The following is a 453968-nucleotide window of genomic DNA, read 5'->3' as shown; positions in this document are numbered from 1 at the left end:
TTCATCTCCCCGGTGGCGGACAACCTCACGACGGCACTGATCCTCTCGACCGTCCTCTTTACGATCGACCGCGACAACCACAAGTTCCTCGTACCGGGGGCGATCAACATCGTCGTGGCGGCCAACGCCGGCGGCGCCTGGAGCCCCTTCGGCGACATTACGACGCTCATGGCGTGGACGGCGCAGAAGGGCGAGTTTGTGGACTTCCTTTTCCTCTTCGTCCCCTCCATCGGGGGCTGGGTTCTGACGGCGTGGCTGCTCGCCCGTTTCGTGCCTGCGGGTGCGCCGGCGTTTGATGCCAGCACGGAAGCGGCACCGCAGATACGCGACGGCGGGATGACCGTCGTCTACCTCGGCGCTGCCACGATCGTTATCGCGGTGCTCGGGCACCAGTTTTTCCACTTCCCGGCGATGTGGGGTATGGTCTTCGGTCTGGCGCTCCTGAAGCTCTACTCTTTCCGTCTGACGAAGCAGCAGCGGGACTCTTTCGATATCTTCGTCAATATGCAGAAGATCGAGAACGATACGCTGCTTTTCTTTTTCGGGATCCTTTCCGCCGTCGGTGCGCTGCACTATGTCGGATTCCTGAACTATATCCACGACCTCTACGGCGTGATCGGCGCAACGGCGTCGAATATCGGTGTCGGGTTCCTCTCGGCGATCGTCGACAACGTCCCGGTGATGAGCGCGATCCTCAAAGCGAGCCCGGAGATGGGGCTGGACCAGTGGATGCTCGTGACGATGACGGCGGGGATCGGCGGGAGCCTTATCAGCTTCGGTTCCGCGGCCGGCGTCGGCGTCATGGGGCGTCTGCGCGGGATCTACACCTTCGGCGCGCATATGAAGTACGCCTGGACGATCCTGGCCGGCTATCTTCTCTCTCTGGCGCTCTGGTACGTCCAGTTCGAGATCCTCGGGCTGTACTAAGCCGCTTTTCGGCACTGCCTCCCGGGGCGGATCACCCCTCCGGCGCACTGCCCGACACTAACCCAATTCTAACCCCTTTTAAGCTATCCTTCCATAACCAATCACCATTCATAAAGGTCTTACCGTGAAAGACGTCAGCATTATCGTACTGGATTTCGGATCACAGTACACGCAGCTTATTGCGCGCCGCCTGCGCGAGGAACGCATCTACTGTGAAATTGTTCCCTACTTCACCAAAGTCGATGAGATTACCGCGAAAAACCCCAAGGGGATTATCCTGAGCGGCGGTCCGGCATCGGTTTACGACAAAGACGCCTACGAAGTGGACAAGGCGATCTATGACCTCGGTCTCCCCGTGATGGGGATCTGCTACGGGATGCAGCGCATCGCCGTCGATTTCGGCGGTTCGGTTATCCGTTCCGATCACCACGAATACGGGAAGGCGGAACTCTATATCAACGAGGAGCACGGTAATGTCTCCCCGCTGTTCGAATCGTGCGAGAACGGCCGTGTCGTCTGGATGAGCCACAGCGACCGTGTTGATGTTCTGCCGGAAGGCTTCGCACCGGTTGCCTACTCCGACAACTCCCCCTACGCGGCGATCGCGAACGAGGAGAAACGCGTCTACGCCATGCAGTACCACCCGGAAGTACAGCACAGTGAAGAGGGTTACCTCATGCTGCGCAACTTCGCGCGCAAGATCTGCGGCGTGACCGAGAAGTGGGACATGGGCCACTTCCTTAAAGAGCAGATCGCGAAGATCAAAGAGCAGGTCGGCGGGGGCAAGGTCCTCTGCGGACTCTCCGGCGGGGTAGACTCCTCCGTCGTCGCGGCGCTTCTGTACGAAGCGATCGGCGACCAGCTGATCCCGGTCTTTGTCGATAACGGGCTGCTGCGCAAGGGCGAGCGCGAACAGGTCGAGGAGGTCTTCAAGGTCAACCTGAAAGTCCCCCTTGTCGTTGCGGACGCTTCCGAGCTCTTCCTGGAGCGTCTGGCGGGCGTCACCGACCCGGAGACGAAACGCAAAACGATCGGACACACCTTCATCGAAGTTTTCGAAGCCGAGGCCAAAAAGCACTCCGGCATCAAGTTCCTCGCACAGGGGACCCTTTACCCCGACGTCATCGAGTCCGTTTCCGTCAAAGGACCTTCCGAGACGATCAAGTCCCACCACAATGTCGGTGGACTGCCCGACTGGATGGACTTCGAGCTGATCGAGCCGCTGCGCGAACTCTTCAAAGACGAAGTCCGCAAGCTCGGCCGTGAACTGGGACTCCCGGAATCCATGATCAACCGCCATCCGTTCCCGGGACCTGGCCTGGCGATCCGTATCATGGGCGACGTCAACAAACCGGACCTCAATCTCCTGCGCGAAGCGGACGTCATTCTGCTCGACGAGCTCAAGGCGAGCGGCTACTATACCCGTACCTGGCAGGCGTTTGCCGTTCTGCTCAACGTCAAGAGCGTCGGCGTCATGGGGGATAACCGTACCTATGACAACACCGTCTGTGTCCGCGTCGTCGAAGCGGTGGACGGGATGACAGCGACTTTCGCACACCTCCCGCACGACCTGCTCGAGCGTATCAGCCGCCGTATCATCAACGAAGTCGACGGGATCAACCGCGTCGTCTACGACATCAGCTCCAAGCCGCCCGCAACGATCGAGTGGGAATAGAAAGCGCGGCCGTCGGGCCGGGCCACCTGCCGCAGTAACCCCTCTTCTTAACTCCTTTTTCCTTTTTGTATCCTCTTTGTATCAAATATCTATCAAATTTTCCGTTTTTGTCATTAATGATGAGAATTTGACGTGCTATAATGCAGCCAAGATGACGGGTTTTCCATGAAGTGAGGGGAAATTCCGTTATAAACAAAGGAGAAATAATGCGCAAAATTGGATTGATTACATCTGCCGTGACTGCGGCGGTACTTGCAACGTCCGCCGCTGCAGCGGATTATGAGGTCACGCCGCTGTTCGGTGTGGTCTGGCCGGAAGGCAACCTTAACCTGAAACAAGAAGGTACCGTGGGTGCCGAGTTCCAGTTTAACGGGATTTTTGACAGTATCAAACCGGAACTGGCGGTGCTCTACTCGCCGGATGCCGACTACAAACCGGGTCCGGATGAGACGACGATCACCCGTGTGATGCTCAACGCCGTTCATGAATACGCGCCGCTGGGTTCGGCGATCCCGTTCATGAAGATCGGTCTTGGGTATGAGAATATGACGGAAGATATGTACGACAACGAAGACAGCGTCATGGCCGATGCCGGCCTGGGCTTCAAGTTCCCGCTCACCGAGATGCTTGCCCTCAAAGCCGAAGCGCTTTACATGCTCAAATACAACGACGACCGCTGGGATAACAACCTGGCGGCCCTCGTCGGTTTCACCATCAGTTTCGGTGCTTCCGAACCGGCTGCCGAACCTGCACCGGAACCGGCACCCGCGGTCGCCGCGGCTCCGTCAGACAGTGATAACGACGGTGTCGCCGATGACGCGGACAAATGCCCGGGTACCGCTGCCGGTGTGACCGTTGATGCAAGCGGCTGCCCGCTCGACAGCGACAAAGACGGTGTGGCCGATGCGTCGGACAAATGCCCGGATACACCGGCCGGTGCGACGGTCGATGCGATGGGTTGCCAGCTTGACGGCGACAAAGACGGTGTTGTCGACGCTTCCGACAAGTGCCCCAATACGCCGAAGGGTGCCAGCGTGGACGAATTGGGCTGTGCGGTCGACTCCGACGGCGACGGCGTCAGCGACCTGAAAGACAACTGCCCGAATACGCCCGAAGGCTTCAAAGTCGATATGGTTGGCTGCCCTGTTGTCAAGACCCTGAAGATCCGTTATGAAACGGCCTCGGCGGTCATCGAAAAAGACTCTGAAGGCAAAGTCGTGGAATTCGCAGACTTCCTCAAGGAGAGCCCGTCATACAACGTGAAGATCCTCGGCCATACGGACAGCCGCGGTTCCGATAAATACAACCAGGGGCTTTCCGAAGCGCGTGCGAACAGCGTCAGAACCCTCCTGATCGCCAACGGTATCGCCGAAGACCGTATTATTGTTGAAGGCAAAGGCGAGTCCCAGCCGATCGCCGATAACGGTACGGCAGAAGGGCGCGCGGCAAACCGCCGTATCGAAGTCTGGCTGCTGAAATAAGACGCCGCTTCCTACCGGCCGGAGACCCCGTTTTCTCCGGGGTCCCCGAAATTATGGTATAATTGAATGTTTACTTAAACACGGGGCTGACCAGGTTTCGACGGGAGCTGGTCGCCTACGGTTGCATGCCGGGCTGAGCATCCCGTTATACGGCTCAGATTGCATAACTGCAAACAATACAAATTATCGTCCTGCTTACGCTGTAGCGTAAGTTTTAACTAACATTTAGGACTGCTTCGCCTTCCGACTCTGGATAGGAAGGATTTTGAAGTATCACCCTTCTCCAGATATATCTGCAGCGTGTCTCATCTGCAGAAGAACTTCGAGACTCGCCCGGTCTAGCTTTGCAGGTTGTGTGAAGCCCGGTTAAACCAAACAACCTCTCTAAGCATGTAGACGCCGCAGGTAGCTTGTTTTCGGACTGGAGTTCGATTCTCCACAGCTCCACCAATTCTTTTTTAACCGATGCTATCTTTCACAATATTTTTTTTCAATCTCATCCATATTTTCCAGCTCTAAAAATGTACGTAGCAGTACGGGGTCGTGCTTGGTGCCGCTTTCACTTTGCATGATCTCAACGGCTTCATGATGCTGAAGGGCCTCACGGTAGGGGCGTGTTTCGCGCAGGGCGTCGTAGCTGTCGAGGATGGAGAGCATACGTGCGATCCGGGGGATGGCTTCGCCCTCCAGCCCGTCGGGGTAGCCGCTGCCGTCATAGTGCTCGTGGTGGTGGCGTATATAAGCGGCAATCCGGTCGCCCTGGGGGAGCTGCATCAATCTGACGATGGCTTCGCCCATGGTGGAGTGCAGCTCCATCGTTTCGCGCTGCTCGGCCTCAAGGGTACCCGGATGCAGAAGAATGCTGTCAGGAACGCCGATTTTGCCGATGTCGTGGAACATGGCACTGTAGAGCAGCCGGATCTGCTCATCCTCGGAGAGGCCGCAGGCGTGGCCGAAAGCGTCGGCGAGCAGGACGACCCGTTCACAGTGCTCATGGGTCTGGATGTGTCGCTGCCGTAGGCTTTCACGGAGCCCTTCAATGCTGCAGGGCTGTGCGTGGAGTGATTCGAGAAGGTTCATGGTTCCCCCCTTTGCATGCTGCGGGTCACACCGGCGTGTTCGGCCGGGCAGGGATCGGTATGAGACCATTGTACCAGAAGAGTGGTATACGGGGTATAGGGATCAAGGCAGAGCGTAACGCGGCAGTAACCGCTGCTGGGTACCATCCCGCGTGCCGACGCCGACGTCGGCACGGTAAGCATCGCCGCGGCACGACGGGCTGTGGGCAGTATTTAAACAAATATGTAACCTTTTCTATAAACCATTTTTACTATAATGGCGATATTAAACATTTTGCGAGGAAATGACTATGGCAATCAAAGTGGCGGTTAACGGAACGGGACGCATCGGGCTTATCGCGATCAAGATCGCGGCGCAGCGTGATGATATGGAACTGGTGGCGATCAATACGACCGCCAAACCCGATATGCTGGAGTACCTGCTCAAATACGATTCAGTGCACGCCGGCATCGACACGAAGGTCATTGACGAAAATACGATCGAAGTCGGCGGCAAGCCGGTCATGATGTTCAGCGAGCGCGATCCCGAATCTTTGGACTTCAGCAAAGCCGGCGCCGAAGTCGTCGTCGAGTGTACGGGCGTCTTCCTGACGACGGAAACGGCGAAAAAACACCTCAAAGGAAGCGTCAGAAAGGTCGTCATGTCCGCGCCGGCCAAGGATGATACCCCGACCTATGTCATCGGCATCAATACCGACAGCTACAAGGGTGAAGCGGTCATCTCCAACGCCAGTTGTACGACCAACGCCCTGGCGCCGGTAACGAAGATCCTCGATGACACCTTCGGGATCGAAAACGGTCTGATGACGACGATCCACTCCTATACGAACGACCAGAACCTGCTTGACGTCAAGCACAGCAAAGATATGCGCCGTGCCCGCGCGGCGGCGGTCAACATGATCCCGACGACCACCGGTGCCGCCAAGGCGATCGGTCTCGTTATGCCGCATCTTCAGGGCAAGCTTAACGGCTACGCCATGCGTGTCCCGACGACGGACGTCTCCGTCGTCGACCTGACGGTCAACCTGAAAAAAGCGACGACCAAAGAGGGGGTTATTGCCGCCTTTGAAGCCGCTGCGGCGGGTGAATACGCGGGCCGTGTCGAGATCGACCACGACAAACGCGTCTCCAGCGACTTCGTCGGCTCCTCCTACAGCTGTACGTTCGTCCCGGACATGCTGAGCGTCATTGACGGTACGGTCGTGAAGGTGCTGGCATGGTACGACAACGAGTGGGGTTATACCGAGCGTCTGATGGACATGGCGAAGTTCGTCGGGGAACACTGAGGAACGCGGATGAAAAGCATTATCGGACACTGCAACAGCAGCATTGCCGCCCTCAAGCTCTCCGAGGATCTCCTCGATAAAAATACGCTGATCCTCGGCGAAGAGGGGGCGGGCAAGACGAACCTCGCGTCGAAGATCCGCGAGTTTGTCATTGCCAGCGGCATCCCGACGCTCTACATGGACTTTTCGGACCCCACATCCGACGAGGTTGAGACGCGTTACAAAGACGAATACTTTTACTACATGCAGTTTGAAGAGAGCGATGCCTTCGATGCAGCCTTCGACGAGGCGGTCAAGGCGCGGAAGCACATCTACCTTGCGGTCAACCCGAGCTACTTTTCCAACAAGCGTGACGTCAAAAGCCGGCTCTCGCAGACGATCTCCAAGCAGGAGCTGCTGGAAAACTACTATTACTTTTTCCACGAGATTGCGCAGCTGGGCGGGTTCTATACGAAGTTCGAAGACTTCCTCATGTATATTTTCAACATGATCAACATGAAAAAATACGGACTGACCTTCCTGACGCAGCCGCATGAGATCTTCGAGAATGCCCAGCTCAAACTGCTCTTTACGTTCCTTTTCCTCGGCCGCTGTTCCAATGCGAACTACTACAATACGTCCGAACTGAAAAATATGAAGCGGAACCAGTTTTTCTATCAGCGCCGCATGAACCACAAGACCCTGCTGTTCAACGATATCCGGAGCGACATCGTCACCATCGACGAATAATAAAGGAGCGCACATGGCACTGGCCATTATGTGTTCGGGCGGTGACGCGCCCGGGATGAACCCCGCGATCAAGAAGTTTGTCGACTACGCCTTCAAGCGGGGGGAGAAGCACTATTTCATCCACCACGGCCTGGAGGGGATGATCGACGGCGAGATTACCGAAGCTTCCCATAAAGACGTTGCCGGGATCCTGCACCGGGGGGGCTCCATTATCCGCTCGTCCCGTTCCAAGCGCTTTTTCGAGTATGAATACCGGAAACAGGCCTTCGAGAACCTCAAAAAGTATGACATCACGGGGCTCGTCGTGCTCGGCGGGGACGGCTCTTTCCGTGCCATGCAGCGTTTCAGCGAAGAGTTCCCGCTGAACTTCGTCGGTATCCCGACGACGATCGACAACGACATCTACGGCACGGACTACTGCCTGGGCGTCGATACGGCGCTTAACGTCATCCGCGACGCCCTGGACAAGATCCGCGATACCGCGTCGACGTTCGACCGCGCTTTTGTCGTCGAAGTCATGGGGCGCGAGTGCGGCTACCTTGCCGTCGTTTCCGCCCTGGCCAGCGGGGCGGAGATCTGCATCATCCCCGAGGCCGATTTCAATATCAAAGTGGCGGAAAAGCAGCTGCTTGAAGAGGTGGCTGGCGGGCGCGGCTATGTTCTGGCCGTCGTGGCCGAGGGAACGGGCAAGACCGCGGAGATCGCCGAGTGGCTGGAGACGACCATCGGTCTGGAGACCAGGGTGAGTATCCTGGGGCATATCCAGCGCGGGGGGAACCCGACGGTCACCGACAGGCTGATGGCCTTTGAGTTCGTCATCCATGCCATCGACCACCTGCTGCACTCCCGCGATGCGAACAAGGTCGTCTACTACCGTGACGGGGCCTACGGCCTTATGGAGATCGACGACGTCGTCTCCCACACCTACACGATCGACAGCGAGCTGCTCTCGTCCATCAACCTGATCGACTGACGCGCAGCGGCGTATTTTCCGGGGCGGTGTCCCCCTGAATATCTCCCTTTGGTTTCATTCCGTTTTATTTAATTTGACTTTTTAGCGCATCGCAGTACAATGGGCGATGACCGACGGGTAGAAAGTTTCTTGCAGTACCGTCGCAAGGCTGGCGTTGACGCGTACAGCGGGAACAAAAGGCTTTTCTCCGCAGCGGGATCATGCCGACGCAAGAGCAAAGGAGACAAGAGATGCCACGAATTGTCATGGATGCCAACGAAGCCGTTGCGCGTGTCGCTTTCAAAACCAACGAAGTGATCGCCATCTACCCGATTACCCCCTCGTCACCCATGGGAGAACACTCTGACGAATACGCTGCCAAAGGGGACGCGAATATTTTCGGAACGGTCCCGGACGTCATGGAGATGCAGAGCGAGGGCGGGGCGAGCGGCGCCGTCCACGGCGCCCTGCAGGCCGGATCGCTGACGACGACCTTTACGGCGTCGCAGGGCCTGCTGCTGATGATCCCGAATATGCACAAGATCGCCGGGGAGCTCACTCCGACCGTCTTCCATGTCGCGGCCCGTTCCCTGGCAGCCCAGGCCCTCTCCATCTTCGGCGACCACAGCGACGTCATGCAGTGCCGTCCGACGGGCTTTGCGATGCTGGCCTCCTGCGACGCCCAGGAAGCGCACGATTTTGCCCTGATCGCCCAGGCGGCGTCCCTGCGAAGCCGCATCCCCGTGCTGCATTTCTTTGACGGTTTCCGCACTTCCCATGAACTGGTCGGCGTCGAGACCCTCGACGATGCCGTGATGAAGGCGATGGTGACGCCGGAGATGGTGGCGGCGCACAAGGCGAGGGCGCTCGACCCGGAGAAACCGGTCCTGCGCGGGACGAGCCAGAATCCCGACGTCTACTTCCAGGGGCGCGAGAGCGTCAATGCCTATTACGACGCTTTTGCGGGGATCCTGCAGGAGCAGATGGACCGGTTCGCCGCGTTGACGGGACGGCAGTACGGGCTCTATGAATACTACGGCTGCGCCAACCCCAAAAAGCTCATCGTTATCATGGCTTCCGCCGCGAAAACGGTGCGGGAGGCGGTGAACGCGCTCAACGGGCTCGGGTATGAGACCGGGGTGCTTGTCGTCCGCCTCTACCGACCGTTTGATGCCGCCCGGCTGTTGAGTGCCATCCCCAGAAGCGTGGAGTCCATCGCCGTGATGGACCGCACGAAGGAACCCGGTTCCAACGGCGAACCGCTCTTCCAGGATGTCATGCACGCCTACGCCGAAGCCTTCTCGATGGGGGAGTGCAAACAGATGCCCCGCATTATCGGAGGACGCTACGGCCTCTCCTCCAAGGAGTTCACGCCGGCGATGGTCAAAGCGGTCTTCGACGAGCTGAAAAAAACCGAGCCGAAACGGCGTTTTACGGTCGGTATCACCGACGACGTCACCCACCTCTCCCTGGATATCCCTGCATTCGAGACGGACGGCAGCGGCGTGGAACAGGCGCTTTTTTACGGCCTGGGCAGCGACGGGACCGTCGGGGCGAACAAGAACTCCATCAAGATCATCGGGGAGGAGGGGCGGCACGTCCAGGGCTATTTTGTCTACGACTCGAAGAAATCGGGTTCGATGACGACGTCGCACCTGCGCTTTTCTGCCGAGCCGATCCTCTCCACCTATCTCATCGATACCGCCGATTTCGTCGGCGTGCACCAGTTCGTCTTCATACTCAAGTACGATATCCTCAAACAGGCGAAACCGGGGGCGAAGGTGCTCATCAATGCCCCCTACGACGCCGATGAAGTGTGGATGCGGCTGCCGCGGATCGCCCAGCAGCGTATCATCGAGAAGGGGCTGAAGCTTTACACGGTCAACGCCTACGAGGTGGCCAAGGAGTGCGGCCTGGGGCGGCGGATCAATACCATCATGCAGACCTGCTTTTTCCATATCGCCGGCGTCATCCCGCCGGAACAGGCGATCGCGAAGATCAAAGAGAGCATCGAAAAGACCTACGGCAAGAAGGGCGAGATGATCGTACGGATGAACTTCTGCGGGGTCGACAAGGCGATCGAGAACCTGCACGAGATCAGCGTGCCCGACGCGGTCGGTTCCGGGGCGGACCTGCTGCCGGTCTACAAGCTCGACGTCGCCGATCCGTTCCTTGAGAACGTCACGGCCAAGCTGGAGGCCTTCGAAGGCGACAGCGTGCCCGTCAGTGCCATCCCGGCCGACGGGACCTGGCCGCTGGGGACGACGAAGTATGAGAAGCGCGAGATCGCACTCGATGCCCCGGTCTGGGACCCGGACGTCTGTATCCAGTGCGGCAAATGTATGGAGGTCTGCCCGCACGCCGTCATCCGCGCCAAGGTGTTTGACGAAGCGCTGCTCTCCGATGCCCCCGAAGGTTTCAGCGCCGTGAACGTGAAGTCGAAGACATTTGAGGACAGCGAACGCTTTACGATCAAGGTCTCCGTCGAGGACTGTACGGGGTGTTCGCTCTGCGTCGAGATGTGCCCGGCCAAGAATAAATCCGACCTCTCCAAAAAAGCGATCAACATGGCGCCGATCGAGCCGATCCACGATGCGGCCGTGGCGCAGTGGGACTACTTCCTCTCCCTGCCCGAGGTCGACCGCAGCCGTCTCGACCGTACGAAGGTCAAAGAGGCGCAGCTGCTGCAGCCGCTCTTCGAGTTCTCGGGTGCGTGCCCGGGCTGCGGCGAGACCCCTTATGTGAAGCTCGCATCCCAGCTCTTCGGCGACCGGATGATCATCGCCAATGCGACGGGCTGCTCCTCCATCTACGGGGGGAACCTGCCTACGACCCCGTGGGCGAAGAACAGCGAGGGGCGCGGTACGGCCTGGTCGAACTCCCTCTTCGAGGACAACGCCGAGTTCGGCCTGGGCATGCGCGCAAGCATCGACAAGCAGTCGGTATTCGCCCGGGAGCTGCTCGAAACCCTGCGCGGTGAAGTCGGCGGTGATCTGACCGACGCGCTGCTGGGCAACCCGCAGAAAACGGATGCGGAGATCGCCCGCCAACGTGCGGATGTCGCCGCACTGGAAGCGAAACTGCCCGGAATCGACCGGGAGGAGGCGCGGCTGCTCGCGGGCGTCACCTCCTACCTGGTGCGCAAATCCGTCTGGGCGATGGGGGGCGACGGCTGGGCCTACGACATCGGCTACGGCGGGCTCGACCACGTACTGGCCTCGGGGCGTAACATCAATATCCTCGTGATGGATACCCAGGTCTACTCCAACACCGGCGGCCAGACCTCCAAGGCGACGCCGGTCGGGGCGGTGGCGAAGTTCTCCGCGGGGGGCAAACCCGCCGATGCGAAAGACCTGGCGATGCATGCGCTAAGCTACGGCAACGTCTACGTCGCCCGGATCGCGATGGGGGCCAACGACGCGCAGACGCTCAAGGCCTTCGTGGAAGCCGAAGCGTACGAAGGGGTCTCCATCATCATCGCCTACAGCCACTGTATTGCGCACGGCTACGACCTGCGCTACGGCATGGCCCAGCAGAAGCGGGCGGTCGAATGCGGCCTTTGGCCGCTGATGCGCTACAACCCGGAGAAGGTCGGCACGGAAGAGAACCCCTTCAGCCTCGACTACAAAGCACCGAAGCTCCCGGTCAAGGAGTACATGTACAACGAGGCGCGTTTCAAGATGGTCCTCAAGATGAATGCCGAACGGGCGGATGCCTTCCTGGGCGCAGCCTCCCGGAAGGCGCAGCACGACTGGGTCCGCTACAGCGACCTGGCCGCCAGCGGCAATCTCAATCTCAGCAAGGAGGAGACATGCAAATGAGTGTCAACTATCTCGGCCTGGAACTGAAAAACCCTCTCATCGTCTCGGCCTCGCCGATGAGCCTGCATACCGACCGCTGCCGTGCCCTGGAAGAGCAGGGCGTCTCCGCGGTCGTCATGCATTCGCTTTTCGAGGAGCAGATCAATGCGGAGCTGCACGAGATCGACCATATGCTCTTTCACGGCAAGAATGCCTTCTCCGAGGCACTTGACTTCTTCCCGGAGGGGCAGTTCGAGAATTACGAGACCGAGAACTACGTCAACCGTCTGCGCGCCCTGAAATCCGCACTGGATATCCCCGTGATCGCCAGCCTCAACGGGGTGAGCAGCGGCGGCTGGACCCGGTACGCCAGGATGCTCGAGGATGCGGGCGCGGCAGCGCTGGAGCTGAACCTCTACTACCCCGCCGACAGGGCATGGATCGCCCCCGACCAGATCGAGGCGCACTACCTCGAGGCGATCGCGGCGGTCCGGCGGGAGACGACCCTGCCGTTCGCGGTGAAACTGGCCCCGGCCTTTACGGCGCTGCCCCATTTCCTCAAGGCCGCCGAGGAGTCCGGGGCGGCAGCCGCCGTGCTCTTCAACCGCTTCTACCACAGCGATATCGACCTCGAAGCGCTGGAGTGGAGCCGCAAACTCTACAAAAGTTCCCCGGCCGATTTTGCGGCGGCCCTGCGCGCCGTGGCGATCTGCTACGGACAGAGCGGGCTGCAGTTCTGCGCCGGGGGCGGGGTAACGGAGGGAACCGATATCGTCAAGGCCGTGATGGCCGGGGCGAGTACGGTGGCGGCCGCAACGGTCTTCTACGAACGGGGGGAGACCCATGCCGCTGTGATGCTGGAGGCCGCGGAGCACTGGATGACGGAGCATGAGTACGAATCGTTCGACCAGATGCGCGGGGCCATCAGCTACGCCAAGGCCCCCAACCCTTCGGCCCTGGAGCGCGCGAACTACGTCGATCTGCTCCGCCACGGCGACGAGCTCTGGTTTTAGCGCGGATCCGCTGCTTCCGATTGAAACTTTCTTTCCCCCGCATGCCGGGGATTTTCTTTTCTTAAAGCTTCTTTAAAGCGATTGTAAAATATAATTGCGGGATTTTATAAAGACACTTTTTACGCGCTGCTGGCGTCGTTGGTGTAAGAGAGAGGAGCGTGTTTGATGGGTCAAAAACGGGTGTTGGTTAAGTTTTCAGGTGAAGCGCTGGCCGGTGAAGCCGGTCACGGGATCGACACCCAGATCCTCAATTACATCTCCCAGGAGATCAAGAGCCTCGTCGACGCGGGGATCCAGGTCGGTCTTGTCATCGGCGGCGGCAATATCATCCGCGGCGTAACGGCGGCAAAGGACGGGATCATCCGCCGTACCGCCGGTGACTACATGGGCATGCTGGCGACGGTCATTAACGCCGTGGCGATGCAGGAGGCGTGCGAGCATGCCGGATTGAAGGTAAGGGTGCAGACGGCGATCAAAATGGAACAGATCGCCGAGCCCTACATCCAGCGCCGTGCGGTCCGCCACCTGGAAAAGGGACGCGTCGTGATCTTCGCGGCGGGCACGGGGAACCCCTTCTTTACGACGGACACCGCCGCGACGCTGCGGGCGGTCGAGATCGGCGCCGATGTCATCATCAAAGCAACGAAGGTCGACGGCGTCTATGACCGGGACCCGAATCAATTCGAAGATGCCGTCAAACTGGACACCCTGACGTATGATCAGGCACTGCATGACCACATCAAGGTCATGGACGATACGTCCATCGCGCTGGCCAAGGATAACAAACTGCCGATTATCGTCTGCGACATGTTCAAGCAGGGGAACCTGCTTGAGATCATCGGCGGCGATTACACCAACTGCTCCATCGTACAGCAGTAAGAAATTTACCAAAGGAAAACACCATGACAAACCTTCGTCTTGAAGAGATTACCGCTAAAGCCCTCAGCACTGCCGGCATCGACCGCTACCAGCTTGCCATCGCCGTCGCACAGCGCGCGAAAGAGCTGGAAAACGGTGCCCAGAGCAAGCTCAACCTCGACCTTAAAACGACCAAGTCGACCGACCTCGCGCTGATGGAGATCGCGGAAGGCCTCGTTCTCATCAAGGGCTTCAAGCAGAAAGCCTGACCCTCCCTCCCTGCGCCCGCCGGGCGCTCCTACATTTGACCGCAAAGAGCAGCCATGGCAAACAATTTTGATATCAACCAGATCCGTTCCATTCGGGATATTGAAAGTGCGACGGCGCTGCTGCACGAAAACATCGCCTTTGACGAACTGATCGAAGATGCGCTGCTTTTTTCCAAAGACGCCCATGCGCACCAGACACGCAAGAGCGGCGAACCCTATGTCGTCCACCCCATCCTTGTTTCCGCGCTGGTAGCCTCCATTACCGGGGACCGCGCCATGGTCATCGCGGCGCTGCTTCATGATGTCGTCGAGGATACGCCCAACACCATCGAAGCGGTGGAGATGCGCTACGGCTCCGACGTCGCCCACCTGGTGCACGGTCTCACGAAGATCGACCTGATCCGGGACAAGGAGCTCATCCCTTCGCATTCGGATGAAAAGCTCGTCGTCTCCGCGCTGACGTTCCGCAAAATGCTGCTCGCCTCCATCAAGGACATCCGCGTCCTGGTCGTCAAGCTCTGCGACCGGCTGCACAACATGCTGACCCTCGATGCGTTGCCGGAGGCCAAGCAGCGCCGCATCGCCGAGGAGACCCTGGTCGTCTACGCCCCTATTGCCCACCGCCTCGGTATCTCCTACATCAAGAACTTCCTGGAAGACCTGAGCTTTACCTATGTCTTCGCCGACGAGAAGAAACGGATCGACGACTACCTGAAGGCGAACTACCACGATATCGAGCTGCGCCTCAACGGCTTCCGCCAGAAGATCGCGAAGCTGATGGAGCGCCACGGCATCATGCCCGGCAGCTACGAGATCCTCAGCCGGATCAAACACGACTACTCCATCTACCTCAAAATGCAGCGCAAGGGAATCAGCATCGACGAGGTGCTGGACCTGCTGGCGATCAGGGTGCTCGTGAACGACCCGACCCAGTGCTACAGCGTGCTCGGGCTCGTGCACCTGCATTTCCAGCCGCTCACGTCGCGGTTCAAGGACTACATCGCCATCCCGAAAGAGAACGGCTACCAGACCCTGCACACGACGGTGTTCGACGACACCTCCATTATCGAGGTGCAGATCCGTACCTTCGAGATGCACAAGACGGCGGAACTGGGGGTCGCAGCCCACTGGAAGTACAAGAGCGGCGGCAACAACATCAACCTCGACTGGCTGCAGAACCTGCAGTATCAGGAGGAGTCGATCGAGGACTTCTACGAGCTGGCGAAGACCGACCTCTACAGCGAGGATATCAGCGTTTTCTCCCCCAAGGGAAAACCCTACACCCTCCCGCGCGGTGCCACGGCGCTCGACTTCGCCTACGCCGTCCATACAGAGATCGGGGACCGGGCGGAATCGTGCCTCGTAAACAAGGAGAGCAAGAGCCTGCTGGCGGAGCTGCATAACGGCGACATCGTCCGGATCATGACCTCCGAGGAGAAGCAGCTGCGCTGCAGCTGGATGGATGCCGTCAAGACCTCCCGGGCGAAACAGCATATCCGCATCAACTGCCGTCACCGCATCCGCGATATCGACAGCAAGAGCGGCCTGTTGATCATGCGCGGCGTCATGCAGCTCAACGTTACCCGCATCCGGGAGTGGCTGCGCGAACACAACCGGCTGCAGAACGCCTGGATGATTGCCCGGGACGTCGACTACCTCAGAGAGGTGCTGCACCACTACCTCAAGGCGCTGCGTTCGCACAAGAAGTTCGGTGCCTTCCTGGCGACACACCGTTTCAAGCTCAAGCTCTACCGTTTCGGTTCGATCGAGCTCTTCTCGAACCACACGATCTCGGACGTCGTTTTCGATTTCTGCTGCCACCCCAAGGCCGGGGACGAGATCGTCGGATTTGTGAGTAACGGCAAGGCGCACATCCACCACAAGATGTGCCAGCACGCCGCAACGCTGATCGAGGATGAGGAGCCGATGCTCTTCGTGCGCTGGAAGCAGGAGAGCATCTTCCACTACCACATGATTGTCAGCATGCACAACGCCAAGGGGGCACTGGCGGATTTCCTCACCTTCCTGGCGAAGCTGGGGGCGGAGATTGTCAGCATCGAGCTGGGCAAGGAACGCCAGGAACACCAGCAGCTGTGCGAGCTGGAGTTCCAGAGTTCGGAAGCGGATATTAACCGCCTGCGCGCTAAAATTGAACAAAAAATTCATATCATACAGTTTATTCGAACGGACGATGCGTATCGTTCCGTGTAAGAGGTGAAGGGAAAGAATGACAGTAACAGAAGCATTGGCTGAGATCCGCCGCGGTACGGCGGAGATCATCGACGAAGCGCGTATCGAGGCGCTGGTAAAAGGGGCCCTCGACGAGGGGAAAACCTTCAGCGTAAAAGCCGGGTTCGACCCGACGGCGCCGGACCTGCACCTGGGCCATACGGTCCTGCTCAACAAGCTGGCCGCTTTCCAGCGCATCGGCGGACGCGTCCAGTTCATCATCGGTGACTTCACGGCGCAGATTGGCGACCCGACCGGCAAAAGCGAGACGCGCAAGAAGCTGCTCCCCGAGCAGATCGCGGAAAATGCCAAAAGTTACAAAGAACAGGTCTTCAAGATCCTCGATCCGGAAAAAACGGACGTCCTCTTCAACGCCGACTGGATCAACCCTATCGGCGCGGCGGGGATGCTGGAGCTCACGACCCTGATGAACGTCGCACGGATGCTCGAGCGTGATGATTTCGAGAAGCGCTACAAAAGCGGCACGCCCATTTCCATCAGCGAGTTTATCTACCCGCTGCTCCAGGGCTTTGACAGTGTCCACCTCGACAGCGACATCGAGATCGGGGGGACGGACCAGAAGTTCAACCTTCTGATGGGACGCCACCTGCAGCGCGCCTACGAGAAGGGCAAGGAACAGGCGGTATTGATGATGCCGATCCTCGAGGGCCTCGACGGCGTCCAGAAGATGAGCAAGAGCCTCAACAACTATATCGGCGTCGCCGAAGCTCCGGGGGAGATGTTCGGGAAGGTGCTCAGTATCTCGGACGAGCTGATGTGGCGCTACTACGAGCTGCTCAGCCACAAGAGCCTTGCCGAGATCGCCCAGCTCAAAGCCGATGTCGAGAGCGGCGCGGCCCACCCGAAAAAGGTCAAGGAAGCGCTGGCGATGGAGATCGTCGAGCGTTTCCACAGCGCAACGGATGCTGATGCGGCGAAGGCGGAGTTCGAGCGGGTCCACGCCAAGAGCGAACTGCCGAGCGACATGCCCGAATTCGAGCTTGACGGCCCGGTCTGGATCGCCAAAGCCTTGCAGGATTGCGGCCTTGAGGCATCTACATCGCAGGCCCGGCGCGACCTTAAGCAAGGAGCCGTTAAAATGGATCAAGAAAAAGTGGATGACGAACAGCTTCAGCTGGAAGCGGGCGAGTACATTCTTCAGGTAGGCAAACGCAAATTTGCCCGCGTAAAGGTGAAATAGATGAGTTTCAAACCGCTGAAAATCGGTAAATATACGCTTGAAAAACCGATCGTTCAGGGCGGGATGGGCGTCGGCATCAGCTGGGACCGTCTGGCCGGAACCGTCTCCAAAGAGGGCGGACTCGGTGTCATCAGCGCCGTCGGCACCGGCTACTACGAGCAGAAAGAGCATGCGCACAAACTGGTGGCCGGCCGCCCGCTGGACGTGGAGAACTTCTACTCCAAAGAGGGGCTGACCGCCATCATCGACAACGCGCGCAAGATCTGCGGCGATGCACCGCTCGCGGCCAATATTCTCTACGCCATCAACGACTACGGCCGTGTCGTCCGTGATGCCTGCGAAGCGGGAATCGACATCATCATCACCGGGGCGGGACTGCCGACGAACATGCCGGAGTTCACCGAAGGGTACCCCGATGTGGCCCTGGTACCGATCGTCTCTTCGCCCAAAGCGCTCAAGATCATCTGTAAACGCTGGGAAAAGCGCTACAACCGTCTCCCTGACGCTGTCATCCTCGAAGGTCCCAAAAGCGGCGGCCACCAGGGCTTTACCTATGAGCAGTGTTCCATGGAGGAGCACCAGCTCGAGAACCTCGTCAAGCCCGTTGTCGAAGAGGCCGCGACCTGGGGCGATATCCCGGTCATTGCCGCCGGGGGCATCTGGGACAAGAAGGACATCGAGGAGATGATGGAACTGGGTGCCAAAGGGGTACAGATGGGTACCCGTTTCATCGGTACGTACGAATGCGACGCCCACCCGAACTTCAAAAAGGTTCTGCTCGAAGCCAAAGAAGAGGATATCCACCTCATGAAATCCCCGGTCGGCTACCCGGCCAGAGGGGTGCGTACCAACCTGAGCAGCCTGATCGAGACGCGCACCGGACCTGCGATCAAGTGTATCTCGAACTGCGTCGCCCCCTGCGAACGCGGGGTCGAGGCGAAAGCGGTCGGCTTCTGTATCGCCGACCGCCTCAGCGATGCCTACGAGGGGAATACCGAGCTCGGCCTCTTCTTCTCCGGCACGAACGGCTACCGGATCAACGAGCTCATCAGCGTGGCCGACCTGATGAAGAAGCTGACCGAAGGCGAATAGGCCCTGATGACGCTGAAGCGGCTCTGCCTGATCACCACCGCTGCCGTACTGCTTGGTACGTCCCTCAACGCGATGACCGTCTCCGAGGCGGAAGCCGCGCTCCACTCTAACAAACAGTCCGAAATCTTCCAGGCGTACGATACCTTTAAAGCGGCCTATATGGACGCAACGATGGAAGGCGATACGGCGAAGAAACGCCGTGCGCTCGAGGGGATCGTTGCCAGCGGCAGCGCGCTGCATATCGACGTCAGCGACTACAGCAGAAAACTCAAAACCCTGCCCGCGCCCGAACCCAAAACCGTGCCGGCTCCGGCGGCAGCACCGGAGCCGGAAGCTGAAACACCAAAGGTGAAAGCACCGAGCATAAAGGGGCAGAACCGTCTGGAAGAGGTCGAATGGGACAGCGGCAATCTCGTGTTCCATTTTGAGAAACCGCTCTCGAACAGGGATGTCAACTTCTTCAAGCTGAAAAAAAGCGGCAAGCACGGCTACCGCTACGTCCTGGACATTCACGCCGTTCTGGATAAGTCCCATACACTGACCCACCGCGAGCTCAAGCGCATCAGCCTGACCCAGTACAAACCGCAGACCATCCGCCTGGTTCTGGAAAGTTCCAAGGCGCTGCCGGTGCGCTTTGCAAAAGTGGAAAAGACACTGACGGTACGTGCCGGGCTCTCCGGGGTGACGTCGCCCAAGCACGTGCCGGTGGCAAGCCCGGGCCAGGCCCGCAACAAAGAGCGGGTAATCGTCATCGACCCGGGCCACGGGGGCAAGGACGGCGGGGCCGTCGGGCACAACCGTTACAAGGAGAAGGAGATCGTCCTCTCCCTGGCGGCGAAGACGGCCTCACGTTTGCGCGAACGCGGCTACACCGTCTACATGACCCGCAGCAACGACAAGTTCATCAAGCTGCGCAACCGTACGGGCTACGCCAACAAGAAGAAAGCGGACCTTTTCATCTCCCTGCATGCCAACGCCGTGCCCAAAAGCAAGGCGCGCAAGGCGTACGGCATCGAGACCTACTTTCTCTCCCCGTCGCGTTCCAAGCGGGCAACGAATGCCGCGGCCCTGGAGAACAAGGCGGAAGTCGAGGATATGGATTTTTACGGCAAGAGCACCTTTTTGAACGTCCTCAACTCCGAAAAGATCGTCGCGTCACACAAACTGGCAATAGACCTGCAATCCAGCGTACTCTCGTCGCTGCGGGCCCGTTACAAAGAGGTAAAGGATGCCGGGGTGCGTGAGGGGCCGTTCTGGGTTCTGGTCGGCGCGCAGATGCCGGCGGTCCTCGTCGAAATAGGCTTTATTACCCACCCCAAAGAGGCGGTGCGTATTCACAGCAATACGTATCAGGATTATTTTGCCAGGGGCCTGGCAGAGGGTGTGGAGCGCTATTTCGCGAAAAACCGCTAGGGGTCTATTCGCTTTTCTGCGGCAGTTTCCCGGAGACGGATTCGCGCTTGGCGATCAGTGATTCGATCTGCGCTTTGACCTTGTCGTAGCGGAACTGCTCTTTGAAGCCCTGGATCCGGCCGCCGGAGGCGTTGGGGTGTCCGCCGCCGCCCGCCCACTCTTTGGCGATAAGGGAGACGTCGACCTGGTTGTTGGCACGCAGGCTCATCGTCCCGCGGGGGCTGATGTCGACAATGAAATCATACTCGGGGTAGGCGACGAGAAAGCCGTTGCCGATGATGGAAGTGTTGCCGACGGCATAGCTTAAAAAGCCGCGGTACCCTTTGTAGTAGATCGTCATCTCCTTGCGTTTCTCTCCCATGAGGGAGACGATGTACTTCGTGACGAGGTTGTCGAGGGTATTGTTCTCCTCTTCGCGGAAAAACCCCTTTTTCATCAGGTGGATCTTCTCATCGAGCACGATCGGGGCGTCGGGAAGATCGATCATCGCCGCGGCTTCGGTGAGCAGGCGCAGCTTGTAGGTGCGGTCCTGCTCCGCAAAGAGGGTCCGGCCCAGTTCGCGGGTCTCGCTCACGAGGCGCATGAGGACCTTTCCGTATTCGAAGTTCTCCGCTTCATGCTGCAGCCAGAGGTCGACGGCGTTGACAACGGCGACATAGGCCTCCATCCACGCGGGCTCCTCCTGCAGCCACCCCTGTTCTTTGGCGAATTCATAGGTGATCTTCGTGGCGCTGCGGTCGGTATCGAGCAGGTACCAGCCGTAGCGTGCTGCGCTCTCCTTGCCGCTGCCGTGGTGGTCGAGCAGCTGCAGGGTGATCTTTTTACCCGTTTCGTTGAAGCGTTTCACTTCGCCGTCGAGCCAGCGGGACTCGTCGGGGGTCAGGTTCAGGTCGGTGACGAGGATCATCGCTTCGCGTTCGTGTTCAAGCGCCTCGACGATCTGGCGCAGGCGTTCGGGGACCTCTTCGCCGTAGTTGGCGTTGTAAAAATGCATGGTATGGGGCGTATGCTGCATGACAAGCTGGCAGCTGTAGCCGTCGAGGTCGATATGGGAGAGGTGGTAAATGGTCACAATGGCCTTTCTATTGGTTACTGTTCGATCAGGTCGGCGAGGGTCAATCCCTCCAGGAAAGTGTCGATCTTGCCCTGAAGCCGGTTGACGACGGGCCAGATCTGACAGGTGGATGCCTTGTCGGAGGGGCAGTCTTTCTGGGATTTGGAACAGTCGAAGACGGAGGGGTTCTTCCCCTCGGCGGCGCAGGTGATGTCCCTGATGGTGATGTCGTGCATGTCCTTCGCTAGGGCAAATCCGCCGTTGGCGCCCTTGAAAGAGTTGAGGATGCCGTTGCGTGCCATCGACTGCAGGATCTTCGCGAGAAAACTCTTGGAGATGTCGAGATCCCGGGAGAGGGTGTCGGCGTCGAGGGGCTTCTCGGCCTTGGCCAGGACGATGAGCGAGAGCAGGGCGTATTCGCTGGCACGGGTAATGAGCATGGTGTCACTTTCCGATCCCAAGGTACACGAGATCTGATTTAATTAAGAGAAATTATATCCGATTACTCTAAAGCGTAGCTCAAAAAAATCGACTATAGAGTATGGGTTTAGTAAAAAACGTCTTCGAGCAGTCCGGGAAGATTGCCAAAACAGGAAACATTCGCTATAATTTCGCCCTTGTTCGATTGTGAACGGAAAATTTATTATACCCTCAGGAGGCTATTATGGCTTTGGATGCGGCGAAAAAACAAGAGATTGTTAAAAAATTCGGACGTAACGAAAACGACACTGGTTCTTCAGAAGTGCAGATCGCACTGCTCAGCACACGTATTGCTGAACTGACTGAACACCTCAAAACTTTCAAGAAAGACCACGCGTCACGCCTCGGTCTGCTCAAACTCGTCGGTCAGCGCCGCCGTCTGATGCGTTACTTCAAACGCACAAACCGCCCTGCATACGACAAACTTGTTGCCGATCTCGGTATCCGCGACAACATCTAACTTTCTTCTACATTTCCGGCCCCTGCCGGAAATATTTTTTCTTCCCTTTAAATACCCATATCACTTTTAAATCTGTTTGATCGATCTATCAATCGTATCAGTCTGTCGCGTAATCCGGCATGTATACGAAGATGCCGCTGTGCATTTGATCGGTAACGGATCCGCTTTACTGGACTCCGAAGATCTCTTTGGCCCGTGCCAGGTCCTCCGGCGTGTCGATGCCGAAACCAGTGCTGGCGACTTTGACCATGCTGATGGGCAGCCCGTGGTGAATCGCGCGAAGCTGTTCGAGCTTTTCGATGTCCTCGATCGGGGCGTCGTCGAGGGCGCAGAAATCGTGCAGGCTCTTCTTGGTAAAGCCGTAGATGCCGATATGGCCGAAGTAGGTCGCCCCGCCGCCGCGGTTGTAGGGGATCTTGGAGCGGGAGAAGTAGATGGCGTCATGCTTCGCGTTCACGACGACCTTGACGAGATTCGGGTCGTCGGCGGCTTCCGCGTTGACGGCATTGTAGCAGCTGCCCATGACAAAAGGGCGCCCTTCCGCTTTGAGGGCACCAAGGCGGTCGATCAGCAGGGTCAGGACCTCCGGCTCGATAAAGGGCTCGTCGGCCTGGATGTTGATGACGAGTTCGTCGTCGGGGATGTCGAGCAGCTGGGCGCACTCGTTGATGCGGTCGGTGCCGCTTTTGTGCGTTGTCGAGGTAAGCATCGCCTTCACGCCGTGGGCCTTGCAGACCTCGATGATGCTTTCGTCATCGGCGGCGACGACGACGTTGTCGAGGTGCGCGACCTGCCGCGCCGTGCGGACGACCATCGGCAGGCCGCCGATATCCGCCAGGACTTTTTGCGGGAAGCGGGTCGAAGCCAGACGGGCGGGGATGATGATCATGCGAATCCTTTCTTTTGGGCGAGAACGCCGCGGCACTGTATAATGACGGAATTATAAATCAAAAGGCGTTCGATGCTGCTTTACCAGCCGCAGGAGGGGTACTGCTACAACAGTGACTCGATTTTCCTCTACGACTTCATCTCCTCTTTCGCACCGCGGGGCCGCATGCTCGACGTGGGGGCCGGCTGCGGCGTCGTTGGGCTGCTGGTAGCCCGCGACAACCCGAAAGTGCGGCTCGAGGCGGTGGAGAAGCAGGACGCTTTCGTGCAGTACGCCTCGAAGAACGCGGAAGTGAACGGGATCGGCTACCGGGTTCACCACACGGATTTTCTCACGTTTAACGACCCCGAAGGGTTCGAGTACATCGTCTCCAATCCCCCCTTCTACCACGAGGGGGCCTCGCGCTCGGAGAATGAGATGGTGCACACGGCGCGCTACAACCTGCACCTTCCCATAGATGCGTTCATCTCCCATGCCGCGAAGCTCCTGCGGCCGCAGGGGCACCTGATGCTCTGTTACGACCCCCAGCAGTTCGCCCACCTCTGCGCCGCCTGCGAACGCGCCAAATTAAGAGTGGTTGATGTACAATTCGTTCATTCGAAACCGGATCGCAACGCGACCCTGGTGATGCTGCACGCCCGGAAAAACTCCCGTTCGCTCATGCGCGTCCGGCCGCCGATTTTCGCCTTTGACGAAGATGAGTTTTCCGCCAAGAGCCTGCAGGTCTACCGCGATGCAAGGACGCACAGTATAAAATGCACCCTATGATAAAAGAAGACGGCTACCCCTACGCGTTCGACCCTTCCGCCTGCGCCGGGTGCGGCGGGCGCTGCTGCACCGGCGAAAGCGGCAATATCTTCGTCTCCCCCGACGAGATCCGGGCACTGGCGGGTGCGCTGTCGATGGAGGAGGCGGACTTCCGCCGCACCTACCTTGAAAAACGGGGCTACAAGTTCTCGCTCAAAGAGAAGATCGTCGGCATGTCGCACGACTGCATCTTTTTCGACCGTGAAACGAACGGCTGCGGCGTCTACACGGCCCGTCCCCTCCAGTGCCGTACCTTCCCCTTCTGGGAGTATTACAAGACCCGCGTCGATGAGCTCAAGCGGGAGTGCCCGGGGATCGTCGATGTTTAAGTCGGCCCTTCTGAGCGGAGCCCTGCTGCTGGTCCTCACCGGGTGCAGCCTGAAAGAGCCGGCGCTCTCGCCGCAGACGAAGGCCTTCGACGAAGAGGACGCCTACACCCTCTTTGCCCTTGACGCGGAGGCGCACGGACAGTACGCGACGGCGGCGCAGCTTTACGCGGTGCTGTATGAGAAAGCGCCGCGCGTCCCCTACCGCGACCACTTCTTTGAAAACCTGCTGCATGCCAAACAGTACGACGACGTGCTGGAAAACACCGCATCGTTCCGCGAGCAGGAGGGGTTCGATGCCCAGGTGGAGCGCTACCGCATCCGTGCCCTGATCGGCAAGGGGGAGATGAAAGCAGCCGAGGTCGCAGCCCTGGCTCTGCTGGAACAGACGAAGGCGAAGCAGGATTATATCGGCGTCTCCGAGATCTACGCCCAGCAGAAGCAGTACAACACGGCGCTGCGCTACCTGGAGAGTGCCTACGACATTGATTACGATGAGATGGTCCTCGACCGGATGGCCGTGATCCTCTACGTCAACCTCGACCGGCAGAAGGACGCCATCGCCCAGCTTGAGACGCATATCCGCCTCAACGGCTGCTCCGAACGCATCTGCAAACGGCTGGCGGGGCTCTACAGCGAGCAGAACAATATCGAGGGGATGCTGGGCACCTACCTGCGCCTTTACAGCAACTACCCTTCCAAAGACGTGGCCGATGCCATCGTCCGCATCTACAGCTACCAAAACGACATGGTTCCGCTGAAACACTTCCTTGAACAGCATCATACGGACGATGCCCTGCTGCTCAAACTCTATATCAATGCCAAGGAGTACGCCGCGGCTTCCGAACTGGCCGAAAACCTCTATAAGGAGAACGGCGATGCGAACTACCTGGGGCAGAGCGCGATTTTCGCCTTCGAAGGGGCGGAGGACAAGCGTGACCCGAAGCTGGTGGCCGAGACCGTCGAGAAGCTGAAGACGGCCGTCAAAAGCGAAAAAGACGCCCTGATGCTGAACTACCTTGGCTACCTGCTGATCGACAACGACGTTGACCCGGAAGCGGGGATTGGCTATGTCAAAGCGGCGCTGCAGCAGGAACCCGGATCGCCCTTCTACCTCGATTCGCTCGCCTGGGGGTACTACAAACTCGGCCGCTGCAGCGAAGCCGACGCGACGATGAAAAAAGCGCTCAAGGCGATGGGCGGCGAGACGGACCCCGAACTCGAAAAGCATGTCAAAGCCATTGCCGAGTGCATGAAACGCCAACGTAAAACAACACAAGGAAAGTAATGATTCTGGATGAGATTATCGCGAAGACCAAAGAGGACCTCGCCCGCCGCGAAAAGGAGTACAGCATGGATTGGCTGGGGCGCTCCCTCGCCTTCAACGCCCGTGCGCCGCGCCCGGTCATCCCGCACCTCAAAGCGACGGAGGAAGAACCGTACCGCATCATCTCCGAAGTGAAAAAAGCGAGCCCGTCAAAAGGCGTGATCCGCGAAGACTTCGACCCGGTTGCCATCGCGCAGGCCTATGAGCGCGGGGGTGCGAACGCCATCTCCATCCTCACCGAACCGCACTATTTCCAGGGGAGCCTGGACTACCTCGCGGAGATCCGCCGCTACGCAAGCATCCCGCTCCTGCGCAAGGACTTCATCGTCAGCAAGTACCAGCTGGTCGAGGCCCTCGTCTACGGGGCGGACTTCGTCCTGCTCATCGCCAAGGCGCTCTCGCGCAAAGAGCTCAAGGAGCTGCTCGATTACACCCGCCATCTCGGGATGGAGGCCCTTGTCGAGATCCATGACAAAACGGACCTCACCAAGGCGATCTTCGCCGGGGCGGACATTATCGGCATCAACCACCGCAACCTGGAGACTTTCGAGATGGATATGGAGCTGAGCTACAAGCTTATCCCGCTCATCCCGAACAACAAGATCATCGTCGCCGAGAGCGGCATCTACGAGCACGGCCAGCTCGAAGATCTCGGCAAGGCCGGTGTTGACGCCTTCCTCGTCGGAGAGTCCCTGATGCGCCAGGACGACGTTGAAAGCGCGCTGCACTGCCTTAAAACGGGCGAGGGCTGCCCGAACTAATTGCTGCCGTTGAAAGGCGCCATGCCGCTGATTGGCATGGCCGTCGTCAATGCCCCCCGCCCATCAATTCCGATGCTTCCATGACCACGACGACCCCCGAAGGGTCATACGCCTGGACGATCTGCCTGACACTCTGGACTTTATTGTTATCCACGATCAGCATCAGGAGCCGCCGTTCGTCGCCCGTGTGGAGTGTCGTTCCTTCAAGGATCACACCGCCTTCATGCCCCAGTTTGTGCAGGAGATGGGCTTTAAGGGTTTCGGCGTTCTCCGAAGAGATATGCAGCACCTTTTTGGAGGGGCGGCCGGAGAGGATCAGGTTGATCCCCCTGGCGCTGATGTAGACGCCGACCAGGCTCCAGAGCATGCTGTCGAGTGCGGGGAAAACGAAGCCGGCCGAGAAGACGATCAGGGCATCCAGCGCGATGATGAGGTCCCCCTCCTTCCAGTGGGTTCTGTGGGCGATCATACCGGCGATGATGGAGGGGCCGCCGGGCGAGGCGCTGGACATGACGATGAGCCCAACCCCCAGGCCGATAAGCATCCCGCCGAAAACAGCGCCCAGCAGCGGTTCATGCGTCAGGGCAGGGAGCTTCAGAACCTCCAGGAACATATCCGCCGACATGGCAATGACGACGATGGCAAACACGGTGCGGAATGCGTATCCCCTTCCGATGAACTTCATGCTCATGAGCACCATCGGGATATTGATAGAGAGCATGATCGTCCCGACGGAGATGCCGGTAAAAAAGTTGATCAGAATGGCCATCCCGGGGGTCCCCCCGGAGGTGATATGGTTCGGGACGAGAAAGAGGGTGACCCCGGCGGCCAGAACCAGACCGCCGATCAGGATCAGCAGGTAGCGTTTGAGCTCTTTTATGATTTTCGTTGGCATGATATTCCTTTATGAAAATGCTGTCGGTGCCCTTGAGTGCGAAGCGGTGTCATGAGAAAGGGAAGGGGACATCAATGTGGGATGTTCCGTCACGAAAGCAACGGAACAAGATAGTTATGAAAGGAGCTTTTTGACGCACTCGCTGATGCGTTTGCCGTCGGCCTGGCCGGTGAGCTCTTTGCTTGCCACGCCCATGACCTTGCCCATATCTTTCATGGACGCCGCGCCGGTCTGTGCGATGATCGCCTTGACGGCGCGCTCCAGTTCGGCGTCGTCGAGCTGTGCCGGCAGGTAAACTTCGTAGACGGCGATTTCCGCCATCTCTTTGTCGTACAGCTCGTCGCGGCCCGCCGCTTTGTACTGGCCTGCGGCGTCGTTGCGCTGTTTGATCTGTTTCTGGATGATCGCGATGACGTCGTCATCGCTGAGCTCTTTGCGTTCGTCCACTTCGATCTGTTTCATGGCGCTGCTGAGGAGTCTGAGGGCGTCGCGGCGTTCGACGTCCTTGGCTTTCATTGCCTCTTTGATATCGTTGTTGATCTGTTCTCTCAGGCTCATGGATTTCCTTTTGCTTTTAATGGCGACATTATACCCGCCTTAGATAAGCCTAAAAGAAGCGGCCTTCCATCACGGCTTTTCATATTATTAACCCTTATGCTATAAAATGGAGACTATTGGAGTGGAAAGGAGTCCTGTGAAACTTTTCAACAAAGAATATATGAATATCTACGTCGTCACGGCGGCCATGGTCGCGGCCTTTGCCTTTATGGCGATCAGCACCTGGGACATTATCGGTGACGTGAACGAACAGACCAGCGCAGACCTGGCGATCGACCGTCAGGTCGATGCCTGCTGGGACGCGAACAACCTCGACGAGTAGTTCAGGCTTTCGTACGGCTGAGCATCAGGGTACCGAGCAGTACGCTGAGTGCACCGAGAAAGACAATGGTGTACCCGGTCGGCAGGTCGAAGATGTAGGAGGCGGCGATCGCCGCGGCGCTGAAGGACCAGCCGAAGACGAAGGCGAAGCGCAGCGGCGGGAAACGCTTCTGCATGGAGGCCATGAAGACCGGTGCGATCAGCAGGGTAAAGACGACGAGCACACCGGCAAGCTGTACCGACGAGGTGACGGTGACGGCGAGCATGACAAAGAACAGCAGCTCCTGCATAAACCCCGTAAGGCGTGGGTAGAGCTGCCAGATCAGAAGCCCGAGCAGGGCATAGACGCCGCTGCTGTAGAGCACATGCTCCATCGGGGTGAAAAGGATGTCGCTCGCCAGCAGCGCCTTGAAGTGCTCCATCCCCTCGGCGGAGTTGGCCAGGACCATCATGACCCCGCTGGCCCCCAGCACGTAAAGAATCCCGATAAACGCCTCCAGATGCAAGCTTCTGTGCGATGCGAACGCAATGAGTACGGCGCTGAACAGGGCGCTCCCGAGGGTGAGCACATAGAGATACTCCCCGTGAAAAATGCCGAGGCTGACGGCGCTGCCCAGCGCCGCGAACTGGGCGATGGCGAGATCGGTGAAGATGATGCCGCGCTCGAGGACCCCTTTGCCGAACCAGGCGTGGATCATCACGAGCACGAAGACGAGCAGCAGCGGGGGCAGAAAGATCTCAATCATGGGTCACGGCCTCGGTCAGATGGTCGAACAGGGCGCCCAGGGTGTCGACGGACTCCAGCGCACCGAGGTCATGCGGCATCAATACAATCTTTATCCCGGTCTTGTCTCGGATGTATTCGGCCGTTTTCGTCGAGTGGTAGACGTCATGCAGGATGCAGCAGGGGTGTTCGGCGCGTATCAGCTCGATCACCTCGAGGGTGTGGCGCGGGGAGGGCGGGATCCCCGGCAGCGGTTCGATCGTGGCGATGTTCTGCAAACCGTAGGCCTTGTTGAAGTAGGCGAGGTTATCGTGGAACTGCACGACCTTCATCCCTTTTTTCGGGGCCATGACCTGCGCCCAGCGCTCGAGGTTTTTCCCCCATTTCAGCGTGAAATCCGCGAGGTTGTTTTCATAAATGCTTTTGTGCTCCGCGTCGATCGAGGCCAGAAAATCCGCGATCCTCTTGGCCAAAAGCGGGATGTTGTTCGGATCGAGGTGGAAATGGGGATTGCCCGCAGGGTGGATATCCCCGTTTGCCCGGTCGACCTCGCTCGGTTTGTTGATAAGCTCGATGCCCTGTGCCAGGTTCAGAAAGGTCGGCGCGGAGGGGTTGACCTTGGGGTTGTTGCCGCGGCGGATCAGCGGCGGGAGCCAGCCGATTTCCAACTGGCCGCCGTTCATGATCAGCGCATCGGCACGGCGCATCTTGGCGATCAGCGAAGGGCGGGGAACGACGAAGTGGGGGTCCCAGTTGCCCTTGGCCAGCACGACGGTCGTGACATGGTCACCGCCGACAGCCTTCGTCAGCGCCCCGATGTAGGGGTAGCTGACGGCAATGTTCAGGTGCGCCGACAGTGCGGCCGGCAGGAGAAGGTAAAAAAACAGTTTTTTCATTGTGCACTCATTGGTTGTGATTGCGCCCCCGCATAAGTGACAGGGGCGTGTAGGGTTCCCGCCGAAGGGGAGCCGGTGTCAATACCGCGGCAGGGGTTATACCCCCACCCGCGTATGTCTGACGGATCAGAAATCGTGCGCCGCATGCGCTCCGATGGCAATGTTGGCCTGCAGCATGAACGTATCGATGCTCTGGCGTTCGCCGTCCTCGTTGAAGAGGGCCGTGTTGTGATTATACTGCAGACGGAAGCGGCTGAACTCGCTGGGGTGGTACTCCACCATCGCGCTGTAACGTTCAAAGCTGTTTTCCATCTCCAAGGCAGTGCCGTTCTTCGTGATATCATTTTTATAGATGCTGTCGTAGCGGACGCCGGCGCGCCAGTTCATATTGTAGGCGTAGACGAGCTGGGTGTAGTAGCCGGACTGCTCTTTGCGCAGGGAGGCCGATGCCGTCGTATTGGCGTCGAGCTGCGCGTACTGGGTCCCTTTCATGTCGCGCATCATCCATTCGCTCTGCCACGTCAGGAAGCTGTAGGAGTCGAAGTAGTGTTTGACGGTGAGGTCAAAACCGTAGAGCGAACTCATCCCCGCATAGGCGTGGGGCTCTTCGTCCTCGAAGTGGTCGAGACGCGAGGTGCCGCGTGCATAGGAGATGCCGGGCATGACGGTCGTCTCGCCGATATCAACGGCGGTTTTCACATAGGCGACAAAGAGGGCCGGTGCGTCGGCCGCTTCGGCCAGCGGTGCCGCATCGGGGTCCGTTGCGGTCGGGTCGGCGATGCTGCCGGTACCGAACATCATCTCGTTCTCGCCCTGAAGCACCTCGCCCCCGAACATCAGGTAGGTCTCCGTCGGGGCGACCCACTGCAGCTGGACCCCCTTCTCATTGATACCGTGATCGCCGAGAAAGGCCTGGTAGATGAGCGGCATATCCCCGAAATCCCAGTAGTGGTGGTGCTGGGAGTTGATGCGGCCGAAGTTGGAGAGCAGTTTCCCGCCGCGCAGACGCAGGCCGTAGGGGAGGGAGGTCGAGGTGAAGTAGGCCTCTTCGATCTCGACGCCGTTTTCGCTGAAGTGGAAGGTGCCGTCAAGGGTGAAGTAGGGGTCGACGGAGCTGGAGAGTACCAGTTCGCCGTAGTTGAGGTTGAAACCGTTGGCGGCGTTGTAGGTGGCGTGGGAGTGCCCGTCGTGGGCATGGGCGCCCATGATGCCGTGGGCGACGCCGGGGATCTCGTAGTGGGCGATCTCGTCATCTTTCTTGTTGCGGGTGACGTAGGAGGCATCGAGGATCAGGGAAATATCCGGGATAAACTTGGACTGCTCGAAGGTGCGTTTTTCGACCGGGAGGATCGTGGCGGCATCCGCGAAGAGCAGCGTGCAGAAAAGAGGAATGGCAATAAGGGTTTTTTTCATCATATAGACTCCGTTTCATCAGGGCACCCGTGTTGGTTTTGGGATGGGTGCAAAAAGTATGGATTTTTTTTTCAGGAATTAAACGAAGCGGGGCGGGGCCCGTGCCGGAACGAAATGGAGCGTAAGGCCGTGGTAGGAGTGTACAACAGGGCCGGGCTCTGCACCGTCGTGAAAGAGGACGAACGGTTCGAAAGGTGTAACGACATCGGGTGCTGCTGCGTGCGCGGCGACGGTACAGACGGGACAGTGGCTCCCGTCATGGTGCGCGCTGAGGGTGTGCAGTGCTTCGCCGCTGAGGGCGACGAGGAACAGTAACAAGAGCAGCAGGCGTCTGGTTTGCATGCGGCATTATAGCGAACCGGCTGGACGCTCTTTTCCCGGGAAAAAGTGATAGAAATGCAAAAAAACAAAAAATTTTATAAATTATTAACACAAAATTTGTATGATATTGAAAATTGTTTAAAAAAGAGTGACAATGAATATTTTTCCGGCAAAAATTATGGTCGTGGACGAGACGCCGATGCATGTCGTAACGGTGAGGGAAATTTTTGAGAAAGAGGGGTGCAACGTTCTGGGTGCAAAGAACGAAGCCTCGGCGCTGGCCATAACGTCGGCCGTGAAGATCGACCTGATCCTGCTGGATGCGACGGCCAAAAGCATGGATGGTTATGCCATCTGCAAACGGCTCAAATCCGAAGCACTGACGCAGAAGATCCCCGTCATTTTCACCGGAACCATTCCGGGGGCACAGGAGATTCAACGCAGTTTTGAAGCCGGAGGTGCGGACTGCATCAACAAACCCTTCAACAGCGCAGAGCTCTATGCGAGGGTCCGGACACACCTGGAACTGCAGAAGCACCGCGAACGGCAGGAAGACCGGACGCAGGAAGACCTCATTTATACATTGGCGTATGTCGGCGAACTCCGTTCGAAAGACAAGTCACATCTCAAGCGGGTATCGGAATACAGTGCGCTCCTCGGCGAGCTCTACGGGCTCCGGCCGGAAGCGGTGGCGATGCTGAAGATGGCATCGGCGATGCACGATATCGGCAACGTGGTCGTGCCGGAGCGGATCCTCAACAAACCTTTCCCGCTCGACATGAAAGAGCGTGAAATGGTACAGAACCATACCCAGTGGGGAGCGCACATCCTCAGCCGAACCGACCGACCCGTCCTGCGGGCCGCGGCGACGATTGCGGCCCAGCATCATGAAAAATTCGACGGGAGCGGTTACCCGAAAGGGCTGAAGGGGGAGAATATCCATATCTTCGGCCGTATCGTCGCCGTGACGGATGTCTTTGACGTCCTGGTGAGCAAGCGCAGTTATAAAGAGGAGTGGCAGGTGAACAAAGCGCTTGCGTACCTGACCGAAGAGAGCGGCAGGCACTTTGATCCGAAGCTTGTGGGGCTCTTTGTCGACAACCTCTGGAAGTTCCTGGAGATACGCCAAAAATACCAGGAATGATCCGCGTTTGATCCAATCCTAACCGCCCCTCTGTTAAAATTCCATCAACGAAATACATGGGCGGTATGCCCGGAAAAAGGCGAAACGGAATGAAAAGAGCACTGCTGAGCGTCAGCGATAAGAGCAATATCGTTGAATTCGCGGCGTCACTGGTGAAGCACGGCTACGAGATCATCTCGACCGGCGGCACGTTCAAAATGCTGAAAGAGGCCGGTATCGCGGCGATCGAGATCGATGAGGTCACCAAGTTCCCGGAATGTTTCGAGGGGCGTGTCAAAACCCTCAACCCCTATATTCACGGCGGCATCCTGCACCGCCGCGACAAGCAGTCGCACCTGGACCAGGCTGCCGAGCTCGGCGTCGAGCCTATCGACCTCGTCTGTGTCAATCTCTACCCTTTCAAGGCAACCATCGAGCGTACGGATGATTTCGAGGAGATCATCGAGAACATCGATATCGGGGGACCGGCGATGGTCCGCTCCGCCGCGAAAAACTTTGACAGCGTCATGATCGTCACCGACCCCTCCGACTACTCCCTGGTCCTGGGTGCCATCGAGAACGACGAGAACAGCGTCGAATTCCGCCGCAGCCTGATGATCAAGGCCTACGAGCACACGGCGGCCTACGACAGCATGATCGCCAACTATATGAACAAGCGTTTCAACGATGGCATGGGCGCGAAGCAGTTCGTCGTCGGCCAGAAAGTGATGAACACGCGCTACGGCGAGAACCCGCACCAGAAAGGGGCGCTGTACGAGTTTGGAGACCACTTCAGCAAGAACTTCACGACCCTCAAAGGCGAAGCGAGCTTCAACAACCTCACCGACATCAGCGGTGCGGTCAAGATCGCGGCGGCGTTCGGCGACGAAAATGCCGTCTGTATCGTCAAGCACGGTAACCCGTGCGGCTTCGCGATCCGCGACAGCCTGCTTGACGCCTACACCGAAGCGCTCAAGTGCGACCCGGTTTCCGCCTTCGGCGGCGTCGTCGCCGTCAACGGTGTCGTCGACAAGGCGCTGGCGGAGAAGATGAACGAGATCTTCCTCGAGGTCATCATTGCCGGCCGTATCACGCCGGAAGCGCAGGCGGTGTTCGAAGCGAAGAAGCGCATCAAGCTCTTCGAATACGGCAGCGACAAGATCGTCCTTGCGAACGACGCGAGCGACTTCAAACACATTGACGGGGGGTTCGTCTTCCAGGATGCCGACAAGGTGGGCGACGACGAGATCAAGAATGCCGAGCTTAAAAGCAAGCTGAGCGCGGATGCCGCGGCGATGAAAGATGCGGAGATCGCGTGGAAAGTCGCTTCGCTGACCAAGTCGAACTGTGTCGTCTACGTCAAAGACGCGGCAATGGTCGCCGTCGGCATGGGAATGACGTCTCGCGTCGATGCGTCGCAGTGTGCACTGAAAAAAGCCGAGGCGATGGGGCTGGACGTCACCGGCGCCGCGCTGGCAAGCGAAGCCTTCTTCCCGTTCCGCGACTCCATCGACGCGGCAGCGGCCGCGGGGGTCAAGACGGTCATCGAACCGGGCGGCTCCATCCGCGATGATGAAGTCATCGCCGCTGCCGACGAGTACGGCATGGCGCTCTACTTCACAGGCGTACGTCACTTCCTCCACTAAACCCTATGCGGCTCCGGCTGCATATCTCTCTTCAACCCAATCCCTCCCATTACACAACCCAGGGCAGTTCCTCTTTACATTTAATGCTTATTTGTTTACATGGATGTTTTTGTTCCCTTTCTTCTTTGTGCGCACAAAGAAGAAACCGAACCCGAAAGAAGAAAGTGCGAAAGGCTGCCGCTTTCGGGACAAGCCATGCCGCGGTAATCCGGCTGACACGCTAATGACCGTATATGACTTGACAAGAGGGTGGAGTGTTATTACGTAAAAACGCTTGATTTTTCGATGTTGTTTTGATGGATTTTTTCTGTAAATGTTGTAGGAAGAAAGTCTCTCGATGGTCGGGGTGACAGGATTCGAACCTGCGGCCTCTTCGTCCCGAACGAAGCACGCTACCAGTCTGCGCCACACCCCGAGGGCCGAAATTATACTACCGTAAACTTAAAAGTTTCATAAAGTGCAAAAAAACAACCTTGATTGACTTCGACTCAACTTATGTGCTATACTCCCTCTTAAAAAGAAACTATAGTATATAGGTAACTGTCTATGAGTAAAAGCCTTTATGAAACCCTTGGCGTCAATGAAAATGCGACCGAATCGGAAATCAAAAAAGCCTACCGGAAAATGGCACGCCAGTACCATCCGGATGTGAACAAGTCCCCCGAAGCGGAGGAGAAGTTCAAAGAGATCAATGCCGCGTACGAGGTCCTGAGCGATAAAGAGAAAAAAGCGCAGTACGACCGTTTCGGCGATCAGATGTTCGGCGGTCAGAACTTTCAGGACTTCGCCCGTTCGCAGGGCGGCAACGTCGACCTCGATGAGATCCTTCGCCAGATGTTCGGCGGCGGGGGCGGTTTTGGAGGCTTTGGCGGCGGTGCAGGCGGTTTCGGCGGGGGTGGCGGCTTCGGAGGCTTTGGCGGTTTCGGGGGCGGCGGTTACCAGCAGCCGGTCAACCTTGACCTGGAGAGCTCCATCACCGTCCCGTTCCAGACGGCCATCCTCGGCGGCAAGCACCAGGTGAACGTGGAAGGGGAGAGTTTCGACATCAAGATCCCTGCGGGGATCAAGTCGGGCGAGAAACTCCGCGTCCGCGGCAAAGGGCGCAAGCAGGGCGGCAGCGTCGGCGATCTCTACCTCAAGATCAACATCGCATCCACCCCGGAGTACGAGCGTGACGGCGATACCCTGATCAAAACCTTTGACGTCCCGCTCTACGCGGCGCTTTTCGGTGACAAGGTGACCGTCAAGACGCTGGAGAAGGAGATCACCCTCAAGGTGCCGCAGAACACGAAAAACGGCCAGCGTTTCCGGGTGAAGGAGATGGGGGTCATGAACCGCAAAAGCAACGTACGCGGGGACCTCTACCTCGTCGCGAACATCATCCTGCCGAACGTGGACGGCCTCGAGCCCTCCCTTGTCGAGGCGATGAAAGCGCAATTACCGAAGGAGTAAGCCATGCACACTTATGACGAACCGGTCTACCTGATCAGCATCGTGTCGAAGATCCTCGACATCCATCCGCAGACCCTGCGGCAGTATGAACGCGAAAACCTTATCACCCCTTCGCGTTCGGACGGCCGGATTCGTCTCTACTCCCAGCGCGACATCGATCGTATCAAGCTGATCCTCCGCCTTACCCGTGAGATGGGCGTCAACCTCGCCGGGGTCGACGTGGCGCTGCGCCTCAAGGAACAGATCGATACGATGGAGCAGGAGATCGCCGAGCTGCGCCATCAGCTGGCCAAGGCGAGACAGAGTACCAGCGTACCGCCCGAGAAGGCTCTGGTCACGAAAAAAAGCATCTACGAAATGATCATCTTCAAAGAGAAGTGATCCTCTCCTTTTTCTTTCCGACTTACTCTTTCAGGCGGGCGATGTCCGCACCGATCAGACTGAATTTCTCTTCGAGCGCCTCATAGCCGCGGTCGAGGTGGTAGATACGGTGGATATTCGTCTCCCCCTCGGCAACGAGTGCCGCCAGTACGAGGGCACTTGAGGCCCGAAGGTCCGTGGCCATGACATCAGCCCCGAAGAGGGGGGAGGGGCCTTTGACGGTGGCGGTGTTGCCCTTGAGGGTGATGTCGGCGCCGAGGCGTTGCAGTTCGCTGACGTGCATAAAGCGGTTTTCGAAGAGGCGCTCTTCGACGGTCGACGTCCCTTCCGCCTGGGTACAGAGGGCAAGGAACTGCGCCTGCATATCCGTCGGGAAGGCCGGGTACTCCATGGTCGTGATGTCAACAGGTTTGAGGGACTGGACAGGGTGGACGGTGATCGTGTCTTCCGTCGTTTCGATCCCGACGCCCATCTCTTCGAGTTTGCCTAGGACCGCTTCGAGGTGGTCGGGACGGACGTTGGTCAGGGTCAGGGGCGAGCGTGAAATGGCCGCGGCACAGAGATAGGTACCCGCTTCGATCCGGTCGGGGATGACGGCGAAGGAGGCGATGTCGACGAGCTCACCCCCGGTACCTTCGATGACGAGTTCGGAGCTGCCGACTCCCTTGATCGCCACCCCGGCATCGCGGAGGAGTTCGCAGAGCTGGACGACTTCGGGTTCGCGCGCGGCGTTCGTGATCGTTGTTTTCCCTTTGGCCAGCGCCGCGGCCATCACGACATTGGCCGTGCCGGTAACGGTGATCTTGTCAAAGAGGATATGGGCCCCTTTGAGGCCGTTGGGTGCTTCGGCGCGGACGTAACCGGCGTGGATGGTGATCTCCGCGCCCATATGCTCAAGCGCCTTGAGGTGGAGGTCGATCGGGCGCTGCCCGATGGCACAGCCGCCCGGGAGGGAGACTTCGCAGTGGCCGAAACGTGCGAGCAGCGGTCCAAGCACAAGGATGGAGGCGCGCATGGTCTTGACAATGTCGTACGTGGCCATCGTATGGTTGACCGGGCGGGTGTCGATGGTGACGCGGTTGCCGTCGAGTTCAAACGCCGCACCGAGGTTTGTCAGTAGTTTCAGCAGGGTCTTGATGTCGACGACGTGGGGCAGGTTCGTGATCGTGACAGGGTTCTTGGCAAGGATCGTCATGGCGATCAGCGGCAGGGCGGCATTCTTGGCGCCGGAGACGGCAACGCTGCCCTCCAGGGTTTTGGGTCCGTTGATCTTGAAATAATCCATATCACCTCGCAGGCGCGACGCGCCAAAGTTTTTGCTGATTATAAAGCACGGTTGGTTAAACTGCTATGATAATGCGTTTGCCGGTAGCTTGGATTGCAGGGCCGGGAGAGCGGAAAGGAGCGGGGCGTGTCAACGGCACTCGATCGTCTGAAAAACCTGACAGCCAAGATTTCCAGCTACGAAGTCGCGCGCAAGGAGAACATGGCTGCGCTCGAATCCCTCTACCACGCCCTCGGCGTCGACGAAAAGGTACCCGAGTTCGCGGACCTTTTTGAATTCAAGGCGATGAATCTCGCCGGGATCTCCCTTGCAGACGATACGCTGGGAAATCCGCACGAGGGCAAATACGTCCAGATCATCGCTATTACCTACGACCGCGAGGCGAAAGTTAGGAACAAGAACAGTTCGCTTGCCTATTTCGGACGTGCCGAAAAGCTTGAAGCTTCCCAGCGCGATGCCGTTGTCGCTTTCGTGCTGCGCTGGCGCTTCGAGAAGAGTTTCCGGACCCTTGAACACTACCACACCCTTCTGCAACGGTTTTGATGCTCTGTTACCTTGACGTGGAGACGACCGGTGTCGAAAAAAAAGACCGCATCTGTTCGGTAGGGATGATCCTTGAGGAGGGGGGCAGGTACGAGACCCTCTACGACCTTGTACGGCCGCCGAAAAAGGTGCCCCCGGAGGCGATGGCGGTCCACCACCTGACCAACGAGATGCTCGCCGACGCGCCGGAGTTCGATGCGACGGCGGCGGCAAAGCGTCTCGAAGCGCTCAATACCCCCGAGACGGTCCTCGTCGGCCACAACCTGGCCTTTGACCTGGGCATGCTTGCCAAAGAGGGGATCACCTGGCAGGGCGGGATGATCGACACGCTCAAATGCGTCAAGCACCTGCTCGGCAGCGAGATCGCCCACTTCTCGTTGCAGTACCTGCGCTACGAACTTCGGCTCTACCAGCGTGAACAGTCTCTTGCCGACGAGCTTGGCATTCCGCTCTGTGCCCATCATGCGCTGAGTGATGCCCTGCACACGATGCTGCTGCACCGCTACCTCGAAGAGATGGCCGACCGCGAGCGGCTGATGACGCTGACAACGGAACAGGCGCTGGTTCACAAGCTTACTTTCGGCAAGTACGGTGGCAAGTTTATCGAGGATATCGCCCGCCGCGACCCGGCCTACCTGGAGTGGATGCTCCGCAGTCTGAGCGATCTTGACGAAGATCTGCGCTACAGCATTGAATATTACATGAACGAGGTGCGAGGATGAAACCGCTGACAAAAAAGATCGTGGCAGGGAAATACAAAGGGAAGCTGCTGAAACTGCCATCCAAAACGACGACGCGTAGTTCCAAGGGGATCGTCCTGGAGTCCTATTTCAATACCCTGCAGTTTGAGATCATAGACAGTGTTCTCGTCGAACTTTTCTCGGGCAGCGGTTCCATCGGGCTCGAGGCACTGAGCCGCGGCGCAAAACGCATCCTTTTCATGGAGCGCGACCGTGACGCCCTGAAGGTACTGCGAAGCAATATTGCCCAGACCGACCCCACCGCCTGCGAGGTGATCGCCGGCGACACCTTCGAGACGATAGGGCAGACGCTTGCGCGCCTCAAGCAGCTCGGCGAACCCGCCTATTTCTTTATCGATCCCCCCTTCTCCATCCGGGAGGGGCACGAGGATATCTACGACAAGATGCTCGACCTGATCGCGAAACTGCCCCGGGAGTCGGTCCGCCTGATCACGATAGAGCACATGAGCGGGCTGGAACTTCCCGATGCAATCGGCGCGTATAACCTGCAAAAACGCAAGAAGTTCGGGAAGACCTCACTGAGTTACTATCTGTAAATATAGTTGGCTATACTTGCGCCAAATCCACTGAAAGAGCTGCCATGGAGTACTGGAACCACATCTACGAACATTTCAATCCCGTCGCCTTTTCCCTTTTCGGCCTGCCGGTACACTGGTACGGGATGATGTACGTGCTGGCTCTCCTCGCCGCACTCTACGGGGCGAAATGGTACGTGCGCCGCGACAGGGTCCCCGTCGACACGCTGACACTGGACAACTACTTTATCTGGGTCGAGATCGGCGTGATCCTCGGGGCGCGGCTGGGATACATTCTCTTTTACGATCCCGATACGGCCTATTACCTGACGCATCCGTGGCAGATTTTCAACCCCTTTAAAAACGGCGAATTCGTCGGCATCCGGGGGATGAGCTACCACGGGGCCGTGATCGGCTTCTTCATCGCCTCGGCCCTCTTCAGCAAGCGTCATCACATCCATTTCGGCCAGCTGATGGATATCGTCGCGGTGGCCGTTCCCATCGGTTATGTCTTCGGGCGGATCGGGAACTTTCTCAACCAGGAGCTTATCGGCCGGGTGACCGATGTGCCCTGGGGCATCTACGTGGGCGGGGCGCTTCGCCACCCTTCGCAGCTCTACGAGGCCGTACTGGAAGGGATCGTCGTCTTCGCCGTCATCTGGCTCTACCGCAACCACCGACGTTTCCGGGGGGAGCTGATCCTGCTGTACGGGTTTGCGTACGGGGCGATGCGTTTTACGGCGGAGTTCTGGCGTGCGCCGGACCCACAGCTGGGCTTTATCTGCTGCGGCTGGATGACGATGGGGCAGCTGTTGAGTGCGCTGATGATGGCGGCGGCCGTCCTGCTCTGGCCGATTTTTTTTGCCGGGGCGAAAAGACGGCGCGGCCGTTAGGGCCTACGCCGCGTAGATCCCCTTGCTCCCGCCTTTCCAGCGGCGGTGGCACCAGAACCAGAATTTCGGCTCTTCACGGATAATCCGCTCCATCACATCGGACTGGCGCTGCGTCGCGATGCGGACATCCTCTTCGGCGTTCTCCGTATGCGGTACGGGAACCTCCTCTTCGAAGCGGACGGTGTAGTGTTTTTCATCGTCGGTATGGATAAAGACGGGGATGACCGCCGCGTTGTACTTGCGCGCCAGGAAGGCGGGCGCGGAGGTCTGGGTCACCTGCGTGCCGAAGAAATCGACAAAGATACTCTCGCGCGGCCGGATGTTCTGATCGATCATCAGCGAGACCGCCTCCCCTTTTTTCAGGGCCCGGGTCAGGTGTTTCACGGCGCCGTGTTTCTCCGCCATGTGCATCTGCAGGCGCGAACGCGATTCGAGCAGGTAGCGGTCGAAGTAGGGGTTGTTGAGTTGTTTGTGGATGCTGACGGTAGGCATGATCTGCGACGCGATCGCCGTGGCACCGAGCTCCCAGTTGCCGAAATGCCCCGAGACAAAGATGACGGGGCGCCCCTCCGCGCGGGCACGGTCGACGATATCGCGGTTGGCAAACGTGACCAGTTCGCGCTGCCGCTCCGGGGTCATGCGGCGGTTTTCAATAACCTGCAGGAAGTTCAGCAGCAGGTTGCGGTAGCAGTAGCGCGCGATCGTTTCCGCCTCGGCTTCGTCGAGGGTTTTCCCGAAGGCGATCTCGAGGTTGCGCCGGATAACGGCGCGGTGCTGACGGTCGACCAGATAGGCGAGGGAGGCAAGGCCCGTAAAGAAGGCTTTGCGCAGGGGGTAGGGCAGGAGCATCAGGAGAGACTCGAGGGCACGGTAGAGGTAGTAGAGGATCATAGCAGCTCTTTCGCTTTCTGGATGACCGACTCGGGGGGAATCGTCCCGATGCTCATGTCGGTCTTGTCGATACGGAGGATGTCGACGACGGAGTCCGATTCGAGAGCGACATTCTGCGGTGTCTCGAACATCATCCGGGGGGTCGTCGGGCCGTAGAGGACGACGGAGGGGCGGTTCAATGCCCAGGCGAGGTGCGTCGGTCCCGTATCCCCGCCGACGGTCAGTGCCGCGTGGCCGATGAGGTCACGCAGTGCGGGCAGGCCAATTTTCGGGGCGACACGGGCATTGCTGCTCTCTGCGGCGATCGCCTCGGCGTCCATACGTTCGTTTTCGGAACCCCATACGAGGATACAGGGCAGGGGCAGGGCGTCGCAGACGGCGGCCAGCTGGGCCGGCGGGTAGCATTTTGACGGCCAGGACGCCCCGACGACGACGGCGATGTAGGGTGTGTCGTCGAGGAAATCCGGGCGCGGACCGACCGGCAGCGCCGGGGCTTTGGCGAGCAGCTCCGCATCACTGACGGTAAAACCGAGAGCCTCCGCGACGATGTCGCAGTTGCGGCGGATGATGTTGGCCTCGTAGGGGATACGGCTTTTGGTGCGGTAGAAGAGTGCGGCCGCTCCCTCTCTGGCCGAAGCGGCATCGAAGCCGTGGACGTTCGGGCCGAGCAGGCGGGCGACGAGGGCCGACTTGAGCAGTCCCTGCATGTCGATAATGACGTCATAGGGACCGAGGGCCCGCAGATCGCGGACCGTGTCGCGCAGCAGCGCGAAGCGTTTTTCGCGTTTAAGCTGCTTGAGCGGAATGCCGTGGACCTTTTCCAGCTCCGGGTGCCCCTGCAGCATGGGGGCGAACTGCGACTCGGTGATCCAGTCGATACGGGCCTCGGGATGGTGCCGTCGGACGAACTGCAAGACGACGGCACTGTTGATAATGTCGCCCAGGGCACTGAGTCGGACGATGGCGATGCGCGCAATATTCATGGCGCTATTATAGCGACAAACCCTTGAGGCGCCGCGGCTGCTTTAGCGCTTTGCCATCGGGGGTGAGGTATAATCCCATACTACTAAAACGAGGACGGGACTGCCATGGTCGCACGCGACATACAGAACTTTTCCGAGATCCGCACGAAAGCGCGGGCCTACTTTTGCTACCTCTTCTCCAAGAACCTGCCCAACCGCCTGCCGTCGATCACCCCCGAAGCGATCATGGCGCGCATGCAGAAGATCATGGGCGATCTGCGGGATGCCGAGGGAATCTACCTGCTGGACCAGAAGGGGGTGCAGATTACCCCGACCTTCCTGCCGGGTGGGAAACAGACGGACGAGGATTTCGGCCGCATCCGCTCCGACCGCGCCTACTACTACCGCGCGGCGCGGGAGAAGCGCTGTACCATCACCGACCCGTATCCTTCGCTGATCACCCAGGATCTCACCATCACCGCGTCGCAGCCGATCTTCGACGAAAAAGGGGAGATGCTCTACGTCGCCTGCCTCGACATGCCGATGGACGCGGTGCTGCAGATCGCACACCCGATGGCGCTGCACTCCTTCTACGGGCGCATTTTCCGCTACGGCTACGCGGCGTTTACCGTGATGCTGGCCATGGTGGCGCTGCTGCTCTTTATCAAGGGGGTGACGACCTTCCTGCACTTCGGCCTGGATGTGCGCAAAATCGAGATCAAGGAGGTCTTCGAGTCGACGATCCTCCTGACGCTGGCCCTGGCCATTTTCGACCTCGTCAAGACCCTCTTCGAAGAGGAGGTCCTGGGACGGCACCGGCAGGACAGCGGGGCCTCGGACCCGCATAAAACAATGGTGCGTTTCCTGGGATCCATCATCATCGCTCTCTCCATCGAGGCGCTGATGCTTGTCTTCAAGTTCGCGATGACCGAACCGGCCATGCTGGTCAACGCCATCTATATTATCGGCGGGGTCTCGATCCTGCTCGTGGCACTGGCACTCTATATCAAATTTACGAAAAGAGCGATTGAAGAATGATAGGAATCTGTGACTACAACATGGGGAACCTGGCCAGCGTGAAAAATGCTTTCACGCTGCTGGGGGAGACGGTTGCCGTTGAAAGCGACCCGGAGAAACTTGCCGGGTACGACCGGCTGATCCTTCCGGGGGTCGGCGCGTTCGGTGACGCGATGGAACACCTGCGCGAACGGGGCATGGACGAGGCGCTGAAAGCCTATGCGCAAAGCGGCAAACCGATGCTCGGCATCTGCCTGGGCATGCAGCTGCTGTTCGAGAGCAGCGAGGAGTTCGGACCGAACCCGGGCCTGGGACTGATCAGTGGGAAGGTTGTCGAATTCGATGCGGCGAAATTTGACCACCCGCTGAAGGTGCCGCATATGGGCTGGAACCGCATGTTTACGAAGGAACACCCCCTTTTTGCGGGCCTGGACGAGGCGCACTATCTCTACTTCGTCCACTCTTTCCACGCGGTGGCCGGCGAAGATGCCGATATCATCGGCGAGACGGAGTACGGCTACCGTTTCACCAGCGCCGTGGCGCACGACAATGTGATGGGCATCCAGCCCCACCCGGAGAAGAGCCACAAGAACGGGCTGCAGATCCTGAAAAACTTTATTAACCTGTGAGGAAGCATAGTATGACGTTATTACCGGCAATCGACCTGAAAGACGGCGAGGCGGTCCGCCTCACCAAGGGGCTGATGGAGAGTGCGAAGGTGTACTCCTCCCAGCCTTGGGAACTTGTCAAGCGTTTCGAGGAGCTGGGGGCCGAATGGGTCCACCTCGTCGACCTCAACGGCGCCTTCGCCGGGGAACCGAAGAACCTGGAGCAGATCGAGAAGATCCGCAAGAACTGCAGCGTCAAGCTGGAACTGGGCGGCGGCATCCGCGACGAAGCGACGATCAAACGCTACCTTGACCTGGGCATCGACCGTGTCATCCTCGGTTCCATCGCCGTCAAGGACCCGGAATTCGTCAAGGCGATGGCGGCCAAATATCCCGTCGTCGTCGGTATCGACGCCATTGACGGCTACGTCGCCGTCGAAGGGTGGGGTGAAGTGAGCGAAATGAAAGCGACGGACCTGGCCAAGGCTTTTGCCGATGCGGGCGTCGAAGCGATCATCTGCACCGATGTCGGCCGTGACGGGACGCTCAGCGGCGTCAACGTCGACTTTACCCTCGACATCGCCCGCGCTTCCGGCATCCCGACGATCGCCAGCGGCGGGGTCCGCGATGACAGCGACCTGGCGGCGCTGGCCGTGACGGACGAAGTCGCCGGCGTCATCATCGGAAAGGCCTTCTACGAAGGGACGATCGACCTCGAAGAGGTACTCAAGGTGTACGGTAATGGATGAGATCTACTATGAACTGACCGTCAACCCCTCGTCGCACCGTGAACTCTTTGCCGATTTCCTGGCCGATACCCTTCCGGTCGGTTTCGAAGAGACCGACGCGGGCTTTGTCGTCCGCAGCGAGGATGACCTCTCCACCATGCAGTGGGGGCTGGAGCAGTTTGCCGAGGCGCTGCAGAAGGCGCTGGGGAGCAGCATCGACGTCGAGATGACCCTGGAAAAGAAACGGACCGAGGACTGGGTGCGCGCCTATCAGGAGAGCGTCACCCCGGTCGAGGTGGAGCCTTTCTACGTTCACCCGACCTGGAGCGATCCGAACCCCGAGCGCATCAACATCGCCATTGACCCGGCCCTGGCGTTCGGTACGGGGCACCACCCCACGACGGCGACCTGCCTCGAAGCGGTCGGACGCTTTGTCGAACCGGGCGACGAGGTCGTCGATGTCGGCTGCGGCAGCGGCATCCTCTCCATCGCCGCCTGCAAACTCGGCGCAACGGTCGACGCCTGCGATACGGACCCGGTTTCGGTCGCCAACACCCTGGAGAACTGCGAACTCAACGATGTTGACCTTCGGCATATCTGGGAGGGTTCCGCGGCCCAGGCGACGGCGACGTACGACGTTGTCATCGCCAATATCGTCGCAGACGTCCTGGTCTTTATCGCCGACGAGCTGAAAAAGCTGTTGCGGCCGGGCGGCAGGCTGATTCTTTCAGGCATATTGGATAAATATGAAGCTAAAATTGTGGAGGCTTACGCGGATATGGACGTCGCGGAGCGAATCGCAAAAGAGGAATGGGTCACCCTTGTCGTGACACCAAAAGGATAATGATTTTATGGCGCAACAAGACAATAATCAAGAAAACAATAACAAGAACTTTTTTAACCAGAACCCCCTGATCACCTTCGCGATCTTTTCGGTCGTCGTCATCCTGATCTTCAAAGCCCTCATCGGGGAGCAGGGCGGCAACGGCGTGATGGGACAGAGCGTCAGCAAGACGCAGGAAGTCAGCTACTCCGAGCTCAAAGGTCTTATCGAGAGCCACACCATTTCCAAAGTGGCAATCGGCCAGTCCTATATCCGGGCGCTGGGCGAGCAGAACGGCCAGAAGATCACCTACACGGCACGCAAGGTCGCCAACGACGATACCCTCGTGCCGCTGCTGGACAAAGAGAAGATCGACTACAGCGGTTTCTCCGAGTCCAACTGGTTCACGGAGATGTTCGGCTGGCTGCTGCCGTTCCTGATCATCATCGCGATCTGGATGTTCATGGCGGGCCGCATGCAGAAGAACATGGGCGGCGGCATCCTCGGTATGGGGAACGCCAAGAAGCTTGTCAACTCCGAAAAACCGAAGACGAAGTTTGACGACGTCGCCGGGGCGGAAGAGGCCAAAGAGGAGGTCCACGAGATCGTCGACTTCCTCCGTTACCCGGAGCGCTACGTCGAACTGGGTGCCAAGATCCCCAAGGGGGTCCTGCTGGTCGGCAGCCCGGGTACGGGTAAAACCCTTCTGGCGAAGGCCGTTGCGGGTGAAGCGGATGTCCCGTTCTTCTCCGTCTCGGGTTCGAGCTTTATCGAGATGTTCGTCGGGGTCGGGGCCGCGCGGGTCCGCGACCTTTTCGAACAGGCGAAGAAGGATGCTCCCTCCATCATCTTCATCGACGAGATCGACGCTATCGGTAAGAGCCGTGCCGCCGGCGGTATGATGGGCGGCAACGACGAGCGCGAGCAGACCCTCAACCAGCTGCTCGCCGAGATGGACGGGTTCAGCACCGATACGCCTATTATCATCCTGGCCGCGACGAACCGCCCGGAGATCCTCGACCCGGCACTCCTGCGCCCGGGCCGTTTCGACCGCCAGGTGCTTGTTGACAAGCCCGATTACGAGGGGCGTATCGCGATCCTGAAAGTCCACGTCAAGGGGATCAAGATCGACGAGGATGTCGATCTCGAGGAGATCGCCCGCCTGACCGCCGGCCTGGCGGGGGCGGACCTTGCCAACATCATCAACGAAGCGGCGCTTCTCGCAGGACGCAAGAGCCAGAAGAGCGTGAAACAGCGCGATATCCGCGAATCGGTCGAGCGTGCCATTGCCGGTCTCGCGAAGAAGAGCCGCCGCATCGACGAAAAAGAGAAGCGCATCGTCGCCTACCACGAAAGCGGCCATGCCCTGCTGGCGGAGACGACGAAGGGGGCGAAGAAGGTCTCCAAGGTCTCCATCGTCCCGCGCGGTCTTGCGGCGCTGGGCTATACGCTCAATACGCCCGAGGAGAACAAGTACCTGGCACAGAAGCACGAGCTGCTGGCCGAAGTCGATGTCCTGCTGGGCGGCCGGGCGGCCGAGGAGGTCTTTATCGGCGAGATCTCGACGGGCGCGAGCAATGACCTGGAGCGTGCAACCGACATTATCAAGGCGATGGTGCAGATGTACGGTATGAGTGACGTTGCCGGCCTGATGGTCCTTGAGCGCCAGCGCAGCACTTTCCTCGGCGGTGGGATGAGCCAGGCGCGCGAGTACAGCGAGAAGATGGCCCAGGAGATGGATACGTTTATCAAGCAGACGCTCGAAGAGCACTACGTCGACGTGAAGACGCGTCTTGAAACCTACCGCGGCGCGATCGAGGATATGGTCGCCCTGCTGTACAAGCGCGAGAACATCAGCGGCGCCGAAGTCCGCGAGATTATCCGCGGCTTTGAGACGGCCAACGGAATGGAGACGCTGCTGGACGAATCGGCGGCAGCCGAAGCCAACCGTGAAGTCTCGGAAGACATGTCGCAGGCCACTGCGATGCAAGAGGACGATACGGAGCGGTCATGAACGCCTTGTCAGATCTCATCGTCAAAGAGGGGTGGCGGCCGTTAGGCATTGCCGCAGCGGCGGCCCTGGTTTGCGCCTTTTTCGATTGGGATCTGGCGGCATGGTTTTTCCTGGCCCTGGCGGGTGCATTATTGTGGAAGTACCGCAAACCGGCCCGCACGGCGGCCTATTTTGAAAAGGGGAGTGTGACCGCGCCCTGCGACGGAAGGGTGACGGCGATCGATACCCTTTCCGACGGCAGCGTTCTCGTCGAGATCGAAACGGGCTGGTTCGATGCGGCCCTGCTGACGGTACCATTTGTGGAGGGCGTTTCCAGTTTCGAGACGGTGACCCGGGGGACGCGGTTGCCACGCCGCTCTGCACTTGTTGATACCCTCAACGAACGGGGATCGCTCGTGTTTGAAGACGAAGAGGGGCGGAGCGTCCGCCTGACGCATATGCTTACGCTCACCCCCTTCGCGCTGCTGATCGACACGACGCTTCCCGGGAAGCGCCGCATGCGGGGCGAACGCTACGGGGTACTGACCCACGGAGTGACACGCCTCGCGCTGCCGGCCTCGACACGGGTCGCGGTCAACCCGGGTGAAAGGGTCTACGCGACCCAGACCCTGTTGGGATACATGAGGTAATCCATGGCAACGCCGTCGCGCTCGCTCGCTTTTCTGCTCCCGAACCTCTTTACCGCCGCAAGCGTTTTCGCCGGCGTCTACAGTATGATCGCCGCGACGCAGGGGCGTTTCGGTTTCGCCGCGTGGATGATCCTGCTCTCCCTGATCTTTGACGGGCTTGACGGCCGCGTCGCCCGCCTGACCAATACCTGCAGCCGTTTCGGCGTCGAGTTCGACTCCCTGGCCGATATCATCGCGTTCGGCGCGGCCCCTGCGATGCTCATCTACCTCTATGCCGGGCATGAGTACGGGCGTTTCGGTGTGCTGGTGAGTGCGCTCTTCGTCATTTTCGGTGCGATCCGACTGGCCCGTTTCAACGTGATGACCGCGCAGTCGGAACCTTCGGTCTTCATCGGGGTGCCTATTCCCACTGCGGCGACGTTTGCGGCCGTACTGGTGCTGCTCTTTACGAAATACGGCGGCCATGCCACCTACGGTTGGATCATCCTCGTCGGTGCGCTGGTGACGGCGCTGCTGATGGTCAGCAATATCCGTTATCCCAGTTTCAAAAAGATCGATATGCATGCCATGCACGTCAAACGGGTCCTGGTGGGTCTGCTCGTGACGGCGTCGCTGATCTTCCTCTATCCCATCGAGGGCGTAGCCCTCTTTTTCACCCTCTATATTCTCTACGGCCCGCTGCGTGCCACATGGTTTTTCTACCAGCGTTATACCCTGCTGCGCCGCTACCGCCGCCGCCATAAGAAGTAACTTCCCTCAAACAGCGTTTTTCAGAGCAGAATCAGACTCGCCAACCCTAGGAAACTGAAGAAGCCGACGATGTCCGTGACCGTCGTCAGCAGGACGGAGGAACCGACGGCGGGATCGATCTGCATTTTCTGCAGCAGCAGGGGGATAAGTGCACCGAAAAAACCTGCCGAGAATAGGTTGATGACCATCGAAGCGGCGATGACGGCGCCGAGCATGGGCATCGAAAACCAGATCCAGGCGACGACCCCGATGACGGCGGCAAAGAGCAGCCCGTTCATCAGGGCGAGGTAGACCTCTTTAAGCACGGTCGCGCGGGCATCCCCGCCGCTGATGTCTCCCAGGGCCATCTGCCGTACGGTGACGGTCAGCGTCTGCGTTCCGGCGTTGCCGCCCATGGAGGCGACAATGGGCATGAGCACGGCCAGGGCGACCAGAGACTGGATCGTTGCATCGAACAGACCGATGACTGCGGAAGCAGCAACGGCGGTGACGAGGTTGATCCCGAGCCAGACGGCCCGGGTCTTTCCGATGCGCAGCAGGCTCTCCTCCTGCTCCGCGGTGTCGCTGACCCCGGCGAGGTTGTAGAGCTGCCCGGTCGCACGCTCCTCGATGATGTCGTAGATATCGTCGGAGGTGATACGCCCCAGCAGCCGTCCGCGGGCATCGACGACCGGTACGACGTTCATGTCGTAATTCTCGGCGATATCGACGATGGTTTTGATGTCGTCGGTCGCCCGGACGGCAACGCGGTTGACGCCTTCGGCTACCAGCGTTTCGTATGAAACCTGTGGGCCGAGGAGGATGAGATCCTCCAGCGGGATGGAACCGAGGAAGGTCCGGTCGCGATCGGTGACGTAGACCTGGAAGACGTTGTCGAGCTCCTTGGCGGCTTTGAGGCGCTTGAGTCTCCGGACTGAGTCGCCGATCTGTTCGTCGATGTAGGCCGAGAAGAGCTCGGTCTGCATGTAGGCCCCCGCCTCTTCCCAGTCATAGGCGATTAGCGTCTCCAGGGTTTCGCGGTCGGAAGCGGGCAGGTTCTGGAGCACTTCGCCGGCGACGGTTTCGTCCACCTCCTCGATGCTGCGGATAAGCTCCGCGGCATCGTCGGTGTCGAGGGTATTGGTGAGGTCGGCGATCTCTTCGGGCGTAAAGTGTTCGATCATCTCCTCGTGGCACGGCTTCGGCAGTTCGACGAGGACCTGTGCCTGCAGGGTCTCGGGCAGGCGCGACAGGAGGGCAAGGTAGGAGGCTTCGTCTTCACTGCGCAGCTGCAGCAGCAGCTCGGCGATATCGTAGGGGTGGACGTCGGCCTCCCGGCCGTCTTCATAACACGCGATCTGCGTTTCAAGGGATGCAATCAGATCCGGGATCGGGGCGGGCATACACTCTCCTTTGGAGTTCTTTCTATAGCCTATCGGCGCGGCGCAAAAATCTTACTGAGATGCTTCGGGGTCGTCGTGGAACACCGATACTTTTTTATCGAGGGTGCCGGTCTGCCTGACGATGAAGGTATCCCCCTCCTGCAGCAGTTTCCTGAATTTGCGGTAGAGCCGGTATTCGATAACGACGGCAAAAAGCCCGAGCACTGCAAGCCCGCTGAGGATGGCGGCAAGGGAGATCCCGAGCGCGTCGAGGATCATAGAGCTGAGGCTGCCCGCGATAATGGCGGCGGAGATGATCAGGGAGCGCAGCATCAGGTAGTCTTTGAGGTCGATCGCCTCCTTCATAAAATCGATTGTATGGACCCGCGAGATCTCAAAGGTGATCGCCTGGAGCGTGAAGATGCTGAGCATCACGTAGGTAAAGAGGACGATGTCGACCTGTACCAGCATGTAGACGAGGATCTGCAGCAGGTCGAGGAGGATGACGGAGAGATAGATGTTGTGAATCCGGACGTGCTTGAAAAACGGCTGCACGAAACCGTCCGATGCGCCCAGGAGCATATAGAGACTGATCATGAAAACGGGCAGGTGCGTCCCTTCGAGTTTCGTCAGAAACGGCATCAGCACCCAGTCGATGAAGGTCGTCACGAAGAGGACGGCGGCCTGCAGTTTGAGCAGGCGGCTGCGCCGGAGTTCGCTGAAAAGTTTGCGGTAGTGACGTGTTGGCATACACGGCCTGCTTTTCCCCCGCCCAAAGAGCGGGAGCGGTGATATTTTCGGAATCATACTCTTTTTTTCGGCGTTTGCAACCGGAAAATTCAGGACGCCTGAAACAGGGCTTTTTCAGAGCTTAGAGGGCGTCCCGGCATCCCGAAAAGGAGGGGGAGATCTGCGAAAATGGATAAGCGTTCTGGGCACAGGATCGCGCATGGGAACCATTTACACTATAATGCGCCGCAATGAATAGAAAGATCTTCGCCCTTGCGATTCCGAATATCGTCAGCAATATCTCCGTGCCGCTGGTCTCGGCGGTCGATACGATGCTGATGGGGCACCAGGGGAGTGCCGAACTGGCCGCACTGGGGCTGGTGAGCATGATCTTCGTCTTCCTCTACGGTTCGCTCAATTTCCTGCGCATGGGGACGACGGGCATGACCGCACAGGCTTTCGGGGCGCACGATGCGCGGGGTATCTCCCTGACGCTCTACCGCGCCCTGCTCGTGACGCTGCTCTTTGCGGGACTGCTGCTGCTGTTCCGGGGGCCTCTGGCCTCTACGGCTTTCGCGTTGATGAACGTCGGGACGGGGTACACGGAAGAGGCGATGCGCTACTTCGAGCTGCGTATCTGGACGGCGCCGGCGGTCCTGATGCTCTATGCACTGACGGGGTGGTACTTCGGGATGCAGAATGCCGTGATCCCGCTCGCGGTCACCCTCTGCATCAACCTCGTCAATATCGTGTTCAGCTACTACTTCGTCATGGAGCTGGGATGGGGGATAGAGGGGGCGGCGTACGGCACGCTCATCGCCCAGTACGCCGGGCTGTTCCTCGCGCTGGCGTTTCTGCTGAAGTACAGAGCGCGTCTGCACCCCTATAACCTTTCGGCGATGCTGCAGCGCAGCGAACTGGGGCGCTTCTTGCACGTCAACAAGGATATCTTCATCCGCACGACGGCGCTGACCTTCGTCTTTGCCTTCTTCTACTCCCAGGCGGCCAAAGAGAGCGAACAGACCCTGACGGTGATGATCCTTCTATTGCAGTTCGTCGTCTGGTTCTCCTATAGTCTCGACGGCTTTGCCAACGCGGCGGAGTCGCTCGTCGGCCGTTATTACGGGGCCGGAGCATGGGAGGATTTTCACCGCGTGATCCGTTACCTCTTCGCCTGGGGCGTCGGTTTCAGCCTGCTGTATATGCTCTTTTACGGCCTCTTCGGCGAGGCGATCCTGCATCTCTACACGGACCAGCAACCCATTATCGATGCGACGCTGCCTTTCATGCCCTACGTTGTCGCCATACCGCTGCTGAGCTTTGCCGCCTTTATCTGGGACGGGGTCTTCATCGGGATGACGGCATCAAGAGCGCTGCGCAACGCGATTCTCTACTCGACCGCGCTCTTCCTCGCGCTTTTTTACCTGACGAAGGGAACGGATTTCACCTATGCGCTCTGGATTAATTTCATGCTTTTCTTCCTGTTCCGGGGCGCGGTTCAGACCTGGATGTTTTTACGCAGAAGAGAGGAGTTGGTCTAGCGGTCCCCGTTGCGGGAACCTTTCAGGATCAGAGGTATTTGTGCAGGACCTGGGGGATTTCGACGGAGCCGTCTTCGTTCTGGAAGTTCTCCATGATGGCGACCATCGTGCGGCCGACGGCGAGGGATGAACCGTTGAGGGTGTGGGCGAGCATGTTTTTCTTGCCCTCTTTGTAGCGGATCTTTGCCCGGCGCGCCTGAAAATCGCGGGTGTTGGAGACGGAACTGATCTCGCGGTAGGTGTTCTGCCCCGGCAGCCACACTTCGAGGTCGATCGTCTTCGCGGCACCGAAGCCGAGGTCGCCGGTACAGAGGGTGACGAGGCGGTGGGGGAGTTCGAGGGCCTTGAGCAGGTCGGAGGCGCAGGCGACCATCTCGTCGAAGACGCGGTCGCTGTCGTCGGCCTTGGTGATACTCACAAGCTCGACTTTGCGGAACTGGTGCTGGCGGATGATGCCGCGGGTGTCACGCCCCGCGGAACCGGCCTCCTTGCGGAAACAGGCCGTGTGGCCCGTCATTTTGACCGGGAGGGCCTCTTCGGGGATGATCTCGTCCTGGAAGAGGTTCGTCAGCGGCACCTCGGCCGTCGGGACGAGGTAGAGGTCTTCGCCTTCGGTTTTATAGAGGTCTTCCTCAAACTTCGGCAGCTGGCCGGTGCCCTCCAGCGCGCGGCTGTTGACGAGTTCGGGCACGCTCATCTCGGTAAAGCCGCGTTCGCGGTTGAAGTCGAGCATGAAGTTGATCAGGGCGCGTTCCAGGCGTGCACCCATATCGTTCATCACGGCAAAACGGCTGTGCGCGACCTTGACGCCGCGTTCGAAATCGATCCACCCGTTGGTTTCGGCCAGCTCCCAGTGCTCTTTCGGGGTGAAGGCGAAGCTGCGCGGTTCGAGGATTTTGGCGATTTCGACATTGTCGTTTTCGTCCGCACCGTCCGGGACGTCGGCATCCGGCATGTTCGGGATCCCCATCGCGAGCGCATCCAGGGCCGCCTCCGCGTCGCGCTGCGCTTCCTGGAGTTCGCCGATGCGGGCTTTGTTCGCGTCAAGCTTCGCTTTCAGCTCGCCGACATCCTTCCCCTCCTTTTTATACTGGGGAAAGAGCTTGCTCATCTGGTTCTGCTCTGCCTGGGCCTCTTCGAAGGCGACCTTTGCCGTTTTAAGTTCTTCGTTGCGCGCTTTGAGTTCGTCGATCAGCTCCGGGCTGACCTTTTTGCGCATCAGTGCGGCACTGACGTTTTCAAAATCTTTCTGAAGCAGTTTGAGGTCGATCATCTGGGTCCCTGGTAAGTGGATTGTCCGGGCGGCAGCGGGCTGCTGCCCGCTTTTTGCGCCGTAAAAGTTGTGCAATTATAGCGAAACGGGCTACAATTACGGCATGAACGAAATGACCTATAAACAGAGGCGGGACCGCCTGTTGTCGAAGATGGAAGAGGGGATCGCCGTGCTGGGAACGGCGACGCTGAAGACCCGTTCCAACGACACGGAGTACCCCTACCGTCAGAACAGCGATTTCTTCTACCTGACCGGTTTCGAAGAGGATAATGCCGCCCTCGTGCTGGTCCGCGGCAGCGACACTTACAAGAGTGTGCTCTTTGTGCAGCCGAAGGTCGAGGAGATGGAGCTGTGGACGGGCAAGCGTACCGGCGTCGACGCGGCGAAGGCGCGGTTTGACGTCGACGAGGTCTTCTCTGTCGAGGCGTTCGAGGAGAAACTGCCGGAGCTGATGCAGAACCTGCCGCGCCTCTACGGTGATATCTTCGGAACGGACGCACGGTTCGAAGCGGCACGGGACGCGGCGGACAAACTGCGCCACAAGCGCGAGACGAAACGGCCCGTGATCCAGCTGATCGACCTCACGCAGATGGTGCGGCAGATGCGGCTGCTCAAGAGCGAGGAGGAGATCGCGACGATCCGTGCGGGGCTGGAGATCACGGCGGCGGCGCACCACCACGCCATGGCGGTCTGTACGCCGGGGATGATGGAGTATGCGCTCCAGGCGGAATATGAGTACATGTTTACCAAGAACGGCGCCTACAGCGACGCCTATACGACGATCATCGCCGGCGGGGACCATGCCAATACCCTGCACTACATTAAAAACGATGCGCCGCTTAACGCGGGGGAGCTTGTCCTTATCGACGCGGGGTGCGAATACCGCCACTATGCGACCGATATCACGCGTACCTTCCCTGTCGACGGCCGTTTCACCGAGGCCCAGAAGGAGGTCTATGAAGCGGTCCTTGACGTTCAGCTCGCCGTCATCGCCCAGATCGGGCCGGGGGTTTTCAAAAGCGAACTGCAGAAAAACGCCGAATGGATGCTCTGTGAAAAGATGGTGAAGCTCGGCATTTTGGAAGGGGAGGTCGATGCGCTGATCGAGGCGAAGGCGCATAAAAAGTATTTCCCCCACGGCATCGGCCACTGGATGGGAATCGATGTCCACGACCAGGCCCCCTATTTTGACGGGGAGGGGAATGAGATCGTCCTGGCCCCCGGGATGGTGCTCACCATCGAGCCGGGGCTCTACCTCCCGGCTTCGGATACATCGTTGCCGGAACGGTACCGCGGCATCGGGATCCGGATCGAAGACGACATCCTCGTGACGGAGAGCGGGCACGAGAACCTCAGCGCGGCCGTGGCGAAGTCGGTCGAGGAGATCGAGGCGCGCTGCGCTCAGAACTGATGGAGGGTGTCGTAAACGGCGCCTGAGGGGGTGAGCGTACTGCGCATCAGCTTCAGCGTTCCCTCCAGTTTCCCCGCGATCACCGCTTCTGTGTTCATCTTCTCCCTTTCAAAACAGCCGATGTCGATCTTCTTGTAGCGCATCAGCGTGACGTGGGGAATGTAGCGGCGGTGGGGCGTCATCGCAAAGGCATGGCTCAGCAGGTGATGCCCTTCCACCAGGGTAGGGTGATCGCTCTCGGCGTAGAGGATACGGTTGTGCGCAAATCGGTCGATGCCTTTGATATAGGCATTCGAGAGGGAAAGATCGCAGCCGCGGACGGTTTCGATGACCTGTTCGGGGAGAAAGCGGTCACCCAGGAAGAGCAGCGTGGCGTGCAGGGAGGCTTCCGGGCGCCAGCGCCCCTCTATGCAGGGGGCGAACGCGTCCCGGATGCCGGTGTAGTCGAACAGTGTCGCCGTCTGGGCGAGGAAAAGACGCATTTACATCTTGATCATGTTTTTGAGTGTCGGGAGGACCTCCGGTTCCAGCCCCAGCTCGTCCATCAGCAGGCGTGTAAGGTCGCTGTCCTCTTTTTCCAGGGCCAGCGTCAGGCCGAAGATTTTCCCAAGGCGTCCCGAGTGCAGTACAAGGGCGTCTTCGATGCTGTTTTCGATGGGAAGGCCGTTGAGCGCCGCCTTGAGCGGGACACCGAGGACCGGCTCCATGAGGGAGATCAGGGCCATGAGGCGTGCCCGTTCAAAGAGCTGCTCGTCTTCGCTCTGCAGGCACGTAATGGTGCAGTGCATCAGGTCGATGCGCTGTTCCATCAGGCTGGAAAGAGGGCTTTTGTCCTCCCGGATCGCCTGGCCGCTTTTGGCGAAGATGATGAGTGAGAGCCAGTGCTTGAGCCGCTCGGCACCCATCTTGATAATGATCTCTTCCATCGAACGGTTCGGGAAGGGGCTGTCGAGCGAGAAGGAGTGCAGGTACTGCAGCAGCTGCATCGAGAGCTCGTTGTGGCTGCGCATCTCCTTGGCGATCTGTTCCATGGGGGTGCCGTCGAGGAGCATGTTGTAGATCTTGACGACCCCCATGTGCTTCGGGTCGACACGGTTGTACTCCATGAGAACTGGGGCGCCGCAGGCGAATCCCTGGAAATACCGGAAACCTTTCTCCTTGTAGGCCTCGAGGACCTCGTCGATCTCGATGCGCTCGGCAATGAGCTGCTTGCCCTTGAAGCGTTCGACGATCGCCGGCAGCAGGTCGTTGTCGGTGGCGCTGGCGTCGATCTTGATGAAATCGATATAAGGGAGCAGCGCGTCGTAAATGCCGCCCATCCCCTGTTTCGTGTCTACATTTTCAAGGGCGAAACGGTATCCGAGGTCATAGAGTTTTTTGAGGACTTCCCCTTCCCGCGTCCCCAGCTGTGCATCGGCGGGGAGAGAGAAGACAAAGGGTTTCGGCGGCACCGCAAGCAGGAGATCCGTCAGGAGGACCGACGAATCGATGTTGATAAAGAGGGTATGCCTTTCGGCGGCTTTCTGCAGCCCGATCTGGTTGAGCAGCGCCACGAGCAGGGCTGCGGTCGCGGCCCGCGCATTCTCAAACCCGCTCTCACCGATGCTGTTGCGGTAGAAAAACTCATAGCCGAAGGTGTTCTTATCTGCATCCACGATGGGCTGCCGCGCAAAAGTGTGTGTCGTTTTCATTCTCAAGAACTCCCGTTCACTATTTATTCCTGTGGGTGTTCTTATCTTACCCCAAAATGGAAGTTAATGTTCTTAAATGGGGTTCAGGTCTGCCTACGTTAATATTGCACAGCCTATTTACGAGAAACGGAAAAAGCATGTCCCAACCCAAAACGATTTATCTGAAAGAGTATGAAGCCCCGGCATACCAGATCCTGACGGCAGAGCTGACGTTCGAGATTTTCGAAGAGCATACGCTGGTCATCAACCGCATGACGGTCAAGCGCCGCGGCGACGTGCCGGTACCATTGGTCCTTGACGGTGATGATCTCAAACTGCTCTGCGTCAAGGTCGATGACGTCAAGATCCCCGACGAAGCCTATACGCGTGATGCGGAGGCATTGACGATCTTCGACCCGGGTGCGGAAGCGACGGTTCAGGTCGTCACGAAGATCTACCCGGACCAGAATACGGCCCTCGAGGGGCTCTACCGCTCCGGCGGCATCTACTGTACCCAGTGCGAGCCGCACGGTTTCCGCCGCATCACCTACTTTATCGACCGCCCCGACAACATGAGCATCTTTACCGTCAAGGTGATCGCGGAGCAGGCCGGCTGCCCGGTGCTGCTGAGCAACGGGAACCTGGAAGAGGAGGGGAGCTTCCCCGACGGGCGCCACTACGCCCTCTGGCATGACCCCTTCCCGAAACCCTCCTACCTCTTTGCGCTGGTCGCAGGAGACCTGGGACACATCAGTGACTCCTTTACGACGGCGGAGGGGAACACGGTGGCACTGAACATCTACGTCGACAAAGGCAACGAAAGCCGTGCCGACCACGCCATGCGTTCGCTCAAAGCGTCGATGCGCTGGGACGAAGAGACCTACGGCCGCAGCTACGACCTCTCCGTCTACAACATCGTCGCGGTGGACAGCTTCAACATGGGGGCGATGGAGAACAAGGGGCTCAACGTCTTCAACTCCCACTACGTCCTGGCCGACGAGGAGACGGCGACGGATGCCGACTTCCTGGGGATCGAGAGCGTGATTGCGCACGAGTATTTCCACAACTGGACGGGGAACCGCATCACCTGCCGCGACTGGTTCCAGCTGACCCTCAAAGAGGGGCTTACCGTCTTCCGCGACCAGAGCTTCAGTGCCGACATGCAGTCCGAAGTGGTCCAGCGCATCCGCGATGTCGACATGCTGCGCGAGCGGCAGTTCCCCGAAGATGCCGGCCCGACCGCGCACCCCATCAAACCCGAACAGTACATCGAGATCAACAACTTCTATACGGCGACGGTCTACGAAAAGGGCTCGGAAGTGATCCGTATGCTCAACACTATCCTGGGGGAGAAGGCGTGGCGCGCGGCCATGGATCTCTACTTCGAGACCTTCGACGGCCAGGCGGTGCGGACGGAGGATTTCCTCTGGGCGATGCAGCAGCACAGCCCGATAGACCTCACGCAGTTCGCGCGGTGGTACTCCCAGGAGCGCACCCCCTCGCTCTGCGCGGAGCACTCCTATGATGCGGCCACGGGCAGGCTGACGCTGAAGCTGGAGCAGATCGTCCCTGACGCGGTAGACGGCCGGAAGCAGGAGCCCTACTGCATGCCGCTGCGCCTGGCGCTGCTGGGGCACGGCGGCGAAACGCTCCCGCTGCAGCTTGAGGGCGACACCGCGGCACAGCCGCTGCTCGAACGCGGTATCTTGCTGGTGACCCGTGAAGAGGAGAGCTTCACCTTCGGCGGGCTGGCTTCCGAACCCGCGCTGTCGCTCAACCGTCATTTCGGCGCGCCGGTCGTTATGGAGTACCCGCAGGCGGACGTCATGAACCTGATGCGCTATGACAGCGACGGGTTCGTACGGTACGAAGCGGCCCAGTCCTTTGCGCGTTCGACGCTCGAGGCGATGATGCGCGGCGAAGCGGTCAGTCCCCAGTTCCTGCAGAGCTTCAGCCATATTCTCGAAGACGAATCTCTTGACCTGCAGTTCAAGGCGCAGCTGCTCTCCCTGCCGACGGTGACGATGCTGATGCAGGCACAGCAGAGTGTCGATGTGCACGCCATTCTCGAAGCTTCCGACGCGCTGAAGCGCGAGATCGCCGTGGCCTGCGAGGCGACGATGCGCCGTCTGTACGAGGGGCTTCACCGTGCCGAACACGTGGGACTCGAGGCGGAGAGCATCGGTGCCCGTGCGCTCAAGAACCGCCTGCTCGGCTACCTGATGGCGCAGCAGGATTCGAAGAGCATCGCTGCCGCCCTGGCCCAGTACGAAGCAAGCCGGACGATGACGGACCGTCTGGCCGCACTGCAACTGCTGCACCACGGCGCACCGGCAGCGGCCGAAGCGCCGATGCGCGACTTCTACGCACGCTACAGCACGGATATGCTGGTGATGACGAAGTATTTCAGCGTCATCGCCTCCTCCCCGCAGCCCGATACGCTCTCAAAAGTGCATGCGGCGATGGAGGATGAGGTCTTCAACATCAAGGTCCCGAACCTCGTGCGCGCATTGATCGGAAGTTTTGCCCGCAACCCTTATCATTTCCACGCCTATGACGGCAGCGGCTACGCCTTCGTTGCCGAGCAGATCATCGCCCTCGATGCGATCAACCCGATGATCGCGGCAGGGCTGGCGGGCGCGTACAAGACCTACAACCGGCTGAACCCGCACAGCCGGGCGCAGATGCGCGACGCGCTGGAGAAGGTACAGGCGCACCGGGGCATTTCTAAAAACGTTTACGAGATCGTCGGAAAGATTCTGGCGGGATAGGCGCAGCCGCCCTACGCTTCGTTCCGGCGGATGAGGTGCCGGAAGAGCTGCAGGATGCCGCGGAAGAGAAGCACGATCAGATAGACCGGCAGCGTGTAGAGGAGGGGGTGAAAGTAATTCTCCCTTCCCAGCATCTGCGACAGGCGCGAAGCCGGATCGCCCAGCAGGTCCGGGTGCAGCAGCAGTGACAGTGTGATCAGAAGGAGCAGGAAGAGCACTCCCTCTTTTATCACGTATTTCCGCATTTTCTACATCAACCCCCGCATCATCAGATACCAGTACATCGGTTTGAGCATGTACAGGTCAAAGGCCCACCACGCCCAGCGCGCTTCGCCGACGGCAAGCGGGAAGGAGGGCGCGGCACCGTCGTAGTCGAACTCGGCCAGGATGATTTTACCATACTGCGTTTTGAGGGGACAGACGGTATAACCGTCAAATTTCTCCTTCGGTTCCTTGCCCTCCATCTGCGCCAGCAGGTTGGCGACCATGATCGGCCCGTGGTGGCGGGCACTGCCCCCCGTTTTGCCCAGCGGGATTCCGCAGACATCCCCGATACCGAAGACATTGGGATAGCGCAGGTGCTGCAGGGTGTAGCGGTCCACTTCGAGCCACCCTTTGGCGGAGCCCTTCTGCCACCCCAGCGGCGAGGAGGCGACGGCGTCGGGCGCGCTCATCGGCGGGACGACATGGAGGAAGTCGTACGGCATCTCCACGCGGTCGACCTTGGTGATCATATCGTACTCTTCGAGGTCCTCGTCGTAGTCACCCTGGACCTCGTACTTGTGTTCGAAGGTCGCGACTTTGCCGGCGGCATCGACGGCGACGAGGTTATGGCCGAACTTGTTGGTGATGTTGCCGTAGCGCGGCTGAACCTCTTCGACGAGGGTCTTGTTCACCTCCGGCACGCCGAAGAGGCTGCCGCTCGTCGTCGCAAAGGTGAACGCCGCGCTGAGACCGTCGCGCTTGAGGAAGTCGTCGCTGAGGTAGAGGATCTTCTGCGGGGCGCCGCCGCACTTGATCGGCGTGCCCGGCTGGGTACAGATGACCTTCGGATTCCCTGTTTTCGCCGCGGCTTTGAGATCGTTGAACCACTGCCAGGTGATCGAACCGCCGTCGGCCGTCCCCTTTTCGGGGTCGTTCAGGTAGACACTGGAGATGCCGTTTTGGCCGATCATGTCGGCACTCAGCCCCTCGATCCATTCGTAATGGTACTGCAGGCCCGTTGCAACGACGAGGTAGTCGTAGGCGATCTCCTCGCCCGCACGGGTGATGACCCTGTTGTTGTCGGGATCGAAGGTCTTGACCTCGTCCTTGATCCAGTTGACGTCTTCGGGGATGAACTCCCGGTTCTCTTTGACGATATCATCGAAGGTGTATTCGCCCGCGGCCATAAAGACCTGGCCCGGCTGGTAAAGATGCTTTTCGTTCGGGGCGATGAGGGTGATGTCGGGATCGGAGAGGGCGCGGTGCAGGCGCGCCATCGCCATGATACCGCCCGCACCCCCGCCGACGATAACGATCTTGCCCTTGGCCTCCGAGGCCCGGGCTTCGTTGAAACTGCTGCTGCCGCTGCCGGCAAGGACGCCGGCGGCAATCGGGGAGATCCCCATCAGTTTGAGCGCCTCGCGGCGCGACAGGTTGACCGGAGGCGTGTTGGTCTCCGGGGATTCAAATCGTTTTTTCATATTCATTTATTCCACTCCTTAGGTTCCCGTACCGTACGAAACGGCAGGGGAGGTCGTTTTGACGGTAGCGTCAGTATCGGTAGGTGACGGCCAGCCGCAGGTCCGTCGCCGTGATATCCGTTTTCACAGGGGCCACCCACCCGGCACAGTTGATATTGGGCGTATAGTCGTGCTGGACATAGGTGTAGCGGATCTGCGACGGCAGGTATTTGACGCCGAAGAGGTCGAAGTTCCAGTACGCTTCATAGGCGTTCCCGCGTACAGCGAGCTTGGAGCCTATTGCCGTATCTTCCGCCCAGTTCATCGGCGTCCAGTATTTTGAACCGTGGTTATACTCAAAGCCGAGTCGGCCGCGCTCGGTGAGCATATCCGGGATGATGATCCCGGCCCAGACGGAGCTGCCGCTGCGGCTCCCGCCGTCGGCGGAACCAAGGAGCGTGTAACCGTTTTTGGCGTCGTAGTGCGTATAGGCACCGGAGACGAAGAGGGTCGTCTCATCCAGGAAATCGCTGATCTCTTCGCCGATACCGCTCACTTTCAGCCCGACGGAGAAGAGGTCGGCCGACCCGGATGCCGCCTTGGGGATGTTCCCGTCGAGTTTCATCCCCTTGGTGTTGAAGATATGCGCCCACTGGTACATCACATGGTACTGCCCGTCATCATAGGCGTTCCCCGGCATGACAAAGAAATCGACACTGGTGTCTTCGAGCGTCGTATTGACGTCACCGCCGCTCAGAGCGTAGGGCATGCGTGCACCCGAGACGTCGCCGTAGACGTCCTGCATCTCCCCGCTGTGCGCGCGGCCGAACACGAATTTGGTATAGGCACCGTCGATGAAGCGGCTCCAGTCGAGACGGACCATGGCGCCGTTGACTTCCATATTGGTGATGTGTGCGAGCGGGGAACCGGGGTCGGCTTCGTTTTCCCGGTAATTGGCGAGGAACCCGTTGGTGGAGGGGCGCCGGCCGACCGAGACGCTGACCGGCTGTCCGCCGAGTTCGTCGGAGTAGACGAAATAGGCTTCCTTGATGCGCATGACGGTGTCGGAGGCTTTGGAGCTCGCCGCCCAGTCTTTCAGTGCGGGGTCGGTCACGTAAAGATGGCTGCCCCAGGTGGAGTAGACGGCAAGTTTGCCCTGGAAGGTGAGCCCCTCCGTCGGGGCCGCACCCATGGTCAGGTAGAGGCGGCTGGTGAGCAGCGAAGGGTTGGTCGCATAGGTGTCGGCGTCATTGTTCCGGTAATCGATGACGTCGACGGCATTTCTGAAGTCGAGCCCGAACTTGACATTGTCGTTCGCGCTCTGCGCATTGACCTGGCTCAGTTTTTTGTTGGTGCGCTTTTGCTGTTGCTCGAGTTTTTGCACTTTTTGCATCAGCGCGTCGATCTCCGCCTGCATCGATGCATCGTCGGCGGCAAGCGCGCCGGCGAACAGACTCAACACGGCAGTCGAAAGAAGGGTTTTTCGCATAATAATCCTTTAGGGTAACGGGAATCGGTTGTAAAGAAGCGGGGCCGAAAAGGCGTGGCCCCCCTAGTGAAGTTGTGATGCGGTTAGCAAGAAGGGATGTTTCCGCTGTCGCTGGCGAAGTCGTGGACGAAGTCGTAAAGGTGCTCTTCAAATTTGCTTTTGAACTTGCCGCTTTCAAAGAAACTTTTGCCTTCGGGGCAGGCCTCCGTCATCATTTCGGCGAGGTTGCCGCTCTCTTTAGCCTCTTCCCACTCCATCTGCGTATGTTTCGCCGCGAAGACGGCACCGGTCATCCCGCAGGTCGCTTTGAGCTTCTTCTGATAGAGGCGCTGACCTTTGTCGGCATCGGCGTAGAGGGAGGTTGTGAGGAGGCCAAGGCCCAGCAGTGCGGAGGTAGTGAGTTTTCCAAAAGTTGTCATTTTTTTCCTTTGACGATGAAATTGATGAAAATGAATAGTACTAACGTCAAAATTAAAATAAGATAAAATTAGAATAATTATAATCAATGATTATTTTGTTAATTTCTTCGTCATTTTCCTTAAAGATTAAATGTAAATTTATGAAACATGTTGGAGAATAAGTTAAGCAGAACTTATCAAAGTGATAATTTTGTGACTCCAGGGTCGTAGAATTGTCATGAATGTATTTTTTTGCACTAAAATCTTCGTGAGTTTATGCGATGATAAGAGAAGGAGTAAGCATGGCAAGATTAGTCGTACTCGGCGGCGGTGTTGCCGGCCATACGGCGGCAACATTCGCCGCTAAGTGGCTGGGTAAAGAGCATGAAGTCGTCGTTGTGACACCGAATTCAAAGTGGAACTGGATTCCGTCGAACATCTGGGTTGGCGTCGGTGAGATGACAAAAGAAGATGTCACTTTCGATCTGGCACCGGTTTACGCGAAAGCGGGTATTACCTATAAACAGGCGAAAGCGGTTTCGATCAATCCGGAGGGGGATGCGAATTCCGACAAGCCGTTTGTGACGATCGAATACACGGCGCAGGACAAAGCCGGTGAGAATGAAGATGTCACTTTTGATTATCTGATCAACGCCACGGGTCCGAAACTGAACTTCGGTGCGACTCCGGGGCTGGGCGAAGGCAGCGAGATCGGTACGCATACCGTTTCCGTCTGTACCGCCGACCACGCCGTCCATGCGAGCGAAGAGCTGAACAAGGTCTTCGAGAAAGCGAAAGCGGGTGAAAAGCAGAAGATCCTCGTCGGGACCGGCCACGGTATGTGTACCTGCCAGGGTGCGGCGTTCGAGTACATCTTCAACATTGAACACGAAGCGCGCAAAGCGGGCATCCGCGACAATGTCGAGATCAAGTGGATCTCCAACGAATCCTTCCTCGGTGACTTCGGTATGGGCGGTCTTCATATGAAAGTCGGCGGCTACGTCGTCAGCTCCCGTATCTTTACCGAGTCCCTCTTTGCCGAGCGCGGTGTCGATTACGTGATCGGCGCGCACGTCAACAAGGTTGAAGCGGGTAAAGTCGATTACGAACTGCTTGACGGTTCCACCGGCGAAGAGAATTTCGATTTCGCGATGCTGATCCCGCCGTTTGCGGGTGTCGGCCTCAAAGCCTACAACAAAGCGGGCGAAGAGATCACCGACACGGTTTTCGCACCGAACGGCTTTATGAAAGTCGACGCGGATTACACGCCGAAACCGTACGAAGAGTGGAAAGCGAGCGACTGGCCGCGTACCTACCAGAACCCGACGTACAAGAACATGTTCGCCGCGGGTATCGCGTTCGCACCGCCGCATATCATCTCCAAACCGATGAAATCGCCCAACGGCACGGTGATCAACCCGACACCGCCGCGGACGGGTATGCCTTCGGGTATCATGGGCAAGGCTGTTGCGCACTCCGTCGTCGACCTGATCAAGAACGGCGAGAATGCACACCTGCATGAAGCTTCCATGGCAGAGATGGGTGCGGCCTGTGTCGCTTCCGCCGGTAAAGGGTGGCTCAACGGCCAGGCGGCCGCGATGACCGTCTACCCGGTCGTTCCGGACTTCGACAAGTACCCGGGTACGGGCCGTGATACGGACTATACCTTCGGAGAGATCGGTCTGGCAGGACACTGGATCAAGCACATCCTGCACTACCTCTTTATCTACAAAGCGAAGCTCAAGCCGGGCTGGACGCTGATTCCGGAATAAGAAAGGAGGAGATGAATATGAGACAAGAAGAAGTGAATTTCGCGCTGAATGACAAGTTTAACACCTCGATGATCCCGGGCCGTTTCGCCCGGATGATGCGTACGTGTAAAATCTGGCAGTTCATCCGTTTTGTGATCATCAACATCAAGATGATCATCGTCGTCCGTAAAAGCCACGGATAACACCTGCGGCCCCCGGGCCGTCACATCACCAATTGAACCACTTTAAAGAATCCATCAATGATACAGCCCCTGCTTCAATACCCCGACCCCCGCATACGTCTTATTTCCGGTAATGTCCGTTTTTTCAATGAGACCCTCAAAGACATTATCGCAGATATGACCGACACGATGGAGGCCAACGGCCTCGACGCGCTCTCTGCGATCCAGATCGGCATCCAGTACAACGTCATCGTCCTCAAAGAGGAGGGGAAATATACCCCCTATATCAACGCCCGCTTCCTCAAAGAGCAGGGCAAGGCGGCCGCAGTGGAGCGTTCGACCTATTACGACTTTACGGCGGAAGTGGAGCGCTACACCTCCCTGACGGTCATCTACGAGGATGAGACGGGAGCGATGCATTCGCGTGACGTGGAGGGGGCGTTGGCACGGACCTTCCAGCACCAGCTCGACTACGCCTTCGGCAGCACCTTCGTCGACCGGGTCCCCCGCGCGGTCAAGGCACAGATCGACGCCTACCTTGAACACGGCCTCGTCAAAGAGAGCCGGATGCCCGGCGAAAAGAGCGGCAGCTGCCCGACGGTCTTCGTACGCGACTATATCAAGAAAGCCTACCGCCTGGTGATGCTGGGCGTCCTGCTCAGTTTCCTTGCACCCTTCATGCTCGAAGAACCGGCGGTACAGAGCGTAGCCCTCGCGGACCTTGGCGCCCTGGCCCTCATCTTCGTGCTGATCATCGCCTACTTTTTTTATGCCGAGTACGAGGCGAAAAAGTACAAGCAGTGCACCAGCTGCCAGACGGGCAACATCATCGGAACCTCCGCGATTGCCCTGGGGCAGCTGGCGCTGCTCGGCCTCGGCGTCGTCGCCTGGGTGGCGCCCTGATCCAACCGTTTCCCCCGATGTGCTAAAATCAATTTTTTTAATTTGAATATCGCAGGAGAAGCGTATGCCGTCCGTTCCGCAGCTTCAACGGGTTATTGACCGTTTCAAGGAGGCCAAGGCGACCATTCTGCAGCGCTGGGTCTCCTATGAGGCGGCCGGATCGGTGCTGCGGCGCCACGGGATCGAAACCGACTTTTTTATCCGCCAGTACGCCTCGGGGGTCTACGACTATTTCGAGATGGTCATCCGCGGCGAGATGCAGATCGGCGACTGCCCGGTCATGGCGGAACTGCTCGAATACCTCAAAGACCACGAGGTTACCTCCGACGAACTTTTTATGCTCTGCAGCCACTTCCGCCGTGCAATGGTGGATGTCTCCTACGAGATCGGCGTCAATTCGCAGGAGGTCTACGACGAGATCAGCTACGTCTTCGACCTCAACTTCTCCGGGGTGCTCAAACGCTATACCGAGACGATCTACCAGAAAGAGCGGGAGATCGAGCGCAACGTCAAACTGCTCGAGGAGTACCGCCGGGCCATCGACGAAAGCGCCATTGTCGCCAAAACGGATGCGCAGGGCATCATTACTTATGCCAATGAGAAACTGACACGCGTCTGCGGCTACAGCCAGGAAGAGCTTGTCGGCAGCTCCCATACCATGCTTTACGACCCTGAAATGCCGGGGAGCTTTTTCAGTCATCTGGCGGCGGCCATCAGCGAAGAGGGGGTCTTCAAAGGGACCATCAAGGGGCGGGCGAAAGAGGGGCGGACCTTCTATATCGATACGACGGTCGTGCCGATCACCGACACGCAAAGCGGGGTGACGGAGTACATGGCGATCAGTTACGAGGTCACCGACCTCGTCGTGGCCAAGGAGGAGGCGATCGCGGCGGGGGAGGCGAAGGAGTACTTCCTCTCCAACATGTCGCACGAGATCCGTACGCCGCTCAATGCCATCCTGGGGTTTGTGGCGCTGCTCAAGGATGAAGCGCAGACGGCCAAAGACCGCCGTTACCTCGATATTATCTACAGCAGCGGCGAGAACCTGCTGAGCATTATCAACGATATCCTCGATTTTTCCAAACTGCGCAGCGGCGAGTTCACCGTCGACCCCGTAGCCTTCAACCTGCACCGCACGATCACCCATACCCTGGAACTCTTCGTTCCCAGCGTCAACCAGCAGCATCTCACCCTCACAAGCTTCATCGATCCGCGCATCCCCTACGAGCTGATCGCCGATCCGCTGCGCATTCAGCAGGTGATCTCCAATTTGCTCGGCAATGCCATCAAGTTCACCCCGCCGGGCGGGGAGATCACGGTCGAGGCATACTACACCGACGGGCGGATCAGCATCAGCGTCATCGATACCGGGATCGGGATCGCGGCCAAAGATCAGCGTCACATCTTCGACCCCTTCTCCCAGGCGAGGAACGCGGACCATCCGGCCGCGGGCGGTACGGGGCTGGGACTCTCCATCAGCGCCCAGCTGGTGCGGCATATGGAGGGGGAGATCACGGTGCACTCGCATCCCGGGATCGGGAGTACCTTTACCATCGCGCTTCCCGTCCGCGTCGGGGATGAAACGCGCCCGCTGCTGACGGACCTGGAGTGTATCCGCACCAAACGGCTCGCACTCTACTGCCCCGAGCAGAAATTCGACCCGATGGCGGCGTCGCTCGTGCGCTATCTCCAGAGCTTCGGCGTGGAGATCACGGCGGTGGAGCAGCTTGACGGCAATTACGACCTCCTCTTTTTCTCGGAACACTGTATCGGAGCGCCGGAACGGGATGCACTGCTGAAAGAGGCCTCCCCCAAGGTGGTGTTGATGGATGCCCCCTATGACACCTATGAGAGTGTCAGCGGGGTGACCCCGCTCGTGATGCCGCTGTACTGCGCCAAACTGCAGGAAGTGATCGAAACGGCCCTGACGGGTGACGTCGAACCGGAGCCCAAACGGGACACAGCGGGGGTGCGTTTCGACGGCCACGTCCTGGTCGCCGAGGACAATGAGGCGAATCAGGAGCTGATCGGCACCCTGCTGGGGAACCTCGGGGTGACCTATACGATCGTCGGCAACGGGGCCGAGGCGCTCAAACGGTTCCGCTCTGAGGCGTTTGATCTCGTGTTGATGGACGAGCAGATGCCGGTCATGAACGGCCGGGACGCGGTGAGTGCGATCCGGCATATCGAGAGCCGGGAGCGGCGGCCGCACCTGCCGGTGATCGCCCTGACGGCCAACGTGCTGGGCGGGATCGAACAGCGGCGCATCTATGACGACTTCCTCGGAAAACCGATCCGAATGGAGACCCTGGTTGCTTCCCTCGAACGCTATCTTCCCCGCGCCGAAAGGGCCGATGCGGCGGAGGTGGCGCCTGAAGTGACGGTCCCGGAGCACAAAGAGCTGTGCGAGATTCTGCAGGTCACGGAGGCGCAGCTTCAGATGCTGCTCGGCGTCTACCGGGAGAAGATGATGCAGAGTTTCGGGGCGCTGGAGGAGGCGATCGCCGAGGGGGACCTCAAGCAGGTCGCCCTTTTGGCCCACTCGGTCAAAGGTTCAAGCAGCAATTTCCGTTTCGAGGCGATGACCCGGCTGGCCGAATCGATGGAGTGGGAAGCGCGCGGGGGAAACAGCGCGCTTGATTATGCCGGCGTGCTGAGTGAGATGCGGAACTGTTTCAATGCCTTCGTTGCGGAAAAAAGCTGATTCGTTTTGAAACATTTCATTATTTGGTGAATTTTGTTTTATGTGACATCTGTATGATAACTTTGTAATAAAGTCCTTTTTCACTATAATTATTTTTAATGCACTTTTGATGCACTGATCGAGCTTGTATAAGGGTGGGGATGGAAAGTTACAAAGTCATGATCGTCGAGGACGATCCCGTTACGGCGATGAACCTGCAGATCGCTTTGGAAAACCAGGGGTATGAGGTTGCTGCGACGGTCGATTCATCGATCCAGGCACCCAACAAGATCAAGGTATACGAACCCGACATCGTCTTGGTTGATATCAGTCTTCAAGAAGATGCGGACGGGATCGAACTGGCGAAGTATATCCGCGAGAAACACGCCCTTCCGTTCATCTACCTCACGGCCCACTCCGATGCCAACATCATCGACGAAGCAAAACAGACCGAACCTTACGGTTACATCGTCAAACCTTTCGACCCGGAATCGCTGCATGCGACGATCCAGATGGCGATGTACAAATACCATGTCGAAAAAGAGCGTGAAGAGAATATGGAGGGGCTTAAAAACGACAAGCTCAACCTCGAAAAGCTGCTCTACAACAAGAAGCTCTCCGACAAGCCGATCGTCCCGTTCGGTGACGACTATTACCTCGACATCAGCGTCTGCGAAACATTCTATCATGGCAAGAAGATCAAGCTGACGAAGAAAGAGAACGCTTTCATGCGCCTGCTGGTCGCCCAGCTGGGCCTTGTGGTCAGTTTCGACCAGGCGATCAACTACGTCTGGGAGGAGAAGGGGGCGACGGAGAACAGCGTGCGCACCCTGGTGTGGCGCCTGCGCAACAAACTGCCGACAGACATTATCCAGAACGCTTCGGGGATCGGTTACTATATCGAGGATTGAAGTTTAGGCGCGGGGCAGCGGTTCTTTAGAAGAACCACTGTGTCGTGACTTTGAAGCGTGTATCGGTGTAATCACCGAGATCTTTCCCGTAGGTGTCTTCCTGGAAGACGAGACCGACTTTGGTCGAGTTGCCTCTGAGGTACCAGTTCACCCCTGCCATTTTCGACTCGAGTTCCCAGTCCCCTTTCCCGTCGTATTTGTCCCAGTTTTCGTAGCGGACGAAGGGTGCGAGGTAATTGAGTGCTTCAATGACGTATTCCCCGGTGACGTACCAGCCGCTGGATTTACCGGTTTCGGCCTCGCCCCAGTTCTTGACGACGCCGTCGAACTGGAACCATTCCGCCTGCACAAAGGCGCCTTTGTAGTGTGCCGACATCTCGAGGTTGATCAGCTCGTGGTCGATGGTCTGTGAGACATTGCTGTCGGCATACTCGATGCCGGGGCTGTTCCAGTAGGAGGCGCCGATTTCGAAGTGCTTGCCTTTGCCGAAGTAGGTTTCGGTCCGCTTCGTCTCTTCCCAGCCGTCAAACGGAGAGAGGACGACCTTCCCGCCGTAGAAGAAGCTTTTCTGGTTGAAATCGTCCCCGTCGAAGCTGCTGCCGCCGGCGTCCTTGAACTTGCCGGAGTAGACACCGTCACCGAAGGCGACCTCGTAATAGATCTTCTTCTTCCAGTCCCCGTACATTTTCGCATTGGTCCCGCGGCGGTTGTGGGTGATGTACTGCGCCGCTTCATCCGCGACGTGCGGGCGGTCATAGTGCAGGACATAGGCTGATTTGACGGTCTCGGTACGGGACACGTCGATCTTGCCGCGGTAGAGGCGGAAGTTCACCAGGGATGTCCCGAAGGGCTTGCTGATCTTGAGGTATGCATCGCCGACATTGAACTTCTGCTCGCCGTCGTCCTGGTAGTTGGCCTTGTCGTTGCGGATATCCATTGTGAATGAGACGTTTTTGCTGAAGCCGGCAGCGGCTTCGAAACGCGTCCGGCGGAGGTAGGCGTCCCAGTTGTTGGTGTCGCTCTTCGCCGCGTCTTCATAATCACGCTGGTAGTTCTCGAACGTGCCCTGGATGCGGACCCCGAGTTTGAGCCACATGTCCGGGTTGTCCGACGCCGTGAACTTCATGTTCGGCGCGGTCTCCTGGCCCAGCAGGAATTCCGGGGAATCCTTTGCAATAACCGTCGTCTTCTCTCCGGACGTTTCAAGGGTGTTCGCATCGACGAACTCACCCATCTTGACACGGTTCTCGCCCGGCTGAGTAAAGACCTGTCCCGTCGTCGGATCACTGTAAAGCGTGGTGGCGTCGGCAGATGCGACCGTACTCAGTGTCAGTGCGGCAATCGTTGAGAGAACGATGTGTTTCATTGTTGTGCTTCCTCATTCATTAAGTTGTGTGAATTGTAAAGCAGCTTGGTTACATAAAGATTACAAAGCCGTATCCTTCTGTAACCATAGAGCAACGGTGGCGTAACCATAATGCGGCGTCCGGTGGGATGAACCGTATCCGGTCCAGTATAGCACACGGAGAATACCGGAAGTGACATGGTTTGGTGGTGTACGGCAGAGAGAAAAAGGTTGATTTAGCGTGGATGGAAGGGGGAACGGCGGCGCGGGGCCGCCGGATAAAGGCGCGTGTAACCGCCCGGATTATTTGATGTTCGTTGTCCAGTATTCGCGGATCATCTGTTTCGTGCTTTCGGGCAGCGGGATGTAACCGAGTTTCTTGGCGCTCTCGTCGCCCTGCTTGAAGGCGTAGTCATAGAAGGCGGTTACCTTCTTGTTCATGCCCGCCTTCTCTTTGGGCAGGAGGATGAAAGTGGCCGCGACGATCGGGTAGGAGGTGTCGCCCGGCTGGAGTGCCAGCAGCGCGTAGAAGTTGTCCTCTTTCGTCCAGCTGGCGTACTGTGCCGCCGCCTTGAAGTTCTCCTCGCGGGCCGTGACCCACTTGCCGTTCGCCGTCTGCAGCGTCGCGGCGGCGAGGTGGTTCTTCTCTTTGTAGGCGCTTTCGATGTAACCGATGGTGAAAGGCGTCTGTTTGAGGAGGTTGGAAACCCCTTCGTTGCCTTTGCCGCCCATACCGACGGCCCAGTCGATCGCCTTGCCGGCACCGTAGGTGTTCGCCCAGTTCTCGGAGCTCTTTGTCAGGTAATAGGTAAAGTTGTACGTCGTGCCTGATCCGTCGGAACGGTGGACGACGATGATCTTTTCGTTCGGGAGCGCCAGCCCTTTGTTCTCGGCGGCGATCGCCGGGTCGTTCCACATCGTGATCTTGCCGGCGAAGATGTCGGCGACCAGAGTGTTGGAGAGTTTGAGCGCTTCGTCGGCGATGCCCGGAAGGTTGTACGAGACGACGATCGCCCCGATCACGGCCGGGAACTGGAGCAGTTTCGCCTTGGTCAGCTCCTTGGTCGTGAGCGGCTTGTCGGAGGCACCGAAGTCGACGATACGGTTCGTGATCTGCTTGATCCCGCCGCCGGAACCGATGGACTGGTAGTTGACACGGCTGCGGGTCTCTTTGCCGTAGTTGAAAGCCCAGTCATAATAGAGCGGGGCGGGGAATGAAGCGCCCGCGCCGCTGATCTTGTCGGCTGCAGATGCAGAGGCCAGTGCAAGCGATGCAAGTGTCAGGGCAGTTGCGATGCGTTTGAACATAAACGATCCTTCGTGTTGTGATGGCCGAATTGTAGAATCGCACGGTTACAAAATGATTACACTCCATTTTCCGGGCGGCGGGGATTGTAACCTTTATGTTACCTAGCCCCCGTATAATCCCGCCCGTCATTTATTTATAAAACACGGCTGCCGCGGCCCGGGGATACCGGCACGCTAAGGAGTTGTGTTACACTATCTGAAATAAAGTAAGGATGAGCATGCTTCCACGCTACGAAACAAAGTTGCGCGAGATACAGGGGATGGTCGCCGAGATCATTCATAAAGAGGTCACAGCAAACCGTATGGCCCTCGAGGCGTACAGCGCCAAGAATGCGGACGGTTTCGAAGCAGCGACGGAAACATTGAAGATGATCGAGAGCGACGGCAACACCGTCGACAACGAGATCGTGAAGACCTTTGCGCTGTTCGGTCCGGAGGCCCAGGAGCTCCGCGGGCTCGTGGCCTACCTCAAGATGACCAACGAACTGGTCCGCATCGCCGAGGGGACGAAAAAATATGCCCGCCGCATCCGTGAACTGATGCAGACCGATTGCAACCTCGAACCTTTCGACAACGCCATTATCCAGCTGCACAAGAGCGTCGTCAACGCCTTAACCAGCATCTATGAGTGCGTGTCAAAGATCGACTCCTGCGATGTCGAGGAGACCTACCGGAAAGTGATGGTCGAAGAGAGCAAAAACGACGACCTCTTCGCGATCCTCGAAAAAGATATCATGTCCCTGATCATCTCCGAGCATGAGCTCTCCGCATCGTATGTTCGGATGCTGGGGACGCTGCGCAAGCTCGAACGGGTCTGTGACCGTGCCGTCAACGTTGCCAACCTGCTGATGTTCGAACACAAAGGCGGGAAACTTCAGAGCTATTGAATAAGGGAGTGGGAAACGCGATGCAAACGACGATAGTCATTGTTGAGGATGAAGAGGACCTTCTCGAACTCATCGAGTACAATCTGGAGAAAGAGGGGTTTGAGACGATCGGATTCCTGAACACGAAAAACGTCCGCCGCGTGCTCGAGGAGGAGTCGGTCGACCTGATGATCATGGACCGGAACCTGCCCGGTGCGGAGGGGAGCGAATTCGTCGCGGGGCTGCGCAAGGAGGGGATCCAGACCCCGGTCATCTACCTCAGTGCCAAAAACAAAGAGAGTGACATCGAAGAGGGGTTCATGCGCGGCGGGGACGACTATATGACCAAGCCCTTCAATATGAAAGAGCTGCTGCTGCGCATCAATGCCGTGCTTCGCCGGACCAAGGGCAGCCCTTCCGAGGGGGTCGTCGCCTACCGGGACATCCTGCTCAACCTCGCCTCGCGGGAGGTGACCATCGAGGGGAGCCCCGTCACGCTCACCAAGCTCGAATTCGACCTGCTGCATACGCTAATCTCCAACCAGAACGTCGTCCTCGACCGGGACTACCTGCTTGAACATGTCTGGGGAGGCGATGAGGTGTACCAGGACCGCACGGTCAACGTCGCGATCAACCGCCTCAAAGAGAAGATCGACCCGGACAAGAGCAAAGAGTACATCAAAACGGTACGCGGAGTAGGGTACACACTTTGCTGAAAATCCACCACTCTTTCGTACTCCAGTTCCTCGGCATCTTCGCGCTGATGGGGGTTATTGCCTCGTTTGTGGGTTACTTTACCCTCAAAGAGTCCGTCATCAGCGACTACGAGGTACGTCTCAAGCAGGAGATCGGGCTGATCGAGTCCACCCTGCATTACGTTCCCAGCCTTGACGCCTATATTGCGGAGACGGCACCGCGGATCGGCAAACGCATTACCGTGATTGCCTCCGACGGCACGGTGGCCGCAGAGAGCGATGCCAACCGTGAAGAGATGGAGAACCATGCCAACCGCGAAGAGGTCATGGCCGCCGCCAAAGGGGAGTTCGGCCAGGCCGTCCGCTTCTCCCATACTATCGGCATCGATTTTCTTTACGTGGCCAAGCGCATCGTCTGGCAGGGGCGCTCTTATACGCTGCGCATCGCCGTCAGTCTGCAGAAGGTGCTCGACGACTTCTATAAGCTGCTCTACCGGCTGGCGGGCGTCCTGGCCCTGCTGCTGCTCGTCGTAGTTTACCTCGCGGTGCGGATGAGCCGCAAGATCCGGTACGACATCGCCCAGCTTTCGGCCTACCTCGAAGAGATCAGCGACAAGAACTACAAGGCGGTCGTCAAACCGCGCTATTTCACCGAGTTCCTGCAGATCTCGCTGCTGCTCAAGAACCTTGTCAAGAAGCTGGCCAAGCGGGAGCGGCAGAAGCGCAAGTACACGGCGCGGCTGCGCCTCATCAACAAGCAGCGCAACGATATCCTCTCGGCGATCAGCCACGAGTTCAAGAACCCGATTGCCTCGATCGTCGGTTACGCGGAGACGCTCCATGACGATCCGGAAATCGACGGCCGGATCCGGCAGCGCTTCTTGCAGAAGATCACGGCCAACGCCCAGAAGATCTCGACGATGCTCGACCGCCTGTCGCTCTCCGTCAAGCTCGAGAACAACGACCTGGCCCCGGCGAAGAGCCGGTTCGACCTCTGCGACCTGGCGACCGAGTGTGCAAACAATATCGGGAAAAAGTACACCGACCGGACCCTGGACGTCTCCTGTCCCCCCAGCAGCGTCGAAGCGGACCGCACGATGATCGACCTGGTCGTCACGAACCTGCTCGATAACGCGATGAAATACTCCGAAGGTGCGGTGACACTGGAGATCGTGGACGGGATGCTCTGGGTCCATGACCGGGGGATCGGCATCGCCGCAAAGGAGCTTGACCGTATCAGCAGCAAGTTCTACCGTGTCGACAAGAACACCTGGGACAATTCGATGGGACTGGGGCTCTCCATCGTCAGCTACATCCTGGCCCTGCACAACACGAAGCTTCAGATCAGCAGCGTGGAAGGGGAGGGCTCCTCGTTCGGATTCAGCCTCGCCCCCCTCCTGCCGGGTGCCGCTTCGGATACCGCGCCGGCAGCCGACGTCCCACTGCTCTGAAGCCCCTTGCCTGCGGGCTTTACCGCCTATATGTAATGTTTCTGTAACCTTTGTAGCTTACCATTGCGCCCACCATATTAAGGGCATCTAAGCCCGATGAAGAGAGAGAAGTTTGACACTACTGATTGACAAACTGTTTGCGAACGCGACCCGCTTTGTCGCGGTGGCTATTTTGCTGCTCGTCGCCTGGATTTTTACGGTGCTTTTTCAGCACTCCACAGAGGCGATCGCCGCGTTCGGGTTCGATTTCATCCTCCAGGACAAATGGGCGCCGAACCTGGAAAAATTCGGCGGGTTCGCCGCGATTGCCGGTTCGGTCATCTCGACTTTCCTGGCGATGCTGTTCGCGGTCCCGGTCGCGATCGGGGTGGCGATATTTTTGAGCGAGATCGCCCCGGCGAAACTCAAATCCCCCGTCGGGGTCTCCATCGAGCTGCTGGCGGCGATCCCCTCGGTTATCTACGGGATGTGGGGGCTTTTCTATTTCGTGCCCATCATCCGGGACATTTTCGGGGGACTCGGCATCGGGATGCTTACCGCGGGGATCATCCTCGCGATCATGATCCTGCCGTTCATGGCGGCGGTCACCCGCGACGCGATGAACACGACGCCCGACATCCTCAAAGAGTCGGCATACGCCCTGGGGGCGACGAAGTGGGACGTCATCAAGGATGTCGTCATCCCTTACGCCAAGGCGGGGATCATCGGTTCGCTGATCCTGGCCCTGGGCCGTGCCGTCGGCGAGACGATGGCCGTCACCTTCGTCATGGGGAACGTGCACAAGATCTCGCTGGACATTACCGCGCCGGCGACGTCGATTCCCGTCACCCTTGCCAATGAGTTCACGGAGGCCGATACGGATCTCTACTTCTCGAGCCTCTTCGAACTGGCGCTGATCCTGATGGTGATGAGCTTCGTCATCATCGCGCTGGCCAAGTTCTATTTTCTGCGCCGTACAAGGAAAGTGAAATGACCGCGATTGAAAAACGCCTGCTCGTCAACAAGATCGTTCTCGGGCTTTCGAGCCTCTCGGCCCTGATCGGGATCGGGTTTCTCTTCTGGATCCTCTACGTCCTCGTCGCCAACGGCATCGACGCCATCAACTGGAACATCTTCATCTTCGAAGGGGCGCCTCCTGGCTACGAGGAGAGCGGTCTGCGGCAGGCACTGATCGGCCAGCTGATCCTGGTCGGTGTGGCGACCGCCGTCGGCGTGCCCCTGGGCATCCTGGCCGGGACCTACCTCAGCGAGTACGGGCAGAAGTCGAAGCTCGCGGAGATCATCCGCGACATCTCCGACATCATGATGAGTGCGCCGAGTATCGTTATCGGCTCTTTCGTTTACGCCATCATCGTCCTGCCGATGGGCCATTTCAGCGGCTGGGCCGGCGTCGTGGCGCTGGCGATCATCATGATCCCGATCATTCTGCGCACGACGGACGATATGCTGCAGCTGGTCCCCTCGACCCTGCGCGAGGCGGCCTTCGCCCTGGGCGCACCGAAGTACAAGGTGATCATGCAGGTCGTCTACCGCGGTGCGAAAGCGGGGGTCCTCACCGGTGTCCTGCTGGGGATCGCCCGTGTAGGCGGGGAGACGGCACCGCTGCTCTTTACGTCGTTCAACGACAACTTCCTCAACTACGATCTCAGCGAGCCGATGGCGTCGCTGACCGTGACGATGTTCAACTACGCGACCAGCCCCTATGAGGACTGGCAGAAGATGGGATGGGCCGCGGCGTTCATCCTCTCGATGTTCATTCTCGGCCTCAACATTCTGGGCCGTCTGATCCTACTCAAGAAAAAAGGGAGATAGCCTATGGCGACCGTAATCGACATTCCGTCCGAGAAGGCGATCGAAGTCAACAATTTCAGTTTTACCTATGCCGGTGCCACGTCACCGAACCTCAAAAACATCTCCATGCCGATCGCGAAAAACGCGGTGACGGCCCTGATCGGGCCTTCGGGCTGCGGGAAGACGACCCTGCTGCGCTCGTTCAACCGCATGCACGACCTCTACCCGGGGAACCAGTATGACGGCAAGATCATGTTCGAAGGGCGCAATATCGTCGAGAGCAAAGAGGACCTGATCAACCTGCGCATCAAGATCGGGATGATCTTCCAGAAACCGACGGCGTTCCCGATGAGCATCTTCGACAACATCGCCTACGGCATGCGCCTGCAGGGACTCAAAAACAAGACGGAGCTCGCCGACCGCGTCGAGAAGGCGCTGCGCGACGCCGCGATCTGGGACGAGGTCAAGGACCGCCTCAAGCACGATGCGAATGGTCTCTCCGGCGGCCAGCAGCAGCGCCTCTGTATCGCCCGTGCCATCGCCGTCGAGCCGGACGTCCTGCTCTTCGACGAACCGACCTCGGCGCTCGACCCCATCTCCACCCAGGGGATCGAGAAGCTCGTCATGGAGCTGCGCGACCGCGTCACGATCATCATCGTCACGCACAACATGCAGCAGGCGGCCCGGGTCAGCGACTATACGGGCTTCATGTACCTGGGCGAGCTGATTGAGCTGAACAAGACCGACGAGATGTTCGTCACCCCGGCGGAAAAACTGACCCAGGAGTACATCAGCGGCAAGTTCGGCTGATCATCTTCTTCAGCAGAGAGCTCACACCCCGCGGGTACTTCTTCCAGGGCGCGCGCAGTTGAACTGCGCTTTCTTTCGTTTAACTTCTTTTCTAAAATATATTTTTTGATTTTATTGCTGTTGTCTACGGTGCGGGCGCACCGGTTAGCGGATCATGTAGCCGATGCCGCGGACGGTTTTGATGTAGTCTTTGCTTTTGTCCGGGTCGATCTTCTCTTTGAGGCGGTTGATGGCGACGTTGACCGTGCGCCCCTGGTAGCTGTCGCTTTTCCCCCAGACGCTTTTGAGAAGGTAGTCGCGCCGCAGCACGGTGGTGCGGTTCTCGATAAAGGTACGCAGCAGGTTGAACTCCAGTTTGGTCAGTTCGACGGGCATGCCGGCGATGAAGGCTTCGCGCGAATGCAGGTGCAGCTCGATGTCGCGGTAGGTGACGATCTGCTCCTCTTCCTCGCCGCGGGTGCGGCGCAGGACCGCTTTGATCCGCAGGATCAGCTCATCGATTTCAAATGGCTTGGTGATGTAGTCGTCGCCGCCCCGGAGAAACCCCTCCTGCACCTGGGCACTGCCGTCTTTGGCCGAGAGGAAGATCACCGGGGTTTTCAGCCCCTGGTAGCGCAGCATCGCGATATATTCGCTTCCCTCGACATCGGGAAGGTTACGGTCCATGAGGATCAGGTCGACCGGCTCTTCGGTCAGGACCTGCTTGACATTTTTCGTATTGGTGAAACCGACAACGTCGAAGCCCTCTTTGCCCAGTCTGTATTCCAGGAGCTCAAGAAGATCAGTATCGTCTTCAACGATGGCAATCGTAGCTTTCATAGCTTGTACCTTGTGCAAATTAATGTTTATAGCACGGAACCTTATTAAAAGGACATTACGTTTCGGTTACATAAACAATACTCCCCCACCAAAACAATGTAATCATTCAGTGATCTTGCTGTGCAGGGGCTGTAACAAAACAATTTTACACTTCCGCCATCTTTTACATACGGAGAACATTTATGGCCCTTTCACAAAACACATCCGCAATCGCCCTGAGCGCTGCGACAGCCATTCTTCTGACTTTCTCAGGCTGCGGCGGCGGCGGCGGCAGTACAGGAACCACTGTCAACACCGATACGAACACGACAACAGATACGAATACGACGACAACAAGCACGCTTCTTTACGATGGTGCGGGCGCGGCGGACATCGAGGCACGTTACACAGCGAACGATTCTACTTACAGTGCAGTACCGGCTCCGGCATACGATGCTGCGAACATCAGCGTACTGACCGGCGACATCACGGTTGACACGACGCTGACGGCGGACAAGCAGTGGGACGTTCAGGGCCTGGTCAAAGTTAAAAACGGCGCGACGCTGACGGTTGAGCCGGGTACGGTTGTCTTCGGTGACGCCGGTGCGAACTACATCGTCATCACACAGGGTTCCAAGATCATCGCAGACGGTACAAAAGCCGATCCGATTATCTTTACTTCCAAGGCTGCACTGCAGGATCCTTCAACGGCTGACGTCGGCCAGTGGGGCGGTCTGACCGTTCTGGGTGCGGCACCGACAAACCACGCCAGCCCGTTCTACGAGGTTGACGAGACGGATGCGGATTTCGCATTCGGTAACGCGGTAGCGGGTGCAGGTGATGCGAACGACAACAGCGGTATCCTGCGCAACGTTTACATCATGAACTCCGGTTACACGGTCGCAACAGACCTCGAGATCAACGGTCTTTCACTGGCAGGTGTCGGTGCAGGTACACTGATCGACGATGTTACGGTTATCAACTCCTCTGACGACTGTATCGAGATCTGGGGCGGTACGGTTGACGTGAGCAACCTGGCGATGATCAACTGCCAGGACGACAGCTTCGACCTTGACTACGGTTACAGCGGTCACGCGACGAACATCTTCGTCCAGCAGAAAGAGATTGCTCATGCTGGTTTCGAGATCTCCAGTGGCGGTGACACTCCGATGACGACGGCGAAGATCTCCAACTTCTCCATCAACAAGGTCAACGGAAGCGACGAGGGCGGTATCTACATCAAAGACGATACAACGGCTCCGGCATTCGTCAACGGCCTGATCAGCACGCTCGGTGCAACGGACGCGGCTTTCCATACGAAGAAACTCTTCTCGGCGACACAGAAAGCGGTCATCGCATTTAACGATGTAACCGTACGTGCGGAAACGCTCTACGACGGTGCCGGTGCAGCGGACATCGAGACGCGTTATACAGCCAACGATTCTACTTACAGTGCAGTGCCGGCTCCGGCATACGATGCGGCGAACGTCATGGCTCTGACCGGCGACATCACGGTTGACACGACGCTGACGGCGGACAAGCAGTGGGACGTTCAGGGCCTGGTTAAAGTCAAGAACGGTGCAACGCTGACAGTCGAAGCGGGTACGGTTGTCTTCGGTGACGCCGGTGCGAACTACATCGTCATCACACAGGGTTCCAAGATCATCGCCGACGGTACGAAAGCCGATCCGATCATCTTTACTTCCAAGACGGCACTGCTCAGCCCGGCGGCAGGAGACGTCGGCCAGTGGGGCGGTCTGACCGTTCTGGGTGCGGCACCGACAAACCACGCCAGCCCGTTCTACGAGGTTGACGAGACGGATGCAGATTTCGCATTCGGTAACGCGGTAGCGGGTGCAGGTGATGCGAACGACAACAGCGGTATCCTGCGCAACGTTTACATCATGAACTCCGGTTACACGGTCGCAACAGACCTCGAGATCAACGGTCTTTCACTGGCAGGTGTCGGTGCGGGCACTATTGTCGACGATGTCACGGTCATCAACTCTTCCGATGACTGTATCGAGATCTGGGGCGGTACGGTAGACGTCAGCAACCTGGCGATGATCAACTGCCAGGATGACAGCTTTGACCTTGACTACGGTTACAGCGGTCATGCAACGAACATCTTTGTCCAGCAGAAAGAGATTGCTCATGCTGGTTTCGAAATCTCCAGTGGCGGTGACACTCCGATGACCATGGCGAAGATCTCCAACTTCTCCATCAACAAGGTCAACGGAAGCGACGAAGGCGGTATCTACATCAAAGACGATACGACGGCTCCGGCATTCGTCAACGGTCTGATCAGCAGACTCACCGACACGGATGCAGCCTTCCATACGAAGAAGCTCTTCTCAACATTACAAAAAGCGACTATCAGCTTCAAAGATGTTACTGCAAAGTAACCTTTGAGCCCTCCGGGAGCCCCTGCAGGGGTTTCCCGGCCCCTTTCTTCCCCTTTTTCCCTCCCATTTATCTCAAAATGTTTCCGTAATGTTACCTAACGGTGACGATGACGTAACGCAAACTCTGTACCCTTCGCCTATCTTTTTTATGTGGGGTATGTATGGTACCGAATACGATAAAACTCTGGCTGGCCGGTTCGCTGATCGCAGCGTCAACACTCGCAGCAAGCACCGAAGAAAACATGGCGGCTTCCTTGATGAAGCTGCGTGCAGAAGTCGAACAACTGAACACGCAGATTCAGGAAGAAAAAGATGACACGAAAGCGACAATGCGTTCGCTCGTCATCGAAAAGAATGAACTCGACGCAACGATCGGGCGCGAAAACCTGAAGATCAAGCAGATCGAGCAGGAGATCGAGAAGGTCCGCAAGCAGATCACGGCGGCAAGCAAGAACAGCGAAGGGATCAAACCCGTTGTCGTTGCCGCCATCGCCGACCTCAAAGCGCAGATCGCTTCCGAGATTCCTTTCAAAACGGCAGAGCGCCTCGACGATGTTACGCGGATCGAGACACAGATGAACGAAGGGCTTATCACGCCGCAGAAGGCACTGGCCCAGGTCTGGAACAGCTACGCGGATGAAGTGCGTATGAGCAAGGAGAACGCCCTGTTCAAGCAGACGATCAAGCTCGACGGTGAAGACCGCCTGGCAGAGATCGCGCGTCTGGGCAGCATCATGATGTTCTTCAGAACACCGGACGACCGTGTCGGCTATGCGGCCAAAGACGCCAACGGCTGGTTCTATAAAGAGTCCGTCAGCAAGACCGAACAAGAGCAGATCATCGCGCTGTTTGACGCGATGCAAAAACAGATCCGCACCGGCTACTTTACCCTGCCGAATGCCATTGCGACGACGGAGGTGAAATAATGAAACGTATTGTCCTTATCCTGATGATGGCGGTACTTTCCCTCTCCGCCGCGACAGAAACAGAACTGCAGCGCGCCTATGCCAAAGAGTTCGCGTTCCTTAAAGCCCAGAAAGAGATGCTCCAGAAGCGCCTTTCACAGGTGAAAAAAGAGGATGCGGCCCGTATCGCGTCCGCGAAAAATGAGATCGCGTCACTGCAGAACGAGGTTCTGGTCAAAACACAGAGCTCCGACCGTCTGGCCGAGCAGCTTTTCCGCTCCCAGCAGAATGCGGAGAGCATCAGCGACGATACGGCACTGCTTGAGTCCGTGGCACTGCAGGGACAATCCTCCCTCGCCCCGTACGGCATCAAGCTGGCGATCGACAAAGAAGATTACCCGACGACCCTGCAGCAGCTTTTTGCATCGACGCTGACACTCGGCCGTGAACTCTCATCTGTCCGCGTGACCGAGGGGAGCTTCTACCTCAAAGACGGTACGGAGCAGAAAGGCAAGCTTGTCATGGTCGGTAACATCGCGACTTACGGCGTTGCCGAAGGCGCATCCGGCGTCCTGGTACCGGCAGGCGGCGACAAGCTGAAACTGTGGGATGCCCCGGCATCTGCAGCGACAGCGGCGGCACTGGCCCAGGGAGAGACACCGGCATCGCTTGAGATCTTCGTCTATGAGAACGTCTCCAAAGAGGTTGAGGACAAAACGGAAAAAGGACTGATGGATGTCATCGAGTCCGGCGGCGTCATCGGCTGGGTCATCGTGGTCATGGGCCTCTTTGCGTTCCTGCTCGTCGTCCTGCGCAGCTTCTTCCTCAGCGGCGCCGCGTCCAAAACGCTGCCGGTCGCCAAAGAGACACTGGTCGAGCTCAAATCCAAAGGGGTTGAAGCGACACTGGAATTCCTAAAAAGCCGCAAAGGGGCAGCAGCCCGCGTCATGAAGGCGACGGTCCGTAACCTTGACCGCGACCGCGAGCATATCGAGGATATCGTCGCCGAAGCCATCATGCACGAAAGCGAACGCCTCGACCGTTACGGCTCGGCCATCATGGTCGTCGCCGCCGTCGCACCGCTGCTGGGTCTTCTGGGTACGGTTACCGGGATGATCGCAACCTTCGACATCATCACCGAGTTCGGTACGGGTGATCCGAAACTGCTCTCCGGCGGTATCTCGATCGCGCTCGTTACCACGGAGCTGGGTCTGATCGTGGCGATCCCGCTGCTGCTGCTGGGCAATATGCTCAACGGCTGGGCGGAGCGTATCAAAGACGGTATGGAGCAGTCTGCGCTGCACCTGATCAACGAGTATAACAAGCTGAAGTAATGCAACCGGCACTTCAAAACCTTTTCGGCCAGTTCGATGTCTACATGCAGAGCGGCGGCTTTGTCATGTGGCCGCTGTTCGTCCTGGTCATCGTCCTGTGGTATGCGCTGGGCTACCGTTTCCACGCCATCAAGCGCGGATCGGAAAAAAGCGTCCGCGTTCTGATCCGTAAATTCGATTCGGGCAAGCGCGAAATCCCCCGCGGGCTCATTGACGGCGCCGTCGTCGATGCGCTCAAGATCACTAATGAGGGCTACCGCGGTACGGTCGGACGCGAACTGATCGAGGACGCGTTCTACCCCTACCGCCAGGAGCTGAAAAAATACCGCAAGACGGTCAATACGATCGTCATGGTCGCCCCGCTGATCGGGCTTCTGGGTACGGTTGCCGGGATGATCGAGACCTTCGATTCGCTCGGCAGCATGACGCTTTACAGCCAGGGCGGCGGGATCGCCGCCGGTATTTCGCAGGCGCTCTTTACGACGCAGCTGGGGCTCGTCGTCGCCGTACCGGGCCTGGTCATCGGCCGTCTGATCGACCGCCGCTCGAAGATCATGGAACTCGAACTGGAACAGATCAAAGACATCGTCTGTTCCGAAGAAGAAGGAAAATAAATGCGTTTTAGACAGAAAAAAGAGCTGGATCAGGCCGTCGATATCTCGCCGCTGATCGACATGGTATTCATTCTGCTGATCTTTTTCATGGTCAGTACGACCTTTGTCAAAGACATGAAGCTCGACCTTGAACGTCCGGGGGCCTCGTCGGCTTCACGGGCATCAAGCAAGGTGATCAAGGTCTACCTCGACAACCAGGCACAGGCGTATATCGACAACCAGCCCATCAAAGTCTGGGCGCTCCAGAGCAAACTGCGGGATATGCTGCGCACCTCTACGGAGAAGTCCGTGCTCGTCGTGACCGATGACACGATCGCCGTGGAAAAACTGATCGAAGTCGTCGACCAGTGCCGCCTCTCCGGTGCCAAAGACGTCGCGGTCGCCACGAAAAAAGAGGTCGGTTAAGGTGCGTACCGCTTCCCCGCTGAAAAAGCATGCGCTCGCACTGCTGTGGAGCGTCTTCGGTCTCTTTTTCGTCTTTATCGTCGTGATCGAGATGAACAACGAGGGGGCGACGGAACCGCCGAAGAAGAAGATGGCCTCGGCGCAGTTCGATATGCAAAAAGTTGCCAAACCGAAACCGAAGCCCAAACCGAAGCCGAAGCCGAAACCGAAAAAGGTGAAGCCCAAGCGCGCCGCCCCGGCACCGGATCTGAGCTCACAGCTCTCCGGCCTCGATACGGGCCTCGAAGCGTTCCAGGCGGATGACCTGCTCAGCGACGATGCGCTGCTCGGCGATGTCGGCAAGGATATGGTCATGACCGACGATACGGTCGACCAGGCGCCGCAGCCCTCCCGCCGCACGCCGATCGAGTATCCGAAGAAGGCGCGCAAGATGGGAATCACGGGCTACGTGCTGATGAACCTGCTGATCAACAAGCAGGGGCGTGTCGAGAAGGTCAAGGTGCTCGAGAGCGACCCGGCCGACACCTTTGATGATGTTGCCGTCGCCGCCGTCAAGAGCTGGGAGTTCAAACCGGCGCAGTACCAGGGCGAACCGGTCAAAGTATGGGCGAAGCAGAAGATCCGCTTCGACCTCAATTAAGGAGGAGAACCGATGAAACAGATACTGATTGTTATGGCATTGGTCGGGGCTCTCTCCGTCTCACTGGCTGCCAAAACCGATGATGTCGATTATGTCGAACTGGGGGCGATGATGCTGCGCGACGGTCACGTTGAACGTGCCGGCGATGCCCTGAATATGGTCGATCTCAACGATACCGAGACCGACCTGCCGCGCTACTACATGCTCAAGGGTCTGGTGGAAACGAAGCAGAGCCTCTATAAAGAGGCCAATGCGGATTTCTACAAGTCCATCGAGCTGAACGAGGATACGAACGCGTCCAAACCGCTCTACCTCTATATCGCCCAGAACAGTTTCAAGCTCAAAGAGTACAAAGGGTGTATCGCGGCGCTGGACAAGGTCCCCGACCTTATGGCCCAGAACCCGAAACTCTTCGGTCTCAAGGCGGAGTGTTATTGGCGTGAAGGCGACAAAGACAGGGCGATGGCGGTGCTGCGCGATGTGAACAGCCGTTTCCCGGAGTACTGGGACGCCTACAAGCAGCGCTTTTACTACCTCGTCTCCCTGGGGCTTTACCAGGCGGCGCTGGAAGATGCGCAGATCTATCTGGCCAATGCCAAGGCGAACGAGACGATCCTGATCAACTTCATCAACGCCCTGCGCCAGAGCGGCCAGACGGACAAGGCGATCGAACTCGCCGAAACGGCGAACCTGCGCTACCCGAGCAGTGCGAAGGTGACGGTGATGCTTGCGCACCTCTACCTTGACAAGGAGATGATCGGTGCCGCGGCGGAGCTTTTCAACGAAGCCTCCATCGAGGACGGGAAGTACACCAACGAATCGGCGGAGATGTACCGCCGTGCGCGTGATTACGTTATGGCGCTGCTCAAAAACACGCAGATGCTCGATACGAAAGAGAAGTACAAGCAGCGGATCGCGATCTTCCTGGAGTACGGCGACTATGAGCGTATCATCGTGACCCGCCAGGCGATGGCGCGCAGCGGCCTGATGGAAGAGGAGAGCATGCGTTACGCGCTCGCATACGCCTACTATATGGAGGGTGAATTCGAACAGACCGAAGCGCTGCTCGAGACCCTGACGCAGCCGGATCTCTTTTCCAAGGCGGTCGAACTGCGCAAGAAGATGGAAAAATGCAAAAACAATATCTGGGAGTGCCAGCAATGATGCGTATACTTTTTTTGGTAACCTGGCTGACCATGAGCCTCTTCGCCGCGGGCGGAGAGCTTTCACTCTACGTGCTCAAAGACGGCAAACCGCTGCCGGAACAGCAGGTCGTTATCCTCGAACTGCCTTCCGATACGGAAAACGGGGCTGCGGCATCGGAGATGTTCGGCGCCGAATGGATGACGGATGCGCAGGGCTACCTGACCACGGCAATGCCCGAAGGGCGCTACCAGCTCCAGCTGCTGGCGACGGACAACGGGACGCCCCAGGCCTTCGTCAAAAAGAACTTCGTGATCGCGCCGGGCAAACAGACCCAGATCATCCTGTCGCTCAAGACGGACAATACGCTCTCCTTCGCGGACGTCGAAGCCCCGGCCGACCTGGCCACGGAAGCGGACACCAAGAAGAGTGTCGCGCGCGTCAACGGTACGGTGGCGCTGACACTGCTCTCCGGCGAAGATGAGAAACCGGTTGCGGGTGCCCGTGTCTTCGTGCCGGGCGTGAAGGTCAACGCCGTTTCGGATGCGGCCGGTCATATCGTGATCGACCTGCCGGAGGGGAACCAGACGCTCTCAATCATCCACACCAGCTACTCTTCGCAGAACATCAAAGTGACGGTCCTGCCCAAAGAGATGGTCAGCCGTACGGTCGAGCTGAGCCCGGCGGCGATGGAACTCGAAGAGTTCGTCGTCCTGGCGCCGCAGGTCGAGGGGAGTATCGCGGCCGTCATGGCGGAGGTCCGCAACAGCGAGACGATCGCGAACGTGATCGGTTCCGCGCAGATGTCGAAGCAGGGGGACTCCAACGCGGCGAGCGCCCTGAAACGTGTCCCGGGGATTACGATTATCGGCGGCAAGTACATCTATGTCCGCGGTCTGGGTGACCGTTACTCGAACACCGAGCTCAACGGGATGTCGCTGCCCTCACCGAACCCGATCAAACGGACGGTCCCGCTGGACATGTTCCCCAGCATGGTCATCGGGAGCCTGCAGGTCCAGAAGACCTTCACCCCGGACATCACCGGTGCGTTCGGCGGCGGCTACGTCAACGTGCGGACCAAGTCGAACGTCGATGAGGACCATGCCAGCATCAAGCTGGGGATCAATGCCCATGACAGCGCCGGGAAGGATGCGACCACGTATGAGGGTGCTTCCTCTGACTGGACGGGCTATGACCACAGTTTCCGCCCTTTCCCGGGCGGGTTCAACAGTGCATCCCTGCCGACGGTAGGATCGACACCGCCGACACTCAACTATACGGACGCGGAGCTGCGCTCCATGCTGCAGCGCCGTGACGTCAACGCGCAGTCGACGACGGTGCCTTACGGCGGCGAAGTGCAGGTCGAGTTCGGCAAACAGTATACGATCGCCGACGAGCACGAGCTGAGCCTGCTGGCCTCCTACGGCTACAAGGGCGAATCCAGCCTGCGTACCTACACATCTTACGACTACCTCGTCTCCCGTGACGGGGTACAGACGCCGACGCCGGACAACACCGCGACGAACGACATGCTGCAGACGACGATCCAGCACGGCGGGATTATCAGCCTGGGGTACCAGTTCCGCAACCTGGATCTGCAGTATACGAAACTCTTCGTGCTCAATACGCTCGACCAGACCCGTGACGTCAACGGGACGTTCGGCGAGAACAACTCCAAAGAGCACCAGTACTATTTCGAATGGCAGGAGCGCGAGCTCAACATCGATCAGCTCAGCGGCGGCCTTGACTACAAGCTGTGGGTCGACAACCGTTTCGATTTCGGCGCGGAGCTTGCCCAGGCGAGCGAATACGTTCCCAACGATGTCTATTACAACTACAAACAGTACTTCTCGACGCAGCCGTACGTCTTTGCACGTCCGGACAGCATGCTGAGCTACAGCCACCGTACGACGGACGACAAGCTTTACAACGTCTATGCGAAGAACCGTACCCAGGTGCCGATGCTCAGCGACGAGGACTACCTCGAAGCCGGGATCGTCACTGAGCATAAAGAGCGTGAAGGGCGCCGGGTCGACCTGCAGATGCAGAGTAACATCAAAGACCTCGGTGTCAGCTCCGGTCCGATCAACGGCATTATCAACTACGGCGACGGTTCGGACCTGGACTTCTCGCTGACCTCACTGCCCAGAGACCAGTACAATGCGGAGCTCGACCGCAACGCCTACTATGTCAAAGGGATGATCAAACCGACGGAGGCGATGGATATCACCTTCGGCGGACGCTACGTGGATCTGCGCCAGACGGTGGAGCAGTATCAGGTCGATAACAACATCATCGTCCTGACGCCGAACACGCTGAAGTTCAACAAAGTCCTCCCGAGCCTCGGGATGACCTACCGCCTCGACGACAGCAACCAGTTCCGTCTGGCCTATTCGGAGACCTTCATCTACCCGGACTTCCGTGAGTTCGTCAATGCCGAGTTCATGCACCCGCTCTACCTGGCGAAAGTCGCGGGGAACCCGGACCTGATCGAGACGGATATCCAGAGCATCGATGCGCGCTACGAATACTATATGAACGAGACGGACGCCCTGACGGCGGCGCTGTTCTACAAGCACATGGACAACCCGATCGAGGATACCCGCGCCTTCACGACGGGTACCCTGCCGCGCTTCTCCTTCGACAACTCCAAGGCGGCGGAGCTGGCGGGGATCGAGCTGAGCTGGAACAAGCACCTCGATTTCATCGATTCGTCTCTTGAGGACGTCAGTTTCGGCGGGAACTACACCTATATCTACTCCAAGGTGGAGCTGACGCCGGAACAGCAAGCGAAGTTCGTGACCCAGGACCGCGGTCTGCAGGGGCTTTCACCGCAGGTGCTCAACCTCTCGCTCACCTACGACGACCCGAACACGCGTTCGGTCAACCTCTCGTACAACAAGATGGCCCGCCGTCTGATGCGCGTCGCACTGAAAAACGGCGACGTTATCCTCGGGCTGGACGATTACGAGATCCCGCCGCACCTGCTCGATTTCACCTGGATCGAGAAGTTCGAGGTCGATGCGCTCAATACGACGCTGGACCTGACTTTCAAAGTCAAGAACCTCCTCGACGACGAAACGGTCTGGGAGCAGGGAAGCCAGACGACCTTCAAGTATAAAACAGGCCGCTCCTACTCACTCTCGGTACGCGCAACCTTCTGATGGCGGCGGCAAAAGCCGCTGCTTTATCCCCCCTCAAGCCCCTTGCGGGCATAATAGCATCTTAATTTTCCTTGATGGGACAGAGCATGCTTGATTTCGCAAAATTCACCAAATATTCCAGACCGGGACCGCGCTACACGAGCTACCCGACGGCACTGGAATTCAGCACCGACTTTGCTTACGACACCTACCTCGAAAAGCTGAAAGGGCAGGACAAGAACCGCCCCCTTTCGCTCTATTTCCATCTCCCTTTCTGCCGCAACGCATGCTATTTCTGCGGCTGTAATGTCGTCTTCACCTCCAAAGAGGATAAAAAGATCCGCTACATCGACTACCTCAAGCGCGAGATGGATATCCTCGCGCAGCACCTCGATACGTCGCGGGAGGTGATCCAGCTGCACTTCGGGGGCGGGACGCCGACCTTCTTCAGCGCCGCACAGCTCGACGAAATCATTACGGCCATCAAGGCCCACTTCCCGAACTTCGCCGCCGATGCCGAGGTGAGCTGCGAGATCGACCCGCGCCACATCGACGAGGCGCAGATGAAGGTGATGAGCGACGCCGGCTTCAACCGGGTGAGCTTCGGGATCCAGGACTTCAACGAGAAGGTCCAGGAAGCGGTGCACCGGGTCCAGCCCTACGACATTACGAAAAATGCGATGGACCTGGCGCGCAAATACAACATGGTCAGTGTCAACGTCGACCTCATTTACGGCCTGCCGCACCAGACACTGGCGACCTTCATGGAGACGCTGAAGCTCGCCGTGACGCTGAACCCCGACCGTTTCGCCGTTTTCAACTACGCGCATGTGCCGTGGCTCAAAAAGACGATGCGCAAGATCGACGAGACGACCCTGCCCAAGCCGGAAGCGAAGCTCTCCATTATGCAGCAGACGATCGATTTTATGGAAAACAACGGCTACCGTATGATCGGGATGGACCACTTCGCAAAACCCGAGGATGAGCTCTTCAAGGCGATTGAGAAGGGGGAGCTGCACCGCAACTTCCAGGGCTATACGACCAAGGGCGGGGCGGACCTCGTCGGCGTCGGCCTTACCTCCATCGGCGAGGGCGTCGACTACTACGCGCAGAACTTCAAGGAGATGGCCGCTTACGAAGCGGCGATCGATGCGGGCCAATTGCCATTTGAGCGCGGGGTTACCCACAGTGCCGATGACCTGATCCGCCAGCACGTCATCATGGAGCTGATGAGCAACTTCAAGCTCGACATCACCCGCTTCGAAGCGAAGTTCGGCGTGAAGTTCGACGAGTATTTCGCCGATGCACTGGAAGAGCTGCAGCCGATGGTCCACGAGGAGCTGCTGGAGATCGCCCCGGAGAAGATCGAGTGCTCCCCGACAGGCACGCTGCTGATCCGCAACATCGCGATGGCCTTTGACGCCTACATGAAAAAACACGCCGGCAGCAAGAAGACATTTTCGAAAACTGTCTGATTCGTATTAATGATCAAAAATATAAACGAATTGAAAAACATTCGCTAAAATTGCGCCATGACTAAACGGTATTCGGAAGAGATTTTCAATTTTACGGCCACGTCGGATGCATGTATCAAGTGCGGGAAGTGTATTCCCGTCTGTACGATCCACAACGTCAACGCGGACGAGGTCACGAGCCCCCGCGGTTTCATCGACCTGCTCGGTGCCTACGAGCGCGGCCAGCTGGAGCTGGACAAGACGGCCAAGGATATCTTCGAGAGCTGCTTCCTCTGTACCAACTGTACCGACGTCTGCCCCAAGTCCCTGCCCACCGACATGGTCATCGAGCAGGTACGCGCCGACATCGCGGACAAGTTCGGCATCGCCTGGTTCAAGAAGGCATTCTTCTTCCTGCTGCGCCACCGCCGCCTGATGGACTTCTTCATGAAGTCCGGCTACGCCTTCCAGACCTGCGGCTTCAAGATCAAGGAGCAGACCTCCTCCATGCAGCCGCGCTTCTCCCTGCCGCTGATCAAGAAAGAGCGCCTGCTGCCCTCCATGGGCAAAAAGTCCTTCCTGAACTCCTACCCGGAGATGACGAACAATGGCGGCAAGCGCAAAGTCGCCATCTTTATCGGCTGTCTGGCCAACTACAACTACACCGGCATCGGCAAATCGCTGATGGAGATCCTCGAAGTGCTGGAGATCGACGCCTTCATCCCCAAAAAGCAGCTCTGCTGCGGGGCACCGGCCTATTTCACGGGGGATTTCGCGACGGTAGACCACAACGCGAAGAAGAACATCGAGTACTTCGAGAGCTTCATCGACGAGGTCGAGGCGATCATCATCCCCGAAGCGACCTGCTCGGCGATGATCAAGATCGACTACGAGCACTTCTTCCACGACCAGCCGGAGTGGAAAGCACGGGCGCATAAGCTGAAAAACAAGGTCTTCATGGCGACGGAGTGGCTGGAGCAGAAGACGCACCTGAGTGAACTGCTCGCCTCAAAGGGACGGCGCGATCTCACCGTCACCTACCACGACCCCTGCCATGCCCGCAAAATGCAGGGGGTCTACCAGGAGCCGCGCAAACTGATCGGCCAGAGCTACGCCATCCAGGAGATGAGCGACCCCAATGCCTGCTGCGGTTTCGGCGGGGTGACGATGCAGACGGAGAAGTACCACTTCGCCGAAGCGGCGGGCAAGCCCAAAGCGGCGATGATCAAAGCCAGCGGGGCGCAGGTCGTCTCCGCGGAGTGTTCGGCCTGCCGGATGCAGATCAACAACGCCATGCACCAGGCCGACGTCGACACGGTCTTTAAAAACCCCATCGAGCTCATCGCGGAAGCCCTCGCCCCCAAGAAGGCTTGAGTCCCTCTGGGACGCTGACACTTTACTCACACACTTTTCGTACTATTTCGCTGATTTCATTCAAAGGAAACAGCATGAAGAAACTGATTGCAGCAGTATGTTTGACAGGTGCGCTGGCCTCCAGCGCGTTCGCCCACCACATGGCGGAGTATGAAGATGCGGGGATCTATATCCCGGACTGGTCACTGCACCTGTTGATGGAGTTCTTCTAAGCGGAAAAAGCCGCCATGGCTTTGAGGATAACCTGCCACACAATAGCCGTGGAGATCCCCGCAAGGACGCCGGCGAGCAGGTCGTCGCCCATGACCCCGATTCCCCCTTTTGCCTCACGGTCGATACGGCCGATCATCGACGGTTTCTTGATATCGTAAAGACGGAAAAAAGCGAATCCGAGCAGGCTCTGAATGACAAAGCCGTTTTCCCACTGCATTAACGCTTCCGGCGCGATCATGATGCCGGGTGCAATGGCCAGTGCCAGCCACATCCCTGCGAGCTCGTCGATCACGATACGCTGGTCGTCATGGGGATTGCCGGCCTGTTCGTGGGCGTCAATCGTTTTGACGGCGATCAGCGTGATGAGGATCGTCGCCAGGAAGAGGGTCTGCGGGCCCAGGAAGAGCAGAATGGCCATCCCTGCAGGCAAAGAGACCAGGGTGCCGACGGTGCCGGGGGCTTTGGGGGAGAGACCGCTGTAGCCTACGGTCAGAAACATCCAGTTGAGTTTCAAAGAGTGTCCTTTCAATGCCGTCTCAGGTCAGCGATGTCGTCTGGTAGAGTTCCATCAGTTTGATGTAGAAGTCGCGGTCGGTATGCTCTTCGAGCAGGCCGTTGACCGGCATGATGTCGTAGTAGAGCTTCTCGATGTTCTTGATGCGGCCCGGGAAGAGGCGGCAGAGCAGGATGGCGGAGATCTCCTTGCGCATCAGCACCGCCGGCGGCATCAGCCCTGTTTTGACGAGCTCCAGGATGGAGTCGGCGTGGTAGGAGATGTGGTGGTGGTTGCCGTGGGGGCAGGTCTGGGTGCTTACCAGTGTCTTGCACTCGTTGCAGTAGACGTATTCGCGCGCGATGGCGACCTCGATGTCGATGCCGTACATGCGGTCCTTGACGGATTGGTTGCTGTTGTGGTCGTAGTACATGCCGACGCCGGCATGGTTCTGGCCGATCATCAGACGGTCGCAGCCGAAGTTCTTCGCGACGATGGCATCGATGATCACCTCGTTGTAGCCCGCGAAGATGTAGCTGTACTCCAGCGGGATGATGACGACCCGGTTGCGGGGGAGGTAGTTCTCGACGAAGTAGGTGAGCGCCTGCTCCCGGATCTCGTAGCTGAGGTCCGCCGTGTTATAGGGTTTGAGCAGGAAGATGACGACGAGGTCGGTACTGTCCAGGGTCTGGCGGATAAGACGTTCATGGGCGCGGTGCAGGGGGTTGGCCGCCATCATGATCGCGGTCGTATGCTTCGCGCCGATACGCTGTTTGGCCTCTTCGATGTTTTGGAGAATCGGCGCGACCGGGTCGTTCAGCAGTGACAGCGCACCGCTGACGGCGCGTTTCCCCAAGCGCTTGAGGGTCGAGCTGACCCCGGGATGCGAGGGGTTGTCCGTCCCGTAGATGTGGCGGACACGCTCGTTGGGGTCGATCTCGTAGACTTCGTCGACCGTGATGGTTCCGGAGAGTTCACCGTCGACGAAGAGGTCGAGTGTCTCCCCCTGCTTGGCACCGCCGAGGACCTTTTCGTTGGTACTGCCGGCCGGGGCGAGAATGAACGGGAAAGGGAAGGTCGTGTCATCGAAACGGCCCGTGGAGAGGACCTGCTTCATCTGCGCTTCGTTCATCAGCTCCGTGACCGGCGAGAGCATGCCGGCTTTGAGGATGCTGAGGGCCGAGAGCGCTTCCTGGTCGAGGAAAAGGGCGCTATTTTTTCTTGATGATGCCATACTTTTTACGCTTCTCCCAGAGGCTTTTACGCGAGATTCCCAGTTTTTTGGAGAGTTCCGTATCGGGGAATTTATGCTGATAATTTAACACGATATATTTAACATAGTCCTCGATCGGGAGGATATCGCCCTGTTCGAAGACCGTGCTGTCACTTTTTATCTCAATTATCTGGACGCCTTCAACATCGACGGAATCGGTACTGGAGACGATGACGTTGCGCGCGTTGATGAGCTCGAGGAAGGGTTTGCGGTCGGCCTTCTTCAGCGACTGGAAATCGGTGATGTAGAGCAGGGCGGCCGCCGGCGCTTTGGAAATCTCGTTGAAAGCGCTGGAGTTGTCGAGGCTGATGTAGACGAGCTCCCGGCCGTTGGTTTTCGCATAATCGAAGGCGAAGCGGTCGGCGTATTTCTGGAAGTTCGAGGCGATGAAGACCGGTGGCGTGACGTTGTCGAGGTCCTGCGTGATCTTGACCCCCTTGAAGTGCTGGTCGAGGTAGCGTTTGTAGGTCTCGTTGGCCAGTTTGAGGCGGTTGAACTCCTGGAAATGTTCGATCTTCCTGATGAGCTCTTCGATCATGAAGGGCTTGAGAATGTAGTCTTTTGCCCCGGCGGCCAGCGGCTTGGTCACGGTGTCGTTGCTGATATACGAGACCATCAGGATCACGACGGCGTCGCGGAACGCTTCGATGACGGGGTAGATGTCCTGGCCGCTGATGTTGGTCGAGAGCAATACGACATCGTAGGCGACCCCTTTGAAAGCGTCCTGGATGGAACTGCTGATATCGCACTGGTAGCCCAGTTCACCCAGTTTGCTGGCGATGCTCTGTGCCAAATAGATCTCGTTCTCAATAATCAATACTCTCATAACTGTGTCCAATTTATATAATTTAAGGTAGCGGAGGCCATCACGGCGACCCCCTCTTTACGGCCGACGAAGCCGAGTTTTTCCGTCGTTGTCGCTTTGACGCTGACGCGCACGGGCGGGAGATCGAGAATGGCACCGAGCCGTTGCCGCATCGCTTCTTTATAAGGCGAGAGGCGCGGGGCCTGCGCCGCGATCGTGATGTCGGCGTTGACGATGCCGAAACCGTAGCGCTTCAGCCGCGTCACGACGGTGTCCAGCAGTTCGGCCGAATCGATCCCTTTGTAGGTGTCGTCCGTATCGGGAAAGAGCATCCCGATGTCCCCAAGGCCCGCGGCGCCGAGCAGGGCGTCGATGAGGGCGTGGATGGCGACGTCGCCGTCGCTGTGGGCTTTGAACCCGACGGGGTGGTCGATGGCCACGCCGCCGAGGACCATACTCCCTACGGTATCGAAGGCATGAACGTCAAAACCGTTGCCGGTCAACACGGTCGCCGCAGGTCCCTCGAAGCATGCCATGGCCTTCAGGTCGGCCAGCGTCGTCAGTTTTCGGGCCGCTTCATCCCCCTCGACAAAGTGGCGGCTGCCGCCGGCGGCGACGATGGCACTGCTCTCATCGGTATAGGTTTCATCGGTGGCCAGGGCCGTTTTGAGCACGTCCGTCTTGGAGAGCTGGGGGGTCTGGATGCGCAGCAGCGCGCCGCGGTCGATCGTCTCGCCGCGGAAGGTGACGGTATCATGGACGCCGAGGGCCGGTACGATGCAGTCCGCTTGATCCCGTGCCGCGATGAGGCGTGAAACAAGCGCCGTGTCGATGCAGCCGCGGGCGACGTCGGTGACCATGACGTAGGGGGTTTTGACCTCGGCCAGTGCATGGCGCAGGGAGGCCTGGCGGTCGCTGCCGCCGCTGACGACACGGTACGCACCGTGCAGGCGCATATAGTCGGCTTCATCGGGATGGGCGGTGATGATCACTTCTGCAAATTGTCCGCTCCGGATGAAACGATCGGTAACAAATTGCCACAGCGGTGCGTCGCCGATGCGAAGCCACTGTTTTTTCACTCCGCATTGAAACCGGCTTGAATCTCCGGCAGCTAGCAGGATAAGCGTTAAATCAGACAAAAATTATCCTCTTTACGGAAAAATGTTACGAAATTATACAGATGCAAAGCTTTTGTGATGCTTGTGTAGAATCGTAATACTTTTTCTTTTCAGGCTGGCGGTGCCAGCGGAAAATTGCGGCGGATAATGTATGATTCCACAAATAAGATTGCTGCAATTCGGAGTAAATTTCTCTTAATTTATTTTGAAAGATTGTCGCTCGTTCGATATGCCGTAGGCCTTTTTATCGGCGGTGACTATATTACGCCAAAGAATTGCTACAGGAGTTCGCTATGAGAACCTCATGGGTAGAGAAACGTAAGAACGATAAAGTCCGCACGCAGATGTATTATGCCAAGCAGGGCATTGTTACCGAAGAGATGGAGTACGTCGCCAAGATCGAGAATCTGTCGCCTGAACTGGTGCGTTCCGAGGTCGCCCGCGGCCGCATGATCATCCCGGCCAACGTCAACCACACCAACCTTGAACCGATGGCCATCGGGATTGCTGCGACCTGCAAGATCAACGCGAACATCGGTTCCTCGGCGATCGCCTCGGATGTCCAGGGCGAGATCGAGAAGGTCCAGGTTTCCCAACATTATAAAGCGGATACGGCGATGGACCTCTCCACCGGCGGCGACCTCGACGAGATCCGCAAAGCGGTCATCGCCAACTCCAAGATCCCCATCGGGACCGTGCCGATCTACCAGATCCTGCACGACGTCAACAACAAGATCGAAGACCTCACCATCGAGAAGATGCTCGAGGTGCTTGAGCGCCAGGCGCAGCAGGGGGTAAGCTACTTCACCATCCACGCGGGCTTCCTGCTCGAGACGATGCCGAAGGTCGCCAAGCGCAAAATGGGGATCGTCAGCCGCGGCGGTTCGCTGATGGCGGCATGGATGATGCACTACCACCGCGAGAACCCGTTTTACACGGCGTTCGACGAGATCCTGGACATCTGTGCGCGCCACGACGTCTCCCTCTCCCTGGGCGACTCGCTGCGCCCGGGCTGTCTGGCGGATGCCAGCGACGACGCCCAGCTGGGCGAACTGAAAGTCCTGGGGGAACTGACCCTGCGCGCCTGGGAGAAAAACGTCCAGGTGATGATCGAGGGGCCGGGGCACGTGCCGCTCAACCAGATCGAGCGCAACATGAAGCTGCAGCGCGAGCTCTGCCACGAGGCACCTTTTTACATCCTCGGGCCGCTCGTTACCGACATCGCGGCGGGATACGACCACATCTCCTCTGCGATCGGCGCGGCGGTCGGCGGCTGGCACGGGGCGTCCATGCTCTGTTACGTTACGCCCAAAGAGCACCTGGGGCTGCCGAACGCGGAAGATGTCCGCGAAGGGATCATCGCCTACAAGATCGCGGCGCACGCGGCGGACATCGCCCGCGGCCGTAAAGGGGCGCGCGATATTGATGATGAGATGAGCGACGCGCGCTACACCTTCGACTGGGAGAAGCAGTTCGAACTGGCCCTGGACTCCGAACGGGCACGCGAGTACCACGACGAGACCCTGCCGCAGGACGTCTTCAAAGAGGCGGAGTTCTGCTCCATGTGCGGACCGAAGTTCTGCTCGTACAAGATCACGCAGAACATCATGGAAAACCCAGAAGCTATCGAAGCCATCGCCAGAGAAGCGGCGGCGGCACAGCACTAAATTTTAAAAGGAAACAGTTATGACAGAAGAAATTGTAAAATCGGCATTGTCTAACGTGACGTACCCGGGCTTTACGAAAGATATCGTGACCTTCGGATTCGTTAAAGAGGTCACGATTAACGGCAACGACGTCGCCGTCACGGTCGATATCACTTCCAGCGCGCCGGAAGTGGCGCAGCAGATCACGGACGAAGCGACGGCGGAACTCAAACGCGCCGGTGCGGGGATCGTAGAGATCAAGATAACGGCACCGAAAATGCCGCGCGAAAGCTCCTCCAAGGGCAAGAACATCGCGCCGCAGGTGAAAAACTTCATCATGGTCAGCTCCGGCAAGGGCGGCGTCGGCAAATCGACCAGCTCCGTCAACCTGGCGATCGCGCTGGCGATGCAGGGCAAGAAAGTCGGTCTGCTCGATGCGGACATCTACGGGCCGAACATCCCCCGTATGCTCGGTGTCGAAGAGGTCAAGCCGGAGATCCAGGGCAACAAGGTCCTGCCGCTCAAAGCCTACGGTATCGAGATGATGTCCATGGGCTCCCTGATGGAAGAGGGGCAGTCGCTCATCTGGCGCGGGGCGATGATCATGAAGGCGATCGAACAGTTCCTGCGCGACATTCTCTGGTCCGAGCTGGACTGTCTCGTCATCGATATGCCCCCGGGCACGGGTGACGCACAGCTGACCCTGGCACAGAGCGTCCCCGTCACGCTTGGCGTCACGGTCACGACACCGCAGACGGTCTCCCTGGACGACTCACGCCGTTCACTTGACATGTTCAAGAAACTGCACATCCCGATCGGCGGTATCGTCGAGAACATGAGCGGCTTCATCGCGCCGGATACGGGTGTCGAATACGACATTTTCGGCAAAGGTACGACAGCACCTCTCGCGAAGGAGTTCGGTACGCATATTCTCGCCGAGATCCCGATCGAGCCGGCGGTCCGCATCGGCGGTGACGAAGGGAAACCTGTCACCTATGCGAAACCGGAATCCGAAACGGCGAAGCGCTATATGAAAGCGGCCGAGGATATCTGGGCGCAGATCGAAAAGATCAACGAAGAGGGCGGCGTCGACAACATGGCGATCCAGCCGAACACCCCTCCGGGCGTTTCCGCCTGCTCCACGGCGGCGGCGCCGAAACAGAGCGAGCAGAGCAGCGGCGAAAGCTGCGGCACAGGCTGCGGCTGCCACTAAAACGGTGCCTTTACGGCACCAACCCCTTTCACAATCCATAACGTTTTTCCTCGGCTTAGCTTCTTTTTACACTCCATAGTCTATAATCCACCACTATATATAACGTGATGATGGAGTACCGATGCCCCTGCGATTGTTGACGATTATGACGGCTGTTTCGCTTTTTTTGCTCAGCGGATGCAGTATGAAGGAGTACCGTCTGTTCCAGGACGACAATCTCTCCGACGAAACGACGGCGGTTTCAGCGGCGGAGTACCGTGACGAGATGGTGTTCGAGAATATCATTGCACCGAACGACCGTGTGGCGGTGATGGTCTATAACCAGTCCTCAACGGATTCGCGGCAGATGACCTCCATGGTGAGCAGCCGCGGCGGCATGAGCGGTGCTTCATCCGCAGGCAGGGACGAGACGCTGGGACTTCTGGTCACCCAGGAGGGGACGGTCCGGCTGCCGCTTATCGGGCGCCAGAAGATCACGGGGATGACGGAGGATGAGGCCGCCAACTTCCTGATCACGCAGTACCAGAAGTATCTGCGTAACCCCTATGTCACTGTCGAGATTATGAACCAGCGTATCTTTGTGCTCGGCGAAGTGAAAGATCCGGGCGTCGTCCCGGTCACCAATGGGATGATGAATCTGATTGAAGCGCTTGCACGTTCGAATGACCTGACCGACTACGCCGACCGGACGAGTATCAAGATTATCCGCGGTGACCTCCGCGCTCCGGATGTGCGCGTGGTCGATCTGACGCAGATGTCGGCGATCCGCCTCACTAGCCTCTACCTCAAACCCAACGATATCGTCTATGTCCAGCCGCGGGCGATGAAAGGCTATAACATGGCCTTTAACGAGATTGCACCGCCGTTCCAGCTTCTTTCATCTATTCTACAGCCTTTCGTCAATATCGTTTATCTGCAAAAAGCTTTGGAGTAGTCTGAATGAACAACACCCCCGTAACCCCCGTCGAAGAGGACGAGATCGACCTCAAGGCGATCTTTTCGACGCTGTACCGGTATAAGATTTCAATTATTCTGATCGCGCTGCTCTCTTTTATGCTGGCGGCAGCCTATGCCTATTTCAAACCGAGTGTCTATACGGCTTCGACGTCGATCGAGCTGCAGGCCCAGCGCTACTGGGGCGGCCAGACCACGGACTTTATGACGCAGGCGTTCGGCGGCGGTTCGACAAACCTCGACAACGAACAGCTGGTACTGCAGTCACGCTTCCTGGCGCAAAAGGCGCTGAGCTACCTCGATATCGGTACGCGTTACTATACGACCCGCGGCTACCGCGAGGTCGAGCTCTACCGTGAAGCGCCCTTTATCGTCAATATACAATACATTGATGAGCGTGCCTACGGGTTGATGATGGAGCTGGTGCCCCTTGACACAGAACATTTTGAACTGAGGATCGACCCGCCTTCGCAATGGACGGTCCGCGGTATCCTGCGCCGCATCGGTCTGCTTGAGCCGCTCAAAGAGACGCCGATCACCTACAGCGGCGAGCATACCTTCGGGGAGACGATTGCCACACCGTGGTTCAAGCTGCAGGTCCGTCGTATTGCGGAAATGGGAACGAAACCCTACCGCTTCAGCGTGATGCCGAACGAGGAGATGTGGGGGATGGTCCAGGGCGGGATCACGACGAGTCTGCCCACCAAAATGGGCTCGATCCTGCTGATCAGCTACCAGGATAACAGTCCGCTCCGTGCCAAAGAGGTGGTCAACGCCGTAGCCCAGGCCTACCTGGACCAGGAGATCGAGCGTAAAACGGCGGAGGCGGACCATACCCTGGCTTTCATCGACGGCCAGCTCGATGCGATTAACAAGGCGCTGCAGTCATCGCAGAAGAACCTTGAGCGCTTCAAGCAGAGCAACATTGTCGTCGATATTTCGGAAAAAGCGACGCTGATGGCTGAAAAGCTCAGCGATTACGAGAGCAAACTGCAGGAACTCGATATCCAGCAGAACGTGCTTTCAAACCTGCAGGAGTACATCAGCAGCAATGATGACATCTCCGGGATCGCGCTGGGGGCAGAGGGGTTCGCGAACGAGAACCTGATGCAGATGATCGCCGAGCTCAAAAAGAAAACGGTCGAACGCAATGCCCTGCTGGTGGAGTATACACCGCTGCACCCCGATGTCGTCAAGCTTTCGGAGTCCATCAGCTCCCTGCGCCGTTCGATCATGTACACCCTCGACAGCACGCTCGCCGTGATCGTGCAGCGCAAACAGTCCCTGAACAAGATCATCAGTGATTACAAGCGCTCCCTCGAGGCGCTGCCGGTGCAGGAGCAGCGGCTGGCCAACCTGACGCGCTCGACGATGGTCAATGAAAAGATTTACGAATTCCTGCTTGAAAAACGGGCGGAGACAGCGATCCTGCGCTCTTCCACCGTCTCGAAAACCCGGGTGATCGACAAAGCGATGGTACCGGCGGTACCGACCAAGCCGAAACGTTCGCTGATTGCCGTCGTCGGCCTGATCCTGGGACTCATCGGGGGGATTGCGCTTGCGTTCCTGCGCGAATTCATTGACAATACGGTCAAAAGCAAAGAAGATATTGAACAGCTGACCACGATACCGCTGTACGGGATGATCCCGACGGTCAAAGGCAAAAAGTTTAATTCCATCTTCTTCGAGGCGTTCCGGGCCCTGCGTACGAACCTGGAGTTTATGCGCAGCGATACGCCTTACAAAACGATTGCGGTCACCTCGACGGTATCGGGAGAAGGGAAGACGACGGTTGCCTCGAACCTCGCAGCGATCCTGGCCAAAGGCGGGAAAAAAGTCGTCGTTCTCGACCTTGATATGCGGCGGGCGAAACTGAGCGAATACTTTGACCTCGGGAATGAAAAAGGACTCAGTACCCTGCTCAGCCACCGCCACACCCTGGACGAAGTACTGCAGCACTCGGAGCAGGACGGTGTCGATGTTATTGCCGCCGGGCCGGTCCCGCCGAACCCGTCGGAACTCATCATGTCCGAGCATGCCGAAACGCTGATCAATACCCTGCGGGAACGCTACGACCATGTCATCCTGGATACGCCGCCGGTGGGTCTGGTGACCGATGCCGCGATCCTGATGCACCGTGCGGATGCCTCTTTGCTCGTGGCGCGCTACGGCTATTCGAAAAAAGAGTTTGTCCGGGGGCTTGACCGCCTGATTAAAGACCACAAGATCGAGCATGTCGGCCTCGTCTTTAACGGGGTGAACCTTGAGAAGAACTATGGCTACGGTTACGGTTACGGCTATAAGTACGGCGGGGACAAATACTATTCGTAAGCACAGCGCCTAGAGGGCGTTGTTGAGGAGGGTGTTGTTCCGCTGCACCTTGGCGACAATGTCCGCATGCAGCGTTTTGGTGAGGGCTTCGATATGGCGACGGTGGTGGGTGTCGGATCCCAGGTAGGTGATCCAGCCTTCGTCCATCAGCCGCCGCGCGGCTTTCTGTACCGGCTTGGAGTAGTAGCCCCCCAGTGAGTTGATGTTGACCTGGAAACGCACCCCTTTTTCTTTGAGGCGGGGATAGGCCTCTTCATCCTTGTGCATATAAAGGTAACGCTCCGGGTGGGCGAGTACCGGCTGGTAACCGCGGCTTTGGAGCTCGAAAATAATGGTGTCGAGGTCGATGGGGGGAATGACGTAAGAGAGCTCGAAGAGCACCTCATTCTTCCCGAAGGTGAGCAGCTCCTCCTTCTCGATCAGTTCACGGAAATGCTCGTCGACATAATACTCGGAGGCCGCGTCGATACTCACGGGGATACCTTCGGCATCGACCGCACTGCGAAGGGTGTCGAGTCCGCGCAGGATGATGTCACGGGAGTTTGGGAAGCGGTGCATCATGATATGCGGGGTCGTAATCAGGCGGCGATACCCCAGATCGTAGAGGGAGCGCACGAGGTTGAGTGACGTCTCTAAGTCTTTGGCCCCGTCGTCGATCCCGGGGACGAGATGCGAATGCAGGTCGGTCGTCAGGGGTTCGGAGCTGTGTTTTTCGGGCCGTAACAGGCGTTTTAGTCTCGCGTACATCGCGCAATCATAGCAGAAGCATATTAATACTTTTGTAATACTTTTCGGTTAGGATTCGGTATGGCACGTTCCCCGCAGGCATTTCTGGTTTCACTGTCACTGCACCTCACAATCGGGATTGTATTGCTCATCGTCGTTTTGCCGAAAATTCCGATGTCGGTCTCGGCGGAAGCCCCCCATTACTGCCTTTCATTGTCACGGGTGGCCCCGAAACTGCCGCCGAAAAAGAGCGAACAGGCTGTGACCCCGGCACCTGCCGCGGTCAAGCCTGCCCCAGTTAAGAAAAAAGCGCCCGAGAAGGTCGTAAAGCGCCCGGAAATCGTCAGACCGGCGGTCGTCCTGAAGACCCCCGCGGTCAAAGCGCTGCCGGTTGTCAAAGAGGAACCGGCACCGGTCATCGAAGAGACGCTGCCCGAGACAGCGATGGAAGTGATGACTGAAACGGAACCGGTAGCTGCGGCCGAGGGGGAGAGCCAAACCGAAGCCCCCACTGCTGCACAGACCGGTGCGGATGAGAGCGCCTCCGTACAGAGCAGTGAGAGTTATATGAACGAGCACCTGGCCATTATCGCGCAGCTGCTGCAGCGGCACCTCTACTACCCGCGTATGGCACGCAAGCGCCATATCGAGGGGGAGGTTGTCGCCAGTTTCCGTGTGGAGCCGGACGGCAGCGTCCACGACGTCACGATTCAGAAACATGCCCGGGAGATCCTTGACCGGGCGGCCATCCGAACGATCACGTCGCTTGCAGGCCGTCTGCCGCATCCCCGGCACGCCTTGACGCTGAATGTCCCGATCCGCTTTGTGCTCAAATAAATCCGCGAAATGTTAGAATAAAGTATCGATTAAGAATTCAAGGATTTCAATGAAAACCCATACGCTTTTAATGCCTTTGGACATGCACCTCCACCTCCGCGACGGGGTAATGCTCGAGACGGTCGCCCCGCTCAGCGCCTACAGCTTCAGCGGCGCCGTCGTGATGCCGAACCTGGTCCCGCCGGTCACGTCCAAAGAGGATGTCCAGGCCTATAAAGAGCGTATTTTTTCAGCCCTCGGTACCCCCCTCACCGACGAGGACGACATGTTCGAAACGACCAATGCCGACTATTTCGAGCCGTTGATGACCCTGTTCTACCAGCACTATGAGCGCGAATTCCTCGAAGAGGTACGTGATGACATCTTTGCGATCAAGCTCTACCCCGCAGGGATCACGACGAACTCCGAAGGCGGTGTCAGCCGTTTTGACCTCGATGCCATGCGCCCGACCCTCGAGGCGATGAGCGCATTGGGTATTCCGCTGCTGATCCACGGCGAGACCGACGGTTTCGTTATGGACCGCGAAGCGGAATTTATGAGCATTTACGAGATGCTCGCCTCCAACTTCCCCGACCTCAAAATCGTGATGGAACACATTACGACGAAGGCGGCCGTCGATATGCTGGACAAATATCCCAACCTCTACGCGACGATCACGCTGCACCACCTCCTTATCACCCTTGATGACGTCGCCGGCGGTCTGATGCGGCCGCACCTCTTCTGCAAACCGATCGCGAAACGTCCCGAGGACCGCGAAGCGCTGCTCGGCGTCGCGCTTGAAGCCCATCCGAAGGTGATGTTCGGCTCCGACTCCGCGCCGCACCCTCAGCATAAAAAAGAGGCCTGCGGCTGCGCCGCCGGCGTCTTTACGGCACCCATCGCGCTGCAGGCGCTGTGCGAGCTCTTTGACCACTACGGCAAGCTCGATAACCTGCAGGCCTTCATCAGCGACAACGCCCAGAGTATCTACGGCATCTGTCCCGAGTTCAAAGAGGTAACCCTCTCCGACACCCCCTTCACCGTTCCGGCCAAATACGGCGACGTCGTTCCGATGTTCGCCGGTGAGACGATTGGCTGGAGTATCGAAGACGTGCTATGACGACGGCCAGCATCCTCCTGCTTGAAGACGACCTTCTGCTGGGCGAGACGCTCGGCGATCTGCTGGAGGATGAGGGCTACCGTGTGCGCTGGTGCCGCAATGGCCAGGAAGCGCTCGATGTGACGTTTGAAGAGAGCTTCGATCTCTACCTCCTCGACATCAACGTGCCGCAGGTCGACGGACTGACCCTGCTTTCCGAACTGCGCTCGGCGGCCGATACGACGCCGTCGATCTTTCTGACGTCGCATAAAGAAAAAGAGAAGCGTAAAGAGGGCTTCACCGCGGGGGCGGACGACTACCTGACCAAACCCTTTGACAACGACGAGCTGCTCTGGCGGATCACGGCGCTGCTGCGCCGAAGCGGGCGTCTCGACGGCCTGTGCAACGGGCGGCTCTGCCATGACGCGGAACACCACACGGTTCTCTTCGACGGTAACGCCCTGGAACTGACACGCAAAGAGTATGACCTGCTGACCCTGCTGATGCGCCACTGCAACAAGACCGTCACGAAGGCGATGATTGAGGAGGTGCTCTGGAGCGCCGGCGAATCAGGGAGCGAAGGGGCCGTGCGCGTCTACATCAACCGCATCAAACAGCTCATCGGCGCGGAGATGATCGAAAATATCCGTGGGGTGGGGTACCGCCTTGTTTCGTAACTTCTTTTTGGCAATAGCCTTCTTCTACGTGGTCTCGGTGCTGACGATAGTCGCCGGAGTGTTTGTGCTGCAGCTGCAGTTCCAGATCTTCTCCATCGTGGCGCTGCTTTTTATCGCTCTGCCGTTTGCGCTGCTGCTGGGCTGGATGTTTTCCAAGATCGCGATCGAACCGCTGATCAGCCACTTCGAGACCCTGGAGCGATTCTCAAAAGAGACGCTGCACGAGCTCAACATCCCGGTCAGTACGATCAAGACGAACGCCCAGATGCTCGAGAAAGGGTGCACGGATGAAAAGTCGCGCAAACGGATCGGCCGTATCGCCTCGGCGTGCGAACTCCTGGAGGCCCGTTACGACGAACTGGACTACCTGATCAAAAGCCAAATGCAAAAGGAGCGGATCGACACCGTTGCGATCGCCCCGCTGCTGCAGGAGCGCTGCGAGGCGCTGCAGGAGATCTACCCCGGCGTATCGCTGGTGTGCGATTTAGAGCCCATTAGTCTGAAACTCGATAGAATGGGCTTCATCAAAGTCGTGGACAACCTGATCGACAATGCGGTCAAAAACTCCCCCGGCGGGACAACAATCAGCCTGAACCTGAAAGCCAGACGCCTTGAGATCCGGGACGAGGGACGCGGCATGGATGAGGTCGAGCTCTTCAAGGTGTTCGACCGGTACTATCAGAGCGATGACTCCCTCCCCGGGTACGGGATCGGGCTCGACCTCGTCAAACGCTACTGCGACCGGCACAAGATCGGGCTCAGTATCGATTCGGCGCCGGGACAGGGGACGACGGTAACACTTAATTTAGCGGAGGTAGCAGAAGATGCAGGGTAATTGGTTGGAGTTGGCGGAACAGTTGTTGGATTACGGAGTGATGGGCACATTGCTTTTGATGAGTGTGGTTGCCCTGTGGCTCTTTATTGAACGGCTGATGTATTACAGAGGCGTCGATGTCAACGCCTATGACAACAAAGAACTGCTGGAGCTCGATCTCAGCGACAACCTCTCGACGATTTCTGCCATCGGGGCCAATGCGCCCTATGTCGGCCTGCTGGGGACGATCCTGGGGATCATGATCACCTTTTACGGTCTCGGTGAGATCGGTACGGTCGATACGAAAAAAGTCATGACGGGGCTGGCGCTGGCGCTGAAGGCGACCGGCTTCGGTATCCTCGTCGCGATCCCTTCCATCGTCTTCTACACGGCGCTGCTGCGCAAGATGGAGCGGCTGCTCACCTACTGGGACGTCAACACGCAAAAAGGGAACCGGTAGGATGCAGCGTAAACGCTTTGACCAGATCAATGTCATCCCGCTGATCGACATCCTGCTCGTGCTTTTGGTCATGGTCGTGACGACCGCTACATTCATCAAACAGGGAATCCTTCCCGTGGAACTGCCCGATGCCAAGTCCGCGGACAAGAAAGAGGAGCAGAAAGAGATTGATGTTTACGTGACCAAGGACGGGAAATACCACCTGGACAAGACACCCATCAGCGTCGCGGAGCTGGAAAAACGCATTTCAGAGATTCCCAAGGATCAGACGGTGGTGCTGCGCAGCGACAAAGACGCGACCTTCCAGAACTTCGTGACGGTCATGGACCTGCTTAAGAAGTACAACCACGAGCAGCTTTATATCGTGACGAAAGAGTAGGGCGGCAAGACGATGGCGGAAAAACCAAAAAGCAGACCGCAGGGGGCGAAACCGGGACAGGCCAAGTCCTCCCCTGCAAAAGCCGGTGGCAAACCGAAGCCAAAAAGCCAGAAACCGGTGGCACTCTTCACGGCACCGGGTTGCAAATGGTGTACGACGGCCAAGAAGTACCTCAAGGACAAAGGCATAAGGTTCCGTACCTTCGACATCTCCACAAACAACCAGGCGGCGAAGGACTGTCTCAAACACGGCTGCCGCGGCGTCCCGGTCGTGCTGATCGGCAACCGCTGGATCTGCGGCTTCGACCAGAAGACGATCGACAAAGAGCTGGGGCTTTCGTAATCGTCCGGATGAGCGACACGACAGAAAGTATGGAAAACGTTCTACCGGATGCGTTCCGCCGGGAACACTGGGACAGCCTTTTCAGATCCAAAACATATACCGACGTCCTGTGGCATCAAACCACTCCTGCCAAATCACTTGCACAGATTGAAACCTTCGCGCAACCGGATGACGCTGTCATCGACGTGGGGTGCGGCGCCTCGTTACTGGTCGACTATCTTATTGGGAAGGGGTACCGGAACCTCTCTCTATTGGATGCGTCCGAAGTGTCACTGCAGATTGTCCGGGAGCGTTTGGCGTCGGATGCCAACATCCCTGAATATATCTGTTCGGATATCGTCAATTTCAACCCGCCGCGTCAGTTTCATGTCTGGCATGACAGGGCGATGTTCCATTTCCTGCTGGACGCAACAGAGCGCCGGAAGTATTTTGAGGTGATGCAGGCCGCTCTGCTCCCGGGCGGCACCGCCATCATCAACACCTTTGCCGCGGATGGCGAAATCGAGTGTGCGGGGTTGAGTACGATGCGGTATGACCGGAAGAGGATAGAGGAAGAACTGCCAGAAGGCCTGGAGCTCGTCGATACTGAAACCTTTGTTCATACAACGCCGAAGCACACGGCACAAAACTACGCAGCTTTCTATATCAGAAAAATGGCTTGAGCATTTAATGGTTGTATAGGATCGGAATACCAAAAGGGCACGATTCGGGCACACTTTAAATGTATTGATTTTGAAGGTTCTGTAAATAGGGAGTTTTTGGAAGGATGGTGTCAAGAGAGAGACTTGAACTCTCGACCTCCGGCTTATGAGACCAGCGCTCTAACCAGCTGAGCTACCTTGACATCCGTTTGAAAGACCGAAATTATAGTTTCAGAGTCCTTAGATTTTCCTAAAAGTGATCGTCTTCTTTTTCGCAATAGTTTAGCTAAACAGTTTATATGTTAATTGGCTAACTATTCTTTAGCCAAATACACTAAAGTTCTTGACAATTAAATGGCTATCAAGTAAAATTAGCGCGTAAAATTTTTAGCACATAGTGCTTTGTAAAGCAAAGGAGAACACATGAACTTTCAACCACTTGGTAACCGTGTGCTTGTCGAGCGTGTCGAAGATGCGCAGACCACCGCTTCAGGGATCATCATCCCGGACAATGCAAAAGAGAAGCCTTCCCAGGGCAAGATCGTTGCGATCGGCGGCGACGTCGAGAGCATCGCTGTCGGCGATACCGTTGTTTTCGGCAAATACTCCGGCAACGAGCTTTCCCTCGACGGCAAAGAGTATCTCATCATGGATGCCGACGATATTTTTGGAATCATCAAATAAATTTTAGAGGAGACAGATATGGCAAAAGAGATTCACTTTTCGGATGAAGCACGCAATACCCTCGCCGCAGGCGTACAGAAGCTGACGGACGCCGTCAAGGTCACGATGGGGCCGCGCGGACGCAACGTCCTGATCCAGAAGAGCTACGGCTCTCCTAATATCACCAAAGACGGTGTCTCCGTCGCCCGCGAGATTGAACTGAAAGATCCGCTGGAAAACATGGGTGCGCAGCTGGTCAAGCAGGTCGCATCCAACACGGCCGACGAGGCCGGTGACGGTACGACGACTGCAACGGTCCTTGCCAATGCTATCTTCCAGGAAGGTCTGCGCAACATCACGGCCGGTGCGAACCCGGTTGAGGTCAAGCGCGGTATGGACAAGGCGACCGAAGCGATCCTCGCCGAGCTCAAAGCCATCTCCAAGTCCATCAAGGACAAGACCGAGATCGCCCAGGTCGCGACAATCTCCGCGAACTCCGACAGCGAAATCGGTAACATGATCGCCGAAGCGATGGAGAAAGTCGGTCAGGACGGTGTCATCACCGTTGAAGAGGCGAAGGGGATCAGCGACGAACTCGACGTCGTCGAAGGGATGCAGTTCGACCGCGGTTACCTCAGCCCCTATTTCATCACCAACAGCGAGAAGATGATTGCGGAGATCGAAAACCCGTTCATCCTGCTCTTCGACCAGAAGATCAGCAATCTCAAAGACCTGCTGCCGGTCCTCGAGCAGGTGCAGAAGACGAACCGCCCGCTGCTCATCATCGCCGAAGACGTCGAAGGCGAAGCACTGGCGACCCTGGTCGTCAACAAGCTGCGCGGTATCCTCAACATCTCAGCAGTCAAAGCACCGGGCTTCGGTGACCGCCGCAAGGCAATGCTGCAGGATATCGCTATTCTCACCGGCGGCCAGGTGATCTCCGAGGAGATCGGCCGTACGCTCGAGTCCGCGAACCTGGCCGACCTCGGCCAGGCGTCCCGCGTCGTCATCGACAAAGACAACACGACGATCGTCGACGGTATCGGTGACAGCGCGGCGGTTCAGGCGCGCATCAACGAGATCAAGACGCAGATCGAGGCGACGACGTCCGAGTACGACAAAGAGAAGCTCCAGGAGCGCCTGGCGAAGCTTTCCGGCGGGGTTGCCGTCATCAAGGTTGGTGCCGCGACAGAGACGGAAATGAAAGAGAAGAAAGACCGCGTCGACGATGCGCTCTCCGCGACGAAAGCCGCCGTGGAAGAGGGGATCGTCATCGGGGGCGGTGCCGCACTGATCCGTGCCGCGTCCAAGGTCCAGCTGGACCTCGAAGGCGACCAGAAGATCGGTTACGAGATCATCCTGCGCGCCGTCAAGGCGCCGGTCAAGCAGATCGCTGCCAATGCGGGCTTTGATACGGGCGTCGTCGTCAACGGCATCGAGACAGCTACGAACGAGAACGTCGGGTTTAACGCGGCGACAGGCGAGTATGTCGACATGTTCGAAGCGGGTATTATCGACCCGCTCAAAGTCGAGCGCGTCGCCCTGACGAACGCGACATCCGTCTCCAGCCTCCTGCTGACGACGGAAGCGACGATCCACGAGATCCCGGAAGAGAAACCTGCGCCGGATATGGGCGGCATGGGCGGCATGGGCGGTATGCCGGGGATGATGTAACTCCCCACGCGCCTCCTCAGGGAGACCCGTTAACGACGGGTTCCCGCCATCTTCTACACCTTTTTTCCCTTTATTTTATTCCACTTTTTTTCCCCGTGATCAGACCGGCACCGTTTGTCGTGTCGGAAGTTTTGTTCAGGCGTGCGGTATGAAAAGGGGTTGCAGAGACGATGCTAAATGCATGAGAAGAGGTCTGCTCCCGCCGGAAGCAGAAGAGGGAAGATTTACTTCAGCCCTTTGGCCGAGGTGAACGTTACCTGGTCGGAGATAAACTTGATATCGATCACGGCACCGTCGTTTTTCCACTGGCAGCTGCTGATGCCGAGGGTTTCCGCACACTCTTCGGGTTTCCCGATCAGTTTGACGACCTCGTCATAGGACATGCCGGATTCGATTTTGTCGTAGTTCTCTTTGGTGACTTTGCTGCAGCCGCTGAGAAGGAGCAGGAGAAGGGCAGGGAGCATGATACGTTTAGACAAGAGGATTCCTTTGAATGGTAGTGGCAAAATTATAGCATGATGACAGCGACACCGGCATGCAGTAGATGCCAGCGGGTGGAACAGGGTGTATTTATTCCGTTTCGTAAGCGTAGGTCCAGCCGGTCAGCTGTTTCTCTTTGACTTCGGGGAAGTTGTCGGAATCGGCCTCGAAATCCATGACGAACATCACCGTTGAGGGGAGGCGCATCTTGTCTTCGGGCTTGAAGAGGTGCAGGGGCATCGGCGTCTCCTGCGTGGTCACGGCGAAAGCGACACGGTCAGGTTGGCTGAAGAGGTCGGCAATACCGCGGAATCCGTACTGGTCGGCAAATTTGTCGAGGACGGCCTGCTGGATATCGGCAGGCAGGTTGTCGGCCGTATTGAGAAAAAGGGTGAAGTGGATCGGCGCTTTGGCCGTGTCGCGCACGGCGGGGGCTGCCATCACGATGTACTCGACGCCTTCGAGGTGCGAAGCGATCTCCGCCGGGTTGAGGTACTGTTCGGTCTTGAGGGCCTGGTGTTCCTGTGTCATCACGTTTCGCCTTTATTTCATCAGGGGTTCGAGCGCACCGGCAATGCCCGTGTGCAGGTTGTAGTGGGCGATCGGAAAATCGAGCGCCTCGTTTTCGAGGTTGACCATGTAGCCGCTCAGGTAGGTGCCGAGCAGGGTCAGGTCGATCGGCGCATAGGCTGCGCAGGCCTCTTCCGGGAGGGAGGTGCGGAGCAGCCGGCCGGCCTCGTTGCTTTTTTGCAGCGTGAACGCCAGGGTCTTGAGGCTGACAAGGTCGCACCAGCGCAGGACGAGCTCGGATGTGAGACGGGGCTGGGGTTTGCCTTCGGGGTCAAAGAGCAGCCCCTGGTCGCGCAGCGGTACGAGGACGGCCAGCACGGCCTGGGCCAGGGGCATGACCTTCTGTGACCAGAAGGGGGATTCGTTCGCGTTTGTCAGCGCCACCTTCAGTGCGCTTTCAATGGTGTCGATCTTCTCCTCCGCGAGGAGTTGTGCAAATGTTTTAATCATGGCGCGATTATAGCAAAGGGGGTGTTTAGAGGCGCATTAACAGTACGTAAATCGTACACGCCTCAGACGGTCTTAATGGTGACGTCGCCGATGGTGATGGTTTCGCCGGGACGGATCTTCGCCCGTTTACGGGTTTCGACCTCGCCGTTGCGGAGGACCAGGCCGTTTTCGATCAGCTGTTTCGCCTGCCCGCCGGTGTCGACGAGGTCGAGCAGCTTGATGAGTTTATTGAGTTCAATGAATTCGTTTTCGATCTTGTATGTCATGCGTAATTATAGCCTGAATCTTGGGTTTGTGTGCGGGCGGATGCGCTGTTTACTCTTTGTCGGTAGACTGTTCCGATATCAAAATAAACGGCAAGGAGAGTGAATGCGACCGGTCATGACAGTTATGGGTTCTTTGATTCTGGCGGGTAATCTGCTGCTTGCCGTACCGCTGCGTCCGAGCGCGGTGACTGTCCGTAGCGCGGAGCAGTCCGAACACGAAGTGCGCAAGGCCGTCGCCGAAGCGCTCGTCGCCAGAGGGCTCGAAGCGGGCACCGCCCAGCAGATCGTCGCGGAACACTTCGCACCGCAGGGCAGCGGCCTTGCGGTATCGTACGCCCACTTCCGGATGCTCTTCCCGGAATATGCGAGTGACGCCGTCCTTGCCGAGATGGCGCGGCGTGTCCTGCATAACGAAGGGCTCGCTTTCAACGACTATGACCAGCTTATCGGGATGCTGCACCGTCTCGAGGGTGTCGCCCTGACCCCTTCCCACTACGAACGGGCGCGCCACTGTGCCCTGATGAGCCGCTACCTTTCCGCCGCATAACCCCTTTTGGCGCTGCATGGTATGATGCGTCCCCCATTTGAAGGAGAGGATATGCAGTGTTATTGCGGCAGCGGAAAAACGTTCGAGACGTGCTGCGCACCGTTGATCGACGGGAGTGCCCCGGTGTCCGGGGCGGAGGCGCTTATGCGCTCGCGTTACAGTGCCTATGTGCTCGGTGCGGGTGAGTACCTCGTCGCGACAACCGTTCCCGAAAAACAGGTGCCAGACGATGCCGAACTGATCCGGCAGCATGCGGAGGCGACGAGGTGGCTTAAACTGGACGTGCTCGAGGCAAAAGAGGCCGACAGTGCGGCAACGGTGAGCTTCAAAGCCTACTACCGCGAAGGCGACGGTCCCATCAGGGTGCACCACGAAAAGAGCACCTTCCGCCGCATGGACGGCCGCTGGTACTATGACGAAGGCACCCTCTATGAAGCCTCCGTCGGGCGGAACGATCCCTGTCCCTGCGGCAGCGGAAAAAAATTCAAAAAGTGCTGTATGGTATAATCGCGAAAAAATTACAGAAGCGATGACATAATGGTACAAGTTACAAACCTGACAAAACGCTTCGGCAGCCGCGTGCTGTTCGAAGGCATCAACCTCAAACTCGACCCGCACAAGCGCTACGGTCTCATCGGTGCGAACGGCGCCGGGAAGACGACATTCCTCAAGATCCTCAGCGGACAGGACAAAGAGTACGAAGGGGAGATCTCCATCGAATCGGGCCTGAAGGTCGGCGTCCTCGGGCAGAACCAGTTCGCCTTCGAAGATTACACCATCGCCGACGCGGTACTGTACGGCAACAAGCGCCTCTATGATGCCATCAAGGAAAAAGAGGAGCTCTATGCCAACGGCGACTTCGAAGACGACGCCGTCAACAACCGCCTGGCGGAGCTGGAAGTGATCAGCGTCGAGGAGGACCCGACGTACGAGTATGACGTCAACATCACGAAGATCCTCGAGAACGTCGGCATTCCGGCGGAGCAGCACCATGACCTGATGTCTTCGCTGCCTTCCAGCGACAAGTTCAAGGTCCTGCTGGCCCAGGTGCTCTTCCCGAAACCGGAAGTCCTTTTCCTCGACGAACCGACCAACAACCTCGACATCGAGACGATCAGCTGGCTGGAGAACGAACTGCAGCGCCATGAGGGGACGATGGTCGTCATCTCCCACGACCGCCACTTCCTCAACGCCGTCGTCACGAACATCCTCGACGTCGACTTCCAGAAGATCCGCGAATTTACCGGCAACTACGACGACTGGTACATCGCCGCGAACGTCATGGCGAAGCAGATGGAGATGGAGCGCGATAAGAAGCTCAAGGAAAAAGAGCAGCTCGAAGCCTTCGTACGCCGCTTCTCCGCCAACGCCTCCAAAGCGAAGCAGGCGACGTCCCGCCAGAAACAGCTGGAAAAACTGGAGATCGAGGATATCAAGCCATCAAGCCGCCGTGACCCGAGTATCGTCTTCAAGGCCAAGCGCCAGATGGGCGACGAAGCCCTGGACGTCATCAACGTCAGCCACGACTACGGCGAGGGCCCGGTCCTGAACAACATCAGCCTCCACATCGAGCCGGGCGAGAAGATCGCGCTGATCGGTCCCAACGGTGTCGGTAAAACGACGCTCTGCCAGATCATCATGGAAGAGCTCAAGCCCAAAGAGGGTACGGTGAAGTGGGGCGCGACCATAGAGCCGGGCTACTTCCCGCAGGATACGACCGACCGTATCAAGAGCAACGACACCCTTTATGACTGGCTGCGCGCCTTCGACCCGAAAGCGGACATCTCCGAGATCCGTAACTGCCTGGGGCGTATGCTCTTCAACGGTGAGCAGCAGGAGAAATCGGCGACGAACATCTCCGGGGGCGAGAAGCACCGGATGATGCTGAGCAAACTGATGCTCGAAGGGCCGAACTTCCTCGTTATGGACGAACCGACCAACCACCTCGACCTCGAAGCGATCGTTGCCCTCGGTGAAGCGCTTTTCAATTTCGACGGCAACGTCATCTGTGTCTCCCATGACCGCGAACTGCTTGACGCGTTCGCCTCACGTATTATCGAACTCAAGCCCGACGGCAGCTATATCGACTTCAAAGGCAGCTACGAAGAGTTTGCCGAGGCGAAAGAGCATGGAAAGCTTTAAAGCTTACGCCGGGTTCGGCATCGCCGGCAACTTCGCCCTGCACCTGGAGCAGGCCGGGGAAATCGAGGATTTCAAAGACCTTGAAGTCGCCGACGAAAACGGTCCCAAGGGGATCTTCCCTTTCTACATGCCGGGCTTTGAGGCGCCTATAGGCGTCTACCCCCTCTCTTCCGACACCATCAGACTGCCCGAAGATGCAGCACTGAATGTCCAGGCGGAACCGGAAGTGGCACTGGAGTGCAGCCTGCGCTATGAAGACGGCCAAGTCGTTGCGGTCGTGCCGGAGCGTTTCGCTCCCTACAACGACTGCTCCATCCGCCGCCCGGGAGCGAAAAAGATCTCGCAGAAGAAGAACTGGGGTGAAATGAGCAAGGGGCTCGGAGCGGAGATGACGCCGATTGACACCTTCGCGCCGGACGGCGTGATGGACAGCTGGCACATCGCCTCCTTCCTGCGCCGCGGCAGCGAACTGCACCGTTACGGTGAAGATGCCGCATTGACGGGCTACAGCTATTTCCACAGCAAGCTCACGGATTGGATCGTCAATCAGCTCAACACGCAGACCGATACCGGTCCGCTCGAACCGGTGCTCTCCTATCTGGCAGCGGCGGGATACCCCGAGAAGATGATCATCAGCATCGGGGCGACGCGCTATACGGCTTACGGTGAGACGACCTTCCTTCAGGAGGGCGACGAGGTGATCGTCGTGCTCTATGATACAAACTGCTGCGACGCCGATACCGTGATGGAAAGCATCGACGCCGGTGCCTACAGAGCGAATGGGATGTGCGTCCTCTCCCAAAAGGTCGTCGGTGCTTAAACCGGGCCTCTACCAGCACTACAAAGGGAAGCACTACGAGGTGCTCGGCGTGGCGAAGCACTCCGAGACGGAGGAGGAGCTCGTCGTCTACCGTGCCCTGTACGGCGAACACGGACTCTGGGTCCGCCCGCTCTCCATGTTTACCGAATGCATCCCCCACGAGAGCGTCTACATCAAACGGTTTGAATATATCGGGGAAGCCCATGAGCCGCGGTAAGAAGCTCGACCTTTTTATCGGCGGGGAGCTCGGCAGCGGCTGGTCGGAAGTGGAAGCGCACCGGACGGAAGTGCCGGCGGAGCTGCTCGCACCCGAAAAACACCTTCTCGTCTTCAAACGTGAAAAGCGGCGGGGAAAAACCGTCACGCTCGTCGGGCCGTTCGCCCTGGAAAAGAGCGATGCCGAAGGCGTGCTCAAAAGCGTGAAGAAAAAGCTCGGTTCCGGCGGCAGCTACAAGGCGCCGTGGATGGAGTTCCAGGGAGAGTGCAGTGAGAAGCTGCGCAGCCTGCTCGAAGCCGAATCCTTCCGCTTCAAAAAGTAACCGCTCAATACAGCAGCAGGTACAAAAATCCCCAGAAGAGAAAGACGATCAGCGCGATGACGCCGAAAACGGCGGCGGCCCGCAGCAGGATCAGCAGGGCGATTTTAAGCGCTTTCACTGATAAGGGACGATGGGAAGGCCGGCACGGTAGGCGGTCATGATCCCGCCTTGCAGGTTATAGACGGTATAGCCGTAGGTCTGGGCCAGGAAGGGGGCCAGCATCGAGGTGCGGCTACCCGTGCGGCAGATCAGCGCGAAGGGTTTGGTCGTATCGACTTTTGCCTTGAGCTCCAGCATAAAGCGGTCGACGTTATAGCCCCCTTTTTCATCGAAGAACATGATGGGGATGCTCCCTTTGAGCAGGCCGGTCTCTTTCCATTCGCCCGGGGTACGGATGTCGACGACGGGGATCTGTTTGGCCAGCAGCGCCTTGCTTGCCGGCTCGTTGATGACTTCGGCATGCAGGAGACCGGCGACGACGATAAACCATAAAACAATCAGTTTTTTCATATAGAGTTGCTACCTTCTTAGAATAGGTATAATTATAGCGACTGAGCTTCCGAGAAAGGTGAACTATTGGCAAAGGTTTCGGCGAAAAAAGTGGAAGATACCGCAAGGCTCCGCTACATCCGGGTACTCGAGCGTTTTACGAGCAGTATCACCAAGTATCTTTTCAAGGCGGAGGACGCGACGCGCGAGCAGTTCGACAAGAAAGTCGACAACAACCGCAAATACCTAGACCGTACCGAAAAGGTCCCGCTCTACAAAGGGGACTACAACGACCTCGAAACCCTCGTCACCAAGATCCTTGCCTACCGCGACAGCGACGCCACGATCGAAGAGCTCAAAGAGGACATCCTCTATACCGCCAACCAGATCGAGAAGTCCATGAACCGCCGCCGTTACAAAAAAGACAAGCACACCTCGGAGAAATTCAGAGACTGGGAATAAAGGTAGCATCTTCTGCCGCTTTCCTTGATTGTCATCCTTAAGAAAAAAGCCATTTTTGACAGAAATTCCTCAACTATGTATCATTTTTACGCATGAAACTTAAGGCATCTATCCACAGTGTCACCGATCGTATCAGCTAATATCTATTAGAAGTTCTTAATTATTTTATATAAAAACATTATTGGTAGACCCCATACGTCCTTTTCCTGTAAAATTCCACGCATTTTTTTGACGAGGAAGTTTTATTGAAACGTCTAGTGATACTTTTCTATGCCACGACCGAATTCCTGCGGGCCGCGCTCACGCCGGAGCAGCTCTCAACGCTGCAGACGGTCCGGGACATTGCGCGGGCCGTTCCCGACCGCAGCGGCGAGACGTACGAGAACACCCTGAGCGCCATCTGCCTTACCGAGAGCAGTGCAGGAAGGAATATCATAGGCGACTTTCATAAAGGGGTCGATATCACCAAGGCGTCGCTGGGGCCGATGCAGGTCCAGGTCGCGACGGCACGCTATGTCGCCGCACGGGTCGAAAAGCTGGCGTGGTTGAAAGCGCGCAGCGATATGCAGATCGCGAACCTGCTGCTCACGGACCTCAAACTTTCTGCCGGCATTGCCGCGCACTACCTTGTCATCCTCAAGAACCGCCGCCACGACTATATGAAAAGTGTCAGCGGCTACAACGGCGGCATGGTGAACTGGCCCTATTTTGAACGTGTCATGAACCATATGAAGCTGGTAAAGAGGCTTGTCGCTTCTGGGCAGCTGAAATAAAGGCTACAACAAAAAAGCACTTGCCGTGCGCTCTTTCCCTCTGATACAATTTCTTAAATCAAATACATAGATATGAACGAGAGTATGTATGAAGAAGTATGGACAAGAAGAGAATTGAATGGCTAGAATCAATTACTATGTTGCTGTATTCATTGATATTCTCGGACAAGGTGACAAGCTTGCCAGTGTAAAGCACTTGCCTTTAACCGAAGAGGGTAGGGAAGAACTTCTTGCCATATTCAGAGAAACAGCTGGATACGTCAGGCGTTTGCATCATCTTTTCGATGAAATTTTTAAAGGCTATGAAACAATTACTCCTGATATCCAGGTGTGGCTTGATTCTGTATCACCCGAAGTACGTGGGCAGTTTGAAGAATCAAGGAAACTAAACCTGCAATCATTGTATTTTTCCGATACAGTCGTCTTATACTTCACTCTAGACAAGGAAAAAAACAAAACTCCGATTCGTAGTTTATATAATGCTTTGTCCTCTGCTGCCATTTCATTTCTTATAATGATGTCGAAGGGTATTCCTCTACGAGGGGCAATAAATATCGGCATAGCTACAGAAATTGAAAGAAGTGGTATCTATGGTCCTATTCTGCACAATCTGCATCATCTCGAAAGTAAAGAGGCAAAATATCCTAGGATTATAATCGGACAAGAGTTGATACAGATGATGAAAGACTTTGAAAGAGAGCAAACCGTTGCAGACGATTATTTTAAGGTCTCCAACCAAGAAGCCTTAGCTCATTTGTATCCGCTGATTACTACTGATAGTGATGGACATAGCATTCTCCACTACTTGGATAAAAGCATTGCTGAGAGCATGGGCCCTGAGAGAAAAGAAGTTTATCGAGGTCTACAGAGTTTTGTTGAAAGACAATATCGTGAAGTCAACGGTTGTGATGATGAAGAGAAACGCTTGAAACTACGATCAAGATACAAGCTATTAAAGGATTACGTCAGACGTAATAAGGCACCGTGGAATTAAGGGATAGTATAGTTATCGCAACATCTAGAGCCGTTTAGTGATGCATACATGATATTGAAGTTATATCGCGGATGAGTGAAAAGAGCGTATAAATAACATATAGTTGATTTTAAAAGATGCTGAATGTTTTCAAAAGAGGGAAAAATAAGTGGTGACCCCACGGAGACTCGAACTCCGGTAACCAGAATGAAAATCTGGGATCCTAACCGCTAGACGATGGGGCCACTATAGGAGTAACAATGGTGTCCCGTGTTGGATTCGAACCAACGGCCACATCATTAAAAGTGACGTGCTCTACCAGCTGAGCTAACGAGACATGCAAACAATGAGATAAGCTCTCTTCGTTTGTGGACGGGAATTATACGAAAAACACTCTTCAAAGTCAATAGTTTTTCGGAAGAAAATACAAAAAAAACGAAAAAACCTCTGGCGTCGCATTTTCGGCGCTGAAATCCCTGTTTTTCCCATCCGCCGTCTCTGCTGCTTCGGCATCGGGGCAGGGCAATCTATACCTTCAAAACGTTATAATGGCCGCTATTATCCTTATAAAGGTGATTGATGTACTCCAAAATCGAAGCGATCAAGTCCGAGGTGGCGAAAGTCGTCGTCGGCCAGGACAAGATGATCGACGGGCTGCTGATCGGCCTGCTCTGCGAAGGGCACATTCTAATCGAAGGGATCCCCGGACTGGCGAAGACGACGACGGTCAAAGCGCTCTCGCAAAGCCTGGGACTGCAGTTCAAACGGGTGCAGTTTACCCCGGACCTGCTCCCCTCGGACATCCTCGGTGCCGAGATCTACGACCCGCAGCATAACGCGTTCAAGATCAAACACGGTCCGGTGTTCACGAACCTGCTACTCGCCGACGAGATCAACCGTGCCCCGGCAAAGGTGCAATCGGCCCTGCTGGAAGTGATGCAGGAGCGGCAGGTCACCATCGGCGAGGAGAGTTTCAAACTCGCACCCCCTTTCTTCGTCATGGCGACGCAGAACCCGGTGGAGCAGGAGGGGGTCTACCAGCTGCCCGAAGCGCAACTGGACCGTTTTATGCTGAAACTGAAGGTCGGCTACAACACGAAAGAGGAGGAGCTCGAGATCGCCCGCCGCATTGCTGCGGGCGTTTCCGAGACGATTAATGCGGTCATCATGCACGAAGACCTGGAGGCGCTCAAAGCGGAGGTCAAAAAGGTGCATGTCGATGAAGAGGTCGAGCGCTACATGATCGAGCTGGTCAGTGCGACCCGCGACCCGAAGGCGTACGGTCTCGATGCCCTCGAAACGCAGCTGCAGTTCGGCGCGAGCCCGCGGGTGAGCATCGATATGTTCAAGGCCGTCAAGGCGATGGCCTATCTGCGCGGCAAGGACTACGTCAGCCCTGTTGACGTCGCTTTCATTATCAAGGAGCTGATGCGCCACCGCATCGTGCTCAGTTACGAGGCCGAGGCCGACGGCGTCACGTCGGACGAGATCATCGACAGGGTGATCGAAGCGGTCCCGCTGCCGTAGGGTCTTATGGGAACGGTCCAGCGCATCCTCGTCAAGGCCCGGCGACAGGTCTTCAGCGAGCTGATCGGCAACAACCCCTCGATCTTCCATGGGGAGGGGTACGACTTTATCGAGCTGCGCGAGTACATGCCCGGCGACGACATCCGCCATATCGACTGGAACATCACGGCGAAGATGCGCACCCCCTATATCAAGATCTTCCGCGAAGAGCGGGAGCTCAGCGTCGTCGTCGCGATGATGCTCGGCGGCAGCGTCCATTTCGGGCAGCACCGTTTCAAGCAGGAGGTGATGGCCGAGATCGCCGCGACGGTGGGGTACGCCGTGCAGTACAACAGCGACGCGCTGGGCTACATGCTCTTTGCGGACCGCCTCTACGACGAGGGGCGCCCGACGAAGAACCGCTATGCCGTCTCCGAGCTGACACAGAAGGTAGACGCTTTCGAGGCGGTCGGGAAAAAGAGCGATTACGATGCAATGGTGAAGACGCTCTACCAGCGTATCCGCCGCCGCTCGCTCCTGCTTGTTGTCGGGGATTTCTTCGAACTTCCCCAGCTGCGGCTGCTGGCAAAGAAGCACGAGGTCGTCTGCATCATCGTCCGTGACCGCCTGGAAGAGCACCCGCCGCCGTTCGGTTTCGCCTCACTGCGCGACCCCGAGAGCGGGATGCTGCTCGAGGGGGACTTTAACACCCGGACCGTACACGATTACGAAGCGAAAGTGCGTGAGCATGACCATGCCCTGTACGAGCAGCTTCGTAAAGACGGCATCCGTTTTACGAAGATCTATACGGATGACCACATCGGCGTCAAACTCCGGCGCCTTTTCGAGGGGCGATAATGCATTCAGACGATATCCCGCTGCATGACATCAAGCCCCTGGTCGAGATCCATGACTATACGCCCTACTACCTGGCAGCCGCGGCGGCCATGGTGCTCGTTTTTCTTCTGCTCGTCCTCTACCTGCTGATCCGCCGTTACCGCGAGGAGCGAAGGGAAAATACCCGGCGCGCGTGCCGCAAGGCCCTCGAGGCGGTCGATCTGGATGACGCGAAGCAGGCGGCGTATGCCATCTCCCGTCTCGGCCGCCGTTTCGCGGAGGACTCCCCGCGTCTTCAGGAGGCCTTCGAAAATCTCGAACAGCGCCTCGAACCCTACAAATTCCGCAAAACGGTGCCGCCCATCGACGAGGAGACCCGAGCGTATTTCAGGATCTATCTCGGGATGATCGATGTTTGAGGGGATCTTCTTCGAATTCCCGAAAGTCATCTCCTTCCTCTTCATCTTTCTGGCGTGCGAAGCGCTCTGCCGCCTGCGCCACCAGGGCTTTTACTTCCCGCACCTCGCCGCCTTCGCCGCGGTCACGCTCAAACCCTCCTTCTGGCTCTGGCTGCTCAAATGGGCTTCAGTCATCCTACTGCTCGTCGCGTTGATGTCACCGGTGAAAGAGCAGGTCTACCAGCCGGTCAGCGCTCCGGGGTATGCGATCAGCCTCGTGGTGGATGCCAGCGCCTCCATGCGCAACGGCGATTTCGACCCGGGTGACCGTACCCGCAGCCGCTTCGAGGCGGTCCAGGAGATCCTGCAGGCGTTTACGGCGCAGCGCAGCAGCGACAGCGTCGGCCTCGTCGTCTTCGGCACCCACACGTTTACGGCCGCACCGCCCACCTCCGACATGGGCATGCTCTCGCAGATCATCGGGCAGCTCTATGTCGGCATTGCGGGCAAATACACGGCCCTTTACGAGGCGATGGCCAGGGGGATCGTCTCGCTGCATGACGTGCAGAGTGCTGAAAAGATCGTCGTCGTCCTGACCGACGGCCGGAACACCCCGGGTGCCCCGGTGGGCAGCGACGTTGTCGGGGGGCTGGCGTTCAAAGACGGCGTGCGCCTCTACGCCGTCGTCATCGGGGACGAGCCGGCCGCCCAGGAGTCCGTACTGGAAACGCTGACAGCAGAGAGCGGCGGCGCCTATTTCACGGCCCGGGACAGTACATCCCTGGCCGACGTCTACGCGCAGATCGACGCCCTGGAAAAGTCGCCCCAGCGCCCCCCGGTCCTGATCGTCAAGGAGTACTACTACATCTACCCGCTCTTTATGGGCTTCATGACGCTGCTGCTCTATGTCTACCTGCGCAACCGGAGGGTGGCATGACCTTTCTCCACCCCGAGTTCTTTTACCTTATGCTGCCGCCGGTTCTGGTGCTCTTCTACTTTATCCTGACCCAGAAGGAGCCGGCGGCGGAGCTCTTTTCCGGCCCCGTTTTCGAACGGCTGCGGGTGAACGAAAAGCGTCTCAGCCTCCGCCAGCGCAACCTGATCTACCTGGCCGTTTTCGTCCTGCTGATCGCGGCGATGTCCCAGCCCGTCATTACCGAAGCGACGGCCGTCGTCAAGAGCCCGCACACTGCGCTGACGGTCGCCGTCGACATCTCGGCCTCCATGCAGACGGAGGATGTCTACCCCTCCCGCGCCGCCGTCGCGAAGGCCAAGCTGCTTGCACTGGTCGCTCGGGCCAAGCGGGAACGCATCGGGGTACTCGCTTTCGGGCGGGATGTCTATGCCGTGGTGCCGCCCACGGCGGACAAAAGCGCGCTGACGGAGCTACTGGAAGATTTCGCACCCGATACCTACGCCGAGAAGGGGACCGATATCATGGCACTGCTGGCCGCGGCGAAGGGGGTGATGAGCAATCCGGGGCGCAAAAATCTGCTGCTGCTGACCGACGGGGGCGACGGACGCAATTTCTCCGAGGCGGTCGCCTATGCCAAAGCACAGAAGCTCCACATTTATATCCTCGGGATCGGAACGGCCGAAGGGGGCGTACTGCAGCAGGAAGGAAAACCCGTCATGCAGGGGGGAGAACCGGTAAGGACGGTACTGAATCCTTCTTTGCGCTCTCTGGCCGAATCCACCGGCGGTCTCTATGTCGAGATGACGATGGGCTCCCGTGACGTCGCGGCCCTGCTCTCCGAGCTGCGCCGCCATGCCGAAGGGGGCGAAGCGGGGACAAAGGAGATCCGCCGGTACGGCCAGCTCTACATCCTGCCGCTGGGAGTGGCGCTCTTTTTACTGCTGCTGGCCAATGCCTCCATGAGCCGCCGCGAACGGGTGGCCGTCCCTCCCGCACTGCTGCTGGGCGTGCTGCTGTTCGGGCATACCGCCACGCTGCGGGCGGAGCCTTTCGACTATGAACTGCTCGAATCCGCGAAAGGGTTTTATGAAGAGGGGGATTATGCACGGGCCGCGCGCGCCTTTTACCGTTACGGCGTCCATAACGGCAATGACCCCCAGGCGATGTACGACAGCGCACACGCCCTTTACCGTGCCGGAAAATACGATGCGGCGGCCGCACTGTGGGAACGTATCCGCAGCAAGGATCGGATGCTGCAGTTTTCGACGTTGCACAATCTGGGCAATGCGAGGGCGATGCTGGGGGGCAGGGAGAACCTCGAAGCCGCCATCAAGGTATACCAGAAGGCGCTCTACCTCCAAAACGACCCGCAGACGCGCGAAAACATGGCCATTGTCCGCGGACGCTTGATGCGGCTGGTGCAGGCGGAGCGCCGCCGAACGGCTGCGGCGGCGACTGAAGCGGGAGGGGAGCATAACGCTTCGGACGCATCGTCTCCGGCGAACGGGGGGCAGAATGCTTCCGCACAGAAGGAGACTTCCGAGGGGGAGGCGGCGAGGCCTTCGGAAGCCTCCGGCGAAGCGAAAACGGCCGCGATGAGCGATTACGAGGCGGCCATGTGGCGGCAGTCGCTGCAGCGGCAGAGCCGGACACACCTCTACAAGATCACGCCGGATCGCACAGGGGGAGGCGACCATGTCGTTCCGTGGTAAGGCGCTTGGGCTACTGGTGGCCGTCAGTACGCTTTCGGGGTATGAACTGACGGTCGACAGCTCCTCCCGCCAGCTCTACCAGGGCGAACCGCTGCGGCTCGTCTACCGTTTCGCGCATGCCGCGTCGGACAAGGGGATCGACTTCCGTTTCGCGGCACCGGAACTGGCGCATTTCCAGGTCCTGCAGAGTCACGCGGAAGAGCGGCACGAAGCGGGGGCGGATATCTGGGAAAAGAGCTACGTCATCGCCCCGATGCAGGGCGGCGAGCTCTCGACCGGCAGGGCGGCGATGAACGTCGCCGAACGTACCTATACACAGGATGCGTGGGGGCAGTGGATGCCTTCGGTCGCATGGCAGCAGCACCTCTTCGAACCCGTGACGCTTTTTGCCAACCCCGTTCCCGGAGGGGTGCAGGCGGTCGGCGCTTTTGCGTTGCAGGCCGTCGTCGACCGCAATGTGACCGACAGCGGGCAGCCGGTCCGCCTGACCCTGTCGCTCTCGGGGTGCGGGAACCTGGAGACGGCGGAACCGCTGCGGATGGCGATTGCCGGCGTAAGCGTTTTCGAGGAGGGACATACGCAAAACGCCGCGTGGGAGGAGGGGTGCTACAGCAATGAACTCAACCGGACCTTCGCCCTCGTCGGCGAACAGGATTTTACGATCCCCTCGGTGAGCTTCCGCAGTTTCGACCCGGCGACGCAGCGCATCGTCACGGCGTCGTCGCTGCCGATCCCGGTCCATGTCCGCGCCGCGGCGGAACCCAGGGTAAAGAAGAAAAATATGAAGGAGGAGACGATGACGATATGGAGTCTGGCGGCAGGGGGCGTCGCCGGTTTCGTCCTCGGTGTCGCACTGACGCTGTTTGCTGTGCGCCGCAGAAGCAAAGAGGAACGGGTCCGTTTCGATTCGCTCCGAACGGCGCTGGTCGCACTTTTTGGCTACCTGGACGACCCCGATGCGAAAAAGAGTGCGGAAGCGCTGGAACGGCATCTTTACGAAGGGGCGGATGCCCCGGACCCCAAGGGGATCGCTACGCTGCTCGGCCGGTTGAAACAGGGGAAGCGGAAAGCGGATTGACGGCACAGCCCTGCAGGTTTATTTGCTATACTTGTGTGAAGACGTAGGAGTAAAGCATGCTCGATTGGTTGAACGCAAACGTAGAATGGTGGCACTGGGTGATCCTTGGAATGGTGCTGATCGGCCTGGAGACGATGGCCCTCACCTTCCTGCTGCTGGGAATCGGCGTCGCCGCGATCCTGACGGGGACGCTCGCTTATCTCCTTGATCTCTCCTTCTCCGCCGAACTGCTGATCTGGTCGATCCTCTCCACCCTATTCATCGTAGGGTGGTGGCGTTTCATCCGTCAGCGTACGGTGTCGGAGAGCGGTCAGCCCAATTACAGGGTCGACACAAAGGGGACTGTCACCGAGGGGATCGAACCGCCGCAGCGCGGCAAAGTACTTTTTGACATCCCCGTGCTGGGCAACCGCGAATGGCCTGCATTCGCCGACGAGCCGATTACCGTCGGCACCAAGGTGCGTATTGTCGACGTCAGCGGCCAGCTGATCAAAGTGACCCCCCTGAAGGAGAACTAAATGGTTTCACTCTACCTTATCGGCGTCTTTGCCATCGTCATCATCATCACCCTCTACAAGGGGATCAAGGTCGTCCCGCAGGGCGAGGAGTGGATCATCGAACGGCTGGGCAAGTTCTACCGGACCCTCACCCCGGGGCTCAACCTCATTATCCCCTACATCGACAGTGTACGCGAGCGGATGACGACAAGGGATATCATCCTAGACGTCCCGCAGCAGGAGGTCATCACGATGGATAACGCCGTCATCCTCACCAACGCCATCGCCTTTATCCGTGTCACGCGCCCCTCGGATGCGGTCTACGGGGTCGAGGATTTCCGCATGGCCATTGTCAATCTCGTCATGACGACGCTGCGTTCCATTATAGGGGAGATGAAGCTGGACGAGGCGCTCTCCAACCGCGACATGATCAAGGCGCGCCTCAAAGAGCAGATCATCGACGACGTCGCCGACTGGGGCGTGACCGTCAAGTCCGTCGAGATTCAGGACATCAGCCCCAGCCCCTCCATGCAAAAAGCGATGGAGCAGCAGGCCGCCGCCGAGCGTGAACGCCGTGCTGTCGTCACCAAGGCCGACGGGAACAAGAACGCCATGATCCTGGAAGCCGAAGGGAAACTCGAAGCGGCCAAGCTCGAAGCCCAGGCCCAGGTGGCGCTGGCACAGGCCTCGGCCGAAGCGATCGCCCGCATCTCCGAATCCATCCAGGAGAAGGAGCTCCCCGCCATGTTCCTGCTCGGCGACCGCTATATCGCCGCGCTGGAGAAACTGGGCGAAAGCCAGAACGGCAAGTTTGTTGTCTACCCGGCCGACGTGCAGCAGGCGATCAAGGGGATGCTCGGCAGCGTATTCAAATAACGCCGGCAGATAAAGTAGAAGGAGTTTCCATGAAAAGCATCACGGCTGCAGCGGCAGCGCTGCTTCTGGCAGGAAGTGTGCTCCGTGCGGGGGAAGTCGGTGCCATGAATACCTTTGTCGCGAATACGCCGGCTATCGCTGACGAGGTCAACGCCAATTTCAACGAGCAGACGACGCAGATCAACGACAACAACAGCCGTATCTCGGCCAATACGAACGCCATCGCCGCGACCGGTCTGGTGGGGTGGAGTACCCTGGCCGTCCCGCGGACGACATCCCCTCTTACTGGGACATTTCTCGGAGATTTCGTCAAAATAGGCGATATGGGAAGTTATGTCAAGCAGCAGGACGCCTCGGTGCTCGAGATCCAGTACAACGGCCGTATCTGCGTCGGCGTCATTGCCGATGATCAAGTTGTTTTCGAACTGAGGGTCGACGATACGCCGTCTTCGGCAGGACCTGCCCGTACGATGCTGCAGTACGGTGAAGAGGGGTGTTTACCTTCGCATCCGGCGACGATCACGGGGATCTTTGACGGCCTCTCGGCAGGCAGCCATACCGTCAGTATGTGGGTCAGGGCCGAATCCTCCGGGATAGCTGTCGGGTCGACGAATGCGCTCTACAACCCCGCCGACAGCAGTGCGGATCACCTCGTCATCAAAGAGTTCGGTACGCCGTAAGCCGGTGCTCTCCGAAACGCCCTTCCATCCGGTTATGTCCCAAAATAGGGCTCGAGTTCGACATTGGCCATGCAGCCGGTGTCGATGTCCCTTAAACGCCTGAACAGCTCCCGAAACAGCACATGGCGCTCTTCGCCGGAGGACATCACGAACGAAAACTGTAGATTGCGGTACCGGTCCAGCTCCTCGTCGATGTACTCAGCGGATACCCTCTGCTCGATACTCAGAGGCTCCACCTCCGCAATATCGTTGATAGTACGGATATACTGTTCGACGACCCACCGGGCCTCATCATTGATACGAGTCTCCATGATCCCGCCGAGGTCGTAGATATCGATGGTGAAGGCGCCGAGATACCTTTTCATAACACGTCCCATTCCCTCATATGCTGAAATTTCATCTCTATTTTTAGGATGCTGCATTGCAACTCCCTCTCCACGTTCTCGGCGGCGCATAGGTTTGTCAAGGCGCGCGGAAAAGGAGAGGGGCGGAATCATCCGAAAGGTTTAGTCACTCTCCGTGACGCTGGAGAGGAAGTCCTGCCCCCAGGCGTTGACATCGTAACGGTGGATGATGTTCGACATGCGCTGCAGCCGCGAGGCCCGTTCTTTTTCCGGGGCTTCGAGGGCCTGCATAAGGGTATTGCTCATGTCGACCCTGTCGTAGGGGTTGGCGAGGAAAGCGCCGTGCAGTTCCACGGCGGCCCCGGCGAATTCGGAGAGCACCAGCGCACCATTGCCGCCGATGGCGTGCTGGGCGGCGACGTACTCTTTGGCGACGAGGTTCAGGCCGTCGCGCAGCGGCGTCACCCAGCCGATGTCCGCGGCGCAGTTGTAGGCGATGACGTCCTCGAAGGGGATGACGCGGTTGACGTAGTGGATCGGGGTCCATTTGTACGAGCCGAAGCGGCCGTTGATGAGGCCGACGTGGTAGGCAATATCCTGGGTGATCTCTTCGTAGATCGCCATCCCCTTGGCCGGCGGGGTACAGACCATGAAGAGGTTGATCTTGCCGCGCATTTCGGGATGGGTCTCCAGGAACTGCTCGTAGGCTTTGAGCTTGTCCACCGGCCCCTTGGTATAGTCCGTGCGTTCAATGGAGACGATCAGCTTGTTGTCGCCGATCTCGTCGCGGATCTTGTGGTAGAGCGTCTGCACATGGTCGCTGGCCGCAAGCTGTTCGATATAACCGCAGTTGATGCCGACGGGGTGTGCGCCGAGGCGGACGGTATTGAGCTCGGTCGTGAAAGAGTCGGCATAATCATCGACGCCGATCGCGCAGCCGTAGGTTTTGAACAGTGGCGCGGCATTTTTGCGGGAGTTGACTTCGATCTGGGTGTTGGAACGGACCGTATTGACGAAGTTGTCGACGTACTGGGGAATATGGAAGCCGACATAGTCGCACTGCAGCAGCGAGTTGATGATGTCGCGCCGCCAGGGGAGCATATTGAAAATATCCGCCGACGGGAAAGGCGTATGGTGGTAAAAGGCGATTTTGACGTCGGGGCGTAGCTGCCGCAGGTAGCCCGGGACCATCCAGAGGTTGTAGTCATGGATCCAGACGACGGCGCCTTCGGCCGCTTCGGCCGCCGTGTTCTCCGCAAAGATGCGATTGACATCGCAGAAGTGTTTCCAGTGGTCGTGGTTGAAGACGGCCTTTTCGTGGAAAGAGTGCAGCAGAAGCCAGAACGCCTCTTTGGAGAAGACCTCGTAGAATATCTTGACGTCATAGGCCGTCAGCGGGACGCGGCAGACCCGGAGGTGCTCGTACTGCTCCTTGTCCACCTCGACATACTTTTCAAAATCCTCCGGGGTGCGGCTTTCACACTTGGACCAGGCGACCCAGGAGCCCTTTTCGCCGTTGGCGAAGAAGCCCAGCAGGGTGGGGAGGATGCCGTTGGGACTGGTGTGTTTTTTGTGGACGATCTTCCCCGCTTCTTCGACCTCCTGGAACGGGAGGCGGTGGTAGACCATGACGAGGTTCGCGTCGCCGTAAGTCGGGGCCGGGAGGTTGGCGATATGCTCCGCTTCGGCGATGCCGAAATGGTGCATCGCTTCGAGGATGCCGTGGGTCCCCGGGGCCTTGGAGAAATAGGCGTGTTCGATCTGGCTGGCCGCCTCTTTGAGCGGGGTTTCGGCGTTGTTCAGCACGACGCCTTTGAAGCCGTGCTGGTACATGCTGAGGTCGTTGAGGGTGTCCCCGGCGACGATGACCCGCTCTTTGGGCACCCCCAGATGGTCGACCAGCGCTTCAAGGGTGGAACCTTTGCTGGTGCCCTTGGGCAGGATGTCGAGGTAGATCTCGTTGGAGTGCAGGACGTCGCACTCGCGGGTGCTGAGTTCGTCGACGAGCTCCCTGGGGATGGTGCTGCTCGTGACGTAGTAGGAGAGGCGGCGCTCCTGGGGCTGGTCCTGGCGTTCGAGCGTCTCGAGACGGTCGCGGAGGTCCGCGATGGAGTCGAGGGCCTTGTACCACCGCTTCGAGATATTGTGCTGTAGCGGCTGCACCGGTTCGAGGTTCGTACCGTCAAGCACGGAGGCGCCGACGTCGCCGATGATGTAGTGGGGGGTTGGAATGGACATATCATCCAAAAGCGGCAGGATCAGTTCGATATTCCTCCCGGAGTTGAAAACAAGAATGATGTTCGGATTGTCGTGCAAGTAGCGGTAAAGCGGATCGTCTGCTTTGTTGGCGCTTTCGAGAAACGTTCCGTCGAGATCCGTGGCGAGAATGTGGATGTCTTCTGTGATAACAATAGAGATGTGACTACCCTCCTGTGATGGTGTTTTGTAGTGTGGAAAAAATTAAAGAAAGTCAATATGCAAATCTCATACGAGAAGTGCAAGCGGTGTCCCTTATACCATAGCGAAAAGAGGTAAACAGGCCGAGGCGCGTGTATTTTCTTCGAGTGCTGCGACCAGGATACCGAAAGGGGGGAGGGTGTACGCCCCCGGTTCAAGGGGCGTCTGCTTTTGCGCGTCTGTAAACAAAATGCGTCCGCGGCATTCAAGGCGGTATCGCAGAGGCTTTGGGGCGAAACTGATCATGACGAGGCACTGCGCTTCACCGGATGTGCGGAGGAAAACAAGCAGCGCTTCATTGGAGGGGTCGAGGTCCAGGAAACTGCCTGTCTGGAGTGCGGGATGCGTGCGGTACAGACGGATCAGTTCCCGGTAAAAAGGCAAAAGCGCATCGGGGTCGGCGGCCTGGTCGGCCACGTTGACCCCTTCAAGGTAGCTGTCATGCACCGGAAGCCATGTCCTGACGCCGGCCGGCGTGAAGCCCGCGTTGGGGGAGCGGTCCCACTGCATCGGCGTCCGGCAGCGGTCCCGGGAGAAGGTGCCGAGCTCTGCGAGGATCTGCGCTTCGCCGATGCCCTCCTGCAGACGCAGATCGCGGTAGATCCAGCCGACGCTGTCGTGCAGCTCGCCGAGGCTGCGGATGGCATAGTCGCGCATGCCGATCTCTTCGCCGTAATAAAGAAAAGGGATGCCCCCCATAAAAAGGGTGACGGCGAGGGCGATGCGGCACTGCTGCAGTTGATTCGCACCTGCGGCAAAGTGGGTCGCACTCCTGGATTGGTCGTGGTTGTTAAGTGTCGTGCAGAAAACGCCGCCCTCAGGCATGTCGGCTTGCCACGTATTCCGGATGTTCCGGAGGGCTTGAGGCGTCAACGCCGGCAGGGAGACGACATCGAAGTTGAAGATGGCGTGCAGCGCATCCCTGCCGTTCCCCAGAAAGCGGACGTCGGAGGTCTCACCGACGAGGAAACGGTTGTCATAACTGTCGATCAGGGTACGGAAGTCGCGCATCAGTTCAAAGACTTCGGGCTGCTCGTGCTGATACCGGAGCAAGTCGCGGACGATATCCATGTAGTGCATCCCGTCACGTATCTCTTGGGGAAGCCAGTTGTGCCGCAGTACGTCAATGGCATTGTAACGGCTCGTCTGCGGGGTCAGCGCGGGGTCTTCGTAAAGGGTGCCGATGGCATCCAGGCGAAAGCCGTCCACCCCTTTGTCCAGCCAGAAACGTGCGACATCGAACATCGCGGCGTGAACGTCTGGGTTCCGCCAGTTGAGATCGGGCTGTTCTTTGAGGAATTCATGGTAATACCACTGCCCGGTGAGGGTATCGTACTCCCACGCGGAGCCGCCGAACTCCGACTGCCAGTTGTTGGGCGGTCCCTCCCCGTCGCCGTCGTGCCAGACATACCAGTCACGCTTGGGGTTGTCCCGGCTTGAACGTGCCTCCAGGAACCACGGATGCCTGTCGGAGGTGTGGTTGAGGACGAGATCGAGGATCAGCTTCATGCCCCGCGCATGGATCGCGTCGAGCAGGCGGTCGAACTCCTCCATCGTTCCGTACGCCGGTTCAACCGCCGTGAAGTCCGTGATATCGTAACCGGTGTCGATTTGCGGGGAGGGGTAATGCGGGGAGAGCCAGAGGGCGTCGACACCGAGCCACTGCAGGTAGTCAAGTTTCCCGATAATGCCGGCCAGGTCGCCGATGCCGTTGCCGTCAGCATCGGCAAAACTGCGGGGGTAGATCTGGTAAAAAACGGCGTGCTCCCACCATTCGGCGCTCATTGTGTAGGGACCTCCCATCGACTGCCACTTCCCCCAGTGTACACAAAAATAGACAAGCGCCTCTTGAAGCGGCAGGCGTCAAGTGGCGGCGAAGGGTCAGGATGCGTGCGGAATCATCCCCAGCTGCCCGGCGAGGTAGCCGCTGGCAAAGGACCACTGCAGGTTGTAGCCGCCGCAGGGGCCGTCGAGGTTCATCAGCTCGCCACAGAAGTAAAGCCCCTTGAGCAGCCGGCTCTCCATCGTTTCGGGGCGGATCTCCTTGAGCGACACCCCACCGCGGGTGATCATCGCCATCTTGAAACCGTCGTGGCCGGTGACGGTGAGCGGGGTCCAGGCGAGGAGGCGGATGAGGTCATTGCGGATCTTGCCGTCGAGTTTGTTGAACTTCGCCTGCGGGTCGGCGTGGGCGAGGGCACAGAGCTGAAGCGCGAGGGCTTCGGGCAGCAGGCTCTGCACGAGGTCGATCGTGACGGCATCGGGATGGCCCCCCTGGTACACCTTGAAATGCTTCAGCAGGTCGTCTTCGGTCATCCCCTTCGTCATGTTGATCAGCAGCGGCACTTCGCCGTAGGTCTCCAGCAGCGGGGTGACGTCGCGGGCGAAGTCAAGGACGGCAGGCCCCCGGATACCGCTCCTGGTGAAGATGAGGTCCCCGGTCGCGCGCAGTTTCTTCGCCTTTTTCAGATCGACCCTGATGGTGACCTTGGGGATCGTATCGGCGCGGCAGTGCTCTACCCAGGTCTCTTTGGTCTTGAGCGGCATCATGGCCGGGTAGAGCGCGGTGACAGTGTGGCCCGCCTGCTCGGAGAGGGCATAACCGTCCCCTTCGGCACCGAGCTGGGGGTAGCCGAGCCCCCCGGTGGCAAGTACGACATGGGGGGCGCTGAAGGCGTCCGTCTCCGTTTTCACCCCGGTCACATGCCCGCCGTCATGCTCGACGGTGACGACCTTCTGCTTGCAGCGCACCTCGACGCCGAGGCGTTCGAGCTCCTTCTCCAGCGCCGAGAGGATCGTCTCCGCACTGTGGGTGACGGGAAAGACCCTATAACCGTCGGGGGCATGGGTTTCGACGCCGATCTCATTGAAAAAAGCGATCAGTGCTTTGTGGTCGAAGGCGTCCAGCGCCGGGGTCATGAAGCGGCCGTCGCGGCCGAAACGGGCCATAAACGCGGCGTTGTCGAGGGTGTTGGTGAGGTTGCAGCGGCCGCCGCCGGTCGCTTTGAGCTTGGCGCCGGGTTTGGAGAGCTTTTCAAGCAGCAGCACCCTTTTGCCGCAGCGGGCCGCAACGATAGCGGCCATCATGCCTGCGGCGCCGCTGCCAGTGACGATGACGTCGAAGGCGTTCATTCGACCTTTTCGGATTCCAGTTGCATCCGGGCGTACCAGCGGTGCAGGGCGGGGGCGATCTGCTCCAGGTACTCCCAGAGGTGTGCAGGCGTATCGGCCTGCATGGTCAGACCGTAGGAGACCTCGCTGAAGAGCAGCGGGTCGTAATCGGTGGCGGCGGAGCGGGCCTGGGCCAGGACCTGCTGCGGGTTGAAGGTCCCTTCGAAGTTCGTATCGAACTGCAAGAAGGTGTGCACCTCGGCCGTGGCGACGAGCAGGCCGTACTGGGTCATGGCGAGGAGGTCGTGGCAGTCGCTGTACTGTTTGTCGTTATGCAGGTCGTAGCTGGCGGTAAAGATGTGGCGGTCGGAGCCGTTGAGACGGAACTGCACGATACAGAGCGCGAGGGTATGCCCCTTGTAGTCGACGTTGAAGATGGAGGGCTTGAACTCGCAGGTGACGGCGTTGTCCTCGAGCAGTTTGCTGTTGGTGTCGGCGACCTTGACGGCGACGAAGGGGATGCCTTGCTGGGTCCCCAGCGGTACGGCCTGTACATAGGAGAGGTTGGCGATTAAGTCCTGCAGATTCTGGGGGAGAATCGTGTTGGCTTCGGTCATAAAAGGATCTCGTGCAGTTTTTTGCCCGTCTCGAGGCGATCGTGTACTTCGTCCCACGCCTCCTCTTTGATCGCCTTTTTCATGGCGCTGAGCTCATCTTCGAAGAGGTTGATCGCCTCGAGGAGGTGCTCTTTGTTCTGGCGGAAGATATCTTCCCACATATTGGGCGAACTCTTTGCCAGGCGGCTCATGGAGCGGAAACCCCCTGCGGCCAGGGCGAGGATGTTGTACTTGTCCTCCTGGTTCAGTACCGTGTTGGCCAGGGAGTAGGAGATGGCGTGGGGCATGTGGCTGATAAACGCGGCATGGCGGTCGTGGTCGTGGGCGCGCATGTAATGCAGCCGCATGTGCAGGCCCGAGAAGAGGCGCACAGCCGTCTCCTGCTGGCGCTTACCGGACTCGTCCATGTCGCAGAGGACGACGACCTTGTCCTTGTAGAGTCCCGTGATGGCTGCCTTGGGACCGAAGTTCTCGGTCCCGGTCATGGGGTGGGCAGCGATGACGTTGCGGCGGATGCTCTCCGGGATGCTTTCGACGATACGGGCCTTGGTACTGCCGAGGTCGATGACGGTCGCGTCCGTTTTGATACGGCCGGGCATCTGCTGCAGAATGCTCATAATGCCGTCGACGGGGACGGAGAGGAAGATCGTATCGCACTGCAGGAGCGTGTCGAAGTCGACGACCTTGTCAACGAGTCCCAGCTCCAGCGCCGTGTCGCAGTGGGAGGCGTTGTGGTCGTGTCCGATCACCTCATTGACGAAAGGCAGCTGCCGCAGGTCCATCCCCAGCGAGCCGCCCATCAGTCCCAGTCCGATAATTCCCAGTGTCATTACGCCTCCTTAATGTCGCGCTAATTGTAGCGCCCGCAGGATTAGAGGGGGCTTTTTACGTCCTATTAACCTGCGGGCTGGTAGAATCCTTCTTCTTAAAAACAAGAAAATAGATGCAAATAGGGTTCTGATGAAACACTGGTCGGCACTGATAGCGGTGTTTTTGACGGTTTCGACGCTTGCGTTCGCCGCCGAAACCGTTGAAAAAGTACAATTCGAAGGGCTGGTCCACATCTCCGAAGGGGTGGCCGAACAGCTGTTGGTGCAAAAAGCGGAGGCGCCGCTGGAGACGGAGAAGGTCGACCAGACCATCGAACGCTTCTTCGGGCAGGGGTACTTTACGGACATCTACGCGACGTTCGAAGCGGGCACGCTCACATTCCATTTCACAGAAAAACCGGTCATTTCGCGTATCGAGCTCAAGGGCTGGAAAGAGAAGGACGAGGACACCCTGCGCGATGTCGTCCAGCTGAAAAAAGGGACCCTTTACGATCCCAAAAAACTCGAGGCGGCCAAGAAACGCATCGTCGACAACCTTTCGCAGGAGGGGAAGATCGACTCCGTCGTCGAGATCGAAACCGAGCACCTTGACAACGGTTCCGTCGGCGTCACCTTCGTCGTGAACGAAGGGGAAACGATCCTGATTGAAAAACTGAGTTTCAGCGGCGTGGAGGGACTCGACCCCGATACCTTCGACGACAACATCGCCAACAAAGAGCACCAGTTCATGGGGTGGTTCTGGGGCCGCAACGACGGGAAGATGATGCTCGACCAGCTGCAGTACGACCCGATGCGGATCCGCGATACCTACATGCAGCACGGCTATATGGACGCGAAGGTCGATGCCCCGTTCACCCGGATCGATTTTGACGACTATACGGCTGAGATGAGCTACCAGGTCACCGAGGGGCAGGTCTATATCACCAAGGCGATCGAGCTGCACCAGCAGACCCACGTCATCGACGACACCGAGCTGCGTGACGTCATCACCCTGGAAACGGAAAAGCCCTTCAACATCAAAACGTTCCGTGAGGACTCCGAGCGCATCAAAACGAAGATCGCGGACCTGGGGTACGCCTATGTCCGCGTCCTCCCCGACCTGCGCAAGAACAAGGAAGAGGGGACCCTCGAGGTGATCTACCGCATCATCCCGGGCGAGAAGGTGTGGATCCGCAACGTCGTGATCGCGGGGAACAACCGGACCCTCGACCGTATCGTCCGCCGGGAGCTCTACCTGGGGCCGGGCGACCTCTATTCGCTGACGGACCTGCAGGATTCGCGCAATGCCCTGGGGCGTACCGGCTATTTCGACGCCAACACGATCGAGGAGAAACGGGTCGACGACCACTCCATGGACCTGGTCGTCAAGGTCAAAGAGGCACCGACGGGCAATATCCAGCTCGGGGGCGGGTACGGCAGCTACGGCGGGTTCATGCTCAGCGTGGGCGTCAGCGACCGTAACATCTTCGGATCGGGGATCAACGTCGGCCTGCGCCTGGAGCGTTCGCAGCGTTCGAACAACTACTCGTTCAATATCTCCAACCCGCGCCTCAACGACAGCGATTTCAGCGGAAACTTCTCGATCTTCTACAGCGATTTCCAGTATAACGACTACACGACCCACTCCGACGGGGTATCGCTGGGGACCGGTCACCGTTTCAGCCGCTACATCTCCGGCTTCCTCAACTACACCTACTCCAACGTCAACTACGAAGATGCGAACCTGTCGCTCTATACCCAGGATCAGCAGCGCTTCTTCGAGAGCTATGCGAAGAGCGCCGTCTCGGTCGCCATGAGCTTCGACAACACCGATGACTACTACGTGGCGCGGCGCGGCTGGGCGGTCTCGGAGAGTATCGAGCGTGCCGGGCTCGGGGCCCAGGCGGACTATGTCAAAAGCCGGACGGAACTGAGCAAGTACAACGGGCTCGACGAGTGGCTCGGGTTCGACCTTATCTTCCGCTACAAGGCGCGCTACTACCTCGCCCGTGATACGGGCTACCTGCCGCTGGCAGAGCGCTTCTACATGGGTGGGCTCGGTTCGGTTCGCGGGTATGAGTCATACTCGATGCCGTACTACTATAATGCCACCTCCGGCGACAATGTCCGGATCGGCGGGAAGCAGACCTTCTCGAACAACGCGGAGCTGAGCTTCCCGCTGGCCCCGAAAGCGAAGATGCGCCTGACGACCTTCCTGGACTGGGGTTGGATCGGTACCTCTTCGCTGTCGGAATTCTCCCGCGGCGGCTACGGGGTGTCACTGGAGTGGTTCTCTCCGATGGGGCCGCTGCAGCTGGTCTTCGCCAACCCGATCAACCCGGAAACGGACGACCGGATCTCCCACTTCGAATTCACCATCGGTCAGCGCTTCTAACCTCCGGCGCTTTGACCTTCAACACGGCCGGGCGGCCGTTGCCTAATCGATAGATACCGTCAGCTCTTTCTCGATCCCGAGGCGTTCGATCTGCTCTTTTGCAAGATAGAGGTGTGCACCTTCTGTGGCGCGTACGTGCAGAGCGCCGGCTTCGTCGAGCGTCAGGGTGAAGTCGATATTGTGCGGGCGGTGGGTCAGCAGGGCGTCGGCCAGAGCCAGCAGGAGGTTGAGGCGGTTGAGAATCTTCGCCTTGGGCAGGAGCCGCTGGTAGTCGCTCTGGAACGGCTTGGCGATCTTGCGGCTCTTGTGGTAACGGACCAGTGCCGCCACGGTCATGATCTCCTCATGGCTGTAGCCGTACTCCAGGGCGCTTTCGACGAGGTACTGGCTGTTCTTGTGGTAGGAGTAAAAATGGACCGACGCACCGACTTTGGCCAGCTGCGCCGCGATCTTGAGCAGGCGGCGGCTCTCTGCCGGCAGCTCCATGGGGGGTTGCAGCAGGTCAAAGAGCCGCATGGCTACGGTCGGAAGCTGGTTGGAGAAGGTCGTTTCGATCGTATGGCAGTCAAGCAGGTACCGCAGGGAGGGGTTGTACCCCTCAGGAAAGCGGTGGCGGTTGTGGCGCAGGAGGTCGGTCAGGTAGAGCCCTTCGCGTACCCCCGCCCCGCTGGTGACCAGGGTCTCGCAGCCGACATGCTGCAAGAAGCGCATGAGAATGAGCGTCCCGGGACGGATAACATCGTAGCGTTCCTTTTTTACCCCGAGCTGTTTGAGCGAAGCGTCGTCGGGCGCGGCGACGATCTTCTTTCCCAGCGCCATCAGGGCATCCGCGCCGAAGGTGAAGGCATGCAGCTTCTTCATCGGATGTGCCTGGTTTTTCTGGATGATCTGCGCGAGGGCGCGGAAGGTCCCGCCGATCCCGATAACGATCGGACTGCTCACCGGCGGCATCGCGGCGAACTGGGTATCGATGTAGGCGCTGGCCCCTTCGACGTCGCCCCGGTCGAAGAAAAGCTCCTTGAGCCGGACGGTCCCAAGGTCGAGCGAAGCGCTCTGCATGACACTCCCTGCCGCGATGCAGGCGTACTCCGTGGAACCGCCGCCGATGTCAATGGTGCGGGCCGCCATGGAGGGCAGAAGGTTGGCGGCCGCAACCCCACCGAGGTAGGCCTCTTTCTCACCGTCGATCACCTTGATCTGCAGGCCGAGTTCCTTTTTGGCACGGGAAAGAAATTCGGCACGGTTGGGCGCATCACGGACGGCGGAGGTCGCGACGCAGAGCAGTTTGCGGCTGCCGTAGGAGCGGGCGATGCTCAAAAACTCTCCCAGGGCTTTCAAAGCACGTTCGATGGCATCGGGCTGAAGGGTCCCGCCGGCTGCATAGGCACCCTCGCTGATCCGGACGCGGCTTTTGGACTCATGCAGCAGGGAGAAGGCAAAGCGGCTGCTTTTTTCGAAGACGACCATCCGTACGGAGTTGGACCCGATATCGATGATCGCGGTGCGCTTCGCCATAAGTGAGCCTTTTTGAGCGGATTATACAAAAATCCGCCTCAGAGTCCGCCAAGGTTGGGTACGGGCCGCTTCGTTTGAGGCCTTCGGCGCCCGGACGACACGCTATAATGGCGAAAACAGGAAGGTCCATGCACTCTTTTGCCCCCGAAATCATGCTGATTACCCTCTTGGCCGTGGTCGTTATTTCCGATACACTGGCCGACCGTCTGAAGGTTCCCGCCGTCTTTTTGCTGCTGATCGGTTCTTACCTCGTCTACCACCTGCTGCCCGCTGCCGTTCCGCTCGATCTGCGGCTCCACTTCGATACCGTGATCCTGCTCTGTATCCCGCTCATCTTTATGGGGGATGCGCTGCACCTGCATTTTGCGGATGTGCGGCGTTTCGGCTTCGAGATCTTCTACCTGGCGGTCTTCGCCGTAGCGCTCTCCATCGCGGCGGGAGCGAGCCTGTACCAGTTGGAACTCTTCGCCCCGCTGAGCCTGGGCGGCTATGTGGCGCTGTTTGCGATCAACATGGCGACCGATGCGGTGAGCGTGCAGTCCGTGCTGTCGCGCTTTGAGGGGATCGGCCATGACCTCAAGGTGCTGATCGAGGGCGAATCGCTCGGCAACGACGCCACGGCAGTCATCGCCTTCTTCTTCGTCGGGCTGCCGTGGATGCTCAGCGGGTCGATCGATCCGGCGGCAGCTTCGTTCGACGCGCTGCGGGTCTTCGCGGTCAGTCTCGGCCTGGGGATCGCGATGGGCTTCGGGTTCTACCTGATGATGAAGCTGGTCGAGCATCAGCGCGGGGAGTTCTTCATCTTTGTCGTGGAAGGGTATGCGGCCTACGTGCTGGGTGAAGAGATGCACGTCAGCGGCATTTTGACCCTTATCGCGGCCATCATCGCCACGAAAGCCTGGATCGATGCCGATCTGCGGCGCAGCGAAGCCCGAGAAGCGCGCAAAACGAAGAGCTACCGGCTTGAGCAGCTTTATCATCAGCTCCGTTTCGGCGGTTATCAGGCGACGACGGAACAGCGCCTGGAGTATATTTTCGAGATGGCGAAGGAGTTCGGCTACCTGGCGACGGTCATGATCTTCTTTACCCTGGCGGAAATGGTCGATTATGAACAGCTCTGGCACTACCGGTACGAGATCCTCGCCATGTTCGCCGCCACGACGCTGATCCGGGCCCTCTCCATGGCGAAGTTCGCCCTTTTCGGCCACCGGTTCAACCTGATCAAGCCGGTGGGGTTCGAGGGGTGGTTCATTCTCACCTTCAGCGGGATGAAGGGGGCGCTCTCGATCATCCTCGTGCATATGATCCCCGACAGCTTTGCCCATAAGGCGCTCTTCGAATCGGTGACCATTGGTGTCGTTATGCTGAGTATCTTCGGTTACGGTGTGACGTTGTGGGGGTACTTTGTCCTGAAAAGCAGACGGGCGTCAGCTGCGGCGCAGGCACACAGGGGGTAGGGTTCCCGACCCGCATGGATCGGGAGAAGGAGCGATTACTCCTCGTATTCGGCCATGATCTGGTCGTGTTTGAACTTCAGCTCGGCGACGGTCTCGACGTTGTCTTTGTCCGGGACGATACAGTCGACCGGGCAGACGGCGATACACGCCGGTTCGTCATAGGTACCGACGCATTCGGTACAGCGGTCGGGGTCGATGATGTAGATCGGGTCCCCCTCTTCAATCGCTTCGGTCGGGCACTCTTCTCTACAGGCATCGCAGGCGATACATTCATCGTTGATCAGCAGGGACATACATACCTCATTTATCTTTGACGCGCTAGCGTCAGTAATTTAATTGCGAGTTATAGCAGAAGAAACCTTTGGTGAGTTTGAAGCGGAAAACATTCGCCCGAAAGGTGTTGTAGAGATTAGATTTCGTGATAAATATGATGGAAAGTCCGCCCTATTTTTTCTTGGGCAGGGGAAGCGGGCAGCAGAGCTTAGCGCGCAGCACCAGCGTCGCTTCCGTGCCGTCGACACCGTCGGTCCGGTTGCGCAGGGAGATCTCCGCCCCCATGGCATCCGCGGCGCTTTTGGCCAGGAAGAGTCCCAGGCCGACGCCGGATTTGTTCCCGAGGCGTTTGAAAGGGGCGAAGAGGTCGACGCTATCGTCGATCCCGCACCCTTCGTCGATCACCCTGATCACGAGGTCTTCCCCCTCGGCGCGGCTGGTCAGGGTGATCTTGCGCCCTTCGGGCGTGAATTTGACGGCGTTTTGCAGGAAGTTCTGCAGGATCTGGTTGAGCAGTCCCTCCTGGATCGTCGCCTCATAGGTTTCGGGCTGGAGGTCGTATTCGAGCGTCTTCTGTTCGGCACGGGCGAGCAGGGTGAAGTCTTCCCCCTTGCGCCGGAGCATGTCGATGATGTCCCGGCGTACCGGCGCTTCGAGCTGCGCCCCCTCCTGACGCCCGATATTAAGGATGTCGGCGACGATCTTGTTCATTTCGTCGACGGTTTCGTTCGTCTTTTTGATCGCCTCGATATACTCTTCGGGAGAACGTTTTTTGATCAGGGTGACCTGGTTCTTGAGCTTGATGACCGCCAGGGGGGTTTTGAGCTCATGCGCGGCGCCGATGAAGAGCTCTTTTTGGTACTTGACGAAGTTCTGGATCCGTCCGAGCAGGCGGTTGATCGTGATGCCGAGGGGTTCGAACTCCTCGGGGAGGTGCTCCACGCGGATCGGCCGGACGAGGTGCTCGTTCATGTTGGACAGACGGTGGCTGAGCTGCCGGATGGGGATCGTCAGCATTTTGGAGAGGGCGATCGCGTAGAGCACGATGATAAAGAAGCCGATGGCGTTGATGATAAAGATCGAACGCAGGATCTTTTTGAGCAGTTTCTTCATCGTGCTGATATCTTTGGAGACCTTGAGGTAGGTCTGCTGGGCTTGCTCGAAGGGGTAGAGGAGAATCAGGTAGTCGCGCCCCTCGCTGCTGTCGTCAAAGAAATGCGGTTCGGTATCGGATGAATCGTAGCGGATCAGTTCGACGCTGACACCCAGCAGGGGGTCGGTATCGTTGCTCATCGTGTCGGAGAGGGACTGAAATGCGGTGATGTTCTTGGCGAACTGCAGCATCTCAAGCTGTTTTTCGTCGTAAATATTTTGCCGGATGTAAAAATAGAGTATGGAGGAGAAGATGATCAGCAGCGCCGCCGAAGCGACGATGAGCTGGATGAGAAACCGGTTTCTTATGCTTCTTTCGGAAAACAAAAACGGTATCCGCGGCGGCGTACGGTTTCAATCGTTGTGATGCTGAGGGGTTTGTCCATTTTCTGGCGGATCTGGTTGATGGCGACCTCGATGACGTTCGGTGTGACGAGTTCCGGCTCTTCCCAGATGGCGTCGAGCAGCTGCTCTTTGGAGACGATCTGGTCGCGGTGGCGCGCCAGGTGTGTCAGGACCTCGAACGGCTTGCCCTTGAGCTCGATCTCCTTCTCTTTGTAGATGATCTTCTCTTCTTCGGGGTTGATGATCAGGTCTTCGATCTCGATGATGTTGCTGCCGCCGAAGCGCAGGCGCGCCTCCAGGCGGGCGACGAGGACGTCGAAGTCGAAGGGCTTGCGGATAAAGTCGTCCGCACCGGCGCGAAGTGCGGCGATTTCGCTCTCGTTGTCGTCACGGGCGGAGAGGACGACGACGGCCGTTTTGGGTGTGTTGGCTTTGATGTCGGGAATAATGTCGATGCTGTTTCCGTCCGGAAGCATCCAGTCCATCAGAATCAGGTCATAGTTGCGGATATCGAGGTAGTATTCACCGTCTTTGAGGGTTTCGACGACGTCGCTCTGGTATCCAAACTCTTTGAGCCCTTCGGCAAGAGTTTTGTTGAGTGTGATCTCATCTTCAATGATCAAAATGCGCATGCATTAATCCTCTAACTGTTGAAAATTTTCGCGAAGTATAGCACAGTTTTAGAAAATTTTAAACTTTTTTTCAATTTTCTTTAAAAATTGGATTTTTTTGTGACAGAGACCCTGCAGTCGGGGAGAATGTCGGGTTTGGCGATGGTGATAGAGAGGCTTTTTATGGCGGGAAATGATATTTTGAGGGTATCGGTGAGGACCTGGAGCGCGGTTTCGACAAGGGCGAACTCTCCCTCGCGCATCCGCGTTCTGATATGCGCCGCGATGGCGGCGTAGTCGAGGAACTGCTCCCCGTCGTAGTCGTAGTCGATGACCGTATCAATGACGACCCGCTGCGGGGTGACCCGCTCGAAATCGAGGATGCCGATGATGCAGTCGAAGGTGAGGGCGCGGATCTCGATGGTCATCAGACGACGCGTTTCTCCTCGCCTTTGACGAGACGGACGATGTTGGGGATGTGTTTGTAAAAGAGGAGCACGACGATCAGGGTAACCGGGGCGTGTGCCATCTCCGGGTGAATAAAGAAGCTGGACACGAGCAGTGCAAGCACGCCGGTCAGCGACGAGACGGAGGAGATGCGGACCGTTTTGGCCATCATCCCCCAGACCGCCAGGGCGATCAGCGTCTCCAGCGGCAGCATGACGAGCATGACGCCCATGCCCGTTGCGATCCCTTTGCCCCCTTCAAACCAGAGGTAGGGGCTGAAACAGTGGCCGGCGACGGCCAGGACGGCCACGGCCCACTGGGCCGCTTCGCTCATCCCGAACGCTTTTGCGATCAGTAAGACGACGACCCCTTTAAGGGCATCGAGGACCAGTGTCGCGATCCCCAGTTTCTTGGCGAGGGCGGGGTTGCTCTCTTTGACGACGCGCAGCACGTTCGTCGCACCGATGCTCTTCGAGCCGCTCTCTTTGATGTTGACGCCGGCGAAGAACTTGGCCAGGACCAGTCCGAAGGGGATACCGCCTACGAAATAAGCCAGCAGGTAGAACTGTACATTGGAATTGAAGAGAAAGTCCATAAACACGGGGCCTTGAGAGTAGATATGAATTATAAGGGATATGGTAACGACGCTTTGGTTATAATTCCATTAATATTCCGGGCGGCGTACCGCTGGCGGCGGCCCGATACCAGACAGAGAGGGGAGATGATTTGACGGATAATACCGAAGAACTCAAAGCGAAGATCCGCGCGCTCAAAGCGAAGCTGAGCGTCACGGTCGTCGCACACTTCTACCAGCGCGACGAAGTCTTTGAAATGGGCGATATTACCGGCGACTCGCTGGAACTGGCCAAAAAGACAATGGCGGACGACAGCGAGTTTGTCGTCTTCTGCGGGGTCGGCTTCATGGGCCAGAGCGTCAAGGTACTCAGCCCGGAAAAACGGGTCGTCATGCCGAAGATCGCCTGCTGTGCCATGGCCCGGATGATCGACAGTCTCTACTACGACGAATCCGTCAAGAAGATGGAAGCGGCAGGGATCGCCAAAGAGAACATCCTGCCGATCACCTACATCAACTCCAACGCGGACGTCAAGGCCAAGGTCGGCAAGATGGGCGGGATGGTCTGTACGAGCTCCAACGCGAAGATGATCATCGAGACGGCTCTGAAAGAGGGCAAAAAGATCCTTTTCGTGCCCGACCGCTGCCTGGGCCAGAACATCGCGAATATGATGGGGCTCAAGTCCGCCGTTATCGGGATCGACGAGAACCTTGCCGACGCCGACATCATCTGCTACGACGGCTTCTGTTCCGTACACCAGCTCTTCAGCGTCGACGATATCCGGTTCTACCGCAAAAAGTACCCTGGCATCCTCATCGCCGTCCACCCCGAATGCGACCCGGCGATCGTCGCCGAAGCCGATTTTACCGGCTCGACGTCGCAGTTGATCAAATACATCGCCGAGCTGCCCGAGGATCAGAAGGTTGCCGTCGGGACCGAGTTCAACCTCGTTAACCGCCTGCGCCCCAAGAACACCTACGTCCTTTCGTCGACGAAGCCGGAGTGTCCGACGATGAACGAAACGACGCTCGAGGACCTTTACAATACCCTCAAGTCGATCGAGGACGGGGAACCGATCAATGAGATCCACGTGGACGAAGAGACACGCAAATGGGCCAAGGTCGCCCTTGATCGGATGATGGCACTGTGAATATCGAACGTTTTATCGAAGAGACGATGGCTGAAGATGTCGGCCGCGGGGATCTCTATGCGCGGGTTTCGGAGGCCATCGAGGCGTCGGCCAAGATCTATGCAAAAAGCGACGGCGTCCTGGCCGGTGTGCTTTACGTCGACACCCTGGCGAAGATGGAAAGCATCTATGTCAAATGGTTCGTCAAGGAGGGAGAGCGCTTTCAAAAAGGCGACGTGATCGCCCACTTCAGCGGGGACTCGCATACCCTCCTGCGGTGTGAACGCACGATCCTCAATATGATGCTGCATGCCAGCTCGATCGCAACGCTGACCCGCCGGTACGTGGACCTGATCGAACCCTACGGCACCAAGCTGCTCGACACGCGCAAAACCCGCCCGATGCTCCGCAACTTTGAAAAGTACGCGACGCGCATCGGCGGGGCGGTGAACCACCGCATGGGGCTCGATGACTGTCTGATGCTCAAAGATACCCACCTGCGCACGATCAAGGACCTCGACGCCTTTATGGCCGCGGCCCGTAAAAAGATCCCCTACACCGCGAAGATCGAGATCGAGGCGGAGACCTTCGAGATGGCGAAGAAGGCGATGGACGTGCGGGCCGATATCGTCATGTGCGACAACATGACCCCCGTGCAGCTGCGCGAAGTGGTCGTCTACAAAAATACGAACTTCCCCTACATCAAACTCGAAGCCAGCGGGAACATCTCCCTCGAAACGATCGAGTCCTATGCGGCCACCGGGGTCGATGCCATCAGTACCGGCTCGCTGATCCATCAGGCCAACTGGATCGACCTCTCCATGAAAATGGACTGATGCGCGAAGCGATCGAAGCGGCGGAGCACATCGCACTCATTGCCCACGTGCACCCGGACGCGGACTCCCTGGGCAGCGCATGCGCCATGTACGCCCACCTGCTTCGGCTGCACAAACGCGTGACGCTCTTTTGCGCCAGCGAAACAATTGATGAACGATTGTTCTGTTTACCGTGGGCGGATAAGATCACGTCGCGCTGGAGTGATGCGGCCGACCTGGCCATTGCGTTCGACTGCGGCGATTCCGAGCGCCTGGGCGTCCTGCCGAAGTGTACGGTGATCAATGTCGATCACCACAGCAGCAGCGACGGGTTCGGCCACCTCAAGCTCATTGACAAGGAAGCGGCCAGTACCACGGCCGTTCTGATGGCATGGTTCAGGTCCGAAGGGATCAAAATCAATGCCAAGATGGCGACGGCCCTCTATGCCGGGATCGCCGAAGATACCCTGGGGTTCATGAGCCGCCGGACGGATGCGTCGGTCTTTGAGATGGCTGCAGAACTTACCCGGGCCGGTGCCGAGGTTGCCACGGTCAACCGGGCACTTTTTCTGCGCCGGCCTCTTTCGAACCTGCGCCTGAAGGCGCTGATACTCTCCGGGCTCTCCCTTCTGGGCGATGCGCGTATTGCGCTGCTGCAGGTGACCCGGGAGATGTTCGCACAGAGCGGCGCGGAGGAGACGGCCTGCGACGACGTGCTGCAGGAGGTCCTCGGACTGCCGACGGTCAGCGTCGTTTTGATGCTTTGCGAGCGCGAAGACGGTTCGCTCAAAGTAGCGCTCCGTACGGATGACGGCATCGATGTCGGTGTGATCGCGGCGGCTTTCGGCGGGGGCGGCCACCATTTTGCGTCGGGCTTTACGGCGACGGGAACGACCCTGGATGCCTTGACGGCCAAAGTTGTTGACATAATTGAAAAGGAGTTGGAATGAGACGAAGAAAAAAAGGGTACGGCGGGATTATGTTTTTGAGCATCCTGCTGGCAATCATCGGGGGCGCTGTCTACCTCTATACGTCCGATGCGTTCGAACGCGACGTCCCGGACATCCGCATCGAGAACAGCGGCTACTGGAACGGCGAAGCCCCGCTCAAGGTCTCCATTGACGACCAGAGCGGCATACTCGAATACAAGATCACCCTTACCAGCGGCAGCAGCCAGACCGTCCTTACCGAGGCGAAGACGCCTGCGCCGGAGATGTCCAAACAGTTTGAGCTGCAGGTCCCGGCCCGCACGATCGGCAAGCAGACCGATGTCGTGACCCTGGAAGTGGAAGCGCGCGACGCCAGCCGCTGGAACTTTTTCGCCGGCAACCGTGCCGTTCAGCGTGTGACCCTGAAGATCGATGCGCACCGCCCGAAAGTCGGCATTATCGCCAACTCCTACAAGATCACGCAGGGCGGGTCGGCCCTTGTTGTCTTTGAAGCCGAGGATGAGAACCTTGAAGAGCTCTATGTCGAGACGAGTTTCGGACGCCGTTTCAAAGCAGAACCCTTCTATGCGACGAATTACTATGTCGCGCTGATCGCGTGGCCGGTGACTGCCGAGCGCTTCCGGGCCTATGTCATCGCTACCGACGTCGCGGGCAACCGTGCCAAGGCGTACATCCCGCTGCACCTCCAGGAGAAGCAGTACCGTGTCTCGAAGATCAAGCTCAGCGACCATTTCCTCAATGGCAAGGTCTCCGATCTCGCGCAGATGTACGGTGCCCCTGCCAATGCCGACATGATCGAACGTTTCCGTTATGTGAACGAGACTATGCGGGCCCAGAATGAGGAACTGATCCACAATATCACCTCGAAAGTCGGCGAGACCCAGGTCGACGGTTTCGCGCAGCAGCCATTCTATCCGCTGCGCAACGGCCAGGTGGTGGCAAGTTTCGGCGACCACCGTCTCTACTACTACAACGGCGAGAAGGTCAGCGAATCCTGGCACCTCGGGCTCGACCTCGCCAGCGTGAAAATGGGCAAGATCAAGATCCAGAACCCCTCCGAGATCGTCTTTGCCGACGAGAACGGTATCTACGGGAATATGCCTATTCTCGCCCACGGATTGGGACTTTACACGCTCTATGGCCACTGTTCGAACGTCAACGTCACCCAGGGGGAACACGTCGATGCGGGAACGCACATCGCCAATACGGGGATGACCGGTTATGCCATGGGAGACCACCTCCACTTCGGCGTCCTGGTACAGGGGGTCGAAGTGCGCCCCGAAGAGTGGATGGATAAGCAGTGGATCCGCCTCAATGTCACCGACGTCATCAAAGAGGCGAAGAAAGTGATCGACCGCCGCCGCTAAGGGGCGGGAGCGCGGGTTTATCACAATTTATTCACGTTTATTGGCTATAATGCCACAAATACGCTGTACCTAAGGGGGACGCATGAAACAGACGACGATCGCAAAACCGGTTGAACTGGTGGGAATCGGTTTGCACAAAGGCTCTCCGGTCCGCCTCCGCCTCGAGCCTCTCGAAGCGGACAGCGGGATCGTCTTCGTCCGCAAGGATGTCGGCGTTTCCATCCCCCTCAAACCCGAGAACGTGGTCGATACGCAGATGGCGACGGTCATCGGCAAAGACGGCTACGTCATCTCCACGATCGAGCATCTTCTCTCCGCCGTCTACGCCTACGGCATCGACAACCTCCGCATTATCGTCGACGCGGACGAGGTTCCCGTCATGGACGGCTCCAGTGCGAGCTTCTGCCTCCTGCTGGATGAAGCGGAAACGGTCGAACAGGATGCGCCTAAGCGCATTATGCGGATCAAGAAAGAAGTGACGATCAAGGACGGCGACAAGTACGTCAAGCTGATGCCTTCGAATGACCTGCGCTACCACTTCACCATCCGGTTCAAGCACCCCGTCATTTCCGAGCAGCACTTCGACCTCGATTTCAGCCGTGAAACCTACAAGGCGGAGATCGCCCGCGCCCGTACCTTCGGTTTCCTGCACGAGGTACAGTACCTCCGTTCCAAGGGGCTGGCCCTCGGCGGCAGCCTGGAAAACGCCGTCGTGCTTGATGAAAAAAAGGTGCTCAACCCTGAGGGACTGCGCTACAGCAACGAGTTTGTCCGCCACAAGATCCTTGACGCCATCGGCGACATGTCGCTGATCGGCATCAATTTTATCGGGGAGTACGAGGCGTTTGCCGGCAGTCACGACCTCAACCACAAGCTGACCCTTGAGCTGCTCAAAGACCCCGCGAATTACGAAGTCGTCGAGATCGCGACGGCGGAAGCGAAGGCGATGGCCAAAGCATATGCATGATGCCGTCGTCATTGCACTGACCACCCCGATCGTCGTCGGGATCTACAAGGACGGGGAACTCGTCGAGCGTTACGAGAGTACGAAACAGAGCTCCGACTCCCTCCCGGAACTCTTTCAGACGATTCTGAAAAAATACACCCTCGGCCATCTCGTCTACGCCAAGGGACCCGGCAGTTTTATGGCGATCAAGATCGCCTACCTCTACCTCAAAACCCTCAGTATTGTGCTGGGAGCACGGCTGCTTGCGGCAGATGCATTTTACTTTAACGGGAACCGTCCGCTCAAAGCGGTTGGGAAGCTCTATTTCGTTAAAATGGCGGACACAATCAAGACGCAAAAGTTCGAAACGCCGGTTGAGGCGGATTTCAGCCTTCCGTCCCACCTGAATCTCAATGATTTTTCCGACGATGCCCTGCCGTACTACGGGATAGGAGCCGTCGGTTAAGGAGCACGATTGATTATCAGCGTTCCGGCGACCAGCGCCAATCTCGGACCGGGCTTTGACACCCTCGGTCTTTCCGTCGACCTGCGCAACCGGGTCGAATTCAAACCGTCGCGTTTTTTCAGCGTTTCCATCAAGGGCGAAGGTGAAAGCAACCCCCGTCTGAAGGGGAACAACATGTTCGTGAGCATCTTCAACGAGCATTATCAGCGCCTGACGCACAAAAAACAGAATTTCAAGTTCCAGTTTTACAACAGCATCCCCCTTTCCCGGGGGCTCGGAAGCTCATCGGCCGTGATCGTCAGTGCTATTGCCACGGCGCACGAGGCGGCAGGCGTCCGCGTTTCCAAGCGCCGGATATTGAACCATGCTCTCGTCTACGAATCGCACCCGGACAATATCACGCCGGCGGTCATGGGCGGTTTCAACGTCGCCACGGTGGAGAAGAACAAGGTCTTCTCGCAGAAAAAACACCTGCCCGATTACCTGCGGGCGGTCGTGGTCATCCCCGACAAGCCGATTTCGACGGCGAAGTCGCGTACGACGCTTCCGAAGTCTTACAGCAAAGAGAACGCCGTCTTCAACGTCTCGCACGCTGCGTTGACGGTGGCCGCGTTCTTCAACGAGGACTGGGAGATGCTTAAGATCGCGACCCAGGACCGTTTTCACCAGAAAACGCGGATGAAAATGATGCCGGAACTGTTTACGATTCAGAAGGCGGCGTACGAACAGGGTGCGTTGATGAGCACGCTTTCCGGAAGCGGTTCAACGTTCTTTTCGCTGTGCTACGACGAGGATGCGGCGGGACTGGCGGCTAAGCTTGAACAGCGTTTTCCCCAGTTTGCGGTTAAAATTCTCAACCTGGACAACAACGGTTTGACGGTCGAACGCTGAAACGCTCATTCAAGGAAACTTTGGATATAATGCGCCAAAATTATTCGGGCCCCGTTCGCATGTGCGTCTGCTGCCGGAAACGGGAAGCACAGGATCAACTGTTGAGATTGCAATGCACCGAGCGTTCCCTGCGCCCCTACAGCGGGACAGGACGGAGTTTTTATCTGTGCCCGGAGTGTTTCACTGCAAAACAGACTGCCAAAGCGCTCGCCCGCCAATGTAAAAGCGGGGAGACAGAGCGCCTGCTGAACGAGTTAAAGGAGATCATCACGGATGTCAGATAAAGTTAGAGTAAGCGAGATTGCCAAAGAATTGGGCATCGCATCAAAAGAGGTCGTTGAAAAAGCTCAGGCGATGGGGCTCGACAGTGTCAAAACGGCTTCAAACTCCGTATCCATGGAAGAGGCGGAAAAGATCGCTAACTTTATCATGAGCGGTACGACGCCAGCTGCGCCGGAACCGAAAGTCCGCGTTGTGAAGAAAGCGGCCAAAGCGCAGGAAGAGGCGGCGACACCTGCCGAAACCGAAAAAGAAGCGGCGGCAGTGCCGTCCGAAGCTGCAGTAACACCGGCGGCTGCCGAAAAAGAGGAAGCCGAAGTACCGAAAGAAGCGGAAACGAAACCGAAGCCCGTTTCAGGCGCCGTCGTTCAGAAGACGGAACCGGCCCTCAAAGAGGTGACGCCGATCAAGCGCAGCGGTCTGCGGATCAAAAAGAAAAACCGTCCGTCCGCCGAGGAGACGGCACAGGTCTCCAAAGAGACGACGAAACTTTCCAGCTACGGCAAACTCGGTGCAGACGTACTCGAAGAGCTGGCACAGAAGAAGAGAGCCAAAAAAGCTGCGAAGGGAACGCCGACGCAGCGCAAAACCAGCGGCACGTCACTCGATATCTTCGGCGGCGGCATGTCGGATGTCTCCATGGATTACGATGACGACGAAGTCGTACTGCTTGACCTGAGCGAAGCGACGCAGGACAAACCGAAACTGCCGGAAGAACCGCAGCGCCCGCGTGAGAAGAAACCGGTCGGCCGCGGCGGCGGTCAGAAGAAGCCGGGCGGCAACCGTCCGCGCCAGGTTGCCCGTAAAAAACGCAGAAAGTATACGAAAGAGAAGGGTGCGGAGGAAGTCGTCACGCACGTCGAAATCCCCGAAGATATCCGCGTATACGAGTTCGCGGAAAAGATCAACCATCCTATTTCCGATGTCATCAAGGTCCTTTTCAACCTTGGTATGATGGTGACGAAGAACGACTTCCTCGGCAAAGACGAGATCGAGATCCTCGCCGAAGAGTTCGAGGTCGAAGTCACGACGATCGATCCGACCAACGCCTTCAACTATGAAGAGGAGTACGTCGAAGCGGAATCCGAAGAGCACCTCGAAGAGCGTCCGCCGGTTATCACGATCATGGGACACGTCGACCACGGTAAGACCTCACTGCTCGACGCGATCCGCAACGCCCGTGTTGCCCACGGCGAGGCTGGCGGCATCACCCAGCACATCGGTGCCTATACGGTCGAGCAGAAAAACAAGAAGATCACCTTCATCGACACCCCGGGCCACGCCGCCTTCAGCGCGATGCGTGAACGCGGTGCCCAGGCGACCGACATCGTTATTATCGTCGTTGCGGCGGACGACGGTGTCAAACCGCAGACCATCGAGGCGATCAAGCACGCCAAAGCGTCCGAAGCACCGATTATCGTTGCGGTCAACAAAATGGACAAAGAGGGTGCGAACCCGGATATGGTCAAAGCCCAGATGGCAGAGCAGGACGTCTCCCCGATCGACTGGGGCGGAGACGTTGAGTTTGTCCCGGTTTCCGCCAAATCAGGTATGGGGATCGATGACCTGCTCGATAACATCCTTCTGACGGCGGAAGTGATGGAGCTGACAGCCAACCCGGATGCGGCGGCCAAAGCGGTCGTCGTCGAAAGTTCCGTTGAAAAAGGACGCGGTCCTGTCGGAACGGTGATCGTCCAGAACGGTACGCTCCGTGTCGGGGACAACGTTGTCTGCGGCAAGGCATTCGGTCGTGTCCGTTCCCTTATCAATGATCAGGGTCAGCAGATCAAAGTCCTGGGCCCAAGTGAAACGGCCGTTGTTGTCGGTCTGAATGAAGTCCCGGCAGCCGGTGACGTCATGATCGCAATGGCGAGCGACAAAGAGGCACGCGAATATGCCCAGAAACGTGCCGAGTATGAGCGCCAGAAAGAGCTCTCCGCCAGTACGAAGACTTCACTGGACGAACTGACGGCACTGATCGCAGAAGGGAAACTGAAATCCCTGAAGGTTATCCTGAAAACCGATGTCCACGGTTCGCTCGAGGCGATCCGCACCTCACTGCTTGCCCTGCGTAATGAAGAGGTCAAGGTCGATATCATCTCCTCCGGCGTCGGCGGGATCACCGAAAACGACGTCGAGCTGGCGAACAGCTCGGAAAACAGCGTCCTGCTCGGATTCAACGTCCGCCCGACGGGTGCGGTCAAAGCCCTGGCGAAACAACGCGGTGTCGATATCCGCACCTATACCATCATCTACCAGCTGCTCGATGATATTACGGGTATGCTGACAGGTATGATGGCACCGAAGTTCAGCGAAGAGCACAGCGGCCAGGCCGATGTCCGCGAAGTCTTCAAAATTCCGAAGGGTATGGTTGCGGGCTGTGTGGTCGTCGACGGCAAACTGGTCCGCGGCGGCCTGGTCCGCGTCATCCGCGACGGTGTCGTTATCCACGAAGGCGATCTGACATCGCTCAAGCGCTTCAAAGATGACGTCAAAGAGGTCGGAAACGGCTACGAGTGTGGGGTTGTCCTCAACGGCTATGACGATGTGCAGGTCGGTGACGTCATCGAAACCTTCACCCGTGTGGAGCAGAAAGTAGAGCTGTGACGCCCGCCGAGATCAAGCTTAAACGCACCGATGCGATCCTCCAGGAGCTGATTCCGGAGGCGATCTCGCAACTGGGGGATGCCCGCCTGCATGAACTCGATGTCATCGAGGTCCGCTGTGCGAAGGGGCGCAGTGATGCCAAAGTCTACCTCGATCCCCATGACTACAGCGAAGCGGAGCGCAATGCTTTTTTGAAGCAGCTGCGCAAAGCGCGCCCGGTGATCGAAGATTACTGTATGAAAGACCAGGGGTGGTACCGCTGCCCGAAACTGGCATTCGTTTTTGACGATCAGCTCCAGAAGACGCAGCAGATCGAAGCACTTTTCAAACAGATCGAAGGGGAAAAGCACGATGAGTCTTGAGAGCGATATCAAGAACCTGGTCGAATCGATCGGCCTGCACCTGTACGATACCTCTATTGTCACCGAAAACAGCGAGACGATCTACCGTGTCAACGTTATCGGCGAGGGCGGTACCACCATGGACCAGTGCGTCGAAGCGACGAAGCTGATCTCCCCGATGCTGGACGTGACCCCGCCGGTACAGGGCGAATACCGTCTTGAAGTGAGTTCCCCCGGGGTCGAACGCAAACTCAAGACCCTGGAGCATTTCAGTTACTCTGTCGGCGAGAAGGTCAAACTGACACTGCAGGACAAGACGAAACTTCGCGGTGAGCTGAAAAGTGTCGGCGAGGACGGCACTCTGACTATCGAAACCGAGGCGGGAACCGAAACAGTCCCTTTTGACAGCGTCGTCAAGGCTGCAACCTACTTCGAGTGGTAAAGCAGATGGCCCGGCCTGATCCGATGGCGTTGGCCGTCGATGCGGCATGGGCTTACCAGGGGTGCACCTTCCCCAATCCAGCCGTCGGCGCCGCCGTCACCGATGCTTCGGGGAAAATCCTTGCCGTAGCCGCTCACGAAAAAGCGGGAGGCCCCCATGCGGAAGTCCTGGCACTTCAGCAGGCCTTTGCGCTGCTCACTTCCGATACCGCTATCCTGGAATTGAAAGATTCCGGCGCGATCCACGACTATCTCCTCTCTAATCACAACAGCTGTTTCACTACCTGTACGATCCATGTGACCCTCGAACCCTGTGCCCATCACGGCAAAACCCCCTCCTGTGCGCGCCTGCTGGCCGGCGTGCGGATAGGGCGGGTCATCTATACCGCAGCGGATCCGAACGGCGAGGCGGCCGGCGGGGCGTCCATTCTGAATGATGCTGGCATTACGGTTGAACACACTCCTTCCAAAGCGGCGGATGATCTGCTGTTTCCCTTCGTACAGTGGCAGACGAAACCCTTTGTGACCTTCAAGTGGGCCCAGCGGCTCGACGGAACGATAGACGGCGGGATTATCAGCGGGAGCGAATCGCGGCGTTTCGTGCATACGATGCGCGACGCGGCGGACTTGCTGGTCATCGGCGGTAACACCGTACGCACCGACCGGCCGACACTGGATGCAAGGATGGTGGCGGGCAAGGCACCGGATATCCTTATTCTCTCCAAGCGTGACGACTTCGACCGGACGATCCCGCTCTTCAGCGTCCCCGGCCGGAAGGTGATGATCGCGGCGGATCTCACTGTAATTGACCGGTACCGGAATGTTCTTGTCGAGGGCGGTCCGGGGATGTTTGAAGCGGTACAGTCGCGCTGTGACATGTACCTCTGTTTTGTTGCGCCGTCGAGCGGTGGTACAATACGCTTTCTGCAACAACCGCAACAATTTGAAATCAGGCATCTCTCCCGCTCGGGAGAGGATGTCAAGCAATGGATGGTGAATGGATAGACAGGAAAAAATCGTATCGATGTTCGACGAGATCGCGCCGACCTATGACAAGGCGAACCGCGTTATGAGTATGGGTGTCGACCGCAGCTGGCGCCGCAAAGGGTGCGACAAAGCATTCGCATTCTACGACCGGTCGGAACTCGACCTGATCGTCGATGTCGCCTGCGGCACGGGGGACATGATGGATTACTGGCGCCAACGCGCCGGGGTGAAGTCGATCAGCGTGAAGCAAATCCTCGGCGTTGACCCATCAGAAGGGATGGTCGGTGTCGGACGGCAGAAGTTCCCCGATTTTGATTTCGCTATTTCCAAGGCGACGGAACTTCCCGTTGAGGATAATACGGCGGATATGCTCAGCATCTCCTACGGTATCCGTAATGTTGTCGAACGCGAAGCGGCGCTGCGTGAGTTCAACCGGGTCCTTAAACCCGGCGGGATGGTGGTCATCCTGGAGTTCATGAAAAACGAGCACCCGTCGATCCTGGGAAAAATCCGCGACTTCTACATGACGAAGGTTCTGCCGAAGATCGGCGGGTTTATCTCCAAGAACAAAGAAGCCTACGAATACCTGCCCAACTCTATCGAGGGCTTCCTGACGGTGGAGGGGATGCGCGGCGAACTGGAAGCTGCCGGTTTCGAGCCGCTCTTTATCCAGAGTTTTTCCATGGATATCTCCACGCTGATCATCGCCAAGAAGGTGTAAAGCGTGAAGGCGGTCTCCGTATCGGCCCTCAACGAACAGATCAAGAACCTTCTCGAGACGACCTTTGTCCAGGTCGCCGTCGAAGGCGAACTCTCCCGAATTACCTATCATAACAGCGGCCATATCTATTTTACCCTCAAAGACAGCGGTTCGGCGCTCAGCGGCGTCATGTTCCGAGGCAACGCGGCGCATCTGCGGTTCCGCCTCGAAGAGGGGCTCAAGGTCGTCGTCCGCGGCGGGATCACACTCTACAAACCGCGCGGCAGTTACCAAATCAATGCCCAGGTAATCGAACCGGCAGGGCAGGGGGCACTGGCACTGGCGTATGAACAGCTCAAATCGCGGCTTTCGGAGGAGGGGCTGTTCGACAGTGAACGGAAAAAAGCACTGCCGCGCTACCCCAAAAAGATTGCCTTGATCACCTCTGCTACCGGAGCGGCGCTCCAGGATATGAAACGGGTCGCGGCGCACCGCTGGCCGTTGACCGAGCTTTTCGTCTACGATAGCATCGTTCAGGGAGAACAGGCCCCGTTTTCACTGCTTGCCGCTTTGAATGCTGCCGACAAAGCCGGTTATGATGTCATTGTACTCAGCCGGGGCGGCGGAAGCATGGAAGACCTGTGGGGTTTTAATGATGAAGCATTGGCGAGGGCGGTTGCTGCGGCTGCGACACCCGTCGTTTCTGCCGTCGGGCACGAGATAGATTGGGTGATTACGGATTTTGTCGCCGATCTGCGGGCACCGACCCCTTCCGCGGCGATGCAGATGCTCCTTCCGGACCAATACGAGATGATGATGAGCCTTGACGCACTCCAGGAACAGTTTGATCAGCGCATTGCAGAAAAAGTGCAAAGGGAAATGCAAAGCGTGCTGCATCTGTTCGAACGCTATAAACAACACTCCGTCGAACAAAGAATTAAAGAGCAGTCACTACTGCTTGTGCAGCTGCAGCAGCGGTATGATCAGAGCATCGGCTATCGCTTGCAACAGGCCGATGCACTGCTTGACCCGATGGGGGTGCGACTGGGCCAGGCAACCATGATGCTATTAAACCAGAAACAGTCACTGCTGAACGCACTGCAGTCAAGTATGAATGCCCAGGATCCGAAAAGCAAAGTCATGAAAGGGTACGCCCAGGTCGTGAAAGGGGGAAGGCCCGTTTCCCTTTGTAATGTAAGCGAAGGTGATGAAATTGAGCTGATGGACAGCGACTATACGGCCGTTGCGGAAGTGAAATCCATCCGTGAAAACAGTACCAATAACAAGTAACATAATTACATAAATTAGCAAGTAAAAAGAAATTTCGCAAAAAATGAAAATTTCCGCAAAAACCTCTTGACATTGCTTTTGAAATCCCCTATAATTCCCGTCCACAAACGATGAGAGGCATCGAAAAGAGGCCTATCTAGCGGGACTTCGGGTTGAAGATCGCGAAAGTTTGAGATCATTGAAAACTAAGCAAGTGGGATGGACAGACAAGGTCTGGAAGTCTTACTTAGATAAGACACAATTTAACCGTCTATTACTATTTATAGTGATAGACACTATACAGCCAATGATTTTATATCTTGGGCTGGATCAGTAATCGCTTCATTTATGAAGCGTCTTTTCAATTATGGAGAGTTTGATCCTGGCTCAGAGTGAACGCTGGCGGCGTGCTTAACACATGCAAGTCGAACGGTAGCAGGATAGTGCTTGCACTATTGCTGACGAGTGGCGCACGGGTGAGTAATGTATAGGTTACGTGCCCCATAGTCTGGGATAGCCACTGGAAACGGTGATTAATACCGGATACTCCTGTTCGCAGGGAAAGTTTTTCGCTATGGGATCGGCCTATATTGTATCAGCTTGTTGGTGAGGTAAGAGCTCACCAAGGCGATGACACATAGCGGGTTTGAGAGGATGATCCGCCACACTGGTACTGAGACACGGACCAGACTCCTACGGGAGGCAGCAGTGAGGAATATTGCACAATGGGGGAAACCCTGATGCAGCAACGCCGCGTGGAGGATGACGCATTTCGGTGTGTAAACTCCTTTTATTAGGGAAGAAAATGACGGTACCTAATGAATAAGCTCCGGCTAACTCCGTGCCAGCAGCCGCGGTAATACGGAGGGAGCAAGCGTTACTCGGAATCACTGGGCGTAAAGGACGCGTAGGCGGGTTTTTAAGTCAGGTGTGAAATCCAATGGCTCAACCATTGAACTGCACTTGAAACTGGGAACCTAGAGTATGGAAGGGGCAGATGGAATTAGTGGTGTAGGGGTAAAATCCGTAGATATCACTAGGAATACCGAAAGCGAAGGCGATCTGCTGGGACATAACTGACGCTGAGGCGTGAAAGCGTGGGGAGCAAACAGGATTAGATACCCTGGTAGTCCACGCCCTAAACGATGAATGCTAGTCGTCGGGGTACTCGTTACTTCGGTGATGCACTTAACAGATTAAGCATTCCGCCTGGGGAGTACGGTCGCAAGATTAAAACTCAAAGGAATAGACGGGGACCCGCACAAGTGGTGGAGCATGTGGTTTAATTCGAAGATACACGAAGAACCTTACCTGGCCTTGACATTGATAGAATTCTGTAGAGATACGGAAGTGCCAGTTTACTGGAGCTTGAAAACAGGTGCTGCACGGCTGTCGTCAGCTCGTGTCGTGAGATGTTGGGTTAAGTCCCGCAACGAGCGCAACCCTCGTCCTTAGTTGCCAGCAGTTCGGCTGGGCACTCTAAGGAGACTGCCTTCGCAAGGAGGAGGAAGGTGAGGACGACGTCAAGTCATCATGGCCCTTACGGCCAGGGCTACACACGTGCTACAATGGGACGTACAGAGAGTTGCGATACCGCGAGGTGGAGCCAATCTCATAAAGCGTCTCTCAGTTCGGATTGTACTCTGCAACTCGAGTGCATGAAGCTGGAATCACTAGTAATCGTAGATCAGCTAAGCTACGGTGAATACGTTCCCGGGTCTTGTACTCACCGCCCGTCACACCATGGGAGTTGATTTCACCCGAAATCGGGAAGCTAAAGTAGCTACCGCTTACGGTGGAATCAGCGACTGGGGTGAAGTCGTAACAAGGTAACCGTAGGAGAACCTGCGGTTGGATCACCTCCTTTCTAGAGTAACCGGGCACCATTCGTTTGGTGGCCCGAAGAGAAAATCTCACATTTCAGATTGTGTCTGTCCGCTTGCTTGCTTAGTTTTCAGTGATCTATGTTCTATTGAATTAGAAATGCCGAGAAGGGGCCTATAGCTCAGCTGGTTAGAGTGCACCCCTGATAAGGGTGAGGTCGGAGGTTCAAGTCCTCCTAGGCCCACCAGGATCACTATGTGGGGAATTAGCTCAGCTGGGAGAGCGCCTGCTTTGCACGCAGGAGGTCAGCGGTTCGATCCCGCTATTCTCCACCACGAAGCCTAATACGAGTACTTGATGAAGTATTCATATTAGACTTCTTAGTGTATAAGAGTCTAAAACGTTCATTGAATTATCATTGTTAAAGTCAACAAATATTTATGAAGATTACTTCGTAAGTATTGCAACTACAATTAAATATTACAGTCTTATTCATATTGAGTAAGGCAGTAAGCGCTAATTAGAATAAAGATATTAAGAGCTATAGGTGGATGCCTAGGCTGGTAGAGGCGATGAAGGACGTACTAGGCTGCGATAAGCCTCGGGGAGCTGCCAAGAAGCTTTGATCCGGGGATTTCCGAATGGGGCAACCCGGCATGGCGCGAGTCATGTCACCCTGCGGGGAGCGAACCAAGGGAAGTGAAACATCTCAGTACCTTGAGGAAAAGAAATCAACCGAGATTCCCAGAGTAGCGGCGAGCGAAATGGGACTAGCCCTAAAGCGTGTAGTGTGTTAGCAGAATCCTTTGGAAAGAGGAGCCATAGAAGGTGATAGCCCTGTAAGCGAAAACTATCTACATGTTATTCGAGTAGGTCGGGACACGTGTTATCTTGACTGAACATGGGGGGACCACCCTCCAAGGCTAAATACTACTACCAGACCGATAGCGAACCAGTACCGTGAGGGAAAGGTGAAAAGAACCGTGGTGAACGGAGTGAAATAGAACCTGAAACCTATAGCTTACAATCATTCGGAGCCCCATTCTTTATGAGGGGTGACGGACTGCCTTTTGCATAATGAGCCTGCGAGTTGTGGTATCTGGCAAGGTTAAGCGAACGCGAAGCCGTAGCGAAAGCGAGTCTTAATAGGGCGATTAGTCAGATGCTGCAGACCCGAAACTGAGTGATCTATCCATGAGCAGGTTGAAGCCGGTGTAAGAGCCGGTGGAGGACCGAACCGATGGGCGTTGAAAAGCCCCCGGATGACTTGTGGATAGGGGTGAAAGGCCAATCAAACTCAGTGATAGCTGGTTCTCTCCGAAATATATTTAGGTATAGCCTCGAGCATTAGCATACAGGGGTAGAGCACTGACAGGGCTAGGGCTGCTCACCGCGGTACCAAACCCTATCAAACTCCGAATACTGTATGTGTAACCTCGGGAGTCAGGCGGTGGGTGATAAAATCAATCGTCGAGAGGGGAACAACCCAGACTAGCAGCTAAGGTCCCTAAGTTACATCTAAGTGGAAAAGGATGTGGAGTTGCTGAAACAACCAGGAGGTTGGCTTAGAAGCAGCCATCCTTTAAAGAAAGCGTAACAGCTCACTGGTCTAGCGATTCTGCGCCGAAAATATAACGGGGCTAAGATGTACACCGAAGCTCTAGACTTAGTTTTACTAAGTGGTAGGAGAGCGTTCCATTCAGCGTTGAAGGTATACCGGCAAGGAGTGCTGGAGCGGATGGAAGTGAGCATGCAGGCATGAGTAGCGATAAAAGCAGTGAGAATCTGCTTCGCCGTAAACCCAAGGTTTCCTACGCGATGCTCGTCATCGTAGGGTTAGTCGGGACCTAAGTCGAGTCCGAAAGGGGTAGACGATGGCAAATCGGTTAATATTCCGATACCGACTGTAGAGCGTGATGGAAGGACGCATAGGGCTAAACGAGGTCACTGATGGAATAGTGGCTCGAAGGATGTAGGTTGTAAGGTAGGCAAATCCGCCTTACATGAGACCGAGATCTGACAGGCTGTCGACGCTCTTCGGAGCAGAAACAGAATCGTTGATGCCGTCGTGCCGAGAAAAGTTTCTAAGCATATCTACAGTCGCCCGTACCGTAAACCGACACAGGTGGGTGAGATGAGTATTCTAAGGCGCGTGGAAGAACCCTGGTTAAGGAACTCTGCAAACTAGCACCGTAACTTCGGAATAAGGTGTGCCCGTTGTACGTGAAACCCCTGCGGGTGGAGCGGAAGCGGGTCGCAGCAAAGAGTCCCTCCCGACTGTTTACCAAAAACACAGCACTCTGCCAACACGTAAGTGGATGTATAGGGTGTGACGCCTGCCCGGTGCTCGAATGTTAAAAGGATCCGTTAGCTTTGCGAAGCGGTGAATTGAAGCACGAGTAAACGGCGGCCGTAACTATAACGGTCCTAAGGTAGCGAAATTCCTTGTCGGTTAAATACCGACCTGCATGAATGGCGTAACGAGATGGGAGCTGTCTCAACCAGGGATCCAGTGAAATTGTAGTGGAGGTGAAAATTCCTCCTACCCGCGGAAAGACGGAAAGACCCCGTGCACCTTTACTATAGCTTGACACTGCTATTGGGATATTCATGTGCAGGATAGGTGGGAGCCGTTGATTTAGTGACGCCAGTTGCTAATGAGGCACCCTTGAGATACCACCCTTGAATATTCTGATAGCTAACTGCGCAGAGTTATCCTCTGTCAGGACAATGTCTGGTGGGTAGTTTGACTGGGGCGGTCGCCTCCTAAAAAGTAACGGAGGCTTACAAAGGTTGGCTCAGATGGGTTGGAAATCCATCGTAGAGTATAATGGCATAAGCCAGCCTGACTGTGAGACATACACGTCGAGCAGAGTCGAAAGACGGTCATAGTGATCCGGTGGTTCTGTGTGGAAGGGCCATCGCTCAAAGGATAAAAGGTACGCCGGGGATAACAGGCTGATCTCCCCCAAGAGCTCACATCGACGGGGAGGTTTGGCACCTCGATGTCGGCTCATCGCATCCTGGGGCTGGAGCAGGTCCCAAGGGTATGGCTGTTCGCCATTTAAAGCGGTACGCGAGCTGGGTTCAGAACGTCGTGAGACAGTTCGGTCCCTATCTTCCGTGGGCGTAGGAGAGTTGAGGAGAGCTGACCCTAGTACGAGAGGACCGGGTTGGACGAACCACTGGTGCACCGGTTGTCCTGCCAAGGGCACCGCCGGGTAGCTACGTTCGGATGTGATAACCGCTGAAAGCATCTAAGCGGGAAGCCAACTCCAAGATGAACTCTCCCTGAAGGACGCATGAAGACTACATGCTTGATAGGCTGGGTGTGTACGCAGAGCAATCTGTTTAGCTGACCAGTACTAATAGTCCGTTCGTCTTTTTTCCCTAAAATTAGTGTCTTACTGCCTTACTCAGTATGAGCTGTAATAGCTGTAGTTGCAACCGTTGACTTTAACAATCATATTTTATGCTAACCCTTAGCATAAAACATACATAACCGACACGCAGTCGGATCCAAGAGCTTCTCGAAGCTTTTCGATCCGATTGTCCAGGTGGCTATAGAGAGAGGGAAACGCCCGGCCCCATTCCGAACCCGGAAGCTAAGCCTCTCATCGCTGATAATACTGACCCTTGCAGGGTTGGGAACGTAGGTCGCCGCCTGGTTCTCGGATTTATCCTTCTACTTACAATTTACAATCAATCATCAAATACCTTACTTCTAATCAATCAGTTAAACCTTTATTCTTGTCTATCAACTGTGGTCAAATTATCTTAATGGTCTATATTGCCCATTATGCAGCTATTTGGCGATTAGAATTCTTTCCACTTTTTCATAGTTTGTATCACCTTGTTTCCTTCAGCTGATGGAGTGTAGGTGCATTTGCTTTCTTGAGACCGCGTGCAAGCGATGGATTGCAGAATATCTGCCTTTCTATACAACTTAATTGTGTTTCAAAACGTAACATAGTGATAAAAATATCAAAAACATATCTCTTTTTTATAAAAATAAGAATACTGTTAAAAAAGCAACAGAAAATGAAATAAATATGCTATTTTTATAACACAAAGATATAAATATATTTTATTTGCTCTGTATTGTCTCTTTCGCTTAGAATAATTATAAATCCCCGTTAAGTAGGGCCTTCCAGCTTTATATTCACTTTATTTTCCGACGCCTATAATGAACGAAATCGGAAGCAAAAACTTCCATTTGATTTTTATTCGTAGGAGAATAGATGACACGTACAATCAAACTGGCAATGGCTGCTGCAATGGCTCTGACTGCAACTTCGGCATTTGCAACAAACGGGGATAACCTTATGGGTCTCGGTGCTAAAGCACGCGGTATGGGTGGTGTAGGCATTGCCACCGCATTCGGTGCTGAAAGCGGTCTGGCTAACCCGGCACTGCTTTCTGCGGTCAAAAGCAATGAGATCTCTTTCGGTGGAACGCTCTTCATGCCAAAGGTTGATTTTGAATCCAACGCATTTGCAGAAGCTTACTCAGCAGCGACAGCTACTCCTGTCATGCCGGTAGAGTCTGATACCAGCAAAGCTGATATGAGTATGATTCCTGAGGTTGCTCTTGCTTCCCGTATCAATGACAACGTCGTTGTCGGTATCGGCATGTTCGGTGTAGCCGGTATGGGTACGGATTACCGTGATACGCTCGACCCTGCTAGCGGTGTCAGCAGCAACGGCTCTTTCGGTATGCGTACGAACCTGCAGCTGATGCGTTTCGCCGTACCGGTATCTTACAGCAATTCCGGCTTCAGTGTCGGTGTCGCCCCGATGCTGCAGTACGGTTCACTGAATATTGCTTATGCAATGCCGCTGCCTACAGGCGGTATTGATCCGCAGGGGTCCGGTGTCTCCGAAGATTTCGGTTTCGGTTATGAAGTCGGTGTTGCGTACGATGCAGGTGCAGTCGGCATCACGGGCCTGACACTGGGTGCCAAGTACCAGTCTTCTATCGATATGACTTATGACCATACGCTTGAAGTAACTTCCCAGGCATTCGGCCTGCAAGGTATCGATGACCATCTCGAGCAGCCGGCAGAGATCGGTGTCGGTATCAGCTATGACATCCTTGGAAGCGGCAACACGATCGCATTCGACTACAAGCAGATCCGCTGGGCGGATGCGAAGGGATATAAAGAGTTTGAATGGGACAACCAGAATGTCTTCTCCGTCGGTTACCAGTATGAGAGAAACAACTGGGCGGTCCGCCTCGGTTATAACTATGCAGAGAACCCGATTCAGGAGCAGGATGGAGCCGCAGCTGGTTTCACTCCGGCAGGAATGCCTGTCAATTATGAAGGTGCCGTCAAAAACTTCTTCAACCTCGCGGGGTTCCCGGCAGTTGTCGAATCACATATCACAGCCGGTGGTACCTACAGCTTTACAGACATGATTTCTGTCGATGCGGCCTTTGTCTATGCACCGGAAGTCAGCTTCTCCTACGACACAACTGCCATGGGTCAGGGGCTGGCTGCAAATATGGTCCTGCAAAACGGCGGTTCGCCTGCTCAGGCCGGTGCAGCGGCAGCAGCGACAGGTGACTCTTCAGCGGATGTCAAGCACTCCCAGACAGGTGTTACGGTACAGCTGAACTATGCGTTCTAAGCGCATCGTGCACTAACAACTTCATTCTTCCGCCTTCGGGCGGACTCCTTCCGTTTTACGCATCCCAAACACATTCTTTTGTATACTACGTCGGATTCTCTATATGGATGGTGCTATGCAGATTGACCCCAAGATCGACTCCTCCTGGAAAGCAGTGCTGTCCTCGGAATTCGAGCAGGCCTATTTCACGGAACTCAAAACGTTTCTCCTCGCTGAGAAAGCTGCCTTTCCCATCTACCCGAAAGGTGCCGATATCTTTGCTGCATACAACCTGACACCCTATGAGAAAGTCAAAGTCGTTATCCTCGGGCAGGACCCCTACCATGGGCCGAACCAGGCGCACGGGCTTGCATTCTCCGTGCAGCGCGGCATAGCGCATCCGCCCTCCCTGCAGAACATCTTCAAGGAGCTCAGAGACGATATAGGCTGCGATGTTCCGCAGCACGGAACGCTGGAAGCATGGGCGGAGCAGGGGGTGTTTCTGCTCAATACGGTTTTGACCGTCCGAGCCGGGCAGGCGCATTCGCATAAAGAGCAGGGGTGGGAGCGTTTTACCGATGCGACCATCAAGGCCCTCAGCGACGGCCGGGAGAAGTTGGTCTTCATCCTCTGGGGCCGGCCTGCACAGATGAAAGCATCGCTGATCGATGCTTCACGCCATCACATCATTACCTCACCTCACCCCTCGCCGCTCTCCGCGTATAGAGGTTTTTTCGGTTCCAAACCTTTTTCACGGACCAATGCCTACCTGCAAAGCGCGGGCATCGCCCCGATCGACTGGTGTCTTTCAGATGCATGATTTTCCGCGTAAAACGCTTTTCTTACTGGCGCTGATCATTGTGGTGACCTTTCTGGGCGGTTTCCTCTATACGGCTGATCCCTATCTGCTGCACCGCGATGCTATCCTCGCTGCCCCTTCACTGGCCCACCCATTCGGGACCGACCGTCTCGGGCGGGATCTACTGGCCCGGATCCTTGAAGGGGGGAGGATCTCTCTTGTCATCGGTGTGGGAAGTGCATTGATCGGGACCTTCCTCGGTTTCATACTCGGGGCGATCGCAGGATATGCCAGGGGCGTCGTCGACAAAGGTTTCGTCATCGTGGTGGACCTTTTCCTGACCTTCCCGACCTTTTTCCTGCTGCTGGCCCTGGTGAGCTACGTCAACGCCTCGGCGCTGGTGCTGATCCTCATCATCTCCGTCACGGGCTGGATGACGACGGCGAGGCTGGTGCGTTCGGAAAGTTTCGCCGTGACGTCGCAGCCCTTCATCAAGATCCTCGGTATCGCCGGGGTATCGCGGGCGAAGATACTGCTCAAATATTACGCGCCGCTGCTGGCCCCGATCTTCTTCGTCAGTTTCACCTTCGGCGTCGGCGGGGCGATCCTCTCCGAGTCAGGGCTGAGCTTCCTCGGCCTGGGGATCGTGGCACCGCAGATGAGCTGGGGGACGATTCTGAGTAACGGTAAGGAGGTGATCGACATCGCCTGGTGGGTCAGTTTCTTTCCGGGTCTGATGATCTTCCTGGTCACGCTCTGTCTGATGAACCTCGCCAACTATCTGCAGCAGCGGACCAACAAGAAAAAAATCCAGTCAGGAGCCTAGCTTATGGAGCAGACCAACCGTTTCGGGAACGTCTTTATCATCCTTGCAGCCGTCGTCATCGTCTTCGCCGGTGTCAAGGCGGCATCGGCGATCATTATCCCTTTTCTTCTTTCGCTCTTCATCGCGATCATCCTCATGCCGTTACTGCACTTTCTGATGGCACGTAAGATCCCGATGGCGCTGGCGATGCTGATGCTTATCGGCGTGCTGCTCCTCTTCTTTGTTCTTTTCGGCGTCATCGTCGGCCATGCCACGAATGATTTCATCGGTAACCTTCCCGGCTATGAAGCCGACCTGAGAAGCCGTCTCGGCGGTGTCGCGGGCTGGTTGACGGAGCAGGGGATGGCGCTGCCGGAAAAGAACCTGCAGACGCTGCTCGATCCCGGTGCCGTCTTTACCTATATGACCGGGGCGCTCAAGGGGTTCGGATCGATCCTGACGAACGGGTTCGTCATTTTGCTGACGACCGTATTCATGCTGCTCGAGGGCGTCGCCTACCGCAACAAGATCGCCTTTATCTACCGCCGGAACCACTCCGAAGGGGAGAAGCATCTCAACGAGATCCTCGCAAAGATAAACCACTACATGGCGCTTAAAGCGCTGATCAGCGCTGGAACGGGCTTTCTTGTTTATCTCCTGCTGCTGCTCTTCGGGCTGGATTATCCCGTCTTGTGGGGTGTCGTGGCATTCCTGCTCAATTTTATTCCCAATATCGGCTCCATCATGGCCGCCGTACCAGCCGTGCTGCTGGCGCTGATCCAGCTGGATGCAGCATCGGCGTTCTGGATCGCGGCCGGGTACGTCGTGATCAATGTGCTGGTAGGATCGGTCATCGAACCGAAGGTGATGGGACGGGGGCTTGATCTCTCGACGCTTGTCGTATTCCTGTCGTTGATCTTCTGGGGGTGGCTGCTGGGGCCGGTTGGTATGCTGCTCTCTATTCCGCTCACGATCATGGTCAAGATTGTGTTTGATTCGGAAGAGTCGACAAGGTGGATCGCCGTGCTGCTCGGCACGGGCGGAAACGGTCAGACGGAGGAAGCGTAACAGCAGCTCGGGTTTTCGGGAGAATATTGCTGTGCGAGCGTCCCCAGGTTTCGCTCGGATAGCGTCTAATTAATGGGAGAGCCCTAGAGCCTTTTCCATATGCGTCAGCGTTTCGCGGGGATCGATGCTGTGGTTCAGGCGGGAGCTGAAGTTCCCCTGTTTGTCAAAAAAGTAGACGTAGGAGGTGTGGCCGACGGTGTAGCCCATCGCCTTGCTCCCCCCTTTGATAATCGTGTATTCGGTCCCCTCGTAACGTGAGACGACTTCGTCGATCTGCGCTTTCGTCCCGGTCACGCCGAGGTAGGTAGGGTAGAAGTATTCGACATACTCTTTGAGACTCTGCGGCGTATCGCGGTCGGTGTCGACGCTGACAAAGATCACCTGCATTGCATCAGCCGCTTCGGGCGGCAGCAGTTTCATGGCCCCCGTCAGGTTGGAGAAGGTCGTCGGGCAGATATCGGGACAGTAGGTGTAGCCGAAATAGATAGCGACGGCCTTTTTACCCCGGAAGTCGCTGAGGCTGACCGGACCGTCGGCACTCTGAAGCGTGAAGTCGTAATGTTTGCGTTCCACGGTGGGAATGACATAGAAGTAGGCACCCACGGCCAGCAACAGGGGAAAAAGAATCAGGATCAGACGTTGGACCATGGTTACTCCGTCGAAAAGGTGAAATAGGTGCCGATACGCCTGGTCGGCTCTTCGGCAATAATGTTGGCGCGCCAATCCATCCGACCCGAACAGGCCGGGATCATCCCCTCGCCGCTGTAATTGCCGTCGCTCGTACGCGTCAGGGTATAGCTGTAACGTCCCATATTCATATTGAGACCGTAGATCTCCACTTTCAGACTGTCGTAATGGCCCTCGGTTGCGAGGTGCAGCTGCAGCTTCTGCATGACCGGGATGGGACGCGGGCTCATGGCGAAGGTTACAGGCGTGCCGTCGCCCATCGTCGCCGTGCACGCACCAGTATGCAGATCACACTCCTGCGCAGGCGTTCCGAATTTGACGTCGCCGCTGAGCCATTCGTAGATGAGGTCGGCATCATAGGCGAGGTAGGCAAAGACGAGCAGGATGGCCACCCCCAGCTGGATGGCGAGGATTTTAAAGAGTTTTTTGAGGCTCACCCGTTACTTTCCGCATTTGCCGCTGCCGCATTTCATCTTCTGCTGCATCATCATACCGGCCACTTTTTTGACCGGGGCCTCAAGCGTAATACTCTCGCCGTCGGAGAAGTTCAGCGTGATCGTGACGTTTTCTCCCGCTTTGAGCTTCTGTGTCAGCCCGATGAGCATGACATGCAGGCCACCCGGCTGAAGCATTGTCGTCCCGGCGGCCGGAATGTCGATCTTCGGGATCTGGCGCATCTGCATCATACCGTCGACATTCACGTGTTCGTGCAGTTCGACTGTATTGGCGGCTGCGGAAGCGGCACTGATAAGGGCGACAGGTTTGTCCGTCAGGTTCTTCAGTTCCATGAACGCGGCACTGTTGGGCAGGTTCGGCGGTACTTCGCGGACATAGATGCCGGAGACTTCAACGGATTGGGCGGAGAGGCCGGCGACAAAGAAAAGGGTTGTGATCAGTACGCGATGCAAAAGGGTCATGATGTTCCTTGGAGATGATAATAAACAGTCCTGCATTTTCTCAGACCACATTGTCGTTGTTCTGACGTATTCAGGCATATCTATAGAGTATAGTGAAACTCTATAACAGAAGTGTTAAATCTACACCAAAGCGGGGTCAAAGCCCCGTCACGACGTTACGATATGGACTGCCGGTCTCCGCGTCTCCCGTCCATTTCCCACCTAAAACGGAGATTTTGATTTTAATAATTAAGTCGGAATCTACCGGAGGTGCTTCATACTGAAAAAAGTACGAAGCGTGCTGCCTTCGGGCGGTTATCCAATCACTCACCAAGGGAGACGAGATGGCTTACATGATGGTACGACACAAAGTCAGGGATTATAATGAATGGAAGCCCGGGTATGACGGGCATAAGGGGGCAAGGGACGCCGCAGGGCTGAAAGAGGTCTATCTGCTTCGGAACGCGGATGACCCCCATGAGGTTATCGCGCTGTTCGAAGCCGCTGATCTTGAAAAGGCCCGCGCCTTCGCCGACTCCGAGGATCTCAAGCAGAAGATGCAGGAGGTCGGCGTCATCGACCGGCCGGATATCTATTTTCTGGAATAAAGCGTTTCCCCGGACAGTGTCCGGGGCGCTCACCACCTTCTACGAAAGCACATGCCCTACAAATTTGCTCATATTGTCCAGGATCTCCCCGCCGCGGCGGAAACCGAGACCGCACGCTTCGTAGGCGAAGAAGACCCCGGCCTGGTAGCGGTTGCCGTCGCGGTCCTGCGGGAATTCGGCATACGCCTGGTAGACCGGGCGGTAGTTTCCGTAGGGTCCCTCCGTTGCGTGCAGGACGCTGCCGTCACTGCCGATAATCTTTGTATTGGCCCCTTCGCGGCCGAACATCCGCTTTTCAACCTGTTTCGTGCCCTCGAGCGGTTCGAAGGAGGTTTGAAGCAGGTAGGGGGAGTCGGGGAAGAGGTCGCAGAGGATCTTCATCATCCCCTTGGACTGGAAAAGCAGGGTATAGGCCGGGTTGAGGATGATCGCTTTCTGGTGCTGCATGATATTGCCCAGCAGGACCGCAAGTTCCGGTTCGTCGGTGGCGATGTCCTCCCAGGGGTAGAGCTTGAACCAGTATTCGTAGGGGGTATCGGAAGCATCAAATATCCCCTCGTCATCGAAGCGGACGTTCTGAAGGAACTCGAAGCCCGTCGCGAAGCCCGCGTCGGTCGCGATCTGGCGCAGGAGCTTCGTCGTCACCTCCTCCTCGTCATTCCCCTCGACGCTGCTGAAAAGGATCTTCCAGCCGTCGTAGAACTTCTCGAAATCGTCCGGATCGTCAAAGAGGGTGATAAGGCGTCGGAAGTTTTGGAGTAAAGCTTCGTAGATGTTGTTGAACTGGCGCGCCTCATCCAGACCGTTATGCTTGAGCAGCGCCCACTGCAGCACGGCACTTTCGTAAAGCCCCGTCGGCGTGTCGGCGTTGAACTCGATCAGCTTGATCGGCGCCCCGTCGATCCCGCCGGCAAGGTCGAAGCGGCCGTAGACGTGCCAGTGCACGTCATTTTCCCAGCTCTTCTTGATCGGCTCGACCAGGTTGAAGGGGATGCCGAGGTCGAAAAAGAGCTCGTTCTCGATGACATATTCGGCCGCCTGGACATACATGTCGTAGAGGGTGTTGGCCGCTTCGTAGTACGCTTCGGCTTCGGCGTCGCTGACAAGCACCAGTTCGTCGGCGACATAGTGCGTACCGTCACTGTCGGTGTGCCAGGTAAAACCGAGCTGTTCGAGGGTGTCGTTCGGCAGGGCCGAAACGGTATCGAGTCGGACCATGGGTCAGCCTCCGTAGGTGGTGGAAGAGGAGGTCGATGTTCCCGTTTTCGAACCCCCGAAGAAGCTCTTCTTCGTACTGCTGCCTGCCTTGCTCTTCTGGGTCGCATGGTAGGCGCTCTTGTTGACGCGATCCGCATGCTGTCGGTAGTTGGCGTTGTTCATCAGGGCGTTGCCGATCATGTTCCCCAGCAGCGACCCGGCGGCGACGGCGAGGATCGTCCCGGCGAGCCCCATGCCTTCGCCCTCTGGCGCACGGTTCAGTTCGCTCTCGCCCGCCTGCATCTTCGCATACTCCTGCTCGGCCAGCGCCTTCATCTCCGCTTCGTTCATGAAGCGCTCCGTGATGGTGCCGTTGGCATCGTACTCACGGATGATGGCGCGGTTGGGTCCGTCGGTCGGGACCTCCTCGACGACAACGTATTTGCCGCTGGGCTGCTGGTGAACGACGAGGAAGCGGTTCTGGGGCTCCTGCTGCTCCTGGACGCATCCCGAGAGGACGCTCATCATCGTGATGCCGGCCGTACCGAGATAGAGGCCCGAGGCGATTGCTTTGACATGCTTCATACTTATCTGATTCTCCGTTTTTTATGTTGATTCAGTTGATAGATGACAGAAGGGGCGGTTTCGTAGAGCCCCCGTGCATCTTCGATGACGGCGTCAGCCTTCGCGAAGGCGTATGCGGCGTCAAAACGTCCCCCCGCCGCATTGGCGGAGGTGGAGTAGAGCCAGCCGTAGGGGCGGAGCAGCCGGTGGTAGCTTCCTTTGGGAACGATGCGGAAAGCCTCCCCCTTGACGATGTAGGTCGTTTTTTCCCTGCGCCGTGCTTCACGTTTGAAACGAGCGGGAATGCGCCCGGTCTGTTTATAGACGCTGAACGAGGCGAAGGTTTTGAGAAAGGGTTTCGACGCCGGCCGGCTTTTGGCGAGGGCGAGGGCTTCCGCGTTCTGCGATACGAAACCGACGGTCGTGTCGGTCTGTACCAGCAGGACCCCTGTCAGGCCAGGTAGTCTTGAAGGGCTTGCGGGGCGGTCCAAGCGTCGTCCTTCATGTGACCGAGCGCATCGATCGCGGCGCGGGCGGCGCTGAGCGTCGTGAAGTAGGGGATGTTCATCCGCAGGACGATCTGGCGGATAACGGTGGCGTCTTTTTTCGACGTATTGTTGTCGGACGTGTTGATCGCCATCGTGATGTCGCCGTTTTTCATCATGTCTTCGATGTTCGGGCGACCCTCGGAGATCTTGAGGACCGGTTCGCACGGAATGCCGGCCGCTTCGATCACCTTCTGGGTACCGCGGGTCGCGACAAGCTTGAAGCCGTGCTCATGCAGGCCGCGGGCGATCTCGACGCCGGCGGGTTTGTCCATCTCGATGAAGGAGAGGAAGCAGGTGCCCGACGTCGGGATGCGGTTGCCCGCCGCCATCTGCGACTTGGCGAAGCTGACGCCGAAGCTGGAGCTGATCCCCATGACCTCGCCGGTCGATTTCATCTCCGGGCTCAGGACCAGGTCGGCACCGTAGAGTTTGTTGAACGGGAAGACCGCCTCTTTGAGGGCGATATGGTCACGCAGGCGCGGTTTGAGCAGGCCGTTTTCTTCGATGACGATGTCGTAGTGGTCGTAGAAGGCCAGCGCATTGCGCAGGGTGTCGCCCATCATGACGCGGGTCGCGACTTTCGCCAGCGGCATGCCCGTCGCCTTGGAGACGAACGGGACGGTACGCGATGCACGCGGGTTGACCTCGATGAGGTAGACCTCGTTCTGGTAGATGGCGTACTGGATGTTCAGCAGGCCGATGACGCCGAGGCCCAGGGCGATCGTCTTCGTCTGCTGTTCGACCTGTTCGCGCAGGGCGTCGCTGAGGTTGACCGGCGGCAGGGAACAGGCGGAGTCGCCGGAGTGGATACCGGCCTCTTCGATGTGCTGCATGACCGAGCCGATATAGACCTCGCTGCCGTCGCAGATGGCATCGACGTCAAGCTCGACCGCCTGGTCAAGGAACTTGTCGACGAGGACCGGCGCGTCGTTGGAAACGGAGACCGCTTCGTCCATGTACTGGCGCAGCTCCTCCTCTTTGTAGACGATACGCATTGCGCGGCCGCCGAGGACGAAGGAGGGGCGCACGAGAACAGGGTAGCCCAGCTGCGAAGCAACACTGATCGCCTCCTCTTTCGTTTTGGCGATCCCGTTGTCCGGCTGCTTGAGGTTATGCTTGGTGACGAAGTCGGAGAACTTCTCGCGGTCTTCGGCAAGGTCGATCACCTTCGCCGGTGTCCCCGCGATCTGCGCCCCGATGGCGGTGAGCGGGTTGGCGAGTTTCAGCGGCGTCTGGCCGCCGAAGTGGACGATGATCCCGTTGGGTTTCTCGTACTCGATGACTTCGCGGACGTGCTCGAGGTCGATCGGTTCGAAGTAGAGCACGTCGGAGGTGTCGTAGTCGGTGGAGACGGTTTCGGGGTTACAGTTGTACATGATCGTCTCGATGCCCATCTCTTCAAGGGCGAACGCGGCATGGACACAGCAGTAGTCGAACTCGATCCCCTGGCCGATGCGGTTCGGCCCGCCGCCGAGAATCATCACCTTTTTCTTGTCCGAAGCGCGTGAAGGCTGCTCCGGAAGGGTCGTGATGTTCGTCGTGGAGTAGAGGTAAGGCGTCAGCGCCTCGAACTCGGCGGCACAGGTATCGACTTCGTTGTACTCGAGATGGATGCCCATGCGTTTGCGCGCATTGTAGACGTCACTTTCACGGATGTCACCTGCGCCCTGCTTGACGATGAGCTGCGCGATCTTCTTGTCGCTGAAGCCGTTGGCTTTCGCTCTGCGCAGGCGGACGGCGTCGTTGAGGATATCGAGGTCGACCGTCTGCTCCTCGGCGACGATCTCTTCGATCTGGTAGAGGAACCACGGATCGATTTTGGAGAGTTCGAAGATCTCTTCCACGCTCATGCCGCGGCGGAAACCTTCGGCGACGTAGAGCATCCGCTCGGCGTTGGGACGGCGGATCTCGTGGCGGATGTGGTCCATGTCGCCTTTCATCTCATCAAAACCGCAGAGCCCCGTTTCCAGCGAACAGAGCGCTTTCTGCATGGACTCTTTAAAGGTCCGGCCGACGGCCATCGCTTCGCCGACGGATTTCATCCCCGTCGTCAGGGTGCTTTCGGCTTCGGGGAACTTCTCGAAGGTGAAGCGCGGCGTCTTGGTGACGATGTAGTCGATGACCGGTTCGAACGAGGCCGGGGTGCCGGTGATATCGTTGGTGATCTCATCGAGGGTGAAGCCGACGGCAAGCAGGGTCGCGACCTTGGCGATAGGGTAGCCCGTCGCTTTGGAAGCGAGCGCCGAGGAGCGCGAGACGCGCGGGTTCATCTCGATGACGATCATACGGCCCGTTTTCGGGTCGACGGAGAACTGGACGTTGGAACCGCCGGTGTCGACGCCGATCTCGCGCAGAATCTCGAAAGAGGCGTCGCGCATGCGCTGGTACTCTTTGTCGGTCAGCGTCAGGGCCGGGGCGATCGTGATGGAGTCGCCGGTATGGACGCCCATCGGGTCGAAGTTCTCGATGGAACAGACGATGATGCAGTTGTCCGCGCGGTCGCGGATGACTTCCATCTCGTACTCTTTCCAGCCCAGCAGGGACTCTTCGACGAGGATCTCCGTGATCGGGCTCTCATCCAGGCCGCGCTGCGCAAGCAGCTTGTACTCGTCGATGTTGTAGGCAACACCCGAACCGCCGCCGGCGAGGGTGAAGGAGGCGCGGATGATAATAGGGAAGCCGATCTCTTCGGCGGCGGCGAGGGCTTCTTCCATGTTGTAGGCGTAGCGCGAATGCGGCAGGTCCATGCCGAGCTTGATCATCGCTTCCTTGAAGGCCTGGCGGTCTTCGCCCTTCTTGATCGCATCGGGGTTGGCGCCGAGGAACTCGATGCCTTCGAGCATCCCTTTTTCGTACATGCTCATGGCGGCATTGAGGGCCGTCTGCCCGCCCATGGTCGGCAGGATGGCGTCGACGTTCTCTTTTTCGATGATCTGGGCGATGATCTCTTCTTTGATCGGCTCGATGTAGGTGCGGTCCGCAAACTCCGGGTCCGTCATGATCGTCGCAGGGTTGGAGTTGATCAGGACGACACGGTAGCCGAGCTCTTTGAGCGTTTTGACCGCCTGGGTGCCGGAGTAGTCGAATTCACAGGCCTGACCGATGACGATCGGGCCGGAGCCGATGAGCAGAATCGTTTTAATATCATCGCGTTTTGGCATTGATACCCTTCGGAAAAAAGATGAAATTTCAGGAGGGTATTATAGTCGGGAGGCCCTTAAAAAGGGGTGAAGAATAGGGGCTGCCCTTCCCGCGCCGTTCAGCGCTTTTCCGGCGGGTTCAGGACGGCTTTTTCTTCGCCGAAAAGGTTAAAGGAGTAGAGCAGTGAAAGCATGCCGCTGTACATGACCCGGGTCTCCGTCAGGGGGCTCTCGGAGACGGGGTCGCCGAAGCGGTCGGCGCGGAGATTGCCGAGCAGGTGCCAGTGTGCGTTGATGTTGTATTTGACGTAGGTCTGCACGGCCAGGTTCAGCGTTGCGTCGCTGCGGTAGGCGGGCCGGCCGATCAGCAGGTTCTCTTCGCTGTTTTTGACGCCGAAATAGTAGTTTGCAAAGGGCTGCGAGAGCCAGACGGCGAGGACGCTCGGCACGAAGTACCAGTCGCCGACGCTGAAGCTCTGCCCCGCCTCCAGCCGCAGTTTCGTCCCGTTGTTCGTATCGGTAATGTCGTGCATGATGAGAAACTCCGCGAAGAAGTCGCCGCGGGCATAAGCGGCCGAGAGGCCCCCTTCCCAGCCGCTGTCGCGCTCCGCCATCCCCTGCAGGATGGGCGTTTTTGAGCGCTGGTTCAACTGGGTCAGCGCGCGGCGCTCGTAGTAGCCGAGGATCTGCGGCTGCGCCGTGAAAGAGAGCCCCCAGCTCTGCGTCTCGCCGCTGTCGCCGAGGAAGTACATACCGACCCGGGTCCAGCGGATGTAGAAGAGGGAGTTGTCAAAGAAGATGACGGGTGTAGCAAGTACGACGGGGTCGGCGTCTTTATAGGGCAGGGTCTGGAAATAGGGGCCGCCCCCGATGAAAACGTCGTCTTTGGAAAAGAGCAGGAGCGGGAGCAGGGTAAGGAGGAAAAATTTCTTCATCGTATGCGGGTGATCACGTGGAAATAATCCGGATCGTTTCCTTTGTAATAGGGCTCGATGACGGCGTTCTGGTAGCCGCCGGTCAGCTCGATGGAGCGGACCCTTCCGACCTTGATGCCGGGAAAAAAGAGGTGGTCCAGGCCGGAGGTGACGACTTCGTCGCCCACGGTGATGCCGATCCAGGTTGGGATGTACTGCACGAGCATCGTGTCGCTGTTGCGGCCGCGGACGATCCCAGGGGCCTTGTTGGGGCCGACGAAGACGGCGTAGGTGCACTGGTAGTCGCCGTTGAGCAGGGCCAGCGGTCTGCCGTCGCGCGCCGTGACGATGCCCGCGGCCGTTTCGTTGTAGACCATGCCGTAGAGGCGGGAGGCGTTGAAATCCTCCATCTGCAGCCAGAGCTTGGTCATGTCGGCGAAGTTGGCATAAGCGATGGTACGGACAAGGGCAAGGCGGGGATCAAAGCGGAAGGTGGAGTTGTTCTCCGCCAGCAGGGCGTTGAACTCGGTAGCCATCTCGTGCAGGAGCAGGTGCGACTGCCGGTAGAGTTCCGCCTCTTTACGCAGTGCCTGGATGGTCTCCTGCTGTTCGAAATTCTCTTCGATCATATTGCCGATACCGGTGGTAAAGGTATTCCAGGAGTGGTTGATCCATTGCAGGCCGGAGAGGAGGGGGGATTGCAGGGTCGTCGAAAAGAAGACGGAGCCCGCGAACAGCAGGAGCAGGAAGAGGAGCGCGGAGGCGCGCTTACTCATTTTCGAAGAGTTCCTGGAGCAGGTCGATCTCCTCCAGGGCGCGTCCCGTTCCCTTGGCAACGGCCAGGAGCGGTTCGTCGGCGACGAAGACCGGGATGCGGATGATGTCCGCCAGGAACTTGTCGAGCTGGCGGATCAGGGCGCCGCCGCCCGTGAGGATGATGCCGTGGTCGACGATGTCGCCGGCGAGGTCTGGCGGCATCTTCTCAAGGACGTCACGCAGCGCTTCGGCGATCTCTTTGAGGGGCTCTTTCATCGCCTCGTAGGCGTCGTCGCTGGTGAGCTCGATGGTGCTGAGCATCCCTTCGACCTGGTCGCGGCCCGTCGCGACTTTTGTCAGGCGTTTTTCCAGCGGCAGGGCCGTCCCGATCTCGATCTTGATCTCCTCGGCGGTACGGTCGCCGATGAGGAGGTTGTATTTGCGTTTGACGTAGTCGATAATCGCTTTGTCGATCTTGTCGCCGGCGGTGCGGATGGATTTGGAGAGCACCAGCCCGCCGAGGCTGACGACGCCGATCTCGGTCGTACCGCCGCCGATGTCGACGACGAGGTTCCCCTGCGGTTCGCGGATGTCTACGCCTGCGCCGATGGCGGCAGCCATCGGTTCCTCGATGAGGAAGACTTCCCGTGCGCCCGCGGAGAGGGCCGATTCGCGGACGGCTTTACGCTCGACCTGGGTCAGGCCGTACGGCACGCAGATGATGATGCGCGGGCTGATCAGCGCCGAGCGGCCGTGAGCCTTCTCGATGAACTTGCGGATCATCTTTTCGGTCATGTCGAAGTCGGCGATGACGCCGTCTTTCATCGGGCGGATGGCGCGGATGTTGCCCGGGGTTTTCCCGACCATCTCCTTGGCCTCGTGCCCGACGGCCAGGACGCGCTGCTGGCCGAATTTTTCCATCTTCACGGCGACGACGGAGGGTTCGTTGATGATGATGCCGTGTCCCTTGGCAATGACGAGGGTGTTGGCCGTTCCCAGGTCGATGGAGAGGTCGTTGGAGAAGAGTCCGATCAGTTTGTTCAGAAGCATCGTGTTCCTTTAAGCGCTTTTCTTGTCGTCAGTTTTGATGTAGAGGGGTTTCTCCCCCTCGGTGATACATTCGGCCGTGATCACGACCTCGTAACCGCTGTAATCGGGCAGTTCGTACATGATGTCGATCATCGTCTCTTCGAGGATCGAACGCAGGCCGCGTGCCCCGGTCTTGCGGGCTTTGGCCTTGGCGGCAATGGCGCGCAGGGCATCCTCTTCGAAGGTCAGTTTGACGCTGTCGATGGCGAAGAGCTTGGCGTACTGGCGGATGAGCGAGTTCTTCGGTTCGGTGAGGATGCGGATCATATCCTCTTCGCTGATCTCGTTGAGCGAAGCGATGACCGGCAGACGGCCGATCAGCTCCGGGATCAGGCCGTAATGCACGAGATCATCGGGCTCGACCATCTGCATGGTGACTTCCTGCTCGGCGGTGCTTTTCTTTTCGTGGCCGAAACCGAGCACGTTCTTGCCCGCCTTGCGCTTGAGGATCTCCTGCATGCCGTCGAAGGCGCCCCCGCAGATGAAGAGGATATTGGAGGTATCCATCGCGATGAAGTCCTGGTTGGGGTGCTTTCGGCCCCCCTTGGGCGGGATGTTGACGACGGAGCCCTCAATGATCTTGAGCAGCGCCTGCTGGACCCCTTCGCCGGAGACGTCGCGGGTGATGGAGCGGTTTTCACTCATGCGGGCGATCTTGTCGATCTCGTCGATGAAGAGGATCCCCTGCTGGGCGCGCTCGACGTCGCCGTCGGCGGCCTGCAGCAGCTTGGTAAGGATGTTCTCGACATCCTCGCCGACGTAACCCGCCTCGGTGAGGCTCGTCGCATCGGCGATCGCCAGGGGGACGTTGAGGATGCGGGCGATCGTCTGGGCCATCAGGGTCTTCCCGCTGCCCGTCGGTCCGATCAGCAGGACGTTCGATTTGGCGATCTCCGTGTCGTCGTCGAGGTCGTGCTGCTTGAAGATCCGCTTGTAGTGGTTGTAGACCGCGACCGAGAGCAGCTTGCGGGCACGCTCCTGCCCGATGATGTACTCGCCCAGGAAGGCGTTGATCTCCTTGGGCGTCATCAGTTCGCCGACATGTTCGACGAGCTTGTAATCCGCTTCGGTGAGGGCCTCTTCGTCGCCGAACATGATCTTGTAGGCGGAGAAGACACAGTTCTTGCAGATGTAGGCGTCGTTCCCCGCGATCAGGGGGTTGGCGTCGCTTTCATGGGTGCCGCAGAAGCTGCAGTGACGATCTTTCATGACTTACTTCCTCTCAAAGGGGATACCCCGTTTGGTTTTCAGGATAAAGTTACACAGGTTGTGTACGTAGTGGTTTTCGCTGCTCTCCACCAGTTCCGCCGCCGTCTCTTTGAGGGGCTGGCCCGATTCGAAGAGGTCGCGGTAGGCGGACTTGAGGGCATCGATGTCGTTGCGTTCCGTGTGGCGGCGCAGGCCGGTCAGGTTGAGGCCCCGGATAACGGCGCGGTTGCCCTCGGCCATACAGTAGGGCGGGACGTCCTGCGACAGCGCCGACGCGCCGGCGATCATCGCGAAGTCGCCGATCTTGACGAACTGGTGGATCGGGGTCATCCCGCCGATAACGGCGTAGTCGCCCATTTCGACGTGTCCGGCCAGCGTCGCGGCATTGGCCAGGATGCAGTGGTTGCCGATGATGACGTCGTGCCCGATATGGACGTAGCCCATAAAGAGGTTGTGGCTGCCGATGATCGTTTTGCCGCCGCCGCCTTTGGTGCCCGGGTTGAAGAGGGTGAACTCGCGGATCTTGTTGTAATCGCCGATAATGAGTTCCACATCCTCACCGCCGAATTTCAGATCCTGCGGGATGGAGCCGAGGACGGCATAGGAGAAGATCTCGTTATGCTTGCCGATGGTCGTCTTCCCGTAGATACAGGCGCCCTGGGCGATCTTGGTGCCGTCGCCGATGGTGGCTTCGGAAGAGATGAAACAGAAGGGGCCGATTTCGACGTCGTCGCCGATAACGGCGCCCGCTTCGATGATCGCCTGCGGTGAGATTTTGCTCATTTGCCTGCCTTACTTGTCGACGATCATCGCTTTGAGCTCGGCTTCGGAGACGAGCTTGTCGTCCACATAGGCCTTGCCCTCGAGGATCCAGATGGCACCTTTATGCTTGACGACTTTCATGCGGTATTCCAGGCGGTCGCCCGGGCGGACGGGATTGCGGAATTTCGCACCGTCGATACTCATGAAGTAGACAACTTTCTGTGCCGCTTCCTCTTCGGTCATATCCATGCTTTTAAATGCCAGGATACCGCCGGCCTGCGCCATCCCCTCGAGGATCATAACGCCCGGATAGATAGGGTGGCCAGGGAAGTGGCCTTCGAAGATCTGTTCGCCGATGGTCACGTTCTTGTAACCGGTGAGGGACTCGTTCGGGTTGAGTTCGGTGACGCGGTCTACGAGGAGGAACGGGAAGCGGTGCGGCAGAATTTTCTGAATTTCGACAACATCGATCATAGTGGTTGGATCTTCCTTTTTCTGATAGGTTGCCCGGCATGTTTTGTCCGGGGAAAAGTGAGTGATTTTAGCGAAAAAGGGGTTAATAACCGATTAGTCTGCGATGAGCCGCTCTTTCGTGTCTTCGTATACCTTGGCGTCGAGGGTAAGGGTGAGTTTGCCCTCTGGTGTGTCGTCGACAACGATAACGGGAGAAAGGTCGAACGGGGTGTCGCAGAGCTGCTGCCGCAGGGCCAGTTCATCTTCGAGAGCGGGCGGTTCAAAGCAGAGCGCCTTGACGTTTTCATACGATGTTCCCAGGCGGCGGTTGAAGGTTTCAATGGTGATGAAACGGACGTCGTCGCGGTTGAAATAGTAAATACCGTGCTGTTCGTACTCCACTTTCCCGCTGGCGCGTGTACGCGGCAGGGTCGAATAGTGCAGGGCGTAAGCAGGGACGGACTCCGCTTTTCCCCGGGTGAGACGGCAGGTGAACTGGCGGTAGTTGAGGAACTTCTGCTTGACGATGCGGTAGGTCTTACCTGCGTCTTCCAGCGCCATCCGCTGCTCGTACATGGCCAGCCGCTCCTCGATGGAGGCGGGCAGGATGCGGCCGTCGATAGGGGAGAACATCTCGTCCATCAGGCGATCCTGGTGTTCGCGCTGCATGCTCAGCCCGAAGAGGCAGCCGCAGTAGTCCTGGCGGTAGAGCTGCTGCTCCTTGGTGACGCGGCTCTGGTCCTGGGTGCCGCCGCCGGCGCGGTAGTCGACGGCGATGAACTCGACGCCGTGCTCCGCGTGGAAGGCGTCTCCGACGCGCTTGAGCTGCTCCTGGGACTTGAGCGGGCTCACCAGCAGGGTGGTCGTCATCCGTTTTTCGCCCAGTTCCAGGGCTTTGTTCGCGCTCACCTCGAAACGGCGGTCGAAGCAGACCTCGCAGCGCGCCCCTTTCTCCGGCTCCTTTTCCAATCCCCGCACGGCGTCCATCCACGTTTCGAAGTCGTATGCGCCTTCGAGCAGATCGATGCCGAGTTTCTTGCACGAACGCTGGACGTCAAGGTAGCGCAGGCGGTACTCGGAGTAGGGGTGGATATTGGGGTCGTAGAAGAAGCCCGTGAGCTTCTCCTCGGGGAAGTCGTGCTGCAGCTTCTCCAGGAAGAAGTGGGAGTCGACGCTGCAGCAGATATGGACGAGCATGGCGGTAACTTACGCCTTTTCGGCGAGAATTTCGACTTTCTCGATCTTGTCCTGGCCGGCGATGCTGTCGAGCACGGCCATGGAGTCTGCGTCACCGGCTTCGATGCCGCCGAAGACGGTATGGACGCCGTCGAGGTGCGGGCACGGGACGAAACAGATGAAGAACTGGCTGCCGCCCGTGTTCGGACCCGCGTGGGCCATGGAGAGGGTCCCTTTGACATGCTTGTGAACGTTATTCTTCGTTTCGCACGCGATGGCCCAGCCCGGACCGCCGGTACCCGTACCGTGCGGGCAGCCGCCCTGGGCCATGAAGCCCGGGATGACACGGTGGAAGTTCAGGCCGTCATAGTAGCCGTCTTTGACCAGGAAGGCGAAGTTCGCGACCGTGTTCGGCGTCTCTTCGTTGTAGAGTTTGAGCCACATGACACCCTTGCTCGTCGTCATTTTCGCCCATTGGAACGATGCCATCTCCTCGGCGCTGTAGTCGTAGGTCTTGAGTTCTTGTTTTCCGAAACCGAACATAGGTAGTACTCCTGTCTATTTTAAAGCGCATTATATTTGGGAAAAACTTAACGGGCGGTTTTTAAATCGGGTTACCCGTAGAAAACGGCATAGGCCAAGGCTGCCGCTCTGCTTAGGGCAGCGAAAAACGGTAAGAGAGGCCTGCCCCGACGGAGGTCGCGCTGAAGGGACGGTCTTCCCGGTAGAGGTCCTGGCTGTTGACGGACATGATCTGCCCAACCTGGGCATAGAGTGCGATACGGTCCGTGAGCGTATAGGTCGTGCCGACGGAAGGTTTGAAGACGACGCCGTCCACGTTGGTGCCCAGCAGGAGCTGGAAAAAACTCTGGAAGCGCGTGGAAGGCGTGTAGCGGTTCTGGATCCCTACCCCCGCCAGGATCTCGCCGTACCCCGGGTAGCCCAGGTAGTCGTTATAGGCGACACTGACCTGCGTGGCAAAGTACCAGTGGGGGTCCAGCAGGGCGTCGAGCTGGGTGGAGAGCATATGCACGTCGTGGTGGCTCGCACCGTCCACTTTGACATTCAGCTCGCTCTGGGGAAAGACGCTGAGGCGGAACCCTTTGAAGGTACGCCCGCCTGCCGTGCCCTTCTTGGCGCCGGTGAGATGGTAATTGAGGGAGGCCCCCAGCGTATAGTTTCTGGAGCTTCCCGTCGGTGCGGCCAGGTAGCCGCCGGAGAGGGCCAGACCGCAATCGTCGCCCGGGAGGTACTCCAGCGACGCCTTGGGGTAGACCAGCAGCCCGGAGCCGGTGTCGATGAGGTCGGGCGAATACCCTCCCGATCCGACGCCGACCTGGCCGTAGAGGTGAACGTGGGGAGAGAGGGAGAAGCGGCGGCCGGCGCCGGGGAGCACCTGGTTATAGAGCGGAAGGCCCTTGTAGCCGATTTCCGCTTCGACGAAGAGGTAGTTGGCATCATCGAGGAAATGGGAGAACTGCAGCGCGATCGTGTTGACGGTCTTCTTGTTCGTGCCCGTCGGGTCGATTTGAAAGAGGTTGTTCATTTCAAACGTCAGGATATGCTCTTTGCTGCCCAGCAGCTTGACCAGCGCGGGGACGATCTTGCCGGCATCGGCATAGGACGCGGCGGTGTAATCGACCGCCTTTTCGACAAAGAAATTGACCTGGGAACTGTCGATCTGGGAGTCTTCAAATTTGATGTAGGCGTAGTTCACGCCGACGGAGAAGTGGTTGTCGAACTCGTACCCCAGACCGATATAGCCGATGCCGAAGCCGCCCGAACCGGAGAGCTCTTTGCTCTGCGCGATGCTGGAACCCCCGCCGCCGCCGCCCACGGTGGCCCCCGCGTCGATAAAGAGCCCCTCATAGAGGGGGTACTGGGCATGCAGCGTGGCATCCAGGGTCATGAACCCGCCGTAATCCCCGCGGACCAGCGGGGCATGGGCACCGAGACCGAAATAGAGCCAGTCGTTGAGCTGCAGCAGGTAGCGCAGGCCGAGCAGGTCGATGGCGTCGCTGCCGGGAAGGTCGATGACCTGGTAGTCGGCGACGACCAGCCCCTGCGAGGTGTAGGTCTGGACATCCTGCGATGCGCGGAGCGTCTCTACCGGCAGCAGCAGCGCAAAGAGCAGGGGGAGGGCCTTGTAGAGTCTATCGGGAACATGAAACAGCGGCAGTTTGGGCATAGGGGCACCTTCGGGTAACGCTTTTTGACAGTTGCGGGGCATTATAGCATCCGCTGCACGGCACGCCGATGCTGCCGCGGTGTATTTTTTGGCCGGGGTGTGTTGTTCTCCGGCCCCGGCAGGATTTTTTCTGCACGCTGTTTTAGGATAAACTTCAATAGAGTTAACGGGAAAACGGGATATAAGCATTTGAAAAGAAAAGCATCGCACGGCCTTTGGCATACGATCAGCCTGGAGAAGATCAACTTCCTGGCCATTGTGGCACTCTTCTGTTTTGCGATGCTTTTTACGCTGCTGGTCATATTCGAAGAGTACCGGGATTTCGACCGCGATGCCGCGCAGATGCGTGCAAGCTACCTGCAGCAGCAAAAAGAGATGATCCGCGAAGAGACGCAGCGCGCGATCAGCTTCATCGAGCATGAGTATGAACGCTGGAACGGCCGTCTTGATGAACAGGTGCTCCAGCACAATATCATCGATGCGATCAACGCCCTCTATGACCGCGGGGACGGCAGCAAATACATCTTTATCTATACGGTCGACGGCATCAACGTCAACGATCCGAACAAGCCCGAGAACTTCGGAAAGAATATGCGCAACGTCCATGACGTGAACGGGGTCGCCGTCCACGACGGGCTCATCGCCGCGGCGCGCGAGGGCGGTTTTCTGCACTATGTGTGGGAGAAGCCGACGACGGGGGAACTCTCCCCGAAGATCGCCTCGGCCGTCATCTTCGAACCCTGGCACTGGCTCATCGGTACGGGGGTCTACCTGGATGACATCGACGCGTTGATCGCGGAGAAAAAACTGCAAAAACGCGACCAGCTCATCAAGTACGTCATGGAGATCCTCACCCTCAGCGCCATCCTCTTTGCCCTGGCACTCAGCGGGATCAAGCTCATCAACAAGGTCCTGCGCGACGAGATCCGCACCTTCAGCGACTTCTTCTCCCTCGCCGCGTCGCGCTACGTCGTCATCGAGCGTGAACAGATCCGGATCGCCGAGTTCCAGACCCTGGTCGTTCACGTCAACGCGATGGTCGACACGATCCACAGCCGCAACCTCGAGCTCTCCGAACTCAACGCCTCGCTGGAGCAGAAGGTGCGGGACAAAACGGCCAAGCTGCAGAAGGAGAAGGCGTTCAGCGACCAGCTGGTGCAGTCGCAGGACGCTTTCATCAAGCAGTCCATCCACGAGGTCAACACCCCGCTGGCGGTGATCATGACGCAGATCGATCTCTACCGCCACATGCACGGCGAGGACCGCTTCCTCGGCCATATCGAAGCGGCGGCGAAGATGCTCCATACGATCTTCGACGACCTGCGTTACATGGTCAAAAAAGAGCGGATCGACTACCCCTCCGACACGATCGACCTGGGGGCTTTCCTGCAGGGGCGGCTGGCATTTTTCGAGAGTGTCATGACGGCGAACCGCCTGAAAGCGGCGGCAAGGATCGCGGAGGCGGTCCCGGTCTGTATCAACGAGGAGGAGCTACGGCGCCTCGTCGACAACAACCTTTCCAACGCCATCAAGTACGCCTATCCCGACAGTACGGTCGACATTGAGCTGGAAGTGGTGGCGCAGACGGCCCGGATGCGTTTTACGACGCGTTCGAATCCCATCGACCGCCCGGAGAAGGTCTTCGAAGCCTTCTACCGGGAAGCGGACGAGCTGAGCGGCTTCGGGCTGGGGCTGCACCTGGTCAAGTCCATCTGCAACAAGTACGGCATCGAGACGGACATCCGCTCCGAAGCCGGCGTGACGGCGTTTACCTATATTATTGCGAAAGGGGGGTGCGATGAAAATCCTGCTGCTTGAAGATGAGGTGATGCTCCAGGGCGCCGTGAGCGAATACCTGCAGATGCACAACCACCGGGTCGACGCCTTTGTCGACGGTGCGGAGGCGCTGGAGGCAATCATGAAGGGCGGGTACGACCTGCTGATCCTTGACATCAACGTCCCTTCCATCGACGGCCTGAGCCTGCTCGAACAACTCAATGCGGCGAAACTTGCCGTCCCGGCGATCTTTACGAGCGCGCAGACCGACATCGCCGAGATCTCGAAGGCGTACGAGCTGGGCTGCTTCGACTACCTCAAAAAGCCCTTCCACCTGCAGGAGCTTCTCTTGCACATCAACCGGGTCATGCGCGACGTCCCGCCCGAGCAGCGCAAACACCTGCGCCTCTCCAAGCGCTACAGCTACGACATGCTCAACGAGACCCTGCTTTTCGACAACGTACCGCAGACCCTGACCCGCCGCCAGCACCAGATCATCGACCTGCTTGCGCGCAACATGAACCGGGTGGTCGATTTCGAAACGTTCCGCATCTACGTCTGGGACGAAGCGATCATCGATAACGCGACGATCCGTGCCGAGGTGAACCGCCTGAAAAAAGCGTTGAAAGAGGATTTCATCCAGAATATCCGTGCCATGGGGTACATGATCGACGGATCATTGAAATAGGGGCCCTGTGCCGCACCTGTCTCGGCCGGGTTACGGCAGGACGATGGGAATGTAGTACTTCAGGGAGAAAAATCCCGTCTCGTTTAAAAAGTCGTTGTCGTCGTAGATGAGGTAGGCGTGCTTCGCCGTGGTCTCGTACCCGCTCGAGGGGAGCCACTCATGGTAGACCCAGCGGATCAGTTTCAGGATATCGTTACGGTACCCGCGTGCAGTGAACTCCGCGTAGACGCCCCCGTGTATCTCGAACGAGGGCAGGGGGACCTTTTCGGCGTTAAAGGGTTCGTTGAGGACGATGCAGGCGACGTAGTGGCACTCATCCAGCGGGGTGATGATCGGGTTGTCGTGATAGAGCGCGATCTGCGCATAGTTCCGGATGTCGCTGCCGAGGGTAAACGCCTGGAGCTTCTGCCAGCACTGCTTGATGGCATCGTCGTACCCCCGGTGCCGGATATAGTAGACCTTGAATGACGGCATCTTTTTGATAACGGGCGAAAGATTTTCATAGGTGACGTCGGAGGTCAGGTCGTCCGGCATCTCCCGCACGATCGTATCCGAATAGGCCATGAACCCGCCGTTGCGCCACGCTTTCGGCGTCATCGCGAATTTTTTGCCGAAGGCCCTGATAAAGGAGGTCTGCGAACTGTAGCCGGTCATGGCGGCGATCTTTGAAATGGTGGATTTCTTGTTGGTGATGAGCAGGTTCGCCGCCATCTGCAGCCGGATCGACTGGATCGTCTCGTGGATGTTCCTGCCGAACTCCCGCTTGAAGAGCCGGTGCATGTGGAACTTTGAGACCCCGAAATCGGCGCTGAGGGTATCCAGGTTGATCGGCGTGTCTATATGCTCGTAGATATAGTGCATTAGGTCGTTGGTGATTTTGGTTCTGTGGCGTTCGGAGCCTTTTTTCATAAGAGAAATTATAGCAAGATATGCCAACTTTGGATGCAAGAAGTGTTGATTTATAGGTTGCGGAATGTATGGAATTCCCTTGGTGAAACGACTATAATTCCGCCGAATGCCAGATGCAAAATGCGTGAAAAACAGAGCACCCGAAACGGGTGGAAAATCGCTGCTATCCAAAACATAACTGACACCGAAAACCTATCCCATTAGAGCCATACAGAAATGCATTACAGATTCCTATTCGGACTTCTTCCGGCGCTCTTCCTCGGCGCCTGCGTGCCGATGACCGACAAACAGGCACCGATGGCGACACCGGACCTTTCCCGCGAACTGGGGCAGGACGCTCCGGGGTCACAACTGCCCGAAGCGCGCCTGGAGACCGACTGGTGGAAAGGGTACGGCGACGCGCAGCTCGACGCGCTGATCGAAAACGCGCTGCGCAACGCACCGGCTCTCAAAAGCGTCGAAGCGCGCTATGCGCTGGCAAACAGCGCCATTGCCGCCGCGCAGTCGGGCAACGTGCCCCATGTCTCGGCCGATGCCGCCGTCACGCGGGAGCGTTTCAGCGCGAACCACATTTTCCCCGCACCCCTCGGCGGAGGGACGTACACCCTTTACGAGACGGGTGTCAGCCTGGACTACACCTTCGATTTCTGGGACGAACGCGCATCAAGGATCCGTTCCGCAGCGTATGGCGCCCTGGCGCAGAAAGCGGCCGTCGATGCGGCGAGACTGGCCCTTGCCGTCGGTATCTCCACGCTCTACCTCTCCTGGCACTTCGACGGGGAGCGCCTGCTTCTTCTCGAGACCTCCGAGCGCGCGCTGGTCGAGGAGCAGGCCATCCTGGAAAAAAAATGGAAACAGGGGCTGATCGACGCCACGGCGCTCTATGCGAAACAGGCGGAGGTGGCGGCCCTCAGAGGGGAAAAGGCCGCCGTCAAGCGGGCTATTGCTGGCAAGTTAGAGGGGATCGGCATCCTGGGCGGGTTCCTGCCCTCCTATACCGACACCCTGGCCGTGCCGAAGCTCCGCGAAGACACCGAGGTGCCCCTCCCCGAAGCAGTCCGCCTGGACCTGGTCGCGCACCGCGCCGACGTGACGGTCTGCAAATACATTGTCCTCAGCAAAGAGCAGAACATCGAGCAGGCCAAGGCGCAGTTCTACCCCAATATCAGCCTCACCGGGCTGCTCGGGTTTATCTCGTTTGATTTCGGCAAGCTGCTCGCGGCGTCGTCCTACGCTCCCGCGGGGGGTGCGGCCCTTTCGCTCCCCCTGTTCGACGGCGGCGCCCGGGAAGCGAACCTGCAGGCCAGCGTCAGTGACTACAACCGCGCCGTCAACGATTACAACGCGGCCGTCATCAAGGCGGCGAATGAGGTCGTCGGCGTCCTGAAACGCACCAGACTCATCGTCTCGCAGACGCAGCTGCATGACACGGATATACGCGCGAAGCAGCGCAATGCGGCCCTCGCGCAGAAGCGGTTTGGCGGCGGATTGACGGACAAGCTGCCCTACCTGGAGGCCAAAAGGGCGTATTGGCGCGGCGAACTGGCCGGCATCGCGCTGCGCGAGGAGCGCGCAGGCCTCAAGATCGCCCTGATCAACGCGCTCGGCGGCGGCTACCGTGACCCGGACGCGAAGGAGGATGCAAATGACTAATACCCTGGTGCAGCCGTTATCCTGGAAGCGTACGGCGCGTGAGTGGCTCGCGACGGACGCGCCCGTCCTGACCTATATGGCGAAGGCGACCTTTGCCGGGCTGCTCGCGCTGGTCATCTCGATGACGCTGAACCTGCCCGACCCGCGTACGGCGATTTTCACGACCTTTTTGGTCATGCAGCCGCAAAGCGGCCTGGTCTTTTCCAAGAGCTACTACCGTGTCCTGGGGACGATCGCCGGGGTCGGCGTTTCCCTGCTGATGATGGGCCTCTTCGCGCAGGACCCCGTCTGGTTCATCGCGTTTTTCGCGCTCTGGATCGGGCTCTGTACCGGCGCCGGGCTGAAATTCCGCAATTTCCAGTCCTACGGTTTCGTTCTTGCGGGCTACACGCTCTGCATCGTGGCCCTTCCCGTGATCGAGACGCCGCTGGAGATTTTCAGCATCGCCGTGTCGCGCTTTTCGGAGGTCATCATCGGGATTATGAGCGCGACGCTCGTGAGTGACATGGTCTTCCCGCGCAAGCTGTTCGATTCGCTGCTGGCCAGTGAGCGGGAGCGGTTCGCCAACCTCTTTTCCATCCTCGGCGAGGGCGACGCGCTCTTCGCAGCCGGCACGGAAACGGAACCCGGGAGTGCGGGCTTCTCCGGCGTCGTCGGTCTGCATGCCGTGCGGATCAACAGCAGCTTTGAAAGCGGCACCGACCGCAAGGCCCGGCAGCTTTCGGGACAGCTCAACCAGGAGTATATGCACCTCTCGACGACGTTCCATTCGCTCAAAAACATCCTGGCCGCCGCCGGCGAGCGCATGCCCCCCGAGGCACGGGAGTCGCTGGCCGGACTTTACGCCCCGGTCGCTTCGGTGGTGAATGCGTCGCCGCGCACACCGGTCTCCGTCGAAGAGCTCGACGGCATCATTGCCGGCGTGCTGGAGGCCAAAGAAGTGCTTCAGACCCTGGTGGAGGAGGAACGGCTCCGTCTGGCACCGTTCCTGGAAGCTGATGCCTACGAGGCTTTCAGCTCGGCGTCCGGCCTCATCGTGCGGCTGCTTGGCGAACTCCACATCCACTGCGTGACCTACCGGGCCTTCCTGCGGCACCGCCTCTCGGGGAGGGCGTCCCGGGAGCTCAGCCGCGTCGTGCGGTTTTCGACCCATACCGACAGCGTCCTCGTCGCGCTGGCGGCACTGCGGGGCAGCGGGGTGCTGCTGGTGACGATGCTGTTCTGGATCGTGACCGGGTGGCCCTACGCGACGCTGACCGTGACCCTGGCAGTCGTGCTGGGGCTGCTCATCGGGACCCTGCCGAGCCCGCTCGCCGCGGTGATGAACTTTTTCAAAGGCGGGGTGAGTGCCGTGGCCGTGGCGGCGGTCTACGATTTTTACATTATTCCCGAGTACACCTCGGACATGCTGACCCTCGCCCTGGTGCTTGCCCCTGTACTGGCCGTGGTGGCGTGGTGGACGACGCAGCCCCGGTGGAGCGGTTTCGCGCTGGGCTTCATTTTCTTGTTCATGTACCAGTGTTCGCTCGACCCCTACTTCCGGGTCGATCCGACGGTCTTTATGGAGAGCACGCTGGCGTACCTGATCGGGATCGGTTTCGCCGGTCTGGCGTACCTGCTGGTCAACTTCTGGTCCTGTTCGCTGACGCAGCAGCGTGTCGCGAAGATCCTGCGCCGGCAGATCGTGACGCTGTGCAGCGGCACGATCACGGTGCAGCGCAGCGCGCTTGAGAGCACGGGGCGTGACATGGTGCAGCAGTTTTCGACGCAGGGGCGCCTGAACATGCGCTCGAGCCGTCTGGTGTACACATGGCTGCTTTCGACGCTGGAGATCGGCCGTGCGGTCATTGCCGTGCGGCGCAGCCGGAAGCGGCTGCCGCTTTCGGCGGCATCCGACAGCCTGGACGGTGCGATCTACGCGGTCCGGAACTACTTTGCAACCCCCTCGGAGCAGATGCGGCGGATGCTGCTCATGACGCTCAAGGAGGCGGTCGCGGTCCTGCATGCGCAGGGGGATTCGGCGGGCGCGGCCGAGCTGAAAAGGATACAAAAGGCGGCGGCGGAACTGGCATTGATCCGTACGATCATGCTGAGTGAAGGGTCGCTGCCGGTCGTGACGGAGGATACATGCCGCTAGAGATCACCCTGCTGGGCATCCAGATGCCTACGCTCCTGCCCATCTTCGCGGCGGCGGCCGTTTTACAGATTTTGGTGGACCGCATCCTTGCCGATGCCGGGGTCTATAAACATGTCTGGCACCCGGGGCTTTTCAGGACGGCGGTTTTCGTCTGCCTTTTTACCCTGCCGTGCCTGTTGATCTATACTTGAAAGGGATAGGATGACTCTCAATACCAAGCTTTCCAAACTGGTGCGCTATACCATTACCTTTACGGTAGTGGCCGTCGCTGTTTTCCTCGCGCTGCTGCTCTGGCAGAATTATATGGAGAGCTCATGGACCCGCGACGGCCGTGTGCGCGCGGACATCGTTATGGTCGCGCCCGACGTGAGCGGCCTGGTGAGCCGCATCGCCGTTGCCGACAACCAGTTCGTCAAACGCGGCGACCTGCTGTTCAGCGTGGACGGGGCCCGTTTCGAGCATGCCCTGCACGAAGCCGAAGCGGTGGCCCGGACCCGCAAAGCAGAGTACGAGATGAAGCAGCGCCAGTACCTCAGGCGTGCGGCCCTAGACAGCGAGACGGTTTCACAGGAGAGCCGCGAGGATGCGCGGCTCGAAGCCGACATCGCTAAGGCGCGCTACGAGGAGGCGCAGGCCCGTGCGGAAACCGCTGCGCTCGACCTGCAGCGCTCCGCTGTCCGCGCGCCCTGCGACGGCTGGGTCTCGAACCTGCTGCTCAGGGCGGGCGACTATGTCGAACGCGGCGAGAGCCGCATGGCGCTTGTCAAAGCGGACTCCTTCTGGGTCTACGGCTATTTTGAAGAGCATAAACTCTCCCTCATCCGCGTCGGCGACTTGGCGGAGATGAAAATGCTGGGAAGCAAATACACCCTCAAGGGGCATGTCGAGAGTATCGCGAGGGGGATCTCCGACCGGGACAACGCCACGGGCGAGCGGCTGCTGGCAAACGTCAACCCGACCTTCACCTGGGTCCGCCTGGCACAGCGTATCCCGGTCCGGATCCATATCGACACGGTCCCGGAGGGGTTTACCGTTGCCGCCGGTATGACGTGTACCGTCAGAATCAAGCCGCCGGTTTCCGAATAAGGCGCAGGCCAATACCAATAGTAACAATACGACGATGGCGGAGGATAGATATGTAACTAAAAGTTACACTGTTGAGTGAAAGGCCTTTTTTTTTATCGATTCGCTTGAATGCTATGTTGATGCTATTTTTCTCTCTTACGATGCAACTTAAGCTTCATTACGGGGAGAGAAAATGAAAAAAATAGCTTCAAGCGTCTTGGCGGTTGGCCTGCTCGGCGGTGCAAACCTCTTTGGCGCCGAAGACCTGAGCGCGATGTTTTCCGAGGGGCAAGCCAGCGGTCAGATCCGGATGTTTTACGTCGACAGAGAGTACCAGGGCGGTTCGGGTGCGGATACCCACCGCAATTCCCTGGCGCTGGGCGGCAACCTCAAGTATACGCTGGATGCCTGGAACGGCCTGAGTGCCGCCGCGGCGCTCTATACGACGAACGCGATTCATACGTTCGACTTGAAAGTGATGGACCCCTCCCTGCTGGGAACGGGCTATGAGAACTACGCCATCGTGGGCGAGGCGTATATCAATTACGACATGAGCGCACTGGGGACAAAAACCGTTGCCAAGCTCGGTTACCAGCGCTACGATACACCGATGATGGGCGGCGACGACGCGCGTATGCTTCCCACCACGTTCGAAGCGTACAAGCTGACGAACAGCGATATTGAAAACGTCGAGTTCCAGGTTGCGCAGGTCCAGGCGGTTGCCTACGGCTCTTTCTATAACGCGTACCATCCGTATGCCGGCGGCATGCTGCCTGTTACGTCCGGTTACACGACGGAAGGCGATGTCGTCGCAGGAAAATACTACAACATGGGGAAGGCCGCCGTCGGGAAGAACACAGGCGGTGTTACCAATGCTATGGTGAGTTTTAAAAACAAAAACTTCAATGCAAAGCTTTCGAACGATTATGCATGGGATCTGTATAACACGCTCTATGCGGAAGTAGGGGCGACCTGGGACTGCCTGCTCAACGCGAACGTTCATCCGTTCGTGGCGGTGCAGGCGATCAAGCAGGACAGCGTCGGAAGTGAATACTTGAGCAACGTTTCTGTCGCCAAAGACATCAACGGTACGCCGGTCTACGGAGAAGGTAAAGTCGATTCCTTTTACTGGGCGGCGAAAGTCGGTGCCAGTTATGCCGGTCTGACGGCCTATGCGGCCTATTCGGAGACGACGGCCAACGATGCCGGCGACGATGCGTACAAACATGCCATCATCTCCCAATTCGGCGGCATGCCGGCCTATACGCAGGGCATGGTGACGCGTCACCAGTTCTTTGCCGGGACGAAAGCGTGGAAAGCGGCGGCGAGCTACAACTTCAAATCGCTCGGGACGAACCTCTCGACGGCCGTGTTCTACGCATCGTTCGATATGGATGCCGAAAGCGGCTACGGCGTGGAGCGCACGGCATCGGAATCAGGGTTCGATATCCAGTACTACCCCGAAGCGGTCAAGAACCTGCAGCTGCGTTTGCGCGGGAACTTTCCGAGGAAGTTTGCGGAAGCAACAGCGGGCAGCGACACGGGCTGGAACGAATATCGGTTTATTGTAAACTATAACTTTTAATTAAAGGACGGTCATGACACAGGAAATGGTTGAGCACATTAAGAACAACCCGAAGTACCAGGAACTGGTGAAGACGCGCAGCGCTTTCGCCTGGAAACTTTCCATCGTGATGCTGGTGGTCTATTTCACCTTTATCCTCACGATCGCCTTTGATCCCGCGCTGCTCGGCACGCCGCTGAGCGAGACGGGGGTCACGACGGTCGGCATCCCGGTCGGTGTTGCGATTATCTTTATCGCCTTTATTCTGACGGGAATTTACGTCAAGCGCGCCAACGGCGAGTTCGACGATCTTAACCGCGAGGTGCGTGCCGAACTCGAGCGCGACATGGCAAAGGGGGCTGAATGAAACGTCTTCTCATTCTTTTGACCGCCGCAGCATCCACGCTGATGGCATCGGGCGCCATTGAGGGTGCCGTGGAAAAACAGCCGCTGAACGTCTCCGCGATCGTGATGTTCCTCGTCTTCGTCGGTGCGACGCTGGGTATTACCTACTGGGCGGCCAAGCGCACGAAAACGGCCAAGGACTTCTATACCGCCGGCGGCGGGATCACGGGCTTCCAGAACGGGATGGCGATTGCGGGCGACTACATGTCCGCCGCATCGTTCCTGGGGATCTCCGGCCTCGTCTTCCTCAAAGGGTATGACGGGCTGATCTACTCCATCGGTTTCCTGGTCGGCTGGCCGCTGATCCTCTTCCTCGTGGCGGAGCGCCTGCGCAACCTTGGCAAGTACACCTTTGCCGACGTCGCCTCCTTCCGCCTGAGACAGACACCGATCCGTACCCTGGCGGCCTTCGGCTCCATCGCGACGGTGACGCTCTACCTGATCGCGCAGATGGTCGGTTCGGGCAAGCTGATCCAGATCCTCTTCGGTCTGCCGTACGAGGTCGCGGTCATCCTGGTCGGTGTGCTTATGATCCTCTACGTCACCTTCGGCGGGATGCTGGCGACGACGTGGGTCCAGATCATCAAGGCGGGGCTGCTGCTCTCCGGTGCGACCTTTATGGCGATCGCCGTCATGGCGCACTTCGGGTTCAGCTTTGAAGCGCTCTTCTCGAAAGCGGTCGAAGTCCACAGCACGCACGATGCCATCATGAGCCCGGGCGGCCTGGTCAGCGACCCGGTCTCCGCGATCAGCCTCGGTATCGCGCTGATGTTCGGTACGGCGGGTCTGCCGCATATCCTGATGCGCTTCTTTACCGTCTCCGACGCCAAAGAGGCACGCAAATCGGTCTTCTATGCGACCGGTTTCATCGGCTATTTCTATATCCTGACTTTTATCATCGGGTTCGGGGCGATTGTCATGGTGGCGACCAACCCGCACTACCTTGATGCGGCGGGCGCACTGCTCGGCGGTAACAACATGGCGGCGATCCACCTCAGCCACGCGGTCGGCGGGAACTTCTTCCTCGGCTTCATCTCGGCGGTGGCCTTCGCGACGATCCTCGCGGTCGTCTCCGGTCTGACGCTGGCGGGTGCTTCGGCGATCAGCCACGACCTCTACGCCAACGTCTTCCGCCGCGGGCAGGTCGACGAGATGCAGGAGATGCGCATCTCCAAGATCGCCGTCGTCGTCATGGGGATCGTCGCGATCCTGCTGGGGATTGCGTTTGAGAAGCAGAACATCGCGTTCATGGTCGGTCTGGCCTTCGCCATCGCCGCATCCGCGAACTTCCCGGTGCTCTTCCTCTCCATGTTCTGGAAGAGACTGACCACACGCGGTGCCGTCATCGGCGGTTCGCTGGGACTCGCTACGGCGGTACTGCTGGTGATCCTGGGCCCCATCGTCTGGGTACAGATCCTCGGTAACGCGGAAGCGGTCTTCCCGTACAAGTACCCGGCGCTCTTCTCCGTCACGGTCGCCTTCGTCGGTATCTGGTTCTTCTCCATTACCGACAAGAGCGCGGACGGCGAGAACGAACGTGAAGCCTTCGAGGCCCAGAACATCCGTTCACAGACTGGTATCGGTGCCGAAGGCGCCGTCAGCCATTAATTGCGGGAGCGTGGCTCCCGTGTTAGCATGAGGTATTAATGAGCATATTCGACCAGAAGCAGCTTTTGGCGTCGATGCACCCCTTTGACCTGTTGTCATCGCGGGCGCTGGACAACGTCATGGCGCAGATGGATATCGCCTACTATCCGCAGGAGACGGTACTGGTCTCGCCCAACGTCCCAGCGGAGTGCCTCTACATCATCATCAAAGGCAGCGTGCATGAGTGGCTGGGCGAGGAGCTGACCGACGTCTACGGGGCGATGGACAGCTTCGACGCCGACGCCCTCATCTACGGCAAAACGGACAAACGCTTCGTCGTGCACGAAGATCTCATCTGCTACGAACTCCCCAAACAGGTCTTTCTCGATCTCATCCAGGACCACGACGCCTTCAAACACTTCTACCTCGAAGACTTTGTCACCAAGCACGAACAGCTCAAAATGCTCAAGCAGCAGAACGACCTGACACCGTTCATGGTGGCGCGCATCGGGGATATCTACCTGCATACGCCCTGCATCGTCGCGGGTGAGACCCCCATTGCGGAGGCGGTGCGCCGGATGGAGGCGATGAAGAGCCCGGCGATCCTCGTCGAAGGCGAAGAGGGCTACGGTATCGTGACCGATACGGACCTGCGCCGAAGCGTCCTGATGGGTGCTGTCGAGGCCTCCGCCGCGATCGGGACCATCGCCACCCGCCCGCTGATCACCATCGAAAAACAGGACTTCCTCTTTAACGCGCTGCTGCAGTTCACCGCGCACCACATCAAACGGATCGCCGTGACGGACGGGGGCAGTGTCGTCGGTATCCTCGAGCAGCTCGACCTGCTCAGCTTCTTCGCCAGCCACTCCTACCTGGTGGCGATGCAGGTGGAGAAAGCCGACAGCATCGCGGCGCTTCAGCGCATCGGCGAAGAGATGGTCAACCTGATCCGTTCCCTGCACACCAAGGGGGTCAAGGTCCGCTATATCACCAAACTGGTCAATGCCCTCAATACGAAGATCTACCGCAAGGTGTTCGAGTTCTGCGTCGCGCCGGAGCACCGGGACGACTGCGCCCTTATAGTGATGGGGAGCGAAGGGCGCGGCGAGCAGATCCTGCGCACCGACCAGGACAACGGCCTCATTATCCGCGAGGGGTGCGGGAAGGATTTTGCCGAAGAGATGGCCGCGATGAACGACGCTCTGCGGCAGCTCGGCTTCCCCGACTGCCCGGGCAACGTCATGGTCACCAACCCTCAGTGGCGCCGCCCGCTGGGTGCGTACCAGTCCGATATCGACGGTTGGGTCGGCTCGATGGACGAGGCGGCGCTGCAGAACCTCGACATCTTCCTGGATGCGCGCTGCGTCGCCGGGAACGCGGAGCTCCTGGAACGTGCCAAACAGTACCTCTACGGCCGCTTTGAGGGGCGTGACGACGTCCTGGCCCATATGGCGAAGGCGGCACTGAGCTTCGAAACACCGCTGAGCCTCTTTTCGGGGCTGGTCGTCGAACGCAGCCAGGGCAACACGCTGAACCTGAAAAAAGGGGGCATCTTCGCCATCGTCCACGGCATCCGCGTCCTGGCGCTGCAGAAGAAGATCCGCGAGACGAACACCTTCGAGCGGATCAAGCAGCTCAACAATATCGGGGTGTTCGACAAGACCTTCTCGGCGGAGCTGATGGAGGCGTATGACACGCTGCTCTCGATCAGGCTGCGGGCCCGCCTGGCACGCCCCGGCGACGAATGGATGCTCAACGAGGTCCGTCCCGGTGAGCTCGACAAGCTGGAGCGGGACCTGCTCAAGGACAGTTTCAAGGTCGTCAATGCCCTCAAGAAACTGCTGACCTATCACTTCCACCTGAACATGGTGATGTGATGTTCGGGGCGTGGCGCAGAAAACGGAACCGCAAGAGGCTCAAGGACGAGGCATACGCCTTTTTGTTCGAGCCCTATGACGGTGACGAGGTGGTCGTTTTCGACACGGAGACGACGGGGCTCGATCCCAGGAAAGACGAGGTGATCTCCATCGGCGCGGTGAAGGTGAAAGGCAACCGGATCCTCACCTCCGAGACCTTCGAGGTCTACCTCAAAACGGACAGGCCCATCCCGGCGGAGAGCATCGAGGTGCACGGTATCAGGCCCTGCGACCTTGAGTATGCGCTCTCTCCGCCGGAGGGGATTGAAAGGTTCCTGCAGTTTATCGGCCCGCGGCCGCTGGCAGGGTATTATCTGGAGTTTGACGTGGCGATGATCAACCGCTACGTCAAACCCTGGCTCGGGGTGGAGCTTCCCAACCCGAAAATAGAGGTTTCGGGCCTTTACTTTGACAAAAAAAATTTCGGGATTCCGCAAGGAAACATTGATTTACGCTTTGATACAATCCTTGCCAACCTGGGAGTGCCCCCGATGGGGCGGCATAACGCCGTCAACGACGCGATCATGACGGCAATGATCTTTATAAAATTGAACAATACGATTAAACTCAAAACAGGAGAGAGAACATGAGTGATACAACAGTCAAACCGGTTTTTCAGCCAAACCGCGAGTTTGCCAAAACGGCACGCATCAAGAACATGTGCGAATACAAAGAACTGGCGTCATGGGCCGAAGAGGATTACGAAGGGTTCTGGGACCACTTCGCGAAAGAGAAGATTGACTGGTTCGAGCCGTACGGCAAAGTGCTCGACGACAGCAACATGCCTTTTGTCAAATGGTTCGAAGGCGGAAAACTGAACGTCGCGCACCAGTGTATCGACCGTCATCTCGACTCCCGCAAGAACAAAGCGGCGATCATTTTCGAAGGGGACCGCGGCGACAAGCAGATCGTCACCTACCTTGAGCTCTACTACAACGTCAACAAAATGGCGAACCTGCTCAAGAAAGAGTTCGGTATCAAGAAGGGCGACCGCGTCGTCATCTATATGCCGATGATCCTCGAAGCGGCCTACGCCATGCTGGCGTGTACGCGTATCGGTGCGATCCACTCCATCGTCTTCGGCGGGTTCTCCGCGGAAGCGCTGCGCGACCGTGTCATCGACGCCGAGGCGAAGCTCGTCATCACGGCCGACGGCGCCTTCCGCAAGGACAAGCCGTACATGCTCAAGCCGGTCGTCGACAAAGCGCTGGAATCGGGCTGCGAATGCGTCGAGAAGGTCCTCGTCGTTCAGCGCAACGGCGAGGATGTCGAATGGAAAGCGGGCCGTGACTACTCCTATAACGAGATGATCGACCAGCAGTCCGCCGTCTGCGAAAGCGAACCGATGGACGCGGAAGACCCGATGTTCCTGCTCTACACCTCCGGTTCCACGGGCAAACCGAAGGGGGTCCAGCACAACACGGCCGGCTACATCCTCTGGGCACAGATGACGATGGAGTGGGTCTTCGACGTCAAAGAGAACGACACTTACTGGTGTACGGCGGACATCGGCTGGATCACCGGCCACACCTACATCGTCTACGGCCCGCTCGCGATGGGCGCGACGACGCTGATGTTCGAAGGGGTCCCGACCTATCCGGACGCGGGACGCCCGTGGAAAATGGTCGAAGAGTACAAGATCAACCAGTTCTACACGGCGCCGACGGCGATCCGCGTCCTGCACAAGACGGGTGCGGAAGAGCCGAAGAAGTACGACCTCTCCAGCCTGAAGGTCCTCGGTACCGTCGGCGAGCCGATCGACCCGCCGGCGTGGAAGTGGTACTACGAGGAGATCGGCGGGAGCAAATGCGCCATCGTCGACACCTACTGGCAGACGGAAACGGGCGGCCACATCGTCACGCCGCTGCCGGGGGCGACGCCGATCAAACCGGCCTGTGCCACCCTGCCGCTGCCGGGCATCATGGGCGAGATCCTCGACCCGCAGACCGGTAAAAAAGTCGGTGCCGGCGAGAGCGGCTACATGTGTGTCACCAAGCCGTGGCCGTCGATGATCCGCGGCGTCTGGGGAGACCCGGAGCGTTTCGTGAAGTCCTACTTCGGCGACGTCAAGAAAGACGGCGAGCCGGTCTACTTCACCGGAGACGGCGCGAACTACGACGAGGACGGTTACATCACCATCACGGGCCGTACGGACGACGTCATCAACGTCTCCGGCCACCGTATGGGAACGGCCGAGGTCGAAGCGGCGTGTAAGAAACACTCCAACGTCGCCGAAGTCGCCGTCGTCGGCAAGCCGCACGATATCAAGGGTGAGTCCATCTTTGCTTATATCGTCCTCAAAGGTGAGGAGAGCATGGCTGAAGACGTCGAGATGAGCAAAGAGATCAACAATGTCATCAAAACGGAGATCGGCAACATCGCCGTCTGTGACGACATCGCCTTCGTTCCGGGCCTGCCGAAGACCCGTTCGGGCAAGATCATGCGCCGCATCCTCCGCTCTATCGCCAAGGGCGAGGCGATCACCCAGGATACATCGACACTCGAAGACCCCAGTGTCGTCGAGAAGATCCAGGAAGTCGTCAACGCCTGCCGCGTATAACCCCTCTTCGGGAGCGCCGCGGCGTTCCCGCTTCTTTCACTTTTTTCCTCAACTACCCTGGATCAAATCACTACAAACAGTTGTCTTATGAAGACGCGACGACCACCCGGTTGCGCCCCAGCAGCTTCGCATCGTAAAGGGCCTTGTCGGCACTCTGGATGGCGGCTTCGATGCTCTGGTGTTCGCGTAGCTGCGTCAGGCCGGCCGAAACGGTGACGCTGATCGGTTCGCCGCCGCTGCTGCGTGTCCGGACGTTTCCGACGCCCTCGCGGATACGTTCGATGATGGCGGTAGCCGTGTCGAGATCGGAGTGGGGCATCATGATCAGGAACTCCTCGCCGCCGTAGCGGTAGATGCTGTCGTACGCGCGCAGGTGCTGCAGAATAAACGCCGCGATTTCGGAGAGGACCGTGTCACCCATCGGGTGGCCGTAGCTGTCGTTGACCTGTTTGAAGTGGTCAAGGTCGAGAATGGCGATCACCGTCGTCTCGACGTGGCGCTCGATCAGCTCCATCTGTTTGCGCAGGTCGCTGAGCATGCTGATACGGTTGCTGACCCCGGTGAGCGGATCGCGGTTGTAGAGGGTCTCTTCGAGCTCGTATTTGAGCGTCTGCATGTTCAGGCGCAGCCGCTCGACGGCGTTGGCGAAGTTGTCGTAGTCGATGGGCAGCACCGGTTTGTTCTTTTCCGAGGCCTGCAGGAGTTTCTGGACAAACTGGTGGGTCTGACGGTGTTCGGTGCGGATGGACTGGAAGGTCTTGTTCTGCTGGATTTCGGCGTCGCTACAGTGATAGTACCACTGGCCGAACGTGCATTGGCGGTGGGCGTCATCGGCCAGGTCCCGGTGATCGAAGGGGAGGCGGCAGACGAGGGAACGGATGATGTTCTGGTACCATTGGCTGTGATTGTACATGGCCTGGTCCAGTTCCTGGATAATGGCCTGGAGCTTCTCCCTGTTGATACGGTACATGTCATTCCCTCCTCTACGCACGCAATGCTTTCTCTGGCATCAGACTATCATAATTTTTAATCATTTACCAGTTTTTTTCAGGAAGGTCACTGCAGCGGCGAGGGTGAAGGGAAACGGATCGCCGTGACTTCCGCCTTGTAAAAGGGGAAGTATTCACCGGTGCCGAACATATTGCCCCCTTCGACCCTGAAGGGGAGGCGGTAACCGGAGACGTCGCGGAAATCCGACAGCGTCCCGCCGAAGGGCTGCAGCCGGTACGTTTTTTGCGGGTTGGCATTGCTCCAGCGCATCATGGAGACTTCAACGGGCCGTCCGTCGTCGCCCAGCGTGATCTCCACTGCCTGTGAAAGCTCGCCCTTTGTTACGGTGACGCGGGCGACGTTTTCGCTTACCGACTCCCATGTGATGCCCGGTCCGGGCAGCAGGGCCGCCGGGGTCCAGAAGAGGGCCTCGATGACGTAGCGGCCGAAGGCGGAGCGGGTATGGTCCGCCTCGCCGCCCGCCCGGGCGACGGGCACGAGCCCCAGTATCCTGAAGCGCGTCCAGCTGCCCGTATCGGAACCGGAAACGGGCAGGCCGCCGATGAGGTGCATCTTCCAGACAAACCCGTGGGGCAGGGCGAGGATCTGCCGGGCTTCCATGGGCAGGTACTCGGGCGGCTTGAGGCTGAACCGCCCCTTCATGTCGATCTCGGCGACGTTTAGCAGGGGCGTGCCGGGAGCGATGGTATAGGCGAAGTAACGCTGCGCCGCAACGGGCAGCTCCGTGACCATTACCGGGTCGAAACGCGCAGGCTGGAGGGGCTGTTTTGAGCGCAGCCGCTGCCATTCTTGCGCTTCCGCACGGTAGTCATAGTAGCGCAGCAGCACGAGGGCGACGAGCAGCAGGGCCAGGATGCCGAGGAAAAAGGTGAGCACAGTCATGACGCGTGTCCTGTAGCGGTGTAACATAGTGTTTATCATAGCCAATTCATGATGACGCTTCGGGCATAAGGGTAGCAGGGTGCTTTCGGCAGTGAAGTGGGGATTGGAGGACGGCGCCGTTTTGCCCAGATCAAAATGATTGGCCGCACTCCAAGGAATAGTATTGAGGGTCAGCGCGGATTTTTGAAACCGCACTCGTTGTAGCCGCCCGTACAGGCCGACCATTGGTAGTCGCCCGTCGCGTGGCAGGTGTAGAACCCGTTGTTGGTTTCGCCCGGGTCAAGCGTGGAGTCCGATCCGCAGGACCAGTTCCCGTTTTTCTTTTCAAGGCACATCTTGACATAGACGCGCTGGTTGCACTGGTTGGTGACTTTGATGGACAATGAGTCTGAAGAACCGCAGTTGTCACCCCACCGGTCGTCAAGGTGCACACAGAATTTGGCATCCTGGGCAAAGACGTTTGTTGATAACAACAGACCGAGGGCAAGAAGTGCCAAGATCAATTTTTTCACGATGAATTCCTCCGTAATCTATACGTTGCGAGTAATAGTGGCTGGGACTGAAATGGTGGCGATATGCAAGTAAAAAAACATTTGTTGCATCGAACCTGCTTCCACTATGGAAGCCTGCCCAAGCCTACCAAACCGTTGGCGTGTCCTGAAAGATATGTTGATTATCTTTTGTTCAAAACACCGAGTGGTAAAAAGTTGTTACAATGCCGCTTCATAACGGCAAGGGGGCACAATGAAAAAGTACAGCGTCTATCTCCTTGTCGGCCTCTGCGTGCTTTTCTGGTCCGGCAACTTTATTCTCGGCCGTTTTGTCCGGGATGACGTGCAGCCGCTGGAACTGGCCTTTTTCCGCTGGGCCTTCGTCTGCCTCATGCTGCTGCCGGCGTTCTACCATGTCAGCCTCCGTAATGTCCTGAAGCTGGTCCGCGAACACTTCATCGTGACATCCGTGCTGGCCATCCTCAGCGTGACGTTTTTCAATACCATCCTTTACACCGCCCTGCAGACGACGACGGCGACCAACGCACTGCTTATCAACTCCAGCGTCCCCATCATGATCCTGATCCTCTCGGCGATGATGCTCAAGCACGACGTGAGCGGGCGCCAGGTCGCAGGCATCGCGCTGTCGACGGCGGGGGTTGTTTTCCTGATCCTCAAAGGCGATTTCGGAAGCGTCTCGGCGCTAAGTCTCAACCACGGCGACTTCTGGATGCTGGCGAGTTCGCTGTCGTGGGCGCTCTACTCGGTCCTTTTCAAACTGAAACCCGCGGGCTACAGCAGCGCGGAGCTCTTTATGGCCAATATGTACCTGGGCTTCCTCTACCTGCTGCCGATCTACCTGGCGCAGGGCTATACGTTCCACGCGGAGGCCGTGCTGCTTGAAAACTACTGGGCATACTTCATCTACGTCTCGCTCTTTGCCTCGATCCTCTCCTATATCTTCTGGAACAAGGGGATCGACGTCCTCGGTGCGGCGAAAACGGGGCAGTTCGCCCACCTCATGCCGCTTTTCGGCGCCATTCTGGCCTACATTTTCCTTGGCGAAACCCTGCAGTTCTACCACGTTGTCGGGGCGCTTCTGATCGGAACGGGGATTTACGTTTCGCTGTTTTCGGCGAAACCTGTGGTGCCGGGGAAATAGGTTCTACTTTTTGCAGGCAGGGAGATGAGTTCCTGTGAATCAGACGCCGTCAGGAAGTTTTGAGCGCATCATCCGCTTGCGGTCGATTCTTTCGCCGTCGACGATGAAAGTACCGTCGCCGACGGCGTGAAGGGCCCGCTGCTCCTGTCGGGCATGGTCGAACCAGGCCGCCACGCCTTCGAGCACGATGATGTTGTGTTTTTCGATAATATCGACGACCTCGCACTCGATGTTCGCCAGGCACTCTTTGATGAGCGGTGCACCGACAAATCCCCCGTCAAGAGGGGTGAGACCGAATTTCCCGAATTTGTCCGTATCCGAGCCGCTGCAGGTGCCGATGCCGACGACCGTGTCGATAAGGTCGACGGTAGGGATCGCAATGACGCACTCGCGTGTTTGTTGCAGCGCGGCAAAAGAGTAGTTCCAGGGCCCCGTGGTGATGGCGAACACCGGCGTGAAATCCATGACCATCGTCCAGGAGATGGTCATGATGTTGTTTTTCGCTCCGTCTTTGGTCGTCACAAGGACGACCGGGCCGGATTCCATCAGCGTAAAGGCTTTTGCGATCGGCATGGTTTCCATCATTGCATTCTCCTTGTTTAAACCTCGTTGCGTTCTTTCGCTGCTACAGCTTGATGCCAAACTTCTCCAGAAGTGTGATCATCAGATAGTAGGCCAGAACGGTCACGACGATCGAAAGCGCCATGCCCGGATAAAATCCCACTCCCCGCTTGAGCAGCAGTATCAGGGAGAGAAAAAGTGCCAGCGAAGGGATAACCAGCCAGAATATGCTGTAGGAGAGCTCCGTCACTTTTTGGGTATCGCCGGTATCGATATAGAGCCAGATCATCGCCAGGACCGAGACCAGAGGGATCGAAGCGAGGATACTCCCTATGAGGGTGCTCCGCTTGGAGATTTCGGAGATCGCGACGATCAGCAGCGTCGTGGTGATGATTTTGACGATGTAGTAATACATCTGCTCCCTTTCATACCGCAGAGAAGACGGCATTCCAATGAGAACTATTATAGCCTGAAACCTTCAGTGCACGGTGCCCCGGTGGTAAGGAAGAAGCTCGCCATTGTCAGTCCGGTGCAGGCGCGAACCGATGGAGTGCAGTTTGTGGTATAATGTCACCACTTTCAGCGCACCACGGTCTGCGACTGTCTCCGTTTTCGTACTTCTTTGATCGCTTAGCGCATCTACTGATTACCTTAACAATTTTTTTACCATATAGCCTGGATCGATAATGTTTTCGGATGTTTGGCAGGCTTGAGGGAACGTAAGGATCCTAAGAGGATATTACACTCTCCCCTCATTGACAGGAATATAGATGTCATTTTCAACACTGGGCTTGTCAGAGCCTCTTTTGCGTGCTGTCGCCGATACCGGCTACACTGAACCCACCCCCATCCAGGCACAGGCGATCCCCGTCGTGCTCGGCGGGAAAGATCTCCTTGCCGGCGCCCAGACGGGCACGGGCAAAACGGCGGGCTTTACCCTGCCGATGCTGCAGCTGCTCTCGCAAGCGACGCCCTCCAAGGGCAAACGTCCCGTCCGTGCACTGGTGTTGACGCCGACACGTGAACTGGCCGCACAGGTGGGGCAGAGCGTCGAAACCTACGGCAAGTACCTGAAGCTGAACTCGACGGTGATTTTCGGCGGGGTCAACATCAACCCGCAGATCAATAAACTGCGCGGCGGCGTGGACATCGTCGTCGCGACGCCGGGGCGCCTGCTCGACCATGCGAACCAGAAGAACATCGACCTTTCGCGCATCGAGCTGCTGATCCTCGACGAAGCGGACCGCATGCTCGACATGGGGTTTATCCACGACATCAAGAAGGTGCTCAAGCTCGTCCCGAAAAAGGCGCAGAAGCTGCTCTTCTCCGCCACCTTCTCCGACGAGATCAAGACGCTGGCCGACGGCCTGCTGCACAATCCTGAACTCATCGAGGTCGCCCGCCGCAACACGACGTCCGAACGCGTCGCGCAGGTCGTCTACCCGGTCAAACAGGACCGCAAGCGCGCACTGCTCTCCACGCTGATCAACACCAACGGCTGGGAGCAGGTCCTCGTTTTCACGCGGACCAAGCACGGGGCGAACCGCCTGTGCAAGCAATTGACATCAGACGGTATCCCCTCCGAGGCGATCCACGGCAACAAGACACAGAACGCACGCACCAAAGCGCTGGCGGCCTTTAAGGAACGCCGGGTCCGTGTCCTGGTCGCGACGGACATCGCGGCGCGCGGGATCGATATCGACCAGTTGCCGCACGTCGTCAATTTCGAGCTGCCGAACGTGCCCGAGGACTATGTGCACCGCATCGGCCGGACCGGCCGTGCCGGCAACGAAGGGGAGGCCGTTTCACTGGTCTGCGCCGAAGAGGCCGATTACCTGCGCAACATCGAGAAGCTGATCAAAGCGTCAATTCCGCAAAAGAGTGTCGAAGGGTTCGAAACCCGGTTGCCCGAAAAGACGAAATCTGCAGCCAAACCGAAAACGAACAGTTCCTCCAACAAGCGGCCGGCACGCAACGGTAACGAGCGTACCGATGCCAAGCCGCGCCAGGGGCAGCGTGATAAAAAGCGCAACGCACAGAATGACCGCCGTAAAGAACAGCCGATGCGTGCGGAAGATGTCGCAGCCTATCTCTCGCAGATGAAAGCGGGAGCGCGCTGATGGCCCGCAGTACGCAGACATTCGAAAAACGGCGCCGGGAACTGGATAAAAAGCAGAAGAAAGAGGCGAAACGCCTCAAGAAAGAGGTCAAGAAAAGCGATGATTATGTGCCGCTTCCGGAGATCTACGTTCCCGAAGAGGAAACGGAACCGGCAGCGGTAAACGCGCCGGAAGCCTAGCCTGGATTTTCCAAGCCGGGGAAGGGCATCTTTTAAAAACCTTCAGGACGCTGAAGGGTTTTAAAAGGTGTCCCGGCGGCGGAGTGATCCGCCGATAGGGCTTAAAGCGGAGTAACGTTCTCTGCTTGCGGGCCTTTCTGCCCTTCGCCGATCTCGAAAGTCACTTCCTGACCTTCCTGGAGTTCGACACGGCCGTAACCGCTTCTGTTGACCTGGCGAAAGTGTACAAATACGTCTTTGCCGCCGTCTTCAGGGGAGATAAACCCATAGCCTTTTTCACTGTTGAACCACTTAACGGTTCCCTTTTTAAGATCTGCCAAAGCAAGTCCTTGTGTAATGTAGTCGTCGAAATTGAATGTGGAGCACTCTGCAAGGTATCGAAAAAATTGAGGAAAGAATGCCTTCAATACTTAACTAACCAAGATGAAACTCACTCTATCATCTTTCTTGTGCTGTATCATATCTCAAAATCAGATACATCGCAAGCTGAAATGCTGGCGCGCGGAAGGAGAAGGAGGGAGTTTGCCTGAATGGTTACATATTATACACCCGTGTACCCCGCAGACACCGCCGGAGTGTTATAGTGGATATAGTACAACTCTGTCTCTCATAATACCTCTGTGAAGTTTGCCCTTTTCAAGCATTATTATTGGCTTGCAAAGGGGCGCCCATGCCTTACCGTGTTATCGATGTCAACCGAAAAGAGTACCTTGATTCCATCGCGCAGATCGGCGATGCGAAGAGCAGGGGGTTTGCCGACCAGGCGCTGCGGTGGTGGGACCGCCACTACAGCTGGAATGCCGAGGGGAGCGTCATACTCACGGATGAAACGGGTGAACATCTTTGCTACCTCTTCTACAAGATCGACCGCTATCGCGAGTATCTGACCATCCATAATCTTTTGACCCCGCTGTGCCACCGGCGGCACGGTTACGCGATGATGCTGCTGCAGTGGGTGTTCGAACTGGCCGTGCATCTGCATGTCCGGCGTTTCAAAGCGGTCTGCGTCCCCCAGTCGCTCGATTTTTACCTCTCTTTGGGGTTTTGCTACTGGGGGCTGACGCCGACGCGGGATTACTACTGCAACCTGCCGGTTCCCGCCGAGGGGCTCGACGGTCTGCGGGAGATGGTCGAGTCCGCTTCGGCTGAAACCCTGGCCGGGCCGGCGCTTCAGAGCATCCACGACCGGGTCGCGGACAACGACGCGGCGCTGGACATGGCCCAGCAGGACTTGCATGACGCCGGGCTGGCTAAGCTCCAGGGTGCCTATATGCAGACGGAACTGATTGCATGTATGGAAGAGGCAGAAGAGAAAAAAACCGCGCGCTAGGTTGCTGCAGCGTATTCGAAGCATGCTAATGAAACAGGCATAAAAACATGCTATGATGGCTGAATGTTCTGTTCTCCCTGGTGCAAAAAAATCATCCGCGACAATATCGACTATCCCGAAGACTCGATCGAGCATAAACGTTCCGTTATTGCGAACCTCATTACGATCTTCGCCGTCCTGGTCCTTGCGCTGGACATTTACAACAACCTGACCCACGGGTTTGACACGCTTGCCATCTTGGAGCTGTTCGGGATCGTGATCATCCTGGTTAACAACATCATGTTCCGCAGCCGGAGGGTCGAGCTGGCAACGACCTCGAGCATCCTGGTCGGGGTGATTTCGGGACTGGCCATCCTCTCGCTGCACATCGACGGATTTGAAAAAGACTCTGCGCTGTTCTGGACGGCATCGCTGCCGATCTACGTCTTCGCCCAGCACGGGTTGGAACGGGGGATCCGGTGGAGCGTGCTGAATGCATCGGGCATCGGCGCGGTACTGCTGCTGAGCGCGCTCGATATCGGCGACCCCATTTTCCCCCCGGGGCTTCTGATCCAGATGTTTATCGGCTATGTCGCCATCTCGTTCGTTGTCTACTATTTCGAACAGATGCGTATGGATTATGAGCTGCGCCTGGCGAAAACGGCAAGGGAGCGGGAAGTGATGCTCCGGGAACTTCACCACCGCGTCAAGAATAACATGCAGGTCATCATGAGCCTGCTGTGGCTTCAGTCCGAAAAGATTGAAGATCCGAAGTACCGAAAATATTTCACCGAAAATATCGGCCGTTTGCGGGCGATGGCGATGGTGCATGAAAATCTCTACGGGGCAGACGATTTTGAAGACATCGACATGCACCACTATCTGCAGATGCTGACGCAGAATCTTCAGAAAATATCGACGGTGCAGATCCATTGTGAATGCGAAAAGTCCATACGCATGGGAATCCGAAATGCACTGGCGATCGGTCTGATCGTCAATGAAGGCGTGACCAATGCGATCAAGCACGCCTATCACGGTGAACAAAACGGCGAGATCCTCATCCGGCTCGTGCACCGGGGCGGTGACAGCTATGCCCTGCAGATACGTGATTACGGCAAGGGGATCAGCGAAGAGGGACCCACGTCGGAGGGGATCGGAATGATGCTGATGACGGACCTTGTCAAGAGTTTGGACAACAGTACGCTGGATATTATTTCCGACGGCGGCGTGACGATTACCGTGGCATTTGACGCAAAGGAAGAACAGGCATGATTGACTCCGTGATGGTCGTCGAAGATGAAATGCTGACGGCCCGCTACATCGCCAGTCTCCTCAAAGGGTGGGGCATCCGGGTGACCGGCATCTTCGACAACGCCCTCTCCGTCATCGCGGCCCTCGAAGAGGAGCTCCCCGCGCTGCTGCTGATGGATGTAAACATCCGGGGGAATATGGACGGTTTTTCCCTGAGCGACAAGATCTGGGAAAAACACACGGTACCGATCATCTATATCACGGCCTACTGCGATAACGAGACCCTGCAGCGGGCCTTCCGCCCCCTGGCATACGGATATGTCATGAAACCTTTCGGCCCGGAAGAGCTCGAAACGGTCCTCCGCACGGCCCGGCACCGTATGCAGGAACGCGCCCCCTGCGGAGAAAATACGCAAAGCGGCGGCATCATCGATCTCTCCCCCCTTCACACCTATGACCCCTCCGACGGCCGCCTCTACGCCAACGGTACGGAAGTGACGCTGACGGTCAAGCAGAACGTTCTGCTGGCGCATCTGGTGGCGCACCGTCACCAGGTGGTGAGCTATAACGATCTCGAATTTGCCATCTGGGCCGACGGGGAGGTCTCTTCATCTTCTTTAAAAACGGTCGTTTACTCTCTGCGGAAACGTGTACCGGAACTCCAGATCAAAAATCTCAGCAAGCAGGGCTACATTCTCTCCTGAACCTTCATTCTTCGCTTCATGTCACTTTTTGACTTTTTTTGACTTTTTTCCTGTACCTTGCAGTAGGAAAAAACTTCAGGAGTTGATTATGGTTGAATTTAGAAAAATCATGCTCTCTGCGGCTGCCGTGCTTGCCATCGGCGGCTGTGGCGGCGGTGGAGGCGGGGGCAGCAGCGACCCTGCCAGCAGCGGCGGAGTCATTGACGGCTATGTGTCGGGCGCGACCGTCTTTGCCGACAGTACCGGCGAAGGGGAACACAACGATACGGAGCCATCGACGGTGACCGATACGAACGGGGACTTCGCTTTTGCGGTGACGATTGCCGACGGGACGAAGATCTACGCTTACGGCGGTACCGATATCAGTACCGGCTTCCCTTTTGAAGGGCGGCTCTCAACCGTGTATGACGCGACACGTCCCATCGTCCTTTCGCCGCTGACAACCTATGTCGCGGCGATCATGGCCTCGGACCCGACGATGACATTCGATACGGCGGCCGATGCGGTCGCCGCCAATCTGGGGATCAGCGCTGATGCGGTGAAAAACGACCCCATGCTCGACAGCGACAGCTTTATGGCCGCACAGAAAGTGCAGAAGGTCGTTGAAGTATTGAGCGCGGCAACGAAAACTGACGGCGAGTCTTTTAACGATGCTTACGAACAGGTGTTCAATGCGCTGGCAACCACGACCTCCGGTGAATTCAATGCAACCGAACTGGCGGCCGAGGTCGGTGCCGACCCGTCGATCGCGACCTTTGTCGAAACGCTCGCCGGGACGATCGATGACCTTGCAGCCAACGTCACGACGGTAGGTGAACTGGACGGTTTCGGCGAAACCATCAATACCTATGCCGAAGCGGCGGAGGGGGCGATCGAAAACGGCGATCTCACGGCCGTCAGTGATCTGACGACGACACTCGGCGACATGAACACGACCCAGGTCGCGCAGGATATCGAAACGGGGACCTACGTCGACCCGATGATCGCCGCGCTGGCGGAAGTCGAAGATGCCCTCACAAACAATATCACTTATCTCGGGACGAATACGGCCAATGAGAATATTACGGCCGATCTGGTGCTGAGCAGTCCTGCCGCGGCGCCCTATGATACGCCGGATCTGAACCTGACATGGTCGGCGACGCCTATGGGCGTCATCGATGTCGCTACCGGTGCCGTGACACGCAGCGATACGGCGGATGTGGCCGTGGTGCTCAAAGCGACGGTCGCGAACAGCCTGGTCACGAACAACCGGGCATTCGACCTTGTCGTCATGCGGAACGAATATGCGCCGGTCGCGGTGGCCGACAACCTGAATCTCGATGAAGATACCAATGCGACGCTCAACGTCCTGGCGAACGATACGGACCAGAACGGCGATACGCTCTTTGTCACTGCCGTTTCGGCCGCGGGCCACGGCGCGGCGGTGATCAATCCGGACGGAACGGTCACCTACACCCCGGCCGCAAACTACAACGGTCCGGACAGCTTTACCTATACGGTCGGTGACGGCACGGGCCGCAGTGCCGACGGCAATGTCTCGGTCACGGTCGCTGCGGTAAACGATGCCCCGACGATCGGCGGAACACCGGCAGCGTCGGTCGACCAGGATGCAGCGTACAGCTTTACGCCTTCTTCCGGTGACATTGACGGCGACACACTGACCTTCAGCATCGTCAACCCGCCCGCATGGGCGGCATTTGACCCGGCAACGGGGGCGCTGACGGGTACGCCGGGCAACGGCGACGTCGGTACGACCGCCGATATCAATATCTCGGTGACCGACGGTACGGCCACGGTCTCCCTGCCGCTCTTCTCCGTCACCGTCGTCAACGTGAACGACGCGCCGACGATCGACGGTACGCCGGCCACATCGGTGAACCAGGACGCGCCGTACAGCTTTACGCCGGGTGCGAGTGATCTCGACGGCGACACGCTGACTTTCAGCATTCAAAACAAGCCCTCCTGGGCGACATTTGACACAGCGACAGGAGCACTCTCCGGCACTCCGGGCAATGCCGATGTCGGCACGACCACGGGGATCGTCATCTCCGTCTCCGACTCGCTGCTGACGGCATCGCTGGCAGCCTTCGATCTGGAAGTGATCAATGTCAACGACGCCCCGACGGCGTCGGCCGCATCGTTCCAGGTGCAGACGAACACCCAGCTTGACGGCGACCTGAAGCCGTACGCGTCGGATATCGATGTCGGCGACACCCTGACCTTTACGCAGGTCGGAACACTTGCCGGACTGACGCTCAACAGCAACGGTACCTTCACGTTCACCAGTGCGTCGGAAGGCAACTTTACCTTTGATTACGAGGTCTCCGACGGCACACTGACGAGCGCCCCGGCAACGGTCACCATCAGTGTCGTCGCCAACTTCTCACCCATAGCGGCCGACTTTACGGCCACTACCGATGAGGATACGGCGGTGCTGATCGACGTGGTGGCACACACCGGCGACAGCGACGGCTCGGTGGATGCCACGACGGTGGCCGCCTCCGGCGCAACGGACGGTAACCTGAGCGTCAACCCGACGACGGGTGTTGTGACCTACATGCCGAACGCCAATTTCAACGGTACGGACAGTTTTACCTACACGATCCAGGATAACCAGGGCGCGACTTCGCTCCCGGCGACGGTCACGCTCACGGTCGCACCTGTCAACGACGCCCCGACGATCGACCCCATCGGCAACCCGCCGGCAGTGGCGGTCAGTGCACCGATCTTCGAAGTCCCGGTCTCCATTGCCGATGTTGACGGTGATGCACTGACGCTGAGCGCCGTTTCGTCCAATCCGGGCGTCGCCGCAGTTTCGGCGAACGGTACGACGGTAGCGGTCGATCCTGTTTCGGAAGGTACTGCAACTGTGACGGTCACCGTCGATGACGGCGTTCTTACTGCCCAGGAGACCTTCGTCGTCACAGTCGTTGCCGATCCGGTACTGATGGACAACAGCTTTTACGACGGGCAGTACCTGTATGACTACTGGCTGGAAAACAACGGTACGGCAAACGTGCCGATGTATGCACAGCACTACCTTAATTACGGTGCTGTCGAGACCATGACTTATAAACTCGTGGACAACAACTGGAGCGAGGTCCCGATCGATATGAACATGGTGACCTGGGATGACATCAACACGGTCTGGGTCCCGGACTCTTATCTGCAGATCGACTACACCATCAGCGCGGACACGCTGACGCTCTCCACGCAGAACGAATCGCACCGCCTTGGGACGGTCACGGACCTGAGCGGGCAGACGTTGGATATCCAGATCGGCTCCGGAACGACGATGCAGGTCACGTTCTCTGCAGGTGCAATACAGTATGAATCCCTCTACAAGGCGGACAACGAGATCTTCTACTCCTACTGGAACAGCGGTCTTGGGTACACGACACTCGAAGACCATATGAACGGCGACGGGACATTCTATTGGGATGAGTCGACATGGCAACCGGCTTTTGTCGCGCAGCGGAATGCCGGCGGCACCGCTGCCGTCGACAGCAACGGCGCGGATATTACGACGCTGACGCTCGGCATGACGGGTAACCTGGTCGCCGACGGCAATAACAGCCAGATCGTCGGTACATGGTGGGTCTCCACCCTGCCCAATGATACGAACCTGATTGTCCGTACCGAGTTGAATGCCACGCTGGTCGACCCTGCCATGTATAATGAGGGCGAAGCCGCGTTTACACATATCCATAACGGTGTGGTCTACAACGGTTCGTACAGTGCGCCGATGACGGACTTTATCGTAGGCAATGATTCGGTAACCTACAACGATACGGCGATGAATGATATTCTGACCGCTATTGCAAACTATACGCCGCCGGCAACGCCGATGACGGTCGACGAGTTCTGGGCATTGACCGAGATTCCTATCAGCCAGGCGGAGTGGGATGCCCTTGCCAAGGCCCAGGTCTCCCTCCTCGCCGACATGGACCTGTGGGGCGTCTGGCCCGACAGTAACGGAACAGCGGTCATTGCCGTCGATTCCGAAGCACTCTATGCCGACTCGAACGGTACGGTCATGTTCAAAGACATCAACGGTACGGTGACGGAGAGCCATCCCTTCACGATCAATCTTGCCGGCACGGAACTCAATGTCTCCATTCCGCCGAACGGCCACCTGTTCGCGTACCTGGGGGAAACCTATGACCAGGCGGCCCTGGAAGCGATGTTCGGCATCACGATGCCGGCAGGCTCCGAAGGGTATAAAACAGCGCATCTGCGTCTGAGCGACGAGTATGATTTCTGGGGGCCGTTGGCATCGTTTGATGTGAACTACTCCTCCATGACCTTCACGACGCTGGCAGAGTTTGTCACGGCCAACCAGGGCGGTACGGGCGGATACGTCTTTAACGTCAACGGCACCACCGGTATCCAGTTCACTGCCGGCGATGCCTATACGGGCGGAAGCAGCAGCGGGACGGTCGTGCTGATCGATTTCAGCGATATGCAGAACCCGCAGGTCGTGGAAAGCGGTAGCTGGCACGTCCAGAGCGACGGCAACGGCGATGTCATCATCGTCGAACTGCCGAGCATGAATTGGCCTTTCGCCGCGACGGTGATGAACGACGGCTTCGGTGACTATGTCGCCGAGGGCGACATGCAGCCGGCCTTTACCGGCGATATCGAGATCAAGTTCAACATCATCGCCCGTGACGCTCTGATCAACTACTTTATGAGCGGGGGCGGCAGCAGCACCACGCCTACGACCGCCAACGATGCGACGCTGGTCGGTGCCTGGGCACTGGGCGGCATCACGACGATGGATGCGCTTCTCATCGTCGCCGACAACGATAAGTACATGGCGGTGCAGCAGGTGCTGGGTTCCGACGGTATCATCGGCGGTGTCGAAGTGGGACAGTATACGCTGGATGCGGGCGGCAATTTCACCAATGCCGCACCGCTGATCAATACCAATGCCGGCGACAGTGCCGTAGGCGCGACGGTCGTCGACAACGGTGACGATACGGCAACGCTGACCACCGTCAGTGACGGTCCGGCAGTCTTCAACCGCCTCAGCAGTGCGATCAGTCTTGAAGCGGGCGCGTGGATCATGAACCAGTCGACGACGGGCAGCGTCAAGTTCGTCATCTTGGCCCTCGACGGCGCGGGCCACTATATGGTCGCCGACGTCGATGAGAACCAGGGTTCCGATCCTGTCGAAATCGAACCGGGGAGCTTCGGGCGCTATAACATGACGGAGTTCGGTACCTATGTGGTCGAAGGAAACGGTACGGTGACGATGATGCCGGATGCCGTGACGGATGAGAGCGCGGTCTGTACCGATGCGGATACCTCCGGGTGCGACACCGTCGCCGGTGATACGAACCTGGAGTTCGGTCTGACGGCCTACGACGCCTCCGGCCATCTGGTGCCGGTCAATATGACGGTCAGTTTCGATGCCACGAACAATTACATGACGCTTGACAGCAGCATGGTGTTTGTCCGGGTCGTACCCAACGGACCGGTGATCTTCCAGTAAACGCGCCGCAACGGCGTTGTTTCATCTTTCACTCCTGAACGGCCGGCACGTCGCCGGCCGCTCCTTTAAAACATCAGCCCGCTTTTATCCATTCCTTTTATAATCCGGCCCATGAAGCAGATCATTATCGGCGATGAGGTCAAAGGGAGTGTTGAAATGCCCGAGACCCCGAACGCCTACACCGTCTTTCATGCCGTCAGAAAAGCCTGTGCGGTTCAAAGAACGCCGACGCTCGCACTTCTCTTTTCACCGGAGAAGATCAGGGCGCTGGGGCGTTACCAGAAGGGCGGGGCGCAGGCCGAGCTGGCCGAGCTGCAGCTCTTTATCGATATGGGGAAGGTGCTGGGGTTCAAGACGGTGGAGGCGGAGGCGCTGAAGCTGAAGATCGAGCTGACCAACGACAATGCCCATGTCCACCTCAACATCTCCAAGCGCCTCAAGCTGCTCAACAAAAAACGCCGCAGCCGGACGCGCGCCACCTACCTCTTCTGGGACATCGAGAACTTCGGGCCCGTCGGCCCGATGTTCACCCATGTCATCGAGAAGTTCAACGTTCCCGACGACCGCATCTACCTGGCGGCGAACCCCGACTCGCTCTACCTCAAGCGGCGGGAGTGGGAGGCGGAGCTGTACGATTACGGCAAACGGCTGGAGTCGTTCAACTTTACCGTTGTCGATCACGGCAAGAACGTGGCGGACGATTTTCTGCTGGGGGAGTTCGAGCGTTTGCGGCTCCGGCAGGCCGACGTGTTCATCATGACCTATGACCGGGAGCTCAAAGAGCGTTTCCAGGCCGCGTGCCATAGCAGCAACAACCTCTATACGCTGGGGAAATAGCGGCGGTTATTTTTTCGGTTCGCTCTTTTTGAGCTTTTCCGCTTTGATGCGGATCATCGGGCGTTTCGGCTTGGTGCTTTCCGCTTTCTTGTCTGCCGGTTTGTCCGTACTTTTCTTGGCGTCATAAGGTTTTTTGTCGCCTTTGTACGGCGGTTTCTTTTTCGCATCATAGGGCTTTTTGCCGCCGCTTTTTTTGCGTTTCTCTTCCCACTCTTTTTTGGCCGCAAGGCTCTCTTCGGTATGGGGCTTGCCGTCAGCGCGGTGGTTACGTTCGCCGGTCTTTCCGGAGAACATCGGCTTGCCGTTCTCGTCCGTGCCGATGTAGCGTGAGACGCCGCTCTCTTTCGGCTTACGCGGCGCACCCTTCCCCTTGGGTTTGGCCGGTGCTTTTTTCGGTGCGTCTTCTTCGTAGAGGCGTGCGGAAGGCTTTTTGTAGCGTTTGGGGCGCTGTGTCGGCGCGGCGCTCTCTTCGGGGGCGAACCCCTCCGGGCGCTCCTGGGAGATGGCACGGCCCAGCAGCATCTCGATGCCCATGAGGCGGGAACGGTCCTCTTCCCCCAGCAGGGCGAGCGCCCCTTCGCGGGCGAGGGCCATGCGTTCGAGGTAGCGCTGCGGTACCTCCGGCAGGTCGTAGCTGATCAGCAGGTCACAGCTTTCCGCGCCCTCCAGGGCGTCGTCGCCGAGCACGGTGACGGTATCGGGGACGTTGATAGCGGCGGTGTCGCCGGCGGTGACGACGGTGATTTTCTTCCCGTCATGTTCGGCAAGCAGCAGGGAGAGCAGCTCGCCTTTGCGGGCTTCCTGGCAAAGCAGGAGACGGTGGTTCTGGCGTTTGAACGCTACGGATGGGATGGCCATGGTATGTCCTTGGTAATGCAGGGAAAGATGCGGATTAACGCCGGGCTCCGCCGCTGCGAATGATGGCGGAATTATAGCGTTTTTTCACTCGGGCTATGCACGAAGGCGTTTCAATCATGCCGTTTTGCCAGCAGATTGTCCAGGGCGTCGCCGAGATGTTCGAAACGGAAGGTGAACCCGGCATCGAGCAGGCGCCGCGGGACGGCCCACTGCCCGCCGGCGATCACCTGTGCCCCTTCGCCGAAAACGAGGCGCAGGAACCAGTAGGGCAGCCGCATGAAGGTGGGGCGGTGCAGCCGTGTCCCCAGTGCCTCGGTCAGCTCCTTGTTGGTCGAAACCCGGGGCGCGACGAGGTTGTAGATCCCCCGCATTTCGGCATCGGAGATAGCACGGGCAAACGCCTCGCAGAGGTCGCCGATGTGGATCCAGGAGAGGTACTGCTTCCCGTTGCCGACCACCCCGCCGAGGCCGAGCCGGAAGGCGGGCAGCATCCGGGCGAGCATCCCCCCGTTGCCTAGGACGATGCCCAGGCGGAAGATGACCGTCCGCACGCCGTAGGCTTTCACCTCCGTCGCGGCGGCTTCCCACTGGCGGCAGAGTTCGCTCAGGAAGGTATAGGCGTACTCTTCACTCAGTTCATCATGCCACTTTTTCGACGGATAGATGCCGACGGCGGAACCGCCGATATAGAGCGAAGGTTTGACCTCCAGCAGGCCGATCGCCTCGGCGAGGCGCTCCGTCGTGCCGACGCGGCTGGAGACGAGCAGCGCTTTGTAGCGGCGGCTCCAGCGGCGGTCGACGGGGGCCCCGGCGATATTGATGATGACATCGGCGCCGATGAGCTTTTCCGCCAGCGCTTCGGCCGGGAGCGCGAGGTCGCTGCGGCTGAGCGGCACGACCGCCCACCCCTCCGCTTCAAATCGTTTCCGCAGGTGTTTTCCGACGAACCCGGTGGCACCCCCCATGGCAATTCTCATTCCGGCCTCCGTTGTGAAATTATATTATCATTGTAGCGAAGGTGCCCGAAATTTGCACAGGGGTATAATGGCAGCAAAAGTTCTGTCCTCAAGGAGGCGCTATGATTGCGTGGAAGACGACCAAGGCCGCTGTGTTCAGACGGCGTACGGGGACCCTCAAACCCATCGCCGAAGTGGAGGCGGTGCCGCTGGAGGGATTGATCAACATCGACCGCCAGAAGCAGGCACTGGTCGAGAACACGGAGAACTTCCTGGCGGGGCGCTTTGCGAACAATGTGCTGCTGTGGGGGAGCCGCGGGACGGGGAAATCATCGCTGGTCAAGGCGCTGCTGCAGGCCTACTTTGACGAGGGGCTGCGGATCGTCGAGTTTTTCAAGGAGGATCTCTCCTATCTGCCGGAGGTGATCGATGAGCTGCGCGACGAGCCCTACCGTTTCATCCTCTACCTCGACGATCTCACGTTCGGAGAGACGGACCTCTCCTATACCTACCTCAAAAGTGCGATGGAGGGTTCCATCGAGAGCGCCCCTGAAAACGTCCGGGTCTACGCCACCTCGAACCGCCGCCACCTCGTCCCCGAATACATGAGCGACAACGCCGGTACGACGGTCAAAGACGGGGAGCTGCACTACGGCGACAGCGTCGAGGAGAAGATCTCGCTGGCGGACCGTTTCGGACTCTGGCTCTCGTTCTACCAGGGGACGCAGGACGATTACCTGGCGATGGTGGAGCACTATTTCAAAGGGGTCGAGGTCGAGCGGGAGACGCTGATGCGCGAAGCGCTGCGCTTCGCGGCCGTGCGTGCGTCGCGCAGCGGCAGGACAGCCAAGCAGTTCTATCTGCACTTTATGCAGCAGCTCGGGCGCTGAGGCGACCGTCGGGCACCGTTCTCCAGTGAAGGCGTGATGCGCGCCTGTTACGCGGTGGCTTTGGCAAGCCCCGTGATTTTGGATACGACCTGTTCGCGGTAGGCTTCGGCCATCAGGCGGACACCGCGGTGCATCTGCGCCGGGTCGGTGTGGGTGAAGTTGAGCCGGAGCTCGTCGAGCGCAGGCGTTCCGGGGTAGAACTCGCTGCCGGGGACGTAAGCGACCCCGCGCTCCAGGCAGTGGTTGACCAGCATTCTCGTATCGTAGCCGGGCAGCCTTCCGTAGAGGAACATGCCGCCGTGGGGCTCGTCGAAAATGAAATCGGGCAGCTGGGTGCGCAGTGCGCCGGAGAGCGCATTTTTCTTGGCCCGGTAGTGGATGCGGAGGGTTGAGAGGTGGCGGTCAAGCCCCTCGGCCTCCCAAAACGCGTCGATCAGGCGCTGGTCCAGCGTCGACGTATGCAGGTCGATCGCCTCTTTGACGATGATAAGCCGGCGCAGGTTCGCCTCGCTGGCCCGGACCCATCCTACCCGCAGGCCCGGGGCCAGGATCTTGGAAAAGGAGCCCAGGTGAAAGCTGCGGTCGGGCATCGCTGTACTGATGGGCCGGGACGCATGGTCGAAATAGAGCTCGCTGTAGGGGGCATCTTCGATCAGCAGCGCATCCGCGTCCAGCAGTGCCTTGGCGACGGCATTGCGTTTGGCGTCGCTGTAGCGCAGCCCCGTCGGGTTCTGGAAGTCCGGGATCAGGTAGGCCGCCCCCGTCCTGGCGATGCTGCGTCTGAACGGTGTCATCGCGATACCGTCGTGTTCCAGGGCGACCCCGTCGGTTTTCGTCTTCGCCAGACGGAATGCGCCGAGCGCACCGAGATAGGCGGGCAGCTCGACGGTGACCCCGAAGGGGAGCATGCTCAGGGCGATAAGGTTGATGGCCTGCTGCGAACCGGTGGTGATGAGGATCTCGTCCGCACGGGTCTCGAACCCCGCGTCAGTGTAGCGCTGCGCGATCTTTTCGCGCAGGGGGGCGTAGCCCTGCGAACGCGAATACTGCAGCGAAGCGGGATCGGACAGGACCCTGTCTGCCGCGACTTTGAATGCGTCGGTCGGGAAGAGGTCGGCGTCGGGAAGGCCGCCGGCGAATGAAATGGTGTCCGCGGTGATAACATCCAGGATCTCCCGGATAAATTGGCGTTTCATTTTGTATCCTTTTGTATGGATGCGATGATACGCCGATTCCGAAGATATCTCTTCAATATTTCTTGCATAAAACTATGCAGATCTTGCTAAAATGGTCTTATGAAGAAAGAGACGCTGCGCCACCACGCCCACGTGGTCAACGATGCGCTGTATTACATTTACCGCCATATCGACTCGCCGATCACCCTGGAGGTGCTTGCAGAGCGCAACCGTACGAGCGTGTACCATTTCCACCGGATCTTCAAGGAGGTGACGGGGCGCAACTTCTACGACACCCTGCAATCCATCCGGCTGCAGAAGGCGGCCAACCTGCTGATTGTCAACAAGAAAGAGAAGGTGTCGGCGATCGCGCAGCAGTGCGGCTACAGCACGCATTCGGCGTTTATCCGCGCCTTCAGGCAGCGCTACAGCCTGACCCCGACGCAGTGGCGCGAAGGGGGATACCTCGATTTCTCAAAGGAGAACATCCGCTATTCGGACAACGCGCCGCGGATAACGTCGGATTTTACCGGGCTGAAACCGGAGATCGTCAAGATGCCCGCCATCCGTGTCGCCTACATCCGGCACCGGGGCTATAACCGCTCCATCGCCGACGTCTGGCGGCGGCTCTACGCGTACGCGGTCGAACACGGCCTGGAGTCTGCCCGGCAGATCGGGCTGCACCACGACAACCCCTCGATCGTGCCGCTGAACGAATGCGCCTACGTCGCGGCCATCGAGATCCCCGAGACGTTCGAAGTGACGGGTAGCGTCTCCAGCTTCGTCATCCCGCCGTCGCTGTGCGCGCGTTTTACGATGCAGGGGCGCTACGGCGAGGTGCCGAACCTGATCCGCCACATCTACCATACGTGGCTGCCGGAGAGCGGTTTCGAGGCGAAGACCCTGCCGCCCTACGTCGTCTACCGCCGGAACCATTTTCTTGAGCGGGATGAACGTTTCGACCTGGACTTCTACCTGCCCATCAGTGTGATCTGAAAGGATCTGTCCGCTTTAAGAGGGGCTTCGGTGGGAAAAGGGTGGTTGTGCTTTGGGTGAGGAGGCATTGCCGGGCGGGTCATCGGCCCGTCCCGGCTGAAGGGAAAGGGGCCTGTGTCAGCGTGACATGCCGCCGCACTTCATCCCCCCGCATTTCATGCCGCTGTTCTTCATGCCGCCGCTCTTCGCACCGCTGTTCTTCATCCCGCCGCCTTTCATGCCGCCTTTGATCATGTTCTGCCTGATCATCTTTTTGACCATCGGGGCGGTAAAGGCGCGTTTGAACACGGGGCGCTGTTCCGGGGTCAGGGTGGCGTAGATGCTGTTGAAGAGTTCGGTCATGGCATCCATCTTCGCATCAAACTGCTTCTGCTGGAACGCCTTGAACTGCTTGGCATCGAAGGCACTGTCGCCGAAGGCGTCGATCGGGAATGTTTTGGCCGCTTTGCGCTCCATCATTTTCGCCTTGAAGGTGTTGACGGCGTCGGTGACGGCCTGGGTCTGCGCGGTACTGAGGCCCGTCTGGCTGACGGCGTCAACGACTTTGCGGGCGATATGCATCTTGTTGTCGCTGCCGCCGTGCATCCCCTGCATGCCGCTCTGCCCGCTGCATGCAAAAGCCGAGGTGGTAGTGATAGCGAGGGCCGCGGCCGCGATAAGGGCCATTTTTGCGAAAGGTTTCATCCTGAGAACTCCTGTGAATGGTTACGTAAAACCATTGTAGGACAAAGGCATTAATTTTCAGTTAATTTCGTGCTCGGCACTCCGCTTTTTGAAGCCGGTGTTGATCCGGAGTTTCAGCCCGAGGTAATACCCCTTGGTGATGAGCTTTTTGAGCAGGTAGGCCGTGTAGCCTTTGACCCGGATGACGCCGAAGAGTTCGCCGACGGCGTAGCGGCCGCCCAGCGCGACGAAGACCCCGTCGACCTTGGCATGGAAAGGGGCGACGGGTTTGCCCTCAAGCCGTTTTTTGATCGCGTCCGCGACGTATTCGGCGCTTTTCTCCGCCGTCTGGGCCGTCGGCGGCAGGAGATTGCCCGCCGTATCCCTGAGCTCGACGCAGTCCCCGACGGCATAGACGTTCATGTGCGGTGCGAGACGCAGGTAGGCGTCGGGAAGGATCTGCCCCAGCCGGTTGGTCTCGCGGGCCGGCTCGGAGGCGGGGGTGTTGGCGATGATCCCCCCGGTAAAGATCATGAAGCAGTAGGGAAGGCGCGTCCCGTCCTTGAGATGGATGGTGCCGTCTTCGACCCTGTCGATAAAGGCGTCGGTCAGGATGCGGATGCCGAGGGACTCCAGCCGCGTTGCCGTGCTGCGGACGATGTAGTCGCTCATCCCCGGCAGGATCGACGGCGCCGCGTCGATAAGGGTGATCCGGATCTTTTTGGCGTTCGTACCGAGGGTTTTGTGGTGCTTCTCGATGACGTCGGCCATTTCGGCGGCGATCTCGACGCCGCTCAGCCCCGCCCCGCCGATGGCGATATGCAGCTCTCCGGGCGCCGGATCGCGGGGCTCTTCGACCTTGGTGTAGACGAGCTGTTCGAAGGTCTGGCGGAAAGCGAAGGCGCGCTGGAGGTTCTTGACCCCGTAGCTGTTCTCCCGCAGCCCCTTGATAAACGCGAAGAAGTTCGTACGCGCCCCGGTCGCGATAATGAGACTGTCGTATGCCAGGCGCTCTTCTTCGAGCAGGACCGTCCGCGCTTCCGGGTCGATGCCGGTGATCTCCGCCTGCACGAAGCTGACACGGTCGCCGAAGCCCCGGCACCAGTTCGCCAGGTCAATGGTGATGTCGTGGATGTCGAAGCGCCCGGCGATGTAGCCGTAGGCTTCGGTCTGCAGGTAGTGGTAGGGGTGGCGGTCCACCAGCGTGATGCGGAAGCGCGGGTCGCCGACGAGATGCTCGACGGCCCGCAGACCGCCGTAGCCGCCGCCGAGAATGACGATGTGTTCTTGCTGCATGTATTATCCTTTTTTGACCAGAAGTCCCGCCGCGACGATCATGGCGATGCCCAGCCAGACGGCGGCGTCGGGGAAGCCGTCGCCGAGCATGATGCCGAAACCGACGGCGAAGGGGATGTTCGTGTAGCTCACCGCCCCGATGATCCCCGCTTTGCTGAAACTGTACGCTTTGGTGAGCAGCCACTGCGAGAGGGTGGAGATAAGGGCCATGAAAGCGATCAGCGCCCACACCTTCGGCGATGTCGGCCAGAAGAACGCGGGAAAGAGAAAGGCAAGGGCGTCCGGCGCGTTGACGAAGGGGGCGAGGGCGAAGAGCACCAGCGGCGCGAGGGTGCCTACCCCCATGAATGAGAGGACGATGACGCGGGTGTCGTAGACGTGGCGGATCGTCTTGATGGTCGCGTAGGCGGAGGCGGCGAAGAAACCGCCGAGCAGCCCGAGGAAGTGTTCGTACCCCATCAGCATCCCCGTCGGCTTGGAGATGAAGAGGACGCCGGCAAAGCCGATAACGAGCGCCGCGACGGCGTAGCGGCTGAGGTGCTCCTTCATCAGGAAAAAGGCGAGTACGGAGACGAAGAGCGGGGAGGTCTTGTTGAGCGTGATCGCTTCGCCCAGCGGGATGACGGTGATCGTATAGAAAAAGAGGATCATCGCACTGAAGCCGAAGAAGCCGCGAAGCAGCAGCAGGTGCAGTTTGCCGCCGGGCAGTGCGGGCGGGGTGTGGCGCAGCATCGCGAGGATGATGACGACCCCGATGAGGTTCCGGAAAAAGACGATCTCCAGCGCGCTCAGGTCGTCGCCGAGCAGCTTGGCGACGGCCCCGTTGAGGGCGGAGATGAGGGCGCTGAGCAGCATGAAGAGCACGCCGCGGTCGGTCTGGGAGAGAAACTTTTTCACGCTGGGAAGACTTTTTTGGCGGAAGTATACTCTATTTGGCCGGGCACGCGGACGCCGCAGTGGCTATTCTGAAGGCAGGCTTGATCCTGCCGCTAACCCGAATTCCTTTTCATTCCTTTACCTGGATAAGTTATGATAATAAAAGTGAGCTCGGAAAAAGGAGAAAATCATGGCATTCGAACTGATGAAACTGCCGTACGAAGCGACGGCGCTGGAACCCAATATCTCTGCCGAAACGGTGTCTTTCCATTACGGGAAACACCATGCCGGCTATGTTGCAAAACTCAACGCGCTGATCAACGCGACGATCTTTGCACATGTCCCGTTGCTCAAGATCATCCGCGAGGCAGAAGGCGCAACCTTCAACAACGCCGCCCAGGTCTTCAACCACGACTTCTACTGGCTGGGCCTGTCTCCCGGGGGCACAGAGCCGTCGGCGGAGCTCGCCGAGATGATCGAGCGCGACTTCGGGTCGATGGAGGAGTTCAAAGGGGCCTTCCTCGCCGCGGCGGCAGGGCTGTTCGGGTCGGGCTGGACCTGGCTGGTACTGAGCGCCGAGAACACCCTGGTGATCGAGACGACCTCCAACGCCGATACGCCCGTACGCTACGGACGGCGGCCGCTGCTGGTCTGCGACGTCTGGGAACACGCCTATTACATCGACCGCCGAAACGCCCGGCCGGAGTACCTGGAGCAGTGGTGGCAGCTGATCAACTGGCGTTTCGTTTCCGATAACCTTGCCGCGGAGGAGAATGATCCCATCGCCGGCTACAGCCAGCCCTGCAACGACAACACCGAGGTGTGCGACTACGTCGATACGATGCAGGCAAACGAAACGACCGCCACGTAAACAGGCGTGACGGCCTCCACGACAACGCTTTTGAGAAAGGAGGAGGCCATGACTTCGCGTGAACTTGCGGCGTATGACGGCCGTGACGGAAGGCCCGCCTATGTTGCCTATAAAGGGAAGGTCTACGACGTCTCCGAGAGCCCGATGTGGGCGGAGGGGAACCACCAGGGGATGCACCGGGCGGGGAGGGACCTCACGCCCATGCTCGAGGGCGCCCCGCACGGCGAAGAGGTGTTTGAACGCTACAGTGTCGTCGGCACCCTGGAAGCGGAGCCGGAGCAGACGGCCCGGGCCGATGCGCCGCCGCCGGACCCGAACAAGGAGCGCCGCCGCCGCTGGCAGGCGCTCTACCGACGCTACCACCCCCATCCCATGACCGTCCATTTCCCCATTGCCCTTCATCTCTTTGCTTCGCTGATGGATCTGCTCTTTTTCGCCGCACCGACCGCGTTGTATGCCGCCGCCGTTTTCTATACTTTCCTGGCGGCGACGGTGATGGGTGCGGTCGCGATGGTCCCCGGGCTGATCAGCTGGCGGATCAATTACGGCGGGACCTGGCGCCGCCCCTTTGCCGTCAAGATCATTCTTTCTACCCTGATGTTGCTGGCGGGGGTCGTAGCGATCGTGCTCTATATGGAGGAGCCGGGTATCGTCTACACCTGGCGGGCGGAGAGCATCGCCTACCATGCGATCGTTTTGCTGACGGGCGCGGGGGTCATCGTGCTGGGCTACTACGGCGGCAAGATCACCTGGGGCGAGAGCATGCCCTATCCTCAGGCGCAAACAGATTCTGCATCCGCTTTCAAGGCGGTATCCGAATCTGCGCCTTCGCCGGGCACGGACGCGAAGCTCTCTTCGGCAGGGCGGTATGAGGTCCCTTTTGCCGCAGAGGCTTCCCTGCCGCCGTTTCAGCGGTCTGAGTCGGGAGAGCCTGCCCCGTCCGGGGCTGCGCAGAGTCTCTCTATCCTGATCGGCGGGGCGGCGGGTATGGGGATTGACACCATGGAGAAGCTGCTCAGTGACGCCTTTGTCCGCAGCGGCTACTACGTCTATTCGAGCAAGGAGTTCATGTCCCGGGTCCGCGGGGGGAGCAATACGACCCTGATCCGCATTGCCGATGCGCCGCAGGAGGCACCCTGTTGGGAGGTGGACCTCTTCATCGCGCTTGACGCCCTGGCGCTGACGCATGCGGCGCCGCGCCTGACCGCACGGACGGTCGTACTGGCCGACGAGCGATTTGCGGCGGAGGCGGCCGGCGCGATCGCCGTTGCCATGCAGCGCGAGGCGCAGCGGCTGGGCGATCCGCGCTACGCCAACACCTATGCCGCCGGGCTGGTCTACGGGATGCTCGGTCTGGAGACGCCCCCCTTGATGGAGAGCGTGGAGGCGCGTTTCGGCGGGGACAGGGGGAACCTTGACGCGGTGCAGGCCGGTGCCGAAGCGGGCCGGAACCTTCAGCATCCTCCGCTGCCGCCGCTGCCTCATCCCCATCCCGAAGGGGCTGCCGCGCTCCACCTGATGGACGGCACGACCGCCTGCGGCTTCGGGTTTCTCGCCGGGGGATGCAACTTTGTCGCCTCCTACCCTATGTCCCCCTCTACGGGGGTGCTGAATTTTATGGCGGGGATGTCCAAACGCTTCGAGATCGCTGTGGAGCAGAGCGAGGACGAGATCGCCTCGATCCACCTCGTGATGGGGGCGTGGTACGCCGGGGCGCGGGCGCTCACGACGACGTCGGGGGGCGGGTTCGCGCTGATGGGCGAGGGGATCAGCCTCTCGGGCATCACGGAGACCCCCGCCGTCGTCTACCTGGCCCAGCGGCCCGGCCCGGCGACGGGGCTGCCGACCCGCAGCGAGCAGGGCGACCTGAACCTGGCGCTGCATTCGGGGCACGGCCCCTTTCCGCGGATCATCCTTGCCCCCGGTTCGCTGCATGAATGCGTCGAGCTGGGCCACCTCGCCTTTGAACTGGCCGACCGGTGGCAGGTGCCCGTGATCGTGCTGAGCGACCAGTACCTCGCCGATACGATGGCGATGACGGGCGATATCGATTTTTCCGACTTTGAACAGCGCCGCTACATCGCACCGGCATCCGAAACATACCACCGCTATGCCGATACCCCTTCAGGCGTCAGCCCCCGGGCCGTTCCGGGCGGCGGCGAGGGGCTGGTCTGCAGCGACGGTCACGAACACGATGCAAGGGGGCAGATCACCGAGGATTTCCGCGTCCGCGAGGCGATGGTTGCCAAGCGTGCCCGAAAGGCCGAAGGAATCGTGGCCGAGGCGTGGGCGCCGGAAGTGCGCGGTGCGGGGAGCATCGCGGTGATCGGCTGGGGTTCGAGCCGCGGTGCGATTGCCGAGGCCCTGGCGCACCTGGGCGACGACCGGACCTGCCAGGTCCACTTCGCATGGGTACATCCGCTCGACCCCGAACAGCTGGCCTTCCTGCAAACGTATGAATACCGCATCGTCGTCGAAAACAATGCCGACGGTGCCTTTGCGGAGCAGCTGGCGCTGCACGGCGTCGGGGCCGACCGGCGGATCCTGCAGAGCAACGGCTTCGCCTATTTCGCCGATCAGCTGGCAGGACAACTTGCTGCCGTGCTAAAGGAGCTCTCATGAAACCGTTTGAACGCGAAAACGTCGATATCGGCTGGTGCCCGGGGTGCGGGAACTTCGGCATCCTCACGCTGATCCGCAAGGTGCTGGACGATCTCGGGGCCGAAGGGCGCAGCGTCGTCATCGTCTCGGGCATCGGCCAGGCGGCGAAGACGCCCTATTATGTCGACGTCAATATGTTCGGGGTGCTGCACGGGCGGGCCGTGCCCGTCGCGACGGCCGTCAAGGCGGCCAACCCCGAACTGACCGTCGTGGCAGAGGGGGGCGACGGCGATATGTACGGGGAGGGGGGAAATCACTTCCTGCATGCCGTCCGCCGCAACGTCGATATCGTGCATATCGTCCATAACAATATGATCTACGGGCTGACCAAAGGGCAGGCGTCGCCGACGAGCCAGAGAGGGATGGAAACGAAGGTGCAGGTCGACGGGGTCGGCAACGAGCCCTTTAACCCCCTGGCCGTGGCGCTGGCGCTGCGGGCGGGATTCGTCTCCCGGGTCAATATCGGGAATCCCGAGCATGCCAAAAGCGTCCTCAGGGCCGCATTCCTGCACCGCGGTTACGCCCTGGTCGACATCTTTCAGCCCTGCGTGACGTTCAACAAGATCAACACCTTCGGCTGGTTCAAAGAACATACCTATGAGCTGGACGCCTCCCATGACACGGCCGATCCCGGCGCGGCGATGGCGCGGGCGATGGAGAGCGGGCCGTTCCCGCTGGGGATTTTTTACCGCCGGGAAACGGAGACGTTCGAGGAACGCGTCCGCCACGGGCAGCGGCGGCCGCTCTACCTCGCAACGCATGACGCCGCGCACATCCAGGCGCTCTTTGACGCCTACTGAGGCTATTCGAGTTCCGGGGCGCTCCCGCTCTTCCTGACGATGTAGATGAAGTAGGAGAAGACAAAGAAGAGCAGGGCGAGCGCCCCGATCAGTGTTGCGGCGTAGGGGAGGTCGTGGTAGTTGGAGATGGAGATCTTGAACACGACGAGCAGCGCCTCGATCATCAGGGCGATGAGAATGGAGACGGAAAAGTTGAGCAGGGTCTTCACCTTGATCCCCTCGTGGACTTTCTGCGTTTTGGGCATGACCTCCTGGTCGACGATCGTTTTGCCCAGGTCATAAACGGCCAGGCCAAGGGTCAGGGCGATGACGGGTTTGAAGAACATCTCCAGCGAGAGCTCCTCCTCGATGATGAGGTAGTGGCCGAAACTGAAAAGCCCGTAGAGGACGACAAAGATTCCCAGCAGTAGCAGGCCCCCGCCGATGATGCCGTAGAGGGTACGGTGGGTCAGCTTGAGGGCGCCGTTGTTCTCGATCAGCATGAAACGTTCGAGAAGGTTGCGCAGCTGGAAATCGAGCAGGATGTAGCCGCCCTTGGCCGTCTTGTAGACGACGGTGATGCACAGATGGCCCGTCGTGGTGGAGAGGTAGGGCTCGTGAAAGTAGTAGTCGCCGGTGAGTCTGCTCTCGTCGATGAGATAGCTGCGGTCTGCGCCGACGGCTGACGAATCCTTTTTGTGGCGGCTGTGGTTGGCGGAGGTCTGGGCGAACCCTTCGTCGGTTTCATAGGCCAGCTCCAGGCTCGGGAAGACGGCAAAAATGTGTTTGACGTTTTTTTCCGTCAGATGGACAAGTCCGATCCGCTGGATGGACGCGAGGATGAATTTCTGGATAAGGTCGGCATTTTCTTCGTAGATGGATACTAGGTTTTGCATGGAAACTCCTTCGTAAAATAGGCATATTCTCTTCCCCGGCACCACTGCGCCGGGAAGCGGGAAAAGGAGAAAAATAAAATGGCTGGTGTCAAATCGTATGTACGCCGGGCATTGTAGATGAGTTTTCATGCAAAGTCTATGCTTTAATGATGAATATTTCATCACTTATGGTGGGTAAAAGGGCGTCAGTTCAGGGAGCGGGAGAGGTCGGCCAGGATACCGCGAGCGTACCAGTAGGTCACGGCGGCGGCAGTGATGACGACGCCGCCGATGCCGAGCCAGACGGCGAGGGCCGAGGGGGCAAGACGGGCGAGTATCCAAAGCACGATCAGCGGCGCGACGACCTGCCTGGCAAGGCTGATATAGAAGATGAACGCGGGCCGTTTGACCCCCTGGAGCATGGCGACATAGGTGAAGATGACGACGAAGGGGTAGATCAGGAAGGCTTCGACGCGCAGGTAGAGCGCCCCTTCGTCAATGACGCCAGGGATGTCGCTGAAAACACCCATCACCGTTTCGGCACCGGTAAAGAGTATGATACCGCCGATGAGGGCGACGACGGCGCCGTAGAAGAGGGAACGGCCGACCGTCTCGCCGATGCGTTCGAAACGGCGGGCGCCGCTGTTCTGGGCGACGATGGCGAGCACGGCGACGTTGAGCCCGACGGCGGGCATCAGGATGATCTGTTCGATACGCATGCCCACCCCGTAGGCCGCGACGACCTCCTGACCGTAGGGCGCGGCAAAATAGGTGATGATGTAGATGCCCGCGGCCATCAGTGCCAGGTTCGCACTGGGAGGGATCCCCTGCCGGATCAGCTCGCCCAATGCCGACGGATCGAAACGGAAGGGGGTGTTAGCGCGGTAGACGGGTTTGGTTTTGAGGCGGTAAAAGAGGTAGGCGGCGCTCATGGATTCGATGATCACCGTCGCCAGAGCGATGCCCGAGACGCCCATCGGCGCCACACCGAACCCGCCGCGCACGAACCAGGCGTCGAGCGCGACGTTGATCACGGCGGCGGCCATGAGCACGTTGCGGAAGGAGACGGTGTCCCCGACGGCATTGAGCAGGGCATTGAGAAAGAAGGTGAAGACGAAGAGTCCCGTCCCGGCGATGATGACATTAATGTAGGCCAGCGCTTCGGCTAGGTAGGCGTCGCGGGCCCCGAGCGAGGCCATCAGTGCCGGGGCGGCGGCAAAGCCTGCGGCCGTCAGCGTCAGCGCGAGCAGGGCGCCGAAGAGGAGCGCATTGCCGGCGAGGTGGCGGGCCGTTTCCGGTTCGCCCGCCCCCAGCGCATTGCCGACGAGGGCCGTCACCGCCTCGCTCATCCCTTCGGCAAGGGAGATGATGATGAAGAAGATCGGAAAGGAGAGGGAGAGTGCCGCCAGGGCCTGGGTCGAGATCGTCCCGGCGAAGTAGGTGTCGGTAATGTTAAAAAGGGTATGAAAAAAAAAGCCGATACAGGCAGGTACGGCCAAGGTCCTGATGTGCGTTTTGATATTGCCGCGGGTGAGATCAAGCTGCATGCATTACCGTCCGGGTTTTTGTCTATAGTATAGAGCCCCTTGCTTCGTCTTAGGATACCGTTACGGGAGGCGTACACTTTTTAAGCAGGGGGCAAGGCAACTTCTTCTAGTATTCCGTTATGTTTTTTAGGATATAACACTTTTGTCGCGTTTTGTCGCATTTTTGAGTGCTTATCCGCCTTTTTTAAGCATATTGGAAGGAATGTTCGTTGCAGGTACCGTTATGTTTATGAAAATATAACGAATGTGCAAGCGCACCAGATAAGGAGATTCATTGAAGACGATCGGATGGATAAGTGCCGCAGCAGCGGGGATGTTGAGTGTATCGGTGTATGCCGCGGAAGCGGTCCTGCCGAAGCAGGCGCTCAATGCGAACTATACGCTGGTACATAACGACGTGCCGGGGACGGCCGGGCACTTCTCGGAAATGTTCAGCGGCGGGGTCTTCTACGGCCGGCTGCGTTCAAACACCTTCTACTACCAGTGGGAAGACGAGAGTGCGAAGCAGGACAATCATATTATCTCGGCCCTTGGCGGTTCGCTGGTCTATAACAGTGCGACCTTCGGCGGTTTCGATTTCGGGATGGGCCTTTACTACTCCCAGGCCTTTTTCGACAACAACGACGACCCGATCGGCACGATCAAACCGGGCAAGGATCTCCTCAGCCGCTACGATTACGCCAATACGGGGAACAAGGGGATGGGTGTCGTAGGCCAGGCCTACATCGCCTACAGCGGCATTCCCAAAATGCGCATCGCCGTCGGCCGTCAGCTGGTGGAGACCTTCTACACCAAATCCAACGACACGAAAATGATCCCGAACACCTTCGACGGTATCGTCATCGATACGACGGCGGTGCCGGCAACGGCGGTGCGGATAGCCTACCTTGCCGAACAGAAACTGCGCGACCATACGCAGGCGCACTCGGTCCTCATGTACGGGGATGCGAACAGCAGCAGTTCGGAGCATCCGGAGTGGAGTGAAAACGATGACTCCGCGATGCACAAGGGGCTCACTTACACGGCACTCAAAGCCGCCGGCAAACCGACGGATGCACCGCTGATCACGGGGGACCTGCACAATACGGCCATCCCCAACCTGAAACTCGACGCCTCCTTCTACATCGTCCCGGAACTCGTCAGCGAGCTCATGGCGGAAGCGAACTACAAGATCAGCCTCGGCAGCGTGTCGCTGACACCGGGGGTCCGCTATATCCAGCAGTTTGACAACGGTGCCGGAAAGGTCGGCGGCGCGGCGTACAGCGGCAAACTCGCAGGCCAGAGCGGTGCAGCCGGCGGCTATGACGAGGCCGACTCCCTCGACGCGCAGATGCTCGCCGCCCGGCTCGTGGCGCAGATGGGCAAGTATAAACTCAACTTCGGCTATACCCAGGTCTTTGACGAAGCGGACCTGATCACCCCGTGGCGGGGCTTCCCGACGGCGGGCTATACCCGTTCAATGGCCCGCTACAACTGGATGGCGAATACGAAGAGCTACCGCGTCGAACTGCAGCGCGCCGCCAACAAAACCGGCGTCTTCACCGACATTTTCGTCCAGGCATCCATCCTCCATACCGATGCGGACGAGTCGAAGGGGTACTATGACGAGAACTACTATTACCTCGGCTTTGTCCAGAACCTGCCGATGCTCTCCGACCTGCAGTGGCGACTGCGCCTGGGCTACAACGACACCGAGAAAACGGATGCCGACAGCCTGGATGCCCGTTTCGAGATCAACTACCTCTTCTAAAGGAGCGGAGGATGATGATCAGTGCGCGTAACCAGATCGATGCCGATGTCGTCTCGGTGTGCCGGGACGGGGTCAGTGCTCTGCTGGAGCTCAAAACAGTCCAGGGGACGCATCTGTTCGCTTCGATCACCGGGAATGCCTCTGAGGCCCTCTCCGTCAGGGAGGGGGACCGGGTCATCGCTTTTTTCAAGGATTCGCACGTGCTGGTAGCGACCGGGTGGGTCATCCCCATCAGTGCCCGCAACCGGCTCGAAGGGGTCGTCGAAAGCATCCACCGCGGCGTCGTCAATGCGGAAGTCAGGATCCGGCTCGGCGGCGGGGACCGCATCAGCGCGACCGTGACCGACGACGCCGTTTCCAACCTGGCCCTGCAGCCGGGGATGCCCGTTGTCGCGATCGTCAAAGCCTCGGACATGATGATCGCCAAACCTGTCCGATAAAAAGAAGGAACAAAAAATGAAAATCAGTGCCAGAAACCAGATCGACGCGGAGGTACTTTCCGTCAACAGAGGGGCGGTCAACGCCAAGGTGGCGCTGCGCGCGCCCAAAGGGACGCTGCTCAGTGCCATCGTGACGATCGAAAGCGTCGAAAGCCTCGGGCTGACCGAAGGGGATGCCGTCCGTGCCTTCTTCAAAGCGTCGCACGTGCTGATCGCGACGGGGGGGATTCCGAACATCAGTGCCCGCAATAAACTGCCGGGCCGTGTCGAAACCGTGATTCAGGGTGCGGTGAATACGGAGCTGATCATCCGCCTGGAGAGCGGTGATCTGCTCACCGCCATCATCACCAACGAATCGATGGCCGAACTGGGCATCGACAAAAACAGTGACGTCATCGCCATCGTCAAAGCCAGCGACGTTATGATCGCGAAATAAAGGAACCAAACAAGATGAAAAAGACACTTCTCAGCCTGCTCTTCAGCCTCTCCGCCTTTGCCGGCGAGATCAACATCGCCGTCGCGGCGAACGTCAGCTACGCCATCGATGAACTCAAAGCAGTCTTCGCGAAACAGTACCCGGATACCAAGGTCCAGGTCACGTTGGGCAGCAGCGGCAAGCTGACGGCACAGATCAAGAACGGTGCCCCTTTCGGCCTTTTCATGGCCGCGAACATGAAGTTCCCCGCATCGCTTTATGCCGACGGCATCGCCACGACGAAACCGCTGGTTTACGCGCAGGGCGCATTGGCGTACCTCAGCGCGAAACCGATGGACTTCTCCAAAGGGATCGCCCTGGTGGCGGACAAATCCGTGACCAAGATCGCCATCGCCAACCCGAAGACGGCCCCCTACGGTGCCGCCGCGGTCGAAGCGATGAAAAAAGGGGGCGTCTATGATGCCGTCAAGCCGAAGTTCGTCTATGCAGAGTCGATTTCCCAGACCGTGACCTACGCCTTGACGGCGGCGGACATCGGTTTCATCGCGAAATCTTCCCTTTACAGCCCGAAAATGGCACAATACAAGGAAAACGTTAACTGGACGAGTGTCGATCCGGCACTCTACACGCCGATCAAACAGGGGATTGTTTTGCTCAAACATGCGGGAGAGAGCGCGGAATACAAAGCGTTCTACGACTTTATACTCAGCGACGAAGCCAAAGCGATTCTGCGCAACTACGGATACCTCGTCGAGTGAACCGGATCGAAGCCTACATCACCAGGATCGAATGCCGGGACAATATCACCGTCGTGTCGTTCAATGCGGACGGCCAGCCCATGCGGATGATGGCCCTGGGGCTGACAAGCCCCATTGCCGTCGGTACGCGGGTCATTCTCGGGGCCAAGGCATCCCATGTCGCCCTGGCCAAGAAACTGGAAGGAAACCTCTCCATCTCCAACCGCCTCGAAGCGGTGATCGAAACGGTTGAGACGGGGGCGCTGCTGTGCAGCGTAACGCTCCGTGTCGGCCCGGCGCGGATGGAGAGCATCATTACCCGCGATTCCGCCGAGACGATGGCGCTGCATGAGGGCGACAGCGTCACGGCGCTGATCAAGGCAAGCGATCTCTCCATCCTTGAGATCGTTAAAGAAGGAGACGTATGAACCGGTTGTCCGATCCGGAACTCTGGGAGTACATCAGGGGGGACCTCCCCTATTTCGACCTGACGACCCATCTGCTGGCACTGCCGCCGCAGCAAGGAACGCTGAAGGTGCTGACGCGCGACGAGGTCGTCGCGGCCTGTACCGAAGAGGCGGTGCGCATCGGCGAGCTTCTGGGCTGCGAGGCCTACAGCGCCTTTCCGTCCGGGCGCGTTGCCGAGCCAGGCAGCGTGCTCCTGGAGCTGCACGGCGATCACGAGGCGCTGCACGGCGCGTGGCGGCTCTGCCAGATTCTGCTTGAATACGCCTGCGGCATGGCGACGCGTGCGCGGACGATGCTTACCAAAGCGCGCGCGGTCAACCCGCACTGCGAACTGCTCGTGACCCGCAAAAGTTTCCCCTTCGCCAAACGCTTTGCCGTCCGGGCCCTGATGTGCGGCGGCGCGATGCCGCACCGGCTCGGCCTCTCGGAGACGGTCCTCGTCTTCGAACAGCACCGCTCGCTCTACAAAGACAGCGCCGCGTTCGAGGACGCGCTGCGGGAGCTCAAGCAGCGCTGCGTCGAGAAGAAGCTGACGGTGGAGTCCGAATCGCTCGACGATGCCAAACGGATGCTCTCCCTCGGTGCGGACGTGATCCAGATGGATAAGTGCGGCCCGGATACCCTGCGCGAGCTCGTCGCATACAAGCGCGAGCATCATCCCGCCGCGACGATCCTGGCGGCCGGGGGGATCAACCCCTCCAACGTGGCCGATTACGCCGCATCGGGTGTAGAGGGGGTCGTCACCAGCAGCCCCTACCAGGCGGGCATGGCCGACCTGACGGCACGGTGGGAGACTGATGGAAGCAATTGATTTCGGCCCTTTCCTGCTGTCGTTCAAACTGGCGGCACTGACGACGCTGATACTGTTTATCGTCGCACTTCCGGTCTCATGGTGGCTGTCGCAGACGGTGTGCCGCTGCAAGCCCTTTGTCGAGGCGGTCACCTCCCTGCCGATCGTCCTGCCGCCGTCGGTGCTCGGGTTTTACATTCTCTACGCGCTCTCGTACAACTCGCCGGTTGGGGCCTTTTTCGAGCAGACCTTCGGCATCAAACTCGTGTTCAATTTTACGGGGCTTGTCATCGCCAGCGTCTTCTACTCTTTCCCCTTTATGGTGCAGCCGCTGCAAAGCGGCTTTGAAGCGCTGAACAAGAACATGCTGGAGGCCTCCTACATCAGCGGGAAGGGAAGAGCGGAGACCCTGCTACGTGTGGCGCTGCCCAACATCAAACCGGCCCTGATGACGGCGCTTATTGTCACCTTTGCGCATACCGTCGGCGAATTTGGGGTCGTCCTGATGGTCGGGGGCTCCATCCCCGGCGAGACGAAAGTCGCTTCGGTCGCCATCTATGAAATGGTCGAGGTGATGGATTATACGACGGCGCATATCTACAGCGCGATTATGGTGGCGCTGAGTTTCGTGGTGCTGTTGGGTGTCTACCTCTTCAACCAGCGCCAGAACCGCCGGATCGGGGTGGCGTGATGATTGAGCTGAACATCCACAAGATGCTGCAGGGCAGCGGCGGCGAGATGCCGCTGGATGTCGCACTCTCCATCCGGGAGAAGAGCTTCGTGGCGCTGGCGGGGTTGAGCGGCAGCGGGAAAACGACGCTGCTGCGGCTGCTGGCCGGGCTGGAGCGTGCCGACGGGGAGATCACCGTTTCGGGGGAGCGCTGGCTGGACAGGAAGGGGATGTTGCCGCCGCAAAAACGGGGGATCGGCTTCGTTTTCCAGGACTATGCGCTATTCCCCAATATGAGCGTGGAGCAGAACCTGCTGTACGTCAACAAGGACCGGGCGCATGCGGCGATCTTGCTGGAGATGACCGGCCTGCTGGAGCTGAAAAACCGCCTGCCGGGGACCCTCAGCGGCGGGCAGCAGCAGCGCGTCGCGCTCTGCCGCGCCCTGATGAACCGGCCGAAACTGCTGCTGATGGACGAACCGCTCTCCGCGCTCGACCCGGCGATGCGCCTGAAGCTGCAGCATGACATCCTTACCCTGCACAAGGCGTTCGGCACGACGACAGTGATGGTCAGCCACGACCCCAGCGAGATCTACCGCCTGGCCGAACGGGTCGTCGTGCTTGAGCACGGACGCATCGTCCACGACGGTACCCCAAGCGAAGTCCTGCTGCGTACCAGCGGCAGCCAGAAGTTCATCCTGGAAGGGGAGCTGCTCGACATTATCCGCGCCGACGTCATCTACATCGCCGTCGTCGCCATCGGGCAGCAGATTGTCGAAGTTGTCTGCGACAAAGAGGAGGCGGCACGCTTCGAGGTGGGACAGACGGTGCAGGTCAGCACCAAGGCTTTCGCCCCCTCCCTTCACCCCGCACGCAGTGGCGTTGGGCAGCTCTGACTTAGTGGTAAGCCCGGTCCAGGAAGTGCCCCCGCACGAGCCGCCCGTAGAGTAACTCGAAGAGAACGGAAATGGCGATAAAGCCGGCGAAGATCATGACGGCAGCGCTGTTTTCTTCCCAGGTGTGGTAGAGGAGCACGAGCAGCGCCCCCGCACTCAGCAGCAGGGCGAGCAGGTGCAGCAGGGGCTGACTGCCGATGGCCCGGGCCAGTTTCAGCGCCGCGGCATTGACGAGGGCGAAGATGAGGAGAAAACCGGCGCTGCCGATGATGGCGATCTCGGTCAGGTTGATCGTATTGGCGATGACGATCCCCAGGGCCATCGTGGCGAGGACACCGACAAAGGGTTCATTCCGCCGCTCTTTATCAAAGGCCTCGGGCAGGCGCCCCTCTTTGGCGAGGGTATACCCCAGGCGTGCATTCCCGTAGATGGTGGCATTGATGGCCGAAAACGTTGCCAGCAGCGCGGCGACGGCGACCAGAATGAAGCCGGTGTGTCCCAGTGCGGGTTCCGCCGCAACGGCCAGGGCGTAATCCTTGGCTTTTTCCAGGGCGGTTTCGGGAACGCTACTGACCGTGACGACCCCGATGAGGATATAGAGTACGATGACGATGAGGACGCTCCCTATCAAGGCGCGGGGAAGCGTGCGTTCGGGCGTTTTAATGTCGGCAGAGGCATTGGCGATCAGTTCGAACCCTTCATAGGCTACGAAGATGATCATGCCCGCGGCGATGATGGTCGGAAAGGCTCCCCAGTGCGAAGGGGAAAGCGGCGCGGCGTCAATATCGGGGATACTGGCAAGGATGATGAGTGCAAGCAGCAGCAGTTTCATCCCGACGATAAAGGTCTCCGAGCGGCTGACGAACGCGCTGCTGACGAGGTTGATCAGGGTCGGAAGGACGATGGCCAGGGAGATCAGGATATGATGGAGCAGGGCCGATTCGAGCGGAAAAAAAGTATGGGCGTAGGCGCCGAACGCGACGGCATAGAGCGCGATCGTCACCAGGTAGCTCAGCCAGAGCATCAGGTTGACGCTCCCTGACGCCAGGTTGTTCCCAAAGGCGCTGTCGATGTAGATGACCGTCCCGCCGGGTCCGGGAAAAGCGACGGCAAGCCGGGCGTAGGAGAAGGCGGTCATCAGGGCGATGACCCCGCCGAAGAGAAAAGCGAGCGGTGTGGCACCGTGCGACAGGGAGACGGCTTCACCGAGAACGGCAAAGATTCCTCCGCCGACCATCCCGCCGATGCCGATCGCGATCGCGCCGGCCAGTCCGATTGTCTTCGTCGTATTCGGCATCATATTGTTCATTTGAAATGGGGTTGACGGCCTGCCGTGAAAGAAAGGCAGCCGTTGCTGGCGTTAGCGCACGCGTTTTTTCGGCTGCGGTTCTGGCTCCGGCGTAAGGTCGACGGCGCTCTCCATATTGCCGGTACGGTACCGGATAATAAGACGGACGGGGGTGTCAGTAGGGGGAACGGGCATCTGCTTGTACCCCTCCATGACGATCAGTTCACTGAGCCGGTCGATGTTGCGACGGCTGGCGTGGTCAAGGACTCTGTAACTGTCGGCCGTGCCGTCACTGCGCAGCATGAATTCCACGACGTTGCTGTCGTGGATCTGCTGGGCGCCTACGGTCTGGATGGCCTGCGCCTTCATGAGCGCGACGATACGGGACTGGTTGTCGAGAATGTAATCCATCTGGCCTTTTGTCAGGGGAACCCCGATATAGAGGGCTTTGATATTCTGTCTGACATCGATCTCGGCCAACAGGGAAGCGGCGAGCAGAGAGAGGATAATGAGGTACTTCATGTAAACACTCCTTTGGCGCGAAACGTGCCGCCTGATAAAAATCGGTATTTCCCATTGTTACAGGTGTTTTCTTATGTTTAGCAAAATCTTTGCCAAATAAGAGAAAACGATGCATAAAATGTAATGTGTTCTGCAAAATGAAAAAGAAGCACTCTCCTGCTGTCTGCTGCAAGGAAACGAAACCCATTTTAATCCATCTTCTGCCATCCTACGGCTATGTACTGTATTTTTTGCCATCTCCCCGAAACGAGCGTGATCGACAGCAACGCGCTCGCCATCGCCTTTTACGACAAATACCCGGTGACGGCGCACCATACGCTCATTATCCCCCGGCGCCACGTCGCGGACTATTTTGAACTGACGCAGGAAGAAGTCGCGGCGATGCACGCATTGCTGCAGCGGCAACAAGTACGTTTGAAGGCATTGGACGGGACGATCAGCGGCTTCAACATCGGTATCAACGTCGGCGCCGATGCCGGCCAAACGATCTTTCACGTCCATATGCACCTGATCCCGCGCCGCCAAGGGGACCTGTCTGACCCCCGGGGCGGTGTACGCGGCGTGATCCCCCACAAACGGAAGTACTGACCGGCCGCACACTTTTGCAGCCGAAACACCCTCTGCGAATTTACAGTAATTAAATTACTCTTAAGAAAATAGCTCCTATACTGTACGCAGTCAACACACTAAAGGCGTGCGGCATGAAAAAGAGTGTAATGGATGCAAAAAAAGCCAGGCTCTTGGCATTGGCGTCGACGATGCTGGAGCAGAAGGGGTATCAGCAGTTGAAAGTGGCGGAACTGGCCAGAGCCGGATCCGTTTCCATCAGTACCGTCTATGCGATATTCGGCTCAAAAGAGGGGATCTACCTCGCCTACATCGAATCGAAGATCGCAGCACTCCTTGAAGCCATTGACGGTATTGCCGATGAAGACCCCGTCTTGCAGTTAAAACAGTATGCCGGCTTCATTTTCGGCACGCTGGAGCAGGGCCGGATTGTTTTGGAAGAGGGGGTGCGCAACAATCCGCTCTTTTTCAACGCCCTCAGCAACGAGTTCTCGCAGAGCGCCAAAAAAATCCACAGTTTCCTGACGGCATGTTTTGCAAAGATCAATCCCGGCCTGGAGAAGGAGCAGACCGACCTGCTCGTGTATATCTTCAGCGGTCAGCTGCACGGCTACATGCAGTACTGGGTAGTGGCAGGCGGAAATCCGCTGGCCCTCGCCGAGCAGTTGTGCGAGACCTTCATCTGCCAGACGAAAGGGTGTTATCCGTATGCGCAGGGTAAAGACGCGGAAGCAAAAGGGGGATCAGATGAAAACAGGATGTAGGCGTTGGGGCGCGGCGGCGCTGCTCCTGTTCCCCGCATGGGCGTTCGGTTTCAATGTGGGCATCGTCGCGGACCGTTACGATGAGGGATTCGCCCAGGACCGGGCGGCACTGGTGACGGAAGTGAAACAGCTCGCCCCTCACCCGTCAGAACTCCTTTTCCCGGAGACAATGCAGGTGGAAGGCGGGGGTGACACTGTCCGTACCGCTGCCGCGATCGAACGCCTGCAAAAGGATAAGAAGGTCGACATGATCGTTCTCCTCGGTACGCTGGCGGGGGAGGTCGCCCTCTCAAAGGGCGCCATGCAAAAGCCGACGGTGATCCCCTTTGCGGGAGGTGCCGGCCTGCGGGGGATCGCACCGGAAGGGGACGGGAGCGGTATCCGCAACGTCAACTTTGTCCTGGGCCATAGCACATTCGGTGCGGCACTGGAGCGCTACCGCGAAATCGTACCGTTCGAGCAGGCATCGCTGCTGGTCGATGCGCGCGTCCTTGCGCTCTTCCCGGAAATGGCGGCGCGTGCCGCGGAGCGCGCAAAAGCGCAGGGGGTCAGGCTCGCGGTGCTGCCGGTGGCCGCCGACGGGAGCTACAGTCTCGCCGAAGGGAGCGGGGCGGTGCTGCTGGCAGAGATGTCGGGGCTCGCTGCGGCAGCACGCACGGCGCTGATGGAAAACCTCCGCCGGGAGAAGCTTCCCATGTTCCCGCTCGGTTTCGAACCCGGGGTGGGCTCAGGCGTGCTGGCCGATCTCTTTGTCGCCGATGAGCGTCTGCGGCGTCTGCGGCGCACCGCCCTGAACATCGTGGCGATCGCCGGCGGAGAAGCGGCGGAGCGCCAGCGCGTCGCTTTTGAAGCGCAGAGCATGCTGCGCATCGATATGGCGGTCGCCCGCGCCCTGCAGATCTCGCCGCCGTTCCGTGTCCTGGCGCAGGCGCGCCTGCTGCACGAGTCGGCCGATGACGGTCAAACGATGGACCTGGTCGGTGTGGCGGAAACGGCGCTGAAGCAGAACCTCAATGTGATCGCCGGCAAACTGGGGGTCCGGGAAGGCGAAGAGAGCATCGACGAGGTACGTTCGGTCCTGCTGCCCCAATTGAGTGCCGAGCTGCTCTATACCCAGCGTAACGGCGACAACGTCTACGTCGAAGGGGGCTTCTACGCGGAGAAGAGTACGGACGGTGCGCTGAAGCTGCAGCAGATCCTCTTCTCGGAGAGGGCGCTGGCCAGGCTGGCGGTGCAACAATCGCTGCAGGAAGGGCGCAGGGCGCAGCAGCGCGGGCTGGAACTCGAGGTGGTCCGACAGGCGACCACGGCGTTTTTGCAGACGCACGTGGCCACAACACTTTTAGACATTCGCCGGGAGAACGAGCGGCTGATGCAGGCCAACCTTGCGATGGCAAGGCAGCGTGTCGATGCGGGGATGACGGACCTCTCCGACGTCTACCAGTGGGAGAGCGAGATCGCGGTGGCGACACAGGCGCGGCTGCGGGCCGAGGCCGATGTCGCCAGGGCGTATGAACAGCTCAACCGGATTCTGCACCGGCCTATCACCGACAGGTACGCATTGACGGAAGTGACCCTTGAGGATCCCGCCCTCGTGATCAGCGATAGCGGCCTGCTCGGACGCATCAGCAACGCCGTATCGTTCGAACGGCTCAACGCATTTTATGTCGCCGAGGCACAGAAGGTTTCGCCGGACCTGGATGCGGTCGAAGCGCAGCTTTCGGCGCAGCGCCGGCAGTACCGCTCCGACCGGCGGGCCTACTGGTCCCCGGATATCGCGCTGTACGGCGAAGTGACCCATGTCTTCGACGAGACCCGGACGCCGGGTGCAGCGTTCAGCCTAGAGGACGAAACCAACTGGATGGCGGGGGTGTCGCTCTCCCTCCCGCTGTTCGAGGGCGGGGGGCGCAGTGCCCGTGCCGCACGTTCAAGCTTGGGGGTCAGACGGCTGGAGGCGGACCGTCTCGAGCGGCTGTCGGCACTGGAGCAGCGGATCCGGGGGGACCTGCATACGCTGCGTGCCGGGTACCCGGCGATTGCACTGGCCCGGTCGGCGGCCGGGAGCGCGCGCAAAAGCTATAGGCTCGTGCGGGAGAATTACGCCCTGGGGAACCGGACACTGGCGGACCTGCTTGTCGCGCAGAACGCGGCACTCTCCGCCGATTTCGGTGCCGTGAACACCCGGTACCGTTTCCTCGTCGATCTGATGCAGCTGCAGTATGACGGCGGGCGTTTCGATTTTTTCATGAACGCGGAGGCGCGCAGGGATTTTATCGCCCGGCTGCGGCATGCGCTGGAAACCCCGGAAGCGTATTCGGTCAAAAAGGAAAGCTATGAATAACCCATTTTTCAAACGTGCGGGCATTGTCCTGCTGCTGGCCGTCACGGCCGGCGCACTTTACTTTACACTGCTCCGGCTGGAAGGGCCTTCCCTGCCGGAGACGATCGCGATGGGGAACGGGCGCATCGAGGCGACGATGGTCGACATTGAAACGAAACTGCCCGGAAGGCTCGCCGAGATCACCGTGCACGAGGGGGACATGGTCAAAAAAGGGGAGCTGCTGGCGGCGATGGACACGGCCGAGCTTGATGCCCGTTACGCCCAGGCGCTGGCGCAGGTGCGCCAGGCGGAGCAGCAGCGCAAACTCGCGCTTTCCGTGGTCAAGCAGCGCGAGAGCGAACGGACCCTTGCGCGCAAAAACCTTGAACGCTCCAAGAATCTCTATGTCAACAAGAACATCCCGCTGGTACAGCTTCAGCAGCACGAGTCGGCCCTGAATGTTACCGAAGCCGCCCTGGAGGCGGCGCGTGCACAGGTCGTCAGCGCTGATGCCGCCATCGATGCGGCGCGGGCGCAGGCGGATTCGATCAAGGCGAACCTTGACGAGAGCCGGCTCTATGCGCCCATCGACGGACGCGTCCTCTACCGGCTCCGCGAACCCGGTGAGATCATCGGCGGCGGCGGAAAGGTGTTGACGCTGCTGGACCTGACCGACGTCTATATGACGATTTTCCTGCCGACGGCGCAGGCGGGGCGCATCGACATCGGCAGCGAAGCGCGGATTGTCCTGGATGCGCGTCCGGATGTCGCGATCCCGGCCACGGTGACCTTCGTCTCCCCGCAGGCGCAGTTCACCCCCAAAGAGATCGAAACGCAGAGCGAGCGCGAAAAGCTGATGTTCCGGATCAAGGTGAAAGTCGACGAAGCCCTGCTGCGCCGCTACCTTGACCGGGTCAAGATCGGACTGCCGGGGAGTGCCTATGTGCGTACGGACACGCAGACGCCGTGGCCTGAGCGGCTGAACCGCCTGCCGGGGGATGATCCGACGCCATGAACAGTGTGGTCACCCTTGCAGAAATCTCTCACCGCTACGGCAAGACACAGGCGCTTGATAGCGTCAACCTGGAGATTCCGGCAGGCAAGATGGTCGGCTTTATCGGCCCCGACGGCGTGGGGAAATCGACGCTGCTGGGACTGATCTCCGGGGTCCGGCGCATCGAAGCGGGGCGCGTGGAGGTTTTCGGGGGTGACATGGCCGATGCACGCTACCGCGCATCGGTCTGCCCGCGCATTGCCTACATGCCGCAGGGGCTGGGCAAGAACCTCTATATGTCCCTGTCGGTGTATGAAAACGTCGAGTTCTTCGGCCGCCTGTTCGCCCAGGGTCGGGCGGAGCGTGAAGCGCGGATCGCTGAGCTGCTCGAGAGCACCGGGCTTGCCCCCTTCAAAGAACGCCCGGCCGGGAAGCTTTCGGGCGGGATGAAGCAGAAATTGGGGCTCTGCTGCGCCCTGATCCACGATCCGGACCTGCTGATCCTCGACGAACCGACGACGGGGGTCGACCCGCTGTCGCGACGGCAGTTCTGGGAGCTGATCGAACGCATCCGCTCCCACTGGGAGGGGATGAGCGTGATCATCGCCACGGCCTATATGGAGGAGGCGGAACGCTTCGACTGGCTGGTGGCGATGGACGAAGGGCAGGTGCTGGCAACGGGGACCCCCGATGCCTTGCGGAAGCAGACCGGTACGGAGACGCTTGATGAAGCCTTTATCCGCCTGCTGCCCGAGCGTAAACGCCGGGGGCATGAAATCCTCGTCGTCCCCCCGGGCAACTTTGCGGAGGCGGAAGATGCCATCGCCGCAGAGGGGCTGACGATGCGATTCGGCGATTTTACGGCGGTGGACCGTGTCAGTTTCCGGATCAAACGCGGCGAGATCTTCGGGTTTCTCGGTTCCAACGGCTGCGGAAAGACGACGACGATGAAGATGCTGACCGGACTGCTGCACCCCAGCGAGGGGGAGGCGTGGCTTTTCGGCGTCCGGAGTGAAAGCCACGATCTCGCGACGCGGAACAAAGTCGGCTACATGACCCAGTCTTTCTCGCTCTACGCGGAACTGACGGTCCGGCAGAACCTCGTGCTGCACGCCAAACTCTTTCACCTTCCCGCGCAGGAGGTCGAGACAAGGGTCGACGAGATGATCGAACGCTTCAAGCTCGAAGCGTACGAGCACAGCTACCCCGACGGGATGCCGCTGGGCATCAGGCAGCGCCTCTCCCTGGCCGTCGCCGTCGTGCACCGGCCGCAGATGCTCATCCTCGACGAACCGACCTCGGGCGTCGACCCCGTGTCGCGCGACAGCTTCTGGGAGCTGTTGATCGACCTTGCCCGTCACGACGGCGTTACGATCTTCATCTCCACCCACTTCATGAACGAGGGCGAACGCTGCGACCGCATCTCCTTGATGCACCAGGGCAGGGTCCTGGCCAGCGATACACCGGAATCGCTTATCCGCGCGCGGGGGAAGACGGGGCTCGAAGAGGCCTTTATCGATTACCTCGAGGAGGCGATCGGGGGGGAGGAGAAGGGGCAGAGCGCCGCGGAGCCGGCGTCGCACCGTGCCAGGACGCCGAACCGTTTCTTCAGCCCGCTGCGCCTTTTCGGTTACAGTTACCGCGAAACGCTCGAGCTGCTGCGCGACCCGGTCCGGCTCACTTTCGCCGTGTTCGGGACCGTGCTGCTGATGCTTACCCTGGGGTTCGGGATCACGATGGACGTCGAGGACCTCCACTTTGCCGTACTCGACCGGGACCATAGCCCCCAGAGCCGCGACTACGTCCAGAGCCTGGCGGGGTCGCGCTATTTCCTGGAGCAGCCGCCGCTGCAGTCGCAGGCGGACCTGGACCGGCGCATGCGCAGCGGGGAGGTCGCCGTCGCCCTCGAGATCCCGCCGGGCTTCGGCAGGGATGTGACGCGGGGGCAGCAGACGCAGATCGGGGTCTGGATCGACGGGGCGATGCCGTTCCGCGCCGAAACGATCCTGGGCTACATCCGCGGGATGCACTACGACTACCTTACGGAGCTGACACGCCGGACGCTGGGCTATGTTCCCGCGCTCTCACCTGTCGACATCGAGATGCGCTACCGCTACAACCAGGACTTCAAAAGTATCTTCGCGATGGTGCCCGCGATCATCCCGATCCTGCTGGTCTTCATCCCGTCGATCCTGATGGCGCTGAGCGTCGTGCGGGAGAAGGAGCTGGGTTCCATCACCAACTTCTACGCCACCCCGGTCACGCGCCTGGAGTTCCTGCTGGGCAAGCAGCTTCCCTACATCGTTGTCAGCATGGTCGGTTTTTTCGGCCTGGTCATGATCGCCGTATGGCTGTTCGGGGTCCCGCTCAAAGGGAGTATGATGACGCTGAGCCTGGGGGCGCTGCTTTTCGTGACGATCACGACGGGCCTCGGGCTGCTCATGTCCGCGTTTACCCGGACCCAGATCGCCGCTTTGGCGGCAACGGCCATTTTGACGCTGCTGCCGACCATCAGTTTCTCGGGGCTCAGCGAACCGGTCAGCTCCCTTGAAGGGGCGGGGCGTATTATCGGCGAGCTCTACCCGGCAACCTACTTCATCAACATCAGCCGCGGCGTCTTCAGCAAGGCGCTCACCTTCAGTGATCTCTCCCGGGACTTCGCGGCCCTGACGGCGGCGGTCATCATCATCACGCTGCTGAGTATCGCGGCGTTAAAGAAACAGGAGCAATAGATGAAAAAGCACCTGGTGAACATCTACCTTCTGGGGATCAAGGAGCTTCGCAGCCTGCTGCGGGACAAGATGATGCTCTTTCTGATCATCTACTCCTTTACCTTCGCCATCTACGTCAAGGCGACCTCCACCTCGACGGAGCTGGTCAAGGTCCCCGTGGCCTTCGTCGACGAAGACCGTTCGGCCCTCTCCATGCGGATCATGGACGCCTTCTACCTGCCCCGGTTTCTTCCGCCGGACCTGATCAGCGCCAAGGCCGCCGACGCGGGGATGGAAGAGGGGCTGTACACCTTCATCATCACGGTACCGCCCTCGTTCGAGAAGGAGCTGCTCCAGGGGAGGCATCCGACGCTGCAGGTCAACATCGACGCGACGCGGATGTCCCAGGCCGGTATCGGGGCGGGCTATATCCAGCAGATGGTCAACGACGAAGTCCGGGAGTTCCTCTACGGTCAAAGGAGATCGGCACCGCTGCCGGTCGAAGTCGTCACGCGCATGAAGTACAACCCCACGCTCGACAGCATCCGCTTCGGCAGCATCATGGAGGTGATCGGGCAGATATCGCTGCTCTCCATCATGCTCGCAGGGGCGGCGCTGATCCGCGAGCGCGAACACGGCACGCTGGAACACCTGATGGTCATGCCGCTGAATGCGGTGGAAATCATGCTCTCGAAGGTGTGGTCGATGGGCCTTGTCGTGCTTGCCGGTGTTACGTTCTCGATCGAGATCGTCGTGCAGCGCATCCTCTCCGTTCCCGTGGAAGGGTCGCTGACGCTCTTTTTGTTCGGATCGCTGCTGATGCTGTTCTCGACGACGTCGATGGGGATCTTTATGGGAACCGTTGCCCGGACGATGCCGCAGCTGGGGTTGATCATCATCCTTACGATCCTGCCGCTGCAGATCCTTTCGGGCGGGGTGACCCCTTTTGAAAGCATGCCGCAGGGGCTGCAGAACGTCATGCTGCTGATGCCGACGAGCCACTTCGTCAGCATGGCGCAGGCGGTGCTTTACCGCGGCGCGGGCATCGATATCGTCTGGCCGGAGTTGCTGGCCATCAGCGGGATCGGCGTCGTCTTTTTCCTGCTGGGGCTCTTTTTCTTCCGCCGTAGCCTGGCCACTGCTTCATGAGGGTGACGGTGCGTCTCATCATCGGGCTGCTGTCGGCGGGGCTGCTCCTGCCGCTCTTTGCAGAGAGCTGGTCGTTTTCAATTGACAACGATATGATTTTCGGGTCGGACGACAAATACACCGGCGGTTTCCAGGTCGGTTGGATGAGCGATGCACTGGATGCAAGTGAAAAGGGGAGTTTTCAATACGGCTACGTCAAGGGAATGAGCGATTTGCTGACGGCGGTGTTCCCCTTTGATCTCTCCGGTATGAAGCAAAACGGGGCCATCAGCCTCCAGGGGATCGCCATTACGCCTGAAGATACGAATGAGACCGAACCCGTCTACGATGACGTTCCCTATATGGGGTCGACGGCCCTGACCGCGTCGCTGTTCATCTGGAATGAGCATATCTTCCACGAGGTGCTGATGACGCTGGGGGTTATGGGACCCTCTTCGGGGGCCGAAAGTGTGCAGAAGGGCCTGCATAGGTTGTTGCGGATCGATGAACCGCAGGGGTGGGACAACCAGGTACCGGACCGGCTGCTGTTCCAGACAGGCTATGTGATGGGAACGCGCCAATACTCCGGCCGTGTCGCAGAGCGTTACACCTTCGAGTGGTTCAACAGCCTCTCGGTCAACGCGGGGAGCAGCTACGTCGGGGCGGGCGGGGGTACGGCCGTGCGCATCGGGGAGAATGTCCCCGAAAACTTCGTGACGATCAGCGGCATTATCAACCGTTCGCTGGCCCATCAGCTCAACCTGGAAACACGGAGGGGAAGGTGGGGATGGAGCTTTAACCTCGCACTTTTTGCCGATGTAGTCGGCTATTTTTACCTGCACGAGTACGCTAAGCAGCATGGGTACGATTTCGAGATGCCGACGACGCTCATCACGGGGCTGCTGGGGCTCGATCTCTATTACGAAAGGCTGCGGGCTTCGCTGGAGCTCTACCCCAGCCGTCCGATCGGGCAGTATGTCCGCTCCAACTATTTCGGACGTTTGAACCTGGTGTTACAGATACCCTAGGGAGCAGAACGGTTCTTCTACCAGCGGTAGTGCAGTGACAGTGCCATGTCGCTGCGGGAGAGGGCATCGACACTGACGGCGACCTTGTCCCGGTAGGCGGGCGTGATAAAGGCATCGTTGAAGAAACGCCCTATAAAGTGCCCCAGGGCAAAACCGGTAAGCACATCGGAAGGGTAATGCACACCTGCTTCCACCCGTGCCCATCCGGTCAAACCGGCGACACCGTATGCGGCCCCCATCCATGCCAGTTGCAGGCCTCTTGGAATCGGCATATGTCCAATATTCTGGGCGGCAAGTGTTGCCGCCACGGACGCCCCCGAGGTGTGCCCGGAGGGGAGACTCCGCTTATCGCTTTTATCGGGCCGCTCCCGGGCGAAACCGGCTTTCATCCAGTCCGTCACTTTCGCCGTTGACGTCATCGCAACCCATCCGACTCCCAAGCCCAGGGCCCTGTCCCCGAGGCCGCGCCATCCCTCCTGCGTCGGAACGGTGACGCCGGTCACGTAGTAGTTGATCTTGGAAGCCTCTTTCAGGGTGTCGCTGACATCAGAGGCATTCTCCGTACTGCCGAAGACCGGGGTCTGGTCGACGGCCCACTCAGAGACCCTCCGGTCGAAATTTTCAACCTGAAAGCAGAGCGCGGCTCCCAGCGGCGCCCATGTAAGGGGGTCGAGTGCTGCCTCCGCGGCAGCATGGCCGACGGCCTTCCATCCCGGCAGCAGCGTGGCATCACTTCCCCAGTTTCCCGACTTCGTGGCACAGCCGGAGAATAAAAAAATGGCAAATAATATTGGAATAACGGTGCGGGCATACGTGTATTTCATAACTGGCAGTATAACGCATCGTGTGCCAACGGGTGTGTGCATGGACAAGACAGCGGTGTTGAGCTAATGCCGCGGCAAAGCCGCGTAAAAGAGGCGGGAGCGGGTTACCGCTCCGCGTGAGGCCTAGTAGTGCATGATCTGCAGCCGCGGGCTGTCGGCGACCTCTTCGAACTTGTTGGCGAAGGTCCGGAAGGATTCGCTGTACTGTTTGCCCCCGGCGGGGTCGTTGATGCGCAGGAAGGTGTTGTCGACGCTTCCGTCGCCGTAGATCCCGCGGATGACCCGGGCGTGGATGGCCCATTTGTCGCCCGGTGCCTCGTCCGCGACGGCAATGAGCGGCCCGTAGTTTTCCAGCAGGGAGCGGATGCCGTTGGGCGTATAGCTCATCGGCGGCTCCCCTTTCATACCGCAGGCCGCCGCAAAGGCCTCATGCTCTGCGGCAGGGAGTCCCTGGTTGTTGTCGAACATCGTCCGGTAGGTGCTGCCGGCGCGGTCCATCGCCTCCTGGATGGTAAAGGACTGGTTGTTTTTCCACGAGAGCATCATCGTCGCGACCGTCGCCCAGCAGGTCATGGAAGAGGGCTGTGCAACGGTGGGGACGAGGCCCGGAACGGTGTAGTCGTAGGAGCTCTCTGTACTTCCGCCCGTTTTTGGCGTAGAGATGGCGACCGATTCGCTGCCGCGGTTGATGGTGATGTCTTTTTTGGCGTCGGCCGCTTTTTTGATCGCGTTTTGGACATCGTTTTCCTGGGTCAGTTTCTCGCTCTTCGTCGCTTCGCCCACCATGGAGCTCAGCGCGCTGTAGGAGAGTTTGTTTGCCTGATCTTTGCTGATCTGTTTGCCGTCCTCGGCCTTTTTGATCGTCTTGAGGGTTTTGTCGATATCTTTTTTCATCGCCTGCTGTTTGACGATGTCCGAGGCCATGCCGGCGAGGTCCGTGACGCTTTTCGAGGTTGTCTGCAGGGCCTGAAGCGCATTGGCCTGTGTGCCGGCGAGCCCCGTCATATCTTTGAAGATATCGCTCTTGCCCAGCAGGTTGTACGCGGCTGTGAGCCCCGTCGGATCGGGAGCCGCAGGCGCGGTCTGCATGGCGACGATGTTGGTCGGCAGGTCTTTGACCTGCAGGCTGCCGACGTCGCTGCGGCGGCTCTCCGTCGAGAGGGGGGAGATGGCCGTCGGCGTCGTGCCGCAGGGGGCATCTTCAAAGCGCCAGTGGCGGCTGTCGTCGATCTCTTCGCAGCTGTTGCAGCGTCCCATGACGGATTCGGCGTAGACCCCTTTGGTCGGGACGCTGATACGGAACGGGTCAGGTTTGGTCGTTGGTGCGTAGTACTCCATCAGGTCATCGATGCTTTTGAAAACGGGGTCGAGGCGTTCGCCGGGGATGACCTTGAGCACCAGGTTGTTGCCGACGACGCCGATGACCCGGTTCTCGACGACACTGGCGACGCTCTTGCCGTTCGTGTTGGGGGCGACATAGCCGTCAAGCAGGCCGAAGAGGCGGGCGGAATCCATTCCGGTCCAGATCGCCTTGTGGGACATCTCCAGGTGTTCGTTGAGGAACTGTACGAGCTGCTGTGCCGCCTCGCGGTCTTCGCGTCTCGGGTCGCGCTCCTCGCGGTCGGTCATCGGCGTATAGAGCAGCGCCGCGTCCGTGACGGTCCGGATAGTGAAGTCCGACCACTGGATCTCGCGGGTCGTGATGATGTCGTTGTTGATCCGGCTGTTATTGAGGATATAGGCGCTGAGGTGGTCCGTGCGGTAATGCAGGTAGGCCGAGCGCAGGAGGATCTTCGAGGAGGCTTTGACCGCCGTTTTGGCCCGGAAACGCAGGTGCGCGATCTTGCGCCGGGTAATGCCCGGCACGGTTTTGCTGGCGATGTTGATCTGCAGCGGCGCCCCCCTGCGGTAGGTGGAGAGCAGCGTATAGTCAAGGTCAAGCGGGATTTCGGTGCCGTCTTCGGCGATCGCGGCGATCTCGAGAGTGTCGATGAAGGAGCGGACGATATCCGGGGCGTAATCGGCTTCGAAGAGTGCGTCTTTTTCCGCCTCTGTCAGCGGCACTTCGCGGTAGGGGATGACCAGGTGGCCGATGTGCCACGGGAAGAAGTCGGCCAGGTCGATGTATTCGGTCGTGGTGGCCTCTTCGATGTCTTTGATGTAGGGACGCTTGAGCTCAAACGAGAGGCTGAAGTGGCCCGTGAAATCCCGGATGGTCTCGTCGGCATAGGCCCCGGAGGGGAAGTCCGAGTTGGCATAGTGGTTCTCGATCCGCTCGATGGCGTCGAAGCCGCGGCGCAGGGTCGCCCCGTAGACAGCACGGCGAAGGGTGTTCTTCCAGCGCAGGATCTTCTGATGGTCGAAGTGGCCCATGGGCAGCGGGACGAAGAGGCACTCCTGTACGTCGACGAGTTCCTGCTCGATGGCGTAGTGTTTGAGCACTTCGAAGTACTCGACGGTCATGGCGTGGCAGTGGTTGTTGTTCTTGATCACTTCCGTCTGGGCGGAGACCGTTTCGTTCTGCCCTACGGTCTGCACGACGGTGCTGCGCTGTCCCCGGACGGCGGAGGCGGATTGGGCCAGGTTGTCCTGCAGCCGGTTCAATGCACCCGAGGAGAGGTTGCGGGCCGAACTCTGGTGGGAGGTCGATTTCGATGAGGCCCCCGAGTGGGAGACGCCCCCGAAGATCCCGCCGGCGATCCCCCCGAAGAAACCGCCGATCCCGCCGCCGATCCCGGCGCTGGTAGAGCCGGTGCGGTTCGTGGAACTGGCGTAGATGTTCTCGGTCAGGGAGGAGTTGATGATCTCGCTGATGTCGCGGTCGCGGGAGAGGTTTGCCTGCAGCGATTCGGTCACGGTCTGCGCCTCCGAGCGTGCGGCACGCTCTTCGCGGTCCCAGTCGAGAATGGCGATCTGCTTCTCCTGGCAGGGAGCGAGGGGGAGACTGTAGAGCAGGTCGCCCAGGGAGTAGCCGTCGGCTTTCCACTTCTGCTTGAAATGGAGGATATGGCCGTGGGCTATAGTCGTATTCTCATAGATCGTCGGCGTGTCGTCCCAGTCGATGCTCGTTTCGACCGTCAGTTCGCGGCGTCCGGGGTGGTTGGTGATGTAGGCGCGCTCGATAGCCTCGATCCGGCTGATGGCACGGTAGATCTGCTGTTTGAGGTTCTGCAGGGTGTGTTTGACGCTGGCATAATGTTCGACGAAATAATCATCCTCGAGCGAGAGGGCAAACGCCGTTTTCCCGCCCGATGCGTAGAAGGCGTGGAACTCTTCGAGCAGCGCCATGAAGGCGACGATACTGTTGAGGAAGGTATCGTAGTTGGCGCGGATCATCAGGATCTCGCCGAGGGTGAAAACAGGCTTGTTGCGCAGGACCTCCTTGGTCTTCTCAAACTCCTGCATCAGGCAGCGTATACCCATGGTCTCTTTCTGCTCGGCCGGGGGGCAGGGCTCGAAGTTGATCGCGCTGCCTTCCCTGGCACGGGCGAGTTCGGTGACGATCCGGCGAAGGTAGCCCAGCAGCTCCTCCTGGTCCTGGGACTCCTCGGTCCCTTTGTCGACGGCGGCAATGAGCTTTTCGCCTTTTTTCTCCGTCAGGGCAATGGCTTCCGCATCGGCATAGGGGGCTGATACAAGGGTATCGAGTTCGGTAGCGAAGGTCTCGAACTGTTTCGCCAGCTTGGTGTTGGGCTTGACAAAGCCTGCATACTCGCGCAGATGCCCCAGGAGCGCCCGGACGGTGTTGCGGTTAAGCGTATCTTCCGCCTCCAGGGAGTCGCAGTACTCCTGGGCCACTTCCGCACCGTGTTTGCCGCAGTAGGCTGCGGCGACTTTGCGGTGCAGCGCTTCGAGTTTTTTGCGGCGGCGTTGCTGCTCCGCGAGCATTTTGAGCAGATTGCTGAAATCAAATCCGATGTTCTGTATCAGGTCGCTGCTTTTGAAGGCGAGCATTTTGGGACCGGCCGCGATCTTCAGTTTATAGACCGGTGTAGCAACGGCGTAATTTGAAGCGGCAGCGGCAGTACTGCCGGCCGTCGAGACCATGCGAAGGGCTGTCTCCGGTACCGTCTGTTCGGCCGGTTCCTCCTCTTCAACGCTGTAGTCCATGACGGAGAGGCTGGAAAAGGAGCTGCTGACCCTTCCCAGAAGCGTGAAGGCCCCGTCGGAGATCGTGAGGAGTTCGTCCCGCAGTTTCCTGGTTTCCGAGGAGGTGACCGTCAGGCCCCGAATCTCGGGCTCTGTAGTACGGACCGTGTGGTAGTAGCTGAACTCTTCGAGGGTGCGGTTCGGTACCGTAAAGTCGACACATTTCCCGCCGAGGTCCTGGGAGTAGGAGCCGGAGCCGGCGAGGGCGTCGCCGTCGGGCAGGGAGGGGTAAGCCTCGAGTTCGGCGAGGTTCTCCGGCAGTCCCGTGAGGTCGGAGACGAGGATGATCTCATGGGGGAGTTTCTTTTCACTGTCCAGGGCGATGGGAATGGGTTGACCTTCCAGGCCTGCAACGACCCCGTAGGCCTGCTGCCAGCTCAGGTTTTCGACTTTGCCCAGAAAATAGCCCTCTTTGTCGGTGACGGCCGCGAGGAGCGGTTGGTAGCTCGCACTGTCGTACGCTGCGTCCGGATCGTTGCTGACCATCAGGATGACCTGCAGGCCTGCTGCATTGCGTTCACCGGAGATATCGAGCAGTTTGCCGCGGACCTTACGGTGGGTGAGGGCTTCGGCTTCGGAGGTTTGGAAATCGATGACTTTGGGATCGATGGCGATCTGCATCGCGCCCGTATCGTCCACCGCGCTCTCATCGATGAATGCGGCATGCAGACTGCCGTAACTGTAGGAGTGCTTGCCCATCAGCTCCCCGTCGGGCGCATAGAGTTCGATCTGAACCATCTCATCGGAGAGCAGCTCTTTAAGGGGGATGAAGAACCGGAAACTGCCGTCTGCTTCAACATCGACGCGGTCTTTGCTGTAGACGGAGCGCCCCTGGATGAGCTGGACGTAGCTGACTTTCATGAAATGGCCGCTGTAGCGCTCCGCGGCGGCACTTCCGTCGGTGGGGACGAATAAACCGTTGACACTTTCCCGTTGCATATGGAATCCTTTTTCGCTGTTTCATTGGATGGGGGAGGTTGATCGGCAGGATGCCGCTGTAGCGGACCGGACCGACGCTGACTACACGCTTGACACAAAACTATACTAAAACTAACCTATCTAAACATTAAAGTATTCTATGTATAAATGGTGTTAAATAACTTTTTCTGTTGCATGGAGATGTGCGTACGGAGCGAAAGTTAGGCAGTTGCCCGGCAGATAATGGAAGTGATACCGTGTGGATATAGGGGAGGGATGAGGGGGCGCTGCAGCGGGGGTTATTTTGCCACGATCCCCCGCAGCAGGCGTCCGAGAATATCCGCCCCGGTGATAATCCGGGGTTCGGTTCCCCAGACGAGGATGATGTCCTCGTCGATGACATCGTCCTCCATATGTTCCGGGTCCACCTGCAGACCCGGCAGGATGTAGTCCAGGGTCGTCTCCATATTGGTGATGATCGTCGGGCGGTGGCAGTGCTCCATGGGGTCGAAGGTTTCGAATTCGAAAAGGGCGGCATTGATAAAGCCGTCGGCGTCCATGACCAGGCGGGGATTGTCCCGCATGTCGGTGAGGATGATCCACGATTTATGCGGTCTGTGTACCCGGCGCAGGAAAGGGTCTTTGGCCGAGGGGGTGATCTCCGGAAACTGCGGTACGCTGCCTTCGAACTTCATGGGGATAATGCTCAGCGGTTCGATGGGTTCGCCCTCTTCGCTCACCTTGAGGTCGTCCATGGCCAGGAAGTTCAGCGCGCCGACCCCTTCGGTCCGGGTGATCTCCGAATCGCGCTCCAGGATGTGGAGTTTGAGCATCTCCTCGATCTCGTTCTCGCGCAGGAACTGTACCGCTTCCTTGCCCAGCCAGAGGTCGAGCATCATGGCCGAGGGCTTCGCCAGCGGCCAGAGCAGCAGTTGGTAGAAGCGCAGCAGCGGTGCCAGGGCGGAGGCCATTCTAAGGGCGTTGCGGGAGAAGTAGGCCTGGGGGATGATCTCGCCGAACAGAGTAATGATGATCGTCGAAAAGATGAAAGCGACCACGCCGGCCATGACGGAGTTTGAGAGCAGGGTCAGCAGAACGTTGATGCCGACGTTGCCCCAGAGAATCGTCGTCAGCAGGAAGTTCGGGTCCTCGCGCATGGCGTAGACCTTGGCCGCCGCTGCGTCGCCTTTGGACATATCGATGCGCAGCCGCATTTTGCTGATGCTGAAAAAAGCGAGGTTGAGCCCGGAGAACATCGCCGACTGCGTGATACAGAAGGCGATACCGAGCCAGTTCAGAAGGGATAAAGATGTCATTTCCATGCACAATCTTACTACGGGGGGCTTAAGGGAAAGCGGCGCTGACGCTCTATTCTGCCTTTATTAATGCGGCAGGTCTGTTTCAAACGGGTTTGACAGTTTGACGGTAAAGCTTTACAATGTTTCAGATTGTCAAGAAGGATATTCATGATGAAAAGGTTCGCCGCTTGCGTACTGATGTTTTTGTTCATCGGTGGCTGTTCCGATCAGAATACGGAAACGCAAGGGGATAAAAGCGATCATGTGCTGCGGCAGGAGATCGACGTCATGCGTGATGCACAAAGCGTCACGCAGAGTGTCAATGCCAAACTGAAAGAGCAGGAAGCGCAGGCCGACGCACTGGCGGGGCATTAATCCCCGGGGAGGGGGAAAGCGTCAGAAATCCTCGTCTCCGAACTCTTTTTCCATCTCACGCTGGTATGCTTCTTCTTTCTCCTTTGTGAGCTGGGCGTCCGTCAAAACGGCCTCGTGGAGGAACTCGCCGAAGAAGGTTTTGGGCTCTTCGTATGCCAGGAAGGCGTAGGTCCCCACCAGGAAACCGACAATGGTCAGGGCTGCAATGACTTTTTGAACCGGGTTGAACATCTGGATGGGCTCTTTGATACGGAGCTCGCAGGTGCCGCCCGGGCAATGGACAGGGTCTAACCGCGTGAGCAGTTTGTAGATCATACACCCTACGCAGATGGAAAAGGCACTCTCCAAAAACATCAGTGACGCACAGAGAACACAGATCAGTACTTTGTAAAATGTAATGTCCCAGTTAATGACGAACCACCAGACCATCGGCAGGGAGATCAGCCATCCCAGCGTCCAGGCAAAGCGTTTCTGCAGCCCGCCGACGTATTCCGGTTTCTGGTTCTGGACGATGAATTTGCCCAGCAGCAGGGAGGGGACGTATTTCGGGCTGATCATTCTCAGCGTAAAATCGATAAACAAAAAGGCCAGATAGATTCTTGCCGCCATGATGTGGTTGAAGCCTATCCCGACGAAGATGATGATGGTTCCCATTGTTCCGAGGATGCCCGCTGCGGCTCTCGCTTCTCTTTCATTGACGACCCTGACGTCGTACCCGGGTACTTTTTCTCCGTAATCCCATAAAAAACTCTGCAGGTTCAAAAAACTTCCTTTGGGTGCATGAGGATATGCGTAATCATTCCCCGGTTCGATAAACGCAGCACGAACGGGGCTTTCAAGTAAATGCATTGTGATAAAGTTTTGATGCGGGACGAATTATAACAAATTTTGAAAAGAGTGGGCATTGGAAATCTGATTTTTTCTTTACCCCGTAGAATCGTTTGCACTCAGTGTCCGCGGTTGAATTTTGCGTCCGCTTCTGGTGAATGTGAAGATTATTGTTTACAGTAGCAGATTGTTTATTTATATGATAAAAATTAAGTGATATGTAATGTTTGTATCTGTAGGATGAAGAAGAATATCTATAAAGGAAATGAAATGAAAAAATACATCTCATCTATGCTTGCAGGTGCCTTGGTCCTAGGCTTTGCAGGGTGTGGAACTTCAAACTCCGGCTCTATAAGCGTCGGTGAATCTAACGTCACTTTTGCGGACTTGAATGCGACGGGGTTGACGGGATATCACCTCAATGTTGATCTTGATTTTGCGAATAACGATTATGATGCCTCAAATATCGATTACTACTTCTGTACGAATGCTGTTGGCGCATATGATTATTATGCGTATACACAGGATCGCATCTATGGTTCTGATCTGCTTGTCGATGAGCCCGATTTCGATTACGGTTACCTCTCATACGCGGCGCAGAGCGGTATTCTGGAGTTTACGTCCGATGCAATGGCAGGCATGTCATACGAAGTGACTTCAGCTTCCGAGATCCTTGAAAGAAGTGCGACATACGATATCGAACTTTTTGGGAACGGAACGCCTCTGACGACAGGTACAGTGCATATCAACAGTATTGCCAATTTCGATTGTACCGTGTCCATGCCTGTCCCAGTATCGAAGTAATGCCTGGTCAAAACCCTTCATCAGGGTTTTGGCACTTTCCTCTGTTTACCCTTACAAACCCTCTTTTAGCAGCTGACACGCGGTGACGATAAGCGTTAAAGCCCAAACCCCCTAAAATACGTGTAACAAACTAGAAGGATAGCTTCATGCCGTTCACCGGACTCGGACTTATCGGCGCGATTGAACGCGCATTGCAGGAGAACGGCTACGTCGAACCGACGCCCGTACAGCAGCGGGTGATCCCGCTGGTGCTCGAAGGCAGGGACGTTATGGCCCGGGCGCAGACGGGCAGCGGCAAAAGCGCCGGGTTCGTGCTGCCGCTGCTGCAGCTCTGGTCGCAGCGCAAAGGGGAGGGCAAGGCGAAAATCAAGGCCCTGGTGCTGACGCCGACGCGGGAGTTGACGCTGCAGGTGGCGCAGGCGTTCGAGACCTTCGGCGCTTTCCTGCCGACGCCGCCCAAGGTCGTCAGCATCATCGGCGGCGAGCGCATCGGCGACCAGCTCTACGCCGTGCAGCAGGGGTGCGATATCGTCGTGGCGACCTCCGGGCGGCTCATCGACGTACTGGGCAAGAAGCAGATGAACCTTTCGCACCTGGAGTTTCTGGTCCTCGACGAGGCGGACAAGATGCTCGACCTCGGCTTTGCCGAAGAGCTCGATCTTATTCTGCCGCAGCTTCCCGAAAAACGTCAGAACCTTCTTTTTTCCGCGACCTACCCGCCGAAGATGCAGACCATCGCATCGCGCATTACGCAGGAGGCCGTGGAAGTCGCCTTTGCGTCGGAAGCACCGACGGTTCAGAGCATCGACCAGCGCGTCATCGAAGTGGACCGCGAGATGCGTGGGCCGCTGCTGCGTCACCTGCTCGAGAACGAACCGTGGGAGCAGGTTCTGGTCTTCATGGCCAACAAGCGCGCAGCGGACAATATTGCTGCAAAGTTCCGCAAGTACGGCTTTTCGGCGGAGTCGTTCCACGGCGACCTCACGCAGGAGGAGCGCAGCGCGACGCTGGAGGATTTCAAACAGAAGCAGTTCCGTATCCTCTTTGCCACCGATCTCGTCGGGCGCGGACTGCACGTAGACGATATCGACTGTGTCGTCAACTTTGACCTCCCGCGTTCCCCGGCGGATTACATCCACCGCATCGGGCGGACGGGACGCGCCGGAAAATCGGGCACGGCCATCTCGTTCATCGACCATGAGACGCAGGCGTATTTCAAGGTCATCGAAAAACGCGCGAAGATCCGGCTGCCGCGCGAGCGGGTCGAAGGTTTCGAGCTGACCGGCGAAGCACCGGTAAAGACAAAAGGCCCGGCCCCGGTAAAGGGAAAGAAAAAAAGCAAGAAGGACCGTCTGCGTGAACAGGCCCAAAAAGAGGCCGAAGGGCGCTAGGCGTCGAGTATACACTCCTAATTATCTTATGGGAGCAATAGGCATTTAGATTGTGTAAGAATGTTTTCGAAGACGATTTTTTCTAAAATCAAGGCGGAACAGTGCGAAGCGTACTATTGTACGTGAGTGCTGTGACAACGAAGAGTTTAGGAAAAAGCGTCGAAGAAAATGGCTCCGGATACTGGATAATCTCGAATGAAATGAAATAAACTACAAAAGACCATGACAAAGGGCTTTTGCAGCTCTATCACTTACTCTTACATTTCTTCAAAAGTAGTCATTCTTTGGCACGATATGGGCACATTTATGACATGGATATCAAAAATACTTAGAGATAAATTTCTAATGTAAAATGTATATGGATATAGCCAAAAGCCTTTCTCCCGATAAATTTGAATCTTTCCCAACGAAAATATTTCAACTAATAGAATTATGATTTTTGTGTCAGACACCCTTAAAAGCAATGCGGATACTATTAATAATTATTATCAATGGAGGTTGATATGAAATTGTGGAGCGTAGTAGCCATACTATTGGTGTGTAGCATGTTATACGGTGAACAAAGTAAAGATGTTCAAAAAGAAGAACTCAAAAAAGCGATGCAAAGCTTTGCATCGGCGCTTGAATTGATCCAGCACGGAATTTTATATAACAAACCTTGGGAGATGCGCAAAGGTGCGCAGTTGCTTGACAGAAGCTCTAAGGATTTTGTGGAACGGCATGGGGATGCACTCGTTTATCATATGCCTGACGACCCAAAATTTGCTCGAAGTTACGCCAAATATACAGCGCTCAGAATTCGGGATAATATCGACAAACTTTCTTCGAGTCTAGGCGGGCCGAAAGACTACAGTAATACTGCCGCCTACTATACGCATATACTGAATGAATGCGTTGGATGCCATCAGAAGATACGACAGTGGTGATGAGACTGTAAAGCAGGAGGGATGACGATTTAGCACACTATTTTTGGGCAGATAAGGTATGTAGACTCTTGCTAATCAGCCTGTTCAAGTGAATGCTGCATCTTGTCGATCTCCTGTCGCACTTCATTAATATGATCCGGTCTTGCCAATGGCGTTTTCAGCCACTCCACCTGTAGTTCGTATCCTTCATACAGATCAAATAGCATCTGAATATTCTCGTTCATTTCGTCGAGGTTGTGGCAAATGAAATGCTTTTGCGTAATGGTGTTTATGACATCGAGCTGCCACTGATCGCCGACAGACTGGATTTCCACGGTAATGAGCAGTTGTTGCATAGGAACCTTTCAACTTTTAATTTAGTATAACCACTGTTTGCGGGCAGCGCTTTGACATGCGTCAATCTGACTTGACGAAAGTCATGGAGTGATCTTGTGAATCAAAATATACTTGCCGGTGATCATTCAGGGAGAAGAGAGATGCAAGACAGTGAAAATGAGATCATGATTTCGGAGCGGTTCGAACTCAAACAACAGATCATCGATATGCTTCAGCAAAGAACGCCGGCATTCGGGTTCGGCGGTTTCGGGGAGGCTACCTATTACCGTACCTACAGCAGGCGTAAAGAAGACGGATCGCAGGAACATTGGGCCGATACGGTCATCCGGGTGATGAACGGCGTGATGTCTGTCAGAAAACAGCATTACGTGAACAGTCGACTGCATTGGGATGAGGGGTATTGGCAGGCGTATGCGGCGGAAATGGCTTCAGCGATGTTCGAGATGAAATGGCTCCCTCCGGGGCGCGGACTTTGGGCGATGGGAACGGAATACGTCTATACCCGCGGCGGTGCCGCGCTTAACAACTGCGGCGCTGTGGACACTGCAGATCTTTCCGCGGCCGCTGACTGGACCATGGACATGCTGATGTGCGGTGTTGGTGTCGGATTCAATACGGCCTGGGATGGTGCAAACGTCGCGCTGCCAGACAAATCGCGCCCGGTACCTTTTGTCATTCCCGACAGCCGTGAAGGGTGGGTTGCGTCGGTCAGGCTGCTGATCGAAAGTTACACCAAAGGAGGAGCCTGGTTCAAATTTGATTACGACTCGATCCGCCCGGCAGGCTCATCGATCAAGGGTTTCGGCGGTACCGCTTCGGGGCCGGAACCGTTAAGTACACTGCATCGAAGGATAGAAAGCTACCTGGACGCGTATTGCTCGGGGGAAACGGAAACGACGCGCTGTACGGCGGACATCTTCAACGCAATCGGTGCCTGTGTCGTTGCCGGCAACGTGCGCCGCAGCGCTGAAATTGCTTTGGGATCGGCAGATGATGGGAGTTTTTTGGAGCTCAAGGATTATGAGCGCTATCCCGAACGCGCCGAGATCGGATGGATGTCAAACAATACGGTAGTCCTGGAAAAAACCGAGGATTTCGCAAAACTTCCGATGATTGCCAAGCATATCATAGCCAATGGAGAACCTGGAATCATGAACCTGATCAATGTGCAGAAGTATGCACGTTACGGTAAAGAGTCAGATGATCAGGCGTGGCTGGCAAATCCGTGCAGTGAAATCCCTCTTGAGAGCTATGAGCTCTGCAACCTTGCAGAAGTTTTTCCGTCCCGATGCGCAGAAGAAAACGATTTTTACAAAGTGCTCGAATACGCGACCTTTTATGCTTCAACGGTAGCATTGATGCCGACACATCGTTCCGAAACCAATGCTATTGTCGTTCGCAATCGACGTATTGGGGTGAGCCTTTCCGGCGTAGCAGACATGCTCGATGATCTCGGGGCAACCGAACTGACCCGCCGTCTGCGCAAAGGATACAAGATTGTGCGGTCGATAAATCGTCAGCTGGCTTCGGATGCCGGTGTGCCGCCGTCAATTCGGGTAACGACAATCAAACCATCAGGCACAATCTCGCAACTGGCCGGAGTCAGTTCCGGCATGCATTTTCCGACATTCCAGTATGCATTGCGCCGGATGCGTGTCGGGAACGATTCCGCCGTCTATCGTGTACTCAAAGCAGCGGGCATTCCGCATGAACCGGACGTCTATAGTGAAAACACGACCGTCTTCGAATTTCCGATAGACCAGGGAAAGACACGAAAGGCCACCGAAGTTTCCGCCTGGGAGCAGTTTGCGTTTCTCGCCATGCTACAGCGGGAGTGGAGTGACAACATGGTGAGCTGTACCGTCTATTTTGATCCCGAATCCGAAGCGCATCAGGTTGAGCATATGCTGGCGCAGTTCGCCCCGGTCATTAAATCGGTTTCCATGCTTCCGCACTCTGAGACCGGGGCCTATAAACAGATGCCCTACGAAGGGATCAGCAAAGAGACCTATGACGAAAAACTGGCAGCAATGCCACGGATCGACTGGAAGTTGTTTTCCGACAGCGACGGGATTGAGAGCCGTTTCTGCTCAAATGACAGCTGTGAGATTTAAAAGGATGAACGTATGATCATGGATGAATTCAAAGCCGAGCACCGACAGTGTGATTCGCTCTATGCGGAAGCTGAAAGGGCGGTTGTCGGCGGCGACATAGAAAGGGCCGAAAAACTGTTCGGACAGTTTGTGGAAGAGACCGTCTCGCATATGGAACATGAGGAGCTTCGTGTCTTTTCAAGGCTCGAGGCGGAAGAACAGGCGGGACTGGATCCGATCCGTTTTGAACATATGCAGATCAGGGCGTTGCTCGAGAAGATGCAGCAGCTGCTCGCAGTTGGAGATTTTTCGACGTTTCTCGGGTGGGGAGAGTCTTTCATGATACTGATGCAGCAGCATAACATGAAAGAAGAGCAGCTGCTCTATCCGCTTTGCGATCGGCTCATGGCTGAAGATGCGGAACAAGACGGCATAGAGATCGAGGGGTGCTGTTTGCGGCCATGACGGAGCATCTTGATTCACATCAATGAGCGAAAGGTCCAAAAGGGGGTAAGATCGCAGTAAAAAAGGATGTATGATGATTCTTGAATTTCTGCGAGATGACCACCGAAAATGTGATTCTGCTTTTGCCGATACGGAATCAGCTGTTGCCAAAGGCGATCTGGCAACGGCCAGAGAGGCATTTGAACGATTTAACAGCGAGACCCTTCACCATTTCGCCATGGAAGAGGAGATTCTCTTCCCAGCATTTGAGCAGCGTTCCGGTATGCAGGGCGGGCCAACGCAAGTGATGCGTATGGAACACGAGCAGGTTCGTGGGCTTCTGGAGCGGATGCGTACGGCATTGGATAACGGAGATTCGAATGGTTTTCTCGGGATGGCGGAGTCGATGATGATTCTGCTGCAGCAGCATAACATGAAAGAGGAGCAGATGCTTTACCCGGCCTGCGACCATACCCTGCAGGGCGATGCGTCGCTGGTCATTGACGAGATGAAAGCGCTGTAATGCATGTGATCGAACTGGATGTGCGGATTTTCGAACATCCTGTGCCGTTGGAAAAGGCGATTGCGGCTTTTGCCGCACTCACACGGGGCGAAGTGCTCCACATGATTCATCGAAAAAACCCGCTGCCACTTTTTGATATTCTCGAGAAGCAGGGGGGACGTTACCGCTCTTATGAAGATGAAAACGGCATTTGGCATATTCTGATTGCCAGGGATCCCGCGGTCGACCTGGAGTCTCTGGATGTTTAGCCAGGGGCTCTCTTTGGAACAGGCACCACCGATCGGCGTCATCCTGCGTTTTTTCCTCACGGTGCCCTTTTTCGGAGTGCTCTTCTCGCTTTTTATGTTCTATTCCGGCAGTGATATGCTCGTGCCGCACGGCCCGTCGGCAGCCGCGGCAGTCCATCTGCTATTCCTTGGCGTTATCGCTATGGCAATGACGGGATCACTCTTCCAGATGCTGCCGGTACTCGCCGGGGTCGTCATCAAAGTACCGACTCGCCATGCCACTGCGGTTCATCTGTTGCTGACCACGGGGACCATGATGCTTGTCTGGGCGTTCATAAGCTTTGAACCTGCGGCATACGCTCTGGCAGGCTTGCTGCTGGGGAGTGCCGTGTTCTGGCTGGCACTGTTGATGCTTCCTCCCCTGCTACGGCGGCGAGATGCCAAAGATACCGTACGCGGGATGCAGATCGCACTTGTCTCTTTTGCAGTAGCAGTACTTTTGGCATTGGCAATGCTTTACATGTTTGCACAGGGAGAAATGTCTGTTTCGCATGAGGCAATCCGCGCCTCCCATTATAGTTTTGCCCTGGTGGGATGGATGGGGATGCTCATCATAGCGGTGGCATTCCAGGTCATCGAGATGTTCTATGTGACACCCCCGTACCCAGGATTCTGCAAAAAGTGGGCCTGGGCAATACTCTTTGCGTCACTCATGCTGAAAATGATCTGGTTAATCTTCTCATTGCCGTATGCAGCTGTTTTCGATACATTCATTGCAGTGACATTGTTAGGATTTGCTGTGATCACATTCCGGCGCCTGTCGCAGCGGAAACGTCCCGTAGCGGATGCTACGGTATGGTTCTGGCGAATGGGCATGGCGCTGCTGCTTTTAGCGGTTTTGGGGTGGTTTGGTTATACCGTAAGCGGTGAGTCGGCCCTCATTCCTATGATGCTGGTCGCCTATGGGGGATTTGCACTCAGTGTCGTTTTCGGGATGATGTACAAGATCGTACCATTCCTGGTCTGGTTTCATCTGAACAGCCAGGGATATTTCGATGCGCCTGTCATGACGGAGATCATATCGCCAAAACGCGCAAAGCTCCATGTCTATCTTGCCTTGATGTCGTTTTTGTTTTTGTTCGGCAGCTTTGAATTTGATGTGCTGTTGCCATGGGCTGCGCTCGCCATGTTATTGAGTTTTATGCTGCTGGGGATGAATCTGCTCAGTGCATCGAATGTTTACCGCCGGAAGCGAAAGTCCGGTACCCCGATGGATCTTTCCGCATTTTCCGACATGAGTAAGAAATCGTGAGAAGAGCCTGCGACGCTGCAGCATAGGTGATTGTTAGGAAAAGCAAAAAGATTATATGCAGGTGAGTCTCTTCGGTATAATCAGAAACCATGAAACTGAGTAAAACAGCTGAATATGCATTGTCTATCATGGCCCAGCTCGCCAGCGCAAAAAGTGTTGTCAGTGTGAAGACATTGCATGAACGCCTAAACATACCATTTCAATATACCTCCAAAACACTTCGAATGCTGTACCGATCCAATCTGGTAATCACCGAGCAGGGAAGAGAGGGCGGATATCGTCTTTCGCGTTCGGCCGAAACGATCATGCTCAGCGACATTGTTGAAGCTGTGGAGCCCGGATATAATTACGTCAACTGCATCATGGGCCGTGACAGGTGTGATTCAGATAAACCGTGTGCTCTTCATGAGCAATGGGCAAAGCCCAGAGAGCAGATCCGCAGAATGCTTCAAGAAACAACGCTTAGCAGTATCTCCTAGATAAAACATTCCCGATCTTGATCGATATCAATGCAGTGAAATTGGCAAAGCATTATAGTTCCATTAAATACTACCTATAGGTATGATTTAAGGAGTTGATGATGGAAACATCGTTTATGGAAAAACTGATGAGCAGAAAGAGTTTGTATGCTTTTTTCTGGATTATCGGTACCTTCATGGTCACGATACTGATTTATTACACGGCAACATTGCAAAAAGAGGTGCCACCGATTCCCAAACAGGTGGTCAGCAAGAGCGGAAAAGTACTTTATACCTATGATGACGTCGTCGCCGGCAAAGGCTACTTTCAGCAGTTTGATTTAATGGATTACGGCACGCTGCTTGGTATGGGTGCCTATCTCGGTCCGGATTTCTCAACGGAGTTTATGCATAAGCGGGCTGAATCACTATATAGGTCCTATGCGCGTTCATTGTTCGGCAAGCCATTGGATAGACTTGATGATATGGAGTTGGCTGGTGTAAAAGCACGTACCATACGCGACTTCAAAAAACAGACATTGCTTGATGAAGCAGGTGTCGTTTATACGGAGGCCTCGGCCAAAGCCTATGAGCATAACGTAGATTACCTCGTGAACTTTCTTGTCAACGGTGACCATGAACGCGCATGGCGTGCGGGCGTTATCCGCCAAGATGAAGCGAAAAAAATTGCCGCTTTTGTCGACTGGTCGCAATTGGTCGCATCTTCCTTGCGCCCGGGTACGGACCGGACCTGGTCAAATAACTGGCCATCTGAACCGCTCATTGATCAGGATGTTCAATGGGTATCACATTTTTATTCACTTTGGGAATTTTTGATCTTGTGGGCAATGACGATCGGTGTCATTTATCTGGCATACGAATTTTTGTTCAAAGGCGAAGCGGATGAAGAGAAACATCTCGAGCCGGCGCTTAAGATCACGAAGCTGTTTCCATCGCAGGAAAAACTTCTCAAGTACGTCCCGATAGTGGCGCTCTTTATCCTGCTTCAGCTTGTCCTCGGCGGGTATTTGGCACATATTTATGTCGATCCGACGGAAAACTTTATTCTATCCCAGGACATTCTTCCGTTTAATGTCATGCGTGCGCTGCATACCAATCTCGCCATTGTGTGGGTAGCCGTTGGCTGGTTGGTGGGCGGTCTCTTGATCGCGCCGCTTGTCGGCGGAGAAGACCTGAAATTCCCCAGACTCGTGGACGTGTTATGGGTTGCCTTGCTAGTTGTCGGCGGTGGCGGTCTTATAGGGATATATCTTGGTGCGACCGGCCAGATGCGTGATGTCTGGTTCTGGTTCGGAAACGAAGGGCGAGAGCTACTTAATTTGGGACGGGTCTGGGATATCGGTCTTGTTATCGGTCTCGTACTTTGGTTCGGTATGGTTTACTCTACTGTTCGCAAGGCACGCAAGAACAACCTGCTCGTCGGCACCATTATCTGGTCGGCTTTCGGAATTGCAACACTTTATATCGCGGGGATGATGCCATTAACAGATATCATGCCTAACTACACTGTTGACGATTATTACCGATGGTGGGTTGTTCACCTCTGGGTTGAATTGACATTTGAACTCTTCGCAGCGGGTGTGTTGGCATTCTTGACCGTAGCGCTTGGGCTGGTTTCGAAACGTACGGCAGAACGCGTGATGCTTTTTGAGCTTGGACTGATCATGATGAGCGGTACGCTCGGGGTCGGACATCACTACTGGTGGCAGGGACTTGACGAATACTGGATCGCTGTAGGAGGCATCTTTTCGGCGATGGAGCCGCTGCCGCTTGCGCTTCTGATGATCGAGGCAATCAAAGAGCGTAGTCATATTAAGAGCCTTGGAAAGGAATTCGTCTTCAATGTACCATTCCTGTGGCTTGCGGGTTCGGCGTTTCTAAACTGGTTTGGTGCTGGCTTTTTGGGTATGGTCATCAATACGCCCACAATCAGCTATTACTCTCACGGCACCTACTTGATCATGCCGCATGGGCATGTGGCACTGCTCGGGGCCTTCGGATACATAGCGATAGCGTTTATCTATATGACGGCACGCGCCAATGCACTGGCAAAGAATCTTGAATGGGATGATCGGCCTAGCCTTTGGGGATTTTGGCTGTTGACCGTCGGGGTGGTGCTTTATGCGCTGCCGACATTGATCATAGGATTTGAACAGACGTCGACTGCACATGAATTTGGTTATTACGCAGCACGAAGCCGTGAAACGATCGAGGCGCTCAGCGGATGGATGTGGTTCCGCATTCTTCCAGACGGTATGATGATACTTGGAGGATTGGTCATTCTCTATGATACAACGAGAAAAATCTATTTCAGCAAGGTGCTGCATAGGGGCTAGACCCCTTGCAGTTAAATGCTTATCTGTCGGACAGTACCCATCATTTTTTAACTTCAACAACTGACATTCGCGCCAGTCTTTCCCTTGGCGTTATTTAAGAAAATATTAAGATTATAGCATAAAATATATACAATTTTATTGCATAAAAATACAGCCATCACTGATAAAATCATCAAACATCGATGCTACATTTTGACATATAAAGGATTTGACATGAGTCTATCAAAAGAGACAATTGAGATTGTAAAAGCAACCGCAAAACCGGTCGCAGAAAATGCAGAGGCGATTACGGCGAGAATGTACGAGATCTTGTTTGAGTCCCATCCGGAGACGAAAGCACTGTTTAGCGATGCTTCTCCTGATCAGCACAAAAAACTGGCGGCGGCAGTTGGCGCATATGCCGCCAATATCGAGCGCCTCGATATCCTGGGTGATGCACTGGATAAGATGGCGCAGGCGCATGTGCGTACCGGTGTGAAGCCGGAATATTATCCGATGGTCGGTGTTTCACTGCTGGGCGCCGTAAAGGATGTGCTTGGTGATGCAGCCACCGACGAGGTACTTACAGCTTGGAAAGAGGCGTATTTCTATTTGGGTGATTTGCTGATCGCTCGCGAAAAAGAGCTTTACGCTGCGGCGTAAAGTATTGTCTTTTATGGGAGAGCCTCCCACCCCGCTTCACTGTTAATGACTTTACCTTCATGCTGCAACTTTTTGAGTGTGCGCGAGAAGGTCTCCGGTGTCAGGTTCAGAATATTCGCAATTTCGTAATGCCGCATTGTTTTAAGCAGCTCAGGAGATTTCCGGATAAAGTTTATAACGCGTTCGGATGCATCCATCACCAGGCCGCGTTCGATGACTGATTCAAGCATCCGTATCTTCTTGCTCAAGGAAAGCAGAAGAATACGGGCAAGTTCTGGATTGCTAAGAAACATTGACTCGAAAGCGTCGTAGTTAATAAGGAGCACCTCGCTGTCTGCTTCGAATACGGCAGTGGCAGGATAGGGTATGCGATGTAAAACGGCGACCTCGGCTACCAGGGAGACAGGCGTAAAATGGTGCAAGATAACTTCTTTGTCGCTGCTGGAGGTTTTGAAAAGCTTCAGGACCCCTTTGGTCAGGACCACCAGATCATTCGGGGCATCTCCTTCGAAAAAGAGTATCTCCCCTTTTTGGAATCTACGTTGTCTCGCGATCTCGGTCAGTTTTGAGAAGGTCTCCTCGTTGAGATCTTCAAATAGCGGCAATGCTCTTAATGGGTTCATAGGGTAAATATTTTATCTCTCAAGTTGTCTTGATTGTCGCTTCGGCTTGTACACATTATAACGCAATCAAGACGATCAGCTCTGTGGTTTTTTGCTTTGGGTCCATATAAAAACCAGCGGAATAAAGAGCAGTGTTAGAAATGTGCCGACGATCAGACCTCCGATGGCAACGGCACCCAGTGGGGCAAGCCGTTCAAGCCCTATGGCATTCCCTAGGGCTATGGGCAGCATCCCCGCCGAAACGGCAAAGGCTGTCATCAATACCGGCCGTGTGCGAATGCGAATACTTTCCAACATCGAGTCGGCCGCACTCAGGCCTGCTGTCATCCTATCCTTGGCAAAATGGATCAGTAAAATGGCGTTATTGACGATGACACCCGAAAGCAGAATAAAGCCCATCATGGCGGGCATTGAAGTATGGTAGTGCATCAATAGCATCATCCACGATGCTCCTATGATTGTCAGCGGGATGGAAAGAACTACAATGAAAGAAAGCTTCAGGGACTCAAAAAGAACAACAAGTGTCAGTAAAATCAGGATAACTGCAAACCCTATGGCGACGACCATCCGTCCTGCAGAATCTTTGAACTGCTTGATATCACCACTCTGCTCCATCGTGACACCCTCAGGGAGAGTGATTTTCATGAGAGCCGCTTCCAGGGAATCCATAATGTGAGAGATGGCTGCTTTTTCGCGATATCCGTAAATATTGAGTGTGTATTGTAGCCCCTCACGCGTAATCAGGGATGGACCGATATGCTCTGTAACTTCAGCGACAGCACCAAGAGGGATTTTGCCTTTTGGCGTATCAATAAGCCAACTGGCAAGTTGGATCGAGGAAGCCCGCTGGTGCGGTTTCAGCTGAATCCACACTGTTAAATCCTCGATATTGCTTTCCGGTACTGAAGCAAGAGCGGAACCATAGATTTGTGATTGCAGCTGAGATGCAATCTGTTCACGGCCAGTACCGTAATAATGTGCTTTTCGCTCATCGAGCTTCAGGTCGAAGACCTTCTTGTCACGTTCCCAGGTTTTTGATACAGATACCAGCCCTTGTGTCTGATACAGTGCCTTTGCGACAAGATCACCGGCCTGTTCGAGCGCATTCAGGTCATCACTGAACAGTGTAACATCGACATTGGCGCGGATATTCGCAAGCGCCGTTGCGCCGAAATCGACGACGTCAAACTGTTTGACGTCGGGCAGTTTTTGCAGTTTTGATCGAATAAGGCGAGCGATCTCCCAGATGTTTTCTTCACGATGGAACCGGTCAACGTACGTCGCCGTGACGGACAGCTGGTCTACGCTGCCTCCGCTGCCGATGCTGAGAACACCTGCTTCAGAACCGATTGACGCGGAGAGATAGCGCAGTTCCCCGCTGCTTTCAAGAATAGTATTGACGCGCTGTATGACAGCTTCACTCTTTTCGATGGGGAGGTTCGCATCCATGATCAGATTTACTTTGAGCGCACCCGTATCCATAGGCGGCATCAGTTCACGCCCGACAGTCGGCATAACACCTCTAGCACTTATGATGAAAAGCAAAACCAGTACGATGACATAACCGGTCGCAGCCAGTTTCGAGCGAAGGGCGAGTTTGACTGCAGAGGCAAAAAAGTACTGGACACGGTCATTGAAACGCATGATGAAGCGGTTGAATATAGCTTCACTTCTTTCCAGCCATGGATGCTTTATGGCCAATATTTTCAAAGAGAGCAGCGGGACCGCGGTAATGGAGATGATGTAGGAGGCGACCAGAGCAAGCAGAAGCGTACCGACGAGCGGCTGGAATACGGTTTGCGGGTAGCCGCCGACAAAAAGCATCGGGGAAAGGGCGATCATGGTAGTGATCGTGCCGGAAAGATCGGCGAACATTATCTCTTTAGTCCCGGTAATTACGGCTTGATTAATGGTGTCGTGCAACGTCTTAAAATGGCGTTCAATGTTTTCCATTACGACGACCGTATCATCCAGAAGGAGACCGAGCGCAAGAATGATCGCCGTCATGGTAACGACGTTGATCTCGATCCCGACGAGCCACATCAGAGCTACGGTACTGGCATAAACCAGAGGGATGGTCGCCATAACGACAAGAATCTGTCGGAAACTTCCGAGGAACAGAAAAACGACGAGTGTCGAAAGGATAATCGCATCACGCAACGATTCGAACATATTGGTCGTACTCTGTACGATAGTATCCTTCTGTGTATCCGTGACACTGATCTGCAGGTTTGTGAACTCAATTGCGATTTTCTGCATTTCTCTTTCGACGGTTTCGATAGCGGCGATGACATCAGCGTTTTCATTGCGCTGTACCGCAAGCGCGATCGCCGCATTTCCGTTGCCATAATAGAGGGCGTGGTTGTCGCCGTGTCCGAAGTTGATTTCAGCAATGTCTCCAAGGGAAATGTTTGCGGAGATGGGGAGTGCCCTCAGCGATTCAACTTCCTCTCTTTGCCCGCTTGAACGCAGAAGATATCGTGTTTCCTCGTTTTGCAAAAAGCCGATGGCGAAATCAGCGTCATTGCTTTTGAGTGCACCTATGACACTGTCCAATTTCAGTCCGAAACGTTCCATCTTGTGCTTGTCGAGCGAAATCCGGACGCTTTTTTCATGTCCGCCAAAAAGATCAACGTTGGCAACACCTGGAAGTTTCAGCAGGCGGTTTTTGATTGTACGCTCCGCCAGACGACGGATCTCTTCCAAGGGAATCGTATCATCCTTCGAATGCAGCGCATAAGTAATGATCGGGGCCGTGGCAGCCGTTATTTTAATGAACTGCGGATCTTGTATAGACGTCGGCAGTACAGCACGGATTTTTGAGAACGCGGCACTGACATCGTTCAGTGCGTCGTCCACATCCTTGTCATATTCGAATTCCGCACGGATGACTGTAACCTCGTCAATCGTTGAGGAGTACACGCGTCGGACGTTGTCGATGGTATAGAACTTCCGTTCCGCCGGGACGGCGATATTGGCTGCCATATCTTCGGCAGACGTACCGGGTGAAGCGATCACGACAGCGATTTCCGGATAGTTTGAATCGGGGAAGAGCTTGCGGTCAAGCTTGCCGTAGCCGACCAGTCCCAGAAAGACAAAGAGCACCAGGAATGAGTATATAAAATAGGGACGTCGCAACAGGCGTTCCGTAAAGCTATTCGATGTCATGGATGTTCTGTTGCCTCGTGGCTGTTTTGTAGGGCCAGCGCTGCTAATTTGGTCGCAGATGCGACAGCGACACTGCTTTCGGGGCAGGGTTCTACAGCTGCATAAGACCCGTCACGCGCAAGCACGTCGACTGCCAACGGCACAAATGCTCCATTGCGGTTTTCCAAGACTGTCTGGGACTTCCCGCTTTTGAACAATGCTTTTTCCGGGACACTGCAATGCATAATCTTTTGAAGTTCGACTGTCACCGGGACAGCCTCTCCATGCACAAATGTAGATTTCGGTTCCAGTGCAATTTCGGCCTCGTAAAGTCCCTGCGGTGCGTCGGCATACCGGGAAACGACGTTCCCAATAAAGATGCCATGGCTATGTACAGCGGCATTTTGGGGTATGGAAAGGGTCGTTGGATAAGCGATTCGGGCGATTTTAGGTTCCGAGTGCAGTTCTATAAGCCCTTTCCCGGGTACAGTGACATCCCCTATTTCTATATCAACCGTGCCGATGATTCCATCATACGGTGCACGGAGTTCGTAATAGGGGAGCTGCTGTTTCTGTATTTGAAGAGTGGCATTGAGTTCTGTCAACAAGGCGGATTTGTTTGCAAGCGAGAGGCGAGAATTATCATAGCGTTCTTCGGATATGGCTCCGGCTTTGAAGAGGAGTGCATCTGAATGAAACCGTTTTGAAAGTACTGCCACTTCACTCTCAAGTGTTGTTTTTTTGCCTTCGAGTGCTCGAATTGTTTTTTGTACGTCGCCAGAATCAAGCCGGACAAGCAGGTCGCCCTTTCTGACTCGTTGCGACTCATGGACCGGTATTTCGACGACGACACTGCTGTAGCGAGTCGCGAGTTTAGAGAGTTTCTTTGACTGGATATGGGCCAGTGTTGGATATGAAGTGATAATCTCCCGGTCAACCGGTGTAAATATGTCAACATTGGCGATGTGTTTTTGCGGAACTGGCAGTGAGGTAATTTCCGCTTTTCTGTTCAGCAACAGTAATGCGCCCGAGATGAGGAACGCGAGAGCGATAAGCAAGAAAACGTATTTTTTCATTGTGTATCTCCTTGTTCATAGAGGTATTCGAGGATGTAATATGCCTTTAAAAGGGCATATCGCGATGAAATCATTTCACTCAGTATCATTTGGGTTTTCGCTTTCTGTAACAGGAAATCGTTCATGCTGATCTCCCCCTCCTGGTAGCGGAGCGTCTCGATCTCCTCTGTTTTTTGTGCGAGTGCATACTCTTTTTTCGCCAGTTCGTACCGTCGTTTTGCCGTATTGAAACTGATGGTCCCTTCACGGCGATCCTGCTCGACTTGTAGTACGGTATGCGCTTTGGAATGTTTTTGCTGTATTTTCAGGATACGGGCTTGTTGTTGCTTGGCTGAACTGGTCCCGAAATCCAATATGTTCCACTGCAGATTGAGGCCGATATTCCAAAGTTCTTGATGTTCCCAGTTTCCGCTGTATGGATTGGTCGGGTCATTGGGGCCGAAACTGTAGCCGTAGTAGCCTTCTATCCCCGCCTGCGGAAGTGAGGACGCGTGGCTTTTGTGCTCATTTTTCTCAGTTTGGTCAATGAGAAGATTGTTGATCTGTATCCGCGAAGAGCTTGCCGCATCCCTCAGGGATTGCAAGGACGGAACGATTGGAATATCTTCCAGTGGTATAAGAGGACGGGTTCCCCCGGTCAGTACGGTTAAAAGACCGACCATGGATTCTCTCTGAGCCGCGAAAAGCTCGGCATTGGTTTCACTGCCGAGGCGTTCCGCATCGACTTTTAGAAGTTCGACTTCCGCTTTTTTCCCGAGAGATACCATTCTTTTCGTAGCGCTATAGAGGGTTCCCATTGCTTCGGAATAGTGTTCCCATGCTTTTGCATTAGCTTGTGCGCCAAGGGCGTCAATATATGCACTGCGGATTGTGAAGATGAGCTCTTCACGCGCAAGACGATATTTCAAGGAAGCAATCTTTCTTTGAAGCTCGGCGACCGCTTCAGTATCCTGCAGTTCATATCCACTGAATAGCGAAGCCTGGTAGTGAATCCCTGCCGAGAAAAGATCCTGGGTTGTCGCGATTTTAGACGCACCTGTTGCAATGGCGGCGGGAGTGAGCGGAAAAAGCGTTCTGGGAGTATTGTAATGCGAGTAATTTGCTACTGCTTCGATCTTCCCGAAATGTCTTGATGCGCTTTCTCGCTTTTGTTCATCTGCCAGCGATATCTGAAGGTCAGCTGATTGAAGCTGCTGATTGTGAGTAAGCCCCAGAGCAACAGTCTCCTCCATGCTCATTGCATAGAGGAGCGAACTGATTGGCAAGAGGAGGTAAAAAAGTTTTTTAAACAACATCGGCATTCAACTGTCTATTGGAATGCGATATCGTAGAATGACGCTGTTAGCGGAATGTTAATGAGATTGAGGTGCCGCGTTCTGTTGAAAGAACATCGATGTGGACCTGCATGGCATCACAGAGGCGTTTGACAATATCAAGCCCAATGCCACTACCGTATTGCTCGGAGTAGCTGCGCTCGAAAATGCGTTCAGGACGCTTGATCCCGATTCCTTCATCTGCAATTGTTAGTTTTTTGTCTTTGTAAGTGAGTGTTATCTTGCCAGAATCTGCACTGAATTTGCATGCATTGGAGAGCAGATTGTCCAGAATCTGCCGCAGGGCTGCTGTGTTTGCCTGAACACTTCTTTCAAGGATTGCCACTTCAAAATGCTGGTGAGGATAGAGCTGCCGATATTCCGCGAGCAGGGAATCAACCATTTGTTCAAGATCTATCATCTCGGGCGTATAGGACCCCTCGTGCAGAAGATACCTCAGGTTCTTGTGCAGATCGGAAATGGCATCAGCACTTTTTTGAAGTCGGTCCAGTGCGGAATGATTATGCAGCAAAGGTTCTTTGCGCAATGCTTTGAGGTTCAGCCCGATCGATGTTACCGGTGTATTGAGATCGTGGATCAAATCTTTGGCAAAGCGATCGAGCTCGCGTATGCTTTTTTGCAGTGGTGCGATAGCGTTTCGTGCGAGAATAAAGCTGATGATTGCGAACAGGAGCAGTAGATGAAACTGCGTTCCGGCGACGACGAAAAAGAGCCTGTTGCGTTGTTCTTCAAAATGCGTGGTGTTCTTGGTAATGAAGATATAAACACCTTTTTCATTGCCAGGTACCCATTTTTCGAACTGATCGTTCCTTTGGTTGAAATTGTCGATGCTGAAATGTTCAAATGTTCTTTGCTCATATCGGTGCGTATAGCCTTCCAGACCTTCAGTGCTCTCGCCGACTTTGAGCCGTTTGGCGTACTCTATGAGGGAAAAATGTTCCATTTCAAGCAGTTGGTGCTGCATCTGGGAATAGTAGAAATGACCTGCTGTCAGGATGAGCAGAGCAACACTTATAAAGTAAGTGAGGAAAAACTTCCAGAAAGCCCTTTTTTCACTTGATTTCAAGCCGGTACCCTACATTTTTTACTGTCTGAATGGGAAGGCCGATTTTGCGCAGTTTGTTGATCCTTACCCGTAATGCGCCTTCGCTGGCCTCTTCACCATGCGCTGTTTCAAAAAGGATATCCTCCTTTGTCAATGTGGTGCCGGAGTGCCTGAAAAAAAGCCTGACCAGTCGACGTTCGTAGTCACTCAACGGGATGAATACACTCTTTTTGTACAGTTCACCGCGATCGATATGGAATGAAAGGTCTCCTATTTCTATGGTCTCATGGATGCTTTGATAATACTGCCGGATCAGTGCTTTGATACGGATCATCAGTTCGTCGAAATCGAAGGGTTTTTTGAGGTAATCGTTGGCACCGCTTTGAAACCCCTGTGATAGTGAACGTATATCCTGCAAAGCGGTAATGAATATGGCCGGGGTGTCGATTGCGGCGTCACGTAGAGATCGTAGGGCAGTGAAGCCATCTGTCCCAGGAACATTGACGTCCAGTAGCAGCAAATCGAACGAGGTGGTTGCGGTAGCATCTATAGCTGCAGTGCCGTCCCGGACCCAAGAAACCTCGTACCCTTCATCTTCAAGTAGAAAGATAAGGGATTCTGCAAGTGTGACATCATCCTCAAGTAGTAAGATGTCCGCCATATCGTCTCCTTAGTGAGAATAACAGTTTTCCATCACCTTGTTAGCGCCATATTAACGGCCTGCCATATGAGTCTTTTTTTCGTTGAATTGGTACTATTTTACCTGTTTTACTCAGGTGATATGCATGATGCGGGTCAATGGGTTTTGCCCAGAAGGGGAGTATGCTTTGGAAGGTAGAGTTTGATCTTTTACTAAAGGAGAGACGGTGAAAATTCATTACCCTGTTTATTTCGCTCTTGTGACTATTTTGCTGCATGGATGTGAATCAAACCCTGTCATGGATAAAGAACCCTGCGATAGCAATAGCCATACACTGGCGAAAGAAGACAGCAGGGGAGAAACATATATAGCTATGCAGCGTGAATACAATGAAATTAATAGCACTGCTTATCTGGAAAGGTATGTCGTGGACGTCATCAATCAAGGTTCCGATGTGCTTGGGCTTCCGGCCGGGAGTATGGCAGCAGGTTTTTCCGATCCTTCCGATGCTCAGATAATTGCTGCATATGTTGTCTCTATCGCGGGCAAAAGCCCCGTCAATCCGGAATACATTCAGGAGGGCAGTCTCTATTATGCCGGTAACTGTTCGGGGTGTCATGGCAGTGATGGCAAAGGGATGGGCGGGGCCTATCCGGACCTGACACTGCCGATGTTGGAAGGCATAAAACTGAAAAAAAGTGCATTGCAGCGTCAGATTGATGCTATCGGAGAAAAAAGAGCTGCTGACTAGACGAGTATTCCACTGCCCTCAATTGGTGCGGAGCGGTCGGCGGCATAGATGCGCCGCCCATTGACGAGATCATATTTCCAGATAGGGGCGCTAGCCTTGAAGCTTTCGACAAATGTTTCAATCATTTCGAGTGCTGTCCGGCGCTTCGGTGAGAAAACGGCAGCAATATAAGACGACGTGTGTACGGGAACATCGCCACGGCTGTGCGCCATTTTCACGAGGGCATCTTCCGTTTTCGCTCTTTGCTGCCATTCGGTGAACCACCGGTTCAGGAGCGGATCATAGATGTCAAAGCTCAGGCCGTCAACGCCGTTTTCTTCTCTGACTGTGCCGATAAAGGGGATAAAGGCCCCATAGTTTTTAAGGGATTCTTCCTCATACCAGCGTTTGAGGATGAGCGGGACGTTTAGTGGTCCGTGATGGATTTCCAGCATCTTCAGCCTCCGCATACCGGCGGAAGCAGCGAGACCCTGTCCCCGTCTTTCAGCGGCATGTCCAAAGCGGTAACCAGTGTATCGTTGATGGCAACGGCACACGTTTCCAGCCAAGGACGTATAGTTTCGTTCAAACGTATCTGGTCTGCGACTTCAGCCAGGTTCGCAGCTTTGATTTCAAGTACAAGATTGCCTATTGGGCCCAGACAATGTACGGTAATCATTCAGCTACTCCTTATGTATGGTGATCAAATCGGGGTTTGACCGGTCTGCAAGGATAGCCGCAACGTTCTGCTGCCAAAGGCGGCCGAATGCTTTCTTCTCTTCAAAAGAAGATGTGCCCATGGCGACAGCCTTCATCAGTTCCGGGGGAATCTGCGCAGTTGGTGCGGCTGAAGGGTTATAGTTTAAATAGATTGTGTCTCCCGTTCTCTTGCATGTCATCATGACTGGTTCCGGTAGCACACGGTGAAAGTGTAGAAGTGCGTTTCGTGCAAAGTTGCCCTGCAACCCTTTGAATCCTTCGTCACCTGCTGCACCGGTGATGAGTCCTAGAACATTCCCGATGACGCCATTTGTTCCCTCCTCGCGGCTGCCCCGGATAGTGACAGCAATATCTCCCCGTTGCGGGACACTGTCCGGGTAGAGGGCATCGATGCCTTTGAGCGCCATCAGATACGCGCCGGCAACTGTCGGACAGGAGTGGCCGGCGAGCTTGACGGCATCGAGGTAGCTGTAGGTGATGATCCCGTCACCAATCGCACCCAGCAGGTCGGCGAGGGGATCATAAAGGGTGATCGTAGGTGCCTGGTCGAAAAAAGTCGGGTAATTCATGTCGGTGAGCCTTTATCCACCCGTCTGGTAGAACGCCCGCGTTGAGACTTCGGAGTCATTGGCGTTCCAGCGGTTTTTTTCGGGTTTGTTGAAGACGACGGTTCTCAACACCTGTTCAGCCTGATCAAGATCATTTTCACGCAAAGCATCTTTGACACTCATGGCCTCATCGAAGTACAGGCAGGGAATGAGATCGCCTTCCGCAGTGAGTCTGATGCGGTTGCAAGTGGCACAAAAATCGTGTTTATGCGGTTCGATCGTTCCAAAACGGTACCCGTCTGTGCATTCATAGAGTGTCGCCGGACCATCACTGCCGATCAGCACGGGGCTGAAACTGACATGCTTACCCAGAATGTCCAGAATCTCATCACTTGTCAGCCCCTGCACATGGCTGCTGGCAAAACTGTTCTCCATGTATTCGATGAAACGGATTTGCGCCCCAAGCCCTTTGGCATATTCGAAAAGGGCAATGACTTCATCCTCGTTTACCTTTTTCATGATGACACTGTTGATCTTGACTTTCAGGCCTGCTTGTACAGCGGCTTCAATCCCAGCCTTGACTTTGTCTAAAACATCTTTTTTTGTAATGGCATGCAATGTCTCTTTTTGCATGGAATCGAGGGAAACATTGATCCGTTTCAATCCTGCATTGCTGAGCCGTTCAACCATCGGTTCCAGTAGATAACCGTTGGTAGTGAGCCCGATATCGACATCTGGTGCATACTCGATGATCATGGCGATCAGGCGGTCCAGATCGTCACGTGTCAAAGGTTCGCCCCCCGTTAAACGTATTTTCGTGATCCCTTGGTCGATCCCGATGCGTATAAACGAGTAGAGCTCTTCATAGCTGAGCAAATTTTCACGGGGAACCCAGCTGAAAGGTTTTTCGGGCATGCAGTACTGGCAGCGGAAATTACACCGTTCGGTGACCGAGACTCTCAGATAGGTCACGTCTCTGCCGAATTGGTCGCGCAGCATGGTAAATCCTTTTTTTGCTTGTATTATGGACATCATAGTCTTTTCCATATGCATGATGCATTGACCGAGGTCAAGGACAAGGGTGTATAGGTTGATATATATTTTTGATAGAATGGAGGTATTATGAATCAGGATCACTGCCGATGACCAAGCGTGTCACGGAGGAATATCTAAAGACCATTCCTTTATTCTCGGACTTGTCACAAGAGGAGCTGGCGAAGCTCATAAAGATTGTGTTGCTGCGCAAATACCCGAAGGGCGCGATTCTCTATTATGAAAAAGAGAAGCACAATGAGATCTACTATCTGAAAGAGGGGCTGATCAAGATCTACAAGGTAGACAGGTTCGACAATGAAGTGTTCATGTACAACCTTTTCAGCGATACGCTGATATCAGAGATCACTGATTTCGACCGTATCGGGTGCTTTGCCAATGCGGAATTCGCCATTGACAGTGATGTACTGGTTATCGACTTTGAGCATTTTCAGCAGATGTATATGAACAGTCCAAACCTGATGTTGAAACTGCTGAAAGAGTTCGCCAAGAAGAGTAAAATGATGCAATGCATCATCAACCGGGAGATCGTGTTTGACGGCACGGCGAAAGTCGCCTTTATGCTGATCAACGATCTTCGGAGTTTCAACCAGCTCAAGAAGCAGGAGATAGCCTATATGCTGAATATTCAGCCTGAAACACTTTCACGCATTCTGAAAAAACTGACACGCAGTGGCATGATCGATACTGTTGACGGTGAAACAGTTTTGAAAGATGAAGCAACATTGCGGGAAATTTTTGAATAAGAGAGGATCGTGATGAGAACCATTACATCCAAAATCAAACTGATCGGCGGCATGCTCTCGCTGATCATCGCCTCAATTGTCGGTATCACTGTGTATATCAACCACGCATCAAAACAGGACTCCGTGGTGATCAATATCGCGGGTAAGCAACGGATGCTGACGCAGCAGATCGCCAAAGAGGTGCTATGGCTCCAAAACCGTAACGAGGGAAACTTTAAAGCGCTTGATACTGCTCGTGCCGAGTTCGATGCAAGCCTGGAGGATCTCATGAACGGTGCCCCGGAACGAGGGATATATGCACCACCCAAGCAGTGCATTACGGAAAGGCTTTTGCAGGTCTCTTCACTTTGGAAAACATTTGATGATCATGTAGTCCGATTCCAAGAGCTTCTGGCGGAGACGAACAAACTGAAAGAGTCACTCCCTTCTGAAAACGAGGCGATCTTGATGATCTCGGACCGGGTGGTAAAGCAGATGGTCGTTGAAGGGCTTGAAGGAGCGGTTATTGACGATGCGGGGCGACAGCGCATGCTGACACAGCGTATCGGTTTCAGTGCGACACAGTATCTGATCACAGGAGATGCCAACTATTTTACGCAGTTCCAGAAGGCGTACGGGCTCTACGGTGCCACGCTCAAGCGGTTTGAGGAGAACCGGGTCTGGTACCAGCGGCCTGACCTGCATCAACTGCTGATTGAAAATGATAAACAGTGGCAGAAATATTCCACCTATATGTTTGAACTGATGGAAAAGCAGAAGCAGCTCAATGAAGCCGTGCTGCATATCAAGGAACTTAATGTTGTTTTGCTTGAGACTATGGACTCTGCGGTAGCAGCCTACAGTGCCTATTCGGAAGAGCAGCGTGCCTTTTTACAATATTTCCAATATGCCGCAAGCTTGATCGCTTTGCTTTTTATGGTGTATGCCGTGTATCTGACACGAAGGATCCAGGGAGACTTCGAGCTTTTCCTTGATCGTTCCAGGTCGATGGCGGATTCGTTGAAGCTTTCAGAAGAGACGGTACGGTACGAACCGACGATGGAGACGGTCCAGACGGATGAACTTTCACAGGCATCGTTGCATATGAGCCATTTTGTGGACAAGATCAACACGATACTTCAGCATGCCCAGCAGGCGATCCATGAGTCCGAACAGGCTGCTAATGAATTGGCCACTGTCACTGAAACGATGGATGAGGAGTTTGAGGGATTAGGGATAGATGAGGCATCCAAAAAAGATATTGATCGTACAATAGATAAAAGTGAAGATATCGTCATCCAGACGCTTGAAGAGCTCTCCGGCACATCAAGACTGTTGACAAAACTGCAAGAAAACCTCAACAGCATCGTCACCAAAACAGAACCAAAACCGCGTGGGTGAATCCGATGCAATGCTTTCTTGACTTAGGTCAAAGACACCTGACAACTTGTCCCGATACAATGATAACGTAACCTGAAAGCTGATAGACGCTCTCCCTTGCAGACGGCGGCCATCGGTAATCAACAAGGAGGATACGATGGGTATGGACAGAAGAAGTTTTCTCAAGAGTGCAGCGGCCGCTTCGGCAGCGAGCGCGATTGGAATGACGATTCCGACAGATGTCGAGGCCGCGGGGACAGATGCCCAGAAAGACTGGCGCTGGGACAAGGCGGCATGTCGTTTCTGCGGTACGGGATGCGGGATCATGCTCGCGACCAAGAACGGGAGGATCGTCGCGGTCAAAGGAGACCCCGCGGCACCTGTCAATCGCGGGTTGAACTGTATTAAAGGGTATTTCAACGCGAAGATCATGTACGGTGCCGACCGTCTGACACAACCGCTGTTGCGCATCAACAGCAAGGGGGAGTTCGACAAGCACGGCAAGTTCGCGCCGGTCAGCTGGCAGCGCGCCTTTGATGAAATGGAAAAAAATATCCGCAAAGCCCTTGCGCACAGCGGACCGGAAGGCGTTGCCAACTTCGCTTCCGGACAGTACACAGTCATGGAAGGGTATGCGGCACAGAAAATGATGAAGGCGGGATTCCGTTCCAATGCGATCGATCCGAATGCCCGCCACTGTATGGCATCGGCCGTCGTCGGCTTTTACCAGACGTTCGGCATCGATGAACCGTCGGGCTGTTATGACGATATCGAATTGACGGACACTGTCGTAGCCTGGGGGTCGAACATGGCGGAAATGCACCCGATCCTCTGGTCGCGTGTCACAGACCGCAAGCTCTCCGATCCCGACCGTGTCAAGGTTGTTTCCATTCAGACCTACACGCACAGAACATCCGACTTGGCGGATATCGAGATTATTTTCTCGCCAAACACGGACCTTGCATTGTGGAACTACATTGCACACGAGATCGTTTACAACCATCCCGAAGCGATTGACTGGGACTTCGTCAAACAGAATATCATTTTTGCGACAGGTCCGGTTAACATCGGCTACGGTATGCGCCGCAGTGACGAGAAATCGGTCAAAGAGGGCAAATACACCGATCTTGAGATGGAGACGATTTCAAAGGAGATGAGCAAACCCGTCTCTGCCAAGGAAGCACCGGCCCTGGAGCCTTACGGCTATAAAGAGGGCGAAGTTATGAATAATCAGCCCGGTACCCTGGCACACTGGGAGATCTCGTTTGAAGAATACAAGAAATCCCTCGCGCCGTATACACTTGACTACACTGCGAAGATTGTCAAGGGTGACCCGAATGAGGATCTCGAGGCCTTCAAAGGTAAACTCAAGGCGCTGGCAGATCTCTACATTGAGAAAGGGCGCAAAGTCGTCTCTTTCTGGACGATGGGGATGAATCAGCATACGCGCGGTACCTGGGATAACACGCTTTCGTATAACGTCCATTTCCTGTTGAACAAGCAGGCGTTACCGGGCAGCGGCGCTTTCTCGCTGACGGGCCAGCCTTCAGCGTGTGGCACGGCGCGTGAAGTCGGAACATTCTGTCACCGTCTACCGGCGGATATGATGGTCGCCAATCCGGCGCACCGCAAGATCGCCGAGCATAAATGGATGATTCCGGAAGGGACGCTCAACCCGGTCGGGAACCAGCACATCATGAAAATCCACCGTGATATCGAGGATGGTATCGTCAAATTCGCGTGGGTCAGCGTCTGTAATGCTTATCAGGATTCCGCCAGTGCGAAACACTGGATCAAGGCCGCACGCGAAATGGACAACTTCATCGTGACATCCGACGGCTATCCGGGTATTTCAGCGAAGGTCTCGGACCTGATCCTCCCTTCGGCGATGATTTACGAGAAATGGGGGGCGTATGGTAACGCCGAACGCCGGACACAGCACTGGCGTCAGCAGGTGCTCCCGGTCGGCGATGCGATGTCCGACACCTGGCAGTGGGTCGAACTCTCCAAACGGTTCACCGTCAAAGATCTCTGGGGCGCATCGACGCTGCGTGATGGCACGAAAATGCCTGATGTCATCGCGGAAGCCAAAAAAATGGGCTATGACGAAGATACGACGATGTTCGACATCCTGTTTGCGAATGACAAGGCCCGTTCATACAAACTGGATGACAAAGACCCGGTTCAGGCCGGTTTCGACAACTCTGAGTGTCTGGGTGACAGCCGGAACGTTGTCGGTTCCGACGGAGAGGTCTTCAAGGGCTACGGATTCTTCATTCAGAAATACCTGTTTGAAGAGTATGCGGACTTCGGACGCGGGCACGGCCACGACCTGGCACCGTTTGATGTCTATCATAAAGTCCGCGGTCTGAAATGGCCGGTCGTCGACGGGAAAGAGACGCAGTGGCGCTTCAATGTCAAATACGATCCATATGCGGCCAAAGCGGTCGCCAAGTCCGGTTCGGACAGCACGCACGCGTTCTACGGAAAGCTGGCGAAGGCGCTGCCATACGGCGACCTGGGCGGCGTCAAAGTCGCGGAGAAAAAAAGCCTTGAGAACAAGGCAAAAATCTTTGCCCGTCCTTACATGGATCCACCGGAAATGCCGGACAGCGAATACGATGTCTGGCTGGCAACCGGCCGTGTGCTTGAGCACTGGCACTCCGGTACGATGACGATGCGTGTACCGGAACTGTACCGTGCGGTACCGGAAGCGCTTTGTTACATGCATCCGAATGACGCCAAGAAACGCGGTGTACAGCGCGGCGAACTTGTCAACGTCGAATCGCGTCGCGGTTCGGTGAAGGCCCGCGTAGAGACGCGCGGCCGTAACCGTCCGCCGGAAGGCCTGGTGTTCGTACCGTGGTTTGATGAAAAGGTCTTCATCAATAAAGTCTGTCTGGATGCGACGTGTCCGATGTCAAAACAGACAGACTTCAAGAAATGCGCGGTCAAGATCACGAAAGCATAACGAGAGAGCAATGAAAAACGAACAGCTGAGCGACCGTCGTAAATTTCTTCTGACCATGGCGCGGGGTGTAGGCCTCAGCGCGATGGGTGCATTGGTATGGACTGCTTATGTGGAAGAAGTCAAAGCGGCACCGTTGGTGCTGCGTCCTCCCGGTGCGCAGAATGAAGCCGACTTTTTGAAGTCCTGTATCAAATGCGGCCTCTGTGTCGAGGGGTGTCCTTACGATACGCTCAAGCTGGCAGCTCCCGGTGATACATTACCGATGGGAACACCGTTTTTCACCCCTAGGGAGATCCCCTGCTATATGTGTGAAGACATCCCCTGTGTCCCGGTCTGTCCCACGGGCGCGCTGGACGCAAACAAAGTTCAAAGTGACTTCGAAGGAGAGATGTTCTGGGACATCAAGAAGATCGACATCGGGGTTGCCATCGTCGATCCGAAGGCCTGCATCGCCTTCTGGGGAATCCAGTGCGATGCCTGCTATCGGGCCTGTCCATTAATGGACCAGGCCATAAAGCTGGAATATGAGCAAAATGAACGGACGGGGAAACATGCCTATTTAAAACCGGTTGTTGTCCCAGACGTCTGTACAGGCTGCGGGATGTGCGAACATGCCTGCGTTACGGAAAAGGCGGCGATTACCATCCTGCCGAGAGGTGTTGTCGAAGGACATGCCGGCAGTCATTACGTCAAAGGCTGGGATAAAAAGGACCAGGAACGCGTCAAATCGGCTAAAGGCGGCACGACGGTAACGGAACGCAGTCAGGAAAAAGCGATCGATTCGCTGAACGATATGGGGGATCTGCTCGAATGAAATATCTGATTTTGCGCCGGATGCTCCAGGTCGGTCTGCTGACGCTTTACGGTGCGGCCAACTGGTACGGATACACGGCAATCCTGCAGGGAAATCTGAGTGCGTCACTGCTGCTTCAGCGTGTGCCGCTTTCCGATCCGTTCGCGGTATTGCAGATGCTTTCGGCGGGTGCGGCGCTTTCAACGACCGTACTCATCGGAGCGGTGATCATTTTTGTTTTTTACGCCGTGATCGGCGGACGGGCTTTTTGCAGCTGGGTCTGTCCGGTCAATATGGTCACGGACGCGGCCAACTGGACACGGAGAAAACTGGGGATATCCCAGGTGCAGAAGCGGGTTTATATGAGCCGGAACATGCGTTATTGGGTACTCGGGATTTCCCTGATACTCTCTGCGCTGACAGGCGTTGCAGCGTTTGAAATGATCAGTCCGATCTCGATGGCGCATCGCGGCATCGTGTTCGGTATGGGGTTCGGCGGTGCAGCACTTCTGGTGATCTTTCTGTTCGACCTGTTCGTCCATGAACACGGATGGTGCGGTCATATCTGCCCGCTGGGCGGGTTTTATTCGCTGATCAGCCGTTTCTCTCTGATCCGGGTCTTCCATGACGCGGAGAAGTGTACGGCCTGTATGAAGTGCAAAGAGATATGCCCTGAAAAAGAGGTGCTGCATATGGTTGCGAGAAGCAGCGAAAGTGTAGTGATGGGTGAGTGTACAAACTGCGGAAGGTGTGTTGAAGTCTGTGAGGATGATGCACTGAACTTTTCAATTCGCAAACTTGCGAAACAAGCAAAGGAGAAGTCATGAAAATGAGAGTGATAACGGGCGGCATTGCAGCTGCTCTGCTGATGATTGGATGCAGCAATAGTGTGGAGCCGGCGAAGACAGCCGAAGTGAAACCGACGGTATCGGAAGAGTCCCTGGGGCTTCGGAAGACTGATCTCTATACGGAGCAGGGAACGAAACCGGCGATGGCGGATTATTCCGCGGAGGCTCCTGGAACGTCACAGCGGATTCAGCGCGCCTACGACAACGCGCCGCCGATGATCCCGCATGACGTTGAGGGCCTTCTGCCGATTACCAAGGAGAACAATGCCTGCCTCGGCTGTCATATGCCGGATATCGCAGAGGCGATGGGGGCAACGCCAATTCCGGCTTCACACTTTGCCAACTTCCGGCCCGATACATCGTTGGCCGCCGACGGCAAGATCACAAAAGAGGGGAAAGAGGTTGACAATACAGGTGATTTTAAAATGATTGTAAAGAAATCTGATCACCTTTACCAAGGCCGCTTTAACTGCTCCCAATGCCATGCGCCGCAGGCGAATATCGCGCCGGCAGTTGCCAACACGTTCAAACCCGATTATCAGGATGAGACGATGAAGAACAAGTCTGATCTGCTTGATGTCCTTAATGTAGGGGTGCAATAACGTGTCTGACATCAGCCGCCGCGGTTTTTTCGGTGCACTCGGTGCCGCCGTTATGAATAAAGGGAAGCAGATCAGGCCTCCCTACGCGGCGGATCTTTCGCGCTTCGGGCAAACTTGTCCTGAATGCGAAGGAATGTGCAGCAATGCGTGCGAAGAGAATATCATCATTATCGGTAAAGACCGTACTCCTCATCTTGACTTTTCCAAGGGTGGCTGTACCTACTGTGGAGCGTGTCTGGAAGCCTGTAGTCCCGGGGTGCTTTCCCATACGGAAGAACCCATTCATGCTGCCGTTAGGATCAACCCTTTAAAATGTGTTAGTTGGCAGGGAGTGATGTGTTTTTCATGCAAAGAACCTTGCTTGGACAATGCGATCGATTTCAAAGGGCTTTACAAGCCGGATATAAATGCCTCCCGATGCACATCGTGCGGATTTTGCATCGGCAGGTGCCCGTCTGAAGCTATTGAGACGACATTCTTTAAAGGGAACGAGTGAAAAAAATCAGCCTGCTTTTCATGCTGTCGGCAGCACTGTTGATCGGTCGGGAAATCGGTCCGGCTGCAGCGTTGACGGCAGATGGGCTGGTGACAGACATCCTTGTCGAGAACGGTGAGCTTTATGCCGCAACCTACAGTGGCAAGGTCGATGTTTTCGACATCGCAGGCAGGAAAAAGCAGGCCGTCATTACGATTCCGAATATCATTGATTTTATGGGAGATGAAATCCCGGCAAAAATATATTCGATCGACAAACTCGGTGATGTTTTGATGCTGGTCTCCGAAGGGAAGGCAGGCTATCGCAACGTTTACCTTTATCAAAATGAAAAACTGAAAAAAGTGATTGACAGCAGCGATGCCCTTCCGATAAAGAGAGGGGTGCTTGTTGACGAAGACCATATGCTTCTGGGGCTGTTGAGTTCTGAAATCATTCTGTATCGGATCAGTACCGAAGAAGTTGTTTACCGCCGAATGATCAAGGATGAGGAAAGCGGCGGATCCGCATTCGGGGACATGACGCTAAGCGAGGACCGCAAGACGGTCGTCACTGCGGATGAAAGCGGGGATGTCAATGTCTTTAGGGTATCGGACTTTTCCCATATGAAACTCCTGCGTGGACAGAACGTTGACAATATATACAAGGTGGATTATCGCCAAGGCGTCATCATCACCGCGGGGCAGGACCGCCGCTGTGCCGTCTATAAACCGGATGGCACGGCTTACTACATGGAGGGTGATTTCCTAATCTATGCCGCAGCGCTGACGCCTTCGGCAAATCGGGGCATATTCGCGGCAACCGTTGAAAACGATGTAGCGCTTTTCGACATAGCGGGTCGGACAAAGTTGGCTGAGCTTAAAGGGCATACGGCAACCTTGACGGATTTCGCATTTGTGGATGAAGACCATTTTTTCTCATCGGCCGAAGAGACCAGAATCCTTTACTGGGACATTGAAACCATCAAATAGGAGATGAACATGAATATTTCAAGTATTGTCGTTCAGACGACACCGCAATTTGTCGAAGAGTTGGTCGAAGCGCTCAAAGCTTCGGATGTATGTGATTATCACTTCCATGACGAAAAGGGACGCATCATTGTCACGATTGAAGGTGATGGGGTTGAAGAAGAGGTGAAAAAGCTGACTACGATTCAGGAAATGCCGCACGTTGTCGCCGCCGATATGCAATTTGCCTACAGTGAAGATGAGCTGGACAAAGAGCGGGACAAACTGGAGATCGAAGGAACGGATATACCTGAATGGCTCGATGACCCCGATGCCAGGTATAAAGATATCCAGTACAACGGCGATCTGAAGAAGAAGCTTTAAAAGGAGCCGATATGCAGACGTCGTTTGCGATGTTCCGCGAGACTGAAGTGCCGGAAGACGAGCTTATTATCTCCCGTACGGATCTCAAAGGCATCATCACGTATGCGAATGATACTTTTGCCGACATTTCCGGTTATACTCCGGAGGAACTGGTCGGCCAGCCGCATAATATTCTGCGCCACTCCGACATGCCCAAGAGCGCATTCCGTCATATGTGGGAGACGCTAAAAGCAGGTAAAGCATGGGAGGGATACGTTAAGAACCGCCGAAAAGATGACGGTTATTACTGGGTGTACGCCCGCGTCAGCGGTGTGTTTAAAAACGGTGAACTCATAGAGTACAAATCGCTTCGCTCCTATGTTCCTCACAGCAAACGTTATGAGATGCAAAATGTCTACGATGCGATGCGGCAAAAAGAGGGCGACAGTGTACGTATTGTCGGCTACTTGCCGACAAGAACATACGAAAAGATGTTACAGGCTGCCTCTGACGCCGGTCTCTCCCCCGAGGAGTGGCTTGCAAATCAGTTAAACTAGTGCTTCCGAATCCGACGCAGACTCCTGCGCCGGTCTCTCCCCTGACCCCCTTTTTACTCAGCAGTTTTTCTGTCGCTTGACCTAGGTCAAAGACGACGCCCTTGTTGTTTTCTTATAATCTTCATAACCATATATTCAAGGAGAAGATTATGACAAAACTCGTAACGGCATTGGTAGTGACGTTTGGCTTGACATGTTCATTGTCTGCCGACGGTGCTGCTGCTTATAAAAAATGTTCGGCATGCCACGGTACAACCGGAGAAAAGTCGGCGCTCGGTAAAAGCAAGGTGATCAATACGATGACAAAAGCAGAGATTGTCACAGCGTTGAGCGGATATAAAGATGGCAGTTACGGCGGCCCGATGAAAGCGATGATGAAAGGTCAGGTAGCAAGCCTTTCGGAGGCAGATATTCAGTCGATTGCTGACATGGTCGGGAAATAAGGCGTAAGTAGCCAAATTGAGGAGTAGAACATGAGAAAAGTGATGTTGTCTTTGGCCGCCGTGCCGGTTATTGTGGGAAGTATGGGTGTGGCCGCGTCGGCGGCCGAAGAGATCGTTCTCCTGGACGGAATGAAGATGAGCGGGGAGATCCGCCCGCGCTACGAGATGGCGGACGTCAAGGATAACGGCCTCGATACGGCCAACGCCTTTACGGCACGTACGCGCCTCGCTGTCGAAGGGACGCTCCTCGGTCTCGAGGGGCTCACTGCCAAAGTGGGGATGACCTCGGTCAACAACTTCGGCTACAACGACTACGCGCCGCAGGATGCGACGTATGACCTGATCCTCGACCCCCAGCAGGCGATCCTGACCGAGGGTTACCTGGCCTACACGGCGGCAGACACGACCCTGCTCGCGGGACGCTCCTTCGTCAACCTCGACGACCAGCGCTTCGTGGGTACCGTCGGCTGGCGCCAGATGGAGCGCGCCTACGACACGGTGACGCTGAGCAACGGTTCCATCGAGGGCCTCTCCCTCATGGCCTCCTGGATCTACGGCTACCAGGGCGTCAACGCCAACCCGACAACCGATACGGGCTCGCTGCTCCTGCACGCTACGTACTCGGCGGGCAAGGCGCTCTCTGTCACGGGGTTCGGCTATATGCTTGCAGACATTCATGACACCTACGGTCTGCGCGTCTCCGGGGATATCGCCCTGGACGGCGTGACGCTGAACTATGCGGCCTCCTATGCCAAGCAGAGCGACGCCTCGCTGACCTACGCCCTCGATGATGCGCCGGAGATCGATGCTGCCTACTACGACATCGCCCTGGGCGCGAACATCTCCGGCCTCATTGTCGGGGCGGAGTACGAGGTGCTGGGAGACGCCGAAAGCAACAGCACGAAAGGGTTCACGACCCCGCTGGCGACCCTGCACAAGTTCCAGGGGTGGGCGGACGTCTTCCTCGGTCGCACGTCCGGAAGCAACAACGACGGTCTGGCGGACCTGAGCGGTACGCTGGGATATGCCGCGGCGGGCTTCGGGAAAGTGCTGGGCGTCTACCACAAGTTTGACGCCCTCTCCGGCGCGGACAAGGACCTCGGCAGCGAGTTCGACGTGCTCTACGCGAACAGTGTTCCGGGCGTCAAGGACCTCGCCTTCCTGGCCAAGGCGGCCTTCTATTCCAAAGGCGACACGGGCAACGACGTCACCAAGGTCTGGGCCCAGCTCGACTATAAATTCTCAACGAAGTAAGTCGCCTTCCCGCCTTCGGGCGGTTTGGCCAGGCAGCATTTCAAAGCGTAACCGATTCATTCACTCCTATGTAACTCGAGAGTTTCATCAAGCCGCTGCCTGACCAAGTCGTCCCCCTCGATTCGCGATACAATAACGTGAAAAGGAATTCCAATGAAAAATATATTGTTTGTTCTTTTGCTGATAACGTTTGCTTACGCATCGGAACCAATGGCATCACTGGAACAAAAGGTAGAGAGTGGGTGTGCAAGCTGTCACTTGGTGAGCAACCTGTCTCCGGAGCGAGTCGCTACAATGAAAGCGCCACCGATGTGGGGCGTGATGAAAAAAGTAAAAGCGGCTTATCCGGAACGTGAGAAAGCAGAAGAGTTCATGGTGGAGTATATGCAAAATCCGTCAGAAGACAAGATGCTTTTTCGTAAACAGACTATCGCGCGTTTCGGCGGGATTATGCCTTCACAAAAGTCGCTTTTCACCGAGGAAGAATTACGGGAAATTTCGAACTACCTGTTCGAAAGATATTAGTGGGCAGGTAAATTGTATATACATAACTAACCAATATGAATATCGCCTTCGGGCGGTTCGGGTAAGCAGTAACTGTGCGAAAGAAACCTTGCAACTTCATTTGATTCACAACACTCCAATTACACCAGAACAGTTACTGCTTACCCGAATGATGCACATGCCGGCTGGTTTATAATCTCACTATGAAAAGAATCAATGTCTTCATCAACGGATTCGGGCGGATAGGGCGGGCGCTCATGCGCAGATTGCTTGAAGATGACCGTTTTGAAATTGTCGGCATAAACGATATCTATAGGCGGGAACAGTTTGCATATCTATTGCAGTTTGATTCGGTATATGGCCGACTACGATATGGTGTTGAACAGAAAAATGACCGCATCATGGTCGCGGACAGGATAATTCCACTTTTTAACGAAGAGAAGGTGGAGTCAAAGGCTCTATACGACTTGGATATTGACATTCTCTTTCAGTGTACCGGGATACATCTCACCTGCAGGGCCAATCAGCCTTTTCTTGACAGCGGTGTGAAAAAGATCATCGTGTCGGCACCGCCACTGGATGATATGCCGATGTTTATCGGAAGCATCAACGATGATCAGTATCAGGGCGAGAGGATAGTATCAGCGGCGAGCTGCAGTGCGAATGCTATTGCCCCCGTGCTAAAACTGCTGAATGAATATGCCGGTGTGGAAGCCGCAGGTGTATCCATGATCCATAGCTATACTGCAGAACAGAAGCTGCTCGATGTGCTAGTGAATACCTCTGAACTGCTTCGTTGCAGAAGCGCTTCCTCAAATATATTACCCCTTTCTAGTTCGGCTACAGTTACCGTGGAGAAGTTATTGCCGCAACTCGATGGCCGTATTCAAACCCATAGTATTCGGGTGCCTGTACCTGCAGGGACACTTTACGATTTCAGTATGCAGCTCATACAATCGATACATGCAGAAGATCTCAACAAGATATTTGAACATGCAGCACACAATGAGTATAAAGAACTTCTGGCCGTGACGGAAAATGTCCTTGCATCGTCCGATATTATCGGTGACCTTCACGGGATCACGATTGAAAAAAAGCGGACGGTGAATGTGGGGGGAAAGTTTGTCAGACTGATGGGTTGGCAAGACAACGAAGTTGGATACGTTTCACAAATGATTAAACTTGCACTGAGATTAATGGAAATGAAAAATTAGTTTGATTGGAATCCTTTTCTACGAATGTATATTAAAAGACTGCAGCATCTTTCTCAAAAGAGTTGATACTATTTGAGCATAACTTCGCGACAGTGAAGTAGTTAAGTTTTGTCCCAAAAATATTTTGGGACTATACCTGATCTGCACACACTCCAAATGACATGAGTGGCCATTACCTCGATATCGCCCTGTATACCGTGCTTTCAAGGGTGGTCAACCATGCATTTAAGGTTAATCACGCAGCACAACGGTCTAACGCACCGTTGACAACGTTGTCAACCCACCTCTGAAACGTCGTAATATAGGGGGGTGTGGGCTTTTCGAATTCAGAAAAGAGAGAATATGGTGAAAATATGAAAAATATTTCCATTTTAGGCATTTTTTATGGAATTAAAGGGTTGACCAATTGACTTTCAAAGTGCAGAATTTTCAATCATTAGTTGAACTGACTAAAGATATTTACAAGTAAATTTGGTCTGAAGATAAGGCTATTGATGGTTCATTCTGTTACTGAGAATGCAATGCAAGATAGGAAACCATTTGGAGAGGAAATATATTCTACTTCTGTGCTCACATTAATTGTGATAGCACATAAAATTAATCATCATCACCACTGCCGACTATCGTAAAAAAAATTGGGTGATGGTCACTGTAGCGAGCAATTACTTCATTCGTTGGAACAGAGCTATTGAGTTCAAATGTTTCATATAGATTGATAACGCGGTAATTGTTGATCTGCGTATAATTTTTGATGTACAGCACTTGGTCGTATGGTTCGGTCATCTTGAGATTTGAGTTCGCACATTCTACGTTAGCCAATGAAAATAGGGCATCGACTCGTTCACTGAGTATGTCACAATCATAGACATTCATATCGCCTACAATGATGAAATCCCTTTCTGGAGCTAAAGATGCTTGAGAAAATACCCATGAAACAATTGACTTTAATTCATGATATCGACGATTAGTCGACACGTTGTCCTTATTTGGTTTGAGGTGCACAGAGATTGCTGTAAAGTCCAACCCATCATTGGCCTTGAAGGTAAAGTAGTAAGGTACGCGTTCGTAGTCAATATTATTACTTCTGTCAGCAGCAAGATATCCAGAAGCAATCAGAGTAAGCTTGTCAGCTTTATAAAAAGCTACAAACCACTCTGTTGCGGAGGAGTTGTTGTGTATATTTTCGCCTGTACCTGTGTCTTCCTCAGATAGGACATAATCGTATCCCTGATCAGTCATTGCATCGAAAAATGCTTTGACCTCAGGATCTCCTTTTATTGCCTCCTCTGTAGATATGTATACATCCACCGGTGGTGCGACAACCTCCTGGACAAATATAACATCACGTTGGCCATTAGACATCAGATTAGCAATGCCTTCATTGTCACGAATACTGGAATAGCCAAGCCATTTGATATTGAATGAAGATGCATTGACATCGGCAAGTGCAGATTTTAGAAATACTACTGTGATGAGAGAAAGCAACAAGAGGGCTCTATTAACACGCATTCAGTACCACCCAGCTATTAGTGAATAGACCTATTGTAACAGATCCCATAGCTATCACTTAGTGGATACCCTTTTTTGGCAAGAAGTAGGGTGCAATCTCTGAAATTTTACTTCTTTTTATGGCGTGCTCCATAACGCAACTTATTTTAGGCGGCCTAACAGGTCTGTCTTCCTACACTGACGACTGATCTACATAATAAAGGAGGTCGCATGATTAGTGTGATTATCAGTAACTGTGGTGGCGTTGGCAAGACAACTATTGCCCAAGATGTTTGTGCTATACGGCCAGAGGAGGTGAAATATAAGGAAATTGGTGTGAAGACTGAGTGTAATAAGTTGGCTCAAAAATACAAAAATTACCAGATGCTATCTTATAAGAATTACATGGATCTATTTGTAGAACTTTTTTTACATCATGTTAAGTCAAAAGATGGCGATATAGTCCTGGATATCAGTGGTCAGCGCGTATATAATTTTCTTGAAGGGGTCCAAAGATATAAATGTATATCGCAAGATATTGACTTTTTTATCATTCCTATCATCCCTGATCTTAAAATCATGCGGCGCACCATTGAAATCCTTAAATGCCTTATTGGTGAGTGTGAGGTTCCACCAGAGATGATCAAGGTGATTTTAAACCGTGTAGATCCGAATCTCACTTCTTCTGAACTCAAGAAGCAATTTCAACCAATAACTGATTATATGCAAGAGGCTGGAGTCCCTATGAAAGAAGTGTTTACTCTGAGAGATGCATATGATTTTTTCCAGCAACGGGATGACTCATTGTTGCTGAAGGAGGAAGTATTCGCAGCTAGAGATTATGATTATATGGTGCAGTATGCAGACAATGCAGAAGAGAAACTTCATTTCATAGAGTTGCATCGAATCCAAAGGTTGGGCCGTGATTATTTTGAGGATTGCCAATACATTTATGAGTCCCTAGTAACAGAGTATATGGAAAAGAAAGATGCTGAAGATGCCGTACAGACAAGTGCGGTGTCAGCATGACTTTCATTCTATGGAAAGAGATCTATATGAATGGATCTCTTCGTATTAGCGAATTTTGAAGCTACAGACCAAGAACTTCGCATACAACTGGTCGGTATTTGATTCTTCCCTCTTTGACCTCAAAATATATGATGGGCACTCTATTCTTCTCAAGAGATTTGCTAATTTTTGGATTAACCAATAAGGAGATATCTTTTTCTTCTTGCAATCCATTTAACCAATAAACCGCTGTTACCTTGCGGAAATTTTCATACATATGTACTCCTGCATGGTAATTGATATTCTCGCTCAATAGTTCGCGTATTTCATCATTCATTGTAAGAGGGTGAGGGCAGAGAACCATTGCGCCAAGCTCCCCATCTTTTAGCGTAATGCCTTTTGAAGAGACACCCTCTGCAAAGGGTCTTTTCAACATTTCCCATACAGGAGCAACATAGGGGAATTTGTTATAGCGAGCATATTCATTTGACATACTCTCTTTTTCTTTTGCAAAATGCTCTGCCACCCAGTCTTCAAGCAGATCTTCCGAAAAATACTCCGCTGATCCGCCATTCATCTGAAGATATGCCTCTACAAAAGGGATGAGGGTCTCTTTATTCTGTGCCATGCAGTTGCGCATTTTATGGTTGAGATAACTAGCGGCTCGGATCTCGCTTGCCCCGTTTGTTTCTTCAATGTCAAGACGGAAGTGATAAAAGTCTCCTCCGGTGATAATCTTAATCCCCATGCGACCGGCAATGCCGACAATCTCTGATGCCACTTTTTCAAGTGCAGTCGGTGTGTTGCGGAATGCTGTCGCATCTATTGCTGTGTGCTTGTTCATCTATAGCTCCTTGAAAGCCAACGGTTTCATTTTTCCGGAGAAGTTCATCCGTTACCGTGCAGCTGACTTGAGTATTTGCTATCAAAATTTCTTTGTCAAGGATTTTGGGATTTTTCCAGAAACAGTAAATCAGGTCTTCCCCCGTTCGGTTCAGCAAAACGCAACCTAATTTAAGCGACTCTGCTCCATAACGCAACCTAAAATCAGCATCCGCACAATCCGCTTTTTCTACAATGAAACCATCGAAACACACATTCAGAGGAGTTCGTTATGGAACTGTCACTAGAGCATCTTGAACTTATCCCGGTGCTACTGAAAAAGATTGATGCACTATCAAAAAGGCTTGAGAGTTCAAGTGAAAAGCGCTGGATGAGTGTGGCGGAAACAGCAGACTATCTTAGCTATTCCAGGGATCGCATCTATAAAATCAAAGACGAGCATTTCATAGAGGGAGTGCACTTTCACAATCGAACGGGTAAAATACTCTTTGATAGAGTTGCGATTGACTCTTGGGTGGTCGGAAAGGACGACCGTGAAACTGATTACACGCAACGGCAAGTTGTGGATAACGTTTTATCATCAATCAAAGAGATATAGACGCTCTTTGGGATTGGATGACAACAAGGCAAATCGCGCACTAGCGACCAATAAAATACTTCCCGAGATCATCTACAAGCTGAACTCGGGAATGTTCTTTGACAAAGAAACAACCATACCGACGGTAAGCGAATATGCGCTCACCAGCTTTGCACTGCACGAGCATCACCGCAAAGCCTCGACGAAGTATGACTACACGACGTCGCTGCGTCTGCACATCGCCCCCCGTTTGGGCAAGAAACGGCTTGACCGGATTAAGCCTTCGGATATCGCCCTGTGGCAAAACGAGCTGCTTCAGACGCTCACGCCACGACGGGTACGCAACGTCCGGGCGGTGCTCAACACTTTCTTCGAGGATGCGATACGCGACGAGATCATCGACAAGAACCCCGTCTCAAAGGTGAAGCTCCCGAAGATCGAGAAGGTGGATGTCACCCCGTTCACAATGGACGAGACGAAGCGGATCATCGAAAACGCCGAAGGCGACCTTCAAACCTTCTGTGCCCTGGGATTCTTTACAGGAATGCGAAGCGGAGAGATGATCGGACTGCGATGGGAAGATGTCGACTTCGAAAGAGGGGAGATCTCCATCAAGCGGGCGATCAAGATGGGTGTCGTCTCGACACCGAAGACACAGAGCAGTATCCGGACTATTGATATCCTCGATCCGTTGATGCCTTATCTCAAGGCGCAGTACGAGCGAACGGGAGAGGAGGGCGCCTATGTCTTTCTCAACAAGAACGGTGAACACTATTACGATATCAAGCGTATCCGTGACACCCGTTGGAAAAAGCTGCTCAAAAAGCTTGGTATCGAATACCGTACCATTTACCAGATGCGCCATACCTTCGCGACGGTGATGATCGAAAACGGGGAAGATATTCTTTGGGTCTCGCATATGCTCGGGCATACGGACACGTCCATGACCCTGCAGATGTATGCGAAGTATCGCAAGCAGAAAGATAAGAAAAGGGCTGCGTTTTTGGCGGATGTGCTCTAGGCACTTATGGGCACAATTCGGGCACAGTGCTTGAAGTTGTTTCTTTGAAAGTCCGGTGTTTGGGGGTTACAGAAAAAGTGGCTCCGGATACTGGATTCGAACCAGTGACCAAGTGATTAACAGTCACCTACTCTACCGCTGAGCTAATCCGGAATGTAAAATAAAGATACTGAGGGTTTTTGCTACGTTTTAAAAAACCTCTGAAAGTGCCTATTATAGGGCATTTCTGGCGGACAGGGAGGGATTCGAACCCTCGGTACGCAGGACGTACGCACCCTTAGCAGGGGTGTGGTTTCAGCCTCTCACCCACCTGTCCAAGTCTCAAAAATGAGAGTGAGATTATAATCATCTAGAAATAATATTTCGCTTAAAAAGCAAGGCGGAGCCGCTTAAAGTCGCTCGAGGATCTTTTCGACGACGGCGGCGGGGTCTTCGGCCTTGTAGATGGGGCGGCCGACGACGATGAAGTCGACCTTCTCCGTCTCTGCCGCTTCGATCGTGGCGACGCGCTGCTGATCGCCCGCATCTTCGCCGAAGGGGCGGATGCCAGGCGTCAGGGTAATGAACCTGCTGCTGGTCATTTTTTTGATGGAGGCGCTTTCAAAAACGCTGCAGACGACGCCGTCTAATCCCGCTTCGTGCGCATCCTGGGCGAATTTGTCTGCCGTCGCGGCGATGCCGGCGTTATAGACGTCGCCGAACTCCTCTTCGCTGAAGGAGGTCAGTGCCGTGACGGCTAGGACGAGGGGGCGTTTCTCGTACGTCGAGAGGCGCTCCATAACGGTCTGCATGGCACGTTTACCGGCACTGGCGTGTACGTTGAACATGTCAACGCCCAGGCCCATGATGGACTCGGCCGCGTCGGCCATGGTGTTGGGGATGTCGTAGAGCTTGAGGTCGAGGAAGATCTTCGCGTCCGGGTTGATCGCTTTGAGCGCTTTGAGAAAGGGTTCGCCGTCGCGGATGTAGGCGCGCAGCCCGACTTTGAGCCAGACCGGGTAGGCCTTGATCTTCTCCACCAGTGCCAGGTTTTCTTCCATGCTCGGCAGGTCGAGCGCGACGCAGAGTTCCATACGTATTCCCCTCAATAACTAGATGACGGAAGTATAACGACTCCTGCGTTAGAGGGGGCCTAAAGCCGTTGTCTGGAGTAAGAGCAGAAAATCATGATTAGCGCGGTTTAGCTGCGCACGGGCCCGCTGCCGAGGCGAACTCAGCGTTAGCGTAGGTATCCGGGCTTCGCTCGGATGCCGTTCTTTAAAGTACGCACGCCGCGGCGATCTTGTAGTGCGAGAGTTCTTTGCCCTTGGCGTTGATGACGTGGACGGCGCAGGCGAGACAGGGGTCGAAACTGTGCACAACCCGCAGCACTTCCAGCGGCGCGGCGGGGTCGGCGAGGGTGATGCCCACCAGCGACTCCTCGTAGGGGCCGCGGACGCCGCCGCTGTCCTTGGGCGAGGCGTTCCAGGTTGTCGGTACCACCGCCTGGTAGTTGGCGATCTTGGCGTCGTCGATACGGATGAAGTGTCCCAGCACCCCCCGGGGCACTTCGAAGATGCCCCGTCCCGCCGCCGCTTTCGGCAGGGCGGCGAAGTCGTACTTCGTCCAGGTCTCCTCGTCGTAGTACTTGATGTTCTCGATGAGGTCGCTGCAGAAGTCAAAGAGGTAGTCGCAGCAGACCTGGGCTTCCACGGCGCGGGCGGCGTTGCGCCCGAGGGTCGTCGAAAAGTCCATCAGTTCGAGCCCCGTGTCCTTCATGAACGCTTCCATATAGGGCCGGATGACCGGGGACGCTTTGAGATAGCCGATGATCATCCGCGAGAGCGGCCCCACCTCCATGGGCTTGCCCTTGTAGCGCGGTGCCTTGACCCAGCTGTATTTGCCTTCGGTTTTGAGGCTGCCGTCTTCGTTGAGGTCGGTATAGAAAGGTTCGGTCTTGCCGTCATAGGGTGCCACCGGTGCTTCGTCGGCGTACCAGGAGCGTGAGGCTTCTTCGGTGATGTACTGCTCGTCGAAGGGCTCGATGTTGGCGAAATCGTGTCCCTGGATGACGCCGCCCTCGAAGAGCTGCTGCGCTTTGCCGAATCGGTAGCCGCCCACGGCCATAAAGTTTCCGCTGCCGCGCCCGACACCGGCTTTGATCTCCTCTTTGTACGCTTCGACGGCCATCTTGATGTCGGGGAGGTAGGCACGCTCGATGAAGTCGCGGGCGTCCTTGATGATGAACATGAAGTCGTTGAGGCGCTGAGGGTTGAGCATGTCTGCGACACTGGTGACTCCGCCTACGACGAGGTTTTGCGGGTGTGGGGTCTTGCCGGCGAAGATCGCCACCGCCCGGCTGAGGTCGCGCTGGACCCGCAGGGCCTCGAGGTAGTGGTTCATATGGATGAGGTTCTGCTCGGGGGTGAAACGGTAGGCGCTGTGCCCCCAGTAGCCGTTGGCGAAGAGCCCGAGTCGTCCCGCATTGACGAAGGAGGTCAGCTTCTCCTTGACGGCGCTCATGTGCCCCGTCGAGGTGCGGTAGGGGTAGTCGTGGTAGGTCTGTGCGAGCTCCGCGGCCTTGTCCGGCTCGGCGGAGATGGCGCTGACGACGTCGACGTAGTCGAGGGAGTGGAGGTGGTAGTAGTGGACGATGTGGTCCTGGACAAAGAGCGCCAGGGTGACGAGGTTACGGATACTCTCGGCGTTGGCTGGCAGGGCGATGCCGTAGGCGTTTTCGACGGCGCTGATGGAGGCGCGGTAGTGCACGTTCGTGCAGACTCCGCAGATGCGCTGGGCGATGAGCCCGGCATCCCGGGGGTCGCGCCCTTTGAGGATCGTCTCGATGCCGCGGAAGAGCTGCCCGGAGGCCCACGCCTCTTTGACGGTGTTATTCTCGTCGATTTCGACTTCGATGCGCAGATGCCCCTCGATACGGGTAATGGGGTCAATAACGATCTTTTTAGTGGCCATGAATTTCTTCCTCTTCCCCTTCCGGCAGCGGCCGGTTGTTGGCGTATTTGTCAAAGGCGATCTTGCCTTGGCCGCAGGCGAAACAGCCGTGGCCGACCTGGACCGGCCAGCTCGTGCCTTCGTTGAATTTTACCAGCGAACAGTTCAGATCGGCATAGGGTCCCTTGCAGCCCATCTTGAAGAGGCACCACCCCTTCTTGGCCCCTTCGTCGCCCCACTCGAGGACGAATTCGTCCAGGTCGTAGTGGCCGCGGCGCTCGCAGTTGTCGTGGACGCGGAAGCCGTAGGCCCATTCGGGGCGGTTTTTCTCGTCGAGCTTGGGGAGTTCGTCGAACATGATGTAGTGAAGCAGGGTACCTACGATGTTGATGGGGTTGACCGGGCAGCCGGGCAGGTTGATGATATCGTTCCGCCCCAGCGCCTCCGCGACCCCGACGGCACCGGTGGGGTTGGGCGCGGCGGCGACGACGCCCCCGTCAAAGGCGCAGGAACCGATGGAGAAGACCGCGGCCGCGTGTTCCGCGGTGCGTTTGAGCAGCTCTAGCCCCGTTTCGCCTTTGGGCCCGATGCGCAGGAACTTGCCCTCCAGTCCCAGGGGAATGGCGCCTTCGACCATCAAAATGTAGCGCCCCTTGTCGTTCTCGATCACCCCGTCGAGGGAGAGTTCCGACTGGTCCCCCGATCCCGCCATCAGCAGTTCGTGGTAATCAAGGGAGATGTATTTGAGGATGAGGTCGTCCACCTTGGGGTGGGCGGACTTGATGAACCCCTCGGAGTTGCCGCTGCAGTCGGCGAGTTCGAGCCAGATAATGGGGATCTTGTTGAGTTGTTCGATACTCTGCCCCACCAGGGGTTCGTACTCGGGGTGCAGCCGCATATTGGCGGTGATCATGGAGACCCAGCGGTTGAACTCGCTGCTCATGTCGAAGGCTTTGAGCGCTTCGTCGAGGTTTTCGCTTTCGATGCGGTTGGCGGGGTGCAGCTTGTTGAACTTGTCGATGCGCCGCTGCACCTTCGCCATCTCCTCGGCTTTGGCGGCCGCTTCGCGTTCGGCTTTGAGGCGGGCCGCCTCTTCGGGGTCGACCGGCGTGTCGGCGATGAGCTTGACGACGTCCTGCTTGCAGCGGCCGCAGACCCGGCCCGCTTCGCTGAGCGGCTTCATGTCGGCGAAGCTCTCGATGCAGTTTTCCTTGATCAGCGCGACGAGGTCCTGTTCGTAGCCGCTGGCGCAGCTGCAGATAAGGCGTCCCCGTTCACTGATGAGCCGGTTGTCGTAGAAGAAGGCGGGGTCGACCGGTTTGGCCTCCTCCATCATCGTTTTGAGGGCCAGGACATCGATGTTGGTGTTGATCCCGATAAAGCGAACGAGACGGTCGCCGTTGACGATGTACTGGTCGATCCGCGCATCCGCTTTCGAGGCGATGACGATGTCCTCGTTCGCATCGTCTTTAGGGTCATAGGCGGTCGAGGTGACGTCGGCGAGCAGGAAGCTGCCGACTTTGAGGCCGTCGATGGTGACAAAGTCCTGAAACCCTTCATCCTCGATCCCGAGAATTGCGGCGACGGCGGCGTCGGCCTGGAGCGTACACTCCTTGACCCGCCCGGCAATATAGCCGTTGCGGAGCTGGGCCACCTCGCCGACGGCGTAGACGTCGGGGTCGGACGTACGCATATGCTCGTCGACCAGGATCCCTTTGTCCGTTTCAAGCGCGTCTTTGGCAAACCCGGCGGCGGGGGCGATGCCGACACCGAAGATGATAAAGGGGTTGTCGATGGTGTGCTCTTTCATGACGATTTTCGTAATCGTGTCCCCTTCGACTACTTTGTCCGTGATCTCCTCCTCGAAGAGGATATGGACACGGGGGTCGGCGCCTTCGTAGATGCGTTTCATGAGCGCCACGGCCGAAGGTGTCAGGGCTTTGTCGTAGAGGTGGTTCCCCCGCGAGACGAGGTAGATATGCTCCGGTCCCTCCAGGGTGCTCAGCGTATCGAGCAGCTCCAGCCCGATGGGGCCCACGCCCATCATGACGACGTTTTTGCCGACGATCCGCTGTGCGATGCATTCGGAATCATCGGCGCTGCGGAACGTGGCGACGTTGGCGAGTCCTGCCGTGTCGAAGAGACGGCGCGGCGCGGAACCGGTGGCGAGGATGAGCTTGTCGTAGGCGTAAGACGCGGAAGCGGTAAAGATGCGTTTGGAAGCGGGGTCGAGGCCCGTGACCTCGGCGTTCAGCTCCACCTTGACATCGGCAGGCAGGGGCAGGGCGATCTCGTCGATACCGGTGCTGCCGCCCACGAGGGCACAGAGGTGGATACGGTCATAGGGAGGATGGGCCTCCTTGGTGACGATAAGCACCTCGTGGGAGGGTGACTGCTCTTTGATCGCGTTGGCGATATACGCGGCTGCGATGCCTCCGCCGACGATGACGATACGCATATCAGGCTCCTTCGTTTTTCTTGGCGGCCTTCGCCGCTTTCTTGGCCGCGGCATAATCGTCGCGGCTCTGGGCGCACTCTGCTTCCCAGTCGAACCAGCCGCCGTTGACGTTGTCCGCTTTGAGGGCGGGGCGTGCTTTTGCTTCGCTCTGCCACAGCGCCTCTTCCGGTTTGGGGCAGGCCCGCACGCACTCCCCGCAGTAGATGCAGAGCCAGGCGTTGTAGCGGTACTCTTTGCGCCCGTCTTCATGCTGGAAGAAGCGGATCGATTTGGGCGGGCACGCCTTCTCGCACTTGTCGCAGAAAATGCATGCCTCCTCATTATACTCTATCAATCCCCGGTAGGCCGGGGGCAGTGGCATCGGCTCGGCGGGATAGTTGTGGGTGCGCACAGGTCTGAAGAGATTTAAGAAGGCGTTGATCATCGCTTTTAGCATATGATTCTCCTATTTTGCCGTGCAGGACATGCAGGGGTCGAAGGAGGCGAGGATCGCCGGGGCATCGGCGTACCGGCTCCCTTTGAACACCTCCATCATGGCCGGAATGCCCGAGAAGGTCGGGGTCTTGATCCGGACGCGCTCGAGCATATTCTGCCCGCCGCCGCGCACGAGGTAGAAGAGTTCGCCCCGCGGCGCTTCGAGGCGCACGATCACCTCCCCTTTCGGTTTGCCTTTGGCCTTCTCCATGATCTCCCCGGCAGGTAGGTTCCCGACGATGTTGCGGCACATCGCGATGGAGTTCATGATCTCGCGCAGCCGCACCCGGTTGCGGGCATGGATGTCGCCGCCCGTTTCCAGCATCATCTCGTAGCCCAGCGCCTCGTAGGGGAAGTCATCGGTCTCCACCCGCACGTCGGTGGCCAGTCCGGCGGCGCGGGCCAGGGGGCCCAGGGCGTTGTAGATCTGCGCCTCCTCCAGCGAGAGTGCCCCGATGCCTCTGTATTTGAGCGAGAGGGACCAGTTGGATTCGAAGAGCTCGATGAGGTCGGCGATCTTGCCGGAAAGCTCGTCGAGGTTTTTGTGCAGCAGCGTGACCATTTCGGGGGTAAGGTCGCGGGTGACGCCGCCGATGGCGATAAAATCGAACTGGATGCGGTTGCCGCTGATGGCCTCCTGGATATCCATCACAAGCTCCCGGTCGCCCATGATCTGCATAAAGAGCGCCTCGAAGCCGGCGTTTTCCGCCGTATGGGCCAGGCAGAGCATGTGCGAATGGATGCGGTCGAGTTCGACCATCAGCATCCGCAGGTACCTGATGCGGTCGTTCGGGGTAAAGTCCAGCAGCTTCTCCGCGGCGAGGGTGTAGGAGAGGGAGTGGGTGATGGCGCAGAGCCCGCAGACCCGCGCCACGACGAAGCCGACCTGTTTGAAGTCGAACTTGGTGGTGCAGGCCTGCTCGACGCCGCGGTGCACGAAGCCCACATCGGCGTCGACCCCGACAATGGTCTCGTTTTCGCATTCGAATTTGAACCGGATGGGCTCGAGCAGGGAGATATGCTGCGAACCCAGCGGGATCTGGACGGTTTTTTTCATGCGTCCCCCCTGAGCGGATGGGGCTGGGAGTCTTTGTCGAGGTAGAGGCCCGCCGCGGCGCCCTCGACATTGAGCCCGAACATATCGACGATCTCCCGTTCGCCCAGGAAAGCGGAGGGGATGACGGGCAGGACGGAGGGGACGGGGGTGTCGTAGTCGCTCAGCGCGTAGTAGACGACGACGTCATTCTTGGCGCCGTAGCGGGAGAAGATCCACTGCAGTTCTATTTTTCCCTCACCCAGGTCGATCCCGTTGACGGTGAGGAAGTGCCACGCTTTGGGGTCGTAAAAGGCGCCGAGGTCTTCCAGCAGCGCATTTAGAGTCGTTTCAATCTTCTGCATCGGTAACCTTTTTTGCCATGCCGAGGCGGCTGAGTTTCCCGGCGACCGTTTCGACGGCACCGAAGAGTTTGAAGGGCGTTTCGATCGCCTTGCTTTTGCGCTCCAGGATCTGCAGACTCTCAACAACGGCATCGATGATGAGCTGGGGCGAGGAGGCGCAGCCGGGGACGTAGACGTCGACTGGGATGTAGCGGTCGATGCCGTCCTCGACGTTGTACATGCCGCGAAAGACCCCGCCTGCCGCCGTACAGGAGCCGACGGCGATGACGACTTTGGGTTCGGGGATCTGGCAGTAGAGCTCCACCAGCCGTTCGCGGGAGCGGTAGGTGACCGGGCCTGTGACGAGGAAGATATCGGACTGCTTGGGGTTGCCGGTATTGATGACGCCGAAGCGCTCCAGGTCGTAGCGGGGACCCAGCGCAGCGAGGATCTCGATATCGCAGCCGTTGCAACTGCCCGCGTTGTAGTGCAGGATCCAGGGGGATTTTTTCCGAAAAGCGTTAAAAAATTTCATAGGCTGATCCAAATAATGTTGGCCGTTGCCATCGTAAAGGCCGTGGCATAGATGATTTTGACCATCTGGTCGGTCCGGACGCGCGCGGTGGCGTTGTCGACGAGATTGACGAGCAGGAAAACGGCCAGCACGAGCAGCAGGCCCCACAGCGGCGACGCCCCGGCAAAGAGGAAGACAAGGCCGTAGACGAAGAGGTACTCCAGGAAACGCGCCATGTAGAGGAACTCGTAGAAGAGCCCGCTGTATTCGACCTCGACGCCCCCGACGATCTCCTGGTGCGCTTCGACGGTATCGAAGGGGGATTTTTTCAGTTTGATGGGCAGGATGATCAGCAAAGCGGCAAAGAGCAGCGGCATCTGTGCCAGGTAGCCGCCGTGGGCGAGGATGGCGCTGACGTCGAAACTGCCCGCGACGAGGTAGAAGCCGACGGCGAGGAGCACGAGGATGGGCTCATAAGCGGCCAGGGCGGCGAGTTCGCGGTTGGCCCCCACCTGCGAATAGGGGGAGCGGACGCTGTAACCGGCCAGGACGAGCACGATCAGGGCGAAGAGGTGCAAAAAGACGATATAGAGCAGGTTCCACCCGGCAAAAAGCGCCCCTACCGCCAGCCAGAGCAGCAGGAAGTGGGCCACGGCCAGCAGAGCGTGGGGGGCGTGGATGATCAGGGTGCGCTTGTCCATCAGCTTGAACATGTCGTAAAAGGGCTGCAGCAGCGGCGGTCCCTGACGGCGCTGCATCCGGGCGCGCAGGACCCTTTCTGCGCCGTAGACGAGGCCGCCGAGCAGGGGGGCGAGGAGGATCATGACCAAGCTCATGTGACGGCTCCCGAGAGGGCCACGGCAGCGAAGAGCAGGCCGAAGCCCCACTGCAGGCTCCGTGCCGCTGCGGCCGAAGGTTCCACGTAGAAGAGCGCACCGTCAAACTCGCTCTTCTCCCCGCAGCGGTAGGGCATGACGCGGTCGAAGCGCTGCAGGGAGCGCGTCAGCAGCGGCAGCAGGGCCATGATCAGTACGGGCAGGGCCAGCAGCCACAGCAGGCTGTTATGCTGCTGCACCATATAGCCGCCTGCCGCAGCCAGGCTGAGCAGGGTCAGCAGGGCAAGGGGTGTCATGAAACCCGGGGGCATGATTTCGCGCTGCACGGGGACGGTGTCCGGGGCGGTGGCGAGCAGGGCCGCGGCGATTTTAAAGTAGAGCATCACGAGCAGGGCGCTGCCGACGGCGATGCCCGTCACGACGATGACGAGCCACGGCTGCGAGGGGAGCAGGGAGGCGACGGAGGCGATGGCGAAGAGCTTGCCCATAAAAAGGCCGAAAGGCGGCAGGGTAAGGGAGAAGAAGCCAAAGAGCAGAAAGCTGACGCTGCGGGGTGCACGCTGCACGAGTCCCTTCATCTGTTCGACGTCCTTGAGGCCGAAATCTTTCTCGAGCACGCCCGCCGCGAGGAAGAGCAGCGCCTTGGAGAGGGCGTGAAAGAGCATCAGCGCCATCGCAAGCTGCATGCTCTCGGGCGTACCGACGGCGGCCAGGCTCATCATCAGTCCCAGCAGGGCGACGGTTGAGTAGCCGAGGATCTCCTTGAGCAGGCTGCGCGAGAGTGCGAGGTAGGAGGCGGCGACGAAGACCAGGGCGCCGAAGAGGGCCAGGAGGGTGCCGGGGAGGGTGCCGTCCAGACCGGGGGCGAGCTTGAGGATCAGGAAGGGGGCAATCTTGACCATCGTTGCCGAGTGCAGGATGGCACTGACCGGGGTGGGGGCGACCATGGCGCCGAGCAGCCAGCCGTCAAAGGGGAGCGAAGCCCCCTTGACCGGGGCGGCCATGGCCAGCAGGGCCAGGGCGAGCAGCAGCACCCCGCCGTCGCCCTGCAGCAGGCCACTGAAGGTGGCGCTGCCCGGCCCGTAGGCCGCGACCAGGGCGCCCAACAGCAGGAACACCCCGCCGACCTGGTTCATCCAGAGCGCGCGCAGGGCGTTGCGGCGGCTGACGCCGTCACCGCGGAAAGCGATGAGCAGGTAGGAGGCCAGCGTCGTCATCTCAAAGAGGAAGAAGAAGAGCAAAATCGCGTCGGCGATGACGATGGCGTTCATGACGGAGAGGAAGAGCATCAGGTAGGCGACGAAAAGGCGCTGTTTCCCTTCGCCGCTCTTCTCGCGGCGCATGTACTCGACGGCGTAGAGGACGATGGCCCCGCCGACGATGTTGATGATGAGGAACATGAAACGCGCCAGGTCGTCCACGACCAGTGCCGGGGACGCTGCCGCGGGGGTGACCGCCACGGCCCAGAGGTAGAGCGGCAGCTGCAGCAGTGCCAGGAGCAGGACGGGCACGGAGCGGTGCTTCACCCCCTGGAAGAGGAAATAGAAGAGCAAAACGACGTCGGCGGCCTCGATCAGGGTCCCGATGCCCGGCGCGATGCCGAGCGCTGTCGCTGCCGGTTGGAAGAAAAGGGAGAGCGCGGTGGCCGAAAGAAGGCCGAAGAGCAGTGCCGCTACCGCATAGCGCGCCCGAAGCGAGGGGAGGGCAAAGAGCAGCAGTGCCGCGGCAATCGGCGAAAAAAGTAGGAAAAAAAGCATGATATCTACCTGCCTCCGTTTCTATCTGTTCGCGGTATTTTACTCTTATTACATCACAAAACGACTACGGCGGGAATACGAAGGGTGTATAAAAAAGCGGCGGATTGTATAATGGGAGAAACATTCATATTAAAAGGAGCCGAAAATGGACGATCACAAACTGCAGATCCTGGACAAGATGGCGCCGGAGATCGAAGAGCGGATCCTGGATTATGCCTCCCACCCGGAGGGGGGACTGTTTGAATTGCTGGAGGATGTCGTCTACATGAACGACCTCGAAGCGTTCGAGGCGATCTTTGCAAACGGCGGGAACGTCAACCTGCAGAACAAGTACGGCTGGACCCCGCTGCACATCGCCATCCGCCGCGACCGCCGCGAGATGGTGGAGTACCTGCTGACCCACGGCGCGGACATCAACAAACAAGACGGCGTCGGCTGGACCCCGCTGATGGAGAGCATCATGGACGACAAGCCCGAACTGTGCAGACGCCTCCTCGACGCCGGGGCGGACACCTCCATCGCCAACGAGCGCGGCGGTACGGCGGCGATGCTGGTGCAGAAGTTCGGCCGCACCTCAATGATGGGGATGTTCTAGGCCGCTTTCGGTTGTCGCAATGCGCCGCCGTAAGACGGCAAGGGTTTCGAGGTAGGCGGTTTTGAACGCGCCTTGGGGGAGCCCCTCCGCCTGTGCTTCGAGCCGGCGGCACCCCTCGATCAGGCGGCTGCGGGGGCAGGGCGCAGGGGCGTCCATCGCCGCGCGGCAGAGCTGCATGATCCCCCGGTACGCCCCGATCCTTCCCAGGCGTACGTCTCCCCGTTCGCTGCTGCCGTATTTGCTCCTGCTATAGAGAAAGTAGGCGGTAAAAAAAAGGATCCGGATCTCTTCGGCGTTGATAGTGCGTTTCATAAGTGCAAGTCTATGGCACTTTCAACGCAAAGCATCAAAACAGGGCAGAGCGTCATTTTGTGTTACACTTTTTACAGCGGCGCGGTGCGAAAAAAGTGCGCCCCGCGTATGACGGGGAGGGGAGAGATGATGAAAGCGATTCTGTTTTTGACGGCAGTGATGCAGGCCGTATGGGCCGCAGGGAGCATCGAGGTCAACGGGACCTCCTCGCTGCATGACTGGCGTATGGCATCGGACACTGTTCGTGTCTACATGGTGCAGGAGAACGGCCGGGTCGAAACGCTGCAGGTCGCCCTGGTCATCGAGACGCTCAAAAGCGGGAACGAGGCGCTGGACAACGACGCCTACGAGGCTTTCGGCATCGACCGGGCGTGCCCCGTCCTCTTCACGCTGCGCTCCCAAAACGCGGACGGCTCCCTGGCAGGGGTCATGCGCATAGGCCGCCATGAGACGCCGGTCGTCGCCGTGCCGGAGCGTATGGAAGAGGGGGTGGTTTCGGGGACGTTCGAAACGAAAATGAGCCGTTTCGGCATCACCCCTCCCTCGCTCTTTGCCGGGATGATGGTCGTGGACGATACGGTCGGGATCCGCTATACGCTTTCGGACGACGGCGTGCCGATACCGCCGATGCTACTGCGATGCCTTTTCCCGCCGCAGGAGGGCATGGCGCCGTGAAATAAAACGGCCCGTCGTCCGCATTTAGCCCTATCATGGCGGTATGATACTTCACCTCGACCTCGACAGTTTCTTTGTCTCCGCCGAACGGACCCGCAACCCCGATCTCGTGGGCAAACCCGTCATCGTCGGTGGGCGGGGGGACCCGTTCATCTTTGACGTGAAACCGGCAAAGGAGAAGAAGCTCGTCCAGCTGAACCAGGGGGCCTTCGTCCCGACGCTCTTTCACGCCGAGCACGACGCATCGAACTACTTTTTCGACGCGGGGCGCATCCGGGGGATCGTCACGACGGCCAGCTACGAGGCGCGGGCCTGCGGCGTCAAGACGGCCATGACCATCCGCGAGGCGCTGCAGCTCTGCCCCCAGGCGATCCTCGTCCCCCCGGACCATCTGCTCTACCACACCCTGTCGCACGAAATGATGGAGATGCTGGCCAAGGAGATCCCGCTGGTGGAGCAGTACAGCATCGACGAGCTCTTCGGCGACGTTACGGGCTGGGTCGAGGAGCGTGACATGCCCGGTTTCATCCGCTACCTTCAGGAGAAGGTGACGAAGGAGCTGCTGCTGCCCGTCTCCATCGGGGCGAGCAACGCCAAGTGGATCGCGAAGCTGGCGACGTCGACGGTGAAACCCTATGGCTTGCGGGTCGTCTACGATGACGAGATCGCCGACTTTACACGCGATGTCCCCGTCGGGGAGTTTCCCGGGGTCGGGAGGGCCTTCGGGAAGAAGCTGGCGCGTTACGGCATCGCCACCGTCGGCGAAGCCGTCTCAAGCCCGCACCTGTTTGCCAGCTGGGGGCGGCACGGGCGGGACCTCTACGCCCGCATGAGCGGTCGGGACGGGGAGGGGATCAACCCCCGCCGCAGCCGCAAGGGGATCGGGATGTCGCGCAGCATGGACCGCCCCATCCGCGAACGCGACGAATTCTACCGCCGCGTGCGGGTGATGGTACGCCACTGGACCCATACCATCGCCCGCCTCGGCGTCAACCCGACGACGTTTTATTTCAGTATCGGGTACGAGGGGCGGCTGCGCAGCAAGAAACAGTACACCGTCTACCGCTTTTTCAACGAGCGTTTTATCACCGCCTTCGCCCTGGAGAAGTTCCGGGAGCTCGACCTTTATCCGAACGCGGCCGTCACTTATATCGCCATGAGCGCGACGAAGTTCCTCCACCACGATCCAAAGGCGGTCGATATGTTCACCCTCGAGGAGGACCGGAAGATGCAGCGGCTTGACGGCGCGGTGATGAAAATGCGGGAGCGCTACGGCATGGATATCGTGCGGCGTGCCGCAGAAATGGGCAGTAAAACGTAACCGATTTGAAACGCCTTCACGGTAAGATGTTGGTATGCTGGACAGAACTTTGATGCAATCGGCCCTGGACACCTTTGAAGAGCTGCGGAGCGATCTGCTTGCGGCCCGCCACGGGACCGATAGAAACCATCCGCGTTACCGGAGTCTTCTCAACCTGAGGCAATACCTGATCTTGCGTTCTAAAGACTGGACGGAGCTGCAGGAGAAACTTTTCCTGCTCTCGCTCTCCTCGCTGGGACGCTCCTACGCCCACGTCGCCGCCAGTGTCGATACCCTTTATGACCAGCTCTCCTCTTCGCTGGGCCTGGGGGAGATCTCGCCAGAAGAGACGGCGGCATTCCACCACCTCGGCATCGCCGCGGCCCAGGAGATGACCGCACAGAACAGCCTGGCCCTTTTCGGCGGAAAAAGTGCTGCGGATACGGCGGAGCAGACGACGGCCGTTATGGTGACGCTCCCCTCCGACGCGGCCCGCAACGGCGGGGAACTGATCCGGGGGCTCTCGGAAGCCGGCGTCAACGTTTTCCGCATCAATACGGCGCACGATGACCCTGCCGTCTGGCAGGGCATGGCCGATGTGATTACGGCGCTGAATGCAACGCGTCCGGCGGAGGAAGCGCTGAAGATCTTTGTCGACCTGGCGGGACCGAAGATCCGGACGGGGCGGGTCAGACGGCTGAAGCTGCCTGTCGTGCTCGGCAGCAACAAGCGCGAAAAGATGATCATGATCCGGCCCGCACCGGCGCAGACCTTTTCCGAGCGTACCGATCCCAATACCCGCGCGAGGATCCCGGGGCAGCTTGCGCTGGAGAGTACCTACTTCGACACGCTCGAAGCGGGTGACGTGCTGAAGGTGACGGACATCAACGGACGGCATGCCAAGATGACGATCAGGCAGATTGACGACGTCGGGGCTTTGGCCGCGATCAGCAAGAAGGTCGCCGTCGACGAGAACTGTGCGGTATCGGCCGGCGCCCGAAAGGGGTTTGTGACGGGCTGTGTCGAACAGCCCGAGCGCATCCGGCTTTTTACGGGGGACCTGCTGCGCATTACCGCGACGGATGCGGAGGGATGTGCCGCGATCCGTGACGAGACCGGCCAGACGGTCGCACCGGCGCACATCTCCTGTACGTTGCCGGCGTTCGCCTCCTACGTTCGCCCGGGCGACAGGGTCTACATCGACGACGGCAAGATCGGTCTCTTCGTCAATGAAAAGGAGGCCGACGGCGTGCTCTGCACGGTCACCCAGGCGAAACCGGGCGGTACGCTGCTCAAGGAGGAGAAGGGGATCAACCTGCCCGACACCTACCTCAACATCCCGGCCCTGACCCCGGCGGACCGGGAGAATCTGCGCTCCGTCAAACACTATGCCGATATGTTCGGCCTCTCCTTTTGCCAGACGGACCGGGACGTCGCCGACCTCCAGGGCCTGCTGCGTGCTGAGGGATACGAACACATCGGTATCGTGCCCAAGATCGAGACCCGGCACGCCGTCTACAGGATGCCGCGTATCCTGGAGCAGCTGCTGGTGTGGGAGAAAAGCGGGGTGATGATCGCCCGGGGAGACCTGGCGATCGAAACCGGCTTTGAGAACCTTGCCGCCATCCAGGAGAGCCTGCTCGATCTCTGCAGCGCGGCGCACCTCCCTGTCATCTGGGCGACACAGGTGCTCGAGAGCCAGATGAAGAACAACCTCCCCAGCCGTGCCGAGATTACCGATGCAGCCATGGCGGGGCGGGCGGAGTGCGTCATGCTTAACAAGGGCCCCTTTGCCATCGATACGGCGGGGGCGCTGCTGCGGATTCTGGACCGGGTACACCAGAGCTTTCGTAAAAACCGGCAGCTCCTGCGCAAAGAGACGCTCTGGTCAGTAGCCGACGCGCCGGAGGATCGCCTCTAGTCCCGCCAGGTAGCCGCTGCCGAAGGCGCGGATGTGGACGAGGTAGGGGAAGATGCGGTAGAGATCGGCCCGCTGCTCGAAAAAGCCCTCCGGGATGGGACGGTGAGTGCGGTAGCGTGCGTAGAACGCTTCGCCGAAGGTGTGGAACATCCCGATAAAAGCGAGTTCCATCTCGAAGTGGCCGTAGTAGCACGCCGGGTCGATAAAGGCGGCGAGGCGGTTGTCACGGGTCAGGATGTTCCCGCCCCAGACGTCGCCGTGCAGCAGGGAAGAGTGCTCGGGTTCGTCCAGAAACTGCTCGAAGTCGGCCGCCAGTTTCTCGATACGCCCCAGCAGTGCTTTGTCGATCTGCCCTTCGTCGAAGGCCCTGGCGGCGAAGTCGAGCACCCGCATCTCCCGGTAGAAGTCGACCCAGCGTATCCGCGGCCGGTTGCGCTGGCGGAAGGGGCCTATGGTCGTGTCGGAGCCGAACCCGAAGACACCCTGGGCGGGGATACTGTGCAGGTGGGCCAGGGCGTCGGCGATCTCCTCCTCGCAGCGGCCGTTGCAGGCGTCGTCGTTGGGGATGTACTCCATGACCAGGCGCCCTGCGCTCTGCTCGTACACCTTTGGCACCCGCAGGTGGGGCCGGAGGTGTTCGAGCATCGTCGCTTCCGCCTCCAGCACAAAGGGGTCTTCGGAGGATTTGATAATCCGCTGCGTGCCGTCTTCGGCCGTTTCAAGATCGATGGTCGCTATGGAGTTGCTGCCGAGCCGGATCGTTCTTACGCCCATGACTCCCTCGTGATTTTAAGCTGCCGATCCCGTTCGTCGGTCAGAAGCAGTTCGCCGTCCTGGATCAGCGCCTGGAGTTGCATACTCCGTTCTGCAAAGGTTTCGGCGTCGCCCTGCGCATCGAGCTGAATGACCTTCAGGTTGCCGAAACGCGCCAGTTTGGAGCCGTTCTGGCGCCACCACGCGTCGGCCGCACGGCGGGAATAGGTGTAGATGATCACCTCGTCTGCGCGGCCGCACGCCTTGCGTATGCGCTTCTCGTCGGGCTGTCCAAGGTCGATCCAGAGACGGATAGTGCCGTCATAATCTGTATTCCGGAGGTCAGGTTCATCCTCCTGGACGATCCCCTTGGTAAAAGTGAGCCGTTCGTCGGCATGGAGGGCAAAGGCAGCCAGGCGCATCATCATCCGCTCCTCGGTTTCGGAGGGGTGGCGGGCGACGGTCAGGTCGAAGTCATGGTAGAAGTGGCGGTCGAGATCGGAGATGGAAAGGGATACTTTGTAGATCGTTGCGCCCAGCGCCATGGGTTCTCCTTGCAAATGCGGTGCGTCATTATACTTCACTCCCGGATCAGGGGCGGTATAATGGAAAACAGCGTCATAAAACAGTAGAATAACTTATCTTAGGGGGTACAGATGGACTACCGTATCGAAAAAGCCGAAGCAGGCGATAGAAATGCGATCCTGAACGTAATGGAGCCTTGGAATATGCACCATGTCCCCTCCGTCGAAATGGAAGAGCTGGACCTCTCCTGTTTTTACGTAGCACGGACGGAGGACGGCCGTATCATCGGCGCAGGCGGTTACAAGATCCTTGCGCCGGAAGAGGGGAAAACGACACTTTTGGGCGTATACCCCGAATTTCAGGGCATGAACATCGGAAAGGCACTCCAGAATGCACGGCTGGAGGCGATGTACGACGCGGGTGTGAAGTACGTCACGACCAATGCCGACCATCCCGAGACGATCGTCTGGTACCGAAAGCACTATGGTTACGAGGTTGTCGGCCGCCTGGAGAAGCTCTGTTCCTTCAGCCTTGAGGATGTTACCCACTGGACAACGCTGCGGATGGACCTTGTGCGTCATTTTGAGACGAAGGCGCAGCGGGATATTGCGGCTGCAGCCTATATTGCCGAGAACGATCCGCACCCGCTTAACCCGTACCCCCCGCTGATGATCAATGTCTGTCTGACGGGCATGGTCCCGACGAAGGTGAGTACACCGCATGTACCGGTTTATGTCGAGGAGATCATCGCGGATGCGATCCGTGTCTACGATGCCGGGGCGCGGATTGTCCATATTCACGCCCGGGACGAAACGGGGCAGCCGACGCCGGATGCCCGTTATTACGAAACGATTCTGACGGGGATACGGCGGGAGCGGCCTGGAATGGTCTGCTGCGTCACGACATCCGGACGCAACTGGAGCGATTTCGAACGGCGTTCCGAAGTGCTGCACCTGACGGGAGCGGCGAAACCGGATATGGCGAGTCTGACGCTCGGGTCGCTCAATTTTCTCTCGGGGGCCAGTGCCAACTCGATCAATATGGTCGAGCAACTGGCGATAACAATGAAGGAGAAGGGGATCCGCCCGGAGATGGAGGTCTTTGATTACGGGATGGTCAACCTGGCCAAGTACCTTGAACGCCACGGGATCATCGAAGGGCGGAAATATTTTAATATCATGCTCGGCAATCTCAACACGGCACCGGCGACACTCGGCAATCTGGCGATGATTGCAGAGGCCCTTCCGGAAGACTCTGTCTGGGCCGGGGCGGGGCTTGGCGGCTTCCAGTTGCCGATGAATACGGCCGCCATCGCTGCGGGAGGGCACGTCCGTGTCGGGATTGAGGATAATATCCATTACGATTACGAGCGGAAGGTGCTTGCGTCCAACGAAGCGCTGGTGCGGCGCGTTGCGCGGATTGCGGAAGAGATGCAGCGGCGCCTCGCAACCCCCGAAGAGACGCGTGCGATGATGGGGCTTGCCTAAGCCTGCGCCGCTTTGCGCGTTATCAGCGCGTTGAAGGCCGTTTTGATGGCATCGAGGGCGGCTTCCTGGTAGGGGATGGGGGTGCCGCCGACGATCCGCATACAGGTGTTGAGCTCGAAAATGAACATGTTCCCCTCCGCATCGAGGTGGCAGTCGATACCGAAGAAATCGAGCGGCAGCTTTTCATGAATATGGCGGCAGGTTGCTTCGAGCTGCGCGGGCGGGGCTGCCAGAAAGGCGATCTCCTCCTGCTGACGGGCGGCAGAGTCGTTCATCATCTCCTCCCGTGTTTCCGAGTGGATATTCCAGGATTTTGAGACGATGAGGTGCCGCGGATAGACGCAGCCGTCGATGACGACGAGGCGGTATTTTCGGTAGAGGCCGTCCTCGTCACGGAAATCACGGAAGGCAATGGCGTAGAAATCCCTGCCGTCGAAGGCGAAACGTTCCAGTTCCGGCAGCTGTTTTTCGCTTTCGACCAGGACCATTCCCCCGCCGCCGTGCTCGCCAGCCGAGCGGAAAATATAGGGATACTCCAGGCCGTGCTCCGCGATCAGACCCGGGATCTCTGCCAGCTTCCGCGGCGCGAGCCGGACTGTTTTCGGCACAATGAGCCCCCGGGTGCCGTGCAAACGCGCATAGGTCTGCTCCCGGGTCGTCTGAAAAGTGAGGTCCGGCGGATTGATGACGGGGATCGCCAGCCGCTCCAGCGCCTTTTCGAGCTGATGCAGTGCGACGGCATTGGTGTCGGGGTCGCAGAGCGAATTGACGATGACATCGGCTTTTTCCGGAACGAGCTGTTTGGGGTGCTGCCCTCCGAAGGTCATGGGAATGACATCGTACTGTTGCGGGTCGATGAGGCTGACAAGGCTATTGGTCCCTGCAAAATTGATCCGGATCTGGCGGGGATCCCCGTTGTTCCAGATGACGGTTGCCCGGCCGCTGTCGGGGGTGCCGATGGGATTGAGTACTTTAAGCATGGTCCGCCTTTACCGCATAGCGTTTCGCAAGGAGCATTTCCTCGACCGCCCGGTTGAACCGCTCGAGCTCTTCTGGCGAATGATACCCCTGTTCCTTTGTCCCGTCGGCATAGTGCCCGTTACAGTCAAGACCGAAAAGCAGGAGTTCCCCCTTTTCGTCGATGGCGCACTCCGCGGCGAAATAGTCAAGGCCGAGCTGCTTTTTGAGCAGGGAGAGTGCCGGGAACTTCCTGTTCTGAAACTTTTTGAGAAAGGCTTTCTCCTCGTTAAGGAGTATTCTCATGTCTGATTTCAATCCCTTGTGGGCTTCGGCATCATTGCGGATATACCATTGGTCGGAGATGATGAGGTGGCCCGGCAGTACGGTGTCACCGATGACATAGAAACGGTAGAGACGGTAGAAGCCGTCGGGTGAACGGTAGTCGGTGAAAGAGGAGGCGTAGTAGGCCCGGCCGTCGAAAGCGAAACGTTCGAGGGCGTGGAGATCGTCGAAACGTTCAAGGATGAAGTGGTTGGGCTGTTCCGGGTACGCGGCGGCTTCCCTGAAGAGGATCGGGGTGTTCAGACCGTCTGTCTCCAGTGTCTTGCGGACGTCGGCAAGCGAATGCGGTGTCAGACGGAGGGTTTTGGGCACCGCAATCCCTTTTATCGGTGCAACGGTCTGACAGAGACGGTCGGGGCGGATGCGGGGAATATTGACCGGCGTATTGATAAAGGGATAGGGGTTGCTTCGTGCAGCATGCTGCGCACGGTCCAGTGCAAGGATGCAGCGTTCCGGGTCGCTGATGCTGTTGTAGACGATGTCGGGCCTTATGTTGACGCTGACCGGGTTCTCGGCACCGCCGTAGAGCAGTTTGAGGTGGCGGAACCGGGCCGGGTCGAGCGGTTCGAGCAGGGGGGATACCCAGTTGAAATCGAGAAAACGGCGTGCACCCGTTTCATCCGTTGTCTCCAGGACGATCTCATTGGAATCGGGCAGGCCCGCCAGTTGTAAAATGGTGGTCATATATAGATGCTTTCGCTTGTAAAGATATTGGATTATCGTGGATGGGGACTTAGAACTCTCTAAAAATACTTCAGAGGCCGAAAGTCGGGAAAGGATGCATGGTGCAGAAGGGGGAGTGACCCACCTTGCTGCATGCCATGGAGCGTTACGGCATCATGCTACCGCAGGTGCCGACCGGAATGTCGCTCCAGCTGCTGTAGGTTGCATTGCCGTCCGTTGCGCTAATAGTGACTGTCGAGTACATGGATGCATTGGCGTCGAAGTCAACCATCGCGCTGCCGCCGGCACTGACGCTGACGCTGCCGGCATACGGGAGAACGTCGCTGCCGTGAGCACCGCCGCCGTCAAAGTAGTCATCCTGGTTGGACTGGACGACTGTATTGGTACTGAACGTAACGGCCCCGCCGAGGCAGCTCGTACCGTAGGTACCGCTAATTGTAATGTTGTCTTCGCTGCCGCTCGTGTAGGTTTCCACGACAAAGTCGTTGTAGTATGCGCCCCCTGTCATGCTCTCGACACCGCTTGCATTGGTTTCATAGTAGCTGTAGAAGCCGTCGACCATTGTTTTGTGGTGGGAACCGTCCTGGGCACCCATTTCGGTCCATTTCTCATTGAAGACGTCTCTCCAGCCATCAATGACATCACCGTTGCTGTCGACATCGACCCGCTTATTAGTGCCCACATACTGCCAGGTATCGCTCCAGGCCGGTACGCCGGCGGCGTCGAAGTAGTCACCGTCTGCTTCCCAGGTCTCTTTTCCGCTGCTAACGTAGGTATAGGTGCGTGACGTCGTCGTCTCGTTGTTGTCGTAGCCGTAGCTGTGGTTGTCACTCCATGCCCACGTCTCTTTGGACATATTCGCGTCGCTACTGTAGGTTGCGATGTGCGAATAACTGCCGCCACCGTTCTCGAAACGGCGGTTGGTCGGTTCGCCGTTAATGGTGGTGCTGTAGTTGTCGATACAGTGGTTGGCGCTGTATTTGCCCTTATAAGTTTCCGTCCAGCCGCCGTTATCAAGGTATTCGTAAGTGGTTTCCCACGAGTAGGAGTAGGTACCGCTGATACCACAGTCGTAGGTGTATGAGTAGCTGTCCTGACCGCTGCCGGCAGCGGCTGCCGCCTTTACATTGATCGCCGTTTTGACCTTGGCGACCGCCGCGCTTGCCGGAGATGCCGCCGTAATGCTACCACTTCCGAGCAGCGCCAATGCGTTCTCTACCGTGGAGAGGTCAACGGTAGCCTTGGTTTTGAGCTCTGACGGAGCCGACGGACCCGAGGAGCTGCTGCTGCCGCAGCCGCTCATAATCAAAGCCGCAGCCGCGACCGAAATTCCAACTAAACCAACATATTTCATAGGACACCCCTTGTGTGTATAGTGAGATAATATTAGTTTATGAATGCCAAGCTTAAAGTTTGCTTGAAGCCGTCTGAATCCGTTAAAAAAAGCTATTTTATTGTTGTGAAGCTGCAATGTTCTATAATTAAAGTAAATTGAAAAATTATTATATGTATGTTGCAGTGGATTAAGGGGGTGTAAAAAGATGAAGATGCGCTGTTTAAGAAAAAGAATGCTGTTTATCTATACGCTATCGGTGCTCTTTCTGCTGGCAGCATGCGGAAGCGGTTCGCATTCCGAACCGGAAACACCGGTCGAGACGGTTACAGTAGTTATCGGTGGCAGTACCGCTGTCACCGGGGCGCTATGCGACGCGGATATCGAAGTGATGAGCCTGGCGGGGACCGTGCTTTTCCGGACGAAGAGCACCGGGTATGACCCGCTGCAGGACGGCACGGAGTACAATGCCACGGCAGTAAAACTGCGCCCTTTCGCCGAGCGGGTCGCCGGGCGCTTTTCGGCAACCCATATTTTCATACTTTCGGCCCTGCCTTCGGAGAGTACAATGATGCTTCTGAAAGTGACCGGTGGTCGGGAAATCGATCCCGACGGCGACGGGTTTGTCATCGAGGGGACTGAGCGCAGTTTCGCCGGGCCGCTTTATGCCTATGCGGCATTCGGTGCGCTGCGTGAGGGCAATGTGTCGGTCAACCTTTTCAGTTCCGCGGCGGCTGCCGTGGCGGCGGAACGCCATCTCTTTGTGCCGTCCACGATTACGATGATCCTTGAACGGACTGCCGAAAAACTTTTCGTTACCGACCCGGCCGGCGGCACGGTCGATGCGTCGACATTGACACGTTTCAATCCTTCCTTTGTCGAGAACAACCGTTCTGCACACTTTGACTTTCTGAATGATCCGGACATTTACAGGGCGCTGGCCGACGGCGATTATGGCGAGGGACTGTATGCGGGCGATACGGGGCTCTGGAAACAGGATTCCGACCATGAGGGGCTTATGGATGCTTTCGAACAGCTTGTCGGTACGGATGCCGGGCTGCCCGACAGTGACGGTGACGGGGTCAATGACTATGCCGAGGTCTGGGGCGGTACGGACCCGGCAGACGGTGGAAGCGTGGAGGGGGATCTTCTTTTTCCCTACCAGTGGCACCTGCAGAACACGGGGCAGACGAGCGGAGCGCTGCACGGCGGCACCGCCGGAGAGGATATCGGCATTGAGGCCGTGCCGACAGCCTACGCTGGCAGCGGTGATGTAGTCGTCGCTGTCGTCGATACCGGCGTCGAGTCCGGGCACCCCGACTTGAAAAACAGCCTCGACCTGACCATGAGCTACCACTATGGAACCCGTTCGAACGACCCCGTGCCGCTGACGAGTGATATCGGCTACCACGGTACCTCCTGTGCGGGGATTATCGGAGCGCAGGGGTTCAACACACTCGGTGTACGGGGCGTTGCCCCGATGACGCGGCTGGCCGGTTTAAATGTACTGGCGACGGGAAGGGTCTCCCATTTCGCGGATGCTTTCCTGCGCAGCGGGATCGCCATCTTTTCCAACAGCTGGGGGCCTATCACTTCGGCTGCATTGACCGACTGGGGGGCGGTGATGGAAGACGCGCTGGAAGAGGGGGCCGTGAACGGCCGTGACGGCAAAGGGGCCATTTATGTTTTTGCCGCCGGCAATGACCGTACGGTGGACCATGAAGGGTATGCCAACACCTCCAGCCTGCATAACAGCAAATACGCCATTACCGTTTCCGCCGTGAATGCCTCCGGCACGCTCAGTTCCTATTCCAGTACGGGGGCGAACGTGCTTGTTGCCGGGACGGGAGGTGAATACGGGCTGGCAGCACCCGCTATCGTGACGACGGATCTGACGGGCCTCGGTATCGGGCATGATATCAAGTACGACGGTGACGGGAACGTTCTCGGCGATTCCTCGCTGGAGGGGAACAACCCCGACGGTAATTACACCCGTTTCATGAACGGGACCTCTTCGGCCTGTCCGTCGGTGGCCGGGGTCTGTGCGCTCATGCTTCAGGCCAATCCGGCACTGACCCGGAGGGATGTCCGCTATATCCTGGCCAAGAGCGCACGCCGAAATGACACGGCCGACACGGGCTGGAGTATAAACGGGGCCGGGCTGCATATCAACGACAAATACGGTTTCGGCATCGTGGATGCCGCGGCTGCCGTCGCCATGGCAGAGGGGTTTGCATCCCTGGGTGCGGAACAGACGAGCATACGGTACGGCGACAGCAACGGCATCGAGATTCCCGATGCCAATACAACAGGCATTGAGCGTACCCTGGAGGTGAGCGAAGCCATGACGGTGGAGCATGTCGATCTCTGGATCACGACGGACCACTACCGCATTGACGACCTCCGCATCATACTGATCTCGCCGTCGGGAACAGAGAGTGTCCTGGCCGTCGGTGGTGAAAACTATATTCTTGCTGCGGAACGGTATGATGACTGGCGTTTTTCAACCGTACGGTGTATGGATGAACCTGCGCAGGGGACATGGCGTCTGAAGGTCATGGACCTCAGAAGCGGCTATATCGGTTCGCTGGTGAGCTGGGGCATACAGATCAGCGGTCATTAAAAGGAGGCAGTGATGAAAATGGTATATATGGTAGTGAGCCTGATGGCAGCCGGGATGGTTGCTGCGGCTACGGTCGGGCACTCCCGCATTTTACTGAGCAGCCAGGGCGCAAAGACGCTTTTTGTCCGGGCGGAAGCGAAAACCTTTGATCCGGCCGAGCAGGCTGCTTCGGAACATGCACGCCAGGCAACTGGTAAAGCACCGCATGCCGGGGAGGTCTTCTACAAAAGAGGCGTGAGAGAAGCGGCGTTCCGCCATGTGACGACAGGCCGTATCGTCGTCCGGTTTGTTCCCGGGGTGGACCCGGAGGCTTTTGCGGCGGAAAATGGTTTGGAACTCCGCCGCAGTTTCGGCATCGGGGGACGCAGTGCCGTTTTTATCAATCAAAGCGACAGTGACGATATCACGAAGTCCAATGCACTTCTGCAGCAACAAAGCGTCGAGTCGGCGGAGCCGGACTGGGTGCTGCCCGTCACAGTCTATTAGACGCTATAATGATGAAAAAATGCCGGAGGAGTGACAATGGGCTGGACCTGTTCGTACCAACACGGTGACCTGTGCGACCTGCTGAAAAAAACATGCGATCCCGGAGACAAGGGGTGTGTGCTTTACGGGAAGGCTGTTTTTTCCAATCCGGAAACCCCCTCCAACGCTGCCGTCAAACGGCGCGAAGAGACCCGCAAACGCAGGGGACTGCGTGGCGAGATGGAGGACGCGAAGTTTTTCTAGCGCCTTCGCGCCCGCTTACCCTTTTTTCTTGTAATGGGAAAGGAAATAGTGGTAGGAGTGGGCTAGCGCTTTGTTGGTCAGGACGACAAAGGCTTTCGTCTCATCCCATCTGGCTTCCGTTTTGTCCTTGAATGCGGCGTAACGCTCCTGCATTTCAGCGTACATCTTCTCCAGTTCCTCCAGGCGCTTGTCGAACTCGGCTTTGACCTCGGCACTGTAGTGTGTCGCTTTCTCTTTCAGGGCCTCGATCTCGGCGCGGTAGCCCTCTACGGTTTTCTGACTCTCTTCGATGACCTCTTCCTCTTTTTTATGTGCGGACATGGTATCGCTCCTTTCAGTGGGATATAACTATTGTACACTATTTCCGCCGCCATTGGTAGTGCCGTTTCATTAAACGCATTATCCAAAATGAGTGTGTACAATGCGAGGCATGCGGATACTTACACTTTTATTTTTTCTTCCCCTGTTTCTTCTCGGTGCGACGGAGATTTCCGACGCCGACCTCAAAGCGCAGATCGGGCGGATGCTCATTGTCGGTTTCGATGCGGAAACGCTCGACGCCTCTGACCCTTTCGTGCGGGAACTGCGGCAGTACAAACCGGGCGGCGTGATCCTTTTTGACCTCGGCTACCCGGACCTGAAACGGACGAAGAACATCCGTTCACCCCGCCAGCTCGCCGCGTTGACGGCCCAGCTGCAGGCCTTTGCCACCGCCCCGCTGCTCGTTTCCGTGGACCAGGAGGGCGGCCGGGTCGCGCGCCTGAAACCCGCCTACGGCTTTCCTGAGGTTCCCTCGGCGGAGGCCGTCGGGATGCGGGATGACCCGGCGTACGCGCAGCAGGTATACGGGACATTGGCGACTACCCTTTCCGATGCCGGGATCAATACGGATTTCGCCCCCGACGTCGACCTGGCGGCGAACCCCGAGAACACGGTGATCGTCGGACTGAAGCGCTCCTACGGCAAGTCTCCGGAAAAGGTGACGCGGTACGCGGGAATAATGCTCGATGCCCTGCGGGCGAAAAAAGTCGTCGGGGTACTGAAGCACTTCCCCGGGCACGGCTCCTCCCTGGGGGATTCGCACAAAGGTTTCGTGGACGTAAGCGAAACATGGACGCCCGTAGAGCTCGAACCCTACCGCCGCCTGATCAACGAGGGCAAAGCGGACATGATCATGACGGCCCACGTCTTCAACCGCCGGCTCGACCCCGACTATCCGGCGACGCTCTCGCACAAGATCAACACGGAGCTGCTGCGCGGCGAGCTGGGCTTCAAGGGGCTCATCGTCAGCGACGACCTGCAGATGAAGGCGATCTCGGAACACTACAGCCTTGAAGAGACGGTGCGCCTCGCCATCAACGGCGGGGTGGACATGCTGCTCTTTGCAAACCAGCTCGGCAGCAACATGCTCGGCCGGATCGTCGAGACGATCTACGCCGAGGTCAAAGCGGGGCGGATCTCCCGCGAGCGGATCGCCGAGTCGAACCGCCGTATCAATGCGCTTTACGACGCCTACGGCATCGGCGCGCCGAAAATCGTCGACAAGCCCATCGCTTTCGGCCCGCAGCGCATTGCCCTGACGAAGCAGTACATCAAACAGCACTACGGCATGGACGTGAGTGACATTACGATCGACCCGAAAGTGATCGTGCTGCACTGGACGGCCGATATGGGGCTGGAGTCTTCTTTTGCGCGCCTGCAGCCGGAGCTGCTGCCCGGAAGCCGCGGCGACATCGCGACCGCAGGTGCGCTCAACGTCTCCTCGCAGTTCCTCGTCGACCGGGACGGCACCATCTACCGCCTGATGCCGGAGAACCGGATGGCGCGCCACGTCATCGGGCTCAATTTTGAGAGCATCGGCATCGAGAACGTCGGCGGGGAGGGGAATGCCAAAGAGGACCTTACCCCGGCGCAGCTGCGCGCGAATATCGCGCTGGTGCGCTACCTCGCCGGGAAGTACCCGCACATGGAGTACCTCATAGGCCACCATGAATACCGCAGGATGGAAGCGACCCCGCTGTGGCGGGAACGGGACAAGGGATACCGCACGGAAAAGAGCGACCCGGGCGAGGCCTTTATGCGGAAGGTGCGCAGCGCCGTCAGTGACCTGCACCTGAAAGCCCCGCCGGAAGCGCGCTGATGGGATTCTCCCCCCTCGACTGGACCGTCTTCGGCGGATACTTTGCCATCCTCGCTTTCAGTTCGTGGCTTTTCTCCCGCGTGAACATCCGTTCATCGCGCGACTACTTCGTCGGCGGGAACAGCGTCCCGATGCTCGCGGCCGCCGTCTCCGTGCTGGCGACCTCGCAGTCGGCGGCGACCTTCCTGGGCGGTCCGGAGTACGCCTACCGAAGCAACCTTACCTTTGTCGGCTTCTACGTCTCCGCGCTGCTGGCCGTGCTTTTCATTGCCAAAGTGCTGGTGCCGCGCTTCTACGCCATCCGCGCCGTCACCGTCTACGAACTGCTGGAGCAGCGCTACGGGGCGAAGGCCAAACGGGAAGCGGGCGTCATGTTCCTCGTCGGGCGGGTCCTCGCCAGCGGCGCGCGGCTCTACATCGGGGCGCTGGCCGTTTCGATGATCGTCTTCGCCGACATCGCGCCGCTGCACCTCTTTGCCGCGATCATTATGCTCGTGCTGGGGGCGCTGGCCTATACCTACTTCGGCGGGGTGAAGTCGGTCATCTACAGCGACGTCATCCAGGCCGTGACCTACATCGGGGCGGGGGTGGCCGTACTGATCTACCTCTTTGGCGCGCTGCAGACGGACATCGGTACGATGTATGACGTTTTGAATGCCGAGGGAAAACTGACCGTGATCGACACGGCCGGGAATTTCGGCATCTGGAGCCTGCTGGGCGGATGGCTGCTGCTCAACATCGCGGCCTACGGCCTGGACCAGGATATGACCCAGCGCGTGCTGGCCTGCAAAAACGGCCGCGACGGCTCCCGGGCGCTGGTCGTCTCCATCGTCATGACGATCCCGGTCGTGCTGCTCTTCCTGGCAATAGGGCTGCTGCTCTACCTCTTCTACAACCACCCGGAACTCTCCGGCATCGGCGGCGGCGCCGTGCAGGAGTTCAGCGGGGAGAAGATCACGATTTTCATGACCTACATCCTCAACGAAATGCCCGCGGGGCTGCGCGGATTCGTGACGGTGGGGGCGATCGCCGCCGCGCTCTCCTCGACGAACTCGGTACTCGCGGCAATGGCCTCGGTGGCGGTGGAAGACATCTACCGCCCCTGGAAGACGGCAAGGGGTGTGACGGAAGAGCGCCACTACGTGGCCGCCGCCCGGACGGCGGTACTGCTCTTTGCGCTCATTTTGACGGCGATGGCCGTCGTGAGCTACTACTGGCAGCGGGCGACGGACCTGCCTTTGGTCAGTTTCGCACTGGGGGTCATGAGCTTTGCCTATGCCGGGCTGCTGGGCGTCTACGCCTCGGCGCTCTTTACGAAACGCGGAAGTGCGCGGGCCGTGACGTGGGCCCTGGGCGGCGGTTTTATCACGGTCCTTCTTTTGCAGCCCTACTGTTTCGGCGGGGCCTTTTCCCTGGCCGATCAGCTCGTCGGGGGGACAGCGGTGGCGTTTGTGATTATGCAGTTCGGGGGTAGGGACGAGTGACGTTTGAGATTGCTCTTATTTTGATTGTTATACATCTTATTAATCACACAGTGACGATGAACACCATATATACCGATCATCTGGTTTTATGTACTCGGCCCATCCATTTTCTTTTGCACGTTTCCAAAAGCTATCAGAAGCCGGACTCCGATAATCTTGTTTGTCAACATCTTTTCCACTTGAAACAATGGTTTTAGCTAAGATTTGCGAAACTTTACAAATAACTGCTTCAACAATTCCGTGAGAACGATATGCTTGGTTATTAATAAACATGTCTGTAATGCGAAATGCATCATCAGTAAATGGAGTAAACTTTAAATCAAGTCCGTCATCAATTATTTTCCTATCAGTGTCATACATGCATACCATCCAAGTTGATCCGCCACTTTTTTGAAGAGAAAATAGATATTGACGCCGTTCCCCATCTTTACCTAAGCAAGTACAGTTAAACATTTGTTTATTCATTTTTTATTTTGTCTTTGCATGTTTAATGTTTCTAATGACCAATCAAAAAGCACTCGCGGGTTTTGATTGGCCTTCTATGATTTGTTATGTCTCTTCATCTTCTGTATTGCAAGGTAATATAAAACATTCTGGATAGTTTTTGAGTAAGGATTCTTGAATCTCTACATGTGTTCCGTCATTTTTTATCTCGTCCAATAGGGATTCCCTTCTCCTTTTTAATGGAGCACCATAGTCATCATAAATATTATAATCCTGCGCTGAAAAATCAAAAGCAAAACTTTTGATATCTGAACAGCCTTTGACCGTATAAATACGATCTTTATGTAGAAATTTTAGTTGATTGCAATTTTCTAGATCTATTTTATTCATTTATTTCCTTAATGACATAACGACTAGCGTAACTGGTTGCATTTGGAGCACCAGCGGAAAATGCAATCTGCGTTGATGCACTTGTTAGGTATCAGACGTGCCTTCTTGTACTTCTTTATAGGTCTGACCATTGGCGTTGACCCAGGAGATTGGTCCAGGGGCCTGTCTCCCTAGAATAACCGATGAAGCCGCACTTGGGGACGAAAAAATTGTGTCTTCAGTAAACACAAGCTGGTTTGCTTCTTGTTGAAGAACTTCCGCATCAACAAGTTTTTTGCGGATCTTGAGCCAGCCTTCGGCGATGGATTTTGACGTTTTTGGACTTGCTTGAGATCCTGCCTTTACTACGAACCCCTCTTCTGTTTCAACCATCGTTGCGTCAAGAGTCTTTGATTTGACCTTGTAGGTGGCTTCACACGCAGCAGACTCAGTTGATGTGGTGGCATGGGGAGCAGCGATGACAAGTGAATTCATTCCCACTGTTGGAAGTATTAGCCGTATCTGTTCAATGAAGTATTCCATATCGGACACGTCCGCCTCTGACAGCCGCGCTCCCTTGGGATTGTTGTTGTTTTCAATAAAGGAGCTGTTCGCCTCCCGTGAAAGCGCGATGAGCCGCGACTCCAAATATTTGATGTGAGCTTTTGTAAGCATCTCATCTTTGCTGAGGAAGCAGACTACCGACTCAAAATCTCGGTCAGCTATATGTTGCTTGAGTCTAGCTCTCAACTCCTCGGCTTCGCCAATGTAGATGCTTTCATCGAATTCGTATGATTCGCTCTGACTACGAAGAAAATAAATACCTGGGGAATCAAATTCAGGGCGGGTCAACATACTTTTAAGCATTGCTCGGGGAGAAAAAACCGCCTTTCCAGACCAATTGCCAATCTCGATGGTCTTTGGACCAGTTGCCGATCCGTCGAGCATATATATGGTTAGCTTCCTACCCAAAATTAATCTCCTTCTTCCTAACGTTTAAAATGACCAATCAAAAAGTCGTCCTCAAGTTTTTGATTGATTCCTTCTGATTTGTTAGACAGCAACTTACTTCCGAATTTGCTGTTTTGCACTTACTATAAAACCCTGCCATTTATTCACAGTTGGATTGATGATTTCTTTGCCTACCTCAACAGTGGCTTTTGTCGTACCCGCTAGTGGGTAAACTAACCCCGCTAAATCTCCTAGCATTGCTTCACCAATAGTTAGAAAATGACGTTTAGGGTCTAAATGGCGCAAAAAGAGCTTGTCTTGAGCATCTTGTATTGCATATTCCACTTGTTTTTTCATATCTTGCACTTCAGTGATAGATGCTGAGCCATTTTGACTAATAATCCATTTTCTAAATTCATCAAGATATTTATTTTCTCTTACTTCATCAATCACTGGATGGTATGGTCCCTTCGGACTTAAATAATTTGAAATATTATCAATGACCAGTAGTTCAGTAAGCTTAGCCCCAGCCCAAGTCTCAGTTGGGAGATTATGTGTTGGTCGCAATCTGGAATTTGTCACAAGTTCTATGGTTCTTCCTTGAAGCTTAGACAAATAAAGCAAGTCGATAGCTAGGTTGTATTCGTCGGAGTTCGCATAACCAACATAATTGCCTATCTTTAGACTGTGGGTATGGTTGTCTACCATTATCCCATCCAAAACACCAGCCTCTTGTATTGCTGTTTGAAATGAAATACCGGTTTTCATACGGCTATTATTTTGCTCTCGTATTTTTGTAATAGCTAATTCTATTTCTTCTTCACTCACAAAAGGAAGAGAACCATTTTCATCGAGAAATTCAACAAAGGGGAGGTTACGCATATTTTCTGGGCATAAACTTTTTGAGAGAAAGACTAGCTTATCGAAAAGAAGCATTAGTCCGAATGGTGAATCTAGTATTGGATTTGGTGAACTGGTTTGATCTGCCTTAGTCTTTGTTGCAGTATTAAGATAGTCGAAACCTACTGGTGTTGATAATCCAATATATGCTTCTCTCATTTAAAATCCCTTTGATTGAATCTATTCATATTCGTCTAACGTTTAAAATGAGCAATCAAAAAGCCGCCCGCGGGTTTTTGATTGGTCTCCTCTGATTTGTTAAGCATTATTGTCGGTCTCATCAGCCAACTTTTGTATACGCTCTCTGATCATTTGTTTTTTTTCTTCGCTGGGAGCATTTTCTGCTTTAATTTCTGGAGCCTGGCTCAACAATGTTTCATTGTGGATATTAACCAGCAACCCCATGCATGCAGCAGTAAAATGTCCTCTAGGACGATGGTCGTTATCATGATATGAGAATGATAGCTCTCTGCACTGGTTCTTTATTTTCTCTTCTTCAAAATCTATAGCATCTGCATTGTGAGCGAACTCATTTCGAATTTTTCTTATTAAATCTAAATCTCGCCTTTCAACTTTTGATATTTTCCCAAGATAAAAGGCCATTTTTATCCGAGCTGAAAAAGCAGCTAACGGTGCCGTACCTTCAAATAAGTCATTTTCAATCTTTTTATCGTAAGCCAAAGCACAATAGAGAAGATCGGACAAGGCTTTGTCAAGATAAGAGGAGGCAAATAGCGCACACCCCCTGTCCGTTTCTGTTGAGAGCGCTGATCTAAATACTTTTACTTCGTCAATTTTTTTCTTGAAAAATTCTTCTGCATTCATAATGTTTTCTCTTTCTGCTTAACTATTTATTGATACCAAAACGATGTTCATTTGTCGGAATCTTAATAGATATTCAGACATTCACAGTGTTCTGCTATCACAAAAAGATTTTTGTAACTCAACAAAATGACATATTTTCACATATTCTACAGAGTATTACTTAAGATTTTTTGCTCTTTGCATGGAGGATTGATTTAGATAGGAGGACATTCTGTCGTACTATCACGTGAATGGCAAGGAGGAGATCAGCTCCGCTGCGTCAGCCGCTCCCAGAGAAGGACAAGCGCCACCAGCAGCATTCCGGCGGCCAGGCCGCTTGCGAGTTCGGGCAGGACGGAGGGCATAAACGCGAGGGCGTGGTGCAGCCACTCTACGTGGTGGACGAAGATGCCGCCGCCCACCAGCAGCATCGCCACGGTGCCAATGTAGCCCAGCGCCTTGATGAGCTTCGGCATCGCTTGTACCAGCAGCAGGCCGGAGCGTTTCAACACCGCGGCCTTTGTGCCCGTGCTTGTCTGGCTGAAACCGACCAGGGCGAAGCCCATGTCGTCCATGCGCACCATCAGCGCGACGATGCCGTAGACCCCCACTGTTGCCAACAGCGCGATCAGGGTGACGACGAGGATCTGGGTCGTCAGCGCTTCCCCGGCGACGACGCCCAGCGCGATGACGATGATCTCGATAGAGAGGATGAAGTCCGTGCGGATGGCCGATGTGATCTTGGCGGCCTCGTCGACGGCGCCTTTCTGCTCTTCCCCATGATGACCCGGCCGGAGGTATTCCAGGACTTTTTCCGCCCCTTCATAGCTGAGGTAGGCCGCCCCGAGCATCAGGATGGGCACGATGGCCCAGGGGGCGAAGGCGCTGAGCAGGAAGGCGACGGGGAGGATGATGGCCTTGTTACGGAAAGAGCCCTTGGTAATGGCCCAGAGCACGGGCAGTTCGCGCGCGCTGGCGTGGCCGGAGGCCTGTTCGGCGTTGACGGCGAGGTCGTCGCCCAGGACGCCGCCCACTTTTTTGGCCGCGACCTTGCTCATGACGGCCGTGTCGTCGAGCAGCGCCGCGATATCGTCGAGAATGGCGAAAAAGCCTCCTGTCATAGGACTCTCCTGCGGAAGTTGAAGATGCATATAGTACCATATCGGTAGGAATGAAAATGAGCTTTGATTCGAAACAGTGTTATATCGGTGTCATGTCGGGAACGAGCCTGGACGGGGTCGACGTCGTGCTCTGTCCCGTGGACGGGGAGGGCATTGAGCTGGCGGCGTCGCTGGCCTACCCCTTTGACGCGCAGCTGCGTGCGGACCTGCTCCGCGTTATCGGCGGCAACACGACGCTGGAGGAGATAGGGGAGCTGGACCACCGTCTGGGCATCCTCTTCGCCGACGCCGTGGAAGCGCTCATCCGCGAGCACCACCTCGATACCGAACGGATCGAGGCAATAGGCTTGCACGGCCAGACGCTCTGGCACCGCCCCGTAGGCCCCAACCCCTTTACGATGCAGCTGGGGGACCCCAACATCGTCTGCGCCCGGACGGGCATACGGACCGTCGCGGATTTCCGCCGGAAAGATATGGCCCTGGGTGGGCAGGGCGCACCTTTTGCCCCGGCCTTTCACCGCTTTCTCTTTGAAAAGCTCGAAGGGCGCACCCTCGTCGTCAATATTGGCGGGATGGCGAATATCACCGTGATCGGTGAGCCGCTGCTGGGGTACGATACGGGGCCGGGCAACGTGCTGATGGACGGCTGGTGCGCGGAGAAGTTCGGCTGCTCCTATGATGAGAACGGCACCATCGCGCAGCGGGGGGAAGTAGACGAAGACGTGCTGGGCGCGATGCTCTCCGACCCTTATTTTGCGCGCCCGGCACCCAAAAGCACGGGGCGGGAGCAGTTCAACGCCGCCTGGGCGGAGCGCTTTGTCAAAGAGGGGATGCGCAGCGACGCCTTCCTGTCGACCCTGACGGAGCTGACGGCGCGCAGCATTGCGCAGGAGGCCGCGAAATACGCCCCGTCGAGGCTGCTGCTCTGCGGTGGCGGGGCGGAGAACGTCTACCTGCGCGGGCGGATCGCCTCGCTGCTCGAAGGCGTCGAGGTCGTGCGCACCGACGAATACGGCATCCCCGGCGACTGGATGGAGGCGATGGCCTTCGCTTGGTTGGCTCAAAAGCGCATGAACGAAGAGGCCGTCGAGCTCTCCAGCGTGACGGGCGCGTCGCAAAATACGATCCTCGGGGGGATATATGCATAAAGTAAAAGCGTGGCTGGCAAAGACGCCCTACCGCGACTGGGAGGTGGAAGTCGCCAGTGCCGACGCCAGCTTCCGGCGCTATTTCCGGCTGCGCCGGGGGAGGGAGAAGCTCATCGTCATGGACGCCTCATTGGAAAAGGAGTCGCTTGTCCCTTTCCTCGATGTGACAGAGAGGCTGCTCGGTGTCGACGTCAAGGCGCCGCAGGTGTACCTGGAAGACAGGGACGAAGGATTCCTCGTCCTGGAGGATTTCGGTTCACGCTCCCTGCTCAATGTCCTGAACGAGGCAAATTTCGACTCCTACTACAGCAGCGCCATCGACGAGATCGTCAAGATGCAGGCGGCGGATGCCGAGGGGCTGCCGCTCTACGACAAGGCCTTTTTGCACTTTGAGATGGACCTGATGAAGATCTGGTTCCTGGAGAAGTACCTCGGGATGACCCTCAGTGAAGAGGAGGAGCGGATGCTGGAAGAGGTGCTGGATACGATCTCGGAGACGGTGCTGTCGCAGCCGCAGGGGGTCTTCGTCCACCGCGATTTCCATTCGCGCAACATCATGGTGACGCCCTCGGACGAGACCGGGGTCATCGACTACCAGGACGCCATGAAGGGGGCGGTGACCTATGACCTCGTCTCCCTGCTCAAGGACCTCTACATCCGTTTCGAACCGGAAGAGATGGCGGCGCTGGCGCTGCGCTTCCGGGACAGGGCGGGCATCGTCGCCGACGACGCGACGTTCCTGAAATGGTTCGACTTCATGGGGCTGCAGCGCCACATCAAGGTGCTGGGCATCTTTGCGCGCCTTTGGCTCCGCGACGGCAAACCGGGTTACCTCGGCGACCTGCCGCTGACGCTGCGCTACACCATCGAGGCGGCGAACCGCTACGAAGAGACGAAGCCGCTGGCGGCGCTGCTGGAGCGGGTGACACTGCCGCCGCTTCCGGCGAAGGGTGAAGCGCAATAGAAACCATACGTCTAAAAAAAGGAGAAAATGAATGGATACAGCGATGATTTTGGCGGCAGGCAAGGGCGAGCGGATGCGTCCGCTCACGAACACGATCCCGAAGCCCCTGCTCGAAGTCCGGGGCAAACCGCTTATTGTGCATCACATCGAACGCCTCGCGGCGGCGGGCTTCAAACGGATCGTGATCAACATCGCCTACCTGGGCTATATGATCCCCGAAGCGCTGGGCGACGGGTCAAAGTGGGGGGTCGAGATTTTCTACTCCGACGAGCAGCACGAGGAGCCTCTGGGGGTGATTGGGGGCATCGTCAAGGCGCTGGGGATGCTGGGAGACGACCCGTTTCTCATCATCAGCGGCGACGTCTGGACGGACTTCCCCTTCGACACGTCTTTTGAACTGCCCGCATCGCTGGGGCACCTGATCCTCGTGCCCAACCCCGAGCACAACCCCGAAGGCGACTTCGCCATCGAAGAGGGGCGCGCTGCCTGTGACGAGGATGAGGAGAACTACACCTTTTCGGGCATCGGCTACTATGCGCCGAAATTCTTCTGGGGACTGACGTACGGCAACAAACCCCTGAAGATCACCTACTGTACGAAGATGGCCGGGAACCTTGTCTCGGCGGAACTCTACGAGGGAGAGTGGCGGGACATCGGGACGCCGGAGCGGCTGGCCGAACTGAACGAAGAGGGCTGAACGCGGCGATGAGGGGGAGTAGAAGATGATCGACACGCGGCAAGGCATTCGGAAGTTCGCCAACCTGGGGGGCGTCGAGAACCGGGTTGACCGCCTGATCCGCTTTGCCGTCTCGCTGATCGTGGCGCTGCTGGCGGCGTATCTTCCCGACTACGAAGGGCTGGGCAGCGAAGGGCGGGCGACCTTCTTCATTCTCATTTTCGCCGCCGGGCTCTGGCTGACCGAGGCGATTCCCGCCTTTGCCGTCTCTTTTCTTATCATCGCGTTGGAAATAGTGCTGCTCGGTCTCATCCCCGGCGGGGAGTGGGAGGCCTTCCTCTCCCCCTGGGCCAGCCCGCTCGTTTTCCTCTTCCTGGCCGGGTTCATCATGGCCAGCGCGGCGTCGAAGACCCGCCTGGACATCTGGATCGCCAAGCGGGTCCTTTTTCTGGTCGGCAACCGCCCCGAGCACATTATGAGCGGGATGATGCTGGTGACCTTCACGATGTCGATGTTCATCTCCAATACGGCGACGGCCGCACTGATCGTCTCGATCCTCTTCCCCATGCTCGCCACGATGCGGCCGGACAATCCCTATAGAAAGGGGCTGATGCTTGCTGTCACGATGGCCGCCAATATCGGGGGGATGGGGACGATCATCGGGACGCCGCCCAACGCCATTGCCGTGGGGCTGCTGGGTGCGGAGGCCCCCAGCTTTGTCGGCTGGATGATGCTGGCGCTGCCGCCGGCGCTGCTGCTGGTCATTTCATTGCGTTTTCTGCTGCTGAAGCGCTACCCCTCCAACGAAGCGCTGATAGACCTCGGCCCGCTGCACGGGGTTGACCACACTGACGACACGAGCCATGTGCATGCGACGGTACCGAGCGTGCCCAGCTGGAAAAAGAGCGCCGTCGTCCTCACCTTTTCACTGACAATAATGCTCTGGCTGACGGGGCCGCTGCACCACATCCCGACGACGGTCGTCTCCTTCCTGCCGATTGTCATCTTCACGATGCTGGGCATCCTGGAAGCCGAGGATATCAGGGCGCTGCACTGGGACGTCATCATCCTGATCATCGGCGGCCTCTCCCTGGGGAGTGCCGTGAGCAGCAGCGGGCTGGACGACTGGATCGCGACGCTCTTTGCCGAACAGACGCTGCCGCTGCTCCTGCTCGTTCCTCTTTTCGCTTACCTCGTCGTGCTGCTGTCGAACTTTATGAGCAATACGGCCGCGGCGAACATTTTGCTGCCGCTGGTCGCGGCCGTCGCCGTCGTCATCGGCAACAGCAGCCCGGTACTGGCCGTCGTCACCGTCGCGCTCAGCGCCTCGCTGGCGATGGCGCTGCCGGTCTCGACGCCGCCCAACGCCATCGTCTTCGCGTCTGGGGCGCTGAAAAGCCGGGATTTCTGGATGATGGGGATCGTCTCCGGGGTGCTGGGACCCCTTGTGATCCTGGGGTGGATCTACCTGGTGTCTATGTTTTTTTAACCTAGAGGGGAGATGCTTTTTTGATGGAAATCATTACTCAAAAAAGAGAGGGATTTCATGATTGTAGTGCTGTATTTCATAATAATCTTTTTGCTATATACTGCTTATAATGCAGGGCATCCCATATGGGCTGCTATTAATCTTTTTTTTGCATTCGCATTCATTCTCGTAATCATCGCTGATCATAGACATAAAAAAAGTATCATCAATGAAGAAGATGATGAAAGCGCGACAGAATAACCTTACGTCCTACATAATCAGTTGGAAGTAGTCTTTCTTCTAGCCCTGAACAACCCACGTTTGCTCAATAAGCAGGGTTTCATCCGAGTAGACCCGCCCGACAAAGGTCTGCCCGGCTTCGTAGGTGCTGACCCCTTTGGGCGTGCCGCTCATAATGATGTCACCATCCTCCAGCGTCATAAATGATTTGATCTCTTCAAGCATGACCGAGGGTTTGTACATCATGAGGCCGTAGCCGGCGTACTGCTGGAGTTTGCCGTCGACGTGCAGGGTCATCCGCAGCGAATCCATCGGGCCGTTGAACGGGACGAAGTCGCTCAGAACGGCTGAACCGTCGAACCCCTTTGCCCGTTCCCAGGGCAGCCCCTTCTCTTTCAAACGGTTCTGGATAGAAGCTTTGGTGAGGTCGAGGCCGAAGCCTATTCCCGCGATCTCACCCGTTTCGATGAGAAAACAGATCTCCCCCTCGAAGCGGCAGGTCGGCTCGACGTAGCGGAGGGTGTCGGTGATGGCAGAGTTCGGTTTGTTGAAGACGACCATCTGTTCGGGGATCTCGTTTCCGAGCTCCTCGATGTGTTCGACGTAGTTGCGGCCGATACAGACGACTTTGGAGGGCAAGAGCCCGCGGCCGTCGAAAACGATCTGATTCACTTGACGCTCTGCGTGATCGTGTGGCTGTCGCCGGGCGCGATGACGACGCTGTTGGAGAGGGCGTTGGCCGTTTCGATGCAGACCATCGAGGTGTAGCCGTCGTCGGCGAAATCCTCCATACGCGCCGCTTTGTCGATCCAGGGGTTCCAGACGACGGTGGAGCTGCTGCCGCTTTTGCCCACGATGACGGTGCGCCCCAGCCGTTCGTCCAGCAGGATCACCGTATCTTCGGTATCGAGGTAGACTCGGTCGGTCTCGCGGGTGATCCCGATGGGGGCGCTGGAGGCTTTGCGGGCGAAACCGTCCAGGGCGTCGGCATAGGTGATCCCCTCAAGCCCGACGATACTGACGGCGGCGATGTTGCCGACGCTGAAGTAGGTGTGCAGCGCTTCGGTGATCTCGAAGGGTTCTTCCCCCAGGTTCTTCGTCGTGAGGGCGAGTTCAAGCTGCTCGCCGATGGTGATGCGCATCGTCAGTTCGAAGAGGTAGGGAAACCAGCGGCGCTCGTGCTGTTCGAGCATCGTGTCATCGAGCATCAGGGTGACGATGGTGCTACCGGTCTCGTCCGACTCCTCCACGCTCTCCAGGCGCCACAGGACGCTGCGGGCAAAGCCGTGCTGGGGACGCTCGGGGATGTCGGGGTCCATGCCGAACCAGGGCCAGCAGACGGGGACGCCGCCGCGGATGGCCCGTCCCGGTTCGAAGCGGGCCGTCGGGCTGAGCCAGAGCAGTTCGGGCTGACCGTGCCGCGCGTATTCGAAAAGGTGCGCCCCCTGCAGGGCTATTTTCGCAGTGGCTTCGTAATTGCTGATCTCGATGATTTCCAGGCCGTTTTCCGCGGTGACGATCTTATGCATGGGTTCTCCTTGACTTGTGTCCGGTAATGGCATAGTAGAAGATAAAGGCGTAACAGACAAAGCCGAGCACATAGCCGTTACGCAGTGTGCCGCCGATCTCCCCGAGCTGGCCGAAGAGCAGCGGCAGAAGGGCGCCCCCGGCGATGCCCATGATGAGCAGGGCGCTCCCTTTGGCCGTCAGCGGTCCGAGGTCCCTGAGTGCCAACGGCCAGACGGCGGGCCACACAAGGGCGTTGGCAAGCCCCAGAAGGGCGACGAAGGCAAGGCTGTCGGGCAGGGTGGCGATGCCGCTCCAGCCCCAGAGGATCGACGAGAGGGTATGGCTCTGTTCGCTGCTCCAGAGGATCCCGGCCGTAAAGAGCAGCCCTGCCACGGCAGTGTAGCGCAGTGCCTTCTCCTGGGAGATGAACCTGGGGATTGTCGTCACGCCGATGAGGTAACCCAGTACCATAAAGACCATCGTGTAGGCGGTGAGCGCCGTGGCGTTAGCAATGCCGAGGGACTGGCCGTAGAGGCCGATGGTGTCACCCGCGATCACCTCGATGCCGACATAGAAAAAGAGGGTGACGGCCCCGAGCAGGAGGTGCGGATGGCGCCAGACGGAATCATCCGGGGAGGCCGGGACGGCTTCAAACGGGAGTTTCGGCAGCGGCGCGAGGCGGACGAAGACGGCCAGCAGCGCCAGGGCGGACGCCATGGAGAGGTAGGGGGAGACGAGTTTCTGCGCCAGGGCCGCTTTCACTTCCGGCGTCGCGTCGGCAGAGACGGGGGCGGTGAGGTCGGCGAAGATGAGCGCGGTAAAGAGCAGCGGGGCAAGGACCCCGGCGCCTTTGTTGATGAGGCCCATGATGCTGATGCGCGCCGCGGCACTCTCCAGGGGGCCGATATGGACGATGTAGGGGTTCGAGGCCGTCTGCAGCAGAGTAAGGCCCGCGCCCAGGGTAAAGAGGCCGCCGAGGAAGAGGCGGTAGTCGGCACTCTGGGCCGCGGGGATGAAGAGCAGGGCGCCGGCGGCCATGATGCCGAGCCCCAGGGCCATCCCCTGCTTGTAGCCGGTGTACTTCAGTACCGCCGCCATCGGAAGTGCCATCACCGTGTAGGCGATGTAGAAGGCGAAAGTGACCAGAAGCGCTTCGAAGGCGGTGAGGTCGCAGATGACCTTGAGAAAGGGGATGAGCGACCCGTTGAGCCAGGTGACGAATCCGAAGATGAAAAAAAGCAGGCCGAGGATGGCCATCGGCAGGGCAGTGGAGGTTTTCTCAGGCATGAACGGCCTCCTGCAGGTAGCGTGCGACGGCATCCTCGTCATTGGTGTGGGGCAGCACGATGTCCGCGGCGGCCTTCACTTCGTCCAGGGCATTCTGCACGGCGCAGGCGGTCCCGGCGAGTTCGAACATCCCCAGGTCGTTGAGGCTGTCGCCGAAGACGGTGAAGTCGGCGGTATCGTGCTCCATGTATTCGGCGACCTTCGCCATGGCGTGGGCTTTGTCGCCGAGGGGGTGCAGGATGGTAAGGTAGTAGCCCCCCGTATACTTCTCCGGGGAGAGCTTGAACTCCAGGGCATCGCCGAAAAGCGCCCTGAAGTGTTCGGTAAGCGGCCGGAGGCGCGCCTCCTCGGCCATGTAGACGATCTTGAGGGTCTCCTCCATCGCCTCCATGCGGTTTAGCCGCTCCAGGCGGGGGTCTTTCCTGTAGTTTTCCAGCACCTGCAGCTGCATCGGCGTGACGTTTTCGGGGTAGCGGAACGCTTCGTTGAGCTCACGGTCGGTGAGGCCGATGACGAAGGGCTCGATGTTGTCGAAACGGCGTCCCGCCTCGATCAGTTCGTCCCCGATCTCTTTGCCGACGGTTTTGATGTCGATGAGGGTTTTGTCCGGCAGCACGACCATGGAGCCGTCGAGCAGGATCATCGGCGCATCGAGATGCAGGGCGCTGAGGAAATCGTGCGACTTGGAAAAACTGCGGGCCGTGGCGACGGTGAGGGGCGTGTGGCGGGCGATGCGGTTCCAGACGTCGCGCGAAAAGGGGCTGACGCTCTGGTCGGAACGCAGAAAGGTGTGGTCGAGATCGGTCAGAAATACGGGACTATTCATAACGCATAGTGTAGCACTTGTGCGCTTGGAAACGGACTTACAGCATCCCCAGCTGCAGCCGCGCCTCCTCGCTCATCTTCTCCATCGTCCAGGGGGGATCGAAGACGAGGTTGGCTTCGACGACGAGGTCGGGTTCGTCGTCGATGAGGTAGCCGACGTTGCGGACCTGGTCGATGAGGCTCTCGGAGACGGGGCAGGTGGCGGAGGTGAGGGTCATCGTCACGACGCACCTGGTCGCCCCGCCGCTCTCTTTGGCGCAGTCGATGCCGTAGATGAGCCCCAGGTCGTAGATATTGACGGGGATCTCCGGGTCGTAGATGCCGCGCAGCTTTTCGGTGATCTTCTCTTTGAGGGTGTCGAACTCCATATCACTCCCCTTTGCAGGACTTGGCGTACCCGTAAATGACGTTCAGGAAGGCTTCGAGCCCCTGCTGGCGGACGGGGCTGAGCAGCTCCATGATGCCCATCTCTTTCAGTTTGTTCGGATCGAAGGCGAGAATCTCGTCGGGGGTCCTATTGTGGAAGATGCCCAGCAGCATCACGAGCATTCCCTTGGCGATGATGGAGTCCCCCTCGGCCTCGAGGAGGATCTTTCCCTGGTCATAGGCTTTGTGCAGCCACGCCAGGGAGGAGCACCCCTTGATGATGTTCTCATCGGTCTTGTACTGCGGCTCCAGCTTCCCCGCTTCCTTTCCGAAATCGAGGATGTACTCCATCTTCGCATCTTTGTCGGGGAGAAGGGCGAGGTCCTCTTTGTAGAGCTGAACCTGTTCATCCATCGTCATGGTGTCTCCTTTAATCGTAATACGTAGCACTTAGTACACAGCACGCTTTACTCTGTAAAGTATGCCGATTGGAAATCGGCGCGGATGCGTTCGGCATAGGCGCTGTCGCCGACACTGCCGATGAGGGTGTCGGCAAAGGCGAGGACGAGCATGCTGCGCGCCTCCTCCTCCGCGATCCCCCGTGAACGCAGGTAGAAAAGGGCGTCTTCATCGAGCTGGCCAATTGTCGCCCCGTGGGAGGCTTCGAGTTCGTCGGTATAGATCTCCAGCTGCGGCTTGGCGTACATATAGGCCTGCGGGGAGAGCAGCACGGCTTTGGTGTTCTGCCGCGCGTCGGCGTAGCGCGCCTTGGCGTCGACACGGATGAGGCCGTCGAAGATCCCGGTGGCCGTACCGCGCAGGACGCTGCGCGCCTCCTGGACGCAGGTGGCGTGGGGGGCGTGATGGATGATATGCACGACGTTGCCCCGGCGCGCCGTGCCTGAGGCCATCAGCAGGTGGCCGGCATCGCAATGTGCATGATCCTCCAGGTCGATCTTGTAAAGATGCAGGGCCTGGGCGCTGCCGAAGTCGAAGGTCTTCAGCTCCAGGCGGCCGTTTGCGCCGACATGGAAGCGGTGGGTGCCGATAAGCGCCGTCTGCTCCGACGTGCCGCTCTCGTCGCGGATCCACCGCAGGGCGGCCCCGTCGCCGATCTCGGCGTCAATGCCGTAGAGCACGAGGCTCTCCGCACTCCCTTCCCCCTCGAGGGTCTCGAAGAGCTCTGCATGTTTCTCCGGTGCGACGGTGACGGTGATGCGGTAGGGCAGCAGGGTCCGCGCATCGCTGACGATATGCCGGAGCTCAAAACTCGCATTTTCATCGATATGCAGTGCAATGACGGCGGGCGTCAGCAGGTGCGAGAGAAAATAAAGCGCGTCGTAGTGGTCCGGATCGGCCGCGAATGCGGAGGGGTAGGAGACGGAGCAGCCCGCGGGGATCTCGGTGACGGTTCCGTTTTCGATAACGAGGCGTTCGCCCGTTTTCGGCGTGTGTACTGCCGCCGTCTTGAGGGTGTAGTCCCGTGCGAGCAGGGGTTTGATCGCAAAATGGCGGTACTGCTCCGTCTTGTTTCCGGGAAGCCCGAGGGTTGCGAGCCGTTCGAACAGCGGCCCCTGGGCCTGTTCCCGGACGAGGTCAAGGGTCAGCGCGCCCATCACGTATCCTCCGCGATTGCCCCGTAGCCCTCGGCCTCGAGGCGCTTGACCAGTTCCGGGCCGCCCGTTTTGACGATTTTACCGTCGCGCAGGACATGGATGTAGTCGGGGTCGATGTAGTCGAGGATGCGGCTGTAGTGGGTGATGACGAGAAAGGTGCGCTCCCCGTTCTTCATCCGGTTGATCCCCTCGGAGACGGCTTTGAGCGCATCAATGTCGAGGCCGGAGTCGATCTCGTCGAGGAGGATGACGTCGGGCTGCAAAATCTCCATCTGCAGGATCTCGTTGCGTTTTTTCTCACCGCCGGAGAAGCCTTCGTTGAGGTTGCGCGAGATCATGTCCGGCTTCATCCCCAGCTGTTCGACGTGGGTGCGCATCAGCCGCAGAAACTGCGCCGCGTTTGTTTCGGGTTTGCCTTCATGGCGCTCCTTGGCGTTGAGGGCGGTGCGCAGGAAATAGGCGTTATTGACGCCGGGAATCTCGACGGGGTTCTGGAAACTGAGGAAGATCCCTGCCAGGGCCCGCTCCTCCGGTTCCAGTTCAAGGACATTCACTCCGTTGTAAATGACTTCCCCCTCGGTGACCTCGACGTCGTAATGGCCGACGACGGCTTTGGAGAGGGTCGACTTGCCCGCGCCGTTGGGGCCCATGATAGCATGGACCTTTCCCTTTTCAAGGGTGAGGCTGAGGCCTTTGAGAATGGTGTTGCCGCCTATGGCGGCATGCAGGTTTTTTATCTCCATCATCCGACACTTCCTTCCAGGGTGAGATTGAGCAGCTCTTTGGCTTCGACGGCGAACTCCATGGGGAGCTGGGCGAAGACCTCCTTGCAGAAGCCGTGGACGATCATGGAGACGGCGTCCTCTTCGCCGATGCCCCGCGAGCGGAGGTAGAAGAGCTGCTCGTCGCTGATCTTGCTCGTCGTCGCTTCGTGTTCGATCTGCGCGGAGGCCTCCTGCGACTCGAGGTAGGGGAAGGTGTGGGCCCCGCACTCCCCGCCGATGAGGAGGCTGTCGCACTGGCTGAAGTTGCGCGCCCCCGCTGCGTTGGGCCCCACTTTGACCAGGCCGCGGTAGCTGTTCTGGCCGTGCATGGCGGAGATCCCCTTGGAGACGATGGTCGAACGGGTGTTTTTCCCGATGTGGATCATCTTCGTGCCCGTGTCTGCCTGCTGGGCGCGGCTCGTGACGGCGACGGAGTAGAATTCGCCGACGCTGTTGTCGCCCTTGAGAATGCAGCTGGGGTATTTCCAGGTGATCGAAGAGCCCGTTTCCACCTGGGTCCAGGAGATCTTGGCGTTCTCCCCTTCGCAGATGCCGCGCTTGGTAACAAAGTTGTAGATCCCCCCTTCGCCCTCGCTGTCGCCGGGGTACCAGTTCTGGATGGTGGAGTACTTTATTTCCGCGTCCTTTTTCGCGATGAGCTCGACGACGGCGGCGTGGAGCTGGTTCTCATCGCGCTGCGGGGCGGAACATCCCTCGTTGTAGGAGACGTAGCTCCCTTCGTCGGCGATGATGAGCGTGCGCTCGAACTGGCCGGTGTTCTGGGCGTTGATGCGGAAATAGGTGGAGAGCTCCATCGGGCAGCGGACCCCTTTGGGGACGTAGACGAAGGTGCCGTCGGTGAAGACGGCGGCATTGAGGGCGGCATAGTAGTTGTCCGTCATCGGGACGACGGAGAACATATACTTCTGGACGAGCTCGGCGTGGTCGCGCATCGCCTCGGAGATGGAGCAGAAGATGATCCCGAGCTCCTGGAGGGTGTCGGCGTAGGTCGTCTTGACCGAGACGGAGTCGAAGACCGCGTCGACGGCGATGCCCTGCAGCATCTTCTGCTCGTCCAGGGGGATGCCGAGCTTGTCGTAGGCTTCCAGGATCTTCGGGTCGACCTCGTCGAGGCTGTTGGGGGCTTTTTTCGGGGCGGCAAAGTAGGAGATGGCCTGGTAGTCGATGGAGGTGTAGTGCAGGTGGGCCCAGTGGGGCTCCTCCATCTTTTCCCATTTGTGCAGGGCCTTGATGCGCAGCTCGGTCATCCACCCCGGTTCGCGCTTCTTGGCGGAGATGAAGCGGATGATCTCCTCGTTCAGCCCCGGGGGAACGGTGTCCTCTTCGATATCGACGGTAAAGCCGAGTTCGTAATCTTTGGCAAGAATTTTATCAACTTCAGACTGTGCCATAGCGGCTCCTTTTAAGGGCATTACCAAAGTCCCTGTGTGGAGCTCAGAGAGCATTTGAAGCATGAGATTTTTTTTGTTTTCATTGAAGGCCTAGCCAAAAGCTAAGTCAAGATGAAAACGGAAGAAAGATCGTGCTTCAAACGCTCTCCCGCAGGGCATAACAGAGAAAAGCCATACTCAGCGTTGCCACTTTTCGACTTAGCTAAGGCTAGGTCTTCAAAGCGTCGCCTTGATTATGACTTTCTCTGCTATGCTGAGACCGCACAGGGATTTTGGTGATGCCCTCGTGTCTATCCAGCCACTATAGAGCAAATAAGACAAAATCACTCTTAAAAAATAAAACAGTGACAGATGCTATGGTGAAATAAAGTCGGCGTATTCCGGAATGAATGAAAAAGGTTGAGAGTAGGTAATTTGATTGTAAAAGCATGGCGCGGTGGATGTGAGAAGCGTCACAAAACGTGAACTGCTTCACGTTTTTAGCTTTGAAACCGGCGTGTTGTCGAACAGAGTGAGACCACGAAGGTGGTGTCATAAATAAAGAGCAACGCGATACCTTAATAGCGAAGCGGGTGAGAGTGTATTGGAACAGTTGGAAATAGGTTGATAAAAGGTGATTTGATTGTAAAAGCATGGCGCGGTGGACGGGACTCGAACCCGCGACCCCCTGCGTGACAGGCAGGTATTCTAACCAGCTGAACTACCACCGCACATGAAGTAGAGCGAAAGTATATCGCGCTAACTTTAAAAAAAGCTTTTTGGCGACCCTTGAAGGATTTGAACCTCCGTCTCTGCCATGAAGTGGCAGCGTCCTTGGCCCCTAGACGAAAGGGTCATCGTGCTAAAGCAGGGCAGGATTATACTCTGAAGTTGCCTATTCTGTTATTAATTTATCGAAAGTCGGATTTTTCGCTCTTTTCGTCGTCTGTCTGAAAAACGCGGATGGATTTTAGATGATCCGGGAGAACGGCCGGGCGTCTGCTTTGATGATCGGGGTACAGAGAAGTGCGGGATTGGGTGTCGGGAAAATGACGTTGTTTCTCGGGATAAAAGTAGTGATAGATGGAATAAGGATTTTTTCGATTTTGTGAAAGTGGTGGGAACTACTGGACTCGAACCAGTGGCATCTACCTTGTAAGGGTAGCGCTCTACCAACTGAGCTAAGCTCCCAACCAAAACGTGGCGCGGTGGACGGGACTCGAACCCGCGACCCCCTGCGTGACAGGCAGGTATTCTAACCAACTGAACTACCACCGCATCCGTAATAAGTAGGGCGAAATTTTACCGCTTAATCTTTAAAAAAAGATTAATTTGGTCTCATTTCATTTTGCAAAATGAATGGTGTCCCGTGTTGGATTCGAACCAACGGCCACATCATTAAAAGTGACGTGCTCTACCAGCTGAGCTAACGAGACATGCTCACAAATGCAAGGCCGAAATTATAGGGAAATCCGCCTGATAAAGTCAAGAAAAAATCATGAAATTTTGAAAAATGTCTTTTTGTCCAGCAGCATCAGCATTTTGATGGCATGCAGGACCGTCTGTTCCTGTATATAGTTGCGGTCACCGTTTAGCTGCAGCCGCGCCGTTTCAAGGGCCTCTTTGCTGCGGACGGCGACCTGGACCGTGCCGACGGGTTTTTGTGCGCTCCCCCCTGTAGGACCTGCGACGCCGCTGACGGCGATGGCATAGTCGGCCCCGGCGACTTCGAGCGCGCCGGCGCTCATCGCTTCGACGACCTCGCGGCTGACGGCACCGTGGGCTTCAAGGGTAGCGTTTTCCACGGCGATCCAGGCGGATTTGAGCCGGTTGGAGTAGGTGATGAGCGCACCTTCAAATACGCCCGACGCTCCGCTCTCCTTTGTAAGATAGTAGCTTAGCAGTCCGCCGGTACAGCTCTCGGCGAAGGTGACCGTCTTGCCCGCAGCCTGAAGGACCTCGATGAGCCACAGGGCGATATTGTCTGTCGCAACGCTGCTCGGAAACCGGGTGACGAGCTGCTGGAGTGCGCCGTCGACATCCCCGAAACGTTCCGCGCTGAGGCGGCACTGCAGCCAGCCGGGAACGGGGGAGGTGAGGGCGTACTCTACGCGGTAGCTCTCGGCAATCTGCCTGAGCACGGGTTTGAGCGCCGTCTCATCACGCTCGAAAAGATGGATGAGCGCGGTGTCGACCGGGGTGGCGTGCAGCTCGGGCGCGGGCAGTTCGCCGCCGTTCTCGACCTGCATGACGTGCAGCTGCAGCTGCCCCTCGCTGAGATGGTAGTACTCCGGGCTCAGGCTGAGCGAACGGGAGGGAACGAGTGCCGCCTCGCGCATGACGAGCGTATCTTCCGTCAGCGTGGCGATCTCCCGCGCGACCAGGGCGGCCATGGATGGCTCGCAGAGGATGAGACAGGTCTGCGCTTTTTCCGTGTCGCCGATACGGTCGGGGAAAAAGCGTTCGGCTTCTTTGAAAAGAAAGCGCCGGTCCGGTTCAATGCCGAAACGGGCGAAGTGGCGGTCGATATAGCGGCGCATCGGTTCGTTTTCAATCAGGCCGTCGCCGATCAGGAAAAGGGAGTACTTCATACCGTGAGTATAGCGCAAAACACTCCGTTGTCGCCGCGGGAAAGATTGCGCCGTGATCGGCCCCGGCGCAGGAATAAACAGCTTTTTTTAATGGGTGAGAAGCTATAATGCACCAATTTTTTAGAATGTGAATATTCGCCCTTCTTGAAGGAAAATGATGGATTATAAAGCGACACTGCTCCTGCCCACGACGGACTTTGCCATGCGCGGCAACCTGGTCCAGAACGAACCCCTGCGCTATGCCAAGTGGTTTGAAGAGGGCGTGTATGAGAAGATGAAACAAAAACGCGAGGGGGCCCCTTCTTTCACCCTGCATGACGGCCCGCCCTATGCCAACGGCCATACGCACATCGGTCATGCGCTCAACAAGATCCTCAAAGACATCATTGTCAAACAGCACTACTTCAACGGCAACAGCGTCCGCTTCACCCCGGGCTGGGACTGCCACGGTCTGCCGATCGAGCAGCAGGTCGAGAAGAAACTCGGCGGCAAACAGAAGAAGGAGGCGCTCTCCACGGCCGAAGTGCGCAAGCTCTGCCGCGAACACGCCGAGAGCTTCGTCGGCATCCAGCGCGACGAGTTCAAGCAGCTCGGTGTCATCGCGGACTGGGAGAAGCCCTACCTGACGATGGACTACAAGTTCGAAGCGAACATCTATCGCACCCTCTGCGACGTCGCGAGGAAGGGGCTGCTGGTCGAGCGCAGCAAGCCGGTCTACTGGAGCTGGGCGGAGCGCACCGCGCTGGCCGAGGCGGAAGTGGAGTACGAGGATAAAGAGGACTACTCCATCTTCGTCGCCTTCGAGCTGAGCGAGGAGTCCAAAGTCCGCCTGGGGTTGGAGGGCAACGCCGCGCCGGTCATCTGGACGACGACCCCGTGGACCCTGCCGGCCAATACCGGGATCTCCCTGAACCCGGACGAGAAGTACGTCCGCACGGCCGACGGCTATATCGTCGCCCAGAAGCTCTACGACGCCCTGATCGCACAGGAGATCGTCAAGGGCGAGGTCGTCCAGACCTTCGACGCGAAGCAGTTCGAGAACCTGCACGCGGTGAACCCGCTCAACGGCCGCCGGTCGCATATCGTGCTCGGCGAGCACGTCCTGATGGACAACGGTACGGGCTGTGTCCACACGGCGCCGGGCCACGGGGAGGACGACTACCGCGTCGGCCTCAAGTACAACCTCGACGTCATTATGCCGGTCGACGAGACGGGCTGCTACGACCAGAGTGTCGTGCGTGAACGCCTCATCCCGGACGCGGAAAGCTTCGTCGGCATGCACATCTTCAAAGCCAACGAGCCGATCATCGAGCTGCTCGGAGCGAGCCTGCTGAAAGTCAGCAAGTTCAACCACTCCTACCCGCACTGCTGGCGTTCACATACGCCGCTGATCTTCCGTGCGACGAAGCAGTGGTTCATCGCCGTTGACGAAAAGCCCGAAGGGGAGAACCGCACCCTGCGCGAAATCGCGGCGGAAGAGCTTGCAAAAACGACCTTCTACCCCGAATCGGGCCGCAAACGCCTCGAATCCATGGTCGGTAACCGCCCGGACTGGTGTATCTCCCGCCAGCGCGACTGGGGCGTGCCGATCGCCTTCTTCCGCGTCAAGGCGACGGGCGAGGTAATCCTGGATGAAAAGGTGCTGAACTTCATCGCGATGGTCTTCGAGATGCAGGGCACCGATGCGTGGTACAGCATGCCGATCGAGCAGCTGCTCTACCCGGGCAGCGGTTACAAGCCCGAAGAGCTTGAAAAAGTCAGTGATATCCTCGACGTCTGGTTCGACAGCGGCTCGACCTGGAACGCCGTGCTCAAATCGCGCAACTACGACGCGGGCAGCTACCCCGCGGACGTTTACCTGGAAGGGAGCGACCAGCACCGCGGCTGGTTCCAGAGTTCGCTCTTCCTCAGTGCCGCGGTCGAGCACCGGGCGCCGTACAAGGCGATCATTACGCACGGCTTTACGATGGACGGCAAGGGTGAGAAGATGTCCAAATCGAAGGGCAACGTGGTCGCACCGGACAAAGTACTGAAGCAGTTCGGTTCCGAGATCCTGCGCCTGTGGGTCGCGATGACCGATTACCAGAACGACCAGAAGATCAGTGACGAGATCCTGAAGCAGACGGCTGAACAGTACCGCAAACTGCGCAACACCTTCCGTTTCCTCCTGGCGAACATCGACGACCTGGAAACGATCGTCCCGTTCGGCGAGATGGGCGTACTGGACCAGTGGATCGTCTCCAAGGCCTCCCACGTTTTCGACAATGTCCACGGGCAGTTCGAACGCTACAACTTCGTCGGCGGGATGAGCACGCTCAACAACTTCATCGTCAACGAACTGAGCGGGATCTACCTCGATATCACGAAAGACCGTCTCTACTGCGACGCGAAAAACGATCCGCACCGCCGTGCCAGCCAGAGTGCGATGGCGATGATCACCCGCTCCATGCTGCTGCTCGTCGCGCCTATTCTCACCTATACGGCCGACGAGATCGTCGAGGCGGCGCCGGCGGTGATCAAGGGCGATGCGCAGAGCATCTTCGACCTTGAATACGCCTCGATCGACGTGCCGACAAGCACTTTCAACGAGTGTGCGCTGGTCAAGGTCAGAGAGGGGCTGTACGAGATCGTCGACGCCCTCAAAAAAGAGAAGAAGATCAAGAGCACGCTGGAACTGGCGCTGCACACGGACGCGGACATCGTCAAGATGCTGCCGCAGACCGAGGCCGAGGACTGGTTCGTCGTTTCCGGCGTCCTGCCGCTTGAAACGGCCGGTGAGACCCTGGGCGAATTCGAGGTCGACGGCGAGCGCTACGTGATCGCGGCGGCAGCGCGGCAGAAGTGCCCGCGCTGCTGGAAATACCATGCGCACGAAGAAGATACACTCTGCGCCCGCTGTGCGGAGGTGACCGGTGCCTGACCTGGCCGCCCCCGCTCCGATGGCGTTCATCGTCGAGACGGTCCTGGTGATCTTCGCCGTGGTCGCCATCGGTATCCTGGCCGTGCGCCGGGCAAAAAAAGCAAAGGATGAACATTGATGACGCTTAAAGAGGCTCTGAAACTCTCGCCGGAGGCGCTGGAAGCCCTGCGTGCAGAACTCAAATCGAAGATCGAAGGCGACAGCGAACTGGGCGCGTACGTCGGTCTTGAGAGTGCCGGCAGCGGCATTCCCATTGCGGTCAAGGACAACATCCAGGTCAGAGAGTGGAGCGTGACGTCCGGCTCGAAGATCCTGCAGGGCTATGTGGCACCGTACAACGCGACCGTGGTCGAGAAACTGCTTGCGGCGGGCCTTTCGCCGTTCGGACGGACGAACATGGACGAGTTTGCGATGGGCTCGACAACGGAGAGCAGCTACTACGGCAAGACGCTCAACCCGCGCAACCGCGGCTGCGTGCCGGGCGGCAGCTCCGGCGGTTCCGCGGCAGCGGTCGCGGCGGGCCTCGCCGTGGCGGCGCTGGGCTCCGACACCGGCGGCTCCATCCGCCAGCCGGCAGCCTTCTGCGGCATCGTCGGGATGAAACCGACGTACGGCCGTGTCAGCCGCTACGGGCTGGGCGCCTATGCCAGCTCGCTGGACCAGATTGGGCCGATGACACAGAACGTCGAGGACGCGGCGATCCTCTATGACATCATCAGCGGCTATGACCCGAAAGACTCCTCGAGTGCGGACGTCGCCTACGAGAGCGTCGCGGACAAGCTCGACCCGTCGCGCAAGCTGACCATTGCGATCCTCCCTTCCTACCTTGAAGGAGCATCCGATGCTATCAAGCAGGGGTACGCCAAAGCGGTCGAAGCACTGAAAGCCGCGGGCCATACCATCGTCGAGAAGTCGATGATGGATGCCAAGTACGACATCTCCGCCTACTACATCACCGCGACGGCGGAAGCGTCAACGAACCTCGCCCGCTACGACGGCATCCGCTACGGCAGCCGCGTCGAGGGTGAGAACCTCTCGGACCTTTATATCAAGAGCCGCTCCGAAGGGTTCGGCGAAGAGGTCAAGCGCCGTATCCTGCTGGGGAACTTCGTCCTCTCCAGCGGCTACTACGACGCCTACTACGTCAAGGCGCAGAAAGTGCGCCACCTGATCAAGGAGGAGTACGAGAAGCTCTTCGAAGAGGTCGACCTGATCCTCAGCCCCGTCGCGCCGGATACGGCGTACGAGTTCGGAGCGCTCTCCGACCCGCTGAAGATGTACCTGAGCGACATCTACACGATCTCGGTCAATCTTGCCGGACTTCCGGCGATCTCCCTGCCGGTCGATACGGCGGAGAACGGCATGCCGGTCGGGCTTCAGCTCATTGCCAAAGCCTTTGATGAACAAACACTTTTTGACGGTGCGCTCAGTCTTGAGCAGGCCGTAAACCTTTAAGAAGGAGTCCTATGAAAATCCGTAAACGTGCATTGACATTCGAAGATGTCCTGCTGGTCCCGCGTTATTCCGAAGTGCTGCCAAAAGAGGTCAGCCTCACGACAAAACTTACCAAGAACATCACGATGAACATCCCGATGGTCTCCGCGGCGATGGATACCGTCACCGAGTACCGTGCGGCGATCGCGATGGCACGCCTCGGCGGTATCGGTATTATCCACAAGAATATGGATATCGAAAGCCAGGTCAAACAGGTCAAAAAAGTGAAAAAGAGCGAGTCGGGGATCATCATCGACCCGATCTACGTCTACCCGGACGCGACCCTGGCCGATGCCGAGGCGCTGATGCAGGAGTACCGCATCTCCGGCGTCCCGGTCGTCGACCTCTACAACAAACTGCTGGGGATCCTGACCAACCGCGACATGCGTTTTGAAAAGGACCTGAGCAAGCGCGCCGATGCCGTTATGACGAAGATGCCGCTGATCACGGCCGGCAAGAACATCTCCCTCGATGAAGCAGAGCAGATCATGCACAAAAACAAGATCGAGAAGCTGCCGATCATCGATGACGAGGGTCACCTGCAGGGGCTGATCACGATCAAGGACATCAAGAAGCGTATCGAGTACCCTTCCGCGCTCAAAGACGAGTTCGGCCGTCTGCGCGTCGGTGCGGCCATCGGCGTCGGGCAGCTCGACCGTGCGCAGGCGCTTGTCGACGCGGGTGTCGACGTGCTTGTCCTCGACTCCGCCCACGGTCACTCCAAGGGGATCATCGACACCGTCAAGGCGATCAAGGCGCAGATGAACATTGACATCATCGCCGGGAACGTCGCGACGGCTGAAGCGGTTGAAGCGCTGGCTGCCGCCGGTGCGGACGCCGTCAAAGTCGGTATCGGGCCGGGATCGATCTGTACGACCCGTATCGTCGCCGGTGTCGGCGTGCCGCAGATCTCCGCGATCGACGAGTGTGCCGAAGCGGGGCGCCGCGTCGGTGTACCGATCGTCGCCGACGGCGGGATCAAGTACTCCGGTGACATCGCCAAAGCGCTTGCCGTGGGTGCGAGCTGTATTATGGCGGGCTCACTGCTGGCGGGAACCAAGGAGTCCCCGGGCGACCTGATCAACTACCAGGGACGCCAGTACAAGTCCTACCGCGGTATGGGCTCCATCGGGGCGATGACCAAGGGGAGTACGGACCGTTACTTCCAGGAAGGCACGGCGGCGGACAAGCTCGTCCCGGAAGGGATCGAGGGGCGTGTACCGTACCGCGGACCGATCGCGGGTATCGTGCACCAGATGATGGGCGGCCTTCGCTCCTCCATGGGCTACTGCGGTTCCGAGAGCATCGAGGCGTTCTGGCAGAATGCCGAGTTCGTCGAGATTACCAGCGCGGGCCTCAAAGAGTCACATGTTCACGACGTCCAGATTACGGCGGAAGCACCGAATTATCATATCTGATTGGTATACTGTCGGATAGCGTAGGCGCACAGCTTCACGCCACTGCGCTATAAGAAGCCGCAACGAAGAGTTCTGGCGGCGACAGCGGAGGGGCCGGTCCCCTCGAGCTGCTAAATGAGGGGAGTAACAAATGCATTTTCAGACCAAAGCGCTTCACGAAGGCTACAGCAAGGATATGCAGGGAACGATGGCGGTGCCCATCTACCAGACAACGGCCTATGAGTTCCGCGATGCAGAGCATGCGGCGAACCTGTTTGCGCTCAAAGAGCTCGGCAACATCTATACCCGCCTGAACAACCCGACGACGGATGTGTTCGAAAAACGCTTCGCATCACTCGAGGGCGGTTCGGCCGCTCTGGCGACGTCCAGCGGGATGGCGGCCATCTTCTACGCCCTGGTCAATGCCGCGGAGGCGGGCGACAACATCGTCTGTGCTGCACAGCTCTACGGCGGTTCCCTCACCCTGACGGCCCATACCATGAAACGTTTCGGCATCGAAGCGCGTTTCTTCGACGTCCATAACCCCGCCGAAGCGGAAAAGCTCATCGACGACAAGACGAAAGCGCTCTTTTTCGAGACCCTGACCAACCCGAGCATCGACGTTCCCAACATCGATGAACTCGCGGCGCTGGCCGACAAGTACGGCGTGCTCAGCATCGTCGACAACACCGTCGCGACCCCGGCGCTCTGCCGGCCGCTCGAACACGGGATCGACGTCGTCGTTCACAGTGCGAGCAAATATACGACGGGGCAGGGGCTGGCAATAGGCGGGATCATGGTCGAACGTAGCAACCTCGTCGAAAAACTGCGCGGCAATGCGCGCTACCCGCAGTTCAACGAGCCCGACGCCAGCTACCACGGCCTGGTCTATGTCGACGTGCCATTGCCGGCCTATACCCTGCGCGGCCGTCTCAGCCTCCTGCGCGACATCGGCGCCGTGGGCTCGCCGTTCAACTCCTGGCTCTTTATCCAGGGGCTCGAAACGCTGAAAATCCGGATGAAAGAACATTCACACAACGCTATGATGCTGGCAAAATTCCTGGAGACGCACCCGATGGTCAAACGGGTCAACTACCCGGGCCTGGAGTCGAACAAGAACTTTGCGAATGCGCAGCGCTACTTCGAAGGCGGTATGAGCAGCGGACTGCTCAGCTTTGAAGTTGAGGACCTGGAAACGGCCAAGAAGATCGTGGACGCCACGAAGCTCTATTCGCTCGTCGTCAACATCGGCGACTCGAAGTCCATCATCACGCACCCGGCCTCGACGACGCACCAGCAGCTCAGCCCCGAAGAGATGGACGCCTGCGGTGTCCCGGCAGGGCTGATCCGCATCAGTGCGGGGCTTGAGAACGCCGAGGACCTTATCGCGGACATCAAACAGGCACTTGAGGCGGCATCATAGACCCGTTGAACCTTCAGACCCGTACCGAGCACTTTACCAATCCGCTCTATCTGGAGAGCGGGCGTATCCTCGAACCGTATGATATTGTCTATGAAACCTACGGGCACCTCAGCGAGGCGAAGGACAACGTCGTTGTCGTCACGCATGCCCTGACGGGGTCGCACCATGCGGCGGGCCTCTATGAAGGTGACAACAAACCGGGGTGGTGGGACGGCCTGATCGGTCCCGGCAAGGCGATCGACACGGACCGCTTCTTCGTCATCTGCTCCAACGTCGTCGGCAGCTGTTTCGGCTCGACCGGGCCGATGTCGCCGATGCTCCCGAACGAAGAGCCCTACCGCTACAAGTTCCCCGTCATCACCGTTAAGGACATGGTCAAGGCGCAGCGTATCCTCTTCGACCGCCTGGGGATCCACCGGGTCCACGCCATCGTGGGCGGCTCCATGGGCGGCATGCAGGCGCTGCAGTTTGCCGTGCACTACCCTAACTTCGCCGATCGGATCGTCGCGATGGCCTGTACCCATGCGACCCAGCCCTGGGCGATCGCGTTTAACAAGATCGCCCAGGAGGCGATCCTGAAAGACCCCGATTTCAAAAGCGGCTATTACGACCCGGCAGATATCAAAGCGAACGGTCTGACGGGCATGGCCGTCGGCCGGATGGCGGGGCATATCAGTTTTCTCTCGCCTCACAGCATGGAGCGGAAATTCGGGCGCGAATACAAACGCACCGACGGTCTCTTCGAGCTCTTCGGGAAGTTCCAGGTGGAGTCGTACCTGGAGTACAACGGCTACAACTTCACCAAGTGGTTCGATCCGCTGAGCTACCTCTACATTACGAAGGCGATCAACATCTACGACCTCTCGCGTGGCTTCGATACCCTGGAAGAGGCGCTGTTGCGCATCAGAAGCCGCCTCTACCTGGTCAGTTTCGAAAGCGATATGCTTTTCATTCCCGACGAGATGCGGGTGATGGCGGATATTCTTGTCAAAGAGAAGATGACTCCGGTCGATTACCTGGAAGTCCCGAGCGATTACGGGCACGACGCCTTCCTGGTCGAACTGGACAAGATCAATGATTACGTGCGCGAGGCGCTGGAACACGGTATTTAGCACAACATATCGATGCTGCAGGCAGCAAAGGAGTGAGAGTGGAAGCGAACGATTTTGAAGGGCGCCTGGAAGAGGCAAAACAGATCCTGGAAAAACTGATGAACCCCGAAATGACCCTCGAGGAGAGCGTCAAGGCCTACGAGTCGGGCACCAAGGCGCTCAAAGAGGCGCAGCAGATCCTTGAAGCGGCGCGCAAAAAGATCGAGCAGATCCGCGGCGGGGAGGAGACGGAGTCGTGACAGTGGGTGTGCTGCAGCTTCCCTCGGTCGGCATGAGTACGACGAAGCTGTACCACTACGTCCGGATCGCCCATAAACGCGGCGTCCGCGTCCTGCTGATGGGCGAATACCTCCTGAACTCCTTTTTCAAAGAGTTGCAGCAGACCCCCGTGTCGATGCTGCGCGAACTCTGCGATCACCAGCTCGGCATCCTGCGCGACCTCGCGGCCGCCTATGACATGACCTTCGTCGCCCCCCTGGTCACGGTGAAGGCGGGCACCCCCTATAAAAGCATCGTCAAAGTCTCTCCCCGTTCGACGGCCTACTACCAGCAGCAGGTACTGATCGACTATCCCCACTGGAACGAAGCCGCTTTCTTTGCCAACCCGGTCGCACCGCTGCACGAACCGCTGACCTTCCGTGTCGACAATGTCCGTTTCGGCATCCTCGGCGGTTTCGAGCTGCACTTTGACGCGCTGTGGCAAAGCATCTGGGAGAAGCGGATCGACTGCATCCTGCTGCCGACGGCCTCCACGTTCGAATCGCAGCAGCGCTGGCGCGACCTGATCAGGATGCGCGCCTTTACACACAACTGCTTCGTGCTGCGGGCCAACCGTATCGGCGACGTGAAAGATGACGGGCATCTGTGGCGCTTCTACGGCGATTCGCTGCTGGTCAATCCCGACGGGGAGATCGAAAGCAGCCTGGGGGATACCGAGGAGCTGATGGTTGTCGAGATCGACCATGCGCAGGTGATGGAGTCGCGCCGGGGCTGGAAGTTCAAAGAAGCGATGGAGAAGCGCCGTGGCTAAATGGAGGCGGTGGCTCAAAGAGCTGGTGATCCTGGCGCTGCTCACGGCAGTAGGCGCCACTGTCATCGGCTACCTGCGGGCACCTTCATTCGAAGGTGCCGCCCTGCCGAAGGTGGAAGTTTCCAAACTCTACGGGCTGGCCTATGACAGCAGCGTCAAGCCGGACAAACCCTACATCCTGCACTTCTGGGCGACCTGGTGCCCCGTCTGCCATGCGGAAGCGGGCAACATCGACGCCCTTGCCAAAGAGGAAAAGGTTATTACCGTCGCCGTCAAATCGGGTGGGCTGGAGAAGATTGGTGAATACATGAAAGCAAACGGCCTCTCTTTTCCCGTCATCAACGACCAGAACGGCGCTATCGCTGAGGCGTTCATGATCGGCGTCTTCCCGACGACGATTATTGTCGACAGAGAGGGAAAAGTCTTCTGGGCCGAGAGCGGGTATACGACGACGTGGGGACTGAAGCTGCGGCTTTGGCTGGCCGAGATTTTCTAAATAGACGATAGCGGGCAGCTCTTCAATCTACAATTTTGACAACACTCTTCTGCCACTTTTTTAGAAAAAGTAGCGCAAAAAGCGGCCTTTCGCGAATCGCTCATCCCTCCCGGCTTTGGGCCTCCGGGATGGCTTATAAAGAGCGCTCAAGGCCAATTTCTGATTTCATTGAATGCGCTTTGTCGAGACAAAGCTCTTTAGGAACAAAATAGCTTCGGGAACCGAAGCGCATTAAATCAATAGGAAAATGGTCGTTAAGCGTGCCTTGAAAGCCGTTGCGGAGGCATAAAGCCGGTAGCAACGTGCGATTCGCGTAACGACGATTTTCTTTTGGTTCTTTTCTTATGAAAAAGAAAAGAATAAAGAGATAGATGGTTCCTATGAAAAGTACAGGAGCGAGAAATGTCCAGTCTCAGTAGACCGTAACGACGATCTTCCGGCTGCCGCCGTGGTCGCGGTGCTCGCCGAGGTATATCCCCTGCCAGGTGCCGAGGTTGAGACGGCCGTTGGTGACGGGGATGGTCAGTGACGTGCCCAGCATAACGCTTTTAATGTGTGCGGGCATATCGTCGTCGCCCTCGTAGGTGTGGACGTAGTAGGGCTTGGCATCGGCAACGTCGCTGAAGAAACGCTCCATGTCACGGCGGACAGTGGGATCGGCGTTCTCATTGATGGAGATCGAGGCGCTGGTGTGTTTGAGGAAGAGGTGGGCGAGTCCCGTCGTGACGCCGGACTTTGCAACGGCGTTTTCAATGGCGTCGGTGATGAGGTGGAACCCCCGAGGGTAAGGGGGCAGGGTGACGGTTGCCTGGAACAAACCGTTTACTCCTCCGCGAGCCTGTTCATCATGAAGAGGTAGAGCTCTTTGTGGGGGACGTCCTTCTCCAGCGCTTCGCGGTAGAGCCCCGTCACCTGGAGGTGGTGTTTCTCATACGAGAAGTGGGGGAAGTGGTTCTGCCATGCTTCCTTGATGCGCTGGGTCGCCATGCGGTCGACCAGCCACTCCTTGAACATCATGTAGGTGCCGAAGAACATCCCCGTGAAGAGAATGGCGAGGATAATGAGCAGGTGGCAGTCGATCTTCTCGAGCTCTTTATGAAAGAGGAGGCTCAGCGGCAGGAGGATGAAGTTCCAGATGATGAGGAAGACGAGAATCGTGCGGCCGATGCGCAGCTTCAGTCCCGGGATCTTCCCTTCGAGCTTGAGGCCGTCGTCGTGGTTCTTATTGATCTCGAGCAGTTCGCGCAGCAGCAGCGGCTGGTCATTGCTGCGGGTCACGAAGGGGATGATGGTCTTGTCGATAAAGGCGAGCACGCGTCCTCCTGCGGTTTTGTGGGGACATTATAGCGGTTTTTACACATTTTGGCCGTTCGGACTGCCTAAAATGGGAGGCTCTGGGTGAATTTATCAAAAAGTTATTAAACTTTTTAATGTTACAGTGCGATTAGCTATTTGAGGAGGTGCGGAGAATGATGCACTATTTCCATCGTCAGATCAAACTCTGGGGGGAAGAGGTCCAGCAGTCGCTGCAGGCAAAGCGGATCGCCATCATCGGAAGCGGCGGCCTGGGGAGTTCGCTCGCCTTTGCCCTGGGGGCGACGGGAATCGGGGAGATCCATATCGTGGATTTCGATGAGGTGAGCGTGCACAACATTCACCGCCAGATCGCTTTCAAGACGGGCGACGAAGGCAAGAACAAGGCCGTCGTCAATGCCGGTATCGTCGAGGCCCGCTGCCCCTATACGAAGGCGTATGCCCATGAGTGCGACTTCAACGCCTTCGCCAAAAAAGGGATCGAAGTCGACCTGATCCTCGATGCGACGGACAACCTCCCGACACGGGGGCAGATCAACGAATACGCCAAGATCCACAACACGCCGTGGGTCTACGGTTCGGTCGAAGCGTTTCACGGGCAGGTCTGTTTTTTCGACCGCTCCTCTTTCAACGACGTGTTCAAGATCACGCTCAAAGAGCCTGCGGGGATCGCTGCGCCGATCGTGATGCATATCGCCTCGCTGCAGGCGAACCTGGCACTGCGCTACCTGGCGGGTCAGCCGGTCAAAAAAGATTTCCTCTACTACCTCTTTTTCAACGACGAGGGCGAACTCGTGACACAGAAATTCGGCCTTCCTGTATAACGGCGGCTGTTTTACTCCCTGCTAAGCAGCGCACGCTATAATTTCATACTTAAAACAGGTATGGCCGGAGACTCTGCTTAGGGTGTCGGGACAGACCGGATTTCAATGTGGAGAAGTGCGATGCGCGGTTACAAGATTTTTGCCGGGAGTGCCAGCGAAGAGTTTGCGAAAGAGGTCTGTAAATACCTCGACGTTCCCCTGGCCAAAGCGGACATCAAACGTTTCAGCGACGGGGAGATCTCCGTTCAGATTGCAGAGAGCGTCCGCGGACGCGACGTGTTCATCATCCAGTCAACGGGAGCCCCGTCCAACGACAACCTGATGGAGCTGCTCATCATGACCGATGCGCTTCGCCGCTCATCCGCGAGCTCCATTACGGCGGTCATCCCGTATTTCGGCTACGCGCGCCAGGACCGTAAAGCGGCACCGCGTGTCCCCATCAGTGCGAAACTCGTCGCGAACCTTTACCAGACGGCGGGCATTGACCGTCTCGTGACCATCGACCTGCACGCGGGCCAGATCCAGGGCTTCTTCGACATCCCTGTTGACAACCTCTACGGCTCCATCATCTTCCAGCAGTACATCAAGGAGAAAAACCTCCCCAACCCGATCATTGCCAGCCCGGACATCGGCGGGGTCGCACGCGCACGTTACTTTGCGGAGAAACTGGGCCTGGAGATGGTCATCGTCGATAAACGCCGCGAAAAGGCGAACGTGGCCGAAGTCATGAACATCATCGGCGACGTCGAGGGCAAGGATGTCATTATGATCGACGACATGGTCGATACGGCCGGGACGATGGTCAAAGCGGCGGCGGCGCTCAAAGCCAAGGGCGCAACCTCCGTCATGGCCTGTGCGACGCACGGAGTTCTGAGCGGCAAAGCCTACGAGAACCTTGACAAGGGCGAACTCGATGAGCTGATCATCTCCAACTCCCTGGCGACCAAAGCGCACCCGAACATCAAGGTTCTGACCGTAGCACCGCTCTTCGGCGAAGTCATCCGCCGCGTTTACCACAACGAGAGCGTCAACAGTCTGTTCGCGTAAACAGGGAGCACAATGGACCTGAGCCACATTCGCAACTTCTCTATCATTGCCCACATCGACCACGGTAAAAGCACCCTGGCCGACCGGATCATCCAGGAGTGCGGTTCCGTGACGGAGCGTGAACTCAAATCGCAGATGATGGATACGATGGACATCGAGCAGGAGCGCGGTATTACCATCAAAGCGCAGAGCGTCCGGCTCGATTACGTCAAGGACGGCGAGCACTACGTCCTCAACCTCATTGACACCCCGGGCCACGTCGACTTCAGTTACGAAGTCAGCAAGTCGCTGGCCTCCTCCGACGGCGCGCTGCTGATCGTCGACGCGGCGCAGGGGGTCGAGGCGCAGACCATCGCCAACGTCTACCTGGCCATGGACAATAACCTGGAGCTGCTCCCGGTCATCAACAAGATCGACCTCCCCGCCGCCGAACCGGAACGGGTTGCCGAGGAGATCGAATCGAGCATCGGGATCGACGCTACGGACGCATTGATGGTCTCTGCGAAAACGGGCGTGGGGATCCGCGAGCTTGTCGACGCCATCGTCGACCGTATTCCGGCCCCGGTGGGCGACCCGGTTGCGCCGACGAAGGCGATCATCTACGACAGCTGGTTCGACCCCTATCTCGGTGCGCTGGCGCTGGTGCGCGTCTTCGACGGCAATATCCGCAAAAAGCAGATCGTCAAGCTGATGAGTAACAACGAACAGCACGAGGTCCTGGACCTCATGTACCCGCACCCGCTCAAGAAGATGAAGACCGAGTCGATCGACAGCGGTGAGATCGGCATCGTCGTCCTCGGCCTGAAAGATGTCGGAACGCTCAACGTCGGCGATACGATCACCGATGCGAAAAGGCCTGCGGCCGAGCCGGTCGGCGATTATGAGCCGGCGAAGCCCTTCGTCTTCGCCGGGCTCTATCCCATCGATACGGACAAGTTCGAGGATCTGCGCGATGCGCTGGACAAACTGCGCCTCAACGACTCGTCGCTCAGTTACGAACCGGAAACCTCCGTCGCGCTCGGGTTCGGTTTCCGCGTCGGTTTCCTCGGCATGCTGCACATGGAAGTCGTCAAGGAGCGTCTGGAACGCGAATTCGACATGGACCTGATCGCGACGGCCCCCTCGGTCGTCTACGACGTCTACCTGACGGACGGTTCGCAGATCGAAGTGCACAACCCCTCCGAGCTGCCGCCGGTGAACCACATCGAGCGGATCGAGGAGCCCTATGTCAAGGCGACGGTCATCACGCCGACGGAGTACCTCGGCAACATCATGAACCTGCTGGTCGCCAAACGCGGCATGCAGGAGAAGATGGATTACCTTAACGAAGAGCGCGTCCTTCTGGAGTACTCCGTACCGATGAACGAGATCGTCGTCGACTTCTACGACAAGCTCAAGTCCATCTCCAAAGGGTACGCGAGTTTCGACTATGAACCGATCGATTTCAGAGAGGGCGACCTCGTCAAGCTCGACGTCCGGGTTGCCGGCGACGTTGTCGACGCCCTCTCGGTCATCGTCCCGCGCGAACAGGCTGAACAGCGCGGCCGGGCACTCGTCAAGAGTATGAAAGAGCTCATCCCCCGTCAGCTCTTCGAAGTGGCGGTACAGGCCTCCGTCGGCAACAAAGTCATTGCCCGCGAGACGGTCAAGTCCATGGGCAAGAACGTCACGGCAAAGTGTTACGGCGGGGACATCACCCGTAAACGCAAGCTGCTCGAGAAGCAGAAAGCCGGTAAGAAACGGATGAAGGCGATCGGCAAGGTACAGCTGCCGCAGGAGGCCTTCATGTCCGTCCTCAAAATGGACTAGGCGGCAGGCTTTGCGCTGTCTTCTCTGCGAATCGTGGTCGTTAAGCCGCATTTGCAGGAGCTGCCGCGAGGAACATCTCGCCCCCTCCCTTCACACCCGAAAGATCGTCGGGAAACTCTCCGTACACTCTTTTTACAGATATGATGAGATCGAGCCGCTGCTGCTGACAAAGCACACGGACATCGGCTGCCATCTTTACAAGATTATGGCATCCGCCTCCTTCGCACCGTATGCGGCTTCTTTGGAGTCGGAGGCACCTGTTGCCGTCGTTGCCGTCGATGACCATGTCCGGCACGGCTATTCGCATACGGCGATCCTGGCGCGTGCGATGAAAACCGACACATTGATACCGCGGCATGCCGTGCTGCGCGACCGTTCGGGGCACCGCTACTCCGGGCAGGATTTCCAGTACCGCCTGACCCATCCGCGCGCGTTTGAACTCAAACCGTTTCCGGAAAAGAGCGTCATCCTCGTCGATGACATTCTGACAACGGGACTGACGTTGACCCAGGCGGCGGAGACGCTGGAAATGGCGGGGAAAGAGGTGCTTTTCTGCCTGACGCTGGCCGACGCGGAGCGTTAGGCGGGAAGGGCTTCGTTCTCTTTCTTTTCGGGCAGGTAGTTGACGGTGTTCTCGATCGTCGGCGATTCGGAGAAGTCGAAGCGGATCGATGCGGCGTTGAGGGCGAAGGCGATCTGCTCTAAGGTCGTTCGGGCGGATTTCTGCACATCGGGGAGCAGTTCGATCATCATGCCGTTGGCGATGGCGGAGACCTGCTTCTTTGCCTCCCTGATCAGGGCGTTGCGGTCGTTTTCGTCAAAGCCGTCGCTGAAGACGCCGGCGATGAGATCGGGCAGGAGCCACGGCAGGAGTTTGCCGTTCTGCTCGTCGTAGAAGCTGATATCCTTGATGCTGAGCGAATAGCGGCACTCGGGCATTTTGAAGAGGTACTGTCCTTCGCCCAGCTCCTCGATGCCGAAGTGGCTGTCTTTGAGGTTGTAGCTGAAGTCGATGTCAAAGGTGAAGATCATCGCCAGTTTCTTCTTCGAGATGAGCCAGCGCAGATACTTCTCCCCGAAGTTTCCGAAGATATGATCCGAGGCCGTGACGATCTCCTTCGTGACGACCTTGTAGACGTTAAGGGTCCCCAGCGACTCCATTTTCTCGATCGTCGAATAGAGGGCAACATTGGCCGGGCCCTCTTTCTTGTTGCGTTTGAGGTACCAGACGAGCAGTGCGATGCCCCCCGCCAGGAAGAGGCCGGTGAAAAACATAATGAGATTATCCATGCCCCCATTGTAGCTCAGCACGGATAATAGTGCGCTATCGTCTGCTGTAGGGGAGTTTCGTCTGCAGGCGAAGGTCGGGAATGGCGTGGCCGATGGTGAAATGGTAGAGGCTCTGGAAGTCGTTCCCCTCCAGTCCCAGCAGCCGGTGCATGACGTCGTCGAGGAAGCAGCCGATTCCCGTGGCGCTGAGACCGAGGGAGGTTGCTTCAAGGTAGAGCTGCTGGCCGATGGCACCGCACTCCCAGTAGAGGCTTTTGTAGCGTCCCGGCCCGAAGCGCTCCAGCTGGGGGGCAAATTCGCAGAGCATGCCCAGTGAGAAGGCGCCGTCAGAAGCGATATCCTGGCTGCAGGAGATGAACTTCGCCTGGGGACGGAAGTCGCCTGCTTCGAGCAGGTAGAGATGGTTGCCGGCCGGCCGGAAGAGAAAGTCATTCCGCATAGATGTTTTGAACGTATCCAGGTAACTGTCGTTCAGGAGGTAGAGGTAAATGCCCGGATCGAGCGTCTCGACGTCATGGACAAACAGGACGAGGGAAGCTGCAGGTGTGAAGCCTTCAAAAGAGACCCGTGCCGCGTGCAGCAGCTGGGAGAAAGCCTCAAAGCTGATATGGGTACGGCCGAAATCCATGGCCCGGGCGCTGCGGCGGGTGAGGATGACCTCTTCGGCTGCAGTGCCACAGGCGCTGCTGAAAGCGTGGGGCGCTGCCTCCGCAGGGAGGTTTACATCGGCGGCCGTGGCCTTTTCAACAAGGGTGATCGCCTCCCAGGGGTGCTGGGAGGGACTGAGACGGTTTGCCGTTCCCGCATATGTTGTACGGCAGCGGGCGAGCAGCGTGATAAAGTCGGGCGACGTGATGCCTCTATACGGTGTAATGAGCAGCAGTGCATCGGCGATCTCCTCCTCGTTCGGCTGGAAGCGCGCAGGCTGATCCAGCCCCAACAGTGTATCGAGGGTTTCGGAGTCAAAGGTGTCGCAGAGGCCGGCATGCCAGCCGTTGAGGCGTGCAGAAACCTGGACGGCGCGCAGGGCGTGTCCGGCATCGAGCTGGGTGTAGCGGAAGGCGCGTTCACCGTACTTCCACGCCTCGCGCCAGACGATGGAGGTGAGCCCCATAAGAAGCGACCCCTCGGGCATCGCCGACCAGAAATCCGTATCGAACGCATGGAGGATTTCAAGGCTGTGGGTCATGGGTGCATAATGGGCAACAACGCTCTGGGTACTGACACCTTCAACCGGGGGGAGGATGATGTAGCCTTCCGTGGGATGGAGATTGCCGCTGGAGGCGTTGCAGCGCAGTGCCCAGCAGTCGCTGCCGATGCATTTGATGGCCGCCAGACCGAGGCTGTAGCGCAGCAGGACGGAGAGGCTTTCCAGTGTCAGCGGTTCGGAGGAGACCCCTTCAAAAAGAGCGGCATAGGTTGGCTCGGACCGCGGGGAGGGAAGCGGAAGGGCGATCCCTTTCGCCCCGTCAAAGCGGCGGTAGGGATCGGGCTGCGTCGCCCAGTCCATATAGCCCAGTGACGCTGCATAGCGGTTGGGGTGGTGCTTGGTGCGGTCGTGGTATTCGAAAATCGTTGCAAGGGCATTCATGCGGTGATTGTTCCCAAACTCCTTTAAAAGGGGGCTTGGAAACCTTGCACGGGGAAAATATTTAAGCGCCTAAAGATGAATGCCTTTTGCATTGCATACGCTCACGCCTGATTGTCCTGAGTATCTGTGACGTGGAGGGGGTGTTCTTCTACAGGAAAGGTTTTGAGGCTGCCCGCTTTCGTACTGATAAGCGCTTCGAGTTTTTTCGCCGGCAGGGCTTTTTCGCAGAGGAAGCCCTGGTAGTAGTCACAGCCGAGCGTTTTGAGCATCTCCAGCTCCTCATCCGTTTCAACCCCTTCGGCGACGACGGTCAGCTCCATGCTTTTGGCAATGGCGATGATGGTCTTGACGATCATCATCGAATTCTCGTTGTGTTTCAGGTCCGTGATGAACGAACGGTCGATCTTGATGACGCTGACGGGCAGGTGCTTGAGATAGGAGAGCGAGGAGTAGCCGGTCCCGAAGTCATCGAGGGCGACATGCACACCGAACGCTTCAAGGGCCTTGACCTTGTCGATGGCGCCGAGGGAGTTGTCGATCATGGCGCTTTCGGTCAACTCCAGTTCGATCATATCCGGCGCGATCTCATTGCCCGCGACCAGGGCACGGACATAGTCAACGAAATCGGGCTGGTTGAACTGGTGGGAGCTGACATTGATGGAAACGCGTTCGATGGCGTTGGCGGCACCTGTCTTCTGCCACTGCTTGATCTGTTTGATGCTCTCTTCCATCACCCATTCGCCGACTCTGACGATCAGGCCGCTCTCTTCGGCATAGGGGATGAATTCATCGGGCATCACCAGCCCTTTCTCCGGGTGGTTCCAGCGGATAAGTGCTTCAACCTGGGCGATCTTCTCGCTGTCGATGGCTACCTTGGGCTGGTAGTAGAGCTCGAACTCCTTCTCATCGAGCGCTCTGCGCAGCTCTTTTTCCATCTGGAGCAGTTCGTGCTGGGAGCTTTCGAAAGACTCATGGTAGAGCTCGGCATGCTGACGGCCGGTCCGTTTGGCCTGGAACATGGCGATGTCGGCGCGTTTGATCACGGGTGCGGGAAGGATCGCCTCCTCCCCGCTGAAGATATTGATACCGATACTGGCGGAAACGCTTACCGTCTCTCCGTCGATCGTAAACGGGCTGTTGATGATGTCGATCAGTCCGGCGGCAATCTCCGTGGCCTCTCCTGCCGCTTCGGTATAGTCATAGGAGAGGTTGTTGAGCAGGACGAGGAATTCGTCGCCGCCGATGCGTGCGACGGTGTCTTCGCCCCGGAGCTGTTTGAGCAGCCGTTGGCTGACCTGGTAAAGCAGCTGATCGCCGATATAGTGGCCGAAGTCGTCATTGATGTGTTTAAAGTGGTCAAGGTCGATGAAGAGGACGGCGGCACGGAAATGGCGCAGACGGCTCTGCTCGATGGAGAGCTTGATACGGTCGGTGATGAGGCTGCGGTTGGGCAGTTTGGTCAACGGGTCGTAAAGACTGTTCTGCTGAATCGTCTCCTGGGCCTCTTTTTCCAGGGTCAGGTCCCTGACAAAACAGACGGCCCCCTGGTGCATCCGTTTCTTGTCGGTGACCGGAACGGTTGAGAGCTCGATATAGTAGGACTCCTCCGAAAACGAGGAGTAAAAAGGCCCTTCATAGCGTCCCTGCGCATTTTCGAATACCTGCTGCAGTGCCGGAAGGATGCGCTTGTCCGAAACGCTGTTGAGATCGTAGCCGATGAGCGATTCACGCTCGTTCAGCTGCAGCATCCTGAGCATCTGGTTATTGAGATCGGTAATGTGCAGGCTGCTGTCGTAGTAAAAGATGCCTACCGGGGCGTTGTCCAGGAGGGAAACCAGGCGCCCCTGCGTATTCTCAAGGTCGGACATGGCCTGGGTGAGGGCGAATTTGCTGTAGATGGCATTGTCGATGACGGCGCCGAAATGTTTGGCGCTGAAGATGAGCAGGATGCCCAGGGCGCTGACAATGTAGGCGATGGTCTGGTAGATGGGGTCTTCCATCCATGCCAGACGCACAATGACCGGGGCGAAAGAGAGCAGGGCGTAGGCGACGACCAGCTCCCACGACGCGGAGATGATGCCCAGCGCGGTGGCGGTCAGACCGAGGATGAAGAGGACGACGACCATCTGGTAGAGGATCTCGTGCTGCGGGAAAAGCAGCAGCGCGGTGCTTCCCCACAACCCCCCGCCGATCAGGATGTAGGTGTAGTACCGGTGCAGCCAGAGGGTGCTCTGGACGCGCAGCTCCTCGTCGGAGCTGTTGCTGTAGAGCAGGTAATGGTAGAAACGGAACAGCAGGACGATGGCGGAGACACTGACCCAGACGGCCAGAGAGAGGTTGTCGACGTAGTGCCACATGATGACGCTGAAAAGAAGGACGCTGAAAAAATGGATGACGAGAATAACCGGTACGGTGCCGTAGAGGTATTTCAGTTTGTCAAAGTCAAATTGCTGCATTGTTGCACATTCCTCTAAGATACATTCCGCACGGCCTTTTATCCTGTGATTGGATGTTAAGACAACAAATCATAGCATAAAAGTCCCTACAGCCGGGGAGAACAGGCTTTTTTATTTGAAAAAGCTGTCAAAAAGCTGCTGCACCTGTTTTCCGGCCTCCTGTTCGAGCAGCTTCCCGGCGTTGACGGTGACCCCTGGATGGGCTAGCTTACCCTTGAGACGGAAGGGGATGACGGCCCCGGCCGCTTCGAGTGTGATGTCGGCACGGACGGTCTGCGCTTCGGTGTCGATCTTCGCATGCCGGGTCTGGAGCATGGCGAGGTCTGAGCGCAGCGTTGCGTCGGCATCGATCGCGGTGTCGTCGAGACGTGCCAGCGTCGTGCCGTCGAAGCGTTCGCGGTAGAGATCAACCTTGGTGTATTGGCGCAGCAGGTCGAAGGCATTGTTGCGGGAGAAGACGCCCTCTTTAAACGTGCCTTTCAGCTCGCCGCGTTTGGTGTCAAGCGCGTAGTCGAGGGTCCCGTCGAAACGGGCGTCGAAGGTCTCGGGCTGCACGAGCAGATGCATCGCCTGTCCCGTGCTGATCTGTTTGAAGGTTGCAGTCAGTACCTGGTCGTTGAGCGTCGATGTGATCTGCCCTTTCAAAAGAGTGCTGTTGGCATGCAGCAGGAGATGTTCGCGATACGTCAGGTCCCCGGTGATCTTTGCCGATCCCTGCAACGGCCGATCCGCCAGGGAAGAGAGTCTGCGCAGGTCCGGGATGTCCGCCGTATAGCCGGCGGAGAGCTTCATCTGCCCGACGTCGTACTGCAGGGTATCGGAACGGAGGCTGAGAAGCTCGGAGTCGAACGCCGCTTCGGTTTTGACAAGGTTGCCTTCGAGGCGGCTTCGGCTGCGGAGTGTAAAGGTCGATTCCGGGAAGGTACGGCCCAGCTGTTTTGTCAGTGCGGCGGCATTCGCTCGGCCCTTTTGCATGTCGACGGTAACCGTTCCCTGCATGGCACCCGGGCGGAGGTCTGTGAGGAGGGCACGGCCGGTGACGTCGGCATCGGCGATCGTTGGATAGCCTAGCATGGTGAGAAGCTTTGCCAGTCTGAGATGTTCTACAGACACGTCGGCGGAGACAGGGGTATAGGCCTTTAAAACGGCTTTGAGGGCGCTTTTGCCCCCCGCAATCTCTCCTGCGGCGGTGGCATCGAGGTGTGTCTCGTCGCCTTTCACCGTCCCCGAAAGGGCGACCGGGCCATGCAGGGCACGTCCCGTCAAGCCCTGCAAGAGGGCAAGCTCTTTGACCGCAAAGGCGTAGTTCAGGTCCATCCCGCCGTTTTTCGGTGTCAGGATACCGTCGGAGTGCAGGTAACCCAGGGCGGAATCCGTTTTGGTCTCATAGGTAACGGTGTCGTTTTTGAGCTGTGCATGCAGCGCCGCGTTCAGTGCGGTGTCGGGCAGCTGTACCCCATATATACTGCGTATAAGGGTCTGGTTGAGTATACCCTTAGCCAGGCGGGCATCAACCGTGCCGTCCAGGGCAGCAGGGTCGATGGAGTGCAGTGTCACGTCGGCATCGAGCTCCCCCGAAGCCAGCAGCTGTTCACCGGCGAGGGCAAGCAGCTCATCCAGGCGGGCATGGCGGACCGTGGCGGTGATCGCTCCGGGGCTGAATTCACGGAGGGTTAGGTGGTAGGCCGTTTCGCTTTGGGCGAGGTCGGTGCGTCCGTTGATTTCCAACAGGGCAAAGCTGCCGGCCGCCGTTCCTTCGGTATGCAGTTTCCCCGATATGTTCCGGCCGCTCAGGGCGGCGAGATCGTCGATATCGGCACGGTATCGGGCGGCGAGTGTCTGTGCAAAGAGCGAATACTCCCCCTCCGCGCCGATACTGCCGGCGGTGTCGAGGAGAATAGTGATGCTGAAACGGTTCCACCCGAGGTCGAACCGGGTGACGTCAACGGGCCGTGCCAGTGCTGCTTCGAGCCTCTCCTGCAGCATACCGGCGATAAATCGGTTGCCCGGCGGTGTGAAGGGGAGCACGAGCAGGATGATAATGAGCGAAATCAGGACAATCAGCGTCAGGGTGAACCGGTGCATGTGGGGCCTTTTCGTCCGGGAGTTCAAAACACTATTATAGCGCTGCGTCGGCTGCCGTCGGTTTACGTTTGCGGCATATAGGTCGCAAAGGCGCCTTCCACGCTCAAAGCGCTTTTGTAGCGTGTCGGCGTCAGCCGGGTCTTTTTTGTTTTCAGACTGCAGACGGCCAGGCGGAAGTTGGAGCCCATGAAAGGTTCGACGATACAGATGATATTATCGCCGACCTGCCGCGTCGCGTGGATGGTGCCCTGAAGGTCATGAAAGAAGTATTTGGGATAGCTCAGCGGGGTGATTTCGACGATATCCACACTTGTCCTGCGGTCAAGCGTCCCGGCGATGAGTTCGGCGTCTTCAAAACTTTCGAAGTGGACGCACCAGTCGTCGAACTCCTTGTTGAAGTGTTTGAGATCCTCATCCAGGAAACCTCCCGCCGGCGATTGCAAAGCAAAAATACTCATAAAAACGGCCTTCTCCTAGCGGGTCTACTTGTCGTGGAATTGTACCATCTCCCCTCCTGCAGGGCTCTGAAGCGGTGTGAAGTACGGGAAAAATATACTTTAGTCATTTAGACTCAAGTATATTGAACTAAATTTTACAATCAGTACTTGACATAGATAGACTCATGTGGTAAAATTTGTCCAGATTTCATAGAGAAAGGAGTCTGACAGTCGCTATGTCTCAAGAAGAAAACAAGCAAAACAGTGAAGAAACTTTGCCCAATGATGAAGAAATGATTGAGGAGATGGTTTCCGAAGAAGCGGAAGAGGTCGGTTCGGACCTTGAACGTGTTCAGATGGAACTGGACCAGCTCAAAGATAAATATACACGGGTTCACGCGGACTTCGACAATATCAAAAAACGTCTGGAACGCGAAAAGTACCAGGCACTCGAATATGCCCAGGAGAAGTTCGCGAAAGACCTGATCCCGGTCGTCGACTCGCTGGAGATGGCCGTCAAGGCCGCCGATGCCGAAGGTATGGAAGCTGCCGAGCTTCTGGCCAAGGTGAAAGAGGGCGTCGAACTGACGATGAAGCAGTTCCTCAGCGCCCTGGAAAAACATGGCATTGCGGCGGTAGGCGAAGACGAACCGTTCGATCCGAACGTCCACCACGCGGTACAGCAGGTGGACAGCCCGGACCACGAGAGCGGCGAGATCGTCAGTACCTTCCAGAAGGGGTACAAATACAAAGAGCGGACCTTGCGCGATGCAATGGTAGTGATCGCGAACTGATTCGTGATCAAGAGCGCAAGGCGCGCGGGCTTTCTGCCGAAGGAAACTCAGCGTTAGCGTAGGTGTCCGGACTTTGTTCGGATGCCGTACAAAATAATGAAGGTGGTCCCTTCATTTTATGAAATAAAATTAAGGAAGATAATTATGAGTAAAGTAATCGGTATTGACCTTGGTACAACAAACTCCGCAGTAGCAGTCTATGAGGGCGGCGAAGCGAAAATCATCCCGAACAAAGAGGGTAAGAACACGACGCCTTCCGTCGTTGCCTTTACGGACAAGGGCGAAGTTCTCGTCGGTGACCCGGCAAAACGCCAGGCGATCACGAACCCGGAGAAGACGATCTACTCCGTCAAGCGTATCATGGGTCTCATGATGAACGAAGAGAAGGCCAAAGAGGCGCACGACAAAGTTACCTACAAGATCGTCGACAAAAACGGTATGGCTGCCGTTGACGTTGCCGGCAAAGTGTACACGCCGCAGGAGATCTCCGCGAAGATCCTGGCCAAACTGAAAGAGGATGCAGAGTCCTACCTCGGTACGCCGGTCACCGACGCGGTCATCACCGTTCCGGCCTACTTCAACGACGCCCAGCGTAAAGCGACGAAGGAAGCGGGAACGATCGCGGGCCTGAACGTCCTGCGTATCATCAACGAACCGACGGCGTCCGCGCTGGCATACGGTCTGGATAAAAAAGGCGAAGAGAACGTCCTCGTCTACGACCTCGGCGGCGGTACGTTCGACGTCACGACCCTCGAGATCGCGGAAGGGACCTTCGAGGTTCTCTCCACCGACGGTAACGCCTTCCTGGGCGGCGACGACTTCGACAACCGTATCGTCGACTTCCTTGCCGGTGAGTTCAAGTCCGAAAACGGCATCGACCTCAAAGCGGACAAGATGGCGCTTCAGCGCCTCAAAGACGCGGCGGAGTCTGCGAAGAAAGAGCTCTCTTCCGCTTCCGAGACGGAGATCAACCTGCCGTTCATCACGGCGGATGCAACAGGCCCGAAACACCTTGTCGTCAAGCTGACCCGTGCGAAGTTCGAAGGGATGATCGACGATCTCATCAAAGAGACGATGACGCACATCAACGTCGCGCTCAAAGATGCGGACCTCGACAAAGGCGAGATCAAAGAGGTCATCATGGTCGGCGGTTCCATCCGCGTCCCGCTGGCGCAGCAGAAGGTCTCCGAGTACTTCGGCGGCAAAGAGCTGAACAAATCGGTCAACCCGGACGAAGTCGTCGCCCTCGGTGCGGCGATCCAGGGCGGGGTCCTGCGCGGTGACGTCAAAGACGTCCTGCTGCTCGACGTCACGCCGCTCTCCCTCGGTATCGAGACCCTCGGCGGCGTCGCGACGAAGATCATCGAGAAGGGGACGACGATCCCTGTCAAGAAGTCCCAGGTCTTCTCCACGGCCGAAGACAACCAGCCGGCGGTCTCCATCCACGTCGTCCAGGGTGAGCGCGAGTTCGCGAAGGACAACAAGTCCCTCGGTATGTTCGAACTGACCGACATCCCGGCGGCTCCACGCGGCGTGCCGCAGATCGAAGTCACCTTCGATATCGACGCCAACGGTATCCTGACCGTTTCCGCGTCCGACAAAGGTACGGGCAAACGCCAGGAGATCAAGATCACCGGTTCGTCAGGACTCTCCGAAGAGGAGATCAACAAGATGGTCCAGGACGCCGAGTCGCATAAAGCGGAAGACGAGAAGCGCAAAGAGCTTGTCGACCTGCGCAACCAGGCGGATGCGATGATCGCCCAGACGGAAAAAGCGATGAAAGAGGCGGGCGAGAACATCGACGCCGGCGACAAAGCGGCGATCGAAAGCGCGATCAGTGCCCTCAAAGAGACGCTCAAGGACGAGAACGCGACCAAAGAGCAGATCGAAGAAAAGCTCAAAACGCTGACGGAAGCAAGCCACAAACTGGCCGAGCAGATGTACAAGCAGGAGCAGGGCGGTGCCGCGGCCTCCGAAGGCGCCAAGAAAGCCGACGACGACGTCATCGACGCCGAAATCGAATAACCCCCGGGCCTTCGGGCCCCTTCATCTATACTCCTCCTTTTTTCTCCTTATTTTGCCCCTTTACCGCCGAATGCGGAAGGTGCAGTTACACGCCCGGATCTTCCAGCGGATAATGCCTGCTGATCCATCGGAAATAGAGCGCCGAAACGACAAAAGCAAGTCCGAGCAGGGCCATGACACCCTGAAGCCCCATCCCCCACTCCACCAGGACACCGATCAGAAAAGAGACCGCGGAAACCGTCAGCAGGAAGATCATGTCGTTATAGGCGATGACACGGCCGTAGTAGGCCTCTTCGGTATGGTGCTGCAGCAGGGTATAGGTAAAGGACCAGATGGTCGTCGTGCTGAGGCCGACGAGGATCGAGGCGGCGAGTGCCAGGTAAAAGTGGGGCAGTGCCATTGCCCAAATAAGGATGGAGAGGGCCTGGAACAGCAGCAGCAGCGGGAGCCTCCTGATGGTGATCCAGCGCCCCAGCAGCAGCGGGCCGCCCACCAGTCCGAGGGCGCGGAAAGCGTGGGTAAGCCCGATGGCCAGCGGTGCGGCGACGGCCGGGAGGTAATAGGCCTCCGCGGCGAGCGGGACCAGGCCGTCAAAGGCGGTAAAGCCGACAAAAGCATGCAGAATGATGAGATGCAGGGTCAGGGGGTTGCGTTTGAGGTAACCGACGCTCTGCGAGAGCAGCGCAAGATAGCGGTCCGTTTCGCGCGCTTTGTGCGGGGGAAAAACGGCGGGCAGCAGCAGCGCGAACGCGACGGCGAAGAGGGCGGCGTCGGCAAGGAAGGCGGTCTTGACGCCGAGGTAGTAGACGGCTATGCCGCTGAGGGCCATCCCGACCGTGTAGGAGACGGACCAGATGATGGAGTGCAGTTCATTGGCGTGCTTGAGTGCCGAGGCCTTCAGAAAACGCGGCAGCAGCGCCATCTCCAGGGTAAAGTAGAAGCTCGAAGCCCCCATGCGCACGAAGACCAGCACGAAAAGCAGCCAGAGGTGCGCGGCGTCGTCGATCAGCATCAGCGGCAGGGTCGTGACGATCTCGATCAGCAGCAGGGCCAGCATCAGCCGTTTCGGGGCGATCTTGTCGATAAGCGCCCCGGAGAAGGGGGCCTGCAGGACCCCGGGCAGAAAGTGCAGCGCCGCGACGGTAGCGACGACGAGGGGTGATGCGCCGAGCCCCAGCAGCAGGGTAAAGATGGCAACGTTGCTGAACCAGGCCCCGAAATAGGCGATGAGCTGGATAAAGGAGATGCGCCGCAGCAGCGGTTCGTTTTTCAACAGGGCGATGTAGTGTTTCACGCGAGGATACTCCGGGAAAGATTGACGGAAGAATGGTAGCGTATTCACGGCCGAAGCGCGCCGTACAGCCTCCCTTTGGTATAATGGCCGTAAAAAGTGACGGGAAAGCGAGACGATATGAATGCATTTTTGGAAGAAGCAAAAGCGGCGAGCCGGGAACTGATGTTGCTGAGCGGTGCGGAGAAAAACCGCCTGCTTCGGGAGATGGCGGGGGCAATGCGCTCCGCGACGATGGACATCATCGAAGCCAACGCACTGGACATGAAAGCGGCGGAGGAGAACAGCCTGAGCAGTGCGCTCAAAGACCGCCTGCTGCTGGACGAGAAGCGTATCGAGGCGATGGCGACGGCCGTCGAGGAGATCGCGGCGCTCAAAGACCCCGTCGGCCGGGTGATCGACGGCTGGGTCACCGACGACGGGCTCAAGATCGAGAAAGTCAGCATCCCTATCGGCGTCATCGGCATCATTTACGAATCCCGTCCCAATGTTACCTCCGACACGGCGGCACTCTGTTTCAAAAGCAACAACGTCTGCGTGCTCAAAGGGGGCAAGGAGGCGGAGCACTCCAACGCCGCTATCGCCAAGGTGCTGCGTGCCACGCTGAAACGCAACAACCTGCCCGAAGCTCTGATCTCCCTGCTGCCGGACGCCTCGCGCGAAGGGGTGGCGAAGCTGATCAAGATGGACAAGTACGTCGACCTGATCGTCCCCCGGGGCGGGGAAGGGCTGATCCGCTACGTCAGTGAAAACGCGACGGTGCCGGTCGTCAAGCACGACAAGGGGCAGTGCCATACCTACATCGACAAGGATGCAGACCTGGAGAAGGCGGTGAAGATCGCCGTCAACGCCAAGGTGGACCGTCCCGGCGTCTGCAACGCAATGGAGACCCTTCTTGTCGACAGAGCCATTGCCGCCGTTGCCCTGCCGAAGCTCAAAGAGGCCTTCGACGCGGCGCACACGGAGCTCAAAGGGTGCGGCGATACCCGTGAGATCATCGACGTCGCCGAAGCAACGGAGGCGGATTTCGATACGGAGTACCTGGCGAACATCCTCAACATCCGCACGGTTGACGGGGTTGACGGGGCGGTTGCGCATATCGTCCGTTTCGGGTCGGGCCACTCCGAAGCCATCATTACGGAGAGCTACACGACGGCGGAGTATTTCCTCAATGCCGTCGACGCGGCGGCGGTTTACGTCAACGCATCGACCCGTTTCACCGACGGCGGCGCCTTCGGCTTCGGTGCCGAGGTCGGCATCTCCACGAACAAGCTGCATGCGCGCGGCCCGATGGGCATCGAGGGGCTGACGACCTACAAGTTCAAGATCTACGGCAACGGCCAGATCCGCTGATGCAGGTATTACGGGTTGAGGGGCTCTCTTTCGGCTACACGCAGGAGAAGCCGCTCTATCATGACTTCTCCCTCTCGCTTGACACGGGAGAGATCAAAGCGATCGTCGGTCCCAGCGGGGCGGGCAAGAGCACCCTCTTCGAACTCATCCTCGGCAACCTCCGTCCCCGGTCGGGAACAATCGAGGCACTGCCGGCCTCCATGGTCTTCCAGGACCCCTACAGCTCCTTCCATCCCACCTATACCATCCTCAACCAGATCAAGGATGTGGCCGATACGGCGGGGATGGCACGCTACCTTGACGATATGGGGCTGGACGAGGCGCTCCTGCACAAACTCCCCCATGAGCTCTCCGGCGGACAGCTGCAGCGCGCTTCCATTCTGCGTGCACTGCTGATGAAACCGAAGCTGCTGCTGCTGGACGAGCCGACCTCCGCGCTGGACAACGTCATCCAGCTCGACGTGATGCAGCTGCTGCTGCGCCACCTGGGCGAGGTCGGCATGCTCCTGATCACCCACGAGATCGACCTGGCCAACTGGTGCGCCGACGAGATCGTCCAGATAGGCTGAACGCACTCTCCGGACGGCCTCTATCCGTTTTGTACGAAAATACCTACAGAAATGGAGCGGCCCGCTCCGCTACAATGCCTAAAAAATTACAAGGCATACCCAATGAGCAAACGTATTCTGATCGTGGACGATATCGGATTTATCGTCGAATTCGAATCGACAGTCATTGATGCCCTCTCCAAAGAGATCAAGCAGAAGATTCTGATCGATTCGGCGAACTCCGTCCATGAAGCGCTCGCGAAGATCGCGCAGAACGATTACGATGCCATGGTCGTGGACATGAACCTGCCTGACGGTACGGGCATCGAGATCGCCAAGGCGGCGCAGGCCAAAAACGCTCAGACGCGCATTGCCGCGCTGACGATCTATCCCCAGAAGTTCGAGCAGGACCATACCTATTTCGATGCGTATTTCAAAAAGCCTATCCTGCCGGCCGTCTATAAAGAAAATGTCCGCCGACTGCTTCAACTGTAGACGCAGCTGCTTTCGTTCCTGGGGCGAAAGACATTCCCCCAGACGTATCCTCTTCCCGGCCGATCCTAATCCCGCGCGGCCAATGCCGCTTTGAGCACCTTTTTGATCTCTTTTTTGTTGAAGGGTTTCCCGACATAGGCGTCAAAGTGGGGGTTGTCCGAAGCACTGGCTTTCGGGTCTCCCGAAATGGAGACGGCATAGGCCGAAGGGAGGGCGTGCTGTTTTTCAATGGCCCGCAGCTCCCGGATGACGTCGTTGCCCGAAATCTTCGGCATATGGTTGTCGAGAAGGAGCAGGGTATAGGGCTGGTTTTCCAGAATCCCTTTGGCGAGCAGGTCGATGGCGCTCTGGCCGTCCTGGGCCGTTTCGATCGTGCAGAACTCCTCTTCGAGAATAGCCTTGATCAGTTCGATGTTGATGCGGTCGTCGTCGGCGACAAGCACTTTGGGGATACTGCGGCTTGAAAGCATGGCATGGAGCCTGCTCGCATAGTAGCCGTACTGCGAGATGACGTCGACCTCCGCCGTTTTCTGCGTTTTGGTCATGGAGAGGAAGCGCTCCTCCATCACCGTCAGAGGCAGGCTGTTCGTTTTGGCATGATCGACCACCTGCTCATCGAATTTGCTCTGAAAAGCGATGAGGTGGGTGGTGTCGGAAGGCGCCTGGATGACGGAACGGATCGCGACAATATTGGATTTCGGGAGCCCCATGCGCAGCAGGTAGCGCATGATGTTCTTGCTGGTCGGCAGGTTGGGCTCGTCCATGAGGATGGCGATCTTGCTCTGCGGGTTCTGGACGGGGGCGAAGCAAGGGAGCGTATTGACGGCCTGCAGCGGCAGTGTGAAGAAGAAACGGCTCCCTTTGTCCGGTTCGCTTTCCAGTTCCAGTTTTCCGCCGAGATCGTGGACGTACTGGGCGCTGATGGCGAGGCCGAGACCGGTACCGCCGAAGGCGGACGCCGTTTCATCGGTTGCCTGTCTGAAGGCTTCAAAGATCGCCTGCTGGTGCTCTTCGGCGATCCCGATTCCCGTATCGGTGACCGCCAGGGTCATCGTACCGGCACTCTGGTCGTACACGACGGCCAGCTCGACGGACTTCCCGGTCGGGGTGAATTTGTAGGCGTTGCCGATGAGGTTCATGACGACCCGTTTGAGCTTTGCGGCATCGACGCTGATCTCCTTGGGAAGTGCGGGATCGATATAGACGAGGTAGCAGAGCGCCTTGTCCGACATGTTCGCCGAAAAGATATCGGCGATATCCGCAAAGAACTTCGCCGGGGTGATCCGAACGGGCCCGGAGAGCGTGCGTTCACGCTGGGTCGAAACACGGTCGAGGATGGAGGTGGTCAGCTCGTTGATAAAGCGCGCGCTCTCTTTGGCGTTGCGGACATACTGCAGCAGCCGGGCGTTGTCGACCTGCCCTTCGAGCAGCTCCAGAAATCCGAAAAGCGCATTGGCCGGGGTCCGGATATCGTGGACCGTATTGGCCAGGAACATAAGCGTCTCATCCGGTGCGGCCGCCGTCGGCTGTGCACGTTCATTCGCCTCGACCTGTCGGCTGATCGCATTCGAACTCTCTTTAAGGCGTTCGCTAAGATAGATTTCGGGGGCTTCCTCCGTCTGCTTTTCCGGGTACATCCGGTAGATGACGTTGACGAGGAAGGGCGCGATCGCTTCGAGCATCTCCATGTCGTCCTCGTCAAAGTTCTGTTTGTGGCGGACCGAGGAGTAGGCCGTGACGATGCCCAGCAGGCGTTCGTCGTTCATCAGCGGCAGGATGATCTTGGATTTCATCCTGATCTCGTCGGGGTTGTCCGTTTCCGGAGCATACTCTTTCTCGCTGGCAAGGTAGTTGTAGATCCCCCCGGTCAGGGTCAGGAAGCTTTTGGCCAGGACACCGTGCTGGTCAAGCATGGAAAGCTCGCATACCTGGTCCGCTTCACGGGCGCGTTTGAGGGATGCCTCCATCTCGTCGAAGACCCAGAGCGAGGCGAATTCCGAATCCAGCAGCGTCGTGACGAGCGTTTCGGTGACCGCATTGATCTGACGGTTGTCCTCTGCGGCCTCGATCCGGCGCGTCGTCTCCTGGAGCAGTGTTTTGAATTCGCCGCTGTTGAATTTTTTCATCGGTACCCCCTTCTTCAATGGCGTGTACGGGCAGAACGGCCCGGAAGCTTTGAGACGGATTATAGTTAAAAGGCAGCAGGGAAAACTGTAGGAAAATGCCTACACTTCGTGATACAATTGAGACACTACATAAAAAGACACATTGAGAAACAACGCAATAAATGATACAGTTTAACCATATTTACAGTGACAAAAAGGGCCTTGAATTAGCGCTTGCCGAGACGGGAATCGATTTTGATGCGAAGACGATTCTCGTGCAGATGTTCTCTTCCCTTCAAGAGCGGGAGGCTGTCAGCGGGATCGCGGCGACGGTGCTGTCGCTGCTGCCCGGCGCCACACTGATCGGCGCATCGACGGTGGGGGAGATCGTCGGAGGCGTCATGACGGAAAAGCAGACGGTGCTGGGAATTTCCGTCTTCGAGAAGAGCCGCATCCTGGCCGTCTCTGATGTTGATACGGAGTCGTTTTCTCTCGGGAAAAAGCTCGGAGAGTCACTCTGCAAAGACGAGGTACGCTGCATCATTACCTTTGCCGATGGCATTCAGCACGGCAGTGATTTTCTGGAGGCCTTCCGCGCCGCCAATTGCAACAATATCCCGATTGCCGGCGGTATGGCCGGCGACCTGCTGCGCTTCAAGCACACCTATACCATCCACCAGGAGCGCGTTTTTGAAGGCGGGGCGGTCGGTGTCGCGCTCATCGGGGAGGCTCTGGAGGTATTTCAGGATCTGAATATGGGGTGGCGCCCGGTCGGCAAAGAGATGACGATCACCCGCGCCAAGAAGAACCGTGTCTATACGATTGACGGACAGCCTACGACGGAACTCTACCGGGAGGTACTCGGAGAGGCCGTCGTCCGGGAGCTTCCCGCATCGGCAATGGGATTCCCCCTCATCAAGCAGAGCGGCGGGATCCCGATCGCCCGTTCCATGATCGGGGCGTTCGAAGACGGGAGCGTCCTCTATGCCGGCAATCTGAGCGTAGGGGACCGTGTACAGTTCGGCATCGGCAGTGCCGATCTTGTCAACAGCTACATCCCCGGGGAGACGATCCCCAGCGAAGCACAGACGCTGCAGGCGGCATTCATCTACTCCTGTTCGGGCCGGAAACAGTTCCTGGGCAAGCAGCTTGAGGTGGCACTGGACAAGATCGACTCCTTTGCCCCCGCGTGCGGATTTTTTACCTACGGGGAGTTTTATTCCTCCGCGTCGGGGGCGGAGCTGCTCAACATCACTTCAACGATTCTTTTCCTGCGCGAAAAGGGGACGCAGAACCAGCGTTTCGACAGCCCGCTCGGCGGGCGGAAGCAGCAGCGGGCCGTCAATGCCGGCGAAAAGGCCGTTTTTCATCTCATCGATTACAATACGAAAGCACTCGAAGAGCAGTCCCGGTCGCTGGCGGCGGCAAAAAGGAGCCTGCAGGAGCATATTGACGGTATCAATGACGTTTTGATCGTTTCCAAAACGGACAGGAACGGCATCATCACCTACGTCAACCCGAACTTTGAACGGATCAGCGGCTACTCACGTGGTGAACTGATTGGGCAGTCGCATAATATTGTCCGCAGCCCGAATACCCCCGATTCACTCTTTGAGGAGATGTGGAATACGATTACCGCGGGCCAGATCTGGCACGGCAGTTTTGCGAACCGCCGCAAAGACGGCACCGACTATTACGTCAAAAGCTCCATTATCCCCCTGCACGATGAACGCAACAGGATCTCCGAGTTTTTCGCGATCCGTGAAGACATCACCGACCTGATCGAGACGCAGCTGGCCTACAAACGCGAGCATACCTTTACGCAGAAACTGCTCAACAACGACGAAAGCATCATTCTCATCATCCGCAACGGCGTCACGGAAAAGGTGAACCAGACCTTTTTCAGGCTCTTCCCCTTTGACGACCTCGAGGACCTTATGAACTCCAAGCGCTGCATCAATTCCCTCTTTATCCCCAAAGAGGGTTTCCTCAGCGCGGGGGGAAGGCGGTCGTGGTACCAAAAGCTCCTGGACGAACCCAACCGGATCCACAAGGCGCTGATGGAGGACCGGGAGGGGACCGTCCGTACGTTTTCGGTGAGGGCGAGACAGGTGAAGTTCGAAAACGATGAGTACATCTTCTGCTCCTTCAACGACGTCACCGAGCTGGAGGAGGCGCGTATCCAGGCCGAGAAAGCCGAAGAAGCCCAGGCGACGTTCCTGGCCAATATGTCCCATGAGATCCGTACCCCGATGAACGGGATCCTCGGCTTTACAGGCATGCTGAAAAAGAGCGGACTGAATGCCCAGCAGCTGGAGTACCTCGATATTATCGAACGCTCCTCGGCGACCCTGCTCGAGATCATCAACGACGTGCTCGATTTTTCAAAAATCAAGAGCCACCACATGGTGCTTGAGCATATCCCCGTCGACCTATACGCGGAGCTCAATACCGCGTTCTCCCTGATGCAGCCCGCCGCGCTTCAGAAGCAGCTGAACTACGCCAGCCGGTTTGACCCGGAGATGGATGCGGTCGTACTCGGGGACCCGACGCGCCTGAAGCAGATCATCATCAATCTGCTCTCCAACGCCATCAAATTCACGCCGGCATCGGGCGAGGTACAGCTTCGCACCGAGGTCCTCGAAATCCATCCCAAAGAGGGCCAGCTGGTTCGTTTTGTTGTCGAAGACAACGGGATCGGCATCCAGAAAGAGAAACAGGAGCGGATTTTCAGCCCCTTCACCCAGGCGAACGAGTCGACGACGCGGGAGTTCGGGGGAACCGGTCTGGGACTGAGTATCTGCGCCTCCCTGGTCGAGGCCATGGGCAGCGAACTGAAGCTCTACAGTAAAGAGGGGAAAGGGACGGTCTTCTATTTTGATCTCATGCTGGCATCGTACGATGCCGCATCCAACGCTTTGACGGAGGCGGATGAAAGCGAAGCGGCAGAAACAGGTACGGAGCATGCGGTCAACAGCGGGATGAAAGTACTGGTCGCCGAAGACCTGGAGATGAACCGGCTGCTGGTCCAGCTGCTGCTGTCACAGTACGGCATCGACGCGGTCTTCGTCGAGAACGGGCAGGAGGTCCTTGACAAAATGGAGAAAGAGGCGTTCGACCTGATCCTGATGGACGTCAATATGCCCGTGATGAACGGCCTCGATGCGACCCGCCGCATCCGGGAGAGACTCGGCAGCAGCGTTCCGATTATCGCGCTGACGGCGAACGCCATGGAAGGCGACAGGGAGAAGTTCCTGCAAAGCGGCATGAACGGCTACCTCACCAAGCCGCTCGAAGAGAAAAAGCTCGAGGCCGTGCTCCGGCAATACTCCTGACCCTCCGCCGAACCACCCCCGTCTGAGAGGCATTCCTACACTCCCGGTTCGCCTGTAGGATATTTCCTACATATTCCGATCGTGCCTTTCCGTTAAGATTGCCCCGTGAAAAAATAACGAAGGGGCCAGATAATGGAAAGACCGACACCGACCGATGCGGAACATGAAGTAACCGACGTGGATATGATCGTATCCAAAGCGGATGCCGAAGGGAACATCACCTATACCAACCCGATTTTTATGAAGATCTCCGGTTATTCGCAGGGCGACCTGCTGGATCAGCCGCATGCGATCCTGCGCCATCCCGATATGCCGAAAGTGATCTTCAAGTACCTCTGGGAGAACATCAAAGCGGGCAAAGACGTCTATGCATTTGTCAAAAACCTCTGTAAAGACGGGGGATATTACCTCGTGCTTGCCCAGGTCCGAATGGCCAAGAACCCGGACGGCTCTTTCAGAAACTACGTTTCGACGCGCCGCCGTATGACGCAGAAGGCCCGGGATGTCATCCTCCCGCTCTATGCGAAGCTGCTTGAGATTGAAAAGAGCGAGGGGGTGGAAGCTTCCGAAAAAGCGCTGATGGATTTTCTGGCCGAAAACGGCCAGAGTGCTGACACATTCAACGACTTCATGCAGTCGCTGAACAAATAAGAGAAAAAGGATAGACAATGATCGATTTCGACAAATCCATGCAGAGACTCCGCGCGGTGAACGGCTACCTCGGTTCGGCCGTTTTGAACTACTCCGGTGAGACCCTCTATATCGACAATGACCATACGGGAACGGACATTCCCTATTCGGCCAGTATCTTCAATGACGCCTTCCGTATGGTGACGGAGTCCTCACTGGACGTCGGCTTCAGCGAAGCCTCATCCATCGAGGCCAAGACCCACGACGGTCACGTCTTCCTGATCAACAGTGCCGGGGAGTTCGGCAAGGACAACTTCGCGAAGATCAACGTCTTTGCCATCTTCCGTGATGACGGCAACGTCGCGCTGGCAAAAATGATCATGGATAAAGCGGCCAAGACCATGTCACAGGAGCTGGGGCGCATCTAAACAGACGTCTCGGGCTTCGGAAGGGCAATATCATCAAAACGCTATATCTGATTCATCATGCGAAATCCGACTGGGAAGAGCCGGGCGCGAGCGATTTTGAGCGCGGATTGACCGACAGGGGATACCGGGATATCAATACCATCGGTTCGTACCTGCTTCTGCGCGGGATCGTGCCCGATCTCATCCTCTCCAGCAGTGCGCTGCGTGCGCAGGAGAGTGCGGACAGGCTGGCCAAAAAAGTCGGATTTGACGGGCCGCTGCTCTACCTGAGCGAGCTTTACCTGACGCCGCCGGAGACGATACTCGAAACCGTCATGCTGCAGGAGGATGACGCCGACACGATTTTTGTCATCGGCCACAACCCCCAGCTGACCGCCTTTGCGAATATGCTGACAGAAGAGCACGTCTCAAAGATCCCGTCGATGGGGGTCGTGGCGATGCGGTTTGAGATCGACGACTGGCAGGGGCTGGAAACGCAAAAGGGCGACATCGACTTTTTCATCTTTCCGAAGCAGTTCAAGTACTATCTGCCGAACCAGATCCGGGCCGTGCTCGACCGGAACGGGTAAGCGCAGCCGTCTCGTTTTCAGTAGGCGGCGATATCGTGTTCGAACGCGAAACGGAGCAGTTCCGTCGTGCTGGAGAGGTTCAGCTTCTCCAGGATACGGGTCCGGTAGGTGGAGACGGTTTTGGGACTGACGCCCAGTTCCGCGGCGATCTCCTTGTAAGAGCTGCCCCGTGCAATAAAGGAGAGCACCTCCAGTTCGCGTTTGGAGAGCGTGGCGGTCATGGCCTTTTCCTGCTTGCCGAGATCGGTGCCGTAGGGCATGCTCTCTTCGAGGGTAGGGCTGATGTATTTTCTGCCCTTGGCCACGGTCTGGATGGCCCGCACGAGTTCGGCGCCGATGACGGCTTTATTGAGGTAGCCTGAGGCACCGGCCCGGAACGCCTGCAGGGCGTAGGGATCCTCGGGGTAGGCGCTGAGGACGAGGATGGGAAGTTCGGGGTAGCGTGAACTGACGCTTTCGATCGATTCCATGCCGTTCTTGTCCCCGAGGTTCAGATCGAGGATCAGCAGGGAATATACCCTGCGCGCAAGACAGGCTATCAGTTCATCGAAAGAGGAGGCGTTGTCCGTCACGGACATCCCCTCCTGCTGCTCGATCAGCATGATCAGCCCGCTGCGGACGATTTCATGGTCATCGGCAATGATAATGTTCAGCATCGCACTCTCTTTCATAGCGTCTTCCCGGACACTTTTGAGCGCCATTATAATAAAAAGAGGATGGGAAGCAGCTGTTGCACATGCTTTAACGCGATTTAATTCATCCTGGGGTAGCCTGTCCCCAACAGATCTGAAGGAACGGAAAAATGGAGCAATTGATCACCGACACATTGGCGACGGCACGGACGCATTTCGCAGCGTTCGGTCTGGACGCTGCGCAGGTGGATGCGCTGCTTGAGGCGGGCACGAGGGACCTGCGGAAGGAACTCTTGCAGCTCAAGGCGTTAGTGGCGGTTGTCCCGCCGGACGCCGAGCGGGTGGCGCACTCGCTGCATGCGTTGAAGGGGCTTGTGATGAATATGGGCAACAACGACGCCGGCCGGGTGTTCGCCGTCCTGGAAGAGACCTTCAGGTCCAGCGGAGAGGTTTCCGGAGTGAGGGCGCTGTTGGGCAATGGATGAGGACCGCGTATGATCCTCTATATCCACGGTTTCGCCAGCTGCGGCGATTCGACGAAAACCCGCCTGCTCAAGGCGCATTTCGGCGAAACTAAGCTGCTTTCCCCCGATGTCCCGGTCGAACCGGACGCCGCCATGGCGGCACTGCGCCGTGTGATCGAGCAGTATGATATTTCCCTCTTGATCGGTTCGTCGCTGGGCGGCTTCTATGCGACGGCGCTAAGCAGCGAGTATGGGCTCGATGCCGTACTGATCAACCCCTCCGTGCATCCCTACCAAACCCTGGCGCCGTATGTGGGCACCAATACGTTCTGGTGCAGCGGGGAACCTTTTGAATGGAAAAGCGAGTACCTGCTGCAGTTGGCACGCATTGCCGAGACGATGCGGCTGCCGGATGCACGGCTGCTGGTCCTGCTGCAGACGGGGGACGAGCTGCTCGATTACAAAGTGGCCGAGGCCGTCTACGAAGGGTATGAGGTCGTGGTGGAAACGGGCGGAAATCACCGTTTTGAAAATCTGGGGGCGTACCTGGAACGGATCGAAACGTTTTACCGCGATGCCTAGCGTACCCCGCTGGGCAGGGTGGCGATATGCGCCTGGAGCCAGCGCGCATTGTCCGCGTCGGTGCCGGCGCATTCGCAAAAACGCGGCAGGTCGCTGATCAGCGGCCAGAGGGCGCGTGTGGCGACCCCTTCGGCATTCGTCGCATCCAAAAAGGCATCGCGGCTTTCAGGCGCTTCGAAGAGCAGGGCATTGAGCCAGCAGTTGGGTTCGCTCTGTTTTTTCATCCGGAAGAGCTTGACTTCCTCCTCCTCTTCATAGTCGGCGAAGAACTCCTGGTAGCGGCGGGCAAGATCGCGCTGCTTGGTGACGATCGTTTTCATATGCTCCATCTGGGCACAGCCGACCGCCGCATTCAGGTTCGACATACGGCAGCTGAAACGCCCCTGGGCTGCTTCCTTCGCATCGGAAAGATAGGGGATCGTGCCGGTGCTTCTTGCCGATTCCGCCAGGGCCTCGTCGTCACAGACGAGCACGGCGCCGTCCCCGCATGTCGCGATCTTGTGCCCCTCGAAACCATAGATGCCGCAGTGGCCGAAACGCCCGGCCATCGTCCCTTTATACGACGATCCGAAGGCTTCGGTCGCATCTTCGATGAGCATGATGCCGTACTCGTCGCATACCGTCCGGATATCATCGATGCGGCAGGGAAAGCCCAGAATATGGACCGGAACGCAGGCGGTGATGCGGTGTCCCGTGTGGCGGTTGAAACACCCCTCTTCACGGATTTCGGCGTTGTAGGCAAGGAACTCGCGCAGCCGGTCCGGATCCATGCCCATTGTTTTGCGTTCGACGTCGATGAAGATGGGCTCAGCACCCAGGCTGTCGACGGTATTGGCCGTCATGGCGTGCGCGAGCGGCTGGGTCAGTACCTCGCAGTCGGGACCCGTACCTGCCAGGACGAGGGCGACGCGCATCGCCGACTCGGAAGCGTTGAAGGCAACGGCATGGCGGGCCCCGCAGTATTCGCTGACCATCCCTTCGAAGCGTTCTACGTATTCGCCTTCGGAAGAGACCTCTACACTTTCGATACAGCTGCCGAGGTAGTTCTTTTCGTTCCCCACGAAACGCGGTGCATGAAGGGGGACTGCCCCGCTGCTTCTGAAAAGGTTCCGGATATAGCGTACGGTATTGCTGTGCATACTCTTCCTTTCAATCAATATACCCCCGTGCTCAGCGCACGAAGGTTGACGCCAGTTTGAATCCTGCTCCGGCCATGAAGACGGTTCCCAGGGCATTCAGCCCGATATTGGCGGCCGCCAGGGCGAGGTGACCGCCGTTAAGCAGCATGACACTCTCGATCGCGAAGGTCGAATAGGTCGTCAACGCTCCCAGGATCCCCGTCGAGAGGAAGGATTTGACGTGCAGCGAGAAGTAGGTCGTGTACATGAAATAGGCGACCAGGATTCCCATGATGAAACTGCCGATCAGGTTGACGCCGAGGGTACCGAACGGGAGGTCATGGGGAACACGGTGGGAGATGAGACCGTTGAGGTAGGCCCGCAGAACGGCGCCGATAAAACCGCCGCTTCCGATGGCGAGCAGGGTGGCAAGGCTCATGATTCTTTCCTTTGTTCGTAGCGGTCATAGGTTTCCTGCATACGCTGCTGCAGCTGTTCCAGCCATTTCTTGTCGTTTTTGTCCGCCTGGACGCTCTCCAGGTAGACCGCGGTGATGACACCCGGTGCGGCGGTCATGCGCTTGGTACTGAAAAAACGGGCGGTATGAATGAGCACGACGGGCTGTACCGTCAGGCCGAGCTTGTCGGCGATCAGTTTCGCCCCGGGTTTGAAGCGCCGCATGCGGCCGCTTTCCGAACGGGTGCCTTCGGGAAAGATGCAGACGATCCGCCCGTCGTCGATCCGCTCCTTGGCTGCTTTGAGCAGGGCGACAAGGGCGCTTTTGCTTTCGCGTTCCAGGGGAATCTCCCGGGAGAGGCGGACGGCCAGCGAGAAAAAGGGGATTTCGAAGAGCTCTTTTTTGGCGACCCAGGCGAGCTCACGTTTTGTCGAGCTTTCGATGACACCGATGTCGAGTTCGCTCTGGTGGTTGATGACATACATCTGCGCCTCGGGATCGGGGGTACCGATTTCACGCACATGGACGAAGATCAGTGTCCGGATAAACCAGGCGGAAATTTTCGAAGCATAGGGGCGGGGGACGAAAGGGTAGAGCAGGATTTTAAGCAGCAGCCCCGTAAAAATGACGAGGGTGCTGTAAGCCCAGTTAATCCGCGCAAGTATCTTCATTCTTGACCCAACCGATCTGCTCGTTTTGGAGGCGAACTTTCGTATAGCCCTTGATATGCCCTTCGGCGTTCAACTGGTAGCGCGTCGGGGCGATCTCGAAGACCGTGGCGTTGCGCATCGGCAGGAGGTAGATCGGCGATCCCTCTTTGATACAGACCTGCTGCAGCGGGATGTTGAGCCATGCGGCATAGCCTCCCGCGGCAACGGCGACGGCGAGCAGCGTCCAGGAGCGTTTCCAGAGCGCGAGCACGAAGAAGAGCCCGAACACGACGAGGAATACGATGGTTTTCTGGATGACGTGTCCATGCTCGACCGGGTTGATGTCACTCGTCGTCGAGACGAGATCGTCATCCACCTCGATCGGGATGCTCATGCGCTCGTACCGTTTGCTCTGCAGGTTGAAATACTGGAAACGCAGCACTTCCATTGTCTTGGGCAGCACGGCATAGTAGCTCATCGATGCGAAGTGCGGATCTTTCTGCAAGGATTCGAAATCCTGCTTTCCGGCCTGGGGAAGGTGGAACGCCCCCAGGTCGCTGCGGTTGGCATCGGCGGAGATCACGATGATGTTGTTCGCCTTGTCGTAGACGGTGGTCTTGACATGCGTCACGGTGAAGCGGTCGGCCAGAATGCCGCAGAAGTTTTGCGGAGGGTTGAGGACCGTCGCCTCGACGGCACCGCCCTGCAGCGGTTCGGAGCTCTCCTCTTCCCCATAGCCCATTGCGAGAACCGGCGTGATGTCGGGCAGCAGGGCGCGTTTCCCCGTCACCTTGAAATAGAAACGGTCGAAAAAGGTATGATCTTTCGCTTCGCGTTCGGGGGTGTCACTGAGGAGCTCGAGGCCGCTGCCGCCGCTGAAGCGGTAGCTGAGACCGTCGAACAGGTCGGTCGTGATGACGGAACGGATGAGGATGGAGACGATTTCACCTTTGAAGAGGCGCTCGGGTTTTTCAACCAGCGTGGCGTAGAGATGCCGTGTGCTCGGTGTCTCCTCTTCCACGGAGATCGCATCGCTCTCGACTTCCGCCGATTGGTCCGCCTCTTGGGCCTGCATGCCGAAAGGCATGACGGTTTCGGGAATGTCGGTCACGAATGTGGCGGCCTGCAGGAGGCCGAAGGTACCGAGCCAGAGGAGCAGTAGGAACGAACGCATTATGAAGCGAAGAACCCTTCAAGCATCGCTTTGCCGTCCGCGGATCCGAGGATCGCTTCCATGGCGCGCTCGGGGTGCGGCATCAGGCCGAAAACGTTCTTGCCTGCGTTGCAGACACCGGCGATGGCATCGACGGAACCGTTCGGGTTGCTGACGTTGCCTTCGCTGTCACAGTAGTGCAGCAGGACCTGGTCGTTATCGTAGAGCGCCTTGAGGCCCTCCGGATCGATGTAGTAGTTCCCGTCGTGGTGGGCGATCGGGATGTTCACGACGTCGCCCTTGTTCAGCTTCTGCAGGAAGGTATTCTCATTGCCGACGACTTTGAGGTGGTGGTGGCGGGAGATGAAATGGAGGTGTTCGTTGCGTTTAAGCGCACCCGGCAGCAGACGCGATTCGGTCAGCACCTGGAAACCGTTGCAGATGCCGAGGACTTTTCCGCCGCGTGCCGCATGGGCTTCGACGGCCTGCATGACGGGACTGAAGCGGGCGATGGCACCGCTGCGCAGGTAGTCGCCGTAGCTGAAACCGCCCGCAACGACGACGAGGTCGGTATCAGCGGCGATGCTGGTCTCTTTGTGCCAGACGATCTCCGTCGTCGCCCCCAGCTTTTCGAAAGCGTACTGCGTATCGTACTCGCAGTTCGTTCCGGGAAACTGAATGATGGAGACTTTCATGAGACGATCTCGATCGCGTAATCTTCGATGACGGTGTTGGCCAGCAGGGATTCGCACATTTCGGTCACCTCCGCTTTGGCGCTCGCTTCATCGGCAGCCGTAATGTCAAGGACGATCTGCTTGCCGACACGGACGTCGTTGACACCGTCGAATTTGAGTGAGTCCAGTGCGTGGTGGACGGCTTTGCCTTGGGAATCCAGGACACCCTGCTTCAAAAATACGTTGACGATTGCTTTCATTACTTTACTCCCAAAATGCGATTCAGAACTTCTTCGTAGGCCACTTTAAGCCCGCCGAGGCCCTGGCGGAAACGGTCTTTGTCCATTTTTTCGCCCGTTTCCATGTCCCAGAAGCGGCAGTTGTCCGGGCTGATCTCATCAGCAAGGATGATATTGCCCTCTTTGTCCTTGCCGAACTCGAGTTTGAAGTCGACGAGGTTGAGGCCTTTCTCCGCGAAGTAGGGCTTGAGGATGTCGTTGACCTGGCGGGCCATACGGCGGATCTTGTCGAGCTCGTCCTGGTAATCGACGAGGCCGAGGATCAGGGCGTGCTGGTCGTTGAGCTTCGGATCACCGAGTTCATCATTCTTGTAGTCGAATTCGACGAGGGTGAAGGGCAGGACCTTGCCGTCCTCGATCCCGAGGTTCTTGCTCAGGCTCCCGGTCGCGATGTTGCGGACGATGACTTCGATGAGAATGACGTCGACACGCTTGTGCAGCATGTGGTTGTCGTCGAGCATACCTACGAAGTGTGTCGGGACGCCTTTGGACTCGATCAGTTTGAAGAGTTCCGTCGAGATCTTGTTGTTGAGGGCACCTTTGCCCGCCTCACTCGATTTTTTGGCGCCATTGAAAGCGGTCAGGTCGTCTTTGAATTCGGAGATGATCAGATTTACATCGTCCGTTGTAAAGAGTTTTTTTGCCTTGCCTTCATACAGCAATTCGCGTTTTTCCATTAATGTGTTCCTTTCACGATGATAAGTGCTTTGAGGATGTCAATCGCCTCTTTGAGTTGGATGTCGTTGTTGACCTGTTTTTCCGTAATGATGTTGGTGTCCGTTTTGTTGTCCGCCTCGGGATCGGTGGTGTTGCCGTCGATCTTCTGCAGTTCGCTTTTGAGGTGCATCTTCAGGTCGGCCTCTTTGATGGCGAATTCGTCGTCGTCGGTTTTCGGGACGAGCCCACGGTCGACGATGATGTCCGGGGTGACGCCGATCGCCTGGATCGTACGGCCGCTCGGCAGGTAGTAGCGCGCGACCGTCAGCTTGATGGCTTCGGTGTCGCTGATGGGCAGGATCACCTGGACGGAGCCTTTTCCGAAGGTTTTCTTCCCGACCAGCACGGCGCGCTTGTGGTCCTGCAGTGCCCCGCTGACGATCTCGGAGGCGGAGGCGCTTCCCTCATTGACGAGAACGACAAGAGGCTTTTCTGTCAGGGTTGCCGAATGATGGGCGCTGTACTCACTGTTTTCGCGTTCGTCACGACCCTTCTGGGAGACGATGACCCCTTTGTCGACAAAGAGGTCGACGAGGCCGACGGCCTGGTCGAGCAGGCCGCCGGGGTTGTTGCGGAGGTCGAGGATGAAGCCCATGGCTTCGCCGTTATGCTGGCGGATCGCCTTGGAGATGCCCTCGACGACCTTCTGGTCGAAACTGGTGACGCGCAGATAGACGATGTCGTCGCCGATCGTTTTGGCATAGACGGACTGGATTTTGATGATATCGCGGATGATGTTGACGACGAACGGTTTCGTTTCGCCTTTGCGGACGATGGTGATGTCGATCGGCGTTTTCGGCTTGCCGCGCATCAGGTTGACCGCTTCGTCGATATCCATGTCGAGCGTCGGCGTGTCGTCGATCTTGAGAATGATGTCCCCGGCCTGCAGACCGGCTTTGTCTGCCGGGGTACCTTCGATCGGCGCGATGACGGTGAGGGCGCCGTCTTTGATGCCGACGGTGATGCCGAGTCCGCCGAACTCCCCTTTGGTCTGGACCTGGAGGTCTTTGAAGCCCTTCTGGTTCAGGTAGGAGGAGTGGGCGTCGAGCTTGCCCATCATCCCCTCGATGGATTTGTTCATGAGGGCCTCGATGCTCTCTTCGTCGACATAGTATTTTTCGACGATGCTGAGCACCTTCGTGAACTTCGCCAGGGCCTGGAGGCGGGAAGCTTCAACCGTCGGTGTACCCTCTTTGGGTGCGTCGGCGAGGAGGGCGGTGGAATAGGTCAGGGCTACGGCCGCCGTTGCCGTGAGAAAGCCCATCGCCATCATCTTTTTCTTTTTCATTTTATACTGCTTTCCAGTCTCGCGATTTTTGAGCGTCTATTATAGTCAAACAATAGTAAAATAAAAGCATGCAGGCAGTGGTGTTTGGAGAAAAGGTGCAGATGGTGAGCGGCGGGATTTGCAAAGGCTTAGTCAGTTTGTATCAACTATAGTTGACACTGTTTGACTAAAGATGCTATAATCATTCCAGTCAAGTAGCCCAATCCTAACAAAGGAAGCATGATATGAATACGATTTTTGAAAAACTGACCCATCAGATGACGCAGACCATCGAATCGGCCCTTTCACTGGGACTGCACAACCAGAACAACGAAGTGGAGCCGGTGCATGTCCTCTGGGCGCTGCTCACCAACAGCGACACCGTACTGAACCAGGCCCTGCGGAAGATGAATGTCGATAAAAGTGCGATCGAGCTCGATGTCAAGAGCGCCGCGGACAAGCTGCCCAAAAGCAGCGGCGTGAGCAAGGAGAACATGCGCATCTCGCGCAACCTCGTGCAGGCGCTGGAACGCGGTGTCGGGGAGATGACGCGCAACGGCGACAGCTATATGGCCGTCGACAGTTTCATCCTCGGCAACCTCGAGAGCGAACCGTTCGGAACGATCCTGACCAAATACCTCGACAAGACGGAACTGCGCAAGACGTTCGAGGCGATGCGCGGCGGACAGAAGATCGAGAGCCAGACGGCGGATGAGAACCTTGAGAGCCTCTCGAAGTACGGTATTGACCTCACCGCGCAGGCGGCGGCGGGCGAACTGCCCCCGGTCATCGGCCGCGACGAAGAGGTGCAGCGCATGATGCAGATCCTCATCCGTAAAACGAAGAACAACCCGATCCTGCTCGGTGAGCCGGGGGTCGGTAAAACGGCCCTGGTCGAAGGGCTGGCGCAGCGCATCTATAATAAGGAGGTGCCGCTCTCCCTGCAGAACAAGAAGGTCGTGGCGCTCGATATGAGCGCACTCATCGCCGGGGCAAAGTACCGCGGCGAGTTCGAGGACCGTCTCAAGGCGGTTATCGACGAAGTCAAAAAGAGCGGCAATGTTATCCTCTTTATCGACGAGATTCATACCATCGTCGGTGCGGGGGCTTCCGAGGGGAGTATGGATGCTGCGAACATCCTCAAACCGGCCCTGGCCCGGGGCGAATTGCACACTATCGGGGCGACGACGCTCAAGGAGTACCGCAAGTACTTTGAAAAAGACGCGGCCCTGCAGCGCCGTTTCCAGCCGGTCACGGTGGACGAGCCCTCCATCAACCAGGCGCTGCAGATCCTGCGCGGGATCAAGGAGCGCCTGGAAGCGCACCACAACGTCACCATTACCGACGCGGCACTGGTGGCGGCGGCGAAGCTTTCCGACCGCTATATCTCTGACCGTTTCCTGCCGGACAAGGCGATCGACCTGATCGACGAGGCGGCGGCGGAGCTGAAGATGCAGATCGAGTCCGAGCCGCATGCGCTCTCCGCTGCCAAACGCAAGATCCAGGAGCTGCAGGTCGAGAAAGAGGCGCTGAAGATGGACGCAAACCCGGCCAACGACAAGCGCCTGGAGGAGATCGAAAAAGAGCTGGCGGATGCGAACGAGGAGAAACGCACGCTCGAGGCACAGTACCAGGGTGAAAAAGAGGTCTTCGAACGCATCGCCGCCATCAAGGGCGAGATCGAGGCCAAACGCCGCGAAGCGGAGCTGGCCAAGCAGCAGGGCGAGTTCAACAAGGCCGCCGAGATCGAGTACGGCAAGATCCCGCAGCTCAATGACGAAGTGGAGAAACTCCAGGAGCAGTGGAAAACGATGCAGGGCGAGGGGACGCTGCTCAAAAACAGCGTCGACGAAGCCTCCATCGCCGGAATCGTCAGCCGCTGGACGGGGATCCCCGTCACGAAGATGCTCCAGAGCGAACGCGAAAAGATCCTCCATATCGAGGATGAGCTCAACCGCGACGTCGTCGGGCAGGACAAGGCGACGCATGCCGTCGCCCGCGCCATCAAACGCAACAAGGCGGGGCTCTCCGACGCCGACCGCCCGATAGGATCGTTCATGTTCCTGGGGCCGACCGGGGTCGGGAAGACCCAGACGGCCAAGACCCTGGCGAAGTTTCTCTTCGACAGCGAAGAGGCGCTGATCCGTCTCGATATGAGCGAATACATGGAAAAGCACGCGGTCTCCCGTCTGGTCGGGGCGCCTCCGGGATACGTCGGCTACGAAGAGGGGGGCCAGCTGACCGAAGCGGTCCGCCGCAAACCCTACAGTGTCGTCCTGTTCGACGAGGTGGAGAAGGCGCACCCGGATGTCTTCAACATGCTGCTGCAGGTGCTCGATGACGGCCGCCTGACCGACAACAAGGGGGTGACGGTCGATTTCACCAATACGATCATCATCCTGACCTCCAACATCGCCAGCGACAAGATCATGACGATGCAGGGGGACCCGAACCTCGAAGAGGTGGTACTGGGCGAACTGCGCGGCAAGTTCAAGCCGGAGTTCCTCAACCGCCTCGACGATGTCGTCATCTTCAACCCGCTGGGCGAGGATCAGATCGTCGCGATCGTCGACCTCTTCTTTGCCGCGATCGCGAAGAAGGTCGCCGAGCGCAACATTGCGCTGGAGCTGAGCGAGGAGGCCAAGCGCCTGATCGCCCGGGCCGGTTTCGACCCGGTCTACGGGGCACGGCCGCTCAAGCGCGCGCTCTACGAGATCGTCGAGGACCGCCTGGCAGACCTGATCCTCGGCGGCGAGGTCGAGGAGGGGAACCGGGTCGTCTTCGATGCCGTGGGCGACGAAATCACGGTGGCCGTTGATTAATCCGGACACGCTACAATCCCGGTATGAATATGCTTAAACGTCTACTCCTTCTCCCGGTCATCGTACCGGGGCTTTTTGCGACGCTCCTCGCCTGTACGGGGGACTGCCTTACCTGCCATCCGAAGCTGCTGCCGACGATCCAGACGGATCCGCGCCATAAGCCGATGCTCGGCTGCATCGACTGCCACAGCGCCGACCCCAACGCCATGGCCGAGTGCGGCAGCGAGTGCTTCACCTGCCACCCGGTTGAAAAGGTTGAGAACATTGGAGTCAAAGAGCATGCGGTGATCCGCGGCTGCCGCGACTGCCATGTGCAGATCAAGGAGGCGCTCAGCGATATCGCGACGCCGCGGGACCAGTCGGTGATGCCGCCGCTCAAAGATCTTCTGGTGCCGCCTTCGGATAACAGCGGCGGTTTTTGAGCCCCGATGCGGGAAAAAGGGAGAGTTCCCCTTATTCTTAAATAAGCATTAAGTATGAATAGGGCATAATTGCGCACTAAATTTTCTGAGAGGAATGGTCATGAAAAGAACATACCAACCGCATAACACGCCTCGTAAACGTACACACGGTTTCCGTGCACGTATGGCGACAAAAAACGGCCGCAAGATCATCAACGCACGTCGTGCTAAGGGCCGTAAGAAACTGGCTGCCTGAGTTCGTCCGCAGTGCTGAAACACAACCGCGAGTTTCAGCTGGTCTACCGCAAGGGCAAAAGCGCGCATTCGCCTGCGCTTGTCCTCTTCTATCTCCCAAACACCCCTTTTGTAACCGTCGGTTTCACTGCCAGTAAAAAAGTCGGCAACGCCGTCAAACGTAACCGTGCCAAACGCCGCATGCGTGCACTCTTTTACGGCCTGGAGCCGCAGCTTGCCGCCGGCAGCTATATTCTTGTCGCCAAGGCGACGACGGTGGACACCCCCTACGCCGTCATGGAAAAAGCCCTCCGCAAAATGGCGGAGCGGGTCGGGGCGCTACAGGCATGATCCGCCGGCTGGTACTCGGGCTCATCTGGATCTATCAGCGCAGCTTTACGCTGATCGGGCGGGGAAGCTGCCGCTACTACCCCACCTGTTCGGAGTATACGCGCCAGCAATTCGAACAAAACCCCCTCCTGCACGCCTTCTATTATTCAACGAAACGTATCCTGACCTGCAACCAGCTCTTCCCGGGAGGCATCGACTATGTCGAGGTGGCGAAATTGCGGCCGAATCCGCAAGATTTAACCATTAATAGGATAAAGTACTGGCTCGTTCCGAAAGCGGGGAACCGCTTTTATCTCATCAAAAATTTTTCGTATAAAGGCTAACGTGTGTTTGAAAAAATGAGTCCCAACCAGCGGCTGATCCTGGCCGTGGTCCTTTCATTTGTCTTCTTTATTGTCTATACAGCGATCTTCCCGCCGGAGATGCAGGAGAGCGCAGAGCAGAACGTCACGCTCACGGAGCGCTCAGGTGCCGAGGCGGCGACCCCGGTGGTCACTGACGGCGGTGTTGGCCATGCGGTGGCGGCCAGCGAAAAGGTGGCCAACCCCGACGCCACGAAGCTGGTGACGGTGGAGTCCTCCGAATTTACCCTCAAGATCGATACCCTCGGCCGTATCGCCTCCAAAGTGCTCAAAGATAAAAAATATTATGTGGATGACAAACCGACCGAACTGGTCGCACAGGAGGGGGCACAGCCGCTCTTCATCCGTTTTGCGGACGAAGCGGTCAATGCCGAGGCGCTCAAGGTCCCGTACCGTGCCGATGCGAATACGGTCTCCCTGGAGGGTGCGGATGCGAAGCGCGTGACGCTGACGCAGACCCTGCCGCAGGTCACGGTGACGAAAACGCTGACGTTCTACCCGGACGGCCACTATGACATCGAGGTCTCCCTCTCCAAACCGATGCGCTACTTCCTCTACGTCGGACAGCACGCGGAGCACAAAGGGCAGATGATGATGGCCGTACACGGCGTCATGGCCTATACCGCCGACGGCGTCTCCAATATCTTTGAAGACGGCGATGTCGAGGGGCGCACCTCCCTGCGCGACGTGAAACTGCTGTCGGCGTTCGACCAGTATTTCGCGTCCATCTTCTACGGCTTCGATGCGGAGCTGCTCGTCAACGTCGACCGCGACCGCAGCGACAACCCGATCGCCTATCTCGAAGCCTCCGACTCCCTGAGTTTCAACGGCTTTATCGGACCGAAGGATTACCGCCTGCTCGAATCGGTCAACCCGGTGCTCGTCAACGCGATCGAGTACGGCTGGTTCACCTGGGCGGCGAAACCGCTGTTCGGCTTCCTGCTGTTCCTGCACGGCATCTTCGGCAACTGGGGCTGGGCGATCGTCGTTCTGGTAATCGCGATCCGTCTCGTACTCTACCCGCTGACTTACAAGGGGATGGTCTCCATGCAGAAGATGAAGGACCTTGCCCCGAAGATGAAAGAGCTTCGCGAGAAGTACAAGGGCGATCCGCAGCGCATGAACGCGGCGGTGATGGAGCTCTATAAGAAAAACGGCGCCAACCCGATGGGCGGCTGTCTGCCGCTGCTGCTGCAGATCCCGGTTTTCTTCGCGATCTACCGCGTTCTGCTGAACGCCGTCGAACTTCAGGGCGCAGCGTGGATGCTTTGGATCGATGACCTCTCCCGCATGGACCCGACGTTTATCCTGCCGGTCCTGATGGGTGCTTCCATGTATTTCCAGCAGAAGATGACGCCGAACAACTTTACCGACCCGATGCAGGAGAAGATCTTCAAATACCTGCCGGTCGTCTTTACGTTCTTCTTCGTCACCTTCCCGTCAGGCCTGGTGCTTTACTGGCTGACGAACAACCTGCTCTCCATTGCGCAGCAGTATATGGTGAACAAGAAGTATGCGCAGATCAAAGCGGCACACCAGGCGCAAAAAGAGCATAGCGGGGACGAGGCCTGAACATGAAGAAGATCGAAGCGCCGTCGCTTGAAGCGGCGTACAGCGAGGCTTCCAGGCAGTTCAGCTGTTCGGTGACGGAGCTCGACATCGTCGTCGTCCAGCACCCGAGCAAAGGGTTCCTCGGCCTGCTGCGCAAGCAGGCCGTCATTGTCGCCCGCCCGAAAGCGGCGGCAGAGGAGACGGAGGAAGCAGCTGCGCTCACCGTGACTGAAGCGGCCCCGGAGTCGCCGGAACCGATCGTCTACCCCGAAGATGACGACAGCGAATACGCCGAGGTCTACGCGGACGAGGATCACTACACCGAGGAGAACGACGATCTCGAACTGATCGCCGAAGAGGTGGAGATGAAACTCAACACCCTCTTCGAGACGATCTGCTTCAAGCTCGAACCGATCCGCGTTTCCGTCTACGACGACAATACGCTCCTGGTGGAGTTCAACGGCGAAGACGCGGCGCTGCTGATCGGCAAGGAGGGGTACCGCTACAAGGCGCTCTCCTACATGCTCTTCAACTGGATCAACGCCGAGTACCAGCTGCAGCTGCGCCTCGAGATCGCCGAGTTCCTGCAGAACCAGGAGGAGTCCGTCGCCCGCTACCTGACCGGCGTTTTCGAGAGCATCGACCGTGACGGCCATGCCCAGACGCGCGTCCTCGACGGGGTTCTCGTGCAGATCGCGCTGAAGCAGCTGCGCGACCGTTACCATGACAAGTACGTTGCCATCCGCACCACCCGGGACGGCGGCAAATACATCATCATCAACGATTACCACAACTACTGATCATGCACGATACGATTGCCGCCATCGCGACCGCCCACGGCATCGGCTCCATCGCCATCATCCGCATCAGCGGCGAACAGGCGACGACGGTCGCCTCGAAACTGACGGGGCAGCGCCCGCTCGAAGACCGGCGTGCCCACCTCTACCCCCTCTATAACCCCCGCAACGAGCTCATCGACGAAGCAATCGTCCTCTTTTTCCGCGGCCCGCGCAGCTTCACCGGTGAAGATGTCGTCGAACTGCAGTGCCACGGCGGGCAGATTGTCGCCGAAGAGGTCCTGAAGGCCGTTCTGGCCAGTGGCGCGCGCCTGGCGACGCCGGGCGAATTCAGCCGCCGCGCTTTCCACAACGGCCGTATCGACCTTACCGAGGCGGAGGCGATCGCCCGGCTTATCGAGGCACGCAGCGAAGATGCGGCCAAGATCCTGGCCAAGCAGATGAAGGGCTCATTGCGGACCTTCGTCGAAGGCAACCGCGACGCCCTGCTGGAGATCCTCGCCTATTCGGAGGTCTCCATCGACTATGCCGAGGAGGACCTGCCGCAGGACCTCGTCGACCAGATCATCAAAAAGCTCGAGGCGATCGCCGTGGCGCTGCGCCGTACCCTTGCTTCGAGCGAACGGCGGCGGGGGCTGATGCAGGGGTTCAAGGTCGCCATCATCGGCAAACCCAATGTCGGCAAAAGCTCGCTGCTCAACAGCCTGCTCGACTATAACCGCGCCATCGTCAGCGACATCGCCGGGACGACCCGCGACACCATCGAGGAGCAGGTGCGTATCGGAACGCATCTCATCCGGATGGTCGATACGGCGGGGATCCGCGAAGCCGGGGACGAGATTGAACGGATCGGGATCGAACGCTCCATCGAAGCGGTCAGCGAAAGCGATATCGTTATCGCGCTCTTTGACGCCAGCCGCCCGCTTGATGAGGAGGACAACGCGATTCTCTCCCTGATGGACAGCCATAAGGCGGAACGCGAGTTTATCGCCGTCCTCAATAAAACGGATCTGCCGCAGCGTTTCGACGAGACGCCGTTGCGCAGTTACGTCCCGATCCACATGAGCTGCAAGCAGGATACGTCGGCGCTGATAGAGGCGCTGCAGTCGCGGATGGACCACCAGAACGTCTCGGAAGAGACCATGCTCATCTCCCAGCGCCAGACGGATGCCGTGAGGGGGGCGCTGAGTGCGATCGACAACGCCTTTATGCCGCTGGAGGAGCAGGAGCTGGAGCTCTTCTCTTTCCATGTCGGCGAGGCGATCCAGGCGCTGGCCTCCATTACCCGTCCCTTCGACAACGAAGAGATGCTCGACAAGATGTTCGGCAGCTTCTGCCTCGGCAAATAGCGTTCAGTGCTAAGCGTTAAGAGTTAAGATGAGTAAAGCTTTACCGATCCTGGCAATCGACCTTGGGCTCAAACGGATCGGACTGGCCTACAGCGCGGACGGCACCATTGTCACCCCGCTGACGGCCGTCGAGCGCAAAAACCGCAACCAGGCGTCGCAGGCGGTACGGGATGTCATCGCGGAGTGGGGGATAAAACAGGTCGTCATCGGCATCCCGATGGGCGGTTCGAGCGAGGAGGAGATGCGGCGCCGCGTCGCGCATTTCATGAACCTCGTCGATTTCGACGGCCCCGTCGCCTACCAGGATGAGAGCGACAGCTCCCTCGAAGCCGAAGCGTTGATGAAAGGCGAGATCCGCTACAAGCGCGACGGCCGCGTCGATTCGCTCTCGGCGATGGTAATTCTCCAGCGCTTTCTTGGCGGAGGGAGCGGTACACCCAGCGTGTACTGACCCCGACGGCATACAGGGCGTATGCACTGGATACGCTTTCTGTAAAGCATATCGCCTAATCCGCTATTGATCCAATAAGTTTTCACTTTTCCTGTGTTATAGTGAGCCCAAAAGATTTCGGAGTGTGGCAATGGGACTTTGGGACGGTGTGAAACGGCAGCTGCGTTCGGTCATTGAGTGGGAAAATCCCAGGGAAGATGATCTTTTCTACCGATGGTCGGACAACGGCGACGAGATCAAAAATGCCTCGAAACTCATTGTCGGACCAGGGCAGGGATGCATATTTGTTTACGAGGGCCGTGTGGTCGCCGTTCATGAACGCGAGGGTATGACGTCGCTGCGAACGGAAAATATCCCCTTCTGGACGACGGTCATCAAAGTGCTGCAGGCTTTTGAAAGCGAGCACAAGACCGGGTTCTATTTCTATAAACGTACCGAGATTCTGAATCAGAAATGGGGGACAAGGTCTCCGATCAAATACAGCGATCCCGTGTATAACTTTCCCGTGGCGCTGCTGGCATTCGGGAACTGCGCTTTCCGTATTACCGACCCGAAACGCTTCTTTGTCAATATCGTTGGAGGCAAATCACACTTCAGTGTCGAGGCATTTCGCGAAGCAATGGTGTCGCGGATGATTCAGCCCATCAGTGATTTCCTGGCCGAGTCACAATACTCCTATATCCAGATCGACGCCCAGCGCAACGAGATCGCACTGGCCCTGCACGGGAAACTGAACACGGTGTTCGATGCTCTCGGGTTCTTTCTCAGTGATTTTCGGATCGAGGGGACCGATTTCGACGAAGGGACCAAAGAGCGCATCGCGCGCATTGCCGATGTCGGTGCCGACGTCCATGCCGCAAAACATGCGGGCGTCTCCTATGCCGAACTGCAGCGCCTCAGCGCCATGCGTGACGCCGCAGCCAACGAAGTCGGTGCCGCAGGTGTCATGATGGGGATGGGTACGGGCATGCAACTGGCATCCGATACCACCGCCGCACCGTCGGAAGACATCGCCTCCAAACTGCGCCAGCTCAAACAGTTTTACGTTGAAGCGCTTATTACCGAAGAGGAGTACAGCCGCAAAAAAGCGGAACTCCTGGAGAGAATGTAACCGTATTATGAAGCGCTGCAAGAGCTGTTCGGCACCGCTTGACGGTATATTCTGCGACTACTGCGGCAGCCGGAACAATGTCGATCTCGGCCATTTCAGGCCCATGAACGTCCGGCCGCATCAACAGCGCCCCTGTCCCGTTTGCCATACCAATATGAGCACCATCGACGTCGGAGAAAAGGTGCCTTTCCTGATCGAGCGGTGCGAAAGCTGCATGGGCCTCTTTTTTGACAAGGAGGAGCTGGAGTCGATGATCGATATGACGGTAAAAGGGGGGCGGAACGTCAACCTGAATCTGTTGCAGGAGCTGACGGAAAATCCGCGTTACGTGGACGTTGTTGTCTACCGCCGCTGCCCGGTCTGCCGGAAGCACATGCAGCGCAGGAACTTCGGCCGGCGCAGCGGGGTCATCATGGACGAATGCGTCGAACACGGCATCTGGCTCGATCCGGGAGAACTGCGGCAGATCATGGAGTGGGTCAAGGCCGGGGGGCTGAAGCGGGCGGAAGCGCCGGAACAGCCCCGTTCATCGTATACTGAATGCCATACCGCGACACGCCGAAAGTCAGGACATTCGCGCCATTACCATGAACACGAGCGTGAAAACACTCCGGCGATGTGGGAAGAGCTATTCGCGTTATTGCGCAGATGAGCTCTCGGCAGGAAGGACGACCCCGAAGAACACCAGTGCCTCCTCTTCGTCGTCCGTGAGCGTGGCGCCGCGGTAACTTTCATCCTCATTGAGCACTTGCGTAATCCGTTTGACGCTGAGATCGAAACACTGCTTCCGAGCGCAGGGCAGATCGTCGATAAACCCCATGCCGCTGAAGTGGTAGTTCTCCCCCTCGTTTTCGATGCAGAGGAGGGTACCGTCGCACTGCGCCTCGATGCATTCGACGAGCTCGCGGTAGTTGATGCCGAACTCGGTGGCCTGCCATCCGATCTCCTCGAGTTCGCTGTCGGTGAATTCGGCGACGCCGTCACCGGTCGTATCGTCATAGTCCGCGTGGCGCACGTTGTAGCCGATGATCTCCTGCCAGTTGCGCGCGGCTTTGATAAGGATGCGGTCTTCGACTTCGACGACCTGCATGTTGCCGCCGAGCAGTTCGGCAAGGCTTTTCGGTTTGGTCGGCATCAGGGCCGAGGGTGCCGGGCGTTCGATAGTGCCCTGGAATATGTAGCAGCTGCGCACATCATAGGGCGGCTGGTGAATCTCCCCCCTGATCGTGATGCCGAAGGGCTTCCCGCCGTTGACTGCAGCCATCATGGCCGGTTTGTCGATGGAGATGATCTCTTTGACAAGGTTGAATTTTTTCATACGTACTCTTCCGCAATTTTTCGGAAATTTTAGCATGCCGCGGACGAGGGGCGATTAAGAAATCGCCGTTTTCAAAGGCCTAAGCGGAGCCTAAACTACTCTTTCATGACTTTTTGGTACAATGCGCAAAATTTTTTGTGGTGCGGGGACCGTCTGAAAGAGGGCGCGAACGTCCACAATCCAAGGGATTAACTGATGGCATTGAATGTGTACTATGACAAAGACTGCGATATCAGCATCATCAAGGGCAAAAAAGTCGCGATGATCGGTTTCGGCTCCCAGGGCCATGCACACGCGGAAAACCTCCGCGACAGCGGTGTAGAAGTAATTGTCGGTCTTCGCAAAGGCGGCTCCAGCTGGGCGAAAGCGGAAGCGAAAGGTTTCGAAGTCATGACGGTTGCCGACGCATCCGCAGCGGCTGATGTCATCATGATCCTCCTGCCGGACGAAAACCAGGCGGAGATCTACGCCAACGAGATCGCACCGAACCTCAAGCCGGGCGCGACGATCGCATTCGGCCACGGTTTCTCCATCCACTACGGACGCATCAAGCCTGCAGCCGACATCAACGTCATGATGGTTGCACCGAAAGCACCGGGCCACACGGTCCGCAGCGAGTTCGTCAAAGGCGGCGGTATCCCTGACCTGATCGCGATCGGCCAGAACCCGTCCAACATGACCAAGGAGCTTGCACTCTCTTACGCTTCCGCGATCGGCGGCGGCCGTACGGGTATCATCGAAACAACGTTCAAAGACGAGACGGAAACGGACCTCTTCGGCGAGCAGGCCGTTCTCTGCGGCGGTGTTTCCGCACTGATCCAGGCCGGTTTCGAAACCCTGACAGAAGCGGGTTATCCGGAAGAGATGGCATACTTCGAGTGTCTGCACGAGATGAAACTGATCGTCGACCTGATCTTCGAAGGCGGTATCGCCGATATGCGTTACTCCATCTCCAACACGGCGGAGTACGGTGACATGGTCTCCGGTCCGCGCGTCATCAACGCCGAGTCCAAAGCGGCGATGAAACAGGTGCTCAAAGAGATCCAGAACGGCCAGTTCGCCAAAGACTTCGTCCTCGAAGGCCAGGCAGGCTACCCGCGTATGAACGCAGAGCGCAACAACCTCAAAGCGCACCCGCTCGAGCAGACCGGTGCACGCCTTCGCGAAATGATGCCTTGGATCAAAGCGAACAAAATCGTCGACCAGGACAAAAACTAAAACAGCCGCGCATCCCCTGCGCCGCGCCCCCCTCCGCGTACTTCGGTACGCATTCAGGGCAACTGCCTTGAAATTACACCATCACTTTCAATTTTGATCCTCTCTTTTCTATATAATGGCATCTATTGTTCACCGCCGGGTATCGGGTTACAGTGATTGTCCGTTCGATCGGTGCAAAGTCATTGGCGGATGAAGGCATTTGGCATCGGGTGATGATCTGCCAATGAAGGAGAAAAAGGTGCACGAAAAGAAGATCTACCTTGTCGGCACGGCGGTCAGAGACATGCTCATGGGCAGGGCAGTCACGGAAAAACAGTATGTCGCCGTAGGGTACGCACCGGAAGATTTTGCCGACTTGAAGCAGGTGGAAGATGCCCATCCGTTTTTTGTAAGAGACGACGGCAGCAGACTGACGCTGGTGGAGGGCCCAGGCTTGGACGCCGGGAACGAGGCGGGCATCGAAGCGGCTTTAAAGCGGCAGGACCTGACCATTGACGCCGTTGCCTACGATGAGGAAGAAGGGGTCTATATCGACCCTTTTAACGGCAGAGAAGATATCGAGAAACGGATGCTGCGCCATACGTCAGATGCCTTTGCGGAGGAGCCCATGCGGGTCCTGCGGCTGGCGCGGCTGCGTGCGACCTACGGGACCGGCTGGAACATTCATGCCTCGACGCGGGTTGTCGTTTACGGGATGCGCGATGCACTGAAGCAGCTGCGGCCTGAACGCGTCTGGACGGAGGTGGAGAAGGTCCTCGCCCTCCCGGAGTGCCACCTCTTTTTTGAAACCCTTTTCGAACTGGGTGTCTTGGACGCCGTTTTTCCCTCCGTCTTTGCGATGACGACTTTTAAAGAGGGAACGAAGTATCACCGTGAAGCCTCGCTCTTCGCGCATGTCATGATGGTGCTCCGGGAGCTGAAAAACGAATCCGTCCCCCTGAAGCTGGCGGCACTCTATCATGACATCGCCAAACCGGGCTGTTTCCGCACCTACGGCAACGGTACGCGTCACGGCGACCCCGACAAGATCGAACCGTTGATCGATATGCAGATCCCCTTTGACTTCAAACAGCGGGTGCTCTTTATCAGCCAGATGCATGTCAAACTGCCCAAAATCCAGGAGATGAGCGTCTACCATATCGCGGATTTCTTTGAAAGCCTCCATAACGACAAGACTCTGCTGTGGGATCTGGTGCGCTTCAAAAGCGCAGATGACCGGGGACGGATCACAGACGTCCCGAAACCGGCGGTCTGGGAAGAGGCAATTTTCAAAACGTTCGAGGCCATCAGTGCCTACACTCCCGAAGCATGGATCGAAGCCCAGCCCCAAACGCCTGACGCCAAGGCCATCGCACTGCATGTGCACCTGCACAACATCGAGATCGTCAAGCGGACATTCTTCGCATGATCTTATGGGAGGAAATCTCTCGATTCCCGGCGTTCCCGATCGGCGCCAATCCCCTGACGTTATATTCACAAAAATTATAAAAAATACAGCGCTAATTTTTTAATGTCCGCTTGTTGAAAAATCATGGATAATAGAGATTTACTGCATCCAAAGGAGTCTCCTATGCATCTGAATCTACCAAGCCTGCCATTTGAAGAGCATGCGCTCGAACCCTACATATCGGCGGAAACACTGGCGTATCACCACGGAAAACACCATGCGGCCTACGTGAAGAAATACAACGAGCTGATTACGGGCTCAACGTTCGAGGGGAAACCGCTGCTCGAGGTCCTGAGAACGGCGGAAGGGGCGCTTTTCAACAACGGCGCACAGGCATTTAATCACGACTTCTACTGGAAATGTCTCACGCCGGACGATACGGCACCGTCAGAGGCGCTGGCCGCGGCAGTGGCGGAGGCATTCGGCTCTGTCGAGGGGTTCAAAGAGGCGTTTGCCGCGGCGGCGACGTCGCTGTTCGGTTCGGGGTGGACATGGCTCATCATCAATGAGAAGGGTGCACTGGAGATCGAAAACGGTTCCAACGCCTACACCCCGGTACAGACGGAGGGAAAACATCCGCTGCTGACCTGTGACGTGTGGGAACACGCCTATTACATCGATTGCCGGAATGCACGCCCGACATACGTCGAAAATTTCTGGCACCTGATCAACTGGGATTTCGTTTCGGAAAACTACAAGCAAAAATGCCGTGTCAGCCATCACTGCTGAATGGCGTCGGTCATAGCCTCAGGCAGAGCGATCGGGAAAGTGCCCTACCATCTCTTCGTAACGCGTGTAGGTCCGCAGGGCGTCGATAACTTCGGGCAGGGGCGCTGCGAAACGCCCCTCGATGTCATACTCGTTTTCACCGAGCGCAAAGGCCAGCCGTTCGACAGGCGGGGTGAACTGGGCATCGACCCCCTTTTTGTTGCCGCGGGGATCGCAGCGGTACCAGCCGTACGCCTCCAGCCAGACGGCGTTGAGGCCGTGGAGGCAGTAGAGGTCCGGCGTGTACTCCGAGCAGCTGAGCCGCTGGTAACAGAGTGCCGCCGGGATGCCGTTGGCACGAAGCAGGGCGGCCAGGAGGTGGCTCTTGGCGTAGCACCAGCCGGTTTTCTGCTCCAGGACCTCGCTGGCTTTGATCGTCGAGACCCCGCGGCCCGCGTCACCGGTATGGGCGATTGCGTCGCGGACATATACGAAACAGCTTCGTGCGACGGCTTCTTTAGTGCTTAGCCCCTCTGCAAGTGCTTCGGCTTTTGCCATGACGGCGGGATGGTGATAGTCGATATAGGTCGACGATGCCAGAAACTGCTCCATATCGGACTCCTCAGTCGTATTGTTACTGTCATCCTATTGTGTCTGGGTCAACGGCGTGAAAACGGCGGATGACAACGTCTGCAGGTCATCCGGTGTGAGCTCCAGCTCCAGTCCGCGCCGCCCGGCGCTGACAAAGATGGTCGGAAACTCCCGCGCAGCAGAATCGATGAAGGTGTCGAGCCGTTTTTTCTGTCCCAGGGGGCTGACCCCGCCGAGCACGTAGCCGCTGATGCGTTCCACGTCCGGGCCGTCGGCCATCCGGGCTTTTTTGGCGTTGGCGGCCTCGGCGAGGCGTTTGAGGCTAAGCATGCTGCAGACGGGAACGACCGCGACGGCGAAACGGTGCGCGTCGATTTGCGCGACGAGGGTTTTGAAAACGCGTGCAGCGTCTATACCGAGTTTTTCCGACGCTTCCATACCGTACGATGCTGCGGCCGGATCATGGGTATAGGCATGGAGCGTATAAGCGATACGCGCCTTCTTGGCGGCGTTTACAGCGGGCGTCATTACTTTCTGCTCCTCGGGTCTATATGCCGTATTATAGAGCGCAAGGGCGTTCTATTCAAGCGGCAGGGAGTTTGAAGGCGTACTCCCACTGGCAAATAGAGGCTCTGGGTATAGAGAAGATCGCTTCAGCCTCCCCTGCGCGCCTTGACCCTCAGCCGAACGTAATCGACATGCCACCCTTCCGAAGCATTGTACAGTGTCGGTTCCAACAGCGTCCGCACCTCCTGTTTGAAGCGGGAGAGCTGTGCACTCTCCAGGTGCGCGACGATGCCGTTGGCAAAGAGGTCGAGCCAGTGGGCGATGTCGTCGACGGGTGTCGGCCGCACGATCAGTTCGGCGGAGGCGACACTGAACCCTTCCGATTCCAACAGCGCCTTGTACTCGGCATCGGTCGGGAAGTACCAGGGGTTTTCAAAGGGGCCGAATTCAGGGTGCCGTTCAAAGACCATCCGCATCGCTTCGACGACCTGCGCCGCATTGCCGTACCCTCCGAACTCGGCGACAAACCTGCCGCCGGGTTTCAGGGCCCGGTGGACCTGCCGCACGGCCGTACGGGCTTCCGTGACCCAGTGCAGTACGGCATTGGAAAAGACCGCGTCGAAACGCCGCTCAAAAGGGAGCAGTGTCGCGCTCATCACATAGGCGTCGATCCCCTTGGCCCTGGCACATTCGACCATGTCGGCATTCAGGTCGACCGCCACGACGTCGGCGCCGCGCTTTTGGATCTCCACGGCGAGGCTCCCTTCGCCGCAGCCCAGGTCGAGGATTGTTTCGCCCGCTTTCGGCGAGAGCAGCTCCACGACGGGGAGCGCCAGCGCCGAGACGAAACCGGCATGGGGGGCATAATGCGCCGCATTCCAGCTGTTGCTCTCCGCGTGCTGCGCCATCTGCTCGTAGAGCTCGCGCACTTCGTCGGCGCCGATCTCGCCGCCGCGCGCCTCGGAGCACTTTTTCACGGCATCCGCGAGTGCCGTCTGCTCTGAGGCGGGGACCTCGATGCCGTAGCACTCTTTGAGGACGTAGGCGACGCCCCCCTTGCCCGACTGGGAGTTGATGCGGACGGCGTCTTTATAGGCGCGTCCGATATCGGCCGGGTCGATGGCGAGGTAGGGGACCTCCCATGCATGCGTGTTGCTGGCGCGGCGGTGTTCCATCCCTTTCTTGATCGCATCCTGGTGGGTGCCCGAAAAGGCGCTGTAGATCATGGAGCCCACATAGGGATGGCGCTCAGCCACCTCGGTGCCCGTGATCGCCGTGATCCGCGAGAGGACTTCGTCGATCTTCCCGACGTTCAACCGCGGGTCGATACCTTGCGCGTAGTAGTTGAAGGCCATCGTAACGAGGTCAACGTTTCCGGCGCGCTCGCCGTTGCCCAGCATCGTACCCTCGACGCGCTGTGCGCCCGCCAAAACGGCCAGTTCGGCGCTGGCGACGGCGCAGCCGCGGTCATTGTGCGGGTGGACGCTGATAATGACGCTCTCGCGCTGCGCGATACGCTCCCCCATCCACTCGATCCGGTCGGCGTAGATATTGGGCGAACCGGCTTCCAGCGTATTGGGCAGGTTCAAAATCATCGGGCTTTGCGGCGTCGGCCCCCAGGCGTCGATGACGGCGTTGGAGACCGCCAGCGCGAAGGGGAGTTCGGTCTGCGAAAAGCTCTCCGGCGAGTACTCGAACACGACCTCGCCCCCAAAGCGCTCCGCTTCGCGACTGACCCACGCTACGCCCTGTACCGCCAGACCGATGATCGCCTCTTCCGTGCGTCGGAAGACGACTTCACGCTGGTTCGCAGCGGTCGGGTTGTACAGGTGAAAGATGATCCGCTTCGCGCCGCGGAGTGCTTCGAAACTGCGCACGATGTGGCGTTCGATGGCGGGCACGAGAACGCCGACGGTGACGTCTTTCGGGATCATCTCTCCCTCGATCAGCGTCCGGCAGAAATCGAATTCGGTCTGCGACGCGCTGGGGTAGGCGATTTCGATCTCTTTGAAGCCGAAATCGACCAGGGCCTGGAAATAGGCAACTTTTTGGGGGATGTCCATCGGGTTTTTGAGTGCCTGGTTGCCGTCGCGCAGATCGGTACTGGCCCACACGGGGGCAACGTCGGCGGTTTTGTCCGCCCAGGCTCTTTTCTCCATGGCCACGGCCGGGTAGGGCCGGTATTTGGTATACATAGCATTTTCCTTGACAATAAAAACGAAAAAAATGCCTACATACGGGCGTGCGCCGCCCTGGAAGGCAAAACAGAAATCAAAAATAAAAGAGGGTGTTTATAGAGAAAGAAGTAGGCGTAGGAGAAGGGTGCGGTTCATCGCTGTGTGGGATGGTGATGCGTGCCGATAGCGGCCGAAACTACAGTTCATAGTCTTCTCCTTTGTTGTATATGAATGCCATTATACATGAAATCTGCGAGTGCTGTGTAGCATAAGGGCTGTCAGCTGCGTTTCCAGGGCAAAATGGCAACATGCCCGTCAGAGATGAATCTTGCCCACGAGGAAGGTTGTTGCATTCCCGGAAATGATCACCCTCGTACCGGCCAGCTCGCATCGCAGTTCTCCGCCTCGGGGCGAGACCTGCTTGGCGAAGAGTCTTTTTTTGCCAAGCCGTTTGGCCCAATAGGGGGTCAGTTGGGTATGGACGGAACCCGTGACGGGATCTTCGTCGATGCCGAAGTTTGGCGCAAAGAAGCGGCTGACGAAGTCATAGCGGTCATGGCGCGCCGTAATGCAGACCCCGCGCAGGTCCAGGGCGCGGAGCGCATCAAGGTCGGGGGAGAGTGCGCTTAGATCCTCCCCGTCGGGAAAGACGACGATATAGTCGCTGGCTTTGAGGACTTCGACCGGCGGCTTGCCGAACGCCTTGACGATCTCAGGCGGTACGGGAACGGCGAGGGGTGGTTCGGAAGGGAAATCCAGGGAGAGCATCGAATCGGTCCGTGTGACATGCAGCGGACCGCTGCGCGAATCGAAAGTAAGCTTCCCCCCTTTGTATCCGAGGTGTTCAAAAAGCACGTGAGCGCTGGCGAGCGTCGCGTGTCCGCAAAGATCCACTTCCGTCGTCGGCGTAAACCATCGGATACGGTATCCCCCAGGTTCCCGGACGAAAAAAGCCGTTTCAGCAAGGTTGTTCTCGGCTGCGATCTGCTGCATCGTCGCATCGTCGAGCCATGTTTCAAGGGGGCAGACGGCGGCGGGGTTGCCCGCAAAGATATGGGCGGAAAAAGCATCGATCTGGTACAGGGGGATGGTCACGCGCTCATTCCTTTTGGCATGTGGTCTGCATGATTATAAGACGAACGGAAGCGCTTGTCAAAGAGTGTTTGCCGAATCGAGGATGGTGATTTTCCGCGTGACGCTGCCGCGTTCGCCCAGCCGGACAAGCAGGAACAGCGTTGTGGCGAGGGGGCCGGGGCGGGCGACGAGTTCGGCGTAGTCGATCACCTTTGCATCGAGGGCATCGATAGACGCAGCCGCGGCCGTCCCATTCATGCGGGAGAGCTCAAGGGCGTTGTGCCAGGCGGCATCCCGGGCCTTTCCCATACTGAAGGCGGCCAGTTTCTCATCGGTACGGAGGGCCAGGCGGTCGAGCAGGTGAAGCAGGGGCCAGATGGCTGCCAGCTGCCTCTGCACCTCGTCGATCATGCCCGTCAGAATGGTATTGATCTTTTTGAAATCGTTTTCGAGCGAGGCGATGGCTTCCCCGGGCGCGGTTTCGGCGGCGGCGATGCCGAGATCGAGATTGATGTGGGCGTTCATCCCGAGGAAGAGGTGCTGCAAAACGATGTAGCGTTTCGTACCGGCGGCGTCAAAGGCGTACTGCCACGCCCGGGTGACCGGCCGGCCCTCCCGGTAGGCGTCGTATGCTTCCAGGTAGCGGTTCGCGAAACAGACGTCCAGACGCGCCATCCGCGCACCGTCGTCAAAATAGCCCTCCGCGATTTTGTGTTTGACTTCCGCCGTCACGCGGTGGTAGAGCGCGGCGAAATATCCCATGGTGTTCCCGGTGGCTTCGGCGTGCCGGATGATTTGACGCAGACGTTCGAGGACGTCGTCGATCGTTGTTGCCGGAGCGGTTGTCTGCATAGAAGACTCCTTTACGTTTTGGCGGCGGTCGCCTGTTCGACGAGGAGGCTGGAGACCTCAAAACTGGCATCGATGAAATGGGCACCCTCAATGCTGCGGAGTTGGCGCCGTTCCAAAGGGGTGTCGATCTTCATAATGATGTCGGGATAGTTGGTGAAGGCACGGACGGCCTCGCCGATGAGACGCTTGTTGTGTTCGCTGTTGACCGTCAGGATGACGGCTTTGGCGCTGTCCACATTCAGCGATTCGAGTACCGGGCGTTTGTTGAGGTGGCCGAAGTAGGCCATGTAACCGAGTTTGCGCGCATGCAGGACCTGTTTGAGGTTGTCGGTGATGACGATAAAAGAGACCTCTTTGGCGTGGAGGTCCGCGCAGACGATCTTACCCAGGGTCGAAAAGCCGGCGACGACGATGTGACCGCTGCGCCCGATGGGGGTGATGACGTCGGATTCGTAAAACTCTTTTTCAAAGTAGGAGGAGAGTTTGTAGATGTTGTTGACGACGAGGGGGGTGAGGATCATGGAGATGACGCTCACGAGGATGAGGAAGCTGGCGGCTTCGCTGCTGATGAGCCCCTCGGTGCCGGCCAGGGCAAAGACGGCAAAGGAGAACTCACCGATCTGGGCCAGTGCCAGAGCACTTTTGGCCGAGGTGTTCTTATCGTTGTTGCGGCGGATGATGGCGTAGATGACAGCGGCTTTGAAAAGCATTGCCAGGACGAAGACAAAGAGGATGAGGTGGATATGCTGCAGGAAATAGAGCAGGTCTATTTTCGTTCCGACCCCGAAAAAAAAGATCCCCAGCAGCAGGTCGCGGTAACTGGCGATGTCCGATTCGACTTTGACGCTGTAATCGGTGTCGGCGATGATCATCCCGGCGATGAATGCCCCAAGCGAGTAGGTAAAGCCCATGCCGTGGGCGAGCAGGGAGGTGCCGATGACAATGGCGAAAACGGCGCCGAGAAAGAGTTCGTCCAGTTCCGTCCGCGCCGAAAACTTCAGGAGGGCATTGACGCTCTTCGCCCCGACCGTGAACATAAAGGCGATGACGACGGCCGCCGAAAAAGCGGTTTTGAGAAGCACCTCGCCGATGGAGAGGTCATGGTTGGAGAGAAAACTGATCAGCAGCAGGATCGGGATCACGGCGAGGTCCTGGAAGATGAGGATCCCCATCGAGATCTGCCCGTAAGGGGTCAGGATATCCTTGGACTGTTTCAGATAGGTAAGCACGATGGCGGTCGATGAGAGTGAGAAGGCCAGGGCGACGATAAGCGCTGTTTTATAGTCCAGCGCGAAGATGAAGTAGGCGAGGGCAAAAATGACGACGACGCTGAGCCCCACCTGTAGCAGACCGTTTGTCAGCAGAATCTCTTTCATACTCCGGATCCGTCCAAGGCTCAGCTCCAGACCGATGGTGAACATCAAAAAGACGATCCCGAATTCGCCGATGACGTCGAGGGTGAGAATACTCAGGCCGTTGAAACCGAAAAGGTAGCTGATGATCGTCCCCGTGAGGATGTAGCCGATAAGGTGCGAGATGCCGAGACGTTTGAGCAGGATACTCAGCACCGCGGCGATGGCGAGGGTCAGAAAAATAGCCAAAAGTAATTGATCCATGCTGAAAGTATAGGCCGGATTTGTTTTATATTTCCGGATGCGATGCATAAAAATGGAGCATTAATTCGGGTGATGGTGTGGAATAAGATGTAAAAAAAAGGAACACTAGTCTAAAAGAAAATATCTTTGGTGAGTATTAGTTGCAAAATAATTTGATGTATTAATCAAATAGAACTATAATGCACTATAGATATGAAATGAGAAAGGGGTGCAGATGATACAAGAACTGTATGCAAAGCTGTCGACGATCAACTGGCATTATCATGCGCTTCAAGAACCAAGCGCGGGGACGATTGTGCTCAAAGCGATCTCCATGGACCCTCAGGGGGTACTGGAGGTGATGCGCATCAGGGAGCTGGCTGAGGAGTTCCGGCTGCACACGAAGTGGGACGGTCAGGATATCCAGATCGGCCGCAAAGAGGAGTGAACGAAGCCCGAACGGATGGCATAATGCCCTGTTAACCGCCCTGTTATCCGATTCCGATTACAATGTGCCGATTAGAATCATGAGGGATCGGAATGGCGCAGCAGCGGAAGAAAAGTGCACCCAGGAAACGCACCACGGGCAGGGCAAGGACGAAGGGCAGAAAAAGCGCTTTTCTTTATGCGCTGCTCAAAGGACTCATTTTCCTGCTTATCGCATTTATCCTGGCGGCGGGGGGCTATTTTTTCGGTTATCAGCAAGGGAAACAGGAGCATCGCGGTGCGCTGTTGACAGAGCGCCAACACAGTGCCGAACTGCAAAAGGCACTTAAAAAGGCGAAAGCGAGAACGGCCAGCCATGAGTATGAAAAAGTACCGCCGAAACCGGTGGTACGGGCCGAAAAAGTCGAGCCTGACGCGGGGACGAAACCGATGATGGCCATCATTTTCGATGACGTCTCCTTTGCCCATGACGTCCGCAATATCAAAGCATTGAACCTGCCGGTGACGATGTCCTTCCTCCCCCCTTCCAAGCGCCACCCCGATTCGGCTGCGCTGGCGGCCAAGCAATCCTACTACATGGTCCACCTTCCGATGGAAGCGGTCTCTTTTGCGGCCGAAGAGCCTTTGACACTGCATGTCGGGGATGACGAGGCTGTGATCGAGGAGCGCATCCGCCAGATCAAGAACCTTTTCCCGAAAGTCGCTTTCGTCAACAACCATACGGGAAGTAAGTTTACCGCCGACCGTGATGCGATGGAGAAGTTGCTTTACGCACTCGACCGCGAGGGGATCACCTTTGTCGACAGCCGTACCACCGGTAAAACGGCGGTACCGGCCCTGATGAAAACACTGCACCGTCCCTACATAAGCCGCGATGTTTTCCTGGATCACGATCCCGATGTCGAGGCGGTGAAAAAACAGGTGCGCCGCGCGGTGAAGATCGCCAAAAAGTACGGATCGGTCGTGGTCATAGGCCACCCGCACAAGCAGACGCTCCAGGGACTTGCCGAATCGAAGGATGTACTGGAGTCGGTCAAACTGGTGCGTATCGATACGCTTGCAGCGTATGAAAACCATGAGTGAGCTTCTCTTCGAGAAAGTCCCGGCCCTCGAGGCGATGCGCAAGTATCCCGGTGAGCTCCATTACTGCGGCAACACTGCACTGCTGTCGCGCGTCAAACTCTCCATTGTCGGTTCCCGCCGCGCCGACGGCTACTCCCGTTTTATGACCTCGGAACTATCGGCCAAACTCTCCAGGGCGGGCGTCTGTATCGTCAGCGGCGGTGCCATGGGCATCGATGCGACCGCCCATGCGGCCGCCGGCGCCTCCAATACGATCGCCGTACTCGGAAGCGGAATCGACATCCGCTACCCGGCGACCAACCGGGCGCTGCTCGATGCGATCGGTCATGACGGTCTGCTTCTGAGCCCCTTTGCAGACGGCTTCCAGGCGACACCGTGGAGTTTTGTCGTCCGCAACGAGATCGTCGTCGCACTCGGCGACGCCCTGATCGTCACCCAGGCCGATGAAAACAGCGGCAGTATGCGCAGCGTGGAACATGCTTTGCGTATGGGAAAGAAGATCTACGTACTGCCGCACCGCATCGGTGAAAGCGAGGGAACGAACCGGCTCCTCAAAGAGGGGAAAGCCGAAGCGATCTACGATATCGACGCCTTTGTCAGCGGTTACGGCGAAGCCGCCCGCTGCGTCGGCGATGCTTTCCTGGACTACTGCCGTACCGCCCCGAGTTACGAGGACGCCGTCCGGGATTATCCGCAGGAGGTTTTCCGTTACGAACTCGAGGGGAAGATCGCGGTGGTCGCGGGAAAAATCAGCGTTCTTGTCTAAGCCTCCGGCCGGTGATCCGGATCTCGTTTTTTTGATGCATTAAGGAAAAATTTAAACGCGATAAGCGTATGATGTGTAGATGTTTCTTTCCAAAGGATGGCAGATGCGCAGCACGGAATACGGTATCGACGACCTCTTTTTGAAACGGTTCTCCCCTAAACAGTTTGTAAAAAAGCCCCTGGGAGAGAAGGACCTCTGTGCGGTACTGGAAGCTGCGATGACGGCGCCTTCCTGTTTCAACGAGCAGCCGTGGCGTTTCGTGCTGGGGGAAAAGGAGGATTTCCTGGAGATCCTTTCGACGAAGAACGCGGAGTGGGCCACATCCGCCTCGATGCTGATGCTGCTCTGTTCGACCCAGACCTTCGCATACAACCGGAAACCGAACCGCTGGCATGCTTTCGACAGCGGCACGGCCATGGCGTTTCTGATCTTTGAAGCGTATAAACGGGGTATTGCCGTGCACCCGATGGGAGGGTTCAGTACGGAGCGGGCCAAAGAGCATTTCGGGCTCATGGGGCTTGAACCGCATGCCGTCCTCGCCCTGGGCTATACGGAAGAATCCCACACGATGACGCCGCGTCTGGGACTTGATGAGATCGTCATAGACCGGCGGGAGACCTGAGTACTCAGTGGTTGCACATCGCCTTGAACCCTGTCCAGTAGAGCTTGAAGGGGTCGTATCCCAACGCGGGAAGTTTTGAGAGGATAATGCCGCGGTCTTCGTCACTGAGTACCGTGCCGCGTGCCAGAATCCAGAGGTACTTTCTTTCCGGATCGCCGATGACCGCGTAGCGGTAGTCGTCGGCAAGCATGATGATCCAGTAATCCCCGTAAAAGGGCCAGAAGAACGTGACACGGAGTTTGGCGTTGCCGCTGCCTTCGACCACATGGGCTTTGCCTTTCGCCTGGTCTTTGAGCCTTCCCGCATCGTCATAACAGCTGTTCACGACACGGACGTGGCCGTCCTGGAGGCGATAGCGCGCCGTCGCCCCGACGCACCCCTCCTCAAAGCGGTTTTCATAGCGGGCAATCTCATGCCAAAGTCCCCCGTAACGTTCCAGATCCACATGCTCAACGGTAGGCAGGGGCAGCTGTGCTTTTTGCTGGCAGCCGTCCAGAAGGGTGAGCAGCAGTACGAATAAGAGTGGTACGAGGGGTTTCGTCATGATATCGCCGTTTGATAGTGGAGTATACGTCATTTTACCATTTTCACTCTCCCGCTATGTCCCGGGGGGGAGTCTGCTATAATCGATGGCAGATTAGGCAAAGGAACCGCTATGAAATTTGCAACTGTTTTGGGTGTATTGACACTGACGCCGCTGCTGCTGAACGCCGCCGATGTCGTCAGGATAGAACGTATGGACCTGGGGCTTGCCTCCGAGATTGCCAAACGCACCGTCGAAGCCTGCCGTCAGGAGGGATACTGGGTCAGCGCCGTCGTGGTCGACCGCAGCGCCAACGTCCAGGTGGCGATGCGCGACACCTATGCGGCGCGTTTCACGATGCAGATCGCCGAACAGAAAGCCAATGCGGTGATCATGGCAGGAACGGATACGACGACCTTCGTCGCCAACCGAAGCGATATCCGCAACGAACTGAACAACATCGACGGGCTGATCATGATGGAAGGCGGCCTGCCGGTCAAATCGGGGGATACCCTGCTCGGTGCCGTCGGTGTCAGCGGCGCCCCCGGGGGCAAACTGGATGCCGCCTGTGCGGCGAAGGCGCTGGCATCGCTCAAGGAACGGCTGGCATTCGCCCTGATGGAGGATGACGAGGAGTAGGGCGGGGCTTAGAGGATCAGCATCGCGTCGCCGTAGCTGTAGAAGCGGTACTGCTCCTTGATCGCCTCGGCATAGAGTTCGTGGGTCTTTTCCAGCCCGACGAAGGAGGCGACGAGCATCAGCAGGGTCGATTTGGGCAGGTGGAAATTGGTCAGCAGGTGGTTGACGCGCTGCGGCGGGTTGCCGGGGTGCAGGAAGAGGTTCGCTTCGCCTCCGGTCTCGTGTGTGCGGACATAGTACTCGACGGTCCGCGTAGAGGTCGTACCGACGCAGAGCAGGGGAAGGTCGCCGTCGATAAGGGCCTTGGCGTCGTCCGGGATCTCGTAGTACTCGGAGTGCATCGGGTGGTCGGTGATAATCTCCGCTTCAACAGGTTTGAAGGTCCCGGCGCCGACGTGCAGGGTCACGTAGGCGTGGGGGTGGTGCGCACAGACCGAGGCGAAGAGTGCGTCGGTAAAGTGCAGGGAGGCTGTCGGTGCGGCAACGGCGCCTTCGTTTTTCGCAAAGACCGTCTGGTACTCCACGGCATCCTCGTCGTTGTCCTCGCGCTGGATGTAGGGGGGCAGGGGCATATGCCCGATGATATCGATGATCGGCAGCAGGGCTTCGAAACGCAGCTTCTCCCCGCCGCGCTCAAACGTGACCGTACGGCTGCCGTCATCATGGAGCGTCTCGACGACGGCTTCGAGTTCCTGGCCGAAGTGCAGACGGGATCCCGCTTTCATTTTGCCCCGGATATAGACGCTGACCCGGTAGGCGTCGAGAGGGCGGTTGATAAGGAGTTCGACCTTTCCGCCGCTCTCTTTTTTGCCGAAAAGGCGGGCTTTGATGACCTTGGTGTCGTTGAAGATGATGCCGCACGCTTCAGGCAGGAAGGTCTCTATCTTGTCGAAGCGCGTATGGGTGACGGTATCGGTCGCGCGGTCATAAACGAGCAGCCGCGCGTGATCACGGGGCTGCGCCGGGTGGACGGCAATAAGCGCTTCGGGGAGGGTGAAGTCGTAACTAGATGTTCTGAGGGGCAACGGCCTCGTCCTCGTCTTCGTCATCCTCCTCATCTTCTTCCTCTTTCGGTGCCGGGTTGACCATTCTGACGATGAGGATGGAGAAGCCGTAGAGCACGATGAGCGGACCGGCCATCAGCAGCTGCGTCAGGACGTCCGGAGGGGTCAGCAGGGCGGCGACGATAAAGATCAGAACGATGGCGTATTTGAAGAACGCGGTCATTTGGCGGTCGTCGACGAGTCCGAGCAGGGCGAGGAAGTAGGCAAAGACGGGGAGTTCGAACGCCAGGCCGAAGCCGAACATGATCTTCGTAAAGAAGCCGACGTAATCCTCGATGTTGATCAGCGGGGTGAACTTGAAGCTACCGAAGGTGATGAGGAAGTCGAACCCGAAGGGGGTGACGATATAGTAGGCGAAGGCGACGCCGACGACGAACATCGTCGTTCCGCCGAAAACGAAGGGGAGGATCATCTTCTTTTCGTTCTCGTAGAGTCCCGGCGCGATGAAGAGCCAGATCTGCCACAGGATGACCGGTAGCGCGCCGAGGAGTGCCGCGAAGAAGGCGACCTTCAGGGCGACGAAGAAGGCCCCGCCGACCTGGTTGGTCGTCACCATGCCGTTGGCGGCGTTGACGGACTTTTTGCCGACTTCGATCAGGGCATCGTTAAGCGGCTGGATCATCCATTCGAGGATCGGCTCGTGGAAATAGAACATGACGAAGAACATGCCGATCAGTGTCAGGACGGAGATGCCCAGGCGTTTACGCAGTTCTACAAGGTGGGGACGCAGTTCGTCGAACATAGGTTAGGCTTCCTCGGTATCGTTGCCGTTGTCGGCACTTTTTTTCTTTTTGCTGAAGGTGACGACTTCCGGCTTCTTGGCATCCGGGGCGGCTTCGGCTTTCGGCTTCTGGGGCGCGGGAGTCTGCACGGTCGTCGTGTCCGCCATATCGATGACGGCGTCGAATTCGTCGGTCAGTTCGGTGAAGGCGCTGGCCTTGCTCAGTTTCTCTTTCTCCTCGAGCAGGTTGTCCTTGTAGCTGTTGACTTCGCGTTTGATGTCATCAACGTGCAGCTCTTCCTCGATGGAAGCTTTGGCCGAAGCCAGTGTCCGCTTGGCACTGCGGAAGAAACGGGCGATATCGACCATGGTCTGGGGCAGTTTGTCCGGTCCCAGGAACAAGATGGCGATAATAGCGATGATAAGGATCTCCGAAAATCCCATTCCGAACATGGCGTTTCCCGTCAGGGCGCCGCCGCGGTTGCACGGCGGTTCTCCCCTTAGTTAAATTTATGATCCGGGATTATAGCATAGGAGGTTTAAGGGGAGGCGAACAGGCGCATTCAGCCCTGAAGGTAGAGGACGATCTCGTCACTGAGCAGGTAGTCCGTATTGTAAAAACGGCCGCCCTCGAAGCGCAGTTTTCCCTCCTCTTCGAGCCAGCGGGCGCGCTGCAGCTCCTCCGGCTCGAGCAGCGTTTCAGGGACGCCTACGACGGAGCGCAGGCCGAGAAAGAGGTGTTCGGTTTTGACCGCTTCCGCATCGAGGGGTTCGGTCGTACGGAAAAGGGGGTCGGCGATGTAGGCTTCGACGTCGCGGTGGGGGTAGTAGCGGACGGAGTCGATGCAGCCGACGGCGCCGGCACCCAGGCCGATGTAGGGCTTGTACTCCCAGTAGCCGAGGTTGTGGCGGGAGCGGTAGCGGCCGAAATTCGAGATCTCGTACTGCTCAAAACCGTGCGCTTTGATCTGCCCGAAGAGCCATGCGGTCAGCGGCAGTTTCTCGTCGGCGACCTCCGGCGTCGCGGAGAAGGGGGTCCCCTCCTCGATGGTGAGGGCGTAGGCGCTGAGGTGGTCGATGGGGAGAGTGAACGCCTGTTCCAGGTCGTGCTCCAGCACTGCTTTCGTGTCCCCGGCGACGCCGTAAATGAGGTCGATGGAGAGGTGCTCGTACCCGGCGCTGTGTGCCGCGGTGACGGCCGCCAGTGCCTGGTCGGGGGTATGGGCGCGCCCCAGGCGTTTCAGTTTTTCGGGATCGAAACTCTGCACGCCGAAACTGATACGGTTCACCCCCAGCGCTTTCATGCCCGCGAGCCACTCGGGCGTGGCACTGTTGGGGTTGGCTTCGCTGGTGATCTCCGCACCGGGTTTCAGAAAAGGATACAGGCGTTCAAAGAGCGGGGCATACAGTTCCGGTGCGACGGTCGAAGGCGTCCCGCCGCCGAAAAAGAGGGTCTCGATGCTCTGCGGCGCCGGGTTCAGGCGTGCGAGTTCACCCTCCAGCTGCCGGAGGAGCGCCGCCATGTAATCGCGCCGTAGTCCGAACTTGTCGACATAGGAGTTGAAGCTGCAGTAGTGGCACTTGCTGTCGCAAAACGGGATATGGACGTATAAAAGCATACGGCATTGTAATCGTTCGGACGTTAGGCGTCGTTGAGATGTGCGAAAAACAAGCACGATTTAACCGCGCTTGCCCTATAATACGCGCATTGAAAACAGCGGGCACTTCTCATAACCCTACCCGGGTTGTGCTGGGGTTATTAGAGGTGCTCCAAAACGAGTAAAGAGGCTCATGGAATCCGTCAAACCCTATCGTCCGAACGTTGCGGCCATCATCGTGTCGCCGGAATACCCCGATGTCAAACAGATCTTCATTGCCGAGCGCAGTGATATCAGCGGCATCTGGCAGTTCCCGCAGGGTGGGATCGACAAGGGTGAGTCTCCCGAAGAGGCGCTGCTGCGCGAGATCGAAGAGGAGATCGGAACGAAAAAGGTGGAAGTCGTCGCCGAATACCCGGAGTGGCTGGCCTACGATTTTCCGGCGCACGTCGCGGAGCGCATGCGCCCCTATTTCGGGCAGACGCAGCGCTATTTCCTGGTCCGTCTCAAACCCAAGGCGAAGATCAACCTGGAGACGAAACATCCGGAATTTATCGATTACAAGTTCATCGAGATCGATGCACTGTACGACTACGTTGCACACTTCAAAAAACCGATCTATGAGAAGGTGATCGGCTATTTTCAAGCAAAGGGGTATCTGTAAGATGCTGATTGTTCAAAAATACGGTGGTACGAGCGTCGGCGATCTGGAACGCATCCAGAACGTTGCCGACCGCGTTGCCAAAACAGTCAAAGAGGGGAACGACGTCGTGGTCGTCGTTTCGGCGATGAGCGGCGAGACCAACAAACTGGTCGCCTACGCCGAACACTACAGCGACAACCCCAAGCGCGAAGAGGTGGATATGCTGCTGAGCTCCGGCGAACGGGTGACGGCGGCGCTGCTCTCCATCGCACTCAATGAAATGGGCCTCCCGGCAGAGTCCATGAGCGGCCGCCGCGCGGGAATCGTGACCGATACGGTCCATACGAAAGCGCGGATCGAGCATATCGACCCGACGCCGATGCGCCGTGCGCTCGGCGAGGGCAAAGTGGTGGTCGTCGCCGGTTTCCAGGGTGTCAACGAGCTGGGCCGTGTCACGACCCTCGGACGCGGCGGAAGCGACCTCTCCGCCGTGGCGATCGCCGGGGCGCTCGAAGCGGACCTCTGCGAGATCTACACCGACGTTGACGGGATCTATACGACGGATCCGCGCATCGAACCCAAAGCGAAGAAGCTGGAGCAGATCTCCTATGACGAGATGCTTGAACTCGCGTCGCTCGGGGCGAAAGTCCTGCAGAACCGTTCGGTCGAACTGGCCAAGAAACTTAACGTCAACCTCGTCACCCGTTCGAGCTTTTCGGATGCCGAAGGGACATTGATCACAAAGGAAGAGAACATTATGGAAAAACCATTGGTTAGCGGTGTGGCGCTCGACCGTAATCAGGCGCGTATCTCACTGGGAGGCGTTGTCGACCGTCCGGGCATCGCTTCCGATATTTTCGGCAAGCTGGCGGCGAGCAACGTCAACATCGACATGATCATCCAGACCCTGGGGCATGACGATTCGACCAACATGGACTTCACGGTCCCGATGAACGAACTGGGCGACGCGAAAAAGGTCGTCGAAACCTTTATCGAAAAGGGCGAGATCAAAGAAGCAAGCTACGACGAGAAGATCTGCAAGGTCTCCATCGTCGGTGTCGGCATGAAATCGCACACGGGCGTTGCCGCGAAGGCGTTCAAGTCGATGGCACAGGAAAACATCAACATCATGATGATCTCGACCTCCGAGATCAAGGTCTCCATGGTCATCGACGAAAAATACGCCGAACTGGCGGTACGCGCGCTTCACAGCGTTTACGAACTGGAGAAGTAACCCCCCATGCAGTCGTTCATGAAATGGATGCTCGAGACCATACGCGCCGAAGGGACGTCGTTCAACTGGGTCGAAGAGAACCGTTTCGAATGGACGGCATCCACGATGCTGGCCGTGTCACAGATCGTTTCGGGCAAGACGATCGTCCTGGTGACCGACCGCAAACGCAAATGGTTCCAGCACTACATCTCCACGACGATCAACCAGCTCTCCAACGACCGGCCGATGGTCCCGCTGATCAGCCTGGACCGTATCTACCCGGAGTTCGACGAGATGACGAGCGGGGACGCGATGGACATGCTGACGGATATGCTCGACCTCTCCTTCGACAGCAACTACTTCTTCTGGTACGTCGGCAAGGGGAGCGATCCGCGCTCCGAGATCGCCAAGCGGGCGGACAACAGCTGTCTGTGGCTCCTTGACGAGGAGTTCGGGCATGCGATGAAACTGCGCTCCTTCGACCCCTACCTGGATATCAAGCTGATCCAGCTCTACCGGCTTTTCGATCTTTCGCTCAATGCCGTGCTCTTCGGGGAAATCGATACGGATGAGTAGTTTCGAACGCAGCCACATCATCCTCGCCGAAGAGATCGAGGAGCGTTTCGAAGCCTTCAGGCAGGCGGTCCATCCGAGCCGCGTCGTCGGATTCGTCCGCGACGACTTCCTCATCGAAGACGCCAAGGCGGTCATCGCCGAAGCCTATATCAGCGAGGCGTCGCTGAAATACGTTGTGCTGGCGGCGAAACAGTTCAACGTCTACTCCCAGAACGCCCTGCTCAAACTCCTCGAAGAACCTCCGACCAATATCGCCCTCGTCATCATCGCCTTGAGCAAGTCGGTCCTGCTGCCGACGGTCCGTTCGCGCCTTCCGATCCTCAATGAGCTTTCCGGCGAAGCGCCGCAGGGGGTCGAACTGACCCTCGGAGCGCTTGACCTGGGGGCACTGTACGGTTTCGTCACCTCGGTGGGACGGATGGACCGCCACGAGTCCAAGGCCCTGATCGAGCGGCTCTTCTACCAGGCGAGCGTCGTCGAGAAACTGCCGCTGAGCGAAGAGCAGCTCGACGCCTTCGACCGGGCGTTCCGGCTGTTGGAAGTGAACGCCCGGCTGCAGAACGTTCTTCTGAGCGTCTTGATGTCCTTTTTACCGGAGCAGCGGCGTGCGGGTTGAACAGCTCTCAACCCGGAGCGACATCGCGGCGCTTCTGGAACGCCTCGACGTCGATGCAGGCGGGCGGAAGATCCTTGCTGCCAAGGCGGCACTCCACTTCCTCTACATCCGTGACCTCCATGTCGGCGCGGCGAATATCCTCAAGCAGGATGCCCTCTCCGTCGGCGCGGACCTGGCCGTGCCCAAAGGCACCATCGTCGCAAAAACACCGCGGGTCGATGCCCTGCTGCTGGCGACTTCGAGGCAGCTGCAGGAACTCTCCCGCAAGGAGCTGGCACAGCCCTTCGGCCTCAAAGAGCTGGCCGCAGAGCTCAAGCGTTTCGCCGGTATGCAAAAGCCCGGACCGGTAAAGGTCATGGGGGTCGTCAATACCAACGAGGACAGCTTCTTCGCGGGGAGCCGCTTCAAAGACAGCGCCGCGGTGGCGCATATCGAAACGATGATCGAGGAGGGGGCGCTGATCATCGATCTCGGCGGGGTCTCTTCCCGGCCGGGGTCGGCGGCGGTGCCCGAACATGAAGAGCTCGAACGGGTAAAGCCCGTCATTGACGCGGCCTATGCCCACCGCCTCTACGAGCGTGCGGCGTTCAGCCTCGACAGCTATGCCCCGAGGGTCATCTCCTATGCGCTCGAACGCGGTTTCAGTATCGTCAATGACATTACAGGCCTGGCCGACGATGCCGTGGCGAAGCTCTGCGGCGAATACGGGGCCACGGCCGTCATCATGCACATGCAGGGAACCCCGCAGACCATGCAGGCGCAGCCGGAGTACAATGACCTTTTCGGGGAGCTGACCGACTTTTTCGAATCACGCATCGCCAAGGCGAAAGCATTCGGGGTCGAGCAGATCGTTCTGGACGTCGGCATCGGCTTCGGAAAAACCCTGGAGCACAACCTCAAACTCATCCGCGACCTGGAACATTTCAGACGCTTCGGGTACCCGCTGCTCGTCGGGGCCAGCCGTAAGTCGATGATTGCTAAAATTGTTCCCTCCGAACCGTCTGAGCGGTTACCGGGAACGCTGGCCCTGCATCTCGAAGCCGTGCGTAACGGTGCCGAGATCATCCGGGCGCATGACGTCAAGGCGCATACACAGGCGCTGAAAATTTACGAGGCACTTTACCACGCATAAATATCAATTGGGGAGAAACGATGGATATTAGAACCGTCAAAAAAATGGAGAAGAAGGCTGTCAAAAGCTCGAAAAACGATTTCACGAAACTGGGGCTTGCCCTCTTTTTCATGGTCGGTGTACTCTTTTACAGTTCCGTAACGCATTCGGGCGTTACCAACAGCCTTTTCCTGGCGATCGCCGCACTGTTCGGGGCCTATATGGCGCTGAACATCGGTGCGAACGACGTGGCGAACAATGTCGGTCCCGCGGTAGGCTCGCGGGCGCTGACGATGGGCGGTGCGATCATTATCGCGGCCATCTTTGAAGCGAGCGGTGCCCTCATTGCCGGCGGCGATGTCGTGGGCACGATCAAGAAGGGGATTATCGATCCTTCGGCCTTCGTGGATGCTTCCCAGTTCATCTGGGCGATGACGGCGGCACTGCTGGCCGGCGGACTCTGGCTGAACCTGGCGACGACGATGGGTGCACCGGTCTCGACGACGCACTCCATCGTCGGGGGCGTCATGGGTGCGGGGATTGCCGCATCAGGTTTCGGCGCCGTCGCCTGGGGGACGATGGGCACCATCGCCGCCAGCTGGGTGATCTCGCCGGTGCTCGGCGGGGTGATCGCCGCGCTCTTCCTCTTCACGATCAAGAAAACGATGATCTATAAAGAGGATAAACTGAGTGCGATGAAGAAGATGGTCCCGCTCTACGTCGCGATCATGGGCTGGGCCTTTGTCACCTACCTGATGCTTAAAGGGGTCAAGCACATCGTCAAGGTCGACTTTCTGACGGCACTCGGGATCGGTTTTGCCGCTGCCGCCGCCATCTACCTCGTGGTCAAGCCGATGGTTGCCAAGGCGGCTGTTTCCCTGCGCAACCACCGGGATGACGTCAACAAACTCTTTACCATCCCCCTGATCTTCGCCGCGGCGCTGCTCAGTTTCGCCCACGGGGCCAACGACGTTGCGAACGCCGTCGGTCCGCTGGCGGGGATCGCCGATGCCGTACAGAACAGTGTCATCAGTACCAAGGCGAGCATCCCGATGTGGGTCATGCTCGTCGGTGCCGTCGGGATCGCACTGGGGCTGGCGCTCTACGGACCGAAACTGATCCGCACCGTCGGCAGCGAGATCACCGAGCTTGACCAGGTCCGCGCCTACAGCATCGCCATGGCGGCGGCCATTACCGTCATCGTCGCCTCGCAGCTCGGCCTGCCGGTCAGCTCGACGCACATCGCCATCGGCGGTGTCTTCGGTGTCGGTTTCCTGCGCGAGTTCCTCTACCATACGAAGGAGGAGGAGCTGATCCGCGTCGAACGCCGCCAGCTGGCCGAGGATGAGAAGCTGCTGCACGCGCTCAATGCCGAAAAAGAGACCCTGGAAGCGAAACAGGGCAAAAGCCAGGAAGATTATGAACGTATCGTTCAGCTGTACCAGATGATCGAGGATGAAGAGGAGAAGATCCGTCTCGACAAAAAGCAGCTCAAGCGTGCCCAGAAGATCAAGTATGTCAAGCGCGATGCGATCAAGAAGATTATCGCGGCGTGGGTGATCACGGTTCCCGCCGCCGCCGTGCTTGCCGCTGCGATCTTCTACACGATCCGCGGTATGATGCTCTAAGCGCCGCTACTTAGCGACGCTTGCCTTGAGGATTGTCTGCGACTCCAGCGGACGGTCCTGTCTGCCTGTCCGAACCCCTTCCAGTTTATAAACGACATCCATCCCTTTGACGACATAACCGAAGATGGTATAGCCGCCGTTGAGCCAGGGGGCCGCCGCCGTGGTGATGAAGAACTGGCTGCCGTTGGTATTGCGCCCGGCATTGGCCATGGCGAGGATACCCGGTTTGTCGAAGACGACATTGGGGGCGTATTCGTTTTTGAACGGTCTGTGCCAGATGGATTCGCCGCCGCGGCCGGTACCGGTCGGGTCTCCGCCCTGGATCATAAAGCCCTTGATAATACGGTGAAAGATAATCCCGTCGTAGTAGCCCTCTTTGACATGGGTCAGGAAGTTCTCCGCCGCCAGGGGCGCGAGGTCGTCGCGGATCTCGAGTTCGATCGTCCCCTGGGTCGTTTTCAATAGGACATGGGGGTGCTTGTCCGCCGCACCGAAGAGGGCGGCCGCCGCAACACAGAGGATGAAAAAGCCGAAAAATTTACGCATGGGCTCTCCTTTTTTTCCGCCATTATATCTCATGGTGCTATAATGCCGCCAATCACACCGGAAAGGATAAAATGATGAAAAAAATTGTATCGATTGCGGCGGCAGTGCTGCTCACATCTTCGGCATATGCCCAGCAGCAGGCAAGCAACGGCTTTTATGTAGGCGCGGGTATCGGTCTCGAAGCGATGCCGAAACATGTTGATGACGGCGTCGGCCTGGCGATCAAAGGCGGGCTGGAGCTTGACAACGTCCTGAACAACCTCGGCGTTGAAGCGGAACTGAGTACGTCACTGATCTCACCGGAATACAGCAACACTAACAACAAGATTGACATCACGACCCTCGGTTTTTACGCGACCTACACGATCGATATCCCGGGTTCCGCATTCAAAGTCCGCCCGAAATTCGGCGTGATCTTCCCGAACCTCGCAGATGAGATCCATACTCGCGGCGATATCACGATTTCCGGTGGTATTGCCGGGATGTACGAGCTGAACAACCAGCTGGACCTCTACGTCGAGTATGTCAACACGTCCGAAGCTATGAACAACTACATGATCGGTCTGGCCGTCAACTTCTAACTATCCGCCTCATCGAAGGTCAGGCAGACGGAGTTGATGCAGTAGCGCAGCCCCGTCGGTTCCGGACCGTCGGGAAAGACATGCCCCAGGTGGGCGTCGCAGAGCGCACACCGCACTTCTATTCTAACCATCCCGAAACTCGTATCTTTGATCTCCACCAGCGCATCATCACTGTAGGGTTCGAAATAGCTCGGCCATCCCGTCCCCGAATCGAACTTCGTATCCGATGTAAACAGCGGTGCATCACAGCAGACGCAGCGGTAGACCCCGTCGCCTTTATGCTGGTAAAATTTCCCGCTGAAGGGGGCTTCCGTACCGTGTTCGCGGCAGACGTGGTAGGCTTCGGGCGAGAGCTGCGCACGCCACTCCTGTTCGGTTTTGGTTACTTTTTCCATATGATGCCTTTGCATAAATGATTACAGGCATGAGTGTGCCAGAACAATCCTGTCTGAAATCAGGCATGGGAGGATTAGACGTAGAAGTTAATGGTGGTGTGGGGAAAAGCGGCCGCGGACGGCGGCCAGGGGTGAGGAGTTACTTGCCTTCGGCAACGCGGTCTTTGAGACCTTTTCCTGCTTTGAACTTCGGAACCATTTTGTCCGCTGTAGTATAGCTCTTGTCCGTACCCGGTACTGTACCGCTTTTGCCTTTTTGCAGGGCAGATGTAAAGCTACCGAAGCCAACAAGTGTGACATCTTCTTTCGCTACGAGTGCATCTGTTACCGCATCAGTAAAGGCTTTGATTGCAGCTTCTGCTTCTGCTTTTGTTTTGTAGTCACCGTGCTTCTGAACCAGTTCGACAAACTGTGCTTTGTTCATAAAACGCTCCAAGTCATTGAAATATAACACCTCTTGGAGCACGCAATTTAGGGGATTGGCGCTCTCAAAGCTGTTCTGACGGTTACTTTATAGTCTGTTTGCTTAAATTTATCTTCAAGTGATTGATTTTGGGGGGAATTGGGGGGATTTGTCCCCCGAAAGTGCCTATTTCTGGTAGGAAACCCGTTTTTTGAGCAGAAGATGGAGGCGCGACTGTATATAAAGAAAAATAATATTCTTTATATGGAGCACTTTGGCGGCCCGGGACGGTTCCTGTTCGGAGATCGAATTGAAAACGCTCTGCAGATCTTCACGCTCTTTTTGTGTCAATGTCGTCATGATGCTTCCTCCATCCGGTTGATTTTCCGTACGACCCTGATGATGTCGTCGTCTTCGAGCCTCCCCAGCATCTGCATGACCGCTTTGGCCGCCTGCGGCTTCGCGTTTCCCAGGCGCCAGTCCTGATAGGTTCGCATGGAAACCCCGAGCAGCGACGCCATCTCTTTTTGGGTGATCTTCTTGCCGTTGCCCTGGGCTTCCACCGCGTTGTGCAGAATATTGAAAAGATCGGAGAGTTCCATTGCTCCATTGTAGAAGAAGGATTCTTAAATAAAGCAAAAAACCGTATATAAAATACATTTATAGTGTATTTATAGAATAAAACAGTATTTAGTATACAAAAATAGTATTTTATAAGAGAAAAAGCGGATTATATATACGGGATAGTGTATATGATGTTTATTTCCGCAGGGTGCCTGGTGGGGGTGGTTATAGAGTGACAGGGTGCCGGTGGCGGGAGAGCGGTGCGGCGCGTTCAGCGCGCCAGGAGGTCGCTGTAGTCGTACTTGGAGAAGTCGAGGATGAATTCGCCGTTTTGCTGGATCACGCGGACGTCATTCCCGTACGCTTTGGCAAAGCGCTTCTTGACCGTCTTTTTTTCCGAAGAGGAGAAGTGCTTGGCCTCGAGGTAACGGAAAAGCTCGATCTGCTCCGGGAGCGGTGCGGGTGTCTGTGCAGTGTGGTCGGCGTACGCGGGGGTGTCGGCCATATCGGATGCACTGCTCTGGGAAGCGAGCTTGAAGCCCTCCTGGACCAGTTTGGCATTGACCAGCTCGAGAAAGGATTTGAGCTGCTCGTCCCGGGAGACGTAGATCCCCTCGATGCGGTCGCGCTCTTCGCGCAGCATCTGCTCCTTGTCGCCGATAAGGCGGTCGATCTTCGCCTCGAGTTCGCCGATCTTACGCTTGAGTTCCGCATTCTCCTTCTGGTACATCATGATGACGGCACCGGCGGTTGTGCGCTGGGGTGCCGCTGCAGCCGGGGCAGCGGTTGCGGCACCCTCGACGCTGATGTAGGTCGTGCCGTCGACGACGGTGTGCGGCAGTCTGCCCGCACGCAGTTTGGCGCGGATCATCTCTTTGGACATTTTGAAGCGGTTGGCGTATTCATCGATCGTTATCTGCATGGGGAACGATTTTAGCGAAACTTGCTTGAAGGTGCGCCCTGCGGCGGGGGGATCGCGGGTTTTTTGCACGGCCGGGAGAAGTGCTATAATTCCCCCATGAAGCGATTTTTTCCCCTAATGACACTCCTGGCGCTCCTGACGCTCTCAAGCTATGGCGCCGATACGAAGCAGGTGCTCGCCCTCTACCGCGACGGTGACTTCCGGCAGGCATGCAAATCGGGGCTGTCGGCCTACTATGCCGGCAGCCGCGAAGCCCACTTCGCCGCGATGGTCGGCATGGCCTGCGCCAAAAGCGATATGATCAACCCGCTGGGCGACCTGCAGCGTCCCCTGGTCAAGACGCCGTCACTGCGCAGTACGGCGACCTTCTTTGCGACACTTCAGCTTGCAAAACGGCTGCTCTACCAGCATTTCGTCGACGGCCTCGACATCAAGGGCTTTACCCTGCCCAAGTACGATCATATCCTCAGCATCGTCTACGACCATGTCAGCCGCGGCGACTTTACGACGATGGAACACGGCGAGATGCTCATTGTCGACGGACAGCGCAATATCATCGTCTCCCTCTCCCGCGGAACCCCTCCGCGCGTTTTGGTTGACGAGTATGAAGCGGGACAGCGTATCCGCCGTCACTGGTACAAGTGACTCGCGCCGCTTTTTAGCGAAAATAGTGTAAAATCCCGGAAAATTATAATCTAAGGGTATATGATGGCAACAATCGGAATGGGTGACATCAAGAAAAACGTGCGCCTCGAAATCGCGGGCGTTCCTTACAAAGTGGTGGAATTCCAACACGTCAAACCGGGTAAGGGCGCGGCGTTCGTCCGTATGAAAGTGAAGAGTTTCCTCAACGGGAAAGTGATCGAGAAGACGGTCCACGCCGGTGACAAGTTCGAAGTGCCGAACATGGCACACAAAACGATGCAGTACCTTTACGATGACGGCGAAATGCTCCAGTTCATGGATAACGAGAGTTACGAGCAGCTCGGCCTGCTGTATGAGCAGTGCGAAGAGGCGATGAAGTGGCTCAAAGACGGTACCAACGTGGAGATCGTTTTCCACAACGGCCAGGCGATCTCCGTCGATGCGCCGGATACGATGGAACTGGTCGTTGCCGAAACGCCGCCGAACTTCAAAGGCGACACTTCCAGCGGTTCCAAAAAACCGGCAACCCTGGAGACCGGTGCCGTTGTACAGGTCCCCTATCATGTTCTCGAAGGCGATACGATCAAGGTCAACACTGTTGACGGCGAGTACATCGAAAAAGTAAAATAATCCCGCTTCCCCGGCATCCTGCCCGGGGGTTTTCCTCCCTCTTTTTTTCTTCCGTGCTACAATTGTCCTATTAAGCCGATTGAGGAGTTTTTTATGCCGAAAAAAGTATTGGTCCCGCTGGCCGAAGGGTTTGAAGAGATTGAAGCCGTCGCCGTGATCGACGTGCTGCGCCGCGGAGGGCTTGAGGTCCTGGTCCGTTCGCTGGATATGGAACTGGAAGTGGAAGGGGCGCATGGCCTGATCGTCAAGGCGGAGAGGGCGATCGGGGAGCTGGGTGCGGACGATATCGATATGATCGTGCTGCCCGGCGGGGGCGGCGGTACGAAGCGTCTGGCGGAACATGCCGGCGTCCAGTCGCTGCTGGCGGCGATGGATGCCAAGGGCAAACCGATTGGCGCCATCTGCGCCGCACCGATCGCGCTCAATGCCGCCGGTGTGCTCAAACCGAACTATACCGCTTATCCCGGTGTGGAGAAAGAGATCCGTACGGAGGGGTTCCAGGGCGATCGCGCCGCGGTCGTGGAAGACGCGAACGTCATGACGTCACGCGGGCCCGGGACGGCGATCTGTTTCGGGCTTGCGATTGTGAAAAAACTGGCGGGGGAGTCCGCCTATGAGAGTGTAAAGCGCGGGCTGCTCGCCGATTACTGCGCCTGAGCGGCGTTACGCGTCGAGGTAGGTGCAGCAGTAGTCCGTGATGCTTTTGACGCGGACCTGGAACTTGGCGTTGCCTTCGACGCTGAAACTCTCACCGCCGTGGATCGTCTGCCAAGCGCTTTCGCCCGGCAGCAGGATATCCAGCTCACCGTCGTAGATCTCCATCAGTTCCGGTTTGCCCGTGCCGAACTCGTATTCGCCCGGCAGCATGATGCCGAGGGTTAAGACGCTGCCGTCGGGCAGGGTGAGCGTACGGCTCGTGACGTTCCCTCCGAAATAGACATTTGCTTCTTTCTGAACACTGACATTTTCAAATGTAGACATGAATACTCCTTCATTTTTGCGTCATTGTAGCCAAGAATTCCTATGCAAATTCTGCGTTCACAACGTGAGGAGCCGGCGGTGGAGCTGTTCGGCCATAATGTCGTAGCTTCTTCCCGCCCCGAGCAGCCTCCCCAGCCCCTGTTCGCGGACCTTTGACAGCTGATTGCCGTCGCACCGGATCAGGCTCTCGAGCGTCGCGGCGATGGCGGCAGCGTCAAAGGCGCAGAAGAAGGCTTCGTCCCCGTCGCGCAGCCGGTCGCGGTTCTTGGGCGTGTCGGTGAGCAGGGCCGGGACGCCCGCGGCGTAGTAATCCATCACCTTGGCCGGGAGAGTCATGGCGAAGATGGGCAGTGCGGGCATCAGGGCCAGGCCGACGTCACAGTCTCGGATTTGCCGTCCCAGCTCCGTGAGGTTGGAGGCCTGCAGGATCCGGATGCGCCCGGAGAGCTGTGGATAGCCTTTGAGGATTGTTTTGAGGTAGGTCGGGTCGAAGGTGGAGATATCCAGTCTCCACTCGAGGCGGGTGAGCGTGGCGAAAGCGTCGAGCAGCGTTTCGAAACGGCGGAGCGGGTCGAGGGAGCCGACGTAGATGAAGCGGCGCGGCGTCGTGAAATCGCTTTTCGGTGCCGAGACGTGCGCCGGGTCGATCCCGGCGGGCAGGGGGAGCGTCGGCAGGCCGAGGCCGGGATAGAGCCCCGCGGCCAGCATGGCAGATGACGGGAGGAAGAGGTCGCACGCTTCGATGAGTTTCCGTTCCCGGCCGCGCTTGTACTTCAGGGCCAGTGCGGGGAAAAAGGCACGTTTGTATTTGGCCATCATCGCAGCGTAGGCCGTTTCGGTCTTGGGGAAGGAGAGGCGGAAACCGACCCTGTAGCCGTAGCGGACGCGGTGGGCGAGCACCGTGCGCAGAATATCGAAGCGGTTACGCACGAGGATGAAATCAAAGCTGCCGAGGTCGACTCCCTCTTTGTCGAGGTAGCCGACAATGTTCTGCAGTTCGCCCTCGGGAACGATGCAGTCGTCGCCTTTGTACTGGAAGCTGTCCTTGTATCGCGTGTAGTAGACGATCGTGACCTGCAGGTGTTTTTTGAGGTAGTGCCCGAACAGCGGGGCGATGGTACCGTGGTCGGCGTACTCCTGCTGGTCCGTGATGTAGAGCAGCTTTTTCATGTCCGGTCTCCTTCGGTAAGTTCCGCGTCGAAGCGGGCGTGGTCGAAGCGGCGGCCGAGGTAGGCGCAGACCGTCTCCACGTCGCGCCGGGCGTTGCCCAGGCAGCTCGTCGCCCCCGGCGAAGGCGTCATGTTGAAGACGATCCCCTCCCCGGTATCGATGCTCTCCTCGCCCAATAGCAGTTTGCGCTGCTTTTTATCGAGCACCTGGGGGCGGACCCCGCCGAAGCCGGAGGCGTACTCGATGTCGGAGAGCTGCAGCGAGGGGACGATCTTGCGCGCATCCTTCACAAAGAGGCGTTTGTTCAGCCACGGCACTTCGAAGAGGAAGTTGCGCAGAACGTAGTTGCGGATGTCCGGGTCTTTGAGCAGATCGTAGAAGATGCTCGCGATATTGTGGTCGAAGCGGAGGGTACGGAGAAAATCGAGATACGTTCCCCGCTTGTAGCGTTCCAGTTTGGGCAGCATCAGGGCGGTGGGGCCGAAACGGGTGAGGCCGCCCAGCAGCAGGTCCGGGTCGCCGTGCAGGGCGGCAAAGGGCAGTTTGGGGTTCTGCACCATGTAGACCTTGCCGTTCAGGATATGCCTGGTCGAACGGTAGAAGCTGCCGGCCATCGGCAGAATGCCGAAATCGAGCCCGTACCCCATGCGGTGGGCAAGAAAGAGGCTGTGGGCACCGGCGTCGACGACGACGAAGCGGGCGTAGTAGGTGCGGCTGCCGGTATGGACCTCGTACAGCTCTCCGCGTTTGTCGATCTTCATGACGTGCTGGTTGAAAAAAACGTCGGTGTGTTTACTGCTGCTCTGCATGGCATTCTCGACGAAGGAGTCGCTGAGGCGTTTGAAGTCGACGGTGGTGTACTCTCCCTGTACGCCGACACCGACGATGGGTTCGAGGCGCTCCTTGCCGTCGGCGTCGTACACGACGGCGGGTTCGATCCGTTTGAGCGTTTCACGGTCAAAGATACGCAGGTAGGGGTAGAGGGTACTGAACTCCTCGTGGCGCTTCGTCATAAAGTTGACTTCATCGTACCCGACGCCCAGGGCCATCTTCTGGTGGGCATGGATGATGTTGTTCTCGTAGCCGTGCTGCAGGCAGTACTTCTCGACCATCTTGGCGGTCCGTTTGACCTTGGCCGCTTTCTCCAGCGTGTAGTTCGTCTCGATGTCGCCGCAGTGCAGGGTCTGGGAGTTGGAAGTGGCGCTGGAATTGAGCGTGGCGAGCGCGCCGTATTTTTCCAGGAGGCAGAGGGTCCCCAGGTCGGTATAACGCTCCAGGGCATAGAGCAGCGCCGCACCGGAGATACCGCCGCCGATAATAAGGACGTCGTAGGTTGAGGGGTTCACGTTGTCACTCCGCTCTGACCCTTAGGGGTCGTGGTGCTTCAAGTATAACGCAAAAAAATACCTCGTGCGGTAACGGGGATGCCTATTTCTTTTCGGGAAAGTGTTCCCAGGGGGCCTGCCATGTCTGCAGCAGATCGGTAAATGCCGGTGACAGAAAACGCTCCCCTTCGTCGGGGGGAAGGGTGAAACTGAAAAGCTCGCCGTTGTAGGTGAAGCGCAGGGCGTAGGCGTGCAGATAGCCGCGCGCCTCTTTGTCCGCTTCTGTCTTGTCGGCGTATCGGATGTCCCCGGCGATGGGGGAGCCCAGGCTTTTCAGTGCCACGCGGATCTGGTGGGTCTTGCCGGTGTAGGGTTTGACGAGGAAGGCGCGCTCCCCCTCGTGCAGGGGGGCGGAGATGAAGCGGGTCACCGCCGGGTTCTCCATCGTCTTGAGCAGCTTCCAGTCGCCGCGGCGCGCTTTGGCCATGTCGCCCTTGATCCACCCCTGCTTCTTTTTCGGTTTGCGCAGGCTGAGCGCGAGGTAGTACTTCTCGACAGAGCGGGTTTCGAACAGTGCCGTAAAGGCGGCAGCCGCTTCGCTGCTCTTGGCGAGGATGACAAGCCCGGAGGTCATCTTGTCGAGGCGGTGGACGGGGTAGAGGGGGCATCCGGTGAGCTCGGCAGCCTGCACGACGAACCCGGCCCCGGATTCGCTGTGAAAGCTCATCCCGGCGGGTTTGGCGACGACGGCAAAATCATGGTGGTCAAAAACAAGGATCATGCGTGGCATTATACTACCGGCGGCGTCGGCGCTGGGTATAGAAGATAAGGATGACGAGCAGGCCGGTGAGTACCAGAACGGCATTGGGGCTGACATAGATCAGCCAGCCGAAAAGGAGATAGACCAGGCCGAGCAGCAGGGTCGCGGCAAGCAGGAAAACCAGCGCATAAAACATCCAGGCGGCCCGGCCGAAGCGCCGACCCTGCCGCAGTAGAAAGTCTCTGAAAGTGTCCATCGTCCTCCCTTTGCCGCGTACGGGAACTCTCATCATAGCATGTTGCGCTAACCTGGCGGGCACAGCCGCATTTTATCCCCCGGACCCTATAATCGTTTTTTGATTTATAGGGCACCTTATGAGATCCGTACAGGGTTTTGGAGGTGCCCTTATGCACGAGGAACCCCATGAGCAAATACCCCTTTACCCATCTGCACCTGCACACCGAATACTCCCTGCTCGACGGCGCGAACAAGATCAGCAACCTTGTCAAACGCGTCAAGGAGCTGGGGATGACTTCGGTCGCGATGACGGACCACGGAAACATGTTCGGCGCCATCGATTTCTGGCACCAGATGAAAGGGGAGGGGATCAAGCCCATTATCGGGATGGAAGGCTATATCCACAACGGCGAGACCCTGGATGACAAGAGCACCCGCCAGCGTTTCCACATCTGCCTCTACGCGAAAAACCAGAAGGGGTACGAGAACCTGATGTACCTCTCTTCCATGGCCTATATCCACGGCTTCTACTACTTCCCACGCATCACCAAAAAGGAGCTGCGCGAGCACAGCGAGGGACTTATCTGTACCTCCGCCTGTCTGCAGGGCGAGGTGAGCTGGCACCTCAACACCAACAGCGAACGCAACGTCAAGTTCGGCGCCGGCGGTTACGACGAGGCGAAGCGGGTGGCGCTGGAGTACAAGGAGATCTTTGGGGATGACTTCTACCTGGAGCTGATGCGCCACGGCATCGCCGACCAGCTCTTCATCGACGAACCGCTGCTGAAACTCTCGCAGGAAACGGGGATCAAGCTCGTCGCCACGAACGACACACACTACACCTTCCCCGACGACGCCCAGTACCACGAGGCGTTCATGTGTATCGGGATGAATAAACTCTACGACGACCCCAACCGCCTGCGCCACTCGGTGCATGAATTCTACGTCAAGAGCCCGGAACAGATGGAGCGGCTCTACGCGGACGTCCCCGAAGCATTGGAGGCGACCCAGGAGATCGTCGACAAGTGCCAGCTCGAACTCGAACTCGGCAACCCGACGCCGCCGAACTTCAAGTTTACCCGCGAGTACGCCGCCAAAGAGGGGCTCGACATCGATCACACCGACGATGCGCCGCTGGGGCCGGACGCGACGGCCGAGGATAAGAAAAAATGGATGGGCGCCGCCGACAAGAACGACGCGGAGTTCTTCATCCACCGCTGCCGCCTGGGGCTGGAAGAGCGCCTCAAACACGTGCCGCCGGAGCGCCACGAGGAGTACCGGGAACGCCTTGAGTACGAGATGGACGTCATCAACTCCATGAAGTTCCCCGGCTACATGCTCATCGTCTGGGACTTCGTCGCCGAAGCCAAGCGGATGGGTGTCGCCGTCGGCCCGGGCCGCGGTTCCGCGGCGGGGAGCCTCGTCGCCTACGCGCTGGAGATCACCGACATCGACCCGATGAAGTACGACCTGCTGTTCGAGCGTTTCCTGAACCCGGAACGCGTCTCCATGCCAGATATCGATATGGACTTCATGCAGGCGCGCCGCGGCGAGGTCATCGACTACGTCGTGCGCAAGTACGGCCGCAACCAGGTGGCGCAGATCATCACCTTCGGTTCCCTGCTGGCCAAGGGGGTCATCCGCGACGTCTCCCGCGTCCTCGATATGCCGCTCTCTCAGGCGGACAAGATGGCGAAGCTCATCCCCGAAGAACTGGGCATCACCCTTAACGGCAAGAAGAAGGGCGACGACTTCAAACCGGGCGCTTTCCAGAAAGAGCCGAAGATCAAGGAGCTGATCGACACGGACCCGCAGGCGAAGCGCGTCTGGGAGTTCAGCCTCAAGCTCGAAGGGCTCAAGCGCAATGCCGGGATGCACGCGGCGGGGGTCGTCATCAGCAATGAAGAGCTCTGGAAGAAGACCCCCATCTACAAGCCGCCGGGGGAGGAGACCTTCGTCACCCAGTATTCGCTCAACTACCTCGAAGACGTCGACCTGATCAAGTTCGACTTCCTCGGCCTCAAGACCCTCGACGTCATCGACAACGCCATCAAGCTCGTCAAGGCGCGCTATGACAGGGTGATCGACTGGAACACGATCGACGTGGACGACCCCGAGGTCTACAAGGTGATCCAGAGCGGGGCGACGGTCGGGATGTTCCAGATCGAATCGAGCGGGATGCAGGACCTGAACAAACGCCTCAAACCCTCCAACTTCGAAGACCTCATTGCGGTCCTGGCACTCTACCGCCCGGGACCGATGGAGTCGGGGATGCTTGACGACTTTATCGAGCGCAAGCATGGGCGCAAGAAGATCTTCTACCCCTTCGAAGAGGTCAGCTTCGACATGCTCAAAGACACCCTGGAACCGACTTACGGGATGATCGTCTACCAGGAGCAGGTCATGCAGATCGTCCAGACCGTCGGCGGCTTCAGCCTGGGCGGGGCGGATATCGTCCGCCGTGCGATGGGTAAGAAGAAAGCGGACCTGATGGAGAAGTACAACCGCGAGTTCTCCGAAGGGGCGGCGAAACAGGGGCTGGACTACAAGAAAGCCTCCGCGCTCTTCGACCTGATCGAGAAGTTCGCCGGCTACGGGTTCAACAAGTCCCACTCGGCGGCGTATGCGATGGTCACCTTCCAGACGGCGTGGCTCAAGACCTACTACCCGCAGGAGTTCATGGCGGCACTCCTGACGTCGGAAAAGGACAACACCGACAAGGTCGTCAAGTACATCGATGAGGTCAAGCGGATGGGCATCGAACTGAGCCCGCCGGATATCAACGATTCGCAGCTCGAGTTCAGTGCCACCCGCAAAGATGGCCAGGACCACATTCTCTTCGGGCTCGGCGCCATCAAGGGGGTCGGGACCTCCGCGGTCAAATCGATCCTCGAGGTGCGCAAGGACGGCGAGTTCACGGACCTGCAGGACTTTGTCAACCGCATCGACCCGCAGAAGGTGAACAAGAAAGTGCTCGAATCCGTCGCCAAGGCGGGGGGCTTCGACCGCTACCAGTATTCGCGCCGCGCACTGCTTGAGCAGATGGAGACGGTGATCGAAACGGCCAAGGACTCCATGCAGGCGCGCAAGAACGCCGCGGGCAGCCTCTTCGGCGACGATGCCGACATCACCACGGTACAGCTCAAACTCGAAAACGCGCCGGAATTCGGGCTCAAGCAGATCCTCGAGTTCGAGAAGGAGACCCTGGGCTTCTACGTCTCCGGCCACCCCCTCGATGATTACCGCGAGGAGCTCGACCAGCTCGAATACACCCTCTCGTCCGACCTGGAGAACATCGCCGACGGCTCCTATGCCATCTTTATCGGGAAGGTCGAGGAGATCACGAAGAAGATCTCCAAGAAAGGCAACCAGTTCGGCATCGTCAACGTCATGGACTTCCACGGCAACCTCGAGGTGATGCTCTTCAGCGACAAGCTCGAGGAGCTAGAGGCGATGAACCTCGACGAGCCTATTGCCTTCAAGGTCAAGGTAACCCATACGGAGATGTTCACCCGTACGAGCGTCACGAAGATCATGACCCTCAAAGAGGTGAAAAAAGAGAGCAAGAAGGTCAGTACGAAGATCGTGGAAAAACCGCAGGAGCCGCTGACCCTGCGCCTGCACCTGGACAACGGTGTCGAGCGCCTCGAAGAACTCTACCGCCTGGTGCGCCGCCACCCGGGTACGCGCCCGCTGAAGCTCAACATCGTCTCCAAGCTCCAGAACGTCGTCATCGACTCGGCCATCCGCGTCAACAACTCCATTATGGAGGAGCTGGCCACTCTCTCGGACGTCGACGTCGCATAACGCTGCTGCCGGAGGGGACTTCTACTCCGGATAGATCATCTTCTTCGTCACGCCGCCGTCGATGACGAAATTCTGGCCCGTGATGAAGCGGGCCGCCTCGCTTGTCAGATACCAGACCATCTCCGCAATATCCTCCACCGATCCGACCCGTCCGGCAGGATGGAAGGCGTGGTCTTCTTTACGCAGGGCATCGGGCGCGGCGTGTTCGATCCAGCCGGGGCTGACGGCGTTGACGCGGACGGGCGCGAGGCTCATGGCCAGGGCGTGGGTGAGGCTCAGCAGCCCCCCTTTGCTCGCGCTGTAGGCCTCGGTATGCGGTTCGCTCATCAGGGCCCGGGTCGAGGCGATATTGACAATGCTGCCGCCGCTCGCAGCCAACAGCGGCGCCGCGGCACGGCTGAGGAGGAAGGGAGCGGTCAGGTTGACGTCGATGACCCGTTTCCACTCCGCTACAGAGAGGGTAAGCGGGTCACCGTTGGCACTCGTCGCGGCGTTATTGACGAGGGCGTCGAGCTGCGGCAGCGACGCTACCGCCTCCACAATGCTTTCGGGGTCGGCGAGGTCGCAGACGAGCGGTTCGAATCCCCCTTTGAGGGCGGCGGCAGCGAGACGGTCGCTCTGGATGTCGAGGCCGTAGACGTTCCAGCCGCGGTCGGCGAAGAGGGTGGCCGTCCCCAGCCCGATCCCCTGCGCGGCGCCGGTAATGAGGAGCGTTTTCACCGTTCGAACTTTCGGAAGAGTTTGGCGACGGAGGCGAAGTCCTCGCCACTGAACCCTTCGGCGAAGGTACGCGCGTAGAGCTCTTTGACCATACCGGCCGTGTACAGCGGCTGCTCAAGCCCGTAGGCGAGGTCCTGCAGGCAGTGCAGGTCCTTGTAGATCAGGGCGTTGGAGAAGTGGGGCGTGTAGTCGTCGTCAAGCAGTTTCTGGCGCTTGGCGTCGAGCACGAGGGATTTGCCGCCGCCGACGGAGAGGATATCGAGAAGCGTTCCACGTTCGATCCCGGCCGCTTCGCCTATTCCGACCGTTTCGGCCAGAACAGCCATGATGCCGCCCAGGGCAAGGTTGTTAACGAGCTTCATCTTTGTCGCACGTCCCGATTCGCGCAGGTAGAAAAGGTGCGCGCCGATGGCTTCGAGGATGTCTCTGGAGCGCTCGAATACCTCCTCCTCCCCGCTGGCCAGGACGGTCAGTGCCCCGTTGGCAGCCGGGACGACGCTGCCGAGGACCGGACACTCCAGGTAGGAGGCCCCCGCAAGGCGGCAGCGCTCGTGGAAACCGGCGACGGCGTCGAAATGGTTGGTGGTCAGGTCGATGACGGTCTTGCCGGAGACGTTGGCGCCGAGCAGGCCGTTCTCTCCGGCGAAAACGACATCGACCGCGGCACTGTCAAAGAGGCAGAGCAGTACGACGTCGCACTTCTCGATAACGTCGCGCGGGTGGTCGCAAAGTTCGGCATCCAGCCCCTCCGCCCGCTGCGGCGTGCGGTTATAGACGCTCAGCGTATGCCCGCATGCCAGCAGTCTTTCGGCGACGGCGCGGCCGAGGTGTCCGAGCCCGATAAATCCCAGATGCATGGTGACTCCTTGTATTGCATTGCCGTTATTATGCCAAAGCGCCGGGGGAATGGGTAAACGGCCGACGGGCACGGATTTTGCATGCCCTCCGGCAACTACACTCCCGGAGCCGAAAAATGGACACTCTCAAGATCGTATGCCCCCACTGCAAAGTCGTCAATAACGTTGTCAACGAAGTCGAAAAGAAAGAGGTGCTCTGCAGCAGCTGCGGCGAACCCCTTACCGATACGACTCCTGTCGCCTGCGATGCGGAGACGTTCAAGCTCCACCTTGCCGAAAACGACATTCCCGTCATCGTCGATTTCTACTCCCCCGACTGCGGTCCCTGCATGGAGATGGCCCCCGATTTTGAAAAGGCGGCGGCTTCGTGCGCCCTCGAAGTACGCTTTTTGAAGGTCAATACCCTCAATGACGCCCCGCTGGCCCTGCAGTACGGTGTGAACGAGTTGCCTACGACCATTGCGTTTAGCCGTGGAATGGAGATGAACCGTTTCACGAGCAAGCTCTCCAAAGACCAGCTCAGCATGTGGGCCGAGAGCCTGATCCAGATGACGCTGTAAAGGGCTAAATGATCACCTACATACATGCTCTTTTTAAGACCAATTGATATAAATTGTTAAAAGATGTAACAATATGTCATTGATTGGCATTCATGCATGCTCAAAGGGGATAAAATGAAGTGGTTTATTTTAGGTGTTCTGTTCGAGCTGGTAATGGCAGCTTCCCTGTCGGCAAATCCTCTGGATTACAATGCCAGTGATACGAGTGACTTTCAAAAAGCCCTCAAAACACAAGGGTATCCCAAGGCCCTCTTCGAGGAACTGAAGGCGACCGGGAACCTCGTCTGTACCGATGTTTACGAATCGAATGTGTCGTTGAAGTCGTCATGCCTTAATAAGGTGTCGTTCCTCAGACTGTTCGTGCCGGTGGACGATCTAAACCGGCTCGGTGAAGAGAGGCCCTTGATCGAAGCTTACTTCGACAAGGCGTGCGGCACCGCATGTTTCGACTGGAAAAGCACAGATGATAAAACGGGACAGCTGCAGAGCAAAAGCCCAGCCAAGATCACCTCGTATGCCGCTTATGCCGCCAGGCAGGACGGGAACATAAAACGTCTTGAAGCTGCAAAGCAAACACCTGCGGATTATCATCAGTTTTGCGACATGGACGAAGCGCTTGCAGTTGTGAGTCGATTACGGACAAAGCAGAAAACCTCGATGTTCAACCGCATCCTATCGGATGACGAACAGTGGCAGCTCTATAAAAACGAAAGTTGTCTGCGCCGTATTGCGACAGAGATCTTCACTGCTTATTCCGAACGTACGTCAAACCTTGACAAGGATGTGTTCTCCAAAGAGGAGACTGTAAAACAGCGTGAAAAGCTTGAACAGGAAAAAGTAGAGCTTCGCCGGCTGTCCGATGCCAATATTTCCATCCGCCTTCCAAAAGACGAGCGTTTCTTCCAGGATATTTATGATTACAACAACTGGTTTGTCAAAATATACGCCGGGTACGAGTTCCTGGGGACCGATAACTTACTCAAAGACGGGACGGGACGGTTCGGTCTGAGCGTCTACCGTCAGATGGAACTTGATCCCAGCGAAACGCACAGCGGGATTTGGCAGGGCTTTTCCATCACGAGGCTACATGTCTTTTTTGACCTAGCCGTTTCGGGACTGGTCGTGAATGATGAGAAGCAGGAAAACACAGGGGATGTCAACGTGACAGAAGTGGCCCGTACGGGGGTAGGTAGAATCGGTGCATATTGGCCCTTCTTTCGTAACGATGAGGCGATCGATGGGGCGCGTTTTTATTATGACATCGGCATTGTTGGAACCTATGGGCTAATGAGCATCGAGGATTCGGGGGAGAGTTATTTTAGCAGCGAGGCGGACGGTTCGCGCTTGACACCCATGTGGTCGTGGGGGGTACGGATCTCCAGCAGTCCGGAAATGTATGCGGAGTACAAATGGGGAGAAATAGGTGATTATAAAGTCAGTGTGCTCCGGGGACAATTCCCTACATACACATTTTCAAAAAACGCCAGCCTTGTGCTGGGTGCGGAGATGTACGATTTTAATGCAGATGCCAACAGTCGCGGGATAGATGACCAGGTTAAGTTTTATGCGCTTTGGCGTTATGACCTTAGCTGGATGGAGAACAATTTTCAGTAAGAAAGAACCATTGACACGGATATATAGTGTGGGATGGTTTAATAACCGTTCATGAGTGAGTGGACGAGGCAGAGCTTGATAGAGTAAGGCTGAGAACGGTTTCTAAGTATGATCCCTTGGACTGGACGCTATAATGTTTGGGAATTCAAAATGGAATAATTTATGACTCGAGAAGATTTCAACGACGGACTTTTGGGCTTTCTAGATGCGTCGCCGACGCCGTTTCACGCGGTAAGCAACGTCACGGGAATGCTGGAGAATGCCGGGTTTACCTACCTGGACGAACGCGGCGAATGGTCGCTGGAGGCGGGCAAGCGCTATTACACGACCCGCAACGCCTCTTCAGTGATCGCTTTCACCTATACGGGGGAGAGCGACTACGTCATGTTCGGGGCGCACACCGATTCGCCCAACCTCAAACTGAAGCCGTCACCGGTCCTCAAAGGCAGCGGCACCGTACGCCTGGGCGTGGAGCCCTACGGCGGGCTGCTTATGAACCCCTGGTTCGACCGGGACCTCGGCATTGCCGGTCGGGTCGCCTACAAGACGGCATCGGGGGAGATCAAAGAGGCGAACATAGACACGGGAGATGCGGTAGCGGTGATCCCGTCGCTGGCGATCCACCTCGACCGCGAGGCGAACCAGAGCCGTTCCGTTAATCCCCAGACGGACCTGCCCGCACTCATCGGCTGCGACGAAAGTTTCGACTTTGAAGCGTGGGTAGGCAAGCAGCTTGTTGCGGCAGGGGTGGCCGATTTCGAGCGGCTGCTGTCGCACGAACTGAGCCTCTATGATACGCAGAAGGCTTCCTACGTCGGTGTGGCCAAGGAGTTTATCGCCTCGGCGCGCCTGGACAACCTGCTGAGCTGCTACGTGGCGCTGCTCGCCATCTGCAGCGTCGGCAATGACCGCCCCTACCTGATGATCCTTTCCGACCACGAAGAGGTCGGCAGCGAGAGCACCAGCGGGGCGGCGGGACCTTTCCTGGAAAATACGATGCAGCGCATGACGGGGAGCTACGAAGCCTTCGTGCAGCTCTGCCAGCGCTCGCTGATGGTCTCGTGTGACAATGCCCATGCGCAGCACCCCAACTACGCCCACAAGCACGACCCGGAGCACGCCCCCTATATCAACAAGGGACTGGTGCTGAAACTCAACGCCAACCAGCGCTATGCGTCGAACTCCCGCACCGTTTCACGGTTCGTACTCGCTTCGGAGCGCGCCGGACACCCGCTGCAGGAGTTCGTCACCCGCAGCGACATGGGGTGCGGCTCCACCATCGGCCCCATCACCGCGACGCGGCTGGGCATCGAGACCCTCGACGTCGGGCTGCCTACTTTCGCCATGCACTCCATCCGTGAACTGGCCGGTACGAAGGACGCTTTCGAACTCTACGAGATGCTGCTGGCGCTTTGAAGCGTCAATGCCAAAGAAAGGGTGAGGGTACTTTCACTGAAGTAAGTGGTGAAAGTATGTGCGGTTAGACTATCCGGACTGTGCCCGGATATCGTTGAATGATTTAGGCCAATGCCTCTTCGATCTGCGCCAGGGCGAGTTTCTTGCCGTTTTCTTCCTCTTCCGCACTCCACCAGTATTCGATGATCTGCTGTTCGATAGAACCCAGCAGGTCCATCGGCAGGTTGGCGAAGACCTCGAAGGAGCTGATATCATCACGGCTTACCCCTTTGGATTTCGCCAGCGTGTCGATAAGCTCGCGGATCGATTTTTCGATGTCGGTGGGTTCGGGCAGCGGCATCTCATCGGTGGGTTCCTGAATGACCCGGGCATAGTCGATCCAGGTTTTGATCTCGCCTTCGAGGTAGTCGTACCCCTGGATCTGGTAGCACAGCACCCGGTTGTCGCCGTAGAGGATTTCGTCGCTGTCGTCGAGGACATCCGAGGTTTTGGCGACACCGTCGTGCAGGTAGACTTCGATACGCTCGTTCTCGTGCAGGGTCGAAGCGGTTTCAAAAGCGTTGCGCGCGTGTTTAAGCAGTTCTTCTTTGAGGGTTTCTTTATCCATAGGTAACCTTTCTGTTCAATTCAATTCATGTAGGGGATATCGAGGACGGCGTCGCGGTCTTCGGCGTCGTACTCGAAGGTTTCGATCCGTGTAATGTTCGCGATCTTGCCGGTGATGGCCAGGCGCTGCAGCGGATGCAGTTTCCGGGATTCGACGCTCTCTCCGATGGCGTCGCAGTAGTGGTTCGTAATGATGGGGTGCCACTGCCCGTGGTGTGCCGCAACCGCTTCGGCGAACGTTTTGAGCCTTTCGAGCTCCATCGTATCGAGGCGCGGGAGCTTGCGGACGAGGTTGCGGACGAACTGTTTCGTGAAGAAGGGCTCCCCAAGTTCCAGGAGCCGGGAAGCGGCGTCGATGCTCGCTTCGTTCTCGCTGTAGCTGTAGGCATAGCGGAAGTGTTCACACACCCACTCAATGTAGCGGGGGTAGTGTTCGAGCACCATGACAAGCTCTTTGAGGTCCTGGTCGATCAGGACCTGGAAAAGGCTGACGGTATTCTTGCTGATACGCCGCCAGTGGGGTTCTTCGGGCTGGAAATTGTCCTTGTCCAGGATGATCCGGTAGCGGTCGATCTGCGCACCGGCGGCTGTCAGCCGCCCTTTTTCACTGTACCCAGAGGTCTCATCAGGCACGCGGGCCTTACTGGCCTTGCTGTACTCCGGCATCCCTTACATTGCCTTTTTCTGCACGCTATCCGTGCGGGCATTGTGGAAGTCCCAGAGCTGTTTGTAGTGTGAATCGAGCTGCGAGAGCACGCCGTCAACGGCGATCAGGTCCTTGAACTTGCCGAAGCGTTCGTTGGGGAAGCGGTCGTACCACTCCTGCATCTCCGCCTTGAGCGCATTGCGCTTGGCGACAGTCTGTGCGATCAGGCCGCGGATCTCATGCATCTCTTTGGTGATAATCTCAGTCATGGCTGCATCCGCATCCGCACGTTCCCGATGCCGTGCCCGGGTCAAGGTAGGTCTGTGCATTCGCAGCGTCGACCTTGACGAAGTTTTCTTTGTCCAGCCCCTCGATGATGCTCATGAGCGACATCGGCTCTTTACCGAGGTAGTAGACGTTGACCCCCTCGCGGTTCAGGATCCCGAATGGACCGTCCCCCATAAAAGAGTAGACAACAGAAGTGACGGAATGGTCTGCAAGCAGGTTGGCAGTCATGATGCCGTCTCCTTTGCCCTCGTTCGGAATGAAGTGAAACGCCTTTTCATCATTATTATATAGGGCGAATGCCTGAACATTTCCAAAAAGTGTCGATGACTTGGCATCCATCTGTGCCTTGTCCACCGGTATAGCGATCATGTCGCCTCCTTAGATGATTTTTGCTTATGTTTGCAAAAAGTGTTCCACTGTCTGGAACGTTCTTTGCACAAGGCCGGGTATGAAAAAGTATGCACTCGATTATTTCGGTTTTTCCAACGAGGAGGGGGACGGTTGCGTCGCCCAGTTCGTCGATTTCCCGGAGATCAAAGGGATCGGCGACTCCTTCGAGGAGGCCGAAGAGGATGCGTATGAACGGCTCGAAGCCTATTTTCAAAATCAGGAGGAGCAGAAAATGACTACATTCGAAGCGGGCGTGAGCGCCTACGAGGCCAAACAGTATAAAGAGGCCTACGACCTCTTTGTCGATTCGGCGGCAAAGGCGGATGCCAACGCCATGGTGAACCTGGGGGTCATGGCGATGCAGGGTAAAGGGTGCGGCCGCGACATCGAAGCGGCAAAAACGTGGTTTGCCAAAGCGGCGGAGCGCGGCAATATGCATGCGATGATGAGCCTGGCGCAGATCCATGAGAAAGGGATCGACGGTACGCCCGATGCCAAAGGGGCGCTGCAGTACTACAGAGCCGCCGCCGATATCGGCCATGTCGACGCCCAGTTCAAAGCGGGCATGCTCCTCAAAGAAGAGGGGCAGAAGGCCGAAGCGATGCGCTACCTGATTACCGCCGCGCACAATAACAATGTACGGGCACAGGAAGTCGTCACCTATGTCAGCAACAAAGAGCTGGCGACCCTGCGCAACGAACCGTTCCGCAGCCTGCCGGTGGAAAAGCAGATCACGCTGGTGATGCAGGTGATCGACCAGAAGATCCGCCCGACCCTCGAAGCCGACAGCGGCGGGATCGAGCTGCTCAATTACCTTCCGGGCGAGACCCCGCAGATCTGGTTGAACTACCTTGGTGCCTGTTCGGGCTGTCACCTCGGTTCAACGTCGACAGCGGATATGCTGCTCGACGCTTTCGAGGAGCTGATCGACAAAAATGTCGTCCTTTACCTGATGTAAGGGGAAGAGGATGAACAAGATCGCCGCAGTCGTTACCGAGATCGAACAGACGGACATCGTCACCTATATCACCCTGCAGTGCAATGACACGCAGGTCCGTCTAATCAAAACAAAGACACCGCTTTGGGCCGGGGTGGGTGAAAAGGTCCTCTTCAGTTTCCAGGAGGCTTCGGTCTGTATCAGCAAGGAGTGTCCGGGCAAGGTCTCCATTGAAAACCGCATTCCGGGTACGCTCCTGAAGATCCGCAGCAAAGACTCGCTCTGCGAACTGACCTTCGAGAGCGATATCGGGACGGTGGTTTCGCTGATCACGGAAAACGCATGCCGGGAGCTCGGCCTCGAAGTGGGGTGCAGGGCGACGATGCTGCTGCGCGGCGTGGATATCCACCTGGAGCCCGATGTGGTCCCGATGACAGTGGAGAGTTTCAAGAAGCGTTCGGGAACGAAAGTTGCAAACTGATAAGCATACTTTTTACAGGAGAAACAAATGGCAGTAATGATTACGGATGAGTGCATCAACTGTGACGCATGTGCACCGGAGTGTCCGGTCGCGGCAATTCTGAGCAACGGTGACGAAAAGAACCCTTATGACGACGAGCGCTTCTATGTGAAGCCGGAGACCTGTGTCGAGTGTGTCGGTCATGCGGATACACCGCGTTGTGCGGAAGCGTGCCCGACTGAGGGTTCCATCGTATGGGATATGCCGTTCACGGTTGACTTCGAAGAGTACTACGCCAAAGGAAACGAAGACGGTACCTACAAGATCCGCGAACACAAGAAAAAAGGCCTGATGCTTCCATCCGTCAAGGAGCAGAAGTTCATGGACGAGATCGGTATGGATGCACGCGAAGCCCATGCCAACGTCGCCGATTCATTTTAATTTGTACGTGTCAGGAGCAAAGCCCCTGACACTACGCTAACGCTGAGTTTACTTCAGCAGTAGGCTCACGTGCCCTTGGCACGTATTGGCTTTCATGTGTCAAGCACCTTTTCGGCGGGAGAGGGTATTTGACACATGAAAGACTACGGTGAAGCGAGAAGCTTCCAGTCGTATCATACACAAAAGGTAGTCATCATGAGAATTGCATTTGCTTCATCAACGGGCGAGAAGATCGATCAGCACTTCGGCTGGTCCAAGACTTTCCATCTTTACGAAATCGATAAAGAGAGCGCGACGCTGCTCAAAGTCATCGACAGTTCTGATGAGCCTGAAGAGGAAGTGGCGAAGCTCAACTATAAGATCGGGACGATCGAGGAGGCGGACATCATGTACTGCACCCAGATCGGGCCGAAGGCCTCGAAGATGGTCCAGGCCGCGGGGATCCACCCCGTCAAGGTCGCCGAAGGGGAAGACCTCAAAGGCGCGATCGACCAGATCCACGAGATGCTGAACACGCAGCCGCCGATCTGGCTGCTGCGCGCTTTCCACAAAGGTGCCCAGCGCAGCGCCTGAGGAAGTTGATTCTTCTAAAACCCCCGGGATGACGGAGGTTTCACAAGGATCAAATCCGCAACAAACCCAAAAGGAAAAATTATGGCTGTAATTATTGATGACAAATGTATCACCTGCGACGCCTGTCTGCAAGTCTGTCCGGTCAACGCTATCGTAGACGATTCGGACAACCCTACCGGTGAGAGCCGCTACTATGTCCAGCCTGAAAAGTGTGTCGAGTGCGTCGGGATCTATGATGACCCGCAATGCGCCGCGATCTGCCCGAGCATCGGTACGATCACGTGGGACATGCCGTTCACCCCGGAGTTCGAAGAGCATTTCCTGAACGAAGAGATCTACAAGCTCGGCGAAAAAAACGGCAAGCTCAAAACGCCGTCGTTCCGCAAAAAGAAATTCCGCGAGGATATCCCGGTTGAAGACCGCGGTGTCGGCAAACTTGTCGAAGAAGAGCCCGAAGAACTCAACGAGGCGGGGTAAAGGCCCTAGATGGCTGATACGGCCGCAACTATCCGCGCCTATCATCAGCGCGAAAAGCGGTACCAGGGATTACAGCTTGATTTCGACGGCACCGCCGCTCTGAAGTCGCGTATCCTCGAGACGATTGCGTCGGTCTCCAAGCGGCGCGGTCTCACTCCTAATCTCAATCACTACGGCAACGCTTCCATCTATATCGAGTTTCACGACGACTATGACCGTGACGGCGGCGAGTTCTTCACGGAACTGCTTGAGCGCCTCGGTATCGACAGATGCGAAAGCTGTTAAAGGAAAGTCCGGATGCCTTATGAACTTTAATACCGAAAGACTGCAGGAAATCGCTGCAGCACTGGACCCTTTTGAAACCGGATGCGCCGTGACCGTAGCCCTGAAGATCTCCGATGACACCTGCAAGATGAGTACGGAACAGAAGGCGCTCTTTATGGCGCTGTATGATGCACTGCCTGAAAAAAAGTGCAATCTCTTTGAAAATGACGTCACCGCACTTATCGCGGCGGGACGTTCATCACTCACCGAGGAGATCACCGCGCAGATCAAGCCCCTGCGGGAGTTTGCGATGGATAAAATCACCCGTCCCAAGATGAAAGCGTTCAAAGCCGACATACGAAAGCGATATGCTGCCTAAAAAATAACCACCCATATCGAGTAAAAAGCCGACAAAATTGTATACTATTTTCATGAAACTTCCGCAGTCAAGGCTGCGAAAAAAGGATTAACCAATGAAGAAGTGGCTTTTGTCCATGATGATGCTTCTGCCGACGCTTGCGCTGGCAGAGGATGCTCCAACGCTCGATACAGGTGATACGGCCTGGATGATGGTGTCAACCGCATTCGTACTGCTGATGACGCCGGCAGGCCTGGCGCTCTTTTACGCCGGGATGACACGTACAAAGAACGTCCTTAATACCTATGCAATGGTGATGGGTGCCTTTGTTGTTGCCTTCGTGGTCTGGGTCATTGCAGGCTACTCCATCGCCTTCGGTGCGAGCGAGAGCGCAGCACTGCAGAACGTGTTCGGCGGCTTCGGCAACGTCTTCCTTTCCGGTATCAACTGGTCTGACCTGTCCGGTTCCTACCCGACCTTCGTCTTCATCGCCTTCCAGGGTACGTTCGCAGCGATCACCGTTGCCATCGCATCCGGTTCCGCGATCGAGCGTATGAAGTTCTCCACATGGATGCTCTTCGTTGTCCTCTGGGGCCTGGTGGTTTACGCACCGATTACGCACATGGTATGGGGCGGCGACGGTGCCTACCTCTTCGATGAGGGTGCACTTGACTTCGCCGGCGGTACGGTTGTCCACATGAACGGCGGTCTGGCCGGTCTGGTCCTGGCGATCATGCTCGGTAAACGTGCAGGTTACCCGAAATCTCCGATCAAACCGGTGAGCATTATCCTCACTGCTGCCGGTGCAGCCCTGCTGTGGTTCGGCTGGTACGGCTTCAACGGCGGTTCCGCATTCGGTGCAAACGCCGTTGCAGGTCTCGCGGTTCTGACAACAACGATCGCTACGGCAGCTGCGGGTGTCACCTGGATGCTGATCGAGTGGTTCATGTTCAAGAAACCGACCCTGCTCGGTATCGCTTCCGGTATCGTTGCCGGTCTCGTCGCGATCACTCCGGCAGCCGGCTTCGTCGGCGTCGGCGGTGCCTTCATCGTCGGTATCGTCGGTGCACTCATCGGCTTCTTCGGTGTTGCTATCCTGAAAAAGAAACTGGGCTACGACGACAGCCTCGATGCATTCGGTATCCACTTCCTCGCCGGTCTGTGGGGTGCGATCGCTACGGGTATCTTCGCGCTCAATGACCAGGACCTCCTCTGGGACGGTCCGCTCAAAGCAAGCGGCGACCGTATGGGTCAGCTCTTCGTCCAGTTCGAGTCTGTCCTGATCGTTGGTCTGTGGACCCTGGTCGGTACGGTCATTGTCTACCTGATCTCCTCTGCGATCACCGGCGGTGCACGCGTTGACGAAGAGACGGAAACAATGGGTCTGGATGAGTCCATCCACGGCGAACGCGGATTCAACCTCTAATTGAACGGCTCGGGGGCTTCGGCTTCCGAACAGTGTTACAATACAAAGCACAAAAAGGATTGTCAGAATGAAAAAAGTAGAAGCGATCATCAAGCCGTTCAAGCTTGAGGATGTGAAAGATGCCCTGGCTGAGATCGGTATTACCGGTATGACGGTCAGCGAAGTGAAAGGGTACGGGCGCCAGAAAGGGCACAGCGAGCTCTACCGCGGTGCGGAGTACGTCGTTGACTTCCTGCCGAAAGTCAAAATGGAGATGGTCGTCGAGGCGGCATCGGTCGACCAGGTCGTCGACACGATCGTCGAAGCGGCACGCACCGGCAAGATCGGTGACGGCAAGATCTTCATCAGCGATGTCGAAAAGATTATCCGTATCCGTACCGGCGAATCCGGCTCCGAAGCGGTTTAAGCCTCTACCCGGCGGGCTCTCCCGCCTCTTTTTCTCCACCATACTTTCAAAAATACCTCCTCTTTTTTAGCCCCTTTTCACCGTAAAACCGATAGATTGTCTCCATTATATTTTGGGGGTCAGTTGTGAAATCATTAGCGGGAAAACGTGCCTTTGTCAGCGGCGCGACATCGGGAATAGGCGAGGCATGCGCACACCGCCTTGCCGAAGCGGGAGCGGACCTGGTCCTGCACGGCCGCGATCCGGCAAAGCTGGAGACGCTTAAGTCGGCACTGTCGGAATACGGCGTTGTAATCGATACCTTGTCTTTCGATGTCCGCGACCGGCAGGCAGCCGAGGCTGCCATGCACGCTTTGTTGGAGGATACCGTTATCGATATCCTGGTCAACAACGCCGGCCTGGCGCTGGGACTTTCTCCCGTCGATGCAGGAGATGTGGATCAGTGGGAAGAGATGATCGATGCGAACATCAAGGGGCTGCTCTATGTCAGCCGCGCCGTCATCCCGCAGATGCGTTCGCGCAACTGCGGTCATATCCTCAATATCGGCTCCATCGCCGGGAAGATGACCTACCCGGGCGGCAATGTCTACTGCGCGACAAAATCGGCCGTCCATGCGCTGACGGAGGCGATGAATATCGACCTGGCGGGGACGGCCGTGCGGGTCGGCAACATCGCACCGGGCGCGGTGGAAACGAACTTCTCGACGACCCGTTTTTCGGGTGACAAGGCTCAGGCCGACGCGGTCTACGAGGGGTATGAGCCGCTGTATGCCGACGATATCGCCGACCTGGCACTTTACATTCTGCAGGCACCCCAGCATGTCAATATCCAGGATGTGCTGATTATGCCGACGGCGCAGCGTAATCCATATGTGTTAAGCCGAAACGGGTAGGAGAGTGTCTATAAAGGAGGGAGAAGCAGTGATGCCCGGGGGCATCGCGATCAGACCGCGCCGAAAAGGACTCTGCCTTCGCCGTTCTGTGCGGCTTTGATATCGTCGTAGCTTTTGTCGGAGATGCGCAGTGTCGTCGCCTTGATCTCGTCGTAGACTGTATCGATCTTCTCGCCGGCATCGAGTTTTTTCAGGTCGCCTTTTGAAAGGTCGGCGTGGTCGAGGAGTTCGTTCCAGACGGAGCTCTCATCGAGAGAGAAGGCGTAGAAGGTAAACCCTTCATACTCGAACTTGCCGTCGGCATCGAGGTCGGTGACGAAGAGGAGATAGAGACCGTCGGTGGAGAGGACCTCTTTGTACTGTTCAACGAACGGTTCGAAAAAATCGAGGGTTTCGAGTTCGCAGGCGATGAAGTCGATTTTGTCGCTGTTGCTGACGAGGATAACCTGTGTCGCTGTGGCCTTCGGCGGGAGCTGTTTGTCGGCAGAGAGCACCTTGCCCGGGGTGATGACGAGGCTGCCGCGGTAGCCGTAGGCGTATTTGTCTGTTTTCTCGCTGAAAGAAGCCTGCCACTGCAGGTTGTTCCCGAAAATGAAGTCCTGTACTGTTGACATAGAGTGTCATCCTTGTGTTGTGATATTTCAAGCGGAATGCAATATGCGTTCTATTGATTTCAAAAAAGTAGGGATTGGACTTCTTAGGGGGGTGTCTTATACAAAACGCATCGGAACGATAGGGGCCGTGAATATTGTGATCCACGCTTGTGATGTTCATTTGACATCTGTAATCAACAAATAATGGTATATATTAAATAAAGTGTGCTACGCTGTCACTAGAGTGTCAATCAAAGTGATGAAAATGCTGCGCCGTATTCTCTCCGTTTTTTTACTGCTCTTTCTGACGGCCTGTTCACCGTACCACGATATCAAAAAACACAGTGCCGACGATGACGGGGAACCACTTAGCGGCAGGCGCTGGGAGTGGGTCGCGACCGAAACAGTATCGGGCAAACTCGTTTCTTTGGCGCCGGAGCGCTATACGGTCCGTTTTGACGCAGCGGGGGGGCTACAGGCCCGACTGGACTGCAACCGTGGCGGCGGTTCCTATACGATCGAGGATGACACGCTGAGGCTCGGGCAGCTGTTCGCGACAAAAATGGCATGCGGCCCGGATTCCCAGGACAGACGCTTCGTGCGCGACCTTATGCGGGTTCACTCATTTCGGCTGGAAGAGGGGAACCTTTATCTTGAACTGTCCGGTGACGGCGGAACGATGATATTCCGACCCGCCCCATGACCGGCAAAGAGGAGAACGCCCATGCACCCCGATAAAGTCAAACGCGAAACGACGAAAACACTGACCGATCTGCCCAATATCGGTCCTGCACTGGCTGCCGATCTGCGCCGCATCGGGATCAACCACCCCGAGGAGCTGAGCGGCCAGGATCCGCTGGAGCTTTACGGTATTTTGTGCGAACTGACGGGGATGAAACAGGACCCCTGTGTGCTGGATGTCTTTATGTCGATTACGGATTTTATGAACGGGGGCGAGGCAAGAGTGTGGTGGGCCTATACGCCGCAGCGCAAGGCAATGCTGAAGAATGAATGATCACTCTTCGCCGAAAATGCCGTAGGGATCGGCATTCACCAGCGAGGCCGGGTCGATCTTGATCTCGTCGACAATCAGCGTTTCGCGCTGGTGCGGCGGAAGGCGGAGCAGCAGGCGCTCTTTGGCCTGTGTCTCGTCCTTTGCATCGACGGGGTAGGTGCGTTTTTTCGTACCGTCGACGCGGACGTTTATGAGGTAACGCATCAGGTTCAGCCCGCTTCGCTTTTGTATCCGTATGTGGAGGAGATGGAGCGCAGGCGTTCAGCCGCTTTCGTGAAGGCGTCGATGACGTAGTCGATCTCTTCTTCGGTCGTGAAGCGCGACAGGCTGAGGCGGATGGCGGTGTGCGCCAGTTCCGGGTCTTCGCCGATGGCGCTCATGATCGGGTTGGCTTCGAGGGACTCGGAAGCACACGCCGAACCGGTGGAAGCGGCGATACCGGCACGGTTGAGGTCCCAGAGCATCGCTTCACCCTCGATCCCGCGCAGGGAGATAAGGACGGTGTTCGGCGTGCGGTTTTCACGCGGTCCGACAATGATGGTGTCGGGGATCTTTGCCAGGGCATCTTCGAGTTTGTCGCGCAGGCGGCGTACTTCGGTGTTCATCTTGTCGACGTGGCCTGCCGCCTGTTCCATCGCCAGACCCATACCGACGATATAGGCGACGTTGAGGGTACCGGCGCGTTTACCGCCCATCTGCTCGCCGCCGTGCAGCAGGTTGGGGAGCTGTTTGCCTTTTTTGACGTAGAGACCGCCGACCCCTTTGGGACCGTGGAACTTGTGCGCGGAGAAGGTGAGGTAGTCGACGTTGACTTTTGTCAGGTCGACCGGCAGTTTGCCGATGGCCTGGACGGCGTCGCTGTGGAAGAGGATGTCATTCTCTTTGGCGAAGGCGCTGACCTCTTCGACCGGGAAGATCATTCCTGTTTCGTTGTTGGCCCACATCATGGAGATGAGGACGGTTTTGTCAGTAACGGCCGCTTTGATCGCTTCGGCGCTGACGCCGCCGTTTTCGTCAACATCGACGTAGGTGACGTCGACCCCGTAGTCGCTCAGGAAGTGGAGGGTGTCGAGGATACACGGGTGCTCGACGGAGGTCGTGACGATGTGGTTCTTCTCCGGGTTTTTCAGGATGTGCTTGAAGTAGATCCCTTTGAGTACGGTGTTGTTGCTCTCGGTCGCACAGGAGGTGATGAGGATATCATCTTCGTCCGGTACATTCAGGGCGTCGTACATTTTTCCCATCGCTTTGTTCAGGTGGGGGCGGACTTCCATCCCGTACTGGTGCAGGGAGTTCGGGTTCCCGAAAAGCTCCTCGAAAAAGGGCTGCATTTTGACTTTGACCAGGGGGTCGATTTTGGTGGTGGCATTGTTGTCGAGATAAACGCGCATTGAATGTTCCTCGTTTTTGTTGGGTGTTAATGCCCGGTAGTTTGCAAAATCTGTTCGAGAAAAGGGTGCGAATACGTTTTTGACGTAAAAAGAGGGATTATTTTGTCACGACCGGCGTTTGCCGCTTTGATTGCGGGCAGCCCGTGTACTCTGCTATAATAAAAATAGCATGAAAACAAAAAATAATCTTTTTATTATAATATGTGAAATCATAATGATCGGTATTGTCACGGTCGTCTTCTACAAAGCCGACAAACTGCATGTGAGGATGGAGCAGGAGATCCTTGATGCGAAACAGATGCTGATGACGGCCGACGAGCTGCGTCAGACCTCGGATGACCTGACCCATTTCGCACGCGCCTATGTCGTGACGAAAGACCCGGAGTTTAAACAGCGCTACTTTACGACGCTGGATATCCGCAACGGCCAGGCCCCCAGACCGAAAGGGTACGGCAACGTCTACTGGGATCTGTCGAAAGCGGAGCGCGAGCGCAGGCATCCGCCGGGAGAGAAGAAGTCCCTGGATAGCATCATCGCGGGACTCCCCTTTACCCCGGAAGAGAAGGGCAAACTGAAAACGGCGGAAGACTATTCAAACGCGCTGGTGAACCTGGAGATCGAGGCCATCAACGCAGCGGAAGGGCGTTACAAGGATGCCGGCGGCCAGTACACCGTCCGGGCGAAACCCGACCAGCAGAAGGCCATAAGACTGCTGCACTCCAAAGCCTATTATGAGGCCAAGCAGAAAATCATGAACCCCATCGACGATTTCATGAGTCTGCTCAATGAGAGGATCGAGGGGATCTTCAATGCCCTCAACAGCAAACTCGCCTTTTTTGAATTTGCGATGTTCCTCATTATTGTCGTGTACATCATTATCAATCTCATTATCTACCGCTATCTCGTCAAGCGCAACAGGCACGACCGGCAAGAACTCGAGTACCTTGTGGAGCAGCGAACGAAGAACCTTGAAGCCTCCCAGCGCAAGCTGCAGGAGGCGCAGAGCCTGGCGCACTTCGGCAGCTGGGAGTACAACCTTGAAACAAACAGTTTGAACTGGTCCGATGAAGTGTACCGGATCTTTGAAATCGACCGGGAGGATTTCGACGTCTCCTATGAGCTCTTTACCGAGTTTATACATCCTGATGACAGGGCGATGGTCGACAGGAGCTACCAAAATTCGGTCAGTTATCATACGCCCTACAGGCTCGAGCACCGGCTGCTGCTGCGCGACGGCAGGATCAAATACGTTCTGGAGAGCGGTGAGACCTTTTATGACAAGAAAGGTATGCCGGTTCGCTCCATCGGGACCATCTATGATATTACGGACCGAAAACAGTACGAACAGACCCTCAAAGAGCGGGAGGTGCTTTTAAGTGCAGTCGTGGAAGCGAGCATGGACGGGATCAGCCTGGCGGACAGGGACGGCAGGTTTATGATGGTGAATCATGCATTCGCCGAACTCGTAGGGTATACAAAAAACGAACTGCTCCAGATGAGTGTCTTCGACCTGATGGCTCCCGGTATGCAGCCGACGCTCTACTCCCAGATTATGCAGACGCATCAGAAGGGGCGCCGGGAGGTACAGCTGCAGCGTAAAGACGGCAGCCTCTTTCTGGCGGAAGTCTCCGGTTCTCCCATTCTGATCGGGGAGACCGAACAGTTCCTCGGCGTCATCCGCGACGTCACCGAATTCCGGCGGATGGAGCGGGCGCTGGAGTATTCGGCGCGGCACGATGCCCTGACCGGGCTTTATAACCGTCATGTCCTGGAAAAGCAGCTGCAGGCCGAAGTCAGCAGGGCGGAGCGTTACGACCACCCGCTGTCGCTCTTTATGCTCGATATCGACCATTTCAAAAAGATCAATGATACCTACGGGCATCATGTCGGGGACATGGCACTGCGAAAAGTGTCGGGTATGTTGAGGAAAACGATGCGCAAGAGCGATGTAACCGCCCGTTACGGCGGGGAGGAGTTCGTGATCATCCTGCCCGAGACGGCACACGACGAGGCGATGAAACTGGCCGAACGGCTCTGCAGCGAGATCGCAGGCGAACCCTATATGACGGGTGCGGAACGATCGTTTTCCCTGACGGTGAGCCTCGGGGTCGCCAGCCTGTCGGAGCATATCGATACGGCTGACAAACTGCTCGAAGCCGCCGATGCTGCCATGTATGTCGCGAAGAAGTCCGGCCGGAACCGGGTCGTCTCCTCCTAGTCTGCTTCGTTGGAAGGGGCGGTCGATTAAGCTGTCGGAGATGAACGTCTGTTCCCCTGCGGCAGGATGGTTAGGCGGGTCTATCCGGCACTGAGATGCGCGAACAGTTTCCGGTCCTCCATGATACGCCCGGCACCCAGGGCGATCTCACGGAGGGGGTCACGGCTGAGGACGGTTCTGATCCCGAGCGTGTGTTCGAGGTGCGTCCCCAGACCCGCCAGCTGTGCGCTGCCGCCGGTCATGTAGAGACCGTTGTCGCGGAGGCGGGGGGCGAAATCCTCGGGAAGGGTACGTATGAACGTTTTCACGAAGCGGCCGAGGCGGCGAATGCCGGGCTTCAGGGCTTCACGCACGTCGCCGAGCGGGACCTGCAGGGCGTGGGGAAGCGCATTGTCGCGGCTCAGGGCATAGACTTTCGCCGTGTCGGCCTGACCGGGGCGGGAGAGCTGCAGTTTCAGGGATTCGGCTTCGTGCGGTGCGATGCGTTCGCGGCGGACGTTGTCGAAATGATGGATGATGGCCTGTTCGAAATCCCAACCGGCGGAGCGTACGGAGTGCGATGCGACGATGCCGCCGCAGCAAAGCAGCGAGATCTCGGTGACACCGCTGCCGATGTCAAGCAGCAGTGCGCCCTCGGGGGAGTGGAAGTCGATACCGGCACCGACGGCTGCCGAAAAGGGGTCCTTGATCATCACGACGCTGCCCGCCCCGCCTTGGAGCCCGGCTGATCGGACGGCATCGCGTTCGTAGGCTGTGAGGTCGAAGGGGACGCTGACGGCGATCGCCGGCGCGAAGAGACCGCGTGTGCGCATCAGCATATGGATAAGATGCTTCAGAAAACTGACGGTCGCAT

445 protein-coding genes, 13 tRNA genes, 3 rRNA genes and 1 other RNA gene (2 of these 462 only partly in view) are annotated in these 453968 nt (G+C 57.4%); 272 read left to right on the top strand and 190 right to left on the bottom strand.

The window, feature by feature from the left end; all coding sequences use genetic code 11:
• From nhaD to ssrA, 4 genes are all read left to right on the top strand, one after another.
• On the top strand, positions 1-927 hold the 3' portion of the coding sequence (gene nhaD, locus WCX49_RS10590; RefSeq protein WP_345985057.1) for a sodium:proton antiporter NhaD. It extends 381 nt beyond the left edge of the window; 927 of the gene's 1308 nt are visible here — the last part of the coding sequence; the start codon falls outside the window, past its left edge; its stop codon occupies positions 925-927.
• 124 nt (positions 928-1051) lie between these two features.
• Entirely contained in the window at positions 1052-2602 is a 1551-nt protein-coding gene (gene guaA, locus WCX49_RS10585; protein WP_345985056.1) for a glutamine-hydrolyzing GMP synthase, read from the top strand.
• A 206-nt stretch (positions 2603-2808) separates the two neighbouring features.
• On the top strand, positions 2809-4083 hold the full coding sequence (locus WCX49_RS10580) for an OmpA family protein (protein ID WP_345985055.1): 1275 nt from the start codon (positions 2809-2811) through the stop codon (positions 4081-4083).
• An 82-nt stretch (positions 4084-4165) separates the two neighbouring features.
• Positions 4166-4533: a transfer-messenger RNA gene (gene ssrA / locus WCX49_RS10575) on the top strand.
• 18 nt (positions 4534-4551) lie between these two features.
• Here the strand turns inward: ssrA and WCX49_RS10570 are convergent.
• Entirely contained in the window at positions 4552-5163 is a 612-nt protein-coding gene (locus WCX49_RS10570; RefSeq protein ID WP_345985054.1) for an HD domain-containing phosphohydrolase, read from the bottom strand.
• Between the two features lie 289 nt (positions 5164-5452).
• On the opposite strand from WCX49_RS10570, the gene gap reads away from it, so the two are divergent.
• From gap to WCX49_RS10515, 11 genes are all read left to right on the top strand, one after another.
• The gene (gene gap / locus WCX49_RS10565; protein WP_345985053.1) at positions 5453-6448 is read left to right on the top strand and encodes a type I glyceraldehyde-3-phosphate dehydrogenase; all 996 of its coding nucleotides are present in this window, start codon (positions 5453-5455) and stop codon (positions 6446-6448) included.
• Between the two features lie 9 nt (positions 6449-6457).
• A complete protein-coding gene (locus WCX49_RS10560; protein WP_345985052.1) occupies positions 6458-7177 on the top strand; it encodes an ATP-binding protein in 720 nt (239 codons plus the stop codon).
• 13 nt (positions 7178-7190) lie between these two features.
• Positions 7191-8150 (top strand): 6-phosphofructokinase, encoded by a 960-nt coding sequence (locus tag WCX49_RS10555; protein ID WP_345985051.1) that lies wholly within the window; start codon positions 7191-7193, stop codon positions 8148-8150.
• A 230-nt stretch (positions 8151-8380) separates the two neighbouring features.
• Positions 8381-11950, top strand: coding sequence for a pyruvate:ferredoxin (flavodoxin) oxidoreductase (nifJ, locus tag WCX49_RS10550; protein WP_345985050.1), 3570 nt, complete (start codon positions 8381-8383; stop codon positions 11948-11950).
• Complete coding sequence (locus tag WCX49_RS10545) at positions 11941-12942, top strand: dihydroorotate dehydrogenase-like protein (RefSeq protein WP_345985049.1); 1002 nt, start codon at positions 11941-11943, stop codon at positions 12940-12942. Before nifJ ends, WCX49_RS10545 begins: the two co-directional genes overlap by 10 nt.
• Before the next feature lie 165 nt (positions 12943-13107).
• Positions 13108-13821, top strand: coding sequence for a UMP kinase (gene pyrH / locus WCX49_RS10540; RefSeq protein WP_345985048.1), 714 nt, complete (start codon positions 13108-13110; stop codon positions 13819-13821).
• Between the two features lie 23 nt (positions 13822-13844).
• Positions 13845-14069, top strand: a complete 225-nt coding sequence (locus tag WCX49_RS10535; protein WP_345985047.1) for a DNA-directed RNA polymerase subunit omega — start codon at positions 13845-13847, stop codon at positions 14067-14069.
• A gap of 54 nt (positions 14070-14123) precedes the next feature.
• Positions 14124-16280: a RelA/SpoT family protein gene (locus tag WCX49_RS10530; RefSeq protein WP_345985046.1), complete on the top strand. Its 2157-nt coding sequence runs from the start codon at positions 14124-14126 to the stop codon at positions 16278-16280.
• A 16-nt stretch (positions 16281-16296) separates the two neighbouring features.
• On the top strand, positions 16297-17499 hold the full coding sequence (tyrS, locus tag WCX49_RS10525; RefSeq protein WP_345985045.1) for a tyrosine--tRNA ligase: 1203 nt from the start codon (positions 16297-16299) through the stop codon (positions 17497-17499).
• Positions 17500-18591: a nitronate monooxygenase gene (locus WCX49_RS10520; protein ID WP_345985044.1), complete on the top strand. Its 1092-nt coding sequence runs from the start codon at positions 17500-17502 to the stop codon at positions 18589-18591. It begins immediately after the preceding gene.
• A 6-nt stretch (positions 18592-18597) separates the two neighbouring features.
• A complete protein-coding gene (locus tag WCX49_RS10515; protein WP_345985043.1) occupies positions 18598-20004 on the top strand; it encodes an N-acetylmuramoyl-L-alanine amidase in 1407 nt (468 codons plus the stop codon).
• Between the two features lie 4 nt (positions 20005-20008).
• Here WCX49_RS10515 and WCX49_RS10510 read toward each other — a convergent pair whose 3' ends face one another.
• The gene (locus WCX49_RS10510; protein ID WP_345985042.1) at positions 20009-21076 is read right to left on the bottom strand and encodes a phosphoesterase; all 1068 of its coding nucleotides are present in this window, start codon (positions 21074-21076) and stop codon (positions 20009-20011) included.
• Positions 21077-21093: 17 nt separating this feature from the next.
• Positions 21094-21498 (bottom strand): Rrf2 family transcriptional regulator, encoded by a 405-nt coding sequence (locus WCX49_RS10505; RefSeq protein WP_345985041.1) that lies wholly within the window; start codon positions 21496-21498, stop codon positions 21094-21096.
• Between the two features lie 224 nt (positions 21499-21722).
• On the opposite strand from WCX49_RS10505, the gene rpsO reads away from it, so the two are divergent.
• On the top strand, positions 21723-21998 hold the full coding sequence (gene rpsO, locus WCX49_RS10500) for a 30S ribosomal protein S15 (RefSeq protein WP_345985040.1): 276 nt from the start codon (positions 21723-21725) through the stop codon (positions 21996-21998).
• Positions 21999-22164: 166 nt separating this feature from the next.
• Here the strand turns inward: rpsO and kdsB are convergent, their stop codons facing one another.
• On the bottom strand, positions 22165-22887 hold the full coding sequence (gene kdsB, locus WCX49_RS10495; RefSeq protein WP_345985039.1) for a 3-deoxy-manno-octulosonate cytidylyltransferase: 723 nt from the start codon (positions 22885-22887) through the stop codon (positions 22165-22167).
• A gap of 72 nt (positions 22888-22959) precedes the next feature.
• Here kdsB and WCX49_RS10490 point away from each other — a divergent pair, with 72 nt between their 5' ends.
• The 4 genes from WCX49_RS10490 to trpC are packed head-to-tail and all read left to right on the top strand — an operon-like array spanning position 22960 to position 26108.
• A complete protein-coding gene (locus tag WCX49_RS10490) occupies positions 22960-23655 on the top strand; it encodes a methyltransferase (RefSeq protein WP_345985038.1) in 696 nt (231 codons plus the stop codon).
• A complete protein-coding gene (locus WCX49_RS10485; protein WP_345985037.1) occupies positions 23652-24023 on the top strand; it encodes a YkgJ family cysteine cluster protein in 372 nt (123 codons plus the stop codon). Before WCX49_RS10490 ends, WCX49_RS10485 begins: the two co-directional genes overlap by 4 nt.
• The gene (locus tag WCX49_RS10480; RefSeq protein ID WP_345985036.1) at positions 24016-25308 is read left to right on the top strand and encodes a hypothetical protein; all 1293 of its coding nucleotides are present in this window, start codon (positions 24016-24018) and stop codon (positions 25306-25308) included. Before WCX49_RS10485 ends, WCX49_RS10480 begins: the two co-directional genes overlap by 8 nt.
• On the top strand, positions 25308-26108 hold the full coding sequence (trpC, locus tag WCX49_RS10475) for an indole-3-glycerol phosphate synthase TrpC (RefSeq protein WP_345985035.1): 801 nt from the start codon (positions 25308-25310) through the stop codon (positions 26106-26108). The genes WCX49_RS10480 and trpC overlap by 1 nt, the downstream gene beginning before the upstream one ends.
• Positions 26109-26154: 46 nt before the next feature.
• Here trpC and WCX49_RS10470 read toward each other — a convergent pair whose 3' ends face one another.
• Both WCX49_RS10470 and WCX49_RS10465 read right to left on the bottom strand, forming a co-directional pair.
• Positions 26155-27003, bottom strand: coding sequence for a YitT family protein (locus WCX49_RS10470; protein ID WP_345985034.1), 849 nt, complete (start codon positions 27001-27003; stop codon positions 26155-26157).
• 114 nt (positions 27004-27117) lie between these two features.
• Complete coding sequence (locus tag WCX49_RS10465) at positions 27118-27561, bottom strand: GatB/YqeY domain-containing protein (RefSeq protein WP_345985033.1); 444 nt, start codon at positions 27559-27561, stop codon at positions 27118-27120.
• Positions 27562-27697: 136 nt separating this feature from the next.
• Between WCX49_RS10465 and WCX49_RS10460 the strand changes: the two genes are divergently transcribed.
• Positions 27698-27883, top strand: a complete 186-nt coding sequence (locus WCX49_RS10460) for a hypothetical protein (protein WP_345985032.1) — start codon at positions 27698-27700, stop codon at positions 27881-27883.
• A 1-nt stretch (position 27884) separates the two neighbouring features.
• Here WCX49_RS10460 and WCX49_RS10455 read toward each other — a convergent pair whose 3' ends face one another.
• The 4 genes from WCX49_RS10455 to WCX49_RS10440 all read right to left on the bottom strand — a co-directional run bounded on the left by WCX49_RS10455 (position 27885) and on the right by WCX49_RS10440 (position 31257).
• Positions 27885-28628, bottom strand: a complete 744-nt coding sequence (locus WCX49_RS10455) for a metal ABC transporter permease (protein WP_345985031.1) — start codon at positions 28626-28628, stop codon at positions 27885-27887.
• Entirely contained in the window at positions 28621-29502 is an 882-nt protein-coding gene (locus WCX49_RS10450; RefSeq protein WP_345985030.1) for a zinc ABC transporter substrate-binding protein, read from the bottom strand. Before WCX49_RS10450 ends, WCX49_RS10455 begins: the two co-directional genes overlap by 8 nt.
• A gap of 126 nt (positions 29503-29628) precedes the next feature.
• Complete coding sequence (locus WCX49_RS10445) at positions 29629-30918, bottom strand: hypothetical protein (protein ID WP_345985029.1); 1290 nt, start codon at positions 30916-30918, stop codon at positions 29629-29631.
• 75 nt (positions 30919-30993) lie between these two features.
• Positions 30994-31257, bottom strand: coding sequence for a hypothetical protein (locus WCX49_RS10440; RefSeq protein WP_345985028.1), 264 nt, complete (start codon positions 31255-31257; stop codon positions 30994-30996).
• A gap of 133 nt (positions 31258-31390) precedes the next feature.
• On the opposite strand from WCX49_RS10440, the gene WCX49_RS10435 reads away from it, so the two are divergent.
• Positions 31391-32380: an HD domain-containing phosphohydrolase gene (locus WCX49_RS10435; protein WP_345985027.1), complete on the top strand. Its 990-nt coding sequence runs from the start codon at positions 31391-31393 to the stop codon at positions 32378-32380.
• An 89-nt stretch (positions 32381-32469) separates the two neighbouring features.
• The gene (gene purH / locus WCX49_RS10430) at positions 32470-34005 is read left to right on the top strand and encodes a bifunctional phosphoribosylaminoimidazolecarboxamide formyltransferase/IMP cyclohydrolase (RefSeq protein ID WP_345985026.1); all 1536 of its coding nucleotides are present in this window, start codon (positions 32470-32472) and stop codon (positions 34003-34005) included.
• 338 nt (positions 34006-34343) lie between these two features.
• On the opposite strand, the gene WCX49_RS10425 is transcribed toward purH, so the two are convergent.
• A tRNA-Pro gene (locus tag WCX49_RS10425) sits at positions 34344-34420 on the bottom strand.
• Positions 34421-34551: 131 nt separating this feature from the next.
• Here WCX49_RS10425 and WCX49_RS10420 point away from each other — a divergent pair.
• Positions 34552-35457, top strand: coding sequence for a DnaJ C-terminal domain-containing protein (locus tag WCX49_RS10420; protein ID WP_345985025.1), 906 nt, complete (start codon positions 34552-34554; stop codon positions 35455-35457).
• 3 nt (positions 35458-35460) lie between these two features.
• On the top strand, positions 35461-35838 hold the full coding sequence (locus tag WCX49_RS10415; RefSeq protein ID WP_345985024.1) for a helix-turn-helix transcriptional regulator: 378 nt from the start codon (positions 35461-35463) through the stop codon (positions 35836-35838).
• Between the two features lie 22 nt (positions 35839-35860).
• Here WCX49_RS10415 and murA read toward each other — a convergent pair whose 3' ends face one another.
• Positions 35861-37123 carry a UDP-N-acetylglucosamine 1-carboxyvinyltransferase gene (gene murA, locus WCX49_RS10410; RefSeq protein WP_345985023.1) on the bottom strand — a complete coding sequence of 421 codons (1263 nt, stop codon included), beginning with the start codon at positions 37121-37123 and terminating at the stop codon, positions 35861-35863.
• A gap of 126 nt (positions 37124-37249) precedes the next feature.
• Here murA and WCX49_RS10405 point away from each other — a divergent pair, with 126 nt between their 5' ends.
• Genes WCX49_RS10405 through lgt form a run of 4 tightly spaced genes read left to right on the top strand, consistent with a single transcriptional unit; the run spans position 37250 to position 39835 of the window.
• Positions 37250-37666, top strand: coding sequence for a hypothetical protein (locus WCX49_RS10405; protein ID WP_345985022.1), 417 nt, complete (start codon positions 37250-37252; stop codon positions 37664-37666).
• A complete protein-coding gene (locus WCX49_RS10400) occupies positions 37666-38388 on the top strand; it encodes an exonuclease domain-containing protein (protein WP_345985021.1) in 723 nt (240 codons plus the stop codon). Before WCX49_RS10405 ends, WCX49_RS10400 begins: the two co-directional genes overlap by 1 nt.
• Positions 38385-38963 carry a 16S rRNA (guanine(966)-N(2))-methyltransferase RsmD gene (gene rsmD, locus WCX49_RS10395; RefSeq protein WP_345985020.1) on the top strand — a complete coding sequence of 193 codons (579 nt, stop codon included), beginning with the start codon at positions 38385-38387 and terminating at the stop codon, positions 38961-38963. The genes WCX49_RS10400 and rsmD overlap by 4 nt, the downstream gene beginning before the upstream one ends.
• Positions 38964-39007: 44 nt before the next feature.
• Positions 39008-39835, top strand: a complete 828-nt coding sequence (gene lgt, locus WCX49_RS10390; RefSeq protein ID WP_345985019.1) for a prolipoprotein diacylglyceryl transferase — start codon at positions 39008-39010, stop codon at positions 39833-39835.
• A gap of 3 nt (positions 39836-39838) precedes the next feature.
• Here the strand turns inward: lgt and WCX49_RS10385 are convergent, their stop codons facing one another.
• The gene (locus WCX49_RS10385) at positions 39839-40726 is read right to left on the bottom strand and encodes a lipid A biosynthesis lauroyl acyltransferase (RefSeq protein WP_345985018.1); all 888 of its coding nucleotides are present in this window, start codon (positions 40724-40726) and stop codon (positions 39839-39841) included.
• The gene (waaC, locus tag WCX49_RS10380; RefSeq protein WP_345985017.1) at positions 40723-41709 is read right to left on the bottom strand and encodes a lipopolysaccharide heptosyltransferase I; all 987 of its coding nucleotides are present in this window, start codon (positions 41707-41709) and stop codon (positions 40723-40725) included. Before waaC ends, WCX49_RS10385 begins: the two co-directional genes overlap by 4 nt.
• Before the next feature lie 105 nt (positions 41710-41814).
• Between waaC and WCX49_RS10375 the strand changes: the two genes are divergently transcribed.
• From WCX49_RS10375 to pssA, 7 genes are read left to right on the top strand one after another with little or no spacing between them, the layout of a single operon-like run.
• A complete protein-coding gene (locus WCX49_RS10375) occupies positions 41815-42726 on the top strand; it encodes a PDC sensor domain-containing protein (RefSeq protein ID WP_345985016.1) in 912 nt (303 codons plus the stop codon).
• A complete protein-coding gene (hisH, locus tag WCX49_RS10370) occupies positions 42723-43334 on the top strand; it encodes an imidazole glycerol phosphate synthase subunit HisH (protein ID WP_345985015.1) in 612 nt (203 codons plus the stop codon). Before WCX49_RS10375 ends, hisH begins: the two co-directional genes overlap by 4 nt.
• 11 nt (positions 43335-43345) lie before the next feature.
• Positions 43346-44062: a 1-(5-phosphoribosyl)-5-[(5-phosphoribosylamino)methylideneamino]imidazole-4-carboxamide isomerase gene (gene hisA / locus WCX49_RS10365; RefSeq protein WP_345985014.1), complete on the top strand. Its 717-nt coding sequence runs from the start codon at positions 43346-43348 to the stop codon at positions 44060-44062.
• Positions 44055-44885, top strand: a complete 831-nt coding sequence (locus WCX49_RS10360; RefSeq protein ID WP_345985013.1) for a 50S ribosomal protein L11 methyltransferase — start codon at positions 44055-44057, stop codon at positions 44883-44885. Before hisA ends, WCX49_RS10360 begins: the two co-directional genes overlap by 8 nt.
• A gap of 7 nt (positions 44886-44892) precedes the next feature.
• Positions 44893-46878 (top strand): ATP-dependent zinc metalloprotease FtsH, encoded by a 1986-nt coding sequence (gene ftsH, locus WCX49_RS10355; RefSeq protein ID WP_345985012.1) that lies wholly within the window; start codon positions 44893-44895, stop codon positions 46876-46878.
• On the top strand, positions 46875-47507 hold the full coding sequence (locus WCX49_RS10350; protein WP_345985011.1) for a hypothetical protein: 633 nt from the start codon (positions 46875-46877) through the stop codon (positions 47505-47507). Before ftsH ends, WCX49_RS10350 begins: the two co-directional genes overlap by 4 nt.
• Before the next feature lie 3 nt (positions 47508-47510).
• Complete coding sequence (gene pssA / locus WCX49_RS10345; protein ID WP_345985010.1) at positions 47511-48257, top strand: CDP-diacylglycerol--serine O-phosphatidyltransferase; 747 nt, start codon at positions 47511-47513, stop codon at positions 48255-48257.
• Positions 48258-48277: 20 nt separating this feature from the next.
• Here pssA and mgtE read toward each other — a convergent pair whose 3' ends face one another.
• A complete protein-coding gene (gene mgtE, locus WCX49_RS10340; RefSeq protein ID WP_345985009.1) occupies positions 48278-49639 on the bottom strand; it encodes a magnesium transporter in 1362 nt (453 codons plus the stop codon).
• Positions 49640-49690: 51 nt separating this feature from the next.
• A complete protein-coding gene (locus tag WCX49_RS10335; protein WP_345985008.1) occupies positions 49691-50368 on the bottom strand; it encodes a hypothetical protein in 678 nt (225 codons plus the stop codon).
• Between the two features lie 230 nt (positions 50369-50598).
• Between WCX49_RS10335 and WCX49_RS10330 the strand changes: the two genes are divergently transcribed.
• The gene (locus tag WCX49_RS10330) at positions 50599-51888 is read left to right on the top strand and encodes an MATE family efflux transporter (protein WP_345985007.1); all 1290 of its coding nucleotides are present in this window, start codon (positions 50599-50601) and stop codon (positions 51886-51888) included.
• A gap of 28 nt (positions 51889-51916) precedes the next feature.
• Here the strand turns inward: WCX49_RS10330 and serS are convergent, their stop codons facing one another.
• A complete protein-coding gene (serS, locus tag WCX49_RS10325) occupies positions 51917-53161 on the bottom strand; it encodes a serine--tRNA ligase (protein WP_345985006.1) in 1245 nt (414 codons plus the stop codon).
• A 103-nt stretch (positions 53162-53264) separates the two neighbouring features.
• Between serS and WCX49_RS10320 the strand changes: the two genes are divergently transcribed.
• Positions 53265-54572, top strand: a complete 1308-nt coding sequence (locus WCX49_RS10320) for an aminopeptidase P N-terminal domain-containing protein (protein WP_345985005.1) — start codon at positions 53265-53267, stop codon at positions 54570-54572.
• Here WCX49_RS10320 and WCX49_RS10315 read toward each other — a convergent pair.
• Both WCX49_RS10315 and WCX49_RS10310 read right to left on the bottom strand, forming a co-directional pair.
• Positions 54563-55054 carry a hypothetical protein gene (locus WCX49_RS10315; protein ID WP_345985004.1) on the bottom strand — a complete coding sequence of 164 codons (492 nt, stop codon included), beginning with the start codon at positions 55052-55054 and terminating at the stop codon, positions 54563-54565. The two genes, WCX49_RS10320 and WCX49_RS10315, sit on opposite strands and share 10 nt — an antisense overlap.
• Positions 55055-56263, bottom strand: coding sequence for an EAL domain-containing protein (locus WCX49_RS10310; protein ID WP_345985003.1), 1209 nt, complete (start codon positions 56261-56263; stop codon positions 55055-55057).
• 137 nt (positions 56264-56400) lie between these two features.
• Here WCX49_RS10310 and pepN point away from each other — a divergent pair, with 137 nt between their 5' ends.
• Positions 56401-59013: an aminopeptidase N gene (gene pepN, locus WCX49_RS10305; RefSeq protein ID WP_345985002.1), complete on the top strand. Its 2613-nt coding sequence runs from the start codon at positions 56401-56403 to the stop codon at positions 59011-59013.
• Positions 59014-59024: 11 nt separating this feature from the next.
• Here the strand turns inward: pepN and WCX49_RS10300 are convergent, their stop codons facing one another.
• The 4 genes from WCX49_RS10300 to WCX49_RS10285 all read right to left on the bottom strand — a co-directional run bounded on the left by WCX49_RS10300 (position 59025) and on the right by WCX49_RS10285 (position 62585).
• Positions 59025-59246 carry a hypothetical protein gene (locus WCX49_RS10300; RefSeq protein WP_345985001.1) on the bottom strand — a complete coding sequence of 74 codons (222 nt, stop codon included), beginning with the start codon at positions 59244-59246 and terminating at the stop codon, positions 59025-59027.
• Positions 59247-59261: 15 nt separating this feature from the next.
• Complete coding sequence (locus WCX49_RS10295) at positions 59262-60698, bottom strand: FAD/NAD(P)-binding oxidoreductase (protein ID WP_345985000.1); 1437 nt, start codon at positions 60696-60698, stop codon at positions 59262-59264.
• 70 nt (positions 60699-60768) lie between these two features.
• The gene (locus tag WCX49_RS10290; protein ID WP_345984999.1) at positions 60769-62166 is read right to left on the bottom strand and encodes a DUF3373 family protein; all 1398 of its coding nucleotides are present in this window, start codon (positions 62164-62166) and stop codon (positions 60769-60771) included.
• A gap of 83 nt (positions 62167-62249) precedes the next feature.
• Positions 62250-62585: a cytochrome C gene (locus tag WCX49_RS10285; RefSeq protein WP_345984998.1), complete on the bottom strand. Its 336-nt coding sequence runs from the start codon at positions 62583-62585 to the stop codon at positions 62250-62252.
• Between the two features lie 281 nt (positions 62586-62866).
• On the opposite strand from WCX49_RS10285, the gene WCX49_RS10280 reads away from it, so the two are divergent.
• The 5 genes from WCX49_RS10280 (at position 62867) to WCX49_RS10260 (ending at position 68994) form a co-directional block, all read left to right on the top strand.
• Complete coding sequence (locus WCX49_RS10280; protein WP_345984997.1) at positions 62867-64336, top strand: FAD-dependent oxidoreductase; 1470 nt, start codon at positions 62867-62869, stop codon at positions 64334-64336.
• Between the two features lie 17 nt (positions 64337-64353).
• Positions 64354-64518 carry a hypothetical protein gene (locus tag WCX49_RS10275; RefSeq protein ID WP_231018948.1) on the top strand — a complete coding sequence of 55 codons (165 nt, stop codon included), beginning with the start codon at positions 64354-64356 and terminating at the stop codon, positions 64516-64518.
• Between the two features lie 57 nt (positions 64519-64575).
• Positions 64576-65400: a peptide deformylase gene (locus WCX49_RS10270; RefSeq protein ID WP_345984996.1), complete on the top strand. Its 825-nt coding sequence runs from the start codon at positions 64576-64578 to the stop codon at positions 65398-65400.
• Positions 65401-65464: 64 nt separating this feature from the next.
• Positions 65465-68104, top strand: coding sequence for an ATP-binding protein (locus tag WCX49_RS10265; RefSeq protein WP_345984995.1), 2640 nt, complete (start codon positions 65465-65467; stop codon positions 68102-68104).
• Positions 68105-68244: 140 nt separating this feature from the next.
• On the top strand, positions 68245-68994 hold the full coding sequence (locus WCX49_RS10260) for a response regulator (RefSeq protein ID WP_345984994.1): 750 nt from the start codon (positions 68245-68247) through the stop codon (positions 68992-68994).
• A gap of 25 nt (positions 68995-69019) precedes the next feature.
• Here WCX49_RS10260 and WCX49_RS10255 read toward each other — a convergent pair whose 3' ends face one another.
• The gene (locus WCX49_RS10255) at positions 69020-70360 is read right to left on the bottom strand and encodes a hypothetical protein (protein WP_345984993.1); all 1341 of its coding nucleotides are present in this window, start codon (positions 70358-70360) and stop codon (positions 69020-69022) included.
• Positions 70361-70642: 282 nt separating this feature from the next.
• Positions 70643-71647: a phosphate ABC transporter substrate-binding protein PstS gene (gene pstS / locus WCX49_RS10250; protein ID WP_345984992.1), complete on the bottom strand. Its 1005-nt coding sequence runs from the start codon at positions 71645-71647 to the stop codon at positions 70643-70645.
• 218 nt (positions 71648-71865) lie between these two features.
• Between pstS and WCX49_RS10245 the strand changes: the two genes are divergently transcribed.
• The 6 genes from WCX49_RS10245 (at position 71866) to pstB (ending at position 77260) form a co-directional block, all read left to right on the top strand.
• The gene (locus WCX49_RS10245) at positions 71866-72534 is read left to right on the top strand and encodes a PhoU domain-containing protein (protein ID WP_345984991.1); all 669 of its coding nucleotides are present in this window, start codon (positions 71866-71868) and stop codon (positions 72532-72534) included.
• Positions 72535-72554: 20 nt separating this feature from the next.
• Positions 72555-73229, top strand: coding sequence for a response regulator transcription factor (locus tag WCX49_RS10240; protein ID WP_345984990.1), 675 nt, complete (start codon positions 72555-72557; stop codon positions 73227-73229).
• A complete protein-coding gene (locus WCX49_RS10235; RefSeq protein WP_345984989.1) occupies positions 73223-74659 on the top strand; it encodes an ATP-binding protein in 1437 nt (478 codons plus the stop codon). Before WCX49_RS10240 ends, WCX49_RS10235 begins: the two co-directional genes overlap by 7 nt.
• A 112-nt stretch (positions 74660-74771) precedes the next feature.
• Complete coding sequence (gene pstC / locus WCX49_RS10230) at positions 74772-75632, top strand: phosphate ABC transporter permease subunit PstC (RefSeq protein ID WP_345984988.1); 861 nt, start codon at positions 74772-74774, stop codon at positions 75630-75632.
• Positions 75629-76471, top strand: a complete 843-nt coding sequence (pstA, locus tag WCX49_RS10225; RefSeq protein ID WP_345984987.1) for a phosphate ABC transporter permease PstA — start codon at positions 75629-75631, stop codon at positions 76469-76471. The genes pstC and pstA overlap by 4 nt, the downstream gene beginning before the upstream one ends.
• Positions 76472-76474: 3 nt before the next feature.
• Positions 76475-77260 (top strand): phosphate ABC transporter ATP-binding protein PstB, encoded by a 786-nt coding sequence (pstB, locus tag WCX49_RS10220; protein ID WP_345984986.1) that lies wholly within the window; start codon positions 76475-76477, stop codon positions 77258-77260.
• Between the two features lie 144 nt (positions 77261-77404).
• On the opposite strand, the gene WCX49_RS10215 is transcribed toward pstB, so the two are convergent.
• Positions 77405-78079 (bottom strand): response regulator transcription factor, encoded by a 675-nt coding sequence (locus tag WCX49_RS10215; RefSeq protein WP_345984985.1) that lies wholly within the window; start codon positions 78077-78079, stop codon positions 77405-77407.
• Positions 78080-78261: 182 nt separating this feature from the next.
• On the opposite strand from WCX49_RS10215, the gene WCX49_RS10210 reads away from it, so the two are divergent.
• From WCX49_RS10210 to WCX49_RS10160, 11 genes are all read left to right on the top strand, one after another.
• Positions 78262-80463: a hypothetical protein gene (locus tag WCX49_RS10210; protein WP_345984984.1), complete on the top strand. Its 2202-nt coding sequence runs from the start codon at positions 78262-78264 to the stop codon at positions 80461-80463.
• 161 nt (positions 80464-80624) lie between these two features.
• Positions 80625-81389, top strand: coding sequence for a DUF3450 family protein (locus tag WCX49_RS10205; protein ID WP_345984983.1), 765 nt, complete (start codon positions 80625-80627; stop codon positions 81387-81389).
• Positions 81389-82702, top strand: a complete 1314-nt coding sequence (locus tag WCX49_RS10200; protein ID WP_345984982.1) for a MotA/TolQ/ExbB proton channel family protein — start codon at positions 81389-81391, stop codon at positions 82700-82702. Before WCX49_RS10205 ends, WCX49_RS10200 begins: the two co-directional genes overlap by 1 nt.
• Positions 82702-83316: a MotA/TolQ/ExbB proton channel family protein gene (locus WCX49_RS10195; RefSeq protein WP_345984981.1), complete on the top strand. Its 615-nt coding sequence runs from the start codon at positions 82702-82704 to the stop codon at positions 83314-83316. Before WCX49_RS10200 ends, WCX49_RS10195 begins: the two co-directional genes overlap by 1 nt.
• The gene (locus tag WCX49_RS10190; protein WP_345984980.1) at positions 83317-83721 is read left to right on the top strand and encodes a biopolymer transporter ExbD; all 405 of its coding nucleotides are present in this window, start codon (positions 83317-83319) and stop codon (positions 83719-83721) included.
• Position 83722: 1 nt separating this feature from the next.
• Positions 83723-84361 (top strand): energy transducer TonB, encoded by a 639-nt coding sequence (locus WCX49_RS10185; protein WP_345984979.1) that lies wholly within the window; start codon positions 83723-83725, stop codon positions 84359-84361.
• A 12-nt stretch (positions 84362-84373) separates the two neighbouring features.
• Positions 84374-85525, top strand: a complete 1152-nt coding sequence (locus WCX49_RS10180; RefSeq protein WP_345984978.1) for a tetratricopeptide repeat protein — start codon at positions 84374-84376, stop codon at positions 85523-85525.
• Entirely contained in the window at positions 85522-88668 is a 3147-nt protein-coding gene (locus tag WCX49_RS10175) for a TonB-dependent receptor (protein ID WP_345984977.1), read from the top strand. The genes WCX49_RS10180 and WCX49_RS10175 overlap by 4 nt, the downstream gene beginning before the upstream one ends.
• Before the next feature lie 86 nt (positions 88669-88754).
• The gene (hemN, locus tag WCX49_RS10170; protein ID WP_345984976.1) at positions 88755-90122 is read left to right on the top strand and encodes an oxygen-independent coproporphyrinogen III oxidase; all 1368 of its coding nucleotides are present in this window, start codon (positions 88755-88757) and stop codon (positions 90120-90122) included.
• A 57-nt stretch (positions 90123-90179) separates the two neighbouring features.
• Positions 90180-91475, top strand: coding sequence for a (Fe-S)-binding protein (locus WCX49_RS10165; protein ID WP_345984975.1), 1296 nt, complete (start codon positions 90180-90182; stop codon positions 91473-91475).
• A 74-nt stretch (positions 91476-91549) separates the two neighbouring features.
• The gene (locus WCX49_RS10160) at positions 91550-91687 is read left to right on the top strand and encodes a hypothetical protein (RefSeq protein ID WP_345984974.1); all 138 of its coding nucleotides are present in this window, start codon (positions 91550-91552) and stop codon (positions 91685-91687) included.
• Here the strand turns inward: WCX49_RS10160 and WCX49_RS10155 are convergent.
• Genes WCX49_RS10155 through WCX49_RS10140 form a run of 4 tightly spaced genes read right to left on the bottom strand, consistent with a single transcriptional unit; the run spans position 91684 to position 95338 of the window.
• Positions 91684-92187, bottom strand: coding sequence for a phosphatidylglycerophosphatase A (locus WCX49_RS10155; RefSeq protein WP_345986805.1), 504 nt, complete (start codon positions 92185-92187; stop codon positions 91684-91686). The two genes, WCX49_RS10160 and WCX49_RS10155, sit on opposite strands and share 4 nt — an antisense overlap.
• 37 nt (positions 92188-92224) lie before the next feature.
• The gene (locus WCX49_RS10150; RefSeq protein ID WP_345984973.1) at positions 92225-93415 is read right to left on the bottom strand and encodes a sulfate adenylyltransferase; all 1191 of its coding nucleotides are present in this window, start codon (positions 93413-93415) and stop codon (positions 92225-92227) included.
• Positions 93393-94280, bottom strand: coding sequence for a response regulator (locus tag WCX49_RS10145; RefSeq protein WP_345984972.1), 888 nt, complete (start codon positions 94278-94280; stop codon positions 93393-93395). Before WCX49_RS10145 ends, WCX49_RS10150 begins: the two co-directional genes overlap by 23 nt.
• Positions 94277-95338 carry a bifunctional 2-C-methyl-D-erythritol 4-phosphate cytidylyltransferase/2-C-methyl-D-erythritol 2,4-cyclodiphosphate synthase gene (locus WCX49_RS10140; protein WP_345984971.1) on the bottom strand — a complete coding sequence of 354 codons (1062 nt, stop codon included), beginning with the start codon at positions 95336-95338 and terminating at the stop codon, positions 94277-94279. The genes WCX49_RS10145 and WCX49_RS10140 overlap by 4 nt, the downstream gene beginning before the upstream one ends.
• A gap of 332 nt (positions 95339-95670) precedes the next feature.
• On the opposite strand from WCX49_RS10140, the gene thiC reads away from it, so the two are divergent.
• From thiC to WCX49_RS10120, 4 genes are all read left to right on the top strand, one after another.
• The gene (gene thiC / locus WCX49_RS10135) at positions 95671-97044 is read left to right on the top strand and encodes a phosphomethylpyrimidine synthase ThiC (protein ID WP_345984970.1); all 1374 of its coding nucleotides are present in this window, start codon (positions 95671-95673) and stop codon (positions 97042-97044) included.
• 19 nt (positions 97045-97063) lie between these two features.
• Positions 97064-98236: an Mrp/NBP35 family ATP-binding protein gene (locus WCX49_RS10130; protein ID WP_345984969.1), complete on the top strand. Its 1173-nt coding sequence runs from the start codon at positions 97064-97066 to the stop codon at positions 98234-98236.
• Positions 98237-98357: 121 nt separating this feature from the next.
• On the top strand, positions 98358-99170 hold the full coding sequence (locus tag WCX49_RS10125) for a polysaccharide biosynthesis/export family protein (RefSeq protein ID WP_345984968.1): 813 nt from the start codon (positions 98358-98360) through the stop codon (positions 99168-99170).
• Positions 99171-99175: 5 nt separating this feature from the next.
• On the top strand, positions 99176-101521 hold the full coding sequence (locus tag WCX49_RS10120) for a polysaccharide biosynthesis tyrosine autokinase (RefSeq protein WP_345984967.1): 2346 nt from the start codon (positions 99176-99178) through the stop codon (positions 101519-101521).
• A gap of 9 nt (positions 101522-101530) precedes the next feature.
• Here the strand turns inward: WCX49_RS10120 and WCX49_RS10115 are convergent, their stop codons facing one another.
• Positions 101531-102268: a CpsB/CapC family capsule biosynthesis tyrosine phosphatase gene (locus tag WCX49_RS10115; RefSeq protein WP_345984966.1), complete on the bottom strand. Its 738-nt coding sequence runs from the start codon at positions 102266-102268 to the stop codon at positions 101531-101533.
• Positions 102269-102328: 60 nt separating this feature from the next.
• Here WCX49_RS10115 and WCX49_RS10110 point away from each other — a divergent pair, with 60 nt between their 5' ends.
• Genes WCX49_RS10110 through WCX49_RS10075 form a run of 8 tightly spaced genes read left to right on the top strand, consistent with a single transcriptional unit; the run spans position 102329 to position 107496 of the window.
• On the top strand, positions 102329-103084 hold the full coding sequence (locus tag WCX49_RS10110; protein ID WP_345984965.1) for a TonB family protein: 756 nt from the start codon (positions 102329-102331) through the stop codon (positions 103082-103084).
• Positions 103085-103133: 49 nt separating this feature from the next.
• Complete coding sequence (gene pyrC, locus WCX49_RS10105) at positions 103134-104183, top strand: dihydroorotase (RefSeq protein ID WP_345984964.1); 1050 nt, start codon at positions 103134-103136, stop codon at positions 104181-104183.
• The gene (locus tag WCX49_RS10100) at positions 104180-104839 is read left to right on the top strand and encodes a response regulator transcription factor (RefSeq protein ID WP_345984963.1); all 660 of its coding nucleotides are present in this window, start codon (positions 104180-104182) and stop codon (positions 104837-104839) included. Before pyrC ends, WCX49_RS10100 begins: the two co-directional genes overlap by 4 nt.
• A gap of 7 nt (positions 104840-104846) precedes the next feature.
• Positions 104847-105674: a HAMP domain-containing sensor histidine kinase gene (locus tag WCX49_RS10095; RefSeq protein WP_345984962.1), complete on the top strand. Its 828-nt coding sequence runs from the start codon at positions 104847-104849 to the stop codon at positions 105672-105674.
• Positions 105664-106113: a TonB-system energizer ExbB gene (gene exbB / locus WCX49_RS10090; protein ID WP_345984961.1), complete on the top strand. Its 450-nt coding sequence runs from the start codon at positions 105664-105666 to the stop codon at positions 106111-106113. The genes WCX49_RS10095 and exbB overlap by 11 nt, the downstream gene beginning before the upstream one ends.
• A 1-nt stretch (position 106114) precedes the next feature.
• Entirely contained in the window at positions 106115-106492 is a 378-nt protein-coding gene (locus WCX49_RS10085; protein WP_345984960.1) for a biopolymer transporter ExbD, read from the top strand.
• Between the two features lie 12 nt (positions 106493-106504).
• Positions 106505-106834, top strand: a complete 330-nt coding sequence (locus tag WCX49_RS10080; protein ID WP_345984959.1) for a glutaredoxin domain-containing protein — start codon at positions 106505-106507, stop codon at positions 106832-106834.
• A gap of 8 nt (positions 106835-106842) precedes the next feature.
• Complete coding sequence (locus WCX49_RS10075) at positions 106843-107496, top strand: class I SAM-dependent methyltransferase (protein ID WP_345984958.1); 654 nt, start codon at positions 106843-106845, stop codon at positions 107494-107496.
• A gap of 105 nt (positions 107497-107601) precedes the next feature.
• Here the strand turns inward: WCX49_RS10075 and WCX49_RS10070 are convergent.
• Positions 107602-107678, bottom strand: a tRNA-Met gene (locus WCX49_RS10070).
• 220 nt (positions 107679-107898) lie between these two features.
• On the opposite strand from WCX49_RS10070, the gene groES reads away from it, so the two are divergent.
• Entirely contained in the window at positions 107899-108159 is a 261-nt protein-coding gene (groES, locus tag WCX49_RS10065; RefSeq protein WP_345984957.1) for a co-chaperone GroES, read from the top strand.
• Between the two features lie 18 nt (positions 108160-108177).
• On the top strand, positions 108178-109812 hold the full coding sequence (groL, locus tag WCX49_RS10060; protein WP_345984956.1) for a chaperonin GroEL: 1635 nt from the start codon (positions 108178-108180) through the stop codon (positions 109810-109812).
• A gap of 224 nt (positions 109813-110036) precedes the next feature.
• Here the strand turns inward: groL and WCX49_RS10055 are convergent, their stop codons facing one another.
• From WCX49_RS10055 to WCX49_RS10040, 4 genes are all read right to left on the bottom strand, one after another.
• Entirely contained in the window at positions 110037-110291 is a 255-nt protein-coding gene (locus tag WCX49_RS10055; protein ID WP_345984955.1) for a DUF3862 domain-containing protein, read from the bottom strand.
• Positions 110292-110382: 91 nt separating this feature from the next.
• Positions 110383-110823 carry a hypothetical protein gene (locus WCX49_RS10050; protein ID WP_345984954.1) on the bottom strand — a complete coding sequence of 147 codons (441 nt, stop codon included), beginning with the start codon at positions 110821-110823 and terminating at the stop codon, positions 110383-110385.
• A 12-nt stretch (positions 110824-110835) separates the two neighbouring features.
• Positions 110836-111312, bottom strand: a complete 477-nt coding sequence (locus tag WCX49_RS10045; RefSeq protein ID WP_345984953.1) for a hypothetical protein — start codon at positions 111310-111312, stop codon at positions 110836-110838.
• 62 nt (positions 111313-111374) lie between these two features.
• Positions 111375-111578 (bottom strand): RNA-binding S4 domain-containing protein, encoded by a 204-nt coding sequence (locus WCX49_RS10040; protein WP_345984952.1) that lies wholly within the window; start codon positions 111576-111578, stop codon positions 111375-111377.
• A gap of 103 nt (positions 111579-111681) precedes the next feature.
• Here WCX49_RS10040 and WCX49_RS10035 point away from each other — a divergent pair, with 103 nt between their 5' ends.
• The 6 genes from WCX49_RS10035 to WCX49_RS10010 are packed head-to-tail and all read left to right on the top strand — an operon-like array spanning position 111682 to position 115626.
• The gene (locus tag WCX49_RS10035; protein WP_345984951.1) at positions 111682-112125 is read left to right on the top strand and encodes a hypothetical protein; all 444 of its coding nucleotides are present in this window, start codon (positions 111682-111684) and stop codon (positions 112123-112125) included.
• 51 nt (positions 112126-112176) lie between these two features.
• Entirely contained in the window at positions 112177-112632 is a 456-nt protein-coding gene (locus WCX49_RS10030; RefSeq protein WP_345984950.1) for a YchJ family protein, read from the top strand.
• Between the two features lie 30 nt (positions 112633-112662).
• Positions 112663-114267: an ATP-binding cassette domain-containing protein gene (locus WCX49_RS10025; protein WP_345984949.1), complete on the top strand. Its 1605-nt coding sequence runs from the start codon at positions 112663-112665 to the stop codon at positions 114265-114267.
• The gene (locus tag WCX49_RS10020) at positions 114254-115087 is read left to right on the top strand and encodes a DUF5718 family protein (protein WP_345984948.1); all 834 of its coding nucleotides are present in this window, start codon (positions 114254-114256) and stop codon (positions 115085-115087) included. Before WCX49_RS10025 ends, WCX49_RS10020 begins: the two co-directional genes overlap by 14 nt.
• Positions 115080-115304 carry a DUF1653 domain-containing protein gene (locus WCX49_RS10015; protein ID WP_345984947.1) on the top strand — a complete coding sequence of 75 codons (225 nt, stop codon included), beginning with the start codon at positions 115080-115082 and terminating at the stop codon, positions 115302-115304. Before WCX49_RS10020 ends, WCX49_RS10015 begins: the two co-directional genes overlap by 8 nt.
• Positions 115291-115626 (top strand): translation initiation factor, encoded by a 336-nt coding sequence (locus WCX49_RS10010; protein ID WP_345984946.1) that lies wholly within the window; start codon positions 115291-115293, stop codon positions 115624-115626. The genes WCX49_RS10015 and WCX49_RS10010 overlap by 14 nt, the downstream gene beginning before the upstream one ends.
• 114 nt (positions 115627-115740) lie before the next feature.
• Here the strand turns inward: WCX49_RS10010 and WCX49_RS10005 are convergent, their stop codons facing one another.
• On the bottom strand, positions 115741-116136 hold the full coding sequence (locus WCX49_RS10005) for a rhodanese-like domain-containing protein (protein WP_345984945.1): 396 nt from the start codon (positions 116134-116136) through the stop codon (positions 115741-115743).
• A gap of 66 nt (positions 116137-116202) precedes the next feature.
• Between WCX49_RS10005 and WCX49_RS10000 the strand changes: the two genes are divergently transcribed.
• From WCX49_RS10000 to WCX49_RS09990, 3 genes are all read left to right on the top strand, one after another.
• A complete protein-coding gene (locus WCX49_RS10000) occupies positions 116203-116577 on the top strand; it encodes a hypothetical protein (RefSeq protein WP_345984944.1) in 375 nt (124 codons plus the stop codon).
• Positions 116578-116822: 245 nt separating this feature from the next.
• Entirely contained in the window at positions 116823-117350 is a 528-nt protein-coding gene (locus tag WCX49_RS09995; RefSeq protein WP_345984943.1) for a hypothetical protein, read from the top strand.
• A 118-nt stretch (positions 117351-117468) separates the two neighbouring features.
• Complete coding sequence (locus WCX49_RS09990; protein ID WP_345984942.1) at positions 117469-118344, top strand: hypothetical protein; 876 nt, start codon at positions 117469-117471, stop codon at positions 118342-118344.
• Between the two features lie 149 nt (positions 118345-118493).
• Here WCX49_RS09990 and WCX49_RS09985 read toward each other — a convergent pair.
• Together WCX49_RS09985 and WCX49_RS09980 are read right to left on the bottom strand one after the other, a co-directional pair.
• A tRNA-Glu gene (locus WCX49_RS09985) sits at positions 118494-118568 on the bottom strand.
• A 16-nt stretch (positions 118569-118584) separates the two neighbouring features.
• Positions 118585-118660 (bottom strand) — tRNA-Lys (locus WCX49_RS09980).
• 242 nt (positions 118661-118902) lie between these two features.
• Between WCX49_RS09980 and WCX49_RS09975 the strand changes: the two genes are divergently transcribed.
• The 9 genes from WCX49_RS09975 to WCX49_RS09935 are packed head-to-tail and all read left to right on the top strand — an operon-like array spanning position 118903 to position 126823.
• Positions 118903-119850, top strand: coding sequence for a MoxR family ATPase (locus WCX49_RS09975; RefSeq protein ID WP_345984941.1), 948 nt, complete (start codon positions 118903-118905; stop codon positions 119848-119850).
• 6 nt (positions 119851-119856) lie between these two features.
• Positions 119857-120687 carry a DUF58 domain-containing protein gene (locus WCX49_RS09970; RefSeq protein WP_345984940.1) on the top strand — a complete coding sequence of 277 codons (831 nt, stop codon included), beginning with the start codon at positions 119857-119859 and terminating at the stop codon, positions 120685-120687.
• Positions 120687-121085: a hypothetical protein gene (locus WCX49_RS09965; RefSeq protein WP_345984939.1), complete on the top strand. Its 399-nt coding sequence runs from the start codon at positions 120687-120689 to the stop codon at positions 121083-121085. The genes WCX49_RS09970 and WCX49_RS09965 overlap by 1 nt, the downstream gene beginning before the upstream one ends.
• On the top strand, positions 121078-122001 hold the full coding sequence (locus tag WCX49_RS09960) for a VWA domain-containing protein (RefSeq protein WP_345984938.1): 924 nt from the start codon (positions 121078-121080) through the stop codon (positions 121999-122001). Before WCX49_RS09965 ends, WCX49_RS09960 begins: the two co-directional genes overlap by 8 nt.
• On the top strand, positions 121998-123692 hold the full coding sequence (locus WCX49_RS09955) for a VWA domain-containing protein (protein ID WP_345984937.1): 1695 nt from the start codon (positions 121998-122000) through the stop codon (positions 123690-123692). The genes WCX49_RS09960 and WCX49_RS09955 overlap by 4 nt, the downstream gene beginning before the upstream one ends.
• Positions 123676-124770, top strand: a complete 1095-nt coding sequence (locus WCX49_RS09950; RefSeq protein ID WP_345984936.1) for a BatD family protein — start codon at positions 123676-123678, stop codon at positions 124768-124770. Before WCX49_RS09955 ends, WCX49_RS09950 begins: the two co-directional genes overlap by 17 nt.
• A gap of 56 nt (positions 124771-124826) precedes the next feature.
• Positions 124827-125288, top strand: a complete 462-nt coding sequence (locus WCX49_RS09945) for an NfeD family protein (protein ID WP_345984935.1) — start codon at positions 124827-124829, stop codon at positions 125286-125288.
• Entirely contained in the window at positions 125289-126143 is an 855-nt protein-coding gene (locus WCX49_RS09940; RefSeq protein WP_345984934.1) for an SPFH domain-containing protein, read from the top strand.
• A 29-nt stretch (positions 126144-126172) separates the two neighbouring features.
• Positions 126173-126823 (top strand): hypothetical protein, encoded by a 651-nt coding sequence (locus WCX49_RS09935; protein WP_345984933.1) that lies wholly within the window; start codon positions 126173-126175, stop codon positions 126821-126823.
• Between the two features lie 32 nt (positions 126824-126855).
• Here the strand turns inward: WCX49_RS09935 and WCX49_RS09930 are convergent, their stop codons facing one another.
• The 6 genes from WCX49_RS09930 to WCX49_RS09905 form a co-directional block, all read right to left on the bottom strand.
• Positions 126856-127188, bottom strand: a complete 333-nt coding sequence (locus tag WCX49_RS09930) for a hypothetical protein (RefSeq protein WP_345984932.1) — start codon at positions 127186-127188, stop codon at positions 126856-126858.
• A gap of 141 nt (positions 127189-127329) precedes the next feature.
• Positions 127330-129555 carry a glucosylglycerol-phosphate synthase gene (gene ggpS / locus WCX49_RS09925; protein WP_345986804.1) on the bottom strand — a complete coding sequence of 742 codons (2226 nt, stop codon included), beginning with the start codon at positions 129553-129555 and terminating at the stop codon, positions 127330-127332.
• Between the two features lie 123 nt (positions 129556-129678).
• Positions 129679-131409: an alpha-glucosidase gene (locus WCX49_RS09920; protein WP_345984931.1), complete on the bottom strand. Its 1731-nt coding sequence runs from the start codon at positions 131407-131409 to the stop codon at positions 129679-129681.
• A 96-nt stretch (positions 131410-131505) separates the two neighbouring features.
• The gene (locus WCX49_RS09915) at positions 131506-132756 is read right to left on the bottom strand and encodes an NAD(P)/FAD-dependent oxidoreductase (RefSeq protein WP_345984930.1); all 1251 of its coding nucleotides are present in this window, start codon (positions 132754-132756) and stop codon (positions 131506-131508) included.
• Positions 132753-133352, bottom strand: a complete 600-nt coding sequence (locus WCX49_RS09910) for a hypothetical protein (protein ID WP_345984929.1) — start codon at positions 133350-133352, stop codon at positions 132753-132755. Before WCX49_RS09910 ends, WCX49_RS09915 begins: the two co-directional genes overlap by 4 nt.
• On the bottom strand, positions 133349-134182 hold the full coding sequence (locus WCX49_RS09905; RefSeq protein ID WP_345984928.1) for a prephenate dehydrogenase: 834 nt from the start codon (positions 134180-134182) through the stop codon (positions 133349-133351). Before WCX49_RS09905 ends, WCX49_RS09910 begins: the two co-directional genes overlap by 4 nt.
• A gap of 130 nt (positions 134183-134312) precedes the next feature.
• Between WCX49_RS09905 and bamA the strand changes: the two genes are divergently transcribed.
• Positions 134313-136556 (top strand): outer membrane protein assembly factor BamA, encoded by a 2244-nt coding sequence (gene bamA / locus WCX49_RS09900; RefSeq protein ID WP_345984927.1) that lies wholly within the window; start codon positions 134313-134315, stop codon positions 136554-136556.
• Positions 136557-136598: 42 nt separating this feature from the next.
• Here the strand turns inward: bamA and WCX49_RS09895 are convergent, their stop codons facing one another.
• Entirely contained in the window at positions 136599-138071 is a 1473-nt protein-coding gene (locus tag WCX49_RS09895) for a Ppx/GppA phosphatase family protein (protein WP_345984926.1), read from the bottom strand.
• Positions 138072-138199: 128 nt separating this feature from the next.
• On the opposite strand from WCX49_RS09895, the gene WCX49_RS09890 reads away from it, so the two are divergent.
• Positions 138200-139528, top strand: a complete 1329-nt coding sequence (locus WCX49_RS09890) for a cation:proton antiporter (protein WP_345984925.1) — start codon at positions 138200-138202, stop codon at positions 139526-139528.
• Positions 139529-139563: 35 nt separating this feature from the next.
• Here WCX49_RS09890 and WCX49_RS09885 read toward each other — a convergent pair whose 3' ends face one another.
• The 5 genes from WCX49_RS09885 to plsY form a co-directional block, all read right to left on the bottom strand.
• Positions 139564-139821: a YfhL family 4Fe-4S dicluster ferredoxin gene (locus tag WCX49_RS09885; protein ID WP_345984924.1), complete on the bottom strand. Its 258-nt coding sequence runs from the start codon at positions 139819-139821 to the stop codon at positions 139564-139566.
• A gap of 151 nt (positions 139822-139972) precedes the next feature.
• The gene (locus tag WCX49_RS09880; protein ID WP_345984923.1) at positions 139973-141280 is read right to left on the bottom strand and encodes a HAMP domain-containing sensor histidine kinase; all 1308 of its coding nucleotides are present in this window, start codon (positions 141278-141280) and stop codon (positions 139973-139975) included.
• Complete coding sequence (gene hsrA / locus WCX49_RS09875; protein ID WP_345984922.1) at positions 141259-141930, bottom strand: homeostatic response regulator transcription factor HsrA; 672 nt, start codon at positions 141928-141930, stop codon at positions 141259-141261. The genes WCX49_RS09880 and hsrA overlap by 22 nt, the downstream gene beginning before the upstream one ends.
• Positions 141931-142010: 80 nt before the next feature.
• Positions 142011-142337, bottom strand: a complete 327-nt coding sequence (locus WCX49_RS09870; RefSeq protein ID WP_345984921.1) for a dihydroneopterin aldolase — start codon at positions 142335-142337, stop codon at positions 142011-142013.
• The gene (gene plsY / locus WCX49_RS09865; protein ID WP_345984920.1) at positions 142337-142951 is read right to left on the bottom strand and encodes a glycerol-3-phosphate 1-O-acyltransferase PlsY; all 615 of its coding nucleotides are present in this window, start codon (positions 142949-142951) and stop codon (positions 142337-142339) included. Before plsY ends, WCX49_RS09870 begins: the two co-directional genes overlap by 1 nt.
• Positions 142952-143082: 131 nt before the next feature.
• On the opposite strand from plsY, the gene nadA reads away from it, so the two are divergent.
• The 23 genes from nadA to WCX49_RS09750 all read left to right on the top strand — a co-directional run bounded on the left by nadA (position 143083) and on the right by WCX49_RS09750 (position 166224).
• On the top strand, positions 143083-144081 hold the full coding sequence (gene nadA / locus WCX49_RS09860) for a quinolinate synthase NadA (protein WP_345984919.1): 999 nt from the start codon (positions 143083-143085) through the stop codon (positions 144079-144081).
• A 26-nt stretch (positions 144082-144107) separates the two neighbouring features.
• Entirely contained in the window at positions 144108-144896 is a 789-nt protein-coding gene (gene nadC, locus WCX49_RS09855; RefSeq protein WP_345986803.1) for a carboxylating nicotinate-nucleotide diphosphorylase, read from the top strand.
• Positions 144896-145825 (top strand): DHH family phosphoesterase, encoded by a 930-nt coding sequence (locus WCX49_RS09850; protein ID WP_345984918.1) that lies wholly within the window; start codon positions 144896-144898, stop codon positions 145823-145825. Before nadC ends, WCX49_RS09850 begins: the two co-directional genes overlap by 1 nt.
• Positions 145822-147192: a M23 family metallopeptidase gene (locus WCX49_RS09845; protein WP_345984917.1), complete on the top strand. Its 1371-nt coding sequence runs from the start codon at positions 145822-145824 to the stop codon at positions 147190-147192. The genes WCX49_RS09850 and WCX49_RS09845 overlap by 4 nt, the downstream gene beginning before the upstream one ends.
• 82 nt (positions 147193-147274) lie before the next feature.
• Positions 147275-148159, top strand: a complete 885-nt coding sequence (lpxC, locus tag WCX49_RS09840) for a UDP-3-O-acyl-N-acetylglucosamine deacetylase (protein ID WP_345984916.1) — start codon at positions 147275-147277, stop codon at positions 148157-148159.
• A complete protein-coding gene (locus WCX49_RS09835) occupies positions 148152-148604 on the top strand; it encodes a hypothetical protein (protein WP_345984915.1) in 453 nt (150 codons plus the stop codon). The genes lpxC and WCX49_RS09835 overlap by 8 nt, the downstream gene beginning before the upstream one ends.
• A 9-nt stretch (positions 148605-148613) precedes the next feature.
• Positions 148614-149495 (top strand): homoserine kinase, encoded by an 882-nt coding sequence (thrB, locus tag WCX49_RS09830; protein WP_345984914.1) that lies wholly within the window; start codon positions 148614-148616, stop codon positions 149493-149495.
• Between the two features lie 29 nt (positions 149496-149524).
• Positions 149525-149779: a DUF448 domain-containing protein gene (locus WCX49_RS09825; RefSeq protein ID WP_345984913.1), complete on the top strand. Its 255-nt coding sequence runs from the start codon at positions 149525-149527 to the stop codon at positions 149777-149779.
• Positions 149769-152381, top strand: coding sequence for a translation initiation factor IF-2 (gene infB, locus WCX49_RS09820; RefSeq protein ID WP_345984912.1), 2613 nt, complete (start codon positions 149769-149771; stop codon positions 152379-152381). Before WCX49_RS09825 ends, infB begins: the two co-directional genes overlap by 11 nt.
• On the top strand, positions 152378-152743 hold the full coding sequence (gene rbfA, locus WCX49_RS09815; RefSeq protein WP_231018836.1) for a 30S ribosome-binding factor RbfA: 366 nt from the start codon (positions 152378-152380) through the stop codon (positions 152741-152743). The genes infB and rbfA overlap by 4 nt, the downstream gene beginning before the upstream one ends.
• Positions 152733-153164: a ribosome maturation factor RimP gene (locus tag WCX49_RS09810; protein WP_345984911.1), complete on the top strand. Its 432-nt coding sequence runs from the start codon at positions 152733-152735 to the stop codon at positions 153162-153164. Before rbfA ends, WCX49_RS09810 begins: the two co-directional genes overlap by 11 nt.
• A 5-nt stretch (positions 153165-153169) precedes the next feature.
• Positions 153170-154168: a bifunctional diaminohydroxyphosphoribosylaminopyrimidine deaminase/5-amino-6-(5-phosphoribosylamino)uracil reductase RibD gene (ribD, locus tag WCX49_RS09805; protein WP_345984910.1), complete on the top strand. Its 999-nt coding sequence runs from the start codon at positions 153170-153172 to the stop codon at positions 154166-154168.
• Positions 154161-154871, top strand: coding sequence for a bifunctional demethylmenaquinone methyltransferase/2-methoxy-6-polyprenyl-1,4-benzoquinol methylase UbiE (ubiE, locus tag WCX49_RS09800; protein WP_345984909.1), 711 nt, complete (start codon positions 154161-154163; stop codon positions 154869-154871). The genes ribD and ubiE overlap by 8 nt, the downstream gene beginning before the upstream one ends.
• Positions 154872-154874: 3 nt before the next feature.
• Entirely contained in the window at positions 154875-156140 is a 1266-nt protein-coding gene (gene xseA, locus WCX49_RS09795; RefSeq protein WP_345984908.1) for an exodeoxyribonuclease VII large subunit, read from the top strand.
• A 343-nt stretch (positions 156141-156483) separates the two neighbouring features.
• A 16S ribosomal RNA gene (locus tag WCX49_RS09790) occupies positions 156484-157986 on the top strand.
• Between the two features lie 127 nt (positions 157987-158113).
• Positions 158114-158190, top strand: a tRNA-Ile gene (locus WCX49_RS09785).
• Between the two features lie 12 nt (positions 158191-158202).
• Positions 158203-158278: transfer RNA gene (locus WCX49_RS09780), tRNA-Ala, on the top strand.
• 189 nt (positions 158279-158467) lie between these two features.
• Positions 158468-161333 (top strand): 23S ribosomal RNA (locus WCX49_RS09775).
• Positions 161334-161496: 163 nt separating this feature from the next.
• Positions 161497-161612, top strand: a 5S ribosomal RNA gene (gene rrf, locus WCX49_RS09770).
• Together the 16S, 23S and 5S rRNA genes with 2 tRNA genes alongside form the textbook arrangement of a ribosomal RNA operon.
• Before the next feature lie 572 nt (positions 161613-162184).
• A complete protein-coding gene (locus tag WCX49_RS09765; RefSeq protein ID WP_345984907.1) occupies positions 162185-163573 on the top strand; it encodes an outer membrane protein transport protein in 1389 nt (462 codons plus the stop codon).
• Positions 163574-163688: 115 nt separating this feature from the next.
• A complete protein-coding gene (ung, locus tag WCX49_RS09760; protein WP_345984906.1) occupies positions 163689-164372 on the top strand; it encodes a uracil-DNA glycosylase in 684 nt (227 codons plus the stop codon).
• Complete coding sequence (locus WCX49_RS09755) at positions 164365-165177, top strand: ABC transporter permease (protein WP_345984905.1); 813 nt, start codon at positions 164365-164367, stop codon at positions 165175-165177. The genes ung and WCX49_RS09755 overlap by 8 nt, the downstream gene beginning before the upstream one ends.
• A 3-nt stretch (positions 165178-165180) precedes the next feature.
• Positions 165181-166224 carry an AI-2E family transporter gene (locus WCX49_RS09750; protein WP_345984904.1) on the top strand — a complete coding sequence of 348 codons (1044 nt, stop codon included), beginning with the start codon at positions 165181-165183 and terminating at the stop codon, positions 166222-166224.
• A gap of 69 nt (positions 166225-166293) precedes the next feature.
• On the opposite strand, the gene WCX49_RS09745 is transcribed toward WCX49_RS09750, so the two are convergent.
• Genes WCX49_RS09745 through WCX49_RS09735 form a run of 3 tightly spaced genes read right to left on the bottom strand, consistent with a single transcriptional unit; the run spans position 166294 to position 167828 of the window.
• The gene (locus WCX49_RS09745; protein ID WP_345984903.1) at positions 166294-166872 is read right to left on the bottom strand and encodes an SCO family protein; all 579 of its coding nucleotides are present in this window, start codon (positions 166870-166872) and stop codon (positions 166294-166296) included.
• A 2-nt stretch (positions 166873-166874) separates the two neighbouring features.
• Entirely contained in the window at positions 166875-167348 is a 474-nt protein-coding gene (locus tag WCX49_RS09740) for a hypothetical protein (RefSeq protein ID WP_345984902.1), read from the bottom strand.
• Positions 167349-167351: 3 nt separating this feature from the next.
• Positions 167352-167828 (bottom strand): copper chaperone PCu(A)C, encoded by a 477-nt coding sequence (locus WCX49_RS09735; RefSeq protein ID WP_345984901.1) that lies wholly within the window; start codon positions 167826-167828, stop codon positions 167352-167354.
• A 323-nt stretch (positions 167829-168151) separates the two neighbouring features.
• On the opposite strand from WCX49_RS09735, the gene WCX49_RS09730 reads away from it, so the two are divergent.
• The gene (locus WCX49_RS09730) at positions 168152-168415 is read left to right on the top strand and encodes a hypothetical protein (RefSeq protein ID WP_345984900.1); all 264 of its coding nucleotides are present in this window, start codon (positions 168152-168154) and stop codon (positions 168413-168415) included.
• Between the two features lie 39 nt (positions 168416-168454).
• Here WCX49_RS09730 and WCX49_RS09725 read toward each other — a convergent pair whose 3' ends face one another.
• From WCX49_RS09725 to WCX49_RS09665, 13 genes are all read right to left on the bottom strand, one after another.
• Complete coding sequence (locus WCX49_RS09725) at positions 168455-169633, bottom strand: glutathionylspermidine synthase family protein (protein WP_345984899.1); 1179 nt, start codon at positions 169631-169633, stop codon at positions 168455-168457.
• Between the two features lie 3 nt (positions 169634-169636).
• On the bottom strand, positions 169637-170197 hold the full coding sequence (locus WCX49_RS09720; RefSeq protein WP_345984898.1) for a hypothetical protein: 561 nt from the start codon (positions 170195-170197) through the stop codon (positions 169637-169639).
• 2 nt (positions 170198-170199) lie between these two features.
• Positions 170200-170667 carry a hypothetical protein gene (locus WCX49_RS09715; protein WP_345984897.1) on the bottom strand — a complete coding sequence of 156 codons (468 nt, stop codon included), beginning with the start codon at positions 170665-170667 and terminating at the stop codon, positions 170200-170202.
• Complete coding sequence (gene carB / locus WCX49_RS09710) at positions 170628-173885, bottom strand: carbamoyl-phosphate synthase large subunit (RefSeq protein ID WP_345984896.1); 3258 nt, start codon at positions 173883-173885, stop codon at positions 170628-170630. The genes WCX49_RS09715 and carB overlap by 40 nt, the downstream gene beginning before the upstream one ends.
• A gap of 98 nt (positions 173886-173983) precedes the next feature.
• Positions 173984-174799 (bottom strand): MipA/OmpV family protein, encoded by an 816-nt coding sequence (locus WCX49_RS09705; RefSeq protein WP_345984895.1) that lies wholly within the window; start codon positions 174797-174799, stop codon positions 173984-173986.
• Positions 174796-175554 (bottom strand): rod shape-determining protein MreC, encoded by a 759-nt coding sequence (mreC, locus tag WCX49_RS09700; RefSeq protein ID WP_345984894.1) that lies wholly within the window; start codon positions 175552-175554, stop codon positions 174796-174798. Before mreC ends, WCX49_RS09705 begins: the two co-directional genes overlap by 4 nt.
• Positions 175547-176584 carry a rod shape-determining protein gene (locus tag WCX49_RS09695; protein ID WP_231018803.1) on the bottom strand — a complete coding sequence of 346 codons (1038 nt, stop codon included), beginning with the start codon at positions 176582-176584 and terminating at the stop codon, positions 175547-175549. Before WCX49_RS09695 ends, mreC begins: the two co-directional genes overlap by 8 nt.
• A gap of 9 nt (positions 176585-176593) precedes the next feature.
• Positions 176594-177832 carry an ATP-dependent Clp protease ATP-binding subunit ClpX gene (gene clpX, locus WCX49_RS09690; RefSeq protein ID WP_345984893.1) on the bottom strand — a complete coding sequence of 413 codons (1239 nt, stop codon included), beginning with the start codon at positions 177830-177832 and terminating at the stop codon, positions 176594-176596.
• 3 nt (positions 177833-177835) lie between these two features.
• Complete coding sequence (gene lpxA / locus WCX49_RS09685; protein ID WP_345984892.1) at positions 177836-178615, bottom strand: acyl-ACP--UDP-N-acetylglucosamine O-acyltransferase; 780 nt, start codon at positions 178613-178615, stop codon at positions 177836-177838.
• A 9-nt stretch (positions 178616-178624) separates the two neighbouring features.
• A complete protein-coding gene (gene fabZ / locus WCX49_RS09680; protein ID WP_345984891.1) occupies positions 178625-179068 on the bottom strand; it encodes a 3-hydroxyacyl-ACP dehydratase FabZ in 444 nt (147 codons plus the stop codon).
• 93 nt (positions 179069-179161) lie between these two features.
• Positions 179162-180244 carry an epoxyqueuosine reductase QueH gene (locus WCX49_RS09675; RefSeq protein ID WP_345984890.1) on the bottom strand — a complete coding sequence of 361 codons (1083 nt, stop codon included), beginning with the start codon at positions 180242-180244 and terminating at the stop codon, positions 179162-179164.
• A gap of 9 nt (positions 180245-180253) precedes the next feature.
• Positions 180254-180766: a peptidylprolyl isomerase gene (locus WCX49_RS09670; RefSeq protein ID WP_345984889.1), complete on the bottom strand. Its 513-nt coding sequence runs from the start codon at positions 180764-180766 to the stop codon at positions 180254-180256.
• A 112-nt stretch (positions 180767-180878) separates the two neighbouring features.
• The gene (locus tag WCX49_RS09665) at positions 180879-182411 is read right to left on the bottom strand and encodes a hypothetical protein (RefSeq protein ID WP_345984888.1); all 1533 of its coding nucleotides are present in this window, start codon (positions 182409-182411) and stop codon (positions 180879-180881) included.
• Between the two features lie 189 nt (positions 182412-182600).
• On the opposite strand from WCX49_RS09665, the gene WCX49_RS09660 reads away from it, so the two are divergent.
• A complete protein-coding gene (locus WCX49_RS09660) occupies positions 182601-184229 on the top strand; it encodes a cache domain-containing protein (protein ID WP_345984887.1) in 1629 nt (542 codons plus the stop codon).
• On the top strand, positions 184210-184875 hold the full coding sequence (locus WCX49_RS09655; protein ID WP_345984886.1) for a response regulator transcription factor: 666 nt from the start codon (positions 184210-184212) through the stop codon (positions 184873-184875). Before WCX49_RS09660 ends, WCX49_RS09655 begins: the two co-directional genes overlap by 20 nt.
• A gap of 30 nt (positions 184876-184905) precedes the next feature.
• Here the strand turns inward: WCX49_RS09655 and WCX49_RS09650 are convergent, their stop codons facing one another.
• On the bottom strand, positions 184906-185784 hold the full coding sequence (locus tag WCX49_RS09650) for an AraC family transcriptional regulator (protein ID WP_345984885.1): 879 nt from the start codon (positions 185782-185784) through the stop codon (positions 184906-184908).
• Between the two features lie 216 nt (positions 185785-186000).
• Here WCX49_RS09650 and WCX49_RS09645 point away from each other — a divergent pair, with 216 nt between their 5' ends.
• The 10 genes from WCX49_RS09645 to acs all read left to right on the top strand — a co-directional run bounded on the left by WCX49_RS09645 (position 186001) and on the right by acs (position 198671).
• Positions 186001-187437: an efflux transporter outer membrane subunit gene (locus WCX49_RS09645; RefSeq protein ID WP_345984884.1), complete on the top strand. Its 1437-nt coding sequence runs from the start codon at positions 186001-186003 to the stop codon at positions 187435-187437.
• A complete protein-coding gene (locus WCX49_RS09640) occupies positions 187430-189574 on the top strand; it encodes an FUSC family protein (protein WP_345984883.1) in 2145 nt (714 codons plus the stop codon). Before WCX49_RS09645 ends, WCX49_RS09640 begins: the two co-directional genes overlap by 8 nt.
• On the top strand, positions 189565-189765 hold the full coding sequence (locus WCX49_RS09635) for a DUF1656 domain-containing protein (RefSeq protein WP_345984882.1): 201 nt from the start codon (positions 189565-189567) through the stop codon (positions 189763-189765). The genes WCX49_RS09640 and WCX49_RS09635 overlap by 10 nt, the downstream gene beginning before the upstream one ends.
• A 10-nt stretch (positions 189766-189775) precedes the next feature.
• Positions 189776-190660, top strand: coding sequence for an efflux RND transporter periplasmic adaptor subunit (locus WCX49_RS09630; RefSeq protein ID WP_345984881.1), 885 nt, complete (start codon positions 189776-189778; stop codon positions 190658-190660).
• A 172-nt stretch (positions 190661-190832) separates the two neighbouring features.
• A complete protein-coding gene (locus WCX49_RS09625; protein ID WP_345984880.1) occupies positions 190833-192224 on the top strand; it encodes an OprD family outer membrane porin in 1392 nt (463 codons plus the stop codon).
• Positions 192225-192237: 13 nt separating this feature from the next.
• Positions 192238-192570, top strand: a complete 333-nt coding sequence (locus WCX49_RS09620) for a DUF485 domain-containing protein (RefSeq protein ID WP_345984879.1) — start codon at positions 192238-192240, stop codon at positions 192568-192570.
• On the top strand, positions 192567-194216 hold the full coding sequence (locus tag WCX49_RS09615) for a cation acetate symporter (protein WP_345984878.1): 1650 nt from the start codon (positions 192567-192569) through the stop codon (positions 194214-194216). The genes WCX49_RS09620 and WCX49_RS09615 overlap by 4 nt, the downstream gene beginning before the upstream one ends.
• Positions 194217-194254: 38 nt before the next feature.
• A complete protein-coding gene (locus WCX49_RS09610; protein WP_345984877.1) occupies positions 194255-196072 on the top strand; it encodes a putative nucleotidyltransferase substrate binding domain-containing protein in 1818 nt (605 codons plus the stop codon).
• Positions 196072-196701, top strand: a complete 630-nt coding sequence (locus tag WCX49_RS09605) for a 3'-5' exonuclease (protein WP_345984876.1) — start codon at positions 196072-196074, stop codon at positions 196699-196701. Before WCX49_RS09610 ends, WCX49_RS09605 begins: the two co-directional genes overlap by 1 nt.
• The gene (gene acs / locus WCX49_RS09600; protein WP_345984875.1) at positions 196698-198671 is read left to right on the top strand and encodes an acetate--CoA ligase; all 1974 of its coding nucleotides are present in this window, start codon (positions 196698-196700) and stop codon (positions 198669-198671) included. The genes WCX49_RS09605 and acs overlap by 4 nt, the downstream gene beginning before the upstream one ends.
• Before the next feature lie 85 nt (positions 198672-198756).
• On the opposite strand, the gene WCX49_RS09595 is transcribed toward acs, so the two are convergent.
• The 3 genes from WCX49_RS09595 to WCX49_RS09585 all read right to left on the bottom strand — a co-directional run bounded on the left by WCX49_RS09595 (position 198757) and on the right by WCX49_RS09585 (position 201076).
• A complete protein-coding gene (locus WCX49_RS09595) occupies positions 198757-199641 on the bottom strand; it encodes a diguanylate cyclase (RefSeq protein ID WP_345984874.1) in 885 nt (294 codons plus the stop codon).
• An 86-nt stretch (positions 199642-199727) separates the two neighbouring features.
• Positions 199728-200564, bottom strand: a complete 837-nt coding sequence (locus WCX49_RS09590; RefSeq protein ID WP_345984873.1) for a DUF6544 family protein — start codon at positions 200562-200564, stop codon at positions 199728-199730.
• Between the two features lie 170 nt (positions 200565-200734).
• Complete coding sequence (locus WCX49_RS09585; protein ID WP_345984872.1) at positions 200735-201076, bottom strand: hypothetical protein; 342 nt, start codon at positions 201074-201076, stop codon at positions 200735-200737.
• Between the two features lie 232 nt (positions 201077-201308).
• Here WCX49_RS09585 and WCX49_RS09580 point away from each other — a divergent pair, with 232 nt between their 5' ends.
• The gene (locus tag WCX49_RS09580; protein ID WP_345984871.1) at positions 201309-202217 is read left to right on the top strand and encodes a DMT family transporter; all 909 of its coding nucleotides are present in this window, start codon (positions 201309-201311) and stop codon (positions 202215-202217) included.
• Between the two features lie 39 nt (positions 202218-202256).
• On the opposite strand, the gene WCX49_RS09575 is transcribed toward WCX49_RS09580, so the two are convergent.
• Both WCX49_RS09575 and WCX49_RS09570 read right to left on the bottom strand, forming a co-directional pair.
• Positions 202257-202802, bottom strand: a complete 546-nt coding sequence (locus tag WCX49_RS09575) for a flavin reductase family protein (RefSeq protein WP_345984870.1) — start codon at positions 202800-202802, stop codon at positions 202257-202259.
• 40 nt (positions 202803-202842) lie between these two features.
• Complete coding sequence (locus WCX49_RS09570; protein ID WP_345984869.1) at positions 202843-203193, bottom strand: DUF3147 family protein; 351 nt, start codon at positions 203191-203193, stop codon at positions 202843-202845.
• A gap of 355 nt (positions 203194-203548) precedes the next feature.
• On the opposite strand from WCX49_RS09570, the gene WCX49_RS09565 reads away from it, so the two are divergent.
• Positions 203549-204898: a DEAD/DEAH box helicase gene (locus WCX49_RS09565; RefSeq protein ID WP_345984868.1), complete on the top strand. Its 1350-nt coding sequence runs from the start codon at positions 203549-203551 to the stop codon at positions 204896-204898.
• Positions 204898-205077, top strand: a complete 180-nt coding sequence (locus WCX49_RS09560) for a hypothetical protein (RefSeq protein ID WP_345984867.1) — start codon at positions 204898-204900, stop codon at positions 205075-205077. Before WCX49_RS09565 ends, WCX49_RS09560 begins: the two co-directional genes overlap by 1 nt.
• A 101-nt stretch (positions 205078-205178) precedes the next feature.
• On the opposite strand, the gene WCX49_RS09555 is transcribed toward WCX49_RS09560, so the two are convergent.
• Positions 205179-205397, bottom strand: coding sequence for a cold-shock protein (locus tag WCX49_RS09555; protein ID WP_231018757.1), 219 nt, complete (start codon positions 205395-205397; stop codon positions 205179-205181).
• Positions 205398-205747: 350 nt separating this feature from the next.
• Between WCX49_RS09555 and WCX49_RS09550 the strand changes: the two genes are divergently transcribed.
• From WCX49_RS09550 to WCX49_RS09530, 5 genes are all read left to right on the top strand, one after another.
• Positions 205748-206407 carry a GNAT family N-acetyltransferase gene (locus WCX49_RS09550; RefSeq protein ID WP_345984866.1) on the top strand — a complete coding sequence of 220 codons (660 nt, stop codon included), beginning with the start codon at positions 205748-205750 and terminating at the stop codon, positions 206405-206407.
• Positions 206408-206470: 63 nt separating this feature from the next.
• Entirely contained in the window at positions 206471-207658 is a 1188-nt protein-coding gene (locus WCX49_RS09545) for a sensor histidine kinase (RefSeq protein WP_345984865.1), read from the top strand.
• Positions 207655-208341 (top strand): DNA-binding response regulator, encoded by a 687-nt coding sequence (locus WCX49_RS09540; RefSeq protein WP_345984864.1) that lies wholly within the window; start codon positions 207655-207657, stop codon positions 208339-208341. Before WCX49_RS09545 ends, WCX49_RS09540 begins: the two co-directional genes overlap by 4 nt.
• 88 nt (positions 208342-208429) lie before the next feature.
• Positions 208430-213838 (top strand): tandem-95 repeat protein, encoded by a 5409-nt coding sequence (locus tag WCX49_RS09535; protein ID WP_345984863.1) that lies wholly within the window; start codon positions 208430-208432, stop codon positions 213836-213838.
• 111 nt (positions 213839-213949) lie between these two features.
• Positions 213950-214675: a hypothetical protein gene (locus tag WCX49_RS09530; RefSeq protein ID WP_345984862.1), complete on the top strand. Its 726-nt coding sequence runs from the start codon at positions 213950-213952 to the stop codon at positions 214673-214675.
• Positions 214676-214681: 6 nt separating this feature from the next.
• On the opposite strand, the gene WCX49_RS09525 is transcribed toward WCX49_RS09530, so the two are convergent.
• Positions 214682-215533 carry a hypothetical protein gene (locus WCX49_RS09525; protein WP_345984861.1) on the bottom strand — a complete coding sequence of 284 codons (852 nt, stop codon included), beginning with the start codon at positions 215531-215533 and terminating at the stop codon, positions 214682-214684.
• 110 nt (positions 215534-215643) lie between these two features.
• Positions 215644-216510: a TIGR01777 family oxidoreductase gene (locus WCX49_RS09520; RefSeq protein ID WP_345984860.1), complete on the bottom strand. Its 867-nt coding sequence runs from the start codon at positions 216508-216510 to the stop codon at positions 215644-215646.
• 101 nt (positions 216511-216611) lie between these two features.
• Between WCX49_RS09520 and WCX49_RS09515 the strand changes: the two genes are divergently transcribed.
• Entirely contained in the window at positions 216612-217379 is a 768-nt protein-coding gene (locus WCX49_RS09515; protein ID WP_345984859.1) for an ATP-binding protein, read from the top strand.
• Between the two features lie 47 nt (positions 217380-217426).
• On the opposite strand, the gene WCX49_RS09510 is transcribed toward WCX49_RS09515, so the two are convergent.
• Positions 217427-218575, bottom strand: a complete 1149-nt coding sequence (locus WCX49_RS09510) for a PLP-dependent aminotransferase family protein (protein ID WP_345984858.1) — start codon at positions 218573-218575, stop codon at positions 217427-217429.
• 99 nt (positions 218576-218674) lie between these two features.
• Here WCX49_RS09510 and WCX49_RS09505 point away from each other — a divergent pair, with 99 nt between their 5' ends.
• On the top strand, positions 218675-219550 hold the full coding sequence (locus WCX49_RS09505; RefSeq protein ID WP_345984857.1) for an AraC family transcriptional regulator: 876 nt from the start codon (positions 218675-218677) through the stop codon (positions 219548-219550).
• Positions 219551-219667: 117 nt separating this feature from the next.
• On the opposite strand, the gene WCX49_RS09500 is transcribed toward WCX49_RS09505, so the two are convergent.
• Genes WCX49_RS09500 through WCX49_RS09490 form a run of 3 tightly spaced genes read right to left on the bottom strand, consistent with a single transcriptional unit; the run spans position 219668 to position 222406 of the window.
• Positions 219668-220234, bottom strand: a complete 567-nt coding sequence (locus WCX49_RS09500) for a Spy/CpxP family protein refolding chaperone (protein ID WP_345984856.1) — start codon at positions 220232-220234, stop codon at positions 219668-219670.
• A 57-nt stretch (positions 220235-220291) separates the two neighbouring features.
• Positions 220292-221509 carry an NAD(P)/FAD-dependent oxidoreductase gene (locus WCX49_RS09495; protein ID WP_345984855.1) on the bottom strand — a complete coding sequence of 406 codons (1218 nt, stop codon included), beginning with the start codon at positions 221507-221509 and terminating at the stop codon, positions 220292-220294.
• Between the two features lie 3 nt (positions 221510-221512).
• Entirely contained in the window at positions 221513-222406 is an 894-nt protein-coding gene (locus WCX49_RS09490; RefSeq protein WP_345984854.1) for a DMT family transporter, read from the bottom strand.
• Positions 222407-222575: 169 nt separating this feature from the next.
• On the opposite strand from WCX49_RS09490, the gene WCX49_RS09485 reads away from it, so the two are divergent.
• From WCX49_RS09485 to WCX49_RS09475, 3 genes are read left to right on the top strand one after another with little or no spacing between them, the layout of a single operon-like run.
• A complete protein-coding gene (locus WCX49_RS09485) occupies positions 222576-223256 on the top strand; it encodes a superoxide dismutase (RefSeq protein ID WP_345984853.1) in 681 nt (226 codons plus the stop codon).
• A gap of 48 nt (positions 223257-223304) precedes the next feature.
• Positions 223305-225878, top strand: coding sequence for a 2-oxoacid:acceptor oxidoreductase subunit alpha (locus WCX49_RS09480; protein WP_345984852.1), 2574 nt, complete (start codon positions 223305-223307; stop codon positions 225876-225878).
• Positions 225875-226717, top strand: coding sequence for a thiamine pyrophosphate-dependent enzyme (locus WCX49_RS09475; RefSeq protein WP_345984851.1), 843 nt, complete (start codon positions 225875-225877; stop codon positions 226715-226717). The genes WCX49_RS09480 and WCX49_RS09475 overlap by 4 nt, the downstream gene beginning before the upstream one ends.
• A 2-nt stretch (positions 226718-226719) precedes the next feature.
• Here WCX49_RS09475 and WCX49_RS09470 read toward each other — a convergent pair whose 3' ends face one another.
• Together WCX49_RS09470 and WCX49_RS09465 are read right to left on the bottom strand one after the other, a co-directional pair.
• Complete coding sequence (locus tag WCX49_RS09470) at positions 226720-227592, bottom strand: hypothetical protein (protein ID WP_345984850.1); 873 nt, start codon at positions 227590-227592, stop codon at positions 226720-226722.
• A gap of 185 nt (positions 227593-227777) precedes the next feature.
• Positions 227778-229118, bottom strand: coding sequence for an MATE family efflux transporter (locus tag WCX49_RS09465; RefSeq protein ID WP_345984849.1), 1341 nt, complete (start codon positions 229116-229118; stop codon positions 227778-227780).
• Between the two features lie 274 nt (positions 229119-229392).
• Between WCX49_RS09465 and WCX49_RS09460 the strand changes: the two genes are divergently transcribed.
• Genes WCX49_RS09460 through WCX49_RS09425 form a run of 8 tightly spaced genes read left to right on the top strand, consistent with a single transcriptional unit; the run spans position 229393 to position 235305 of the window.
• Positions 229393-230868 (top strand): hypothetical protein, encoded by a 1476-nt coding sequence (locus WCX49_RS09460; protein WP_345984848.1) that lies wholly within the window; start codon positions 229393-229395, stop codon positions 230866-230868.
• An 11-nt stretch (positions 230869-230879) separates the two neighbouring features.
• Positions 230880-231308, top strand: coding sequence for a TOBE domain-containing protein (locus WCX49_RS09455; protein WP_345984847.1), 429 nt, complete (start codon positions 230880-230882; stop codon positions 231306-231308).
• A gap of 16 nt (positions 231309-231324) precedes the next feature.
• Positions 231325-231744: a TOBE domain-containing protein gene (locus WCX49_RS09450; RefSeq protein ID WP_345984846.1), complete on the top strand. Its 420-nt coding sequence runs from the start codon at positions 231325-231327 to the stop codon at positions 231742-231744.
• A gap of 14 nt (positions 231745-231758) precedes the next feature.
• Positions 231759-232502, top strand: a complete 744-nt coding sequence (modA, locus tag WCX49_RS09445; protein ID WP_345984845.1) for a molybdate ABC transporter substrate-binding protein — start codon at positions 231759-231761, stop codon at positions 232500-232502.
• Positions 232499-232909 carry a TOBE domain-containing protein gene (locus WCX49_RS09440; protein ID WP_345984844.1) on the top strand — a complete coding sequence of 137 codons (411 nt, stop codon included), beginning with the start codon at positions 232499-232501 and terminating at the stop codon, positions 232907-232909. The genes modA and WCX49_RS09440 overlap by 4 nt, the downstream gene beginning before the upstream one ends.
• Positions 232906-233760, top strand: coding sequence for a ModD protein (modD, locus tag WCX49_RS09435; protein WP_345984843.1), 855 nt, complete (start codon positions 232906-232908; stop codon positions 233758-233760). The genes WCX49_RS09440 and modD overlap by 4 nt, the downstream gene beginning before the upstream one ends.
• Positions 233747-234430, top strand: coding sequence for a molybdate ABC transporter permease subunit (gene modB, locus WCX49_RS09430; RefSeq protein ID WP_345984842.1), 684 nt, complete (start codon positions 233747-233749; stop codon positions 234428-234430). Before modD ends, modB begins: the two co-directional genes overlap by 14 nt.
• Positions 234430-235305 (top strand): ATP-binding cassette domain-containing protein, encoded by an 876-nt coding sequence (locus WCX49_RS09425; RefSeq protein WP_345984841.1) that lies wholly within the window; start codon positions 234430-234432, stop codon positions 235303-235305. Before modB ends, WCX49_RS09425 begins: the two co-directional genes overlap by 1 nt.
• 1 nt (position 235306) lies before the next feature.
• On the opposite strand, the gene WCX49_RS09420 is transcribed toward WCX49_RS09425, so the two are convergent.
• Both WCX49_RS09420 and WCX49_RS09415 read right to left on the bottom strand, forming a co-directional pair.
• The gene (locus WCX49_RS09420; RefSeq protein WP_345984840.1) at positions 235307-236605 is read right to left on the bottom strand and encodes an APC family permease; all 1299 of its coding nucleotides are present in this window, start codon (positions 236603-236605) and stop codon (positions 235307-235309) included.
• Between the two features lie 60 nt (positions 236606-236665).
• Positions 236666-237115 (bottom strand): hypothetical protein, encoded by a 450-nt coding sequence (locus WCX49_RS09415; RefSeq protein WP_345984839.1) that lies wholly within the window; start codon positions 237113-237115, stop codon positions 236666-236668.
• Between the two features lie 216 nt (positions 237116-237331).
• Between WCX49_RS09415 and WCX49_RS09410 the strand changes: the two genes are divergently transcribed.
• The 7 genes from WCX49_RS09410 to WCX49_RS09380 all read left to right on the top strand — a co-directional run bounded on the left by WCX49_RS09410 (position 237332) and on the right by WCX49_RS09380 (position 246627).
• Complete coding sequence (locus tag WCX49_RS09410; protein WP_345984838.1) at positions 237332-237703, top strand: HIT family protein; 372 nt, start codon at positions 237332-237334, stop codon at positions 237701-237703.
• A 113-nt stretch (positions 237704-237816) separates the two neighbouring features.
• Positions 237817-238446, top strand: a complete 630-nt coding sequence (locus WCX49_RS09405; protein ID WP_345984837.1) for a TetR/AcrR family transcriptional regulator — start codon at positions 237817-237819, stop codon at positions 238444-238446.
• Positions 238430-240787: a TolC family protein gene (locus WCX49_RS09400; RefSeq protein WP_345984836.1), complete on the top strand. Its 2358-nt coding sequence runs from the start codon at positions 238430-238432 to the stop codon at positions 240785-240787. Before WCX49_RS09405 ends, WCX49_RS09400 begins: the two co-directional genes overlap by 17 nt.
• Positions 240780-241781 (top strand): efflux RND transporter periplasmic adaptor subunit, encoded by a 1002-nt coding sequence (locus WCX49_RS09395; protein ID WP_345984835.1) that lies wholly within the window; start codon positions 240780-240782, stop codon positions 241779-241781. Before WCX49_RS09400 ends, WCX49_RS09395 begins: the two co-directional genes overlap by 8 nt.
• Positions 241778-244492, top strand: a complete 2715-nt coding sequence (rbbA, locus tag WCX49_RS09390) for a ribosome-associated ATPase/putative transporter RbbA (protein ID WP_345984834.1) — start codon at positions 241778-241780, stop codon at positions 244490-244492. Before WCX49_RS09395 ends, rbbA begins: the two co-directional genes overlap by 4 nt.
• Positions 244493-245620, top strand: coding sequence for an ABC transporter permease (locus tag WCX49_RS09385; protein WP_345984833.1), 1128 nt, complete (start codon positions 244493-244495; stop codon positions 245618-245620).
• Between the two features lie 8 nt (positions 245621-245628).
• Positions 245629-246627 (top strand): lipid A deacylase LpxR family protein, encoded by a 999-nt coding sequence (locus WCX49_RS09380; RefSeq protein ID WP_345984832.1) that lies wholly within the window; start codon positions 245629-245631, stop codon positions 246625-246627.
• Positions 246628-246644: 17 nt separating this feature from the next.
• Here the strand turns inward: WCX49_RS09380 and WCX49_RS09375 are convergent, their stop codons facing one another.
• The 3 genes from WCX49_RS09375 to WCX49_RS09365 form a co-directional block, all read right to left on the bottom strand.
• Positions 246645-247451, bottom strand: a complete 807-nt coding sequence (locus WCX49_RS09375) for a phosphatase PAP2 family protein (protein WP_345984831.1) — start codon at positions 247449-247451, stop codon at positions 246645-246647.
• A gap of 123 nt (positions 247452-247574) precedes the next feature.
• Entirely contained in the window at positions 247575-252539 is a 4965-nt protein-coding gene (locus WCX49_RS09370; RefSeq protein ID WP_345984830.1) for a papain-like cysteine protease family protein, read from the bottom strand.
• A gap of 278 nt (positions 252540-252817) precedes the next feature.
• The gene (locus tag WCX49_RS09365; protein ID WP_345984829.1) at positions 252818-253834 is read right to left on the bottom strand and encodes a DUF21 domain-containing protein; all 1017 of its coding nucleotides are present in this window, start codon (positions 253832-253834) and stop codon (positions 252818-252820) included.
• Positions 253835-253984: 150 nt separating this feature from the next.
• Here WCX49_RS09365 and WCX49_RS09360 point away from each other — a divergent pair, with 150 nt between their 5' ends.
• Entirely contained in the window at positions 253985-254191 is a 207-nt protein-coding gene (locus WCX49_RS09360) for a hypothetical protein (protein WP_345984828.1), read from the top strand.
• A 21-nt stretch (positions 254192-254212) separates the two neighbouring features.
• On the opposite strand, the gene WCX49_RS09355 is transcribed toward WCX49_RS09360, so the two are convergent.
• Positions 254213-254953 carry a DUF4395 domain-containing protein gene (locus tag WCX49_RS09355; RefSeq protein ID WP_345984827.1) on the bottom strand — a complete coding sequence of 247 codons (741 nt, stop codon included), beginning with the start codon at positions 254951-254953 and terminating at the stop codon, positions 254213-254215.
• A gap of 336 nt (positions 254954-255289) precedes the next feature.
• Here WCX49_RS09355 and WCX49_RS09350 point away from each other — a divergent pair, with 336 nt between their 5' ends.
• The 3 genes from WCX49_RS09350 (at position 255290) to WCX49_RS09340 (ending at position 258140) form a co-directional block, all read left to right on the top strand.
• Complete coding sequence (locus WCX49_RS09350; RefSeq protein ID WP_345984826.1) at positions 255290-255823, top strand: hypothetical protein; 534 nt, start codon at positions 255290-255292, stop codon at positions 255821-255823.
• Between the two features lie 146 nt (positions 255824-255969).
• Positions 255970-257214, top strand: coding sequence for a DEAD/DEAH box helicase (locus tag WCX49_RS09345; RefSeq protein ID WP_345984825.1), 1245 nt, complete (start codon positions 255970-255972; stop codon positions 257212-257214).
• A gap of 503 nt (positions 257215-257717) precedes the next feature.
• The gene (locus WCX49_RS09340; RefSeq protein ID WP_345984824.1) at positions 257718-258140 is read left to right on the top strand and encodes a hypothetical protein; all 423 of its coding nucleotides are present in this window, start codon (positions 257718-257720) and stop codon (positions 258138-258140) included.
• Between the two features lie 71 nt (positions 258141-258211).
• On the opposite strand, the gene WCX49_RS09335 is transcribed toward WCX49_RS09340, so the two are convergent.
• The gene (locus WCX49_RS09335) at positions 258212-258475 is read right to left on the bottom strand and encodes a hypothetical protein (RefSeq protein ID WP_345984823.1); all 264 of its coding nucleotides are present in this window, start codon (positions 258473-258475) and stop codon (positions 258212-258214) included.
• Positions 258476-258616: 141 nt separating this feature from the next.
• Between WCX49_RS09335 and WCX49_RS09330 the strand changes: the two genes are divergently transcribed.
• The 8 genes from WCX49_RS09330 to WCX49_RS09295 all read left to right on the top strand — a co-directional run bounded on the left by WCX49_RS09330 (position 258617) and on the right by WCX49_RS09295 (position 266532).
• Positions 258617-260590: a fused protease/ribonucleoside-triphosphate reductase gene (locus WCX49_RS09330; RefSeq protein ID WP_345984822.1), complete on the top strand. Its 1974-nt coding sequence runs from the start codon at positions 258617-258619 to the stop codon at positions 260588-260590.
• A gap of 12 nt (positions 260591-260602) precedes the next feature.
• The gene (locus tag WCX49_RS09325) at positions 260603-261034 is read left to right on the top strand and encodes a hemerythrin domain-containing protein (protein WP_345984821.1); all 432 of its coding nucleotides are present in this window, start codon (positions 260603-260605) and stop codon (positions 261032-261034) included.
• A gap of 70 nt (positions 261035-261104) precedes the next feature.
• Entirely contained in the window at positions 261105-261536 is a 432-nt protein-coding gene (locus WCX49_RS09320) for a hemerythrin domain-containing protein (RefSeq protein ID WP_345984820.1), read from the top strand.
• Positions 261536-261784 (top strand): DUF2249 domain-containing protein, encoded by a 249-nt coding sequence (locus tag WCX49_RS09315; RefSeq protein ID WP_345984819.1) that lies wholly within the window; start codon positions 261536-261538, stop codon positions 261782-261784. Before WCX49_RS09320 ends, WCX49_RS09315 begins: the two co-directional genes overlap by 1 nt.
• 13 nt (positions 261785-261797) lie before the next feature.
• Positions 261798-263075, top strand: a complete 1278-nt coding sequence (locus tag WCX49_RS09310) for a hypothetical protein (protein ID WP_345984818.1) — start codon at positions 261798-261800, stop codon at positions 263073-263075.
• 89 nt (positions 263076-263164) lie between these two features.
• Positions 263165-263554, top strand: coding sequence for an Rrf2 family transcriptional regulator (locus tag WCX49_RS09305; RefSeq protein WP_345984817.1), 390 nt, complete (start codon positions 263165-263167; stop codon positions 263552-263554).
• 98 nt (positions 263555-263652) lie between these two features.
• The gene (locus WCX49_RS09300; RefSeq protein WP_345984816.1) at positions 263653-265890 is read left to right on the top strand and encodes a cbb3-type cytochrome c oxidase subunit I; all 2238 of its coding nucleotides are present in this window, start codon (positions 263653-263655) and stop codon (positions 265888-265890) included.
• 138 nt (positions 265891-266028) lie between these two features.
• Entirely contained in the window at positions 266029-266532 is a 504-nt protein-coding gene (locus tag WCX49_RS09295; protein WP_345984815.1) for a globin domain-containing protein, read from the top strand.
• An 11-nt stretch (positions 266533-266543) separates the two neighbouring features.
• Here WCX49_RS09295 and WCX49_RS09290 read toward each other — a convergent pair whose 3' ends face one another.
• The 6 genes from WCX49_RS09290 to WCX49_RS09265 all read right to left on the bottom strand — a co-directional run bounded on the left by WCX49_RS09290 (position 266544) and on the right by WCX49_RS09265 (position 274418).
• On the bottom strand, positions 266544-267155 hold the full coding sequence (locus tag WCX49_RS09290) for a Crp/Fnr family transcriptional regulator (protein WP_345984814.1): 612 nt from the start codon (positions 267153-267155) through the stop codon (positions 266544-266546).
• A 75-nt stretch (positions 267156-267230) separates the two neighbouring features.
• Complete coding sequence (locus WCX49_RS09285; RefSeq protein ID WP_345984813.1) at positions 267231-270323, bottom strand: efflux RND transporter permease subunit; 3093 nt, start codon at positions 270321-270323, stop codon at positions 267231-267233.
• The gene (locus WCX49_RS09280) at positions 270320-271378 is read right to left on the bottom strand and encodes an efflux RND transporter periplasmic adaptor subunit (RefSeq protein WP_345984812.1); all 1059 of its coding nucleotides are present in this window, start codon (positions 271376-271378) and stop codon (positions 270320-270322) included. The genes WCX49_RS09285 and WCX49_RS09280 overlap by 4 nt, the downstream gene beginning before the upstream one ends.
• Positions 271375-272679 (bottom strand): TolC family protein, encoded by a 1305-nt coding sequence (locus WCX49_RS09275; protein WP_345984811.1) that lies wholly within the window; start codon positions 272677-272679, stop codon positions 271375-271377. Before WCX49_RS09275 ends, WCX49_RS09280 begins: the two co-directional genes overlap by 4 nt.
• A 40-nt stretch (positions 272680-272719) precedes the next feature.
• Positions 272720-273778 (bottom strand): HAMP domain-containing sensor histidine kinase, encoded by a 1059-nt coding sequence (locus tag WCX49_RS09270; protein ID WP_345984810.1) that lies wholly within the window; start codon positions 273776-273778, stop codon positions 272720-272722.
• Positions 273765-274418, bottom strand: coding sequence for a response regulator transcription factor (locus WCX49_RS09265; protein ID WP_345984809.1), 654 nt, complete (start codon positions 274416-274418; stop codon positions 273765-273767). The genes WCX49_RS09270 and WCX49_RS09265 overlap by 14 nt, the downstream gene beginning before the upstream one ends.
• Positions 274419-274623: 205 nt before the next feature.
• Between WCX49_RS09265 and WCX49_RS09260 the strand changes: the two genes are divergently transcribed.
• Complete coding sequence (locus tag WCX49_RS09260) at positions 274624-275148, top strand: c-type cytochrome (RefSeq protein WP_345984808.1); 525 nt, start codon at positions 274624-274626, stop codon at positions 275146-275148.
• On the opposite strand, the gene WCX49_RS09255 is transcribed toward WCX49_RS09260, so the two are convergent.
• From WCX49_RS09255 to moaA, 4 genes are read right to left on the bottom strand one after another with little or no spacing between them, the layout of a single operon-like run.
• Positions 275145-275582, bottom strand: a complete 438-nt coding sequence (locus tag WCX49_RS09255; RefSeq protein WP_345984807.1) for a molybdenum cofactor biosynthesis protein MoaE — start codon at positions 275580-275582, stop codon at positions 275145-275147. The two genes, WCX49_RS09260 and WCX49_RS09255, sit on opposite strands and share 4 nt — an antisense overlap.
• Positions 275583-275584: 2 nt before the next feature.
• Positions 275585-275806: a MoaD/ThiS family protein gene (locus WCX49_RS09250; protein ID WP_345984806.1), complete on the bottom strand. Its 222-nt coding sequence runs from the start codon at positions 275804-275806 to the stop codon at positions 275585-275587.
• A gap of 4 nt (positions 275807-275810) precedes the next feature.
• Positions 275811-276416: a hypothetical protein gene (locus WCX49_RS09245; protein WP_345984805.1), complete on the bottom strand. Its 606-nt coding sequence runs from the start codon at positions 276414-276416 to the stop codon at positions 275811-275813.
• Positions 276417-276428: 12 nt separating this feature from the next.
• Positions 276429-277394: a GTP 3',8-cyclase MoaA gene (moaA, locus tag WCX49_RS09240; RefSeq protein WP_345984804.1), complete on the bottom strand. Its 966-nt coding sequence runs from the start codon at positions 277392-277394 to the stop codon at positions 276429-276431.
• A 143-nt stretch (positions 277395-277537) separates the two neighbouring features.
• Here moaA and WCX49_RS09235 point away from each other — a divergent pair, with 143 nt between their 5' ends.
• From WCX49_RS09235 to WCX49_RS09175, 13 genes are all read left to right on the top strand, one after another.
• Positions 277538-278194 carry a Crp/Fnr family transcriptional regulator gene (locus WCX49_RS09235; RefSeq protein WP_345984803.1) on the top strand — a complete coding sequence of 219 codons (657 nt, stop codon included), beginning with the start codon at positions 277538-277540 and terminating at the stop codon, positions 278192-278194.
• 12 nt (positions 278195-278206) lie between these two features.
• Positions 278207-279574, top strand: a complete 1368-nt coding sequence (locus tag WCX49_RS09230) for a type IV pili methyl-accepting chemotaxis transducer N-terminal domain-containing protein (protein ID WP_345984802.1) — start codon at positions 278207-278209, stop codon at positions 279572-279574.
• A 136-nt stretch (positions 279575-279710) separates the two neighbouring features.
• On the top strand, positions 279711-282524 hold the full coding sequence (gene napA, locus WCX49_RS09225) for a nitrate reductase catalytic subunit NapA (RefSeq protein WP_345984801.1): 2814 nt from the start codon (positions 279711-279713) through the stop codon (positions 282522-282524).
• A 10-nt stretch (positions 282525-282534) separates the two neighbouring features.
• The gene (gene napG / locus WCX49_RS09220; protein ID WP_345984800.1) at positions 282535-283338 is read left to right on the top strand and encodes a ferredoxin-type protein NapG; all 804 of its coding nucleotides are present in this window, start codon (positions 282535-282537) and stop codon (positions 283336-283338) included.
• Positions 283335-284144: a quinol dehydrogenase ferredoxin subunit NapH gene (napH, locus tag WCX49_RS09215; protein ID WP_345984799.1), complete on the top strand. Its 810-nt coding sequence runs from the start codon at positions 283335-283337 to the stop codon at positions 284142-284144. Before napG ends, napH begins: the two co-directional genes overlap by 4 nt.
• Positions 284141-284767, top strand: coding sequence for a nitrate reductase cytochrome c-type subunit (locus WCX49_RS09210; RefSeq protein WP_345984798.1), 627 nt, complete (start codon positions 284141-284143; stop codon positions 284765-284767). Before napH ends, WCX49_RS09210 begins: the two co-directional genes overlap by 4 nt.
• A gap of 492 nt (positions 284768-285259) precedes the next feature.
• Complete coding sequence (locus WCX49_RS09205) at positions 285260-286231, top strand: hypothetical protein (protein ID WP_345984797.1); 972 nt, start codon at positions 285260-285262, stop codon at positions 286229-286231.
• A gap of 9 nt (positions 286232-286240) precedes the next feature.
• Entirely contained in the window at positions 286241-286591 is a 351-nt protein-coding gene (locus tag WCX49_RS09200) for a chaperone NapD (protein WP_345984796.1), read from the top strand.
• Positions 286592-286602: 11 nt separating this feature from the next.
• Complete coding sequence (locus WCX49_RS09195; protein WP_345984795.1) at positions 286603-287127, top strand: PAS domain-containing protein; 525 nt, start codon at positions 286603-286605, stop codon at positions 287125-287127.
• 149 nt (positions 287128-287276) lie between these two features.
• Entirely contained in the window at positions 287277-287570 is a 294-nt protein-coding gene (locus WCX49_RS09190; protein WP_345984794.1) for a c-type cytochrome, read from the top strand.
• A gap of 30 nt (positions 287571-287600) precedes the next feature.
• Positions 287601-288824 (top strand): hypothetical protein, encoded by a 1224-nt coding sequence (locus WCX49_RS09185; protein ID WP_345984793.1) that lies wholly within the window; start codon positions 287601-287603, stop codon positions 288822-288824.
• A 153-nt stretch (positions 288825-288977) separates the two neighbouring features.
• Positions 288978-289349, top strand: a complete 372-nt coding sequence (locus WCX49_RS09180; protein ID WP_345984792.1) for a cytochrome c — start codon at positions 288978-288980, stop codon at positions 289347-289349.
• A gap of 182 nt (positions 289350-289531) precedes the next feature.
• Positions 289532-290542: a glyceraldehyde 3-phosphate dehydrogenase NAD-binding domain-containing protein gene (locus WCX49_RS09175; protein ID WP_345984791.1), complete on the top strand. Its 1011-nt coding sequence runs from the start codon at positions 289532-289534 to the stop codon at positions 290540-290542.
• Between the two features lie 597 nt (positions 290543-291139).
• On the opposite strand, the gene WCX49_RS09170 is transcribed toward WCX49_RS09175, so the two are convergent.
• Complete coding sequence (locus WCX49_RS09170; protein ID WP_345984790.1) at positions 291140-292051, bottom strand: hypothetical protein; 912 nt, start codon at positions 292049-292051, stop codon at positions 291140-291142.
• A gap of 210 nt (positions 292052-292261) precedes the next feature.
• On the opposite strand from WCX49_RS09170, the gene WCX49_RS09165 reads away from it, so the two are divergent.
• The gene (locus tag WCX49_RS09165) at positions 292262-293059 is read left to right on the top strand and encodes a hypothetical protein (RefSeq protein ID WP_345984789.1); all 798 of its coding nucleotides are present in this window, start codon (positions 292262-292264) and stop codon (positions 293057-293059) included.
• A 61-nt stretch (positions 293060-293120) separates the two neighbouring features.
• Here WCX49_RS09165 and WCX49_RS09160 read toward each other — a convergent pair whose 3' ends face one another.
• Positions 293121-293882: a hypothetical protein gene (locus WCX49_RS09160; protein ID WP_345984788.1), complete on the bottom strand. Its 762-nt coding sequence runs from the start codon at positions 293880-293882 to the stop codon at positions 293121-293123.
• 270 nt (positions 293883-294152) lie between these two features.
• Here WCX49_RS09160 and WCX49_RS09155 point away from each other — a divergent pair, with 270 nt between their 5' ends.
• Together WCX49_RS09155 and WCX49_RS09150 are read left to right on the top strand one after the other, a co-directional pair.
• Positions 294153-294479 (top strand): DNA-binding protein, encoded by a 327-nt coding sequence (locus WCX49_RS09155; RefSeq protein ID WP_345984787.1) that lies wholly within the window; start codon positions 294153-294155, stop codon positions 294477-294479.
• Complete coding sequence (locus WCX49_RS09150) at positions 294415-295479, top strand: tyrosine-type recombinase/integrase (protein WP_345984786.1); 1065 nt, start codon at positions 294415-294417, stop codon at positions 295477-295479. Before WCX49_RS09155 ends, WCX49_RS09150 begins: the two co-directional genes overlap by 65 nt.
• A gap of 78 nt (positions 295480-295557) precedes the next feature.
• On the opposite strand, the gene WCX49_RS09145 is transcribed toward WCX49_RS09150, so the two are convergent.
• The 11 genes from WCX49_RS09145 to WCX49_RS09095 all read right to left on the bottom strand — a co-directional run bounded on the left by WCX49_RS09145 (position 295558) and on the right by WCX49_RS09095 (position 305826).
• Positions 295558-295632, bottom strand: a tRNA-Asn gene (locus WCX49_RS09145).
• A 74-nt stretch (positions 295633-295706) separates the two neighbouring features.
• Positions 295707-295795, bottom strand: a tRNA-Ser gene (locus WCX49_RS09140).
• A 73-nt stretch (positions 295796-295868) separates the two neighbouring features.
• Positions 295869-296552 carry an orotidine-5'-phosphate decarboxylase gene (pyrF, locus tag WCX49_RS09135; protein WP_231018603.1) on the bottom strand — a complete coding sequence of 228 codons (684 nt, stop codon included), beginning with the start codon at positions 296550-296552 and terminating at the stop codon, positions 295869-295871.
• Between the two features lie 184 nt (positions 296553-296736).
• Complete coding sequence (locus WCX49_RS09130) at positions 296737-298431, bottom strand: nickel-dependent hydrogenase large subunit (RefSeq protein WP_345984785.1); 1695 nt, start codon at positions 298429-298431, stop codon at positions 296737-296739.
• Positions 298421-300868, bottom strand: a complete 2448-nt coding sequence (locus tag WCX49_RS09125) for a hydrogenase small subunit (RefSeq protein ID WP_345984784.1) — start codon at positions 300866-300868, stop codon at positions 298421-298423. The genes WCX49_RS09130 and WCX49_RS09125 overlap by 11 nt, the downstream gene beginning before the upstream one ends.
• Position 300869: 1 nt before the next feature.
• Complete coding sequence (locus WCX49_RS09120; protein ID WP_345984783.1) at positions 300870-301304, bottom strand: 4Fe-4S dicluster domain-containing protein; 435 nt, start codon at positions 301302-301304, stop codon at positions 300870-300872.
• Between the two features lie 9 nt (positions 301305-301313).
• Entirely contained in the window at positions 301314-302399 is a 1086-nt protein-coding gene (locus tag WCX49_RS09115) for a nickel-dependent hydrogenase large subunit (RefSeq protein ID WP_345984782.1), read from the bottom strand.
• Positions 302396-302740, bottom strand: coding sequence for an NADH-quinone oxidoreductase subunit C (locus tag WCX49_RS09110; RefSeq protein ID WP_345984781.1), 345 nt, complete (start codon positions 302738-302740; stop codon positions 302396-302398). Before WCX49_RS09110 ends, WCX49_RS09115 begins: the two co-directional genes overlap by 4 nt.
• On the bottom strand, positions 302727-303254 hold the full coding sequence (nuoB, locus tag WCX49_RS09105; protein WP_345984780.1) for an NADH-quinone oxidoreductase subunit NuoB: 528 nt from the start codon (positions 303252-303254) through the stop codon (positions 302727-302729). The genes WCX49_RS09110 and nuoB overlap by 14 nt, the downstream gene beginning before the upstream one ends.
• Positions 303251-304069: a complex I subunit 1 family protein gene (locus tag WCX49_RS09100; protein WP_345984779.1), complete on the bottom strand. Its 819-nt coding sequence runs from the start codon at positions 304067-304069 to the stop codon at positions 303251-303253. Before WCX49_RS09100 ends, nuoB begins: the two co-directional genes overlap by 4 nt.
• Entirely contained in the window at positions 304066-305826 is a 1761-nt protein-coding gene (locus WCX49_RS09095; RefSeq protein ID WP_345984778.1) for a proton-conducting transporter membrane subunit, read from the bottom strand. Before WCX49_RS09095 ends, WCX49_RS09100 begins: the two co-directional genes overlap by 4 nt.
• Before the next feature lie 145 nt (positions 305827-305971).
• Here WCX49_RS09095 and WCX49_RS09090 point away from each other — a divergent pair, with 145 nt between their 5' ends.
• A complete protein-coding gene (locus WCX49_RS09090) occupies positions 305972-306421 on the top strand; it encodes an ankyrin repeat domain-containing protein (RefSeq protein WP_345984777.1) in 450 nt (149 codons plus the stop codon).
• Here WCX49_RS09090 and WCX49_RS09085 read toward each other — a convergent pair.
• Complete coding sequence (locus WCX49_RS09085) at positions 306401-306733, bottom strand: hypothetical protein (RefSeq protein ID WP_345984776.1); 333 nt, start codon at positions 306731-306733, stop codon at positions 306401-306403. The two genes, WCX49_RS09090 and WCX49_RS09085, sit on opposite strands and share 21 nt — an antisense overlap.
• Before the next feature lie 126 nt (positions 306734-306859).
• On the opposite strand from WCX49_RS09085, the gene WCX49_RS09080 reads away from it, so the two are divergent.
• From WCX49_RS09080 to WCX49_RS09070, 3 genes are read left to right on the top strand one after another with little or no spacing between them, the layout of a single operon-like run.
• Complete coding sequence (locus tag WCX49_RS09080) at positions 306860-307408, top strand: hypothetical protein (RefSeq protein ID WP_345984775.1); 549 nt, start codon at positions 306860-306862, stop codon at positions 307406-307408.
• A 43-nt stretch (positions 307409-307451) separates the two neighbouring features.
• Entirely contained in the window at positions 307452-308729 is a 1278-nt protein-coding gene (locus WCX49_RS09075) for a DNA polymerase IV (protein WP_345984774.1), read from the top strand.
• Between the two features lie 34 nt (positions 308730-308763).
• On the top strand, positions 308764-310629 hold the full coding sequence (locus WCX49_RS09070) for a pyruvate kinase (protein ID WP_345984773.1): 1866 nt from the start codon (positions 308764-308766) through the stop codon (positions 310627-310629).
• Here WCX49_RS09070 and WCX49_RS09065 read toward each other — a convergent pair.
• Entirely contained in the window at positions 310597-311403 is an 807-nt protein-coding gene (locus WCX49_RS09065) for a fructosamine kinase family protein (RefSeq protein ID WP_345984772.1), read from the bottom strand. The two genes, WCX49_RS09070 and WCX49_RS09065, sit on opposite strands and share 33 nt — an antisense overlap.
• Positions 311394-311927: a YaeQ family protein gene (locus WCX49_RS09060; RefSeq protein WP_345984771.1), complete on the bottom strand. Its 534-nt coding sequence runs from the start codon at positions 311925-311927 to the stop codon at positions 311394-311396. The genes WCX49_RS09065 and WCX49_RS09060 overlap by 10 nt, the downstream gene beginning before the upstream one ends.
• Before the next feature lie 111 nt (positions 311928-312038).
• On the opposite strand from WCX49_RS09060, the gene WCX49_RS09055 reads away from it, so the two are divergent.
• A complete protein-coding gene (locus WCX49_RS09055; protein WP_345984770.1) occupies positions 312039-313394 on the top strand; it encodes a GNAT family N-acetyltransferase in 1356 nt (451 codons plus the stop codon).
• Here WCX49_RS09055 and WCX49_RS09050 read toward each other — a convergent pair.
• From WCX49_RS09050 to WCX49_RS09040, 3 genes are all read right to left on the bottom strand, one after another.
• Positions 313391-314374: a hypothetical protein gene (locus WCX49_RS09050; RefSeq protein ID WP_345984769.1), complete on the bottom strand. Its 984-nt coding sequence runs from the start codon at positions 314372-314374 to the stop codon at positions 313391-313393. The two genes, WCX49_RS09055 and WCX49_RS09050, sit on opposite strands and share 4 nt — an antisense overlap.
• Positions 314367-315380, bottom strand: coding sequence for a hypothetical protein (locus WCX49_RS09045; RefSeq protein ID WP_345984768.1), 1014 nt, complete (start codon positions 315378-315380; stop codon positions 314367-314369). Before WCX49_RS09045 ends, WCX49_RS09050 begins: the two co-directional genes overlap by 8 nt.
• Before the next feature lie 145 nt (positions 315381-315525).
• Complete coding sequence (locus tag WCX49_RS09040) at positions 315526-316734, bottom strand: hypothetical protein (protein WP_345984767.1); 1209 nt, start codon at positions 316732-316734, stop codon at positions 315526-315528.
• A gap of 214 nt (positions 316735-316948) precedes the next feature.
• Here WCX49_RS09040 and WCX49_RS09035 point away from each other — a divergent pair, with 214 nt between their 5' ends.
• From WCX49_RS09035 to WCX49_RS09025, 3 genes are read left to right on the top strand one after another with little or no spacing between them, the layout of a single operon-like run.
• Entirely contained in the window at positions 316949-319336 is a 2388-nt protein-coding gene (locus WCX49_RS09035; protein WP_345984766.1) for a S8 family serine peptidase, read from the top strand.
• Positions 319337-319348: 12 nt separating this feature from the next.
• The gene (locus WCX49_RS09030) at positions 319349-319822 is read left to right on the top strand and encodes a hypothetical protein (protein ID WP_345984765.1); all 474 of its coding nucleotides are present in this window, start codon (positions 319349-319351) and stop codon (positions 319820-319822) included.
• Between the two features lie 36 nt (positions 319823-319858).
• Positions 319859-320065: a hypothetical protein gene (locus WCX49_RS09025; protein WP_345984764.1), complete on the top strand. Its 207-nt coding sequence runs from the start codon at positions 319859-319861 to the stop codon at positions 320063-320065.
• 15 nt (positions 320066-320080) lie between these two features.
• On the opposite strand, the gene WCX49_RS09020 is transcribed toward WCX49_RS09025, so the two are convergent.
• Positions 320081-320386: a hypothetical protein gene (locus tag WCX49_RS09020; protein ID WP_345984763.1), complete on the bottom strand. Its 306-nt coding sequence runs from the start codon at positions 320384-320386 to the stop codon at positions 320081-320083.
• A 109-nt stretch (positions 320387-320495) separates the two neighbouring features.
• Between WCX49_RS09020 and WCX49_RS09015 the strand changes: the two genes are divergently transcribed.
• Positions 320496-322205 carry a glycoside hydrolase family 3 N-terminal domain-containing protein gene (locus WCX49_RS09015; RefSeq protein WP_345984762.1) on the top strand — a complete coding sequence of 570 codons (1710 nt, stop codon included), beginning with the start codon at positions 320496-320498 and terminating at the stop codon, positions 322203-322205.
• Positions 322205-323689 (top strand): sodium:solute symporter, encoded by a 1485-nt coding sequence (locus WCX49_RS09010; protein WP_345984761.1) that lies wholly within the window; start codon positions 322205-322207, stop codon positions 323687-323689. The genes WCX49_RS09015 and WCX49_RS09010 overlap by 1 nt, the downstream gene beginning before the upstream one ends.
• A gap of 39 nt (positions 323690-323728) precedes the next feature.
• Here the strand turns inward: WCX49_RS09010 and WCX49_RS09005 are convergent, their stop codons facing one another.
• The 6 genes from WCX49_RS09005 to WCX49_RS08980 form a co-directional block, all read right to left on the bottom strand.
• Positions 323729-324154 (bottom strand): hypothetical protein, encoded by a 426-nt coding sequence (locus WCX49_RS09005; protein WP_345984760.1) that lies wholly within the window; start codon positions 324152-324154, stop codon positions 323729-323731.
• A gap of 84 nt (positions 324155-324238) precedes the next feature.
• On the bottom strand, positions 324239-324523 hold the full coding sequence (locus tag WCX49_RS09000; RefSeq protein ID WP_345984759.1) for a hypothetical protein: 285 nt from the start codon (positions 324521-324523) through the stop codon (positions 324239-324241).
• A gap of 84 nt (positions 324524-324607) precedes the next feature.
• Positions 324608-325450, bottom strand: coding sequence for a GIY-YIG nuclease family protein (locus WCX49_RS08995; protein WP_345984758.1), 843 nt, complete (start codon positions 325448-325450; stop codon positions 324608-324610).
• Positions 325451-325567: 117 nt separating this feature from the next.
• Positions 325568-326512, bottom strand: coding sequence for a hypothetical protein (locus tag WCX49_RS08990; RefSeq protein ID WP_345984757.1), 945 nt, complete (start codon positions 326510-326512; stop codon positions 325568-325570).
• 99 nt (positions 326513-326611) lie between these two features.
• Positions 326612-327178 carry an MltR family transcriptional regulator gene (locus tag WCX49_RS08985; protein ID WP_345984756.1) on the bottom strand — a complete coding sequence of 189 codons (567 nt, stop codon included), beginning with the start codon at positions 327176-327178 and terminating at the stop codon, positions 326612-326614.
• Positions 327179-327423: 245 nt separating this feature from the next.
• Positions 327424-328278 (bottom strand): DUF808 domain-containing protein, encoded by an 855-nt coding sequence (locus tag WCX49_RS08980; RefSeq protein ID WP_345984755.1) that lies wholly within the window; start codon positions 328276-328278, stop codon positions 327424-327426.
• A 56-nt stretch (positions 328279-328334) separates the two neighbouring features.
• Between WCX49_RS08980 and WCX49_RS08975 the strand changes: the two genes are divergently transcribed.
• Genes WCX49_RS08975 through WCX49_RS08960 form a run of 4 tightly spaced genes read left to right on the top strand, consistent with a single transcriptional unit; the run spans position 328335 to position 332555 of the window.
• Entirely contained in the window at positions 328335-329426 is a 1092-nt protein-coding gene (locus WCX49_RS08975; protein ID WP_345984754.1) for an anhydro-N-acetylmuramic acid kinase, read from the top strand.
• Positions 329419-330390: a phosphotransferase gene (locus WCX49_RS08970; protein ID WP_345984753.1), complete on the top strand. Its 972-nt coding sequence runs from the start codon at positions 329419-329421 to the stop codon at positions 330388-330390. The genes WCX49_RS08975 and WCX49_RS08970 overlap by 8 nt, the downstream gene beginning before the upstream one ends.
• Positions 330391-330421: 31 nt before the next feature.
• Positions 330422-331087 carry an N-acetylmuramate alpha-1-phosphate uridylyltransferase MurU gene (murU, locus tag WCX49_RS08965; RefSeq protein ID WP_345984752.1) on the top strand — a complete coding sequence of 222 codons (666 nt, stop codon included), beginning with the start codon at positions 330422-330424 and terminating at the stop codon, positions 331085-331087.
• Between the two features lie 25 nt (positions 331088-331112).
• Entirely contained in the window at positions 331113-332555 is a 1443-nt protein-coding gene (locus tag WCX49_RS08960) for a DASS family sodium-coupled anion symporter (RefSeq protein WP_345984751.1), read from the top strand.
• A 279-nt stretch (positions 332556-332834) separates the two neighbouring features.
• On the opposite strand, the gene WCX49_RS08955 is transcribed toward WCX49_RS08960, so the two are convergent.
• The 15 genes from WCX49_RS08955 to WCX49_RS08885 all read right to left on the bottom strand — a co-directional run bounded on the left by WCX49_RS08955 (position 332835) and on the right by WCX49_RS08885 (position 343123).
• Complete coding sequence (locus tag WCX49_RS08955; protein ID WP_345984750.1) at positions 332835-333446, bottom strand: fumarylacetoacetate hydrolase family protein; 612 nt, start codon at positions 333444-333446, stop codon at positions 332835-332837.
• Positions 333443-334303, bottom strand: a complete 861-nt coding sequence (locus tag WCX49_RS08950) for a D-hexose-6-phosphate mutarotase (protein ID WP_345984749.1) — start codon at positions 334301-334303, stop codon at positions 333443-333445. Before WCX49_RS08950 ends, WCX49_RS08955 begins: the two co-directional genes overlap by 4 nt.
• The gene (locus tag WCX49_RS08945; RefSeq protein WP_345984748.1) at positions 334296-335570 is read right to left on the bottom strand and encodes a sugar MFS transporter; all 1275 of its coding nucleotides are present in this window, start codon (positions 335568-335570) and stop codon (positions 334296-334298) included. The genes WCX49_RS08950 and WCX49_RS08945 overlap by 8 nt, the downstream gene beginning before the upstream one ends.
• Positions 335563-336396 carry an HAD-IIB family hydrolase gene (locus tag WCX49_RS08940; RefSeq protein ID WP_345984747.1) on the bottom strand — a complete coding sequence of 278 codons (834 nt, stop codon included), beginning with the start codon at positions 336394-336396 and terminating at the stop codon, positions 335563-335565. Before WCX49_RS08940 ends, WCX49_RS08945 begins: the two co-directional genes overlap by 8 nt.
• A 37-nt stretch (positions 336397-336433) precedes the next feature.
• The gene (locus WCX49_RS08935) at positions 336434-336763 is read right to left on the bottom strand and encodes an iron-sulfur cluster assembly protein (protein ID WP_345984746.1); all 330 of its coding nucleotides are present in this window, start codon (positions 336761-336763) and stop codon (positions 336434-336436) included.
• A gap of 1 nt (position 336764) precedes the next feature.
• Entirely contained in the window at positions 336765-337181 is a 417-nt protein-coding gene (locus WCX49_RS08930) for a SufE family protein (protein WP_345984745.1), read from the bottom strand.
• Positions 337182-337228: 47 nt separating this feature from the next.
• On the bottom strand, positions 337229-338377 hold the full coding sequence (locus tag WCX49_RS08925) for a SufD family Fe-S cluster assembly protein (protein ID WP_345984744.1): 1149 nt from the start codon (positions 338375-338377) through the stop codon (positions 337229-337231).
• A complete protein-coding gene (gene sufC, locus WCX49_RS08920) occupies positions 338377-339123 on the bottom strand; it encodes a Fe-S cluster assembly ATPase SufC (RefSeq protein ID WP_345984743.1) in 747 nt (248 codons plus the stop codon). Before sufC ends, WCX49_RS08925 begins: the two co-directional genes overlap by 1 nt.
• Positions 339120-340553, bottom strand: coding sequence for a Fe-S cluster assembly protein SufB (sufB, locus tag WCX49_RS08915; protein ID WP_345984742.1), 1434 nt, complete (start codon positions 340551-340553; stop codon positions 339120-339122). Before sufB ends, sufC begins: the two co-directional genes overlap by 4 nt.
• A gap of 633 nt (positions 340554-341186) precedes the next feature.
• Positions 341187-341263 (bottom strand) — tRNA-Asp (locus tag WCX49_RS08910).
• Between the two features lie 49 nt (positions 341264-341312).
• Positions 341313-341388: transfer RNA gene (locus WCX49_RS08905), tRNA-Glu, on the bottom strand.
• A 259-nt stretch (positions 341389-341647) separates the two neighbouring features.
• Positions 341648-341723 (bottom strand) — tRNA-Val (locus WCX49_RS08900).
• A 10-nt stretch (positions 341724-341733) separates the two neighbouring features.
• A tRNA-Asp gene (locus WCX49_RS08895) sits at positions 341734-341810 on the bottom strand.
• 82 nt (positions 341811-341892) lie between these two features.
• Positions 341893-341968 (bottom strand) — tRNA-Lys (locus WCX49_RS08890).
• 60 nt (positions 341969-342028) lie between these two features.
• A complete protein-coding gene (locus WCX49_RS08885) occupies positions 342029-343123 on the bottom strand; it encodes a CinA family protein (protein ID WP_345984741.1) in 1095 nt (364 codons plus the stop codon).
• 157 nt (positions 343124-343280) lie between these two features.
• Here WCX49_RS08885 and ileS point away from each other — a divergent pair, with 157 nt between their 5' ends.
• The 9 genes from ileS to WCX49_RS08840 all read left to right on the top strand — a co-directional run bounded on the left by ileS (position 343281) and on the right by WCX49_RS08840 (position 352995).
• Entirely contained in the window at positions 343281-346043 is a 2763-nt protein-coding gene (gene ileS / locus WCX49_RS08880; RefSeq protein ID WP_345986802.1) for an isoleucine--tRNA ligase, read from the top strand.
• A complete protein-coding gene (locus WCX49_RS08875; protein WP_345984740.1) occupies positions 346036-346161 on the top strand; it encodes a hypothetical protein in 126 nt (41 codons plus the stop codon). The genes ileS and WCX49_RS08875 overlap by 8 nt, the downstream gene beginning before the upstream one ends.
• Positions 346158-347498, top strand: coding sequence for an Asp-tRNA(Asn)/Glu-tRNA(Gln) amidotransferase subunit GatA (gene gatA, locus WCX49_RS08870; protein ID WP_345984739.1), 1341 nt, complete (start codon positions 346158-346160; stop codon positions 347496-347498). The genes WCX49_RS08875 and gatA overlap by 4 nt, the downstream gene beginning before the upstream one ends.
• Positions 347499-347509: 11 nt before the next feature.
• Positions 347510-348955 (top strand): IMP dehydrogenase, encoded by a 1446-nt coding sequence (guaB, locus tag WCX49_RS08865; RefSeq protein ID WP_345984738.1) that lies wholly within the window; start codon positions 347510-347512, stop codon positions 348953-348955.
• Between the two features lie 130 nt (positions 348956-349085).
• Positions 349086-350357 (top strand): O-acetylhomoserine aminocarboxypropyltransferase/cysteine synthase family protein, encoded by a 1272-nt coding sequence (locus WCX49_RS08860; RefSeq protein ID WP_345984737.1) that lies wholly within the window; start codon positions 349086-349088, stop codon positions 350355-350357.
• Between the two features lie 5 nt (positions 350358-350362).
• Positions 350363-351469 carry a homoserine O-acetyltransferase gene (locus WCX49_RS08855; RefSeq protein ID WP_345984736.1) on the top strand — a complete coding sequence of 369 codons (1107 nt, stop codon included), beginning with the start codon at positions 350363-350365 and terminating at the stop codon, positions 351467-351469.
• 38 nt (positions 351470-351507) lie between these two features.
• Positions 351508-351708 carry an exodeoxyribonuclease VII small subunit gene (xseB, locus tag WCX49_RS08850; protein ID WP_345984735.1) on the top strand — a complete coding sequence of 67 codons (201 nt, stop codon included), beginning with the start codon at positions 351508-351510 and terminating at the stop codon, positions 351706-351708.
• The gene (locus WCX49_RS08845; RefSeq protein ID WP_345984734.1) at positions 351705-352499 is read left to right on the top strand and encodes a carbon-nitrogen hydrolase family protein; all 795 of its coding nucleotides are present in this window, start codon (positions 351705-351707) and stop codon (positions 352497-352499) included. The genes xseB and WCX49_RS08845 overlap by 4 nt, the downstream gene beginning before the upstream one ends.
• Entirely contained in the window at positions 352492-352995 is a 504-nt protein-coding gene (locus tag WCX49_RS08840; RefSeq protein WP_345984733.1) for a redoxin family protein, read from the top strand. The genes WCX49_RS08845 and WCX49_RS08840 overlap by 8 nt, the downstream gene beginning before the upstream one ends.
• A 412-nt stretch (positions 352996-353407) precedes the next feature.
• Here WCX49_RS08840 and WCX49_RS08835 read toward each other — a convergent pair whose 3' ends face one another.
• Positions 353408-353812 (bottom strand): secondary thiamine-phosphate synthase enzyme YjbQ, encoded by a 405-nt coding sequence (locus tag WCX49_RS08835; protein ID WP_345984732.1) that lies wholly within the window; start codon positions 353810-353812, stop codon positions 353408-353410.
• 5 nt (positions 353813-353817) lie between these two features.
• On the bottom strand, positions 353818-354309 hold the full coding sequence (locus tag WCX49_RS08830) for a hypothetical protein (protein WP_345984731.1): 492 nt from the start codon (positions 354307-354309) through the stop codon (positions 353818-353820).
• Between the two features lie 155 nt (positions 354310-354464).
• Between WCX49_RS08830 and WCX49_RS08825 the strand changes: the two genes are divergently transcribed.
• The 4 genes from WCX49_RS08825 to WCX49_RS08810 all read left to right on the top strand — a co-directional run bounded on the left by WCX49_RS08825 (position 354465) and on the right by WCX49_RS08810 (position 358572).
• Positions 354465-355133 carry a ThiF family adenylyltransferase gene (locus WCX49_RS08825; RefSeq protein ID WP_345984730.1) on the top strand — a complete coding sequence of 223 codons (669 nt, stop codon included), beginning with the start codon at positions 354465-354467 and terminating at the stop codon, positions 355131-355133.
• A gap of 120 nt (positions 355134-355253) precedes the next feature.
• Positions 355254-356180, top strand: a complete 927-nt coding sequence (locus tag WCX49_RS08820; RefSeq protein ID WP_345984729.1) for a ribose-phosphate pyrophosphokinase — start codon at positions 355254-355256, stop codon at positions 356178-356180.
• A gap of 18 nt (positions 356181-356198) precedes the next feature.
• Positions 356199-357989: a translation elongation factor 4 gene (gene lepA / locus WCX49_RS08815; protein WP_345986801.1), complete on the top strand. Its 1791-nt coding sequence runs from the start codon at positions 356199-356201 to the stop codon at positions 357987-357989.
• A gap of 10 nt (positions 357990-357999) precedes the next feature.
• The gene (locus tag WCX49_RS08810; RefSeq protein WP_345984728.1) at positions 358000-358572 is read left to right on the top strand and encodes a phosphoribosyltransferase family protein; all 573 of its coding nucleotides are present in this window, start codon (positions 358000-358002) and stop codon (positions 358570-358572) included.
• Here the strand turns inward: WCX49_RS08810 and WCX49_RS08805 are convergent.
• From WCX49_RS08805 to WCX49_RS08785, 5 genes are all read right to left on the bottom strand, one after another.
• Positions 358569-359279: a DUF4230 domain-containing protein gene (locus tag WCX49_RS08805; protein ID WP_345984727.1), complete on the bottom strand. Its 711-nt coding sequence runs from the start codon at positions 359277-359279 to the stop codon at positions 358569-358571. The two genes, WCX49_RS08810 and WCX49_RS08805, sit on opposite strands and share 4 nt — an antisense overlap.
• Before the next feature lie 34 nt (positions 359280-359313).
• Positions 359314-360870, bottom strand: coding sequence for a SagB/ThcOx family dehydrogenase (locus tag WCX49_RS08800; protein WP_345984726.1), 1557 nt, complete (start codon positions 360868-360870; stop codon positions 359314-359316).
• 101 nt (positions 360871-360971) lie between these two features.
• Positions 360972-363326, bottom strand: a complete 2355-nt coding sequence (locus tag WCX49_RS08795; RefSeq protein ID WP_345984725.1) for an EAL domain-containing protein — start codon at positions 363324-363326, stop codon at positions 360972-360974.
• Between the two features lie 111 nt (positions 363327-363437).
• Entirely contained in the window at positions 363438-365411 is a 1974-nt protein-coding gene (locus WCX49_RS08790; protein ID WP_345984724.1) for a hypothetical protein, read from the bottom strand.
• A gap of 62 nt (positions 365412-365473) precedes the next feature.
• Entirely contained in the window at positions 365474-365869 is a 396-nt protein-coding gene (locus WCX49_RS08785) for a hypothetical protein (RefSeq protein ID WP_345984723.1), read from the bottom strand.
• Between the two features lie 215 nt (positions 365870-366084).
• Between WCX49_RS08785 and grpE the strand changes: the two genes are divergently transcribed.
• Complete coding sequence (gene grpE / locus WCX49_RS08780; RefSeq protein ID WP_345984722.1) at positions 366085-366642, top strand: nucleotide exchange factor GrpE; 558 nt, start codon at positions 366085-366087, stop codon at positions 366640-366642.
• A gap of 144 nt (positions 366643-366786) precedes the next feature.
• On the top strand, positions 366787-368667 hold the full coding sequence (dnaK, locus tag WCX49_RS08775) for a molecular chaperone DnaK (RefSeq protein ID WP_345984721.1): 1881 nt from the start codon (positions 366787-366789) through the stop codon (positions 368665-368667).
• Between the two features lie 85 nt (positions 368668-368752).
• Here dnaK and WCX49_RS08770 read toward each other — a convergent pair whose 3' ends face one another.
• A complete protein-coding gene (locus WCX49_RS08770) occupies positions 368753-369961 on the bottom strand; it encodes an MFS transporter (protein WP_345984720.1) in 1209 nt (402 codons plus the stop codon).
• A gap of 96 nt (positions 369962-370057) precedes the next feature.
• Here WCX49_RS08770 and WCX49_RS08765 point away from each other — a divergent pair, with 96 nt between their 5' ends.
• The 3 genes from WCX49_RS08765 to WCX49_RS08755 all read left to right on the top strand — a co-directional run bounded on the left by WCX49_RS08765 (position 370058) and on the right by WCX49_RS08755 (position 372354).
• Positions 370058-371311 (top strand): glutamate-5-semialdehyde dehydrogenase, encoded by a 1254-nt coding sequence (locus tag WCX49_RS08765; RefSeq protein ID WP_345984719.1) that lies wholly within the window; start codon positions 370058-370060, stop codon positions 371309-371311.
• Positions 371311-371880 (top strand): ATP-binding cassette domain-containing protein, encoded by a 570-nt coding sequence (locus WCX49_RS08760; RefSeq protein WP_345984718.1) that lies wholly within the window; start codon positions 371311-371313, stop codon positions 371878-371880. Before WCX49_RS08765 ends, WCX49_RS08760 begins: the two co-directional genes overlap by 1 nt.
• 102 nt (positions 371881-371982) lie before the next feature.
• Positions 371983-372354 (top strand): response regulator, encoded by a 372-nt coding sequence (locus WCX49_RS08755; protein WP_345984717.1) that lies wholly within the window; start codon positions 371983-371985, stop codon positions 372352-372354.
• Positions 372355-372419: 65 nt separating this feature from the next.
• Here the strand turns inward: WCX49_RS08755 and WCX49_RS08750 are convergent, their stop codons facing one another.
• The gene (locus tag WCX49_RS08750) at positions 372420-374480 is read right to left on the bottom strand and encodes an ATP-binding protein (RefSeq protein ID WP_345984716.1); all 2061 of its coding nucleotides are present in this window, start codon (positions 374478-374480) and stop codon (positions 372420-372422) included.
• 161 nt (positions 374481-374641) lie between these two features.
• On the opposite strand from WCX49_RS08750, the gene WCX49_RS08745 reads away from it, so the two are divergent.
• From WCX49_RS08745 to WCX49_RS08730, 4 genes are all read left to right on the top strand, one after another.
• A complete protein-coding gene (locus WCX49_RS08745; protein ID WP_345984715.1) occupies positions 374642-377794 on the top strand; it encodes an FIST N-terminal domain-containing protein in 3153 nt (1050 codons plus the stop codon).
• A gap of 132 nt (positions 377795-377926) precedes the next feature.
• On the top strand, positions 377927-378445 hold the full coding sequence (locus tag WCX49_RS08740) for a PAS domain-containing protein (protein ID WP_345984714.1): 519 nt from the start codon (positions 377927-377929) through the stop codon (positions 378443-378445).
• Between the two features lie 17 nt (positions 378446-378462).
• Positions 378463-378852 carry a hypothetical protein gene (locus WCX49_RS08735; RefSeq protein WP_345984713.1) on the top strand — a complete coding sequence of 130 codons (390 nt, stop codon included), beginning with the start codon at positions 378463-378465 and terminating at the stop codon, positions 378850-378852.
• A 29-nt stretch (positions 378853-378881) separates the two neighbouring features.
• The gene (locus tag WCX49_RS08730; RefSeq protein WP_345986800.1) at positions 378882-379421 is read left to right on the top strand and encodes a histidine phosphatase family protein; all 540 of its coding nucleotides are present in this window, start codon (positions 378882-378884) and stop codon (positions 379419-379421) included.
• A gap of 17 nt (positions 379422-379438) precedes the next feature.
• Here WCX49_RS08730 and WCX49_RS08725 read toward each other — a convergent pair whose 3' ends face one another.
• Positions 379439-380092, bottom strand: coding sequence for a response regulator transcription factor (locus tag WCX49_RS08725; RefSeq protein ID WP_345984712.1), 654 nt, complete (start codon positions 380090-380092; stop codon positions 379439-379441).
• A 131-nt stretch (positions 380093-380223) separates the two neighbouring features.
• Between WCX49_RS08725 and WCX49_RS08720 the strand changes: the two genes are divergently transcribed.
• Positions 380224-380538, top strand: coding sequence for a hypothetical protein (locus WCX49_RS08720; RefSeq protein WP_345984711.1), 315 nt, complete (start codon positions 380224-380226; stop codon positions 380536-380538).
• Between the two features lie 9 nt (positions 380539-380547).
• Positions 380548-381099, top strand: coding sequence for a YqiA/YcfP family alpha/beta fold hydrolase (locus WCX49_RS08715; protein WP_345984710.1), 552 nt, complete (start codon positions 380548-380550; stop codon positions 381097-381099).
• On the opposite strand, the gene WCX49_RS08710 is transcribed toward WCX49_RS08715, so the two are convergent.
• Genes WCX49_RS08710 through WCX49_RS08675 form a run of 8 tightly spaced genes read right to left on the bottom strand, consistent with a single transcriptional unit; the run spans position 381096 to position 387455 of the window.
• A complete protein-coding gene (locus WCX49_RS08710) occupies positions 381096-382238 on the bottom strand; it encodes a DegT/DnrJ/EryC1/StrS aminotransferase family protein (RefSeq protein ID WP_345984709.1) in 1143 nt (380 codons plus the stop codon). The genes WCX49_RS08715 and WCX49_RS08710 overlap by 4 nt on opposite strands.
• A 31-nt stretch (positions 382239-382269) precedes the next feature.
• Complete coding sequence (gene crcB, locus WCX49_RS08705; RefSeq protein ID WP_345984708.1) at positions 382270-382656, bottom strand: fluoride efflux transporter CrcB; 387 nt, start codon at positions 382654-382656, stop codon at positions 382270-382272.
• Positions 382653-383345, bottom strand: coding sequence for a lysophospholipid acyltransferase family protein (locus WCX49_RS08700; protein ID WP_345984707.1), 693 nt, complete (start codon positions 383343-383345; stop codon positions 382653-382655). Before WCX49_RS08700 ends, crcB begins: the two co-directional genes overlap by 4 nt.
• The gene (locus tag WCX49_RS08695; RefSeq protein WP_345984706.1) at positions 383323-384498 is read right to left on the bottom strand and encodes a hypothetical protein; all 1176 of its coding nucleotides are present in this window, start codon (positions 384496-384498) and stop codon (positions 383323-383325) included. The genes WCX49_RS08700 and WCX49_RS08695 overlap by 23 nt, the downstream gene beginning before the upstream one ends.
• On the bottom strand, positions 384498-385172 hold the full coding sequence (purQ, locus tag WCX49_RS08690) for a phosphoribosylformylglycinamidine synthase subunit PurQ (protein WP_345984705.1): 675 nt from the start codon (positions 385170-385172) through the stop codon (positions 384498-384500). The genes WCX49_RS08695 and purQ overlap by 1 nt, the downstream gene beginning before the upstream one ends.
• The gene (gene purS, locus WCX49_RS08685) at positions 385169-385411 is read right to left on the bottom strand and encodes a phosphoribosylformylglycinamidine synthase subunit PurS (protein WP_345984704.1); all 243 of its coding nucleotides are present in this window, start codon (positions 385409-385411) and stop codon (positions 385169-385171) included. Before purS ends, purQ begins: the two co-directional genes overlap by 4 nt.
• Positions 385411-386127 (bottom strand): phosphoribosylaminoimidazolesuccinocarboxamide synthase, encoded by a 717-nt coding sequence (gene purC / locus WCX49_RS08680; protein ID WP_345984703.1) that lies wholly within the window; start codon positions 386125-386127, stop codon positions 385411-385413. Before purC ends, purS begins: the two co-directional genes overlap by 1 nt.
• The gene (locus WCX49_RS08675; protein ID WP_345984702.1) at positions 386127-387455 is read right to left on the bottom strand and encodes a S41 family peptidase; all 1329 of its coding nucleotides are present in this window, start codon (positions 387453-387455) and stop codon (positions 386127-386129) included. The genes purC and WCX49_RS08675 overlap by 1 nt, the downstream gene beginning before the upstream one ends.
• Positions 387456-387679: 224 nt before the next feature.
• On the opposite strand from WCX49_RS08675, the gene WCX49_RS08670 reads away from it, so the two are divergent.
• The 11 genes from WCX49_RS08670 (at position 387680) to WCX49_RS08620 (ending at position 397515) form a co-directional block, all read left to right on the top strand.
• Positions 387680-390256: an AAA family ATPase gene (locus WCX49_RS08670; protein WP_345984701.1), complete on the top strand. Its 2577-nt coding sequence runs from the start codon at positions 387680-387682 to the stop codon at positions 390254-390256.
• A 29-nt stretch (positions 390257-390285) separates the two neighbouring features.
• A complete protein-coding gene (locus WCX49_RS08665) occupies positions 390286-390678 on the top strand; it encodes a hypothetical protein (RefSeq protein WP_345984700.1) in 393 nt (130 codons plus the stop codon).
• Positions 390679-390778: 100 nt separating this feature from the next.
• A complete protein-coding gene (rpmH, locus tag WCX49_RS08660; protein ID WP_231018503.1) occupies positions 390779-390913 on the top strand; it encodes a 50S ribosomal protein L34 in 135 nt (44 codons plus the stop codon).
• An 11-nt stretch (positions 390914-390924) separates the two neighbouring features.
• Entirely contained in the window at positions 390925-391242 is a 318-nt protein-coding gene (rnpA, locus tag WCX49_RS08655; protein ID WP_345984699.1) for a ribonuclease P protein component, read from the top strand.
• Positions 391239-391565 carry a membrane protein insertion efficiency factor YidD gene (gene yidD, locus WCX49_RS08650; RefSeq protein ID WP_345984698.1) on the top strand — a complete coding sequence of 109 codons (327 nt, stop codon included), beginning with the start codon at positions 391239-391241 and terminating at the stop codon, positions 391563-391565. The genes rnpA and yidD overlap by 4 nt, the downstream gene beginning before the upstream one ends.
• A 3-nt stretch (positions 391566-391568) precedes the next feature.
• Complete coding sequence (gene yidC / locus WCX49_RS08645) at positions 391569-393176, top strand: membrane protein insertase YidC (RefSeq protein ID WP_345984697.1); 1608 nt, start codon at positions 391569-391571, stop codon at positions 393174-393176.
• Between the two features lie 2 nt (positions 393177-393178).
• Positions 393179-393955 carry a Jag N-terminal domain-containing protein gene (locus WCX49_RS08640; protein ID WP_345984696.1) on the top strand — a complete coding sequence of 259 codons (777 nt, stop codon included), beginning with the start codon at positions 393179-393181 and terminating at the stop codon, positions 393953-393955.
• Positions 393952-395301, top strand: a complete 1350-nt coding sequence (gene mnmE / locus WCX49_RS08635; RefSeq protein ID WP_345986799.1) for a tRNA uridine-5-carboxymethylaminomethyl(34) synthesis GTPase MnmE — start codon at positions 393952-393954, stop codon at positions 395299-395301. The genes WCX49_RS08640 and mnmE overlap by 4 nt, the downstream gene beginning before the upstream one ends.
• Before the next feature lie 28 nt (positions 395302-395329).
• Positions 395330-395752 carry a Holliday junction resolvase RuvX gene (gene ruvX / locus WCX49_RS08630; RefSeq protein WP_345984695.1) on the top strand — a complete coding sequence of 141 codons (423 nt, stop codon included), beginning with the start codon at positions 395330-395332 and terminating at the stop codon, positions 395750-395752.
• 130 nt (positions 395753-395882) lie between these two features.
• The gene (locus WCX49_RS08625; RefSeq protein WP_345984694.1) at positions 395883-396863 is read left to right on the top strand and encodes an SPFH domain-containing protein; all 981 of its coding nucleotides are present in this window, start codon (positions 395883-395885) and stop codon (positions 396861-396863) included.
• Between the two features lie 7 nt (positions 396864-396870).
• Positions 396871-397515 (top strand): zf-TFIIB domain-containing protein, encoded by a 645-nt coding sequence (locus WCX49_RS08620; protein ID WP_345984693.1) that lies wholly within the window; start codon positions 396871-396873, stop codon positions 397513-397515.
• Here the strand turns inward: WCX49_RS08620 and WCX49_RS08615 are convergent.
• On the bottom strand, positions 397501-398181 hold the full coding sequence (locus WCX49_RS08615) for a hypothetical protein (RefSeq protein ID WP_345984692.1): 681 nt from the start codon (positions 398179-398181) through the stop codon (positions 397501-397503). The two genes, WCX49_RS08620 and WCX49_RS08615, sit on opposite strands and share 15 nt — an antisense overlap.
• 195 nt (positions 398182-398376) lie before the next feature.
• Here WCX49_RS08615 and ilvC point away from each other — a divergent pair, with 195 nt between their 5' ends.
• The 3 genes from ilvC to WCX49_RS08600 all read left to right on the top strand — a co-directional run bounded on the left by ilvC (position 398377) and on the right by WCX49_RS08600 (position 401575).
• A complete protein-coding gene (gene ilvC, locus WCX49_RS08610) occupies positions 398377-399399 on the top strand; it encodes a ketol-acid reductoisomerase (protein ID WP_345984691.1) in 1023 nt (340 codons plus the stop codon).
• Positions 399400-399637: 238 nt separating this feature from the next.
• Positions 399638-400807: a polynucleotide adenylyltransferase gene (locus tag WCX49_RS08605; RefSeq protein WP_345984690.1), complete on the top strand. Its 1170-nt coding sequence runs from the start codon at positions 399638-399640 to the stop codon at positions 400805-400807.
• A gap of 162 nt (positions 400808-400969) precedes the next feature.
• The gene (locus tag WCX49_RS08600) at positions 400970-401575 is read left to right on the top strand and encodes a superoxide dismutase (protein ID WP_345984689.1); all 606 of its coding nucleotides are present in this window, start codon (positions 400970-400972) and stop codon (positions 401573-401575) included.
• Positions 401576-401593: 18 nt separating this feature from the next.
• On the opposite strand, the gene WCX49_RS08595 is transcribed toward WCX49_RS08600, so the two are convergent.
• The 6 genes from WCX49_RS08595 to WCX49_RS08570 all read right to left on the bottom strand — a co-directional run bounded on the left by WCX49_RS08595 (position 401594) and on the right by WCX49_RS08570 (position 408371).
• A complete protein-coding gene (locus WCX49_RS08595) occupies positions 401594-402166 on the bottom strand; it encodes a transglutaminase family protein (RefSeq protein ID WP_345984688.1) in 573 nt (190 codons plus the stop codon).
• 33 nt (positions 402167-402199) lie between these two features.
• Positions 402200-402673, bottom strand: coding sequence for a Cys-tRNA(Pro) deacylase (ybaK, locus tag WCX49_RS08590; RefSeq protein ID WP_345984687.1), 474 nt, complete (start codon positions 402671-402673; stop codon positions 402200-402202).
• A 125-nt stretch (positions 402674-402798) separates the two neighbouring features.
• Entirely contained in the window at positions 402799-404847 is a 2049-nt protein-coding gene (locus WCX49_RS08585; protein ID WP_345984686.1) for a 2-isopropylmalate synthase, read from the bottom strand.
• A gap of 297 nt (positions 404848-405144) precedes the next feature.
• Positions 405145-405924 carry a PhzF family phenazine biosynthesis protein gene (locus tag WCX49_RS08580; protein WP_345984685.1) on the bottom strand — a complete coding sequence of 260 codons (780 nt, stop codon included), beginning with the start codon at positions 405922-405924 and terminating at the stop codon, positions 405145-405147.
• Positions 405925-405981: 57 nt separating this feature from the next.
• Positions 405982-406755: a DUF5995 family protein gene (locus tag WCX49_RS08575; RefSeq protein ID WP_345984684.1), complete on the bottom strand. Its 774-nt coding sequence runs from the start codon at positions 406753-406755 to the stop codon at positions 405982-405984.
• An 11-nt stretch (positions 406756-406766) separates the two neighbouring features.
• On the bottom strand, positions 406767-408371 hold the full coding sequence (locus WCX49_RS08570; RefSeq protein ID WP_345984683.1) for a cation:proton antiporter: 1605 nt from the start codon (positions 408369-408371) through the stop codon (positions 406767-406769).
• 214 nt (positions 408372-408585) lie between these two features.
• Between WCX49_RS08570 and WCX49_RS08565 the strand changes: the two genes are divergently transcribed.
• The 4 genes from WCX49_RS08565 to WCX49_RS08550 all read left to right on the top strand — a co-directional run bounded on the left by WCX49_RS08565 (position 408586) and on the right by WCX49_RS08550 (position 411268).
• Positions 408586-408798, top strand: coding sequence for a hypothetical protein (locus tag WCX49_RS08565; RefSeq protein ID WP_345984682.1), 213 nt, complete (start codon positions 408586-408588; stop codon positions 408796-408798).
• 92 nt (positions 408799-408890) lie between these two features.
• Positions 408891-409880 carry a divergent polysaccharide deacetylase family protein gene (locus tag WCX49_RS08560; RefSeq protein WP_345984681.1) on the top strand — a complete coding sequence of 330 codons (990 nt, stop codon included), beginning with the start codon at positions 408891-408893 and terminating at the stop codon, positions 409878-409880.
• Positions 409864-410646: a DNA-processing protein DprA gene (locus WCX49_RS08555; protein ID WP_345984680.1), complete on the top strand. Its 783-nt coding sequence runs from the start codon at positions 409864-409866 to the stop codon at positions 410644-410646. The genes WCX49_RS08560 and WCX49_RS08555 overlap by 17 nt, the downstream gene beginning before the upstream one ends.
• 79 nt (positions 410647-410725) lie before the next feature.
• A complete protein-coding gene (locus tag WCX49_RS08550) occupies positions 410726-411268 on the top strand; it encodes a nitroreductase family protein (protein WP_345984679.1) in 543 nt (180 codons plus the stop codon).
• A gap of 4 nt (positions 411269-411272) precedes the next feature.
• Here the strand turns inward: WCX49_RS08550 and WCX49_RS08545 are convergent, their stop codons facing one another.
• Positions 411273-411812: a lipocalin family protein gene (locus WCX49_RS08545; RefSeq protein ID WP_345984678.1), complete on the bottom strand. Its 540-nt coding sequence runs from the start codon at positions 411810-411812 to the stop codon at positions 411273-411275.
• A gap of 111 nt (positions 411813-411923) precedes the next feature.
• Between WCX49_RS08545 and WCX49_RS08540 the strand changes: the two genes are divergently transcribed.
• Positions 411924-412430, top strand: coding sequence for a heme-binding protein (locus tag WCX49_RS08540; RefSeq protein WP_345984677.1), 507 nt, complete (start codon positions 411924-411926; stop codon positions 412428-412430).
• A gap of 8 nt (positions 412431-412438) precedes the next feature.
• On the opposite strand, the gene queA is transcribed toward WCX49_RS08540, so the two are convergent.
• From queA to hemW, 4 genes are all read right to left on the bottom strand, one after another.
• Positions 412439-413455, bottom strand: coding sequence for a tRNA preQ1(34) S-adenosylmethionine ribosyltransferase-isomerase QueA (queA, locus tag WCX49_RS08535; RefSeq protein ID WP_345984676.1), 1017 nt, complete (start codon positions 413453-413455; stop codon positions 412439-412441).
• Entirely contained in the window at positions 413436-414236 is an 801-nt protein-coding gene (gene tatC / locus WCX49_RS08530) for a twin-arginine translocase subunit TatC (protein WP_345984675.1), read from the bottom strand. The genes queA and tatC overlap by 20 nt, the downstream gene beginning before the upstream one ends.
• Before the next feature lie 3 nt (positions 414237-414239).
• Positions 414240-414668 (bottom strand): Sec-independent protein translocase protein TatB, encoded by a 429-nt coding sequence (gene tatB / locus WCX49_RS08525; RefSeq protein ID WP_345984674.1) that lies wholly within the window; start codon positions 414666-414668, stop codon positions 414240-414242.
• Between the two features lie 110 nt (positions 414669-414778).
• The gene (hemW, locus tag WCX49_RS08520; protein WP_345984673.1) at positions 414779-415834 is read right to left on the bottom strand and encodes a radical SAM family heme chaperone HemW; all 1056 of its coding nucleotides are present in this window, start codon (positions 415832-415834) and stop codon (positions 414779-414781) included.
• Between the two features lie 172 nt (positions 415835-416006).
• On the opposite strand from hemW, the gene WCX49_RS08515 reads away from it, so the two are divergent.
• From WCX49_RS08515 to WCX49_RS08490, 6 genes are read left to right on the top strand one after another with little or no spacing between them, the layout of a single operon-like run.
• Positions 416007-416477: an RNA pyrophosphohydrolase gene (locus tag WCX49_RS08515; protein WP_345984672.1), complete on the top strand. Its 471-nt coding sequence runs from the start codon at positions 416007-416009 to the stop codon at positions 416475-416477.
• 1 nt (position 416478) lies between these two features.
• A complete protein-coding gene (locus tag WCX49_RS08510) occupies positions 416479-417690 on the top strand; it encodes an aspartate kinase (protein WP_345984671.1) in 1212 nt (403 codons plus the stop codon).
• 6 nt (positions 417691-417696) lie between these two features.
• Positions 417697-418245, top strand: a complete 549-nt coding sequence (locus WCX49_RS08505) for a HobA family DNA replication regulator (RefSeq protein ID WP_345984670.1) — start codon at positions 417697-417699, stop codon at positions 418243-418245.
• Positions 418238-418861 carry a DNA polymerase III subunit delta' gene (locus WCX49_RS08500; RefSeq protein WP_345984669.1) on the top strand — a complete coding sequence of 208 codons (624 nt, stop codon included), beginning with the start codon at positions 418238-418240 and terminating at the stop codon, positions 418859-418861. The genes WCX49_RS08505 and WCX49_RS08500 overlap by 8 nt, the downstream gene beginning before the upstream one ends.
• Positions 418851-419993: a dihydropteroate synthase gene (folP, locus tag WCX49_RS08495; RefSeq protein ID WP_345984668.1), complete on the top strand. Its 1143-nt coding sequence runs from the start codon at positions 418851-418853 to the stop codon at positions 419991-419993. The genes WCX49_RS08500 and folP overlap by 11 nt, the downstream gene beginning before the upstream one ends.
• A 20-nt stretch (positions 419994-420013) precedes the next feature.
• Positions 420014-421600 (top strand): inorganic phosphate transporter, encoded by a 1587-nt coding sequence (locus WCX49_RS08490; protein WP_345984667.1) that lies wholly within the window; start codon positions 420014-420016, stop codon positions 421598-421600.
• A gap of 6 nt (positions 421601-421606) precedes the next feature.
• Here WCX49_RS08490 and WCX49_RS08485 read toward each other — a convergent pair whose 3' ends face one another.
• Positions 421607-422146 (bottom strand): peptidylprolyl isomerase, encoded by a 540-nt coding sequence (locus tag WCX49_RS08485; RefSeq protein WP_345984666.1) that lies wholly within the window; start codon positions 422144-422146, stop codon positions 421607-421609.
• A 74-nt stretch (positions 422147-422220) separates the two neighbouring features.
• On the opposite strand from WCX49_RS08485, the gene WCX49_RS08480 reads away from it, so the two are divergent.
• Positions 422221-422727, top strand: coding sequence for an outer membrane beta-barrel protein (locus WCX49_RS08480; protein ID WP_345984665.1), 507 nt, complete (start codon positions 422221-422223; stop codon positions 422725-422727).
• On the opposite strand, the gene msrB is transcribed toward WCX49_RS08480, so the two are convergent.
• From msrB to WCX49_RS08460, 4 genes are all read right to left on the bottom strand, one after another.
• Positions 422724-423122: a peptide-methionine (R)-S-oxide reductase MsrB gene (gene msrB, locus WCX49_RS08475; protein ID WP_345984664.1), complete on the bottom strand. Its 399-nt coding sequence runs from the start codon at positions 423120-423122 to the stop codon at positions 422724-422726. The genes WCX49_RS08480 and msrB overlap by 4 nt on opposite strands.
• 139 nt (positions 423123-423261) lie before the next feature.
• Positions 423262-423546, bottom strand: a complete 285-nt coding sequence (locus tag WCX49_RS08470) for an HU family DNA-binding protein (protein WP_345984663.1) — start codon at positions 423544-423546, stop codon at positions 423262-423264.
• 335 nt (positions 423547-423881) lie between these two features.
• A complete protein-coding gene (locus WCX49_RS08465; RefSeq protein ID WP_345984662.1) occupies positions 423882-424127 on the bottom strand; it encodes a helix-turn-helix transcriptional regulator in 246 nt (81 codons plus the stop codon).
• Positions 424128-424360: 233 nt separating this feature from the next.
• On the bottom strand, positions 424361-425011 hold the full coding sequence (locus WCX49_RS08460) for a hypothetical protein (protein ID WP_345984661.1): 651 nt from the start codon (positions 425009-425011) through the stop codon (positions 424361-424363).
• Positions 425012-425107: 96 nt separating this feature from the next.
• Here WCX49_RS08460 and WCX49_RS08455 point away from each other — a divergent pair, with 96 nt between their 5' ends.
• The 3 genes from WCX49_RS08455 to WCX49_RS08445 all read left to right on the top strand — a co-directional run bounded on the left by WCX49_RS08455 (position 425108) and on the right by WCX49_RS08445 (position 426943).
• Positions 425108-425656, top strand: a complete 549-nt coding sequence (locus WCX49_RS08455; RefSeq protein WP_345984660.1) for a hypothetical protein — start codon at positions 425108-425110, stop codon at positions 425654-425656.
• Between the two features lie 63 nt (positions 425657-425719).
• Entirely contained in the window at positions 425720-426286 is a 567-nt protein-coding gene (gene efp, locus WCX49_RS08450) for an elongation factor P (protein WP_345984659.1), read from the top strand.
• 93 nt (positions 426287-426379) lie between these two features.
• A complete protein-coding gene (locus WCX49_RS08445) occupies positions 426380-426943 on the top strand; it encodes a DJ-1 family glyoxalase III (protein ID WP_345984658.1) in 564 nt (187 codons plus the stop codon).
• Positions 426944-426949: 6 nt separating this feature from the next.
• On the opposite strand, the gene WCX49_RS08440 is transcribed toward WCX49_RS08445, so the two are convergent.
• The 5 genes from WCX49_RS08440 to WCX49_RS08420 form a co-directional block, all read right to left on the bottom strand.
• Positions 426950-427267: a pyrimidine/purine nucleoside phosphorylase gene (locus WCX49_RS08440; protein ID WP_345984657.1), complete on the bottom strand. Its 318-nt coding sequence runs from the start codon at positions 427265-427267 to the stop codon at positions 426950-426952.
• Positions 427268-427324: 57 nt separating this feature from the next.
• Positions 427325-428437: a glycosyltransferase gene (locus tag WCX49_RS08435; protein WP_345984656.1), complete on the bottom strand. Its 1113-nt coding sequence runs from the start codon at positions 428435-428437 to the stop codon at positions 427325-427327.
• On the bottom strand, positions 428434-429783 hold the full coding sequence (locus WCX49_RS08430) for an FAD-dependent oxidoreductase (protein ID WP_345984655.1): 1350 nt from the start codon (positions 429781-429783) through the stop codon (positions 428434-428436). Before WCX49_RS08430 ends, WCX49_RS08435 begins: the two co-directional genes overlap by 4 nt.
• Positions 429784-429865: 82 nt before the next feature.
• Positions 429866-430543 (bottom strand): TIGR01621 family pseudouridine synthase, encoded by a 678-nt coding sequence (locus tag WCX49_RS08425; protein ID WP_345984654.1) that lies wholly within the window; start codon positions 430541-430543, stop codon positions 429866-429868.
• Positions 430544-430556: 13 nt separating this feature from the next.
• Positions 430557-430778 carry a hypothetical protein gene (locus WCX49_RS08420; RefSeq protein ID WP_345984653.1) on the bottom strand — a complete coding sequence of 74 codons (222 nt, stop codon included), beginning with the start codon at positions 430776-430778 and terminating at the stop codon, positions 430557-430559.
• Between the two features lie 167 nt (positions 430779-430945).
• Here WCX49_RS08420 and dnaE point away from each other — a divergent pair, with 167 nt between their 5' ends.
• Entirely contained in the window at positions 430946-434566 is a 3621-nt protein-coding gene (dnaE, locus tag WCX49_RS08415; protein ID WP_345984652.1) for a DNA polymerase III subunit alpha, read from the top strand.
• A gap of 21 nt (positions 434567-434587) precedes the next feature.
• Here dnaE and WCX49_RS08410 read toward each other — a convergent pair whose 3' ends face one another.
• On the bottom strand, positions 434588-435286 hold the full coding sequence (locus WCX49_RS08410; RefSeq protein ID WP_345984651.1) for an SDR family oxidoreductase: 699 nt from the start codon (positions 435284-435286) through the stop codon (positions 434588-434590).
• A complete protein-coding gene (locus WCX49_RS08405) occupies positions 435283-436143 on the bottom strand; it encodes an NAD(P)-dependent oxidoreductase (protein WP_345984650.1) in 861 nt (286 codons plus the stop codon). Before WCX49_RS08405 ends, WCX49_RS08410 begins: the two co-directional genes overlap by 4 nt.
• Positions 436144-436259: 116 nt before the next feature.
• Between WCX49_RS08405 and WCX49_RS08400 the strand changes: the two genes are divergently transcribed.
• The 3 genes from WCX49_RS08400 (at position 436260) to WCX49_RS08390 (ending at position 439733) form a co-directional block, all read left to right on the top strand.
• Entirely contained in the window at positions 436260-436703 is a 444-nt protein-coding gene (locus WCX49_RS08400) for a thioredoxin domain-containing protein (RefSeq protein ID WP_345984649.1), read from the top strand.
• A 114-nt stretch (positions 436704-436817) separates the two neighbouring features.
• A complete protein-coding gene (locus WCX49_RS08395; RefSeq protein WP_345984648.1) occupies positions 436818-438317 on the top strand; it encodes a hypothetical protein in 1500 nt (499 codons plus the stop codon).
• Between the two features lie 162 nt (positions 438318-438479).
• Positions 438480-439733 carry a M18 family aminopeptidase gene (locus tag WCX49_RS08390; RefSeq protein WP_345984647.1) on the top strand — a complete coding sequence of 418 codons (1254 nt, stop codon included), beginning with the start codon at positions 438480-438482 and terminating at the stop codon, positions 439731-439733.
• A 103-nt stretch (positions 439734-439836) separates the two neighbouring features.
• Here WCX49_RS08390 and WCX49_RS08385 read toward each other — a convergent pair whose 3' ends face one another.
• The 4 genes from WCX49_RS08385 to WCX49_RS08370 are packed head-to-tail and all read right to left on the bottom strand — an operon-like array spanning position 439837 to position 441642.
• Positions 439837-440340: a hypothetical protein gene (locus tag WCX49_RS08385; RefSeq protein ID WP_345984646.1), complete on the bottom strand. Its 504-nt coding sequence runs from the start codon at positions 440338-440340 to the stop codon at positions 439837-439839.
• A 20-nt stretch (positions 440341-440360) separates the two neighbouring features.
• Entirely contained in the window at positions 440361-440972 is a 612-nt protein-coding gene (locus tag WCX49_RS08380; protein ID WP_345984645.1) for a hypothetical protein, read from the bottom strand.
• A 36-nt stretch (positions 440973-441008) separates the two neighbouring features.
• A complete protein-coding gene (locus tag WCX49_RS08375; RefSeq protein WP_345984644.1) occupies positions 441009-441254 on the bottom strand; it encodes a hypothetical protein in 246 nt (81 codons plus the stop codon).
• Positions 441247-441642 carry a NifB/NifX family molybdenum-iron cluster-binding protein gene (locus tag WCX49_RS08370; protein WP_345984643.1) on the bottom strand — a complete coding sequence of 132 codons (396 nt, stop codon included), beginning with the start codon at positions 441640-441642 and terminating at the stop codon, positions 441247-441249. Before WCX49_RS08370 ends, WCX49_RS08375 begins: the two co-directional genes overlap by 8 nt.
• 79 nt (positions 441643-441721) lie before the next feature.
• On the opposite strand from WCX49_RS08370, the gene WCX49_RS08365 reads away from it, so the two are divergent.
• The 10 genes from WCX49_RS08365 (at position 441722) to WCX49_RS08320 (ending at position 447898) form a co-directional block, all read left to right on the top strand.
• Complete coding sequence (locus WCX49_RS08365; protein ID WP_345984642.1) at positions 441722-442621, top strand: NifU family protein; 900 nt, start codon at positions 441722-441724, stop codon at positions 442619-442621.
• A gap of 10 nt (positions 442622-442631) precedes the next feature.
• Complete coding sequence (locus WCX49_RS08360; protein WP_345984641.1) at positions 442632-443081, top strand: TOBE domain-containing protein; 450 nt, start codon at positions 442632-442634, stop codon at positions 443079-443081.
• A gap of 27 nt (positions 443082-443108) precedes the next feature.
• A complete protein-coding gene (locus tag WCX49_RS08355) occupies positions 443109-443501 on the top strand; it encodes a 4Fe-4S dicluster domain-containing protein (protein WP_345984640.1) in 393 nt (130 codons plus the stop codon).
• Positions 443502-443696: 195 nt separating this feature from the next.
• Positions 443697-444074: a NifB/NifX family molybdenum-iron cluster-binding protein gene (locus WCX49_RS08350; RefSeq protein WP_345984639.1), complete on the top strand. Its 378-nt coding sequence runs from the start codon at positions 443697-443699 to the stop codon at positions 444072-444074.
• 81 nt (positions 444075-444155) lie between these two features.
• The gene (locus WCX49_RS08345) at positions 444156-444551 is read left to right on the top strand and encodes a 4Fe-4S dicluster domain-containing protein (RefSeq protein ID WP_345984638.1); all 396 of its coding nucleotides are present in this window, start codon (positions 444156-444158) and stop codon (positions 444549-444551) included.
• Positions 444552-444560: 9 nt separating this feature from the next.
• On the top strand, positions 444561-444836 hold the full coding sequence (locus WCX49_RS08340) for a hypothetical protein (protein ID WP_345984637.1): 276 nt from the start codon (positions 444561-444563) through the stop codon (positions 444834-444836).
• 19 nt (positions 444837-444855) lie between these two features.
• Positions 444856-445194 (top strand): hypothetical protein, encoded by a 339-nt coding sequence (locus WCX49_RS08335; protein WP_345984636.1) that lies wholly within the window; start codon positions 444856-444858, stop codon positions 445192-445194.
• A gap of 94 nt (positions 445195-445288) precedes the next feature.
• On the top strand, positions 445289-446599 hold the full coding sequence (locus WCX49_RS08330; protein WP_345984635.1) for an ammonium transporter: 1311 nt from the start codon (positions 445289-445291) through the stop codon (positions 446597-446599).
• Between the two features lie 67 nt (positions 446600-446666).
• Positions 446667-447005: a P-II family nitrogen regulator gene (locus WCX49_RS08325; protein WP_345984634.1), complete on the top strand. Its 339-nt coding sequence runs from the start codon at positions 446667-446669 to the stop codon at positions 447003-447005.
• A gap of 125 nt (positions 447006-447130) precedes the next feature.
• Positions 447131-447898, top strand: coding sequence for an SDR family NAD(P)-dependent oxidoreductase (locus WCX49_RS08320; RefSeq protein ID WP_345984633.1), 768 nt, complete (start codon positions 447131-447133; stop codon positions 447896-447898).
• 50 nt (positions 447899-447948) lie between these two features.
• Here WCX49_RS08320 and WCX49_RS08315 read toward each other — a convergent pair whose 3' ends face one another.
• Entirely contained in the window at positions 447949-448512 is a 564-nt protein-coding gene (locus WCX49_RS08315) for a hypothetical protein (RefSeq protein ID WP_345984632.1), read from the bottom strand.
• 238 nt (positions 448513-448750) lie between these two features.
• Here WCX49_RS08315 and WCX49_RS08310 point away from each other — a divergent pair, with 238 nt between their 5' ends.
• Positions 448751-449194 (top strand): META domain-containing protein, encoded by a 444-nt coding sequence (locus WCX49_RS08310; protein WP_345986798.1) that lies wholly within the window; start codon positions 448751-448753, stop codon positions 449192-449194.
• Between the two features lie 21 nt (positions 449195-449215).
• The gene (locus WCX49_RS08305; protein WP_345984631.1) at positions 449216-449506 is read left to right on the top strand and encodes a helix-hairpin-helix domain-containing protein; all 291 of its coding nucleotides are present in this window, start codon (positions 449216-449218) and stop codon (positions 449504-449506) included.
• Here WCX49_RS08305 and WCX49_RS08300 read toward each other — a convergent pair whose 3' ends face one another.
• Together WCX49_RS08300 and WCX49_RS08295 are read right to left on the bottom strand one after the other, a co-directional pair.
• Positions 449507-449710 (bottom strand): hypothetical protein, encoded by a 204-nt coding sequence (locus WCX49_RS08300; protein ID WP_345984630.1) that lies wholly within the window; start codon positions 449708-449710, stop codon positions 449507-449509.
• Between the two features lie 5 nt (positions 449711-449715).
• Positions 449716-450897: a NifS family cysteine desulfurase gene (locus WCX49_RS08295; protein WP_345984629.1), complete on the bottom strand. Its 1182-nt coding sequence runs from the start codon at positions 450895-450897 to the stop codon at positions 449716-449718.
• A gap of 214 nt (positions 450898-451111) precedes the next feature.
• Here WCX49_RS08295 and WCX49_RS08290 point away from each other — a divergent pair, with 214 nt between their 5' ends.
• The gene (locus WCX49_RS08290) at positions 451112-453115 is read left to right on the top strand and encodes a diguanylate cyclase (RefSeq protein WP_345984628.1); all 2004 of its coding nucleotides are present in this window, start codon (positions 451112-451114) and stop codon (positions 453113-453115) included.
• Positions 453116-453195: 80 nt separating this feature from the next.
• Here WCX49_RS08290 and WCX49_RS08285 read toward each other — a convergent pair whose 3' ends face one another.
• Positions 453196-453968, bottom strand: the 3' portion of a protein-coding gene (locus WCX49_RS08285; RefSeq protein ID WP_345984627.1) for a rod shape-determining protein. It continues 223 nt past the right edge of the window; only the last 773 of its 996 coding nucleotides appear in the window; the start codon falls outside the window, past its right edge; its stop codon occupies positions 453196-453198.

Source organism: Sulfurimonas sp. HSL-1656, assembly GCF_039645585.1.
Taxonomy (GTDB): Bacteria; Campylobacterota; Campylobacteria; order Campylobacterales; family Sulfurimonadaceae; genus Thiomicrolovo; species Thiomicrolovo subterrani.
This window is presented reverse-complemented; position numbering and strand designations above follow the sequence as displayed.

Coding starts and splice junctions, on each gene's coding strand:
- WCX49_RS10580 (WP_345985055.1), top strand. CDS start 2,809: ATGCGCAAAATTGGATTGATTACATCTGCCGTGACTGCGGCGGTACTT.
- WCX49_RS10570 (WP_345985054.1), bottom strand. CDS start 5,163: ATGAACCTTCTCGAATCACTCCACGCACAGCCCTGCAGCATTGAAGGG.
- gap (WP_345985053.1), top strand. CDS start 5,453: ATGGCAATCAAAGTGGCGGTTAACGGAACGGGACGCATCGGGCTTATC.
- WCX49_RS10560 (WP_345985052.1), top strand. CDS start 6,458: ATGAAAAGCATTATCGGACACTGCAACAGCAGCATTGCCGCCCTCAAG.
- WCX49_RS10555 (WP_345985051.1), top strand. CDS start 7,191: ATGGCACTGGCCATTATGTGTTCGGGCGGTGACGCGCCCGGGATGAAC.
- nifJ (WP_345985050.1), top strand. CDS start 8,381: ATGCCACGAATTGTCATGGATGCCAACGAAGCCGTTGCGCGTGTCGCT.
- WCX49_RS10545 (WP_345985049.1), top strand. CDS start 11,941: ATGCAAATGAGTGTCAACTATCTCGGCCTGGAACTGAAAAACCCTCTC.
- pyrH (WP_345985048.1), top strand. CDS start 13,108: ATGGGTCAAAAACGGGTGTTGGTTAAGTTTTCAGGTGAAGCGCTGGCC.
- WCX49_RS10535 (WP_345985047.1), top strand. CDS start 13,845: ATGACAAACCTTCGTCTTGAAGAGATTACCGCTAAAGCCCTCAGCACT.
- WCX49_RS10530 (WP_345985046.1), top strand. CDS start 14,124: ATGGCAAACAATTTTGATATCAACCAGATCCGTTCCATTCGGGATATT.
- tyrS (WP_345985045.1), top strand. CDS start 16,297: ATGACAGTAACAGAAGCATTGGCTGAGATCCGCCGCGGTACGGCGGAG.
- WCX49_RS10520 (WP_345985044.1), top strand. CDS start 17,500: ATGAGTTTCAAACCGCTGAAAATCGGTAAATATACGCTTGAAAAACCG.
- WCX49_RS10515 (WP_345985043.1), top strand. CDS start 18,598: ATGACGCTGAAGCGGCTCTGCCTGATCACCACCGCTGCCGTACTGCTT.
- WCX49_RS10505 (WP_345985041.1), bottom strand. CDS start 21,498: ATGCTCATTACCCGTGCCAGCGAATACGCCCTGCTCTCGCTCATCGTC.
- rpsO (WP_345985040.1), top strand. CDS start 21,723: ATGGCTTTGGATGCGGCGAAAAAACAAGAGATTGTTAAAAAATTCGGA.
- kdsB (WP_345985039.1), bottom strand. CDS start 22,887: ATGATCATCATCCCCGCCCGTCTGGCTTCGACCCGCTTCCCGCAAAAA.
- WCX49_RS10490 (WP_345985038.1), top strand. CDS start 22,960: ATGCTGCTTTACCAGCCGCAGGAGGGGTACTGCTACAACAGTGACTCG.
- WCX49_RS10485 (WP_345985037.1), top strand. CDS start 23,652: ATGATAAAAGAAGACGGCTACCCCTACGCGTTCGACCCTTCCGCCTGC.
- WCX49_RS10480 (WP_345985036.1), top strand. CDS start 24,016: ATGTTTAAGTCGGCCCTTCTGAGCGGAGCCCTGCTGCTGGTCCTCACC.
- trpC (WP_345985035.1), top strand. CDS start 25,308: ATGATTCTGGATGAGATTATCGCGAAGACCAAAGAGGACCTCGCCCGC.
- WCX49_RS10470 (WP_345985034.1), bottom strand. CDS start 27,003: ATGCCAACGAAAATCATAAAAGAGCTCAAACGCTACCTGCTGATCCTG.
- WCX49_RS10465 (WP_345985033.1), bottom strand. CDS start 27,561: ATGAGCCTGAGAGAACAGATCAACAACGATATCAAAGAGGCAATGAAA.
- WCX49_RS10455 (WP_345985031.1), bottom strand. CDS start 28,628: ATGATTGAGATCTTTCTGCCCCCGCTGCTGCTCGTCTTCGTGCTCGTG.
- WCX49_RS10450 (WP_345985030.1), bottom strand. CDS start 29,502: ATGAAAAAACTGTTTTTTTACCTTCTCCTGCCGGCCGCACTGTCGGCG.
- WCX49_RS10445 (WP_345985029.1), bottom strand. CDS start 30,918: ATGATGAAAAAAACCCTTATTGCCATTCCTCTTTTCTGCACGCTGCTC.
- WCX49_RS10440 (WP_345985028.1), bottom strand. CDS start 31,257: ATGCAAACCAGACGCCTGCTGCTCTTGTTACTGTTCCTCGTCGCCCTC.
- WCX49_RS10435 (WP_345985027.1), top strand. CDS start 31,391: ATGAATATTTTTCCGGCAAAAATTATGGTCGTGGACGAGACGCCGATG.
- purH (WP_345985026.1), top strand. CDS start 32,470: ATGAAAAGAGCACTGCTGAGCGTCAGCGATAAGAGCAATATCGTTGAA.
- WCX49_RS10420 (WP_345985025.1), top strand. CDS start 34,552: ATGAGTAAAAGCCTTTATGAAACCCTTGGCGTCAATGAAAATGCGACC.
- WCX49_RS10415 (WP_345985024.1), top strand. CDS start 35,461: ATGCACACTTATGACGAACCGGTCTACCTGATCAGCATCGTGTCGAAG.
- murA (WP_345985023.1), bottom strand. CDS start 37,123: ATGGATTATTTCAAGATCAACGGACCCAAAACCCTGGAGGGCAGCGTT.
- WCX49_RS10400 (WP_345985021.1), top strand. CDS start 37,666: ATGCTCTGTTACCTTGACGTGGAGACGACCGGTGTCGAAAAAAAAGAC.
- rsmD (WP_345985020.1), top strand. CDS start 38,385: ATGAAACCGCTGACAAAAAAGATCGTGGCAGGGAAATACAAAGGGAAG.
- lgt (WP_345985019.1), top strand. CDS start 39,008: ATGGAGTACTGGAACCACATCTACGAACATTTCAATCCCGTCGCCTTT.
- WCX49_RS10385 (WP_345985018.1), bottom strand. CDS start 40,726: ATGATCCTCTACTACCTCTACCGTGCCCTCGAGTCTCTCCTGATGCTC.
- waaC (WP_345985017.1), bottom strand. CDS start 41,709: ATGAATATTGCGCGCATCGCCATCGTCCGACTCAGTGCCCTGGGCGAC.
- WCX49_RS10375 (WP_345985016.1), top strand. CDS start 41,815: ATGGTCGCACGCGACATACAGAACTTTTCCGAGATCCGCACGAAAGCG.
- hisH (WP_345985015.1), top strand. CDS start 42,723: ATGATAGGAATCTGTGACTACAACATGGGGAACCTGGCCAGCGTGAAA.
- hisA (WP_345985014.1), top strand. CDS start 43,346: ATGACGTTATTACCGGCAATCGACCTGAAAGACGGCGAGGCGGTCCGC.
- WCX49_RS10360 (WP_345985013.1), top strand. CDS start 44,055: ATGGATGAGATCTACTATGAACTGACCGTCAACCCCTCGTCGCACCGT.
- ftsH (WP_345985012.1), top strand. CDS start 44,893: ATGGCGCAACAAGACAATAATCAAGAAAACAATAACAAGAACTTTTTT.
- WCX49_RS10350 (WP_345985011.1), top strand. CDS start 46,875: ATGAACGCCTTGTCAGATCTCATCGTCAAAGAGGGGTGGCGGCCGTTA.
- pssA (WP_345985010.1), top strand. CDS start 47,511: ATGGCAACGCCGTCGCGCTCGCTCGCTTTTCTGCTCCCGAACCTCTTT.
- mgtE (WP_345985009.1), bottom strand. CDS start 49,639: ATGCCCGCCCCGATCCCGGATCTGATTGCATCCCTTGAAACGCAGATC.
- WCX49_RS10335 (WP_345985008.1), bottom strand. CDS start 50,368: ATGCCAACACGTCACTACCGCAAACTTTTCAGCGAACTCCGGCGCAGC.
- WCX49_RS10330 (WP_345985007.1), top strand. CDS start 50,599: ATGAATAGAAAGATCTTCGCCCTTGCGATTCCGAATATCGTCAGCAAT.
- serS (WP_345985006.1), bottom strand. CDS start 53,161: ATGATCGACCTCAAACTGCTTCAGAAAGATTTTGAAAACGTCAGTGCC.
- WCX49_RS10320 (WP_345985005.1), top strand. CDS start 53,265: ATGAACGAAATGACCTATAAACAGAGGCGGGACCGCCTGTTGTCGAAG.
- WCX49_RS10315 (WP_345985004.1), bottom strand. CDS start 55,054: ATGCGTCTTTTCCTCGCCCAGACGGCGACACTGTTCGACTACACCGGC.
- WCX49_RS10310 (WP_345985003.1), bottom strand. CDS start 56,263: ATGAAAACGACACACACTTTTGCGCGGCAGCCCATCGTGGATGCAGAT.
- pepN (WP_345985002.1), top strand. CDS start 56,401: ATGTCCCAACCCAAAACGATTTATCTGAAAGAGTATGAAGCCCCGGCA.
- WCX49_RS10295 (WP_345985000.1), bottom strand. CDS start 60,698: ATGAAAAAACGATTTGAATCCCCGGAGACCAACACGCCTCCGGTCAAC.
- WCX49_RS10290 (WP_345984999.1), bottom strand. CDS start 62,166: ATGCGAAAAACCCTTCTTTCGACTGCCGTGTTGAGTCTGTTCGCCGGC.
- WCX49_RS10285 (WP_345984998.1), bottom strand. CDS start 62,585: ATGACAACTTTTGGAAAACTCACTACCTCCGCACTGCTGGGCCTTGGC.
- WCX49_RS10280 (WP_345984997.1), top strand. CDS start 62,867: ATGGCAAGATTAGTCGTACTCGGCGGCGGTGTTGCCGGCCATACGGCG.
- WCX49_RS10275 (WP_231018948.1), top strand. CDS start 64,354: ATGAGACAAGAAGAAGTGAATTTCGCGCTGAATGACAAGTTTAACACC.
- WCX49_RS10270 (WP_345984996.1), top strand. CDS start 64,576: ATGATACAGCCCCTGCTTCAATACCCCGACCCCCGCATACGTCTTATT.
- WCX49_RS10265 (WP_345984995.1), top strand. CDS start 65,465: ATGCCGTCCGTTCCGCAGCTTCAACGGGTTATTGACCGTTTCAAGGAG.
- WCX49_RS10260 (WP_345984994.1), top strand. CDS start 68,245: ATGGAAAGTTACAAAGTCATGATCGTCGAGGACGATCCCGTTACGGCG.
- WCX49_RS10255 (WP_345984993.1), bottom strand. CDS start 70,360: ATGAAACACATCGTTCTCTCAACGATTGCCGCACTGACACTGAGTACG.
- pstS (WP_345984992.1), bottom strand. CDS start 71,647: ATGTTCAAACGCATCGCAACTGCCCTGACACTTGCATCGCTTGCACTG.
- WCX49_RS10245 (WP_345984991.1), top strand. CDS start 71,866: ATGCTTCCACGCTACGAAACAAAGTTGCGCGAGATACAGGGGATGGTC.
- WCX49_RS10240 (WP_345984990.1), top strand. CDS start 72,555: ATGCAAACGACGATAGTCATTGTTGAGGATGAAGAGGACCTTCTCGAA.
- pstA (WP_345984987.1), top strand. CDS start 75,629: ATGACCGCGATTGAAAAACGCCTGCTCGTCAACAAGATCGTTCTCGGG.
- pstB (WP_345984986.1), top strand. CDS start 76,475: ATGGCGACCGTAATCGACATTCCGTCCGAGAAGGCGATCGAAGTCAAC.
- WCX49_RS10215 (WP_345984985.1), bottom strand. CDS start 78,079: ATGAAAGCTACGATTGCCATCGTTGAAGACGATACTGATCTTCTTGAG.
- WCX49_RS10210 (WP_345984984.1), top strand. CDS start 78,262: ATGGCCCTTTCACAAAACACATCCGCAATCGCCCTGAGCGCTGCGACA.
- WCX49_RS10205 (WP_345984983.1), top strand. CDS start 80,625: ATGGTACCGAATACGATAAAACTCTGGCTGGCCGGTTCGCTGATCGCA.
- WCX49_RS10200 (WP_345984982.1), top strand. CDS start 81,389: ATGAAACGTATTGTCCTTATCCTGATGATGGCGGTACTTTCCCTCTCC.
- WCX49_RS10195 (WP_345984981.1), top strand. CDS start 82,702: ATGCAACCGGCACTTCAAAACCTTTTCGGCCAGTTCGATGTCTACATG.
- WCX49_RS10190 (WP_345984980.1), top strand. CDS start 83,317: ATGCGTTTTAGACAGAAAAAAGAGCTGGATCAGGCCGTCGATATCTCG.
- WCX49_RS10180 (WP_345984978.1), top strand. CDS start 84,374: ATGAAACAGATACTGATTGTTATGGCATTGGTCGGGGCTCTCTCCGTC.
- WCX49_RS10175 (WP_345984977.1), top strand. CDS start 85,522: ATGATGCGTATACTTTTTTTGGTAACCTGGCTGACCATGAGCCTCTTC.
- hemN (WP_345984976.1), top strand. CDS start 88,755: ATGCTTGATTTCGCAAAATTCACCAAATATTCCAGACCGGGACCGCGC.
- WCX49_RS10165 (WP_345984975.1), top strand. CDS start 90,180: ATGACTAAACGGTATTCGGAAGAGATTTTCAATTTTACGGCCACGTCG.
- WCX49_RS10160 (WP_345984974.1), top strand. CDS start 91,550: ATGAAGAAACTGATTGCAGCAGTATGTTTGACAGGTGCGCTGGCCTCC.
- WCX49_RS10155 (WP_345986805.1), bottom strand. CDS start 92,187: ATGTTTCTGACCGTAGGCTACAGCGGTCTCTCCCCCAAAGCCCCCGGC.
- WCX49_RS10150 (WP_345984973.1), bottom strand. CDS start 93,415: ATGGCATCATCAAGAAAAAATAGCGCCCTTTTCCTCGACCAGGAAGCG.
- WCX49_RS10145 (WP_345984972.1), bottom strand. CDS start 94,280: ATGAGAGTATTGATTATTGAGAACGAGATCTATTTGGCACAGAGCATC.
- thiC (WP_345984970.1), top strand. CDS start 95,671: ATGAGAACCTCATGGGTAGAGAAACGTAAGAACGATAAAGTCCGCACG.
- WCX49_RS10130 (WP_345984969.1), top strand. CDS start 97,064: ATGACAGAAGAAATTGTAAAATCGGCATTGTCTAACGTGACGTACCCG.
- WCX49_RS10125 (WP_345984968.1), top strand. CDS start 98,358: ATGCCCCTGCGATTGTTGACGATTATGACGGCTGTTTCGCTTTTTTTG.
- WCX49_RS10120 (WP_345984967.1), top strand. CDS start 99,176: ATGAACAACACCCCCGTAACCCCCGTCGAAGAGGACGAGATCGACCTC.
- WCX49_RS10115 (WP_345984966.1), bottom strand. CDS start 102,268: ATGTACGCGAGACTAAAACGCCTGTTACGGCCCGAAAAACACAGCTCC.
- WCX49_RS10110 (WP_345984965.1), top strand. CDS start 102,329: ATGGCACGTTCCCCGCAGGCATTTCTGGTTTCACTGTCACTGCACCTC.
- pyrC (WP_345984964.1), top strand. CDS start 103,134: ATGAAAACCCATACGCTTTTAATGCCTTTGGACATGCACCTCCACCTC.
- WCX49_RS10100 (WP_345984963.1), top strand. CDS start 104,180: ATGACGACGGCCAGCATCCTCCTGCTTGAAGACGACCTTCTGCTGGGC.
- exbB (WP_345984961.1), top strand. CDS start 105,664: ATGCAGGGTAATTGGTTGGAGTTGGCGGAACAGTTGTTGGATTACGGA.
- WCX49_RS10085 (WP_345984960.1), top strand. CDS start 106,115: ATGCAGCGTAAACGCTTTGACCAGATCAATGTCATCCCGCTGATCGAC.
- WCX49_RS10080 (WP_345984959.1), top strand. CDS start 106,505: ATGGCGGAAAAACCAAAAAGCAGACCGCAGGGGGCGAAACCGGGACAG.
- WCX49_RS10075 (WP_345984958.1), top strand. CDS start 106,843: ATGAGCGACACGACAGAAAGTATGGAAAACGTTCTACCGGATGCGTTC.
- groES (WP_345984957.1), top strand. CDS start 107,899: ATGAACTTTCAACCACTTGGTAACCGTGTGCTTGTCGAGCGTGTCGAA.
- groL (WP_345984956.1), top strand. CDS start 108,178: ATGGCAAAAGAGATTCACTTTTCGGATGAAGCACGCAATACCCTCGCC.
- WCX49_RS10050 (WP_345984954.1), bottom strand. CDS start 110,823: ATGACACAGGAACACCAGGCCCTCAAGACCGAACAGTACCTCAACCCG.
- WCX49_RS10045 (WP_345984953.1), bottom strand. CDS start 111,312: ATGATTAAAACATTTGCACAACTCCTCGCGGAGGAGAAGATCGACACC.
- WCX49_RS10040 (WP_345984952.1), bottom strand. CDS start 111,578: ATGACATACAAGATCGAAAACGAATTCATTGAACTCAATAAACTCATC.
- WCX49_RS10035 (WP_345984951.1), top strand. CDS start 111,682: ATGCGACCGGTCATGACAGTTATGGGTTCTTTGATTCTGGCGGGTAAT.
- WCX49_RS10030 (WP_345984950.1), top strand. CDS start 112,177: ATGCAGTGTTATTGCGGCAGCGGAAAAACGTTCGAGACGTGCTGCGCA.
- WCX49_RS10025 (WP_345984949.1), top strand. CDS start 112,663: ATGGTACAAGTTACAAACCTGACAAAACGCTTCGGCAGCCGCGTGCTG.
- WCX49_RS10020 (WP_345984948.1), top strand. CDS start 114,254: ATGGAAAGCTTTAAAGCTTACGCCGGGTTCGGCATCGCCGGCAACTTC.
- WCX49_RS10010 (WP_345984946.1), top strand. CDS start 115,291: ATGAGCCGCGGTAAGAAGCTCGACCTTTTTATCGGCGGGGAGCTCGGC.
- WCX49_RS10005 (WP_345984945.1), bottom strand. CDS start 116,136: ATGAAAAAACTGATTGTTTTATGGTTTATCGTCGTCGCCGGTCTCCTG.
- WCX49_RS09990 (WP_345984942.1), top strand. CDS start 117,469: ATGGCTAGAATCAATTACTATGTTGCTGTATTCATTGATATTCTCGGA.
- WCX49_RS09975 (WP_345984941.1), top strand. CDS start 118,903: ATGTACTCCAAAATCGAAGCGATCAAGTCCGAGGTGGCGAAAGTCGTC.
- WCX49_RS09970 (WP_345984940.1), top strand. CDS start 119,857: ATGGGAACGGTCCAGCGCATCCTCGTCAAGGCCCGGCGACAGGTCTTC.
- WCX49_RS09965 (WP_345984939.1), top strand. CDS start 120,687: ATGCATTCAGACGATATCCCGCTGCATGACATCAAGCCCCTGGTCGAG.
- WCX49_RS09960 (WP_345984938.1), top strand. CDS start 121,078: ATGTTTGAGGGGATCTTCTTCGAATTCCCGAAAGTCATCTCCTTCCTC.
- WCX49_RS09955 (WP_345984937.1), top strand. CDS start 121,998: ATGACCTTTCTCCACCCCGAGTTCTTTTACCTTATGCTGCCGCCGGTT.
- WCX49_RS09950 (WP_345984936.1), top strand. CDS start 123,676: ATGTCGTTCCGTGGTAAGGCGCTTGGGCTACTGGTGGCCGTCAGTACG.
- WCX49_RS09945 (WP_345984935.1), top strand. CDS start 124,827: ATGCTCGATTGGTTGAACGCAAACGTAGAATGGTGGCACTGGGTGATC.
- WCX49_RS09940 (WP_345984934.1), top strand. CDS start 125,289: ATGGTTTCACTCTACCTTATCGGCGTCTTTGCCATCGTCATCATCATC.
- WCX49_RS09935 (WP_345984933.1), top strand. CDS start 126,173: ATGAAAAGCATCACGGCTGCAGCGGCAGCGCTGCTTCTGGCAGGAAGT.
- WCX49_RS09930 (WP_345984932.1), bottom strand. CDS start 127,188: ATGAAAAGGTATCTCGGCGCCTTCACCATCGATATCTACGACCTCGGC.
- WCX49_RS09920 (WP_345984931.1), bottom strand. CDS start 131,409: ATGAGCGCCGAATGGTGGGAGCACGCCGTTTTTTACCAGATCTACCCC.
- WCX49_RS09915 (WP_345984930.1), bottom strand. CDS start 132,756: ATGAACGCCTTCGACGTCATCGTCACTGGCAGCGGCGCCGCAGGCATG.
- WCX49_RS09910 (WP_345984929.1), bottom strand. CDS start 133,352: ATGACCGAAGCCAACACGATTCTCCCCCAGAATCTGCAGGACTTAATC.
- WCX49_RS09905 (WP_345984928.1), bottom strand. CDS start 134,182: ATGACACTGGGAATTATCGGACTGGGACTGATGGGCGGCTCGCTGGGG.
- bamA (WP_345984927.1), top strand. CDS start 134,313: ATGAAACACTGGTCGGCACTGATAGCGGTGTTTTTGACGGTTTCGACG.
- WCX49_RS09895 (WP_345984926.1), bottom strand. CDS start 138,071: ATGGCGAAGCGCACCGCGATCATCGATATCGGGTCCAACTCCGTACGG.
- WCX49_RS09890 (WP_345984925.1), top strand. CDS start 138,200: ATGCACTCTTTTGCCCCCGAAATCATGCTGATTACCCTCTTGGCCGTG.
- WCX49_RS09885 (WP_345984924.1), bottom strand. CDS start 139,821: ATGTCCCTGCTGATCAACGATGAATGTATCGCCTGCGATGCCTGTAGA.
- hsrA (WP_345984922.1), bottom strand. CDS start 141,930: ATGCGCATTTTGATCATTGAAGATGAGATCACACTCAACAAAACTCTT.
- WCX49_RS09870 (WP_345984921.1), bottom strand. CDS start 142,337: ATGACCATCGAGATCCGCGCCCTCACCTTCGACTGCATCATCGGCATC.
- plsY (WP_345984920.1), bottom strand. CDS start 142,951: ATGGACTTTCTCTTCAATTCCAATGTACAGTTCTACCTGCTGGCTTAT.
- nadC (WP_345986803.1), top strand. CDS start 144,108: ATGGCTGAAGATGTCGGCCGCGGGGATCTCTATGCGCGGGTTTCGGAG.
- WCX49_RS09850 (WP_345984918.1), top strand. CDS start 144,896: ATGCGCGAAGCGATCGAAGCGGCGGAGCACATCGCACTCATTGCCCAC.
- WCX49_RS09845 (WP_345984917.1), top strand. CDS start 145,822: ATGAGACGAAGAAAAAAAGGGTACGGCGGGATTATGTTTTTGAGCATC.
- lpxC (WP_345984916.1), top strand. CDS start 147,275: ATGAAACAGACGACGATCGCAAAACCGGTTGAACTGGTGGGAATCGGT.
- WCX49_RS09835 (WP_345984915.1), top strand. CDS start 148,152: ATGCATGATGCCGTCGTCATTGCACTGACCACCCCGATCGTCGTCGGG.
- WCX49_RS09825 (WP_345984913.1), top strand. CDS start 149,525: ATGCGCCAAAATTATTCGGGCCCCGTTCGCATGTGCGTCTGCTGCCGG.
- infB (WP_345984912.1), top strand. CDS start 149,769: ATGTCAGATAAAGTTAGAGTAAGCGAGATTGCCAAAGAATTGGGCATC.
- WCX49_RS09810 (WP_345984911.1), top strand. CDS start 152,733: ATGAGTCTTGAGAGCGATATCAAGAACCTGGTCGAATCGATCGGCCTG.
- ribD (WP_345984910.1), top strand. CDS start 153,170: ATGGCCCGGCCTGATCCGATGGCGTTGGCCGTCGATGCGGCATGGGCT.
- ubiE (WP_345984909.1), top strand. CDS start 154,161: ATGGATAGACAGGAAAAAATCGTATCGATGTTCGACGAGATCGCGCCG.
- WCX49_RS09765 (WP_345984907.1), top strand. CDS start 162,185: ATGACACGTACAATCAAACTGGCAATGGCTGCTGCAATGGCTCTGACT.
- ung (WP_345984906.1), top strand. CDS start 163,689: ATGCAGATTGACCCCAAGATCGACTCCTCCTGGAAAGCAGTGCTGTCC.
- WCX49_RS09755 (WP_345984905.1), top strand. CDS start 164,365: ATGCATGATTTTCCGCGTAAAACGCTTTTCTTACTGGCGCTGATCATT.
- WCX49_RS09750 (WP_345984904.1), top strand. CDS start 165,181: ATGGAGCAGACCAACCGTTTCGGGAACGTCTTTATCATCCTTGCAGCC.
- WCX49_RS09745 (WP_345984903.1), bottom strand. CDS start 166,872: ATGGTCCAACGTCTGATCCTGATTCTTTTTCCCCTGTTGCTGGCCGTG.
- WCX49_RS09735 (WP_345984901.1), bottom strand. CDS start 167,828: ATGACCCTTTTGCATCGCGTACTGATCACAACCCTTTTCTTTGTCGCC.
- WCX49_RS09730 (WP_345984900.1), top strand. CDS start 168,152: ATGGCTTACATGATGGTACGACACAAAGTCAGGGATTATAATGAATGG.
- WCX49_RS09725 (WP_345984899.1), bottom strand. CDS start 169,633: ATGGTCCGACTCGATACCGTTTCGGCCCTGCCGAACGACACCCTCGAA.
- WCX49_RS09720 (WP_345984898.1), bottom strand. CDS start 170,197: ATGAAGCATGTCAAAGCAATCGCCTCGGGCCTCTATCTCGGTACGGCC.
- carB (WP_345984896.1), bottom strand. CDS start 173,885: ATGCCAAAACGCGATGATATTAAAACGATTCTGCTCATCGGCTCCGGC.
- WCX49_RS09705 (WP_345984895.1), bottom strand. CDS start 174,799: ATGAAGAAATTTTTCCTCCTTACCCTGCTCCCGCTCCTGCTCTTTTCC.
- mreC (WP_345984894.1), bottom strand. CDS start 175,554: ATGAGTAAGCGCGCCTCCGCGCTCCTCTTCCTGCTCCTGCTGTTCGCG.
- WCX49_RS09695 (WP_231018803.1), bottom strand. CDS start 176,584: ATGCTTCTGAACAAACTGATCGGACTCTTCTCCAACGACCTCTCCATC.
- clpX (WP_345984893.1), bottom strand. CDS start 177,832: ATGAAAGATCGTCACTGCAGCTTCTGCGGCACCCATGAAAGCGACGCC.
- lpxA (WP_345984892.1), bottom strand. CDS start 178,615: ATGAGCAAAATCTCACCGCAGGCGATCATCGAAGCGGGCGCCGTTATC.
- fabZ (WP_345984891.1), bottom strand. CDS start 179,068: ATGATCGATGTTGTCGAAATTCAGAAAATTCTGCCGCACCGCTTCCCG.
- WCX49_RS09675 (WP_345984890.1), bottom strand. CDS start 180,244: ATGCTCGTCCATATCTGCTGCAGCGTCGACTCCCACTTCTTCCTGGAG.
- WCX49_RS09670 (WP_345984889.1), bottom strand. CDS start 180,766: ATGTTCGGTTTCGGAAAACAAGAACTCAAGACCTACGACTACAGCGCC.
- WCX49_RS09665 (WP_345984888.1), bottom strand. CDS start 182,411: ATGCCCAAACTGCCGCTGTTTCATGTTCCCGATAGACTCTACAAGGCC.
- WCX49_RS09655 (WP_345984886.1), top strand. CDS start 184,210: ATGAAAATCCTGCTGCTTGAAGATGAGGTGATGCTCCAGGGCGCCGTG.
- WCX49_RS09650 (WP_345984885.1), bottom strand. CDS start 185,784: ATGAAAAAAGGCTCCGAACGCCACAGAACCAAAATCACCAACGACCTA.
- WCX49_RS09645 (WP_345984884.1), top strand. CDS start 186,001: ATGCATTACAGATTCCTATTCGGACTTCTTCCGGCGCTCTTCCTCGGC.
- WCX49_RS09640 (WP_345984883.1), top strand. CDS start 187,430: ATGACTAATACCCTGGTGCAGCCGTTATCCTGGAAGCGTACGGCGCGT.
- WCX49_RS09635 (WP_345984882.1), top strand. CDS start 189,565: ATGCCGCTAGAGATCACCCTGCTGGGCATCCAGATGCCTACGCTCCTG.
- WCX49_RS09630 (WP_345984881.1), top strand. CDS start 189,776: ATGACTCTCAATACCAAGCTTTCCAAACTGGTGCGCTATACCATTACC.
- WCX49_RS09625 (WP_345984880.1), top strand. CDS start 190,833: ATGAAAAAAATAGCTTCAAGCGTCTTGGCGGTTGGCCTGCTCGGCGGT.
- WCX49_RS09620 (WP_345984879.1), top strand. CDS start 192,238: ATGACACAGGAAATGGTTGAGCACATTAAGAACAACCCGAAGTACCAG.
- WCX49_RS09615 (WP_345984878.1), top strand. CDS start 192,567: ATGAAACGTCTTCTCATTCTTTTGACCGCCGCAGCATCCACGCTGATG.
- WCX49_RS09610 (WP_345984877.1), top strand. CDS start 194,255: ATGAGCATATTCGACCAGAAGCAGCTTTTGGCGTCGATGCACCCCTTT.
- WCX49_RS09605 (WP_345984876.1), top strand. CDS start 196,072: ATGTTCGGGGCGTGGCGCAGAAAACGGAACCGCAAGAGGCTCAAGGAC.
- acs (WP_345984875.1), top strand. CDS start 196,698: ATGAGTGATACAACAGTCAAACCGGTTTTTCAGCCAAACCGCGAGTTT.
- WCX49_RS09595 (WP_345984874.1), bottom strand. CDS start 199,641: ATGTACCGTATCAACAGGGAGAAGCTCCAGGCCATTATCCAGGAACTG.
- WCX49_RS09590 (WP_345984873.1), bottom strand. CDS start 200,564: ATGACTGTGCTCACCTTTTTCCTCGGCATCCTGGCCCTGCTGCTCGTC.
- WCX49_RS09580 (WP_345984871.1), top strand. CDS start 201,309: ATGAAAAAGTACAGCGTCTATCTCCTTGTCGGCCTCTGCGTGCTTTTC.
- WCX49_RS09575 (WP_345984870.1), bottom strand. CDS start 202,802: ATGATGGAAACCATGCCGATCGCAAAAGCCTTTACGCTGATGGAATCC.
- WCX49_RS09570 (WP_345984869.1), bottom strand. CDS start 203,193: ATGTATTACTACATCGTCAAAATCATCACCACGACGCTGCTGATCGTC.
- WCX49_RS09565 (WP_345984868.1), top strand. CDS start 203,549: ATGTCATTTTCAACACTGGGCTTGTCAGAGCCTCTTTTGCGTGCTGTC.
- WCX49_RS09560 (WP_345984867.1), top strand. CDS start 204,898: ATGGCCCGCAGTACGCAGACATTCGAAAAACGGCGCCGGGAACTGGAT.
- WCX49_RS09550 (WP_345984866.1), top strand. CDS start 205,748: ATGCCTTACCGTGTTATCGATGTCAACCGAAAAGAGTACCTTGATTCC.
- WCX49_RS09545 (WP_345984865.1), top strand. CDS start 206,471: ATGTTCTGTTCTCCCTGGTGCAAAAAAATCATCCGCGACAATATCGAC.
- WCX49_RS09540 (WP_345984864.1), top strand. CDS start 207,655: ATGATTGACTCCGTGATGGTCGTCGAAGATGAAATGCTGACGGCCCGC.
- WCX49_RS09535 (WP_345984863.1), top strand. CDS start 208,430: ATGGTTGAATTTAGAAAAATCATGCTCTCTGCGGCTGCCGTGCTTGCC.
- WCX49_RS09530 (WP_345984862.1), top strand. CDS start 213,950: ATGAAGCAGATCATTATCGGCGATGAGGTCAAAGGGAGTGTTGAAATG.
- WCX49_RS09525 (WP_345984861.1), bottom strand. CDS start 215,533: ATGGCCATCCCATCCGTAGCGTTCAAACGCCAGAACCACCGTCTCCTG.
- WCX49_RS09520 (WP_345984860.1), bottom strand. CDS start 216,510: ATGAGAATTGCCATGGGGGGTGCCACCGGGTTCGTCGGAAAACACCTG.
- WCX49_RS09515 (WP_345984859.1), top strand. CDS start 216,612: ATGATTGCGTGGAAGACGACCAAGGCCGCTGTGTTCAGACGGCGTACG.
- WCX49_RS09510 (WP_345984858.1), bottom strand. CDS start 218,575: ATGAAACGCCAATTTATCCGGGAGATCCTGGATGTTATCACCGCGGAC.
- WCX49_RS09505 (WP_345984857.1), top strand. CDS start 218,675: ATGAAGAAAGAGACGCTGCGCCACCACGCCCACGTGGTCAACGATGCG.
- WCX49_RS09500 (WP_345984856.1), bottom strand. CDS start 220,234: ATGAAACCTTTCGCAAAAATGGCCCTTATCGCGGCCGCGGCCCTCGCT.
- WCX49_RS09495 (WP_345984855.1), bottom strand. CDS start 221,509: ATGCAGCAAGAACACATCGTCATTCTCGGCGGCGGCTACGGCGGTCTG.
- WCX49_RS09485 (WP_345984853.1), top strand. CDS start 222,576: ATGGCATTCGAACTGATGAAACTGCCGTACGAAGCGACGGCGCTGGAA.
- WCX49_RS09480 (WP_345984852.1), top strand. CDS start 223,305: ATGACTTCGCGTGAACTTGCGGCGTATGACGGCCGTGACGGAAGGCCC.
- WCX49_RS09475 (WP_345984851.1), top strand. CDS start 225,875: ATGAAACCGTTTGAACGCGAAAACGTCGATATCGGCTGGTGCCCGGGG.
- WCX49_RS09470 (WP_345984850.1), bottom strand. CDS start 227,592: ATGCAAAACCTAGTATCCATCTACGAAGAAAATGCCGACCTTATCCAG.
- WCX49_RS09465 (WP_345984849.1), bottom strand. CDS start 229,118: ATGCAGCTTGATCTCACCCGCGGCAATATCAAAACGCACATCAGGACC.
- WCX49_RS09455 (WP_345984847.1), top strand. CDS start 230,880: ATGATGATCAGTGCGCGTAACCAGATCGATGCCGATGTCGTCTCGGTG.
- WCX49_RS09450 (WP_345984846.1), top strand. CDS start 231,325: ATGAAAATCAGTGCCAGAAACCAGATCGACGCGGAGGTACTTTCCGTC.
- modA (WP_345984845.1), top strand. CDS start 231,759: ATGAAAAAGACACTTCTCAGCCTGCTCTTCAGCCTCTCCGCCTTTGCC.
- modD (WP_345984843.1), top strand. CDS start 232,906: ATGAACCGGTTGTCCGATCCGGAACTCTGGGAGTACATCAGGGGGGAC.
- modB (WP_345984842.1), top strand. CDS start 233,747: ATGGAAGCAATTGATTTCGGCCCTTTCCTGCTGTCGTTCAAACTGGCG.
- WCX49_RS09425 (WP_345984841.1), top strand. CDS start 234,430: ATGATTGAGCTGAACATCCACAAGATGCTGCAGGGCAGCGGCGGCGAG.
- WCX49_RS09420 (WP_345984840.1), bottom strand. CDS start 236,605: ATGATGCCGAATACGACGAAGACAATCGGACTGGCCGGCGCGATCGCG.
- WCX49_RS09415 (WP_345984839.1), bottom strand. CDS start 237,115: ATGAAGTACCTCATTATCCTCTCTCTGCTCGCCGCTTCCCTGTTGGCC.
- WCX49_RS09410 (WP_345984838.1), top strand. CDS start 237,332: ATGTACTGTATTTTTTGCCATCTCCCCGAAACGAGCGTGATCGACAGC.
- WCX49_RS09405 (WP_345984837.1), top strand. CDS start 237,817: ATGAAAAAGAGTGTAATGGATGCAAAAAAAGCCAGGCTCTTGGCATTG.
- WCX49_RS09400 (WP_345984836.1), top strand. CDS start 238,430: ATGAAAACAGGATGTAGGCGTTGGGGCGCGGCGGCGCTGCTCCTGTTC.
- WCX49_RS09395 (WP_345984835.1), top strand. CDS start 240,780: ATGAATAACCCATTTTTCAAACGTGCGGGCATTGTCCTGCTGCTGGCC.
- rbbA (WP_345984834.1), top strand. CDS start 241,778: ATGAACAGTGTGGTCACCCTTGCAGAAATCTCTCACCGCTACGGCAAG.
- WCX49_RS09385 (WP_345984833.1), top strand. CDS start 244,493: ATGAAAAAGCACCTGGTGAACATCTACCTTCTGGGGATCAAGGAGCTT.
- WCX49_RS09375 (WP_345984831.1), bottom strand. CDS start 247,451: ATGAAATACACGTATGCCCGCACCGTTATTCCAATATTATTTGCCATT.
- WCX49_RS09370 (WP_345984830.1), bottom strand. CDS start 252,539: ATGCAACGGGAAAGTGTCAACGGTTTATTCGTCCCCACCGACGGAAGT.
- WCX49_RS09365 (WP_345984829.1), bottom strand. CDS start 253,834: ATGACATCTTTATCCCTTCTGAACTGGCTCGGTATCGCCTTCTGTATC.
- WCX49_RS09360 (WP_345984828.1), top strand. CDS start 253,985: ATGATGAAAAGGTTCGCCGCTTGCGTACTGATGTTTTTGTTCATCGGT.
- WCX49_RS09350 (WP_345984826.1), top strand. CDS start 255,290: ATGAAAAAATACATCTCATCTATGCTTGCAGGTGCCTTGGTCCTAGGC.
- WCX49_RS09345 (WP_345984825.1), top strand. CDS start 255,970: ATGCCGTTCACCGGACTCGGACTTATCGGCGCGATTGAACGCGCATTG.
- WCX49_RS09340 (WP_345984824.1), top strand. CDS start 257,718: ATGAAATTGTGGAGCGTAGTAGCCATACTATTGGTGTGTAGCATGTTA.
- WCX49_RS09335 (WP_345984823.1), bottom strand. CDS start 258,475: ATGCAACAACTGCTCATTACCGTGGAAATCCAGTCTGTCGGCGATCAG.
- WCX49_RS09330 (WP_345984822.1), top strand. CDS start 258,617: ATGCAAGACAGTGAAAATGAGATCATGATTTCGGAGCGGTTCGAACTC.
- WCX49_RS09325 (WP_345984821.1), top strand. CDS start 260,603: ATGATCATGGATGAATTCAAAGCCGAGCACCGACAGTGTGATTCGCTC.
- WCX49_RS09320 (WP_345984820.1), top strand. CDS start 261,105: ATGATGATTCTTGAATTTCTGCGAGATGACCACCGAAAATGTGATTCT.
- WCX49_RS09315 (WP_345984819.1), top strand. CDS start 261,536: ATGCATGTGATCGAACTGGATGTGCGGATTTTCGAACATCCTGTGCCG.
- WCX49_RS09305 (WP_345984817.1), top strand. CDS start 263,165: ATGAAACTGAGTAAAACAGCTGAATATGCATTGTCTATCATGGCCCAG.
- WCX49_RS09300 (WP_345984816.1), top strand. CDS start 263,653: ATGATGGAAACATCGTTTATGGAAAAACTGATGAGCAGAAAGAGTTTG.
- WCX49_RS09290 (WP_345984814.1), bottom strand. CDS start 267,155: ATGAACCCATTAAGAGCATTGCCGCTATTTGAAGATCTCAACGAGGAG.
- WCX49_RS09285 (WP_345984813.1), bottom strand. CDS start 270,323: ATGACATCGAATAGCTTTACGGAACGCCTGTTGCGACGTCCCTATTTT.
- WCX49_RS09280 (WP_345984812.1), bottom strand. CDS start 271,378: ATGAAAAAATACGTTTTCTTGCTTATCGCTCTCGCGTTCCTCATCTCG.
- WCX49_RS09275 (WP_345984811.1), bottom strand. CDS start 272,679: ATGCCGATGTTGTTTAAAAAACTTTTTTACCTCCTCTTGCCAATCAGT.
- WCX49_RS09265 (WP_345984809.1), bottom strand. CDS start 274,418: ATGGCGGACATCTTACTACTTGAGGATGATGTCACACTTGCAGAATCC.
- WCX49_RS09255 (WP_345984807.1), bottom strand. CDS start 275,582: ATGCTGGAAATCCATCACGGACCACTAAACGTCCCGCTCATCCTCAAA.
- WCX49_RS09250 (WP_345984806.1), bottom strand. CDS start 275,806: ATGATTACCGTACATTGTCTGGGCCCAATAGGCAATCTTGTACTTGAA.
- WCX49_RS09245 (WP_345984805.1), bottom strand. CDS start 276,416: ATGAATTACCCGACTTTTTTCGACCAGGCACCTACGATCACCCTTTAT.
- moaA (WP_345984804.1), bottom strand. CDS start 277,394: ATGCTGCGCGACCAATTCGGCAGAGACGTGACCTATCTGAGAGTCTCG.
- WCX49_RS09235 (WP_345984803.1), top strand. CDS start 277,538: ATGACCAAGCGTGTCACGGAGGAATATCTAAAGACCATTCCTTTATTC.
- WCX49_RS09230 (WP_345984802.1), top strand. CDS start 278,207: ATGAGAACCATTACATCCAAAATCAAACTGATCGGCGGCATGCTCTCG.
- napA (WP_345984801.1), top strand. CDS start 279,711: ATGGGTATGGACAGAAGAAGTTTTCTCAAGAGTGCAGCGGCCGCTTCG.
- napG (WP_345984800.1), top strand. CDS start 282,535: ATGAAAAACGAACAGCTGAGCGACCGTCGTAAATTTCTTCTGACCATG.
- napH (WP_345984799.1), top strand. CDS start 283,335: ATGAAATATCTGATTTTGCGCCGGATGCTCCAGGTCGGTCTGCTGACG.
- WCX49_RS09210 (WP_345984798.1), top strand. CDS start 284,141: ATGAAAATGAGAGTGATAACGGGCGGCATTGCAGCTGCTCTGCTGATG.
- WCX49_RS09200 (WP_345984796.1), top strand. CDS start 286,241: ATGAATATTTCAAGTATTGTCGTTCAGACGACACCGCAATTTGTCGAA.
- WCX49_RS09195 (WP_345984795.1), top strand. CDS start 286,603: ATGCAGACGTCGTTTGCGATGTTCCGCGAGACTGAAGTGCCGGAAGAC.
- WCX49_RS09190 (WP_345984794.1), top strand. CDS start 287,277: ATGACAAAACTCGTAACGGCATTGGTAGTGACGTTTGGCTTGACATGT.
- WCX49_RS09185 (WP_345984793.1), top strand. CDS start 287,601: ATGAGAAAAGTGATGTTGTCTTTGGCCGCCGTGCCGGTTATTGTGGGA.
- WCX49_RS09180 (WP_345984792.1), top strand. CDS start 288,978: ATGAAAAATATATTGTTTGTTCTTTTGCTGATAACGTTTGCTTACGCA.
- WCX49_RS09175 (WP_345984791.1), top strand. CDS start 289,532: ATGAAAAGAATCAATGTCTTCATCAACGGATTCGGGCGGATAGGGCGG.
- WCX49_RS09170 (WP_345984790.1), bottom strand. CDS start 292,051: ATGCGTGTTAATAGAGCCCTCTTGTTGCTTTCTCTCATCACAGTAGTA.
- WCX49_RS09165 (WP_345984789.1), top strand. CDS start 292,262: ATGATTAGTGTGATTATCAGTAACTGTGGTGGCGTTGGCAAGACAACT.
- WCX49_RS09160 (WP_345984788.1), bottom strand. CDS start 293,882: ATGAACAAGCACACAGCAATAGATGCGACAGCATTCCGCAACACACCG.
- WCX49_RS09155 (WP_345984787.1), top strand. CDS start 294,153: ATGGAACTGTCACTAGAGCATCTTGAACTTATCCCGGTGCTACTGAAA.
- pyrF (WP_231018603.1), bottom strand. CDS start 296,552: ATGGAACTCTGCGTCGCGCTCGACCTGCCGAGCATGGAAGAAAACCTG.
- WCX49_RS09130 (WP_345984785.1), bottom strand. CDS start 298,431: ATGGCCACTAAAAAGATCGTTATTGACCCCATTACCCGTATCGAGGGG.
- WCX49_RS09125 (WP_345984784.1), bottom strand. CDS start 300,868: ATGCGTATCGTCATCGTCGGCGGAGGCATCGCAGCCGCGTATATCGCC.
- WCX49_RS09120 (WP_345984783.1), bottom strand. CDS start 301,304: ATGCTAAAAGCGATGATCAACGCCTTCTTAAATCTCTTCAGACCTGTG.
- WCX49_RS09115 (WP_345984782.1), bottom strand. CDS start 302,399: ATGAAAAAAACCGTCCAGATCCCGCTGGGTTCGCAGCATATCTCCCTG.
- WCX49_RS09110 (WP_345984781.1), bottom strand. CDS start 302,740: ATGCAGAAGATTGAAACGACTCTAAATGCGCTGCTGGAAGACCTCGGC.
- nuoB (WP_345984780.1), bottom strand. CDS start 303,254: ATGAAATTTTTTAACGCTTTTCGGAAAAAATCCCCCTGGATCCTGCAC.
- WCX49_RS09100 (WP_345984779.1), bottom strand. CDS start 304,069: ATGAGCTTGGTCATGATCCTCCTCGCCCCCCTGCTCGGCGGCCTCGTC.
- WCX49_RS09095 (WP_345984778.1), bottom strand. CDS start 305,826: ATGCTTTTTTTCCTACTTTTTTCGCCGATTGCCGCGGCACTGCTGCTC.
- WCX49_RS09090 (WP_345984777.1), top strand. CDS start 305,972: ATGGACGATCACAAACTGCAGATCCTGGACAAGATGGCGCCGGAGATC.
- WCX49_RS09085 (WP_345984776.1), bottom strand. CDS start 306,733: ATGAAACGCACTATCAACGCCGAAGAGATCCGGATCCTTTTTTTTACC.
- WCX49_RS09080 (WP_345984775.1), top strand. CDS start 306,860: ATGATGAAAGCGATTCTGTTTTTGACGGCAGTGATGCAGGCCGTATGG.
- WCX49_RS09075 (WP_345984774.1), top strand. CDS start 307,452: ATGATACTTCACCTCGACCTCGACAGTTTCTTTGTCTCCGCCGAACGG.
- WCX49_RS09070 (WP_345984773.1), top strand. CDS start 308,764: ATGCTGGACAGAACTTTGATGCAATCGGCCCTGGACACCTTTGAAGAG.
- WCX49_RS09065 (WP_345984772.1), bottom strand. CDS start 311,403: ATGGGCGTAAGAACGATCCGGCTCGGCAGCAACTCCATAGCGACCATC.
- WCX49_RS09060 (WP_345984771.1), bottom strand. CDS start 311,927: ATGGCGCTGGGCGCAACGATCTACAAAGTATCCCTTTCCATCTCCGAT.
- WCX49_RS09055 (WP_345984770.1), top strand. CDS start 312,039: ATGGACTACCGTATCGAAAAAGCCGAAGCAGGCGATAGAAATGCGATC.
- WCX49_RS09050 (WP_345984769.1), bottom strand. CDS start 314,374: ATGCTTAAAGTACTCAATCCCATCGGCACCCCCGACAGCGGCCGGGCA.
- WCX49_RS09045 (WP_345984768.1), bottom strand. CDS start 315,380: ATGACCACCATTTTACAACTGGCGGGCCTGCCCGATTCCAATGAGATC.
- WCX49_RS09040 (WP_345984767.1), bottom strand. CDS start 316,734: ATGAAATATGTTGGTTTAGTTGGAATTTCGGTCGCGGCTGCGGCTTTG.
- WCX49_RS09035 (WP_345984766.1), top strand. CDS start 316,949: ATGCTGTTTATCTATACGCTATCGGTGCTCTTTCTGCTGGCAGCATGC.
- WCX49_RS09030 (WP_345984765.1), top strand. CDS start 319,349: ATGAAAATGGTATATATGGTAGTGAGCCTGATGGCAGCCGGGATGGTT.
- WCX49_RS09025 (WP_345984764.1), top strand. CDS start 319,859: ATGGGCTGGACCTGTTCGTACCAACACGGTGACCTGTGCGACCTGCTG.
- WCX49_RS09020 (WP_345984763.1), bottom strand. CDS start 320,386: ATGTCCGCACATAAAAAAGAGGAAGAGGTCATCGAAGAGAGTCAGAAA.
- WCX49_RS09015 (WP_345984762.1), top strand. CDS start 320,496: ATGCGGATACTTACACTTTTATTTTTTCTTCCCCTGTTTCTTCTCGGT.
- WCX49_RS09010 (WP_345984761.1), top strand. CDS start 322,205: ATGGGATTCTCCCCCCTCGACTGGACCGTCTTCGGCGGATACTTTGCC.
- WCX49_RS09005 (WP_345984760.1), bottom strand. CDS start 324,154: ATGAATAAACAAATGTTTAACTGTACTTGCTTAGGTAAAGATGGGGAA.
- WCX49_RS09000 (WP_345984759.1), bottom strand. CDS start 324,523: ATGAATAAAATAGATCTAGAAAATTGCAATCAACTAAAATTTCTACAT.
- WCX49_RS08995 (WP_345984758.1), bottom strand. CDS start 325,450: ATGCTCGACGGATCGGCAACTGGTCCAAAGACCATCGAGATTGGCAAT.
- WCX49_RS08990 (WP_345984757.1), bottom strand. CDS start 326,512: ATGAGAGAAGCATATATTGGATTATCAACACCAGTAGGTTTCGACTAT.
- WCX49_RS08985 (WP_345984756.1), bottom strand. CDS start 327,178: ATGAATGCAGAAGAATTTTTCAAGAAAAAAATTGACGAAGTAAAAGTA.
- WCX49_RS08980 (WP_345984755.1), bottom strand. CDS start 328,278: ATGACAGGAGGCTTTTTCGCCATTCTCGACGATATCGCGGCGCTGCTC.
- WCX49_RS08975 (WP_345984754.1), top strand. CDS start 328,335: ATGAGCTTTGATTCGAAACAGTGTTATATCGGTGTCATGTCGGGAACG.
- WCX49_RS08970 (WP_345984753.1), top strand. CDS start 329,419: ATGCATAAAGTAAAAGCGTGGCTGGCAAAGACGCCCTACCGCGACTGG.
- murU (WP_345984752.1), top strand. CDS start 330,422: ATGGATACAGCGATGATTTTGGCGGCAGGCAAGGGCGAGCGGATGCGT.
- WCX49_RS08960 (WP_345984751.1), top strand. CDS start 331,113: ATGATCGACACGCGGCAAGGCATTCGGAAGTTCGCCAACCTGGGGGGC.
- WCX49_RS08950 (WP_345984749.1), bottom strand. CDS start 334,303: ATGCATAAGATCGTCACCGCGGAAAACGGCCTGGAAATCATCGAGATC.
- WCX49_RS08945 (WP_345984748.1), bottom strand. CDS start 335,570: ATGCCTGAGAAAACCTCCACTGCCCTGCCGATGGCCATCCTCGGCCTG.
- WCX49_RS08940 (WP_345984747.1), bottom strand. CDS start 336,396: ATGAATAGTCCCGTATTTCTGACCGATCTCGACCACACCTTTCTGCGT.
- WCX49_RS08935 (WP_345984746.1), bottom strand. CDS start 336,763: ATGGAGTTCGACACCCTCAAAGAGAAGATCACCGAAAAGCTGCGCGGC.
- WCX49_RS08930 (WP_345984745.1), bottom strand. CDS start 337,181: ATGACGATGGATGAACAGGTTCAGCTCTACAAAGAGGACCTCGCCCTT.
- WCX49_RS08925 (WP_345984744.1), bottom strand. CDS start 338,377: ATGGGCGCGCTGACCCTTGACCTCGTCCGGGAACAGGCCCAGGGGCCG.
- sufC (WP_345984743.1), bottom strand. CDS start 339,123: ATGATGGAGATAAAAAACCTGCATGCCGCCATAGGCGGCAACACCATT.
- sufB (WP_345984742.1), bottom strand. CDS start 340,553: ATGGCACAGTCTGAAGTTGATAAAATTCTTGCCAAAGATTACGAACTC.
- WCX49_RS08885 (WP_345984741.1), bottom strand. CDS start 343,123: ATGAAGTACTCCCTTTTCCTGATCGGCGACGGCCTGATTGAAAACGAA.
- ileS (WP_345986802.1), top strand. CDS start 343,281: ATGGATTATAAAGCGACACTGCTCCTGCCCACGACGGACTTTGCCATG.
- guaB (WP_345984738.1), top strand. CDS start 347,510: ATGAAAATCCGTAAACGTGCATTGACATTCGAAGATGTCCTGCTGGTC.
- WCX49_RS08860 (WP_345984737.1), top strand. CDS start 349,086: ATGCATTTTCAGACCAAAGCGCTTCACGAAGGCTACAGCAAGGATATG.
- WCX49_RS08825 (WP_345984730.1), top strand. CDS start 354,465: ATGATGCACTATTTCCATCGTCAGATCAAACTCTGGGGGGAAGAGGTC.
- WCX49_RS08820 (WP_345984729.1), top strand. CDS start 355,254: ATGCGCGGTTACAAGATTTTTGCCGGGAGTGCCAGCGAAGAGTTTGCG.
- WCX49_RS08805 (WP_345984727.1), bottom strand. CDS start 359,279: ATGGATAATCTCATTATGTTTTTCACCGGCCTCTTCCTGGCGGGGGGC.
- WCX49_RS08800 (WP_345984726.1), bottom strand. CDS start 360,870: ATGAATGCCCTTGCAACGATTTTCGAATACCACGACCGCACCAAGCAC.
- WCX49_RS08795 (WP_345984725.1), bottom strand. CDS start 363,326: ATGCAGCAATTTGACTTTGACAAACTGAAATACCTCTACGGCACCGTA.
- WCX49_RS08790 (WP_345984724.1), bottom strand. CDS start 365,411: ATGCACCGGTTCACCCTGACGCTGATTGTCCTGATTTCGCTCATTATC.
- WCX49_RS08785 (WP_345984723.1), bottom strand. CDS start 365,869: ATGAGTATTTTTGCTTTGCAATCGCCGGCGGGAGGTTTCCTGGATGAG.
- grpE (WP_345984722.1), top strand. CDS start 366,085: ATGTCTCAAGAAGAAAACAAGCAAAACAGTGAAGAAACTTTGCCCAAT.
- dnaK (WP_345984721.1), top strand. CDS start 366,787: ATGAGTAAAGTAATCGGTATTGACCTTGGTACAACAAACTCCGCAGTA.
- WCX49_RS08760 (WP_345984718.1), top strand. CDS start 371,311: ATGCAGGTATTACGGGTTGAGGGGCTCTCTTTCGGCTACACGCAGGAG.
- WCX49_RS08755 (WP_345984717.1), top strand. CDS start 371,983: ATGAGCAAACGTATTCTGATCGTGGACGATATCGGATTTATCGTCGAA.
- WCX49_RS08750 (WP_345984716.1), bottom strand. CDS start 374,480: ATGAAAAAATTCAACAGCGGCGAATTCAAAACACTGCTCCAGGAGACG.
- WCX49_RS08745 (WP_345984715.1), top strand. CDS start 374,642: ATGATACAGTTTAACCATATTTACAGTGACAAAAAGGGCCTTGAATTA.
- WCX49_RS08740 (WP_345984714.1), top strand. CDS start 377,927: ATGGAAAGACCGACACCGACCGATGCGGAACATGAAGTAACCGACGTG.
- WCX49_RS08735 (WP_345984713.1), top strand. CDS start 378,463: ATGATCGATTTCGACAAATCCATGCAGAGACTCCGCGCGGTGAACGGC.
- WCX49_RS08725 (WP_345984712.1), bottom strand. CDS start 380,092: ATGAAAGAGAGTGCGATGCTGAACATTATCATTGCCGATGACCATGAA.
- WCX49_RS08720 (WP_345984711.1), top strand. CDS start 380,224: ATGGAGCAATTGATCACCGACACATTGGCGACGGCACGGACGCATTTC.
- WCX49_RS08715 (WP_345984710.1), top strand. CDS start 380,548: ATGATCCTCTATATCCACGGTTTCGCCAGCTGCGGCGATTCGACGAAA.
- WCX49_RS08710 (WP_345984709.1), bottom strand. CDS start 382,238: ATGCACAGCAATACCGTACGCTATATCCGGAACCTTTTCAGAAGCAGC.
- crcB (WP_345984708.1), bottom strand. CDS start 382,656: ATGAGCCTTGCCACCCTGCTCGCCATCGGAAGCGGCGGTTTTATCGGC.
- WCX49_RS08700 (WP_345984707.1), bottom strand. CDS start 383,345: ATGAAGATACTTGCGCGGATTAACTGGGCTTACAGCACCCTCGTCATT.
- WCX49_RS08695 (WP_345984706.1), bottom strand. CDS start 384,498: ATGCGTTCGTTCCTACTGCTCCTCTGGCTCGGTACCTTCGGCCTCCTG.
- purQ (WP_345984705.1), bottom strand. CDS start 385,172: ATGAAAGTCTCCATCATTCAGTTTCCCGGAACGAACTGCGAGTACGAT.
- purS (WP_345984704.1), bottom strand. CDS start 385,411: ATGAAAGCAATCGTCAACGTATTTTTGAAGCAGGGTGTCCTGGATTCC.
- purC (WP_345984703.1), bottom strand. CDS start 386,127: ATGGAAAAACGCGAATTGCTGTATGAAGGCAAGGCAAAAAAACTCTTT.
- WCX49_RS08675 (WP_345984702.1), bottom strand. CDS start 387,455: ATGAAAAAGAAAAAGATGATGGCGATGGGCTTTCTCACGGCAACGGCG.
- WCX49_RS08670 (WP_345984701.1), top strand. CDS start 387,680: ATGAATACGATTTTTGAAAAACTGACCCATCAGATGACGCAGACCATC.
- WCX49_RS08665 (WP_345984700.1), top strand. CDS start 390,286: ATGCTTAAACGTCTACTCCTTCTCCCGGTCATCGTACCGGGGCTTTTT.
- rpmH (WP_231018503.1), top strand. CDS start 390,779: ATGAAAAGAACATACCAACCGCATAACACGCCTCGTAAACGTACACAC.
- yidD (WP_345984698.1), top strand. CDS start 391,239: ATGATCCGCCGGCTGGTACTCGGGCTCATCTGGATCTATCAGCGCAGC.
- WCX49_RS08640 (WP_345984696.1), top strand. CDS start 393,179: ATGAAGAAGATCGAAGCGCCGTCGCTTGAAGCGGCGTACAGCGAGGCT.
- ruvX (WP_345984695.1), top strand. CDS start 395,330: ATGAGTAAAGCTTTACCGATCCTGGCAATCGACCTTGGGCTCAAACGG.
- WCX49_RS08625 (WP_345984694.1), top strand. CDS start 395,883: ATGGGACTTTGGGACGGTGTGAAACGGCAGCTGCGTTCGGTCATTGAG.
- WCX49_RS08620 (WP_345984693.1), top strand. CDS start 396,871: ATGAAGCGCTGCAAGAGCTGTTCGGCACCGCTTGACGGTATATTCTGC.
- WCX49_RS08615 (WP_345984692.1), bottom strand. CDS start 398,181: ATGAAAAAATTCAACCTTGTCAAAGAGATCATCTCCATCGACAAACCG.
- ilvC (WP_345984691.1), top strand. CDS start 398,377: ATGGCATTGAATGTGTACTATGACAAAGACTGCGATATCAGCATCATC.
- WCX49_RS08600 (WP_345984689.1), top strand. CDS start 400,970: ATGCATCTGAATCTACCAAGCCTGCCATTTGAAGAGCATGCGCTCGAA.
- WCX49_RS08595 (WP_345984688.1), bottom strand. CDS start 402,166: ATGGAGCAGTTTCTGGCATCGTCGACCTATATCGACTATCACCATCCC.
- ybaK (WP_345984687.1), bottom strand. CDS start 402,673: ATGACGCCCGCTGTAAACGCCGCCAAGAAGGCGCGTATCGCTTATACG.
- WCX49_RS08585 (WP_345984686.1), bottom strand. CDS start 404,847: ATGTATACCAAATACCGGCCCTACCCGGCCGTGGCCATGGAGAAAAGA.
- WCX49_RS08575 (WP_345984684.1), bottom strand. CDS start 406,755: ATGCAGACAACCGCTCCGGCAACAACGATCGACGACGTCCTCGAACGT.
- WCX49_RS08570 (WP_345984683.1), bottom strand. CDS start 408,371: ATGGATCAATTACTTTTGGCTATTTTTCTGACCCTCGCCATCGCCGCG.
- WCX49_RS08565 (WP_345984682.1), top strand. CDS start 408,586: ATGATACAAGAACTGTATGCAAAGCTGTCGACGATCAACTGGCATTAT.
- WCX49_RS08560 (WP_345984681.1), top strand. CDS start 408,891: ATGGCGCAGCAGCGGAAGAAAAGTGCACCCAGGAAACGCACCACGGGC.
- WCX49_RS08555 (WP_345984680.1), top strand. CDS start 409,864: ATGAAAACCATGAGTGAGCTTCTCTTCGAGAAAGTCCCGGCCCTCGAG.
- WCX49_RS08550 (WP_345984679.1), top strand. CDS start 410,726: ATGTTTCTTTCCAAAGGATGGCAGATGCGCAGCACGGAATACGGTATC.
- WCX49_RS08545 (WP_345984678.1), bottom strand. CDS start 411,812: ATGACGAAACCCCTCGTACCACTCTTATTCGTACTGCTGCTCACCCTT.
- WCX49_RS08540 (WP_345984677.1), top strand. CDS start 411,924: ATGAAATTTGCAACTGTTTTGGGTGTATTGACACTGACGCCGCTGCTG.
- tatC (WP_345984675.1), bottom strand. CDS start 414,236: ATGTTCGACGAACTGCGTCCCCACCTTGTAGAACTGCGTAAACGCCTG.
- tatB (WP_345984674.1), bottom strand. CDS start 414,668: ATGTTCGGAATGGGATTTTCGGAGATCCTTATCATCGCTATTATCGCC.
- hemW (WP_345984673.1), bottom strand. CDS start 415,834: ATGCTTTTATACGTCCATATCCCGTTTTGCGACAGCAAGTGCCACTAC.
- WCX49_RS08515 (WP_345984672.1), top strand. CDS start 416,007: ATGGAATCCGTCAAACCCTATCGTCCGAACGTTGCGGCCATCATCGTG.
- WCX49_RS08510 (WP_345984671.1), top strand. CDS start 416,479: ATGCTGATTGTTCAAAAATACGGTGGTACGAGCGTCGGCGATCTGGAA.
- WCX49_RS08505 (WP_345984670.1), top strand. CDS start 417,697: ATGCAGTCGTTCATGAAATGGATGCTCGAGACCATACGCGCCGAAGGG.
- WCX49_RS08500 (WP_345984669.1), top strand. CDS start 418,238: ATGAGTAGTTTCGAACGCAGCCACATCATCCTCGCCGAAGAGATCGAG.
- WCX49_RS08490 (WP_345984667.1), top strand. CDS start 420,014: ATGGATATTAGAACCGTCAAAAAAATGGAGAAGAAGGCTGTCAAAAGC.
- WCX49_RS08485 (WP_345984666.1), bottom strand. CDS start 422,146: ATGCGTAAATTTTTCGGCTTTTTCATCCTCTGTGTTGCGGCGGCCGCC.
- WCX49_RS08480 (WP_345984665.1), top strand. CDS start 422,221: ATGAAAAAAATTGTATCGATTGCGGCGGCAGTGCTGCTCACATCTTCG.
- msrB (WP_345984664.1), bottom strand. CDS start 423,122: ATGGAAAAAGTAACCAAAACCGAACAGGAGTGGCGTGCGCAGCTCTCG.
- WCX49_RS08470 (WP_345984663.1), bottom strand. CDS start 423,546: ATGAACAAAGCACAGTTTGTCGAACTGGTTCAGAAGCACGGTGACTAC.
- WCX49_RS08465 (WP_345984662.1), bottom strand. CDS start 424,127: ATGGAACTCTCCGATCTTTTCAATATTCTGCACAACGCGGTGGAAGCC.
- WCX49_RS08460 (WP_345984661.1), bottom strand. CDS start 425,011: ATGCAGATAACGATCGATGAATACGCCAACCGCTTCAAAATGTCCAAA.
- WCX49_RS08455 (WP_345984660.1), top strand. CDS start 425,108: ATGAAGCGATTTTTTCCCCTAATGACACTCCTGGCGCTCCTGACGCTC.
- efp (WP_345984659.1), top strand. CDS start 425,720: ATGGCAACAATCGGAATGGGTGACATCAAGAAAAACGTGCGCCTCGAA.
- WCX49_RS08445 (WP_345984658.1), top strand. CDS start 426,380: ATGCCGAAAAAAGTATTGGTCCCGCTGGCCGAAGGGTTTGAAGAGATT.
- WCX49_RS08440 (WP_345984657.1), bottom strand. CDS start 427,267: ATGTCTACATTTGAAAATGTCAGTGTTCAGAAAGAAGCAAATGTCTAT.
- WCX49_RS08435 (WP_345984656.1), bottom strand. CDS start 428,437: ATGAAAAAGCTGCTCTACATCACGGACCAGCAGGAGTACGCCGACCAC.
- WCX49_RS08425 (WP_345984654.1), bottom strand. CDS start 430,543: ATGATCCTTGTTTTTGACCACCATGATTTTGCCGTCGTCGCCAAACCC.
- WCX49_RS08420 (WP_345984653.1), bottom strand. CDS start 430,778: ATGGACACTTTCAGAGACTTTCTACTGCGGCAGGGTCGGCGCTTCGGC.
- dnaE (WP_345984652.1), top strand. CDS start 430,946: ATGAGCAAATACCCCTTTACCCATCTGCACCTGCACACCGAATACTCC.
- WCX49_RS08405 (WP_345984650.1), bottom strand. CDS start 436,143: ATGCATCTGGGATTTATCGGGCTCGGACACCTCGGCCGCGCCGTCGCC.
- WCX49_RS08400 (WP_345984649.1), top strand. CDS start 436,260: ATGGACACTCTCAAGATCGTATGCCCCCACTGCAAAGTCGTCAATAAC.
- WCX49_RS08395 (WP_345984648.1), top strand. CDS start 436,818: ATGAAGTGGTTTATTTTAGGTGTTCTGTTCGAGCTGGTAATGGCAGCT.
- WCX49_RS08390 (WP_345984647.1), top strand. CDS start 438,480: ATGACTCGAGAAGATTTCAACGACGGACTTTTGGGCTTTCTAGATGCG.
- WCX49_RS08385 (WP_345984646.1), bottom strand. CDS start 440,340: ATGGATAAAGAAACCCTCAAAGAAGAACTGCTTAAACACGCGCGCAAC.
- WCX49_RS08375 (WP_345984644.1), bottom strand. CDS start 441,254: ATGACTGAGATTATCACCAAAGAGATGCATGAGATCCGCGGCCTGATC.
- WCX49_RS08370 (WP_345984643.1), bottom strand. CDS start 441,642: ATGATCGCTATACCGGTGGACAAGGCACAGATGGATGCCAAGTCATCG.
- WCX49_RS08365 (WP_345984642.1), top strand. CDS start 441,722: ATGAAAAAGTATGCACTCGATTATTTCGGTTTTTCCAACGAGGAGGGG.
- WCX49_RS08360 (WP_345984641.1), top strand. CDS start 442,632: ATGAACAAGATCGCCGCAGTCGTTACCGAGATCGAACAGACGGACATC.
- WCX49_RS08355 (WP_345984640.1), top strand. CDS start 443,109: ATGGCAGTAATGATTACGGATGAGTGCATCAACTGTGACGCATGTGCA.
- WCX49_RS08350 (WP_345984639.1), top strand. CDS start 443,697: ATGAGAATTGCATTTGCTTCATCAACGGGCGAGAAGATCGATCAGCAC.
- WCX49_RS08345 (WP_345984638.1), top strand. CDS start 444,156: ATGGCTGTAATTATTGATGACAAATGTATCACCTGCGACGCCTGTCTG.
- WCX49_RS08340 (WP_345984637.1), top strand. CDS start 444,561: ATGGCTGATACGGCCGCAACTATCCGCGCCTATCATCAGCGCGAAAAG.
- WCX49_RS08335 (WP_345984636.1), top strand. CDS start 444,856: ATGAACTTTAATACCGAAAGACTGCAGGAAATCGCTGCAGCACTGGAC.
- WCX49_RS08330 (WP_345984635.1), top strand. CDS start 445,289: ATGAAGAAGTGGCTTTTGTCCATGATGATGCTTCTGCCGACGCTTGCG.
- WCX49_RS08325 (WP_345984634.1), top strand. CDS start 446,667: ATGAAAAAAGTAGAAGCGATCATCAAGCCGTTCAAGCTTGAGGATGTG.
- WCX49_RS08315 (WP_345984632.1), bottom strand. CDS start 448,512: ATGTCAACAGTACAGGACTTCATTTTCGGGAACAACCTGCAGTGGCAG.
- WCX49_RS08310 (WP_345986798.1), top strand. CDS start 448,751: ATGAAAATGCTGCGCCGTATTCTCTCCGTTTTTTTACTGCTCTTTCTG.
- WCX49_RS08305 (WP_345984631.1), top strand. CDS start 449,216: ATGCACCCCGATAAAGTCAAACGCGAAACGACGAAAACACTGACCGAT.
- WCX49_RS08300 (WP_345984630.1), bottom strand. CDS start 449,710: ATGCGTTACCTCATAAACGTCCGCGTCGACGGTACGAAAAAACGCACC.
- WCX49_RS08295 (WP_345984629.1), bottom strand. CDS start 450,897: ATGCGCGTTTATCTCGACAACAATGCCACCACCAAAATCGACCCCCTG.
- WCX49_RS08290 (WP_345984628.1), top strand. CDS start 451,112: ATGATCGGTATTGTCACGGTCGTCTTCTACAAAGCCGACAAACTGCAT.